Here is a 461373-nt window from a genome sequence, read left to right as displayed (position 1 = left end):
ATTTTAGTCAGTACGGGGGATATATCCCACACTGATTATTAGCCCGCACCAACCAGGATTTTACGGACCGTTACTGTGGGATAAAGGGGATGAAATACTATGACGACTTGGTTTATTGTAATGTTAGTTGTATTTGGAGCATTTAAAATTATTGTTTCTAGCCTTCCTAACTCTGCTATTGAATCCATTATTAGCAAGTACGAAACACATCCACAACTTGAAGAAGAGAATGTGACTGTTACAATCAATGGAAATAACTTAGAAGGCGAAAAGAAATCCAAAATTATTCATGATTTTAACGAAGGATTATTTTTAGATCGCTATTATGCACCACCACACAATGAAGGCACTCCTTTAATTATCAATGCAAAACGTGGCAAAAAAGATTTTACATTTTATATTTATAGTCATGAAGAGCATGTTGATGTAGTAAAACAACATAAAAAGAAGGTAGTTGCTTATAGTTTACGCTCTAAAAACCTTCAAAATAATGATATGTTCGTGTCAGCTGATTTAGCTTAATACTCATATATTAGAAGAAGGAATCCATGGCACATGGATTCCTTCTTTCCTATTTACTGAAAAATAAGCTCCGTCTTCAAACTATCTTTCGGTAACAACCATCCTTTTTTCTCTATACTCGCCATTAATAATTCTCTTTGTTTTGTCGCGATACTTTCCTCAGTTGTTTTAAACGACACTTCTATTACGAAGTCATCTTCTATCTTCCCGGTATTACTTAATGGCCAAATTTCAATATTCGTTTTTATATTTTCAAATTCACCTGTATACCGTTTCATTAATACAGGACCGTAAATGTGAGAATCCTTGAGCATCTCTTCTCCCCAATTCGTATACAGCCATTTGTTCATTTTCCCTGGTAACTTTTCTATTAACATATTTTGAGCAGCTTGTTCATTTGGTAAATCAAGTACCCCATATCCTTTAGCACTGTAACTTTTCTTATTTGAAATACTTAATGTTTTCTTCTCAAATCCCCAATCTATTTCTGCCTCATAGTTATCAGTTTTACTATCAAATCCATCCTTCTTAGCTACTTCTAATGCATCTTGAATCATAACATTTTGAATCGGGTATCTCTTTTTATATGTTAGCTCAAAATCTTTACTAAATTCTTTCTTTCGAATCCTTGCAAACCAACCTTCATTACTTAAACTTTTATTCGCTGTATCTAAAAATTGCACTTGTATTCTTTCATAATTTGTACCAGCCTGGAAATGTTCTAGTACCTCTTGCTTCATCTCTTTGTTATAACCTAATACTTGTTCTGGCTTTAATAATAACTTCACTTCAAAACTAGGTTTCATTGGACTGGCGGCAAACCCTTCCTTAACGTTATAAAGGAAACAACAAAAGAAAATACTTACGAATACAAATACTTTTTTCATATACCGATCTCCTTTACATTTTAAATTACTTCTATACGTTCCATTGCAAGTGAATACACATTTTCATATCCTGCTATGCTAAGCTTTTCCAGCAATCGATCCGTATCCTCTTTCAAAGCGTGTACTAACACCGTATGTTCTGGTAATAATGTATTTAACATCTCTTTCACATCTCTTATACTTTGGTGAACTTTATATGGAACTCGCTTCACCCTACATTCTTTACCTGCACGTTCTTTCAAAACTTTGTCTGCAAAACTTCCTTTAGCAATATGTCCAGTAAAGATAATAGAATTTCGTTCTTCATGCCGAAGCTGTTCATAATACAACTGTGCTCGTTTCGTTTGCATATTCGCATCACTCATTACAACTATTCCGTAACTATTTTGCATACAAATGTCATTATCCATAACTATTATGTTTCTTTTTAAACTCTCCACAACTCGTTCAAGTTTTTCATTATTTTTTAGCCAATCTTTATATATGAACATTTCTTCAAAACCAACCAAAATTTCTTTATCTACTATAAGCGGAAACTCTTTATATCGTTCATATAAATACAATACTATATCTTGCGCCCTACCAAGTGGAGGTAGTGGTAGTAATGCTATTCCTTTATTGTGCGCAACTCGTTCAATTTCTGCACATAATTCGTCCACTCGTTCATTTTGCGAAACATCATCAGTGTGATAAGCGGCATCTACAATTGCAATTTTTATATCGCTTCGCAAATTTTCAGGTAAATTAGCTCGTAGTATATTAGATTCTGCTGAATAATCACCAGAATAAAATACGTATGTATTACACATATCCACTAAAAACCAAACAGCTCCTAATACATGCCCACTATACCCCCATTGAAACCTCAACGTTGGTGTAATCTGTATCCATTCATTTGGATTACTAATCTCATCAATACATACATAATTTAAATCTTTAATATTTTGATCGTTATAAGGTAAATTCCACCCTTTTGAAAGATTGTAGTTTCCCCATTTTTCAAAATAAGCTGGAAGTTGCTCCTTCGTATAACGAGTCGTCCAAATTTTTTTCTTATATCCATACTTCGTCAATAAAGGTAAACCCATCGTATGGTCTTCATGAATATGTGATAAAAATACTGCATCCAAAAATGGAACAACTTCTCTTTCTATTTTAGGATAACTATCCTCATATGATCGATTAATACCACAATCAAATACTATTTTTGTCTCTTTATTTTTTACAAAATAGCAGGAACGACCGTATTCTCCCGCTCCTCCCCATACTTCCATCCTCATCATGCTACCCCTTTTCGTTTTTGCTCCATATGTTGCAGAAGTAATAAGCACATTGTTGTAAGCCCAACAGAAACAACAGCCATTGCCATTCCTATAGATACTTCTCCTTGTTCAAATTGAGCAAAAATAAACGTTGCTGACGTTTCTACTGATGGAGGTAGTACGAGAAGCGATGCTACTAACTCTCTTATCGAAATCGTAAATGTCATCGCCCATCCAGCAAGAATTCCTGGAATAATAAGCGGCAATATTATTTTTCTAAAAATATAAATATAATTCCCGGAAAAAATACTTCCTGCCTGTACAAGAGAATCATCAATTTGTCCGAGCGATGCTTTTACATACTGCACCGTATAAGGTAAAAAGAGAACAACATACGTTACGATAACCATGACTGGTGTATTGTAAATTGACATAGGCATATAGGGTGAATTCCAAAATAAAATAAGCCCTACAACCATCACTATTCCTGGTACCATATTCGGTAACATGCCGCACATATCAAGCCATTTTTCAGAGGACTTTTTCCCCTTTCGAATCATAAGCGCCAAAAATACGCCAATAATTACAGCAACAATCGCCGTTACGAGTGAAAAAAGAAAACTGTTCCATAAAGCTTCTAATCCCGGAGAACCAATTGTAAATAATGCTTCATAATGGCTTGTTGTAAAGTTATTAAAATGTAAGCCACCGCCTCTTAACTTCGACAAAGAAGCAATAAGTATAGAAAAGTATGGGATTCCAATTGCTACTATTAGTAAGCCAATTACATAAACCCATGCTATAACGCGCGCAAATATAGACAAAGTATACCTTTTAGATTTCACACCTTTTCCACTAACCATTGCATATGTATACTTTCGATTCAATACATTTTGCATATACCAAATGAGCATACACGCACTAAGTAATAAAGAAGATAATGCTGTGGCACTGCCAAAATCAATCGGCCAACTAGAGATAAATTTATGAATCTCAGATGTTAACACATGGAATCCTATTCTACGTCCGAATGTAGCTGGTGTTCCAAATTCAGCAATCGTCTTTACGAAAATGAGTAAAGCACCCATTACATAACTTGATAACAATAACGGTAGTATTATTTTTCTTAAACGATAGAAAAAACTTCCACCATGAACTGCTGCAGCTTCTTCTTTACTACTCCCAATCTGAAGTAACGTGTTTTTCAACATGAAGTAAAGGAATGGGAATAAATGCAGACTCATAATTAAAACCATACCGCCTAAACTAAAAAACGATGATGAAATCGGCTTTAAAGCCGGAAAAAATTGTTCAAAATAACCGTTAGGTTGCATGAACAAAATCCAGCCCATCGATCCGATATAGGGCGGGGTCATAAATGGGATCATAAAAACAATATCTAACTTACTATACTTTCCTACATCTGTTTTGCTCATAATGAACGCCAATGGAAACGCAAATATTGTAGCTCCTATTACAACGAGTACACCTAGAAGCATCGAATTTAGAAAAATCCCAGCTAATCCACCACTCTGCATGACTTCAAAAGGCTTTAAAAAATTCCAACTGCTATTTTCATATACACTAGAAAATAAAATGAGAAAAAGCGGAATGACGATTAACATCGCCACAAGTAACAACGCTACTGTCATTCCAACTTGTCTTACTGATACGAATCGATTTACCATGTAATCACCATCTTATTGAAATACTTTCTTAAATTGTTTTGCTATTTCATCTTGTTCTTTCTCAACTGTTTTCCAATCAATATTTAATACTGGAATCTCTTCTACATTCGGTCTATTTTCAGCTTTTATATCTTTTCTACCTGGCAACAAATACGCTTTAGAAACTTGTTTTTGCACATCATCTGATAATAAATAATCAATAAACTCTTTTGCACCTTCTACATTTTTACTATCCTTCATAATGCCTGCTGCACGTGGACTAATGACTGTTCCGCTTTTTGGATATACGATATCAACCGGTTCACCCTTTGCTTTTGCACTGTACGTCATGTAGTCAACACCTGCGATTACCATATCTTTCGCACCTGTTACAACTGGGTCTAACGCTTCTTGGTTTGCCCCAGCTACTGTAACTTCATTTTTCTTAAGCTGTTCAAATAAATTCCATCCATCTTGTCCATTCTTTTTCACATATCCTGTTACAAAGTCTAAAGCTGAACCTGAAAGTGCTGGATCTGGAAGATTCACTTTCCCTTTCCATTCTCCTTTCGTTATATCGCTCCAATCTTCAGGTGCTGTCTTCACATTTTTTGTGTTATACACAATTCCTAATGCTGAAGCACTATATCCAAAATAATGTCCTTTATCATCCGACCATTCAGAACGAAGCTTATCAGCTTGTTTTGCTTCTTTATAAGCTAACGTTTGCCCATCTTTTTTTAATCCTTCCATCGCTGGTAAAGAAGCAAGTACGACAACGTCAACGACTGGATTTTTCTTTTCAGCCTCCATTCTTGCTAAAATCTTACCTGTTGTTCCTTGAAACATTTCTACTTTTATCCCTGTTTTCTTTTCAAAGTCCTTTTGAATTTTTTCTGCTAATCCTTTTGGTCCTGCACTATATACAACGATTTTCTTTTCATTAGCGTTTTTAGTTTTTGCATCTACACTGCCTGTCTTTGAGCTACAACCTGTTACTACAGCAGAAAATAGTAAAGTACATACAAATAAAGACTTAAGCGAACTGAATTTCTTCATACGATTCTCCCCCTATATGATGAATACATTTTTTTGGTACATATAACGATACCGGTTTACCAACGCTTAGCTTACTATTGTGATAAGCTGTCCATACACCGAGTGTCCCCATGTTTACTTTCACTTCATAACGTTCTCCTACATATGTAACGTGCTGAACTTCACCTGTATACATTTCGCACAAGTCATTTTTTGTCCAGCTCACATGCTCTGGACGAATCATTTTTTTCCCCTCTACAAGCCAATTTGCCTTACCAATAAATTTTGCAACAAATTCATGAGACGGTTTCACATAAATGTCTTCTGGTGTTCCTTTTTGTAATACTTCACCCTGCTTCATGACAATAATTTGGTCTGACATTGACATAGCTTCTGTTTGATCATGTGTTACATACAATGCCGTTAAACCAATTGAATGAACGATGTCCATAAGTTCTAATCGCATTTCTTCTCGCAAAATTGCATCGAGTGCACTTAACGGTTCATCGAACAAAATAAAATGAGGTTTCGTTACAATTGCTCTAGCAAATGCGACACGTTGCTGCTGTCCACCTGAGAGTTCATGTGGATATCTTTTCTCCATACCTTGCAAACGAACTCGCTTTATCGCATTTTCTACCTTTTCTCTTAATTGATTCGTTTGCTTTGTAGCCCTTAAACCAAATGCAACATTTTCAAATACAGTCATATGCGGCCATAAAGCAAAATCTTGAAATACCATGCCGATATTCCGTTCATGAGGAGATGTTTTTATCTTTTTAGCAGAAGAATACATGCACTTATCTCCAAAATATATTTCACCTTTATCCGGTTCCTCAAGCCCTGCAATCATTCTAAGTAAAGTCGTTTTCCCGCATCCTGAAGGTCCTAAAAGTGTGGTGAATTCCCCTTTTTTCATTACAATCTGTAACGGCTTTAACGCCTGTGTTTTCCCAAATGCCTTTTCTAATCCATGAATTTTAATATCCATCGTTTCACCTCTCTCCCCTCATTCTTAACCTGCTTTCATTCTATCTGGAAGTTTTATACTGAATGTTAATGTACTGTAAAGATTAAATTAAAAAATCTCTAATAAACTATTTATTTCTATAGATTTTTTCTATAGTTAGAAGAAAAAGGGGCCAACTTATCATGAATCTCTTAAAATTAGAAATTGTAGTGCTTATTAAGAAATACAAAAAGCTTACTATTGTTGCAGAAAAACTTGGTGTTAAACAACCTACTATTACGTTTCATATAAAAAGCTTAGAAGAGGAACTTGGTGTGCCTTTATTTGAATTACGTTCTGGAAGGTATTTCTTAACAGAAGCTGGTGAGGCGTTGCATCATTATGCTTGTAAAATAGATGCACTTATGAAAGAAGCTAGGCGGGTCACACAAGAGTTTAAAGATTTTAATAAAGGCGCTATAACAATTGGTGCTAGTTATGTACCAGCGACTTATCTTTTACCAGAAGTTGTTCACCAATTTCAATGCGAATTTCCAAATATAAAAATAACACTCATAGTAAAAACAGCTCCTGAAATTCGAACGATGCTACAAAATCATGAAATTGATCTCGGGGTAATTTCTGCGGCACCGTTTGACGAACCACTTCTAAAACAAATGAATGTAATGCCTGATACACTTGTTCTTGCCTTTTCCAAAGAACATCATCTTTCTAAAAGAACAAATGTATCATTACAAGATATCGAAAAAGAACGTATATTATTGCATCGTAATCCATCTACAACGAGAGATTTACTTACACAATGGACGTTAGAACATAACATTACATTCCAATCAGAAATTGAACTAGATTCATTAGAAACGATGAAACAAATTTTAAAATATGGTAATGGGGTTGCCTTTATTTCAAAACTTGCTATTGAGCAAGAAGTACAACGAAATGAGCTATGCTATATACCGATCCCTGATTTTGAATTTCAGCGTAATATTTATACCATTCATCATGAGGACAGATGGAATTCTAAAATAATTTCTTTTTTACTACATAGCATTACTTCTTTTGCAGAAAAAAATTAAAAGGCTGTCGTTATACACGACAGCCTTTTAAACTATAACTCTATTTATTTTTCTTATCCTCAATTTTCGCTTGTGCCTCTTCAGCCTTATCTAATGCTTCTGAAACTTTTTTCTCTTTTTCTTTTACATCATCTATACTATCAACAGCTTTAATTAATTTATCGATTCCTTCTTCATTTACCTTTTTTCGTTTCGCTACTCTTTCATTTACTTTCTCTTCCACATCTTTTGCTTTTTGAAGCATATTCTCTGCATTTGATGTCACAGCTTTTTCAAGTGCATCATCTTTTTTCTTTTGTAACACTTCATTTGCAATATCTTTCGTTTCTAAATACTTACCGTCTTTTAATGCTGTCGCACCACGATCTAGTAACTGAGCGACTTCTTTATATGCCTTTGCTTCATTCCCTGATTTCTCTTTTTCCGCTTTTTCAAACCACATAATCGCATCACTATATTTTTCATTTTTCAATGATTGCATACCTGTTTCAATATACGTGTCATAATTACTACATCCAGCCATTACGACTAACAGAAAAAGCATTACAAAACTTAATTTTCTCATGATGTTTTCTCCTTTTCTTTGCCTGCTTACTTTACTGTAACATACATGAAAAATAGTTTCAAAAACTAAAATACTAATATGGTCATTTTTATATTGTTAAAATTTTCTTTTAAACCGATACATCCACTTGTTTTTTCGCCATATGCTGCTTTACTCCAACTAATACAACTAACAATAATCCTCCACCTAATGTCATCATAACAATGCTAGTTGGCAACATATCTAATAATAATCCATATACAATCATTCCAAGCGGTGCGATTGCAGTAGAAATTGTTTCAAGTAGACCGAATACACGTCCTAAATAGTTTGGATCTGTCGTCTTTTGCATATGTACTTGCATCGGGATATTTACAACCATCATTGATATACCAGTTAAAATCATAAAAGTGATATAGTAAATAAAACTTGCTACTTGCGGAATGATAACTAACAATGGAAAGACTGTGCATAAACTCAAGCCCGCAAATAAAAACAGTCCAATATAAACAGAGCGAAACGGATTATTCACTTCTTTACGTACTGATAAAACAATTGCACCAATTAGCATCCCGACTGCTAACATTCCCTCTACAACACCGAGTTGCTTCGAGGATAAATGCAAATTTTTAATAATAATATATGGAAGCGAAACGAAAAGTGCACTCGCAAAAAAGTTTACCCCTACTGCAATTTTCATTAAACCATATATTTCATGCTGTCGTTTTACATATGAAAAACCTTCTTTTATACTCGTCAAGAAATGCTCTTTACTTTCGGCCAATTCTTTTTTATATAAATCAAATACGATGAATAATTGTACAATAACTGCTAAAAAGAATGTAATACTATTTAACAGGAAAAATGTTTTGATTGAAAAGAAACCAAATACAACTCCTCCAATAATCGGCGCTAAAATATTCGATAAAGATGATGCCGTCTGATTTAAAGCACTCGCTTTTTGAATACGCTCCTCATCTACTAAATTAGGAATAGACGAAGTTAATGCTACAGAATAAAAACTTGCACAAATTGATAATAATGCCGCTGATACATAAATAAACAGAAGTGATGGTCCAAATATAGTAGCAAGAATAAACATGATAAGCATTGTTAAGCTACTTAATAAATCAGTGCCAATTACAAGCCATCTTCGGTTCACACGGTCAGCTACAGCACCTGCAATTGGGCCACAGATCATTCTTGGTATTGATCCGCAAATAAGAGTAGTTGCAAACCCCATTCCTGAACCAGTTGTCTTTAATACGTATAACCCCATTGCAAACGTATAAATACCCGCCCCTAACAAGGACGTCATTTTTCCAATCATCATTAAAATAATATTTCTCGTTGCAATCTTCATTTTCCAATCATTTGGAACTATACTTACATCCCCCATTATGACACTCTCCCCTTAAAAGTTAAACTGTGTTAAACTTATTATATAATCATCTTTCCAATTTTTACAACAAAAAGTTTAATTATATTTAACTTTTCAGTTATAAAGGAGCAATTATATGGCTACTCTCGGCGAGAAAATTAAAACGTTACGAAAAGAAAAAAAGCTTACTCAAACTGAATTAGCAGGTTCAGAACTGACAAAAAGTATGTTAAGTCAAATTGAAAATGGAAAAGCTACACCTTCCATGAAAACATTACAATACATCGCTGAAAAACTTGGATGCGAAACGAGTTTTTTACTAGAAGAAGATGATGTAGAAATTGTAGAAATCATTCAACAAATGGAACAACTAATAAAGGCAAATAAATGTGATGAAGTATATGAGACTTTACTACCTATCGTTCAAAAAGAGCTACCTTCTACTTTAAATACCGCTCGTTTATATAAACAATTTGTAACAGCTGCGGCGATTATGAAAGATTACAACATTGAATATTACGTTGAAAAGGCTACTTCTATTTTTGAAAAATATACGTTATACCGGGACAGTACGGAAACAAAATTAAAATTATCCTTTACGATATTCACACGTAAAAAGTATGGTGAATGTTTACAACTTATAGCTAGTATTAGAAATGATTATGAGGAGAAACATTTAGAAATGGATCTCATTATACATATCGAGTTATGTTTATATGAAGCCATCATTTTACTAGCATGCGGCGATTATGAAACATGTGAAAAAACGATATTAGAGGCACTCGAGTTTTCAAAAAAGCATCAAGTATATTTTAAAACAGACGAATTTTATCGGATTTTATCTTACCAAAAAGTCATTACAGCTGATAAAGAACAATATTTATATTACATAAAAAAATCTGAGCAATTTGCCATTTTTACAGAAGATACTCTATCCATTGCGATTATTGATATTTTAAAAGCTTACTACTACAACACGATTACTAATGAATATACAATCGCATTAAAACATCTAGAACAATTTCGAGAGAAACTAAAAGGTGAGCCACTTTTTCAAGACGACGGATTGTATTATCTTGAAAAAGGAAAAGCTTTATACGGATTGAAACGTTACGAGGAAGCTTTACAAGCATTGCAACGTGGTATCATGCCGGATTATATGAACCATCCACTTGATCAAGCGTGGCTTACAACAGCAGGTGCATATCGTGCCCTTTGTTATGTAAAACTTAACGATAAAAAAAGGGCTCTGGAGGAAGCTACAGAAGCCGCTCAAAAGATACAATCCTACCCGGATTCCATCTTTTCTTCTTTTATTAAAGAAACATTACAAATAATACAAAAACTTTAAAAACGTCTCGAAATGGTATATTATTCCTCCTTTTTTGCAAAGATAATAATGATGGGAGGAATATAAATGAATATACAACGCGCAAAAGAGCTTTCCGAGTCATCTGAAGAAGCCAATGTCAGTTTTCAAGGCATGCCTGTTATGATTCAACACGTCGATGAAAGCAACGAAACCGCCCGCATATATGAAGTAACAAATCCAAAACGCGAATTAACTGTTCCAGTTAATAGCTTAGAGGAAATATAAAAAATGCCACTTCTTTTTTTTGAAGTGGCATTTTCTTTTATTATATATTTCATCACTAGTTTTTCCTTTTTAGTAAACCATACAGCCCAATACAAATTAAAATTAGACCTACTATGCCAAAAGCCAGTTTCTCAAATAAATCTCTTGTTTCATGACTCCTAACTTCTACTATACTTTTGTTTTGTCGTTCAATTTCATTTTGGTCTGTTTCTACTCGCTCTCCATATACTAACAATCGATATTTACTAGATGTATATGGTTCACATGTAAGTAATGTAACTCTATCTTGTCCTTTTATTACACTCAATTTATCAACTTGATTTGGATTAATTATCTCACGCCCAATTACTTTATAAACAAGTTGTTTCCCTAGTACACTGACATAAAATGTGTCGCCATCAGCTAATCGATCCAGGTGGCGAAACATCGTTGCGCCGTGATATCCACGATGTCCTGCTAATACAGCGTGCGTATCTTGTCCACCGATTGGTAAAGAAGTCCCTTCAATTTGTCCGACTCCTTTACTCAAGTTATCTTGACTTGCTCCTAAGTATAATGGTAACTCTTCATCTATTTTCGGAATTGTAATTGTACCAAATACTTCATCTTTATTTATAAAATCTAACTGTTTGTTATTTACTTTTATATCATGAACAAATGGATCATTCATTTTAAAAGTAGTTCTACCTAATAAGCTATTATATGCTTCCATCCTACGAAATTTCTCATTAACATCTTCTACTTTTAAATTAGCAACCATTTTCTCATAACTTATTACTCTTGTTTTATATACATAATTGTTTATATAATTAGCAACCGTTGGGTATATAAATAATGAAAGCCCTACGAGGAACAATAATAAACTTATAAATCCCCTTCTCACACACTCACCACTCAATACATACTATTTTCCTTTTTTTAAATAAATCATTAGAAGGACGATACAAATAATAACAATAGGAAAAACGATCATCCAATCTTCTAAAATGAAAGGTTTTGTAATCATTTCTTTTGCCCCAGCATCATATGGAACCCGGTGTCCTCTCACTAGTAACCTGTGCGTGTTCACTCCATAAGGGGTACATGTAATTAATGTTGCATAATCTTCTCTTTGTACAACTAATAAATCTCCTGTTTCATTTGGTAATACAACTTTTATTTGATCTACCTGATAGGCAAGTACTTTATCTAATGAATGAATATAAAATATATCGTCCTTTTCAACTTTATCTAAATGAGTAAACATTAGTGCTGAAGGTAAACCACGATGCCCCGTTAAAACTGTATGCGTATTTTCTCCCCCTACTGGTAATGAAGATTCGTTCAGTTGTCCAACTCCGCGGGTTAGTACGTCTTCAGTCGTCCCTTGATAAATAGGAAGATTCACATCAATTTTTGGAATTTCTACATATCCCATAACATCACCGATATTTAACATATCTATATGCGAACTTTTGTTCTCATCACTATTTTCATGAAATGGGTCCGAAAATGTTTGCATCGTACTTTGAACTTTTTCATTATATTCCCGTGCTTCTTTCTCCTTACGTTCAATTTCTTCTTTTTGTAAATTACTTACTGCTTCATCGTACGTACTTACTTCCGAATAGTGCGTTCTCGTTGCAAACCAATTACTTGCAATCGGATATAAAAATATACTTAAACCTAGCAAAAATATACTTCCAAAAATAATATTTTTTTTCATAACAGCCTCTTTCGCTACGGATAAAATGTGGAAAAGAGGAAAGCAATATGCCTTTCCTCTTTTCCAAACTCAATTATTATAAAAATATTAATTAAGAATTCTTCACAGGTTTCTTTCTAAAGAAAATAAACGCCGCTGTCACCATTAATAACAAACCAACTACTGTGAATAAAACTGTTCCTATACCACCTGTTTGTGGGATAATCCAGCCGCTTTTATTGTTCTCTACTTGTAGCTCTATTTTTTGATGTTTTTCATCAATCTTAATCTCAATCGGATCTCTTAATTTTTGATATTGCTCTACTGCACCGTCTTCATCTTTATACTTTGGTGCTTCTGTTTCAACAATTTGGTATTCACCGTACGGGATTTCATTCCATGTAATAATACCATCTGCATCAGTGATATCATCCATCTTCTTTTTGTTTACTACTACAATATTTCCCTTTTTATCTCGTAATTCGAATCTTGCACCTTCTAATTTCAGAGACTTATTCTTACCATCAATTTTTTCGATTTTTATATTTCCCATTGTTGGTGTAACCACTACTTCGTTTGATGGTTTTCCATCTTTTTCTGATGAAACATCATCTTTGTTTACAAAATCAAGTACTGCTTTGTTCGGAATTTCCACTCCAGATTGAACATCACCTTTAATTTTCGCAGTAATTTGCAAGTGTAATTCTTTCCCTGTTACTTTCGAAAAATCTTCCACTGAAGCAATAACCTTTTGTCCAGCAACAATTACATTTACAATACTCTCATCAACTTTTTTACCATCAATCATTACAATTGGTGTTCCAACAACCTCTAAACGATCATCTAAAACATCGGTTACAACATAATTTTGATACGTTTGAATATCCTCAGGAAGCAATGTTTTAATATCATACGTATACTCTGTTTCACGATTTATTCCCGCGTTCTTTGAACTGTCGTTAATCGTTTTTTCAATTGTAGGCTCTTTATAGTTCTTTACATCTTTTTCTAACTTAACTAGTTTACCAGTTTCTTTAATAGCAAAAGGATATTCTTCTTTACTTGTTAAATAACCTTTTGGAGCCTTTTCCTCTATAAAATAATAGTTTCCATACTCTAAAGAATCTACACTAATTTTACCCTCTAATCCTGTTACTAGTGGAAGTGGTGTTTTTACTTGTGTGTTTGTGCCATCTTCATTTTTTTTGAATAAATGGAATTCCGCACCTGGTAACACACTGTCCCCTTCACCTTTTTTTATTAATTCTACTGAACCACGTTTCGTTTCATTCTTTGGATAAATATGAACATCGTAGTTTAAATCTTTACCGTCTGCACTTGTCATTGGAATATCAACAATAAAAGTACTCTTATCTAATTCAATATGGTCTGGACCTTTAACAGCTTTTACTTCATAACGTCCTAATGGAAGATTATTAAAGACTGCCATTCCATTTGCGTCTGTCACTTTTGTAATAACGCTATCCGTTACTTTACTAATATTTTCTTTTACTACTTTTCCATCAGAAGTTTGTTCAAATGATGCAATACGTTTAATTTCAAATGTTACATCCTTTAAAGGCTTTGCCCCCTCTGGAACACTTTGTCCTTCTTTGCCATTGCCCTCTACACCAGGCTTCGCATCCTTACCTTGCTCATACTTATGAATCGTTAAAGTACCTGTATTTTTTGATTCAGCACTAACCGTCATATTCATTAATGTCGAAAAAGCTAAAATACATATTAAAAATGTGCTAAAAATCTTTTTCATCAAATTCCACTCCCCTATTGTGTATACCATTTTTGCAAACTACTAATCTATTTCATAATCTTTCTTTTTCTAAAGAAGAAGAAAGATGTAATGAACATCAATATTCCACCAATTACATAAAAAATAATTGTTCCTATACCACCCGTTTCGGGGATAATCCATTCATTTTTATGATTTTCTATCTTTATTTTCTGTGCAGTTGTTTCTTGCGTTACATTAATTTCAATTGGCTCTTTCAAAAGCATGTATCCGTTTGGTGCTTGTACTTCTTTCAGCGTATATTTCCCTACTAATAATGCATTAGAAATCGCTATACCATCTTTATTCGTTGTTAATTCAGACACTACAGTTTCAGCTTGATTTATCACTTGAAATACTGCACCTTCTAATTTGAGATTTTCATCCTTCGCATCTACTTTCTGAATCTCAATTTTCCCAAAAGATGGTGGTATGATTAATGCTTCATTCGATACAATTTTCTTTTGATCAAATAGTAACTCCGCTTTATTTCGTATACCACCCTTTGCAGTATAAGTTTCTAAAATATCCACACCCATACTCATATCTAGCTTTGATTTAATATGCATCGTATACGATTGATTCATAAGATATTCGTAACTGCCATCTCGCTTCGGTAGTTCAATTTCCACCTTTTTCGACTGCTCATCGATTTCTGGTATAACTTGTATCTCTTCACCATTTACATTTACAAGTCTTACTTGTACTACTTTTAAAATATCTTCTAAATCATCTTGTAATATTATTTTTTCAACATTTGCTACGTCATTTCCAAAATTATAGTTTACATGCCATGTAAACTCTTCATTCTCACTTTGCAATGTTGCCTTTTCTACCTCTGTTTCATCTGCATCAGAAACTGTCTTTATAACCTTTGGTTCCTTCGCTTCCACTTTCGTTTTTACAGTTGGCTTTTCTGGTGGTAAATCTTCACCATCTGGTGTTTTACCTTCCACAATCGCTATATTTTCTATTTCTTTTGTTTTTAGCGATTCCTTTGTAACTTTCACCTTGAAAGTTACAATTCTTTCTTCTGTATCAAGTACATCACCAAAGTTTACTTTAACTGTATTGTCCTCATATGATCCTGCATCTTCATCCACATCATCAGTCAATGAATTACCGTTCATTTTCAAACTACCTGCTATATAATCCACTCCGCTAGGAAGCTTATCAACAATGCGAACATCTTTTATGAGTCCATTTTCAACTTTATTTTGAAGTTTAATTTTATATTCAAGTTCATCATCTACGTGTACTTTTCCATCTACTCCACCAGTTACTTCTTTCTTTGATTCTAGTTGTCCATACAACCGATCAACCAATGTTTCGACTTCTGGCTTCTCTTGATCTGGTACACTAATAGATTCAACAACTGCTATATTTTTTATTTTCTTATTTGCCATTTCCTGTTTTATAACTACTTCAAACGTAATAACCTTTTCTTCTTCACCTTTTAGGTCACCGAAATGAGCGAATATCGTTCCATCTTTTATATGTGCATAATCATCATCTTCTACATCCGTTTGTTCCTTTCCGTCTATCTTTATCGTATTCGGAACATATTCTACTCCTTCAGGAAGTTTATCTGTAATTTTCACAGATTGTAAGGTAGACTTTTGCACAGTATTTTTAGCTTTAACAGTATACTCTAGTTTCTCTCCTACTTTAAGAGTTCCACCATTTATATCTCTAGCTAATTTTTCTACTGCCAATTTGCCTTTCTGCTCTATATCACGGTTTCGTTCTGGTTTTACTTTCACGACTACTTTATTAGAATCATTCGCTTCAATACGACTTCCTGTTAACTCATCAATTCCTTGAACAACGGCGATATTAGGAATTTCACTTTCTATCTCTCTTCCTTTTAGTTTCGCCTTAAATTCAACAATTGTTTCAGGCGTTTTATCAGTATAAATTCCGCCTTTCGTGGCATTAGCACCTTCACCAATTCTTATTGTTAATTTTCTTGTCTTTACATCATAATCAACTTGATCATCCATCGCTAAATCTGTTTGATCCCCCGCGTTCGGGCCAGAAATAATCTTCACTGATCCAGGTATATACTGTAAACGATGGTCTAAAACATCTTCAATTTTTGTATCAACTGAAGTTGAATTCGGCTCAACATTTTTCACACGTAAGCGATATATGACCTCATCATCGGATTCATACTTTTCTTTCGGATTTAATACTTCCTTATTAATGACAAGCTCTGGCGCTGTTGCATTTACTGCGAAAGCTAGTGTATTTAATACGTAATCATCACCAGATGTAGCAGCTTTTAATCGTATTTCTTTTTGTTCTGGTTTAATATACCCTGCTGGTAGCCTAATTAAATCTGCATCAATTCCTAAATTATTTTTATAATCTGGAGCAAAAGTACCTGGATACTTATCTCGCATATGCTCCTCATATTCAGAAATAGTCGAATTGAATATATTACCAGTTGGATTTAATTTATCCGTAACTTCTTTCCATGCATTATCTGTATGCACAAACAGTTTATCACCTTGCCAATATCTATCTCCTTGAACAGCGAAAGCAGAAACTTTCGGATCTAGATCCCCAGCTTTTGAAGCGACAAAATTTTTCACTGTGAATTCTTTTTCACCAGAACCAGTTGCTCTTTTTAATCCACCATTATACACAGTAAACGCTTTTCTTGTTTTTGACTTATCCTTTGTGATAACTAACATGTACCATCCAGCAAAAGAATAGTATCCAGAATTATATGCAAGCTTTGTATTCGGATAAGGTATATTTGCTACAGTATAGCTTCCTCCTTTTGAATTAGAAGAATTTAAAAGCTCTGTAACATCTGCATAGTTAGAAAAATAAGTACCATCAATACCGAAACCATAAAGTAAGCCACCTCCGTAATACGTATTACTTGGTGATACTTGAAAGCTCTTCCCTACAGGAGTGGTCAACTTAACTGGTGCTACATACTGCTGTTGTGTTAATTCGTAACGTGTTGAACTCCAATATAATCCAGCCCACTCAATTTCAGCATCCTCCGGAACAGGAATATATGCCTTAGATGAATTTGTAGTCGTTGGGTCATCATCCACATCAATTAGTTCCCGTGTATAACCATTCGGTGTTGTCCCATAAATATATGTTATATCCGAATACAATGCCGTTTTCTTCTTAGCTTCAGTGGCTTTAATACCTAAATTCACATTACCGGTAGAATACATATCACCTTTATGAATAGATTGATAAGTTGGCGTATCAAAACCTTCTTCCTCTGTGATTTCTGCCTTTACCTCATCAATTAGACTCAAAAACTGTAACTGCGATAATAGTAAAAATAAACTCATAACAACTGCAAATGTATTTAATATTTTTCTATTTCCTTTCATCCTATTGTGCAAAGAGTTTACCTCCTTAATTACAGTTTTTTAGTATATTATTCGAATATACTTTATATGTATTATTCTAATATAAATCCCGCTATTTGTTAACAAAATATGTGATAAATTACTAATTTATACATTTTTATATAGAGATTTTTAGATTTATTAATCGTTAAATTCCGAATATAAAATAGAAACTTCATACCTTTTCTCTCATTTATGATGTTCTATATTACGGAAAGAAGTGCCATTGTCCGATTTCCAAAAACTACTTACAATTGACCAAATTATACAAGTAATAATGAGGGAACGTAATATTCAAAAGAAGAAAGCACAAGTATGCTGGATTAAAATTTACAGCCTAAAAAGAAAAGAAGCCCCATGCTTCTTTTTATTACGTGCTAAAATAATTATTAAAGGGGGAAATTACATGGGAAATGCTCCACAAAAAACGAATCATTATTATGCAGTTATATTCACTTCAAATCTATCCAATGATACAACAGACTATAGTACCGTTGCTGAAAAAATGGAAGACCTTGCGAAACAGCAACCTGGATTTTTAGGTGTCGAAAGCTCACGTGATAATTCGGGACTCGGCATTACAATTTCTTATTGGGAGTCACTTGAAGCAATTGAAAATTGGAAAAAGAACGCCTTACATAAAGAAGCGAAAAAAAGAGGCCGTGAGCAATGGTATAAAAACTTCCACCTGCGCATCTGCCTTGTTGAGAAAGAATATAAGTTCCAGAGAGAAATCTTGTAAAGGAGTTTCATATGCCACTAACATTACTATTACTCATATTCATAATAATTCCCTTCATTTCAGCATTAGCTCTCATTTTTATGACGGTTAAAAAAGGAACTTTTCTAAACCGACCACACTTACAATCATTCATCGTATGCACTCTATTCTTTGCGAATTGGATATTATATTTAACAAATTTTTATTCATTACTACCTGAGAAAGTTAGTCAATTTATATTCCTACCCATTTGGTTTTTCCTTTGCGTTTTAGGTTTAATCGTTTTCACACGCGAATGGAAAAACAATCGTGTTTTTTCCATATCTATCGGTTTTCTTTCTTTTATTAGTCTTCTATTTGGATTATTGTTGTTAGTTCTTTCGGGAATGTAATTGTTGTAAAGAGGAGAAAACACCTCTTTACAACAATTTTTTTCGTTCCATAACTAAAGGAATTATTAAATAGAAAGCATAAGCAATAACCATCCAAATGGTAAATGATATGATCTGCTGTGAGGATAATTGTGAAAATATATTAGAAGAGTTATACAAGATGTAAGAATCTAAGGTTAAACCAATTACTGTACCACATATACCTAACTTAATAACTGCATATTTCGAAGTGTCCAGTTTTTGATATAGCCACATTACAAAGTATAAAGCTATAGCTGTTCCTAATTCGAGAAACGTCATTTGTAGAAAAAATTCATTTGAAGTGTGTTCTAATAAAACTGAAGATCCGAAAACAATAAAAAATACTGAGGCAAAAAACCATATCCCAATAGAAAATAAAATAGTGAGCCACAGTTTATTATTCACTCCCATTACCTCCCTCTTGTAGCGCTATAAACTTTTCCATAAGCATGTGCAAATCACCATATACTTTATCTGTAGAAAAAGATGGATTGAATAAGGCTTGTAATGCCAGCCCATCAATTAATGCATTACATAAAATGCTACACGTTTCAGTTGAAATTTGTGATGTGATTGCATCCGCTATTTTTGTATCTAAAGCTCCTTTTAACTCTTGATTTTCATAATGTAACAGTTCGCCAATTTTTTCTTTCATCGCATCATTTTGTAGCCCACTAGCTACTAATTGAAAAAACAAATGATGATACATTGAATCTTTCACACATCTACTTTTAGCAGATTGTAAAGCATTTTCTAGCTGTACATCCTTTCCTATCTGTTCCCACGACTCTTTACAAAACGATTCAGTCACTTCAAGCAATAATTGATCCTTCGTTTTAAAATGATAATATACGGTACCTTGTGTAACTTTAGCATTTTCTGCGACTGCTTTTAACGTTAATTTTTCCATTCCATGCTCTGTAATACTTTCTTTTGCTGCTTCTAGTAACTTCTGCTTGTTCACAACATTCGGCTTTGCCATTTATATCACCACCTTTTAAGTTAGTTGAATAACTAACTTAAATTATACAGAAAAATCAGATAAAAAAGGAAGAAAAGCCAATATTCAACTTTTCTTCCTTCTATGTTTACCTTTAGATTTCACTGTCACTGATTCACAAGGTGTGTAATAAATTTGAGGTGTCGCCTTATCAACAAACATCATAAACGTAATAAAACCGATAATAAAAAAAATAAACAACGTTAACAATATTGCTCCTATCGTTAAAAGTATCATAACACCACCCCTATATATTTCATGTTATTACACCTTTCGCTATTATATGAGCTGAATCCTTTTTAGAAAAATAAACGTAACAAAATAATTACAATGACTCCTGTTAATACTGTTCCTAATAAACTACGAGTATATATCGCTACGAAGAATGTTGGGATTGCCGCAATGATATAATCCCACTGCACTGTCTCATGCATAAATAATACTTGTGCTAAAAGTGCTGCTAATATCGCAATTGGTATGTAATTTAACCATTTTAAACCCCAGTCTGGAATTTGTAGTTTACTAAATACGAGAAGAGGTAAAATACGTGGTACGAGTGTGACAGCTCCTGCTGCTAGTAAAAGGAATAATACGTCCAATCTTACTTCCATTTTTCAATCACCACCCCGATTGTCGCAGCTAAAAGTGTTGCGATAATAACTGCTATACTATCTGGCATAAATAAGTGTGAAACGTATGCGATAATAATCGCTACAATTGCAACACTTAGATGAATGGCTAGTTTCGGTTTACTACTTATTAGCTGAAGTACAAATAATCCGATAAACATCGCTGGTAACGCATAATCCATTCCGTACGTATGAGGATCTGGTATCCACTCTCCAAAAAGCCCTCCGAGAACTGTAGCTAAAATCCAATTTAAATATGCTGTTACATTAAGTCCCATCATCCATTTCTCGCCTAAATGGCCTTTTTGTGCTGCTTGTTGCACTGCAACGCCGAAAGTTTCATCTGTAATTTGCGAACCAATTATTAAATTTTTAAAAAGAGGTATCTTGGTGAAGTAAGGTGCGAGTGCAGCACTCATTAATAAGTGACGTAAATTAACAAAGAACACAGTAAAAATAATTGCCGAGGCTGGGGCACCCGCTGCATACATACCCGCTAATATAAACTGAGCAGAACCTGCGTAAATTAATGTGGACATAAAAGCAATTTCTATGATCGAGAAACCTGCTGTTTTCGCAATAACACCAGCCGCTATACCGATGCTCAAATATCCAAATACAGTTGGTAAACAATCCTTTACACCTTGCTGAAATGAATCATCGCTCTGCAGTGTCATATGTGCTTGAGCTTTATTCACTATTATCTCCCTCCATTTCTTCTATAGTACGTTTTCCTGTTACGACATGAACTAAATCTATGTTTTCACGCCATAATGTATCTAATTTATCAGCTCCAAACTCCTTCGTAATCTCTTCCACCATAATGTCGTGCCGAACATATTCTGTAGCGACGAGAACTAAAGCTGGATCATACGTTGTAACGGCCCATGAAGTGCTATCATTTGAAAAATTAGCAATTAATACTTCTTCCCCATCACGCGCGATAACAGTTAAATGACCACCCATTCTCTTTTCAACGACGTGAGGTGTCATATAATTATGGTGAAATGTCGCTCCTATTTTTGTTTCTGGAGCACCAAATAAAATTGAAAAAATATGTACGCCTTCCGCTTCCTTTTGATGAATGAATGGCTCAATCTCGTGCACTTGATCCTCCCATACAGAAATCCATAACTCTTCTTTTGCTCTATTAATTATATTGCATATTTCTTTCAAAACACGATCATTTGAGCGAATATGCGAAATTACATCAATTTGTCGCTCTTGTTCTAAACAATTTAATTTTCGGTCTAGAAATTCAAAGGACTTTTCAAAATCTTTTCGCATTCGATCCATTAATTCCGTAGCTGGTACTGGTACATATTTCACTGGTTCAGAAGGAACGATATGCACCGCTCCTTTATCCATCAACTTGCCAAGTACTTCATAAATCATCGAACGAGGTACGCCTGTTTGTTTACTCACTTCATAACCTGTTACTGGATAATGTTTTAATAGTCCAATATACGCTTTACATTCGTACTGGGAAAAACCTAACTTTTGTAACTCCTTTATTATTTCATCCATCGGTAACCCCTCACAATTTATATAACTCTAATTTCAAAACGCCGATTTCATTTCCCATTAGTAGTTATTGTTATACCTACTAATATAAAAAAGAAGCCTCCACAAGTCAACTGTCAATTCTGAATTTTCACCCGAAATAAAAAGCCTTCTTTTGAAAGGCTTTTTGTGCATAATGAATTATTTCAACTGTAGAGCATTTGATATATTACCCTCCAAATGTTCACGCAAGGTTGAACCTGTATACTCTTCTCTAAATACACCTGCTCTCACGAATAAAGTAATCACCTCACTAAAGAATAAATCCAATGATTTTGGAGGACCGCCTGGAATTGCAATAAATCCATCTAGTGCCCCTGCTTCAAATCTTTCCATAATTTGTTTGAAAACGTCTTGTGGTGTACCAATTGCAACCCAATGAGCAGAACCAACAACTTCTGGTCGTTCTAGTATTTGCTCAACAGTCGGTTCATTTTTTATGATGAAATTCCGTAATAATTCGGCATGTGTTTTACTACGTACAGCTTGATTTCTACTTGGTAGCATATGTTCAGTAACCTTACTTTCTAATGGCATCCCTCTAACGTCTAATCCGAGAACCATTTCGAGTAAAGCGTACCTCTTCTCTTTTGTAAGGTGTTGATGAGCTTGCCTGTGCATTTCTAGCGCTTCTTCATATGAATCGCCAATAAAGAAATATAAACCAGGCAATACACGTATATCATCTTGCTTTCGGCCATGCTTTTCTGCTCTTCTTTTTAAATCTTGACGAAGTTCGATTCCTGATTCTACATCTGGCATTGCGGCAAAAATTGCATCCGCAACAGAAGCAGCGAAATTCCGGCCAGACTCTGAAGCACCCGCTTGAAATAAAGGCATTTCCCCAGAAATATGTTGCGGGATATTAAGTGGACCTTTCACCTCAAAATGCTCACCACGATGCTCAATTGGCTGTACCATCTCTCTAATTACATCTGCGTTGTCTTCTTTCAAAACTTCATAAGGATGACTCCTCCAAAGTTTTCTTACTAACTCTGTACATTCTGCCGCTTTCGCGTATCGTTCCTCAGATGGTGGCATCCCTGTCTCACCAAAGTTTTCAGCACCATCAATTGATGTGACAATGTTCCAACCTACTCGGCCGTTACTAATCCAATTTAAAGATTGTAGTTGCCTCGCTAGTATATATGGTGGATAAAATGATGTTGAAGCGGTCGTAACGACTCCAATCTTTTCTGTTGCATAAGCAATAGCAGTAAACAATAGTGTCGTATCTAAAATTACATTCCCCTTATTACGAGCAATTAAATCAGGATGTGCCACTAAATAATCCGCTTTAAAAACAAAATCTAACTTCGATTTTTCTGCTCGTTTCGCTAACTCTACTTGTTCATCAATTCCCGAATCAAATATACAATCTTCTTTCTTTCTAGAAATTAAACATAATCCAATGCAAAGTTGTTTCTTTATAGACATACACACCATCCCCTTATTTTTAATTTACCTAGTTAAGCAATGTTGCTATCATTATGAAATTCCATTCTTATGAAAAAGGATAAAATGATATTGATAATCATTATCATTTTATGATGTTACTGAAATAAATGCAATAACAAAAAAGACTCCCGCTATTGGAAGTCTCTTATCTCAATATTTCATTCGCTTCTTTTTCATAAATTTTATCAAACGAAGTCATAATACGTTGCGATGCTTGAATCATTTTTTGACTCGACATAAGATCTGCCATCTCTTTCGTCATATCCACATTTGAATTTTCTAGCATATGATTTTTTACTATTCCTGTTCCGTTCGGTAAATCAGCGAGGTTACCTTCTGCTAGTGTAAAACTTTTATTTTCTCGTTGCACAAGGCGAGCATTCGTTTCTGCATCTACTGTTTTCGTTTGCAAGCGGCCAATATTATTTTGTGTTACTTCATCGTATAATGTACCGTCTGCTTGTACAGCTACCTTTGCTCCTTCTGGAATACGAATACGTTCATTATTCTCACCCATTACGAAAGCACCAGATGCTGTTTGTAAATAACGATCACTATTTAATGTAAAACTACCGTCTCTCGTTAAAAATGTTTCATCATTTTTAGATGTAACGAAAAATGATGATGTGCCAGCCGCACCGTCGTCTAAAAAGAAATCTGTAGCACTATTTGTCATTTGTACATTTCCTTGTACTAAGTTCACATGCGTCGCAGCTGGTACGACAGCGTAATCGACCGAACCGATATTTGTCATCGCACCGTCACCGCGGCGATATGTATCTTGCACATCAAATACTTTAGAAGTCATGTTTTCTGCTTTAAATCCTGTCGTTTGGGCATTTGCAACGTTATTTGAATGAACATTAATATGCTGCATGTAATTCATCATACCCATAGAACCTATATAAAGACCGTTCATACTCGTTTGAATAAGGCAAGCGCCTTATTCTTCACCTCTTTTCTTACGATGTTTGTAACATTTGTTTTGCTAAATGTTCAGCTGTAGCGATATGTATATGTTGCCTCACGTCTTGTCCATCTGTCATTAATACAATTGGAGCTGATGATACAGCTGGAATTTTCAACAATTCACCGCTGCTCGCTGTTTCATCAAATTTCGTAAACACGATACCATCTATATGAATATCTTTAAAGTTCGTAATAATTTCAATCATGTCTTTACTTTTCATGGAAGCTGATAACGTTAAACAAATATAGTCTGGCTCTACTTGTCCCATCGTCTCAATCATCTCTTCAACTGTCTCTGACGTACGATAATTTTTACCGGCTGTATCTATTAATATATAATCGACGCGCGCTTCTTCTTTAAAATAACTGAGTGCCCTTGTCATAGCTGCTTCATCTCGCACAGCGATTACTTCTGACCCAATTGTTTTTACGTAATCTTGTAATTGCTGCACTGTTCCAATGCGAGAGTGGTCCGTCGTAATAAAACCAACTGTTTTTTTCTTACCGTGAAACTGCCATGCCATTTTCGCAAGTGTCGTCGTTTTTCCAACACCAGTTGGACCTATTAATGCAATCGTTTGTACTTCTTTTTCAAATACGTTTTCAGTATTGAAATGAGATATCATATCTTCCAATATGTATCCGATGACTTCCTCTTCTGTAATCATCGTTGCATTCTCAAACTTCACTTTTAATTTTTCAGCATATGCATGAATGAAATATTGTTCCACATCATTTTGTTCTAACATGCGAATTACTTTTTGAATAATAAATGGCACAGATTCCTGCTTTTCTTTTTTAACAACTACTTCTTCTTTCTTTACAGGAACAGCTTGTTTCACAGTAGGCTGTTTTTTCGTTACTTTCGTCGCCTCCGTATGTTTCACAACGACAATCCCTTTTTCAAACAGTTGTAATAGTTTCTCTTTTTTTCTTGCCCATTCTTCACTATTTCCTGTTTGCATCGCTGCGTACGGCATAGAAGTCGTTACGTTTTCTAAATTGTGCAGTACCGATTGAATTCCATTTGCCTTCACAATTTCTTCTGAAGGTTCATTTACAACATCCATTAATTGTTCATGAAATTGAGTTACGCCTTCGTTACTTTCTTCCTGTTTATCTTCAGGAAAAGCGACTAACATTTCATAATTCTTCTTCCAAAAAAACGGGATGTTTCGTTTTACACTTTCATCGACAACGTAGTAATAATCTGTACCATATTGGTCAAATAACTTTCGATACAATTCATTTTTCGAAGCTGCTTTTATTCGCATTAACGCTTCTTTTTTTTCTGTACTTTCCATTACTTCACCCCCTACTATTCAATATAAGCAATTTGATCTACAACAATTTCTGGTGCTAATTCACTAATACATAATACTTTAGCTTCTATTTGATAACGTTCAAGAAGTCTCACAATCGCAAACCTGAAATCTTTTCTGCGTGTTAATAATACTGGCTCTCTTCCCATTAAACGAGCTTGTTTGAAAACGCGCTGTACTTGCTCTACTACTCGCGTTTCTAAATCTAAATCCCAGTTTAATAAATAACCTTGGTATGAATTATTAACAACATCCGCATCTAACTCAAGCGAGTCAGCGAAGAGTGCCGCATAAATTTTTCCATCAGGATTTTTCGCGCTCTCACAAATAACTTTTGAAATACATTCACGAACAAACGCCGTTACACCATCAACATGGTTTTGATAAATTTCTTTCCCGTCAATAATACCTTCAATAATTGTTGGTAAATCACGAATTGAAATTCCTTCTTTCAGAAGTTGTTTAATAACATTTTGAACGAGTGATAAATCGATTTCTTTCTTTTTAATTTCTTCTAATAAAACGCCATTATCTGTTTCAAGCGAGTGAATCAAGTCTTTCACATGTTGACGCTGAATTAACTCATGAAGGTTACGTCTAACGACAACATCTAAATGCGTAATTAATATGCTAAGCGGCTCTAACACTTGATAGCCTTTCATTTGTGCATCTTGTACCATATGCTCCAAAATCCAATATCCATCTTCACCAAAAATTGGATCTTTCGCTGGTTCTGCATCTAAATCAGCCATTACGTTCGGTGTTTTCAGTGCTAGTAAATAACCTGATTTTAAAACACCTTCAGCAGCTTTCGCACCTTTAATACGAATAATGTAACGTCCGCGCGGTCTAAAACTCGTATTATCTTTAAAGTTAATTCCAGGAACGTTAATACCGAGGTCGGTAATAATCGACTTCCTCATAAGAACAACTTTATCACGAGCTGTTTCCCCGTTTATCTTCTGCTTTACAAGTGCCGCTAAATCTAAACCGAGCTCTACAATAATTGGATATTTATCTGTAAAGACTCCGAATGAATCTTCCACTTGTTGCAGTTGCTCTTCATCGCCTTGAATCATTTCTAATTCTTGTTGAAGCTCGTCTTCTTTCTCTTTCTTTATTCGCTTTTTATTACGAATTCCTAAGAAAATAATCGTGCCTCCAACGAGAGCAAATGGTAGAAATGGTAACGGTGTAAAAACACCCATTGCGATAAATAAACCACCGAGTGCATATACAACAACTTCATGCGCTAATAACTCTTTAAAGATTCCTTCAGTTACTGTATCTGCTGAACCGTCAAATACACGCGTTACGATAATACCTGTTGAAATCGCAAGCATTAACGAACCGATTTGGTTTACAATTCCGTCACCGACAGTTAACTGTGTATAGTGAATAGCCGCATCTGCAAAGCTCATTCCTTGCTGCATCATACCAACAATTAAGCCGAAAATAATGTTTACAAATAAAATGACAATCCCGAAAATAACGTCCCCTTTAATGAACTTTCCGGCACCATCCATCGCTCCGTAAAACTCTGTTTCCATATTTAATTTTTTTCGTTTCGCCTGTGCATCTTTTTCTGTAATAAGACGCTGATTCAAGTCAGCATCGATAGACATTTGTTTCCCTGGTAAAGAATCAAGTGTAAAACGAGCTGCTACTTCAGCTGTACGAGACGCACCGTTTGCAACGATAAACTGGAATATGATTAATACTATAAAAATAACGATACCAATTAATAAGTTCCCGCCAATTACGAACTGGCCGAACTCTTCAATAACATGACCCGCATTTCCGTCTGTTAAAATCGCTCGCGTCGTCGAAACGTTAATCGATACGCGGAAAATCCCGATTAATAACAACATCGTCGGAAATGACTTTAATTCATCCCACTCGTTAATACTTGTAGCTCGCATATAAATAAGCACTGACATACTTAGTAGAAAAACGATAACGATATCAAGTATAAATGGTGGAAGTGGAATTAAGAGCGCCACAACGAATGACGCTGCTAAAAAGATAGAAAAATAGGTTCTTGCAGAATCCATCTTAAACACAGAGATCCCCTCCAAACGCGCTATTATACTTCAAGTTCTTTCGTTTGAATTAAATAGCGCATAACTTCAATTACAGCTACATATAAATCTTCTGGAATCGTCTCATCTTCCTCGACTTGATAATATAAAGAACGAGCGAGCGGACGGTTCTCTACCATTGGTATTTCTTGTTCACGGGCAAGCGTTCGTATATATAATGCGAGCTCATCTTCCCCTTTTGCAACGACAATAGGCGCTGCATCAACTTGTTTATTGTAACGAAGCACCACTGAAATATGCGTCGGGTTGTTCACAATAAACGTTGCACCATCCATCTTCTTCGCAATTGTCCCTTGCAAGATGGCATGCATAAAGTTTTTTCGTTTCCCCTTTACTTGCGGGTCCCCTTCATTATCTTTATGCTCCCTTTTCACTTCTTCTTTTTTCATCTTAATATCTTGTTCGTACTCCCATTTTTGATAAATGAAATCAATAATAGAAAGAACGATTAAAATAATTAAAATGGCTAAAAAGATAAATTTAATTTGGCTAATAATTTCAGTAAGTGACGCTGTCCAGTTAAATCCAATCATACTAACAATCTTCTCTAAATTCTTTTTAAAGAGAACGTACGAAACGTAACCGATTAATCCCATATAAAACAGTGATTTCAAAATATCTACTAAACTTTTACGACTAAACAATCTCGTAAAATAGTTTTTCGGATTAATACGTGATGCTTTCGGCTTAAGTACTTTAGAAGAAAATAAGAAACCAACTTGAATCATATAATTGAACAAATGAAAAGCATATACGAGTATTAATATAGGAGCCGATACTTTCAGAAGTAATATGCCCATTAAATAAAAATACTCGGTCGAATCTGTATTTTTTCCAATTTGATCAAACAGTACCGCTACGGAATGTGCGATCTCATAACCGAGCCAATCTCCGAAAAAGTAAACGACAACTGCTAATACAAGAATGGAAAATAAATTATTTAAATCTTTACTCCGGGCGATATTCCCTTCTTCACGCGATTTTTTACGCTTCTGCGGGGTGGCCTTTTCTGTTTTATTATCCTTTGCCATGCGCGTCCCCCTACTTCGTTAAGAAAAAGTTAAATAGTTTCGTATACTCTTCCAGTAATACGTCTGTCATATTTTTAAACACATAACCGAGCATCGGTACACTCATCGCAATAAACAAAATACCACACGTAATTTTAATTACGTACGCATTCATAAAAACGTTTAATTGCGGTGCGTTTTTTGCGATTAAAATAAGGACGAAGTTAATGATGAATAAACTCCCCATAAGTGGCAAAGCAATTTCAACCGCTGATGTAATTGCAAATAATAACGTTGCAAGTAGACTATCTAAAAAACTAGTCGTCAACAATTTTGAAATCGCCTCTGTATATTGAAACGACTTTAAAATCGTGGCAACGAAATAGTTAATGCCGCCAAGTGAAATGAAAATAATAAGAAAAAATATATCAAAAATTGTTGATAGTAAAGTAGACTGTGATCCTGCATTTACATCAAATAAGCTTGCCTGTGATAAACCGATATCAAAGTCTAAAATATGCCCTGCCATTTTTGGAATGTTCCACAGCATCTCTACAATTTTTGAAAGTGATAATCCAATTACAATTTGCGTTGCTGCATAAGCTGCTACATCCCAAACTGTCTTTATGTGAGAGACATCCACTTGATCTGCCACTGTAATCGAAAGAGCGAGTCCAAATGTAACCTTTGCCATCGCCGGAATTGATCGGCCTGAGAAAAACGGTAGAAAATATAAAAATGAAGTAATGCGACAAAACGCAAAAAACGTCGCCGCCCATAATTCCATATTCATTTCAGTTCACCTATCTTAGTACGAACGCAATAGCGATGGGATTTTATCAAATAAATCTAAAATAAGCATCGTTAACTCTTGAAACATCCACGGACCTAAAATGATAATAACGAGCACAATACTCGCCATTTTCGGTAAAAACGTCAGCGTTTGCTCTTGAATTTGCATCATCGCCATAATAACCGCGATAATAATAACGACAATCATACTTACAACGGCAATCGGCATTAAAATCATAACCCCTTTATAAAAAAAGGTTTGAAAAATATCTATAATTGGTGACGTATTCATTTATATGACTCCTATCACATAGCATCAAACGCTTCAGGCGACCGTCTTAAACATAATATCGACGATTTTTGTATATCCACCTAAATATACGAAAACGAGTATTTTAAATGGTAAACTTAAAATCATCGGCGGTACCATCATCATCCCAAGGTACATTAAAAGTGTACTAATAATTAAATCAATAAAGACAAACGCTAAATAAATGAACATCCCTGTAAGTAAACCTTTTTGAATTTGCGTTAACGTAAAGGATGGCACAAGCGTAAACAGTGAAAGATCCTTTAAATCTTTCGGCAACTCTTCTCCGCGCACTTTCAGCATCATTTTCAAATCATGCTTATACGTATGCTTCGACATATAATCTTTCATAATCGGAGCTGTCGTTTCCGCAGCTTGACTTACTGTTATTTTTTCTTTCGTCATCGGGTCCCACACATCACTCTTTAATTGACCAAGTACTGGCTGCATTGTAAACAGCGATAAAAATAATGCGAGTCCAACAAGCACTTGGTTCGGTGGTAAATTCATAACCCCAAGCCCTTGACGAGTAATCCCAAGAACAATCATAAAATAAGTAAAATGCGTAAATAAAAGAACGATAGAAGAAGATAATGATAGAAGGGTAACGAGCGCGAATAGTTGTACACTTGAATTACTCGTAAACTCTTTTCCATTTTCGAAATTAATAAAGCCGTTCGGGGCTGCATACGCTGGATTTACAAAAACAAATGAAAAAATAATAGAAAATGCGAAAATAACGGCAAATAACGATAACTGTTTCTTTATTCTCATGATGGATCCTCTACTTTTTTCGTTTCACTCTTCACCGCGTCTTCTAACGCTTGTTGAAACTGATTTCCTGTTCCTGTTAACTGCACAGATTGTACACCGTTATTACTAATAACAGTGAACACTTGCTTTCCGTCCACTTCAAATAAAAAGGCGCTCGTTTGATGATTTAAATACACACCGTCTTTCACTTGAATATGTCCGTTTTCACCTTGCTTAAAAAACTGCTGTTTGCGCGTCTTTTTCGTCATATAATATGCACCATAGCCGAGCGCACCAAACAGTAAAACGACTTGAAATAAGGTCGTCATATACGACATATGACTCCTCCTCTACTCTTTATCCTGCATTTGATTTTGTGCCTTCATAAGCGCTGCATGTTTCTTATCAGCTTCAATTTCAGAAATAATAATGCCAAACTTCTCGTCCATTACGATTGCCTCACCAATACCGACTTTCATATCACTTAAATATACATCTACTTTATGTCCTAAATTTTTCTCTACTTCAAGAACATCGCCAACTTTTAACTGCTTCACATCACCAAGCGTAATAGATGACTTCCCAAGCTTTACTCCAAGTTCAATCGAAATGTCTGAAACGGTATCAATATGTGCCTTCCCCGCTTCATTTCGCTTCCCTGCAAATTCTTCTAATCCCATTAATGACACAGGAGATACTTCATGCTTCATATGGATCCTCCTACTCTATAAAACTTTTAAATAGGAGCGCCTTACGCGTTCCATCTTTCCCGATAAAACAATTAAATTTATGCTTTCCATCTACATAACCACGTAGTTGGTCTGTTACTTTCGTATGAAGCGGAATAATATCGCCTTCTTCAATTTGCTCAATCTCGCCCATTGTCATCTTCTGCTCACCAACCGCAACGTGAACAGGCTTGTACACTTGATTTACTTTCACTTCTACTTCAGACGTATACTTTTTACGCTTATCCGAAGAATGTTCGACAATATTTTCAGACGTTAACTTATCCATAATTTCTTCAACAGATAAGAACGGAATACCAATACGAACTGTCGTATTCCAAAACTCTGTTTTCATATTTACGTTCAATAATGAAATAATATCGCTCGCCGTCGTAATCTTCAGCGCATTCGGATCTGTCTCCGTCGTTACAAACTTCGGTTCAATCGCAACAACGCTTTCAAATGATTGCTCTAAATTTTTACAAAGAAGCAAGAATATATTATCAAGCGTTAAAAATTCAAACGCCGTTAGCGGTCTGCGCATCGTAAAGTTACGCTTACTATCTCCGCCAAGCCAACATTCATGAATATAAATAACGAACGCTAAATCAATCTCAATAACAATTTCTCCAAGCTCTGGTAAACCGAGATCTATCACGCAATATAAATAATAATCTTTCGGCATTTTCTCCACATACTCACTCGTAAATGGAACTTGCTCAACCGTTGAAGGCTCTAGTTCAATTGGAATACGCATACGAGCTGACAACGTCTGTGACGTCTGCTTTCCAAATGTAGAGGCAATCGCCTGCAAACTACGTAAATGTTCAACACCAAACTTCTCTGGTCTATTAAAATCATACTCTTGAAATTTATCTTGCTTCCCTGCTTCTTGTGCGAAAGCTGGCATTTCCTCGCCTTCATTCACCGCCTTCAGCAGGGCATCAATTTGCTCTTGGCTTAATTTTTCGCCACTCATGACAATCCCCTTCCCTACCTTTTCAATTCAACAATTTCAACGTACATTTTCCCATTCTTCGTCAAAATCTTTCCGGTTCCAATCTCTTCATTCTCAAGCATAAGACGCACCGTATTTTTCGTTGAATTTTCAAGACGATACAATGTACCTTTCGTAATATGAAGCAGATCTTCAATTTTCTTTTTCGTATTTCCGATTTCAAAATAAATCGTTAACGGAATATCATCTTGTAATTTCAAATCTAGCCAACTCCCATATCATGTTCACAAAAATTTCATGTTCTCTATTTATATAATGAAATTTTCTATTTCGAAACGTCGATATTTAATATTTTTTTAATATATCCTTGCGTTTCTTTAAATGGTGGTACGCCTCCGTACTTTCTCACATTACCAGGGCCAGCATTATAAGAAGCAAGTGCCAATACGAGATCACCGTTATTTTTCTTTAAATAACCGCTTAACTCTTTCACACCGCCCTCAATACTTTCAGCTGGTGAAAATGGATTTTTTACACCCATCTCTTTCACATTCGCTGGCATAAGCTGCATCAGCCCCATCGCCCCTGCATGTGACACCGTTTTCGGATTAAAATTAGACTCTACTTCAATCATTTTTTGAATTAACGTTTTCGGAATTCCATATGTATTACTTACACGATCAATAATATCCTCATACTTACCTTCATTTGAAGAACGTATTTTCTGAATATTATATTTATTCGTTAATCCCCACGTATCAGCAGGCTCATTTTTCGTTTCTGAGAAACGTCGCTCAAACTCTTTTTGTGCGACTTGCACTTCATCTACTTTCTTCGTTTCAGCTTTCTCCTCAGGCTTACTCGTTTCCTCTACTTTATTAATAAGTTCTTCCGGCTTATTAACAACCGTTTCTATTTTCGTAGATTGTACCGGCTGACTCATATCTTCTACTTTTGCCATTTGCGGAGTAACCTTCGTCTCCTTCGCAGGTTCACTCTGCAATTGATCTTGAAAACGACTACTAACGAACGCCTGCGGACTACTTAACTTTTGCTGCATTTGTCCTTTTTTATATGCAAGAACTTCTTTTACTATATTTCCAATTACCATAATATCACCTTTTCGGTAAACAAAGATAATCTAATATTAGAGTTTTTTAAAAAAGTTTGCAATAATCCTTTTAATAATATTTTAATAAAAAAATGAATATATTGTTAAACTGTTATTTTTTTATATTTATTAATTCGAATTTTTAGTTGACACCCGTTATAGCAAGGATTACAATAAATCTCGAAATCGATTTTTTCGCATATTACCGTTTTTCGATTTGCAGAAAAGTCAATATAAAAAAATGGGGGTTCTTAACATGAGAATTAACACAAACATTAATAGCATGCGTACGCAAGAATACATGCGCCAAAACCAAGCAAAAATGAGCAACGCTATGGACCGTTTATCAAGCGGTAAACGTATCAACAACGCTTCTGACGATGCAGCAGGTCTTGCAATCGCAACTCGTATGCGTGCTCGTGAAAGCGGATTAGGAGTTGCAGCTAACAACACACAAGATGGTATGTCATTAATCCGTACAGCTGATTCAGCTTTAAACTCTGTATCTAACATCTTACTTCGTATGCGTGACATCGCTAACCAATCTGCAAACGGTACGAACACTGGTGACAACCAAAAAGCATTAGATAAAGAATTTTCTGCATTAAAAGAACAAATCGATTACATTTCTAAAAACACAGAGTTTAATGATAAGAAATTATTAAATGGCGAAAACACTTCAATCGCTATTCAAACTCTTGACAGTGCTGACACAGCTAAACAGATTAACATTAACTTAGCTGATTCTTCTACTTCTTCGCTATTAATTGATAAATTAAGTATCTCTGGTGCTGGTGCTGGTACAGCATTAGCTGGTGTTGCTACTGGTGACATTAGTGCTGCAGGTACTAAACAAGCAGCTCTATCTGGTCTTACTGGCACAAAAACTACAGATGAGTTAAACGATGCTGTGAATGAGTTTAAAACAGAATTTGATAAAGTTAAATCTGGTCTAAGCGCTGAAAATGCTGATAAAATTACTGCTGCCATGGATAAATACACAAACAACAAAACTCTAGACAACGCTAAAGCGATTGGTGACCTTTATAAAACTATGGCACCAGCAGATAGCACTGTTGTTGGTACTGCTGGTACTAAGGGTCAAGCATTAATTGATTTAAATGCTACTGCTACTGGTGATACAGCTACCAAAAGACAAGTTGCTGTAGATGCATTTAAGACTGATTTCGATAAAATCAAAGGTGGTCTAAACGCACAAGATGCAGCTAAAGTTACAGCAGCACTTGATAAATTCAATAAAGCTGACGGTTCTGGAAATACTTTGGAGAACGCACAAGAAATCGGTAAAGTATTTGCAGAAGTTGCAGCAGGTTCTACAAAATCTAATGCTTCAGATGCAATTAAATCGATTGATAAAGCCCTTGAAACAATTGCATCTAACCGTGCAACTTTAGGCGCTACATTAAACCGTCTTGACTTTAACGTAAACAACCTGAAGAGCCAATCTTCTTCTATGGCTTCAGCTGCTTCTCAAATCGAAGACGCTGACATGGCGAAAGAAATGTCTGAAATGACTAAGTTCAAAATCTTGAACGAAGCTGGTATCAGCATGCTTTCTCAAGCAAACCAAACTCCACAAATGGTTTCTAAATTATTACAATAAGCCATTTGATTTAGCTTCATGAATGAACCTCTCTGCTTGCGGAGAGGTTCATTTTTTCTATATAGATGAATTATTTGTAAAACCTTTTTTTTTAGGTGGAGGAGAGCATAGGTCCCTTTTCTTTTCATAACCGTTTTTGGGCATTAAGACCATATATAAATAAGGAGTGTCTATTATGCGTATTGGTACGAATATTTTGAGCTTGAATGCTAGGCAGTCGTTGTATGAGAATGAGAAACGTATGAATGTTGCGATGGAGCATTTGGCGACTGGTAAGAAATTAAATAATGCTTCTGATAATCCCGCTAATATTGCGATTGTAACTCGTATGCATGCGAGAGCAAGTGGTATGCGTGTGGCGATTCGTAATAATGAGGATGCGATATCGATGCTTCGTACAGCCGAAGCTGCCCTTCAAACTGTTACGAATATTTTACAGCGTATGCGTGATTTAGCTGTTCAATCTGCGAACGGTACAAATTTAAATAAAAACCGTGATTCGCTGAATAAAGAGTTTCAATCTTTAACAGAACAAATTGGCTATATCGGTGAGACGACTGAGTTTAACGATTTATCTGTATTTGACGGACAAAACCGTCCTATTACGTTAGACGATATCGGTCATACGATAGATATCGCGAAACATATTCCCCCTTCCCCTACACAACATGACATCAAGATTTCAACAGAACAAGAAGCAAAAGCGGCGATTCGTAAAATTGAAGAGGCTTTGCAAAGTGTATCACTTCATCGTGCCGACCTCGGTGCTATGATGAATCGTTTACAATTTAATATTGAAAATTTAAATAGCCAAAGTATGGCGTTAACAGATGCTGCTTCTCGAATTGAGGATGCGGATATGGCGCAAGAGATGAGTGACTTCTTAAAGTTTAAATTGTTAACTGAAGTTGCACTTAGTATGGTTTCACAAGCAAATCAAATACCGCAAATGGTTTCGAAATTACTACAATCTTAAATATAACCTTTAAAACTATTGAAATTACTCTATAAAAAATAAAAAGCGGGATACATACGTGCTATGTATCCCACTTTTCTATCCATCTATCCTTTATAAATAAGATCCTCCGCTAAAGAAGTAAACATGTCCCCAACGAGTGAATCTTCATCATATACACATGAACCACCATTCTCTTCACGCTTCGCAAACGGTATTTGTGCTATCACTTCTGTTTGCAATTGTTCTGCTAGCATTTCGCCCCCGCCTTTTCCGAAGAGATAGTTTCTTGAGCCGTCTTGTTCTTCGTAATATGCCATGTTTTCAACGATACCTAAAATGTCGTGTTTCGTATGTTTTGCCATTACTCCTACTCTAGATGCGACAAATGAAGCTACACTATGAGGAGTTGTAACGATAATTTCCTTCGCTTGCGGAATCATCGCAGCAACATCAATCGCAACATCTCCTGTTCCAGGTGGTAAATCTAGAAGAAGGTAGTCTAATTCTCCCCAGTGCGTGTTCGCAAGGAAGTTTTGTATCCATTTGTTTAACATCGGCCCGCGCCACATAACTGGGTTGTTTCCCTCTGTAAAGAATCCCATCGACATAATTTTAACACCGTGACTAACGACTGGAATTGCTGTTTGATCAATCATTGTTGGTTTTTCATTCGTTTCCATCATAGCAGGGATACTGAATCCATATATATCTGCATCTAAAATCCCGACCTTTTTCCCCATACGTGCTAAAGCAGTAGCAAGATTAATTGTCACAGTTGATTTTCCGACTCCCCCTTTCCCGCTTGTTACAGTAATAAAACGTACTCCTGAATCAGGTCGAAGCATACTAGGCATTCCAGTTTCCGTTCTAGTTTCTTTCTTTAAAGACGCTGTTAATGCAGCTCGTTCTTCCGGTGTCATTGAGCCAAATGTTAAGGAAACTTTTGATGCCCCAACGTTTCGAAGGGATTCTTCAATATCTTTTTGTATTTTTGCTTTCAACGGACAACCTTGTATCGTTAAAACTACTTCTAGCCCAACTTCTGTACCATTTATTTTTATATTTCTGACCATGTTTAGTTCCACAATACTTTTGTGTAACTCAGGATCTTCTACATGGCTTAAAGCGTTCATAATCTGTTCGTGAGTAATCATCATACACATTCCTTCCATTGTAATTATTTTATCTTGTGAAAAAAGTCTCCGCTTTTTCCGCCCGTTTTTTGTACTAAATATGTTTCTTTCATAACCATCGTTTTATCAACAGCTTTGCACATATCGTAAAAAGTAAGGGCGGCAATCGATACGGCCGTTAATGCTTCCATTTCTACACCTGTTTTCCCACTACATTTTACTGTAGCTCGTATGATTAATTCATAGCCATCAGTTTTCTTTTCATAATGAAACGTAAAGTCTGTTCCTTGGATTAATATCGGGTGACACATCGGGATTATATCCGCTGTTTTTTTAGCACCAATTATGCCAGCAACTTGTGCTACTTGAAGCGGGTCTCCTTTTTTCAACCCACCACTTTGAATTGCTTCAAATAATTCATTTGATAAAGAAATTGTACTTTGCGCAACAGCTGTGCGTGTTGAAATGTCCTTTTGAGAAATATCAACCATTTTAGCTCTTCCCTCTTCATTCCAGTGCGAAAATTCACTCATAATGATCCTCCTTAACGTATGAAAGATGAAATGTTCGAATGGAAAGAATTAACCTCCACTTACAGGCGGGATAAACGCTACGATATCTCCGACTTTTACGATTTCTTCGTCCGTTACAAATTCTTCGTTAATCGCTACCATAACTTTATCTAGCATCTGTAATTGATAGTTATCTTCCAGCCATTTTTTCAATTGCTGAACATTTATCTCTCTTTTTTCTATTATTACTAATCTCTCTGAGCCAACTTCTTCTCGCAAATTTGCGAACAGTAAAATTGTAATCATTTTCTCATTTTTCTTTCTTTGGCTTTCCTTCTGGATACGGAGTATTTTCAAGTTGATCTCCAATCCATTCCGTTCCATCTTCCCAAAATTCTTTTTTCCAAATTGGGACGATTCTCTTTATACGTTCAATTGCGTATTCATTCGCTTCGTACGCTACTTTACGATGCGGTGACGATACTGCAATGACAACGGCGATATCCATTATTTCTAATCGTCCTACTCGGTGCGTAATTGCTATTTTCGCATCCGGCCACTTTTTCTTAATTTCTTCTCCAATTGCAGTAAGCTTTTTTACCGCCATCGGTTTATATGCTTCATACTCAAGATGTAACGTTCGTTTTCCTTTCGTTAATTCCCTTACTGTTCCAATAAAAGTTGTAATTGCTCCTGCTTCTCGTCTTGCTACTTTATTCGTTACTTCTTCAACTACAATCGGATTATCGACAATTTCAAATCGTGCTTGTCCCATCAAAACCTCTCCCTACTTTACGGAATGTCCAAGGCCATTCACTACCTTCGTTATCTTCTAATAAAAGAATGTCTACAAACATCCCTTTCTTATATCCTCTCGTTCCGCCTAGCAATACGATAAAAATGCTTGATTCTGCTAATGAAGAAACGGAACTAGATTTATCAAATCCTGATGGATAAGCGATTAGTTGTCCTTCGTTATACTGAAGCTTCCCCGTACAAATCTTGTAAATGGATTCGGTTTTAGAAAATCTTCTCCGAGCATTGCTTTTTCTCGCTTTACATGTGGTTTTTCGCTAAACATATACGCACGAATGCTAGGTTTTACGAATACTTCAAAACCTACATAGCAAGCAGATGGATTTCCTGATAATCCAAATAATAATTTTCCGTTTAATTGCGCTACAGTCGTGACGCTACCCGGCCGCATGGCTACTTTATTAAAAAGAATTGATGCGCCTAATTTTTCGTATATAGCTGGCAAATAGTCATAGTCGCCTACCGAAACACCACCAGTTGTAATTAACATATCCACTTCGCTTAACGCTTTCTTCACTGCTTCGTAGCACGTATTCAAATCGTCGCTAAACTTCCCAAAGTATTTTACTCTTCCACCTGCTCTTCGAATTTGAGACGATATCATATGCGTATTACTATTTCGAATTTTCCCAGGTTGTAGTTCTGCATTTACATCGAGAAGTTCACTCCCAGTCGCTAATAGTCCAATAACAGGCTTTTTCGCTACTGGCACTTCACTATAACCGAATGTAGCAAGAAGAGCAGAAATACCTGGATTAATGTAGCAACCCCTTTTTGCGAGAACGGTTCCTTTACGTGCGTCTTCACCTTGAAAGGATATATTGTCCCCTTCTTTAAATGAGCGTCTCACTTCCATATAGCTTTTTCCGATATTCTCATATTGACGATGACGAGTCAGTTCTAGCATGACGACCGCATTACATCCTTTCGGAATTTGTGCCCCTGTCATAATTCGAACTGCTTGAAACGCTCCTACTTCTGTAGGAAATACGGAACCTGCTCCAATTTCACCGATGACTTCAAATACGATTGGATTCTCACGACTAGCTCGTAAAGTATCTTCTGCCCTAATAGCAAATCCATCATATGGCGAGCGATTGAAAGAAGGCACATCGTGATCCGCCACTAAATCTTCTGCTAACGTACGCCCATATGCTAATTCCAGTGGTACTAGTTCTTTTACACCACAATTAGCAAATTCCATCACTTTACGAACAGCCTCTTCAACTGTAATCGGTACCCTTCTTTCCATCATTACCAATCCCTTTCTATTAGCCTAATAGCCGATAGTATAGTTGTTTTGCTTTTTGAATTTCATTCGTGCCATGAATAAATACACGACCATCATGAAAAATGACGATGCGATACTCTTCTAATTGGCAAGAGAGCAAATACGGATTCCGATCAACTTTCCCGTGGTTCTTTAATACTTTTTCTAACTCATCAAAGTTGTAATGTCTATTATGCGCCGGTCTAATTTGAACTGTATTTCTTCCGCATAAAACAGCTGTCTTCGTTTGATTTTCGTATGATAAATAAGGATAAGTTCTATTTGTTCCGCACGAAGGACAGTCTTCCGTTTTGATTTTTCCTAGTTTGATAGAATGATATTGATTACTCCATATATCAAACATTAAAAAAGTTTTCCGAACTGCTTCATAGTCTTCTACTAAAATTTTGAATGCTTCTGCCACTTGGTACGCTGCAACGATTTGAACAGCTGGACTAATAATTCCAACTGTGTCACACGTCGCCCCTGTAACAGGAACACTTTTCAGTACACAATGTAAGCACGGTGTTTTCTTCGGAATAATTGTATAGCTCATGCCATAACTTCCGACACAAGAACCGTAAATCCAAGGGATATTATATTTTTGTGATGTATCATTGATCACAAACCGAATATCGAAATTATCTGTTGCATCAATAATGACATCGACACCACCTAATAAGGCTTCCATATTATCTACTCTTGCATCCATTACTAGCGCTTGAATTTGCACGTCTGAATTAATTTGTTTGAGACGATTCTGCGCTGCAATTGCTTTTGGCAACTTTTCTATCGCATCTTGTTCAGCGTAAAGTTGTTGCCGCTGTAAATTACTCCATTCTACGTAATCGCGATCAATAATCGTTAATTTCCCGATACCTGCACGTACAAAGCTTTCTGCACTTGCACTTCCTAATGCACCTGCCCCTACTATTAACACATGCTTATTTCTAATCTTCTCTTGCCCTTCTTTTCCAATAGGAGTGAACAACTGTTGTCGTGAATACCGCTCTATCATGAGGTGCCTTCCTTTCAAATACTGTTATTTTTTCATTACATCTTCTTCGGTAGCACTTTGTTTCTGATAACAAGAAAAATAAGCGAATCCAACAAATCCAGCTCCGCCAATTACATTTCCGATAAAGACTGGCACAAAGTTTTTCGCAAGATCCATCCACGTAAGGTGACCAGCAAAAATAACTGCTGAAATGACAAACATATTTGCTACTACTTGCTGAAACCCAATTACGACAAACGCCATAATCGGAATCCAAATCCCAACAATCTTTCCGATTAAATCGTTCGTTCCATACGCTAACCAAATTGCAAGGCAAACGAGCCAGTTACAACCAATTGCTAAAATTAAAGTTCTCCCGAAAGATTCATGTAATTTATCTTGAGCTATCGCTATCGTTTTATTTAAATAGGCACCTTCAGTTAACCCGCCAAGGTGACCGAAACAATACGCTACGAAAAGCGCACCTGCGAAGTTCGTTAAAGTAATCCACGTCCAATTGTTTAACACATGTTTCAATGAAATTTTCCGTGCATACAGTGCCATGGCCATCGACATCATGTTTCCCGTAATTAATTCTCCTCCTGCTAAAACAACGAGCATAAGTCCTATAGGAAAAACCGCTCCTCCTATAAAATTGACTAAACTTCCCCACTGCTCTGGTACATTACCTAGAACACGAATATTAAGTAAAAATCCTAACGAAATGAATGCTCCTCCTAAAAAACCAAGAATAAGCATCGCTGATAGCGGTTGCCTCACCTTTTGAACACCGGATTCAATCACAAGCGCAGCAATTTGTTCCGGTTTATGAAATGCCATAACCAATTCCTCCATTTTTCTCATCTAAAAAAAGCAGCACCAAAAACCCTTAACATCGTAAGGATTTTTGAATGCTGCTTAATCTCTCTGCATATCTCTTACAGAAATATCAATCATCATTTTTACTATACTCATAGAAAGTGTACAAAACTTGCACATTTCCCACTATTTACGTTAACAAAGAGAATCTACATTCTTAGTAGCTTCTCAGCCACCGATATGCGACATTTCAATTTTCGGCATTGCTTTTTTATTCGTATTGCTTAACCGTTCGTCTGAATAACGGTCTGAACGATTATTCCAAATGTCACGAATAACATTAGTAATCTCCTCATCCGTATATCCAAAGCGAAGTAATTCTTTAAGATCGTTTCCTTTAGAAGCAAACAAACATGTATACAATTTTCCTTCTGCAGAAATACGCGCTCTTGTACATGATGAGCAGAACGAATCCGTTACAGATGAAATAATTCCTATTTCTTCTTCGCTACCAACATAACGATAACGTGTTGCAACTTCACCAGGATAGTTCGCTTCAATATGTTCAAGCGGCATAACTTTATGAATCATCTCTACTATTTCCTGCTTAGAAACTACTTCACCTAATTCCCAGCCGTTAAAATTTCCGACATCCATATATTCAATGAACCGAAGGATATGCTTATTCTCTTTAAAGTACTCTGCCATCTGAACGATGTCTTCTTCATTTTTCCCTTTTTGGACAACCATGTTCATTTTAATTTTCATTCCGGCTTCCGCTGCAGCCTGTATGCCCGCAAGAACCGTTTTTACTTTACTTCTATTCCCATTTAAATAAGAGAATCGTTCTTCATTTAACGAGTCTAAACTAACTGTTACACGAGATAAACCCGCCTTATATAAATCTGGAGCAAACTTTTTAAGTAATGATCCATTTGTCGTTAAACCGATATCCTCTACTCCTTCAATTTCGTTTAACCGCTGTATGAGTTCAGGTAAGTCTTTTCGAAGTAAAGGCTCTCCTCCGGTAATACGTAACTTTCTTACACCTAAAGAAACGAAAATACGTGTAATCCTTTCAATTTCATCAAAAGATAAAATTTTATCATTAGACAAAAAAGAATAATCACGACCAAATATTTCTTCTGGCATACAATATCGACAGCGAAAATTACAGCGATCAGTAACAGAAATACGTAAATCCTTTAAAGGACGATCTAATTTGTCTAATGTAACAGATTTCATGATTATTGCCTCGTTTCTACTTATTTTATATTTATAATCCGCTCTGGATGCGTATATACATTTAAAGATTTATTACGAATGAAGCCTATTGTAGTAATCCCTAACTGCTCCGCTAGTTCTAATGCTAACTCAGTTGGAGCTGATTTTGACAATATTACTTCACAGCCAATTTTCGCAACTTTTAATAGAATTTCAGAAGAGATACGTCCACTAAAAACAATAATTTTATCACCAATCGAAATGTTATTTTTTAAACAATAGCCGTAAATTTTGTCTAAAGCGTTATGTCTTCCTATATCCATGCGGCTTAAAACAATTCCACTCACATTACATAAAGCTGCATTATGAACGCCGCCTGTATGTTGAAACGTAGACGCAGATTGCTGCATATCATTCATTAACCGAAAACAATCCTCGGCAGAGATCTTTACGCGAATATCATTCATTTCTTTCGCAGTCAGCGCATCGTTCGCAAAAACAAACCCTTGCCTACTCATTCCACAGCACGAAGTAATATAACGCTTGTTTTGTATGTCACGATAATAAGGATTGATTTTCGTCGTTTTTACATGTACATAGCCTTCTTTTTCTTGCATCCATATTTCATCAATATCTTCATACTTTCGGATAATGCCTTCAGAGGCTAAAAAGCCAATTACCATATCTTCAATATACTCTGGAGTACTAACCATTGTAACAAATTCCTGGCCGTTAATTTTAACCGTAACAGGAAACTCTGTTACAATGCTGTCCTCTATATGTTTAAATTCCCCTTGCTCATATTTAAAAATTTTCCGTTCCACCTGAATCGATTTCACGATGAGCATCCTTCTCTCACGTTATATTTTTATCAAAAACAAACACGGAAACTGCAATATCCTCATCTACTTTCATATCAGAAAACAGATGAACTAACTTCGCACCAACAAGTTCTTCTAAATGTTCATGAGGATTAGCCACATACACTTCTTGAATCATTTTCGTTCGAGCCATATGAACCATTTCCGCCCCATCCGTAGTTCCCGAAATAAATTTCTCAGTAGGTGTTAAATTCCCATAAAGTGTTGCAATCGCCATGTTCTCGGTAAATACAGTATGAATTCTTTCCGGCCCTTTCCCGAACAACTCTTTTCGAAGCTTTCGGATCATATCATTAAATTCATGTACCATTTTTGACATACTCTCATTCCTTCCTAGTTATTCCATCACAACTATTTTAACAAAATGACCATTTCGCCTAAACTATTTAATAATGAGACGAAATGGATCACCTTTTACAATTATCTCAAGTACGCAAACAACATATGAAATACTATTATTGTTGCTTATCTATTCTTCTTTTAACCCTTTACCCATACCTTTTAAGAAATGAAGACCAAATCCGATAGCACGATTAATATCTGGGTCTTTCAGTACTTTCATAAGGTCTAATATTCCTACTTTTTTATTGCTTTGCAGATGCTGGTTTCCTTCATCCATACCTGTCAATACGCTACCTATAAGCTTTTTCGTAAGTTCCGGATCAAGTTCTGTTAAAGCTCCTGCAGCGCCCATCATATTATTAATTAAATTTGTAACTGGTTCACGAGTGACTTGGCCTAGAACGATTTTTGCGATTGGTTCTTTCGCTTTCAGCATAGAATTTGCTGCTTCTAGCATCCCAATGTCATTTAATTCACCTACTATATTAAACATTTGATTTAAAGCATCTTCATTATTAGCTAGCAGTTCTTTTAAAGCTTCGAGTTTTTGTTGTTTCATTTCTTCCTCAGTTAGCTCCTGTTTCTGGATCGCTTGAATAGGTGCTGCCATATTCTTTTCTCCCCCTTAGTTATCCCGCTATTTGCAGGCAGTAAGAACCCTACCTCAAAATTCAGCGAAAGCAAAGAATTTAGGTGGGGGTCGGGCTGCCCGTAAACGCCCGATTGGTTCAGCTAATAATCAGTGGGTAATAAAGAAAACCCCCACTGATTAAAGTTTCACTTTATCCGTTAAATGTACGTATCCTGGACGAGCCCACTTACGATTTACCTCAATACCGTTTTGAGGATGACGCTTTTTATTACGCGGGTTCGTTTTTGGCATCGGATTTTCGCCATCAACTTCTAACACTTCCATACGTACTTTCGTTTGCTTATATGCCGGCGTGTTTGTACGCAAGTCAACGGCAGGACCTGTTAAAAAATTAATTGCCGATTCTTTATCCGTCGAGTTCATCGGTAAATACAGTTCATTCGCTTTTACACGATCCGTTACAAGTGCACGTAATTTAAGTGCTCCAAATGGAGAAACAAGGCGTACTAACGAACCAGTTTTCACTCCGCGTTCCCTTGCAAGTTCTGGAGAAACTTCGACGAAAACACCTGGTACTTTCGATTGAATACCAGTTGATTTATTTGTCATGTTCCCTTCATGGAAATGTTCAAGCATACGGCCGTTATTAATGTGAAGATCGTATTCTGCTGGGAATTCAGCAGGACGTACCCAATCAGCTATCGCAAAACGAGCCTTTTTGTCCGGGAAGTTAAATCCATCTTTGAATAGAAGCGGCGTATTCGTACCATCAAAACTTCCCCAGTGGAAACTGTTCCACCCTTCAAGCACTTCATAGTTTGCGTGTGCAAATAGTGGTGATAAGCTTGCCATTTCCGCAAAGATTTCACTTGGGTGATTATAATTCCAGTTTGCGCCTAACTTATTAGCAATTGCCTGCACGATCCACCAGTCTGGTTTCGCATCTCCTAGCGTTGGAAGCACTTGATATAATCTTTGTACACGACGCTCTGTATTTGTAAAAGTACCTTCTTTCTCAAGAGATGGCGCTGCTGGTAATACTACATCAGCGTATTGAGCTGTTTTAGAAAGGAACACATCTTGAACGACAAAGAATTCAAGGCTTGATAACACTTCATGTACGTGATTTGCGTTAGAGTCTACAAGAGCCATATCTTCTCCAACAAGATACATAGCTTTCATTTTTCCTTCATCAATTGCGTGAAGCATTTCAATGTTATTAAGACCTGGTTTGTTATCAATTTTTACTCCGTAAGCTATTTCAAATTTCGCACGTTCTACATCGTCAGTAACGTGCTGATATCCTGGAAGCCAACCTGGAAGTGTTCCCATATCACAAGCACCTTGTACGTTATTATGACCTCGAAGCGGATATGCACCAGCACCTGGACGGCGATAGTTTCCTGTTGCAAGAAGTAAGTTTGAAATTGCAGCGGAAGTATCTGAACCACCAGTATTTTGCGTTACGCCCATTCCCCAAAGAATACACGTACCGTCTGCATCACGAATCATTTCTGCCATTGTAACGAGCGTTTCTTTTGAAATGCCTGTAATCTCTTCTGCATATTCAAGCGTATATTCCGCGAGACTATCTTTGAAATCATCAAAGAAGTTTACATTCTCATTGATGAACTGCTGATCGTGCCAACCTTGATCAATCATATATTTCGTAACAGCCATTAACCATACTTGGTCCGTTCCTTGCTTTGGACTAATAAAGATATCCGAACGCTCTGCCATTTCAGTTTTACGAAGATCTGCAACGATTAGTTTTTGACCGTGAAGTTTATGCGCACGTTTCACACGAGTTGCTAATACTGGGTGACCTTCTGTTGGATTACAACCGACGATAATAACAAGACCTGATTGCGCAATATCTTTAATCGTTCCTGCATCCCCGCCCATTCCAATAGTGCGGAACAATCCGTCTGTTGCTGGCGATTGACAATAGCGTGAGCAGTTATCAACGTTATTCGTTTCGAACACTTGACGCGCTAATTTTTGAATAACATAATTATCTTCATTCGTAATTTTAGAAGAAGAAATAAAGCCGATAGAGCCTTTACCGTACTCTTCTTTAATAGAGCCCAATTTATTCGCCACTACATGAAGCGCTTCTTCCCAAGTCGATTCAACGAACACTCCATTTTTACGAATTAAAGGTTTCGTAAGTCGTTTTTCAGAATTAACGAAATCCCAACCGAATTTTCCTTTTACACAAGTAGAAATTGCATTAACTGGTGCCTCAGAAGTTGGTTGTACCTTTAAAATTTTGCGCCCTTTCGTCCATACTTCAAATGAACAACCTACACCACAAAACGTACATACTGTTTTCGTCTTCTTCGTACGAGTGTCACGCATCGCAGCTTCTACTTCTGACACAGCGAAAATACCGCTATATCCAGGTTCAACCTCTTTAATAAGATCGACCATAGGTTCAAGAATATCCGGCTTCAGCCCAGTCATAAATCCAGCTTCACCAAGCATCGATTTCTCCATTAAAGCATTACAAGGACAAATCGTTACACATTGACCGCAGCTTACACATGAAGAATCGTTAATATCTACTCCTTCATCCCAAATAACACGTGGGCGCTCTGCCTCCCAATCAATAGATAACGTTTCATTTACTTGTAAGTTTTGACACACCTCTACACATTGACCGCATGCGATACATTGATTCGGGTCATAGCGGTAAAATGGATGGGACATATCAACTTCGCCTGTATCAACTTTTGGTTCATAAGGATATTTTTGATGCTCAATTTCCATTAATTCTGCCGTATTATGCAGTTTACAATTCCCGTTATTGTTGTCACAAACCGTACAGTAAAGTAAATGATTTTCTAGTAAACGGTCCATCGCCTCATGTTGTGCTGCCTTCGCACTAGTAGAGGACAACTCAATATTCATACCGCTCGTCACTACAGTAGAACAGGATCGCACAAGCTTTCCGTTAACTTCTACAATACAAGTATCACACGTTTGAATAGGATCCACTTCCGGCACGTAACAAATTTGTGGATGTTCAATTCCGTTCTCATTAATAATGCCCAGTATAGTTGAACCAGGCTCAGCATTATACTCTTTGCCGTTAATTGTAATATGAACCATGCTGTCGTTCATGGTTACTCCCCCTTTTTGAGAATAAAAAAAACTCCACCACGAAAATATACGCACCACATTTTTGGCACGTTATCATCATGGTGGAGTAGTTTATTAGCACATCTTGCTAAAATACCAGTCCATTTATTCATAAATAAAATGATAGATTCATAACAGGTCATATCACGATTCCATCTTTAACACTGTAATTATAGCGTTAAATCGAAAAATACACAATGTTGCCGCAAATTTAATTAAAATAAGTCCAGCTATCCCTCCAAGAAGTACAACAATGAACTGTCCTCCATCCATACCTCCGAAATCGTCAAGCGGAGAATCCGGAAGCCCCAGAGCAAGAGCAACTGCGGCTAATATTGAATCAATCGCAAAGGCAAGGTCAGCTAATGCAATCTTTCCTACTGTGAACCAGTAGCTTTTTCCTGCTGCTTCCTTTTCATCTTCCTTGTGAATATTTTGATTATTTTTTCCGAATTGCGCCTGAATGACATGCTTTAATCCTAAGTAAAGAAGATAAGCTGCTCCTATCGCCTGTATTTGCCAAACATTTGCAATAAATGAAATCGCAAAAAGGGCTGCGAATCGAAAAACAAAGGCCATAATAATTCCGTAATTTATAGCTCTTTTTTTCTCTTCTTCGGGTAAATGCTTGGCTATAACTGCTAGTACAAGGGCATTGTCAGCCGATAACAATCCTTCTAATCCGATTAAAATTAACAATGCCCAAGCATACTCTAGCCATATTGAATCCATCCGCTTCTCTCCTTTCTAAAACTAAAATCAGATAAGGTCTTTGCTCATTAGAATTTCCTATTAAGCCAAATTAAATGCTAAAACATTTTGACAGTTACTTTGCTGTCCTCTATTTGTTATAAATTTCAACAAAAAACAAATCTAGATTGTGGTTCCCTTAGAAAAGGTGACGCGACATTGTGCTTAAAAACTTGATGAATTCATCTTCACTTACAGGTTTACTGTAGTAATAGCCCTGAATTAGATAACATGCATTACGTTGTAACACTGTTAATTGTTCCTTCGTTTCCACCCCTTCTGCGATCACTTTCATGTTTAAAGTATGCGCTAGTGAAATAATGGTATGAATAATTTCATTTCCATCAGTAGAATTTCCGATCCTATTAACAAATTCTCTTGGAATTTTCAAGGTATCAATTGGATACAAAGGGAGATATGCTAATGAAGAATACCCTGTACCAAAATCGTCAATTGATAAATGTACACCATATGATTTTAATGCTTTTAACTTCGATAAGGTTTCTTTTTCATCTACCATTGCTATTCTCTCTGTTAATTCTAAATCAATCGAACTAGCAGGTACCCCTACTTCTTCTATGGTAGATATGATTGCTTGAACAAAATCTTTCTGTTCAAACTCTATAGCTGATAAATTTATCCCCATTTTTAGATTTGCATAGCCTGCAGAATGCCACTTTTTCAGTTGTCGACACGCTTCCTGTAACGTCCATTTCCCAATTGGAATAATTTCCGACGTTTCTTCCGCGATAGGTATAAATTCAAAAGGGGAAATAAGTCCCAGTTTTGGATGTTGCCAACGAATTAAAGCCTCTGCACCAATAACCATACCAGTCTTACTGTCAACTTGTGGTTGATATAATAAAAACAACTCATTATTTTCTAATGCCTTCGGTAAATCCTGTTCTAATCGTAATCGTCTTGTTATTTTTTTTGATAATGTCTCGTCATACATGCAAACAGCATTATTACCTTTTTCCTTTGCACTATACATAGCAATATCAGCATGTTGTAAAAGTGTAGTAGTATTTATTCCTCCAAACGGATACACCGCTATTCCTATACTAAGAGATAAATAAAAACTATGTTGATTAACTACAAATGCTTCTTCAGTTATACGAAATAGAGTTTCACACAACTCCAATAGCTGTTGCTCTGTGTGGTTATGGACTATGATCGCAAACTCATCTCCCCCTATTCTCGCTAGAGGAATAGCCGGTGACAGACATGTCCTAAAACGTTTAGCAACTTCTTTTAAAACACTGTCACCAATTGAATGTCCCAGTGTATCGTTAATGGTTTTAAAACGATTTAAATCTATATACAAGAGTCCAAATTCACCCTGCGTTTTTCGTGCACGCTCAATGGATTTTTCTAATTCTTTTTGGAAGAATATTCGATTTCCAATCTCCGTCACTGTATCATGGAATGCTAGATAGTTTATCTCATCTTGTTGTTTCTTCATTCTCGTAATGTCTTTTACCATTACATAACTCCCAAAAGTTTGTCCTTCTATCATAATAGGAACAATGGTGACGTACCAAAAATGAATGTCCTTCTCATTATTATTTTTCACACGTAATTGTAACGAAGCCGAACTGCATCGTTTCCCTTCCTGTAGAGCTGCTTCCAATTCAGATCTATCTTCGTCTAAAAAAATCGAGAAGCACTCTTTACCTATTAATTCATCACTGTTTTTTCCTAATAACATACTTCCAGCCTGGTTTATATTTAACACAGTACCATTTGAATTAATCGTTAAAATAGGATCTGGATGATACTCATATAATGACTTAAATCTCTCTTGATTTTTGACCAAGTCATTAGATTTGTTTATTAAATCTTCTGTTCTTTGAGATACTTTTTGTTCTAATTGATTATTAAACACTTTTAACATTTCGGTTAAATCTCTGTTTTGCATTCGTACGATAGTATGACGAATCAGCACAAATACAAATGCAATACAATTCCCAGTAATAAGTGTAGCCGAGGAAGTTTGCTCTTTTAAAGTAAAGCCAATTAATACCGCAACTGCAAGATAAGGAAATATAACAAGAAGTTTCTTCCCAAATGTGGGATCGATAATGAAATAATTCCTTCTAGAAGATGCATTCTTTGAGATCGAAGCAGCAATAGCGATAAATAATAGGAAAACTCTATACAAACACCTTAATAATATAAGTGAACGATCTGACAAATCATCTTGTAAGTAAAAATACAAGTAGTCCGTAATAGCCAATCCAGTTAATACGAGAATAAAAATAAATAATTTACTTTTCGCATTAAAAATAGCTGGTCGAAAGATTAGACTAACTCCTAATAAAAGAAGTAATAAATCTATAATCGGAAAAATAAATGAGAGAAAAACATCTCCAATTGATAAGAATAAGATATTTGCAGAAGGTTTATTAAACAGGTACCACTCTAATGTAAAAATGGCAGTAACAACAATACATAAATCACAAATTAAATACGCTTTTTCCCACTTGTTACATTCCATAATGATTTTATAAAAGAATGCAAAGAGAAAGAAGAATAAGAAAAACAACAAAAACACATCAGAGATATTAAAATTTTGTATCGGCAATTCTACATTAAGTACTTGAAAAGCGGATATAAAATTCCCAATCAAGAAACACCCTATTGCAATAGTAATGCAAACCCAGAATACTCCTAACTTAATTTTTCCGGATAATATAGAATAAAGTAATGAGATAAATACAGTAGTTTCAACAACTAAGGATGATAGTCGGATATTAAAATCTGATACAAAATAATGATTCGGAAAAACAAATAAAAATATAAAACAAAAGCTTATATAGAATATTAGAGCTATTGTTAATAAGATAAATTGCAAATGTGAATGTTTAAGCAATATATTCACCTTCTTAAGTCTTTCATCATTTTTTCAAAAATTTATTTCTAATTATTATTCATATTATGGCCATTTCAAAAGATTTCTTTCAAAATAAAGCAGCCTTACATTACACCTGTAAATATTCAACAATTTAATAACAGGAATTACAAAAAAATATGAACAGCTATGTCCTTAACACTATCAATTATTGTTATACGAACTATTTATGTAACAAGTTTATTTAATAGCTAATGAGTTCAAAGAATGTTTTCTTTGAACTCATTGTTACTGCCCATCTGAATCATATAACTTAACTATTTTTAAATTAAAATTTCACGTAAAAATAATGAATGTAGGTGTATGCCCCTATCTATTTATCTTTTTTTCTTCATAACTTCTATAGTATTCATTAAGTACGCTAACTTAAACACCGACTTATTTATAATCCTTAATAAGTCGGCGCCAGTATACACTATAAAACTAAAACACATTACAAATAACAAAATTATACTTTAGCAATTTATAAATTACTTATTCCTAGAATTACTAAATTCCCTTTTACTTATTTCAACCTATATTCAGATACATTATTTCCTTTCCATTCATAATAATCTAAAATCCCTTCATAAATGGCTTGTGCTGCAATCTGTCTACCGTTTGCCGTAGATAGTTTACTGTAATCGACACCATTATCTATAAAAGCCAGTTCCGTTAACACAGCTGGCATGCCGTTTTCTCTTATAACATGAAGATCTCCATGTTTAACGCCTCTATCACGTGTTTGAAGGGCCTCTACTAAACGTGCTTGGATTTTTTCCGCTAACACATGACTTTCTTCCACATGAGGATTTGTTTTTTCGGATTCAGAAGATTTATAATAGTATGTTTCTGTCCCTTTTGCATTACCATTATAAGCATTTGCATGAATGCTTATAAAGATATCCCCCTCATTTTGCTTAGCAAATTTAACACGTTCCTGTAAAGAGCTTTTTTGGTCATGTCCAGGTCTAGTATCAGATTCACGAGTTAGTAAAACTGTAAATGGTGTATGTTTTTCGAGCAATTGTTGTAGGCGTAAGGAAGTGTCTAATACGATTTTACTTTCAGGCAATCCTTTTGTGGACTTTCCGGGATCTGCACCACCATGTCCAGGATCAATAATGATTGTTTTACTTTCTAAAGGGTTTTTCGGACTGTATTGAAGGGTATCTGTTTTGGCAGTAAGTTGTGCGGCTTCTGCACGTGTTATGAATTTATTTGGTTGCCAACCATTATCAGTACCAACAGAAATCTTTAAATCAATTAAAATATTGGCAAATTTTTCACCCCAATGTCCTTTTAAATCATCAAATTTACTTTGCCCATTATTATTTGTTCTATCTTGTAGCTTATATGCATTTACTAACATTGTTGCCATTGCAGCACGAGTAACTTTTCCAGAAGGATTAAATATTCCATTTCCTTCACCTTTAATTATTCCTGCTTTTTCAGCAGCAGCAATATACGGCGTTCCCCAGTGGTTTTGTGAATCTGTAAAAGATGGTTTTGCATTTAAGTCAATATGTATACCAAGGGCCTTTGTCATAATTGTTGCCGCAGAAGCCCTATCTAATGTATCACTTGAACCAAAAGTTCCATCTGGATAACCACTCAATACTTTTTTATCAACTAAATAATTAACGGATTTGTCAGCCCATGCAGGAACATCTGAGAATTTATGAGTATTTGCAAATGCACTAGATGAGTAGGATAGTAGACTTCCAGCAAGAATTCCTGTAGCAATTAATTTTTTCTTCAAAATTTAGCACCTCTAAAAAATTATTACAAGTTGGTAAATATATCATTTATAGTTAATCTTTAAATAATACGACCTAGAATAAAGAATAGATTAAATCCGCATTATCCCTATATTAAAGATATCAAATACAAATCGAACTATTATTCCGAAAAGAATCCTGGGACATACACTTATAGATAGAAACTATTAAATATATTCACCAACGTCGTGTAACCAGTATAGTTACTCATATGTACGAGTGTCAATTAAAAAAACCTTACATTTTTGTAAGATAACCATGTTAATTATGTAGCAAGTAATTATTATATAATGTGAATAATTACTCGGTATAATAAAATAGTAATCTTATATTTTAAACAAATATTAATTATCTTGGTAGGCAAATAACTTATAACAGCCACCTTTTTGGCTATGCTTTGGAATCCTACTTTACTCTTCAATTCTCCGTATTAAAAGTTTGTTGATGAAATGTAATAACAACTGTACGATTATACAACCTATTCACCTCAATTAAATCAGTTAAATATTGAGGAAGAGTCGGTTTATCTTTAAAATCATTATGTATTAAGTCCTTTCACAGTGACAATACGCATATTCCCAGTATTTTTCTGATGACAATACTACAAAGTAAGACCTAGCTCCTTCCTTTTGTAAAAATTTTTGATTTACTAAAATTAATTGTAACTTTTCCTCTGTCCGAAACAATTCCATACAAAACAAAAGGGAAATACATATACACTATGTATCTCCCTTTTATTTTGTACCCAATTTTTTTATTGTGTTACGGTCATAACTTGTCCACTACGGTCAACCATAATTTTCATTTTTCCGTCTTGAGCGTTATATAACCCTAGCTTATGTAGATCTTGTTTACATTCTTTTACGAAGTAAGGCAATGTACGAATTTGATCGATATCAGAGCTCGTAATAAAATGAATTAAATGATGCGTCATCTCTTTAATATCATGAACGAGTTCTTCCTTCTCTCGTTTTAATCTTTCATTTTCAGCTCGTAATGAATGTAATTCGCCTTCAAGACCACGTGCATTCTTTTCATCTTTTGAACGCTCTGCCGCCATACTAGAAAGCTTATAGATTCCCTCCATGAACTGATGCAATTCGTGTTCTCTCTTTTCACTACATTGACTAATTGTTTCAAAGTTATCCACGATGCCAGACATAACTGTTACGAGGCTTTTTTCATCTTCTTCATTTCGAACGTCTTCATTTACTTCCTGCTTGCTTTCTTGTTTTGTCTCAACAATTGTCTCTTTTACAGGTGTATACTTACGTTTTCGCCCCGGCTTTTGTTTTTCAATATTTTCAAACGGCATCTCTTGTTTTTTTAATTTATAATACGTGTTTTGCAATTGACTTTCCGTTTTTCGGAAAAGATTCAGCTCATTTTTACTAACATATTTTGAAATATTTGCGATGTTTAAGCCATGACGTTGACAAAATTGATACACTTCATACAATAGTTCTAGTTCAGACTTCAACCAAGTAATCGCTGATTTTTCATATACTCGCATACCGCCATTTTTTTCTATATCTATTTGAAATAATACCATTCTATTATATAAATCGATTAGCTCTTCATACCTGACTTGGAATTTTTTCTCTATTTTTTTAAATTCCGCCTCTAATTTCATATCGTTCGTTTTATTATTTGACATGTTTTGTAAAAGACTTAATACATTGATTGCTGTGTGGTGATACATAATATGTGTCACTCCCCCTCATCCTTTCACAATTCTCATATGACTCCCATGCCCTTTAAGAAAATAGAAATTTTTACATATCCATATTATAACATTTCGAAATTATCTGTCAAATAATTAACATATAAAAAGGTATAAAAAGTATCGAAATAAAAAATGATTTTTAACAAATATTAAAAAATAAAAAATAGCTAAGCAAAATATTATATCAGAAAAATTCTACTTAATTATATTATATGGTATTCCTAATATATTTTCACCGAAAAAGTTTGCGCCACCACGAAATCTTATAGATGAAATAATTGAACATCATGTAAGAAAACCCTCACCTTTACTATAAAGGTGAGGGTTTTACACAACGCTAACTAATTAACCGAAAGAATGACCATTATTACCACGGTGGCTACAGAAAAATAAAAATATCTCAGAAACACTCTACCTTTCTGTCTTTACACACATGGCTGGCTCCTCTCTTCCAACTAAAAGAAGCATTATAGTACTAACTTATCAACTAGCCCGATTAATTCTTGGATATCTGGCTTACTTACTTGAGCATTCGCTCCTACCGCTTCACCTTTATGGAATAATTCATTTGTAATTAATGAAGAGAAAATAATGACTGGTAATTGATTCATTACTTCACTATCTTTAATTACTTTCGTTAAGTGGTGTCCATCCATTTTCGGCATTTCAATATCTGTAATAAGCAGGTGAATATGTTCATACATTTTTTCACCTTGCTCTTTTGCTAATTTTTCAATTTGAGCTAATGCTTCTGCACCATTGCTGAAGAAGTTCATTTTCGTATATCCAGCTGATGATAATGTTTCTTCTAGTATTTGACGAAGCATCGCTGAATCTTCTGCAATATAAATAACTTTTTCAGCTCGATCTGTTTTTTGCTCTAATCCTGCAAGTGATTTATTGTCATAACCAGTACCGCTAATTTCACATACAATTTTTTCATAATCTAATAGTAAAATGATTTTCCCATCTAGTTTTACAATACCAGATGTCGTTTCTTCTAGTCCCATAGATAATGAAGCTGGTTCATCAATTTGTTCCCATGAAATACGTTGAATACGATGCACTTCATCAACACGGAAAATAACTTTCATTTGGTTTAATTCTGAAATGATAAATTTCGTTTGATCAAGTGGTTTTATAGATTTTAAATTAAGAGCCGTTGCTAAGTTAATAACAGGTAAAATTTCACCACGTACTTGAACAACACCTTCAACTGCATGATGAGATTCTGGCACAGTTGTAACAGGGAATGGATTAATAATTTCACGCACTTTCATTACATTAATACTAAATAAATTTTCACCAACAGTGTACGTTACGATTTCTAATTCGTTTGTTCCGCTTTCTAATAAAATACTTTGTGCTTGTGACATAAAGGTGTCGCTCCCCTTCCATTAATTCCGTATATTTAATTATTAAGCTTTATTAAAACCAAAAAGTCAACTACCTATATGAAAAATATAGATAGTTGAGTGATCCTCACAGTTTTAAAGTAGAAATACTACCGGTAAAACTTAATCTTGTATAAACGAAGCAAGTGCCTCTAGTAACACTTCTTGTGCTCCTACAATTTCTGTCGGCATTGCTTCCCATTTTTTCGAAAGTTCCGTTTCCACTCTTATTCTTAGCTCCGGATTCATTTCTTCTAGCACGTATTCTTTCGTTGCTATATCAACATCAAGTAGCGCAAGTGCATATAACTCCGGATCGTTTATTTTTTTAAATACTTGTTTCAATACCGCCGGTGCTATATGTTTTAACTTTTCAATGTGAATTTCCTTATCAGAAAATAGTAACTCATATTGAATATACGTAACATTTTCTTTAATAACTTTAAAATAGCAATTATTTTTTTTATCATTTACAAAATAACCGTTCGGATCTGCAATAATACTCTCTACTTGACGTATTAAATTAGGTAAACTACTCGCCACCATTACAGTACGTTGCTCAATCTCACTTGGCGAAATGAATGTAACGCGATACTTATTCTGCGCCATTCTCCTCACCTCTCCTTTTATATAAACTTAGTCTAATTGTACAATATAGCACAACTATCTTAAATTAATCTAACTCTATTTCAAATCATTGCTCCTAGAATCAGAGAAATCCTCTCTCCAAAAAGTGAAGAGGCACCACCTAAACACTTGGATTACAGCCTCTCCAACTACCTTAGAACTACTCCATATCTCTACAACATGCGAGCCACTCATAAGCACTGTCGCTACTACAATCCGGTGAGCCTACCAATCTCATTCATGGCTCCCAGCCTCTTCAACTAACCTAGAACCACTCCATATTTCTGGTATTACAACATGCGAGACACTCCATATGCACTGACCGCTACTAAACATCGCTGGGCCCTCTCTCAAAACCTAAAAGAAAGCTTTTAAGCCCCTTTCAACAACTCAATGTTATTGAACCAAAAAGCAAGCTGCTGATCCGTAATATCCGGCAACATAACGAAAAACTCACGGCACTTCATCTCATCTTTAAACAGTTGATACTTCCAAACACCACTACTACCAATACTTACGAAGTAAAACTCGTGTATACGGCCAATGATTGCTTGTTTTTCACCAAACGAATATGGAGGCACTTGTTTGATTTCAAATTGATCTGGTAAATATACATGCTCTTCTCGTTCTATTTTTAACATTTGCTCAGCAAGCTCACGTTTATTTTCGAAAAAAGGCAATTGTAAAATTCGCTCTTGTCTTGTCATACGAATATAAAACCCTTCCTACTACGTTACAATTTTTCTTTACGATTTATTATCGAATTAAGTTCACAACTTCATTTAATACTTCATCTGAAATTTTAATTACTTTCGCATTTCCTTGGAAGCCACGTTGATATAGCATTAAATCAACGAATTCTACAGATAAATCTACGTTTGCACCTTCTTGTGCACTACCGCGTACTTTCCCTGCACCATTTTGGCCAGATACGCCCATTGCTAAAATGCCAGTTGTATTTGTCGCTGTGTAGTTACCATTACCATTTTTCATTAAGCCGCCTTCGTTCGGGAACATCGCAACAGCTAATTGACCCGCAGCTTTCATACTTCCATCAGAATATTTTACCATCACATATCCACCGTCAGCAATAAAGCAATCTTTAACAGTCGCTGCCGCTCTACCATCTACGTCTGTTACTGCTAATGTTTTCTCTGTCGGATGATTTGTTAATTTACTAAAATCTAAATTTACTGTTCCGCCATTAAATGGAATAGACGCTCCAGGTTTTTGCTGATTTGGCTTTCCTACCGCATCGAATGTTACATCACCGCCTGCGCCTTGAACCTCTTTAAACTCTGTTTCTTTTTTCGAGTCGTTACGCATATGTACTGTATATTTATAATTATGTTCACTAGTTTGTGTAAATTCTACACGCATTGTCCATGTATTACCGGCATCATCGTATGCAGGCAATTCTTGCGTAATCTGTTTTGCATCGGCTGGAATATTCCCTCCAACGACTCCTTTTGACGTTCGAATACCACCAATTGCTGATCCCATTGGAATTTGCAACGGTCCTGGAATACCAGATAAATCAACTTCACCAGTTGCTGCATTTGCAGGATATGCAAATACATATTGTCCTTCTGTATTCGTAATATAGTAATCTGAAGATATTCCAAATGTACCTTTACGCGTAAATTCCGTGTTGCCGCCTTTTGAATCGCCAACCACGAAGAAACCATTACCTTCCATTGCTGCTTGTGTTTTACCACCAGTTAGCGTAATTGTACCATCGCTATAATCCGTAACTGTTCCGCTCATTTTCACACCGTTACCGATACTTTTCGGATTCGTCCCTGCGTATTTATCGTCGCCTTTTGAACCAATAGAATTGTTATACAGTAAATCATCAAACATTGCTTTTTGTTTTTTATAACCAACTGTTTGTGCATTGGCAATATTATTTGAAGTTACACTTAATGCATTTTGTGTTGCATTCATCCCTGTAATACTTGTATATAACGCTTTAATCATAACGTATGTACACTCCTTATGAATTTGTAGTTTTTACTTCTTCAGTTACTTTTTGATCGTCTTTCTTTGTATCTTCTGGATTCGTTTCTCCAATCGGTTTATCAGACACCCTCTCAACAAAGCGAAGAGATACAATCTTATTATCAATAACGAGCTGTACATCATTATTTTCCGCAAGGCGAACTGTTTCTACTTGACCAGTTACTTTTTTACCGTCACCGTCGATCCCTCTTACGTATTTCCCTAAAAACTTCATTCCGCCATCAAGCGCTGTCGAATACATCGTCGTTCTTAAAGAATCAACTGCTTTTGTCATATTTTGCACTTGTTCCATAAGAGATAACTGCGCTGTCTGATTCATCATTTGATTCATATCCATCGCATTGAATGGATCTTGGTGCTGGAAACTTGATAAAAATAATTTTAGAAAATCATCTTTCCCCATTACACCAGGAGTCTTTTGCTCTCCTGCTGAAACTCCATTTGTTTGTTGAACTGGCGATTGTACACCGTTAACAGGTACATTACTTTTTTGCGCTCCTGCTTGTAACGGAATATGATTTGTACTCGTTGTATTTAATCCAACTGTTGGCACGCTTTATTCCTCCAATAATCCCGCAAATTCTTTTGACTGTTGTTTCTCATGTTTCGTATTTGCTAATTTTTGTTTTTGCCTTTGTTCTTGTTCTCGCTGTTCTTTACGTTGTTCATCTTTTTCTGAATAACTTATTTGAATATTAATTTCTTTTTCTTTTAATTTTAGCTTCAATTCGTCAAAAATTATTTCAACACGCTTTTTCGCATCGTGTTTTTCCATTTCTACATGGACTTCAATTTGATCTCCATGCTTTTTCATAAATACAGTTAATGAACCAAGTTTCTCTGGATTTAGCTGGAATAAAACACGTTCTTGTTTCACTACAAACTTTTGCAGAGCCTCTACTTGTGCTTCCATTTTCTTGCCTAAGTCAGGTAATGTAACCTTCTCAGCTCCACTATTTTGTTTTCCTATTTGGTCAGTACCCGTTGCTTTATTTAATAACTCAGCTCCGGCCGAACTTGAGTCATTTAACTGATCGACTTTTGGTAACTCTACCTTCACATCATCGCTTTCAGCTTTCTGGAGTTCTACTTCCTTAGACTCCTCTTGTTTCTTTGCAATATTACAAGTTTCTGATTCTACGACTTTTAATACTTGCAACGTCTGCTCTGGCATCGTCACCTTGTCTAGCGCCATTTGCATTGTATCTTCTAAACATATGGCATTTTTAATATTCATGTTAGAAAAAAGCTCTTGTAATTGCTGTAATTCAGCTGCGGGCAATTCGTTCAGTTTAATATTTCCGTATTCTTTATATAACGCCTGTATTTTTTGTATGTATTGATATAACAATTCTGGCTGCACACGCAATTGCTCAATTGCAACCATCTGCTCAGATACAGCTAACAATAACTGTTCTGTCTCTTTCTTTTCTTCTTTCTTTACAATCGGCTCTTCTTTCGTTACCGTTTTTTTTGCGAGATTATATTCTTTCTTCTCTTCTTCTGGTGCTTCTTCTCGTTTCGTTTTCTCCGTTTTCGGCTGTTTTTTATTTTCAATTCTCATTGTATTATCGAATGAAGAATTTTCATTTTTCGATTGTACTTCTAGCCCTTTTTCTTTTTGCGGAGGTAAACTTTGCTGCACCGGTAATACAAACTGTATCACTACATCCACCTCATCCGTTCATACACATTTTTAAATCAAGAAGCATTTTTTCTTCCAGCTTTTCTTTTACTTTCGCAAGCTTCTTACAATCTTCTTCATACATTTCATCAATGACACGTTCTTTTTCTTTTATTTGCTCTAAAAAGCTTTCGTTTTTTTGAATAAAACCTTCTGTTTTTTTAATTTTTCGATTCCATTCTTCTATTCTTTCAGGTGAAAATGTATGTGATGAAAGCATACCAGCCATAATACGTTGTCCCGTTTGTACAACCTTATTGCGTGATTTCACAACATATAGATCATATTCTTTTTTTTGTTCTATTTTTCTTTTTTCAGCTGTTAGTTCGTACACTTCTTTCAAGATATGTTCTTTCTCTTGATTAATCTGCAATTTAATCGTGTCGTACTGCTGCTTATCCACCCGTTTTCATAGCCCCTTCCTATTATAACGTTATCTTTTTCTATTATATAGTTTTTTTACAAAAAAATCTGTGAAATATTAAAATCAAAAAAATAAGACCTCAAAGGGCGAGGTCCTATACAATATGGTGCATCGCTTGGACAACATCTTCAAACTGAAAACTATCCGTTCGACCTTGTTTTAAAAACGTATTTATAGCTTCTACTTTATTTTTACATTCAAAAATATAAGCATTTTCTTCATTCTCTTGAATTGTTCCAAGTTTAAAATACAATTCATTCTCTTTATAAATAGATAGAATTTTTCTCATTTCATTTGCAAGTTGCCAATGATTCGGCGATACGATTTCTTCCATAATCCTACTTACCGAATCTAATACCGAAATGGCAGGGTAATGACTAAGAGTTGCGAGCTCACGTTTTAATACAATATGTCCATCTAAAATACCACGAGCTAAATCTGGTACAGGACCATTTAAATCATCACCATCAACTAACACTGTATAAATACCTGTTATTGACCCTTTTTGCATTTTTCCTGATCGTTCTAATAACTTTTTCATATAACTTTCCATTAACAGTGTTTTACCACCGATCGGTAATTCCTTTACCGCAATATCAACACTTCGGCGTGCATCAGCAAAACGAGTAACAGAATCCATCATAAGTAATACATTATTACCTTGGTCACGGAAATATTCAGCAATAGATGTTGCAAGCTTAGCCGCACGAAGTTGCATAAGGTGACTTTCATCTGACGTTGCTACAACAACGACACTTTTTTTCATACCTTCTTCGCCTAATTCTTTTCGAATAAAGTCTTTTACTTCTCGGCCACGCTCTCCTACTAAACTAATAACGTTAATATCAGCTTTTGCGTTTTTCGCAATCATTCCAAGCAAGGTAGATTTACCAACACCCGATCCTGCGAAAATACCAATCTTTTGACCAATCCCAATCGTTAACATGGAATCAATCGATTTAATTCCCGTTTCAAATACATCTGTAATTTCTTCACGCTCAAATGCATGAATCGGCGGTGCATCTAATTTTATTTTTTGTAGTGGAATGTTTTCAGTGTTCTCATTTAACACTTCACCATTCGCACTTAACACTTTCCCAAGTAAATGATTACCACGAGGTACAACAACATCTTCTTCAATTAATGTAACTGCATCTCCGTAACATACTTTTTCTGTCTGTCCAAATGGAAGTAGCATATTATTTTCTTTTTCAATCGCAATTACTTCACATAAGACACTATGTTCTCCAACGAGACAAACATCTCCAATCTTTGCTTTCGGACCTTTCGCTACAAAAAACTGCTCTTGTACACTATGAACTTTGCCAACTTTCGTATAAAACGGTCTTTCAATAAATGTATTCCATTTATTATGTTCATTCATTAGCTCGTTGTTCATACATTTTGCTCCTCAAATAACTTCTCTTCTTCCCACTTATGACGAAGCTTCGCAAATATAGGCGCAAATTTAAACTCAAAAAACTCTTTCTCTTCTTCCAGAACAAATTCGCCAAACTGTAAAGAAAAATCATACTTCCATTCTACTAATTGTAGTAGCCAATACTCTTTCGTATTTTCTTTCTCTTCTTGTATACGTTCAAATGTTTCTGGATGAACCGTTATAATTAATTTTTCAAATGAAGTAGGCAATGTTTGCACGATGCCTGTTAAAATCGGCAAAACGTCTAATAAGCGCGAATCTACCGCTTGATTCACTACTTTTTCTGCTAACTGAAAAGATTGATTCCATAATAACTCTGTCCATTCGTATGCTGTTTCTTGTTGTTCTTTTTGAAACTGTATACGCGCTGCTTCCATCTGTTCCATTTGTTCATGAATATGCATTTGAAACTGTTCTTTATCTTGCAACAACTGCTGACGCTCTCGTTCTAGCATTTGCTGCTGCTGCCTTAGCTGATTCATTTCAATATGTAATGCATCTTGCTGTGCAAGAAGTTCTGCATGATCCACTTGTCTCTCTTCTTCAATGTGAACTGATACTGGTTTCGGAAATTGTAATTCATACGTTTCTTCAGAAAAAGAAACAGAATTCTTCGGAATTCTGTTTTTAAATAAGGACATCATCTTCACCTCTTTGAACGATAATTCTTCCTTCTTTTTCTAACTTTTTCACCGTACCTGTAATCGTTTGTTGTGCTTTTTCAGCATCCGTCATCTTAAGCGGTCCTAAGCCATCTAACTCTTCAAGAATCATCTCTCTACGGTTTGAAGACATACATGTAAATAGTTTCTCTTTAATTTCTTCTTTTGCAATTTTAAGTGCTTTCGCGATAACACCGTTATCTGTAATTTCCTCTAATACACGGCGAAGCGCAAGATCCTCAAGACCAAGTAAGTCTTCAAAGACAAACATATTTTCTTTAATTTTCTCAGATAACGCATAATCGACTTCATCCAGCTTTTGAAAGACTGTTTTTTCAACACCTCGTGAAACATTATTTAAAATGTTCACTATTGTTTTCAATCCATCTGTTTTATTAATAGCACTAAATGCCATATTATTTAATTTTGCTTTTAATAACTCACCAATTTGATTAATTAATTCACCATCTACTTGTTCAAGCTTTGCAATACCCATTACCGTCTCTACACGTTTATGATCTGGTAATCTCTCAATTAATTGAGAAGCAAGTTGCGGCTTAATATAAGAAGCAATAATCGCTATCGTTTGTGGCGATTCATCATTAAGCACTGTAAGAAGTGGCTCTAAATCTGTAAGTGAATTTAAGAATTCAAATGGATTATCTTTGTTATACCAAAGGTCTTCCAATAATTTTTCCAACTCGTCTTCTGGCATATTTTTAAATATACGACGAATGTATTCTTTATCTGGAGTTACTAAATTCAACTCTTTTACATTTAGTTCGTACAAAAACTCCCCTAGTACATTTTCTAACGTTTCCGGTTTATATACACGAAACTTCGCGATTTCGCGAAGTAACACTTCTTTTTCCTCAGCCGTCATATATTCAATGACTTTTGCTGCCACCTCTTCGTTTAATGTACGAATGAGGATGGCAGCTTTCTCTTTGGAGGAGATTTCATCTAACATTGTTTTTCCTCCCTTACTGTCCGTTTAACCATTTTTTAATTACTTTTGCAGTACCTTCTACATGCTCTTTCGTAGCTTCCTGCACTTGATCATCTAATGTAGGTTCTGATGGTTCTACCGGTTCTGGTTCTGGCTTTGGCTCTGGTACTATTTTTTCTTCAGGAATTTCCAGGATACTTTCACTACTAGCAGCAATCTCTTCTTCTGCTAAGTATTCTTCATATTCCTCTTCCTCTCTCTTTTTCTTACGTCTTGCTAAGAAGAACCATACTAGGCCAATTAGTGCTAGCAAGCCAGCTGTAATTCCACCGAATAACCACCAGTTCATACCACTTTTTTCTGGCTCTTTCTCTTTTTCAACTTTCGGCTGGTCGAACTGAACAGTTACAACGTTAACTTGACCGTTTGTAAAGTTTCCATTCGGATCAGCTTGCAGCCCAGCTGCTGTGCCAATCGCTTCTTTAAATGTTGTCATATCAATTTTTCGTTTTACTAACGTATCGTTATCTACCCATACAACAACATTTGTTTTTGTTAATTCCGGATGTTTCTTAATTGTTTCAACTGTTTTATCTATTTCATAGTTTTCAATTTTGTTACCATTTTTATTATCGTAGACAACTTTACCGTTTTGATTATTGTTCGTACCGTAGTTCGGCACTTCACCGTTCGCTGTAATACCCGCACCTTGCTTCGTATCTGCTCCTTCTTGCGCAGTAGAACTTTCCTCTTGCTCTTGTTTACTGCGAAGTACACCTTTATCGCCATATTTTTCTGACTGACGTGTAACTTCATCGTAGTTTACAGACACTTTCGTATTCACTTTATATTCATTTGATTTAAACATCGTCATTAACGTTGCGTCAATATCTTGCTTTAATTTACCTTCAATTTGATGCTGCATCTCTACTTCTTTTTCATAAGAAGAGGAACTGTTAGAATGCGCTTCATCTGTTCCTTTTGAGATGATACCTTTTTTACTATCAATAACACTTACTTCTTCTGCTTTCACGCCAGGAACTGCCGCACTAATCATTTGCTGTATACCAGCAACTTGATCAGCTGTTAATAATTGTCCACGCTTCACACCAACAGTTATCGCCGCTGTTCCTTTTGCTTTTTCTTCATCAAAAATTGTTTCTTTTTCAGGTAATGTAATTTGCACATTTGCCGTTTCAACTGTCGCGAAGTTTCGTACAATATCTTGCTCCAATTGCTTTTTCGTGCCGACAATCTGCTTCATTTTCTTATCTTGTTCACTTGAACCGAGTGAGCTTTCTAATAGAATTTCCTCACCGCTTTTTGAATTAAACGGCAAGCCCATTCCATTCATTTCTTTTCGAACCCATGGAGCATCGTTCTTTTGCACTCGAATCGAACCATCGGCTGCTAATTGGTAATCAACACCTAGCTTCGATAATTCTGCTGTAATCTCTTGCTTATCTGTATCATTTAAATTTTGATATACAACAACATATTTATCTGGCAAGGTGAAGTATAAAAGTGCTCCTGTTGCAATCGCTAAAAGCGCAGCACCAAGCACTAACTTATGCCACGTTTTCAACGATTGGAAAACATTTTTTATCTTTTCCATTTAAATACACCCGTCCATTTTCCTAAATTTGCATATTAATTAGTGACTTATAATTTTCAATAAGATTATCGCGTACGAGAGCAGCTGTTTTCATTTGTGATTCAGCTTTCTTTTGCTGAATTAAAACGTCATGCGTTTCTCCTACCCCTTTTGTCAGTAAATCATATACTGCTGTTTGGGCATTGTTTTGCGTTTGATTCATATCTTCCAATAAATCAATAAACTTTTTGCCTTCAACTACAGATGTTTCTGAAGTTTTCTGTGTGCCAATCGGCTGAATCGCTCCAAATGGCTGTGTATTTAACATTGGTTGAATTTTCATATTTCCCCTCTTCCCTCTTATCCTCGGCCGATTTCTAAATCTTTATCGAGCATTTTTTTGTTCGCATTTAATACACTTGTATTTGCTTCATACATTTTTTGAGCAACCATTACATTCGTCATCTCAGCTGTCACATCAACGTTCGGATAACGTACATATCCTTCTTCATTTGCATGCGGATGCGTCGGATCATACACAAGATTTTCATTTCGATCCGTTTCAATACTTTTTATTTTCACTCCGTTAGTAGGAGCTCCATCTAGCATACCTGCAAAACTATTATTTGATTCTAACACCACACTTCGGCGGTGATACGGCTCTGCACCCGGTGCTCCCGTCGTATTTGCATTTACGATATTGTTAGAAGTAACTTCCATCCATTTTCTCGCTGTAGTTAGCCCTGAACCACTTGCATTAATTGCCTGAAACATCTTTGTCTCTCCTTTTACTATTAACGTCCACGTGCTGCTTGGTTAATAGCGTATTGCGTATTAATTGCATTAATTGAAACACCGTATAATTGGTTTGTTTTCATTAAATCTAGCATTTCTGTCGTTACATCAACACTGTTTCCATCTTTATTCGTTTGCATTGATTTCGTTTGAATCTTTGCGTATGTATTTTTCGTATTTGCTGTCGGTAAGTGCATTACATTCGTTTGATATAAATCTGGATTACTCTTTAAATCCGCAGCATTTTTTTTGTATAATGCACTGCTCATATTCATTTGCTCAGCAAATGTTACATCTTGTGCTTTATAGCCAGGTGTATTCGCATTTGCAATATTACTAGAAACGGTATTTCGCTTCGTTACTAAATAGTTCATATAATGACTTACATCACTAACTAAATCTGGCATATTCCACACCCTTCCTTTTCCATCATGCTCGTTTAGCGCATGATTATCCACTGATGGAAGTTTCACTTTATTATTCATTTTCCTATATGTATTTATTTATTAAAATATTATCTATTTTGTACCCTTACATATTTTATTCCATTTTCCCATTGTTGTCTTTAGAAAAATACAAAAATATAAAAAAGAATATAAAAAACTGTATACGCGTAGTAATCCATGTACCATTTTGATATATAAACAATAAAAAAAGAACTTCCATACACTTCTCTCCATAAAATAAAGACATCTTATTTTTCATTGCTTGGATTATTACCATTCTTTTTATTACAGTCATAAAGTGAAACCTCAATCAGCGGAACGCCTTATTCAAACAATGGAATGGAACCCCTTTTAAAAGGAGTATCCATTTCCATACTTTCCTATTAAAATTTACCGTAAAACGAATTCGCTTTCATTCGCCCATCATTTGTCATAATCATTTCTTCCAAAATCTTTTGCTTATCTCGAATATGCTGTGCTGCCTTAATTATTAATGGACTCACTTCCGCTGCAACATCTGCTCGCGTCTTTTCATCCAATGTCATCATCCAGCGATTTAACATAGCACTCTTCTCAGCAAATTCTTCATCTGACACTTGCAATTCACCGATTTCATTAAAACAGCCGACAAACGCTCGATAAATATCATTGTTCATTTTCGAGTGCTCCGCGGTAACCGTCTATTAAATCTTGTAACACTTGTACAATCGCATCCATGTCTTTTGCTTCACGCGTTACTTTCATTGTCTGAATTTGAATGCTAATCCAATCGTATAAACCGAATAGACTATCATATAAATCTTTAGTAATCTCAGGATTTAATTGAAGCTTTAACTCTTCAAAAATACGTTCTAATTTTTCAAGAAGCGCATCTCCTTCTTGTAGTTTAAAAGTATTTAAAAGTTCTTCTAAATTACGAAACTCAACGATACATCTTTCATAAATAAAAATTGTATTTTTAATTGGATTACTCGTCATAATATCATTTTGCATATAACGTTGCCATGCTTGCATACAATCACTTCCTTAACTTTCATTAATCATCACTTTTTTGTTTTGTCATTGCTTTAATTGTTTTTAGTTGGCTATCTAGCGCCGCTAATGTACTTTCTAGCTTTTGATACTTCTTCACAATCTCATCTTGTTTTTGCAGATTTTGTGTTTCAATATCTTTAATCTTTTTATCTAAATCACTTACACGTGAATCGATGTTTTTTACACGCTCTCCGACTACACCTTTATCACCAAATAGTTTATCAAGTGGTTCTTCCATCATCTTCCCTAAACCGTTAGAACCAAAGAAAAATTGCTTCGCTGCATCCGGCTTGTCTTTTAACGCTTTTGTTAATTGTTCATCATTAACTTCCATCGTCCCGTCTTGCTTTAATTGGATACCAAATGAGAATAAATAATTACCGTCTTGAGAAAATGTCACGACATTATTCATCGCTTGACGTACACTTTGCATAATGGCTTGACCTTGGAAAGCTCCACCTTTCCCAGCAAAGATATCTACTGTAGAAACAGCTTTATTATAATCCGCCACCATCTTTTTAATAACATTCGATGCATCTGTTACGTTTGAGTCACTTACTGTAAACTTCAGATCTATACCTTTTGCTTTTGGATCTGTTGTTGTACCTGCATCTGGTGTTCCTTCTGCTTTCGGCTCAGTTACTTTTAACAATTCAATTTTCACGCCCGGAAGAGCTTCAATTGTATTGGTAAAACTTTCAGTTTCAATACCATTAATACTATATTTGGCATTTTGCGCTTCATTAATTGTATTGACTGCTGTCCCATCCGCCTTAGCTAAACCAATATCTTGAAACAGTGTAGATGTGTTCCCCTTAAAATTAATTTCTCCATCTGTTCCTTCTTTTTTCGAGGACATAAAGATTTTATCTCCAAGTGTATAAGCCGATACACCATAATCTCCGTCATTAATTTTGTTAATTAAATCTTTATATGTCATATCAGTTGTTACTTTTAGTTCTTTACCGCCTAGTTGTAATGTTTCATCTTTAGGAAGCTTCGCATTTATATCAGCAATCTTATTAGAGGCTATTTGATGACGTTGTGCAAGCTGTGTAATCGTCATATTAAAAGTTCCTGCAATCGCTCCACCATCAGCTTTTACATTAATATAACCGTCTTGTGATGTTGTTACCTTTTTCTCATTTCCTTTAAAAGCTGCTAAGTTTTTAAAAGTCTGTGTAAAAGAACTAAATTCTGATTTTAAACTTGTATATAATAGTTTATCGTTTGAAAGATCACTCTTTTCTTTCGTATACGGTGCTTTTCTCATATCTAACGCTTGCATTTCTAATTCTACAAAGTTAGAAGTATCGATCATATTATTTCCGAGGTTCCAAATCTGTTGTCTACCACCAATACCTGTTAACGTCCCTGCCATATTTCTCACTCCTTATTGTTTACATATAATCTAAAATGCTCGTTTTACTCATCGTACTAACCGCTTTAAGCGTCGCTTCATACGTTGCATTGATATATGCTAGGTCAGAAATTGCTACCGCTAAATCAACATCTTCAATTTCTTTACGGTTTTCTTGAAGTGCTAAATTTTGCTCGCTTAAAATCGTTTTAAACGTCTCCATTGTGTTCATTGTTGAACCAACTTCAGTTGTGCGGTTAATGATGCTATCTAAGTTTTTCTTATTTTCTCCTAATAATGGTTGCAAAGCTTTTTGATCACCGTTATTCAGCGCTTCACTCATCTGTTTTAACGTTTTTATAACTGGGGATAATAATTCTTCTCCGTTACGAAATGCTTTTAATTCATAGCCATCATTTAGTTGCCAGTTCACATCATTTTTTCCACCTTGATACGTACCATCCTCTGTGAATGGAACTTGTTCAGCGCTATCACCACCGAAAATATAACGGCCTTGCTCTTTCGTATTCGCTAAATACACAACTTGTTTTAAAATTTGATCAATCTCTGCACCGATTGCCTTCAATTCTTTTTCGCTATTCGTTCCATTTAACGCTTGTACTGTTAATTGATCCGCTCTTGTTAAAGATTTAAAAACACCTTGTAAAGTATTTTCAGTTTGTGTTAATACATTTTTCGAATCCGCTAAATCTTTTTGCATTTGTTCAATATTTGCTAACGAATGCTGAATCGCAAATGATTTACTTGCCGCAAGTGGGTCTTCGCTCATAAGAAGATTTTTCTTCCCAGAAGTTACTTGATTTCGATGATATTGCTGTTGCACATTCAAATCCATCATCTGATTCTTTGCCCAGCTTGCATTTTGAAATGTAGATACTCTCATCTTTACCTTCTCCTTTATCTATATTTGAATTGGCGCGAAGAAGAAACCGCACCTATATAAAGCTATCCTCTTCCCTCATAAAAAAAGACTTTTTCGTTTTCATTTAATTTACATGGGGGAGGACGCTTGCTAAACATGGCTATTCTCCCCCTTAACTTCCCATTCAACCATCTCATATCTCTGGTCTAACATGGCTTGGTCCACTAAAAGGCTCTGTCCGCTTCTACCGTGCGCCGGACCCTCTCTTCCATCACAAAAAAAGCTTTTTCGATCCTTCTACATGTTATCTAATAATCGAAAACAAACTATCAAACACTTCATTCATCGTCGTAATAGCTTTAGAGTTTGCAACAAAATATTTTTGGAAAGCCATTAAATTAACCATTTCCTCTTCCATATTAACGCCTTCTATACTCATCTTTTCTTCCTGAATACCTTCTAATAAATCTTTATGAATGTTTTGATAAGCATTCACTGCACTTTTATCAGAAGCTACACCAACTATAAATTGGTCTAATGCTTGTTTATAAGAAAGACCTTCTTTATAATCTCCATCTGTAATTCCTGCTAGTTTATTTGCTGTTTCAGCGGAGATTTTCATTTTCGAAACATCTTTTGCGAATTCAGGGTTTAACTGAATATCTTTCGCATGATCTCCAACGAAGAAATCTTTTCCCATCACTGTATTCACTTGACCTTTTACAGAACTCATTAATTCTTCAAGGTTTTTCTTATAACTAGCAATCTTCGCTTTCGTATCTATCGCTGATTGAATTGCTCCACCATTTAAAGGAATATCTGATCCATAAATCGCAACAGACATTGGTTCTTTTTCTTTATTTAATTGAAGTGGATATGTATCTTGTCCATTTACTGTTAAAACACCATTCATTCTAACACTCGCGATATTAGGATTCATAGATTCATAAGATACTTCAATATTGGCATACTTAGACATCTCTGTAACGATGCGATCACGTTCGTCTAATAGTTGATTAGGTACTTGTGTCCCTGCTTGTCCAATTTTTTTATTCGCCTCTGCTAAACTAGCACCAAGACGATTAAATTCATTCACATGTGCTTCAATATCTTCTGTCGTCTGTGCTTCTGCTGTATCTAAGTTTTTCGCAAGACGATTTATTTGACTTGTGAACTTTCCAGTTTCAGAAACTAATGTATCGTAGTAGTTTGGCTGTTCTGGATTTTTTGCAACTTCACGAAAAGCATTGAAGAATCCATCCATTAAACTAGATAATGAATTTTTCCCTGTCGTTCCTACCATAGACTCTACTCGTGATAAAGTAGAATTCATATATGCGTAGTAAGAGAACTGTGACAACTGATCATTAAATTGCTTCGTTTTCACTTCATCTGTAATACGGTCAACTCCTAATGTTTGTACACCATAACCGATTCTCTGTTCAGGCGTATGACCGTTACTTGCTCCAACAGATCCGTAATTTACCATTTGACGAACATAACCCGGCGTATGAATGTTAGATAAGTTTTGTTTTGTCGTTTGTAATCCCATTTGGGCCGCTAGCATACCAGATAACGGCGTATTATAATCAGATAATCTCATAATGCTTCACTTCTCCTTTACAATAGTTCATTCATAAAGATTTGCGAATTATTGTTTTTCTCCAAATTGTATTCAGAAACGGAATCCACAATACTTTCTGTAGTTTTTAATAGTACGTTTAAGTAATATTGATTTTTCAAAAGAATCATTTTTACATTTCCTTCTAATTCACTTAAGTTTTTTTGTAATTCTTCCATTTTTTCAATTTCTTCCTGAGAAAAATACAAAAATAGTGAACGCATACGCAAAGGTTCGATTTTCTTTTCCTTACAAAGCTGAACAACTATTTCCTCAAAAGAGCGAGATAATCCTTTTACACCTTCTATGTATTGCAATTGCTCTACTTGTAGCTTTTGAACTGCATTTACATTTTTATGTTTTAAATTCTCATATATTTGTTCGCCAAGCGTTTGAATATTTTCATATGCCTTTTGAATAATAACGAGCTTTTCATATAATTGTATGTACATATAGCTTCCTTCCTTCTTACAAGACTAAATTTACAATCAAACCATGAATTTCTCCAATTTGATTTAACATTTCTAAATGCCCTGTTTTCGTATTAATTAAATTCATAACATCTTCTAACTCAGTTAATCCCATTTCAGCTTGTTTTACAATCGTCATTTTCTGCGAATATCCGTAACGCGGATGACGAGACATAACATCTTTATACTGCAATACATTATCAACGTAAAAATTCAAAAATGATTTTACAGTATTTTTGTATTCCATAACATTATCGAGCGTTAACTCTAATTCGATTTTCTCTTTAATTTCTCCAATGTTATCAACAAGTGCTTCCATTTGTTCTAACAATTTATCTTTTTTCGGATCTGCATGCAAATTATCCGAAAAAGCAAGTCCTGTCCTGACATTTGCTTCTTTCGGCATTTGAGTAGCAGGCGGTATATGCGATAAAATTGGATTATGCGAGATAGAACGCAGCATATATATCACCTATTTATTTTTTTATTTCCTTCCAAACTTAATCGTAAAATCCAGTTATTTATAATTATACTCTGTACAATGATATTTTGCAGTTATTTTTTATAGAAGATATGTTACAATTTAGCATGAGGTGGCACAAATCTATGAATATTTTTCTTTGTGGTTCAAATCAATTAACAGCATTAGATCAGGAAGAAATAAAAAAATTTTTAATTGACTATGCTCACAAACATAAAATTTACATATTATGTTATAAATCTATTGAAAATGAAGTTCTTCGTTTTTTCATTGAAAACGAAAGACTTGCTCAAAATTTATGTCTTTACACACTACAACCGTTACAAGTATTAACAGACGAATTTCAAGAAGTCGTTGATTACTTAAAAAAACACGGAGCCGAGTATATTGCTTTTGATCATCCTTCCGACTCCATTTATCGATCAGATTATATGTTTTTTATAAAGCAAATTGTCGAAGATACCGATTTAGTTCTCTGTTTTTATAACGGAGATAAACATACGTCTGTCATTCCCGTTGACGTTGCAAAAGAAGCAGGAATTGATGCTGTTATTTATGATTTACCAGGCTTACATGAAAAGCAGATGAAAAAAAGCTTTGAACAAAAAATTCGTATGATGTAAAGGGGGAGGCACAATATCGTTATTGTGCCTATTGTAAATATGATAACTGAACAAGATTATAATCAATTTGTCGTAAGTTTTAAACAGCACTTTAATATGGATATCGCTTCCTATAAGCAAGATAGAATGCGCCGAAGAATCGACGCTTTCATTTCGAGAAAAGGTTTTGAAAATTACACAAATTTTTTAAATAATTTACGCACCGATCAAACGTTATTTTTAAGTTTTATTGACTATATTACAATTAACGTATCAGAGTTTTTCAGAAATAAAGAGCGCTGGCAAACGTTAGAGACGAAAGCTCTACCAAAGCTACTTGAACAAAATAACGGTAAATTAAAAATTTGGAGTGCTGCTTGCGCTGCCGGTGAAGAACCATATACACTTTCTTTAATATTATCGAAGCATCTAGCTCCGTTTCGTTATGACATTCAAGCAACGGATCTTGATTTTCATGTTTTAGAAACTGCAAAACGTGGTCAATATACAGAACGCTCTTTGAAAGAATTACCTAATGATTTAAAACAACGTCATTTCACAAAAGAAGATGATACATATATATTGCATCAAAATATTAAACAGCAAGTTACATTTAAACAACATGATTTATTAATGCAGACATTTGATACGAACTACGATTTAATTATTTGTCGAAATGTAATGATTTACTTTACAGAAGAAGCAAGAATAAAGCTTTATGAAAAGTTTAGTCGTTCTTTACGAAAAGGCGGCGTACTATTCGTTGGTAGCACAGAACAAATTTTAACACCCGAACGCTACAACCTTCAGCGTTTCGATACATTCTTCTACGAAAAAATATAAAAAAAGGTCGTCATAATTGAAATGACGACCTTTTTTTATTATATAATACGAATCAATATGATACCTATAACCCATATAAAGAGAAATAGAGCTGTAACAGACCATTTATGCTCTTGAATCGTATGTTTCAACGCATGAGATAATTGCGTCATATTCATTTCTGCAAGTGCTCTCCACACGCTCACATCACGTTCTTTAGAAATACGATCTGTACCGCTAATTAAGATTGTTTCATTAGACAATTTCGTCATGTAAGCTGTAATAACCGTTATCATTAAATTCGTATTTCCTTCTGATGTATCTTGTTCCACTCTAGAAATGAGCGCACTTACATCAAGTAACGGAATATGCACTTTTCTTCCAAACGAAAGCTGCACTTCAGCGAAATCATACGTTCCGTCTAATAACGGAACTCCCTTTATATGCGCTTGTTTAATAAGCCCCTGCAAACTTTTAACAATTTGTTCATATATTTTTTCCGATTGCTTTCCTTCCTCAGACAACATATGTAGCTTTGAAAACAACTGCAACACGGTATCCATTTCCTTAGAAAGCATATCTTTTACAATCTTTCCATCACCTAAACTCGCAAGTAGAATCCCTATTTCATTATTTTTCGAAATGATTTGGGACCGCCCGGTAAACACAAGATTACTCCGTTTTCGCTCTTTTTGAATTTCATGTTCTGAAATAGCTGCAGGCTGTTTTAATGGGTGTAGCGTCTTATTTTCAATTGTAGTACGTTTAATTTCCATCTAAGCGCCTCCACTACTATCAAATTATTAGCCCCACTCTTTATTACTCTTTAAAACTAAAAATAGTACAAATAATCCTGACATAACAGCAAACACATTAGAAGCCTGTACTCCCTGCTCACTTTTTCCCTCTTTCTTTTCTTGTTGTTCTTCTATTTTCTCTTTCTTTTTAGAAACGACTTGATTGTCATTTCCGCTTTTTTTCTCTTTATGAACCTTCACATTATTTACTTCCTTGTTGTCTGTTAACGACTCTTTTATAACGTAGTTGATTTCCTCTTTTTCTTTCAACGGCTCTTTTATATAAGAGTTCACTTTCTCTTCTTGCTTTGGAATTTGAACAACTGGAAGTTTTTCTTCTGGAAGCGGCATCTCTATTTTCGGATCTTCCTGCTTCTCAATTTCTTTCTTATCTTCTACTTCATTTTGATTCTCTTGCTCTTCTATCTTTTCATCATCTTTCACTTTTTGTTCGATGATAGAAACGATATATTCACTCTCTGTCACAAGTTTGTTACCTGCCCCATCTGTTACTTCCACAATAAGTTGATGCGGCCCAACAGGTAAAGCTTCTGTTATTTCAAATATTTTCTGCCAATCCATGTCGCGTTTATTATAGTTTAATAAAAAAGCAATAGCGTTACCGTCTTCTTTTCCTTTTAATATAACGCGCACTTCTTTAACAACCGATTCTATATCTACCGTTTGTACTCGTATATGAACGGATTCTCCCTTTTTCCGTTCAATTAAGTTCCCTTTTGCCTCATCAATACTAACTTTCTCTAACTTTGGCAATTTTTTATCTATAGTTGGTGCTTCATTGTTTATACGAATGAGCGGGACATTTAATTCGTTCTCTATTACTTCTTCCTTCTCATCTTCTTTATAGCTTTCAACGAGCCTAAGGTTCCAATCACCTTGTAAATCATATATTCCGGCCTTATAATTAGCGATCCATCGCTTCGTTTCTTCTTCATACTCAAAAGATATTATTCTCTCTTGTCTGTACTGCTCACCATTTTTTTGTAATTGTAATATGCCTTTTACACTTTGAATGTTTTTTTCATTTGATTCTACAGCAATCCGCACTTCTTCGCCAACCTTTAGCTCCTGCTTATTAACTGTAATAACCCCTCGGTCTGTTTCTATCGTTCTTTCTTCTTTTTTTTCTTTCCCTTGCTCATTTTCTACTACTTTTTTTTCATCTTCAACCGAGGGCATTTCCACTTGTTCCGGCTGTTCCTGAACTTCTTTATTTTTTCCCTCTTGGTCATTCATTTCGCTTATATTTTGATCTTGTACACCTTTTTCTTCTGCCTGCCCTTGTGATGGTGAAAATATGCATATATGTAAGAATAGCCAACTAACTAGAAAAAACTTTACTTTTTTCATCTATTTGTTCAAACTCCTATTTTGACGCCTTATAGCGATTTCGTCACTTTTACTCCGAAAAACCCATCTACATTTACAAGTTCTCCATACGCCACTAATACATCGTTCACATAAATTTGAATCGGTTCATCAATATCTTCATCAAGTACGACCGCTTCATTTTCTTGTAGACTTAAAATATCTTGAATTGTTCTCACTGTACTTCCAAATACAAATTTAACATTCATTTCTACATTTTGTAGAATAGATGTATCCATATATACTGGCTCAACTTGCTTGACTTCTTTATATTCAATTGGCTGTACGACTGGTGCAGGAATTTCTTCCTCTTCAACAACTTCCTCAACTATTTCTTCTTGCTCTTCCACCATCGGATATAGAAGTCTTCTAACCATTTCTTTCGCTTCTGATATCGGTAGTATTTGATACATCTTTGATTGAAGGAGATCACCAATTTCAAGATTAAAAGTAATTTGAACGAGTTCGTCAACTGCCATCGACTCTCCCAAATATTCCATTTCTTCTTTTAAAGAAACAAATTTAACGTCTGGTGGTGTCATATCCATTTTTTCTTTAAACATTTCTGACATCGCTGTTGCAGCATGCCCCATCATTTGGTTCATAATTTCTTTAATGCCACTTAACTCTAATTCACTTAGCTCTTTCTCCGGATCAATTTCACCCGTTCCCATCATCATTAAATCTACCATTGTTAAAGCAACATCTTTCGTAAATACGAATACATTCTCATTTTTTAGTCCTTCAACAAAATCGACATTTAAAATAACAAACGGAACCGGTACTCCTTCATAATGACGAACATTAATCGCCTCTACATTTGGTGTACTAATAGTGACAGGCTGATTTAAAAGCGTCGATAGTACTGTTGAAGCCGAACCGATTGAAATATTCGCAATTTCACCAAGCACATCTTTCTCTTCTTGTGTTAATTGCTCTTTTTCTACATGCTCTTCTACAACCTCAGTTTCCTGCACTTCCGCCGGCTCATCTATTTCTTCTTCCACACCACCAGATAATTGTAACAATTTATTTATCATTCGCTTCGCATGTTCAACTGAAACAACCTGTACAAGCTGAGAATTCACAAGATTATCTATTTTCAATTCAAACGATACTTTAACAACCATATTATTCCCATTAATACCAGAAATCTTCTCCATCTCTTCTGTAAGTTGCACAACTTTAATTGTTGGCGGAGACATGTCTACCGTATCTTGGAAGAATTCTGACATAGATGTTGCTGCGAATCCCATCATTTGATTCATAGCTTCTTGTACTGCACTTAGCTCTAATTCACCAAGCTCTTTTCCCTCTTCAACTTCACCTGTTCCCATCATCATTAAATCAGCAATAGATAAAGCAACATCTTGTTGAAGAACAAGAAGATTTTCCATATCTAATCCTTTTGTGAAATGGATATTTAATACAACATGTGGAATTTCAACATCACTTGTATCATATAAATCTACCAATTCTACTTGAGGAGCAGTAATACTTACTTGCCTATTTAAAATTGTTGATAATACAGTCGAAGCTGAACCAAATGATATATTAGCAATCTCACCAAGAATATCGCATTCTTGAGGCGTTAAATGTTCATTTTCTTTTTCTAGCACAATTGTGCCAGTATCCCCTTTTGTGTGTTGCTCAGGCATTTTTCCTGCCTCCTCATTTTTGTTTTTCTATCAAATGATTTAAACTCTCTATTACACTCGTTATATTTTACCAAACTTATCATCCGAATTGTGAACATGTATTTACTTCCACAATATGTGTAAACGACGGTTTTCATATACTTATATTATTAATTCTACCCAAAAAGCTCCCCAATTGTATACAAGTGGGGAGCTTCCTTCATTCCTATTATAAACCTTCTGGGTTTAAAATGAGGACCACTCGTCCATCACCGAGAATTGTCGCACCAGAGAAATAGTTAGAGCTCTCTGCAAAGAAATCACCTAATGACTTTAAAACTATTTCTCTTTGACCGATAATTGTGTTTACGATAAGTCCATAGCTACGATGTGTATTACGAACAATTAACACAGGAACCATTTGACTATCATATGATGCGAACGCCTCATCTACTGTTTTTTCACCAAATACAGTACTTAAATGTTTAACTTCAATAATTTGATTGCGATAGTTTAAAACGTCTTTCCCTTGTAACGATTGTATGTCTTCTTTCTTAATTCGAATGGCCTCAGCAATATTGCCAAGAGGCAAGGCATAACGCTTATCATTTGTTTGAACAAGCATTGATTGAATAATAGACAATGTTAAAGGAAGTTCAATTCTGAATGTACTTCCTTTTCCTTCTTCAGAATCAATAATTAAATGCCCACCTAAACTATGAATCGTATGTTTAACAACATCTAATCCAACCCCACGTCCAGAAAGGTCAGATACAACTTCCGCTGTACTAAATCCCGGTTGGAAGATAAGATCAAACACTTCACGATCCGTTAATTTATTTGCCTCTGATTCCGTTACAACACCATTTTTTATCGCTTTTTCTAATACTTTTCCTTTATGAATACCATTTCCATCCTCAGTAATTTGAATTACGACATGATTTCCACTATGAAACGCCTCTAATTTAATAGTACCTGTCTCATTTTTCCCGGCATCACGTCGGTTTTCGACAGTTTCAATACCATGATCAATTGCATTACGAATTAAATGAACGAGTGGATCACCAATTTCGTCAATAACAATTTTATCAACTTCAGTATCTTCACCTTTAATTTGTAAATCGATTTTTTTACCTAAATCTTTCGCTAACATACGTACCATACGCGGAAAACGATTGAAGACCGTTTCAATCGGTACCATACGCATATTTAATAATACATTTTGGATATCTTTTGAAATATCCCCTAATCGATTTAAATGCTCGATTAGCTCTTTATTTTGAATCGTTTCTGCTAATTCATCAATTCGTCCACGCTCAATTACACTTTCTTCAAACATATTCATTAATCTTTCGATTTTTTCTAACTGGACACGAATAGAACGATTCTCTACTTTAGCATTTTTCGTTTTTGTATTACTTTTAGCCGGTGTAGTACTAGCTGTTGGAGTTCGTGCCTCTAGAGATGGATCCAGCTGCGTTGCTGCAATAGATTGTACGATTCCTTCTTCAGCTATATTTCCTTGCTTCACTTCCACTTTCTCAATTTCAGAAACGTGAAGCACCACCTGTTTCAATTCTTCAACACTACGATCAGTATCCATATATACTGTAAACTCAAATCCAAAAGCATCCGCTTCGATTTCTTCAATGCTTGGAACCGTTTTTTGTATATCCCCTACATTTTGTAATGCTTCAATACACATAATGGCACGTACTGCTTTTAAAATGGCTTGTTGTTCGACGGTTATATATACTTCATGTGAAACTGTATCATCATTGTTTATACTACTTTGCTCTACTTGTTCCATAGAAGCTTCTACATTCCCATTTAATAATGCTTCTAATTTATGCTTTGTAGATACAACATCAATATTACCCATTCCGCCCTGCTGCACATCTGTAACCATCTTTTCTAAATTATCAATGCACTCAAAAATAACATCAATAATATTAGCATTCACCATCATATTTCCATGACGGATTTCGTCTAAAACATTTTCCATCTTATGAGTTAAATCTGCCATTTCCGCAAATTCCATACTCGCAGACATACCTTTAAATGTATGAGCTGAGCGGAATATTTCCCCTACAACACCCATATCGGCAGGATTCTGTTCTAAATTTAGCACATTTTCATTTAGCGACTGTAAATGCTCTTCTGCTTCTTCAAAAAATATATTTAATAGATCTGTTTGCATTTTAATCCCCTACCTGTCTAACAAACATTTCATTTATGTATAACAATTTAGTGTTTTATAACGAGAAAAAAGGGGGCCACACGTCTATCCGCTATCATTGATTTGATTCTTTGTGGCACCCCTTCTATATTAGCTATTTGCTACTTTTGTTAAAGCTTCGATAACACGATCGGCTTGGAATGGCTTTACAATAAAGTCTTTTGCCCCGCCTTTAATTGCATCTAATACCATACCTTGTTGTCCCATTGCAGAACAAATAACAACCTTTGCACTCGAATCAATTTTCATAATTTCTTTTAATGCTTCAAGTCCGTCCATTTCTGGCATAGTAATATCTAGTGTTACAATATCAGGTTGAAGTTCTTTATACTTTTGAATCGCTTCTACCCCATTCTCTGCTTCACCGATAACTTCAAATTCTGAATTACTTTTTAATAAGTTTTTAATCATTGTTCGCATAAACATCGCATCGTCTACAACTAAAATTTTATGTGCCATTCTTTTTGGTTCTCTCCCTCTATGTATAAATATATCTTAATATTTTACCTTATCATTCTCACTCATTATACAAAATAAAACGAGAAAATTTAATATTTTTTTAAAAGAATTTCTGTATTTTTATTATTTTATTAATAAAATGGAAATATATTATTCTTTAATATATATTACAACGCGCCGGTTTTTCTCCCAATTTTGCGGTGAATCATTTGATGCTACTGGTTTTGTGTCCGCATATCCTACCGCTGCTAATCGTTTATCATCTACATTATACACTTCAATTAAGTGGTGAATCATATTAGCTGCTCGTGCTGAAGATAATTCCCAGTTGGAAGGAAATTTTTCATTATGAATCGGTCTACTATCTGTATGTCCTTCTACAACAATTGGGTTTGGTACCGATTGAAAGAACCCTACTAATTGACTAATTACTTCTTTTGCTTCCGGCTTAACATTCGCATCACCTGTATCGAATATTAAGTTATCTACTATAACGATGCTAACACCTGTATCTTCTCGATATACATTCACTTGACTAACACCATTATTATCTACATATGCTTTTAACTTTTTATACAATTCATCCATTCGTTTTTTTGAAACTGCTTTTTCATCATTTTTTTCATGTGAAATATCTGGTATTGTACCTTCCATTACTTTCGCATCCACTTGTTCTGCATCACTAAACTTTTCAAGCATCTTCGATAATTTTACTGTATCTTGTTTTGATGTAGCAACTAATAGTACAAAAAAAGTCAATAACAACATCGTTAAATCAGTAAAAGTCGTCATCCAACGAGGCGATCCTTTTTGCGGTCGTTTTATCATCACCATACCACTCCTTGAAATATTAGGCTGCTCGTTTTTCTTTTTTTATCTTCGTTTCATATACGTATGTATCAAGTTTTAACTTTAACTTAGAAGGAATTTGTCCTCGGTAAAGCTCTGTGATTGCTTCTATTACAAACTTCTTCTCTGTATACAAATCTTCAATGCCACGATACACTTTTTCAGATAACGGTATTGCAATCATGTTTGCAATAACAGATCCATACAATGTCGTCAACATAGCAACTGCCATTCCTGTACCAATTTGCGATGTATCTTGCAAGTTTTGAAGCATAATAATAAGACCAATTAAAGTTCCTATCATACCCCACGCTGGAGCGAAATCACCAATCTTATCTAATAATGTTGCTCCTTTTCTTAACTCATATACTTCTGTTTCAACATCTCTCATTAATACTTCTTTTAATTCTGCTTCATCATATCCACTTAACATTAAACGAATCCCCTTTTGAATAAAAGGATTGTCTACTTGCTCTCCATCAACTTCTAACGAGAGTAAACCATGTTTTTTAGACTTCTTTGAAAAATCAACGAACAAATCCGTTAACTGTTCTAGATTTTCCTCTCTTCTATGTAAAACAGTAAAAATACTTTTCGTATATTTTTTGATTTCTCCAAATCTATATGCCACAATAATTGTCGCTGTTGTTCCCCCTATAACGATCAAAATAGATGAAACATCTAAGAAATTTTTAAAAGCTTTTATTCCACCACCGCCAAGCATGATCGCTGCAATTAAAATAACGAAACCTACTACAATGCCAAAGGGGCTAGAAATATCAAACTTCCTTTTTTTCCTTTGCGGTCTAGCTAATCCTTGATTTTCGTCTCCCATATTCCTGCCCTTCCTTTTTCGTTTTCGTAAAACATTTTTTTATTTTAATAATGCGTTTTCACATATAACAATCATTATACGCGTATCATCTATTTATCGCAATATACTCATTAAATTGACACATTTCATTTCTATATTAGAATTATAGTATGGAAATATGAGGAGGATCACGATGGAACATAACATTTTACAAGTCATTGCATTAGCAGAAAAACTAAAATATGAAATGCGACATAGTTGGCTTTCTAACGGTCGTCAGGAAAGTGTTGCTGAACATACGTGGCGTATGTCCCTAATGGCTATCTTAGTTGAGCCTTATTTGGATCAAAAAGTAAATATAGAAAAATTACTTAAAATGGTTATTATTCATGACCTTGTCGAAGCTGAAGCTGGTGATATTCCTGCCTTTGATACGATGAATAGCCGTGAATTACAATTACAAAAACAAAAAAATGAGCATAAGGCTATTTTAAATATTAAACGTACACTAGAAGGTTCTCTTGGCGTGGAATTATACGATTTATGGATGGAGTTCGAAGCGAAAGAAACGTATGAAGCAAAAGTTGCTAACGCACTTGATAAACTTGAAGTGAAAATTCAGCATAACGAAGCTGATATTGATACTTGGTTACCAATTGAGCATAAAATGACTTTCCAAGTTGGTAAACATACAGATTTTGACTCTTTCTTATCTAAATTACAAAAAATCATTGAACAAGACGGAGAAAAAAAATTACTCGCTGCCGGCATTGACGTTGAAGCATGCAAACAGTAACCATTTAATTATGAAATAAGACACTCAAAATGAGTGTCTTATTTCATAATTGTTGATATTGCCTGCTTATAAATAAGTTGTTGTTTTCCATCTACTAATATTAATACTGTAAATCTATCTACTCCAACTACTTCCCCTACTATTCTTACTCCGCTCTTTAAAAATATAGTAACTGCACCTTTTTCTTCTTTTATTTGTTTATACAACTCTTCTTGTAAATGTTCCAATAACTGTTCTCTCCTTTATAAGTAAATAATCCTAATATAAAAAATTAAAGATTAATCACTTATATACTTTGTCTTTTATATTCATAAACTTATTAATTAGTATATCTAAATCTCGACTAAATAACAAAACTTTATCATGATCTAATCCATGCCTAGCAACAAGTTGAATTAACTCTTTCTTTTTGTGTTCTATTTTATTGTGTAATTGTCCCATCTCCATCTCTATACTAAAACTCCCTTTTCCCATAATATTACTTGTAAAATTATAGTACATTTCCACTCATAAAAAAATAAAAAAATGGCTTTTTTTACAAATTTTATATTTATGAAAAGAAATTTTAATGTAATTGTAAGTTAGATCCCCCTTTCATTTGCAATACATTCACCTAGTATACACTTCCATATTGTTTTACCATTTTAAAAAAAGCGCTATGAAACAAAGTAAATATCACATTTAAATCCGATCACAGGCTCTTGTCTAATTAGAAGTAAGACTTGCTCCTTTTCTAAATAAAAACATATCTTATAAAGTAATCCATTAGTTATATAGATTAATTTCCTAAAAAGGAGGAAAAAACATGAGCTTTGGTGGTAGTTGCGCTGGTTTCGGCGGTGGATTTGCTTTACTCATCGTGCTATTCATCCTTCTAATCATTATCGGATGTAGCTGTTGGGGTGGCGGAGGCGGATATTAAGATACAATATCCTGTTCGTTAAACTCTAAATGAATGAAATATGTTAACTAAAAACTATACGAAAACAGCTCATATTTGAGCTGTTTTTTCATACTTTCGTATGAATTTATGTCCATCTTTTTTGTGATTTCAACTAACAAGAAATCGTTTACTATGGAATAAGAAACATTTTTACTAAGGAGGATTATAATGATTAAAGGTCTTTATGAATCACATTTACCTGTCTGTAATTTAGAAATTTCGATACCTTTTTATGAATCACTGGGGTTAAAATTATATAAAAGAGACAAAGATATCGCCTTCTTTTGGATTGTAGAAAATGAAAGTTGGATTGGTCTTTGGGAAGGAAAAGAATACAAAGTCAATTATCACCCATCCTTACGACATATCGCTTTCCAAGTAAGCTTACACGATTTAGAAAACGCAATACACTGGCTCAAACAGAAAGGAATTCCAGCGCGAAAAGACTTTGGAATGAAGCCAATTGAGCCTATCGTTTTTCCAGAATTAGCACACGCCTCCGTATATTTTAACGATCCTGATGGAAATAGTTTAGAATTCATTGCACAATTACCTGTTGGACTACCTAAAGCAGAGAAAATGTATTTAAGTGAATGGAAAAAGCATGTACAAACATCGCCAATAGATAGGGATTAATTTTTATATCAGTGCAATCAGTTTCTTATTCCACACTTCTTAGAACAAATAAAAACTTTAAAAAACTATTTTATGGTCAAACATTAAGTGTACTTGGGGATTGGTTTCATACTGTTGCTTTATTAACACTCGTCTATAGCATAACAGAATCTTCATTTATGTTAGCACTCACCTTTATGAGCAAAGGGTTACCTCAACTTCTTCTGAGCCCATTCATAGGCGGAATTGTAGACCGTTTTTCAAAAAAGAAAATTATGATTTTTACCGATATTTTACGAGGAATTATCGTCCTCACTTATTTATTAGCATTCTACAAAATTGAAATTATTTTCGTTTCTAATATATGCTTATCAGTACTCTCTTGCTTATTCGAGCCTGCTAAGCAATCAACTCTAAAAAATATCGTACATCAAAAGCATTTCGTAACCGCTAACTCTCTTTCTAGTACAATCAATGGTTTTATGTCTACTATGGGAGCTCCTTTAGGTGGGCTCATTGCACAATCTTTAAGTATCGAGATTGCCTTTTTTATTAATAGCCTATCATACTTTATTTCAGCCTATATTATTTATAAAATGAGTATTCCTGCTCGTGATACTTTTACCACGAAAAAAGCATTTTTTACTGATATAAAAGATGGTTATACATACATATTACAAAGCAAAATTATTTTAACATTAATTCTTGTCGGCATTTCATGGAGCATTATTGGAGGTGCCTATCAGTTACTTCTAACAATCTATGCCGAAAGAATCTTCCACACTAACATTGGCATTTTATATATAGTTCAAGGGGCTGGACTTATGATTGGCAGTCTCCTCGTTAATCTTTATATGTCTAAAAATGAAGACAACATGAAAAGATCATTTGGCTTGGCCTATTTACTACAAGGAATTTTCTTTCTCGGATTCATTCTATCCGATCAACTTATTATCGGTATCATTACTCTATTTTGTATGCGCATAGCAGGAGGAATCATCGTTCCACTTGATACGACATTGCTTCAAACTTACACGAAGGAAAATATGATGGGTAAAGTCTTTTCATTCCATTATTCCATTTACGGATCTCTTATTCAGTTATCTATGTTTATTACAGGATGGCCTTTAGAAATCCTTTCTCCTCAAGTAATTGGTAGCTTGTTAGCTATATGCTGTATTTTTGTTAGTTTTATATGGCTTTTCTTGTTTTATCGCGGTGAGTTTGGTGAAGAATCTATTGATAATCAATAGATTCTTCACCAAACTTTATTTGATCTCATTTATTAGCGCTGCGTAACAATACAATTATTTGAAAATGTCAACCATATTCGTTAATGGGCCCTATACGTGAATGCTATTTGAGAAGAAACTAAGTTTTTATGTTAAAATAAAAATAAGATTGTGAAACATTGCACTTATGCTATAGGCTCAAAATAGCTAAATTCGATTTTCATGGTATTAAAATATTTATTGTATTTGATTAAATAGGAGGGCTATTTTGGAGATTACATTAAGTTTCATATGTATTATATTGGTGGCTTCTGTTTTGCAAACAAGTACAGGTTTTGGCTTTTCCATAATGGCAACACCTTTTTTACTAATGTTATTCTTACCACAAGAAGCTATACAAATTAATATTATTTTATCATTAGTTATTTCAATATCACTCATTTGGAAAATAAGAATGGACATTGACTTTATTCTACTGAAAAGGTTAACTATTGGAAGTATAGTTGGTGTTCCTTTTGGTATTTTAATTTTCATTTCCATTAACATCAACACATTTAAATTAGCAATTAGCATCCTGCTCTTACTATTAACGTTGATGCTAATATGCAACTTTAAGATTAAATCAACAAAATCTAGAGATTTCTTAGTGGGTGGATTATCCGGTCTTTTAACGACAAGTATCGGTATGCCAGGACCACCCCTGTTACTTTACTTTACAGGAACTGATACGAAAAAAGAGAAGTTGAGAGCAACTACTTTGGCTTTTTATCTGTTTATATATTTCATTAGTCTCATAACTCAAATACTCTTTACTGGCACAAACAAAACAATTTGGGAATCAAGTTTTTATGCAATTCCAATCGTATTTCTAGGTTTGTTTATAGGTCAAATTATCTTCAAATGGCTTAATCAACGGATTTTTAAAATATTTACGTATATCCTTTTAAGTTGCACGGGGGGGTATCTTCTTATTGAAAGTTTGAACTTGTTATAGAGGCTGCTTTAGATAGTGCACAATAATAGATAGGTTCAAACGAAATTATTGCTGCATTTTCAAGTGCGGTGGGGCATTCTATATCAAAACTTAAATAACTTTATTGGCAGTTTACAATTAGCAATAATCGTTCTTTCGTAAGACAAATATTTTAAATCGAATACTAAATAAAACGATAAAAAGCGGCTATTATGCCGCTTTTTACATTAAATATTTTATAAAGCAAAGACCTGCACTTACTATCACGAATATATTAAAAAATAAGAAAAACCCTTTTTCAAAATCTGTATACTTTTCTACTTTTACTCCACGTTTTTTTAACTCCATAACTATCATTGCAACTTCACGTGCATACTCAATACTTCCAAATTGTATATGAGTGTTATTATATTTGATCTCAAAGACATTTTCCATTTTTTTATGTTGTGAAATAGATTGTATATCCTCTATTGGCATGCTATGCTCATTTGTTTTTTTAAAATAACAATCTAATCCTTTCATGATTACTCTTTTATTTGTTAAAACGATATAATAATAAAAAGTAGCTCCTACGTAATATATATTTGGTATTACTTTATTATTTGTCATATATCCTTCGTCTACTAATAGTTCCTTCTCAATTTCTTCACCAGTTTGTAATTCGTTCCTAATTGATTCTTCTAACATTTGTAAAGTTATTTTTTTTAGTAGATCTCCATTTCTCACATAATACTTACCTATATTGATAGACTCATTCGCCTCTTTTTCTAAACGTACAATTTCTTCATCTGAATATTGGAGCTCATTTAACATCGACAATAATCTTTTATCCATATTACACACTCCCTTTCCACAGTTTTTGAAGTTTTTTCTTCCCACGAGAAATTCGATTGTATATATAATCAGCCGTTACTTTTAATTCTTTTGCAATATCGTCAATGGAATACCCATCAATATACCTCTTTAAAAAGATATATCGATCCTCCGTATTTAAATCTTGTACGATTTCCATAATCTCTTCTTCTTGTTCTATTTCATACCTATCATGGATACCTGTATCTAATTCTACATCTTTATCGATTTTATTCTCTTTATATACTTTCTTTTTATATTCCAATGCCTTTAATTTAGTAATACCAATCATCCAAGATTTTAAGTTGCCCTTTTCTATATCAAATTGGTCGATATTAAACCAAATGACAGTAAATACATCATTATAACAATCATCCACATATTGTTTTTCAATAGGGGTACTTAATGATTTATGAATAATGTACAAAATTAATTTTCCATATTGATCAATCACTTCTTTCAAAGCATCTTGATCGCATTTTTTCATAGCTATAATTAAATCCTCTTCAGAATCGAAAATCATAAACATCATCCTTCCTCAGTTCCCCTTTAGCAGCTGCTTTTACTTACTATTGGCATTTCATTCTCATTTTCTATCACTTTTGTAAAAATTTATTAATTTTTATTTTCATTTTATATAATAACAAATAAAAACCGAAGTTGAGAAAGCGAGTCTCGCTTTCTTAGCTTCGGTTTTGCATGTGATGTTATAGCTTAAGCTAACATCTCAGGTTTGTCCTTTTTACTCATTTCTTATTTAATCCTTTTTCATTTAAAAACTCTTTCATATGAATTCTTTTCTCTTTGGACATAAATGAGCTCATTGATTCCGTCCATGTTACGTTTTTTTGATTTGACGATCTTTCTTTGTAATACGCACTCATCGTTTCATCATATTCGTTTAATAATTCATCATATTTCTTTTCATCGTATCCATTTTCATGAAGAACTGCTGCTACTGGTAAACGTGGTTTAACTCCATGTTCTTCATCTGGTACACCAACTGTCATTCCGAATACCGGATATACTTTATCCGGTAAATGAAGCAATTCACTCACTTCTCTCGGGTTATTACGAATACCACCAATATAACAAATGCCGTATCCTAAAGATTCAGCTGCAAGTGCTAAGTTTTGTGCAAATAATGAGGCATCTACTGTTGCTACAATAAAGTCCTCTACTCCCTCATGTTTAATTTCTGTTCCATGTTTCTCACATGCAGTTTCTAAACGTTTTAAATCCGCACAGCATACAAAGAATGCTGCGCAGTCTTTCACATGACGATTCCCGGATAATTCAGCTAGTTTAGCCTTTAGTTCCTGATCTGTTACATATATAAGAGAATACGCCTGTACAAAATGTGAGGAAGCTGCATGCTGCGCAGCTTGCACCATTCTTTCTACTATCTCTTTTGAAATTGGTTCTTCTTTATATTTACGAACTGAAACGTGTTGCTCCATTTTATGTATCATCTCATTCATGAAAATCACTCCTTTTTTCTCTTCATAATGAAAAATTACCATATCTTTTTCATTATTCACAACTTATAAGCACAAAAAGAGCAATTCTTTTCGAATTGCTCTTTTTTTAATGTTTATTAATACGGTATATGAAATTATATCGACGTTTTGGCAAATAACGTCGAATTAATATACTGTTATACAATTCTTGTTAAGCTGCTTTCAACACTTTAATACCTTTTACGATATTCCAAATGAAGTAATAAATCCCTACAAGAATGAACACTGCATATGTGATCATCATTCCAATTCCAGCACCATCAGATTGATTGAAGCTTAAACCGTATACGCCCGACACTGCTAATCCTCCAAATAAAATTGCGTATGGGAAAACATGTGACCAAAATGCTTTTTTTGCGTGGTATTTCACTTCATCTTCCGCAACGAAGTACACGATAATTGGTAGTAAAAATGGTGCAAAAAAGATACTAAAGTAACATAACGAAGATAAAATATTATTTCCTTTCATCCGATTCACCTCTAAAGTTTTTTGTTACCTTCATTATGTCAGGAAACCTTTCCAGAAACTATCGCTTTACCTTTCATGAACATGACATTTTTGTAAGATTTCCCTCGAAATAAATCCCGCCTCAAATTTCGGACGGGATTACTTTAACTATATTCGATTCATAAACCAATATTGCGTAATCGCTAAATATTCTCGTACATTTGATGGAATGATAATTGGCTTCGGTGTTTTGGCCGGAAGCCCTTCTAATTGCAAACCTTGTTTTGCAGCTATTTTTTTCGCTCTAAACATATGGAAATCGTTTGTTACGATCATACCTTTTTTCATATTGGCTGGAATTAACGGTTTTGAGAATTTAATATTTTCATCTGTGCTCGTCGACTTATCTTCCATTATAATGCGGTCTTCTGCAATATTTTGTTTCATTAATCCTTGTTTCATCGCTAATGCTTCTGTAATATCTTCACCTTTTCCTTGGCCTCCAGATACAATAGCAATTGTTTTATCATGTAATTTTAAATACTCAGCTGCTTTATCAATACGATATTGCAATGAATAAGAAGGTTTTGTTCCATTTACTTTCGATCCTAGTACAATTATATAATCCGCATCATCAATCGCATTCATATGCCCATGCTTATAAATGTTATATTGTAAAAACCCCACATATACGGCGCAAATCATTATAACAACTAAAATATATTTGATTATTTTCTTCTTTCTCATATCCATATACCCCTATTCCATTTACTTCCCTCATCATAATATCCATTTATTCGTTTGTATACAGACAAATTCCAATTAAGCCTAATTTATCCTCCAAAAGGTAATATTTCTATTAATTTCGGGAATAGTAAGTACAACTTCGCACGAAGGAGTGTCCCTATTGCTTCTCTTTTTATGTAACGTATCATTCTTTTTTATCTTATTTTTACTATCACTTAAGCTACTTGGTAAATCTGCATTAGCACAACTAACTCCTCATGATTTTGGGGCTATTATCTTTTTATCTTATTTAGCTTTTCAAGCCATACCAGTCGCTGGTGCTTTACAAGCATTTCTCGGTATGGTCGTTATTACATGTTTGCATTTGCTTCTTACAAAATTAAGCCTACTCAACAAACTAAATCGTTTTATTCTCGGACACCCCATTATTTTAATTAAACATGGTGATATTATTTTTGAGAACTTACAAAAAAGTAGATATCCGATCCCTGAATTGCTTTCTAACCTTCGCGTCGCAGGATATCCAAGTGTTCATGAAATTGAGTATGCGATATTAGAAGCGAATGGAGCTATTAGTATTTTACCAAAAAGAGAACTTGTGCCTCTGACTCCAAAAGATATGAATATAGATGTTAAGTATGCAGGCTTACCAATTGCTCTTATCGTTGATTCACAAATTCAATACGATAACTTAAAATTAATCCATAAAAATGAAAAGTGGTTACATGCAGAGTTAATGGAGAAAGGCGTTACAAATATTAAAAATGTGGCTTTCGCTTCTGTTCAGGAGACAGATGGATCTTTTGCGATTAGTTTAAAAGAATAAAAAAATTCCCTTGACTTGTTCAAGGGAATTTTCTTCACTATATTGCTTCCTTCTCTCTCGCCATGTTTAACGGAACAGGATGTTTCATGCGATTCATCGTAAATACGATAATTGCTGTCAATACTTCCGCTACTGGCATAACGAGCCAAATTCCAGTTATACCAAATACTTTTGGCATAATCCATAACAATGGGATAACAAATAGTAAACCTCGGCTCATTATTATAAGTACTGATTTTTTCGTTTGCCGCACTGATTGGAAGTATTCTCCATATACAATGTTATAGCCTAAAAATACATATTGAATAAAGAATAAACTAATACCTGTTAACGTTAACTCCAGTAGTTCTGGCGATTGAACATCAAATAAACCAATAATATATTTCCCGAAGAATAAACCGATGACAATTGCAATACCTCCGAGTACTACCGCAATTTTTACAGCGAACTGCAATCCTTCACGTAATCTTTCTGATAAATTTGCACCGTAATGGAAACTAGCGATTGGTTGTAACGCTGCACCAACACCGAAGAATAATAGTAATGTCATTGCATGAATACTATTCACCATCGCATAAGAAGCTACACCTAGTTCTCCTGCATATTGAACGAACGCAATGTTAAAACCGATCGTTACGATTGCAACTGTACTTTCTGCTGTAAAACTTGGGAAACCGATCACCATAATTTGTTTAACCGTATCCCATTCAAAATGGAATTTCGTCCACTTTAAAACACTATTTTTTCTAAAGAAGTGAGTTAATAATACAAGGAAACCAATTGCTGCCGAAAGAATAGTCGCTGAAGCAGCACCAGTTACACCCCATCCAAAGATGAAAATAAAAATATAGTCGAACACTATATTTAATACAGCCGTTACAACAAGACCTGCCATTGCTAAATTAGGATTTCCGTCATTTCGTATAAATGTACTTAAAATATTTTCTAAAACGTATATCATTCCAAATGTTAATAACACCTGTAAATAGTCTAATGCGTATGGTAAAATCACTTCATTCGCACCAAATAAATATGCTAAATCTTCTATTCTCCATAAGCAAATAGCCGCTAAAACGCCAACGATAACAACTGCTACTGTCATAGATTGAGTAAAGATAGACCTTGCTCTTTCCAGTTTATTTTCACCTAGTGCAATGGAATATAGCGTTGCTCCGCCCATTCCAATCCATAATGAAATAGAGAAGAAAATTGAAAATGCTGGAATAGCTACGTTTACTCCGGCTAAACCGTTCGCTCCAACTCCTCTACTAATCATGACTGCATCAATCACAATATTAACCGACATTAATACCATCCCAAGAACAGCTGGTATTAAATACGTAATAAATAAACTTTTAATTGGTTTTTCTCTTAATTTTTCTGTTGTTTCCATCATATAAATGCTCCTTTTTCAATGCTCTGTTCACAGTTTAAACCTTCAAGTTACTTGAAGGTCAATAGAGAATCGAAAAATATATAAGCCTATTTTTTTACAACAGGTATTTGAATTTCCGTTACTTGCTCCTTCGGATTTTCTGTTACGGACCAATCAATTAATGCAAGTTCCAATGCATCTCCCCACACTTCATATCCTTCGTTATCAATGTGCTTTAATAATTCCGTATACGTTGCGTCTGTTTCTTCATATGGTCCATGATGATAAGAACAGGCAAATATCCCTTCTTTTATTTCATCTGAAGTATGCGCTTCAAAAGGCATGTAATCCAATAAAATAAACACACTGTTATATGCTTGAAACTCATTTTGCATTAATGCTTTTTTTGAAACTGTTACACCGATATCACCTGAAAATAAACTATTATCAATTTGCTTCATATTTTTTTGCAACGAATGGATATAATATTCAAACATATCATCCGTTGTATTTGGTGCAACTGCAATTGCTGTAATTTTTCGTTTCGGTATCTTTTTATAAATAATTTGATTTGCTTCAGATTTCGTCGCTTTCTTCATTAAATGGATTTTATGTTCCATTTTTGCCAAAGCATACTCGATTTCTCTTTGTTTTTTCAGCATCATTTCTTGTTGTTTTTCAAGTAAATTCAGCGCATAAGATGGATTTCGTTCATCAATATATTTCTTTATTTCCTTTAACGGGATGTTCAATTGGCGTAAAAATTTAATCGTATCTAATAGTGAAAACTGATCAATTGTGTAATAACGATAATTGGTTTGAGGGTCAACAATTGACGGATGAAAAATCCCTTTTTCATCATAATAACGTAATGTAGATTCCGCTATATTATGCATTTTCGCCATTTCCCCAATTGTAAAACGTTGATTTAATAACATTTTTCTTTCTCCATTCATTATATGTAAACTTTATTACTTCCTATTATATATCTATATCCCCCGTTTCTAAAACGAATCCTCTCATGAAAATCTGCTATTTTTTCATTGATTTTTAATAAATTTTATTATATATTAATTACAGGTTCAAATTACAAGTTCAAAAGAACTCGTAAATAGACCCTTTGTTTAATGGATCTTTACATATTATCATTAGGCAAATTCCGAGAAATCGTATGATAAAAATAAAAAATGATGAGGAGAGGATCAAATGGAATTCGAATTTTTCTTTCAAATTGCACTTATCTTATTAAGTACAAAGCTTGCTGGTGACCTTAGTGTTAGATTAGGTCAACCTTCTGTACTCGGTAAATTAATTGTTGGTATCGTTATCGGTCCAGCTATATTCGGATGGATTGAAAATTCAGAGCTTCTAACACAATTAAGTAATGTCGGAGTTATTCTTTTAATGTTTATGGCAGGACTTGAAACAGACTTAGAAGAATTAAACGCAAATCGTAATTCTTCTTTAGCTGTTGCACTTGGAGGTATCGTTCTTCCATTCGTAGGTGGTTACGTTGCCGGCCTTGTTGTCGGTATGGAACAAGGGAATGCTGTCTTTTTAGGATTACTTCTATGTGCAACAAGTGTTAGTATTTCCGTTCAAACACTTCGTGATTTAGGTAAAATGAAAACACGTGAAAGTACGACGATGCTTGGAGCCGCTGTATTTGATGACATTCTTGTTGTTATTTTATTAGCATTTGCAATGAGCTTCTTAGGCACAGATGACGTTAACTTAACAATGATTATCTTGAAGAAAGTAGTATTCTTTGCTTCTATCATTTTAATTGGCTGGAAAGGTGTTCCAGCAATCATGCGTTGGTTATCACCACTTCGCGTATCTGAGTCTATCGTTAGTGCTGCGCTTATCATCTGTTTCTCATTCGCATACTTCGGCGAACTATTAGGAATTGCTGGTATTATCGGTGCTTTCGCAGCTGGTATCGCTATTTCTCAAACGAACTACAAACATGAAGTAGAAAAGAAAGTAGAACCAATTGCTTACGCTATGTTCGTTCCAGTGTTCTTCGTAAGTATCGGTATGAACATTACATTTGACGGTATTGGCGATCAAATTTGGTTCATCCTAGCATTAACAGTAATCGCTGTATTAACGAAATTAATCGGTTGTGGCTTAGGTGCACGAATGACTGGATTTGACGCTAAGTCTTCTGCAATTATCGGTGCTGGTATGGTTTCTCGTGGTGAAGTTGCACTTATCATCGCAGGAACAGGACTTTCTTCTGGCCTATTAGCACAAGATTACTTTACAGCAATCGTTATCGTAGTTATTTTAACAACGATGATTACACCACCAATGTTAAAATACACTTTTGGTGCAAAAGATAAAGCAATGAAAGCAAGTAAATAAGTTTACTATAATAAAAGGAGATTGCTATCTTAAAAGATAGCAATCTCCTTTTTCATTTTCGCTTTAAACAATTCCATTCGTTTTTAACCATTTTTCAAAAATGGAGCGTGCTTCTTCATCATCGATATCATTACTAAATGAATACACCTTAATGCCATAATCATCTATATATTCACCTAGCTTCATTTCCTCCACTTTTTTGTAAAAATCATCTACCTCATAGTGTGGAATGTAGGCATCCCAAATTGGTTCATTTATTCTTTTATACGCTGTCACTTCTAAATCATATCCGTCTTCATAATAACCAATGTGATAATGTTTGTTAGGATCATATTTCTCCATTAAAAGCTCCTCCTAATAAAAGCGAGCCTTATATTACAGCTCGCTCCTTTCGTTCTATTTATTAAATACGTTCCATCGCTGTCTTCACCGTTCCAACAACAAAGGCAATTTCTTCACTTGAAATCACAAGTGGCGGTGCCAATGTTAAAACGTTATTATACCCCGCTGTTGTCATACCGTTACGCCCAATAATAAGTCCTTTTTCTTTACAAGCATTTACAACACTTGCAATTTTGTCGTTATCAATTGGTTCTTTCGTCGCTTTATCATTTACTAGTTCGATTCCAACTAATAGCCCTTTCCCTCTAATATTACCAACAAGTGGATGTTCTCCGATTTCTTCTTTTAATTGATTTAATAAAAGCGAACCCATTTGTGCAGAGCGCTCAATTAAATTTTCATTTTCCATAATCTCTAAGTTTTTAAGCGCTAATGCACAAGCCGCTGGATTTCCACCAAATGTATTAATATGGCGGAAGAATTCATATTCTCCTGTTCCTTTAAATGCCTCATAAATTTCTTTTTTTACAGCTGTTGCTGATAATGGTAAATATGCGCTCGTAATACCTTTTGCCATCGTAACGATATCAGGCTTAACGTCATAGTTCATAAACCCAAATGCTTTTCCTGTACGCCCGAAACCACAAATAACTTCATCACTTATAAGTAGTGCTCCGTGTTTTTGACACGTTTCATGAACAGCTTTCATATAGTCTTTTGGCGGCATTAAAATGCCTCCGCCCGTAATAATTGGTTCCATAATAAAAGCTGCTATCGTTTCACTTAATTCCCATGTCATAACGCGATCTACTTCTTTTACACATTCTACATCATAAATATTTTGCGATTCCATTTCTGGCATGCGGTAACAATCTGGAGGCGTTACGTGTAAAAAACCTGAAGCAAATGGCTCATATTGGTATCTACGCTGTGCTTGGCCAGTTGCCGCCATCGTTGCCATTGTGTTTCCGTGATAACCACGATAACGTGACATAAATTTATAACGATGCGGTTCACCTTTTTGAGCATAGTATTGCCTTGCTATTTTAAAAGCTGTTTCGTTCGCTTCCGAACCACTATTAGAGAAGAATATAACATACTCTCCTCCAAGCCACTCGTTTAACTTTTCAGCGAGCTTAATTGCTGGTTCATGTGATTGTGACATCGGAAAGTACGATAATGTTTGCAATTGCTTATAAGCTGCCTCTGCGAGCTCTTTTCTTCCATACCCACTATTTACACACCAAAGGCCACTCATACCGTCTAAGTATCTTTTCCCCTGTATATCTTCAACCCAGCACCCTTCTGCTTTCGCCCCTACCATTGTACTACTCGGGCTAAAGGGACGCATTCCGTGCCACACATATTGCTCATCTTTTGCTAATAATTCATCGGTTTGTTTTGTCTTCATCATTTCTTCCACCTTCCATAACAACTTATTTTTCACAAAGCTGCGCTGGTGCCATGATGAGTTAAATTTCTCCCTGCCTATTTTCATTCCACAAAATTAAGACAAATCCTACTTACAAATCAGTATTATTTACAATAAAATGACAAAAGAAAAAGGAGCTTTTCTTATATATCGAAAAGCCCCTCTTTTTTAATGCGAAGATGCATCACTAATACCATGACCAGTATTAGATTTCACAAGAATTTCATCAAATTTCGCTGCATCTTCTTTCTTACTAGAGAAAACAGTTCCTAAATATGCTGCAAGGAATCCAAGCGGAATTGAAATAATTCCAGGTGTCGTATATGGGAAAATCGCTTCCCCAACAAATATAGCTTTTCCAGCTACTGGGTTCCAAACGTTTGGACTTAACGCTACGAGAACAATCGCTGATACAAGACCAACAATCATACCAGAAATTGCTCCTGTTGTATTAAAACGCTTCCAATAGATTGTAAATAATATAACCGGTAAGTTTGCACTCGCTGCAACTGCAAATGCTAGTGATACTAAAAATGCTACGTTTAATGTTTGAGCAAATAAAGCAAGTATAATAGATACTATCGCCACCCCAATAGACGCATAACGCGCCATTGACACTTGCTCTTTTTCCGTTGATTTTCCTTTACGGATAATCTCATTATAAAAATCATGCGCGAATGCTGATGCTGCTGTTAACACAAGCCCTGCTACTACAGCTAAAATAGTTGCAAAAGCAATTGCTGATACGAAAGCAAATAAGAAATCTCCTCCTAATGCTTTTGCTAATAAAGGTGCTGCCATATTACCAGCAGGGTTTGCTTTAATAATCGCCTCATTTCCTACAAACGCTGCCGCTCCAAACCCTAAGAAAATTGTCATAATATAAAACGCGCCAATTAACCACGTCGCATATACAACAGATTGACGTGCAGTTTTTGCATCACGTACTGTAAAAAAGCGGACAAGAATATGTGGTAATCCCGCTGTACCAAGGACTAGTCCCAAATTTAAAGAAAGTGTATCAAGACCATCCTTATACTTTACTCCTGGATTTAAAAACGAATCTTTTAATGGAGTAGCTGTTTTCATGTGAGCGAACATTTCAGTCACACTGAAATTAAATTTGGAGAAAACGATAACAGAAATAATAAATGTCCCTGCCATAAGTAGTACAGCCTTTACAATTTGAACCCAGCTCGTAGCTGTCATTCCTCCAAAAATAACATACACAGTCATAAGTGTACCTACGATTAATACAGATGTTGTATATTCAATACCTAATAATAGTTTAATAAGTGCACCCGCACCAACTAATTGTGCAATCATATAAAAAATTGAAATCGTCATCGTATTAAGCGCTGCTATACCACGAACTTTTTTCGCATCAAAACGTGCCGCAATCATATCCGCTAACGTGTACTTCCCTAAATTTCTAAGCGGTTCTGCGACAAGATATAGAACAACTAAATAAGCAACTAAAAAGCCGATACTATAAAAGAACCCATCAAACCCAGTTAACGCTATCGCTCCGGCTATACCAAGAAATGACGCAGCAGACATGTAATCCCCAGCAATAGCCAGACCATTTTGCCAGCCAGTTAATCCACTAAAGGTCTTATTAAGCAAAAACGAAAAATGATTATGTCAGTATATTCTTTCTATCATTCGCAAGATCTAATTTAAAGTAATTTCACATACATTTTCTATTAACAACCCCAAGCTCAACTGCTGGGGATTGCGATTTTTAAAATATCCATAAATTGAATTTTATGTACTTCGTTGAATGTACTTACTAAAATTCTACCTCTTTCTGGTTCAAGCTTATCAACTTGGCCTTTTATAATTTCAGGCTCTCTATACTTTCTATATACGGTAAACACTAATTCAGTATCATCCTGTACTGCAAACTGAATCAATTCAGCCGCTTCCTGTTGATCGAATTCATCCATATACGGTCTTGATTCTTTTGAACTACTCTTCTTCTTTTTTGTTGGTTTCGCATTTGCTGTTGACATATGATTTCACCTCATTATGTATTTTTTAAGCATATTGCTAGTTCTTCCTTACCTTATCAACCGATAGTATATTAGCTAATTTCAGCGTTCTGACTTGTTGCTTTTGCATACAATACACCAATACACGATCTTCATATATCTTTCTAACAATCGCTGTCCTTTGAGAGAAATCTCCTGAATCTTTTAAGTAAATTAATTCGATAGGTATTTTTTGATCGAGTGAACATTTAAGTAGCTGATTCATGTGATAGCCTCCAACAAGAACGTTTGTTTGCATTAAATTATAGCACGTACATTCCGTTTGTAAAGTTTTTCTAAGGAAAATTTACGTAATTCCAGGGAAATAATATGACATCATATAGCATTGTTTTTGTGTTTTCTCGCATATTCATTTCATTCAAACACTAATAACCCTTATAGCTATGGAGGTTAGCTTCCAGCAACGTAGTTTGAGAGTATATATCTTCCCCTCGCTTGAATATTATTTTTATGGTATCTTAATAGCGAGCTGTTGTTTGTATTGTATATGCAATATGTATTGGAAGACAAAATTTCTTATTAGTAACACAGGAAATGGCGCTCGAAAGGGTACCTTTTCTTATTAACGGACCTTTAGCTCAGCTGGTTAGAGCAGACGGCTCATAACCGTCCTGTCGTAGGTTCGAGTCCTACAAGGTCCATTTCGATATTTGTGAAATATGTGAAATATTATGATATAATCAATTTACCATCACACCGTCTTAGTCGCTTCAAACTTCTAAGACCTAAAGCCCATTGTCACATCATTGCAATGGGCTTTTTCATGTGAAAAATAAATACCACTGGCACTCAAACATTATAGTCCTCCTATAGTAAACAAAATAAAAGAACCGACCTTCAATCTTATTCACTTTACATTTTTAGAGATATTCACGTGAATTCAGTCAAAAAGTCTATCTCCCCTCCTCTTCTCTAATGAAGTTCCATCTATACCCACCGAATCCTTCTATGCTTTACACTTGATAATAAATTTAAAAGGTGTAACATGGTAACGGATGGTAATATTTCCTATAAACGAAAGGCGGAAGATATAATGACTGACTTACAAAATTATTTTCTCTCCAGATTACAGATGTCTCCAAAGGAAGACATACAATTTAACGATTTACATGAAATCCTTTTACAAATGGGGCGCCTGTTACCTTATGAGAATATTGATGTTATGGAAGGCGGCTTTCGAGAGATTTCTAGAACAAATATCCAAGATAAACTACTACTAAACAATCGCGGCGGGCTATGCTATGAACTCAATTCTTTATTATTTTATTTTTTATATGATTGCGGATTTGACGTCTATCGAGTAGCTGGGACTGTCTATGATTTAAACGGCGATAAGTGGAAACCGGATGATGGCCATGTGATTATCATTTTAAGACACGAAGGACAAAAATATATTATTGATGGGGGATTTGCCTCACATCTCCCTTTACATCCTGTTCCATTTAACGACGAAGTCATCTCTTCTCAAACAGGAAAATATCGCATCCGTAAACAAGATACCGAAAAAGGAACCTATCTATTAGAAATGCGAAAAGGTGAAAACGGAGAAACTGCTCAATTCCTTGGATCTGAACCATCGGATACATGGCGTACTGGATATGCATTTACATTAGATGAAATAGATACAAACAAAGTAAATGATATACAAGATATCATTGTACATCATCCTGAGTCCCCCTTTAATAAAGGACATATTATCTGTAAATTAACTGAAAGTGGGCATGTTTCACTTACAAGACAAAACTTTACCAAAACCCACAAAGGACAAAAAATAAAACGATCCATAACAGAAGAAGAGTACCATCAGATTCTTACAGAGGTATTTGATATCGTTCCACACAAATACTGTGGAACAGCCTTAGAAAGAGGCTAGCCCCATAGGCAAATAAATAATGCAATCATGCATACTCCCCTGAAATACACCACATACATAATAAATGTGGTAAACTATTACTTATAAACACGCTCTATGAGATAAATAAGATTGTATCTCTCCAATCTTTTATGTATTTATGCCAACCTTTCTATTTTATAGAGCGTGTTTACATCCATAATACGGATAGTTTTATCATGAATTACGATGGTTCAAGTCCAAAAAGCAAAGGTACTCATAAGGAGGACCTTTGCTTTTTTCATAAAAAAAGGCTCCATAATAGGAGCACACAAATTAAATGAATTAAAACAAATAACAGACATTTTCAATATATAGACTAACAGAATGGATGTCAAACTATTTTAAAAAGAGCGCAAAATAACTTCCGATACAAAACGATAATTATGTGGGCGGATTGTGGGGGAGATTCCTGGCTTAATTGGAGGGCGGATAAAGTTTGCACTTCAGATGATTTCTACATGTTGTCTCTCCTCGGCTCCGTTACTATAAGGAGGCTATCTGTAAAATATATCATACTGCCCCTAATGAACATATTTTTTCTCCTTAGGCCTAATATTAGTGTGGAATTCATGAATCGAACAAGCTACATATTATTCTCAAAAGCATTTATTACTTCTTCCCAAGTAAGTAATTTATTCAATCTTCTCGTATGATGTAAGCTGATTTTGTAACGCTGTATAATTAATTAAATTTGCACTGGACATAATTACAGTTCCTTTTGATGCTAAGCGGTGTGAAATAGAGTTTATCACACCGCTTAGTTGTTCCTTCTCAATCGGATGTGATAAAAGAATGATATGAAACCTTTTCCCAGGAAACACCTCCTGTAAATTATCATACTGAATACATGCAGTAGGTGCTACTCTATTTGAAATAGAAGCAGCTTGTTGATTACTCTCTACACCGTATACATCAGCAACTGCATATCGTCTTTTCATCTCTAACAATGTTGCGCCACACCCAGCCCCAACCTGAAGTATATTCACTTTATCCACTTCATATCGATCTGCAACTTCCAATAAATCATACTGAATATATAAATCCGCAGAAGAAAATCCCCATTTATCATAAAATTTTCGATCATTTTCATTTAAAATCATTGAAAATTTAGAGACATCTTCTTTCCACGACATACTTCCATAATGATGAATAAACGTATCTCTACATAAATATAATTTATATCCTTTTTCAAACATTCGTAATGATAAATCATCATCTTCATAATTTCCTGGTGTAAATCGTTCATCCAGCAATCCTATTTCATCCAAAACTGTTTTCTTGATAAGCATGCAAAAACCTATTAATTTCATACGTTCTTCCCACTTATTTTCATCACTTTGATTATATAAGCTCGCAAATTCTTGCATTTCTTGAATACCCCCGTAGCAAGTGTGAATTGTGCTATAATAAGATGCGTTATTCGTTACAGGGCCTACGGCTGCTGTATTTTCTTTTGCATATAAACACTTCAGTAAGTTTGTGAGCCACTGTTCCGTTACAATTACATCATTATTTAATAATAAAATATTTTCACCCTTTGCTGTGCTGATTCCTTGATTGCATCCTCGCGGAAAACCCATATTCTCTAAATTTTTTATGAGCGTAATATCAGGCTGCTTTTGTAGCCACTCTACCGTACCATCCATTGACGCATTATCAACTACAATTAATTCATATTCTTCTTGTACTGTATATTTTCTAATACTATGGATACATTCTTTTGTATACTGTAATTGATTATGAGTTAGTATAATTATGCTCGTGAGCACGAAGCACTCCCCCTTAACATCCACATATAGTATCATCTTGGATTAAATAATTTATCTCAAAAGAACTATTTTTTAAACAAATTATCAAAATATTCCCTGTTATATTTAATACTAGCATGATTAGGGATAAACTGCGCCGCCTGTTCATTGTGATAAATTGCTTTTTCGTATTCTTTTATACTATCATAACAAATACACAATTGAATATGCGGCAACCATGTATAACAAGCTTCACGAATAAATGGAGAATCTTTAGGCTTCGGTCCTTTAATTGCTGAGAGGTACCAATAAATAGCCTTTTGGTACTCCTTTTGTTGTAAAAAAAGATTTCCTAAATGGCAACAAATTTCCCCTCTAGGTGTATCATACATAAATGAATGCAAACATGACTGAATAGATTCTTTCCACTTCCCTAATTCTAAATAACATTCTGCTCTTTTCAAGCAAGCTTGAATATTATCTTCAAACCACCCTTGCCCCTCATCTAAAAATTTGTTATACCATGTAATTGCTATGTCATATTTTTTATGATCCTTACATTCATTTGCATAATAATAAACATCTCGAGGATCTAGCTTTTTTCCATCCGCAAGAAGTGTTTCATATATTTTCAAATTCCGATCCGTGTAGTTCTTTTCTTTTTTATGCATCACACCTATATCACTATTTAAGATATTTCCATATATCGCTAAATATTCATGAACAACACCATACCATTGAAAATTTCTCTGCCTCTTCACTAATCGATTTCTTCTAAGCTGATAGGTCGGGTTTCCTTCTGTATCAAAAGTCAAATAGTATTTCATAGATACAGCATCAATACTAGCATCTAATGTGTGCTTTAATTGGAGAAATCGCTTTTGATCCTCCTCTGCAATTACGTCATCTGCATCAAGCCAGAGGATATACTTTTTAGTAGCCTTAGAGAACGCAAAATTTCGTGCTGCTGAAAAGTCATTAATCCATTTAAAATCATAAATTTTTGCCTTGTATCTTTTTGCAATTTCTTTTGTGATATCTGTTGAACCTGTATCTACAATAATAATTTCTTCTACAACATCTTTGATGGAATCTAGACACCTCGCGATAGTTTGTTCTTCATCCTTTACAATCATACATAGACTAATAGTAATCGGATTTCCTTCCATATAACCCCTCCTATTTTATCTGCATCAGATTTCTTTCTCATTTTAACAATCATTGATCTCTACCCCCTGTAAATACTAGGATTAGCAGTTTCTCATTGTTTGTTAAAAGCAGTATTAAAAGGTATATGTTACTATATATATGCTAGGGCATCCCCTTAAGTCACATCATTAATTACCAACTTTTCAAAATAATGATATACAGATACACCTCTATACATGTTTCAGTACAGACAATTAAGATATCGTATAAAAAATCATAATATACCAAACAAGCACGACGCTCTCTGTGAAATACCAGTGTCGTGCTTGTTTTACTTTTTTGCGCAAACTTTACCTCCCCCATACTAACTCTCATCTAACCTTGGATTTCATCATTTGTCACCCTGATAATTACTGATACAAAACGATAATTATGGTGGGGGAGATTCCTGAATAAACTCTTGTCCTATTCTATGTGCTGTTATATACTGTTATTAAGAACACATCTCTGTAGTTCCCTTTTATGTCCTATAACACTTAAATATCAGTGCGGCACTATCATCTTGCTGAAACACAACACAAAACGACACTCTACGTCATGATAGGGTGTCGTTTCTTTTTTAGTTTATCAAATAACCAATTTATTTTAAAGGAAGAACCAACCCTGATATAGAATTAGGTGCACTATACCACGTTTGACTTACCACAACCTATACATATCAAACGTCTAGTTAAAGGGGACATGAAATGTATGAAAAAACATCAAATTATTTATACACTTATTTCACCTAATGGCGACCGTGATACAATAGGTCCCATTCTAATGTATGCAACTACAGGACATATCCTTAAACAACGCTTAGATAAAGAACTTCAACGAAGACTCGGAGACCTATACCAATGGGAGATAGCGGTTCAACAAGTAGAAGATGAACAACTCGTATTATTCTAAATAACTTGACGGGATACAAAAGAAAATGTAGGATGATTATCCGCGCGCAAAACTTGGTTTATACATCACATTGTGAAAGATCGGGCGATTGCCAACAACTTTTATGACATCCTAGCTGTGTTTGTCAAGAGAGCGCATGGAAATGCTTTACAGATTCATAATAATGAAATAAGTGGAGCTATAAAGTAATTTATTATGGTATGCAAATTACGTGAACTGCATATACTATAATGGTCATCTAGAGAATTACCCATGCAAGGCACCTTACTGGGAAGGTGCCTTTATTATTTTCAAGTCATATTGTATGTAATGAACTCATATAATAATAATAATGCCGATACTGTTATACAGAAAAAGAGCATTCCTCCCATCCAACTAAGGAATGCTCCTTTTTCATATATTCATACTTTATTAGCTATTTCAGTATCATCTAAATTAATTCCATTTACTACAGTTGTAGTTGCCGGAATAACCGCTTCTATTTTACAAATAGAAATAATTGTAGCTACCGTGCCCGTACTTGCTCCCAATCTAATAACATCGCAAGTAACAGAAGTAACTACTCCTACGTAACTTCTAGTCTGTGTGTCAATACGAACTGTTTGGTTTATTAAACTACTAAGTTCATCCTTAATGCCTTGTACACAACAACAGTCACAAGTCTGATTTTGCTGATTTTTACACTCTTCATATTGCTCCCGACATTCATCGCAACCGCTGCAGGAATTATTACAAGAGCCTCCACACGAACCACTTGAACTTGATGTACTTACTTGACCATATTTTTTTCTATTCATATACCCCATGATCTCATCCCTTTCATGTTTTAAAACATTCTATGCAGACGTTTGAAGATATGAATGGGACAAAATGGATAAATATGATTCTTTCACATCGTATTTATTCTCACATACTATGGTAAATATATCCCATGAAAATATCTATCACCCAAGAGCGTCTTTTACTCACCAGAGGAACGCTCTTTTTCAGTTTATGTCACCCTAACATAATTTTCGCTAGCTGTAATGTAGAATAGTACTCTGGTTTTTATTTTTAGTATTCATATTACTTCCTACCGTTACATATACTATTATTGACAAACCAAATAAGAGATGTATTTCTTTGTAATGTCCAAAAAGGAGCGTTCCTCACTCGTCAGAGGAATGTTCTTTTTCAGTTTACTTCACCCTTACATAAGTTTCACTAGCCGTAATATAGAATGTTTGACCTTTCGAATTATGCACCCTATACTGCGGTGAACCATCCACCATAACTTTCTCATCAACGGTAAATCCATCCCCCGCATCCACGGTACCCACGACATCCGCACTATTCCACGAAGGTCGATTACGGAAGTTTAATCCATTCACTTTGGATTCCACCCGCTTCCCTGCTACGGATGTGCACTCGATGCCATTATGTCTAACAAAACGAATGTAAGACGGGTCATGGTATACCCATTGCTCTCCACCTAGATTCAACCAGCCATTTTGTTCATACCACACGAGATAGTCCTCAGGTTTATTTAATTTCCGAATGACTGCTCCACTCGTACTCGGCGCATTTCGAAGATTGATATTCGTTCCTTCAATATAAGCAATTCCGATTCCCTCCGGTGAAGGATTTGGATTCGAACCATGATACGCCTGTTTAACTCGCTCGATAAAGCTTTCCCTCCTCCCTTCACCTAGCATTTTATGGGGACAATACTTTCCGCTCCATGATCGGTGCGTACGTACGTTGCTAATTGGAATGTTATACTGCTTCATTAACTGAGCAATGATAATTGCCGCATTATTTTCTGCCTTATAGTATCGATCACCGCCCGATTTTGAATAACAAATTTCAACTCCGATGGATTTACGGTTACCCGCTCCATTTCCATCCCCACAATGCCATGCATTTCTATCAAAAGGAATTCCTTGCACAGCTTCTTTTTCATCTACCGCAACATGAAATGAAACCTGATTATCATTTCGAATCATATAAGCGATTTCGTTATGAGCCGAAGCGTCATTATACGTATTATGAAACGTAATATACTTCGGTGTCATCGTATACGGACACTTTGTACCATATTTACTCGGGTCAACTAATTTTTTTCTGATTTCCATTATTTACTCTCTCCCTTACTTTTCCCACCTAAAATTTCAACTGCACTTGTTAATGGTTGTGGAAGCGGAATTCCCATACGCCCAGCGTTTTCTAAAATGGATAACAGTTCATTCCCCATGAAGAAAAAGATAGTTGCTTCCCGAATCGCACTGTTACTACCAATCACTGCATCCAATTGAGCCGCCACTCCTACTAAAAGGAACAACACCACTTTTTTAGCAATACCTTTGAAACCCACTTTACTTTTTAATTTTCCATTGTATCCTGCTGCAATTACTCCCGTTATATAATCGACAATTGCCATCATAACTAATATTTTCAATGCTGCATCCCATCCTCCCAAGAAATATCCGCAGAAGCCACCGAAGGTAGCTATAAACATTTTTATAAATACGTCGATACGATCCACTTATTCCCCTCCTTCTTTACACTAAATAATTGATTGAAAAATGAATGATTTTGTCAGTAGTGATGTTGTATATTTTTACATTCCCGCCAGTTTCTATGTTGAATTCACAGATAGAATACGGTGGGCCGGCTATAATCACAACATCGGTTATTTGTTGAGCTGGTCGCAATCCAGTTGGAACGTTACATACAACTTGTCCTTCTTTGACATTCTTTAAAGAACCTATAACCGAAACTTGGTCACCATTTCGTTTCGCTCTCGTAACTTGTCTTCCTTCAACATTGGAAGCATTCGCTGTGTTTATTGTCACCTTAATCCAATCTGTATCTGTCGCTTGTTTAATTGTTCCGTCCGTTCGAATTTCTACCTTTTTGGACCACTCCCATGTATCCCCTTGTTCTTTTGTAGAAGGAGCAAATATCAGCTCCCCTTGTGCCCCTTTATGAAAAATCGTCTTATAAGAACGACTTCCTAATACAAAGGCATTGTCGGTCTTAAATTCAAGTAATCCCGTTATGGTGTCTCCGGATTTCTTCACAATATCCATCGCATCTATTTGCTTGCTAACACCATCTACACGCGCCTGAATGCGTTCTGTCACTCCTTTGAACTTTGTATCCGTTTCATCGGCTTTCTTTTGAATATACGGTGTAAGCCCTGCAATCTTCTTATTCGCTTCGTCAATTTCTTTCCGATGCCCTTTCACCATTTCAAGAGCTTTATCAAACTCTGAAATATACGCTTCGGATTCTATATGTCCTGTTAGCGCATCAGATAATGACATTACTAAGAAATCTTGCGTTGTCGCTCGGAATGTCTTTCCTTGTTCAATAGAAAAGAAAGATCGTTTCACCTGACCAAGTGCACTGAACACCTCAGCTGGGAACGTATATGTGAAATGCCCCTTTGCGGCATCTATAATAGTTACTCCCTCTTTATCTCGTATGGCGGTATCATCAGGCTTCACACACTCATAAAAGACCGTCAGGTTTGTGAGAGGGTAAGGCTTACCATTGTTGGTAATCAAAACGTCTACCGTATTACTTGCCAAATCCCCCATACGTCCTGTTACGATTAAACTCGTATATTCATATTTTTCTTTCTGAATATCTAGTACGAATGTTGTTTTCATAGCATTGTCTCCTCACTCTCCTCGTGTTCGTGCAGTGGAGACGTACCCGTTAGAGATGTATAGCACTCTGTACAAATATTCTTTTTCGCAAATCCCATATCCAATTCATATAGGCGAGATCCGCGTTTACATGTTTCAATTTCACATCTTGTCGCAATTCTAAATTGGAGGGTTCCATCCATTTCTCCCCAAACTTCCACTTTATTTCTACCTGTGGAAATGCCGGCATTATCTAACATATCAAAAGGAATGTAAACAAACACGCCCACCTCTACACGCTCTACATCCACCAATCTTCCCATGAATGGTGATGCTTCGCCTGCTTGTAACGGCATACCCTGTAAATCTTTATATTTATCCATGCTTCTCCCTCTCTTCTTTATCCTAATGCATTAAAATGCCATCCATTTGCGTTATTCACATAAAACCCGATACCACGGTTACCATCTCTAAAATGAATATGACCCCAACTTTGAAACGGATTCCCACCTATGCTGACACCTTTCGCCGCTCTGATATTGTTGTGGAATCTCGTTTCCAACGTTCCACCAATATCAAACGTCGTTCGATCTCGTGCTACCTGTATCAATCCATGATTATTCCCGAACTCGAGCCCATCAATCGGCATTGTTCCGGCGTACACTTCCGCGCTTTGTGCTTGCCATTCATACATCGAAGGGTATCTTCCTGTAACCAGTTGGATACCTGATACACAAACAGCCGTCCCTTTCGAAATATCACCATCTGCTGACTCCGCTTTCACCACAATGGCATGTTCGTGAATGTTGTAGTTCTTTGGTACAGTAAACGTGAATGCTCGGCGCTGGATATCCCCATAAAAAGTGCTAGGGGCATCGAATGGTACTTTTTCTTCATGCCAGATATCGTAGTGAACATTATCTCTATAGGTCACAAAACAAACATGTAACTGCGGCTTAGCGGTGACTCGTGTGCCATTGATCGTGGCACACCTGAAATGTGCGGATAACGTATGGATATTATTTGGATAAATCCCATTTTTCACGGTGGTTTCTGGATAGTTATACCGATCCACACGTGTGGCATTGACCATGCGTTCATAATTAAAATTCAGTGTATTATTTTCTAACACCACATTTCCCTGTGGTCTCCAAAACCTTCCTGATTCAAAATGGCTATAGTTGGGGTTACCATCCATTACTGGTTTGGGTACACTAGAGAAATCGTGGTCAATGATTAGATTCCTTTTGGCGATGACTGTGGTTTTCAAGCCTCTTTCATCTTCATATAAGAAATCCAACATTTTAGCATTCACACCATCTTTTCCAATGGAAACTTTCTCATTTTGAATCAAAACTTTATCCGCATCAATTGGAATGCCTTCTTGGTTGTTGTTAATGGCATCGATGATATCGTCTTTTTTCACGGTATCCTTATAAAAGTTAAGCATTTTATTGTACATCTTACTGAGTTCGGTATTTGGATCCGTTATCTCTCGGTAATCCCCAAATATATACTTATCTTTTGTCGGATCTGTAAACGATTCATCTCCAGCAATCACACGCGCTTCCAAATACAGTTCAGGCGTAAAACCTGTATCTTTGATTCGAATTGTATCTCCTTCATCCACCAGCTCATGAGACAAACCAAACACTCGTCCGATTGCTTCCGCTTCTACCTCATAAGAGACAGATGCATTCGCTCGTTTTCTTATCTCAATTTTCATTAGTGTTAGGAGACGCTGTGGTGACATATCTTGATCTTCTGTTTCTGGTGAATAAAAGCCGAGCTTATGTTGCCCTTGTTCATGCCAGCGTTGGAATGCATCTTTATCTACGATGTACGGGATCCCGTTGTTGATGCCCTCAATCGTGATAAGGTCGTCTCCTTCTCCCTTCACAAAGCCCACAAGGGCTGTACAGATGTTCTGAGAATTTTCAATTCGTCTGATTCCTCTTAAATCTTTTCCCAGCTCCACCTCTTTCCCTGTCTCTCTTCCCCGTTTCTTCACCATATCCACATAGCGCCCTACAATTTGAGGACCGGCTATTTGCACACGGTATTGAATTTCTAATTCAAAAAGAGAAGCGATATCTGTTAAGAATTTTAAAGGGTCAATAAATGCGTCAATGGTCATCGTATGAAAGCCTGCGTACTCTGTTCTACCACGTTTCCACTTCGTCCCGATTACAGCCATATCTATGAACTGATTTACAGTCTGACTTTCAATTCGTTGCGGTTTAATGATGTTTGCTTTCGCTAATTGAATCCATTCTCCGGAGGCATATACCGTAATCGTTCGGTCTTCTGAATTCTTTTCCGTTTCCGTGATGACATAGGGAACAATACGACCTCCTCTGACTTCTTTGAGTACCAGATTTTGCTGCATCAGCGTGGCTGCCTGTTCCGTACCATCAAATACAGTAAACTCCAATGTATCTATATTGTGTTTGATCTCGAAATGACGAACATCATCCCAGTAATCTTCCGGCCCAATGATGGATACAGTTTGTTCTGTTTTAAAGTCCACAACGTGTAGTTCTCCACTCGGTATCCTCATTTATATCGCTCCCTATATGTCACTTTCGCCTTTCCGATATTCGGTGGCATGATTTCCAGCTTATTTTTCCCTTTATGAATGATCGGGAAGCTACTAAAAAAGTCTTTTATATTACTCGCACTTTTCCCCTCTATGGTAACCGACCTTCGTTCTTTATCTATTACAATTTTGTCACCTTTATCCGCGATGTATGGTAAGTTACCTTGTGTATTCATGTTCACTTTCCAAAATTTAATGTCACTTACTGTTAATTTTTCGACTGGTGGAACATCTTGCCACTGCATAATGCTAATTTGTATTTGTGCAGCTTTTGCCATATGGTACTTCTCTTCATCTATCCATCTAACAAAGCGTTCCGAATCATCCCGCTCCGTCTCAGATAGAAACTTTGAAATATACGCTTCCCACACATTCCCCGTTCTCGCTATCCAAAGCCTGCCAAAGTATTGATTCCATGTTGTCGGATGATCTCCACTTTCATGAATCAAAGTTGTTCTTCCTGGTTTCCCATCGTAACCAATGACCATCGTCCCCACATTTTGTTCTGCCTCCCAGAAAACATCATTCATCGCAATCTTAGAAAGCACTTTACTATTTTCATCAAGAATGGCTATCTCAACACGCCCCATTTGATTTCTTGCCGTACTTTTACACGTCACGTAAGATTGCATGATAAAGTCTTGCTTAGGCCCACCAGGTATATTCTTTTTAACCGCCGCTCCGTGCCATGCCTTTCCAGTACCATAATCTGAACAATAAAATTGATAGTTATCAGATTTCATTTCTCCAACAGGCTGTCCGTCTTCCATTTCGCTCACCTTGCTCCAGCCTATTGTTGTAGTCATCTCATCCCACAATACCCGTTGATTTCGCTCTACTGGAAGTTGATTTGCTTTGAGTGGGTATCCAATTCGGAAGTAATCTTTACCATTCCATACATCCAAAAATGTAGAAGGTTTCTCCACTTCGACTTCGATAATTGGGTGAGATTGTACGGTACCTTTGTTCGTCACGTTCGCAATCAGTCCTCTCCCATCAAGCTCGAAATCTACAGATTGCTGGGCTCCTAATTTATAAGGCATAGCGCAAATAAATGTGAGGGTACCTTCACCGAGGTTGACCAATTGATCAAGATCAAATGATTCATCAATGATCGCTAAAAATGTGCGGTCCCTTTCATCATCGAATATTAATTCTTGGGGCTGTTCTGTAATTAACCAATCGGCTATTTCTTCTTTTAATTTTTCAGCTTCTTTTGGGGAGTTATATAATAAGGCGACGGGGACAACGATTTTTCTCATTTTTGTTTGGGTGCGTATCAGTCTACCGCCTGGATAATGAGGAACTTCTAAAAACGTACGCTCCAATGGAGCCCATGCAGGACGCTTTACACCCTGCAAAGGAACGACGCTATGATTTCTTTTCCCGTTAAATTGGAAGAAACTCAAACTGCATAACATGCCTATCACCTACTTTTTAAATGCTTTATATCTTTCGTCTTCTCGTTTTTGAAGCTCTCCAACATCTGAGTATATTTCTCTTGCAATCTCCCGTTTATCGAGATACACAGCTAATTCAATCGGTCTATCAGATTGTTGTTGATACATCATTTGTGGCATGGTTTGTGCGATTTCTTGTCCAATTCGTCCGAGTGTACTATCGCGCAATGGAAGAACAGCTTCGTCATATCCTTTCGCATCCCCGACACCGATAACGGTTGGCATGCCTGGTTTCACAAGCGCGCCTTTGGCCGCCCATTTGATATCAAAGCTTGGTAACCCTTCTGACATCCAGTTCAGTGGATTCAGCGAACCATTTGTTGTAATCTTTGGTGTCGGAATCTTCACGCCACTGAACATATTTTTCACACCATTTTTAATCTTATCTAGCCAGTCCTTCACACCGTTCCAAGCATCTTTAAATGGATTTGCGATAGCATCTTTCACTTTCCCAAATGTATCTTTGATCACTTTAAACGTGTCCTCTGAGCTTTTGAATATGCCTTTGAACATATCAGAAAAGACTTGTTTAACGCCTTCCCAAGCTTCCTTAAAAAGACCTTTCATCTTACTTCCGATTTTTCCGATGATACCAAGAATTTTCCCTACGCCCCATAATTGAATGAAGTTCCAAATGAATTCCCATGCGCCAGAAAGAACCTGTTTGATTCCTTCCCAGACTCCTTTCCAGTCACCTGTTAATAAGGAGGAGAATACCTTAATAAGCCCCATTATGATATCCAGAGCGCCATTGATCACTCCTTTGATGTTCTCCCATGTATCCTTAATGATGGTGAAAACAATTGGCATGACAAAGCTAATGACACTTTTGATAAACTCGAACGTATTGCGAACAGCTTCCATAATTTGTTCGCCATTCTCTTTCCAGAATGCAGCAATCTTTTCTATAATCCCATTTACGAACGACATGACATCCGTCAGCAGAGGCATTACGTACGGTGCGATAGCCTGGAATACACCCTTAATAAAGTCCCAAGTCGCATCAATAATCCCCATAACCACTGGGGCAGCCGCCGATATGAGAGATTGTACATGTTCTATGAAGTTACGAATGTGCATCTGAACATCTTGGATGAACATTTGAATGTCCGCCTTTTTCTCTGGAGAAAAACCTAATTTATCTAAGAGATTCGAAGCGGCTCCCCAATCACCGGCAATCAGGCCTTTCATGGTTTCTACTCCAAACCTGACCCCTTCCGTAATGTTTTGTATCATTAAAATGGACTGCGCAGAAAACCCTAATTTGGTGAGAATATCATATCCCTTTACCATTTCGTTTCGATCTCCCGCAGCAGCTTGCCACATTGCTCCCAAGGCCTCCGCTATCTTCTTTACCCCTTCGGTATAAGAATCCAACGGAATGATAGATTGAATAAACTGATCTACCCCTTTTACAGCGTTAATCGCACCTTGAAGAATGGCGTATAATGCAGGAGCGATAATCGTGAATATGGTAATGCCTAAACCTTCTAATTTCGATTTAAATTCATCCCATTTACCAGATAAGTTATTTGACATCGTGTCTGCCATTTTCTTAGCCGTTCCATCAGCATGAACCAATCCATCTGTTATGTTCCCTAGTTCTTCCCCACCGACTTTCATTAATGCAGCCCAGTTTTTAAATGCTTCTGCGCCAAATAAAGTGGCTAATGTTGCGGTTTTCTGTTGGTTTGTCATCCCTGCGGTTTTCTGTTCTAATTCACCCACGATTTGTGGTAATGGTTTAATCTTCCCTTGTGCATCAAAGAATTCTAAGTTCAGTTCATTCATCACTCTTTTCATCGCCTTAGTTGGCTTCGCTAAACGGTTTAAAGAGGTACCCCACGCTTGTCCCGCAACAGACCCTTGTAATCCGGCATTCGCCATTGCCATCATAGCGGCAGATGTTTCTTCCATTGTAAAACCGACAGTAGATGCTGAACCGGAAGCGTACTTCATTGCCTCTCCCATTTGCTCTACATTTGTATTCGAGTTAGCAGCAGCCTTTGCTAATACGTCTGCAGCGTGACCGGCCGTATCAGCTTTTAATCCAAACCCAGACATGATATTAGATGTAATATCAGCAGCTCTACCTAAATCTAATTGACCAGCAGCAGCTAATGACAACATACCAGGCATGGCTTGCATGATATCATTGGTCTTAAATCCTGCCATACCTAAATATTGCATACCTTCTGCAGCTTGGGAGGCACTAAACTTTGTTTCTGAACCCATTTTTTTAGCTAATTGGGACAGTTTTTTCATGTCCTCACCAGATGCATCCGTCACAGCTTGTACAGCAGACATGGTCTTTTCAAATCCAGCTCCAGCAGATATAACACCCATTAATGCAGCGCCTGCGCCTACTGCCGCCCCGGCCATACCACCCATAAGTAAGGCTGCGCCACCGATAGAGCCGCCTAATTTACCAAATACACCACCTAAGCTCCCGAACTTACTTCCCATACCCTGAGACGTTTTGGAGGCATGGGTATCTAAATCTTTTAACCCTTTCCGTGCCTTCTCATCTTTCAAGAACACGGAGCCAAACATTTTAAATACTTCCATGTGCGTTACTCACCACGCATTTCTTTAAATCGATTTGATATGTCAGCCGCTCGCTTGAGGACTCTGTCCTTCTCCTCTTCCGTCATGCGACTGTTTTGTTTCTGCTGACTTGTAGAAAACGCTTCTTCATACGGAATAATCTTTCCACTAAAAGCTATAACGGGAATATGATGCAGCCAAGTTTGGAAACGCCTTTCTTCCATTTGCTTATTCTTAGCTTTGTAATAGAGGGAAAACACCTCGTGGATGGATAAAGAAGAGATATAGGACATGTCGCTATATCTTGCCGCCAATGTATCAATAACGTCTATCTCATTAATGTCATCGCAGCTTTGAGACCATTCAAAAAACCCGGTAAACCTTCATTCTCTTTGATGTCTTCTATTACATTTTGTAAATCGGCATGTTGCTTTACTTCCGTTGGTTTTACACCGTATAAATCAGCTAGCCACTTATAAAACTCACCCTCAGCTTCACCTAAGTTAACGATCACAGTGTAGAAGAATTCCGTACCAATACTTACGTTTTCCGCTACGACTGCTTGTTCTTCCTCTCTAGGGATTTCATCCGCTCCGTATTTATCAATCAAAGCTTGCGCCTTTTGTGATACTTGCATCCCCCTACTAAAAAAGGACGTCACCTCTTCTTTGATTCCCATTTCCTTTAAGATACGGGAGAATGAAAAAGTATCTGAAAAGCCTAACTTACGCATTGTTTTGATTTCTTGATTGACTTGAATTGCCATGTTTTCCGTCTCCTTTTATATGAATGAAAGGGGAAATCCCCTCCCTATTTCTTTTCTAATGTTTTGATCTTATTTGACGCTTCGGGTGGTAAATCACAAGTGAAATCTTTCCCGCCACCCTCGATCCAAATTTCAAATGGTGCTTTATCTAAGTCACATGGGTCACGATGACCAGTGAATGTTGCTTCTGGAGCTGTTTCATCTCCACCCTCGAACGCCGCTTCAATTGCGCTATCATTTAAGGCATTCAGCACCATGATGATTACATCGCGGCCGTCCATTGTTTCCCCCACAAAAGTAATATTTTCAAGATACGAATCCATCGTTACTTTTTCACGAGAAGTGATAACGGAATAAGATTTCTGTTTCCCATTTACAGTCTTTTCAATTTTTTCAACTTCTGCACCTGGGAAGAAGTTAACTACTTTTTTAGGATCAAAAAATTCTAGTAATCCACCGGTTTTAAGCTGGGTCTTTGATCCGACAATTCGTTTAAAACCTTTTGTATCACCCTTTGAGCCGTTATATTCTATTGCTTTAAATTCAGGTTCATACGAGAACGAACCGCCACCTCGTAACGCTCCTAATGGAATCTCTTTGTCTTTGACTCCAAAATTCATAATGATTGCCCCTTCTCCTAATACAAGGGCATGTGGATTTGGATTTGGTGATGCCATTTGCAAAACCTACCTTTCTTACATATTGTAATGTCTCACTTTAAAACGAACTTCTTTCACTCGAATCTGTTGTCCCTCGGCTGGAATATCCGCTCGCCCCATATAATCAACTGCGATGCTCATGGGTGCACATTGGGTTCTTAACGTTCCATTCAGAATAGATTGTTTGATTTTCTCTGACGCTTCATCTTGAATGAGATAATCCGCTTCATGACTCCAAATATGAACCGTGAATGTAAAATCCTCTCTTACTCTTGATGCAGCATCAGATTGACTCTCGTACACGACGTAAGGGAGTTTCATGACTTCCTTGTCGGCTTCCCTGTAATACACATCCGCTTCATACGGTTCAAATACTTCTTTTAAAAACGCATCTATAAATTGTATTAAATCTATCATTTCATCCCGCCTTTCATAGCGGCTTCCATAATCCATTTCACTTCTGATTTATGATTCTCACCAGCGTTCCGGAATGCTTTCGTACCCTTTTTTCCTCGTGTTCGAAAGAACTTACCTGTTCGCTTATCTTTGTACACCCACGGTGTCTTCCTACCGCCTTTTTCAGCGTGAATACCTGTTCCAAACTCTTCATAGATGGCATTTTCATTGTTATTAAACACGATGCCTTTTGGAGTTACCCCCTCCATACCAACTTTTGTTTGAAATCCTCTTGCGGTATCTCCACTTCTCTTTCTTGAGTAGGTCACTGCATTCCCTTTGATATACTCCGCACCACGTTTCACCGCAAGTTTTTCCGCCGCCTGCATCTTTCGTATAGCTTTATCAAAATGAGACTCATACCGAATCATCGATTTTCATCTCCGTTTCTTCCAGCGCTATTTCCAAATGACTATCCGCACTCATTGGGTTAGATACTTTTTTCACACTGTAATACTTGTTATTCGCGATGATTACGTCCCCTTTTTGGATATCAGTAGGATCACAATACAACACAGCGCTTGTATCCTCTGTCACCTTTTGATAAGCCATACCGATATCCCCACCTTGCAGGGTTTCATCCACAATCCCCTCAAATGAAGATACCTTTTGATACTTGCCACGGTTATATGGATCGGAACTTTTCCCTTTTCGATACACCGCTACCTGAGTCCCAAATCGCTTCATCAATCGTTTTAATCTTCCTCTGGATCGCATAATGTTCTCAACCTCTTTCTTAACCCTTTTAACAAGTGCTTCGGATATTGTTCTTCGTCAGATGCGTAGGTTACGTTGCTTGAACCTAATCGCTCACCTTTCACACCGTCTTGCTTATCTTCCTCTGTAGAGAAAAGATGGTAACCTACTAATCGAATCGCAATAATCTCATAATCTGGTGGATAACCACGTTTGAAGTCATTTCCTGTATATCTGCGGATAAAGGAATCTACCATGGGGATGAATATTTCGATGAGTTCGTCTTGCTTGTCATCTGTCATACGAAGGATTTTCTTTACATTATCTTTTGTGGTAATCATGTGTTACCTCCTTAGAGGATAGAGAGCCGAAGCCCTCTATCACTTAGGTTTTGCGGCTGATTTTGCATCTCCGCCACCGCTCGATTCTTTCTTTTTATGGACATAGATTGCTTCTTTTTTATTGTTAAGAACGAATGCATCGAAGTAGAAACGACCCTCAGCTAGAGAACCAGAAATACCAACAGGATCTAAATGAATACGATATTCAGAGAGTTTAATCGGGGCAACTGTCGCAGATTTATGACACACAATGAAGTTCGCACCTAAACGCTTAGAAATAACTTTGACAACAGGCATACCATCTAATTCAGCTACCTGTCCTTTGTACACGATTTTGGATTGCGCTAGCTCAGAGGCTTTTACATAACCGTCAGATTCCTTTAAGTGTTTAATAACTTCTGGGGTAGCAAATAGCACACGGTTTTCAGGTGCCTCCGCTTCATCCAATGTTTCTGTTGCGGTAATCACAGCGTTATATACATTTTTCGTATCTAATGCACCCTCTACCACTGTGCCAGCATGTTCCGCCATTTTTGCAAAGCGATACGTATCAATATGAGGGATAACAACTTCACGCAATTGACGTGCCAACGCTTCGCCAGCCTTCATTTTCGTTTCTTCTTCATTCATTTTATCGATACTGAATGTAAAGGCTTTATCTTGCGTTAACGTCATTTCCTGTAATTGGTTCTCTAATTCCTTTGCTTTACCAAAACGCTCATTTCCGTCACGTTTGTAATCCGTGAGTGGGGCTGTGCTTACGCTTGTAATTTTAATCGTTTTCGCACCAACCCAGTCGTAATCATCATTTATACCTGGCGTTGACATTGCACCTGTACTAAATCGCTCATCAATCGTGTCAGCAAACTTTTCTGTTAAATAAATTGGCATATACAATCATCTCCTATTCTTCCCAACCTTTGTTGAATGCCGCTTCAAACGGATCAACTTCGGTTTTATCTTCTACTGTTGGTTTCTTCGGTGATTGTCCAGCTAATTTCCCTTTTACAGCTGTAGACATTTCACTATTCCAATCCGCAACAAACTCATTGACCGCTTGTTCCGTCGCTTCCTCATCCTCACCAATCAAACGATAAGCGAAACGAGCTGGAACACCAGCACCTTGTAACATACTTGTCGCATGGTCTTTCAGTTCAGAACGTCTTGCTTTCACTTTATATGATTCGTTTTCTTTCTTGAGGTCTTCATACTCTTGTTGTCTGCGTTCCTCATCAGTCAGGCTTTTACGCTGATACTCTTTGTCAGCCTCTTCTCGTGCTTTTTTCGCTGCCTGTTTTGCTCTTTTAGCAACGATTGCATCCACATCCGCTTGCGTGAATGTTTTTTCAGTTGGATCATTAGGATTATCTTCTGGATTCGTTCCATCTGGATTATTTGTATTGTCTGGTTCTTTGTTGTCACCTGGATTCAGATTACCTTCATCAGAAAAGTATTGGAAATCTCCTAATCGTAACTTAGGGACAAACGACATCCCTGCGTATGCTAATGTTTCCTCTGGTGTTAAATCTGCTTTTACTACATGTTTCCCTATTACTGGTTTCATTCTATTCCCTCCATTTATAGCCCGTCGGCTGTCGATTCCGAGTGTTTAACGTCCACCAGTACGACGAATATTACACAAAAGTTACATATCTATCTGGAATTGTTTTTCCTATGAAATTTATTAGCAATCTTCATTGTTATTTACGCTGGCCACACAGGTGTGAAGATGCAAATAAGAAATAACGTTACGACAATCGTAATCATCTCTTTACCTGACTCTCCCTCAATATCTTTCAACGCCTCACGTAAAGCAGATTGCATTCCAAAAGAAACATATATCATTCCAACAATAAAATAAGCTAATAGCCACAACATTTGCATCGCTCCTACTTCAAAAATTGTTTCTTATGAAATTTACATAGTTATAATTTAATTAACTTTTAACGGTACAATATCGATGTAAGCTGTCCCGTCTTTATTCACCCATTTATTAGTCATTTCTTCTTTATACTTTTCAGCAGCATCTTTAGATAAGAAAGTCCCACAAACTCTTTTGTTGAACGTAAACTCAAATTCCGGATACGGAAACTTAACAACTAAATACACTTCCATCTATTCACCCCAAGAATTGTTTCTCGTATTGTTTGTAACTCATGTTCGCTTCCTCGACCTTCACACTCTTACCAGTGTTATCTCTCACCCAACGGTATTTAGGACCTCTCACACCTTCAAAATACGGTATAGGCAACGTTCGGCACCTTGGATGCAATGGAGGATAGTTGTAACCCACACTTGCATCATCACGGTTATAAACTTTTCCTGTATCTAGCGCTCGACATTTCGGGGATGTACGATGGTCAAACGTGACATGGAGCTTGTACTTTTCAATCTCAGCCTCTCCAAAACTATCTAAAGTAGATTGGTTATAGAAGTAAGACGTCTCGGTGTGTACAAGCGTAATCGCATGCTTCATTTCCACATTCATCCTTTTGGCTAATCGTTCGGATACTTCATCCGCATGAATTCCTTGAATCACACCTTGCGTCAATTCTTCTCGTAACACCTGTAACAGCTTCTGTTTGTTATTCCATATACGATTCGAGAAGTTCTCACCACTCCACGGATACGAGAGGATATCTTTGATTATCTTTTCGTTCAATACATAAACAGGCGTTTCGACCCCTAGCTTCAGAAACTCATATTTGTTCCGTAACAGCGTTTCGGTATAAACAGTAGTCATTTGTTTACGGATAGCCTTCTCATCCTGTATCGCTTGGTCTGATAGCTTCCTCAGCATCTCAGAAGAGATCGCATCCAGACGAGTTACCTTCGCTAGATTGATATGTTGCTTGATTTCCTGTTCCATCGAATCTTTTATAGCTGAATCTACTTCGCTTAAATGGTCCAGATAATCAGTCAATCCCTTTTTACGTATTTCACGTTCCGCTTTACTCAAGACCTCGTTTAATTTGTTATAATCAAAGTCCTTTTTCGTGAGATAAAGCCGCATCTCTTTATTCACTTCACGGTAAGCACGTAGATAGGATGCTTGTAATCTCTTCTCTAGTTTCTTGGCTTCTTTATGCCACTTCTCTTCCAGTTGCTCAGCTCTTTTTACCCAATATTCCTCAGTTGTCGGCATTTTGGGCGACTCCAGTTAGTGCATTCGCTACTTCTTTAGCAGTTTTAGCTGTCTCGATTCCTAGCTTCTGTGCACCTACTACCAAGGAACCCTCTTGCACGATATAACCACCGGTAGCTTGATTATTCTTCAGATCCATCCCCTTCAACCCCTTTTTCTTTTTCGTCTTCCAAATTGTTGTAACCATCATACTCCTCGTCTTCCTCTTGCTTCTTCATCTCCATGACTTGTTTCACATCTTGGATGAAGGATAGAAGGGATAACAGCACTTCTTGCGGCAACGTACTCTGTAGTTTTGCTACAAGCTCAGCCTCTTCCAATAAGTTAGGTGGTAAATTCGGATTAAATTGAATTTTCACATCACGATGGTCAAAGATATCACTGTTCGTCATTCCTACATACTTGTTAATGAAGTCTAACCGATCTGTCAGAGCTTTCCGGAACATACGAACCCTTTGTCCTCTTACCTGTTCTAAAGCGAGGAGCTTGTATTTGATTGCAATGCCTGAAAGGTTACTACCAAACGACTCATCACTCATATCTGGAACGAATGAGAACTTGTGAATGTCTTCTTTTAGACCTCTCTTCACGTTTTGTGCAAAGGTGTCATTCACGTTCTTAATGAGCCAATCCGCATCACCATCTTCATCAAGAAGAAATACTTTGTCATCTTTAACTTGCTGGATATCTTCTCTTTCCGTATCAGTCATGTTACGAAGCTTCAAGAACGCATCCGTAAAGTCGGATAAGTCCTCTACATTCCCTGATACAGCGTTATTATAGGCATCCATCAGCGCAACACAGTCTTCCCATTCCCCAAGTTCAAACTTATTGTTCTTGTATTTAACAATCGGTACTCTCTCAAATCCATGTGGCACTTGTCCGACCAGATCATGAGGAATATCCGCATCCGCCTTTTCAGCTACCTTATGAATAAACTCGTACGTCGCACGCTCTTTATGGTCATATACATCCATGCGAACCTTATACTCGTTATCTTTTAACAGTGTTTCAGAGAAGACAATCACATCCGTGAGGTGTGGCTTTACCATTCCATCATCCATTACGATGACATTGCGTGGATCTAAATCAATAAAGTTATATTCTCCTCGTTCATCGAAGTATTGGAGTTCATAGGCTATTCCATAAATCGAACAGTTTACTGCGTTATCATAGTTCACTGTCTCTTCATCGTTGTCTTCCAGGATATTTAATGCCTTTTCAAATTGTGGTTTTGAATATACATACGAAACAGGAGAGCCGAGGAAGTAACTCGTAGAAATTGTAGTAATGTATTTCGCGAAGTTATGCACAATGCGGTATGTTTTATTGCCTTTACGCTCTTTCTTCTTCATGATTTCATGTTCACCGACATAATAGTCATGAAGTTTTTGCAATCGCTTGAACGCTTTGTCTTCCGTCTTAAAACGGGTGTATTGTATTCTCGCTTGTTCAAATGTTAGCATTATTTCACATCTCCGATTATTACAGAGCGAACTTCAGATTTGCGTAAAATAACCCCTAAGTGTGAACATGATAAGAACTCCACATCGTCATTTAGAGCCTTGACAATCATCGTTTGCAATTCCTCCTTGCTCTGTTTCCCCTTAAAGTTAACCCAGTTACTACTGTCGTCTTTATACGTAATTAAAAATTCATACGATTTCATCCTTACACCTCCTATAATCCAATTAAAGATTTATGAAACGACTTCAATTTGCCGCCTTTTTTGATATACGGTTCAAGTGAGTATCGTAATGCATCCATCAAGTGGTTAAAGTTATCTACTGGCTTATTTAATCTCTTACCAGTCTTTTTGTCTGTATCGAAAATGTAATTGTTAATCTCCTTATAGAAGTTTTCACATTTTGGATGGATAAAGATCTGAAAATCCTGTATAAATTGCACACCATTCATGATAGAGTCCTTACCTTTTCTAGAACCTCTTATGCCTTTTATCCCTAACGACTTTAACTCATCGTTATCTTTCGGATTTGCACAGTCAGCAATGATGCGCTCTTTGTTGTATCCTTTCTTTTCTAAAACACTAGCAATCCTTTTATTACTCATGCCATTTTCATAATGTTCATCGAAGATATATATGATTTGATTTTCCAGATCGACAAGAGAACAGCATAAGGCAGTTGGGTCATTCGTATATCCATAATCCAAACCGAACGCACTCTTAATATTGGCGCGTCCTCTGATTTCTTCTATATCAAAATCTTTCTGTTTGAACTTCTCGTATACAAGACCATCCGCTACGCCCCATTCCCCATCACAAACGATTTTCGCACGCCTTGGGTTCTTGGTATACAAACTCTCATAACGCGCTCTATCCTGTTCATCTAACCATTCGTTACACTTATAAGTCGTTGTAATCGCGAACGTATCATAAGCTTGCGTATCTTCATCAAAAAAGTAAGACTTGAGCCAATGGTTTTCACTCCACGGGTTAAACGTCACAGTAATCTGTTTAAAGAAGTCTGGCGAATCATATTTACCACGAATCGATTCAACAACCGTCTCAAACTTATGTTGGTCTTCAATTTCATACGCTTCCTCAAACCATGCCCAGCACAATATCCCAACATCAACTGTAATAGATGTAATTTTTAGAGGATCATCCAATCCGCGTAGTAAAATCTTTTGGCCGGTTGGTGTGTATGTGATCTCTGGCATGGATTCATTGAATTTAAACAGGTGTTTCACCTTTAGACGGTTAATCGCCCATTTGAAATCTGTATAACAGGATTGTTTTAACGTATTGGAGAATCGACGGACAACCAAGATATTCGCCCAGGGATATTGCATAAGCCTTTTTGTGAGGTTGATTACGGTGGTTTTCGACTTCTTGGAGCCACGTGAGCCTTTACAGACCCGGTAAAAGTTCTTAGCATGCCAGAAGCAGTTGTAGCCTTTGCCGATGACTTCATGAAAGTTAATTATGGGTTGTACGTTTACTGGTACTTTATTCATCTTCATTCACCGGTACGTCATCGACAAATGTTGGTACTGTGACGGAAATTTCTTTCTTCTCTGTCCACATCATGTACCTTTTCCCCAGAAGTTCTCCAGCCCGAATAATATCTTGATCTTGAGGATAAACTGTAATTTCATCATAAGACTCATATTCTATCCACTTCCCCTCTTTATTCTTCGATTTACTCATACGAGGTCTTTTCAGCACCCTACCTTCGCCTCTTAAAACACTTGTCAGACGCTCCAGCACCTCTTCTTGGGATGCGATAACAGGACTTCGAATAGCTTCCATATGCTCAGCGACATATCGCTCAATCTTAGGATTTCTTAGTAGTTTTTTCCCTTCTACTCCTGCTACGTTATCGTTTTTGTATGAGTACCCAGCTCGTTTGTAAGCCTCAGTTGCATTTCCTTTTTCAATATAGTAATCACAAAATCGTTGTTGCTTTGAAGTTAGTTTCATTACATATCACCGCCCCCTTTTACAGTAACTTGCATAACAATATAGTAGACCAATAAAAAGCAACGCAATTGCGCCGCTCATATATATGAAAAGTTCACACCTCTTTGAACCGAGGATATCAGAATTGGATATCCATTAACCTGGGGAGCAACATGGGGTTCCTCGGCTCAAAGAGAGGCGAAACCCTCTCCCTCGTTGGTCGGACCCTTACTTACGTTTATCGTGAGTAAACTATAATCAATTGTCCTTACCCGAGTGTTTAGAGAAATCAAGAAACAACATACAGCGCCATTTCCGTGACGGTCAACTTCTTGACACTTTTATTATAAAACATAAAGTGCATGTGTAATTCCTGACTTTTTCCTGTTTTTTTCCGCCTTTTTTCCGGCAAACCTAATAATACACAACAATCTTTAGTTTTTTCGCTAGACTTTCAAAGGCCTTATCACGGTGTTCATAATAAATCGTTTTAGACACGTTCAATTTCCGTGACATTCTCACCCAATTATGTTTATCTGCAGTCATATATCCTTCACAAAGAATTTGTTTCTCTATATAATTCAGCTTGTCCACAGCATCTTCGACCTTCCAAACAAACGCACACTGTTGGAACTCTTCTGTATGTTCAATAGATTGATAATCATCCTTTTCAATCATGGTAACAATTTGTTGTGCACGCTCATCAGACAGATTATTTCTACACAATCGATACTTCCTCAGCGCTTTCAGCACATTCTTTTTTGTTTCCTCCATGTTCACCACTGGCACATTTATATCCAGCTCCATGTTGGTAAACACCTCTGCACATTTCATGATTTTTTTCACCCCTTCACCATCTTCAAAAACTTGTCCAATGTCATACAAACAACCCAGGGCTTATTATCTATTTTCAACGCAACCGCATCCGGCTGTTCCCGTTCATCCTCTAGCCAACCATACAACGTCTTAAATCCGCTTTTCCTCGCCTTCACTTCCCATTCGAGACCCAAACCCTTCACGTCGTTCGCGTACCCGTCAACCGCCCCTGAAAGTGGTACACGAGTACCTCCTATTAACTTGCCAAATTCTCGTTCTCGTCTATTTCCTTTTTGCTTGGATTTTCTTCCACTCATTTTTTCTTCTCTCCCTGTATAATATTTTAATTACGTCACATACTGTATATAGGCCATTGAAAATTCTACTACCACCAGTAATTAGCAGTTTACGCTCCCTGAAGGCCGGGCAGTTAGCTTTTGCTAGCTGCTTTTTTATTTTTATTAACACTTTTCTTCATTTCACATACAATGCCTTAAACCTTACTTCTCAAAACATTATTTGTTCATGACTCACACACATAACAATAATGATTGTCGTAAGTTTTTAAAGCGAGCACTCTGGCACAAGTGCTCGTATTACTTTGGAGATTTCTACAAAATGATTTTTCATGCAGAACCCACACTTTATCAAGAGTAATTTCATATGATATTTTGTATTCCTTTCTTCTTGAAATGAATAGTCGTTACAGAAGAGCACTTTGGAAAGTGCTCTTCCATTTACATATCAAATAGCATTATTGTTAAAAACTTTTCACCTTTCAGCTGGACAAGCATATAATGTTCTATCACTCGTATAGGTCTCCTTTTTCAAGAGTACATATTAAATGTGTACTCTTTTTTCATTACAATACAATAACGATTCCATTATTAGTATTTCAAAGCATAAAACTCTTCTGCTACAAGCTCACAACTGTAACCAACCCATTTTGGAACCATATTCCATTATTGGAGCAGTTAGCTTTTTGCTAGCTATTTTTACATTTACAACGAATTGGTTGCATTTACCTGTTTCTTTTAGCGTAATATAAAACTAAAATATAATTGCTCAAATAAATCGAGCTGTTATACCCATTGCCATTGCCCTTACCCTAAAGAGCTAGGGTTTTGTTATGAAACAGACTCCTATTAACAGAATATTCAGATATAAATTCATAATCGACTCCAATAAGACGCTTCTTTCCCTCTCTTCGCACATTCTAATCGTGTTAGCACTGGAGTTGTTATCGCTTCTTCTACAGACCACTTCAAACGTTTAACTCTCTCGCAAGCTAATCTATAGCTAACTCCATTCAACGAAGCTATTTCTGCTTGTTTATCACTCAATACTTTATTTCCAATCCAATAGTTAGCTTCCTCTGCTAACCTTAATGCTTGATATTTATTAATAGGTGGTTTACTTATCGCATCTATCAACTTCCACCCTTTGTTCATTCTTGCATAGTACGTTTGACGACTAATTCCATTTTTTAAGGCTATTTCTCTCACTTTACGCCAACCTGTTGCATTGCTAGTTCTCACCGGCTTTGTCATCGCGGTATCCTTATCCCATCCAAGATTCCTAATACGTTCATTCAATACTCTACGGTTAATTCCATTCCTCTCCGCCCTCTCATATTCATCCGGCGTAATATAATAATCATACAGTGATTTCATATCGTCCATCCTCCGGTTCTATTAATTCGTTCTATAACTTAATCCCTTCACTTGGTACAGATAATCTTTACTCATTCCAAACAACCTATCACCCGCTGCATACCCTATTTTTTCTTCCAATGTGTCTTGATCTTCATTACTTGTGTACCAGACAGGTAAGTTTTTCAGATATCTACCGTTAAATATTTGATAATAAACATCTTCTTTCGCTTCACTGTGTCTACTCTTCCCTAAATCATCCCAGACAAGGACATCACAAGACGTTAAATCGTGAAGCAATTCATAGTACCGCTTTTTATTATCGTTTAGAAACATCGCATTTTGAATTTCAGCCATGATATTCACATCTTGGACAATCAATATTCGGATACCTCGCAAGCGTCCTGTTCGCCCATCTGGCACCTTAAATCGTTTTAAGGCAAATTTAGCAGCAGCTACATGTAGATGTGTTTTCCCAAGGCCATAAGAATTGTTCTTTTTTCGCATTTCCGCACGTCGCTCATAGGGGAGATTTTTCAACCTTGTCTCCCCAAATTCTGCGATAAAACCAATACTGTTGATACGGCTCGTTCTGATACGTTCAAATTCTTTCAAGTAATCTACCATCGCCTGGTAAAGTAATTTCTGTACAGGTGATTCCTGTATATAATTATCAAACCTAGCATTCTCGAATTCTTCTGGTATCATAGCTCCTTTGAATCTAGCAACTAAGCTTTTTTGTTCCATACACTCACATTCAATAGCAACTTCTGTCATGATGTTTCCAATTTCAGATTGTCGTTTTTCGAATGTATATCCCTTATCGCTGCACTTATGGCAATCTATGACCGTATCCTCTATCTTCGGCTGGACGACTCCAGAAGTCTTCTCCCGTCCCGCTGTCTTTTCTGCCATAACTTGCGCCCTTGCCATTAAATCCTTCATCACGTCCCCTATTTTCCGCATAGTTACCACCTACTTCGTTCATTTTCATATACAGTTGATCGAACTGTTTTCGTAGTTTAGCGATTGATAAAACATTATTCATCCAAAATGTATCCTTTTGACACCAATCCATCACTTTCTTGATATCCTCTAAACTGCGGTTATCTCTTTCTTCCATCAAACGAATATCTTTAGCCCATGAATCCAAAGGTGGTTGTTTGAAGTTTTTGTTTCTAGAAAGAATCAAATGATGAAAATACTTAGCTGCATCCATGTGACAAATTTCATATTTGTTACGAGAAGGTTTTATATTCTTTATATCTTTATCTATATCTTCTTCTAATTCTTTATCTTCTTCTGTTGCGTTACCGTGCGTTACACGTAACGTTACACCTTTTTTATTGTTTTCATCTTCAAGTGCAAGCTGTTCTTGTTCCTTCTTTTCTCTGTGTTTACGCACTCTTTTAGCTGTTTGTAATCTTATTTTCTCCATACCATCAATATTTTGATGTTTCTCCCAATTAGATATAAAAATAAAGTTATGATCTGTGATCTCAATCATTCCGTATTGCACAAATGTTGTAAGAGCTAGTCGTACTGTTTGTAGCGGTCTATCAAAGATAGTCGAAAGCATTTCATCCGTATATGGGATGTTTTCATTGAGATACACACCACCAGTCGCATTCGTCTTTCCAGCCAAAGATAACAACTTAATCCAGATAATGAGGATTGTATCCGCCTCCGGCAAACTCTCAATCAATTTGATTTTTTCATCTTCAAACATGCTAGTAGAAAGCTTAATCCACTTAATGTTACTCATTTTTTCTTCACCTTCCGCATCACAACTTCATAATAAAAACCACGGTCTCGATCTAATACAAAGCACCCTTTAAACAAATGAGGATTTTCATCTTTACCATGCCGAACCGTTTCTAATACCTTCCGAATTGGGAAGAGGTAGTCATACTCCTCTCCCTCTAAACGACGGCAACGTTTAATTAGTTCCGATAATCTTTTATCACGTATATACCGAGTTCCTAAGCTTCTGTTTAATGCCATTGGCATAGATCCATCTCTTACGACCGTTTTCATTCTTCTGTCACCTCGGCATACTCAACATCAATAAACCCTGCATCAGCTTCAACGCCTGTATTGTTTTCTTTTACTTTCATAATCCCGTTGTCTTGATTAATTGCTTCGATTACCTGACGAGACTCTTCACGCTCAATAGATAATGGAGCTGTTTTTAGCAATTTAATAATGACTGTTTTCTTTGCCATCTCTACAAAGTGATCCTTCCATGGACCAAACACTACCCCGTTTTTTTGCGATTTCGTGAATTTATCACGATGACTTTCTAATTGTTTGCGACTCATTACAATAAAGTCATATCCGCCATCTTTTAGCTTGTATACTGCATAGAAATGTGTAATCTTACTTTGGTCCTCTTCCCCGCATGGTTTATGAACGATATTCTTTTCTAGTCCATATTCGAATTCAAATGTGTCACCTTCATACACTTCGTGTGCATAGATTGCCTTCACTTCACCACTGCGGCGTACTAACTCCATAATGCCTTTGTAGCCTAATTGGAATTGCGCTTCATAACGTCCGGTTTTGCTGTTATAGAATGGTACAATATATGCATGTCCTAATAGATTCGGCTCTAATCCAAGGGAGCCACAGTTCACTACAGCCCCAACAATTGTATCTGGTGAACATTCTAATAACTTAGGATTACGCGTTGTTGCATTAAGACCCACACGAATTAAACGCTCTGGTGTCATTCCTTTTGGTACGATAGATTCAATTGCTTTAAACTGTTTCTTGAACATTTGTTTTAAGCCGGTGTTAAAATTTGTTTCAGTTGATACCTCATTTTTTTGTGCTGCCATTTGATTTTTTAACGTTTCGTTCGTTGCCATTAGTTTTTACCTCCGGATTGTTTTACTACAATAACAGCTTGATAACCGCCCGTGCTTAATATCCATCCCTCACTCTCTAATTCATCCTGTTCTTCAACAAAATAGATTAGGTTATTACGTTGATCAAACTCCTCACACACCCTATCCCAAGCTTGTTGTAATGTAATTCCTTGTACCTCTTTCTTTGTATTCAAACGCGCTAACTGCTTTTTACGACGTGATTTCATTGCGCTACCTCTTTCGTTTTTAATTTGAACATTCTTGTACCGCGTGCATTTGTCTTGTGAGTCGCTTCAAAAAGTGGATGTACACCTTTCTCACTACATTTCATGATGTTGATGAGTTCGTTTTTACATTTGTTTTTTTGTTCATTCCAGTACTTAATCTCTTTATCAGCTAATTGATAACCATTTGCGTATTTACTAGAGTCTGTAGGTAAGATAATATGGTCATCTTTAATCGATTTCTCGTATATCTCTTTTAAAGCATCTGTCGTTGGTTTAGAGCCGTCTATTGCTGGCGGAATACGTTTGGATACATAGCTATTCCAAAATAATTCACACTTATCTATAGCCATATTTATGATGTCCTCATCACGCTCAATCGTTTTGAACTCAAATGTATTACCACCGATTAGCACTGCAATATGCCACTTTTCATATCCTGTTACAGCCATATAATGTTGACACTGTAAAATATATTGTTTCGGAACATTATCACCTTTCCACTCACTGCGATTGTATTCGGTAGTAGTCTTACATTCTAACCCTTCCTTGCGACCGATAAGCTCTCTATCAATATTTGCCATCATAAATGGATGCTTCTTGCTACGTAACATTTCATTTTTACGACGAACCTTTAAACCTGTACGCTTCATAAATTCACGGGCCACAATGTCCTCAAGGACATTCCCCCAATACGCATATTCCGACTGAGGCTTTTCCTTTAACTCGCCGATTTTATCCAAGTAAATTGACATCGGTGAATTCCAATCACTAAGCTTTAGAACTGCGGCTAAATCACTGCCACCAATACCTTGACGGCGGAGTTCTAGCCATTTTTCACGAGTTAATTCTTTTGTTTTTGCGACTACCTCATATGGTCTACTCATGTCGATATCCCTCCTGTTAAGCGGTATATTAACCTCATTTTTCCGTTGTATATTTCCCTCACTCACCTGCCCTTCTTTCCTCAAATCCAAGACTGGAAATTAAGTACTGCACTACATTCTCCTTCGACAACACTTCTCCGTCCGGTGACACTAAAATATCTTCATCAGGAAACACTTCCGCCCCACATATATCCTTGATAGGTATCGGCTCAAATTCTTGCGAGTCCCTGATTCCGTATCCGTTATGCATGACCATTGGATTTTCAATCATTTTCATCCCCCTCGCTCTTTTCCACCCCACAGACCATTCCATATTCAAAAATCTGTTCAGATGTTGGAATATCAACCAAAAGTGAGTTTCCTGAAAACAGCTCTGTTCCATGAGTTCGTCCATCATAATAGACGTCATCTACACTTAAAACATCATTCGCGAGCTTAGCGAATCTACCGATGAATGCTACATCCGGAAGATACTCTAATCCTGTAATTCGAATAATTAACCCTTTTGTTAGCTCGTTAATCGGAAATGCTATATTCATTCCCCTATCGCTCAGATCATCTCTGTGACAGGTAATTAATTCTTCTACACCTACTTGAAGATAATTTAATAATTTATTTAAGGTATCAAATCGAATACCTTGATTTGTGTGGGTCGCTAGTGCTGTTAGCGTTTGTCGAGATATTCCTGTATCCTTTGAAACTTTTGTGATACGTAAATTCTTTTCGACTAAGACCTTCTTTAGGTTGCATGTAATCACGTTTAGTCCTCCTATATATGAGTAATCCTTTCATGTGTTCAATACTTGTGATATACTGACTGCAAAATTTTATTTTTCAAAGCGCCCCACTGCAATGGGTTTCTTTTTTATGCATTAATCATAGTTTCCGCATCATTAAACTATGATTAATTTTTACAACCACTCGCTATTTAACTTGTTTGTTATGATTCTGCTAAAAATTTATCAGACAAACGACACGCTTTTGTGCATTGCCAAAACGTTTGTTGATCTTGTTGTAAAATCAGTACTTCCCATTGCTTATTAGCAAATTTGTTCCGATTCTCTACAACTTTTCGTCTTAATAGCTTACGTTTTTGCTCCGGCTTCATAGCTAGCCATTCTTGCCTTTGTATTTTCATTTTGACTCCTCCTCATTTTCAATGTGGATATTGTGGATAAACCGTTAGTAAGTTGTGGATTTCTTAATCACTGTTCCTCAATCTATTTCCTTTTCGCACTCTTCTCCCTCACGAAAAATATCTTGAAGTGCATCGAAGTACATGTCATAATTCCTCTCTTTCATGAGGGCAAAATAAGTTAATGCTTCATCAAATGCCATCCACCAGTTTAATTCATACATTTTATGAAATGCATCTGCGTCTAATCGAACTGCATCGGAAAACAAGATAAGTGGACCCACTTTCCTCTTGGAGGTTAGAGGGCTTAACCTCACCCAATCGTCTAAAGATTTTTTACGTTTTTCATCCAATACCACCTGCATGACTAACCACTCAAACCCATTTATTCCTTGTTTTCGTTTATCTTCGATAATTGCTTGCTCTGCTTCGAACGTTGCAGCTACTACGTCTACCATTACAAAACTCCTTTACATCAAATTCGCTGTTATATCTGTCGCTGATGTTATAAGTTACCCTCCTATGCAGTTTGGTTTTTGCCTAAAAATTTATTGATGAAATACAGTTGCCCTTTACCTGTTACTTTTGGGGTGATACGCAATTCAATTTTTCCGCTTGAACGCGTTATCGATGTTTCATCCGTGTCAAACAAACCTAACTCCATCGAATATTGCGTTGGACTATTGTAATCAGCTCCCTTCTTCTTCACCAAATATCCATTTTCCCGAAGCCATTTAAATAATCTCTTTTCACCTGTATCTACTCCATTTTGCCTTAAAATTTTCGCTAATCCTCTTACCAGAATGGATGTCTCGGCTGCTGACACACTGTCTGCGAACAACACCTTCTGTCGCTGTTGTTCAATTTGTCGTTGTGCCGCCGCAAGTTTTTGTTTCTCTTCTTTTAGTTTAGTGAGAAGACCAATTGCAAAGTCTGGATTGCTTACCGCTTGTTCTAAGACTCGGTCTATCATGTAGGCACCGTGTTTGCGAATTGTCGGAAGAACTTCAATTGCTAACCAATCTTGGAACGCTTCCGCTATTTCGTTACTTGCTTTGAAAGCTAGCTTATACACTAATGGTTCTGGGATTAAATCTCCTTTCCCAACTTCTTGGGAAACATATTTTTTAAGATATCCGTTAACAGTCACCCATCTAATATAGATTTTTCCATTTTTCTTTTGAGTGAATCCTAAACTTTTCGCAACTTGCTCTACATCAAATAGCACTTCGCCATTTTCAAGTTTTGCAAATACCTTAAAAATTTCGTTTTTAAAAGTTTGTAGTTGATTCATTTTGATTCCTCCTATGCTTAATTTCTAAACTCCGGTTTAAAACCATCAGCTACTTTTACATTGTTGTAGTTGATTGATAGATTTACTGATTCCTCTAGCTTTTTTGTCTTTGGGTTGACGAAAAGCATCCGCCCCATATTTATCAACAAACTCAACAACTACATCTGCCACAAATTGCATACGTTTTCCATCTAAAATGATTTTACACCCCATAGTAATTCCTCCTATGCTGTTTTATTCCCGTTAAATAACGCTCTCCATCCTTCGATAAAATTCATAGCCTCTTCGTTTAATTTCATATTCTCCAGAATACTCTTTCACATTCATTGCTTTCGGTTGATTTGTTACTATTTCACCGTTGTTTTCAAATACCAATGTGCTATGTAGCGGTTGTTCATTTGTTATAACTAATTGACCCATCCACAAACCTCCCGTTCTCCATTATCGCTTTGTGCGATAATTATATTTAAAAAAAAGTCATCCACTTTCACTTCGAATAGTTCAGCTAATTTAAATACAACCCCCGTCCTCACAGAAGCAATTGAACGTTTGTTATTTTCTATCAGCGAGTAATGATCTCTGCTGACTCCAATATAATTAGCAACATATGATTGAGAAAGTCCAAATCTACAACGTAATTCTTTAATTGGGTATCTTCTTTTTTTTGCAATCATTCTATCACCTCCCTTCGCCTAAATATAGCATTATGCGATATTTAAATCAATATAAAAATACCATAAATACTATATTTTTTTATAAAATCATCAAAAAGATTGCATAATGCGATATATTTGTCGTATACTAAACCATGAAGAAAAGAGGTGAATAAGATGAAGAAAAAATATTTTAAATACAACCTTAAGTTCTTAAGAAAAAAAAATAAATTAACTCAAAAACAATTAGCATCTATTTTGGAAGTGAATCAATCGAGCATTTCGGAATGGGAAAAAGGATTAAAAGAACCCGCAACATTTGGTGTTGTGAAAATTATTGCCGATCTATTCAACGTAACTGTCGATGATTTATTTTTCACAGACTTATCATTAGCGACAACAAATACAGTTAAAAATGAAGATGCTTGTCAACATCATAAAGTTCCTGTTCTGGGTAAAATAGCAGCAGGTCTTCCAATTGAAGCAATCGAAGATTTTGTGGATGAGATATGCTTACCTTATCCTACTAAAGGTGAAGTGTTTGCCTTGCAAATATCTGGTGATAGCATGGATAAAATAATCCCAGATGGATATTATGCCGTTCTCAGAAAACAAGAATACGCAGAAAACGGACAAATTGTCGCCGTATTAGTGAATGGGTGTGACGCAACATTAAAAAAAATCTATATATTCCCAAACTCAATAGTCTTAATCCCATGTTCATCTAACGAAAAACATAAAGAACAAATGTATTCATCAGATGCAGGGGATGAAATACAAATACTTGGCAAGTACTTGTATTGTGTATCACCTTCATGGGATGATATTGAATAAACCATCAATATACATGTTTAATTAGACGGTTAACTTCCGTCTAATTATATTATACGAACATACATTTCAAAAAAGTTTCAACAGGAACAAGAATTTTGGAATACGATTACAAATTGAAGTGACTGTGCATTGATTTCTTTACAATGATTCAATACAAAATGACATCGTATCTCAAGGTAAGTGAAAACATGATTAATATTATTACCAAATTGCTAAAAACAAGAAGAGAAAATGTACATTTTTTCGTATGATAACCAATAAGGTTGTACATTTTCATAATAATTTTATTGAAACAACATTATTATATTAGGGAGAATAAAACATGAAGTGTGCAATTTATAGAAGAGTGTCAACGGATATGCAAGCTGAAAAAGGTTCCTCTTTAGAAGCTCAAAAAGAAAGGCTGTGTGCATTCGCTATCAGTCAGGGGTGGGAAGTTGCATCTGACTATATAGATGATGGATACAGCGCTAAAGATATGAATCGTCCAGCTTTACAGCGCATGTTATCTAATATGAGGGAAAAACAATTTGACATTATTCTTGTATACAAATTAGATCGACTTTGTCGTTCTGTTCGTGACTTAAATGACATGATAAAAGAATTTGAAAAATATCAAGTTAAATTTAAAAGCTCAACAGAATCGTTAGACACCACAACGGCAACTGGAAGAATGATGATAAATATAATTGGTACTTTGGCTCAATGGGAACGCGAACAAACAGCCGAACGTGTTAGTATGATTTTAAATGAACGTTCTAAAAAAGGATTATGGAACGGTGGCCCAATGCCTTACGGGTATTTATTAAAAGATAGCGTAGTCACCGTTATTAAAGAGGAAGAAAAAATTGTTCAGTTCTGTTTTAATAAAGCTATTACACATGGCGCACAAGCGATTGCTAAAATATTGAATGAACAAGGATATCGTACAAGGGATGGGCATAAATGGTTAATGAGGTCTATTCTTAGAATGCTACATAATCCACTGTACAAAGGATATGTAACATATGAAAAAGACGGTAAGACACAACTTGCTAAAGTTAATATACAAGGATTCAAATCAATTATTACAGAAGAATTATTCGATAAAGTACAATACATTATAAAGAAAAGAACCCTATCACCAACACGCGTGAAGAATGACAGTATATTTCCATTCAGTGGTATTCTAATATGCCCCAAATGCGGCGGCAAGATGTCTGGAACCACAATCACAACGAAAGGGACGCAATATAAATATTATAGATGTAGTAAAGTTGTTCATGGGGTTTGTGACCAGCAATTAATTAACGAGCATCTCATAGATAGTGAGTTTTCAAAAACACTTATTTCAATATTTAAAGACCTAAAGATAAATTCTGTGTCAAATCACATAGATAAAAATAGTATAGAAAAGCAACTAAAAGCACTCGAAGGAAAACGAATAAGAACTAAAGAACTCTATATTGAAGGAGAACTTAAAAGACATGAATATGATGAAAAAATTAGAATGTTAAATGACAAAAAAGAGTCCCTAATATACTCTTTAGAAAATGCAAATAATAAAATATCTCAAGAGGTAATATTAAATATCATTAGCGAAATGCAAAACTGTTGGAGATTATGGCCAGATGAAGCAAAGGCAAAAATTATGCGTGGTATTTTCGATGAGATATACTTTAATCAATTAAGCAAAAAAGAATTAAAAATAATAGACTACAAATTTATATAGTCCGCTTTCTTTCCGGACTTTTTTTGCTTAAATAGTCAGTTAATCCCCCTCCAGCCGTATAAAATTCACTCGCATTTTTCGTTTTTTTCGATGCGAAATACGTGATAACGAGTGTACCAAGGACGATAATTAAAAATAGTGCAAAAGCGGTTGTATTCAAAGTCAGCCCCTCCCTTGTTGCATATCTTGCAGAATTTTTTGCGAGATTTCATCAAAGGATTCTGCTTTTTTGCTATAAATCAAACATAATGCCCATGTCATTATAAATTGCGCAAATGCAAATACCCACGCCCATGTAACATCACCAAATACCGGTGTATTAAGCACCTTTGAATAGGATGTTAAAATAGGTAATGTAATAAAAAAACTTAAAAAGAAAATACTCATCGGAATGATAAACTTCTTTTTCTTATTTAATAGCAATTGAAAATCTTCTGACTGAACAACCTCTGTATAATTCACCTCATTTTGTAACTTACGTGCTGACGTATCATCTCGTTTCATTCTCTGGTCCCCTCTCTTACTTGAAATGCACTTCCCCCTTGCATACCTAAAAACTAAATTTTATAAATATTCAGAAACTTATTTTCATTTTAGACAATCCGTACATTCCTGCAAAGATTTTTCGATAGACATTTTTCGGCATTTTCCCCTAAGTTTTTAATATACTTTTTCACCATAAAATTCGAGTACTTCAATCCACACCAATCGGGATAAAAAAAGTAGTGCTTATCGCACCACTTCTGTCTTTTTCTCTTTTTCTAAATTACGAGCTGTTTCGCTTAATTCAACTTCTTTTCCATCTTTAAGCGTTCCAAATATAAAATCGAATACTGGATTTGAAACACCAAACCAAAACTTTTCATTTTTATAATGGTGTAATATATGCTGTTTTTTTAGCCATCTTCCAAACTTAGTGAAGGGACGAATCGGTTTATGTGCAATATAATGTTTCCATTCATAAACGAGGAGCATAATAATCATTCCGATTCCGAATGAAAGTGTAACAGTAACACTTTTTGTAATACCATACGTTATAAGTAAATATATAGTAAAGCTAGGTATACTAAACCATACAGGCAAAAACAAAAGCTTTAAATCATCTGGATATACGTGATGATCATAATGTAATCTTCTTAACATTTTTAATAAAAATGCGTTTTTAGGCGGCTTTAGATGGAATAAAAAACGGTGTGTCATATATTCGTTAAACGTATAAAAAACAATCCCAAACATACACGCTAACATACCAATCCATGTGAAAAATTGCATTTTTAAAATAATGATAAAAATTAATAAAATACTATACATAATAACAATATCATGTTGCAAAAAGAACTCTTTTACCACTCTCTTCATCGTTCTTCCCCCTTTTCCAAAAAAACAGCCGTAACATATCGTTACGACTATTTTTTTCTATTTTATTCTATTCACTTTACAAATTTGCCTGCTGTTCTATTGCCGAGAAAAAAGTGTTCGGACCAAATATATTTTGCTTCGGAATAATGTGTTCTACTGCAAACACTGTTACTTCTCCTCTTTGTACTTCTCCAATAATGAGACCAAATACTTCATGATTTACCGCAAACGTTGGTTGTTTCGTTTGCAGTAACCTTGCTGCATTTTTAAATACCGCTTCATATAATGGGTTCCTGTCAGTAATTTCTTTTCGGATTTTTGGTGCTAACGTGATGATAATTTCTTTTCCATCAATAGTGGTTCGATACATAAAAATCTCCCCTTCAATCTTATGTGAACAACTGTAAAGCTTTGTATGCAAAATGGATAGAATATCCTACTAAAATAATACCTGCTCCGGCTGTAATATAGCCAAGTGCTTTTGGTTTTAATAAAGTTCTTCCAAAATGTACAGAAAAAGCAATATTTAAGTTCCACAAAATAATACCAACAATAATGCAAAGACTGTACAAAAAAGCTTCTTGTTTCGTTACCTTTGTAAGCAATGAGCTAAGTGTACTTCCATATATACCAAACCAAAAAACGAGATTTAATGGGTTGGATATCGCAATTAAAAATCCCGCCATAAAAGATTGTTTAAGTCCACCTACCTCTTCTTTGTTATATTCCATATTCGAGTGGGAGATTCCTTGTTTTACACTTTGAAATCCTAAATAAAATAACAGGAAAAACCCAGTGCAGTACATAAAAGCTTGTACATATGTATACATAAACACAGAAGATAAACCAAAATAAATAAGAAGCATAAACAAAATATCAGCAGTCATTCCTCCGATTCCAACAATCCACGCATGCCAAAATCCACGTTCAATTCCACGTTTTAACATTTCAATATTAATTGGACCTACCGGCGCAGCTAATGAAATACCCAATACTATTTGTTGTATAATTGCTCCAAACATCGCTCTATCCTTTCTACTTCTTTTACTATTAAGTAATGATGCAAATATAGAAAATAGACTAGCTTTCATAAAAATTATTCACTAATACAATACCCTTTTTTATCCAAAATATACAAAAGAGCCATCAGGTGATGGCTCTTATTTCTCTACTCTATGATGAAAAGGACATTTACCTTTAACCGGCTCAATATCATCCCCTATGAAATATTGTTTCCATTCACGATGATTAGGATCGCCGTAGTGACTAATGTTAGGGTGCTTCGGCAACTGATCCCACTTTTCAACTCGTTCACGGACCATTTGTCTTGAATACGACCCTTTAGGACGATCTCCTTCTAATCCCTCGAAAATAGTTCGTGGCTGGAATCCAATAACGAGAGAATTTCCTAAATGCCTAGTCTTTCGCTGTTTATAAGCCGGCGCATTTCCAAACGCAAAAATCGGTTCACCACCAAATGAAAATTCCCATAAATAATGATCTGGATCTTCAGGAATTTGCTTCGGCCATGTTTGATCATCGTTTTCATGTAAATATTGTAGTACTTTCCAAAAATAATCTCGATAATATTCGATTGATTTCTCTTCACATTCCGGCTCTACAAAAAGAAAAAAGCCTCTTCTTACAATTGGCCGTTCTTTCATTAACTCCAAAAAAGATAACATTGTATTGGGTAAATGCCCCCAATCATTATGAGAGAGAAATGAATAACGAAGTTCATTCTTTTTCAAAGCTGTTAAACCGAAATAACACGGAAAAGTTGGTTCTAGCACGACATTCGAAAAATCATGAAATTCTTTTGCAACCCAATTCGGTATGTCGACTCTATTTTTCATCCCTTCATTATCTAATAAATAAGACTCATCCATTCTTTCACCTCATTATGTACAGCATTCACTTAAGAATATTACATACTCGGCTTGTCCTATACCTTTTTAAAAATTCGAGAAAAAATTAATTCAAAATACAAAATTTTAAAAACGCTTACTTGACTAAATTCTACCAATTCATGTATATTTAAATTAATCATTTGGCAGAATATTCGAGAATATAGCATTTTTTATTTATATTATTTTTTGATGAATTTCACTAAATGAAAAAAGGAATCGTTTTTAGGAGGAATTGTGACATGCAAGGAAAAGTAAAATGGTTTAACAATGAAAAAGGTTTTGGATTTATCGAAATGGAAGGCTCTGAAGATGTATTCGTACATTTCTCTGCTATTCAAAGCGACGGCTACAAAGCTTTAGAGGAAGGTCAAGAAGTATCTTTCGACATTACTGAAGGAAACCGTGGACCTCAAGCTGCTAACGTAGCAAAACTTTAATCCCACATATGACAGGAGGTTACCTTACTTGGTAACCTCCTTTGTTATTCCTTTGTATATTTCCGTTTTCCAGAGCAAAAACTATGTGAAATGCGCAAAATACAAAGGAGGCAATAACAATGGGGTCACATGTAAATGATTTTGAAGAAGTAAAATTCCGTGTAGAAACTGCACAAAAAATGGTAGGTTCTGCAACAATTTCAATGGATCCAGACACATTAGAGCATGCCACTACTGCAGTAGAATCGGCTCGTTCTCAGCTTGACATCATGAAATCCGTTGCAACGGATTTAGATGAGCCATTTCTAATGAATGAAGAAAAAAAATTAAGCAAATGCGAGCATCAATTACACGAAGCGAAGCACTAAAAAACATCCAGAGAAAATTCTCTGGATGTTTTTTTATGACAATTGCTCCCCATACTTTTTCAACTTCTCTCCAACCGTACATTGCCGTATACAAAAAGAATGGGCATAGTATTTACTATGATTTTTCCGATTATGTTCCTGCAGGAAACACCCTCCGCAATACGTTTCTAATAAGTCATTTACCTCTGTAATGAGTTGCTTCTTCTTCACGTGTGCACCTCTCTATTCGGTTATTTCTTTATGACTATCAATTGTCGTCCCTTCTAATGCTTGCGCTGCTAATTGATGTGCCTCTTTATTTTGCTTTCTAGATATCGGTTCACAAATAAGCTTTAATTTCATTTGCTTCGCTTTTTGTTCAATTTGGTCTAAGTAATGATTTAAATGTTCATCATAGCAAGGCCATTCACCAGCTAATTGCTGCAGTACAACTTGAGAATCTCCACGAAGTGTAACTGCTTCATATTTAATTCCTAATTCCTCGAGTGTATTCATCCCGTATAATAATGCTGCATACTCCGCTTCATTATTATCATATATGCCTTCTATGTATGCATTGCGACGAATTCGGTAATTTGTATTTCCTTTTTTATAGTATACACATATACCAACCCCAGCTTCTTTCGTCTGCACATCATAACCACCATCAAAATAAACTTGAATTTCTTGCGGATCTTCCTCCACTTGCTTACTCAGTTTTTTCATTTCTTTTAATGACCATTCCGCGTCCATTTCATCGAAAAATAATAGTTCTTTCACCCTACCTGTTTTCTCAAAATCCTCCGCAAATTGAAGCACTTCTTCTATGTTCATATAATCTGTTGTTAATTCAGTTTGTAAACCACGCTTCGTTTTATACAACCAATGTATTTTATATTTCATACTAGATTCCCCTTTTATAAGACTTCTTATATTTATTTTATTATATTTTATCAAGAGTCACAGTATTATATACAATTTAATCACATACAAAAAGAGCCATCCTACGTAAGGACAGCTCTTTCATCTATTGCATAAATCTTTCAAATTGCACTCGCTTATTAATCCAGTACATTACAGGCATACCAATTGCCATTACAACAAATTCACCAACTGCACAAGTTAGCCATGTCAATAAAAATGGCAGATCAAACGCAAGATGAAGTTCAATTGCAATCATAAACATTGTGACTGTAAAAATAACTGTATTAAAAATCATACGAGCCCAAACACCTTTAATGAAGCGCATAGAAATAATAGTTGCAAGTAATGCAAGAATGGATTGCCCTACTCCAAATACTAAATCATAAGCGATCATAGGTGAGAAAAAGAGATTCGTTAAAAATACACCTAATACAATCCCGTAAATTGCTTTCTTATTGAATACAACGAGATGATTAAACATCTCTGAAATACGAAACTGTACACTCGTAAAGCCAAATGGCTGAATAAGCATAGAAACAGCAATATATAATGCCGCTAAAATACCATTACCGACTAATGTCCTTATATTCATGACAAAATCTCCTTAGTTTTTTTCCGTGGGATGGTTTCGAACCACGTTATTCGTTTTTAAGCAACAAGATTATATTTTACGCAATAGGCACTCTTTCGTCAATAGATTCCTATCATTTACTACCTTTTTTCTTTTGGACAACGTATAATAAAACATATGAAAGATTTAGGAGGTTTCACTTCATGACAGCAACAATTCAAAATGAAAAAGTGATCGTTTCCATTTCTGACAAAGGTGCAGAATTACAAAGCGTTCGCTTAAAAGAAGATAACACTGAATACTTATGGCAAGGCGATTCTACTTATTGGGGGCGCCGCGCACCAATTTTATTCCCAATTGTCGGCCGATTAGTAGATAATACATACTACGTAGATGGTAAACCATATTCTTTAACACAACACGGCTTTGCTCGTGATCTTACATTCTCTGTAAAAGAACAAAGTGAAACGAATATTACTTATATTGTTACTAGTAATGAAGAAACATTAAAAAAATACCCATACGAATTCGAATTACTCGTTTCTTATGAGCTAGATGGACAAATCGTTCATGTAACATATGAAGTAAATAACCCTACTTCAAAAGAGATGTTCTTCTCAATCGGAGCACATCCTGGTTTCAACTTCCCCTTATTAGAGGGCGAATCATTTACAGATTATCATTTATCATTTAATGGTTCTGAACGCTTAGAAACAAGCGTATTAGAAGGACCTTATCTTTCAAGTAAAAAGCAATTAATCGCTGAAAATACGAATGAATTACCACTTACATACGATTTATTCAAAAATGATGCACTTATTTTTGAAAATATGAATACGGATGAAATCTCTATTCGTTCTCATAAACATAATAAATTTGTAAAAGTAGAATTTGACGGATTCCCATTTGTCGGTGTATGGACACCAGGCGAGAACGCACCTTTCTTATGTATTGAACCTTGGTACGGGATTGCTGATGAAGTAAATCCGGCAAAAGATTTCAAGGAAAAAAAAGGAATTCAATCTTTACAAACGAATGAAACATTTACATGTCGTTATAGTATTACAATCGGCTAAGTTACTCTATCCCCTACTTCAAAGAAACATATAAGTAGGGGATCATCTTATAATTTGGAGGTTTCTCATTTTGATTGAAGTATATATTGATGGTGCATCAAAAGGAAATCCTGGTCCTTCTGGTGCAGGAGTGTTTATTAAAGGGGTGCAACCAGCTGTACAGTTATCATTGCCCCTTGGGACAATGTCCAATCATGAAGCAGAATACCACGCTTTACTTGCGGCATTAAAATATTGCACGGAGCATAATTATAACATTGTCTCTTTTCGTACCGATTCGCAGCTTGTCGAGCGAGCTGTCGAAAAAGAATACGCAAAAAATAAAATATTTGCACCACTATTAGAGGAAGCACTGCAGTACATAAAAAATTTCGATTTCTTTTTTATTAAGTGGATTCCAAGTAGTCAAAATAAAGTAGCTGATGAATTAGCTAGAAAAGCTATCTTACAAAATTAACGGGGGTATGAGTGTGAAAAAAGAGTGGATTGCTCCTCTTGCTTTATTATTTGTCTCTTTTATTTGGGGAGCTACGTTTGTTGTCGTTCAAAATGCTATGTCTTTTGTCGGACCCTTTACTTTCAATGGCATTCGCTTTTTATTCGCTGGAATTATTTTATTATTCGTTCAAATGATTTTCTCACAAAAAACTTCAAAACAAGATATAAAACAGAGTAGTCTCGCTGGATTGATTGTTGGATTCTTTTTATGTGTTGGCTATTTATTACAAACATTCGGCTTACTTTATACAACCTCTTCAAAAGCTGGTTTCTTAACTGGACTTAGCATCGTTATGGTTCCAATCCTATCTTTTATCTTTTTAAAACAGCGGGCTACAATTTTCATCGTACTTGGTATTGCTGTAGCGACAGCAGGTTTATATTTATTAACTGCTGGTGATTCTTTTCAATTAAACATTGGAGATATACTCGTTCTCGGTTGCGCTGTCGCTTTCGCTGCCCATATTCTTGTTAACGGCTTCTTTTCTAAAAGAATCTCTCCTTTATTATTAAGCACATCTCAAGTATTAGCTGTTGGTATATTTTCTTCCATTTGCGCTTTTTTGTTTGAAGATTGGGAAAAGTTATTTTCAATATCACTATGGACGAATCATTCCTTTTTATTCGCTCTCTTTCTAACTTCCCTGTTTGCGACATCCATTGCTTTTTTCATTCAAACATCGGCACAAAAACATACTTCTCCAACAAGAGTAGCAATTATTTTCGCAATGGAGCCCGTTTTTGCTGCATTAACAGGCGTTCTAGTTGCAAATGAACAGCTTTCTATTTCTGCTATTATTGGATGTTTATGTATTTTCCTAGGCATGGTTTTTGTTGAACTACCTTCCAAAACGAAAAAAGAAGCGCGGGCTGCGTGAAGTTACGCTTGTAACTTCCGCATAAAAGCCTTAGCGCTTTTTTTATCTGTAATTTCTTCCTCTTTCAATCGTTCTAATAACGCAACAAAATAACTGCCATCAAACTGTAATTGATGTTTAATTGTCGCTTCTATTGCCGCGTTCACAATTCCATCAGATGCACCAGTATATCCTTGTCCGAACATGATAAACCCTTGTGCTTCCTCTGATAATTTAAATCCTTTCGTATGTAAGAATGAAAGATAATCTTCTACTGTTTGCATAATATTCCCACCTACTCAAAAATTCTCCACTTCCTATCATACATGTTTTTATACTCTATGAGAATGAAATTTATTTGACAACTTTGTAAATCTATCGTCTACTTCTTAGAAAAAAAAGGAGTTCCTTACAATATAAAAGAATATGTAAAGGGAAATTTATTTTATATTAAAGGGGATATCGAATGAAACAAGCACTATTAATTATCGATGCTCAGCAAGAATTAATTGATGGAAATGAACAAGAAAATGAAGTTTTCCGTAAAACCGAGCTATTAGCAACACTAAATACCGCTGTACAGCAAGCAATAGATTCAAATGCCCTTATTGTCTTCGTAAGAGATATCGATGTTGCTTCTGGTACAGGAGAAGGATTTGAAGTACATAATCAAATTAAAGCACCTCAGTCTGCAACCCTTATTAATAAAGCAGCAACAAATTCATTCTATGGCACTTCTTTACTTGAACTTTTAAAAGAAGAAAAAATCAATCATATTGTTATAGGTGGATGTAAAACAGAACATTGCATTGACACCGCAGTTAGGACAGCAACTGTACAAGGTTTTGATGTTACATTAATTAAAAATGGTCATTCCACAACTGATTCTGACGTATTGTCTGCAGAGCAAATTATTGGTCATCATAATAAAACTCTACACGGTCATTATAATGTTGATCATTTTTCTATGGTGAGAGATATCGAGGAAGATCTCTTTCAGCCAACTCACGACCAATATCGTGATTAGGTTTAACCACAAAAAAGAATCCTTTACTTTATAAGGATTCTTTTTTCATCCGAAAATTTGTGCTGCAATACTATATAATTCTCCATTTCTTTTCAAAAATCGATCTCTATTTTTCATCATAATTGGCGGTGTATTAACCTTTTGAAAACCGCTAATCTCTAACTCTTTCACGAAATCTTTCTTTCCTTCTGGTACATCCATTCTTAATTTCCCATTATGCCCTTTTGCTAAGTAATGTACAATTCTCATTGCCATCGCATCATTTTTAGCAACTACCGGTCCTATTATTTTATTTTCTGACGTTTGTAAACTCAAACCATATCCTAGTACATTTTGTTCTTTATCCTTCTCAACGATACACTGTTCACTTTGCATAATTCTTTTCTTTAAAAACGCTTTTCTATTTGTTCCAAACGCACGTTCATCTATTTGTATTATTTCTTCTAAATCACACTCTTCATAATTCATCATATACTCTTTATTTCCTACACATGTATAATTCGCATTGTACGAGTTACATATGTATTTAGAAACATAGCTAACAGCCCTGAATCCTAGTTTTTCATATAAAGGCTTCCCCTCATCCGTAGCAATAAGCATAATTGGAGTTTGAGTTGATACGCTTTTAACGCATGAATCCGTTATCGCCTTTCCAATCCCTCTCCCTTTATAATCTGGATGTACAATCACCATTCCGATAGACGCTAATGTCTCCCCGTATAATATAATTGCCGCGCTTGCAATAAGCTCTTCCCTCCCATTTACCACACCATATACAATACCTGAATTAAAAATCGTTTCAATTTCTTCTCTGTTATAATCCCAGCCAATATAAGAAGATAATGCTACAATATCCTCTGTTTTTTCTCTACTAAGACGCTCCACTCTAATTTCCAATTCAATCATTCTCCATCTCCTTATCTAGACATTTAAATCATTATTATCAAATCAACTTGTACATGTTTCCCTTTACCAGTCACACGCATATCCTATTTTGACCAAGACTATATTGTAAATGAGGTGACAACATGCCCATTACGAATCGATTTTCTACCACCACTAACGGCGCACTGGCTATTACAGGAAACACACTAGGTTTAAGTAAAATTAGCAATCTAAACCGTGCTGGTACAATCGGTGCAATTGGTGCATTCGTAACTACGAATACCGCTTTACAAGTAACTACTTTTCCTGCGGGTACAACGTTAAACTATACACAAAATAGTTCTACCGCTATTTTGAATATCCCTGCTGGCAGTACTATTCTTTACGCAGAACTCGTTTGGGGTGGAAACTATTTATCTCGGGATCAAAACATTACGAGCGTATTAGGAAACCCCGTTTCTTTTACAACACCTGTGTCAACATACTCAATTACCCCTTCGGCTGTTACAGCTTCAAATCAAACTTTCGTTTCTGGATCTGTCACATTTGGATTTTATACACGTTCAGCAGATGTAACGTCACTCGTTCAAGCTGCTGGATCTGGATCTTATACAACAGGTTCTGTTCCTGGACTTGTAGATCCTTTAGACGCTTCTAATGGAGCAATCAACTCTGCTGGATGGACGCTTATTGTCGCTTATCAAAACGGTTCCTTACCTGCAAGAAATTTAACAATTTACGTAGCTGGTAACCGTGTTTCTGTAGAAACCGGTAGTGCAGATGTATCTGTCTCAGGGTTTTTAACACCTGCCGGGGGACCTGTAAGCGGGAGATTATTAATAAGTTCTACTGAAGGGGATGCTGATTTAACTGGGGATCAAGCTTTATTTGGACCAAATTTCAGTTCATTAAATGCATTATCTGGGCCAAATAATGCTGTAAATAATTTCTTCGGTTCCCAAATTAATAATGCTGCTGGAAATTTAGATACAACTGGAACATTTGGCACGAGGAACCAGAGTGCCTCTACAGCTACAAATATCTCCGCCGGTCGGCAAGGTTGGGACATTACTTCTATTGATATTTCTCCTTATTTAACAAATTCCCAGGTCTCCGCCGCAATCCGTTTAACAACGAACGGTGACGCATATATGCTAAATACAGTTGGTTTACAAATTGATATTAATTCACCTAATATACAAGCAACAAAAAGCGTAAATAAAAGTGTTGCTACAATTGGCGATATTCTAACCTATACAGTTACTGTCCCTAACACCGGTCTTCTTCCTGCAAATAACGTTACTTTTACAGACATTCTCCCTAACGGCACTTCCTTTATACCTGGCAGCGTAACGATAGATAATGTACCACAAACAAACGCAAATCCTGCCGCTGGTATTTCTCTTGGAACAATTAATAACAACGCTTCTCGTACAGTGACCTTCCAAGCAACTGTCGTTTCTCTTCCAAATCAAAACCCTATCTCTAACACCGCTAACATTACGTTTCAATACACACCAATTGCTGGGGGAACAACTTTTAACGGTCTGGCAACGAGTAATGCTGCCGGCACACAAATTAACCTTGCAACTATTAATGGAACTAAATCAGTTAACAAACTTTTTGCCGATATTAGTGATACGTTAACTTATAGTATTTCCTTAGCTAATGCAGGAAATATCGCTGCTACAAATGTTATATATACGGATCCCATTCCAAACGGGACTACTTTTATTCCAGGTAGTGTAACTGTTAACGGCGTTATTCAAGCTGGAGCAAATCCTGCTAATGGTATATCCGTTGGGACTATTGCTGCAAATTCTACTACTACCATTTCATTTCAAGTATTCGTTCCTTCTATCCCCCAAACAAATCCAATATTAAATAGTGGTACAACAACATATCAATACAATCCTGTACCAAATCTGCCTGCAGTAAGTGGTACTAATACGACTAATACCGTCTCTACTCAAGTGAATAATGCTACGGTAACTATGGCAAAAACGGTGGATAAAAACTATGCGGATATTGGAGATACACTGACTTACACTGTTGCCTTTACGGGTACAGGTAATACGAATGCGAACAATGTTATTTTTACAGATGCCATTCCTACAGGAACAACTTTTGTCCTAAACAGTTTAACAATAGATGGCACGACACAGGTTGGTGCGAATCCCGCTAATGGTGTGAACATAGGTTCCATCCCAACTGGTACGACAAAAAACGTTTCATTTCAAGTAGTAGTAAACACAATACCTCCAGCAAATATCGTATCTAATGGATCAAGCGCTTCTTATCAGTATACTGTCAACCCTAGTCAATCACCCGTTACGAAAAACATCGCTTCTAACGTCGTTACCACTCAAATTAACAATGCGAATTTAACATTAACAAAATCGACAAATAAACAATTTGCTACAATTGGAGATACAATCAGTTATACAGTCCTTATTACAAACAGTGGAAATACTGCTGCAACGAACGTACAGCTAACCGATCCACTTCCAAATGGAACGATATTGACTCCAGGTACTGTAACGCTAAACGGCGTTTTGCAAAATGTAACTTCTCTTATTGCCTTACCTATCGGTACAATTCCTGGCGGAGCTACTTTCACCTTATCGTTCCAAGTAACAGTCATCAACATTACCTCCCAAAATCCTATCATTAATAATGCTTTCGCCTCTTATATTTACACTGTAAACCCAAGCCTGCCGCCAACTTCAAAAACAGCAAATTCTAATTCTGTTACCTCAACAATTAGACTAGCAAATCTACATGCTATAAAATCTGTGGATAAAACATTTGCGGAAGTTGGAGATGTATTAACTTACACCTTTGCTCTTACAAACGATGGAAATGTTGCGGCGAACAATGTATTACTATCCGATTCAATTGCAAATGGTACTTCCTTCGTACCGAACAGTGTTATAGTTAACGGTGTTACTCAGCCGGGCGCAACACCAGCTAGCATCAATATTGGTAGCATCAATGCTAATACTACAATTACAGCTTCATTCCAGGTATTAATAACTAGTATTCCAAACCCAAATCCTATTTCGAATAGTGCCTCCATTTCCTATAACTTTATTGTTGATCCAAACGCTTCACCTGTAAGTAAGAACACTACTTCAACCACTACATTTACTCAAGTAAACGATGCAAATGTCATTTCAGCCAAAACAGTGGATCGAGCGTTCGCTACCGTAGGGGATATATTAACTTATACCGTTATTTTAACGAATGCAGGAAGTGTTTCTGCTGATAGTCCTACTTTCGTAGATACGAATCCAGACGGTACTACCTTTATCCCAAACACTTTCCTTATTAATGGTGTGCTCCAAAATAACGCAGATCCAAATATAGGTGTTCCGTTACCTTCCATTCCTGCTAACGGCTCACTTACCGTCTCTTATCAAGTAACTGTCACCTCTTTACCAGCACAAAATCCAACAATAAATTCATCTAGTACACAGTATAGCTTTATTCTAAATCCTGGCGATCCACCAATTATAGAAACATCTTTAAGTAACACTGTAAGTACACAAATTAATTTAGCAAATGTAATTATTGTCAAACAAGTAGATTTAACTATTGCTGATGTTGGGCAACCAATCACATATACAATTTCCTTAGCTAACCTTGGCAATACTACAGCAAACAATGTTATTGTTACCGATATAATCCCTCCCGGCACCACTATCGTACCAAATAGTATTTTTATAGGTGGCGCTTTACAGCTAGGTGCAGACCCAAGTACCGGCCTTCAAGTCGGCTCCATTCCTGCTGGTGGTTTTACAACGATTGTTTTTCAAATAAGTGCAAATGGGCTACCTTCACCAAATCCAATTCAAAATAGCGCTTCACTTCAATATAGCTTTATCGCTGATCCGAGTTTACCTGCTGTTGTTAGAAACGCTGCTAGCAATATAGTAACTACACAAATTAATACTGCTAATATTGTTGCTACAAAACTAACGAGCACAAATTTCGCTGATGTTGGTGATGTCATATTATATGCGACTATTTTAACAAATAACGGGAATATCCCAGCTTCTAATGTAACGTTTACAGATATCATTCCAGCGGGTACCCTGTTCATTCCTAATACTGTAACGATTAACAATGTCCCTATAGCAAATGCAAATCCTGCTAACGGTATTTTGATCGGTACGATCGGGGCGAATTCATCACGTACCGTTTCATTCCAGGTTTTTGTACCAAATATCCCTGCTGTAAATCCGATTACAAATCAATCAGGCACAACATTCCAATATACGTACGATCCATCCAAACCAGCTGTAATGCAGATGGTGGCTTCTAACACGGTACAAACAACAATTAATAACGCTACGATTACCGCTGTAAAATCTGCAGATAAACAGTTCGCTAACGTAAATGATATTATTACGTACACGACTACTTTAACGAATAGTGGGAACACTCTTGCATCAAACGTGATTTTTACAGATGTAATTCCAAACGGGACATCGTTTATTCCTAATAGTGTAACAGTAAATGGGAATATACTTCCTAATGTAAATCCAGCGAATGGGATAGCAATTGATCCAATAAATCCGAATGCAAATACGATAATTTCGTTCCAAGTACAAGTAAATTCCATCCCGAATCCGAACCCAATCCCTAATCAAAGTAATATAGCATACCAATATGTCGTAAATCCTAACTTACCTCCAGCATCCGCCAATGCGTTAAGTAACGTAATAACAACTCAAATTAATAACGCTACGATCGTCGCTACTAAATCAGTGAATACACCGACAGCTGCAATTGGAGATATCGTTACCTATACGATTGCAGTTACAAACACTGGAAATATCCCTGCTAGTGCAAATGTTTTAACGGATGGGCTTGGCGCAGGAGCTTCATTTATCCAAAACTCCGTAACTATCAATAATGTTCCACAACCAGGATTAGATCCATCACTTGGTATTCACTTAGCAGATATTCCACCAGGTAATACTGTATTTATTGCTTTTCAAGCACAAATTTTAGCGATACCGCCTAGTGGCACATTAACAAATAACGCCCTTGTAAATTATGAATATACAGTGAATCCAAACCAATCACCTGCTGTTGGTAGTACAATTACAAACACAACGGTTACTCCAATTATTGATGCTACTCTATCTATAAATAAAACTGTCAATTCAACATTCGCTACTATTGGAGATACACTTACTTTCACTTCTACCATTACTAACTCCGGTAACACTACCGCAAACAATGTTATTTTTACAGATTTAATTCCAGATGGTACAACGTTTATTCTAAATAGTTTTACAGTAAATGGAACAACCATTCCTAATGCAAATCCACAAAATGGTATCAATATCGGTAACATAAATTCAAATGCATCAGTTATACTCAGCTTTCAAGTAAACATTACAACGATTCCAAATCCTAATCCAATCCCTAATAAATCATCGCTTCAATATAGTTTTATTGTAGATATTAATGAACCACCTGTTTCACGAACAGTTAAATCCAATAAAACTTTTACACAAGTAAATACTGCTTCCGTTATCGCAACAAAAACTGCGAGCAGTGCATTTGCTGCTGTTGGCGATACAATTACGTATACAACTACTCTCACTAATAACGGAAATACAACTGCAAACACACCTGTTTTTATCGATATATTACCACTTGAACTTTCATTCGTCCCTGATAGCGTACAAATTAATACCATCCCACAACTCGGATTTAGGCCAGATAGCGGGGTTCCTTTAGACCCAATTCCAGTTGGAGGAACGACAACCATTACCTTCCAAGCCATTGTCGGTTCAATACCAGCTTCAAACCCTACGATGAACCAATCTAGTACAACATACTCTATCATTGTTGACCCTACCGAGCCGCCTGTTACAGAAACGGCTACTAGTAATCCGGTCTTAGTTCAAATAAATGAAGCAATTATTCAAGCAACGAAAAGTGTGGATCGTCTATTTTCTGACGTAGCACCTGGAAATTCATTTTTAACGTATACTGTTTTATTAGAAAATATAGGGAACACGACTGCTACTCATATCATTTTTACAGATCCGATTCCAAATAATACAGTATTTATAGAAGATAGCGTTCGAGTAGGTGGGGTTTTATTACCTGGAGTAAATCCAGCGAATGGGATACCAATTGGGGATATTATTGCAGGAGATTTTATAAACGTCACCTTCCACGTGCAAGTAGTTAGTATTCCAAATCCAATTTTCACAATTGGGCCTGGGGGACCAAACTCACCGGTTGTAAACGGTGCTTCTATTAATTATCAATTTATGACAGGACCTAATTTACCACTCGTTTCACGAAGTACAACATCCAATTCTGTTTCGACACAAATAAATTCCGGAGAAATTATAGCGGTTAAATCCGCGGATAAAAATTTCGCAACGATCGGCGATACAATTTCTTATACAATTACATTAAATAACCCTGGAAATGTCACTTCACAAAATATAATTTTCACGGATATTTTGCCTAATGGAACGACATTTATATCTGGCACTCTTATAAATGATTCTGGTACGCAGCAAATTGGCAATCCGGCAAACGGGATTCAGATTGGAAATATAAATCCAGGTGGTACGGCTACTATTACGATAAATGTCCTTGTGACAAACATTCCAAGTATAAATCCAATCTCTAATTCTAGTTCTGTACAATTTCAGCATATTGTCGATCCAAGTCAACCCGCTATAACACAAACCGTTTCATCTAATACCGTGACTACGACAATAAATAGTGCAATATTAACTACAACAAAAAGTGCTGATAAATCTATAGTTTCTGTCGGAGATACAATTACGTATACAACGACTATTACGAATACTGGTAATACACCCGCAACTAATATAACATTTACAAGTGCTATTCCAGCTAGCACTACATTTATACCAAATTCAGTCACAATAAATGGAGTTCAACAGCCTGGTGCGCAACCAGCACTTGGAGTAAATATACCCAATATCGCTCCTGGCCAAACAGTAACTGTTACTTTCCAAGTAAATGTTATTTCTATTCCACCTTCAAGTTCGATTATGGGTAACGATACAATTTTATATTCTTATACTGTCGATCCAAACGGTGCTCCTGCTACTACTTCTACTTCAACGAATATTGTTACAACCCCTGTATTAGATGCTATGATAACGATGGTAAAATCGGTCGATCAAACGCTTGTAACACTAGGTGATACCATTACCTATACGACAATTTTAACGAATAAAGGTAATACAAATGCAACTAATATTACTTTCATTGACCTTATACCAGATGGCACAACATTTATTACTGATAGTGTTACAATAAATGGCATCACACAAATTGGTCTTAACCCTAATACAGGTATAACGATTGGATCAATTGCTCCTAACAGCTCAATATCTATAGCATTTCAAGTTACCGCTACTACCACCCCTGTTCAAAATCCCATTGCCAACTCCGCTACTGCTTCTTACACATTTATCGCTGATCCAAATGCACCTATTGTTTCAAGAACTGCTACTTCCAACACAGTGTTCACTACAATTAATACAGCTACCATTCTTTCATCGAAACAAGTTGATAAAGCATTTAGCAGCATCGGAGACACACTCACTTATACTGTCGCTTTAACAAACAACGGAAATTCCTCCGCACAAAATGTTATTTTCACAGATACAATGCCGAGCGGAACTACATTTATCACAAACACATTTTCTATCAATGGAATTCCTCAAAGCGGTGCGAATCCAACGAATGGTGTAAATATTGGTCCTATAACAGCTGGGGCTACAGTAAATGTTTCATTCCAAGTAAACGTGACCTCATTACCAACCGCAAATCCAATTGTAAATTTCTCATCGACATCGTATCAATTAGTCTCACCACCTGATGCAGAAACTTCAATTAGTAATCCTGTTTCAACGCAAATTAGAGAAGCTATATTATCCATGACGAAAAATGAAAGTGTATCCTTTGCAGATATCGGGCAAACTGCCTTTTATACTACTTCTATTATCAATGTAGGCAATACCGATGCAACTAACATTGTATTCACAGACGTATTACCAAGTGGACTCACATTTGTTCCTAGCACATTAACTGTCGATGGCATTTTACAACCTAATGCGGATCCAAATACAGGTGTATTACTTGCAGCACTTCCACCAAATGAAATATATAGTATCGTCTTTCAAGTTACAGTGAACAGCATTCCACCTATTAATCCAGCACCGAATACAGCATCAACGACATATGAGTTTACTGTTGATCCAGGTAATCCGCCGGTATCGAATACAGCTAGCTCCAACACTACACTTCTTCAAATAAACAACGCACATATTATTAGTACAAAAACAGCAAATCTTACTTTTGCGGATGTTGGTAATACAATAACATTTACACTTAACCTTCCTAATACAGGGAATGTGGCTGCAACTGATGTAACTATTATCGATATTCTTGATAGCAATTTAAGTTTCATTCCAAACAGTTTCACAGTTAATGGGCAAACCATTCCAAACGCTGATTTGTCTACTGGTGTAAACATAGGTTCAATTAATGGGGGTAATACGGCAATCGTTACATTCCAAGCAACTGTTACTACACTTCCAACACTTAATCCAATTTCTAATTTTGCTTCTACCACATATCATTATGTCGTTGATCCTAGCCAGTCACCTATTACAACTTCCAATCAATCGAATACAACGACAACCCAAATTAATAGCGCTATCCTTACTGCACAAAAAAATTCAAATGCGGAAACGGTAGATATCGGGCAGGATATCGTCTACTCCGTTACAATTACAAATAGCGGAAATGTTAGTGCAACGAATGTTATTTTTACCGACCTTATTCCAGCCGGAACTTCCTTTGAACCGAATAGTTTTACACTTAACGGAATTAGCATCCCAAATGCAAATATAATTACAGGTGTTCCAATTGGTGATATCGCGCCAAACCAATCTGTCATCATAGCATTTCATATTAATGCCAATGAAATTCCGCCTATAAATCCAATTTCCAACCAAGCTAGTGTGAGCTTCCAACATATCGTTAATCCAGCAAATCCTCCAGTTTCAAAAAATATTACTTCTAACAACGTTATAACAAAAATTGAAAGTGCTATTTTAAACACTATTAAAATAGGAGATAAAGCTTTTGCAACTATCGGTGATACGATTACGTATACAACTACTATTACGAACACAGGAAATATTCCTGCTAACAACGTTATTTTTTCAGATCCTTTACCAACATGGACACAATTTGTTGCGGGATCAGTTGTTGTTGATGGCACTCCATTACCATCCGCTTCTATTATTAGCGGTGTTGGCATAAATACAATAACTCCAAATCAAATCGTAACAATCATATTCCAAGTTCAAATTGTAAGCAATCCAACAACGTTCACACCTGAACTCCAAAACTTAGGATTTGTTAACTTCCAATATAACGTAGGCAATTCATTACAAGCCCAGCCTGGTAATGTGGAAACGAACGTCTTCGTTACTTCTATTAATTCAGCGATACTTTCAGCTGTAAAAACTGCTAATACAGCCTTTGCAAATATCGGAGACACAATCACTTATACAGTTTTGATTCAAAACAGCGGCAATACAAACGCTACGAATTTAAATTTCTCAGATCTTATTCCAGCTGGAACGACCTTTGTTGAAAATAGTTTCTCTGTAAATGGAAGTATCATTCCAGGGGCAGATCCAAATAACGGGGTTAATATCGGAACCGTTAGTACGAACAGTTCCTTAACTGTTACTTTCCAAGTCATGGTTGCATCTACTCCACCTTCAAACCCAATTACAAACGTTGCATCTATTCAATTCACATTCATTGTTGACCCGGCAGCTCCTCCTGTTACAAGCACAATAAATTCTAATGGCGCTTCAACACAAATTAATAACGCTACCGTTACTACTGTTTTAGAAGCAAATCGATCAATCGTATCCATCGGAGATATAATTACGTATACAGCAACATTAACAAATACCGGAAATTTCCCTGCAAATTCTGTATTGCTCATAAACGGAGTTCCTGTAGGTGCAGTATTCGTTCCAAATAGCGTTACGTTAAATGGAATGTCACTTCCAAATGCAAGTCCAACTCTCGGTATTCCAGTTGGTATTATCGCACCAGGTGATTTTGCTACTATTACGTTCCAATTTCTTGCAAGCTCTATTCCACCGCAAGGGGCGATTATAAATCAAGCCATTACAAGTTACACGTATATTGTCGATCCAAGTCAACCTCCAGTTACAGCAACATCCTCATCTAATACGGTTAATACAGCTGTCGTTGATGCATCGTTATCCGTAATTAAAAATACAGATTCTCTCGTACAATCTACTAACGGTACAATCACTTACACAGTAGTCGTTCAAAATAACGGAAATACAACTGCAAATACAGTTAATTTAACAGATTTGGTCCCAGAAGGAACTGCATTTATTCCTAATAGCGTGACCATTAATAGCGTTTCCGTTCCAGGTGCCGATCCAAACGTAGGGATACCATTAAACGCCATCGCGCCGTCAGAAATCGTGACCGTCACATTCCAAGTTATCGTTCAATCCATTCCAAGCGTGAATCCAATTTCTAATACAGCCCGTATTGACTATACTTTTATCGCCGATCCAACCTCTCCTATCATCTCTCGTACAATTACTTCTAATCCAGCATCCACACAAATTTCAGATGCGACTATCATTTCTTTAAAAGCAGTCAATGCACAACAAGCAACAACTAGCGATATTTTGACCTACACGATAACATTAGAAAATAACGGAAATATCTCAGCAACTAATCTCTCATTTTTAGATTCTACTCCAAATGGGACTACATTCGTAGAAAATAGTTTTACACTTAACGGAACAGCTATACCTGGTGCCAATCCAAACGTAGGTGTTACTTTGCCTAACCTTGCAGCAAACGCTACTCACCTTATTTCGTTTCAAATTCTTATTAATAATTCATTCTCGCAAGATTCTATTACAAATCAATCCAATACAACATATACAATTCAACCAGATCCAAGCCAGCCGCCTATTACTGAAACATCTACAAGTAATATTGTCATTACAAATTTTGTGCAAGCACAATTGACAATTACAAAAACGTCCAATCCAATAACTGTAGATATTGGCGGAACTATACTTTATATTTCTGAAGTGAAAAATATCGGCAATGTTGACGCAATAAATATTATTTTTACAGATTCTATTCCAGCTGGGACTACATTCGTTCCCGATAGTGTCACAATTAACGGTGTCCTGCAGCCAGGTGTAAATCCAGAAAACGGAATACCGATTGGAACGATTCCAGCAAATAGTTCAAAAACGATACTATTTCAAGTGCAAACAAACAATCCACCTACTGAAACCGAAATTGTAAATCAATCTTCTGCAAATTACCAATATGTAAGTATTCCTACAGCTCCACCGGTGAATCGCTCTGCAAATTCTAACATTGTTACAACATCACTTCAAAATGCAAATATTATTTCTGTTAAAAGCGCGGATGTAACTTTCGTATCAATTGGGCAAATTATTACCTACACAAATACACTACAAAATATAGGAACCATTCCAGCTAACAATACCGTGTTTATTGATAACATTCCAGAAGGTACTATATTCATTGAAGATAGCTTATCAATAAATACTGTGATTCAGCCTGGCGCGAATCCTGAAAACGGAGTAACTCTCAGCACGATACAACCAAATGAAACAGTCACTATTTCATTCCAAGTACAACTTACAAATATACCGTCCGGCAATACAGTCATTAATATTTCAGACACTTCGTACGAATACCAAATTGACCCTAGCTCTCCGATTATTCAGCGTAGATCGTTATCAAATGCAGTAAACACGGAAGTGCGGACGGCAAATATTAGTGCAATTAAATCCGCCAATAGATCCATTACACGCATCGGTCAAATTATCACATATACAGTCGCCGTTACAAACGCTGGTACAGTACCTATTACAAATACTCTCCTAATTGACGCAATTGCAGCTGGCACCACATTCGTTCCAAATAGCATCCTTGTAGATGGCATACCAAGACCTAACGAAAATCCAATTACCGGAATCACCCTTGATATTATCCTTCCAAATAATACGATTATTGTTACGTTCCAAGTAAATGTAGTCTCTATACCTTCTCAAAATAACATTAATAATATCGCTGTCATTCACTATGAATATCAACCGGATCCAAGCTCACCACCAATTTCAGAAACGACCTCTTCCAATAGTACAAATATACAATTTATTGACGCTATTCTTATCGCTACAAAATCCGCTAATAAAGTATTAGCTAATATTGATGAAATCATTGAATATACAGTATTAATCCAAAATAACGGATCCACTACAACTAACTCCATCTTTTTTACAGATACTATAGAAGATGGAACAGTATTTATTCCGGGAAGTGTAATAGTTAACAATACTGTACTTCCTGCAGCAGATCCGAATATCGGCTTTTCCATTGCTAATATCGCGTCAGGTCAATCGACAACAATAACATTCCAAGTTTCCGTTACGAATTTACCTGCTGTAAATCCAGCACCTAATACTGCAAACATCGTCTACGACTTTATTTTCAATCCTGACTTTGCACCAATTCAAAAATCTACTACTTCCAATACTACTTTCGTTCAAATTAATGACGCTGATATCGTTTCACTGAAAACTGTTGATTTAACTTCTGTAACGATTGGTGACATTTTAACTTATACAACAACTTTAACGAATACAGGGAATACAGATGCTACTGCTGTTGTATTTACAGACAATATTCCTGATGGAACAACCTTTATAGACGGTAGCGTTTTAGTAAATAACATTCCGCAGCTTAACGCCAATCCAAGTACCGGTATACTTGTAGGAACGATTGCTCCTGACATTTCTATCCCAGTCACATTTTCTGTTACCGTCGTAGCTCTTCCAGCTAGCGGCCATGTTCAAAATCAATCAGCTTCCCGCTATACAATAAACGGGGAAGAACAAATATCGACTAGTAATATTACCTTCACTGAAGTTATTTCTGCTAATGTAATTGCGACAAAAACAACGCCAATCCAATACGCTGACCTACAAACTATTATCCCTTATACAATTTCCATCATAAATAACGGAAATATACAAGTGGAAAACATTATCGTTACAGATATCATCCCAGCAAATACGAGCTTTATAGAGAATAGTGTTATTGTAAATGGCAACGCTCGGCCAAATGACAATCCACTTAGCGGTATACCAATTGATAACATTCCGCCTAATACGACAGCAACTATTCTATTCCAAGTCCGGGTTATTTCGATTCCGCAAACAAATCCAATCTCTAACACGAGTGCAATTGAATATGAATACACAGTACCAGATCAACAACCTATTACCGAAACTATTATTTCATCAGCTGCTGTAACAGAAATTAATCATGCGAATTTGACTAGTAATAAAGCTGTTGACCTTGCATTTGCAACGGTTGGTGATACGTTAACGTATACAATTACATTAAATCAAACTGGTAATGTTGCAGCAAATGATGTAATCATTCAAGATATTATTCCTCAAGGTACTACGTTTATAGAAAATAGCGTCATTGTCAACGGAGAAACTCTTCCGGGAGTTAATCCAGTAAGCGGCATACCAATTGGCACTATAATTGTAGGTGGAAATACTATCGCTTCATTCCAAGTAACTGTAACTTCTATTCCAACACCAAATGAGCTCAACAACAAAGCAATTACTACTTTTAACTATATAGTCAATCCAAATAACTTACCTGTTACAAATACGACTACAACAAATACTGTCACAACAACTGTCCAAAATGATAATGTCGTTGCCATAAAATCTGTTAATGCCACGAATGCATTACCTAGTCAAACTTTAACGTATACAATTACAATTACTAATAGTGGCAATGTAACGATTGAAGATCTTTTCGTTGTAGACACCGTACCAGTAGATACAACCTTCGTTACTAGCAGTGTTACGATTAACGGAATCAATCAACCGAATGCGAATCCTGAAAACGGTATTACATTAGGAAACCTTGCTCCTAATGAATCTGCTATCATTACGTTCCAAGTAACAATATCTTCTTCGACTCTTCAGCCTACAATTAATAACAATGCTTCTGTTTCCTATACTGTTATCCTTGATCCGAATGAACCACCTATTACAATTACAAAGCAAACAAATACCGTTACAACAACACTCATTGATCCAATGGTGCGCATTGAGAAAACCGCTGACAAATCTATTGTCGTTATAGGAGATATTATTACATTCACATTAGAGGTATTTAATAATTCCCCAATTCCTACAGTAAGTACTTCCGTTTTAGATATGATTCCATCTGGTACAACATTTATAGAAAACAGCGTAACAATTAACGGTACTTCGGTTCCAAATATTCGTCCAGACACTGGCATTAATATCGGCGCTTTACCTGCAGATGGAGTAGCAACTATAACATTTAAAGTTCTCGTAACTTCTATTCCTTTAAACAGTGCGATTATCAATTCTGCAACCGTTACAGCTGCTTTCCAATTGACACCACAGGATCCAATTATTATTTTCATTGTTAATTCGAATATTGTTCGTATACCAGTTCAATTTATAACGGCAGCAGTGATAAAAAATGCTTCCGTCAGCTCTGCTTATTTAAACCAATATTTTGATTATACAGTGCGTATTACGAATACTTCCGAGATTTCACTTTCAAATATTTCATTACAAGACACCATTCCAGCAGGTTTACAATTTATGAACGGTACGGTCTTCATTAATGGGGAACGCTCTCCACTAGCGAATCCGAATATCGGTTTCCTAGTCGCTACTACTTTGGAACCGAACGAAACAATTATCGTGTTATTCACAGTACAAGTGATAAGTCCACCTATTAATAATGAATTTAAAAACACGGCAAACGTTTCTTTACAACTTCAAGTCTCTCCTACCGATCCACCAATCACAGTAACCATTACAAGTAACGAAAACATCGTCACCTTTATTCCAGAAAATCCAGATGAAACACTTCCAAATTTAAATTGTTTCTTTGACGGTGAACGTTTCATACGCATTACTCCTCGAAATATACGAAATTACTTTTGGACTTGGATTTGGTGGCGTTAATCAAAAAAGAAAAAGCTTGTAGTTCGGATAATATCCAAACTACAAGCTTTTTTTCATAAACAAAATTATCAATTGCTAGCAGCACTATATGCTACATGTCGTTTCTCAATCCGTTCTTCAATTTCTTTCATATTCTCTTTATTAGTTAGTAGGGATTGTTTATTTTCTATTAATAATTGTTTAAAGGATTTTCTCACTTTTTTTCGCATGTTTATTTTCCTCCTTGGGGGATGGTTTATATAAAAGATAACTTGAAACTTTAATCAATGAGAGGATTTACCCTCACTAATTATTAGCCTACATCAATCGGGCTTTTACAGGGAGTTACTCTTCCATCATCACTCTTTATTCAGCTATAATACTGAGATAGAAGTCCTATCTCCCGTTAATGCGGGATAAGGATTTATCTGTGTGTCCTTATAATAGTTGATTGTTGTGAATTCCATTTGAACTTCATATGAAAATTCCGTTTATTTTCTGACAACTTTGTGAACAAAAAAAGAAAGGTTAATCAAAAATATATTTGATCAACCTTTCCATGCTCTTTAAAGCATATTAATTAATATTTCAGGTCTTCCCCAATTCATTTCGTTACAAACAAAGCGTAGTTTTTCTTCGTCCATTGTGTGTAACCCTTCTTCTAACGAGCATGAAATTGGAACTTCACAATGAATTTGCGCTAATTGTAAAGAGATATTTAAATTCTCTAAATCACTTTCAATTTTTGTGCGCTGCGCTTTCGTTAATGATGCTATATTTTCTAGCACTGCCGATACTGTCCCGTATTCTTGAATAAGCTTATACGCTGTTTTTTCACCAATACCTTTTACACCCGGATAATTATCACTTGTATCTCCCATGAAAGCTTTCGCATGAACAATTTGCCAAGGTTCTACACCTTTATCTTCCATGATTTTTTCCGGTGTGTAATACTCGTAATTTCCAATTCCTTTACGAAGAAGCATAACTGTAACATTCGTATCAACAAGTTGAAGTAAATCTGTATCACCTGTCAAAATATAAACTTCCGCTTCATTGCAATATTGTTTTGCAAGCGTACCGATACAATCATCCGCTTCATAACCTTTCATACCGATTACAGGCATAGATAATTTCGCAGTCATTTCTTGCACTAAATCAAATTGCGGAATTAATTCTTCCGGCGGTGCTGCACGATTTGCTTTATAATTCGAGAAAGATTCCGTTCTAAATGTCGTACTTCCCATATCCCAGCACGTTACAATGTGCGTTGGTTCGATTGCTTGTGTTGCTGTTAATAAATGCTTCATATAACCATGAATCCCATTCGTCGGGGTACCATCTTGTCGTTTCATAAATTGTCCATATACACTTGTTGCGTAAAAAGCACGAAATAATAGTGCCATACCATCAACTAATAATACTTTTTTCATAATTCCTCTCCTACTAACAAAAAATAATAACCTCACGTTATCACGTAAGGTTATATATAGATTACCATTCTACGTTTTTGTTCAACTTTGTCTATTATACATTGTTTTTGTATATTTAGCATCATTAACACATTAAGACATTCTACCACAGCAAGTATGAAGTATTCCTGAATACGTATTTTTACCTGTCGAAACAACTACAGCCTTTGCATTTCCGTCAACAATATACGTACCTTTGAAACATACATTTTCAAGTTCAAGTGGATTATAGTCTTTCATCCGTTTTAATGGAATAAATCGTTTACGTTCAAGATGATAGCAACTTTCAAATTTCTCAATACTAGCATCATTTCCTGTCAGCATAGATTCATTTACTAATAAATCATTTGCATAAATAATACGTACATCTGCCGGCACTGTATCGCCCTCTGAAAGAAAAATCATATCTCCAGGTACAAGCTCTTGTATTGGTAATTTCATCATTTTCAGTTCACTGTTTAGCCCTGTTACGCTAGAGGCTTCTACTCTAGAAACAGTAACTGTTTCACATTGTAATTCATCACCCATATTTTGTTTTGAAAGACCTGGGATCATTCCACTTAGCTTCATCATTACTTCCGCAATACGCGCTCTTTTTGAAGTTAATTCATTTCGACCGTATACTTGAATACGCTTTTGTGCCTCTTTCATAGATAGTCCGTCTCTTGTTGTTTTAAAATACGCAAATACAGATTTTACATCTCTTGTTGCGATTTCAATTAATAAATCTTTATTTTTTTGAAGCATTGTTTGTTCTTTCATTGCTTTTTTACTTAATTTATACGAAGTGTTACCCACACTTTTATTTACATATAACATATTATCGTCTCCTCCTTTACAACATAGGAAGAAACGCTTTGTTTCTCAATTTATCCACTTCACCGTGAAAGTGTCTAGCGCTTAAATACTCGAATAAACGCTACATTACGATAAATATAGAGGGAGGAACAAGTCGTTTCCTGCCTACATCATATATTTTTGATTTGAAGTATATGGGTAACGGAACCGAGTCAGAATTTGACATGCTCCTCACCTCCTCTTTAATTTTTTAGTTATAATCTATACTATGAAATTACTCATAGCTTGCTAACAAAAAAGACCCTTACTCATAAGAGAGCAAAGGTCATTGCATACACAAATAAGCGATTCCTAATATAATACAATTAGAAATCTACGGACCTCTCCCTCGCCGAGTTTTAGCACTGTATAGCATAGGTTCATTACCAGCTACGTTAAGAAAAACCTTAATTCGATCATTCCTGTTGACCCATTGGCGTCTCTCGACATTTTTGGGCAGTAGCATTTCTCTATACAGGAGCCTCACCTAACAGAGACTTATTATAATTACATAGAAAATGTTACTCTTATTTAAAATAGATGTCAACACTTTGTATGGAAACTTTTCCTTTTATTACAACAACTATCTCGAGTTTAGTACACTAATACGTATTCTGCTCAGCGTTCGGCTACATAAATTAATTGAACACATATTGCAAGAAATTAGCACATGAAAAATAAAACCCTTACGTTAAAATGTAAGGGTTTTAATATGTTATACAACCAGCAATTACAATTCCGATGGAAAGTGATAAAAACATAAGGAAAAGACCAACTGCTTGATTATCTTCTTCAAGGCTTTTATTAATATTAAAACGTGGTGTAAGCCATTCCGCTAAATAAAAGACAATAATTTGAGCTAATATCCCAACAGCCCCCCATGAAACCATATCAAGAATTGAAATAGAATTAGCAGCCGTTGAATATAAAACGATAGCAAGGCCAAGTAGTCTTCCTCCAAGTACATAGCTTACCGCTTTATTTCCTTGAGCCATTAACTTAAATTCCTTAACTTTCGTTGTCACTTCCATAAGAAAAAGACCGATACATAAAAGTGCAAGTGATACTGCTAAATATAGTAAAAAATTAATCATTTATTTTCCTCCTTCTTAATACCTACCGGTAAATAATACGATTCATTTCCCGTAATTTTTTCTCCAGCACGTATACCGATGCTACTCGCTTTTCCAGCAATTAAAAACGCCCCAAACACGTACGAAAGCTTCTCAATTCCTTTTTCAGTTTCCAAAAATACAACTGGAAGATCTGTATATTTCTGAAATATAGGAAGTGATGATTTATACGTTTCATGTGCATTTCGAATCATAACATTCGTATCCTTATCACGAATCGTAATCGTGCCACCTTCTCTACCGAACGAAGGTTTTTGAACGAAAGGACTTTTCCCAAAAAATAAATCTGGCTCTAAATATGTAGGAAGCATATATTCTTTAATCCACTTTTGTTCCTCACTTGTGTAAAAAGCACCTTCTTCTGCTAATCCCCAAATAAGACATTGAATTGATTTTGGCTGAAGTAAAAAGGCCGACAAAGGATTTATAATACAAAGCTTTCCTTCTTTTACAAGTTGCAAGAGTTCCATTCCCACCAAATCCCCAGTTTCGGGATCTTGATCTTCAATCAAGTCTTCAATTGGATATGTTTGGCGATATAAAATATCAATTGGTACACCATCTCTATCTACTAAAGCATCGGCTGTAATTCTAAGTTCTGTCATTGGCATTACTTTATTCTCAACATGACATAGCCCACTCAAATACATAGTCGTATTCCAATCTTCTATATGTTCATGATGAGCTGTGAAAACAACATTTGGATCTTCCATTCCTTTTGCAAACTCCATTACGGCTTTTGTAATACCAGAAGAAAGTAAGCGCTCTTGATTTGCATTTGGATTATCATATCCTAATTCTTCACAAACTTTTCCATTCATTTGAAAGCATTCCACAATAAAAGTCGGAGTGTCACTATTAAACTCAAGCATTTTAATACGATTATCATCTGTTAAAGCAAAATCAAATCGTGAAATAACAGATTCAGGATACATTCTTTTCAGTCTAATAAAAGGCAAGCTTGCAGTTGGAAAACCGAGTTCAAGAAGCTGTTCATTAGATAAATTCCGAAGAATTCTAGCAGTCTTAAAAAATATTTTCCCCATTCTTTCAGTTGCTACTTGTAATTGTTTCATCGTTTGCTCTGTTATCGGGAAAACATGAAACAAACTATATTCACATTCATATAAATCCGACCAGAAATGAGGATAATTCGAATAAAATTCTTTTCGTTCCTTTATGTATTGCGACATATTTTAACCTCCAAATCCACCTTTTGAACCGCTTCCAATTCCACCTTTAAATTCGGCCGAAGATTGATAAGTTTTAAACTCTGATGAATTTTTGAAGGCGGATTTATTTTGATAGTATGTACCACCATAAAAGTAATGTCCACGATAACCTGAACTACTATCATCACACTGCCAAACACCAAGCTCATCATCCCAATCCCAATCAGAACAACTATTATCATTCGGTTCAGGGGGAATATCTTGCGCGCAGCCAAATAAAGTGCCCGTCATTAAAGATGTTAGGACACCACCTACTAGCCATTTCGTTTTTGTCACCTTTGCACTCCCCTTTTAAAATTATATTTCTATTATATAAGATACCATGATAAAGTAGAAGAAAAAGGAAGGAGAGGGATAAAATGAGATTGGAATATCGGCTCAATGATGAAACTAACGGGTATCCGGCTTTATGGAACTACACAAATATTTCTAATTCTGAAATTGTCGCGCGCATGACTTGTGAATATTTTACAAAAGATAGAAATACATATGTCGTTACTGCAACTTCAGTAGATCCAGACGGGACAGCAGTGTTATATATACAAAAAGAAGTTTTTTTCAACGACCCTTCAGATCCTACATACTCGCACATAGGTTTTGAAATTAGGGAACTAAAGGAAACAAGCTCAATTATGATAGAAAGTAAAGATGTTTGGAATTACGAGGATATCTTACCCTCTCTCCATTCAGATATTATATATATTCAACAGGATAGAATACATTTGGAATTCACCCTAGATTCAAGAGAAATTGATGAAGACCGCAAGTGCTATATTTATTATGGGAACTTTACAGGTAAATCGAGATAACATGAGCATATATATTCAACAAAAAAACCTTACGTATAAAACGTAAGGTTTTTTATATAGTCCCACATATGCCGTTATCTATAGATGTCCATAAACCTGCTCTCACAGGTGGATGTTCTCACAAATGTTTGTAACTTCCTTCTTAAAAAGATGGCCTGCTATCTACATTTAAATATTGAACTTCCATATTATACTTATTGGTTTAAGACATACACAAGCTACGTACACCGTAGGAATTTTATATACTATTAGTTGAAATAAGACCCCCGCAAGTGCCGTCTCTCGTAAATGTCCAAAAACCCGCTACTCGCAGGTGGATGCCCTCACAGTTACCGTATATCTTCCTCCACAAGGAAGGCTTGATAATGGTCACTAAATATTGAGCTTCCGTAAAACTAACATCGGTTTTAGACATAAATAAGTTACGCACACCGCAGGATGTATTATTTACTTGTCGTTATATTATCACATTGTTTCCAATGTGTAAAATATAATATTTTTGAAGCAATCTCTTGCTTGTGACCTTATTTTAATACAAATTATTTTTGCATGCAAGTGATTAATCTTCTTCTTTTGCAATTTGATTTTCTGGATAAGAAATCCAATCACTCCAGCTACCTGTATACAACTTAACATTTTGAAAACCAGCTAATGTTAATGCAACTATGTTCGGACACGCTGTAACACCAGAACCACAATATACGATTGTTTCCTTCTCTTTATCAAGATTTTGGAAACGCCCTTGCTGTTCCTCTTCGTTTTTAAAGTGTCCCGATTCTAAAATCCCATCTTTCCAAAAATAGTTTACTGCCGTCGGAATATGCCCTGCCTTCGAATCAACGAGCTCTTCCGCACCAGCATAACGTTTTGGTTCCCTAGAATCAATTAATGTCATATTTGCACCTGCACGAATTTTCCCTCTCACATCTTCCATCGCTACAAGCATATTTTCTTGTATTTCCGGTATAAAAGGTTTTCGTGCAATAACTGGGATATTCGGCGTTGTGTGTAATCCATTCTCTTTCCAAGCTGGAAATCCACCGTCTAATATATACACTTTCTCATGTCCTACATAGTTTAATAACCACCATAAACGAGAAGCCATTGCACCAGCTTGACTGTCATACGCAACCACTGTCGTATGTTCATCAATCCCGGCCTGTGAAAGCTTGTCTGCAAACTCCTCAATATTTGGCAACGGATGGCGGCCACCATGTTCTGCTACAGGACTTGATAAATCTAAATTTAAATCAAAATATAACGCATGAGGAATATGTTCTTCCTCATACTTCTCTCTACCCCAATTAGGATTCGCTAAATCAAATCGACAATCGATTATACGGACATTCTCATCTTCTATATGCTCACGTAACCATTCGACTGTAACAACCATCTTTAACGACCTTCTTTCTCTTGCAAACGACCTACATACTCCATAACCATATCTTTCGTAACAAGTTTACGCTGCAGTGCAACGCCATTTTTTGCAAGTTCATTAATTTGCTTTGTTACAACATTAATGACATCAACCGAAAATTCTTTCCCATTTGACGCAAGAGATACGGCTGCTTCAATAGCTGCTTCACGCTGCGCATCTAATTGTAAACATGCTTTTACACTTTCATTTTGTTTACGAGAATGTGCTGTAATTGCTTTATGTACTTCCATCTTCTCTTCCCCCTAAATAAGTTATACGTTCTTATTCAATTCCATTGCAAGCCGGATCATATCACGACATACAATCCCATTTTCAATAATCTCTTCTTCATAATGCTTTGAAAAGTAATCAAAATCAATAGAAAAAATACGAAATCCACATTTTTGATATAAAGCAAGTTGTGAAACACTAGAATTGCCTGTACCAACTTCAAGTTTTGACATACCATATCCTTTAGCAGTTTCTATGGCATGACTTAATAGCTTCTTTCCAATCCCTTTTCCTTGCAAATGCTCTACAACCGCAACGTTCATAATTTCCATCGTCTTCGGCCTTGTTTCCAAAAGAACATATACACCGATAACACTCTCCTCTTGCTTAGCTACATATGTTAAGCCTCTTTGTGCATATGCATCAATTTGCTGCTCACTTGGATCAGCAAGCAATAATAAAGGTTTCGGTATAGCTTCTTTCGAAATATACTCTATTACTACGCCCATAAAAAATTCCCCTTTCTCTATTGTTCTAAACCCTCCTTGTCTACCATAAATAATAGAAAGGAGGGATTCATCATGGACAACAATGAGAAAAAATGCAACGTCATCTCTATTGATGGAAAGAAAAAGAAGAGCGACACATATTCCTATCCAAAATTAGTAGTAGAAAACAAAACGTATGAGTTTTCTTCATTCGTCTTATGCGGTGAAACACCAGACGGCAGACGCTTAGTTCTTACCCATATGATTTCTACTGATGAGTTTGCAGGGTTTGTAAAATCTTTAGATACTGTACTACAAAAGAAAATTGAACGAATCTTTTTTTCATAACAGCTATTTAATATAAATTTCTTTTTCAATTTCTACTAACTGCTTTTGTAGCTCTTCTTTACTTTGTTCGTATAGTGATACATCAATTGTTTCAGCTAAAGCGAATAATATACTTTCATAATAATTCTCAACATCTTGCTGCATCACTTTTTGGAATAGGTTCCATTTTGCATCCCACTCTTGCTTATAATGATGAACGAATAAATCTTCTTCATCAACTACATAGTTTGATACGAAAGGTTCTAACACTCCTTTAGCGTCTTCTTGCATAAAAGCTTTATCATTTTTTTCAAAAAAGCTTTTCTCATTTTTAAAATGTGCTAGTGCCTTTTTAAAATCTTTTATTTCTATTGAAGGAAACGGCTCTTTATGTGTAATAATTTTATATTCATAATCCACTGTTCCACCCATAGAAATCGATTCATTTTCCACTTTGCAATTCACAACAATTTCATCCTTTGCACGCTTCATCGCTTCATCTATCCATTTTTCAAGACGTAATGATGTCGCACGCATTTCTTGTAATAAATCATGTTGAATAAATGAAACTAATTCCATTACACATTGCTGCAACTGCATTTTTACATTCCCATCTGTTCGTAACGACGCCGGATTAATAAATTCAGTAAACACATCGTTATAGCGTAAAAATAGACGTTGGTGTACATAATAAAGCAATTCTTTCACTTCATTTTGCATTGCTTGCTCTTCAGCAAGTACACTATATGATGAAATAATATGAAGTAGCTGATTACGCTCTGCTTCATATTTTTTTGTTTGCTTCTCTTTCTCATCATTTCCCTGCTTTGCGCCATTTATCATATTTACAAGAAGCTGATTCGCTCCTTGCAATGCACCATATAAAGCATGCACAGATACAAGCATTAAATCCCTCATCATAAAGGACGTAAATGATTCTTCAAACTTAGTAATCCCGGAGTTTTGTAAAATACCATACTTTTCTTTATCAATACTTTTCCCTTGCTTTTCTTCAAGCGCACATAAACTTGAAATTGCAAATAAACGTGGATTTCTAATACCGTATTGCAGGAGCTGATCCGCAATATAACCTTTTACCATTTCAAGTTCTTCTTCAGATTGTGCTAAATCGGCAGCATTTATTAAGAAGAACATTTTATCAAGTGCAAATGTATCCTTTACACGACCGAGCTGAATTAAAAATTCACGATCTGCACGAGAGAAAACATGATTATAGTATGTTACGAATAAAATAGCATCCGCGTTTTTAATATACTGGAATGCAACATCCGTATGGCGCGCGTTAATAGAATCCGCCCCTGGTGTATCTACAAGAGCTACTCCTTGCCTTGTTAAAGCACAATCATAATAAAGCTCCATATACTCAACAAAGCATGATTTTTCTTCATTAGCTACATAATCAGAGAACTCCTCTAACGTAACTTGTAATTGTTCCCCTAAATGATTAGCAACTACCTCATATCCTTTTTGTACCGCTCGCAAAAAGCTAAATGTTGTTTTTTGCTTCCCACTTGGTGAAGGGTATTTCATAATTTGATCAATTTTCGTTAACGCTTCTTCCAATGTAGCAATTTCATAGTGAAACATTTTATAAACAGCTTTCATATCTTCTAACAGCGCTTGCTCTGATTTAAACTGGACAATTACCGTTCCATGTTGTTTATCTTCTGTAACTGGCAAAATTTGATTTATTGTTGCTGTCGTTGGGTTTGGCGATACAGGAAGTACCTTTTCACCGAGCAATGCGTTAGCAAATGATGATTTCCCAGCACTAAAAGCTCCAAATAACGCTACTGTAAATTGCTTCGTTTCTACACGCTGTCTTTTGCCAACTACTTCTTGCTGTAGATGTTTCAGTGTAGGCAATGGATCTAATATCGTTTCAGCTTTCTTCACTTTTTCTAATATACGCTGAATATTTAAAGCTTTCGTTCCTTTAATCTCTTCTTCACTAGCCGCTACGTTATCATTTACAATTTCTTGCTCTTGTAGTGTAAACTTCTCACTAACAACTTGTTTTTTACTTTGTAATATTTCGTCTATTTGCAATCCATCTGGTATAGAAATATTTTCATTCCAAATATCTCCTAAATAGCTCTCATATTCCTCATACGTCTTAATGTACTGTAATTTTGTTTCTTTTGCTGTTTGTAACATCGTGTATTTTTCAATTTCTTCTTCAATACGTGCAACTTCTATCTTCACTTTCTTCTGCAATATACCCGTACTTTTTCCAAAGATTTGCTGAGATTTCATAAAGTATCTTTTCTTTAACTCATTTGCAACGTCAGCAGTATAAAGAAGTAAGTAATCACCGGTAAATCCAGCCCCCTGTTTAATTGTTTCAGCCAACACTTCCGGTCCGAAAGCAATTTCTAACGCATATATGTCTTTCCCTATTTCCTCTGTAAATAACCCTTCTTCTTTTAAGAAGGCTACAATAAATTCTTTCACATGAAAATCAAGTTGCGTTTCAACAGTCTTTTGAAGAGCAGAATAAAAAGCATCTACACGTCTCTGTTTTTCTTGCTCCGTCTTTCCTTTCGCAAATAACAAGCCAACTTTAAACTTCGTTAATTTCGTTTCTAAATATTTATTTGCCAATTCTCTCATTTCAAATGGCATTAAATACGCGTTATCTAATATGGCTTGTAAACCTTTTATAAATTCATTTCTCACATCAGATTCTTTACTAGCCACCCGATTTTTATTTTCAGTTAACTCTTCCTTTTTTTCAACTATCTCTGAAAGTGACAGTGGTGATGTTAATTCTTCTACATATTTCATGAGATGTTTTTCATTTTCAGAAAGAATAAACGAACAATGTTCTTGCAGTAAATATTCTGTTTCTCGCTCCATTCCCTTTCTTACATACTGCTCTTTTTCTTTCATGATAGAAAAGATTAATGCTTCTAAACTTTGAATTTCATTGTATGGATGATTCATCATTCGCAATGATGTATAGAAAATACCATCTACTTCAATATCCCAGTTAGAAAAAGACTGTTTTACACTATCTCTATACTCTTCAAACGATAACTCATTTGCTTTATGTTTATCTATTTGGTTTACAACGAGATAAACCGTTTTATTACGTTGTTTCAATTCTTTAACAAATTGTAAGTTAACCTCTGATTGGACATGGTTATAATCCATCATATAGAAAATAACATCTGCTAGATGCAGTGTTGATTCCGTCGCTAATTGGTGGGCATCATCCGTAGAATCAATTCCGGGCGTATCAACTAACATAACCCCATCAGGAATTGGCGCATCATTTCGATAAATATGAACACCAATTACTTCATCACCGTCTTTACATATTTGTTTTAATTCTTCTGCTGAATATGTGCCGTCATATTCATACTGTTCTCCAGACTTAATCGTTACAACAACACGATCAGATCCTCTTTCAATTTTAACAACGTTAGCACTCGTTGGAATCGGACTTGTCGGTAATAATTGCGCTTTATATAGGTGATTCATCATTGTCGATTTCCCCGCAGAAAAATGACCACAAAAAGCTAGCATAAGCTGCTCTTGTTTATATTTTTGAATCACTTCAAACAACTTCAAACTATTCTCTACATCGCCGTTTTTTTGCCACTCTTCATAAAAACAAACAAGTTTTTTCATACCGTTTGTCTGTACTATGTTTGTCATCCCCTTGTTCCCCTTTATCCAAGATGTATATACTTTATCCCGCTATTTGTGGGCAGTAAAAACCCGTTTCGTGCGGGCTAGTAATCAGTGAGGGATAGACCTCCCCGCTGATTAAAGTTTCACTTTATTATCATACTAAATTTTCAGCATATTCACATCAAAAATAAAAAATCCCTTTCATTCTTTTTACAAATGAAAGGGATTTTATGTAATATTATTCATTTTGTTGTTCCTACTCCATTTAAAACATACTTTGTAACACCAACATATATAGCAATCGTTCCTGCAACAAGTGCATACACCATATTAACACACCAACCTTTTTTTGATAATGATTATCACTTTTGAATACATTTTATCATTAAAGAGAATCATTATCAACAAATTTCTAAAAAAAGAAAGCTCCTTCGGGAAAAGGAGCTTTACTGCCTGTTTTAAAGAAGTTTAAAACTTGCTGTGCACTCTTATTATATCTCATAATGCACATCTTAGCAGTTTTAAAAATTGGAAATTACCTATATACCCTCCTCTTTACATTTTGTATAATAAAAGGGAATTACTTAACAAGGAGGAAAATAATGACACAAAATATTTCACAAGGCGAGAGGATACATTCCATCGATATTATTAGAGGAATAGCTGTACTAGGTATTTTTCTTGTTAACTGGCCTGTTATCGCTGGGATCGACTCACGTGATCTTTCAGGAGTCTATGAGGGGCTAAATAGCTATATCCGTCTATTTTACGATATGTTTATTCAAACAAAGTTTTATACTATCTTTTCGTTTTTATTCGGCCTAGGCTTTTACATTTTTATGACTCGTGCTGAAGCGAAAACGGATCGCCCAAAAACTTTATTTGTTCGTCGCTTGCTCATTTTATTATTATTTGGTTTCTTGCATTACGTTCTTTTATGGGACGGAGACATCTTACATAGTTATGCCATCGCTGGATTTTTCTTATTGTTATTTTATAAGAGAGAGCCTCGTACTATTTTAATATGGGCATTAGTTTTACTAAGTATTTTTCAATTTTTCATGCTAATCGCTAGTATAGTGGTTGCCTTAGTACCAAAGGCAGAGTTAGGGTTTTCCTTACCGATCATGCCACTTGAAGACTGGGTGTCACAAATACAAAATCGTTTCCATGCATTTTATTCTGAAGGAATTGGACTAAATGTATTCATGCTCCCAGAAACAGTTGGACTATTTTTACTTGGTTTATACGCCGGCAAAAAAGATATTTTCCGCCGCACGAAAGAGTTAGATCCAAAGCTTAAAAAATGGCAAATCATTATGTTCATTTTGACATTACCAATGTGGTTCTTCATGGTCCGTTACTTCTTATCAAAACCATCTTATGAACCATTTTATATGCAGGCCTTTACAATGTTTAGTGGAAAAACATTATTCATATTCTACATTTTCACACTCATGCGTTTATTACAAAAAGAAAGATGGCAAACATTATTACGCCCATTCCAATATGTCGGACGAATGGCGTTAACAAATTACATCATGCATACGATTGTTACGTTACTTGTATTCGGCCTATTTTTCAAAAAGTATTATCCCGCTCCATTATGGGTGGGACCACTATTTTGCATCGGCTTTTATACGTTACAAATCTTTATTAGCCGCTGGTGGCTTTCACGTTACCAATATGGGCCACTTGAATACATTTGGCGCCTTGGTACGTACGGTAAGATGATGCCACTTAAAAAGAAAAGCAAGGTCTCATAATGAGACCTTGCTTTTTACGCTTCTCTTACTGCACTTTGCATAGAGACTGGTTCTTCTTTTACTTTTACTTTGCGATGCGGCACCATATTAAATACGATATTTAAAAGTACTGCTGACGCACTTCCAAGTACAATTCCGTTATCTGTTAAAATACGGATGTTTTCCGGAAGCTGTGAAAATAACGTTGGAACAACTGTAACTCCAAGTCCGATTCCGACAGAACATGCGACAATTAATAAATTTTCTTGTTTTCCAAAATCAACACTGCTTAACATTTTAATACCATATGCCATAACCATGCCGAACATTGCTAGCATTGCACCGCCAAGTACTGATTTCGGAATAATTGTTGTAATGGCTGCGATTTTAGGAATAAACCCAAGAGCAATTAACATACCACCACAAGTATAGATAATGACGCGATTTCTTACTCCAGTTAATTGAACAAGTCCTACGTTTTGAGAATATGTTGTGTATGGAAATGCGTTAAAAACACCACCTAGAACCATTGCTAATCCTTCTGCGCGATAACCTTTTGTTAATTCTTTTTCACCGATCTTCTTATTACAAATATCAGATAATGCAAAATATACCCCTGTTGCTTCCACAATTCCTACGCAAGCAACGAGAATCATCGTAATAATTGGCGTTAATTCAAATGTTGGTGTACCGAAGTAAAACGGCTGAATACCGTGGAACCAATCTGCCTCTCCAACCGCTTGCAAGCTTACTTTCCCCATAAATGCTGCGACGATTGTACCGAACAAAAGACCAAGTAATATAGAGATTGAACGGATAAATCCATCAAAGAAACGATACATAATAATGATAAATAATAAAACACCAAATGCTAACGCTAAATTTTCTAGACTTCCGAAATCTTTACTTCCAACTCCTCCAGCCATATCATTAATAGCTGCTGGAACAAGTGTAACCCCAATAACTGTAACGACAGATCCTGTTACAACAGGAGGAAACAGTTTTACAAGCTTCCCAAATAATTTTGCGAAAATAACAACAAATAATCCCGCAGCAATAATTGCTCCATATATAGAGGACACGCCGTATTGTTTACCAATTGCAATCATCGGTCCAACCGCTGTAAATGTACAACCAAGTACAACCGGAAGCCCAATACCGAAAAAGCGATTTGATAATGCTTGTAAAATCGTTGCTACGCCGCACATTAATAAGTCAATCGATACTAAATACGTTAATTCTTGTTGATTTAAACCAAGTCCCCCGCCGACAATAAGAGGAACAATAATTGCGCCAGCGTACATGGCAAGCATGTGCTGCATACCAAGCGATGCGATTTTAAATGGGTGCTGCTTCATCGTTAGTTCACCCCCGCAGTTTCTTGCTGTACAAATGTAACTGTGCCGTTATCAAGTGATGCAATTTCTGCTAGTGATTCAACACGAACACCCTGTTCACGCAGCTTCTTTCCTCCATCTTGAAATGCTTTTTCAATAACAATGCCAATTCCCGCAATACTTGCCCCGGCTTGCTCTACTAAACTCATTAAACCTAAAGCAGCCTGACCATTTGCTAAAAAGTCATCAATAATTAATACATGATCATTTTCATCAATATGATTTCGAGATAATGAAATCTCGTTCGTTTCTTGTTTTGTAAATGAATATACGTTTGCAACATACATATTATCTTGTAACGTTAACGATTTACGCTTTCTTGCAAAAACTACTTTTACACCAAGCTCTAAAGCAGCCATAACCGCTGGCGCAATGCCTGAAGATTCAATCGTCACGATTTTTGTAATGTTCTCTTCTTTAAAACGCTTAGCAAATTCTTTTCCGATTTCTTGCATAAGTACTGGATCAATTTGATGATTTAAAAATGCATCTACCTTTAATACATCACCAGATAAAACCTTTCCTTCGTTCAAAATCTTTTCTTGTAATACTTTCATGTTAGTTCCTCCTCTTATGCAAATAAAAAACTCCAAAAGCCGCCACCACTCGTTACAAGTGAGAGACGTGCTTTTGGAGTTTCGCAAAAAAGAATGCTAAACAAGCAAATATATTCGTCCTCACTCATAGTCAAAGTATTTACGGTACTTCGGTAGAAACTTGCAGGCCATATCCCCGCGATTATATGAGTGTAGCTAACTTATTTATTTATAGAAGGATTATAACGCACTTTTTTCACTTTGAAAAGCATTTATCGAAAAAACACGTACGAATTTTATGAAAATACCATTTTTGTTCGAGTTTTTCAAACTTTCACATTTCATATTACAACGTCGTTAATATGATAGGACCATCCTTCGTAATCGCAATTGTATGCTCATACTGTGCAGATAATTTCCCATCCATCGTCCGTGCAGTCCATCCGTTTAAATCTACTTTAGAATATCGCATACCGGCATTTACAATAGGTTCAATTGTAATTACCATTCCTTCTTGTAATTCTGGTCCTTGCCTTGGCTTACCAAAATGAAAAATTGCTGGTTCCTCATGAATTTCTTTACCAATTCCGTGTCCCGTAAAGTCTCTTGCAACAGAAAACCCTTCAGAGGCTACATAACTTTCAATTGCGTATCCAATATCTCCAACATGGTTACCACTTATTGCTTGCTCAATCCCTTTATATAAAGCACTCTCTGCTACTAACAATAACCTTTTTGCTTCATCAGAAATATCTCCAACTATATACGTCCATGCAGAATCCGAAAGCGCACCATTTAAGTTTACTACCATGTCAATTGTCACAATATCTCCTTCACTTAAGGGAACATCTGTTGGAAACCCATGACACATTTCATTGTTCACAGATGCACATATTGCGTATGGATAATCGTTATACCCTTTCTGTTCGGATCTGGCACCATGCTCTTCTAAATATGCTTCAACAAACGTATCAATTTCTTGTGTAGTGATACCTGGTTTCATCATTTTTGCAATTTCTCTATGACAAGAAGCTAGTAACTTCCCCGATTCATGCATCAAATCTATTTCATTTTTCGTTTTAATTATAATCATACTACCTCTCCTTACTAAACTTGCTATTTGCTACTAAACTTCAATCATACACATCCTCTTCCAAAATTTCAAAACTTCTAATTACAACAAGTACAAAAACAAACATCATTTATTTCTACATCAAAATAAAAAAACAGAAGCTCTCCTCTGTTTTTTAATCATTTTCACATATATAATTCATTTTCAAAAACTCAAAACAACTACCATTTGTTTTCTGTATAAACGTTCCAACAGCTTCGAATCCTGCTCTTTTATACACTTTAATCGCTCTTTCATTAAATGTCGCTACTGATAGTGTTATATAATTGCATCCGTATTTTTCTTTACTAAAATCTAATCCAGCTTTTACGAACTGTAAACCTAATCCATTGCCTGTTATATCAGGTCTCATTCCAAGTCCTATATCAACTGTTTGATTATTTATGTTACTAAAACTAAAGAAACCAATGAGAGTACCATTTTCCTTCACAGAAAATGTATGATTCCCTCTACTCTCATCCTCTAAAAACTCAGCTAAATCTTCTTCATCTGCCTCTATATCATAAAAGGAATACTCCCCTTCATAATGCCAGTTGTATGCAATTTCTTCTGCTTCCGCTTGCGACATTACTGTAAACATATAGCCCATTTCTCTCACCCCCTCATAAAAAAAAGCTGCAATTAAGCAGCTCCTGTTTTATAACTCATAAATCTCTTTATATTTAGCTTCTAAATAATCAGCTAAGTAGTTTGCATTTAAACCCTCACCTGTCACATCTTTTAAAATTTCAAGTGGTTTTTTCGTTTTGCCATATTGGTGAATATTCTCTGTTAACCATTCACGAATTGGTGTCACGTTTCCTTCTTCTAATAATGCATCAAAGTTTGGAATATCCTTTAGCATCCTATGTTTAAATTGCGCTGCATACATATAACCAAGCGCATAGGATGGGAAGTATCCAAATGAACCACCAGCCCAGTGAACATCTTGCAATACACCTTGTGCATCGTTTTCCGGACGAATTCCTAAATATGCTTCCATCTTATCATTCCAAGCCGATGGCAAATCCTTCACTTGTAATGTACCATCAAATAATTCTTTCTCAAGTTCATAACGAACCATGACGTGAAGCGGATATGTAAGCTCATCTGCTTCTATACGAATAAACGATGGCTTCGATTCGTTAATCGCATCATAAAACTCATCTACTGATATATCATTGAATTGACCATCGCTATACTCTTTTAATAAATCATAATTTTTCTTCCAGAATGATTTATTACGACCGATAAAGTTCTCAAAGAATAATGATTGTGACTCATGAATACCCATAGAAGTTCCACTACATAGCGGTGTACCTTCAAATTTCTCTGCAATATTTTGTTCATATACAGCATGACCACATTCATGAATCGTGCCGAAAACAGCCATACGGAAGTCTTTCTCGTCGTAACGAGTCGTAATACGAACATCCCCTCTATTTAATGTAATTTCAAAAGGATGTACCGTTTCATCAAGACGACCCGCTTCAAAGTTATAGTTCAATTGTTTTAATAACTCTAAAGTAAAATTCTTTTGTTTTTCTTTTGAAAAATGTTCAGCTAAAGCATTTGTTTTCAACTCTTTTTTAGACTCAGAAATTTCTTTCACAAGCGGAACGATACGTTCACGTAGTTGACCAAATACATGATCTAACACTTCTACTGTGATTCCCGGCTCATACATGTCTAATAGCGTGTTATATTTGTACGTTTCGTAACCCCAATATGTAATAAACTTCTTTTTGAATTCAACAATTTTTTCTAAATACGGACGGAACATTTCGAAGTCAGATTTTTCGCGAGCTTCTTCCCATACACTTTCCGCTTTCGCTTCTAATTTCACATACGCTTCATATTCCGCTTGTGGAATTTTCTTATTTCTATCATATTCTTTACGACACTCTTCAACCATTTTCTTTGTCGTTTCAGAAAGTTTATTTTCAATAATTAAAGATTCTAGTTCAGTTAAATAGTTCCCCATCTCATCTGAAGTCGACATCGCAAACACTTCGGATGAAAGCATTCCAATTACTTCTGAACGCTGGTCTACTCCTTGCTTTGGTGCACCTGTTCTTAAATCCCAAAACATTAAGCTTAATGCCTCTCCGTAATTCTCTATCTTCTTCACATATGTTAAAAATTGTTTTTCCACTTCATATGTAGCAACTGTCATAGTATAAAAAACCTCCTTTTTCTACCTCAAACTTATTTCGACACTGAAACATAAATTCCTTTTCTAATAGAAAAAAAGCTTGGCAAATGCCAAACTTTTCCCTACAACATTTTTTCGCTTAAAGTACTTTTCCTTCTACCGGAAGTACTTTCTTCACTGCTTCTATCACTTTTTCATCTTCATTATCTGATAAGAATAATGATATAGCACCTTTATCTTCACTTGTACGAATTAAACGTCCAATTCCTTGGCGAAGACGTAAAATCATATAAGGCACATCTACGTCCCAGAATGGATCATTCACATGTTTACGCTTCGCCTCAAACACAGGATCGTTTGGAGGGAATGGTAATGACCAAATAATAACATGTGATAATGATGAACCTGGAATGTCTAAACCTTCCCATAAATGAACGGCACAAAGTACAGTCTCTTCTTCATTTTGGAAACGAGAAACGAGCTGACTAATTTCTTGATCTCCTTCATATAGGAACGGCACTGACATTTGCTCTTTACTTACATATTCTTTAAACGCTGCAAGTTCTTGCGTTGTACGGAATAATACGAGTGTACGTCCATTTGTTTTTTGTATATTTTCAAGTGTATATTGACACTTTCTTTCCCATTCATTTTCTTTCGTATACGGAAGTAAGTTTACTGTCATTTGCTCTTCATAATCAAACGGCGAAGCAACTGAGAATGATAAGTAATCTTTTACCCCTAGACTATTTGCAGTAAATGCGAACGAATCATTGTCAGATAATGTCGCAGAAGAGAAAATATATGGAATCTTCTTCGAGAATACTTTTTCTTGTAACACTTCTTCAACTGCACGCGGCATAATAACTAACGTGAAAGCACCATCGCCTTCTTCACCCCACGTAATTACATTTTTCTCGTGCATGAAAAGACGAAGTGAATGCTCTAACACATCTAAATGCTCATCAACAATATTTAAATCGTATGTGTTTACTGTATGCATTTCACTTTCAAATACTAATGCATCACCGACTTCACCGATTTTCGCATAAAGTCTTTTCGCTTCTGCAGTTACCTTTTCTGTCACAGTAATTTCTAAACGATCAGAACCTTCAATTTCCTTTTTATTCTCTTGTAGTACCCCAAAGAATTGTTCAGTTTGCCAAATTGTTTCTTCTACTAAATGTGCGAACTCTTCACGAATATCATTTTGTAATAATCTCGTTAAAAGTTGCTCCATCATCGTTTGTTTTAAACGGTACGTTAAAGCTTTTTGAGCTGCATATTCTACAAGATGCCCTTCATCGAATACAACGCAGCTACTTTCTGGTAATAACGGAATTTGTCCTTCACGTTTGCGAGCTTCGTACGTCCAAATATGATCCATATAGAAATCTTGAGAACAAATGATTAAATCTGCCGCTTTACGATAATGCTCGCGCGAAAGAGTTTGACCACAACGATGACGAGAATCACAAGTGAAGCAATCTTGGAAGTAATCCCAGTTTACCTTTGACCATTCCTCGTCATTTAACAGTGGAAATTCTTTTCGATCACCATAGTGAGTAAAGTTCTGCATCGTACCATGATCGAATACGAACTGAGGTAATTCGTAATATACATCTTCAATTACTTCTGGAGCTCGTCCACTCATAACATCTTCAAGTTTACGTAAACATAAATAATTATCCATTGACTTCGCAAGTCTAACATCAACAGATAGCCCTAATGCTTCAGATAACTTAGCAATGTCTCCTTCTTCTTTCACAAGCTGCTCAATTAACGTTTCATCTGCACAAGCGATAATAGCCGGCTTCCCTGTATAACGTGCATAACAAATTGCATATAGAAGATATACAATTGTTTTCCCTGTTCCTACACCTGCTTCTGCAAACATAACTTTCTTCTCTTGGAAAGCGCGCTCTAACTGAAACGCCATAAAAATCTGTTCATCACGCTCTTCAAAACCTTTTTCCGGAAGAATGTCGTAAAACACATCTCCAATCCACTCATTCAACTTATCATAAAAATTATCTTGTTTTCCTACTTCAAATGGTAACCTATTCTCAGTAAACATCCTTAGCCTCCAACCAAACAGTTTTTCTATAAAAAGATATAGCAACTGCTACTCACATGTGTGCAGCCACTTTCCCCTGTTACAATACATAGAAATACACGAAAAAAAATTTTCCTTTCGAAAAAGGAAAATTTTTTTCTATATTAATGACCTTAAATAACGTTTATCAATCGCTGTTTCATGTGAAAGAGCTGACAAATATTCTTCCTGCGCTTTTTGTATTCCCTCTACAATTGCACCTTGACTATCCACTTCTTTTCCGAGCTCATCATACGTACGGTGAATAGCTTTTTGAATCATCGAGAATTGGAAACTATCCATATCACTTCCTCCTTTACGCATTACATAATAGCCAGTATATGCGTGCTGGAGGAGTTTTATACTATGAATTACGCGGTGGACGCTTTCCGAAGTATTGATAGTAATCTGTACGGATAAATCCGTTAAACAGTTTACGCTTTTTCGATGCATCTTTCCCATAACATTTCTCAAATGCTTCATAACTTGTTAATAAATACATTGACCACGTATCTAATGGGCGGAATACCTCTCCCATTTCTTTATATAATTTTTCAACAAGCGCTCTTTCACTTAAACGTTCTCCGTATGGAGGATTCGTTACAACATAGCCATATTCCTCTTTTGTCGTGAAATCTTTTACTTGCATTTGTTTAAATGATATAAGATCCCCTAATCCAACTTCTTCTGCGTTATCTTGGGCAACTCTTATCATACGGTGATCGATATCTGATCCAATGATTTGCAATGGTTGATTATAATTAGCTAAATCTTCAGCTTCTTGACGAGCTTCGCGCCAATTTTGTTTACCAACCCAGCCCCATTCATCCGATGCAAAGCCTCGGTTAAATCCTGGTGCGATATTTTGTCCAATTAATGCAGCTTCAATTGGAATTGTACCAGATCCACAGAAAGGATCAACGAAAGGACGATCCGCCTTCCAGTTTGTTAACTTAATTAAAGACGCAGCTAATGTTTCTTTTAAAGGCGCTTCACCTTGCTCAAGACGGTATCCACGTTTATGAAGACCTACACCACTCGCATCGATTGTTAACGTCGCAATATCCTTGAGCATTGCAATTTCAATACGGAATAACGGTCCATCTTCTTCAAACCAAGTTGTGCGTCTATACGTTGTTTTTAATTTCTCAACAACAGCCTTTTTAACGATACGTTGGCAGTCTGAAACGCTAAATAATGTTGATTTCAAAGATTTCCCAATAACGGGAAATTCTCCGTTCTCTGGAATATAATCTCCCCAGTTTAACGCTTTTGTTTTTTCAAATAACTCATCGAATGTTGTTGCTTTAAATTCGCCGACTTTAATTTTCACACGGTCTGCAGTACGTAACCATAAATTCGTACGACAAATCGCTTTTTCATCCGCTTCAAACGTTACCTTTCCGTTTTCCACTTCACATTCATAACCAAGATCGCGAACTTCTCGGGCAACTAACGCTTCAATACCCATTGCCGCTGTTGCAATTAAAGTAACTTTTCCCATTTGCATTCACCTCTTATGTATAATCAAACAATAATTAATAACATGTTTTCCTATTAATTATCACATATTACGAAGAATATTCTCATTTACCATTTTAACTCACAACTTATAACTTCATACAAATAAAAAGCCCTCCTCTAACAAAGGAGAGCTGAGTTATTTCATAGTTGGTTCATAACGTTCTGTAAGCCATGTTCTGTTCCTTTGTACTGCAAACGGCCCACGCCTCGTACTCCGGTGGTAATCATCTATCTACAGGTTACGAAAACCTGTCCTTTTCCGTCGTTCATTTCCTTGGAAAAGATTCCCCTACCATTATTTGGGTTTCTCGCTCGTGGGGTTTACCTCGTTCCACTCCTATCATTTCTTCAAGGACTTCGTCACTGTGGCACTTTAAAGGTAGTCAAACCATATCCGAAAGGACTTAGGTTTTTTCCCTGCCGTTAAACCAGCCTTGCAGCCAGAATACCCTAGCTTATGACTTGGCTAGGCACGAACACTACAGCCATCTCAGGCCGTGCGAGCATGGACTTTCCTCTACAACGTTGGCGTTGCAGCGATTACCCAAACGTTATGACAAACATTAGTATAGTGGAAACAAAAAGATTTTGCAATGTTTTTTTCTATGTAAAATACTTTAACCTTTTTGTTACCTTAATTTATTCGTATAACTTACTTCCAAATACAGCTTTTTCTAAATTAGATAGACGTTTTAAAATATCCGTATTCGTATTGTTATACACTGGTTGTGCAACTGGCGTTTGTACCGGTTGTTGCGGAACTTGTGTTGCCGCTACTTTCTGCTCTTCTAATTCACGTTTCAAACGAACGTTTTGTTGTTTTAATTGATCAAATTCCTTATGAAAAGCTTCATAATCTTTAATAATCATATCAAGAAACTTATCTACTTCTTCTTGTTGATAACCTCTCATACCTGTTTTAAATTCTTTTTCTAAAATATCTTTCGCTGTTAATTTAATTTTATCCGAAATCATTTTCTTCACCTCTAATTTTTGCCAAAGCTTTCATTAACTAAATTTTTTCAGAAACAATGCCTTTTGTCAATCAAATATACGAGTACTATATTACATATTACTCTGCATTATTCCACTGTTCCTCTTCCATTATATCTTGTAAATCAGAAAAAAGAATAAAATAACTGTGATAATTTTCTATTTCTCCTTTTTTCTTAGCTGCTTCTACAATATATTTAGGGCTCCCAGACTTTTCTTCATCATATACAGCTAAAAGTGCATCGCTTTTTTCAATAAAAAACTGATTCTTTAATTTAAATTGCTCTGGGCTTTCGTACTTCCGTTTCGTAATACTATCAATGTGATCTGCTTGCGAAAGAATAAATTCGTAATATTCACGGTTATCTTCCTTCCAATTTTCTTCTTGTTCTAAAAAAGGAGTAAATACCGCTAATTTTAAATCTGGATATTCTACTTGAATTTCAAAAACAACTTCAGCAGCCCATAGCTCTACTCCTAACTGGCCGCTAATAATAACCCATTCCAAGCCTTCTTCTACAAAAACAGTTAATTTACGACGCAGCGCCTTTTTTATACACTCTACTCCTGGATGATCATTTTTAAATATTCCAAGTTCAAACGGCTTATATCCTGTTACAGCAACAACCTTCATATCAACACTCCAATTACAAAAAAAGAACTAGCATTTCGCTAGTTCTAACATATCATTTACTTTTTAAACATTCCACCAACGTTTGGTCCGATATTTGGTCCAAATGGTGATACATTCGGTCCTGGTCCAAATGGTGATATTTGATGCCCATGGTGATGATGGCCATGACCGCATGGTCCACATCCTCCGCCGAATCCTGGATCCCCAGGATCTACAACGTTTACGTTCGAGTTTGTTTGTGGGAAGAAGCTTTGATTTTTAATTTGTTGATGATGAACATGCGTTGTATGGGTTGGAAAAATGTGTGGCACCACCGTTGTTGAAAAAGAATGTGTTACGCATTGTTTTGTTGGATGAATGACAGGAGCTGTCGTACAAATAGGTCCTACAGGCTTATGCCCTCCAAAGCAAGGATGACAATGATGCATAGTTTTTTCTCTCCTCTCTCATTAAAAAAATCTGACTACACTTTACAATATGAGCGAGGGGGTAAAGCCGCTTGTTATATATACCCATTTATTTCATGGAAATTTGTCTAGTATCCAAATTCATACGTAATACCTATTATAGACAACCCCCTACTATTATTTACCAAAAAATCCCCCGACTTGCTTAACAATCCCTGTTACTTGATTCATCGCGTTCATCATTTGTCCAGCTGTGTTCATCATTTTATTTACATCGTAGTTACCATCTGATGATTTAAATTGTGAAACAAAACTAGAAAACTGACTTGGTTGCTGTTGCTGTTGCTTTTGTTTATTCATCGTTGGATATGGTTGTTTTGGTGGATAAAACATAGCTTGTTGATTTACATATTGAGCTGGCGACATGTAGTTTTGTGAATTCATATACGCTTGCTGTGGTTGATTCGTATACATTTGCTGCGGCTGATTCATATGCGGTTGTTGCGACTGATCCATGTGCGGTTGCTGCGGTTGATTCGTATACGCTTGTTGCGACTGATTCATATGCGCTTGCTGTGGTTGATTCGTATATGCTTGTTGCGGTTGATTCATATGCGCTTGCTGTTGTTGATTCGTATATGCTTGTTGCGGTTGATTCATATGCGCTTGCTGCGGTTGATTCCCAAAAGACACTTCAAATGGTTGATAATAATTTTGGTTTCCATAATGAGGCTCGAAAGGATACATATTATATCGTAAATATGTATCCTCATTATATTGGTACATATTTTGCTGTGCATATGGATTTGCTTGCTGATATACATTAGGTTGTTGAAACATGCATTCTCTCCTCCTTGGCATAAGTTTCTACATATAGAATATGTACCTATAAAATAAAATGTGTGACGGATTACCTGTCTGTTTTTGTCGGAAGTTTAAATTTTTAAAAAAATTAGAAAGTAAACCCTTCCATGCTATGATAATAAGGAAGAAGATTCTCATGGGGGAGGAATCAACATGGTATTAGGGGATTTAAAACAAGCGTTTTCTCAAAAAAAGGGGTATTACACAGAAAATTCGAATGAACTGTTAGACTTTGCAAGACATTGTTATCTTGAAGGAAAAATATGCATATCAGATTACCGAACATTAATACGTGAATTAGAAATAAACGGTGCAACAAAACCTACAACAGTGACCGAGGCATAAAAAAACAAGAGGGTTTTCCCTCTTGTTATTTACATTGATCTACGATATTTTGCAAAGTATACGAAATAGCTTGATGAGTTTCAAAGAAACGTTTACCTTTTCCCTTATTAACAAAACATTGTAGCACATTAGTTTGTAAATTATCATACACTTGATCAATTTGTTGTACATGTATATACTTAGGTCTTTCTTCCTTTATCCACCTATAAGCTAATTCTTTCCACATCTCTAACTCAGCATCTACAATATCAACAAATGGCTTCATATCCTTATAAAAATCATATTCAGCCATCTCTCTTTTTTTCACATTCGCTTCATCATTATACTGCATTAACTTCTCCGAAGACTGGATTAATGCTTCATGTCCCATTTTGTTCCCACCTTATTATGCACTCACTACGACGTTTTGAAATGTCTTTACCCAGCTCCCTTTTTCTTCGTGATGCACTAATTTATTTTCCATATGTTCTATATGCATTTCTGTTATTTCTATCTTATTGCATATTTTTTCACCTTTATCCTTCAATGCATGATTCATTCTAATCCCAATCTTCATTTCCAGCAAATCGAGAGAACTTAACATTTGATCCATTTTTTTCATAACATCTTCCTTCTGAACCATCGCCATATTTAAAACGCCCCCTTCTTTGCCTTTCCTTTGTCATGTAATTTCGCCGATTGATTAATTACTCCTTCTCACATGACAAAACTAGTTGATATTCGTCAAAGAAATCATTTAGTATGCCATTTTTAGAAATGGTAACAATACAAAAAGGAGGTGTATTACGATGGCAAAAAATAAAAACGAAAAAAAGAAAAAGCAAAACAAACAACAAAACAAACCTGAGACTGGGAATCCAAAGCTTGATGGTCCAAATTTCCCCGCTACATAAAGTGAAACTTTAATCAGTGGGGTTTTGTTCATCCCCCACTGATTATTAGCCCGCACCAATCGGGTGTTTACGGGCAGCAGGGCTTCCACCTACCTTCTTTGCTCCAGCCAAATTTTGAGGTGGGAGTTTTACTGTCCGCAAATAGCTTGATAAAATGACACTTTAATCAAAGTGGCTTTTACAAACAACTATTTTCTAGTCTACCTTACCTCTTCGCTTTCGATAAGTGTTGAAGTTAAAGTCGTACTGCCGGCAAATAGTCGATTAGAAAGTAACTTGTTGTAGAGCATATTACTTTTAATAAAGAAGTCCCGCCTTCATTTAAGAAGGCGGGACTTCTTTATTATATCATGAACTCATCTATTCTTTTAACAAAACTACTTAATATAGAAAGAGTATGTATTTGCTCCCTCTTCTTTCTATACCATTCTGTTATATTAATTTCCCCCTTAGGTTTTTCAAGTAAAAATAATGAATCTATTTCCAACCCGTCACTAAACCAATCTTTTTCAATTAATTTTTCATGAGTGACAATAGAATACACATCCCGAAGAGCCGGCGTACATGATTTTCTAATTCCCCTTATATTACATTCATAATCCATCCTAGATCCTGTATGCCTAGTTTGCACTGCAAATTTATAAAAAGAAGCCTTATACTTTGAATGAAATAATAACCAAGCTAATTGCTTCCCCAGTTCTATACGTTTTTGCAACGTTTCAAATTGATAAACTGAAAATCCATACATTCCCCCTTCCACCATTGGAAAAATAACTGCACTAACGTGAAATATTTCTTGAAATTTGAATAGTGCAGTATCAAATACATGTTTTTGAAAGTATGCATTCTCAATTACTGGTTTTTGAATTTTATTTTGTTCATTAATAATAAGTGCCGTCATAAGCCTATTTATATCTTTTTTCTCCCAAAACGCGACCCATTCTTTTTCCATAAAAATTGATATGTTGAAAAATTGTAACAAATGAAAGAGCGGTGCACATCTCTTTTTACTTTCCTCATACAGTAATAGTTGAGGAAATGCATCTAAAAAAATGAGCCAATTGGCTTTCTCATACAAAAGAAATAATCGTCTCTTAACTGTTTGAGATAAAAGATTAGAATAATATTCTCCTTCTAAATCTGTCATGTTCCATCCCCCATTCCTTGAAACCATGCTTGCTAAAAAAGACCATCTAATTTCTCTATTTCTCAAATAATATTCTTGGTAAGATTGTGTACGTGAAATATTATCTACGTTAGCTACATCCGTGCTCTCCTTAATATTAAGAACTATAGCTTTTTCCTCTTCTGTACAAAAAATATCATTACGGGTCTGTTTAATTTTTTCGTAATCATTCCATCGAAACATGAGTAAGTCACCATACCTTTCTTGAAAAAGGTCACATCTTTTTTCATTTTTTGATATAATCACCTTTGTAAGTAAATCTTATCAAGTTGGGAGTGGACAAAATATGACCATTCGTTACCCAAATGGAAAAAGGTACGATCAAGCTTCACAACCTCATAAAACACCAATAAAAAAACATACTTACAGTAATAGAGGTATGTCCCTTGAAGAGGAATTGAATGACACCAATCAATATTACTTAACCCATAATATTGCATGCGTACATAAAAAACCTACACCTCTTCAAATTGTAAAAGTAGATTACCCCGCTCGAAGTGCTGCAGTGGTAAAAGAAGCGTATTTCAAACAACCTTCTACAACAGATTACAACGGTGTATACAAAGGGAAATACATCGATTTTGAAGCGAAAGAAACTAAAAATAAAACCAGTTTTCCACTTCAAAACTTCCACCTTCATCAAATTGAACATATGAAGCAAGTAGTCGCTCATAATGGAATTGCATTTGTTATTATTAAATTTACACTTTTTGATGAATTTTATTTATTAGATGCAAAACATATTATTGCATTTTGGAATCGTCAAAATACTGGTGGACGTAAATCGATTACAAAACAAGAAATAGAAGAGCATGGGTCTTTATTATCATGCGGTTATCACCCTCGAATTGATTATATCCGCGTACTAGACACGGTTTATTTTTCGTGATAGAGTCATCACTAAGGCTCTTTTTTCGACTTTTGGGGGAGAGAATGAAAGGTAGGAGAAAGTATAATGTCAGATAATTATCGTTCTCGTACAGAACGAAATCATGTAAAAAATCAAACGAAAGAAACTCATAAAGAAGAAAAGCCTAAGAAAAAAGGTTCCTTTTTCAAGAAATTCCTTATAGGTTGTCTACTTCTTGGTATCGTCGGCCTCGTAGCTGGCGTTTCGGCTTTCTTTGTTATGGTAAAGGACGCTCCAAAACTAGACAAATCAAAGCTAGTCAATCCTTTATCAACAAAATTCCTTGATAAAAACGGGAATTTCTTCTATGAATACGGTGCTGAAAAACGAACCCATGTTACATACGATCAAATTCCAAAAGTAATTGAAAGTGCATTCCTTGCGACTGAGGATGCTCGTTTCTACGATCATAATGGAATTGATTTTAGACGTACTGGAATGGCAGTCATGGAAAATGTCACCGGTGGTTTTGGATCACAAGGTGGTAGTACGATTACACAGCAAGTAGTTAAAAACTATTTTCTAACGATGGACAAAACTGCAAAAAGAAAAGTGCAGGAATGGTACTTATCTTATAAGTTAGAGCAACAGTACTCAAAACATGAAATTTTAGAAATGTACTTAAATAAGATTAACTTAGGTAATCGCTCTTATGGTATTTCCACAGCTGCCAAAAAATATTACGGCAAGGATTTAAAAGACATACAACTACACGAAGCTGCAATGCTCGCTGGTTTACCCCAAGGTCCTAACATTTATGATCCAACAAAACCAGATAACGTTGATAGAGCAACAAAACGTCGTAATATCGTATTAACATTAATGAACCGACACGGGTATATAACGAAACAAGAAATGAATGATGCGATGCAAATCCCTGTAACACAAGGACTTCTTCCATCTTCAGAAGTGACTGAAATGAAGTATCAAGCATTTATAGATGCTGCTGTAAAGGAAGTTGAAAAAGAATACCCTGATGTAAATATCGGTTCAGATGGTTTAACGATTCATACAACACTTGATCAAGATGCTCAAGATTACGCTGAAAAAATTATGGATGGGAATCTCATCAAGTATCCAAACGATCAATTCCAAGGATCATTCGTATTTATGGATACTCAGTCTGGAGAAGTTCGAGCAATCGGCGCTGGTCGTAAAGAAAGTAAGTCTACTTTCAAAGGTCATAATATGGCAGTTGATTTAAAACGCCAAGTTGGTTCAACAATGAAACCAATTTTCGACTATGGTCCTGCAATTGAAAACCTTCAGTGGTCTACTTATCATCAATTAAATGACTCTGATTACACTTACTCTAATGGCACAAAGATTAAAAATGCTACGGGTAATTTTAAAGGTGACGTTTCACTTCGTGAAGCATTGAAGAAGTCATTAAACATCCCGGCTTTAAAGACAGCTCAAACAGTTGGTCTTACTAAGTCACAAGAGTTTGCTGAAGGTTTAGGCATGACGTTTGAAAATGGAGTACATGAATCTACTGCAATTGGTAGTAACGATAGTTCTCCATTAGCAGTAGCAGGTGCATATGCAGCGTTTGGTAATGATGGTGTATACAATAAACCTCATTTCGTTAAAGAAGTCATCTTCCCAGATGGGAAAAAGAAAAGCTTTAAACCGAAAGAACAACGCGCAATGCACGACTATACAGCTTACATGGTCACTGACGTTCTTCGTGACGTAGTAAAACCTGGTTCTGGCGGTACAGGTCCAACAGCATATGTTTCTGGATTCGACGTTGCTGGTAAAACAGGAACACAAAACTTTGATGCAAAAGATATAAAAAAATATGGCATCCCAGCTGATGCAAACAGAGATAGCTGGTTCGCTGGATATACACCACAATATACGATGGCTGTGTGGACTGGTTACGAAAAGAATGGTCCAGAAAATTACATTAGCGATCGTTATACTAAAATTGCACAACAAATGTTCCAAGTAATGATGAGCAAATTCGCTACAGATAAATCTCGTTTCGAACGTCCTTCTTCTGTACAAGAAATAAATGAAGAATTGTACATAAAAGGTGCGAAAAAAGATGCAGTTAAAGAAATTAAAGTAGATCCACCTAGTGGCCTTAATGTCGCTTTCGATGGCGCTAGCACAGTGACACTGAACTGGTCTGGACCATCATCAAATGTTGATGCATACGCAGCAAGCTATAAAGCTACTGACGGTTCTAGTGGTAGCTTATCAGTAAGCGGTACGACAGCTACTCTTGGTGGTATTAAGCCAGGTGTTACTTATAGCTTCTCTGTAGTAGCGAAGAAGGGGACTGGAACAAGTCCTGCAGTTGGTGCATCCTTCACTGCGCCTGGCGGAACTCCAGATGCGAAAAAAGCTGACGAAGAAGCTAAGAAAAAAGCTGACGAAGAAGCCCTGAAAAAGACCAATGAAGATAAACTAAAACAAGAAGAAGCTAAGAAAAAAGCTGATGAAGATCAGCGTAAACAGCAAGAACAGCAGCAACAGCAAGAACAACAACGTAAACAACAAGAACAACAGCAGCAACAAGAACAACAACGTAAACAGCAAGAAGAAGCTCAAAAGAAAGCCGCTGACGAAGAGGCTAAGAAGAAAGCTGACGAAGAAGCTAAGAGAAAAGCCGACGAAGAAGCTAAGAGAAAAGCTGACGAAGAAGCTAGAAAAAAAGCTGAAGAGCAACAACACCAACAAAATACCGGAGGAGATACACCTCACGCGGACGGAAATGTTGTTACAACAGAGTCTTAATAAACAAAAAAAGAAGTCGGTTTCTCTTATTGAGAAATCGACTTCTTTTTTGTTATCATTTTCTTTACATATAGCTTTTCTATTTCGATATACAACTGTACTAATTGAATATACGAATGGTAATTACTCGGTTTCTTTATAATAAATGAATATCGCTCCATAAAGTTAACAGGTTGTACTTCCAATTTATTCGTATTTACTTGCATCTCATTCAAACTATGAACAGGCTGCTCATTTAACCAATATATAACCGATAGAAAGTGCGCTGCAAAAAGAATCATCGGACCCTCAGCTTCTTGTTTTTTTCTGTTCCGAAATAGTATAGCAATTTCTTCATGCTTGCTTTTCCATATATTTAACACCGCTGGAATACTTGTTTCAATTTCATTCCATGGTTCATATTGTCTTTCAATATCAAATATAAAGTAAGTATTTTGTATTATTTCTTCAAAAGATTGGTCTGTGTCATACGTAATCGAATTTGCACTCTCTTTAAAAAATGGTACGCACCGAAACTCTTTCGGTATTTCTATAACTCGCTCCATCCTTTATTTCCCCTTCATTCGTTTCTTTCCTTCACGACATATTTCTAGTAATCGACACTCTTCACATTGTGGTCGCTGCGCCTTACAGTAATAACGTCCGAAGAAAATCATACGGTGGTGTGTAACTCCCCACTCATCCATTGGAATTTTCTTCATCAATGTCTTTTCCACTTCTAACACAGAATCTTTCCATCTACAAATCGCTAACCGTTTACTCACTCTCTCTACATGCGTATCAACAGCAATCGCTGGAATCCCAAATGCTACCGAAACAACTACATTCGCTGTCTTTCTCCCTACTCCTGGTAATTTCGTCAGCTCATCACGGTCTTCTGGAACTTTCCCGTTATAATCATCTAGTAACATCCGGCACAATTTTTGAATATTTTTCGCCTTATTTCTAAACAATCCAATGGAACGTATATCTTGTTGTAATTCTTCTAAAGACACACTTAAATAATCTTCTGGTGTTTTATATTTTTGAAATAAGTTTTTCGTCACCTTATTCACAAGTACATCTGTGCATTGTGCAGATAATGCCACTGCGATTACAAGTTCAAATGGATTATCATGAATTAATTCACAATGCGCTTCTGGATACATATCCGCCATTGTATCTAAACAATAACGAATTTGCGTTTTGTTCAACATATCTTTCCTCCTACACTACTGCTCCAACCAATTATAAAAAGGCACTTTCCCAGTAAATTTCGTCTCTTGTTTTGTCGTTTGTTGTGTGCGTTGTTGATTCGCTCTAAATTTCTGGCCTTGATTTTGCGCTTGATCTACCGTTTTAATTCCGTTCTTTTTCCACTCAAACAAAATACGATCAATATACCGGAAATTAAGTTTACCACTCATAACAGCTTCACGAAGAGCCGCTTGAATTAAATTCGGATGGTGTTGATCTTGATCTTCCCACATCCCTAATGTTTCACATTCAAATGGCGAAAGTGGTCTTCCGAATTCTTTTTCAAATACTGTATATAAATTTACTTGAATTTGTTTTTGTTCTTTTTGCTCTTCCTCTATAGATTCATTCATTAAAAAGTGCAATATTTTTTCCCACAGTGGTTGTAAAGAATAACTTTCACACATCATCGCTTCAGATCTTCGTCCACCTTCTAGTGCTAAAAAACCTTTTTGGATTAAAGTCTGAATCACTTCCATGCATTTCATTTCTGTTATCGTCATCCGTTCTGAAATCTCCGAAGGAGTCGGGAACGAATTACCTGATTCTAAAAATGTGTGTACATGAAGTACTACCATAAATTCCGTCTCATTTAAACCTAGCTTTTTATAATGCATCATAAGCAATTTAGGAATCGCTATGCTTCCCTGTTCAAACCATTGTAACATCATTTTCTTTTTCATCACCAAACACCTCGTTCTCTAGTATAACACACCTTTAGCCATTTCTTTTTGCCACAATTCGTCAAAAAAACCTCCCTATATATAGGGAGGTTTTTTGCCATTTACTACAAGAAACAGACGATTAAGCCTGTACTTTACTTTTCATGAACGTATGAATTCGTTCTAATGCTTTCTCAACTTGCTCAAGAGATGTCGCATACGATAATCGAACGTTATTTGGTGCACCAAATCCTGTACCTGGAACAAGAGCCACCTTTTCTTCTTCTAATAATGCTTTTGCCCACTCATCAACTGTATCATACCCAGCTAACGCTACGGCTTCTTTTACATTTGGGAATAAGTAAAAAGCACCTTGTGGCTTAATACAAGTGAAACCAGGAATTTGAATTAATTTATCATAAATAATGTTCAATCTTTCTTCAAACGCTTGACGCATTGTTTCTACAGGTTCTTGTGAGCCTGCATATGCAGCAATTGCACCGTATTGAGCAATTGAAGTAGGGTTTGACGTACTATGACTCGCTAAGTTCGTCATCGCTTTAATAAGCTGCTTATTTCCTGCTGCATATCCAATACGCCAACCTGTCATAGAATGTGATTTAGATACACCATTAATAATAAGTGTTTGTTCTTTTAATACATTAGAAAGCTGGGCAATTGAAGTATATTCCGCGTCACCATAAATTAATTTTTCATAAATCTCATCTGAAACGATTAAGATATCACGCTCTAAACATACTTCTCCAAGCTGTTGTAATTCTTCTTTGCTGTAAATCATCCCTGTTGGATTGCTCGGTGAATTAATAATAACAGCTTTCGTTTTCTCTGTAATTGCCTCACGCAGCTGCTTTGCTGTAATTTTGTACTCATTGCCTTCTAGACCTTCTACATAAACTGGCTTACCACCAGCAAGCTTTACTTGCTCAGGATAACTTACCCAATAAGGAGTTGGGATGATAACTTCATCTCCTTCATCAAGTAACACTTGGAATAATGTATATAATGCATGCTTGGCACCATTACATACAATAATTTCAGATGGATCATACGCAATTCCTTGATCACGAGTAAACTTCTTCACAATTTCTTGTTTTAACGCTTGTAATCCACCTGTTGGTGTATATTTCGTATGTCCTTCTAACATCGCTTTATGCGCAGCATCCATAATATGTTTTGGCGTATTAAAGTCAGGTTCTCCTGCTCCTAATCCAATTACATCATGACCTTCTGCTTTTAATGCTTGTGCCTTTGCTGTAATTTCTAAAGTTGCAGATGGTGTTAAAGCAGCTACTCGCTTTGCTAATTTCATTTGTAGTTCCCCCTACATCTATTTTTCAATGCTGTAGTGTCCAGCATAAACCCCATTTTGAAACTCTAAATAGTAATACGTATAACGATCTTCCTGATCAATATATGTAATTTCCCACAATGGAATATCGTTTTGAGCACCTAATTTTACTTTTATAATTTCTTTTGGTTTCGGCTTCGGCTCAGCACCTTCTCCTGTAGCTTGTTCAGCCAATTTTTGCAAAACTTCTTTTTTAGAAATACCTTCGCTCTTTTTCTTCACAAGGACATTTCCTTTTTTATCAGGCACCCAAACGATAAGTTGTTCTCCTTTTTCATCTGTACCTTGTACGACTGTATATGAAGATTTTCCATTATAATAATCAACAGTATTTACCTTTGTAAGCTTTGCCTTTTCTTTCGCAATTTCTACAGACTTTGACTCTTTTGGAATTTTCTTTTCCATCGCTTTATTATAAACATATGCCCCATATATTCCACTAGCAACGATAACGATAATGATTGTAAAGATCCACTTTTTCATTGTATCACTACGTTCTGTAAATCGTAAATACAGCTGTTTCTTTATCTTTTTCGTCTAATGCTAATCCGAACATGAGGTCCTGCTCTTTTAACGTACGATTCAAACCATCAACAATTTTATACAAGTCAGACGAATATTTAATACGCGTCGTTGATAGGACTTCGATTTTCTTATCCATGAAAAAACTCCTCCGTTACACAAAAATTTCTAATTATAGAAGAACGCAATGCGGTTACAATAAGAGTACATTCTTTACAACCCCTGCTTCATCACCCATCTATTATAGCAGGACATGTACAGCAAAAAAAGGTTTCAAATCGAAAAGCAATATATTTTGTATACAAGAAGTAAGAAAAATAAAATTCCTCCTACCCACATTTTTTACGCCTGAAGTTTAAATGTACTTCAGGCGTATTTTTCTTCCAATTTTATTCATTTGACGATTCTTCTAACTGTACTAACAATTCTTCTAACGGTCCTTCATAGAGCGGTACAGTTGGGATTGATTGTAAAAATCGTTTTCCATAAGAAGAACTTGTCAAACGACGATCTAATACAAATACAGTTCCCGTATCTGTATTTGTTCTAATAAGACGACCAAACCCTTGTTTGAAACGCAAGATTGCTTGTGGGAGCGCCAACTTATCGAATACGTCTTCTCCTTGATTTTTTAACCACTCTCCTTTTGCTTCCATCATCGGCTGATGAGGAGGGGTAAAAGGCAGACGGACAATGACAAGACAACTCAGAGCATCTCCAGGTATATCTATCCCTTCCCAAAAACTACTTGTTCCTAACAAAATCGATTTGTCGAACTCCTGGAATTTGCGGATTAGACGACTTCGGCTCTTATTATTCACACTTTGCGTTAATAATAAATATCCTTCTAATGTCTCATCATTTTTCAAATTCGTATACGCTTCTTTCAACATTTCATACGAAGTGAATAAAACGAGCATTCTACCTTTTGTAGCTTTCGCTATTTTCGCAATATGTGCCGATATAGACTCAATATATTCTTCATTACTTGCTTTCTTAATAAAAGGTACATCCGTTGAAACCATTAATTTCATTTGCTCTTCAAAACGGAATGGTGATGGAACCTTTAATGTATTGGGAGCAAAATCATGTAAACCTAGCTCCTCTTTTATATAGTCGAATGAATCATTAACTGTTAACGTTGCTGATGTGAAAATAACACTCTTTTTCTGGGTTAAAAATTCATCAGCAAATCTTTCACCAATATGAACAGGCTGCGCATATAGAACTGTTGAATGAATCGTTCCCTTCGTTTCAGTCTCCATCCATGTCACGTATGAATTTTTTTCTAAAATGAGTAATTGTAAAGATTGTGCCATCTTTCTCAACAACTCAATTAAATGCATAAATTCACCTGTAACGACATGCATCTCCCATTCTAATTTACTTTGCAATATTTCAACTTGCTTCTCAAGTGTAGTCAATAACTTTCTTACATCATACACAAATCGATTTGTTAACTCGGTAATGCTATCCCATAACTTACCTTTCTCTACTTCCGTGTTATATCGATAAATGAGTGGCATATTGCTCATCCCTTGTTCCTGCTTTGTTTGTTTAAATACGAAAGTCCGTAACATTTGAAATAGTTCATCCGCATCAAATTTCAATTCCTTCAAACTATGACTCACCATACGGAAAGTCGAACGCGATGCTTGCTCTGATTTTTTCATCATTTTATATACTTTAGAAAGTACATCATCTGTTTCTAGCGTACCAAGACGAGATAAAGCTACTTGAAAATACATGCATGAGAACTGTTCACCTAATGTTCTACTCGCCGCTTCCTCGATATGATGAGCTTCATCAAAAATAATATGTTCACATGAAGCAAATAGTGGTTCTTCACTTGAAAAATCTTGAAATAATAACGCATGATTTGTAATAACGATATCTGCAAATAATGCTTTATTCTTTGCTCTTTGATAAAAACAACGACTATACCAGTTGCTTTGCATCCCGCCTGGACTATGTACATCACTACAAATACGGTTCCAAAGTAACTTGCCGCCCTCAGGAATATTTAATTCATCACGATCGCCAGTTTCCGTTTGCAATAACCACACTAAAATTTTTGCTTTTGTGAGCGCCATATCATAATTTTTCTCTTCCTCTTGCAAAGCATATTCAAATTTATGTAGACACAGATAATGCTTTCTTCCTTTCAGAAGAGCTACTTCAAATGAAAATGGCATTATTTTCTTTAATAAAGGAATTTCTTTTTCTAGTATTTGTTGTTGCAATTGTACAGTTTGTGTACTTATAATGACAGGTTCTTCTTTTTTCTTTGCGAAATAAATACTTGGAAGTAAATATGCAAGCGTCTTCCCCGTACCTGTTCCTGCTTCAATCAGTGAAAACCTAGAATCTCTTAGCGCTGTATATATTTCCTTCATCATAATCTGTTGGCTTTCTCTTTTTTCAAACTTTGGCATATTCAATTCAAGTTTATCGATTGTCTTATGTAAGAAAGCATCAAATTTAGATGAGTATATTTCACTGAGGCTTAAAGAATAATTCCGCTTTCGAAGCGCAATATTTCGATACACCTCATAATCCTCTGCATCTTCTTTACCATGCATCATTTTCTTTAAAATATTTTCAGAAAGTACATCAGCTATATCACTTTGGAAAACATCACTTAATTCATAAAGCGATTGTAATGTGACAAGTGGTAACTTTTCAATTTCACTTAAAAATTGTAAAAACAACTCCGCTGTTGCAAGAGCATCACTATCCGCACGATGTGGTTGATCGTGCTCTAGTTCATGCTGCTTAGCTAAATCACGTAATTTATAACTATCAGCTGTCGGCAAAAGAATTTGCGCCAATTCAACTGTATCAATTTTAGGACAATGTACTTCTGTATATCCAGCCTGCCTTAATTCTTCATTTAAAAAATTCCAATCAAAGTGAACGTTATGTGCAACAAAAGCCGCACCTTGTAATAGCTCAACAATCATCGGGGCTACATCTCGAAATAACGGGGCTTGTTTTACAAGATCTTCATCAATCCCAGTTAATTCTGTAATAAATAGGGGAATCTCTCTCTTCGGATTAATAAAAGATGAAAAAATCTCTAATATCTCTCCATCTTCCACTACAACAGCTGCAATTTGGGTGATTTTATCCTTCCCATCCTTCCAGGAGTTCCCTGTCGTCTCTAAATCAACAACGACATAACGCTTACTCATATATGTAACACCTCAATTTCTTACCTATCAAACACAAAAATTATATAATGTTACTATACCACGTTTTACCTCATCTTAATGAAAAGATGCACAAAAAAGCTATCTCCTTAATTAGAGATAGCCTTCCTACTTATAATATCGTGCCAGCTTTTTCAGCACCTAACATTTCAATAATTTGATTATCATCGTCTAATACTGCAATTTTCGGCTCTTGTTTATGAATATTTTCTTCTGCCACTAAACCATAGCAAATAATAATAACTTTATCACCCGGTTGTACAAGCCTTGCAGCTGCACCATTTAAACACACAACACCGCTACCGCGCTCTCCTTTAATAACATATGTCTCTAAGCGAGCTCCATTGTTGTTATTTACAATTTGTACTTTTTCATTTTCTACAATATTTACCGCATCCATTAAATCTTCATCAATTGTAATACTACCTACATAATTTAAATTTGCTTCTGTTACAGTTGCACGATGTAACTTCGCTCTCATCATTGTGCGAAACATAGATGCTCCCCCTTATTTCCCCATTAATGTTATATTGTCAATTAATCGTACATTTTCAAACTTAACTGCAATCGCTAAAATGATTCTTCCTTCAATTTTATTTATTGCTTTTAAAGAAGGATATGCATATAAATCAGCATAATCTACAGTGCCTTTCGTATACTTCTCAATATGCTCTTTCACAAGATTCATAATGATTTCCGGATTACGTTCGCCTGCCTCAATTCGTTCTTTCGCTATACATAGACTGCCGTATAAATGAGGAGCCTCTTCACGTTCTTCTAGTGATAAATACACATTACGAGAACTTTTCGCTAATCCATCTTCTTCCCTTACAATATCAACTGGTACGATCGTAACGGGAATATTAAAATCAGTTACGAATCCTTCAATTACAGCTACTTGCTGTGCATCTTTCATACCGAAATAAGCACGCGTTGGCAATGTAATATTAAATAGTTTCATTAGTACAGTCGCAACACCAGCGAAATGACCAGGTCTTTGTTTGCCACATAATACGTCGGTACGCTTCACAACTTCTACTGTTGTCGTTTGTTCTGCTGGATACATCTCTTCTACACTCGGATAAAATAAATAATCAACACCATTTTCTTTTGCTACATTTTCATCTCTATCAATATCACGTGGGTATCGATCTAAATCTTCATTTGGTCCAAATTGTAGTGGATTTACAAATACACTTAAAACTACAATTTCATTTTCTTCCCTTGCCTTACGTAGTAACGTAGCATGCCCTTCGTGTAAATACCCCATCGTTGGAACAAAACCGATACTTTTTCCACTTGCATGCAGTTCGTTTGTAATTTGCTGCATCTCTTGCACTGTAGTTATGATTTTCATTATTGTTTTCCTCCGTATAACGCTAAGCACTCTTCCTCTTTCATTGTGAATGAATGTTTTTCTTCAGGAAATTGCCCTGTCTTTACTTCAGTAACGTATTGCGAAATCCCTCGCACAATCTCCTCTTGAACAGACGTATATTGCTTCACAAATTTCGGAACACGATTTACGCCGTACGAGATAAGATCGTGGTATACAAGAACTTGCCCATCTACTTTTTGTCCTGCTCCAATTCCGATTGTAGGAATTGTTAACTGCTCTGAAATAAGTTCTGCTAATTGCATTGGCACACATTCTAGCACAAGTGCTATCGCACCAGCTTCCTCACATTTCTTTGCATCTTCTATTAATTTTTTTGCACTTTCAGCATCTTTCCCTTGTACTTTATACCCACCTAGCACTCCTACAGATTGAGGAGTTAAACCTAAATGCGCCACAACGGGAATTCCCGCATTCGTTAAGTAGTGAATAGTTGATATAACTTCTCCAGCACCTTCTACCTTTAATGCATGTGCCCCGCTCTCTTGAACAATGCGACGTGCATTAATCATCGTATCTTGCAATGAGACATGATAAGACATAAATGGCATATCAGTTACAATAAACGTCTCTTTCGCTCCGCGGCGTACAGCTTTCGTATGATGAATCATATCCTCTACTGTTACTGGAACTGTTGAATCATACCCAAGTACAACCATTCCTAGAGAATCACCCACTAAAATCATATCGACTTTAGCTTCTTCTGCTAATTTAGCAGATGGATAATCATACGCCGTTAGCATTGTAATCGGCTCACCTTGCTCTTTCATTTTCAAAAAATCTGTTGTTGTTTTCAAAAACTACTCCTCCTTTATGCAGGAGAGAGGAGATGGCCGAAATCATATAAAAAACCCCTCTGGCCATAAAAGGGCAGAAGGGTTGTGTGTTAGTCGGCATTATTCATCCCTCTGTCCCAGTCCGTTATTGGATCAAGGCAGAATCCAAATTATTATTTTTTCATACTGCGTAAAATAATGGTGCAGTTCGCTTTGATACTGCCCATATTCGAACTAATTATAGCAAACTCTGAAAAGGAATTGCTACATTTTTTCGAAAAAATAATTTTCTATCCCTATTACGGTATGTGAAATTTATTAGTATCTAAATGACAAAAAGAAGCTCCAAAATAGGAACTTCTTTTACTTAATTTCTATATCAGCAGAATGAATGTGGTGCACTTGTCCTTGATGATCCTCAAGTAACAATACACCATCCTCCGTAATTCCTTTTGCTAGCCCATTAATAGTTTCCTTCATCGTTCGAGCTGTAATTTCTTTTCCGATACTTACTGCGTAACTTTCCCAAAGAATTTTAATAACAGAGAAGCCATTTTTTAAATACTCTTCATACAATTTCTCTAGTTGCAAGAAAATTTGTTGCATAAGTTCCGCACGAACAATCGGCTTACCCGATTCAATTGCTAATGAAGTTGCAATTTGCTGAATTTCCTCATCAAAATGTTCTTGTTTCTGATTTGCATTAATGCCAATTCCCATAATAACAGCATTAATTTTATCTGGATCAGCTTGCATCTCCGTTAATATACCGACAGCTTTTTTACCTTGAATTAAAATATCATTCGGCCATTTAATCCCTACGTTTACACCGGTACATTTTTCAATTGCTTGCGCTACGCTAACAGCTGCTAATAAAGTAAGCTGTGGTGCATGATGAACTGGAATCGAGGGCCGCAAAATAATACTCATCCAAATTCCTGTTCCTTTTGGGGAATACCATTTTCTACTTAAACGTCCTCTACCTGCTGTTTGTTCTTCAGCAACGACAATTGTTCCCTCTTCTGCGCCTTCATAAGCAAGTCTCGCTGCAATATGCTGAGTAGACTCAACCGATTCTTCAAAATAAACCGTTCTACCGATACGCTCTGTTTGTAATCCTAATTGAATCTCATTCGCAGTTACTTTATCTGGTTTACTAGCAATTCGGTACCCTAAGCGGCGTACAGCTTCTAGTTCATACCCTTCATTACGAAGGTCCTCCATATGCTTCCATACAGCGGTTCTCGAACAACCAAGTTTGTCACTAAGTATTTGACCAGATACAAATGCACCATCTGCTTCAGAAAAAACTTGTAATAACTGCTTTCTTATAGTAGATTGCATCTTTGTAGCCACTCCCTTATATCCTCTTTCTTATTAACTAAATCTCCTTGTACGATTGCTTCTTCAATATTTTGAAGCATTTCGGCAACCCACGGACCTGGCTTTTTATCTGTCCAGCTTAATAAATCATTACCAGTCACATTCATTTCTTGACGATTTTTTATCGGCAATGCATGAAATAATGATTGTACCTGCTTAACAGACGCACTATTATAACTTTCTATTATCGCTTCATATACTCTTTCCGCCATCTCAGCGATGCGAATCCCAGTTTTATAAAGAAGGATTGTATCCCACTCCTTCTCCTTTCTAGAACGAATTGCTAATATAACCGCTACGATATCTTTAATCTTTTTATTCGAGAACTTCCATTGACGCAAAAAGACAGATGGATGCTCTTCTCCGATACAATATAAGAAAAATGCCCACGCCTCAACGTCTGTTTCAAAAGAATCCCATTTATACTGCGTAGCTTTCAAGAGTCTTTCTTCTGACATTTGCAAATATGGCAGATGAGAAAATAGCTTCGTTTCTACTAACTCTTGAAGACCATTCACACAATATGCACCGGTCAACAATTTTTCAAATTCAACTGTAATTCTTTCAATCGCTATATGTTCGAGCAAATGCCCATACGTTTCAATTGCTTGTTTCGTCTTTATTTCCAAAGAGAAACCTAACGTACTTACGAACCGAATACCACGCATCATTCGCAGTGCATCTTCTTGAAAACGGTCTGCAGCATCTCCAACCGTTGTAATTTCCTTCAGACGAATCGCTTCTTTCCCAGCAAATAAATCCACCATTTCGCCTTCCTCTGTCATTGCAATTGCATTCATCGTGAAATCACGTCGTTTTAAATCCTCTTCTAATGAACGGACAAATTGAACACTACTAGGTCTTCGAAAATCTTCATATTCGCTTTCTGTTCGAAAAGTAGTTACCTCATACGGTTCACCATTTTCTACAACAATTACAGTTCCATGCTCAAGACCAACCGGAACATTTCTTGGGAAAATAGCCATTACTTCTTCTGGTAAAGCAGATGTTGCGATATCGATATCTCCAATCGGTCTATCGATAATAAGATCGCGTACACTTCCACCAACGAAGTAAGCCTCATGTCCGCGCTGTTTTAACATCTCAATAATTGAACTAGCTTTTTTAAATCTTTCCATTCTTGTCATCCCTTAGTATGTCATAATAAATCGCCTCATACTGTGAAACGATTTTTTCCGAACGAAACTGCTCATATACAGATTTCATCGCTCGCTCTCCCATATTACGGTGAAGTTCTTCATTTTCTAGTAGCTGAATTGCTTGCTTAGCTATTCCGTCTGTATCTCCAACTTCACATATATATCCTGTTTCACCATGTTGAATGACCTCTGGAATGCCCCCAACCCTCGTTCCGATACTAGGCACACCACACGCCATCGCTTCTAATATAACAAGACCAAAACTTTCCTTTTCTGATAAAAGTAGCATTAAATCACTCATCGCAAGAAGCTCTGCAACATTATCTTGCTTTCCTAGGAATAAGACACGTTCCTCAATATGTAAACTTTTCACCAATTGTAAAATAGTACAGAACTCTGGTCCATCACCAACAAGAAGCAATTTCGCATCTACTTCCTTTACAATTTTGGCAAATGACTGCACAACATCCTGTACACGCTTAACCTTTCGGAAATTTGAAATATGAATCAACACTTTTTCATTTTCTCGTATACCATATTCTTTTTTTAATTGCGACATATCACGTTTGAAATAAACACGTTCATCTACAAAATTGTATACCGTCTCAATTTCTTTATCTGGTTTTACAAGTTCATTTGTTTCTTCAATTAACGAATGTGACACAGCTGTAACAACATCAGATTGTTCAATACCAAAGCGAATTAAATTATTTAACGAAGGGTCGGAACCTAACACAGTAATATCCGTTCCATGTAAGGTCGTAACAATTTTAATACGCTCCCCAATCATTTGTTTTGCTAAATATGCACAAATAGCATGAGGGATTGCATAATGCACATGTAAAATATCAAGGTTTTCTCTTTGAGCAACCTCTGCCATTTTACTCGCTAATGCTAAATCGTAAGGTGGATATTGAAAAACAGAATATTGATTTACTGTTACTTCGTGAAAATAAATATTCGGGTACACTTTATTCAACCGAAATGGTACACCCGATGTAATAAAATGAATTTCATGCCCGCGTTCCGCCAATTGCTTTCCTAACTCTGTCCCAACAACCCCAGAACCACCTACAGAAGGATAACATGTAATACCTATTTTCAATTTCATTTACATCCCCCTATTAAATCAGCATGTAATAAAACCGGTTTCTTACTCATAAATCCTTCGGCATACAGCACTCCAACTTCTTTCCCAAACATCTTCTCCCGAGCGATTACAGTTTCAACGTATCCTTCGGTTAATGGCGTCTTAACACCATCACTCCCTGTTGAAAACTGACTTTCATACGCTTCTAACGCTTCCACCTTTTTAGAAAGGTATTCACTAATATCTATACAAAAATTCGGTTTATGAAAACCATTAATCATATAATTATAAAAAGACTCTACACGGTGCGGCGGAAGTTCAGGCATATATTTACGAATTCCCGCTGAAAAGATAGCTTCTTCCACAAGTTTCGCGCAATTAGCATGGTCTGGATGACGATCTTCGTAGTATGGTGCGAAAATTAGTGTTGGTTTATATGTACGAATAATCTTTACAATTTCACGTATATATTCTTCTTTCATATACAAACCACGGTCTGGCATTGCTAAATTAATTCTCGTTTTTACTCCCATAATACGAGCTGCAGCCTTTGCTTCTTCTTTTCTTAGTTCTACCGTTCCATTTGAAGAAAGATCAGCTTCTGTTAAATCGCAAATGCCTACTTCATATCCTTGCTTCGTATACTTTGCAATGGTACCTGCCATGCCGATTTCAACATCATCGGCATGAGCACCAAACGCTAATATATGTAATCCACTCATAATTGTTCCCCTCATTTTCTTAACTTTCGGTAATCTAAATCTCCCCGCTCTAATGCATGCATTAGCATTTCAGCACTTGCCATATTTGTTGCTAATGGGATGGCGTATACATCACATAAACGAAGTAACGCATTAACATCTGGTTCATGCGGCTGGGCTGTTAGTGGATCCCGGAAAAAAATCACCATATCCATCTCATTTTTTGCAATCATTGCACCAATTTCTTGATCTCCACCAAGAGGACCGGATTGATATCTTGTTACAACTAAACCAGTTGCCTCCATAATACGAAGTCCTGTCGTTCCTGTTGCAAAAAGTTCATGTTTTTCAAAAATTGGTTTATATGCGTATGCGAACGAAACCATATCATCTTTCTTTTTGTCATGTGCGATTAAGGCAATTTTCATCCGTTGTCTCCCCTTTAGTCGATAATATTTTCTAAACCGTACACAAGATGATCAAGGTTCATTACTGTTTCAATTGATAGTTTTACACCTGACATAAATGATGCACGGTTGAATGAATCATGACGAACAGTTAACATTTGTCCATCTCCGCCGAACATTACTTCTTGGTGTGCAATAAGCCCTGGTAGACGTACGCTATGAATGTGAATACCGTCTACATTTGCACCACGTGCCCCTTCTAATTGTTCCGTTTCATTAGGATGCCCTTGCTCTTTTGGTACACGATTTTGACGGATTAATTCTACTGTTTTTACAGCTGTACCAGATGGTGCGTCTAACTTTTGATCATGGTGTAATTCAATTACTTCAACATCTTGGAAGTACTTCGCTGCCATTTGAGAGAACTTCATCATAAGTACTGCACCAATCGCAAAGTTTGGAGCGATAATTGTTCCTACTTCTTTTTCTTCTGCATTTTCTGTTAATTGCTTTAGTTCTTCTTCAGTAAATCCAGTTGTACCAATAACTGATCGAAGTCCACGTTCAACTGCAAGTGTCACATGTTTCTTTCCAATTTCTGGTGTTGTTAAATCTAACAATACATCTGCTTCTATTTCATCTAAACAAGTATGTAAATCCGCGTAAATAGGTGCATCTAGCGCTGGCATTCCCGGTAAATCAGAAATTTTTTCTCCGCCATGCTTATAATCAATTGCTGCTACTAAATTGAAATGCGCTGTTCTTTCCATAAGAAGGACTGCTTCATATCCCATGCGTCCTCGTGGTCCAGCGATAATTACTTTAATTTCTTTCATGCGTCTTTCTCTCCCTCATCAATACGTGTCCAACGATCTTTATCACGTGTATTAAATTTATTCATTACAATGTTATGCGCTGTTTCTAAATCAATATTTAAACTATTTGCCATACAAATCATAACAAATAAAACATCTCCAAGCTCTTCCTCAACACTTCGTTCTTTCTCAGTCGTTTTCTTTGGTTTCTCACCATAATAATGATTAACCTCTCTTGCAAGCTCTCCCATTTCTTCAGTTAAACGAGCCATCATTGCAAGCGGACTAAAATAACCTTCTTTAAATTGACCGATATATGCATCTACTTCTTTCTGCATATCTTTCATCGTTTTTGCTTCCATACTAGTCACCTCTTATTCCTTCCTCTTTCATGTTAGCCAATTCATCGCGATTTGACAAATATTATTCCCCGCCAAACACCTATTTGCGACCCTTTTTTAGATAGAATATAATAAAGTGAAACTTTCTTTTGCGATCTTCGCAAAAGATTAGTTGAACCAATCGGGTTCCTACGGCTGGTTTGTCCTTCTTCAGAGCTTTATCTCCTACCAGCCGTTGGAACGGGGTAAGGTGAAACTTCTTTTGCATGCTTTTCGCAAAAGATTAGTTGAACCAATCGGGTTCCTACGGCTGGTTTGTCCTTCTTCAGAGCTTTATCCCCTACCAGCCGTTGGAACGGGGTAAAGTGAAACTTTCTTTTGCGGTTTTTGCAAAAGATCAGCCCGAACCAATCGGATTTTTGTAGCCTGCACTATTTTTACTAACAACTAGAAATAACTTATTATTATGTCCTACCGTTTAAGTGGAGCACTTCCAATCATTACGTAACTAGGGGGATTTCTATATGAAAGCAAACTTGAAGATTCGAAATATCATTTTCATTTTAATCGGTTCCGCTATTTTTTCTTTCGGTATTGTGAATATCAATATTGAAAACCATCTTGCAGAGGGTGGATTTACCGGCATTACGCTATTATTATATTTTAAATTTTCACTTGATCCTTCCTATACAAACTTAATTTTAAACGTCCCTCTATTTTTCATTGGCTGGAAATTACTCGGTCGAACAACATTTTTATACACATTAATCGGTACATTTAGCGTATCTTTATTCCTATGGATTTTCCAGCGCTACGAGGTTCTCAACTTACATTTAAACTTGCAAAATGATATGACACTGGCTGCTTTATTCGCTGGGGCATTTATCGGTATTGGACTTGGAATTATATTCAAATACGGCGGGACTACTGGCGGTGTTGATATTATCGCAAGACTGGCTCACAAATATGTTGGCTGGAGTATGGGAAAAACGATGTTTATGTTTGATGCCGTCGTTATCATTATCTCTATTCTTACATATTTATCATATCGCGAGGGCATGTATACGTTAGTTGCTGTATTTATCGGGGCTAAGGTTATTGATTTTATGCAAGAAGGAGCTTATGCAGCAAAAGGAGCAACTATTATTTCTGATAAAAACGATGAAATTGCTGCAAAAATCTTATCCGAAATGGAGCGCGGAGCAACCTTTTTAAAAGCAGTTGGATCCTATACGAAAGTTGAACGAAATGTACTATATTGTGTTGTTGCAAAAAACGAAATCGTGAAATTAAAAAATATCATTATTTCAGTAGATCCTCACGCCTTTGTTGCTGTAAGTGATGTACATGATGTCGTCGGCGAAGGATTTACACTAGATGAAAATAAAAATCCGTTACATAATTAAATTCAACTAGAAAAGCTCTTTAGCTTTTCTAGTTTTTTATTACATATCTTTTAAGTTTCTCCAAATCCTCATAAATGAGCTCCAATAAACTCCGATTATAGAAAATAGAAGCTGGATGAAAGGTCGGAAAAATATGATATTCTTTTTCTGACCAAATAAATTCTGTACTGCTGCTATCTTTCAATCGCTGCACAGGTTGCTTTAACAATTCTCCATGAACATCCGTAATTTTATTATTTTTACCAACTAAACGCTGTAATGCAATATTACCAAGTGTGACAATAACCGGCTGCTGTATAAATTCCAGTTCATAATCTAGCAAAGGTGCATGGGCAAGTATCTCACCTTGATTCGGTGTTCTATTGTACTTCTTCTGTATTATTTCGCCATTTCGTTCCCTTTTCTCTCTCCATTTATAAGGTCTACTCCGGACCGCACTCGTAATATATACTTCTTCCCTTGTAACGTGAATACGTTCTAAAAATTCCATTAAATGTTTTCCCGCTCTCCCACTAAATGGAATCCCATTATGAATTTCTGTTTCACCAGGTGCTTCTCCAACAAGCATTAATTTCGGGTTTTTAGGGCCCTGTCCACTTAAAAAACCTTCTAATTGGTATGTAGCACTACGCTCCTTCACTTGTTTAACTAAATAATATGGATATTCTATGTCCGTCACCTTCTTTCATCATTCCATACTTATCTTTATTTTAACTAGTTCTATACCCCATATTCTCTCTATTATTTCCATTTGTAACATATTATAAGATTCAATCCACAAAACAAAAAAAGACTATCAAAATTGATAGTCTTTAATCGTCGCTACGCTGCATACCAGTATAAATTAATACGAGACGTAATAATTCAAATACTGCTACAGCTGCTGCTGCTACATATGTTAATGCTGCCGCATTTAATACTTTACGAGCTTGACCGTACTCATCTGTTGATACGATACCAAGTGCTTCAATTTGTTGCATTGCGCGTTTTGATGCATCAAACTCAACTGGTAATGTAACAAGTTGGAAAATAACACCTGCTGCCATTAAAATAATTCCTAGTAACAACAAACCAGACATTTGTGCAAATACACCAATTAGGACAAAAACCCATGACATGTTTGAACCAAAATTAGCAACTGGCACTAACGAATGGCGTACACGCATAAAGTTATAATCTTTCGCATCTTGAATTGCGTGTCCTACTTCATGTGCTGCTACAGCTGTACCAGCAACTGAATGACCATAATAGTTATCTGTCGATAATCTAACCGTCTTTACACGCGGGTCATAATGATCTGACAAATGACCTGGCGTTTCTTCTACGGCTACATTGTACAATCCATTTTCATCTAAAATTTTTCGAGCCACTTCCGCTCCTGTCATACCTGATGTTGAATAAACTTGTGAATACTTGCTATAGGCACTACGTACTTTTGACTGTGCATACAACGGTATGATCAAAATGATCGCGAAGTAAATTAAATAAAACATCATAAACCTCCATTGAAGTTTTAATTATAGTACTTCTCATTCTATTTTTTTCTTCCACCGTTGTCAATAAATAAACCTTACAATCCGTATCTTTATTTATGCGTATTATCTATCTTTAGAATGCAAGTTGCTTCTCCGCTTCTCTCTCTCCCCTTTATACTTTCTCCATCCAACATACGTTAAAGTGAACAAAATAAGTCCTCCAGTAATTGTCATAAACCAAATGAGAGAGGGAGCAATCTCATCTTTTTTTACTGTATGAAATATTTTTTGCAAATCACCTTTAATAATCCCTAGTTGCATTTGTCCACCTTTCGTTTTTAACATAACGTTACGAAATTCATCCAAATAAGATAAATGTGCATTTACACGCTGCGCTTCGTTTTCTGGCAGAGCAATCATTAAACTAGGATAAATAATATTAAATTCATTTAAAAATGTATTTAGCGTCTGTTGGAACTGTCCATCATCTTCTTTTTCCATCGCCTTTTCTACTTGAGAAAAAGCATTCATTATCTTTCTTTCTCTTTCCATCCAAAGTGGCTGATATTTAGATACTTGTGCATCAACAGCAAGTTGTAACGCTAACATATTATCCACTTTAACTTGCCTATCTGAATCTTCCGCGAGAGATTGTTTCGCCTTATCGTATGCTAAAGAAACGACTCTAATTTGTCCCGGAGTTACTTTTGAATTATTTTCATTCTCCTTTGATAGAAATTGCTCTGAGAAATGGTACAGTACTTGTATTGCCTTTTCATCTTCTTTTTTCTTCACTAACTGCAAAGAGTCATCTAGCAATCCAGTTAGTTCACTCCACTCTTCAGCATATATACGTACTGGAAACATTATAATTAGAAATGCTATCAGTCCAATTAATGTTCTCTTCATCCCGGTCCCCCCTATAACTACTAGTACAAAATATGTGGAATTGGACAAGAATAGAACAGAACAAAACCAAAAAATATATTATCTCTATGAAAACAAAAAAATTCTCTTTAAACAGAGAATTTTTTCTTTGAAACCCTTTTCTTTTTCACTAAATATTTATACACACCGTAACAAAGCATGCTACCACCTAAAATCAATAATAAAATAATACATGCAGCATGCATAAAGAATTCTTCCGGTAACATTAAAATAACCGGATCTGTTTCAATATCAAACATCCAATAATCATTGCTAAATAAAAGCTTATGAAATAATACGAAACTCTTTTCAAAATTAATAGCAATTGGTAACGTAAGAGCTATTGGAAAAATAATTGTAAGAATCGCTCCGTGAAGTAAAAACTTTTCTTTTTTCTTTTTTAATAAATACGCTCCTCCTAATACAGCAATTACAATCGTTCCATACATTATATATTGAATCTTTACTAAAATATTTTTAACATCTACAAAATGAATGCGTCCATTTGTGGACATATCTAATGTCGGCAATTGTAATGCACCTTCATAAAACGGCGATAAATATGTAATAAGCACATCATAGTTTCTCTTAATTTCATCTTTCGTCATATCCGCTAAATCTGGAATATTTAAAAAATCAATTTCAAAATAATACAACCATTTTCCATATACAACTACCGTTGTCGCGAGAGCGAAAACAGAAAATGCTATGCTATAGGAAACTACTAAAGTGATCAATCGATCCAATATGTTTATACCGCTCTTATTTTTCTTCATTTTCTCCCCCTAAATGTCCTCACCATCATAAAGAAAACTGTTTTCGGTTCTCACGTAAGCAATAATAATATGTAATACACAGTACAGCAATACTTAACCAAAACGTAAAATAACCAATTTTCTCTACAAACAAATGCATAATCCCATATCTCGGCATTTGCCAAAATAAATAATCAATTGCATCATTATGTAATGTCCATATGCCAGCTACAGTGAAGTGCCATTTTTTTATCCGATAAAACGGAGCATATAACATTCCCTGCACTGCCATCGCAAAATGAGATAACATTAACATATATCCCATAAGGCCAATAGGGCCTTTTACATAAATCATAATTGCATTTACAACAACAGCCCAAACACCATATTTTATTAAAGTAACTATCGCTAGCGCTTCTATTAACCCCCAGTTCTTCTTCATCAAAAAAGCAATTAAAACAAAGACAAAAAAGAGAGTCGCCATAGGGCTATCTGGTACAAACGGCCAAAATATAGGTGAGGTTTCTTTTAATTGATTTCCATACCATATGAATCCGTAAATTGTACCTAATATGTTAACAACCAATAAAAATAATAGTACCGAACGTTGCCTTAACATTGCATACAAGTAAGCCAAGCTGTATGTCCAACACCTTTCAAACAAAGTAATTCTTTCATCGAACTCTACTCTATTATATAGTAAACTTTCCGTCATCGTAGAGTAGAAAACTGAAACAGGTTAAATTTTCTTTAGGGATGGCTTTGCTATCCCTTTTCTGTTTCAGCTTCCCCTCATCAAACCGTACGTGAGGTTTTCCCTCATACAGCTTTCCGATGCTCTTCCTTCTTTAGCTTTCAGTTTGTTCTAGCTTCCTACTTTCACGAGTGTGTATGTTATTTTCTACATCAAGTCCTTGATACGACCATGTTTCTTTTCTTATTCCAGAAAAGGTTAAGCCGTTCTAAGACGTACCAATTTATTTTACCGAGCCACTTCTGTCCAATTGAAGATAGGCTATAATAATTTTTGAATCCTTGTAGAATTCTATTTAAACCTTTCACCATCAAACAGTGCCCAGCTTAGCTGGGCACGCAAAATAAAAAGCTGACCACAGATTTTGTAGTCAGCTTTTCTATTATTTTTTATTATACTTTGCAACGAATTCCGAAAGCTTTTTCAGTTCCTCATCTGTACCTTTAAATACACCTTTAGGCATTGAACCTTTTCCATCTTTCGCAATTTTAGCGATTTCTTCTGGTTTTAAAGTTAAGTTTTGCAAAGCCGGTGCTGCCGCTCCGCCCTGTAAATTGTCACCATGACATGTTAAACAAGTATTTTTTTGCATCAACTTGTAGCCGTCATCATTTTTATCAACTGGTGCTGTTTTTACAATTGCTCCTTGTTTTTTTGCAGCTTCCCAATCGTGGTGTGCTACAGATTCCCAAGTTAAAAAAATAATCGATGCAATTGCTAAAAGCATAAACCCCGTTGCTACAGGACGCTTCAATGGTGCTCTTTCTGGGCCTCGATCTAGAAACGGAGCTAATAGTAACGCTCCAAACGCAATCCCCGGCATAATAAACGCACCAATTACAGTAAATGAGCCTGAAGCATACGAATACTTTAATAACTGATACAAGAATAAGAAATACCAATCTGGAAGTGGTATATATCCTGCATCTGTAGGATCCGCCATTCTCTCAAGCGGTGACGGATGCGCCACTGTTAAACATAAATAACCGACTAAAAAAACTGCACCAACCATCCATTCTTTTAACAAGAAATTCGGCCAAAACGCTTCTGTTTTCCCTGGATATTCAGAATAATCTTTCGGAATATTTGGTTTCCGGGCTACTGGTACCCGAGAATCTCCTACAAACTTCATCCCTTTGCCGCGATGCATAATCTCCCTCCTTTTGTTCTTTCCCCTTTAATTTAGCAATCTCTTATAGCGGACCGGAAATACCTTGTTTGCGAATCATGATGAAGTGGAAGGCCATTAAACCTAGAAGTGCTGCTGGTAAGAAGAAGACGTGAATAGCAAAGAAGCGAGTTAATGTTTGAGCGCCAACGATTTCGGAATGACCAGCGAGTAATGTTTTAATATAAGGACCAATGAGCGGCGTTTGCTCTGCAATTTGAATCCCTACTTTCGTAGCAAATAACGCTTTCATATCCCACGGTAATAAATATCCGGTAAAACCAAGACCTAACATAACAAAGAAAATAAGAACACCAACAATCCAGTTTAACTCACGAGGCTTTTTATACGCACCTTGGAAGAAAACTCTGAGTGTATGTAAAAACATCATTACAATTACGAGACTAGCGCCCCAGTGATGCATACCACGAACAATTTGTCCGTAAGCTACTTCATTTTGTAAATAATAAACCGACTCCCAAGCATTTTTAATATCCGGCACATAATACATCGTCAAAAACATTCCGGACAAAATTTGAATTACAGTAACGAAAAAGGTAAGTCCTCCAAAGCAATAGACGAATGCAGAAAAGTGATGTGCCGGGTTAACATGCTCAGGTACTTCATGATCAGCGATATCACGCCATATCGGTGTAATATCTAAACGTTCGTCTACCCAATCATAAATTTTATTTAGCATCTACTTTGCACCCCCTCTTGGCTTCGCTTTTCCTAAATACAGCGTTCCATCTTTCACTTTAGACTCGTACACATCAAGCGGAGCAAGAGGCGGTGTGCCTTTAATGTTCATCCCATCTTTTGTGTAACGTCCCCCGTGACACGGGCAAAAGAATTGATTAGGATGTGCTTTGTCCGAATTCCAGTTCACTGTGCAACCTAAATGTTTACATACTGGAGAAAACGCAACAATTTCTCCACTTTCATCTTTATGCACCCAAGCAGATTTTGGCTCTTCAGACTTGTACCATCCGTCAACCTGCTTCACCTTAAAATCGAAGCGCTTCGGCTCTGTTGTAATATCCTTTACTTGCCCAACAGCAACCATATCTGTTCCCGCTTCTTTTCTTAACACCGGATCAAGCGCAAACCTCGTCATCGGCAGTAAAATACCCGCCGCCATAAAGCCTCCTACCCCTGTAAGTGTGTAATTTAAAAACTGTCTTCTTGACACACGATGTTCTTTCTCGCTCACGAAAATTTCCCCCCTCTATCAGAAATTGTCCCCTCGTGAAAAAATTATATAAAAAATAAAAACTAGGACACTATCATGATATAATACCCTCTTGTATAGGTCAATATCATACTACTCATAATAATAAGAACTTTCTGTTTATTATTATTTTATCCATCTTTCTTCCAACATTTCCATAATATTTTTTATGTGTGCACGAATAACTTCCCTTTTCGCTTGGTCACTAAATTGCTCTAATGATAACGATGGAAACCAAAATAAATCACCCTGCACATCTCTCATATCTTCTTTCCATGAAAAGTCACTTGTCACATAGGCAATATGCTTAAAACCTTGCCTTTGCAAATGATCTGTCCATTCTTGCAAACGGTCTTTTTCATTCTTTTGGCTCTCTACCAAATACGTAAATGCGGGCAGTAAAAGCACTCTTCCTTTATACTCCCTTTCCAACTCCATACTCAAAGCCTCAATAAATTCACCTTGCTCTACAACCATTTTCATCCCTTTTGCTGCCGAAATAGACAAAAGGGGTATAATCCCTGTATCTACATACTCCCTCGCTTGCTCAAACTGTTCTACATCTTTTACAATCCATTTCACCTTTTCTCCCCTCCTCCATTCGAAATAACAGAACTTTCACTTTATATATATTAAACCATACTAAAAGAGGTAAAAAAAGAAAAACTACCTATTATTAAGTAGTTTTTCTTAAAAAGTCTGAATTTCGTAAAGATTACATAATCAAAATGAATTCTATAAAATTTTCAACTCTGCTGTTAACCTATGAAATGCTTCCTTATCTTGCTTATCCAAAGCTTCATCAATTTGTTTCAAAAGACGTTCTCTTCTAAATGAGAATACACTTTCTTCTAAAAATCGTTCTGCAAGCAATCGATCTTTTTCATTCACTTCAATATGCTTTGGCAAATATGGGTTTTCTTCTAATACAGCTACATAGTTTGCATTTTGGAACGATGATTTAAAATTAAGCTGAATATAAATATCCTCATCTCGATTCAAACGAATATCATGAAACGATTTTTCTGCATCTGTTGTCATTACATTTTGTTTGAAAAAGTGAAACGGTGTGTCTTTCACACAATTTGCTGACATTACTAAGCCACGCGGACAATATTTTGCATGTTCTACGAAGTGGACTTTATGCATTAATTGATCGTGACTCATTAAATAATTCAAAATCCATACACATTCACGCTGTTTCAGTTGGTAATTATTCAAAAACCATTTTACAAAATCCTTCTTCTCGTTTACAGAAACAGGGGTATTCATAGCGATTAAGTCCCTCCTCTGTCTTTCTCTTTTCTTTTTAGATTCAAGAAGCGGCATTCAGTTTCCTTCCAACTTATGAAAAATCCTCTAAATTATATAACAATTCTTCAATATGAATTTGTGTCGGGTCTAGTTGTATTAACTGCGTAAATACTTCTTTCGCCTCTTTTCGCATTCCTTCTTCTAATAAGAAATAACCGTACTCTTCCAAGAAATCTGGATGATTCTTAAAAGAAGTATATGCACTTTCATAGTGTTTTAATGCATCCGAATACATTTCTAATTGTTTTTTTGCAAATGCAAGATCCCAAAGTAGTTGTGTATCTGGTTCTCCACTGTCAATTGCACGCTCTACAACTGCAATTAGCTCTTCGTATTTCTCTTGTTCTTTTAAAATATACGCATATTTTAATATCGCACCTAAATGTCCCGGATCTAGCTCCAGCGCTTTTTGAAGCACTTCTTCAGCCTCCGCTATTTTACCTAATTTCGCCGCAATATTCGCTAATTCTACATAGAAAGGAACAGACAGCTCATCTACTTTAATTCCTTCTTGAAGTGTTTCATAGCTTTCTTGAAGCATGCCTTCTTTTTCATAGCTTTTCGCTAAATACATGTATAACGATGCGTATTCAGGATCTAATTCTTTTAATTCTTGCCAAGCACCAATTGCTCTTTGATATTCTTCTCCTTGGTATAATGTGAAGGCATATCCAAATAATGAGTGAATATCTTTTTGCTCTTCTAACCCCGCTTCATAGTAAGAGATTGCCTCTTCCCAGTTTCCAATAGCACTTAAAGTTTCTGCTAGACGAAGCGCAATGACAACACCACCCATAACTTTATGTTCTGCTAGTAACGATTCATAATAAGTGATCGCCTTTTGCTCTTCACCTTTACTACTATATAATTCTGCTAACCCAAACGTAATAACAGGTTCGTCTGGCATCATTTCTTTCGCCTTTAATAGTTTTTGTTCTGCTACATCATCAAAACCTTGCATTTGGAATAAATCCGCTACAAGTAATAACGATTGAACATATAAATCATCGTTTTCTGGAATATCATGAAGCACTTCAATCGCTTCATCTTCTTTATCTAAATCAATATATAATTCTGCTAAAAATACCGTAAATTCACTTTCTTCCGGATATAGCAAGCGTAAGTCTTCAGTAATTGCTAACGCCTCATCCATAAACCCAAGTGTATGATAGTAACGAGCGATATCATACTTCTCTTCATCATTAGCAACTCGTAGTTGTTCTTTTAATAATTGTAATCCTTTTTCTGCTTCACCGTTTTCAATATAAGAAACAGCCTGTTCAAACTTTTGCATAAACGTCTCCTTTAATTCAAAAAATATTCTCTTCTGTTCATTTATCATAAGCAACTAGGTGTAAGAACGCAACCTTTTGAGTGAACTACCTCTTCCTATACTTTCTCTCATAGCGCAGCTAATTGTTCGAAAAATTCCGGATACGATACAGCGACCGCATCACTATTCTCTATTTTCACTTCTCCATCTATAATACACGATGCGATTGCAAGCATCATCCCAATACGATGATCGCCGTGACTATTAACAGTATTTCCTTTTAAACTTTGTTTACCATATATAATCATACCATCTGGTGTAGCTTCAATCTTCGCACCTAATTTGCCTAATTCATCTACAACCGTATCGATACGATTTGTTTCTTTTACTTTTAACTCCTCAGCGTTTTTAATAACAGTAATTCCTTCTGCCTGCGTTGCCAATAAAGCAATTACAGGAATTTCATCAATTAATCTTGGAATAAGAGTTCCACCAATTTCTATTCCTTTTAGTTTAGATGTTTCAATCGTAATATCCCCGCACGGTTCAAACTCTTCATTTCTAATATGATCGATAGAAATAAGTGCACCCATCTTTGTTAATACATCTAAAATCCCTGTTCTCGTCGGATTTAAACCAACGTTTTCCAATACAAGCTTACTATTTTGGACAATTGCACCAGCTACTAAGAAAAATGCCGCCGAAGAAATATCTCCTGGAACTTCTATGTCTGCACCTTTAAGTTGTTGTCCACCTTGTAATGAAACGGTCCGTCCATTAACATCTACGGTACAACCGAATGCACGCAACATTCTTTCCGTATGATCACGAGATTGCATAGGCTCTGTTACCGTAGTAATCCCTTCCCCTTGCAAACCCGCAAGTAAAACTGCTGACTTCACTTGTGCGCTTGCTACTGGTGAATGGTAATGCATACCTTTTACCTTACCACCGCGAATAGATAAAGGTGTATATTGTCCGTTTTCTCTACCATCAATTTGAGCATTCATCTTACTAAGCGGGTCTGTAACACGTTTCATAGGACGTTTTCCAATTGATACATCACCAATTATCGTACTATGGAACGGCGTATTTGCTAAAATCCCAAGCATAAGACGAATAGTCGTCCCTGAATTCCCCACATCTAATACTTCTTTCGGTTCTTGTAAATTATGTAATCCTTTACCGTAAATCGTGACATCGTTACCAAACTGTTCAATCTGGACACCTAGTTTTTGAAAACATGCAATTGTACTTAAACAATCTTCTCCTAATAAAAAATTTGATACTTTCGTCGTCCCTTCCGCTATCGCTCCAAACATAACAGAGCGATGCGAAATAGATTTATCTCCTGGAACAACAATTTTCCCATTCAAACTATTTTTTCGTCCTACTAGTTTCAAACTGTATCCTCCTCACATTTTAAATAAGTTATATGTACAATAGTTCTTCTTATACGTCTACTTCTATTGTAACGTTTTCTTTCTTGAACGTGCAAACAACTCCCCTTATTGCAGTTCAAATGAAAAAGGCTCCTGTAACAGGAGCCTCCACCATTTCTTAAGAATACGTTTCTTCTTTCTTCACTTGTTCTTTTACAAGTTCCGTAAGTAATTCAATAATCTCATCATTTTCTTCTTTTAATCCAACAGTAATACGAATACCATCATGCATACCAAATGCTGCACCAGAACGAACGATATATCCTTTTTTCATTAATCGTTCGAAAGCTTCATTACCAGGTATACCAAGTTTCAAGAAAATGAAATTCGTTTGAGATGGATAGTAGAATACGTTATATTCCTTACAAAATGCATAATATTGATTTAATCCTCCGGCATTTTTCTTCACACACTCTTGTAAAAACTGTTGATCCTCTATTGCCGCTAATGCTACCGCTTGGGCGATAGTTGATGTGTTAAATGGTAGTCTCGCTACCTCTAGCTGCCCAATAAGCTTTGCATCACCAATCGCATATCCAATACGAAAAGCAGCTAATCCATATGCTTTTGAGAATGTGCGTAGCACCATAAGATTTTCGTACTTTTCAAGAAGAGGTAATGTTTGCGGATAATCTTCTGCCCCAGCATATTCATAATATGCTTCGTCCATAATAACGAGCGCTGACTTTGGAACTGATTCTAAAAATGAAAGTAATTTTTGTTTTTCTACATATGTACCTGTCGGATTATTCGGATTACAAATCCATACAATCTTCGTTTTCTCATCTACTTGTTGTAACATTGCATCTAAATCGTGAATGCCATCTTTAAGTGGTACTTCACGAACTTCTGCTCCTTCAATAACAGCATGGTGATGGTATTGCGAGAACGTAGGGTTCGCCATTACAACATTTGTTCCATTATGTAGCAAAGCACGACTAATCATTTGAATAACTTCATCTAGTCCACTACCAAATAAAAGTTGTTCCGCTTTTACACCTAAATGCTCTGCTACTTTCTCACGAAGCTCAAATGCCGCCCCGTCCGGATAGAGTGCATATTGATTAGCTAACGAAGTTAATGCTTCTGTCACACGCGCAGAGCAGCCAAATGGGTTTTCATTCGACGCTAACTTCACAATTTTTGACAATCCATATTCTCTTTTTACTTCTTCAATATTTTTCCCAGGTACATATGCTCTCAAAGTTAACAATTGCTCTTTTACTCTCACTTTTCTTCCCCCAGTCATTGATATGATTTATAATGTCTTACTGTCACCTTTAATCATAACCGTCACCATTACGAGAATACCTTTAAATATGCATTTCATACCTGTTCTACGACTTTTTTACACCATATCCTTTTGAAATGCTTCTAACGCAATATGAACAGTCTCATCTGAAATAGATACGACATTCACTCCCCCATATTCCTGCATAAGCACCATATGAATTGTTCCAGCATTTGCTTTTTTATCTTGTTTCATCAACTGAACGAGACGTTCTACATTCAAGTCACTTGGCATTTTTGGATAACCGTATTTCAAGAACCACTGCTTCATTTCTTCATAAGAAAGATCAACTTTGTACACTTGCTCACTTAAAAACATAGAAAATAGCATGCCAACCGCTACTCCATCACCGTGAGTAATATTCCCATATCCTAACTCTTTTTCAAGAGCATGTCCTAACGTATGCCCAAAATTCAAATGGGCACGTACACCTTTTTCTGTTTCGTCTTGCGACACAATATTCGCTTTCACAGGAATCGCCTTCGTTAATATATGAATTAACTTTTCATCACGAAGATCCGTTAACGTTTGCACTTCTTCTTTTAACCAATGATATAGCTCCACATCACCAATAAGAGCATGCTTTATCACTTCTGCATAACCTGATCGCCACTCTTTTTCAGGAAGTGAATGTAAAAATGGCGTATGATATACAACAGCTTCTGGCTGATGAAATGCTCCAATCATATTTTTTCCTAGTGGATGGTTAATTGCTACTTTCCCGCCTACTGCGCTATCGTGAGCTAATAAAGTCGTTGGAACTTGGACAAAGCGAATACCACGCATAAACGACGCAGCAACAAATCCAGCCAAATCTCCAATCATTCCGCCTCCAAGTGCGATGATTAAAGAATTTCTATCTAATTTATTTTCAAGAGCCGAAGTGTGAGCCTCATAGAAATTTTCAAAAGACTTCTCTTTTTCGCCACTCGGTACAACAAACGAAAATACTTTTTGCTCTACTTGCAATGCATCAACAACTGTCTGTAAATGCAGTGATGCAACAGCTTCATCAGAAATGATCATTATGTTAGATACTGCAGGATTCATTTTTTGAATAAACGTTGTTAAGTGTGACAACGCCTCCCTTCCAACATGTACATCATATTCTTTTGATTTCGTTTGAATATGTATGTTCTCCATTAAAATCCCCTCGCATATTCATTATGTTTCTCAATATTTTCACGTATAAGATCGATACGATCTAATCCAAATTGTTCAATTAAAGCTGTTGCGAGCTCCCAAGCCACAACAGCTTCAGCCACAACGCTAGCTGCTGGCACTGCACAACTATCTGAACGTTCAATACTCGCTGTAAAAGGTTCTTTCGTATCAATATCAACACTTTGAAGCGGTTTATATAATGTCGGTATCGGTTTCATAACACCGCGCACAACAACCGGCATACCAGTTGTCATGCCACCTTCTAATCCACCTGCATTGTTCGTTTTTCTTCTGTACCCTTGCACTTCATCCCAAAGGATTTCATCATGCACTTCACTTCCAGGTCTATGTGCTGCTTCAAAACCAATTCCAATTTCAACACCTTTAAAAGCGTTAATACTCATAATTGCCGCTGCTAATTTTGCATCTAATTTTCTATCATAATGTACATAGCTACCTACCCCAATTGGCATTCCTTCTACAACTACTTCAACAATACCACCGATAGAATCACCATTTGCCTTCGCATCATCAATTGCTTGCATCATCTTTTTACCGGCCTCTTCATCTAAACAACGTACAGGAGATGCTTCTGTAGTACTTTGTAATTCCACAATAGAGTTATATTTAATATTTGCTGCCTGTACACCACCAATCTCGATAACATGTCCCGCTACTTGTATACCTAATTCCGCCAATATTTTTTTTGCAACTGCACCAGCTGCAACACGAACTGTCGTTTCACGTGCTGAAGAACGCTCTAATACATTCCTCATATCTCTATGACCATATTTAATCGCACCATTTAAATCAGCGTGTCCAGGTCTAGGTTTCGTAACTTGTCTTTTCATTTCTTTCTCTTCCTGCTCAGTTAACGGCTCTGCACCCATAACCTTTGTCCAATGTGTAAAATCACGATTTTCAACAACAAGTGCAATCGGGGACCCCATCGTCTTCCCATGCCTAACACCACTTACAATTTGCACTTGGTCTTTCTCAATTTGCATGCGTCTACCGCGTCCATATCCTTTTTGTCTTCTAGCTAATTCTTCATTTATATCATTCGCTACTAAAGATAACCCTGCCGGAACACCTTCTAAAATTGTCGTAAGTTGCGGACCGTGGGATTCACCAGCTGTAATATATCGCATACGTTATTCCTCTTTTCGCATATGTATTTATCCCGCTACATAAAGTAGCTATATTATCTTCCATCACTCTTTAAAATACAAAGAAATTATATAGTAAATCGAATGTTTGCTTTCCCTACTTGTAATTGTTCGATTATTTTCATAATAGTAGACCTTTTACTTTACATACCAATATATCATAACAGTCCTAACTTCGTAACTGATCGAAATAAAAAAAGTGCAAGAAGAATACCCCTATTCTTCTCGCACTTTTTACTATTATCACAGTTATTAAAGCGTTTACAAATTATTTCAAAATAATTAGTAAATCCATTGATTCATTAATTTTGAGTAGTCTACTAATTCTTCTTCCTTAAAGAAAATAGCAATCTCGCGTTCTGCACTTTCTAAAGAATCCGAACCGTGGATAATGTTTTTCGCAACAGTTACACCGAAATCTCCACGAATTGTTCCAGGAGCAGCTTCATGTGGTCGTGTTTTACCCATCATATTGCGTGCTGTATCTACTACACCTTCACCTTGCCATACCATTGCGAATACAGGACCAGATGTAATAAAGTCTACTAATTCACCAAAGAAAGGTCTTTCTTTATGCTCACCGTAGTGTTGTTCAGCAATTTCCGGAGTAACTTGCATTAATTTTGCACCAACTAATTGAAAGCCCTTTTTCTCAAAACGAGCTACAATTTCCCCAATGAAGGCACGTTGTACACCGTCTGGTTTTACCATTAGAAATGTTTTTTCCATAAAAAATCTCTCCACTTCTGAATTATGTATGTAATTGTATATCCCCACACACATATTAACACCCTTATCACAATTGCGCAATAGTTTTGAAATAGAGAGATTATTTTATTTTTCAGACAAAACACTAAAATTTTCGTTTTCCAATATACTTTGCGACATTTTGCAACGCATACTTCGCCTGTCCACGAGGGAGTGGTTTTATTATTTCTAATGCTTTATGTAAATAACGTTCACTAAACGAAAATGCTTTATCAATAGCTTCGCTCGCTTTAATATCATCAATAATTTCTTTCATTTCACTTGCTGTTGTATTTTCATGCACAGATGTAATTTTTTGACGAAGAACTGGATCTTCCATGGCATACAAAACAGGTAATGTAATGTTACCTTGTAATAAATCACCACCAGCAGGCTTTCCAAGCTTCTCTTCTGTCGATACGAAATCTAAAATATCATCAATAATTTGATAAGACATACCAACAAAATATCCGTACCAAAATAGACGATTTACAGTATCACGATTAGCACCAGCAGCAATCGCTCCCAACTGACAACTTGCGGCGATTAACAATGCTGTTTTTCGTTTTATCCTTCTTAAATACGTTCTTAAATTTTGATCATAGTTATACTTATCTTTAATTTGTTCGATTTCACCTTTACAAACTTCTAAAATTGTATGAGACAACGCTTGATGTGCATCTGGAATTTCTATATTTGTTATACATTCAAGAGACTTCGCAAACAAGTAGTCTCCTGTATACATTGCAATACGATCTCCCCATTTCGCATTCACTGTTGCGCTGCCGCGTCGTAAAAACGCAGCATCAATGACATCATCGTGAACAAGCGAAGCCATATGAATTAGTTCTAATGCAACCGCAACATGCTTAATTGCATCTAACTTATAATCCCCAAATTTCCCTGCAAGCAAAACAAAAACAGGGCGAATCCGCTTCCCACCTGCTTCAATAAGCTGTAATGCCGCTTCTTCTACTAACGGCTGCTCAGAAGCAACTGTCTTCTTCAATTCTTTTTCTATAACATTAATATCCGATCGTAAAAAAGAGTACATAAGTTGTAACTTCATATTGTTCACCTTAACCTAAAACGTCTTTTTTCTATTTTCTATTTTCTATTTTGATTCTGGTTTAATACCTAAATGCATAGCTGCTACACCAAAAGTAAATGGTTTCACTTGCACATTCTTAAGCCCAGCTTCTTCAAACATACGTGCTAACTCTTTCATCCCTGGGAATGTACTAGCAGATTCCTGAAGCCATGAATATTCTTTATAACTTTTCGCAAACATCTTTCCAAATAACGGCATGATATATTTAAAGTATAAGACATATCCTTGACGAAAACCTATCATCGTTGGTTGGGATGTTTCCAGGCAAATTACTTTTCCACCAGGCTTTACTACACGCGTCATTTCTTTTAATACTTGCATGTAATCCGGAACGTTACGTAACCCAAAACCAATCGTTACATAATCAAACGTATTATCTTCATAAGGAAGTTCCATTGCATTTCCATGCATAAGTTCTACTTGCTTTAATGCTAAAGCTTCTACCTTTTGTTTACCGACAGCTAGCATATTTTCGCTAAAGTCTAAACCGTAAACCTTCCCATCTTCACCTACAGCTCCCGCTAGTGCAATTGTCCAATCTGCCGTCCCGCAGCATACATCAAGTGCCTTACTCCCGGGTTTCACATCCATAATTCGCATCGTTTCTTTGCGCCATGCCTTATGCCTTTGAAAACTAATTACAGAATTCATCACATCGTATTTATCAGAAATTTTCTCAAATACGTCATGTACTCTTTCTTCTTTTGATTGTTGCATGCTCGTACCTTCTTCCAATGTAAAGTTGCTTATTTCCTTGATTTATCTCTTAACATAGAAATTATCTCATTAACTTCTGTATGATTCTCTAAAAAATTTTCTTCCTGCTTTCTCATTTCCATAAGCCATTCATTAATTACTGTTTCCAGATTTTTATCATCATCCAATGAGATTTTTTGGACTGCTTGAAAAACAGGTGAATTTTGTTTATCAGCATACAATTGACACTCTTTTTGAAGACGATTTTTTCCTAACACATAAGTTATATATCGTTTCCAATTAGATAACTGAAAATGATCACATGTTTTTTGCAAAAGCGCAGATTCAATTATTACTACACTTTCCATTATGTCTTGAATCGCCACATGTGCTTTTTGATATAGCATAATTTTATGTTCATTAATCTCCTTAATTCCTTCAGCAAGTGCACGAATTAAGATAATATCACAATTCATTGACAATAAGTAATAGTATAGACCACTATAATAATCCCCTGCAAGAACTGTCAATTGACGACGCTTATGGAATCCACTCGTCTCTTCGTTTGCTTTATTTGATACTTTTTCATGTGTATCAAGAGCAATTTGTACAAGCATAATCGTTACGACATAATGATCAATTTGTTCTTTATGTATATTTGCACTTTTTAATGCACCGTATAACAGCGCTATTTTTTCTTCATCAATAAATGGTTCTTCAATATAGTTTATAAAATAAGGATGGCGTAATTTCTCCATCAATTTCTCTTTAATACCCGCATACCCTCCGTAGATGTCACACACAAAAAATCACCCTTGTTTTCTAATTCATAAAATTTATTATAACACATACATTCTATTTTCTATAATCAAAACTTGGCTACTTCTGCCAAACTGCCACCGAATAAAGCCTCAACTTTTATTCATACAAGTTATCTTCGTCTCTAACAACTACAAACATTCATTTACACAAAAGGCAGAAGTAATTTTCAACCTTTATATTCTTGCTCTTTAACATTAAAACTATATCATTTTTTTGTATATAAAAAAAAGAAAAGCAGTTTCCCGCTCTTCTTTAATTCGTCTTAATAAACGATAAAATTTCACTACGTGCTGCTGCATCATTTTCTAAGACGCCGCGCACCGCAGTCGTTACTGTTTTCGCACCAGGCTTTTTCACACCACGCATCGTCATACACATATGCTCTGCTTCTACTATTACCATTACACCATGCGGCTCTAGTACTTCCATAATAGAGTTAGCTACTGTTGATGTAATTCGTTCCTGTAGTTGTGGACGACGCGCAATCGTGTCTACAGTACGAGCTAATTTACTTAGTCCTGTTACTTTTCCACCTTGCGGAATATATGCAACGTGAGCAACTCCATAAAACGGAACAAGATGATGCTCACACATCGAATAGAATGGTATATCTTTTACTAGCACAAGCTCTTCGTGGTCTTCTCCGAATACTTTGTGTAAATGCTCTTTCGGATCCTCATGCATTCCTGAGAATACTTCTGCGTACATTTTCGCAACACGTTTCGGTGTATCAAGTACTCCCTCGCGATTTGGGTCATCTCCGATTGCCTCTAAAATAAGACGTACTGCATGTTCAATTTGTTCTAAATTAACTTTTGCCATCCGCTAGCCCTCCCGAAAAACCTAAAAGTGATACGAACACATTCTAGCATATTTATGTTTTTAAAAGCAAAAAGAAGAGTTTCCAAAAAGGAAACTCTTCTTCCCTGTTAATATGTAAGGATTATTTAACCGCATCTTTTAACGCTTTACCAGGTTTGAATGCAGGTACTTTACTTGCAGCGATTTCAATCTCCTCACCTGTTTGTGGGTTACGACCTTTACGAGCCGCACGCTCACGAACTTCGAAGTTACCGAATCCGATTAGTTGTACTTTATCACCTTGTTTTAAAGCTTCTAAGATAGAATCAAAAACAGCGTCCACTGCTTTTGTTGCGTCCTTTTTAGAAAGGGAACTTGCTTCTGCAACAGCATTGATTAAATCTGTCTTGTTCATGCCATTCACCTCCTCCCAAAGATAAGACTGTATAATGATCATAAAATGAGTCTTACTTTCATTTGTAGGCAATTTTTACAAATTCTATACTACAAAGATGTAGATAAATCATTATCAACGCCTATATTATACGATTCTCCTTTATAATTCAATATTTTTAAGGAAATTGTTACTCTAAAAATGTGAAATTCTGATGAAACTTGACAATTTGCAACAAAATATTAGATAATGACTGTTTATTTTTCTATTACGTACTGAAAAAGAAAAAAATCCCTCTGCAATTAGAGGGATTTTTTTCTTATAATATAATCGCAATTAATCCGCCAGATCCTTCGTTAATAATTCTTTCTAGCGTTTCTTTTAATTTATAACGAGCGTTTTCTGGCATTAGAGATAACTTCGCTTGAATTCCTTCTCTAACAATAGAGCTAAGAGAGCGCCCAAATATATCAGAATTCCAAATTGATAGCGGGTCATCTTCAAAATCTTGCATCAAGTAACGAACTAGTTCTTCACTTTGTTTTTCAGTACCGATAATTGGTTCAAATGTTGATTCTACATCCACTTTAATCATATGAATAGACGGCGCAACCGCTTTTAATTTAACACCGAACCTTGAGCCGTGACGAATAATTTCCGGTTCATCTAAGCTCATATCAGCTAATGCAGGCGCTGCTACTCCATATCCGGTTTGTTTTACCATCCGCAGGGCATCCGCCACTTGGTCATACTCTGTTTTCGCATGAGATAAATCGAGCATAAGCTTTAATAAATGATCTTTCCCTCGAATCTCTACTCCTACTACTTCTTTTAAAATTTGATCATACAATTCATCTGGCGCATATAAATCAATCTCTGCCACACCTTGCCCCATATCGATGCCAGCTAGACTTGCTCGATCAATAAATTCATATTGACTAAACTGCCAAACGACACGGTCCACATCACGAAGACGTTTTATATCCTTTACAGTCTCTTGAACCGCTTCCTGATAACTTTGGCGTAACCAATGCCCTTCATTTAGCACCATTACCCAGCTCGGAAGGTTTACATTCACTTCTAAAACCGGGAACTCGAATAACGCTTCTCGCAGTACGTTATACACATCTGTTTCTCTTAAACTCTCTACACTCATCGCAATTACTGGGATATCATATTCTTCTGATAAACTTTGACGTAGCTGCTCCGTATCTGGATGGTATGGCTGTACAGTATTGATAATCATAATGAAAGGCTTTCCTACTTCTTTTAACTCATTTACAACGCGTTCTTCTGCCTCTATATAATCTCTTCTTGGAATTTCACCAATTGTTCCATCTGTTGTAATAACGACACCAATTGTTGAATGCTCTTGAATTACTTTACGTGTTCCGATTTCTGCAGCTTCATGGAATGGAATAGGCTCTTCATACCAAGGAGTATTAATCATGCGCGGACCATTCTCATCTTCATAGCCTTTTGCTCCTGGAACCGTATATCCAACACAATCTACTAATCGAATATTCACTTCAAGACCTTCATCTACTTCGATAGAAACCGCTTGGTTTGGAACAAACTTCGGTTCCGTCGTCATTATTGTACGACCAGCAGCACTTTGAGGCAGTTCATCCTGCGCTCTTTGACGGTCTGACTCATTTTCAATATTGGGAATAACAACAAGTTCCATAAACTTTTTAATAAATGTTGATTTCCCTGTTCGAACAGCTCCTACAACTCCAAAATAAATATCACCGCCTGTGCGTTCCGCAATATCTTTAAAAATATCTACCTTTTCCAAGTGATTCCCTCCCTCAATATTTTTGGGAATAATTCCACGTTTATAGTCAACTAATACCTTCTCTAACGTTGCCTATAATATCTGATATAATATAATGGTATTCTAGAAGTTCGGACAATATATCATATAATTTTGTCCAATTTCATATGACTATTTAAAAATACCTTTTGTTTGCATCACAAGTTGTATAACATAAAAAACCTTTCTTCTAGAACTTATTCACTAAAAGAAAGGTTCATGACTTATGATTTCAAAAAAATTGGTTCTCCATTTTTTACTGTATACGGCAAAGAGTATGCAGGAACAAACGGGGAATCCTTCGATAGTATACTCCGGATATCTTCACCTTCTTTAAATTGTCCTTCATTTTTTTTCAACGCTTCATATAAGTCGATTCTATAATCAACAAACAATTCTCCTTTTTCATTAATTACAAGAGGGAGACCCTTTCCTGAGTAGGGACTTGTCACTTGTGGTACATCTTTATATCCTAGTTTTTTGAAGTCTAATTCATAAACACCATCTGTGATCACTTTTTTAAAAGGTGGATATTGATGTTCATCACGATACATCCTTAGCTTCAATGCCACTTCTTGAATTTGTTCCGCCATTCTCACATCAATTAACTTTACTGTCGGATTTTTTTCAACATCTATTAATACATATTGATATACTCCACCACTTTCATACGCATTCCCTGGTGCCTCTTGTATGTACCTTGGAGCAATTTTTTGAAAATCAATTGGATACTTCTGATAAATCGGCGTACTCATATCACGCGTCTTAATTGGTAATAAACCATCCGTTTGCTCCTTATATGTATTAATGGCTTTTTGTACAACTTGCAACTGGTCTTCATAAGGAATAGCACTTTGTTTCATATTTTCTCTTGGATACATACACCCTGTTAAAATGCTCATGCAACAAAATATTAAAATAATATAGATTTTTTTCACTGACAATCACCTTTTCATGCTAGTATGGACTGTTGCTTTTGTAACATTTACCGACTAAACATCCTTTATTGCTCAATAGGGCCACTAAATACAACAAGGAAGATAACAATTCCCGATACAATCATGAGGGTGTACGCTACTAAAGCTGTAATCCCTTTCAAAAATTTATTCTTCATTTTATGCCTACTCAATAAAATAAAACTTACTGCAAGAAACATAAATCCAATTGCCCCTAAAGCAAACCACATTTTCATAAGTCCTTCCGACATATATACACCCCTTTACTTTCAATCTATTTTTATACTATTTTAACAAATTAAAATCTTTAAACAAATAAAAATCATCATTTTTCCGTGAATTGATGATTTTTATTTAAAATAATAAAACCGAAGCACGAAATGATGCGCTTCGGTTGACCAAATATGCCCTTAACAGCTCTATTCCCATTCTTTCATAACTATCATATGCATTCTCTAAACTCTTTGTTTCTCATAATTTATTTTTTAAACATTTTACTTAACGAACCAAAATCCGCCGGCATATTATTGTTAATAATCGCTTTTACAATTTGATCCTCTTGCTCTTTCGGCACTTCGCGTCCTGCCATTAGAGCAACTTGATGAATCAATTGGCGAAGCACTGTCTCATCACGTAAGTTCGCATTTTGAACAGACGACGCTAATTTAAAAATATCTTCTTTGTTCACTTTCGCTTCTTTTTCAATGTTATTAAAAATGTTGTTATCCATTCTTTTCACCCTCTCCTCAAGTTACTCTTCATCCTATGCAGAGATGAAAAATTGGTGAAAAGACCCATAAAAAATAAAAAACGGTAGAAGTACGAAATGTACTTCTACCGCTTTCTTTATAACAAATCAGGTATCGCTTCAACTTCATGTTTTCGAACACGTCCCATCAATGAGCCTACTGCATCTTTCACATTATTCCCATTGAACAGCACGTCATATAAAGCAGCTGTAATCGGCATTTCAACTTCCATTTTCTCTGCCAATTCATGAGCAGCTTTCGTTGTTCTTACACCTTCTACAACCATACCCATACTTTCTAGCACTTCTTCTAAAGAGTGCCCTTTTCCAAGCATATTTCCAGCGCGCCAATTTCGGCTATGCACACTTGTACAAGTTACAATTAAGTCTCCCATACCAGTTAGACCAGCAAACGTTAACGGATTTCCGCCCATTTTTCTTCCTAAACGAGCAATCTCTGTTAAACCACGTGTCATTAATGCCGCTTTCGCATTATCACCTAATCCAAGCCCGTCAGATATCCCCGCAGCTAGTGCAATAATATTTTTTAAAGCACCACCAAGTTCAACTCCAACGATATCTGGGTTTGTATATACACGGAAATAGCTATTCATAAACAAATCTTGTACTCCCTCAGCCGCTTCCATACGCTTTGCTGCAGACGTAACAGTTGTCGCTTGACGCAATCCAACTTCTTCAGCGTGACTCGGCCCAGATAGTACAACAACATCCTTAATCAAGCTCTCTGGAATTTCTTCCTCAATCACTTCCGAAATACGTTTTGACGTACCTGGTTCGATTCCTTTACTTGCATGAATCCAAGTAATTGGCTCTGTAACAATTTCTTTCATCTCTTGCAATACGTCTCTGTACGCTTTCGTCGGTACTACTAGCAGTACTGTATTTACATCTACTAATGCTTCTTCTAAAGAAGAGTAGGCTACGATTGTGCTTGGCAATGTAATCCCTGGAAGATATCTACTGTTCTCACGCTTCGTATTAATTTCATTCATGAGTTCAGGACGGTTTCCCCAAATACGTACATCATGCCCATTGTCAGCTAATACCATCGCTAACGCTGTTCCCCAGCTACCTGCTCCTATTACTGTGATTTTTGTCATAAAATCACATCCTCTCCATTAGTCTCTTGCTCTAGCGATAATGTGAATCGGCGTTCCTACAAAACCGAACGCTTCACGTAAACGGTTCTTTAAGAAGCGCTCATATGAAAAGTGCATTAATTCTGTATCGTTTACAAATATAACAAATGTTGGTGGTTTTACCGCAACCTGTGTCGCATAGAATATTTTCAGACGGCTACCATTATGAGTCGGCGTTGGATTCATCGCTACCGCATCCATAATTACATCATTTAATACATTCGTTTGTACGCGGATGCTATGGCTTTCATTTACTTCATTAATAACTGGTAATAATGTTTGTGTACGTTTTTTCGTTTTCGCAGATAAGAATACAATCGGCGCATACTCTAAAAATTGGAAATGAGCGCGAATGTTTTCTTCAAATGCTTTCATTGTTTTTTCATCTTTTTTCACTGCATCCCATTTGTTTACGACGATAATAACAGCACGTCCTGAATCATGAGCATATCCAGCGATTTTTTTATCCTGTTCAATAATTCCTTCTTCTCCGTCTAAAACGACTAAAACAACGTCAGAACGTTCAATCGCTCTAAGTGCACGAAGTACACTATATTTTTCTGTACTTTCGTATACTTTCCCTTTTTTACGCATACCAGCTGTATCGATGATTACATAATCTTGATCATCTTTACTATATGGTGTATCAACAGCATCACGTGTCGTTCCCGCTATATTACTTACAATTACACGTTCTTGACCAAGAAGTGCATTTACAAGTGATGATTTCCCTACGTTTGGACGTCCAATTAAAGAGAAACGGATTGTTTCATCGTCATACGCTTCTTCTTCAATCTTTGGAAAATGATTTGCAGCTTCATCTAACAAATCACCAAGTCCTAAACCGTGTGTACCTGAAATCGGGAATGGCTCGCCAAATCCTAATGCATAAAAATCATAAATATCACTACGCATGTCCGGATTATCAACCTTATTTACTGCAAGTACAATTGGTTTTTTAGAACGGTATAAAATTTTAGCAACTTCTTCATCTGCTGCAGTTACACCATCGCGACCATTCGTCATAAAAATGATAACATCTGCTTCATCAATCGCTACTTCCGCCTGTTGACGAATTTGTGTCAAGAACGGCTCGTCTCCAATATCAATTCCACCTGTATCAATGATGTTAAACTCATGATTTAACCATTCTCCCGCACTATAAATACGGTCTCGCGTTATACCTGGTATATCTTCTACGATTGAAACTCTTTCTCCAACAATTCTATTGAAAATAGTAGATTTCCCCACGTTCGGGCGGCCTACTATTGCTATTACTGGTTTCGGCATATACTTTCATCCTTTCAACTTGCTTCTGTTTATTATGTAAAAAACCCTTCTTTGTGCAAGAAGGGATTTGCATTCCAGAATATTTCTCAACGTATCAAAACACCTCACATTATACCACACGTTACTAATGTTTCACAATAATATATACATTATCTTGTAAGCGATGTGCAATACCATCTAAAATAGCCTCTAAATTATTTGCAACAAATTCCAGTTCCTCTGTCGACTCGCAAATAAATAAAGGAGCACCACCTGCAAATTTCTCTGGTGTTGTTGTAATGACTGCGAGAATAACACTTTCTAACATCATCTCTTATCTCCCCTTCCTTTCGGAGCTTCTGATGACATATGAACAGCACTCTCTAATGTTGGTACATTTCCGATTACCCCTATCGCTTTTTCTGCATCTTGATCTTGCGGCAGAACAAAAATCCCAACTCTCCCATCCTCTAAATCACGCTTCGCTAACGGTACAAGTGCCGGCGTTCCAGAATCTCTATATATTCCTAAAGCAACCGAAACATCATGTAAAATAGCTTGCCGTTGTCCTAAGTTTGAGATTGTAACCATCGCATCTATCGATTTCGGTTTTAAAATAAATCCCATTCCATATTTCATAATTTCTTCTTGCCTTGCTGGCAATCCAATATTCATAATGTAAATATTATCAATATAAAGTCCCGCTCCTTCAAAACGAAGTGGAACGTGCTCTATTTCTACAAGGTCATGAAGTCTTTTACCTGACATTAATTTTTTCGCAATGAAAAAACTTACTACACCAGTAATTACCCCAGCAATCCATGAATCGAATCCTATATACGCAAACGTTGTTACAAACGACGTTAACATCGCCAAGTAGTTACGACTTTCAAATACTAATGCAATTCCTTCAATATATGTATTACCACGTGGTACGAGCTCATATCCATCTAATTGTTGAAGCGTATTTCTTTCCATATTGCGCACATCACGAAATTGCGTCGCTGCTAACGTAAGAAATGTAATTGCAGAGAAATCTTTTTTCAAAACAGACGGAATCGCAATTGCTCCTAAGGCAGCCGCAATTAATCCCATCGCGATATGAATAATTTTCCCGTGAAGCCTCGTCGGATATTGCCTCGTATCGGTACGAAGCATTAACAACCTAGTTATTGTACCTGCAATTACGCCACATAAAATAGCTGGTGTATATTCAGTCATGTATTACCCTCGCCTTTCTTTTACGTGTTTTCCTCTTAAATTGTTCCATATATACCGATGCCTTTGTAATCCAAAGTAAAATCGCCATAAATAAAGTAGAAACAGCAGCAACATCTAAAAAAGCTAAACTGCCGTATTCATAAGGAAAATGTAATTTACGAAAAATAAGCGTCACCAATAATTCTCCTTGTAACATCCCTATATACAAGGAGCATAATCGTAATATGCGATCCCCGTGCAATAAAACCGATGCATACACAAGTGCACCACTTAACAGCAACAACCTATCAACCACAATCCAAATTGGATCATATACTTCTAACAAATGAAAGCTTGTATATAACATTGCAATAATAAGTGCCGAAAGTAAGGTATATAATTTTTTCCAAATAGAATATAACGCGATACCTACAAAAGAAATAATACAAAGCAAAAGGGCATTTACCGATATCGTGAAAGAAACAATCGTCACATTTAACGGAGAACAAATAATAAAAATTAATATACAAGCACTTATCTTCCAACGAATAGATTCCTTTTTCATAAAAAAGGTCACGACAATCCACCCTATCCAAGCAACAAAATAAAAAGTACTCCCATCCATCATTTCACCTCCTATGATTTCCATTATGGGAACTTTTTATGAAAGTTAATCCTCCTTTTCTTTGTGCATAGTTTTTCTCATAACAGCAAAACTTTTAATAAGGAGGTGTAACTCACAATGGGTAAAGATCGCCAAGAACGAAAGCTAAGAGAATCACGCCGCGTTGAATCTGATCGCGACCGATCGCTTCAATATCCCGGTGCAACAAGTCTTGATACACCGGAGCAAGCTCGAAAGCAAAATCAGCATTAAATAAAGTGAAACTTCAGTGGGGGTATCCATCCCCACTGATTATTAGCCCACACCAATCGAGCTGCCCTCAAATAGGCAATACAAAAAGACGGTTTCGATATTGTACGAAACCGTCTTTTTACACAATTATTTTATTTATTTCTACTCGTAATATAATTCTTTTGTTTTCGCATTATAAACCCTATCACTCAACGAGGCATCAATCGTAACTACACCTGCTGGTTTTTTAGAATATGTAATAACATAATACGTATGTAGAGAAGGATCTTTACCTCTACACGTACATAATCCGTCTCTCCTATCTCATTTAACTTTCGCTCAACCTCTTTTTTTCACACCTACAATATCTTCTTTTTCTCCTTTAATTTCCCTACTCACAATGGTATTTCCTTGATCAGAAAGTAATACTACTTCAGCATTACTTAAACTCACTTCATTTGATATATTAAAATAATAAATTACATACGAATCTTCCGATGGATTTTTGTCTTCTCCTAATTGTCTTGGCCAAATTAGTGCTTCTATTCCCCTTCCTTCATTCACCGTTGGATTCCTATACAATTTATTCCCGACTGCGATTGCAATATTCGCCATTTTAATTGCTAATTGTGCTGTTGTTGAACTAGAATCTCCTTCTCTTACATTTGAAGTTAATGAAATTTCAACCTTTTTATTATATCCAGAAACCGCTGTATCTTCTCTTATATTTCGTGCATGGATGTTAACATCTTCACTATTATATGTAATGCGTCCTATTGTATTTTTACTATTTGAAAATACATTATCTCCTTTTTTATTAACACCCTCATCCCCTAAATTATCGTAAATTTTTTCTTGTTTCTTTTGACTCTTAAATAGCAATCTCTTATCTTGTTTTATCGCTAACCAGCTGTATAGAGAGGAATACTTTCTTACTTTTGCCATGTTTCTCTCCACAAACATGGCAAAAGTAAGATTCCTCCAATAATTCAGCAGCACATTTTCTACATTTCTTCATTTTTATAACCCTTTTTTCAATTTTAGCTTTCCTGCACGATATTTATATATACTTTTATTTTAATATAAATTCTCTCTTTTTTCCATTTATAGAATTATATAGAATGATAATTTCTCGCCCTCCCTCTTCATTTTACGAAAATAAAACGCAAAAAAATCAACCGGATGGTTGATTTTTTATCGCCTACTATAATGTGCAGTGTCAATCCCTCGCTGCGCTAACCAATGGTACGTTTCACCTTTTACAACAAGAGGTACAGATTGTAACTCTTCTATCGTCTTCACGCCAAGAGCTGTCATAATAAATTTTAAATCTGTATGTAAAAGATCAATTTCATCCACTAAATTCTCAACACCATCTTGCATTAAAATACGTAAAAAGTATCCAGCAAACGCAGTTGTATTCGCCCCTAATGCGATTGCCTTCGCCACGTCAAGTGCTGTTTGTATACCCCCAGATGCAATAAAAGAGAGGTTATTATTTGTAGAGGTTGCTTCAATAATCGAGGTAGCTGTTTGTATGCCCCAGTTATTAAAATAAGAAAGCATTCGCTGTCTTCTTTCATTTTCAACAGCAGCAAAATTCGTACCACCTTGTCCGCCAATATCAATTGCTGTTATACCTATATTCGCTAACTGTTGTACTGTTTCCTTACTCATTCCAAAACCGACTTCTTTTACGATGACAGGTACTTTACTTTTTAAAACTATTTTCTCAATCCGCTGAAGTACACCAGTAAAATCACGGTCTCCTTCTGGCATCGTTAACTCCTGTATGACATTTAAATGAATTTGCAGTGCATTCGCTTCAATCATATCAACGGCACGCTCTGCCTGTTCGACAGTTGCCTCACTTCCTAAGTTTGCGAAAAAAATCCCATTCGGATTTACTTTCCTAACAACTTTATACGAAGCCGATTCACTTTCATCTTTTAAAGCTGCCATTTGCGAGCCTACAGCCATAGCAAGGTTATGATGTTTCGCTACATATGCTAATTGCTCATTAATATGTAATGTTTGCTCTCCTCCACCACCAGTCATCGCATTGATAAAAATCGGCGAACTTAGTGAAAGTTCGCCGATTTTTGTTTCACATATTATAGTGTCATAACTTGAATTTGGCAAGCTTTGATGCACAAAATCAATATCATGAAAGCCATGCGTACGAGACTGACCAGTAGAAAGAGCATATTCAATATGATCTAATTTACGTTTTGCCCTTACCACTTGTACCCCTCTTTATTTCTTTAATTTTTTCAGTTGTTCACCAATAATATCACTTAACTGGAAAGTAGCCGAATCAGCATTTGGCTCATATTGGCTATAATCTTCTGTTACATTATTTTCTTCAAGCGTTTCTTTTATGCTTAAAGAAATACGTTTTTCTGCTACATGGACTTCAAGTACTTTCACTTTTACTTCTTGTCCCATTTCCAATACTTCATTTGGATTTTTCACGTGACGATTTGCAATTTGAGATACATGTACAAGCCCTTCAACACCAGGTAAAATTTCAACAAACGCACCGAATGTAACAAGGCGTTTTACTACTCCCTCACGAATATCTCCAGCTTTTATTTCACCAGCAACATTTTCCCAAGGTCCTGGCTGAGCTGCTTTAATTGATAAAGAAATACGTTGCGTATCAGCATCAACAGATAACACTTTTACCTTTACCTTTTGACCTTGCTCTAATACCTCAGAAGGTTGCTCTACACGTTCGTGTGAAATTTGTGAAATGTGAACTAAACCGTCCACACCACCAACGTTAACGAAAGCACCAAAATCCGTTAATCGTTGTACTGTTCCTTCAACAATATCCCCTTCTTTTAACGAAGAGATTGCTTCTTTTTTCTTAGAATCTAGTTCTAGTTCTACTACCGCTTTATGTGAAAGAATAACACGATTTTTTTCACGGTCTAATTCAACAATTTTCACCGCTAATGTTTTTCCTTTATAGTCAGCAAAGTCTTCTACATAATGTACCTCTACAAGTGAAGCTGGGATAAATCCACGAACACCAAGGTCCACAACTAACCCACCATTCACGATATCTTTTACAGTAACATCAAATACATGACCAGAATTAAATTTTTCTTGTAATTCTACCCACGCTTTTTCTGCGTCAACAGCTCTCTTAGATAAAACAAGATCATCATCTTCTAATTTAATAATTTTCAATTCAAGTGTTTGATCTAATTCTACAACATCGCTTGCTTTTTCAATATGAACGTTAGCTAATTCACTAATCGGAATTACGCCATCTGTTTTGTATCCAACATTTACAAGAACTTGTTTCTCTTCAACTTTCGTTACAGAACCTGTAACAACGTCACCAACTTGTAATTCTTTTGAATTCATAACTTCTTCATTCATTTTCTCTACCATGGAAATACCTCCCTACAGAATTGACAAAGCATTTGTATGTATATACGAAATGAAAACAAATGTTTTCATTTGCATGTTTAAGAATTTATCATCACATATTCTGTTTCAATACAGTTCACAAGAAGCTATATTAAATCTATATAAATAGTATACAGCAAAATCATCTTGAAGAAAGTATGATTTGAAATATAATAGCGAATATATTCTGACAGTTTTTTTCCTCTGTAACTAACTTCTTACAAATTAGCCCATTTGTCAAGAAAAGAGACTTATAATTAACTTATCCTTTACATTTCAAAAAAAAAAGAAAGAGGATAGTCCTCTTTCTTTATTTCGCAAATACTCCTGAAACAATACCCATAATTTTTTGGACAACTTCTTCAATTGATAAAGAAGTTGTATCTAATTCCAATGCATCATCAGCTTTTTTCAAAGGAGAAACTTCGCGTTCTGAATCTAATTTATCACGCCTAGCAATTTCTTCTTTTAACTGCTCTAAATTAGAATCGAAACCTTTATTCATATTTTCTAAATGTCTTCTTTCCGCTCTTTCTTCTACAGAAGCAAGCATAAAGATTTTCACTTCAGCATCTGGTAGTACATGTGTACCAATATCACGGCCATCCATTACTACGCCGCCTTTTTTAGCTAATCCTTGTTGACGACGTACCATTTCTTCACGAACAAGACGATGCTTTGCTACAATAGATACGCGATTCGTCACATCTGGCGTACGAATCACCTCAGAAACATCTTGTCCATTTAAAAATACAAGTTGTGTATTTTCCCCTTGCTGAAATTCAATATTTACATTTTTTACGACTTCCATTAACTTTTCTTCATTTTCAATATCCACTTTTTGTTCAAGGGCTGCATATGTAATAGTACGGTACATTGCGCCTGTATCAATGTAAACATATGAAAGTTTTTTTGCAACAACTTTTGCAACTGTACTTTTCCCAGCAGCCGCTGGACCATCTATAGCAATCGAAATTCGTTTATCCATTGTAACACCTCATTTTTCACTTATAAAACAAAACGAAAAGCAGGTATTCTCCCCCTGCTTCTTCTCATTTGCCTCACGTCATTAAATCCTCAATAATTGTAGCATAATCCATCATAGAAGAAAATGAAAACTACTTATTCACCTGTAAGATTTCCGCCTTATTTTTCGTGACGACACCTTCGTAATAAACAATTTTCGATAAATATTTCACTGAAGATTTATGTATAAAAAGCAGTTGGACGACAGAAAGAAAAATAAATTGAATCAGTAATATACGAATTATAATTTTCTCCACTTTTTTCAAAAAAACTCACTCCTTCCCTCTCTACACTTACACATCTACTCTCATAAATTTCGATAAACAAAACCTAACCTAATAACCACTTACCAGAGCACACTTAAAGTAATTTATTTTATTGTCATTTTCTAAGCATACTTTTATACATTTTCATTGTCGAATTTACTCAAAACATGTTATGTTCTAAATGTATTTTTCAACTTGAAAGGGGTATAAGCATTGAAAAGAATCCTAGTTTTACACACAGGTGGAACAATTGCAATGGAGGAAGATAAAGAAACTGGGGTCGTACAACCAGGTAAAAAGAATCCTCTTTTAAAATTTATTCCTGATTTAGAAGGCGATGTTGATTTAATTGTCGAAGATGTGTTCCATCTTCCATCTCCTCACATGACTCCTAGCGAAATGCTACAATTGCAAGTCATCATTGACGAAAGAGTAAAACAAGACGATATTCACGGCGTAGTCATCACGCATGGTACCGATACATTAGAAGAGACAGCTTATTTTCTTGATTTAACAGTTCAAGCAACTATCCCAATCGTTGTGACAGGGGCAATGCGTTCTAGTAATGAATTAGGTGCCGATGGTCTATATAATTTCTTATCAGCTGTAAAAGTTGCTAGTAGTAATGAAGCTGCTGAAAAAGGCGTTCTAGTCGTATTAAATGACGAAATACATTGTGCTACAAATGTAACAAAAACGCACACAAGTAATGTCGCGACCTTCCAAAGTCCACAGTACGGACCAATTGGCATGGTAACAAAACGTGGTGTTGTTTTCCATCATGCTTTAGTGCATCACGAAACATGCACAGTACGACAGATTTCTAAAAACGTTGTCGTTCTAAAAGCATACGCAGGTATGGATGATACATTATTATCAGCAATCGAAACACTACCAGTAGACGGAATTGTTATTGAAGCACTTGGACAAGGTAATTTACCTCCAAGAACACTTCCTAGCCTAGGGCGATTAATAGAAAAAGGCATTCCAATTGTATTAGTTTCACGCTGCTTTAACGGTATCGTTCAAGACGTATACTCTTATGAAGGTGGCGGAAGACAATTAAAAGATATGGGCATTGTTTTCACCTACGGTTTAAACGCTCAAAAGGCGCGAATTAAATTACTAGTCGCACTAGAAAACACAAACTCTCACGAAACAATCCAACATATGTTTATGCACGATTAAAAAAGAAGCTGTCGAAGATTTCGACAGCTTCTTTTTATTCTTCTCTTGATGCAATGGTTTGCGCAATCGCATCTCCATGGAATCTACCGTTCTCGATAAATATTTCATTTGCGTTATTCCCCGCAGCAATTACACCTGCAATAAAAATATTTTCAGCGTTTGTTTCCATACTACCCTCTATATAAATCGGGCGCCCTGTTTCTTCATCAATCCGAACTCCCATTTTTGTTAAGAAGCTGTGGTCTGGATGGTAACCCGTCATAGCAAATACAAAATCGTTTTGAATTGTATTTGCCTCACCATCTACTGTATACGTCAACGTATGCTCAGTAATTTCTTTTACATGCGCATGGAAATGCATTTGAATTGTCCCATTTCGTACTAACGCCTCAAATTCCGGCAAAATCCACGGCTTAATACTTGGCGAGTATTCCCCACCACGGTATAGAACTGTTACACGTGCACCCGATTTAACAAGCTCTAACGCTGCATCTATACTTGAATTTTTACCACCTATTACAACGACATCTCGATCAAAATAAGGGTGTCCTTCTTTGAAATAATGAGCTACTTTCTCAAGTTTCTCACCAGGTACATTCATATAATTCGGATTATCATAATATCCAGTTGCGACAACAATGTATTTCGCAACATATATTTCTTTGTTTCCGTCACGCTTCGTCGTTTCAACTTTAAAAACATCACCATCTTTTTGAACTTGTTCCACTCGTTCAAATGCATTTACACGTATAGATTTACGCTTTACTACTTCACGATAATACGCAAGCGCCTGATTACGAAATGGCTTACGATTTTCTGTAATAAAAGCAACTTCACCAATTTCTAATTTTTCACTAGAGGAGAAAAATGTTTGATGAGTTGGATAATTATAAATTGCATTTACAATGTTTCCTTTTTCGATTACTAACGGATTTAACCCCACTTTTTGCAACGAAATCGCCGCTGCTAATCCGCATGGACCGCCTCCGATAATAATAACTGTTTCTTTTTGCATACTTAGTTCACTCCTAGTCTTCTACCTCTGCTCTATTTATATAAACAAGAAAAAACCTACTTACAGCAGTAGGCATCTATCTTTATTGTATTCATTTTTCATATATTTGTCATCTAAACGAAACATACATCCGATAGACATCTGCTAAAAACTGCTGAAATTTAATTCCTTGTTGCCCTAATACATTCTCAGGATCGATTTTCCGAGTAGGATCCAACGTTTTGTGTGACACAATAGCCTTTTTAGGATTTAAACCGAAATTTTGACATAAATAAGCGTGATACCACGTAAAACGAGTATACGCCTCCCAAAAGTTTACGTCGCCACCATAGCAAAGTTCAACCCCAATTGCAGCCTTATTCGCATCATAACCGAATAACTCATTATCCGTTGGCACATTGTATCGAACATGGTACGCAACTTCATTTATAGGGACAATTTCTAATATTGTTTTATCATCAATAAATGTATGCGCTGAAGCTTTCGGTTGTATTTCATTAAAGTAATCCCGATTTCCTATCGCATTGCTACCAGGGTTCCCCGTGTCATGACTTACAATAAATCTTACTTTTGAAAGAGGAATTCCTGGTCGTGAATTTCCATACCCAATATAGTTACGCTCTATAGGGAACATCGCCATTACTACCAACTCCCGCCCTAAAAAATTACCTTACTTCCTTATATATGTATTCGGTGGCAATGTCCTTATGGCATATTTCTTATGCGAAGAGAACATCGAAAATATTTGATGTGAATACCATAAATAATACAATACTTACAGCCACCCCATAAAAACCGTAAAACCAAACACAATCTTCTTTCGTATCTAAACCGAAAAACTTATTTACCGATTGTAATAATGTGCCACGCTTGCTTTGTTTGTTTCGTAATACTTCCACTCGTTCTACAACATCTGCTGGCATCATAAATCTTTGGTCTACTGTCATTTTCATCATTTATCTCTCCTTAAAATCATTTCCGTTTTGCTTATCTAAGGAAAGTATAGCACGTTTGTTCGTGTAGAACAAGCGTTCTTTTTTATTTTTTATTCTATTTTTCACCAAACCAAGTAATAATTGTGAATATAAACGCGATAATTGTTCCAACTACAACTGCACCAAATATTAAAAACAATAATCCTTCGCCGAACACCCTAACGACACTTGTTTTTCGGGCTCTCTTAGCTCTTGCAAGTTCACCCTCTAACACCTAATTGGTCTACTCGTTCCATTATTTCATTCCCCATATACAACACCTCATTTAATACTTCAACAAAAAAACGCGATTCCCTCGAAAGGAAATCACGTTTTCTCAAAACATTATATATTATACCCAACCTCTGAAGCGACTAGCCTCAGCCATTTTACGAACACCAATCATGTATGCAGCTAAGCGCATGTTCACTTTACGAACTTGTGATGTTTCATAAATTGAATCGAATGATTTTACCATTACTTTTTCTAAACGTTGTTCTACTTCTTCCTCAGTCCAGTAGTAACCTTGGTTATTTTGTACCCACTCAAAGTAAGATACCGTAACGCCACCAGCACTTGCTAATACGTCTGGAACAAGTAAGATACCACGATCTGTTAAGATTTTTGTTGCTTCTAATGTAGTTGGACCATTTGCAGCTTCAACCACAATTTTCGCTTTAATCTTATCAGCATTTTCTCCTGTAATTTGGTTCTCAATTGCAGCAGGAACTAAAATGTCGCAATCAAGTTCTAACAGTTCTGTATTTGAAATTGTATTATTAAATAGTTTTGTTACAGTACCGAAGCTATCGCGACGATCTAGTAAGTAGTCAATATCTAATCCATTCGGATCATGTAGTGCACCGTAAGCATCTGAAATTGCAATTACTTTCGCGCCTGCATCATGCATAAATTTAGCTAAGAAGCTACCCGCATTACCAAATCCTTGAACAACAACGCGTGCACCTTTAATATCAATGTCACGTTTTTTCGCAGCTTCACGAATACAAATTGTTACACCTTTTGCAGTCGCTGTTTCACGTCCGTGTGATCCACCTAATACAAGTGGTTTACCTGTAATAAATCCTGGTGAATTAAATTCATCGATACGGCTATACTCATCCATCATCCATGCCATAATTTGTGAGTTTGTAAATACATCTGGAGCCGGAATATCTTTTGTCGGACCAACAATTTGGCTAATTGCTCGTACATAACCGCGGCTTAATCTTTCTAATTCACGGAAAGACATCTCACGTGGGTCACAAATGATTCCACCTTTACCTCCACCATATGGTAAATCAACAATACCACATTTTAAACTCATCCAAATAGAAAGTGCTTTCACTTCATTTTCCGTTACGTTTGGATGGAAGCGAATTCCACCTTTCGTTGGACCAACAGCATCATTATGTTGTGCACGATATCCTGTAAATATTTTAACAGTCCCGTCATCCATACGAACTGGAATTTTCACTGTCATCATACGAATTGGTTCTTTCAATAATTCATATACTTCGTTTGGATAACCCAATTTTTCTAATGCTTCATTAATTACAATTTGTGTTGAATTTAACAATTCAAAATGTTGTTCCCCTTGTTGTTGTGTTTTCGTTTGAGTTCCCTTTTCGGCTACCATAGTAAGTAAACCCCCTGTAATTTCACTTGTTTAGTAAACCTTCATTGCCTAGTATACACCGTTAAATTTGGAATGCAATAGAAAACGCTAACAAATATATACAAACTATTTTGTATTGCAAGCGTTTTCACTATTATTATAGTCCTTTTATTGCTTTCAGAAAAGTAAAATACTTAAATATTTAAATATTTTTTATTTTCATCAAAATACATTCGATAAAACAATTATTTCATCAAGAAATACTGATTACATTTTAACATACAGATCGGCTAGTCTTGTTACCTACACTTCGTTTTATAGATTTTAGATTTTCAGCTGAATAAAAATAAAACCTCAAGCTACGTTACATTAGCTGAGGTTTTGTTTTTTCACAAAGTAATTGTATATTTGTTCAATTGCTTGAGAATCCATTAATTCTTTACCATATTCCATTACGCGGTAAATTGTTGCTGTTGACGGATTACCGTACTCCGCTAAAATAGCTATAAAATCCGCCTTCAATAATTGAAATTGCTCTTCTTCTTCTATCCAAAGATAAAAACGATCATCCCACGTATACAACTTCCCATCAGTTACACCAAGGTTATATAAGCGATTTGACAAATTGATTACATCATCTAATGTAGCAAACTCGTAAAGTATATGTTCACTTTCATCAAGAGTCACTTGCATTTCAATAAACTCGTCACGGAACTCATCTTCTGTGTCCACTTCGTGATTTTCTTTTGTTACAATTACAACCATACCTTGAGCTTGTAGAGAAAATACTTCAACAGCAATCGGTCCATCCGCTTCAAACCCTAATTCTGTATTTGCTTCTTGCATCATATCACGGAATAGTTGCTGTACTTTCGGTGCATTTCTCCACAAATCTTCTTTCGTTAATCCTCGTTCAGATAAATCATCAAATGTTAGGAAAATTTTAATCTTATTATAATTTAAACGTTCCAGTCTCATCTCATACCCTCCCTACGTAACCATTGCATCTAATTTTTATTATATGAAATAGAAAATAGATGGTTCTTTTCGAACGACTATTCCGACATCTTTAACCATCCATCCCATTCTTCTTTCGTGTTACCAATTAGGATATTTTGAAGATTTAATTGATCTCCAATACCTTTTCTTCCTATAAAACCACCAGAGATGTTTTCATTTTTTTCTTGTAACAAGTCAATAAATTCTACTGCCTCTTCAAGTTCTCGTTCATCATCAAAAGATATAAACAAATATTTAGGTTGTAATTGTTCAATAGCTAGTAAAATACCTTCTTCATCTAAACTTGTCCCCATATACATTGTTTGATATCCTTTTAGTCGTAAATACGTCGCGAAAATAAATCCTTTTAATATATTATTTTCTAAGACGAAAACCTTGTTAACGGAAGAATACACCGACGCATTATGATAGATCATTCCTAAACGTGTTTGTAAGAATGATACAACATATTTGAATTGCGACATTGTAATCTCATTATTACTTTTTAAAGTTAACAACTTGTTTGCCACTTGAAGAATGATGCTTGCAACAACCTTTTCCGTTGAATATATACTAAAAACCTCGTTTAATAATGCAGAAATTGTAATTTCATCAAATTCTAACAAAGCTTGTAGTATATCGTCCACTAAAACAACTTCTGTATCAGTAATTTTTTCTTTTTGAACGTTGTTCTGCAACCGATTCCCTTCTAATAACTGAACTGCTTGTCCAATCATCATCCCCTCAGAAACTTTGTTCATTAACCATTTCAAAATATGAATATGCTCTTCTGTATATAAACGATGCCCCGCACGATTTCTCTTTGGGGCAATAATATGATAGCGTCTTTCCCATGCGCGAAGTGTACTCGGTTGAATTCCGAGTATATTTGAGACAGCTTTTATATTATATTTTCCATTTGAATTCGGCATTATTTCCCTCCGCATAACGTAATGATATGTGTTTGGGAAGGTGCCCGAAAACGAAGAGGGAACAATGTTGTTCCATACCCATTACTAACAAAGAGAGTCGTATTAGAATGCTTATATACGCCACCCTTTAAATACTTTTCAGATGGAAGCAACCGAATCTGGCCTCCATGTGTATGTCCACTTAATACGAGCGAAATTTGTTCATTACCAGACATTTTCTTTATTATATCTGGGTTGTGACTAATTAAAATGCGAAAACCTTCTTCTTTACAATCAGACAACGCTAAATCTAAACGATCTCGTTCTAATCCAACATCATCGATACCGAGTAAGCAAATTTTCTCTCCTAATTCAGACTCAAATACAACTCTTGTATTATCTAATACCTTCACATTATTTTCTATTAATAAAGCATCTAATTCGTGATATTCAATTTCATAGTCATTATTTCCCCATACAAAATATACAGGGGCTATTTCTCTTAACTTTTGAATATTTAAAGAGATTTGCGATAAAGGTACTCCTTTTTCAGCTAAATCACCGCCAATAATTACGATATCTGCTTTTCCTTTCACTCGTTCAATTAGCGAGCTAGAAATGATCCTTCTATGAATATCCGAAATAAAAAAAACTTTAACTTTTTGAAAACTTTCCGGAAATTCTTCGAATACTAAAGTATGTTCCAACACTGTATTACGCATCGCTTCTTTATACATTCCAAGAAGACATACAAAACCAATGCATATGAGAGTACATAATAATATAATCCATGACATATATTTTTTACTCTCCCTCCTCGTAAAGTATAGTCCTTAATTTTATGTGGAGCTATATATCACTCATTTAGCTAGCTCTCATACTTCGTGGACTTATCTTTTATAGGAATTTTCAATTCTTGTCCTACCTTCACTTCGTCTTCTTGTAAATCATTATACTTTTTTATTATTTCTATCCCATCTTCATCTGAGAAATATTGCTTCGCTATACTTTCTAAAGTTTCTCCATCTTTCACAACATGAGTTGCTACTTTCTCAGACTGCTTCTTTGATTCAGTCTTAGCGGAATCAAAGAAAATTACTTCAAACGCACTTTTCTCAGCATTATTACTATCACTTTTTACCTGTATATATTTATCCGTATACCATAGGATACTAATAGGTAACAATATGAACAAAAATGTTAACACTCGGACGAAAATGTGATTCATTTTAAACTTTGGTTTGTTCTCTTTATTTCTATGAATTTCACTACGCGGCGGTAAACTTTCATCTTCTTCCACTTGCTCAACTTCTAACTCCTCTTCAAAATCAGGAATTCGTTTTCTCATGTTGTTCACCACCACCTTCCATTTATTTTCTTAATTGAAGCCCCATTATAAAATCAACAAGAAAGTGTGCAAAGATTGTTATAAACAAATTTCCTGTCCACTCGAATACATAACCAAAAACAAAACTAATAAAGCAGACGAAACAAAACAAAAAAGGCTTCGTTATATACCGAATATGTAACACAGCAAAAATTAAACTCGCTATTACAATTCCGAAATGAGTCTGCACTACACCTCTAAATAAAAACTCTTCCGCAAAACCAATAATAAACGTGATAACGAGTAAATGCATGACAGAAATCCCTTGAAACATTCTATCGTTAATGCCACCATCATCAAACCAAGATTCTGGAAACACTCGCATTGCAACATAATCTAATAACACAATACAAATCGCTAACAAGCTACCTATTAAAAGTATAGAAACCGGTTCCCATTTCCATAAACTATAAACTTCTCTTTTATCTTGAAATAATATATATGCTAGTAAACAACCGATACCAATAATGATTAGTTGTGTTATGTAGAGATTCAGTCTTATTTCTCTCGGACTCATATCTTCAACATTATGCCTTTGAATGTTCATCATTCCTCCATCTTTCCTAGGCCGAAAAGCTTTTGTAACTCTGTTTCCCAATTATAGTCGAAAACTAACTGTTGCGCTCGTCTTTTTTTATAATCCGTTTTTGTAATACCACAGTAATCACAACAGTTTTCTATCTCTTTTTCTTTTCTATAACCGAATTGTTGTAATAAATATTCACGTCTACATCCTTGAACTTGTATCCATGACTTCATATTTTCTAGCTCACTATATTTATTACGTATTCTCACTTCCACTTCCGCTATTAATCTGTGCATTATTTCATCTGACAAGCTCTCTAGCATGAGATTTCGCTGTTGTATGATTCCAAGATGTTCGAGATGATAACGTGTAAAGCGCCAATACTGTTCATTAAATCTTGCTGCATTATAACAAATTTCTTCTACATCTTCTAATGGTAATACTTTCGTTTGAAACATTCTTTCTTGTAGTAACGAAAATAAAAATTGTATTTGCGATTTACTTGGTAATTCATCTTCAATGATTGAAATTGGCAAATCGTGATCCAATGGACTACATAATAAAATGGCTATACTCAATTCTCCATCTCTTCCCGCTCTTCCAATTTCTTGTAAATAGGAAGCTACATTTGTCGGATATTGAAAATGAATAATATATCTTGTATTCGCCTTATTTACCCCCATCCCAAAAGCACTTGTACATATTACAATTTGCAACTGGTCATTCATAAACTGCTGTTGAATTAACATACGCTCTTCATGTTCCATACCACCATGATAAAAAGCTACACCTGTAATTCCTTTTCCTCTTAAATACTCGGTTAAACGCTCTGTCCAGGCCCTACTTGAACAATAAACAATACCAGGCCCTTGCAAATACATTACATGCTCAAAAAGCGCCTCTTTTTTTTCTTCTATTGTTTCCACAAATTGCACTTCCATCGCAATATTTGGACGATCAATTGAGTACACATGCTCAGCAATATTTTTTAGATTTAAACTTTCCGCTATATCTCGCAGTACATCCTTTGTCGCAGTTGCTGTTAATGCTAGTACTGTCGGAGATCCGATACTCTCAATTACTTTATCTAATTTTTTATAATCTGGCCGAAAATCATAGCCCCATTGTGAAATACAATGCGCTTCATCTACGACAAATAATGAAATATGAATTTTTTTCAATTCTCTTATTAGAAGTTCCGACTGCAACATCTCTGGTGATACGAAAACAAATTTATAAAAAGATAGCTTTTTCATTGCTTCTCTTTTTTCAATTAACGTCCGAAAACTATTCAATGCAATAACTCGATTTTTCACGACATACTTTAATTGCGTAACTTGGTCTTCCATTAAAGATAATAATGGTGATACAACAAGCACCGTACCCTCTTGCAGAAGCCCCGGAAGTTGATAACACATTGACTTTCCCCTTCCAGTCGGAAGCATTGCTACAACATCTTTTCCTTCCAATAAGTCCGTAATAACTCCTTTTTGCCCCGGACGAAATTCAGAATATCCAAACCACTTATATAAATATTCCTCAAGCTTCATTTATACCCTCCATCCGTGCCAATACAAGACGTACTTCAAAATAAGAGATTTCCTCTCCAACCGCTTGCTTCAACACACGCAATTTACGTGTTTGTAATGCTTCAATTACTTTTGTTACTTTTTCCATTTTTTCTTTTTCCATAAACATTTCAATAGAAAATTCTTTTTCTCGTAAAGCAATTTCTACAAAATGGTCTTCTATCGTGGCAACCTTCAAATTCCGAATTGTTGCTATTTCTTCTAAAGAGCGTCCTTGTCTCCAAAGATTATATGTTTTTTTCGTTGATAAACTAAATAAATCAGCTTTCTCATTTGGATACGATATAATTTCAGCTAATAATGGAAACTCGTTTTCTTTATTGCGAACTTCTTGAATAAGGAAATGAATTGTACCCCAAAATAAAAAATACACTCGAAATATATCTTGTTTCGTAATTTCCGCTAATTGTTGTAAAGTACACCCAATACGTTTATACCCAGTTAACCGATATATTACGATCGTCGCCTCTACTGGATTATTTTTTTGTAAAAGAGTATGCATTTCCTTCCATAATCTTTTAGCCAATTCACTTCTCATATACGGTATTCCAGTGAGAAAACGTTTCACCCACATCATTATTTCTGTATCCTGTTGAATTGGAATAAATTTCGTATTCGCCTGTTGTAAATTCGAAATGGTTTGAACGATCAATGATAATCTCTTCCAAAACGTTTCACCTATTTCCCCATAGTGTAAACCATTTAAATATGTCGGAAAGGCAAAGTCACCTTCCCATTTGTTTAATTGCACGTTACCAGCAGTCGTTAACACATATGTATTATCATGTATACCTTGAACTAAATCCGTTTGTAACAACTTTGCAACTTCTTGATCATAATCAGCTCTATTTAATGACTTATAAATCCCAAACAAAAAAGAAATTTGAAACATATTCCCATCTTGTAATGTTTGCGACGATCTCTTTCCTTTTAGTAAATAATAAATTGAAGAAACGGTTCTTTCACCATTCAATTGTTTTAAACAATATAATAAAGTATATTGTAGCTGCATTACCGCTTCCACCTCTCAGTCTAACTTCATTCTTTTTTCAATATGATTGCACATTAACTGCTATTCATTCAACTTATCATATTCACACTACATGCTTTTATATATTCTATTGTATCAAACGAAATAACATTTAAGTATTTTGAAAATCTTATGAAATAATTCAAAAATAAGTTGACACTCTAATTGATAAGCATTATCATTATAATTTTATGTTGAAAAGTTTTAAAAACCGTTTTACAATAAGATTATAATTTTTTGGCGAACTTTTCACATACATATTATCAGGAGGGAAAAATATGGCAAAATATACAATCGTTGACAAAGATACTTGTATTGCATGCGGTGCTTGTGGTGCTGCTGCACCAGACATTTATGACTATGATGATGAAGGCATTGCATTTGTAACATTAGACGATAACCAAGGTATCGTTGAAATTCCAGATGTATTAATTGAAGATATGATGGATGCATTCGAAGGTTGTCCAACTGACTCAATTAAAGTTGCTGACGAATCATTTGATGGCGACTCTTTAAAATTCGAATAGTCTTTTATTAACTTCAAAAAATCCCCCTCATAAGTATGAGGGGGATTTTTTGCACTCTTTTTCATTCTCACTAACAAAAAAACCATTAGCAGTTACGCTGCCAATGGTTTAATATTTTTAAGCATTTTTCATTTTTGCAAATACCCATACTTTCAAGCGTGAAAATAATGCTACAAATACAATTGTTACAACAATTCCTTTAATTACATTAAACGGTAATATCGCCGTTACAATAGTTTGTCGCATAATATCACTAGACATAGCTGGTGAATTTAAAAACCAAGTGTACGCTGGTAAAATAATAAAGTAGTTTAACACACTCATAATAACTGTCATAGTAATTGTACCTAACATTAATCCTGTCGTTAAACTTTTTACTGTGCGATACTTTCGGAATAAGAATGCTGCTGGACCAATAAATAAACATCCCGCTATAAAGTTTGCTACTTCTCCTACTGGTACTCCCGTTAAACTTCCTTGAATTCCGTAATGCAAAATATTTTTTATCGCTTCTACAATTACACCTGCAATTGGACTAAAAATTATTGCCGCAATTAAAGCTGGCACATCACTAAAATCAATTTTTAAAAATGGCGGAAGCCCTGGGAATGGAAAATCCAACATCATTAGTAAATACGCAATACTACTTAGCATCGCTACACTCACCATCTGCACTACACTGTTTTTTTGTTTCATCTTTCTCTCTCCTTTTCCATCGATCTTCTCATGGAAAGTGGAAAGGTTCTGCTATGCCTATTTTTCATAGAACGAAAAAACCCTTTGTGATTTACACAAAGGGAGAATTTTAAGGCACATCAAACAGACGTTCAAATACTTATCTTTTTTGAACGCTTGAACCTCCATCTTCTCCCATCCAGACTGTACTGTCGGCTTTGGAATCACACCAAATCCTGCCTTAACGGCTCGCGGGCTTAGAACGAAATTATTAACTGTTCATCACCGCCGGTCGGGATTTTCACCCTGCCCCGAAGATAGACCGATATTCTATTTTCCACTTCATTATACAACAACATGATCGTATTGTGAACAAAAAAAGTGTAACTTACTAAAAATAAGTTATTAATTTTATATCATTAAAGAAACGATCACTATATTTTACAATACAACCCATATTTTTTATAATTCGGTATTTCTCCTATGAATCCCCCTAGTCATATGTCGTCAAAAGTGATAAGATGTTGAATTGTTAAGATAAGAACATTTTCTGAGTTATGGAGGAAATGTCATGAAGAAAGATAAAAGACACTCTATTCGAGAAGCAATGAAAAAGAACTTAAGAAAAGAATACTTTTATTTGAAAAAAGAATTACTTTTCTACTGTCCAATTGATCTAGGCACATTCTCAAGAGAGACATACTACGCTACTTTTGACCAAGATGGCATAAGTATTTATCAGTATGATAAAAAAACAGAAAGTAAATTAAAATTGTGTGAGCGTCATCCATGGAAGAGTTGGAATAAGGTAAAAGTTGATCACTATTTAACAACTTCTCAATTTATTTTCCAAGGTGAGCGAAACTGGATTTTATCCCTTTTCCAAAAAGGAAAAGAAGCTCAAAAAATAATTGAAGAACATACATCTTTACAAACGGAAGTTGTTTCCCGTCCGTTTTCCAAGAAACTTCCTGGTTTCCGTTCTGATACACCATTGAATAAATACATCGGTAGCATTTGTTACACTGCACTTATTGCATTTTTATTAAAATGGATGATTCCATTTCAAGCACCACAAATCGCCCTGTATTCTCTTTCAATTGGCTTTATGCTTCTTGGTTTACTTTGTCTTACAATTGGTCTAATCGAACCAACTATCGTACTATTTCGGACAAAAGAAAAAACAAGAACAAAAGTCTTTTACTTATATAGCTACTTAGCTATTACTGGATTTATATGTGTCTTTATTTTTTGGTAAAAGAAGCCGTCCCAAAAGATCTTTTGGGACGGTTTTTCGTTAAGGATAGGTTGCTCTTACTGTCGCATTTTATTGTTATATCGACATTTCTTGTCGAAATGTCGATATAATTTCATTTACTATCGCAATCTTAAATAAGAAGAAAATAAATTTATTCAAAAGTTATGCTTTTGGGACGTTGCCTTTACTTGACGTATAGTTGTTGGTTCGGATAGATTTGCTCTTGTCGCAATCCATTCCTCACTTTAATTTCCTCAACTGTCATACTAAATTTCCGGGCAATACCCACTAAAGTATCACCTTTTTGTACAATATATAGTGATGATGACACAACTTGATTTTTTTGTTCATTTAAAACAAGCAACGGATTCATCGCATTCCTTTTCTCCATCGTCCATCTCCCTTGATGCACTTCTAAATGTAAATGCGCTCCTCGCGATTCTCCTGTATTCCCTACCTCTCCAATTAGCTCTCCTTTTGAAATGTTATCACCTTGAACTACATATCTCTTATTTAAATGCGCATAAACAGCCTCATATTCTCCATGTTTAATAAACACAACATTTCCATAACTACTTGAAAAATAAGACTTTGTCACCTTACCATTTTGAATAGCTGCAACAGGCGTTCCAATTGGCGCAGCTATATCAATACCATAGTGTTTCCCATGTCTTGTCCCAAAATAATCACTTATCTGCCCATCAACAGGCCATATCCACTGATTCCCTTCAGCGTAAACATGTAATTGAGATAAAAATAATACACTCAATATCACCACGCCACATTTTAACGCTTTCATATACATCCTCCGTTTTCTAATAACCGTCATACCTTCTCTATTGTGGGATATTACAGAAAAAAGTATACAAAAAAAAGAAAGTGTATTACTCCACTTCCTTCTCTTCTTTATTACGAAAAACAAGTGCACTGCGGTTATATTCCACATCTTTCACTTGTAAACGCGCATTTATTACTCTAGCAAGCGCAAATAAATAATCAGATAACCTATTTACATACTTTAGAACAATTTCATTGGTTTCTCCTTCTTTTTGCAATGACACTATACAACGTTCTGCTCTTCTTATAACTGTACGTGCAATGTGTAGTGCAGCCGATATCTCGCTACCGCCTGGTAAAATAAAACGCTCTAAAGGCGGCGCTTCTTCTGTATACGAATCAATTCGACTCTCTAAATACTCGACCATCTCTATCGTTACTTTATAAGGGATCTTCTTCTCTACTATTGCTAAATCCCCTCCACAATCAAATAGTTCATGTTGAATATTTTCAAGTTCGTTATAAATGTTACGAAAACATTCCTCTTGTAATTTAGACATGGCATATCCGATATGAGAATTCGCCTCATCAATTGTTCCATAAGCTTCTACACGTATATGATCTTTATCCACTCGGCCACCTATGACACTCGTTTCCCCTTTATCACCTGTTTTTGTATAAAGTTTCATTTCATTATGACACCTCTCTTTTTATTTTCATTCTGATTATTAAAGAAAAAAACTCTACCATTCTTTATTTAATTGCACTTACAAAAAAATAAAAAACAGTAAAGCTTTTATTCATGATCAACTTTTTAAAAACATATATATCTAAATTATACGATTTGGTAAATATACAGAGAATGTAGTTCCTTCTCCAACGACACTTGATACAAAAATCTTCCCTTCATGACCTTGAACAATATTTTTAGCAATCGCAAGCCCGAGTCCAGTTCCAATTTTTTTCCCGCGAGTTCTCGCTTTATCAGCTTTATAGAATCGATCGAACAAGAACGGAATATCTTCTTCTGGAATACCAACACCTGAATCTTGCACTTCGAAAGTAAGGCCACTATTTTTCGTATTAATTACAAGTGTAACATGTCCACCTGCATTTGTATGACGGATTGCATTATCAATTAAATTCGTCAGTACCTGTTCCATACGGTCTGCATCAAACGGATATTGTGCAATTGGACTTTGGAAATCCACTGTTAATTGGACTTCTTTATCCTTTGCAATCCCCTGGAATTTACGGCCAATTTTTTCGACAAATGGATGAATATCTACTTCACCTATATGTAACTCTACATGTCCACTTTCCATACGGGCTAAATCTAATAACTCATTTACAAGTTTACCTAAACGAACAGATTCATCATAAATAATTTGAACAAACTCATTAATTTCTTCTTTCGTTTGCACAATATCATCTAAAATTGCTTCACTATATCCTTGAAGCATTACCATCGGTGTACGAAGTTCATGTGATACATTCGCAATAAAGTCTTGACGCATTTTCTCAAGACGACGCTCCTCCGTCATATCTCGCAATACTGCTACAGCTCCACGAATTTTTGTTTGATTGTAAAGCGGTGTCATAAGAACTACGTAGTTACCTTTTTGCAAATTAATTTCAACAACTTGTTGTTGCTCACTTTCTACAACGAGATGGAATAGTTCAACAAGTTCAGAAGGCAGTTTTTTAATTAACTCTACTTCTTTTTCTTCTTGCCAAACTTGTAAGAAGTTTTCTGCCGGTGGGTTGATAACAACGACTTCACCTTCTTGATTTAACGTAATAACACCATCTGCCATACTACTCAAAATGCTAGCTAACTGCTCTTTTTCTTGCTGCAGGGCATTCATATTAAACTTCAACTGTTTCCCCATTTGATTTAAAGCAGTTGCAAGCTCACCAATTTCGTCCTGCGACACCATAGGGGCTTTCGTATCAAATTTCCCGCGCGCTACCTCAAATGCAACCTCACGCATTTTACGAAGCGGTGCCGTAATTCGAGTAGATAAGAAAAATGCAAAGAAAGTTGTTAAAATAATCGCAATCCCGGCTGATAAGAAAATAAAATCAGTCGTTCTCTCCATACCTTGTATTGGAACTTGCAATGATTCATATACAAACACTGCACTTTGATTTTTTGACTGTACTGGTTTCCCGACGATCATAATATCATTTTCAGTATTTTTATTCTTCCTACTATTAGAAGCTTTTCTAATGTTATTTTTAATTTCTTTTTTGTCTTTAAATACAGCCGCTAATTCTTTATCTTCTTTTAAATTATCTATTGTTAGAGTAACTAACCCTTCTTGTTTCGGAGAAGAGGAAATCTCCTTACCATCTTCTACAATAATGATTCTTGAAAGTGGATCAGAGAATTTGTACGCGATATTCTCAATCGTTTTTACATCGGCACCTTCTTCAATTAACTCTGAAACACTAGTTGCAACTTTTTGAAGCCTAGCTTCACTCATATCAACATAATATGTTCTAAAAAACTGTGAAAGTAAAATCGCAACAAATCCAAGAACAAACGAAACGAGAAGTAATATGGTCATCCATAACTTCCCTACTACACTTCTCCAAAGCATCAGTCGTTCACAACCTCAAACTTGTAACCTACGCCCCAAACGGTAACAATCATCTTCGCTGCATCTGGTGATTGTTTACTTAACTTTTCACGTAAACGCTTTACATGCGTATCAACTGTACGTAAATCTCCGAAGAACTCATATTGCCATACTTCTTTTAACAATTGCTCACGGTCAAAAACTTTATCCGGGGATTTCGCTAAGAATAATAGTAATTCATATTCTTTCGGTGTTAAGTTTACTTCATTACCATCCGCTGTAACGCGGTGCGCATCATTATCAATTGTTAAATGAGGGAAAACAGTAACATCTTTCGTCGTTGTATCTTGTGTAAAGAATGTCGTTGGTACAGCACGGCGTAATACCGCTTTCACACGAAGTACTACTTCACGCGGGCTAAACGGCTTTACAATATAATCATCAGTTCCAACTTCAAACCCTTGTACCCTATTTACTTCTTCACCTTTTGCTGTCAGCATAATAATTGGCGTCGCTTTCTTCTCACGAATCCCTTTACACACTTCGATACCATCTTTACCAGGCATCATAATATCCAGTAGGATTAAATCATAATCATTTTGTAACGCCATTTCTAAAGCTGTATCACCATTATCCGCTTCTTCAATTGTGTATTGCTCTCTTTCTAAATACATCTTTAATAAACGACGAATACGATCCTCATCGTCTACAATTAAAATTCTTGATTCATTTTCCATTTCTACCCGCTGCGTACTTTTACCACAACGGTTTACACCTACCCTTCTACAATATAATGTTGCACCTATCCTCGTTTAATTAAGCATTTTTTAACGTTCCACTTCCCATATTATGCTTCACAAGAATAATAAAGTTTGTTCATTTTTTTCCAAAACTATGTATTTTTTTTGAACAGTATATTTGGTCCTCGACATCATTTTACAGAATCAACCGCTACTTTGTCATGTTTTTCTCAAAAAAGAAGAAAATTTGACAAAAATAAAATAGGAAAGTGACATACACTCTCCTATTTTAGTTCTCTATGCATATGAATGTAAACCCGCGATAATTAAGTTTACTACAATAAAGTTAAACATAATGATTGCAAAACCAATCACTGCAAGCCAGGCGGATTTTTCTCCATGCCATCCTTTAGATAAACGTAAATGTAATACCGCAGCATAAAAGAGCCAAGTAATAAGCGCCCAAACTTCTTTTGGATCCCAACCCCAAAAGCGCGTCCAAGCGATTTGAGCCCAGATCATTGCAAAGATTAATGCTCCTAATGTAAACACCGGGAAGCCTATCGCAATAGAACGATATCCGATTTCATCTAATAAATCACTATTCGTATTCTTTACTAACGGCTGAAGTGCCGCTGACACTCGCTTACGTAAAACAAGTCTTAATACAATATAAAGTAGCGTTCCGACTAACACTGACCAAATAACAGTATTTAACTTTTTCGCATTTACAATCGCTGGAACTTCAACCGCCGGTTCTAATTTATTTTCTGTCATTAACTTCCCTTCATGCGGTCCAACTAAAGCAGGGAGATTATACTTCATTTCAACTTGTTGTTCATTTTTATCAATCCATTGAAACTTCGCTTCGTATTTCATACTAGAAAATACCGTTGTTATTCCAATAAACCCAACTGTACAAACAAGTGTGAAAACTACTGTCTCTAACCAAAATGTACGCTTACTTCTTGTTGATTGATCTACATTTTTCAGTAAATACATTACGCCTGTAATAAAACTAATTGCTAATATTGCTTGTCCCGCTGCCGCTGTCGTTACATGAATATGTAGCCAATTACTCTTTAAAGATGGGATAAGCGGCGAAATTTCTCTCGGGAACATACTTGCATAAGCGATTAATAAAAGAGCTACCGGTAAAGCAAATAAACCAATAATACTTACACGATATACAAAGTACATAATGATAAAAGCTCCCACAAGCATCATGCCAAAAAATGTACCAAATTCAAAAAAGTTACTAACCGGTGCATGTCCTGATGCGATCCATCTTGTAACAAAATATACTATTTGTGCAATAAATCCTAAAATTGTTATAGTTATACCTATATTTGCCCACTTGTTACCTTTTTCTTTAATTGCTCCTCCAAAAAATAAAGTTGCAATTAAATATAAGATAAACGCCGCGAACAGAAAATTACTACTTATTTGTACCATATCGTTTCCCCACCTTAACTAATTTTTTTCATTCATTTTATCGTGTGGTTGTGGAATCGCTGTTCCTTCTAGTACTCTTTCAATATCTTTCTTTAAGCCGAACCAATTTTTATTCGTATGGCCTGCAACCCACCATTCATCATTAACACGTTGTATCCAAATACGGCGATGGTTCCAATACATACCTTGAATCACACCAACCATAAATATAAATCCTCCAATACCGAGAATCCAAAGCGTCAAATCTTTTCTTACTGTAAGAGCTGTTGCATTTTGCATTTCCACACCTGCAAATGACATTTTATATTTATTATTCCCGTCAGGCTCTATGTTTTGCTGAATACCGACGAAACTAACTTCACCATCTGGTGTTTCCGGGGTAAACATTTTAAAGACGAATGCAGGATTATTCGGTAATTTTGTTTTCGTATTCGGCCTTCCATTCTCATCAAAATAAAAATCAGGAAAATAGCTTAATAGTTCTAGAGAATACCCATTTCCTAAATCATATTTTTCTGTAGGATTCGCTAAATCTACTTTAATCGGTCCCAACTTTTGATTATTTTCTTTGTTTTGCAAATGGAAAGACATGCTTTTAAATTCACTTTCTTTGTAATCCACTTGATAAACAGCAAATTGATCAAATTTCAGTGGCTCATTCACTCGAATTTCAGCTTCTTTTACCTTTTCTAATTTTGGTTTTTGACCCGCTATATTTTCTCCTACCGCTTTATATAATACAGCATTTGTTTGGAAGTTTTTCGCAATCATTTTATCACCAACACGATCAATTGCTTCATCAAAAACTTCTTTATCCTTACTCTTATCATAAACTTCCTTGATAAACTTTTCGTTTTTCAAATAGTATTGACCTTCTGTTCCTGGTATTTCTTTCGTTTCACCGTCACGTAACCAAAGTGCTTCATCTACATACATACTCGGTAAAAAACGTAGCATTGCACCGAATAGAAAGATAATAAGACCAATATGGTTTACATATGGACCCCAACGTGAAAAACGTCCCTTTTCCGCTAAAACGTTCCCGTCTTCCACTTTCACATTATAATTACGTTTCTTTAAATTAATTTGAACTCGTTCTAAGTCACCTTCATGCGGCGTACCAATCCCGTGCACTCTCTGTCTTTTCAAAAAACTTGGGTGTCTTTTCACCCCTTGTTTTTTTAAAGCTTTATAAAGAGGAATGACACGGTCTAAACTACATATAACAAGTGAAATACCAATAGAAGCAATTAAAATCATGTACCACCATGATCCATATAAATTATTAAATCCTAATTGATAGTATAATTGTCCTAAAAATCCATACTCGGTCTTATAATATTCAGCTGGTTCGATTCCTGGAGTTATGTACATTTCTTGGGGAAAGATAGTTCCTATTGCCGATGCAGCTAAAGTTATTACGATTAACCATACACCTACTTTTACAGAAGAGAAAAAACTCCAAATTTTATCGACTATCGTTTTTGTATGTGTGAGAGATCTCCGAGCACTCCCCTCATATCTCATATCCAATAATTTTATATTTTCATTACTTTCAAATGGTTTCCCACATGCTTCACAAAAAATGGTTCCTATCGGATTAACATGTCCACATTCACACTTAATTTCTTTCAAAGCTCTCACCGCCCTTTTATCTATATGTACTATTGTATATTCCAGCTTAGAGTTACCGCAATACTCAGAATTTTTAAAGCGAAGGCGCTATACGTAAGCACCTCTTATGTAAAGGCTTCCTTAATTATGGAGTGATTTTCTTTAAGTACTCTTCCAATTGTTCCTTCGTTTGCTCACCTATAATTTGCTCTACTACTTTTCCTTCTTTATCAATTAAAAAGGTTGTTGGTAATGGTCCCACTCCATATGTACCTATGATCTTTTGCCCTTTATCAATTGCAACTGGGAATTCCAAATCATATTGTTTCACAAAGTTCTTCACTGCGATATCCGTTTCATCTGCATCTAAGGCAATAATTTCAACGCCTTTTTCTTTATATTTCGGATATAACTCATTCATATAAGGCATTTCTTTTTCACAAGGTTTACACCAAGTTCCCCAAAAATTTAAAAATACACCTTTTCCCTTTAAATCTTTTAATTCAATATTCTTTCCTTCTAAATCAGTTACAACAAAGTTAGGTGCTTCTTTTCCAATTTGCATTTTCTCTTTATCAGTAAAAAATCCTTGATATAGCGTAAACCCTACCGCACCGCTTAAAATGAGCAAAATGATAACACGAAATAATAAGCGATTTTTTTTCATGTTGTCTCCCCTCTCTTCGACGAGTGATAAATATATGTATTTTTTAATAAATCACCAGCGGAGCATTCCACTGGTGAAAGTTTCACAATATAGATTAGCGAGGCTTTGTAGAAGCCAATGCACGTAATTGTTTCACCTCATGTGGTGTTAATTCTCTTGCATCACCAGGACGCAAGCTACCCACTTCTAAAAAGGCATAACGTTCACGTTTTAATTTCATTACTTTACAATCTAACGCTTCAAACATGCGGCGTACTTGACGGTTACGTCCTTCATGAATCGTTAATTGTACAATCGCCATCTCTTTACGCTTGTCCCAAGAAATAATTTTCACTTGTGCTGGTGCTGTTTTCCCATCTTCTAATGCAACACCTCGTTCTAACATGCGAATTTTATCACCTGTTAATGGCCCTTTAATTTTCGCAACATACGTTTTTTCAACCTTATATCTCGGATGCATTAATACATTTGCAAATTCACCATCATTTGTCATCAATAATACGCCAGACGTATCATAATCTAAGCGTCCTATTGGGAATAAACGTTGTCTAATTTCAGGGAAAAAGTCTGTTACAACATTTCTTCCTTTATCATCTGATACACTTGAAATTACACCAGTTGGTTTATATAGTAAAAAATAAACAGGTTCTTCTTTTTCAAGAGGGATGTTATTTACTTCCACTTTATCTTGAGGAGTTACTTTTGTTCCTAACTCCTTCACTATTTTCCCATTAACTTTCACTTTCCCTTGCTGAATTAATTCCTCAGCCTTTCTTCTCGATGCAATACCTGCTTGCGCAATCACTTTTTGTAATCGTTCCATTTCTTTTTTTCACCTCAAATTTATCTTACCTTACATTAGAAAGACTTGGCAACCGCCTAAGCTTTATGCCATTTACTTCGCCTACCTTTAACAACATAGCAATGATAATAAACGTATAAAGGCTATATCACGTTTTCACCCTTTATTATTATTTACACTTTTTCATGTTGTCCACGATAAAAGTTCACCATTTTGTCAAAAATACCGCATAAAAAAACCACTATTAAACTACACGTTAATAGTGGTCGTATACGTATTATAAGCGAAATAGCGCAAAAAATGAATAGCATTACCGAAACAATAGGGAAACAAACACAATCGAACAAATAATTCCGATTAAATCTGCAAAAAGTCCTACCTTTAATGCATCTCCCATTTTTCTAATACCGACAGCCCCAAAGTATACTGTTAATATATAAAAAGTCGTATCTGTGCTACCTTGCATCGTTGAAGCTAACCTACCAATAAACGAGTCTGGCCCATATGTAGCGATTAAGTCGGTCGTAATACTTAAACCAGCAGATCCCGAAATCGGACGTATAAGTGCAAGTGGAACGATTTCGGCTGGTACATGAATAAGGTCTAACATCGGCTTCATTACCGATATCATCGCATCTAGAGCACCTGATGCCCTGAAAATAGAAATAGATACAAGCATTCCAACCATAAACGGCAAAATGGAAACCGCAATTTGAATCCCTTCTTTTCCGCCCTCAACGAACGATTCGTACGTTGGAACTTTCTTTATCGTGCCATACAAAAGGATAAAACCAATTACACAAGGAATTACCCATAATGAAATTGTATTTACAATACTCATTTTTTCCGCCCCTTTCTACTCCTTCTCCGGTAAAAATAGCGGTCAATCCAAATCGCTCCAATCATCGATAACACTTGTGCTATAAATGTTACGCCAACGATTTCAGTAGGGTTTGCTGATTCATAAGTCATTCGAATCGAAATGACAGTAGTCGGAATTAATGTAATCGCTGAAGTATTTAATGCTAGAAACGTCACCATAGAACGACTTGATGAATCCTTTCCACCATTTAACTCTTTCAGTTGTTCCATTGCTTTAATACCTAAAGGTGTTGCTGCATTACCTAACCCAAAAAAGTTCGCCATCATATTTGATAAAATGAATCCCATTGACGGGTGATCCTTCGGTATTTCTGGAAATAATCTTTTTACTATCGGCATAAAAAGTGATACTAACTTCTTTAACAATCCAGCTTCCTCAGCAATTTTCATTAAACCGAGCCAAAATACTAAAACACTAATAAGTCCAATACAAATCGTTACAGCATCTTTTGACCCTTCAAACACTGCTTTGGTCACTTCTTCCATCGTTCCATTTATCATGGCATACACAATCCCTATAACTGCCATCGCTGCCCATACGAGATTAACCATCTATCCCAACACCTATCATGTAAGAGAAGATTTCTTTTACGTTATTCCAATACATTCCCGTTGTAGCTACTAACTTTCGTTTACTGTAAAACAAATTTCGTTCTCCAACTTTCTCGTTCCCTACATAAATTTCTGTCTTCCCAATCTTTACTCCATCCGTAAGTTTTGCACTTTTATCGAGCTCAACTTTCAATAACACGCTCTTTCTTTCCTCTTCAGTTAAAGGTACAGAAAAACTATTTTTCGTATAAACATGATTGGCATATTTCTTTTCATTTATTTCAGCGAGTGCGCCTTGTCCTAAAACTTTCGCTTGCTTATAGCGTTCAAAGCCTTTATCAAACAAATTCATATGATCATCCCAGTCACTAGAAGCACTCAAAGTTACGACAATTAAATCTAGTCCATCTTTTGAAGCTGTTGTGACAAGCGTCCGTCCTGCTTTCTTCGTAAAACCTGTCTTTCCCCCTGTTGCAAATTCATAATAAGATGTCACAAGCTTATGTTTATTTTTCCACGGATAATCCCAAGAATCTGATTTATACGTTTTTGTTCCAAAAATTTTCTTAAAGGTCTCGTTCCCCATTGCATATTTCGTTAATAATGCCATGTCATAAGCCGACGAATAATGCGATCCATCCCCATCCAAGCCATGCGGGTTTGAGAAATGCGTATCTTTCATTCCGATTTCTTTCGCCTTTTGATTCATTAAATATACAAATCCTTCTATACTCCCTCCCACATTTTCAGCAATTACTTGTGCTGCATCATTACCAGATCTAAGCATTAATCCGTAAACTAAATCTTCTAACTTAACTTTTTGTCCAGGTTTTAAATAAATTGCCGATCCTTCTACTCGTACCGCTTCATTACTAACCGATACTAATTCTTTCATTTTTCCTGATTCAGCAGCTAACAATGCTGTCATAATTTTTGTTATACTAGCAATTTTTTGTGGCTCATGTTCTAATTTCCCATATAGCACACGACCGGATTGTTGTTCCATTAAGACTGCGTTACGAGCACTGACACCACCGTTCATTTTTGCATATGCAGGAATTGGCATAACGCTTGCGTACATTATAATTAGCGTAATTATTATACAAATTCGTCTCATATTTCCCCCCACGTCCTTTTGGCACTTTTTGTACAAGTGTATGCTTGGCCTTTTAAAATATGAACGAAATTTTCCTTCCACCTCCACTAAAAAAGACGCATGAGATATGCGTCTAATACGGTGTCCATTCAATTTGCTTCGCACTTTCAAATCTCTTTTCTACATCTGGCCAATTTACAACATTCCACCAATTTTTAATATATTCATCTTTTCGATTTTGATATTGTAAATAATACGCATGTTCCCATACATCCAGTACAAGGAGTGGTATCGTATCCCACTGTGTAAACAATTGATGAAGCGTACTTTGCAAAATTTCTAACCTTCCTGAACGAGGTACCCATACAAGAATTGCCCATCCTGAACCTTCCACTTTAGAAGCGGCTTCCGTGAAATGCTTTTGAAAACGTAAAAAACTTCCGAAATCTTGCTCAATTTGTTGTGAAAAAGCCCCTCTCGGACTTCCACCACCATCTTTTTTCATGTTATTCCAAAATATCGTGTGTAAGTAATGACCTGATCCATGAAAAGCCGCTTCTCTTTCCCAATGCTTAATTAAATCAAATTGATTTGTTTTTCTCGCTTCTTCCATCATCTTCTCTGCTTTATTTAATCCTTCCACGTAACTACGATGGTGTTTATCATGGTGTAACATCATAATTTCTCGTGAAATGTACGGTTCTAGCGCATTATATGGATAAGGTAATGGCGGAAGGGTATGCCCCCCAATCGGAACAGCTCGTTCGCTATCCCCTCTTTCACATAGTTCATATTCCTCTCCTTCTTGCATAAATACTTCCTGTAAATGGTGTTGAATATGTTCTACATCATCACTTATTTCATACATAAACTCGGCATCTGTGTCGTATTCATGCTCTTTCATACGCTCTAATAACGTTTGAATTTTATAAGCAAGCATATGGACATCATACACTTCCATTGCACGGCTATCTAATACTTGAAGAACACTTTCACACCAGCTTTCTACTTCATGAAAGTAATCTGTAAATACACCTTGCTGACTCATGTCACACCTCCTTGATGCTATCCACTTTAACTATATTCAATTAAAATCCCTTATATAACTGGACAAAAGGAAAAGAAGCTAAGTATTCTTAGCTTCTTTTCCTTAATTAATATTTGTGCAACATTTTTGTTTGGTAATCTGTCTCATAATATTCTAGTTCTTCACGCATCAATTGAAATTCCCCTTCTAAATCCTTCATCATTCGTTCTATAGATCTAGGGGGGATTTGCTGAAAAACAATAGAATTTTTCCCTGTATAAGCAGAACGACTATTTTCATACCAATGATCATTCTTTGGCGAAAAAAACTCTGCAATTACTTGATGGTAAATCTTATATAAAACTGTTTCAGCTGCGGTCTTTCGAAATGGTTGGCTATTCAGCAAAACAAAACATGCATCAAGTCCTTCTTCACAAAAAACAAGAAGTCTTCTTATTGATGCTAATATCCCTTTATAGTATTGCTCGTTTCCTGTTGGTGTCTCCTCCAATAAAGAAGGTAACGTATGATAATTTACATAATTAGTTATCAAGGAAATTACATCTTCTAAAAATATAGAAACTTGTTCTGTTTGATTTTCAACCATCAAATTAGACATGGCTTCTCTCTCCTTTGCCGTTTTACGCTATTTCTACTCTTTTATTTTTATGTAATTCAGCTAATATTTCTTGTACTTTCACCACTGTTCCCTCATCAAAGTATCGTTGAAAGTCTGTTACTTCATTGAGATACAAGCGCTTCTGCGCGCGTAGCTCTTTATCTTTCAGTAAACAAGCGATCGCTACAATATCTCGTAAATATACGTCTTGTTCTTCTACTTTATAAACTGGATTTCCTTCAAAAGGGGTAATTTCTTGTGAAATTTCTTCAAAATATCGAACATATAAGACAGAAAAGGTTTTCTCTTGATTATTTAATATATATGTCACTTCAGATCTATTAAAAAAATCTTCTGATGTATTCGGTTTTGCTTTTTCTAACTCATATCCTGCATAACCTATTATAATCATCTACTTCCCCTCTCTTCCTTCTTTCATCTTATCTTAACTTAATTTTCTGATAAACGAAATATTCTTTTAAATATAACCTATATAAAAAATAGCTTCCCTATACAGGAATTTACCTTTTTATTTTTCTTGAAGTTTGTCATAATAATATTATTGTCTCAGTTTTCTTACACAAGGAGAGTTGTATTTATGTCGTTTTCATGGAAACGTTTCTTACAAATCGGGAAAATAATCTTCCCATTTGTTGTCTTAACAATTGTTTTCTTTCAAGCTAAAAAAGAATTAGCAGGCATTTCTTTTTTAGAAGCAATTGAAACAATTAAAAACATTCCAACTGGTGGGGTATTTTTAGCGATTACACTCGGTGCATTTGCCGTTTCAACAATGTTCTTTTATGACTTTGTTATGCTTCGTTACTTAAAAGCAGACATACCTGTACAAAAGATTTTCCGTATCTCATGGATTGCAAACACTTTAAATGGATTTATCGGTTTTGGTGGTCTTGTTGGTGCCGGTGTACGTACAATGCTATATCGTCCGCATATAAAAGATAATGGAAAACTTATTAAAAGTATTGCTTGGATGACAACCGCTTTTATTAACGGATTAGCCATTCTGTCATTCCTCGGCCTTATTGGAATATTAGACACTAGTTTTATTCTGCACGAAAAACCGTGGTTATGGCCTGTTCTTATCTTCTTTGCTCTTTTCGTTCCTATATATATTGGGTTTTCTAAAATTAAAAATAGAAAAACAAAACAGTTAGACGGACAAGAGGAAGAAGAAGAAGAGAAAAATCCAACTGTTTTATATTCATTAGTTTCATTAGTCGAGTGGGTATCTGCCGGTATCGTTATGTACGTCATTTTAATATTGTTTGGAATTGATATCGAATTTCAAAAGTTTTTAGGTGTTTACGTAATCGCTGCTTTAGCTGGTGTCGTAAGTCTTGTTCCTGGTGGCCTTGGTTCATTTGACCTTGTTTTCTTAACTGGACTAGGACAATACGGCGTTGATACAGGCGTATTACTACCTGCTATGTTATTATACCGACTTGTCTATTACATCTTACCATTCTGCCTAGGTCTCATTTTTGCAGCCTTTGAAATGACAGGAGCGGCCATAAAAAAAATTGAAGATAAACCCTTTATTGCACCTGCGTTAGAAACAACTGGTGTAATTTGGACTTTACAACGTGATTTTTTAGGGAAATTAGGTTCATGGGCATCCGCCGCTTTAACAGTATTCGCTGGCTTAATGGTTATTCTATCAACAATTTTACCGACTAGTATAAATCGAGCTCACGCCTTACATATTTTAGCTCCAAAGCACCTTATTCAATTTTCTTTTAGCTTATCATTAACATTCGGTATTCTCCTCCTGATTCTTTCGCGAGGCATATATTATGGAACGAAGCGTTCTTACTATATGACGATTGTTTCTTTAATTGGAGCAGCAATCTTTAATACCCTAAAAGGAATTGACATTGAAGAAACCTTTATTTTATTAATCGTACTTGCTGTGTTGTATATGCTTCGTAAAAGATTTATACGCGAGAAAATGGAAGTCTCACTTTCTGATATCGTAAAAGTATTTATCTTCTTATTACTTACGCTATATTTATATAAAAACTTAGGTATTTTATTTGCGGGTGCAAAAGAAGCGTTCCAGCCTGATTTTGTCGTTCGAAATATTACACAAGTTAAACGAAGTGCATTAGCAGCAGCCTTTTTCGTTCCTACTTTTTTACTTATCGGCTCACTAATTGCCAATCGTTATCGTAGTCAATTTCCCGGGCAACCAGCTAATGATAAAAGGTTAGAAAACTTCTTAGATGAACATGGCGGGAATGTACTTAGTCATTTAGGTTTTTTAGGAGATAAACAGTTCTTCTTCAGTAGTGACGGAAAAGCACTTCTTCTCTTTTCAATTACTGGAAAACGTCTTGTTGTACTAGGTGATCCAATTGGTGATCCATCCTCCTACCGCACTGTGTTGCAAGAATTTTTGACTGAAGCTGATCGATTTGGGTATATTTGCGTATTCTATCAAATTGAAAGCAAATGGATGAGCTTATACCACGATTTTGGCTACAACTTCTTTAAACTTGGTGAAGAGGCTGTCGTTGATTTAAATACGTTTACAATAACAGGAAAGAAACGTGCTGGTATGCGAGCCACTTTCAACCGTTTTGAACGAGAAGGTTATACATTCTCTATTCATGAGCCACCATTCTCAGACGAATTATACGAGGAATTAAAGAAAGTGTCTGATGCTTGGCTCGGCGGAAAAAAAGAGAAAGGATTTTCACTTGGGTACTTCGATCGTGAGTATATTAGTCGTGCCCCTATCGCTACATTATCTGATGCAGAAGGAAAAATCATTGCATTCACAACCTTTATGCCAGTATATCAAAGTGGCATATTATCTGTTGATTTAATGCGTTATTATCCAGATGCCCCTAGCGGAATTATGGATGCAATTTTTATCCACTTATTCCACTGGGCAAAAGAAAATGAATACCATTCCTTTAATATTGGTATGGCACCACTCTCAAATGTCGGTTTATCAACGCAATCGTTCTGGTCTGAACGAGTTGCTGCTGCAATATTTAATAACGTTCGTTACACATATAGCTTCAGCGGTTTACGACATTTCAAAGAAAAATATAAACCTGCATGGAGTGGAAAATATTTAGCATTTCGAAAGAATCATTCTTTACCAATTACAATGCTCTCTGTAACAAAATTAATAGGAAAACGAAAAAACAGCTAAGTACTTAGCTGTTTTTTCGTTTTTGCACTTGTATACTAAACTCCTTTTCATACTTCTTACCATTTATATAGAAATCCCCCCATATTTTATATGTTCCTTCTTCTGGAAATGTAATACGATATTGTAATTGCTCATCCGTATCAACAGGAATGGCATATAAAAAATGTCCCCTCGTTTCATCAACGATATATAGCGCGTTGACTTCGCCTCTCCCTGAATTTAATTTCAGCTTTTCTCCCTTTTTCGCTTGAAACTGAAATGTTAATGTCGTTGCCTCATTCGGATGTAATGCACCAAATAAAAGAGACACTTGATGCTCTCCTATATTTTTTGTAAGTACAGTATCGACAGGTAGTTTCTTTTTATTCTTGTCCTTGTTTGTCTCCTTTTTTTCTTCACCAAAATCTTTCTTAGCAAATGATTCCACTGACTTGTTTTCATTTTCATACAAAAATATCGTGTACCCTTCACCTTTTGCTACATCTGAAGATAGCTTATACGATCCATTTCCAGCAAATATAGGCTTCGTTTGTTGTATGTTTTTCAAATTCCCATCCACTATCACTGCTCGAATTTGATCGTTCACACCACGAACTTCATTATTCATTTTATTTAGCAATTGAAACGAAATATCGGCTTTTTCATTTCCCTTTTTATTTTTCACATCCCATTTCACTTCTTGAACATCTCCGGTCGTTTCTACAGTTTCTTGATATTTTTTTATGTAAAATCCTCCTGCCACAATAAGTACTAGTGCAATAAGCCCAATGACAAGATTTTTCAAAATATCACCTACCATTTTTATTGTCTTTATCCATGCAAAACCTCTTAAATATATATTCTAGATTATGATTTATGAAATCCTCCTCTTTTGTACATATTACAAATAAAAAAGATTTTAATTGAAAGGAGTCGTAGTGTATAATGCAAATGATATTGATTTCTATCAATACATTATAAGGAGGATTTTTCATGAGTGTACATATTGAAGCAAAACAAGGCGAAATTGCTGAATCTATTCTATTACCTGGTGATCCATTACGTGCAAAATATATTGCTGAAACATTTTTAGAGGATGTTACTTGTTATAATAACGTGCGTGGTATGTTAGGTTTTACTGGAACTTACAAAGGAAAGCGTGTATCTGTTCAAGGTACAGGCATGGGTGTTCCTTCTATTTCTATTTATGTAAACGAATTAATTCAAAGCTACGGAGTGAAAAATTTAATTCGTGTTGGGACATGTGGTGCAATTCAAAAAGATGTTAAGGTACGTGACGTTATTATTGCGATGACGGCTTGTACAGATTCTAATATGAATCGCTTAACATTCCCGGGTTTTGATTTTGCTCCTGCTGCAAATTTTGATCTTTTAAAGAAAGCCTACGATGCTGGAACAGAAAAAGGATTACACGTTCGTGTTGGTAACGTATTAACAGCAGATGTATTTTATCGTGAGAGCATGGACATGGTTAAAAAACTTGGAGATTACGGTGTATTAGCAGTAGAGATGGAGACGACTGCTCTTTACACATTAGCAGCTAAATATGGTGTAAATGCATTATCTGTATTAACAGTAAGCGACCATATCTTCACTGGTGAAGAAACAACATCTGAAGAGCGTCAAACTACATTTAACGAAATGATTGAAATCGCTTTAGATGCAGCAATTCAGCAATAGTACACTAAAGAACTCGTCATACGTCTGGCGAGTTCTTTTTTATGCTAAAATACTTCTATAGTCACTGTACCGTCTCTTTATGTGACTTTCTATAAAAAACTACTTTAGAGATAGACAGATTTATCCCCTCTACTTTTTTGTAACCTTTGTTATAATTAAGAAATCATTTATATTACAGTATTTTTCATACGAGGTGAAACAGTGAAGAACAGAAGCATCGTCTTTAAACTATTTTTATTAACATCAACTTTATTTACAATCATATTTCTCCTTTTTTTCCTTGGACAATCTCTATTTTTAGAGAAGTTTTATATTAATAAAAAAGTAAAAACCGTTCAAACGGCTTTTGAAAAATTCGTAGATAATTATGAAAAAAGCGACAAAAGTTTTGAGGAAATCAGAAAGCTAAAACAAGAATTTCACGATAAAACGAATGCTGAAATGCAATTTTTAGATTCTAACGGCATTATTAAAAGTGAAAACAATTACTATATTGAGGTAATTAACCCTAATAACAATAAAACCTATTCCATCCCACTTAATAATCTTTTAACACCCGAAGAATATAATAAATTCGAAAATTTAGGCTTAAAAAAAGAGGGCATGATTCACGTAGAGGGATTTTTACAAGATAATATAATAACGCCACTAGAACTGACGACTAATTATAATCGATGGCGAAATGAAAATGTCAATTCGGATTTTCAAACAATTAGTGGTAACCCCTCTAAAAATAGACTCACAAATCGATATAAAACTACGTCTCAGATCAGTTTTACCGGTGTGATATCAAAATTACATATCCCTTCCAAATCTGAGGTTCGCCTTGCAAATGATTTTGAAACATTACAAGCTGTTGAATATTTTGCAAGCACTATTAGACAAGGTACTTCTAATTCAAATCAATTAAACACGTATATTTTAGATAGTGGGGAAAATATAAAAAACAGTGTCTTTGTAAAGCCTATTATGGAAAACGGAAAAACTAAGGAGTACGCTTTTGTGATAGCATCTTTACAACCTGTGAATGAAGCAATGCTCGTTTTAAAAGATTATTATGTCTATGCCTTAATTATCGTGTTTCTCGTTATTATTTTGTTATCCTTCTACTACTCAAAAATCATTGTTAAACCATTAATTAAGATAAATCGTGTTACAAAAAAAATGGCCAACTTTGATTTTAGCGAGAAGTTACCTGTTACAGCAGACGATGAAATTGGCGGGTTATCAAGTGGTATTAATACACTCTCTGTAAATTTAAAAGATCGAATCGACCGATTAAATGTTGCTAATACAAAATTACAACAAGATATTGAACGCGAACGTCAATTGGAAAAAACGAGAAAAGAATTCATTTCTGGTGTATCTCATGAATTAAAAACACCACTTAGTGTTATTCGTAGCTTCGCTGAAGGTATTCAAGATGGCGTAAGTAAAGATACGACATATTATACAAATGTTATTTTGGAAGAGACAGATAATATGAACAGGCTCATTGTTGAAATGTTAGAATTAGCAAAACTAGAATCAGGTACGTACAAACTAGAAATGTCGACATTCTCGATCGGTGAATTAATTCAACAAGTCTATACAAAATTATTATTTAGCATGGAGGAAAAACATTTACAAGTGGACATCCATGCTGACTCTTCTCTATTTGTTAAAGCAAATCGTAGCCGTATCGAGCAAGTCGTTGTAAACTTACTTAGCAATGCAATTCGATATACTCCAGATGGTGAAAAAATACACGTCTCTATTATAGAAACGGAAGATACAGTGAAAATCAAAATTGAAAACACAGGTAATCCTATTCCAGAAGAAAGCCTTGAAAAAATTTGGGATCGCTTCTACCGTTTAGACGCTTCTCGTAGCCGTCATACTGGAGGTACTGGCCTTGGGTTATCCATTGTGAAAAACATTTTAGATCTCCATCACGCTGAATACGGCGTGTATAATACCACTAATAGCGTTGTATTTTATTTTAATTTACAAAAAGTAAAAGAAGTCAAATAATTTGTCTTAATTTCACTAGGAGTTCACATGAAATTCACACTCTCCCTTTATAGTAAGAAACAAGTTAATCCTTTCCTTTACACATATAAAAGAGGAGAGTGCGTGAAATGAAACAAGCAGGACAACCTATTCAAAATGAAAAACAATTAGAAACTATCAAAAATATACTTTTACAATCTTCGAAACGTGATGGCTTATTATTCGTATTAGCTGTAAATTCTGGCTTAAAAGTAAGTGAAATCTTACAATTAAAAGTTAGTGATGTAATCGATGAAGACGAAAATGTTCGCCATTCCATTTTATTTTACAATGAAAAAGTAAAGAAACATAAATGGTTTGCTGTAAATGAAGACTTACAGCACGCAATCGAAGACTACATGAAAGAACGTAAAACTTGGAAACGTAATGAACCATTATTAAAGTCTCAAAAAGGAACAAAGTCTATTACGAGACAACATGCATGGTACATTTTAAACAAAGCTGCAAAAGAAGTTGGATTAGAAGGGATTAGCTCACATACACTTCGAAAAACTTGGGGCTATTGTGCATACAAATCGGGTGTTGATATTGCATTTTTACAACACTTCTTTGATCACAGTACTCCATCCAAAACTTTAAAGTATATCGGTATTGCTTAATAACTCTTATACATAAAAAGGTTACCATTTGTAAATTTGGTAACCTTTTTTATGTTTCATATTCTCTTTTCTTGTCTCTCCTATACTGTAGTGGTACTCTAATAGTAAGGGGGAGAAATTATGAACACATTAACAATTGAATTACCGAAAGAAACGGCTGAAAAACTTGATTTATTAAAGAAATCTTATGAAAAGAAAACAGGTGCTACAATTTCTGAAAGCACTCTCGTTCAAACACTTATCTCAAAGGAATTTATCCAAGCGATAACTCCTTTTGATTTACAACAAATCATCAATGGAAAAGAACAGCAGTAATTGCTGTTCTTTTTTTATTACTATTTAAAATATAAAGTGAAGGCTAATAATCAGTGGGGGTTTTGTTCATCCCCCACTGATTATTAGCCTTCACCAATCGGGCGCTTACGGGCAGCAGGGCTCCCACCTAACTTCTTTGCTCCAGCCGAATTTTGAGGTAGGGGTTTTACTGCCGCAAATAGCGGGATAAAAAGTTTTTTACTTATTTTCCGAAAAACCATTGACAATGATAATGATAACCATTATCATTTATTATGAAGCCAACAATTGATGAATCAACCAAACGCTCAGTAACATTGTTACCCCTCTTTTTCATATAGAAAGGCACTGTACATTCCCCCTGTTTGTACAGTGCCTTTCTTGTTTATCATCATTCAAACAAATTTAATTGCTCAGGCTTCGGCTCACCATATGTAATGTTCATCATTTTCATAAGCTGTTTCGCATTATCCGCTGCATCTCCGCCCGAATTATTATTAAACAATACAAATATATCCTTCGTCTTCTTTTTCAATCGCTCTAATCGTTCTACCCATTCCGCCAATTCTTTACTATTATAACGATATAAACAGCGAACCGCTCTCCAATTTTCTCCTTTATCCAGCCAACCATGAACATTTCGGCCATGAAAACGTATTAACGCCATGTCCGAGTTTGTTGCCTCTAATATAAGCGGTACTGATCCTATTCCAGCCTGAGGCTCATCGCAAATTGTATGAATCCAGTTTTCTTTCTCTAAAAACTGTAACGTCTTATCTCTCATTTCTGGATAAAACCATGTTTGATTTCGAAATTCTATTGCACATGGGAAATCTTCCATTTTTTCTTTCGTGTATCGAAGTAAATCAACATTTTTCACTTTACAATCAAACCATGGTGGGTATTGAAATAAAATCATTTTTAATTTATTTGCTTCTATTAAAGGAAGAATGGATTGTTTATACACATCAAACATCTCATCGAACGTAGAAAAAGGGATTTCCCCTTTCATATGTCCTGTCATTCCTTGATAGGCTTTTACTATAAAAGAAAAATCTTTCGGTGTTTCCATCGCCCATTTTGTATAATTCCGCGCAGGTTGTATCGCATAAAATGAACTATCTACTTCCACAATGGGAAAATGTTCACTATAAGTTCGCAATTTATTTCTATTTTCATAGGGATTTATATATAAAGAATCATGATCTCCCCACCCTGTCACTCCAATGAAAAGCAAATATATCCCTCCCTTTTTAACTTCACCTTCTATCCATTCTACTCACTTCCCGGACATTTCAGCTAATCAATTTCATTAAGTAGCCCCTTCTTTAAGAGTATCCGTATAAAAATATGATATACTAAATGGAAGAATTTTTAAATTGAGGGGTTATTTATTTATGCTTCCAAACGATGATATTGTATCTCATGAAAAACGAATAGAAGAACTAGAAAATAAAGTGCGGTTATATGAAGAGCTTGTGAATCAATTACCACATCATTTCACATACAAAAATCCACATATTGGTTTACAAATAAAGAAAACGAGAACGACTCATTCCATTCAAAACATACAAAAAGAGAATAAAAAGGCTGATTTTCAACTTACTTGCGATTCATTATTTTTATTTGAACAACTTGAAACATACTTTGTTCATATTTTTGATGCTTTTTCACATCATGTCACCTTTGTTGATAGTAAAGGAAATATAACTTTATGTAATCAAGCTGCAGCAGATGATTTTGGTGTAGTACGAAATGATATAATTGGAAAGCCAATTCAACAATTACTAAACTTGCCAGAAGAACAAATTAAAGCGATTGAAACATTAAGAACAGGAACAGAAATATATAATGAAGAAGTGTTAGACAAAAACTATGGTATTTTAAACAATCGAATTATTCGGGATTATAACGGAGAGATTTTTAGAGTTATTAGTGTCTTCCATTATTTAAACACAGAACGTGATGCAGAAAAATTTTCATTAGCAGGACGAATCGCAGCTGGGATTGCTCATGAAGTACGAAATCCCCTTACAACGGTACGTGGATACTTGCAATTTCTACAAGATAACGTTTCTCCATCCAATAAAGAATTGTTTAAAAGTCTACTCATTCCTGAACTAGATCGTGCAAATAGTATTATCACAAAATTTTTAGCCATTTCAAAAACGCGTGAATTTACTAGAGAACCTTTTCCCATCAATACGTTTTTACGCGAATATATTCAACAACTACTTGCTAGTGAAGTTTTTTTACACAACATTTCTATTGACTATGAATTTTCTACGGAATTAGATGGTGTACTTGTTAATATCGATCGTCATGAACTTGTGCAAGTTTTTTTAAATTTATTTCAAAATGCTATCGATGCTCGAGGCGAAAGACCTCTTTCCATTCAAATCTCTAGTTATCGCCTAGATAACTTTGTTCGGATTACTTTCACAGATAACGGAACTGGGGTTCCTCCAGCTATTCAAGAATATATCTTTGATCCATTCTTCTCAACAAAAGATTCAGGAACAGGACTGGGCTTGTCAGTAACGAAGAAAATTATTCAAAATCATAACGGTACATTAAAAATGTCTAGTAATCAAAACGGTACAACTTTCACTATTTCTATTCCAATTTTACCTAAAGCGAACTATGAACGAATTAATCATTAAAAAGGTTGGGCTGTTCCACGAACTGCACGCAAATTGTTAGATATAATCTAACAATTTGCGTGCAGTTTTTTTATTCTAACCTATTCTTTTTTAACTCATATAAATCTTTCTCTATCTCTTAATTGTTCTTTGTTTTCACAAGATAGGTAAACTTCTTATTTTTTTTAGAAATAGTAGTTTGTCCCTCACGAATTCAGTTTAATTTTCATTTTATTATATAGTAAAGACTATTTATTCTATAAAAGAAAGGAATGAAAAAATGTCCAATAAAAATAAAGGGAAAGTATTCTATGGTAAGGATTGTTGCGAAGTAAGAGCTTGCAGTTATATTAACGTCTCTAAGGCAGAACTAAAAGAGTATGCTAGACTTCTTCAAGCTCTTGGTCAAAGTATTCAAGCTGTATTTCAAAACCCTTCTCAAGATAACATCGATAAACTAATTGCTCTCCTGGATAATCTCCAAAAATTCCTCAGTTGCTTAAATTTATCACCTGCACAAGAAAAGATTGGTAGTTCTATTATTGCTAACTTATTAACTATCCTAAAATCCTCACCTTTCTCATGCGGAGCATTGTACGTTGAACTACAAAGTTTGCTTAATTATTTATTGTATATTGCTAAGTTATTCAAAATCGATTGCTGTACTATCGATAAACTAGTTAAGCTCATTACAGAAATTCAAGCTATCCTAGTTCAATATGGATCAGGTTGCCTTGGTGGAGGAACAATAGGACCTACTGGACCTCAAGGACCTCAAGGACCGGCTGGCGCTCGGGGTGCTACTGGACCTCAAGGACCTCAAGGTATTCAAGGGACTCAGGGACCGGCTGGTGCTCAAGGTGCTACTGGACTTCAAGGACCACAAGGTATTCAAGGTCCGGCTGGTGCTACTGGTGCTCAAGGTGCTCAAGGTGCTCAAGGTCCGGCTGGTGCTACTGGTGCCCAAGGCGCTCAAGGTGCTCAAGGTCCGGCTGGTGCTACTGGTGCTCAAGGTGCTACTGGACCATCGGGCACACCAATCCCTGTAACTATAGCAGCAATAGGAAATTCTAATCCACAAACTATATCACCTGGAACGAATATCCAATTCAATCAAGTTTTCGAACTAAATAATCTCATTTTTAATGACACTTCAGATACTTTAACTATTTTAGAAACAGGAGTATACGATATTAGTTTCTCAGCATCTACAACCTTCCCGGGTTCTTCACCGTTTGGATTCGGTATTTCATTCAACGGTCAACCACCTACTCGTAATTTTTCAACTAACGTTATCGGTAGTGCGGTTTCTTTCTCCACAATTGTTACTTTAACAGCTGGTACAACAATCTCTGTACAACCTACAGTAAATACTATTTCCATCCCTAACACTGGTGACACAACAGCTACACTATCAGTCTTCCGAATTTACTAATTTTAGTTTTCATTTTATTTTTGAACGACCAAGAATGTTTGATTTATAGTAATTTGTATTATTTTGATTGTATGTTAAATCTTTCTTTTAATAAAAAGGAGCACTTATTTTGGAGAATAAGTGCTCCTTCTTTACGTTTCTTTACTTCAAATTTACTCTAGCTTAATCCTCTTTTTGTATGATGAATAGTGAAGACAAAGACATGAAAGAGGGATGACAATGCGAATTATATCACTGACACGTTTTTGGTTTGTTCTTATGGTATGCATAATTTTATGTATAGGGTTTCTTTTAACTCTAAACTATTCAAATGTTTCAAAAGCAGAAAGAAAAACCATTCCATACGAACTTCTGTATACAAAACAAAACAACATCCCGTATTCCTCTTCCACACAAAATGAAAAAAAAGTTATAAAAGGAATGCTTATTACAGAAGCTTCTAGTTATGAAAACCTACTTCAAATCGCTGAAACGATTAAAGATCAATATAAAAATAAAGACGTTGATGAAATAACACTCTCTATCCATAATGAAAATACTGGAAGTTTCGAAGAGGAATTGCCATATGAACCTATTAGTAAAGGAATAATAACCGTCACGTATGATTCTCAATCCTTCGGTAGGACCAATGTTACGCTAAATAAACTGAAGCTTTAATCCGTGGCGCTTTTCCCATCCCCACGGATTATTAAGTTAAACCCATCAAATTTTTATAGGCAGCTCGATTCTCACCTAACTTCTTTTCTGTTGCCGCATTTTGAACCGAGATAAAACCGCTCATTTCTCATAAAAAAGAGGCGAACTCGCTATTCGCCTCTTTTTTTACCAAAATGGAATCCACTCTTTCACTTTATCTATCCATTCATTTTGCTGTTCTTTTCTTTGTTGTTCCTCTTCTTTTCGTTTTTTCTCTTCTTCTTTCCTTCGTTTTTCTTCCTCAATCATTTTTAATTGTTTTGTATAATCCGCCTCAGGTATTAGTGATAACTGAAATGCCTTTTGAGTTGGATTTCCATTCGCTTTCTTCATAATATCCCGGAACATTGTCGTTGTAATTTGGCTGCCTCCTGGCACATAATGCTCACTATCCGTTTTATCATACCCTACCCAAATCGCACCTACTAAATCCGGTGTGTATCCAACAAACCACGAATCCTTCGCACCAGTGCTTGGTCCATTTACAAGCTGGGTAGTCCCTGTCTTGCCTGCGGTATCGATATTATTAACTTTCGCTTTTTCACCTGTTCCCCTTTCAATAACACCTTTTAATAAGTATGTCATCTTTTGGGCAACTTTCTCGTTCGTCACACGAGTTTCTTTCTTATACCATTTTCCAATTGTTTCCCCTTCAGCATTTTGGATTTCTCTAATGGCATGAGCTTCTACTTGGACACCATCATTTGCAAGTGCGCTATACGCTTGAGCCATTACAAATGGTGAAGTCCCTACATGCATACCTCCTAAAGCAATCGGATACGTATGGTCTTCAGGCTCTAATGGAATACCAAACCGCTCTAAAGATTTCAATCCTTTATCTAATCCAATTTTCTCTAATAGCCAAACTGCTGAAACATTATATGACTTTGCCACCGCTTCATACATCGTCACATTACCATGGAACGTATGATCACTATTTTGTGGTGCATATTCTTTAATATTAAACGGTTCATCTTTTAAGACATCGTATACTTCATATCCTTGTTCTAACGCTGGTACATACACTGCAAGAGGCTTTAACGTTGAACCTGGCTGTCTTTTTAATTGTGTTGCATGATTAAACTGTAAAAATTGATAAGGACCTCTGCCTCCAACTAAAGCCGGAACACCGCCAGTTTTTGGATTCATAAGGACCACTCCAGTTTGCATAAGCTGATCTGAGCCACTATCTTTAAAATAACTATCATTATTCACAACATCTTCAACCGCTTGTTGTTTTTTCGAGTCAAGTTCCGTATAAATACGATAGCCACCTGCTAAAATTTCATTTTGTGTTAATTCATACTTGTCCATCGCTTCTCTAACAATATAATCTACGTATTGAGAATATTTCCCCTTATATTTATCGTCAACACCACGTCGTAATACAAGACCTGATTCTTTCTCCTGATTATATTGTTCTTCAGAAATATATCCTTGCTCCTTCATTAAACCTAATACGACATTACGTCTTTCAATTGATTTATTAAAGTTTTTATACGGCGAATACGCAGATGGCGCTTTAATTAATCCTGCAATCGTTGCAGCTTCTGAAATCGTTAAGTCTTTTACTTCTTTATCAAAATAAGATTTAGCTGCTCTTTTTATCCCCCAAGCACCTTCACCAAAATAAATTTGATTCATATACATTTCAACAATTTCATCTTTCGTATAAGTACGTTCTATTTTTTTCGTTAGAAAGTATTCCTTTATTTTACGAGAGAATGTACGGTCTTGCGTTAAAAATACATTTTTCGCAAGTTGTTGTGTAATTGTACTACCACCTGCCACAACTTCTCCAGCTGTAATGTTCTTAAATACAGCACTTATAATTCCACTATAGTAAATACCATGATGACTAAAAAATTCCTTATCTTCTACTGCAACAATTGCTTGAACCATAATATCAGGAATATCTTTCCTTTTGACCCCTTCTGTTTTAGAAGAAGCTAATTTAGTCGCAACTTCATTATTTGCATCATAAATTAAAGTCGGTTGTGGAACAGCTTGTTTTAATTCAGATATATCTTGAATGGAAATTATTATATTTACAACAATAAATAGAGTAGCAAGTAAACTTCCCAATACAATTAATGAATTGCGTAGTTTCTTCCTCTTATTGAACCACTCAAGCGTTTTTTTTAAGTGAGTGTTCTTCAATTTCATTGGTTCACTTCCTTCATTTGTTTACACTCTTCTTTTTAAAAGGAAGAATATACCTCCTTTTAAATTTATTATAATAACGTAGTCGTTCCTATAGTGTAAAGCTTTTCTTTCACATTCATACTTTTTGCAAGAAAAGGACATTCTACAAGTAAGATATTCATTGTTGAGTATTAATATTATTAATACAACAATGAGAGTTATGTTAAGTTTTTGTAAACTTTTCGATAAAATGTTTTAAAAAACGACAGTTTTTTGTTAGAATTGATTAGCCAATATATTTTACATATATTACTTTTGTGGGGGTAACAATAATGGTCTTTAAATCAAAAAAAGATAAATTTTCTGAAATGCTTATGAACGTTTCCGAAAATTTAAAAGAAGGCGCGCAGTTTTTCGTGGAGTATAAAATTAAAAATGCTAGCGATTTAAAAGAGTTTTCTATGCGCATGAAAGAGTATGAGTCAAAAGGTGACTCATTCATTCACGAAATCATTATGGAGCTAAACAAAGCATTTATTACTCCTATTGAACGTGAAGACATCCTACAACTTGCAATGAGTATGGATGATGTATTAGACGGATTAGATCACAGTGCTAGTCTATTCGAAATGTATTCTATTACAGAAGCTGATGAATACATGATTAAATTCGTTGAAGCAATTAATCAATGTGCGATTGAGATTGCAAATTCTGTTGAACTACTTTCTAAAAAGAAATTAGTCGATATTCGTACAAATGCGATCAAGATTAAGGATTACGAGTCACAATGTGATGATATTCGCCGTCATGCGATTAAGCACTTATTCTCTCGTGAGAAAGATCCGATTAAGATTATTCAATTTAAAGAGATTTACGAAGAGCTTGAAGAAGTAGCTGATAGCTGTCAAAGCGTTGCAAACGTATTAGAAACAATCATTATGAAGAACGCGTAAGGAGTTTGATCATGGATACACTCTTGATACTGACCGTTTTAGTAGTCATTTGCGCTTTAGCTTTTGACTTTATCAATGGATTTCACGATACAGCAAACGCTATTGCAACGGCTGTTTCAACGAAAGCTCTAAAGCCTAGACATGCAATTGTTATGGCAGCTATTATGAACTTTTTAGGTGCGATGACATTTACAGGTGTAGCAAAAACGATTACAAAAGATATTGTTGACCCGTTTGCTTTGCAAAATGGTTCTCTTGTAATTTTAGCTGCTTTGCTTGCGGCAATAGTCTGGAATTTGATCACTTGGTACTATGGCATTCCAAGTAGTTCTTCGCATGCAATCATTGGCGCAATCGCTGGTGCAGCAATTGCTGCTGCTGGTATTAGCTCATTAAACTATAAAGGGTTTATAAAAATTCTTGAAGCTTTAATCATTTCACCGATCATCGCTTTTGTTATTGGTTACATCGTATATAGTATTTTTAAAGTGGTATTTAAAAACTTTAACTTAACGAAAACGAACAAGAACTTCCGTATATTCCAGATTTTCACCGCTGCATTACAAGCTTATACGCACGGTACGAATGATGCACAAAAAGCAATGGGAATCATTACGATGGCTCTTATGGCCAATAACTATCATACTTCTGGCGATATCCCTTTCTGGGTACAATTATCTTGTGCAATCGCAATGGGTCTTGGTACTTCTGTCGGTGGTTGGAAAATTATTAAAACTGTCGGTGGACAAATTATGAAAATTCGTCCTGTAAATGGTGTAGCTGCCGATTTATCATCATCACTTGTTATTTTCGGCGCAACATTTATTCACTTACCGGTTAGTACGACGCACGTTATCTCTTCTTCTATTTTAGGGGTTGGTGCTTCACATCGCGTGAAAGGTGTAAAATGGGGAACTGCAAAACGCATGTTAATTACATGGGTTATTACACTTCCTATTTCAGCTTCTTTAGCTGCATTATTTTACTACTTATTACACTTAATCTTTTAATCAAAAGTCGTCTTCCTTATTTTTCTAGGAAGACGACTTTTTTGTGAACAAGCCTATTTCTTATTAAAAAGCGTGTATAATGATTGATGGATAAGTTATATAGAGGAGTTGGCAATTTTGGAATACATCATGTTACTTTTCATCGGATTAATCGCCGGGACAGTCGGGAGCCTAGTCGGACTTGGAGGCGGAATTATTATCGTTCCGTTATTAATTGGATTACACAGTTTATCACCACAACTCGCAGTAGGAACTTCTATGGTAACAGTCGTTTTTACAGGGCTGGCTTCTACCCTTACTTATATGAAACATAAACGGGTAGATTATAAAAGTGGACTTATTTTATTTATCGGGAGTGGCCCTGGTGGTATTATCGGATCATGGGCAAACAAATTTTTAAACCAAGATACATTTTCTTTATACTTTGGGATTTTTCTTATATTCGTCTCCATTCTTCTTATACTACGAGACAAATTGAAACCTCTTTCCCTATCAAATATGACTGTAATTAAGCGATCTTTTACAGATAACGAAGGAAATACTGTAGACTATCAATTTCCACCATTTCTCGCTATCTTTATTGCCTTTATAGTTGGATTTATATCCGGATTATTTGGAATCGGTGGTGGTGCCTTACTTGTGCCAGCGATGATGCTCCTTTTTGCGTTCCCAGCACACATTGCTGTAGCAACTTCAATGTTTATCGTATTTCTCTCAGCAATTGTAAGTTCTTTAACTCACATCTCTCTAGGAAATGTCAGCTGGGCTTATGCATTAATTCTTATTCCTGGTGCATGGATTGGCGGAAAAATCGGGGCTTATATTAACACAAAATTAAGCGGTAATGCAGTAATTAATTTATTACGTATCACATTAATTATTCTTGGAACTAGATTAATCATTACTTCATTTTTATAACGCGTTCTTTCTAGAATGCGTTTTTTCTTATACACATGAATATAAAAAGGCTCCTAGGAGAACAAATAAAACTAAACAAACACTTAATAGCATAAAATTTGAAATATGTAATTTCTTCAAGTTGATCACTCCTATAGCTATGACTGTTATCTTTATGATAGCGAAAAAACAGTTATCTTACAGTTACAAAGCGCTAACAATGCAAAATCATTTATTACAAATTTTATCCTTATATTTCATTTCTTTGTATAATCTATCGATTCAATAAAAAAAGATGTCATATTGACATCTTTTTAGTGAAGAAGTGACCATCCCATAAAGTCTTCATGTACTTGGCACGCCCTCTTATCCTTTCGATCATATAATTCAGCATAACTATCTGTTTCTTCATCATAAGCCATCGTATAAATAATTTGGCCGTCTATTTCAACGGATAAAACGACTCCACCTTTCATCTCTTCCACATGAATGATAGCATTCGCCGGAATTCTCATATCCGTCATCTTCATCGCATCTAACAATATACTAAACCCCCTACAGCGTATTCATTGCTAGTACTATTACACACTAAATAGTATACTACTGTAATAGCATACATTTCGTCAATGAAATTGCTGTTTAAAAAGCATATTGTCTTTATACATATACGCTAAAATATAAGAAATAGAAATGTTTTAATGGGGGGCTAACATTGATTCTACATAAGGGAGATGTATTATTCCGTCAAGGTGAGGACGGTCCATTATATTTTATAAAAACAGGTTTATTAAAAGTTATTCGGTTAGAAGAAGACGGAACACCATTTTTATTTAATATTATCGTTCCTGGTGAAACGATACCTCACCATTCTTTAATTTCACCGAAGGAATATCACGGTACAGCTATCGCTTTAATGAAAACAGAAGTGGAGCCTATAATTAGCAATGAATGGTACGACAAACTTCAGGCAAATCCTGCATCATATGAAAATATCGCTATACAATTACAATCGAAGTTAAGAATGATGCAACAGCGTATCGATCAATTGACAACTGTCTCTCCTAAAGAGCGCCTTCATCGTTTACAAGAGTGGTTCACCTTTTATTTAGGTGACATCCCTATTTATGAAATATTAACACAAACTGAAATTGGTCAGCTCATAGGTGTACGCCGCGAAACAGTAAATCGCTTACTTAGAGAACAAGCAAAAAACGAGGTAAAATAATACCTCGTTTTTTGCTTGGCAACGTTAACCTATTGTAAGCTTGCTGCGGGACCGAAAAATTCATAATGAATGTTCTCTTGTTTAACACCCAAATCAATTAATGCAGCATTTATATGCTTCATAAATGGTACTGGACCGCAAAAATAAAATTCTGCTTCAGTTGTTGGAATAATAGTTTGTAACCATTCACGTTCAATGAATCCTTCTTTATCAAAATTCTTCATTTCCACATCTTGCTCTGTCGGTGAAGAATAGCAAGTATATGCTTTAACTTGTTCATACTCTTTTTCTACTGTCTCAACATGCTCTTTCATCGCATGTGTATTACTATTTATCGCCGCATGAACAAAGCATACATTACGCTTTGATTCTTGTTCAATTAGCGTATTTAACATGCTCATCATCGGTGTAATACCTACCCCACCACTAATTAGTACAACAGGTAATGTTGAATCCATATTTAAAACGAAATCTCCCGCTGGTGCACTTACTGGTAAGACATCTCCTTCCCCTACATGATCATGTAAGTAATTAGATACTTTACCATCTGGTGTATCTACACCTTTTTCTTCCTTTACACTAATACGATAATATTCTTTTCCTGGAGCATCAGACAAGCTATATTGACGATTATGTGTATATGTCTCACCTTTAATATTTATTTGAATCGTTACATATTGTCCTGGAATGAATGAAGAAACTTTCCCGCCATCTTCAGGTTTTAAATAAAATGATGTAATAACGTCGCTTTCCTTCACTTTTTTAACAATCACAAAGTTGCGGAAATCTTTCCATCCACCTTCTTTATGTGCAGCTTCTTCATACATACCCGCTTCAATGCTAATGAATGCATCAGCAATGACGCCATACGCTTCTCCCCATGCATTTAAAACTTCATCAGGTGCGCCTGCGACCTCTTTAATCGCTCGTAGTAAGCATGTACCTACTATTGGATAATGCTCTGCTTTAATACCTAAACTTCTATGCTTATGACCGATTTGTTTTACAACTGGAATAATAGCTTCTAAATTATCAATGTACATTGCAGCTGCATAAACAGCATTTGCTAACGCTTGTTGTTGTCTTCCCTTTTTCTGATTCGTATGGTTAAAAATATTCAATAACTCCGGATGTTCCGAAAATAAAATTTGATAAAATCTCGTTGTAATTTCAACGCCTTTTTCTTGTAATAACGGTACTGTTGACTTTACGATTTCAATTGTTTTTGCACTTAACATTGTATCCCACTCCTCTATTTCCTTAACTGTTTTTAGTTTAACTGAATTGTATAATACATATTGTGATTTTAATCACTATTAACATGGTGTTTTTGTGAAAAATATATGAACAAAAACATATTAAATAAATTTTAACTAGTGGCGTGCTCCCATACGCTACTAATTATTAGCCTCATTAATTGGGCTCAAAAAAAGGCTAACTAGAATTCTAGCTAGCCTACTACTTCGTTTGTATCGCTTGTTCAATTACTTGTATATTCTGCCCATCTCCAAACTCGGTATACCCCCATACATTCGTCTCACCTTTATATTTATTTACAAGTATATCCAAGTCATGATATACGCGATGAGCATAGACTACATACTCAATATTCTGAAGCCCCACACCTTTTTTTACAATTTCATAACTTCTATTCACATCGCGTTTTATTTTTTCATTTTTTATTTCTTTATGTATATTTTTTAAAGAAGGTTCTTGCTCTTGAAACCATTGTTTAAAATGTTTCCAATCCCCATCTGTATATTTCTCTGCCTTACCGTAGTTCAAGAAATTATTATAACTTTCATGTGTCGTACGAACAAATTCGAGTGTCTTCTTCTTCTCTTGCACATCTTCTATTTGTGCTACTGTATTTACTCCAGCAGACTTATTCGCATAATACAATAGTACTTTCATAAGACTATAGCTCGCTATTGCCATTACAGTAATAGCTACCAATACACTTAACAATTTCTTCATATACAGAACTCCTTTTCTACTATGAATATTACAATGTACTGTTACACTTGTAACATTCTCTCGCAGAAATGTAATTCCTGTTTAAATCCTCCTTTTCATTTCGACACTATTTTTCTACAAACTTCTCCTTGGTAAATGCTCTTGTAAAACAACATAACCTTCATAAGCTGTATAACCGAGTATAGCCATTAATCCGATATAACAAGCAAATACTGTCCATTTCGTTTTCGTATCGACTTTATAATAATTTTCTTGTTGTTCCTTTTCTGTTTCCCATTCATTTAATTTTCTTTCTGACATTTCAAATGCTTCTCTTATATGAATTGTATGCATTTCTTTTTCATCTTCATATGGGACATAATCAAGTGGCTCAAATTTTGGTAAAAGGTACTCTAGCACTTCAATCTTTTGAAGTTCTCCTGTTTTTAATTCTTTTTCACGTTCTCTTTGTCTTAATACATTCATTTCATGGTGAATCATATAAATCGTTCGATGCACCGCATCAGTTTCTTTTAATTCCTCTTCAAGCCTAGTAACATATTCTTTCATTCCATCGATTTTATATCCTAATTCCTTAATCGGCTCATCTCTCTTTATTACTCTATATAGTTCCATACAGCCGATAATAAAAATAAATCCTCCTAAAATACTCTTGAAGTAAATAGAATAGCCGAGTAGTAAAACTAGCCCTGCCCCCCAAATTTTCGTGCTTACAACTGAAATTATTCGTCCACCATCTAATGGAGAAACTGGAATTAAGTTAAAGAAATTAATCATACTTCCAAGTAAAATAATAAGCGCCCAAAACGGCTCTTTCGTGATTATATACAGTGGGATCGCGGGTAAAAATGAAAGCAATCCGAAAAGAGGTCCCATATATGCAATGTAAGCTTCATCTTTTGCATTTTTCGGCATCTCTTTCATCCCAATAAGAGCTCCCATAAATGGTATGAAGATTGCTGGCGATGTTGGTATCCCTTTCTTTCTCGCTGCCCATAAATGCCCCATCTCATGTACAAACAATAAATATACGAGTGCTACCCCAAACTTCCAACCATATATGACTGCGTATGCACCAAGCGATAAAAACATACTAAATACTGTTGAAAATTTTGCTAACTTAAAAATTGCAAATACCCATTTTAACTTAGATAGTAAAAATAACCCTATTGCAACTATAACTCCCCATAATCCTTTTTTATTATTTTTCATATTCCTCTCCTTTATCTCGCTTTATTGAGCCATATACACTCATCAAAACTTATTCTTTTTCTCTATTATGACATATTTTTTTCTATTGTTAGAAATAATGTTTATTCCATCCATTTTTAGCCAAAAATAAAAATAAAAGGAGGTAAATACAAATGAAATTACAATCTCTTATGATAGGCGCTCTATCGTTTTTAGCTTCAACTCTTATTTTTTATACCGTCAGCTACGTATTATTATTAGATTGGTTGCCAAATCACTTATTTATAGCCCTTATTATTCTTTCCGCTCTTATGATTTCCTTTCTAATTACACGAAAATCAATGAATGAGCCATCTGCAAAAGCAAAATAATAGAGGGGATCTTTCCCCTCTATTATCATTTCCTAGGAAAGGCCATATAGACTTTATGATTCTTACTACCCTCTATTTACGGGCAGTAAGAATCAGCGGGGGATGCCCCCACTGATTAAAATTTCACTTTATCTTTGTAAATTCATTTTTTCACCATACTCTTTAACAATTTGAATAATGTTTTGAAATGCTCCTACTTTTTCTTTCTTACTATTTAATATTTGTAAATCGTGATTATCATAATAGGTTTCTAGTGATTTTAATTGTGATTCTGAAGCATCTTTTATCGGAACAGTAACATTCAACTCATACTGTTTATACCCTTCCTTTACTTTTTCAGCTGAAATTATTTCACTCTCTTTTGCGCCAATTAATTTTTGAACCTTTTCCGGGAAAATTAATTGCAAATAATATTCTTGTTCCTTCGCTAACTTATTATATAGTGATTGTGAAATCGTATAACGTACTGTATAATTCATTTTTTGATCACCCGCTTTAATATGAAACGCAGTAATCTGCAAATCTTTTTTCGTTATTTCCGTTAAAGGCCCTACCTGCATCTCATCTTCTTTTTGTTCTGGAATCTTTGGAAATATAGCCAAAAGTTTTTCAGTATCTTTTTCGTTCAGCATATACATAGCTTTTTTATATTGCACCCATCCCCGTCGATCTTCTCCTCTTAACCATGCATAATACGTTTCTATTTTCCCCTCTCTACTAATTTGTATTTCATATTCTGGTTTACCAAAGCTACCTGTTACTTCTTGTTTTTCTGCTTTGCTTATAATATCCACCACTAACTCCGCATCCATTTTCTTTAATTTTTTTTCTTCTGTACCTTTTTGTATAACAGTTATTTGTAATGGTTCTTTCACTTCATTCACTGTCTCCTCTACTTGTTTCGATTCTTTCTTTTGCTCTGCTTGACCACACGACGCGAGTAAAATAACACATAAAACCATTAAATATTTTCCTTTCAAATCGATTCTCCTTTTCCAATAAGAAATTCTTATAATCCTCATACATAAAACAAAAACGTTACATTATATAGAATGAGCTATACTATACAATGAAGGGAGGATTTTACAATGTCCATTAATTTTCATGATGCAAATAATAAGTATACGTATGCAAGTCGTAACGCACATATTTCATGGCAGGAAACAATAAACAATATTGTAGATGTGCAAAATAAACAAGTAATTGATATAGGTTGTGGTGGCGGCATTTACACGAAAGAACTTGCTCTTATGGGAGCCAAAAGTGTTGTTGGGCTTGATTTTTCAAAAGAAATATTACAAGCTGCAAAAGAAAATTGTAACGACTTCCCAAACATTTCATTCATTCACGGTGATGCACATAATATCTCATTCCCTAATGAAACATTCGACCTTGTCATTTCTCGTGCAGTCATTCATCATTTACATGATATTCCCACATTTATACGAGAGGCTTCTCGCATATTAAAAAAAGACGGTATACTTATTTTACAAGACCGAACTATTGAAGATTGTACAATTCCAGGAAGTCCTGAACACCTTCGTGGATATTTTTTCTCTGTCTTTCCAAAACTCATTGAAACAGAAGCGAAAAGAAGACCAAAAACCACTACTATTCAGCAAGAATTACAACAATATTCTCTTCAAGCGTTCCCCATACAAACACAATGGGAAGTACGAAAAGTACATGATTCTGTAGAGGCTTTGCTACAAGATTTATCTCCTCGAACAGGCCGATCCATTCTATATGAACTAACAGATAATGAACTTTCTCAACTTCTACATCATATCCAAACGGCATTACAAAACGTCTCTCCTATCATCGAAAGAGATCGTTGGACAATTTGGAGCGCGAAAAAATTGTAAGGAAGGAAGCCTCACAAAGTAATGTGAGGCTTCCTTCTTTCATAATCTAATTTTGCAACACTCTTGATATCCTCCACTCCTGGCCTGTGCACTTCCACACTTCGGACATACTAAATATCTAGACTGATTTGTCAACAAACTACCTTTTTGAAAGAGTAAAACTTCTGCTTGTTTAAACGAACGCGAATAATATAACCACATAAAACCAATTATAGCAATAATGCCAAATAATACTCCCATCGCAAGCATTTCAGTCACCTCTTTTGGTTTGTTCTTTCCAGCAAGTGGATTGTTGTATTATTCTCTGCAAATTCAAACAATTCCTTCCTTACTCCTATAAATATCGATTTTCTCCATAATCTTTACAATTCTCTATAATGTTTTACAGCATTTTTACAAATAGTATTAACCCTTATATTCTCAGCTATATTTCTACAGGAAAGTGTATTTCCCAAAAAATATGTTGACTTTCTAAAAAAAACGTGTGAAAATACTGTCAGAATACTTGAATTAAAATTCATTGACGAGAACGAGTACGTTATAGGACTGTTCCCCAGAGAGTTGGCGATTTGCTGAAAGCCAACGTTCAGTGCTTAACCGAAAATCATCTCCGAGAAGTAGAACCGAATGCTAAAGTAAGTTCTTACCGGATGTCCCCCGTTACAAGGAACACGTATCATGTTGTACGTTGCAAAGCCGTATACATATAGATTTATTTCTACATGTATAAATTAGGGTGGTATCGCGGGTAAATATAACTCGTCCCTTTCTTTAGGGACGAGTTTTTTGTGTTCTTACAATGAATTTACAAAAAGGAGGAAAAACAATGAACACTGTATCAAAAAAACATGTTTTTTTCACAGGCCTTATGCTATTTTCTTTATTTTTTGGGGCAGGAAATTTAATTTTCCCTCCAATGCTTGGACAAAATGCTGGTGAAAACTTTTGGCCAGCAATGATTGGTTTTTTACTAACAGGAGTCGGCTTACCACTACTTACTGTTATCGCTATTTCTCTATCAGGAAATGGAATGCAACAACTTGCAAGTCATGTTCACCCATTATTCGGAATATTCTTTACGGTAGTTGTATACATTGCAATCGGTCCATCTATGGGCATCCCACGTGTTGCTAATGTCGCTTATGAAATGGGGGTTAGTTCTTTCTTACCAGAAACTATTCGCTCTAGCAGCCTGGTGCTATTTTTATACACAGTCATCTTCTTTTCTATCGTATTTTGGCTTAGTTTAAACCCTTCTAAGCTCGTCGATCGTATCGGAAGTGTATTAACACCTATTTTATTACTCTCTATTTTTTTATTATTCGTTAAGAGTGTATTTACACCCCTCGGGCAATCTGGACCAGCCATGCAAGAGTATCAAACTTCTCCAATTTTCAAAGGTTTTATGGAAGGATACTTAACGATGGATACCATTTCAGCACTTGCATTTGGGATTATCGTTGTAAATGCAATTCGCTCAAAAGGTGTGAGTGATCGTAAATCAATTGCCATCGCTACAGCAAAAGCAGGACTTATTGCCGCTACTGGTCTCGTACTTGTATATGGTGCACTTGGCTGGCTCGGTACAACTAGTGTCTCTCTCGGATACGCAAAAAATGGAGGACAGCTACTTACCGTTATCGTACAACAATTATTCGGTCCATATGGTCTAATTCTGTTATCTCTTATCGTTACACTTGCTTGCCTAACAACATGCGTTGGACTTGTATCTGCGTGCAGTCAATACTTCTCAACATTATTGACAAAATTTTCATACAAAATGTTAGCAAGTGTCATTTGCTTGTTAGGATTATTAGTTGCCAACTTAGGTTTAACAAAAATTATCGCCATCTCTGTTCCTATTTTACTTGTTGTATATCCAGTTGCAATTGTACTCGTGTTATTATCATTACTTCATAAATATTTCGGTGGCTATCGATCTGTTTATGTATGTGCTTTAATCGGAACAGCAGTTGTTAGCGTTTTTGACGGATTAAAACAAGGGAATATTCCTGTTTCATTTATCACATCTTATTTTGAGTTTATTCCATTATATAATGAAGGAATTGGCTGGTTAGTACCAGCGTTAGTTGGGGCTATTATCGGTTTTGCTATCGCAAAATTAAGTGGTGCAAAAACAGTACCATTAGCGGAGCATTCACCTGAATCGAAAGTATCATAAAAAAACTCCCATTTCGGGAGTTTTTTACATTTGATAAGAAGTATGATTAAAGCTACTTACTTTATAAGCTTTCGTATAGTAATCAATATTCGTATCCACTGTTTCTACTTTTACAACATCATAGCAATCTTCTTGCTTCACTAGAAATAAATAATATTCTTCTGTTGCCTCAATAATTGCAATACGATCTGTTTCAATATCATATTGTTCACAAAGTGCTTGCAACGCATTCACATAGTTACCTAATTTTTTCGTTTCATCCATTCCAAATATCGTTTGAACTAACATACACTCTCTCCCCTTTGTATGTACTGTTAACACCTTAATGATAACGCTTACATAAATAACCGTCAATAAAAAGCTTTGACCATATATAGTCAAAGCTTCCTTCTTATTTCGTCAATTGGTGTCTAAACGCATAAATAACCGCCTGTGTCCGGTCACTTACATTTAGCTTATTTAATATATTACTCACATGTGTCTTTACTGTTTTAAGGGCAATAAACAACTCATCTGCAATCTCTTGATTACTTTTCCCCTCTGCAATTAATAACAAAATTTCAGACTCTCTTTCTGTTAACTCCTCATGCAAAGGTTGTTCTTTCTTCTGACGCATACGAGACATCATTTTGCCAGTAACTTTCGGCTCTAATACCGTTTCCCCATCATAAGTAGCTCTTACAGCATCTGCAATATCACTCGCTCTTGATGTTTTTAATAAATAACTTGTCGCCCCCGCCTCAATAACAGGATATAACTTTTCATCATCTAAAAAGCTCGTGACAACTACAATTTTCGCTTCTGGCCATTCTTGAATAATAGCACGTGTCGCTTCAACCCCATCCATCTCATCCATAACAAGGTCCATTAAAATAATATCCGGTCTTAATTGCAAAGCTAACTCTGAACCTTTTCTTCCATTTTCAGCTTCTCCAACTACTTCAATATCTGGCTGCGTTGATAAATATGCTGATACACCCATTCGAACCATTTCATGATCATCAACTAGTAATACTTTTATCATGATTCTCCCCCTCTCTCAATCATAATAGGTACTTTCACTTCTATTTGCGTACCTTTATTCGGAAAACTAAGAACTTTTAATGTACCACCAATTTCATGAACTCGCTCTTGCATTGACCTTAAACCGTATGAACCAGCCTTATTAACACCAACTTTAAACCCAACACCGTCATCAATAATTTTCAAAATCGCATATTGATCAATTTTCCGAAGGCGTACTTCGGTTTTCTTTGCCTTCGCATGCCGTAAAGTATTAGACAGCGCCTCTTGTACAATACGGAATAAATGATCCTCTACACCTTTTTTTAATTGAATCGGTTCAATTAACCATTCAATTTTCATATGTTGCTTTCTAGACAGTTCTGTTAATAATTCTTCTATACCCTCAGTTAGTTTCTTACCTTCTAACTGCACTGGGCGTAAATGAAGGAGCAATGCTCTCATTTCTGATTGTGCATTTACAACCATATTCTCAACAAGCTGCAACTGTTTTTTCGTCGTGTCTGGAATTTCAGCTGCTTGCTCATTAATGGCTGACATCATCATCGACATTGCAAAAAGCTGCTGACTTACAGAATCATGTAGCTCTCTCGCTAATCGATGCCTTTCTTGAGAAATCGCTTCTTGTCTCATCTCTTCATTCCAATGGGCTCGTTCATTCGTTACTTTTTGAAATAGCCCAGCTTGCTCCTCTAAGCGACGAGCAAGACCAATTACTTTTCGTTCCACTTCATGAAATTCATCGTCCGCAGTAAATGAAACATCACTCGGAAAATTCCCTCGCTCTACTTCAAATAGAAAAGTATTTAATCCTTGTATACGCTGTTCTATATAATAACCGATTGCATATCCTACAATTCCTCCGATAAGAAGACTCGTACTCATAATAAACAAGCCAATTGGAACAGAAGCAATGGATTCTTTCCAGAGTAAATCATAAACTTGTTGCTCGCTTTTCCATACATATACAATTGTACAAATAAGTGCGATACTCACAGAGGACAACATAGAATAACGAATATACATCCACGAAATATTCCTTTGTTTTTTCATTATACTTTCCTCACTTCCGTATCGCCTACGACAAGCGAAGAAATAATCTTAATACGACGAGGGGCTTCTTTATACTGTTCTGTTCTAAACGTAACATTACGGTTAAATCCAGTTTCTTCGTGTCCTGGCAGGAGCACTCGCCCAACAATAACAGAATGATTTAAAGACAATTCAATATCATATGGTACATATAAGCGAATATTACCAATGACGCCCCGAATCACAATAACCGTTTCTCCCTCTGGAATCATAGCAGTTGTTAAATCAATCTCGACGTCACAAGCACCATATTGGACGTTAATATCCTCTATTTCATAAATATGATCCATCATTCTTACATTACCTACAAACATATTTTTTATATACGGTTCTGTACGATATATTTGTTTTTCTTCATTTATATATCCCTGTTCTTTAATTTCAACTTTCATTGCTTTTTGCCGATGTCCTTGTTGAATAAGTTGATAACCAATTAAAGCTAAACAAGCAAACACAACAAGTACGAATGCCGCTGATGAAAATAAGAAGAATAAGAAGACAATACCACCGACAAATAAAAATACATTCCCTCTTACATAACGGTTCTTCTTTCGATAATGTCTTCCAAACATAATCATAATAAATGCAAATATTAGACCACCTGGTTCAAAATGTCCAAGTATCATATCAAGAAAAAGACCGAATCCAAATATGATGAGGAGCATCCCCATAAATTGTGTTTTTGAAAATTGCTTCTTCATTTCAGCTCCCCCCTCCTTGTCACATATACATAGAAGAAAAGGCATTGCTTTCCAACACCTTTTCTCCTATCACTATATCATAAGCCTGTTTTATTATATACTACAATTATTTTGTTACTTCTTTCGTTAACGATACTTCATTTTTCTCTTTCATTTCACTCTCTATTTTTGCAATTTTCATATCAAATGTATCACGCTCATGCTCTTCATTTATACGAAGCTCTATGTCACGAATGTGATCTTCAATTTCTTCGAATCGTAAGAACGGATTATTTTCATCCATTTTATGCATAGCAGTATTCATACGGCGGTTTGCATGCGCCATATTTTCACGTGCCATTAATTCCATACGCTTTGCGTTCATTTCTTTTAATTTATTTTTCATTTCTGAAAGACGACGCTCTAACTCATCAATTTGCTCTACAACACCAGCATACATTTCTTCTAAGCGAGTTACTTGCCCTTCATAATACGCTACTTCTTCTAATGCACGTTCATGCAATTGCAATTCGCCTGCTTCTTGTGCGATGATAGCTTGCTTTGATCTTTTATTAACGAAATAACGTGCTTGCTCAAGCTCACGAGCGAAGTTAGATTTTAATGTTTTATGACGCTGAATTAACTTCTCAATTTTTGTTATTTCACGCTCACTATCGCGTAGATATTGGTTTAACATAGCAATTGGATTTTTTCTTTCTTTCTCATCTAACACATTATGAAAATCAGCTAAAATTGCATCGCGTACACGTCCGAATAAAGATTGTTTCATTATAATCTTCCTCTCTTCTACTTTATAATTTGATTTATTTTATATTAGTTTTTCATTAACTTGTTCCACTCATCTTCAAAGTTGCTATATGGTTTAGCACTTTCTGGAGCAGAATCAACAACTACATTTTTTCCTTTTTTCCACTCACGGTATCCGTAGTATAAAACTACTAATGCTGCGATACCGATTAATGCTGGGGAATGAGAAAGTGCAATGGACAAACCGATTAAACCAACAATACCCCAAGCTAACTTTCCAAAGAATGATTTAGCTCGCACAAATGATTTATAGCTCCAGTACACAACTCCTGCTCCAATGGCGAATCCTACAATACCAGCAAGACTACCAAGAGCAATTAAAGCCAAAATACCGGCTGCGATAAACGCTAGAAATTGTTTCATCTTGTGCTTGCCTCCCTTCGATTTGATACTCTTATCTTAACTATTTTTTCATTTTTTCATAACGAGCTTAAGAACCGTTTTTAACTCAGACTTAAGACTGAGTTAAATTCAGCCTTTTGCAAAACGAACATGTATGCGATGCGTATAGATACAGAAAAATTCTTATTCAATAACGGATGAAAATCTCAACTTGCGCGTCCAAAAAATTAGCAATACATACAAACGTTTATTAAATTACATTAAATATATTATTAAGAAAATTATGTTAAAATAAATCAGAAGGCTACATTTAAATTAAAGGGGATATATCATGAATTTACACATTACGAAAGAAATCAATACCGCCGCTAAAAACTATATAAACAATCAGCTTTATGAATATAATTTAAAGCACTTTCCATCTGATTTAAGAGACAGATACTTAGAGATTCATTTATTTCTTAAAGATGAAAATGGTAAAATATGCGGGGGAATATTAGGTGAAGTCTGTTGGAATTGGTTAGAGATTCACTCTTTTATCATCGATGAAGATATACGTGCATTAGGGTATGGAACTAAACTGTTATTAGAAGTAGAAAAAATCGCTTTAGAAAGAAATTGTGATTTTATAAAAGTTGACACTTTAAGCTTTCAAGCATTAGATTTCTATAAAAAATATGGTTATAAAGAGTATGGTATCCTCGATAACGTAGGAAGAGATTATAAACACTACTATTTGAAAAAGGATTTATAAATAATAAAAAACGCTCAGAGAATGTTCTCCGAGCGTTTTCAACTGCTAATAATAAATGTCTCTTTATGTTATGCAGTTTTATGATACTCTTTTTTTTCCGCCACTTTAGAAAATCTCGGGAAACCAATTAATATAGAAATGATTCCACATACCCCAACTAAAATTGGATAAAATGCATATGGTAACAATTCGACCGGAGATAACGCAGCAAATCCTGCCGCTGTTAACATTTGAGCACCATATGGGATTAACCCCTGTACACAGCAAGAGAAAAGATCCAGTACACTCGCTGATTTACGGGGATCAATTTCATACTGATCCGCAATATTTTTCGCAAGCGGACCTGTAAAAATGATAGAGATTGTATTATTTGCTGTACACATATTCGTCATACTCACTAAGCCAGCAATACCAAACTCTGCTCCTTTTTTCGAACGAATATTACGTGTTAAAAGATTCATTAAATATTGAATGCCACCATTATATTGGATAAGTTCAACCATACCACCGATTAATATAGCAAGTAGTACTAGCTCCATCATACCGCCCATTCCAGTCGTTACACTTTTAAAGAAACTCTCTAACGTGTAACTTCCATCTATAAGGCCGATAGCACCTGATAATATTGTTCCACCAGTTAACACAATAAGTACATTCCAGCCAAGTAGTGCTGTAATAAGTACTCCTGCATACGGTAAAATCTTTATCCAGTCAAAACTATGGGCTTTAACTTGTGTATCACTTCCTAAAGTAATTATTACTAATAGTACAATTGTAATAATAGCGGCTGGTAATACAATTAAAAAGTTCGTTTTAAACTTATCTTTCATTTCTGTTCCTTGTGAACGAACAGCAGCAATTGTTGTATCTGAAATAAATGATAAATTATCACCAAACATCGCTCCGCCCACAACAGTAGCCATCGCAAGTGCTATTGAGATATCAGTTTGCCCACTAATCCCTACAGCAATTGGTGCTAGTGCTGCAATTGTTCCCATTGAAGTTCCCATCGCTAATGAAATAAATGCCCCTATAACAAAAATTCCAGCAACGATAAATCCTGGTGGCAAAATAGATAACGCTAAGTTAACAGTGGAATCAACTCCGCCCATTCCTTTTGCTGTTTCAGAAAACGCCCCTGCAAGTACAAAAATCAGAACCATGATCATAATATCAGGATTTCCTGCACCTTTAGCAAATCGTTCTACTTTCACATTAAAGCTTTCCTTACGATTCATCACTAAAGCAATTCCTACAGCAATTGAAATTGCTACGAGTATCGGCAATTTATAGAAATCACCTGTAATAATTCCAGAACCAATAAATAGCGCCAAAAATACTCCAAGTGGTAATAAAGCTAAACCATTTCCTCTCGTTTCTTTCAAAGTATCATCTCTCCCTAGTTTTCAACCTTTTCTAATGAATAACAAAAGACCTCTTCCGATGAGAAGAGGTCTTATACATCTATAAGAAACGCTCTTCTCATCTTTCAAGCACACGCTTGCTGGATTTGGCACAGCACTCTGAAATCGAGTCCGCTGCCGAGGCATCGTAGGGCCAGTCCCTCCGCCTCTCTTTATAAGAAGGTTTCATATTTATTTTTTAATAATAATTTCTTTCCTAACTTTACTCGCTTACAAAACAAAAGTCAATTATTTTTTGTATAGATTTTTTTGGTAATTATACAAAAATATGAATAAACCAATCATTTTAACTTTTCGATTTCTTTATCCAATATTGAAATCCAATAAAATTTTCTATTTTTTATCGTCGCGATAATCCATTTTGTTGTATTCCATGCTAACTCATATTCTTCTTTTGTAACATCACCAATTTTATAGGCATCCTCTAACTCGTCTTCATCCAGTACATAGATCTCACCATTCGGTAACAATACTACATCTAAATATAAATCATCAAAATAAGGTAAACCACGCTCGTCTATTTTATATTCTTTCGTCACGTCGATATAATATTGTACTAATTGTTTTTGATTGTCTAACATAGCTGTAATTGCAAAGTTTTTCCCGTTTATAAAATATTGCATCCATGTATACCCATCACCTGCAATGCAAAGCTGTTTACCATTGTATTCTTTATGACTAGGTTCTCTCACTTTTTTTATGTCCAGCATTCCTAACATTCCATCCTCTACTTGCTTAACCCTATAATCCTTCTCTATTAGTCGCTTCCACGAAGAACCGTCACCATATTTACGTTTCATTACGTCCGCTCCTCTTCTATATATAGAAAAGCCCCCACATATTATGTGAGAGCTTGTTCATATTATAATTAAGCTGCTTGACCCTTTTCAGATATCTCTTTTAAATAGGCTTGTCCTTTTTCAGCGTCATATTGACCTTCCCACTTAGACATAACTACAGCCGCTAAAGAGTTACCTACAACGTTAACTGCTGTACGAGCCATATCAAGAATACGGTCAATACCTGCAATAAACGCTAAACCTTCAGCTGGAATACCTACTGTACCAAGTGTTGCTAATAATACAACGAATGATACGCCCGGTACACCCGCGATACCTTTTGATGTAACCATTAATACAAGTAATAACGTAATTTGTTGTGTAATGGATAATTCAATACCGTACATTTGAGCTAAGAAAATTGCCGCAATTGCTTGATATAAAGTTGATCCATCTAAGTTAAATGAATAACCTGTTGGAATAACGAAAGATGTAATTGCTTTCGGACAACCGAACTTTTCCATTTTCTCCATAATTTTCGGTAAAACCGTTTCTGAACTTGCTGTAGAATACGCTAAGATCAGCTCGTCTTTTAAAATCTTAAAGAATTGGAAAATGTTTATTCCAAAGATTTTCGCTGTAAGTCCTAATACAACTACAACGAAGAAGATCATTGCCCCATATACTACAATGAGTAATTTCCCTAATGGAATTAATGAAGCTAATCCGAATGTAGAAACTGTAACACCAATTAATGCGAATACACCAAATGGTGCAAACTTCATAACTTGGTTCGTTACATAAAACATTGCATCTGCTACACCTTGGAAAAATTGTAGAACTGGTTTGCCACGCTCACCAACTGCTGCTACACCTAAACCAAATAATACTGAGAAGAAGATAATAGCAAGCATATCACCTTCAGCTAATGATTTCATAATGTTCGTCGGAACAATATTTACAAACGTATCTGCGAACGAATGACTTTGTACTTGCTCTGTCGTATGTGTATATTTAGAAATATCTGTTTTTGTTAACTTATCCATATCAACGCCTTTTCCAGGTTGGAAAATGTTTGCTATTAATAGACCGACAGCAATTGCAATCGTTGTAATAATTTCAAAGTAAATAATTGTTTTTCCGCCTAGTCGACCTAACTTTTTAACATCGCCAACACCAGCAACCCCAACAACAATACTCGCTACAACAATCGGTACAACAATCATCTTAATTAATCGGATGAAAATATCACCAATTGGTTGTAAGTACTTCACCACTTCCGGATTGCCAAAGAAAATCGCCCCAACTGCAATACCAAGCGCAAGTCCTATTAAAATTTGCCATGCAAGTCCTATTCTTTTCATACTTGTGGTAACCCCCTCTTCGATGTGTCACTCTATCTCTCATTCTATCTCTATAAAACTTGAAATTAAGAGTATTACATATTATTCGACAATTCACTACATTTTGTCCCTGTTGAAAATCATAAATCAAAATTTAAAATCTGACAACAAAATAAGTTTGCACGAATGCAAATAATTTTCTTGACAAAAACAAACTCCATGTCAGAAAACCTCACATGAAATCGATTCCTCACTAGTGATTGATAGGTTTTTAAAATACTGTTTCATTATGGAAAACTCCATCATTTCCCATGTTTTTTTAAAAAAATATAGAAATTGATATCTTTTTCTATACATTCAAGAATTTTAAATTTATGACAAACACTACGAAAAGATACTAAATTCCGACAAAACTTAGCAAAATTATAAAATTTTCTTTACATTATGATTACAACGATAGACACTCTTCTTCTTATGATATATAACATTCATAGGGAAAGGAGCAAGACAACCATGAAAAAGAAATTTGCAGCATTTAGTGTTTTAGCAGCTGGAACGATTTTCGTTTCCCCGTTACTTTCACCCGTATACGCTGAAACGAATGAGAATAAATTATCTAATATTCAATCCGAATTAGAAGGCAAACAAAATGACTTACAAAATAAATCAGCTGAGAAAGAACAAATAGAAAAAGAAATCCAGGAATTACAAAAGAAAATCGACGAATTAACTACTTCTATTAATAAAAACGAAGCTGAATTAAACGATACAAAAAAAGAAATTAGCAACACACAGCAAGTTATTACTGAAAAAAAGAAACATATAGAGCAATTACAAACGAACATAGATACACGACAGGAAGTTATTAAACAACGACTACAATCTATGCAAGAAAAGCCTCGTACGAGTATCATTACAGAAGTAATAACAAGTTCTGCAAATATTGCCGATCTTGTTGATAATATGTATTCTGTAAGTTTAATTTTAAATAACGATACAGATATTGTGAAAAAGCAAACAAGTGATCAGAATGCTGTTACGACAGAAAAAGAAGCTGTTGAGAAAAAAGAGCAACAATTGAAAGAATCCGAGCAAAAATTAGTACAAAAACAACAAGAGTTACAAAGTAACCAACAACAGCAACAAACTTTTATTAACGATCTACATACGAAAGTAGCAAAAGTAGATTCAGAGATTGAAGGGTTAGAAAAATCAAAAGGCATTTTAGAAAACCAGCGTCAAGCTGTTCAAAAAGCAATTGAAGAAGAAAAACGTGCAGAAGAAGCGCGGAAAGCTGAAGAGGCACGTAAGGCTGAGGAAGCAAAAAAACAGGTAGCCGCTTCTGCTAAAGAAAGCACACAATCCGCACCAACACCGCAAGATACGAACAAAGGTGGATTTATTAAACCTGCCGCTGGATCGAAAACTTCAGGATTTGGTACACGTTCTTTAGATAACCATAAAGGAATCGATATCGCAGCTTCAGGAACAGTGCCAATCGTAGCTGCTGCAGATGGCGTCGTTATCCGTTCAGAATTATCATCTAGTTACGGAAATGTTGTATACTTATCTCACCGTATAAACGGAAAAACATATACAACTGTATATGCACATATGAGTAGCCGTTCTGTATCTAATGGACAAACTGTAAAACAAGGCACTCAACTTGGATTTATGGGGAACACTGGCCAATCATACGGACAACATTTACACTTCGAACTTCACCTTGGGGAATGGAATGTCGGTAAGACAAACGCAGTTGATCCATCTCCTTATATCGGATTATAAAAAACTCGGTGCATACCGAGTTTTTTTACTACTTCACACTTTTTAGGCATTTTACATAAACTACAACTAAATGCCTATATTTTGCGGGGTGATAAATATGAATACACAATTACAAGAAGAAATAGAGGAAGCTAGAGAAACATACATCGGCCGGTTATTTACATTCGGCGGCTCAGCGTTATTTTTAATTGGATCATTTATCGCAGTTGTCACAGCTTATAAAGCATATAATCGCTTATTAAATACTTCTACAACATAATAAAAAGACGGAGAAATCTCCGTCTTTTTATTATGCAAATATTTTAAATACGCCTACCGCATTTAAAAATACGATAATTACAGTTACCGGAATAACATAACGAAGCAAGAAGAACCAAATATTAAACAATGTTTTCCCTTTCGTTTCCGTAACTTCTAATTCCTTCATTAATAGCTCTTTACTCATTTTATTTGGTACAAATAGCGAAATGGCTAGTACTCCGAGTGGCAGTAATACATTACTTACCGAAAAATCGACGAAATCAAAGAATGTCTTACCAAATATTTTCACATCACTCATAATTCCAAACGATAACGCTGATGGAATTCCAACTGCAAAAATAAGAATACCAATTAATAACGAAGCTGACGGACGCTTCTTCTCATTATCTTTCGCAACAGATGCTACTACAATTTCAAGCATTGAAATCGCAGATGTTAAAGTCGCAAAGAAGAATAAAACTAAAAACATAATGAAGAAAAATTGTCCAAATGGAATTTTTGCAAAGACAGCAGGAAGAACGATAAACAGTAGCCCTGGTCCTTCTGTCGGTTTAACTCCTAATGCGAAAATCGCTGGGAAAATCGCTAACCCTGCAAGTACTGTAATAAATACAGTTAAACTTACAATAGATGTTGCTGATTTAGCTAAATGCTCTTCTTTCTTTAAATACGAACTATACGTTACCATTACCGAGGCACCTACCGTTAGTGAGAAGAAAGATTGCCCCATCGCATATAAAATCGTATCTGCTGTAAGCTTTGAAAAATCTGGTTTTAAGAAGAACTCTACCCCAGCCATAGCACCATCAAGTGTTAATGCACGAATAATGATAGCAATAAATAAAATGAATAATAACGGCATCATGTACTTACTTGCTTTTTCTATGCCTTTTTCCACACCTTTACTAACAACAAAAATGGTACAAAGCATAAAGATGAATTGCGCCCCAATCGCACTTACTGGATTTGAAATTGTTTCAGCAAACAATTGTCCATAATCGACTACTCCGTTCCAAAAACTACCTGTGACACTATAGTATAAATAAAGTAAAATCCATCCACCTACAACACTATAAAAAGATAGTACGCTAAAACAAGTAACAACCCCCATACGACCAATCCAAGGATATAACTTGCTATTCGGTACTAATACTTTATAAGCTGTAACGGCCTCTTTTTGAGTACTACGGCCAATAACAAATTCAGCTAAAAGAAGAGGCATACCAATAAATAAAGTTAATAGTAAGAATACAAGGAAGAATGCGCCTCCCCCACCATTACCTGCAACATATGGAAACTTCCATATTGCACCAAGACCTACTGCGGCTCCGGCTGCTGCGAGTACAAAGCCAATTTTCGACGTCCATTGCTGTGTTTCTTTCATCATAAATTCTCCTTTTCTGAATATTATAACTTTTATCAATTATACACTTTCATTTCATACTCGCACACCTCCTTTAGAAAATAAAAAAGTCCCCTACACGCAAATATGCATGTAGAGGACGATATATGTAATAGAATACCGTGGTACCACCTCAATTGGATCAATAAATCCCACTTGTTCAGGTACAGGAAAATTCCGATACCCTATCCTTTTAACGGCGGAACCCGGGTTGCCTACTGCAATGTTCAGCATACCTCTCGCAAGCCCATTCTGTATATTTTATCGTACCGGGCTCACACCTTACCCCAGCTCTCTGAACGCATCAAATATACGTACTCTTCTTGCTCATCGATTTCATCTTTTGAAGTTACTTGTGATTATAAATTATATTTTTATATTTGTAAAGCACAATTCACTCACTATCCTATATAAATTCCCCTCTCTAATTCTTGTAAAAAAAGCTCTCTTTTTTGTTCACTTTGAACATATATCGACTTTAATACTTCTTGTAACAATATATTTTTTTGCCTTTTCTCTACTTGTAATTCTTTCACTTTTAGTCTAACTTCATATAAAAAATCAAGATACGATTCATACTTCTCATCATATTTATTTGCGATATCATCACGAATTTTTTTTGCAAGTTTCGGACTTGCCCCTCCAGTAGAAACAGCTACATTAAGCAATCCACGATGAATTGCCGCCGGAAAATGAACATTTCCACTTTCCGGATTCGTAATAACATTTACCAATTGATTCACTGCGGCATCTTCAGCAATTTGTTCATTTAGTACCGAATCACTAGTCGCTGCAACTACTAAAAAAGCATCTTTAATATCACTTTTCTCATACTCTCTTTGATACCAACGAATTTGCTTTTCTTCTACAAGTTTCACTAAATTTGCATCTAATTCTGTACTTACTACAACAATATCCGCACCTTGTTTTAGTAAAGGAATAATTTTAAACCCCGCTACTTTCCCTCCACCAATGACAACAACACGTTTCTTATCAACTCGCACTGTAAGTGGATACATATTGATCTCCCTTCAATATTTCCTCTGTTTTCTGAATTAACATCTCTCGAAACGCTACATTCTTTCCTAAATAGGGACTTATTTTTATCTCTTCCGACTCATATTGACGCACTTCTTTCTCAACATGTTTCATGAGTAAGCCTGTAAATAATAAGTAAGGTAACACAACAATGTTCCGTTCTTTTTGTTCTACAATTTCTTTCAACCTCTCATCAAACTTCGGCTCCGCGGCTGCTAAATAACAAACTTCCACCTCTTTAATGTTCTCTTCTTTTTGAAATAAAGAAGAAATCCACTTTATGTCTTGTAAAGTTTCCGGATCACTACTCCCTCTTGCAACGAGCAAAAGTGTTACTTCTTCTTTATAGTCTTTAATACCACTTCCGTTATATACCGCTTTTACAAGCACTTCTGATACACCAAATGGATTACCATACACTATTTTGATATCCGGATATTCCTCGTTTAACTTTCGTAATTCAAACGGAATATCTTTCTTTACATGTCCTGCCGCTAATAAAAAAACAGGAATAGCGACAATCTCTGTAGCACCACGCTTCACACATGTACGAAATCCTTCTTCAATAGAAGGATTCGCTAGCTCTAAAAAACAAATTTCTTGAATATTTGCCTCTACACGGTTCATACATGACGTAATAAATGCAACCGCTTCTTCTTTTGCTGCTTTCAAACGGCTTCCATGACATATATATATAACAGCCTTCATTTTACAATACTCCGCTTACTTGATATGCATTTTCCGTTTGTTTCTCAAACCAATGTATCTTTTCTCTAAAACGGACAACTTCTCCAATAACAATCATACTTGGATTTTGAATTCGTTCTTTTTTGGCAACATCTACAATTGTTCCTAACGTCGCTGTAACAGTACGTTGCATAGATGTCGTTCCCCACTCAATGATAGCGGCAGGTGTACTTTGATCTTTTCCATGTTTTATTAGTTGTTCACATATGTAAGGTAAATTACTAACCCCCATATAGACCGCTAATGTATCTATACCTTTCGCTAAACTTTCCCACTTCACTTCCTCTTCAGCCCCTTCTTTCCGGTGCCCTGTCACAACAGCAAAACTTGCACTTGCATCGCGATGCGTTACTGGAATTCCAGCATAAGCAGGAGCAGCTATACCAGCTGAAATACCAGGAATAATTTCAAATGGGATACTTTGCTTCGCTAACGCTTCAGCTTCTTCTCCACCTCTTCCAAATACAAATGGATCTCCGCCCTTAAGTCTCGTTACAACTTTTCCTTTTTTCGCATATTTAATAAGAAATGTGTTAATTGTCTCTTGCTTCATCGTGTGATAATTTGGGAGTTTCCCGCAATAAATTAAATCCGCTTCAGGCTTTGCATGAGAAAGCAATTCTTTATTTACGAGACGGTCGTACAATATAACATCAGCCTTCTCGATGCATCTCAACCCTTTAACAGTAATTAAATCCGGATCACCAGGACCCGCCCCGACGATATAAACCTTCCCCATAATCTCTCCTCATTTCTACTATAAAATGAAACTTCCACTCTTCATCACGAATGGAAGTTACTATTATTTCGTATTACATGTTCTCTACTCATGAATAACAAATGCCGCCCCTTTTCGAATCTTCTTTTTTTCAAACAAAGAAATCTCTTTCACTTCTGGTAACGGTAAAAAATGTTTTTCAAGCTCAATTTCCGCAAGCTTAAATGCCTGTTCTTCACTCTGAGCAACGACAACAATTGGAACAATACTATTTACTAATACAGCTTCAAATCGATATAAGTCCATATTGCCCCTCCTAAGATGCTATTACTTCTTCTAATACACGATTTAGTACAATTTGTAATTCTTCCACTCCAACACGTCCTACGAAATCATAAAACGTTTCGGCTAGTAATTTATTCTTTTGGAAATAACTTAAAAAGGACACGAGAACATCCGGCAAATCTTCTCCATTTATTTTCCCTTTTAACTTTTCGTTATATGCTCCTCCGTCTAATAGTGTTCCGCCCACATATATTTCAAACGCCTCAACGATTCCCTTTTCCTTCGTTTTCAGTTTTATCCCTTGCAAACCAATATCAGCAATTTGACGTTGACCACATGAGTTCGGGCATCCTACCATATGAATTCGAACTGGAACATCGAGTGCAATTTGTGTATCTAAGTACTCTGCGATTTTGCGTAATCTTTCTTTCGTTTCTACTAGCGCAAGATTACAATACTCAATGCCAGTACATGAAACCGCATGACCGATAAACGATTTCGGATTTGCTGAAATTGCTTCAAACAACGGTTCACTTAATAATCCTGCAACATTTTCTGGCGGAACATTCGGAATAATGAAGTTTTGTGAGTTACAAGTTCGAATTTGCCCGTTTCCATATTTCTTTGCAATTCTTGCAATCTCAAACATTTCCTCTGCGTGTAAACGCCCTACTGGTACATTAAAGCCGACATACTTTAATCCTGCTTGTTTTTGATCTTGAACGCCATAAAAGTATCCTGCATTCCATCCTTTGAGAGCACTTTCCCCTTTACTTTGCAATGGGCCTGTGTATTCTACTAGTTTCTCTTTAAATTTCTCAGCGCCCCAGTCAGCGACAAGAAATTTCAAACGTGCTAAGTGGCGTTTTTCACGATATCCAAAATCACGGAATATAGTAGCAATTGCAATCGACACTGCCTTCACTTCTTCTGGTAAAACGAATACATCTAATTCTTCCGCTAAGTATGGACGAGCTGATAATCCTCCGCCTATTTTTATATGAAACCCAACCTTTTCCTCACTATTTATTTCTTTCGTAGCAGGTGTAAACGCCACACAGTTAATCTCTGCATTTGCTGAATTATAAATGTTAGAACTAATAGACATTTTGAATTTACGTGGTAGATTAGAAAACTCTTCATTATGTTGGAAGTAATCGTATATTTCTTTAACAATCGATGTTGTATCAAATAGTTCATTCGCATCAATTCCAGCAAGTGGATTTCCTGTAATATTACGCGTAATATCACCGCATGCCCCTGCTGAAGATAAACCAACTCTAGCTAACCTCTTAAAAATATCCGGAATTTGCCCAATTTCTAACCAATGAAACTGAATCGCCTGTCTTGTCGTAATATCTAACACATCACGCCCATAATCTTCAGCAATGGAAGCCAGCACCTCTGCCTGCGCATTTGTAATAATTCCAGAAGGAATGTTGACACGCATCATAAAATAGCCCGCTTCTTTCGGTCTTTGCAAATACAATCCCGCCCATTTAAAAGCGTCCCACTCTTCTTTCGGAATAGATTCAAATCCATTCTCCGCATAGTAAGGAATATCATTAAAGATTTCTAATCCGTCTTTCTCTAATTTCTTTTTCTCTGTTTGATTTAATTTTTCATTATTAGCCCACACTTTTTCATAACTCATCTTTTATCCCCCTATATGAAACTACGCTCTTGTAAGTACTTCACAATTTGCTCTGCACATTCTTCAATAGAATACTTGTGCGTTTCTACAATTAATTCTGCTTGTTTTGGTTCCTCATACGGTGAATCGATACCTGTAAACTCTTTAATATCACCTTTTCTCGCCTTTTTATAAAGTCCTTTCGGATCACGTTTCTCACACTCTTCAATTGGACATTTTACAAACACTTCTATAAACTCATCTGCAGCTAATAGTTCCCTAACTTGTTTTCGGTCTACTCGAAATGGTGAAATAAACGCTGTAAGGACAACAGTTCCTTGATCTACAAATAACTTCGCCACTTCACCAATACGTCTTATATTTTCCATGCGATCACTTTCAGAAAAACCTAAATCTTTATTTAAACCTTGGCGAATATTATCCCCATCTAGCACATAATTTCCGATATTCTTTTCAAACAGTTTGCGAGCAACCGCATTCGCTACTGTAGATTTACCCGAAGCTGATAAACCAGTAAACCAAACTACAAAACTGTGATGCCCATTCTTCACTCTTCTCTCATCTTTTGAAACAGAAGCTGTATGCCAAGTAATATTCGTATCCATCTCATTCTCTCCCTATTCTGTTACTACTTCTTTTTTCAAACCTTTAATTAGCACTTCCACTACTTCTTTACGACTAAATGTACTTGGCGGAATCTCACCATTCCTTAACATTTCTCGTACTTTCGTACCCGATAAGATGACACGGTCTTCTTTTCCATGCGGACATGTTTTCGTTGAAGCCATTGCTTCACATTTCGTGCAGTAAAAACTATGTTCAAAAAATAACGGCGTAATCCCTAACTCTTCTACTGTAAAATTCGTAAAGATTTCCTGCGCTTCATATGTTCCGTAATAGTCTCCTACCCCAGCATGATCACGCCCTACAATAAAGTGGGTACAACCAAAGTTCTTTCTTACTAGTGCATGAAATATCGCTTCCCTTGGTCCTGCGTAACGCATTGCTGCAGGAAATACACCTAAAAAGACACGATCTTTCGGATAATAGTTTTGAAGTAATACTTCATAGCTTTCCATCCTTACATCAGCAGGAATATCATCTGACTTCGTTTCCCCAACGAGCGGATTTAAAAAGAGACCATCTACAATTTCAAGGGCAGATTTTTGAATATACTCATGGGCACGATGTACTGGGTTTCTCGTTTGAAATCCAACTACTGTTTTCCAAGCGCGTTTTTTAAATTCTTCTCTCGTTTCAATTGGATCTAAATGATAAGAAGGAAACGGATTATTTCCAAAGCGTTTTGTAAGAATAATAGCTCCTCCAACGTAAACATTTGGTCGTTCATATAATTTTTTCACCCCTGGATGTGCTTCATCCGTCGTTTTATATACAAGTAACGCTTCTTTTTCTTTATCTGGTACAAAAATATCTTCTATTTGAATAACACCATATACATTTCCGGCGTTGACAAGTTTTACTTCCTCTCCAACCTGCAGTTTCTCCGCTACTTCTTCTGTTACCGGTAGTGTAATCGGTATACTCCATACGCTACCATTTGCTAAACGAAGCGTTTCTACTACTGAATCATAATCTCTCTCCCCTAAAAATCCTGTAAGAGGGCTATATCCTCCTGTCGCCAAAAGTTCTAAATCACTAAGTGCAATTTTGTCTATCTCGATTTCCTTTACAATGTTCGATATTTCATATGTTTCATCAATGCGGTTTACTAATTCATTTGTTGTACTCATCTTCTTATATCCCTTCTTAGCTTTATTTCAAAATCTATCTCATTGAAAGTGAAGGCCACATTCCGTCTTCATTTTCCCAGCCCATCTTCCATCTCTTGAGTTGCCACCATCACCTACAGGTAATGTACATTTCTCACACCCAATACTCGGATAGCCAACATCATGCAATGGGTTATACGGCAAACTATGTTTATATACATATCGCCAAACTTCTTTCCAAGTCCAATGAATGAGCGGACAAACTTTAATAGATTGAAAACGACGATCTTGATTTATAAACTGTGTATGCTTACGCGTTTCTGATTGTTCCCTTCTTAAGCCTGATATCCACGCTTTTTCCGCTGCTAATGATTTTTCTAACGGTAAAATTTTTCTAATACTACAGCAAAGATTCGGATTACTTTCCCATAACTTCTCTCCATGAAGCTTCGCTTGTTCATCGAGTGTAAGTTCTGGCTGTTTTTCTATAATATTTAATGAAGGAAATCTCTCGCGTACCTTCTTAATTAATTCGTACGTTTCTTGAAAATGAACATTTGTATCCAAAAATACAACTTTAGCAGATGGATTTACTTGGTTTATAAGATGCAATAAAGCCATTCCCTCCACCCCAAAGCTACATGCATATACAATTTCATCTTTATATTCGTTATAAGCCCAACTTAATACTGATAGCGCGCCTTTCGTTTCATCTTCTTCAGAAAATGAAACACTATTTTCTTTCCACGTTTCGTACGTCAACATGTTTTTTCCCCCTGTAAAAGCAAAAAGACGGCTTTAACCTATTAAAAATAGATTAAAACCGCCTCTAGTTTTTCTAGTCAGCGCTTTTTACTTTAAACGAACCTTTTCACTTTTTTCTAATTGAATCACTTTTCCATCTTGCACAACAATTGTAATGGAACCATATTTCATATCAGCAAGCATCGCTTGAATTTTCTCAGATACTTCATCAAAATGCTCCCGTACGCTCACGCAAACAGCCCCCCCTTTTTATTCATAAAAAAAATCTTTCCCATTTCGAAAAGACTGTTCGGTAATATATTTTACCTTATCTTTCAAAATGGATTCCATTTTGCTGGATTTAGCACCTTGCTTTCTATAAGCAGGTTGCCGAGCTTCGTAGGGCCAGTTCCCTCAGCTTCTCTTGATAAGCTTTGTATTTGTATTTTATCACAATTCTGATTTTTTTCAATCCTAGTTTTCCGATATATTTAATTATTTTTCTTTTTTTAAAAGGAGTTGCCTTTACTAGACAACTCCTTCTTTCTCATTCACACCAGCTCTTTAATACGTATGCGATCGTTCCCAATGATATTTTCATATGTTTCACGTTCTACGACAATTTGTGACGTCCCGCCTTTTGCAAAGACGACAGCTGGTCTACGAATACGATTATAATTATTCGCCATCGAGTACCCATATGCCCCCGTACAAGAAATTGCTAGTAAATCAGAAGAAGCAACTTGCGGTAAGTTAATATCCCAAATCAGCATATCTCCACTTTCACAGCATTTCCCAGCAATCGAAACGAGTTCCTCATTCTCATCATTCCCTCGATTCGCCAACATCGCCTCATAACGGGCTCCGTATAGAGCTGGTCTTAAATTATCTGTCATTCCACCATCGACTGAAACATATTTCCGAATGCCAGGAATCTCTTTCACCGCTCCGACTGTATAAAGGGTTGTTCCCGCATCACCTACGATACTACGACCTGGTTCAATCCATACTTCTGGAAGCGGATATTCACATAATGTAAATTGTTCTCTTATCGTACTTGTTACAGCGTGCACATACGTTTCAAGTGTTAACGGTGTATCTGAATCCGTATAACGTATACCGAAACCTCCGCCCACATTTAATACTTTCATCACATAATGTGTTCGCTCTCTCACTTCTTCTAAAAATTGGCGGAGTACTTCAATTGCTCGAACAAATCCAGCCGTTTCAAATATTTGTGATCCGATGTGCGAGTGAATTCCTAGCACATTATAATTTGATTTTTGCAAGGCAAGCTCAATTGCTTGCATCGCTTGACCATTTGAAACACCAAATCCAAATTTCGAATCCTCTTGACCTGTTGTTATATATTCGTGTGTATGTGCCTCTACTCCAGGCGTTACACGGATTAATATGTTCACAAATTTCCCATGTTGCATTGCTAAATCGTGCAAGATTTCTAATTCTAAGAAATTATCTACTACAAAACAACCGATATTCGCCTGAAGAGCCATAATCATTTCTTCTTCTGTTTTATTATTTCCGTGAAAATGAATACGCGATGCCGGAAAACCAGCTTGGAGCGCAGTATATAATTCTCCTCCAGAAACAACATCTAAAGACATATTCTCTTCACGAGCTACTCGGCACATCTCCATGCACAAGAACGCCTTGCTTGCATATGCTACTTGATAAGAGAAACCACTTTCTTTAAAAGCACGATGAAACGCGCGGCACTTTCCTCGAATAGACTCTTCATCGTATACATAAAGTGGTGTTCCGTATTGTTTTGCTAGCTGCGTCGTATCGCACCCACCAATTTCTAAGTGCCCTTGCCCATTGATTCGGCTTGTGCCGTGTAAATACATTTAAATTCCTCCCTTATTTCCTCTAAAACTCATAACCCCAATCTTCTATTCATTGCAGCACGCTTTTAGATAGACAAAAAACGCGCGGAACAATGTTCACACGCGTTTCTTATTAGGAAAAATATATATTGAAAAAATAAACGAGTTGTTATCTTCTCAAAATAAGAAACCGCATCAACATCTCCAAATAGCTCTTCATAAAATAAATCTTATGACAGTACTACATTTATTCAATGCAGTCCCAATATATGAATAAGATGGTTATTCTTATATTTCGGCAATAGTCCCTTTCAACCTATGATCACAGATTCCACTAAATCTCCCATAGCTTACTCTTTCCTATCGCGGCCTCTACCTTTGAGAGTAGATGAGGTAAGTCTATTTAATTTTCAAACATCTAATTGTTGCTATTAACAATACCAAAGGACCATTTTATTTGTCAAACAATTTTTTATATTGTTTTTTTACAGTTTAATTTTGTATCATTTGGTAAGCGCTTTACTGAAACCTTTGTCACTTCCCATTCGCCCTCTTCGTTATTAAATGTAATCGTTACCTTCTCAAATGGTGGAACAATTTTCCCACCAACCTGTTCATACTTCGTTACTTCAATACTCGCTTGAAATAAATATGTACCACTATACACTTTTTTTAAACTAATAATTTTAGGACATTGATAAGGCTTCAAGCTCCCATATTGTTTTTCAATTGCCTTATTTATTTTTGGAAATAAAACAGAATAAAGGGCATCTTCCATAAGGGGTGCATCATATTGTGCTACCGACACACTCGGTGAAGCAAAAAGTATAACACTACTGCATACTATAAAATATAATAATTTTCGCATTATAACCTCCGTTTTATTACTCGATTCTTTTTGCGCACGATAATTATCATACATAGAAACTCCGTTTTATTGTCTCCCACTGCCCTTTTTCTACTCAATTATTATAAAAAAGCCCACAACTCTCTTTTATTTTCGTATAATGATACTCATAGTATAATAAACATAATAACAAAGGACTGTTCGTATATATAAAATGAGGCGCTAATCAAACCGGCTCACAAGAACCGTCATGCTTTTAGGAGAGGAGTATATTATGCTACAAAATCTGTTTCCAAAACTGCGATTTGCACTAGTTGCAGTCGTTTTATTATGGATAAAAACATATATTGTGTACAAGCTAGCATTTGATATTAGAATTGATAACTTCTTTGAAGAGTTTATGCTTTTTATTAATCCACTAGCTTCGTTACTTTTATTTTTTGGTTTCGCTTTACTTGCATCTAAGTACCGAAACCGAATTATTATTGTAATTAGTTTTATACTGTCATTTATTTTATTTGGAAATGCAATGTTTTACGGGTTCTATAACGATTTTGTTACTTTCCCTGTTTTATTCCAAACAAATAATATGGCTGACTTAGGGACGAGTATAAAAGAACTCTTTACGTATAAAACATTACTTTTATTTGCAGACGCAATTATTTTAATGTTTATTTCGCGTAAATTCCCATCATTTGGTGATAAAACACCCCTTTCTCGCTCTGAGAAGCGAACTTTCTTTAGCGGTGTAACAGTATTATTAGCACTACAAATTGTTGTTTCAGTTATATATAAACCACAAATGTTCTCACGCTCATTTGATCGTCAAACTGTCGTGAAAAATTTAGGGTTATACACATATCATCTATTTGATATTACACTTCAATCTAAGTCTTCAGCTGAGCGTGTATTTGCAAGTGGAGACGGGTTCTCTGAAATTAAAAACTATACAGACTCAAAAGATAAACAAGTTGATAAAAACTTATTTGGAGCTGCAAAGGGTAAAAATGTAATTTTAATTTCAATGGAATCTACACAAAGTTTTGTTATTAATAAAAAAATAAATGGAAAAGAGATTACTCCATTTTTAAATGAGTTTATAAAAGATAGTTTTTATTTCGATAACTTCTATCATCAAACGGGACAAGGTAAAACTTCTGATGCTGAATTTATCGTTGAAAATTCCCTTTATCCGTTAGACCGTGGTTCTGTATTCTTTACTCATGCAACAAATGAATACACTGCCACACCAGAACAATTAAAGAAATACGGATATTCTTCTGCTGTCTTCCATTCAAACGATAAAACGTTTTGGAATCGTGACGTAATGTATCCAGCGCTTGGATATGATCGTTACTTTAATTTAAATGATTACGCAGGCACTGAACAAATGTCTGTCGGCTGGGGATTAAAAGATAAAGAGTTCTTTGAACAATCTATTCCAAAATTAAAATCTTTACCACAACCGTTCTATACGAAATTTATTACTTTAACAAATCATTTTCCATTTCTTCTAAATCCAGAAGATCAATATGTTGATGAATTTAATTCCGAAAGTGGTGTTTTAAATCGCTACTTCCCAACCGTTCGTTACACGGATGAAGCTCTTAAATTATTTATTAAACAATTGAAAGACGAAGGACTATATGATAATTCCGTTATTGTCATTTATGGTGATCATTACGGCATTTCTGAAAACCATAATGCAGCTATGGCTCAGTTCCTTGGGAAAGACGCTATTACACCGTTTGATTCTATGCAATTACAACGCGTCCCTCTCATTATTCATGTGCCTGGCCAAGAAGGAAAAGTCAGCTCTAAAGTATCTGGTCAAATTGATATTAAGCCAACGTTACTTCATTTACTTGGTATTAAAACGAATCAATCAGTTGAATTTGGAACTGACTTATTTATAAAAGAAAAAGATCCTCTTATGGTAATGCGCGATGGTAGTTTTGTAACAGAGGATTATGTGTACACAAAAAATATGTGCTACAAAAAAAGCTCCGGTGAAGAGGCAGATGTAGCGCTATGTCAGCCGTATATTGAAAAAGCAAAAACAGATTTAAAACTCTCTGACAAACTGATTTATGGAGATTTATTACGGTTCGATCCTAACAATCGATATAAAACTGGAACGATGACAACGAAATTTGAATAATGTAAGAAGCAACTTTGTGAAAAGTTGCTTCTTTTTTACTTACACTTCAAATCTTTCACAAATTGGGAATTTTTTTCGTTTGAGAAAGAAATTTATGGTATGATAAAATAAGTAAACTTTCATACACTAATTAAGAATTTATAACAGAAAGCAAGGGATCAGATTTTGTATAGAGCAGCTATTCCAAACTTATTTACGCTCGGGAATTTATATAGCGGATTTTTGTCAATCGGCTATGCATCTTTAGGATATTATAAATCAGCTGCTATTTTAGTACTGATCGGGATGATGTTAGATAGTCTTGATGGTCGTGTCGCTCGTTTATTACGCGTTGATTCACAAATGGGAAAAGAGCTTGATTCACTCGCGGATGTTGTAACATTTGGCGCAGCACCTGCTGTTTTAATGTATTACACATCTTTTTCCAACTACGGAATCATTGGACTATACATAGCGGGATTATTCCCTCTGTTCGGAGCATATCGCTTAGCACGATTTAATGTAACACCATCTTCTACTTCTATGAAATATTTCACTGGAGTTCCGATTACTGCAGCAGGAGGGCTTGTTGCTTTCTTAACATTATTTTCACATACCATTCCAAAAATCGTTCTCATTACCGTATTTGTAACGTTCGCATTTTTAATGGTGAGCCGTGTTCGTATCCCAAGTTTAAAAGATGTACCAATTCCACGATATAGCATAATTATTACACTATTTTTAGTTGGAATTATTATCACAATGTACCAAACAAGTTTTGGCAACATTTCTGTTTTCTTATTCATTGCCATTCCACTATACATTTTGTATATGTTATCTCAATTTATTAGACAAAGACCTTCTAAAAAAGCGAATAAAGAAAAATAAAAAAACCTTCCGTATTTCGGAAGGTTTCTTTTTTATTTTGTAACTAATACTTTTTGATTTACAGGTGTTACAGGTTCTTCACCATTTAATACAGCTAAAATATTTCTTACTGCCATTTCAGCCATTGCATCACGTGTTTCGAATGTTGCATTTCCTACGTGAGGAGCAAGTACTACATTCTTTAATCCTTTTAGCTCTTCTGTAATTTTCGGTTCAAATTCAAATACATCAAGAGCTGCACCTTCAATTTCATTCGTTTTTAGTGCATGAGCAAGTGCTGATTCATTCATAATTGGTCCACGTGAAGCATTTATAATATATGCTGTTTTCTTCATCATTTTAAACTGTTCTTCATCAATCATATGATGTAATTTCGGATTATAAGCACAGTTAATTGTAATAAAGTCCGCTGTTTGTAATAATTCTTCCAACGTTACGTATGTCGCTTCCAGTTCACTTTCAGCTTCAGGCTTTCGATTTGGTCCTGTATATAAAACATTCATTCCAAATGCTCTCGCACGCTTTGCAACTGCCTTCCCGATTTCTCCAAGGCCAATAATTCCGATTGTCTTACCGTGTACTTCGCGGCCCAAGAAGAATAACGGTGCCCATCCGTTAAATCCAGTTGTACGACATAACGTATCACCTTCAGGAATTCTACGTGCCGCTGCTAAAAGAAGTGCAAATGTTAATTCTGCTGTCGCTTCAGTTGATACTTTCGGTGTATTCGTTACCGCAATTCCTTTTTCTCCTGCATATGTGTAATCAATATTATCGTAACCAGCACCATAATTTGCGATAATTTTCAAGTTTGGTGCTGCGTCAATAACCTCTTTCGATACCTTCGTAGAAAGTAAGCTTAAAAGTGCATCTTTATCTTTTACACGTTCTGCTAACTCTTCTACACTAATTAATTCTTCTTTATTGTACATTTCTACATCATGATTTTTCAATAATTCTAATCCGATTTCTGGAATTTTTCCTGCTACTAATATTTTCGCCACTACTAACACCTCTTCTATACAAAATATGATATCTCTTATATTTCATTGTAAGAAATCTACATATAAAAACCAAGGAATTTGATTATAGTTTTGAAAATCGACACTTTTCCATAAAAAAAGAGGAGATGCAACTCTCCCCTCTTTTTACGCTTTTTCTTGCGATTCTTTCCCAAGCTTCGCATCGATTGTTCCTTCTGCAACTGTATCGCTAATTTGTTCCTCAATAACTGAGTTAGCAGTATTATTTGTTTCAGAAGTATAGGCTTGACCTGCCGCTTGTACGTTTTGTTTATTTTGTTGTTTCGCCATTTTTCATCCTCCTTTTCATTCTTTCTTATTTTGAACAAAAAGGGTGATTTTCATCAAAAAATCTTGTTTCATTTTGAAATTATTCCTTCTTCTTCAAGCAATCTCATCGTTCTTACTCGTTTCGTAAATGTAGCTATGTGAGAAATATCATGATTGCGTAATGTCTTTATATTCTCTTCCACATACTTTCCTAAATCATTCGGATAATGGGCATCTGAGGATAGAGTAATCGGAACTCCATGCTTAGCTAATACTTGTAAATAAAGCGGACTTGGGCACATTTCGCGCACAGGATATCGATAGTACAATCCCGCATTTATTTCTGTTGCTGTATTTGTTTCCACTAACGCACGAGCAATTTCCTTATAATAAGAAAGCTGTTCATTCTCATCCAATCGATAATTAAATACTTTTATGTTATCGAGGTGAGCTATAATATCAAAAAGCTCGGAACGAACAGCACTTTCAACTGTAGCGAAAAACGTGTGATATAAAGTATGTAACTCATGCGTACCAAAATACTCTTTCGTATCTGGATTATCAAATCCCCATCCATCTATAAAATGGACCGAACCGATTACATAATCAAAGTCTCCTAATGCTAGTAAACCTTTTAACTCTTGTTCACCCCCGATAAAATAATCCGCTTCAATTCCAAGTTTGAGCGTTATCCCTCGTTTACTCCATCGCTCTTTTGCCTCTTCAATCGCCTTTGTAAAATCATAAATAGACGTTACTCTTACTTGATCTAACCATTCTTTTTGCAGGCGACCAAGCTTAGAATCACTAATATCTACATACTTTTCATAATATCCTTTCGCTTCATGAAAACGATATAAATGATCGACAATGCCAACTTCTTTTATACCTTTTCGCACAGCTTCTTCTAAATATAAATCAATCCATTTCGCTGTAAATGGACCTTCCTTCACACGTCTTTGCAGGCGTTCTTGTGTTTTCATAAGCCATTCCATAGAATGTTTTTCTTCTTTAAGCGGTTCAAAATATTGTAGCGCATCATTTATTTTAGCTAGCCACCCTATTGAATATGGCCCTTCTTCTAAATGAATGTGATAGTCCACTTTCATCCATATTCCCCCTTATAATGTATCTATTTCTCTTCTGTCCCCTACTCGCGAAAGCTTTCCATTTCTTTCTTTCACTTCTTGCATGACATCTTCTAATGGAATATTTTTTTCGGCTAATAGAACAAAACAGTGATAGAACACATCAACCATTTCTTTTACTATTTCTTCTTTATCATTATTTTTAGACGCAATAATTACTTCGGTGCACTCCTCACCAATTTTCTTTAAAATTTTATCTTCACCTTTTGAAAATAAATAATTCGTATATGATTCAGAGAGTGGATTTTTCTTTCGTTCTTCAATTGTTTCAAATAATAACTTAAGGATATCTTCCATATGTATCCCCCTATATAATTTTGTAGTGAAAACACGTTTTTTCTCCCGTATGGCAAGCAGGCCCTACTTGCTTTACGACAACAACGATTGCATCTTGATCACAGTCTAAATAAAGTGATTGCACATATTGGACATTTCCCGATGTACCTCCTTTATTCCATAACGATTGTCTCGAACGGGAATAAAACCATGTTCTTTTCGTTTCCAGCGTCTTGTCATACGCTTCTTCATTCATATAAGCTAACATTAAAACTTCTTTCGTATCTTCCTCGATAACAACAGCTGGTATCAATCCTTTTGCAAAATTAGGTTTCATAACCGCACCTCAACGTTTGCTTCTCTTAATTTTCTCTTTACATCTTGTACAGTCGCTTCACCATAATGAAAGATTGATGCTGCTAATGCTGCATCAACTGTTGTCTTTTGAAATACTTCTATAATGTGATTCACATGACCACATCCCCCTGATGCGATTACTGGAACAGAAACGCTGTTTGAAATTGCTCCTGTTAAACGAAGATCATATCCGTTTTTCGTTCCATCTGCATCCATACTCGTCAACAAAATTTCTCCTGCCCCGAGCTGGGCAACGCGCTTCGCCCATTCGATTGCATCCATTCCCGTATTAAGTCTTCCGCCATTTACGTATACATTCCATTTATCTTCTGCTACTTTTCTAGCATCGATTGCTACGACAATACATTGTGAGCCAAAATGTTCCGCACCTTCCTGGATTAACTTCGGATTTCTCACTGCCGCTGAGTTTATTGAAACTTTATCTGCTCCAGCTCTTAGTAAATTGTACATATCTTTAACACTTGAAATCCCCCCGCCAACTGTGAGAGGTATGAATACTTTTGAAGCCGTTTTTTCTACAACATCTATAATCGTTTTTCGCCCTTCATGCGTCGCAGTAATGTCTAAAAATACGATTTCATCTGCTCCCGCATCATTATATAATGCGGCTATTTCAACAGGATCACCGACATCTTGTAACCCTATAAAATTCACACCCTTTACTACCCGCCCTTCTTTCACATCTAGACATGGAATAATTCGTTTTGCTAACATAGTTTTGTTACCTGTAACACTTTTTCTAAATCAATCGTTTTCTCGTAAAGTGCCTTCCCAATAATGACGCCATATATGTTCATATCATTTAATCTTTTCACATGTTGAATAGATGCGACACCTCCAGATGCAATCACACGAATACCCACGCTTTTTTGCAGTAACTCTAATTGCTCAAAATTTGGTCCTGCAAGTGTCCCATCTTTTGAAATGTCCGTAAACACAATCGTTTGAACACCTACACTTTCCATTTGCTTCGCTAAATCGATGTACGAAATTTCAGACACATCTAACCAGCCCCTCGTTGCTACGAAACCATTTTTCGCATCAATTCCAACTATGATTTGCTCCTTATATAGACGAACCGCTTCTTCTAAAAATGATTTATCGTAAAGGGCAGCCGTTCCTAATATCACTTTTTCCACACCTACTGACAACAACTTCTCCACTGCCGCGAGTGACCGAACTCCTCCTCCAATTTGCACTGGAATACGTACCGCCTTGCATATTTTTTCAATGACAGGTAAATTTACTGACTCCCCAACAATTGCTCCATCTAAATCAACAACGTGTAGTATTTTCGCTCCAAGTTTTTCAAATATGATTGCTTGTGCGACTGGATCTTCATTCATCACCGTTTCTTTACTAAACTCTCCTTGATAAAGCCTGACGCATCGTCCTTCTTTTATATCGATAGCTGGGAAGATTTCCATGCTTCTACCACCCCTTTGAAATTTTTTAACATTCGCATCCCAATTTCCCCACTTTTTTCAGGATGAAACTGTGCGCCAAATATATTTCCTTTTGCTACAAAACCAGGTACTTTCACTCCATATTCACTTGCCCCATACACAATTTCATTCGGACAATCTGCATAATAAGAGTGGACATAATATACGAAAGAACCGTCCTCTACTCCATTCCAAAGCGATATTTCTCCTTCTTTTTTTAATTCATTCCACCCCATATGTGGAATTTTATAAGGAACTTTTAACTTTCGAATAACACCTGGCAATAAATTTAATCCGTTACAATTTTGTAATTCCTCACTTTTTTCAAATAAAAGCTGCATTCCTAAGCAAATACCCAGAAGCGGTTTTCCTAAACTCCCAACTTCTTTTAGCACACATACTAAATCTTTTTCTTCTAAAACGCCCATCGCTTTCGGAAATGTGCCTACTCCTGGTAAAATAACTCCATCACTTCTCAATATTTCTTTTTTATCATCCGTTATGATGTACTCTGTTCCAATATATTTTAATGCTTGTTCCACACTACGAATATTTCCCATTCCATAATCTATAATTGCAATCAATTACAACATCCCTTTCGTTGAATTTACACCATTAATATTGGCATTTTTATCGACTGCCTCTCTAAGCGCTCGACCGAACGCTTTAAATAAAGCTTCAATTTTGTGATGTGTATTGCTTCCGTATAAAATGCGAGCATGTAACGTAATATTTGCAGCATGAGCAACTGCTCTAAAAAATTCTTCCGTTAATTCTGTGTCAAAATCCCCTAGCTTTGGATTTGTTAATTCACCTTGAAATACAATATATGAGCGCCCGCTTATATCAATCGCTACAAATCCTAAAGATTCATCCATCGGTACATACGCTGAGCCGTAACGGTTAATCCCCTCTTTATTTTGCAATGATTCTTTCAAGCAAGTTCCGAGTACAATTCCAACATCTTCAACCGTATGATGGGCATCAACGAATACATCACCTTCAGCTTCAATTTGCAAACCAAATCTTCCGTGTCTAGCAAATAAAGTTAGCATATGATCAAAAAATCCAACTCCTGTTTGCACAGAAACATTCGTACTTTCATCAAGTTGCAAACTTAATTTAATTTTTGTTTCCGTCGTCTCACGTACTTGACTAGACTCGCGCATTATTCTTCCTCCTTAAACCTAATTTGGATTGCTCTTGCGTGTGCATGTAAACCTTCTTTATTTGCAAGTTCTACAATATGATGCTGTACACTTCTTAACGCTTCTTCCGTATACGAAACGAAGCTTGATTTTTTTACGAAATCATCGACGGATAACGGAGAAAAGAATCTTGCCGTTCCACTTGTCGGTAATACGTGATTCGGCCCCGCCAAATAATCTCCGAGCGGTTCAGGTGCATATGGACCAAGAAAAATTGATCCAGCATGCTTTACATAAGCTAGAGCATTCATTGGCTCTTTTATGTGTAACTCTAAATGTTCTGGAGCGATTTCATTTGATAAATGAAACGCCTCTTCTAAAGAAGGGACAATAAAAATTGCTCCATTTCTTTTTATGGATTCACGAGCAATTTCACTTCTAGGCAACGTCTCTAGCTGCCTTTCTATTTCTCTTTCTACTTCTTTAGCAAGCTTTATATTTGTTGTAATACAAATAGCTGTTGCCCTCTCGTCATGTTCTGCCTGTGATAATAAATCAGCAGCAATATATTCGGCATTTCCTGTTTCATCTGCGATAACTACAATTTCTGATGGTCCAGCAATCATATCGATATTGACTATCCCATATACTTCTCGCTTCGCTAGCGCGACATATAAATTCCCTGGTCCAACTATTTTATCTACTTTAGGAATCGATTCCGTTCCATATGCTAGAGCAGCAATTACTTGAGCACCACCGGCCATATATATTTCATCTACACCTGCAAGACTTGCAGCAGCTAAAATATGCGGATCAATTCCTCCTTGCTTCGGCGGTGTTACCATTACAATTTTTTTCACTCCTGCGAGTTTTGCTGGCAATACATTCATTAATACTGATGAAGGATACGAAGCAGTCCCACCCGGCACATATACACCTACATTTTCTAACGGACGAATAAGCTGCCCTCTAATTATCCCTTCACTCACGCAATCAAACATAGATTGTCTTTTTTGCTTTTCGTGATACGAGATAATATTTTTCTTCGCCTCTTTTAACGCTTCTAAAAAAGCTTGTTCTACAAACTTACTTGCTTGTTTTATTTCTTCCTCACTTACACGAAAATCTTTTGTCTCTACACCATCAAACTTTTTTGTATAGAACGATAAAGCCTCATCTTTACTCTCCCTTACGTTTTGAACAATTTCACTTACACTTCTTTGAACAGTTTCTTCTATTATATTAGCGCTTTCTCGTAGCGATTTTATTTTCGATAAAGCCTCTTGGAAATCTTCAAAAACTATCTCCATTTAAAGTCCCCCCTATTTCCCTGACAAAATTTCTTGTTCCATCATATTTATAATGCAGAATATTTCGTCTTTTTTAGTTTTCAATGCAGCCTTATTCACAATCATTCGAGCTGATATAGAGCACATTTCCTCAAATACAATTAACCCGTTTTCTTGTAATGTTTTTCCTGTTTCAACAATATCAACAATTGCATCTGCCAAACCTAGAAGTGGAGCAATCTCTACAGATCCTTCTATTTTAATAATTTCTACATCCTCCCCTTTATCATGAAAATATGTAGAAGTAATGTGCGGATATTTCGTAGCAATTCGTTTTTTTCGATAACTCTTCGGATTATACGTAGGAATAGAAGCGACACAAAATTTACACACGCCCACTCCTAAATCGACCATCTCATATATATCTTTCTCAAATTCCATTAATATATCTTTTCCAACGACTCCAATATCAGCTACGCCATGTTCTACATAAGTAGCAACATCTACCGCTTTCACTAAAATAAATGAAATGTTTGTGTTTTTACTTTTAAACACAAGTTTTCTTCCTTTATCTTTGAGCTCCGAACAATCAATTCCAATTTTTTCAAACAGTGGAATAACATGCTTTTCTAATCTTCCTTTCGTTAACGCAATTTGAATGTTACGCATGAAGCCTCCCCTTCTTTCTGGATGATCCATTTCTCTCTCCATACATATTCCACTAGTGACTCACTCTTCGCCTCAACGACTGTCATTATTTTATTCTTGTTTGCAAATTGAAAAGTATCGTTTAAATTAGAGAATAAAGATAACTGGGCATTCTTCCCGTCCTTTTGAAGTAAATTTCGTAACCTTTCCGCTTCTGCTAATCTATTTAACTCATAATGAATCATAATATCTATTCTCTTTCGTTTATATGGTTCTTGCTGCTCTTGAAGTGCCTTAACTATTTGATTTACTTGCACCGCGAGCCCAACCGCTGGCATCATCTCTCCAAAATTTCCAATTAACTCATCATATCTTCCGCCACTAACAATCTCTTCTCCAATTTCATATATATACCCTTTGAAAATAACACCCGTATAATAATCCAAATGTTGAACCATACCTAAATCAATTGATATGTAAGAGCCATATCCTAACTGTTCAATTGTTTCATATATTTCTTTCACTCTTGTAATGGCCATTTTCATTTCATTACTTGAGGCGAGTTTTTCTGCTTCCTCAACAACATCTAAACTCCCGAATAACCTTGGTAGTTTCTCAAGTAACCTTACTGTTTCATCACATCGATTTAATTTCTTTTCTTCTATAAAGTGTGAGAGTGCGGCATAATTTTTACTTTCAATATACGTTCTAAGTAACTTCTCTTCTTCATCATTAATCGGGAGCTTTTTTACGATACATTTATATAACTGCACTTGCCCAATCTCAATTGTGAAAGATTGCACCTTTAATTTTTGAAGTGCTTGAATTACGCTTATCACACATTCAATTTCGGCCCTTACATTTTCAATCCCGATAATTTCAATACCACTTTGCACTATTTCATTATATTTCCCAGTAAGGGACTCATTCGCCCGAAATACATTCCCGCTATAAGTTACTTTAAGAGGAATATCCCCTCTCTGTGTTCCAATTACTCTTGCTAAAGGAATTGTCATATCTGGGCGTAAAACGATAATCCGTCCTTTTTCATCGAAAAATTTATACATCTTTTCTTCATCTATCGGCCTGTTTTGAAATGCAAAAACATCATAAAATTCAATTGTAGGTGTCCTTATTTCTTCATAACCTCTCTCTAAAAAGGTCCGTCTTAATTTTTGTTCCACTTCTTCAATTAACGTACATTCTTCGAATAAGTAATCTCTCGTTCCATTCGGATTTGCCCGTTTCCACTTTGTCATCTCATTTCACACACCTTTCCCTCTTTAATTTATGCCCATTCGATCCACCCAAACCGAAAATAAAAAGAGCCTTGTAGACAAAATACCTACAAGGCTCTTTAGTAGAGTGTAGGTACAACGGGAATAACCCTTGTGCCTACACGTTTTCACGTTAGGTTCAAGGGTTTCATGTATGATGATGTAGTTGTGTAAGCATTTTTATAGATTGCACGATATTCATAATACTTACTCCCTTTCTCCTCTGATTTTCACATAGTATATAACAGTTAATTCTGAATGTAAATACATTTTTAATATTCCGTTATTTCTTAATATAAGGCTATCTCTCTTTCATACTCTCCAATTTCTCGTTCGTATTGCATCGTAATGCTGATTTCATCTAGACCATTTAATAATTTTTCTTTCCACATTTTCTCGATTGTAAAATGAAACCTGTGCGTATTCGTAATAATTACTTCATTCTCTAAATCAACTTCCATTTGATCTCTCGCATTCGTTTTGGCAAGTTGTTCACGCATCTCTTTATCCATTACAATCGGTAACATACCATTCTTCATACAATTCATATAAAAAATATCTGCAAATCCTCCGGCGATAATAACGCGGAAACCATAATCCGCAAGCGCCCACGGAGCATGTTCTCTTGAAGAACCACATCCAAAATTATCACCTGTAATTAATATACTTGCTCCTTTTCGTTCTTGTGCATTAAGGGGGAAATTAGGATTTTCATGGCGCTCATTATCGTAACGCCACTCATCAAATAAATATTTTCCAAATCCCGTCCTTTCAATTCTCTTCAAATATTGCTTCGGAATAATTTGATCTGTATCAATGTTATCATTCATAAGTACTGCGGCAGTACCTTTATGAATATGAAATGGTTCCATCGTAACTCTCCTTTCTAATATCAACAAAATGACCATATAACGCAGCTGCTGCAGCCATAGCTGGACTTACTAAATGTGTTCGTGCTCCTTTCCCTTGCCTTCCTTCAAAATTACGATTTGAAGTAGAAGCACAATGTTCTCCTTCAGGTACTTGATCTGGATTCATCCCAAGACACATTGAACATCCAGGCTCTCTCCATTCAAATCCCGCTTCTTCAAATATGCGATGTAAGCCTTTTTGCATCGCCCGCTCTCTCACACTTTTTGATCCTGGTACAACGAGTGCTCGCACACCTTCTTTTACCTTTTTCCCTTTTACAACAGATGCAGCAATTTCTAAGTCAGATAAACGTGAATTTGTACAAGAACCAATGAAGACATGCTTAACAGGAATTTCAAACGTACTTTGCCCAGGGCTCAATCCCATATATGAAAATGCTCTTTCATCATTTTCGTTATGCTTCTCTGGTAATTTTTCATCAATAGGAACACCCATACTAGGATTTGTTCCCCAAGTGACATACGGTGCTAAATCCGTAACATCTACCGAAATATGTAAATCATAAATTGCATCTGAATCTGTATAAAGCTCCGACCATTTTCCCGTAAACGTTTCATAGTCTTTCGGTGCATATTCACGCCCTTTTACATAAGAAAATGTTTTCTCATCTGGTGCAATGATGCCAGCTTTCGCTCCCCCTTCAATTGCCATATTGCAAAGTGTCATTCTCTCTTCCATACCCATATCACGAATCGTCTCTCCGTAGAATTCCATTACATGCCCCGTTCCAACCGCTACACCGTACTTTGAGAGAAGATGCAAAATAATATCCTTTGCATAAACGCCTTTCGGTAACTTTCCTTTTAATTCAATCCCCATCGCTTTCGGTTTTCGTTGCCACAACGTTTGAGTTGCTAATACATGTTCTACTTCACTCGTACCAATACCAAACGCTAAAGCACCGAAAGCACCGTGGGTTGCTGTATGGCTATCACCGCATACAATCGTTTTCCCCGGTTGTGTGAGCCCAAGTTCTGGTCCTATAACGTGAACGATTCCTTGCTCTTCATCACCAATATCGGCTAATCGCACCTTAAATTGTTTACAATTGTCACGAAGTGTATCCAATTGCTGCTTCGCAATGCGATCGGTAATATTCCAAACATCTTTCGTTGGAATATTATGATCCATCGTTGCAAACGTTAATTCCGGTCTCCGAACAGTTCGATTTGCAAGCCGCAAGCCTTCAAAGGCTTGCGGTGACGTTACTTCATGAACGAGATGAAGATCGATATATAATAAATCCAATCCATTTTCATTCGTTACAACTACATGTCTTTCCCAAAGCTTATCTAGTAACCTTTTCCCCATTATCTTCCTCTCCCTACTAGTGCCTGCTCTTCCATTTCTTGAATAACTGCCCTCGTAAATGAAGTTGTCGTCTCATTCCCCCCAATATCAGCTGTACATTTCCCAGATTGAAGAACTGCAGAAATTGCCTCTTCAATCGCATACCCTTCTCTCGTTAATCCAAATGATTGCCCAAGCATCATCGCTACTGAACGCATCATCGCAATTGGATTCGCTTTATTTTTACCTGCAATATCTGGCGCTGATCCATGAATAGGCTCATATAAAGACGGCCCGTTTTCCGCATGGCTCGCTGATGGAAGCATTCCTAATGACCCTGCTAATACAGAAGCCTCGTCGCTCAAAATATCACCAAATAAATTTTCTGTTACGATAACGTCAAATCTCCTTGGGTTTCGAATTAACTCCATAGCAGCTGCATCTACTAAAATGTGCTCTAATTCAACATTAGGATAACGAAGAGCTACTTCTTCCGTAACAGCTCTCCACAATTTACTAGATTCTAAAACATTCGCTTTATCAATAGAGGTTACTTTTTTCTCTCTCTTACTCGCTAATTGAAAAGCATACGACACGATACGTTCAATTTCATGACGATGGTACGTAAGTGTATCAGTTGCCGATTCTTCCGTTCTTTCTTTCGGATAAGAGAAATAAATACCGCCTGTTAGTTCACGAACGACAACGAAGTCAATTTCATCTGCGTTTTTTAATGGCGATAAATGTGCAGTTGCGCTTTCTACTGTTACAGGACGAACGTTCGCAAATACACCAAGTCCTTTTCTTAAAGCTAATAATCCTTTCTCTGGCCTTTCTTTCGCATCATCCCACCGCGGTCCACCAACCGCTCCAAGTAAAACCGCATCACTCGCTAAACAAGCGGCAAGTGTTCGCTGTGGTAATGGTTGCCCATTTAAATCGATAGCCGCTCCGCCAAAGTACTCATCTTGTAAATGAAAGTGATGTCCATATAGCCTCTCTACCATATGCAATACTTCCTTCGCGCTTTCCATAATTTCCGGACCAACACCATCACCCGCTAAACAAACGATACGTTTTTCCAATTAAAACACTCCTTTTGTCTGAATTTTCAGAAATATACTTTGATAAGTAAGGGACGATCCCCTCACTTATCAAACAGTTACTTCACAAGAGTAATAAAAGATTTTAATTTTCCGGCCGCATGAACATACGCTCTCGCCGATGCTTCTAATACGTCTTGCGCAACACCAAAACCTGATACTTGATGAGTTCCTTCTTTTAATTCAACATGAACATGTGCAAGTGCATCTTGACCTTGCGTTATAGATTGTATGCGATAATCCGCTAAGTCACATTCTAATCCTAAAATTCTTTGAATTGCATTATAGATCGCTTCAATACTTCCAGAACCAGTTGCTGCATCTTCGTACATATTTCCTTCCTCATCTTTTAGTACAACCGTTGCACACTGTGTACTATTTGATACGAAATGTACTTGCAATTGAGTAATGCTATATTGCTGGGCCGCAAATGCTGCTTCACCAAGCATAAGCGCACGTAAATCTTCTTCTGTAATTTCTTTTTTACGGTCAGCCAAGTTTTTAAATGCTTCAAACACCACATCTCGTTCTTCTTTTGTAAACTCATAACCAAGTTCTTTCATTTTTTCAGTAAACGCATGGCGCCCGGAATGCTTTCCTAATACAAATAGATTTTGTGACTCTCCAATCAGCGATGGTTCAATAATTTCATACGTCGTTACTTCTTTTAATACACCGTCTTGATGAATACCTGATTCGTGAGCAAAAGCGTTTGCTCCAACAATTGCCTTATTTTTCGGTACAACCATACCCGTTAACCGACTTACTAACGTACTCGTCGCTTTAATTTCTTTTAATGTCATAGAGGATTCTGCTTCATAGAAATCTTTTCTAATATGGAGAGCAACCGCGACTTCTTCTAGCGCCGCATTTCCTGCTCTTTCTCCAATTCCGTTAATGGTTCCTTCTACTTGTAACGCTCCGCCTTCAACTGCTGCTAACGAGTTCGCTACTGCCATTCCAAGATCATCGTGACAATGACAAGAAAAAATTGCTTTTTCATAAGAAGGAACGGATTCTTGTAAGTATTTAAAAAGAGAATAGTATTCTTCAGGATTCGTATATCCAACTGTATCAGGAATATTGATTACATTCGCTCCTGCGCGAATCGCGACTTCTACTGCTTCAGCTAAAAATGCTCTCGATGTTCTTGTTGCATCTTCTGCTGAAAATTGAACTGTTGGAAATAGTGATTTCCCGAGCGTAACCGAGCGATGAATGCTATCTAATACATCTTCTTTTGACATACAAAGCTTATATTTCATATGAATGTCACTCGTAGCTAAAAATACGTGTAATCGAGGAGAGACAGCACCTTTCACTGCGTCATATGCTCTTCGAATATCGCTTTCCTTTGCTCTAGCTAAACTCATAACCGTAGCATTTTGAATGGTATTTGCGATACGTTTTACCGATTGAAAATCACCTTCAGAAGCTGCTGCGAATCCAGCTTCCATTACATTAATACCAAGTCTCTCTAGTTGCCTCGCAATCTGTAATTTCTCTTGTTCATTTAAATTAACTCCTGGTGATTGTTCGCCATCACGTAGCGTCGTATCCATGAACAAAATTTGCTTCATATTATTTGACCCCTGCCTTTACTCGCGGCTGTACAAACGGCATCATTTCACGTAATTTACGTCCAACTACTTCGATTTCATGTTCATTTTCTTTTTCATTTGTCGCATGGAAATTTGGTTTTCCTGCTTTATGCTCTGCGATCCAGCCTCTTGCAAATGTACCATCTTGAATTTCTGCTAGCACTGCACCCATCGCTTTCTTCGTATCTTCCGTCACAACGCGTGGTCCTGATACGAAGTCGCCCCACTGCGCTGTATCTGAAACTGAATATCTCATATTTTCAAGTCCGCCTTCATACATAAGGTCAACGATTAGTTTTAGTTCATGTAAACATTCAAAATATGCAACTTCCGGTTGATAACCAGCATCAACTAACGTTTCAAACCCAGCTTTTACTAGTGCAGTCACTCCGCCGCAAAGTACAGCTTGCTCTCCAAATAAATCTGTTTCTGTTTCTTCTTTAAACGTTGTTTCTAATACACCTGCTCTCGTCGCCCCAATTCCATCTGCATATGAAAGTGCCTTTTCAGTCGCAACTCCTGTTGCATCTTGATATACTGCAAATAATGCAGGAACAGCTCCCCCTTCCGCAAACGTACGACGTACTAGATGTCCTGGACCTTTCGGTGCTACTAGAAATACATCTACATTAGCTGGCGGTTTTACTTGATCAAAGTGAACATTAAATCCATGCGCGAAAACGAGAGAATTGCCGCCTTGTAAGTTTGGTGCAATTTCAGCTTCATATACTTCCGGCTGTAATTCATCAGGTAGTAGAATCATTACTACATCTGCTTTTTCTGCTGCTTCCGCTACTGTATATACAGAAAAACCGTCTTCTTTCGCCTTATCCCATGACTTCCCTTTCCTCAGTCCAACTACTACATCAAATCCGTTATCACGTAAGTTTTGTGCATGCGCATGGCCTTGCGATCCATATCCGATGATTGCTACTTTCTTTTCCTTTAATACATTTACCGTTACGTCTTTTTCATAATAAACTTTCGCCATTTTCATTTCCCCCTATTTTTTAAATAATTATTGAATTAACATAACTTGTTTATCTTGTTTTTTCATACTACGTGTAAATGCTGTTACACCTGTTCTAGCAATTTCTTTCAAACCATATGGACGAAGTAATTCAATTAACGCTTCTACTTTCTCCTGGGTACCTGTTACTTGCACCACTATGGAATCCTTCCCAACATCTATTACAGCGGCTCGGAACGGTTCAATTAAACTATATAATTCTGCTCTTGCTACAGACGTTGCTACTTTAATAAGTGCAAGTTCTCTAGCGATCATCGCTTCTTCTGTAATATCTGATACTTTCAGTACATCGATTTGCTTATGAAGTTGTTTAATTAACTGCTCAACTTGCTGTTCATTTTCAACGTGTACAACAATCGTCATTCTCGAAATATCCGATGATTCCGTATGACCTACTGAAATACTTTCAATATTAAAATGTCTACGTGTCATAACACCTGTAATTCGATTTAACACACCGCTTTGATTTCGAACTGTCGCTGTTACAATTCTCTTCACCTTTTCTCCACTCCCTCCATTTGATGAACGCCTTTTCCTGGGGCAACCATCGGCATTACCTTTTCGGATTGAAGTACGCGGCAATCAATTACAACAGGCTCTCTTAACTCAATTGCATACTGTAATTGTTGCTTTGCAAGAAGTGGGTCTTCAATACGAACACCTTTTATGCCATAAGCATTGGCAAGCGCAACAAAATCTGGTTGGCATGAAAGTAAGGAGTGCGAATATCGCCCATTATAAAATTCCTCTTGCCATTGTCTTACCATTCCTAAAGCTTCATTATTTAAAATAAACACTTTAACTGGTAAAGAATGCTCTTTTAATACACTTAGTTCTTGCAGGGTCATTTGAAATCCCGCATCACCGACAATTGCAATAACTAGTTCTTCAGGCTTTGCGATTTGTGCACCTATTGCTGCTGGAAACCCGAAGCCCATTGTTCCCAACCCACCAGAGGTTACCCATCTATCTGGGTTTTTCAGCGGATAATATTGAGCTGCCCACATTTGATGTTGCCCAACATCTGTTGTTACAATCGCTTCTCCTTTCGTAATTTCGTATAGCATATCAATTGCATATTGAGGTTTAATACGCTCTGCATGTTCTTTGTAAGAAAGAGGGTATTTTTCTTTTCTACTATTCAATAACGAAAGCCAATCATTGTGATGTACTTCCCCTTCTTTAAAAGTAAGTAGAGCTTCTAATGCTTGCTTTGCACTCGCAACAATAGGGATTTCAGTCGGCACATTTTTCCCAATTTCCGCTGGATCAATATCTATATGTGCGACAATTGCTTCTTTAGCAAAATAAGCTAAATTCCCAGTAAGACGATCATCAAACCTTGCACCTATATTAATAAGTAAGTCACATTCATATAACGCCATATTTGCGGTGTATGAACCGTGCATTCCTCCCATCCCTAGAAATAGTTCATCATCTGGTGGAAACCCACCAAGACCAAGTAATGTATGAACAACTGGAATATGATATTTGCGAGCAAAACTTGTTAATTCTTTCGATGCTTTCGCATGCAATACACCTGCTCCAGCTAAAATTAATGGCTTTTTTGAGACCTCAATCGCTTGTAATAATTTGTTTATTTGTAGTAGATTCGGTTCATAATTAGGCTGGTATCCTGGTAAATCCATTTGTACGTCGCTACATCGCTCACCTTGCTCTACTACCATATCTTTCGGAAGGTCAATTACGACTGGGCCCGGTCTTCCTGTTCTAGCGATATGAAATGCTTCTTTAATAATTCGGGGTAAATCCGATGCTTTTCGTACTTGATAATTATGTTTTGTCACCGGCATCGTAAGCCCCATAATATCAGCTTCTTGGAAAGCATCACTCCCGATTAACGTTGTTGCTACTTGCCCTGTAAATACAACAAGTGGCAATGAATCAATCATCGCGTCAGCTAGACCAGTAATAACATTTGTAGCACCCGGTCCACTTGTTGCAATTACCACTCCTGGATTTCCTGTAATTCTTGCATATCCTTCAGCAGCATGAATTGCACCTTGCTCATGCCTCGTTAAAATATGCGGAATTTCACAATCATAAAGCGCATCATATAGAGGTAAAACCGCACCACCTGGATAACCAAAAATCACCTCTACTCCTTCCTTTTCTAGCGCTTCTAACAATAGCTGTGCACCAGTTGCCAGTTTCTCTTCCGTTTTTGAAGACATTTTTCTTATAAGCCCCCTTTTTTAAAACATTTATAAAATAAAAAAATCCTACGTCCACACTCCAGCTATGTGCTGAAGGGACGAAAGATTTCGCGGTACCACCCTTCTTTGCAAGATTACTCTTGCCTCAGTGACTCGGGATATGAGTCTAGCTAATAACGGAGCTACCGTCTAAGCCTAAACAAACGTTTCAGCTTAGCACTCAAGGGTGATGTTCGTCGACGTGAACCATCGGTTTCCAGCAACCACCGACTCTCTGTGAGGCTTCACAGTCAACTACTCCTCCCTATCAACGCTTTATCATGTCATAAGAGCTATTATCCAACTTTATTTTCTTCGTAAATTTTCTCTCCATCTTCTACAACTAATTTACGGAATTCTTCTAATAAACGATTCGTATGTGGCCCTGTTCTACCTAAACCAATCGTTCTTCCATCTACTGTCGTAACAGCAATTACTTCAGCAGCTGTTCCTGTTAAAAACACTTCATCAGCTACATATACATCATGCCTTGTAAATAATTCTTCTCTTACGTCATATCCAAGTTTTTCGCCGATTTCTAAAATCGCGTTTCGTGTAATACCTTCTAACGCTCCAGCAGAACTTGGTGGTGTAATTAATTTATTTCCCTTCACAATAAATACATTATCTCCAGAGCCTTCAGCTACATATCCTTGGTCATTTAACATAAGTGCTTCTTGTACTCCAGCTAATTTCGCCTCAATGCGAACTAAAATATTATTTAAGTAATTTAAAGATTTTACTTGTGGCGATAAAACATCCGGGCGATTGCGACGCGTTGCAACTGTTATAATCGGAATCCCTTTTTCATAATATTCTTGTGGAAATAAAGATAATTGCTCTGCAATTACTACTACATTTGGTTTCGTACAAGAATCGGGATCTAATCCCAAGTTCCCAGGTCCTCTTGATACAACGAGGCGGATATATCCATTAGATAGTTTGTTTTGTCGAATCGTTTCAACAACGATTTTCGTTGCTTCTTCTAACGTATATGGAATTTCTAACATGATGGATTTCGCTGATTCATATAACCGGACAAGATGCTCTCTCAAACGGAAAACATTACCGCTATATACCCTAATTCCTTCGAACACTCCATCGCCATATAAATAGCCATGATCATATACTGAAACCTTTGCTTCGTCTTTTGGAACAAATTCTCCATTTAAGAAAATCCACTGCTCGTTCACTTGAAAGCGCCCCCTATGTTCTATGAGTTTTTTATTGTTTCCTAGTCTACTCTCCTTTTCAAATAAATCAAGTGAATTTTTAGAAAATTTTTAATTTTTAATCGTACGTACATCTTTGTTTATATTGATTTAATAACATTGTTAACGTTTACAAAAAGTCAAAAAATTTTTTCGTCAAATTCTACTAAAAAAATATTTGTTTAAAAGAAGGGTTTTCGCCAATTGATACGAATCTATTGTATTCAATAAACGGACGTCCGATTTTATAAATCCGGGAATATACAACGACTTTTGGTGAAAAAGGGGGGAAATAACAAAAATAACGCTGTCTAAAAATAACATTCATATTTTTCATTTAGTAATCATAATCCTATTTTTAAAAAACAATTTGTCAAATTGAAGGAGGAAATAACAATGGCGTGTGTACAAATTAAAGGAACGAGACAAGAGGTAGTAGAAATGCTACAACTATTTGATCTAATGGATACGAAAGGATTTTGTAAATTCGATAATTACGTTGAAGTAGAACCAAATAGTAGGAAACATAACAACTACACAGCTTCAATCGATATTCAGTCTAATAACAGTTCAGCACAAGATACATTAAATGATCAATTCGTTAGTCAAATGCTTACTGGTGTATATAACGACTAAACAAATATTCTCTTCCTACCATCTTTTCATAAATATATGCTATGGACTTGAGCATACTAGCAACTAGATGGTAGGAGGTGAAAATTATGGCTAGAATTGGTGTTGAGAACTCTTTAACAGATGTTCAACAAGCTCTTCAGCAACAAGGACATGAAGTCGTTTCACTTAACTCTGAAAATGATGCACATGGGTGTGATTGTTGCGTTGTAACCGGGCAAGATTCTAATATGATGGGCATTGCAGATACATCGATAAAAGGATCTGTAATTAAAGCACATGGTTTAACAACAGATGAAATTTGTCAGCAAGTTGAAAACCGCACTTAATCATTTTTATCACATTATTTGTGAGCTAACATGTAAAGGGAATGGAATGGTCCCACTGATTATAGTTTCAATTTATTTATAGAAAGAGGGCTCCTTTTCAAAAGGAGCCCTCTTTTTTATATTCACCTAACGGGAAAGTAACATATACTGGATGAAAGCCCTACCTCTCTCTCATCATTACGGTTCCACTGACCGCTCCTTGATTCACTAGTATACATATAAAGCTTACATATACAATTTATAGGGTTTGTTCACAAAAGTTGTTGGTAAGACTACCCGATCTTTCGCAAACTTTTCGTATTATATTCATAAGATTTATTTACTTTACACTAGCTTTAACCGAGACACGAATTAAAATTTTAACACCAATACAATAACTTGTCAACATTTTTTACAAATTAAAAACAGACATTAACGGTTTGTCTGTTTTAGAATGGAGCTTTTTCTTTTATTACATATACAACAAAACCGCTTACTAACATACATAAGCCAACTACTAAGTTTTTGATATTAATCATAAATTCCTCTCCCTTATTCCACACATCATATATATTTACAGTTCAATTATTCCGATCGTCATAAAGCGCACTTTTTCTAATATATCATAATTCCTAAAAAATGCAAGTTCACTTTTGGCGACCATTCACAAATTTATCCACAGTGCTTGGCACAGTATTTAACGCTTTTTCAATTAAATGTGTACTACTATTGAGATGCAACACTTGCACACCGTTAGAACCAACTACTAAAAAAGCAACTGGGCTAATAGAAACCCCAGCCCCGCTTCCGCCTCCGAATGGATGACTTTGCTTGTTCTCTTTATGCTGCCCTTGTCCACCGTTATGTTTTTCGGAAATAAAATCACCTTTAAAGTCACTTCCACCAGCTCCAAAACCAAAAGCCACTTGAGATACTGTTAATACTACATTTCCGTCAGCTGTTGAAACCGGACTTCCAACAATCGTATTTACATCTACCATCTCTTTTAAATTTGTCATTGCTGTTTTCATTAAATTTTCAATTGGATGTTCCATTATGTACTACACCCTTTCCTCATTATTCTTTTTTATACTTTCCAAAATAGAGGAAGTCATACTAAGTTTTCCTATTTTGAAAAAATATTTTCCACTTTTCAATTGGATATTACTCCCTGTACAAGTTCGGATAAAGTGAAACTTTAATCAGTGGAGGTTTTGTTCATCCCCCACTGATTATTAGCCCACACCAATCGGGCGTTTACGAGCCGCAGGGCTCCAGCCAAATTTTGAGGTGGGAGTCTTACTGCTCGCAAATAGCGGGATAAAAACAGTAAAGAGAAACATACTACTATTGAACCTTGTTATGAAAGGAGTCCTTACTTTGACTGAGAAATTTGATGAATATAAAAAAAGAGATCGAATAGATAGTGATTATAAAGAAGAATACGCAGCTGAAGTTGCACCACAGCATATCGATTATGATGATAAAGATAACGATGATGTAAGATCGTCTGCAGCTGGATCGACTGCTGGTTTCATTGCTCTTGCCTTAGCAATATTATCATTATTCACATTCCCAACACTATTTGGTCTTGTGTCTGTTCTACTTGGTATTTACGCTTATAATCGCGGGGCTACTGTAACTGGTGGTACCGCTGCCATTGTGGGTGGTATCGCTGCACTCATTGCGATTTTATTCCGAGTGGCGCTTATTGGTTTATTGTTCTCTCTTTTTTAAAAAGAAAAAGGTATCTCGCTTTATGCGGGATACCTTATCCTGTAAATACATCTTCTGATGGATATTTAATTTTTTGTTTTGCTGGTCGTGCCAAAGAGAAAACAAGTGTTAACGGTCCGATTAATCCACAAAACATAACAAACATAATAATACATTTTCCAAACGCCGATAGCTTCGCAGTAATCCCCATTGTTAACCCTACTGTACCAAACGCTGAAATTGTCTCAAATAATAACTGAATAAAACTGAAGTCTTCTGTAAGCATTAATACAAATACCGCTGTAAAAATAAGTATTTGACTAGCAACGACAATTGCTAACGCTCTCGTTACTGTCGACATTTTAATCGTACGCTGAAATAAAACAAAATCCTCTTTCTTTCTAAAGAAAGAAAGAACTGATGTAATTAAAATAACGAATGTCGTTAACTTAATTCCACCGCCTGTCGATACACTTCCCGCGCCAATAAACATTAATACCATTGTAAATAGTATCGATGACTCCTCCATTCCCCCATAATCTACCGTGTTAAAACCAGCTGTACGAGGTGTAATTCCTTGGAAGAACGCAGCCCATAATTTTCCATTTAAAGATAAGTGCCCCAAAGTCTTCACATTATTATATTCCAATACAAAAATCACAATCATCGCAATAACATTAAGTGCTATCGTTCCAACAATCATGATTTTGGAGTGCAGTGATAATTTTCGGAAACTACGGCTATACCATATATCAATTAATACCGTAAATCCTAACCCTCCTATTACAATTAAAGAACAAATCCCAATATTAATAATAGGATCTCCTACATATCTTGTTAAATTATCTGGCCAAAGCGCAAAGCCGGCATTATTATATGACGCAATAACGTGAAAAATACTATAGTATAAACCTTTTCCAAAACCAAACTCTGGAATAAAGCGAATCGATAAAAAGATAACTCCAATTAGCTCAATACAAATAGAAAAAATAAAAACACGTTTTACTAATTTCACAAGACCACCAATATTTGTTTGATTAAATGCTTCTCCAATTAATAATCGGTGGCGTAAACCAATTTTTTTCCCTAATACCCAAACAATTAAAATGGCTATCGTCATAAGACCGAGACCACCCGTTTGAATTAAAAACATAATAACAATTTCACCAAACATCGTAAACGTACTCGCAGTATCTACAACACCTAAACCAGTTACAGTCGCTGCCGACGTAGCTGTAAAGAAAGCATCTACCCAACTAATATGTACTTTCGTTGCAAACGGTAACTTTAATAACAATCCTCCGACCACAATTAAACAAAAAAAGCCTAATGCTAAAATTTGTGGTGGATTCAATCGTATAAAACGATTATACAACCCTTGTTTTTTTGCTACTTCCATATCACTAACTCCCTTTATCAAGTGAAGCTTTTATCCCTTCATAAATAAAGACTCTTTAAGAGCCTACAAGTAGCGGGATAAACCTTATATTCTTATAATATAGTTGAGCATAATCCTTTTTTTCATAGATTTCAACTTTTATTTATATTCAGACTCCTATCGTTTTACAAAAGAATATTTTCTATTATATCCCTTTTCAAATCCCCATATCTTTCACTCCATGTTCACACGAGGGTCACACCTACCTTTTATAGTATATGTATCGGAGCTGTTCCTCCCTAATTTATAAGACATTCCCCAGTGTCTTGAACAGCTTTCCATCCCTAATTAAATTGACATAAATTGTCCCCTTTCCTTGACCATCCTATATGTGATGGTCTTATTTTTTTATTCTTTCTATCTTTTATTTGAAACTCCCTCTCTCCTTCACTCCATGTTCACACGAGGGTCACATCCATCTTTTATAGTATATGTATCGAAGCTGTTCCTCCCTAATTTATAAGACATTCCCCAGTGTCTTTGAATAGCTTCCATCCCTAATTAAATTGACATAAATTGTCCCCTTCCCTTGACCATCCTATATGTGATGGTCTTATTTTTTTATTCTTTCTATCTTTTATTTGAAACTCCCTCTCTCTTTCACTCCATGTTCACACGAGGATCACATCTACCTTTTATAGTATACGTATCGGAGCTGTTCCTCCCTAATTTATAAGACATTCCCCAGTGTCTTGAACAGCTTTCCATCCCTAATTAAATTGACATAAATTGTCCCCTTCCCTTGACCATCCTATATGTGATGGTCTTATTTTTTTATTCTCTCTTTCTTCTTACTTAAAACTCCCTCTCTCTTTCACTCTATGTTCACATCTAGACCACATCCACCTTTTATAGTATATGTATCGGAGCTGTTCCTCCCTAATTTATAAGACATTCCCCAGTGTCTTTGAATAGCTTCCATCCCTAATTAAATTGACATAAATTGTCCCCTTCCCTAGCCCATCATGTGATGGTCTATTTTTTTTCCAAATACATAAATGTATTCTTTCCACATATTTCAACAAAACTGGACTATATACGTTGAAATAGACAACTTTATACTAAATATTCAGAAAATATTGTCAAAATAGGTATTTTTTCGGTATAATTACTTTAGAAAGCAATTTTACAAAAACAAGGGGGGCTTTTATTGAAACAAACAAAGGCAATCTTAATTGCATTATTTCTCGGTCTAGTTGTCGGACTCACTTTAAATTTAGCTGCTCCATCTATTTTTGAGCCATTGAATCAATATGTGTTCAATCCACTTGGTCAATTGTTTATCCGACTTATTAAAATGCTAGTTGTTCCTGTTGTGTTCATTTCTATCGTACTCGGGGCTGCTGGTCTTGGAGATCCGAAACAACTTGGAAGAATTGGTTTAAAATCAATTTCATTCTTTCTCGTAACAACAGCTGTCGCTATCTCTATTGCAGTTACATTTGCACTTATCATAAAACCAGGAGCTGGCGGTAACTTTAAAACAGACGGGCTTAAGTATGAAGGTGCAAAAACTGAAACATCTTTCGTTGATACATTGCTGAATATTGTGCCAGATAATCCAGCAAAAGCGATGGCTGATGGGAACATGCTACAAATTATTGCCTTTGCCGCATTGATCGGACTCGGTTTAGCTGTTTTAGGAAAACGAGTTCAAGGTGTCCATTCATTACTTGAACAGGGCAACGAATTAATGATGTATCTTGTTAATCTCGTCATGAAATTAGCTCCAATCGGAACATTCGGGTTGCTCGCTTCGTCCGTTGGTAAAATGGGTCTTGCAGGCGTCGCTGCGATGTTCAAGTATATGATTGTCGTTATGTTGGTACTCATTATTCACGGTGTCTTCGTATACGGCGGCTTATTAAAGGTACTAGCCAAAGAAAGTATTATTCGTTTCTTTAAACATTTCGGTCCGGTAATGGCAATTGGGTTTAGTACATCTAGCTCTAATGCGTCCCTTCCATTTGCCATGAAAACCGCCCAAGAAAAACTTGGAGTTCCAAAAGCGATAAGCTCTTTTGTACAACCACTAGGTGCAACGATTAATATGGATGGTACTGCTATTATGCAAGGGGTAGCAACTGTATTTATCGCTCAAGTATACGGCGTTGAACTTACATTACCACAATTAGCTATGGTCGTATTAACTGCTGTACTAGCTAGTATCGGTACTGCAGGTGTACCAGGTGTTGGACTAGTGATGCTTACGATGGTTTTAAATCAAGTAAATCTACCAGTAGAAGGCATTGCTTTAATTATCGGTATTGACCGCATTCTAGATATGTCTAGAACTGCTGTAAATATTTCCGGTGATGCAATTTGTGCAATGATTGTTGCAAAATCAGAAGAAAAATATAATACTGATCAATCTGCAGCATCTTAAATCAAAAAAGGAGTGAATCATTTCACTCCTTTTTTGATTTACTTCCTTTTTTCGAACGATATTCTTTTCCTTTATTATCATTTCCCGTTTCAAATTCAGTACTAAACTCCTGCTGGAATTGCCCTGATTTTGGTGAACCTTGATTTCCACTTCCTTGACTACCATTACGATTCGTCATATTTCTGCCTCCTTCCTTTATTAGTAGTATGGCGCTCTATCTTTTTTCATACACATTTTATTTTTTATCATCTATTACACACAGAAGAAGACCTTCCATATATGAGGAAGGTCTTCTTTTTAATTAGGTAAGCGTTTTCTTATTTGTAATTATTTAAATAAGTTTTTTAGAAATAGATATCATTATATCCATTTCATCTTCTGAAAGTGCGGAGAATCTTTCTTGTAAATATTTCTTTTTCTCCCCTTCCATTTTCGCAACTAAATCTTTCCCTTGTTCTGTAATCTCCAAATATACAACTCGGCGATCTGACGTAGAGCGTGAACGAGTTACAAAACCTTTATTAATTAATTTTTCTGTAACAGCTGTAATATGACTATTCGACACATTTAACTCATTCGCTACACGTGATACCATTTCTTTATTCGTACGATTCAATATTCTAAGGACGATGAACTCATTCCACGGTATGTAACCACCAAATATTTTTCCAATATCATTACGCAACGTGCGGAACATAGCAAAAACATTTGTCGATAGTTCTTCCATTAATTGCTCTCGATTTTGAGACAATTTTGACAGCCCCTTTTATTTCATTTAGTTAAATAAAAACCTTATTAATAATTTTACACGAAATCTTACTTTTTGTCACCTTATTTTCCCATAATTCGTAGTTTTTTAATAGATATTTCATGGTACAATGAAATTGATTTTCCAGAAAAAGGAGTTGGGGTAATGAGTGAAGAAGACAAACTTTCTAATCTCAGTCTAAAAGATAAGACTATTATTATTAGTGTTGTTATTCTTATTCTCATTATATTCTTTGCATTTATATTTTTTGTATATGTAGGAATCTTTCATATTACAGGTATAGAATATTCATCAAGAACAGCTCTACTACTCTTTTTTTTACTCATTCTTTTATTAGACGGTATTACATATTTTATATTCATTTTCTTTAAAGTGCTCCTACATCCAATGATGACAAGTATGCCCAATTGGCTCTCAATTGCTCTGCTCTCTATAATTGAAATTACGTTAGATTGGTTTGTCATACATACCGCCGATGACTGGATAGAGAGTGTACAAATGTCCAACATAGCTGAATTATGTGTCGCACTATTCCTTTACACACTAAATAAATTATTTAGTGATAAGAAAGAGTAAGAATACAAGCTTTTCTATATAAAAATTGGTACAATAAAAATAAATCATACTAAAGAGGTGTTACTTATGAACTTACTACAATGGGCTGATAAAGGTATGTCCTTTGATACATATGTGAATGAAATGAAAGTAAACCAATACGAGCTACTACACATTTACAATAATTTTTTAATTCCAAATGAATTACTTCCTATATTAGAAGAACGCCAAAATGATGGCTGGCGTGTTATCGTATTAACAGCTGATTGGTGCGGTGATGCTCTTTTATGTGTACCTGTTATGAAACGAATTTCTGAAGTTGCAAATATTGATATGCGGTTATTAATTCGCGATGAAAACTTAGATTTAATGGATCAATACTTAACAAACGGAACAGCACGTGCGATTCCAATCTTTATTTTCATTGATAAAGACGGAAATGAACAAGCCGTCTTTGGACCACGAGCTCCAAAAATACAAGAATTAGTAACTTCAATGCGCGCTACATTACCTGAAAAAGAAGATCCAACATTCGAAGAGAAACAAAAAGAAATGTATGCTAATTTCCGTGCTACATTAGCTGATGATACTTCTCTTTGGGAACATGTAATGGAAAGCATGATTGAGAGAGTAGTAAAATAAAAAACCTGCCGATTTCGGCAGGTTTTTTTATTACATAATGAAGAAATAGAATACCGCAGCTAAAATGAAACGGTAGTAAGCGAACGGTGTTAGTTTTACACGACCTAATAATTTTAAGAATGAAACAATTGCAAGCATCGCAACAACGAATGCTGTAATAAATCCAGTTGCAAATAACGGTATATCAGCCGCGCTTAATATATCCCAGCTTTTAATTAAATCTAAGGCACTTGCAGCTACCATCATTGGCACCGCTAGAATAAATGTATATTCCGCTGCCGCTGTATGCGAAACACGTGCTAATAAACCACCACTTATTGTTGATCCAGAACGAGAAAATCCTGGCCAAAGTGCTAAACATTGGAACATTCCGATTGTAAATGCTTGCTTATATGTGATTTCATCTAACGTTCTTGCTGTACTTGGTTTTGAAAACTTCTCAGCAACAATCATTAAAATACCACCAGCTACTAAGCTAATAACAACCGGTCCTGGACCGAATAAAACTTCTTTAATTGCACTATGGAATAATACGCCGAGTATGCCGGCAGGAATCATCCCGATAATAATATGTAATAAATTTAACGATGGTCCATCAGTTACTTTCCCTATTCCAACTAATGACCATAGACGTTTCCAAAATATAACAACAACTGCTAAAATCGATCCCAATTGGATTACAACTTCAAAAACTTTCGCTCTATCGTCTTCAAATCCAATTAAGTGTCCTGTTAAAATCATATGTCCTGTTGATGATACTGGTAAAAACTCTGTTAAACCTTCAACAGCACCCATGATTAATCCAATTAGCCAATCAGCCACAAGTAGTGCCTCCTTAATAACGAATATGTAATTTTTTCACACCTTATCATAATACCTTATCCCTTTTCAAAGTGCATCCTTTTTTTATTGATTTTATTTGTTGTATACGCTTATTTCTTTTCTATTTTTTGATTAAATTGTATGATAATAAGAGTTTGTTTTTTACGTTGAAAGGGGATTTTATGAAAGAAACTACTTCATTCTCACAAAAGTTAAAGCAATTTTTATTACTCTTTTTCCCGATTTTTGTAACGCAAATGTCATTATTTGCGATGAGCTTTTTTGATACGACAATGTCAGGACATGCGAGTCCTATTGATTTAGCGGGTGTTGCTATCGGAACAAGTATATGGCTTCCCGTTAGTACCGGCTTAACAGGAATTTTAATGGCTACTACTCCTATTGTTGCACAGCTCGTTGGATCAAAGAAAAAGGAGGACGTTCCCCACATTGTCATACAAGCAGTATATTTAGCAATTTGTGCTAGTTTCGTTGTTATCCTTATCGGATTCTTCGCTGTTTCACCTATTTTAAATGGCATGCAATTAGAAGAACCCGTGGAACGTATTGCAGCACAATTTTTAATTATTATCGCGATTGGAATTATCCCTTTATTTACTTACACCGTCTTACGTGGATTTATTGATGCATTAGGAAAAACTCGAACAACGATGATTATTACATTACTATCATTACCAATTAATGTAGTATTAAATTACTTATTAATTTTTGGTCACTTTGGCTTTCCAAAACTCGGTGGTGTTGGTGCGGCAATCGCTTCTGCAGCAACATATTGGTGTATTTTAATTATTACGGTTATTATTATTCGTACGAAAGAGCCTTTCGCTTCTTTCAATATCTTTAAACAGTTATACCGTCCTTCCTTTACAATTTGGAAGGAATTCCTGAAACTTGGCGTCCCTATCGGATTTGCTATCTTTTTTGAGACGAGTATTTTCGCTGCGGTAACACTTATGATGAGTAATTTTAGTACGACAACAATAGCAGCACATCAAGCAGCTATGAACTTTGCTTCCTTGTTATATATGACTCCTTTAAGTTTAGCAATGGCAATGACGATAGCCGTTGGATTTGAAGTTGGAGCAAAACGATACAATAATGCGAAACAATATGGATTTATCGGAATTGGGTTAGCCCTTGCTTTCGCTCTTTTATATTCAATCCTTCTTTATTTCTTTGATGATGAAATTGCTTCTATTTATACGACAAATGCAAATGTCCATCATTTAGCTAAAGAATTTCTTATATTCGCGATTTTATTTCAAATTTCAGATGCGATTGCAACTCCAGTACAAGGAGCACTTCGTGGTTATAAAGACGTAAATGTTGCCTTAATTATGACATTAATAGCTTATTGGGTAATAGGTCTACCTCTTGGCTACATGTTAGCAACTTATACTGACTGGGCAGCAAAAGGTTATTGGATCGGTCTTATTATCGGTCTAGCATTTGGAGCAATCTTCCTGCTTATCCGTCTCTTTCAAGTACAAAGAAAATATACAACGCAAAGCAGCCGCTAATGATATAGCGGCTGTTTTCTTCATGCATATTTTTTCTTGTAACGTGTAACATAATGAAAAAGAAAGGTGGATACATATGGACGAAAAACAAAAGAAACAATCATTCGATGAAGAATTCGCCCCTGAAATTTCACCTGGATATCGGCAAGATGTACATAAGCCACCTAAATATAAAAACACTTCTTTTTTAATGGGCATTACCATTTTCGCAGCTGTATTACTCGTGCTCATCATTTTCGTCTATTTTTAAAGAAGGGTGGTCTATTATATGAAGAAACAAGATTCAAATCGTTCAAAAAGAACTGTTAAAACAGAAAAAGGATATGCAGGAGATTCTGTTCATACACTGAAACAAGTTGAGCAAGGAAACTTATACATTGCTCAAAAAGAACTTGGGCAACAAAATGAAAATCTTTAAAATCCCTCTTTTCCTTGAGGGATTTTTTATTGTACATACTGCTTTTGATCTAACACCATAAATATACTATTAACCTTTACAATTTTCATGTCATAATTTAATTTCATTTCACTTCTCTTGCCATTTTCAATACCAGTAACGTACGCTACAGCATGATAGCGAAAACTCTCATCTGTCTCTTCACGTATCTCTTCGTTTGTAAATTTATACTCTAAATCCCGAAAACGGTTTGGGTAATAATTTTCTATTAGCTGTTCATACCCTCTATTTACAAATATTTCTTCACCTTTTCGTTTCACATCTTCTTTATTATTAAACTCAAACACTGCTAGTTGCGCTGTCACAAAGTGTTCTCCTACATTTTTCTTTTCTTTATGAGTTAAAGTTTCTATACTTTTGTTCTTTAATTCCTTATTTAACTCGTAGCGATCTATCGGTTTAAAAGTGGCAAAAACCTCCTCTTTATATGACCAAAACAATCCAAAAGCGATACATAGAGAAATGATTAATATTCTTTTCTTCGTAATGCACCCCACCCTCCTCCATAATGATAGTTATATTTTAACATATAGAAAGAAAATTCTGATATCATAAAGTGGAATAACCTACCTTTAACTTAGAAACGAGGAACAATTATGGACTCTTACAAACAATATATAAAAGAAGCTCTGCCCGGTCTTTCTATACATTCATATAAACAAAATGAAGAAGGTTGGGATAATATAGCGGTTATTATAAATGACGAACTACTATTTCGTTTCCCGCGAAAACTTGAATATGCACAGCGAATTCCGTTAGAAAAAGAACTGTGCACTATTCTTTCTCATTCATTACAAGAAATCGAGATTCCTAAGTATCATTTATTGTATAAGAATAATTGTAATACCGTTCCATTTTGTAGCTATTATCCTCTCATTCACGGTGAACCGTTAACAACTGAAATAGTTACCAAGCTAGAGAAAAAAGAATTGAAAGCAATCATTACACAATTAGCCACTTTCCTTGCGGCTTTACATAGTATTCCTTTAAGACGTGTTGAAACGCTAGGATTCCCTATCGAAAAAACACTTATCTACTGGAAAGAGCTACAAACAAAATTAAATCAATATCTTACTAACAATCTTACTTCATTACAGAAATCAGCCTTAAATCGTTTATTCGAAAATTTCTTTGCCAATATAGCTAAATCTACCTTTCAAAATACAATCATTCATGCTGACTTTACACATAATCACATTTTATTTAACAACCTGCACAAAAACATTTCAGGTGTTATCGATTTTGGAGATGCTCAAATTGGCGATCCCGCTTTTGATTTCGCTGGGCTATATTATGATTTCGGTCATGAGTTTACTACATCTGTATATGAACAATACAGTGCACTTATTTCTCACCGCGATCCATTACTCATTCACCGCATCACTACCTTTTATCAATACAGCCCTTTACTACATAACCTTATTTATAACATTGAAACAAACAACGAAATAACATTAAAGAAGAATGAAGAACAGCTTAAAGCAATACTACAGGGACGAGATTAAATTCTCTCCCTATACTCTCTCTCCTCATACATCATTAACCTTTTATCCATTTCAACAATAACTTTATACAATTGAAACGCCTGTAAAATTTGCAGTTGAATTCCAAAAGGAGCATTCTGTTCTTTTAACCATTGAAATACTGCCGTTTCATCTTTCATTGATTATTCCTCCCCTTATTAAAATCTGCTACAAATATACGGTAAATGATGAAAAGCTTTTCATGTCAATAATAAAAAGGATGCAAATTTGCATCCTTTAATGTACTATATTTTTCTTCTGCTTCGCTTCTTTCTTTACTTCTTCCCTTTGGCATTCACTACGAAACGCACAACTCATACACTCAGAACGAAAATGACGCTCTGTATAGTGCTCAGGTTGCTGCAACATTTCTTTCATTCTAAATAAATCATCCATTCCAGTTATAATATCTTCCTGCTTTGGAATGTACTCATACTTAGTTCCTTCTATTAAATTAATAACTTCAATTTTCCCTGGAAGAATACCGAAAGCTTTATAACTGAATACTGTCATTAGCTTCTGACAAAGAGCAAGCATTTCCTCATCCGCATCGACAACATACTTTTTAATTACAAACGATTCAGTACTCCACTCACCAACTTCAAATGTCAATGACATGTGGACACCTAACTCTTCCATATATGTTTGAAACTTCTCATATAAAAATAACGGCGGTGCCTGACTATCATCCCTTTCAACAAACTGTAATAAGTGATCAGTTAGCTTCGCTAAAACAATATAGTACTCCGCCTTTGAAGCAAACATATTAATCCTTACTTTTTTCCAATACTTTTCTATTAATATTAAAAGTACAATTTTCGTTTGTTGGCCCGCAGGTAGCGTGTAATATTCATTAATAATTTGATTCACAATCATTTGCGCTATTTGTTGCCATTCAAATGAAGAAGGTTCTCTTCTTTTTATATGACGGAAATAAAATTTGTGTGGACAACGCATAAAATCATACAAATGGTAATCTGTCATCGTTTTGATTGAGATTTTTTCATGCAATTGCTCTTCATCTCCCTTCTGCCATTAAGAAAGGTGTTTTACGAATTCAGCTCCAAACTGTAAACATTTTTCTACATCTTCATCTTCTGGCGTTAATTCTACTTTCAATCCTTCTAACACAACTGCTGCCCCGCGCTCCTGCAGCTTTTCTATTAAAATATCAACCGCTAACCCGTATTTTGGATAAGCCGAATCACAAGAACCGAATGCAGCTGCTTTTTTACCAGTTAAGTTAATAGAATCCATTGCATCATAAAAATCTAAAAAATCATCAGGAAGATCACCATCTCCCCAAGTATAAGCACCTAAAATAATACCGTCGTATTGCTCTAATATAGAAGCTTCTGGTGTATCCATAATATCAATTACTTCAATCTCATTTTCTGTTTCACGAATCGCACCCGCAATATGGTCAGCCATTTCCTCTGTATTTCCACTCATACTTGCAAAAATCATTACTAACTTACTCAACTGAACCTCTCCTTTTACCTTGTATCTCTTTTTCTGTTTGAAGTGTACTCTTCTCACCTACATATTCAGAACGAATTATATTTCGTTGCCATTCAATATGCTTATCAACATCTTTATTTTTTAATTCCCTTCGTAAAAGGTGAAATGTTTTTCTCATTAAGGTTCCTCATCTATTTTATTGATAATAATTATCAATTTCAATAACTATTTTTTAAAAAATAGTTAAAATGTACAAGCTTGTCCGTTAGCTATTCATATACTATAAATGAGCATAGTTCTTTCTCAGCCCTCTCTGACGGAAGAAATAAAAGCAACTGCAATAGAGTGCAGTTGCCTTTTTTTATGCTTTATCAATTTCTAGTAGTCTTATAGTTGTCTCTAAAAATAGTTCCACTCCATTAATTAAAGCCGATTCATCCACATCAAATTTCGGATGATGATGTGGATAACAAGTATCAATGTTTTTATTCCCTGTTCCTAATTTAATGAAACAACCAGGTGCTTTTCTTAAATACGCTGAAAAATCTTCCCCTCCCATAGAAGGTTCAAGATGCACAATACGCTGATTTCCGAACAATTTTATCGCACTTTTTTCTACTATTTTCGTAATGTACTCATTATTAACAACTGGATCATATCCGTAACGATACGTATATGTATAATCTCCCCCATGTGCTTCTGTAATTCCTTTTACAATTTGCTCAATTTTCTCTTTTGCTTCCTCTCTTAATGTTTGATTAAAAGATCGAACAGTTCCCATTAAAGCTGCTGCACTAGGAATGATATTATCGGCCATCCCCCCATGAAATTGTGTAACTGACACTACTCTATGCATAAAAGCACTTGTATTTCTTGATACGATATGTTGTAAATTTGTAATAATTTGTGCTCCGATAGCAATAGGATCTATCGTTTCTTCTGGTCGTGCCGCGTGACCACCCTTTCCTAAAATTTCAATTGTAAATACGTCTGGTGCTGCCATCATAGGGCCATATACAATTCCTATCTTTCCACTTTCTAATCCAGACATAACGTGCAAACCTACTACATAATCGACGCCGTCCATAACACCGGCCTCCACCATTTCTTGTCCACCACCGGGATACACTTCCTCTGCGTGCTGAAAGAACAGACGGATTTCGCCTGCAAAATCTTCCTTCATATTTGCTATCGTCTCTGCTGTACTTAATAAAATAGCTGCGTGAGCATCATGCCCGCATGCATGCATTATTCCTTTATGCACAGACGTATAAGGTTTCCTTGTCTCCTCTTGGATTGGTAAAGCATCTATATCAGCTCGAATCGCAACTACTTTCCCTTGTTGCCTTCCTCTTTTAATTGCTAGCACACTGTACTCCGTTGGTCTCGTTACTTCAAAAGAAGAAAATGAGCATAATGTTTCATATATAAATTGCGAAGTTTCTTTTTCATGAAACGATAATTCCGGATACTTATGGAAATGCCGTCTCCATTTAATGATATTTTCCTCTGAAATAAAACTCCTCCACTCTCTTTTCATAATAATTACCTCCTTTTAAAAGGCTCTATACCTTGAAAATGTACTAAGTACCCAGTGATTATTAACCCACTCCAATTCAGGAATAACAAAACAAATATTATATTTTCCCGCCTTCTCACAATCCACTTTTATACATTCATACAATCCACTTCCTATTTACATGTCAAACCCATTACAAATTCATGCTGAATGTAATATAATTGCTAAGTTAGGGATTTTCTTTTTTAGTATTTAGTGCTAATATCAGAAAAGAGCCTTTTGACTTATTTTTACCTAAAATGTGGGATTTTGTTTTTTTCACAATCATGTAGGACATGATACCTACAAAGAGCTATTATTTCATTAAGCGAGGGAAAGACATGGAAAGATTAAAAGAGATATGGTCTCAACCACTCACACAATGGGTTGCAAAGACGGTTTATTACCTTGCAATTTTATTTGCATTACTTTGGTTGTATGGATTCCATGATACAAACACAAGTACATTTATTTACAATGAATTCTAGGGTGGGAACGTTATGAAGTTATTAGAACAAATTGAAAAGTGGGCTGTAGAAACGCCTGATCAAACCGCTTTTGTTTGGCGAGATGCGAAAATTACGTACAAACAATTAAAGGAAGATTCTGATGCGTTAGCACATTGGATTTCTTCTGAGTATCCAGATGATCGTTCACCAATTATGGTTTATGGCCATATGCAACCTGAAATGATTATTAACTTTTTAGGTTGTGTAAAAGCTGGACATGCTTACATTCCTGTAGATTTATCTATTCCAGCTGATCGTGTACAACGTATTGCTGAAAGTTCTGGTGCGAAATTACTGTTATCAGGGGCAGAAGTAACGGTAACGGACTTACCAGTTCGCATTACAAGTGAAGATAACTTAAAAGATATTTTCTTTACTCATAAAGGGAATACTCCAAATCCTGAACATGCGGTAAAAGGTGATGAGAACTTCTACATTATTTACACATCAGGAAGTACAGGTAATCCGAAAGGGGTTCAGATTACTTATAACTGTCTTGTTAGCTTTACAAAATGGGCTGTAGAAGATTTCAACTTACAAACAGGGCAAGTATTCTTAAACCAAGCACCTTTCTCATTCGATTTATCTGTAATGGATATTTACCCATCATTAGTAACAGGTGGCACACTTTGGGCAATCGATAAAGATATGATTGCACGTCCAAAAGACTTGTTTGCTTCTTTAGAGCAATCGGATATACAAGTATGGACTTCGACACCATCTTTCGCAGAAATGTGTTTAATGGAAGCCTCTTTCTCTGAAAGTATGCTACCAAACATGAAAACATTCTTATTCTGCGGTGAAGTGTTACCAAATGAAGTAGCTAGAAAATTAATTGAGCGTTTCCCGAAAGCAGCAATTATGAATACGTACGGTCCAACAGAAGCTACTGTTGCTGTAACAGGCATTCACGTTACAGAAGAAGTGCTTGATCAATACAAATCACTTCCAGTTGGCTACTGTAAATCAGACTGTCGCCTTCTTATTATGAAAGAAGATGGTACAATTGCACCTGACGGTGAAAAAGGTGAAATCGTAATTGTCGGTCCAAGCGTAAGCGTTGGCTATTTAGGAAGCCCTGAATTAACAGAAAAAGTATTTACCATGATTGATGGTGAGCGCGCCTATAAAACAGGTGATGCTGGCTATGTAGAAAATGGTCTTCTATTCTATAATGGTCGTCTTGATTTCCAAATTAAGCTTCATGGTTATCGAATGGAATTAGAAGAAATCGAACATCATCTTCGCGCGTGTTCTTACGTAGAAGGTGCAGTTGTTGTTCCAATTAAAAAAGGTGAAAAATATGATTACTTATTAGCGGTTGTTGTTCCTGGAGAGCATTCGTTTGAAAAAGAATTCAAATTAACATCTGCAATCAAAAAAGAACTCAATGAGCGATTACCAAATTACATGATTCCACGTAAATTCATGTATCAATCTTCTATTCCAATGACACCAAATGGAAAGGTAGATCGCAAAAAATTATTGAGTGAGGTTACAGCATGACCGCATATGGATCATTTTATTTTTTCGCTATAGTAGGCATTTTATTAATACCTACTATCATAGCTGGATTAAAAGGTAAAATGTTGCGTAAATATAATGCCGTTTTAACATTAGTAATGCTCGTTATTATCTTCTCTGATAAACCGAAGCAAGCAATCATGTTAGCCGTATTTATTATTTGGCAATATGCCCTTATTAAAGGCTATTTAATTTTAAGAAAACAAAATAATAGTACATTCACGTTTTGTATAGCTGTTATTTTATCGATTTTACCGCTTATTTTGGCAAAAATCGCACCGTTTGTACCTGAATTGCATTTTATTGTTTTCGCAGGTATGTCTTACGTAACATTTAGAGCTGTACAGATGGTCTTTGAAGTTCGTGATAATTTAATTAAAGAACTTTCCTTCTTTAATTTCTGGGAATTCGTTTTATTCTTCCCTGCGATTTCAAGTGGACCTATCGATCGTTACCGTAGATTCCAAAAAGATATTCAAAAGCCGCCTAGTGCTGAGGAATATCAAAAGTTACTATATACAGGGATTAACCGTATTTTCCAAGGTTTTCTGTATAAATTTATAATCGCGCACTTGATAACAACATATCTTGTAAAGGCAGTATTCGCCAATCAAGATACACTTTTATCTAATGTGATTTTTATGTACGCTACTAGCATGCAGTTATTCTTTGACTTTGCAGGTTATAGTGCGTTCGTAATTGGTATCAGTTACATGATGGGAATTAAAACTCCAGAAAACTTTAATAAGCCATTCCTTAGTCGTAACATTAAAGACTTCTGGAACCGCTGGCACATGAGTTTATCATTCTGGTTCCGTGATTTTATTTACATGCGTTTCGTCTTTTTTGCAACGAAGAAAAAGTTAATTAAGAACCGTTACACAATTTCGTATATCGGTGCATTTTTAAACTTTTTCATTATGGGAATTTGGCACATCCAAGGAAGCGCTGTTGCGCAGTATGTTATTTATGGTCTATATCATGCCGCACTGTTTATTTTATTCGATATTTTCGAACGAAAAAACAAGAAGCATAAGTTTTGGCCAAACAATAAATTTACACACGTCCTTGCGATTGTAATTACGTTCCACGTTGTATGTTTCGGTTTCCTGATCTTCTCTGGACACCTTAACAGATACTTTTAATGCACCCTTCTTATACTATTAAGAAGTTGCACATATAATATATTTCGGATATAAAGGAGATTTTAAAAATGGCAGAATTCAAAGAGCAAGTATTAGATATTTTAGAAGAAGTATGTGAAAACGATATTGTGAAAGAAAACTTAGATGTTCAATTATTTGAAGAAGGTATTCTTGATTCTTTCGCTGTAGTATCTTTATTAGTAGAATTCCAAGAGCGTTTAGAGATTGAAGTTTCTATTTCTGATTTTGACCGCGATGAGTGGGCTACACCAAATATGGTTATTAAAAAGTTGGAAGAAATCCGATGAACAAAGTAAAATTTGGTCCGATGCTTTTAGCATTGGCCCTTTTTGCTGTATTCTTACTTATTCCAACGCGCTTCCTACTTCCACTTTTAAGTGATGAGAAAGTAGAACAAGCTGCGACTTCTTTAAAAGAAGAAAAGATTCAAAGTATGATTTTACAGCAAAAGATGTTAGCAGACCCGAAATATCTTCCGATGTACGGTTCATCGGAATTCGCACGTATGGATGCTTTCCATCCATCGAATTATTTCAAAGTAAAGCCTGAAGGATTCACACCATTCCTACTTGGGCGCGGTGGAACACAAGACCTTGTACATGTATTAAACTTCGCATCTACAATGGATCAATTGAAAGATAAGAAAATGATATTCGTTCTTTCTCCGCAATGGTTTGTACCACAAGGTATTGATGAGACACACTTTGCACCTAACTTTTCAAAACAACAAGGTTACCACTTCATTTTCAACGATGATTTAAAACCTGAAATGAAAAAACAAATTGCAAAACGCTTATTAAACTTTGAGATTGTTAAAAAAGAAACTTTATTAAAAATTTCGCTTGAAGGTATCGCCTACGATGATACAAAGTATAAAGTAAAAGCACTTGCTGCTAAACCTTTCGCTTATATTTATCGTAACATTCTAGATCGTAAAGATTTATTTACAGTTATGTTTAATATTAAGCCGCATAAAGAACAGCTTGATCCATCATTGAAACAAATGAACTGGGAAGAAGCTCGTAAGCATGCTGATCAAACAGGTGCAGTAGAATCAAGCTCTAACGAATATGGTATCGAAGATGATTACTTCAATAGCAAAATTAAGAAGAAATTAAAACAACGTGAAGGTTACTTAAAAAATGATGCTTATGACCAATCACCAGAATATGAAGATTTACAAATTGTACTTGATTTATTAAAACAATCTGGCGCAAAACCGCTCTTCATTTCTGTTCCTGTAAAAGGTCCTTGGTATGATTACGCTGGCTTCCCGAAAGAAAAACGCGAATTATACTACAATAAAGTTCGTGAGCAAATTAAGCAAGCTGGCTATCCAATTGCTGATTTCTCAAATCATGAATATGATAAGTACTTCTTAAAAGATCATATGCACTTAGGTTGGAAAGGCTGGGTTTACATCGACGAAGCTATCCAACAATTTTATAAAGCAAACTAACGAAAAGACCGCTTGAATTATTCAAGTGGTCTTTTTTTATATACATCTTGTAATTGTTCAATTACGTTCTCTGCTTCTTTCATGACACGTTTCACTACGTGCTGAGCTGATTCCGTTCGTGCTAATGATGATGCTTGTCCCGCCCAAAGCGACATATACTCTTCCTTATTTTGCTTCGCTGCTTCTTGACGTATTTTTGAAGTTAATACGTTTTGCACTGGATACATCGGTAAATTCGCTTCTCTTCCTTCATGTTTCTCTATAAATTCATTACGAATACCCCGTGCATATTTCCCGGAAAACGCACGGGTTACCGTTGTACTCGTATCTGTACTATGTAAAATCGCCTCTTTATACACGTCATGCGTAATACTTTCTTCACTCGTTAAAAAGGCTGATCCCATTTGAACAGCTTCTGCCCCTAACGCAAATGCCGCAACAAGCCCTTGCCCATTCATTACACCACCTGCTGCAACAATCGGGATATGAGGTACTTCTGCTACTAATTGCGGGATTAATGCAAATGTACCAATCATCGCATCTTGTTCTTTCCCAATAAACGTTCCTCTATGCCCTCCTGCCTCGCTACCTTGCCCGACAATAATATCTACCCCTAACTTAGCAAGTGCTTTCGCTTCCGCTACATGGGTAGCTGTTCCGATAACTTTTATCCCTTCCTTTTTCAAATCATCTATTTCTTCTTTTTCTAACGTTTGAAATGCAAAACTAACGACTGGTACCTTTTCCTCTAATAATACTTGTAATTGTTCTTTATAGCTTTTTGGAAGTTTTAAAGTCTTTTCTTCCTCTATACCTAATTCTCTATTCACTCCACTAAGTAATACTTTCGCCTCGTTTACCTTCTCTTCTTCTATCTGCATCTCTTTCGTTAAAAGTAAATTAACACCGAAAGGCTTATTTGTTAGTTCCCTTATTTTATAAATCGCTTCACGGATTTGTTCTGGGCTCATATACCCTGCTCCAAGCGTACCTAATCCTCCGCTATTACTCACAGCTGCAACAAGTTCTGACGTTGTAATCGCTCCTGCCATACCTGCTTGAATGATCGGATACTTAATTTGTAATATATCTATTACTCGACTTGTAAACATCATTTTCCCTCCTACTTTCCCTATACCTTCTTTATATGACATGCTTTCCCCTTCTTTTACAAGGATTGAACTTTCGCTCAAGCGAATATATTGAAAGAGAAGGAGGCTGAGAACAATGATTTATCCAAATGCTTTGCAAAAAGGTGATACAGTAATGGTTATTGCACCGTCTGGCCCACCAACACTTGAGAATATATTAAAAGGTGTGAACGTATTACAAGAGATGGGATTATCCGTAATAATTGGAAAGAGTGTTTATGAAAAATATGGATATTTAGCTGGAAGTGATCAAGTTCGTCTTGATGATATACATGAAGCATTTACAAATACTGAGGTCAAAGCAGTCTTTTGTGCACGAGGTGGTTACGGCAGCGCTCGTCTCCTCCCTTACATTCAATATGAAATCATTCAACGGAATCCAAAGATTTTTTGGGGATATAGCGATATTACGGCTTTACATACTGCCTTTTCACGTTATGCGGAGCTGGTTACTTTTCATGGTCCAATGATTGAAGAATTAGGAAAAGGTATAGATTCTCTCTCCTTATCTTCTTTCAATCAACTATTCCATCCGTATTCATCTATCTTATATGCATCAGAATGTATCGTACCTACCTCTCCATGTACAGTTACAGGCACATTAGTTGGAGGGAATTTAACTGTGTTAACAAGTATAATTGGCTCGCCCTATGAGATAAATACGTCAAATAAACTTTTATTACTTGAAGATATTGGTGAAGAACCGTACCGCATTGACCGGATGTTAAATCAACTACTTTTATCTGGACAGTTTAATGAATGCAGTGGCGTTATTTTTACAAGTTGTCACGACTGCAACCCTTCTAAGCCATCTCAATCATTGCAAACAATATTATATGAATATTTCACACCATATAATATACCTGTATTATTCGGCTTACCGATTGGACATATAAGTCCAAATATCGGTATTCCCCTCGGAGCTACAGCAACAATAAATACAACTAACAAAACTGTTTCTATTTCTTCTGGTATAGCCACTCCATGTTCAAATTAAAAAGGAAAAGCTGCTAAGCTTTTCCTTTTACTTATAATAATTAAAAATCCGTCCAGATGAGATATCTGAAATCTCTTCTGGAATAAATGTTTTACTTATATCAGTACCAACATTTAATACAGCTGTTGCATCCTTCTCAATGCCACCAAATAATTCTTTTCCACGTATCGTAATAAGGGGCGTACCTTCTGGCAACACATCTTTTACAAATTTCAATTGTGTAAAGAACGGAACGATCCATCTACCCTCTCCTTGGAAATGACGCAAACGAAGTGTTCCTTCCGTTGCCCCGTCTTCTGCTTCAAGTGAACCAGCAACATAAAACTCCGTTGATAAGAGCAATTCATAAAATTCCTTTTGCTTTTGTTTATCCTCTCCTGCTAAAACGAGTACTTTTTCTATTTTCTTTACTGAAATTTGCTCCATATGATGCCACCCCTATTTTCAAAATGATTATACTTAGATTATACGAAATATTCTTATTTTTTTCTACATAATTCCACAATTATTTTCTTAAAATAATTTTAAAACACCTTCAGTCGTAACGATTTTAGCAAATTCATCATGTAAGTTTACAAGTGTCATATTGTGAATGTCCTCTGCACTATACTCTGTCCCGTCCAGACCTTTACGATTGAATGTAGCCGTCGCATCGTTCACTAAATACGTTGTAAACCCTAAATTACCTGCCATCCGTGTTGTAGTCTCCACACAATGATTTGTTGTTAATCCTACAATCACTACCGTATTACATTTTTGTTCTCTTAATTGTTCTTCCAAATTTGTCCCAATGAACGCGCTATTAACGGATTTCTGGATAATTATTTCATCTGGCATTGGTTGCACTTCTTCTTTAAAGTTTACCGTTTCCGCATGTTGATAAAACATCGATTGAACATTTTCTTTATTTACATGTTGAATATGAAAAACTGGTAGTTTTCTTTTTCTCCATTCTTCTAACAAACTTTTCATATTTTCTTCCGCCAAAAGGTTATTCCTCACGCCCCAGTATGGTAAGTTAAATGCTTCCTGTACATCAATGATTATAAGTGCTGCTTGATTAAGCATAATATCCTCCTAATTAATTGGGCTGTAATTGAAACAGAAAACCAAGTTGCTGCGAAGCAGTAATAAAACAAATATAGGCACAAAGCTCTACAATTTCTTTTTCAGTCCAATATTGTTTTAATATATGAAACATATTATCATCTATCGCCTTTTGGTCATGAACAAATGCATGTGCAAAAGTAACGGCTACGCTAATTTCTTCTATTTTTTGTATATCATCCGGCTTTCCCTTTGCCATACAGTACGGACATTCATTCCCAAACGCTAATGTTCTTCTTACTTGCTCCTTTAACTCTACGGAAAGGGCCCCTGTACTATACAGTGTATTCTCTAACGTACTCCACGAATTTAATATATCTGGATTATGACCTAATAATTTTTGAAACTTTGTATCTCCTACATTTGATAATGTAATTCTCTCCATCATTTCCCCTCCTATTTCCTTCTTTTTTATTGTAAAATAAATAAAGTTCACTTTACATTTCATATGAATCTTAATTTTTAATTTTTCTTTACAAAAATTATCATTTTACTGGAGGTATATTTACAAATGCAATTAGACCGTGTTGATCGAAAAATTTTAAATGAATTATATAATGATAGCCGCCTTTCGATGCGTGAATTAGCAAAACGAGTAAACTTATCAGCTCCGTCTACTACAGAACGTGTACGTAAACTTGAAAGTGAAGGGATTATTCAAAAATACACAATCGATATCAATTATAAAAAAGCAGGACTTGTTTTAGATTGTATTTTAGAAATCACTTTAAAAAATGGTGATACAACACGTATGCAACAGTTTATTCAGTCTTATCCATCTGCAAGTTTTTGTTACCGAGTAACAGGAAGCTTGTGCTACATTGTAAAAATCTCTGTTCCTTCACTCGTTGAACTTGAAGAATTTATCAATGATGTTTCTTCATATGCAACGACAGTTTCTCATATCGTATTATCAGAAGTAGCTCTTACTCCGGACATTGAACATATATTCCCAGAAGATTAATTCATCTTTATTCACAAAAAGAGTAAAAACCCCTTACATTAAGAATAAAAATGATATATCATGTATTAAAATACATAAAGTTCGAGAAAGGGGCTTTACATTGAAAATCTGGTTTTATGAAAAAACGGCACAATTAGATGACTTGCTTGGTATTTGGGACAATGTTCCGACCATCCCTCGAATTGGTGAAAAAGTTGAACTTCTAAAAACCGTTCGGATCGTTACAGATATTAAATATGTAAAGAACGGTAATAATTTTCGTGTAGAGATTATTACAAATTAAAAAGTAGCTCTTTAGGAGCTACTTTTTAATTATCTATTATGCGCTTTCTTTATAACAATTTTATCTTCTTCTACAGAAACTGTTACATAATCATTTTCTTCTAACCGAAGCTTATTTACAGCTTCATCAGGTAATTCTACAGCCATCAATCTATCTGTTACTATCACTTGGCTATATATTTCATTTTCTTCTGATGTATTCACTACTTTTTCTTCATTTATGAAACGAATCGGTGGCACACCAACTTCTTTTACTGTACGCCACTGGTTCCAAGTAAAAGGAATGAACCATAATAAACCGATAATCACAAGACCAATGCCGATCCATAAATTACTTTGTGCTTGTAATTCAGTAATCGAGATTGCGTCACTTCCATCTCCACCTACAAATTGCATACTCGTTGCAATCAAATTATTTAGAGCATGCACAGCAATATTCGTCCATATATTTTTTGTCTTTATGTATAGAAGGCACATAATAACACCGAACATGAAAGCACCGATAACATCAAAATGTCCTAGTCCAAAAATAAGAGAGGATATAATAACCGCTCTTTTAATCCCCCATTTGTACGCCATTCGCTGCAAGAAAAAACCTCTAAAAATAACCTCTTCCATTATTGGGGCTAATACACATGCTGAAATGAAAGTAAATATCGTCATGTATATGTTACTCGTATTAATTACATTTCCATCTTCTAACATGGTAACTAAGAAATTAGGTAAAGTATGTGCTAAAATATAAAATTGAATTTGGGATATACCGACTGCAAAAATCATTCCCATGATCGTTGCTAATACAATTAACCCCCAATGTAAACGTCCAGGCTTATCAAAAAAGCTTTTAAAAACAACATTATTTTTACTTGTTTTTAAATATAGCCACAATAGTGGAAATGCAAAAAATATTGATATTTGTGACAGGAACTCTATCGTATTGTCAGAAGCACCTGATAAACTTAATGGAATCATCGTCAGCAACATCCCTATAATCATCCATCCAAAAAAACTACGTAGCCTTATACGTGAAAATGCATGTTGCATATTGAACACCTCCAGAGATGATGTAAAGTGAAAATTTATTCAGTGTTTTATGGGTAGCCCTTCTCCACAAATGGCCGAATAACTAAATTATAATATGAATATAGTTGAAAATCTCCCTTTTTTTCTCAAATAATTCCAAACAACATATCTCTTAAAATATATAGTACGTTTTATTTAAAATACCGTATTACTGTTCTTCCAGTTGAAATCTAGGGGAACGTTATGTAATAAAAATCCCCGTTTTTACAAGCGGGGATTTCTTTTATTATAATACGTCACGTTTTTGGAATAATACACTTGATGCTACAAGTAATACAGCAAAGTATGCAACTACAAGTAATAATGAGGTTGTAAACGTAAATTCTGTAAATGGTGGTTCTGCTCCGCCACTTACTAATTTATTACTATCGTAAGCACTTAAATTCAAATGGAAAAATACCACAAATTTCGCTACACCTTTTGCAAACATCATCAGTACCATATTAATTGGTCCTTGTAAAAAGAAGAGGAACATCGTAATAATCAATGGTAATACAGACTTTCTAAATACGTTTGCTAAGAAAAATGCAAGCGTCGCAAAGAAGAACGGTGAAAGTACTTGATATAAAGTAGATTTCATTACGATTCCTAACGTTAATTCTGTTTTACTACCATCCTTTACAATTCCGCCAATAATCATTGCAATTAACGTGCTAGCAAATATGATAAATACTATAGTAAGTAACACTGTAATATATTTAGAGAATAAAACGATAATTCTTTTTCTTGGACGGATTAATAACTGCTTAATTGTACCTTTTTGGAACTCATCAGTAATCATACGTGAAGCAATCGTGATTCCAAAAATTGTTGCAAATAAAGTAATTAAACCAATCTCTGAACTTGCAAAATCTAAATATGATCCTTTAAATTCACTTCCGTCGCCCCACTTCATCATCGCTAAAACTCCCAAAATCTCCAATACTGCAATAACACCAATTAAAATATACATACCTTTTTTCGCATGCAACTTTAAAAATTCATTTTGAATTAATTTAAACATTACGCTTTCACTCCCCCTGTAATTGCTAAGAACTCATCCTCTAACGTTTTATTTTGAACGGTAACACCGTATACGAGTACATCAGCATTCACTAACTGTTTTACAATTTGCGGAATCTCTTCTTTCATTACAGATGCCACAGCTACATTTCCTTGTACTTTACCTTTAATAATTTCGTTCGCTTTTTGAACTTGATCTACTTCAAATGCAACTACAACTGTTTCATCATGCTTCGCTTGTTCATGTAAGTTATACTCTTGTACAAACTCACCTTGCTTTATAATAACTACGCGATCACACATTAATTCAATTTCACTTAATAAATGACTTGATACAATGACTGCAATATCTTCTTCTTTCGCTAATCGTTGTAAATAATCACGAATTTGGCGAATACCAGCTGGATCTAATCCATTTGTCGGTTCATCTAAAATTAAGATTTTCGGCTGATGAAGTAACGCCTGCGCAATTCCTAAACGCTGTTTCATACCAAGTGAGTATGTTTTCACCTTTTTATGAATCGCATGCTCCAATTCAACAAGCTTTACAATTTCAGCGATGCGCTCTTTACTAATTGGGGTAATCGCCATGTTCGCAAAATGCTTTAAATTTTGCATTCCAGTCATATAATCATATAGCTCGGGATTTTCTACAATCGCTCCAATTTGCTCTAGCGCCTTTTCACGCTCTGTGCGAATACTATGGCCACAAATTGTAATATCGCCTTCTGTCATAGAAATAAGACCTGTCATCATACGAATTGTCGTCGTCTTACCGCTACCGTTCGGTCCAAGGAATCCGTATACCTCTCCTTCACGAACCTCAAATGATAAGCCACGAATAATTTCTGTTCTACCGATTTTTTTTCGGACATTTTCTAATTTCACTACTACATTTCCCAATGATGATTCCTCCTTTAAACTTCTAGTTTTTTGTCGATGATGCGACCTGTAACTACTAATATTATAATTGTTAATAAACAGTTAAAACATAGATTTAAAACTGTAATATCTGTACCAGAATAAAATGATGTATTTAAAAAGCCGTTTTGATCTATAAATCCAATATTATTTATGGCAAACACATACTTTTCTATTTGCTGAAAGATATATGTTATTCCCCCATTAAATGCGATAAAAACAACGAATAAGATTACGCAAACAACCTTACTCATCGATGATTTCACATTGAATAGCTTCGTAATTACTATAATCAAATAAATAGAAACTAGCATATTAACAAAATCTAGTCCCCATAAGAAAATAGATAACATATGGTGTAATATTCCATAATCATATAAACTGTGGATTGCTTGTTGAACACCTAAATCTGTTTTTCCATTGTAAATATTTAAAGAAAAATAGTATAGAAAAATGATTCCTATTCCTAGCAAAATCATAAAGAGTAGTACACAAAATAAAACATTTGCACATATATACTTTTGTGCTGAAATAGAAGTACAACGTAGCATAGAGTTTTTTAGCATTTTTCGAAAAGACGATATACCTGTTAGAAGAATTGCGAATCCATTTATACCTAGTACGATAAAAAATATAATAATGATTATATCTTGCCTACCTGAAATTCTAGCTCCTGAAACTCCTTTCATATTAAATAAAAGAATTAATGAAACTGTAATAAATCCGAAGTAAATAATGGCTATTTTTCTCTTATTACAATTATACAGATAAAGAAAAAGCTGACTCATTTCTCATAGGCCTCCTTAAACAGCTCATGTACTGCTTTCCCCTTTTGAAATCTTAGTTCTTCCACATTTTCATGCAATATTATTTCTCCATCTTTCAAAAAGATTACTTCATCAAATATATTTTCGATTTCTCTTATTAAATGAGTTGATATAAGCAGCGTACAATCTTCACGATAAAATTTAAGGATTAGCTCAAGTACATGCTCCCTAGAAACGAGATCAATCCCGCCAAGCGGTTCATCCAGTACGTATAACTTCGCTTTTCGAGAAAATGTTAAAATGATTTGCAGCTTCTCAATCATCCCTTTTGACAATGCTTTAATTTTTTCTTCTAACGGTATTTTAAATTCCGTAATCGTATCTACCGCTTTTTGAATATCGAAGTCTTTATAAAAATCTCGATAGAAAAATAAAGAATCTTTTACCGTCATCCAATCATCAAAGCCTGGCTTATCAGACATAAATGAAACGATTTCTTTCGTCCCTAACCCTACTTTTTTACCGTTAATTACTATGCTGCCTTCAGAAGGATGCTGCAATCCTGCAATCATTTTTAATAACGTCGTTTTCCCGCTTCCGTTATCTCCAACAAGCCCAACGATTTTTCCTTCTGTAATCTCTATGCTTAACTCACGGATCACTGCTTTTAATCCGTACCGCTTCCATAGATTTTCTATTTTTAATAACTCTGTCATTCGCTCTCCTCCCTTTTCTCATGTAATGAAGAACGAAGGATTGTAAGAATTTCTTCTTCTGAAAAACCTAAATTGTCCATTCCATTTATGAAAGAATGAAGTAATTCTTTCGCCATATCTTTTCGCAGCTCCATAATTTTCTCCCCTTCATTCGTTACATATCGCCCCATTCCTCTACGTGTTACAACAACTCCATCCCGTTCTAGTTCTTGAAATGTGCGTTGAATCGTATTTGGATTTACTTGTAAATCACTCGCTAATTCACGTACGGAGGGAATTTTATCACCAGGCAATAAATGTCCTGTTACAATTTCCTTTTTTATGTATTCCATTACTTGAATGTAAATTGGTGTGTTTGGAGAAAACTCGATTTTCATTTCTCCCCTCCTGTCTTAGTGTGTTAGTTAAATAGTACACTAAGACGAATTATATGTAAATACTTACAACAAAAAATGTAATAAAAAGGCAGTGTAACTTTTCGTTACACTGCCTTCCTGTAATAACATACAGGTAAATCTATTCTAATTATAGTTTCAATCGTTTGAATTCACATATAACCTTATACAAAATTTATTTTACTTTTACTTGAGTTAGCACAGATTTAAACGTATTAATAACTGTATCTACTTCTTCATAACTAATTGTAAGGGATGGTTCAATACGAATAGTTTTTGAATTAATTAATGTTCCCGCAACAAGAATTCCTTGATCAAACATCGCCTTTGACACTTCATAACCAATCTCGTCTTTATGGAATTCAATCCCAATCATTAAACCTTGACCACGAATTTCAAAGATTTTATCTTCGTGTCCTTCTGCTGCTTGTTTCAATCCTTTTAAGAAATACTCCCCAACTTCCATAGCTCGTTCCGGTAATTTCTCTTCCAATAATACATGAATTGTTGCAATTGCAGCAGCACATGCAAGAGGATTTCCTCCAAATGTCGTTGTATGCATAAATGGATTTTCAAACCAACTTTTGAATACTGTTTCTTTCGCAACAATAGCTCCCGCCGGCATTACACCTCCACCAAACGCCTTCGCAAGACAAATAATATCCGGCACTACATCATATAATTCTGCAGCAAACATTTTTCCTGTACGTCCCATTCCAGTTTGTACTTCATCAAAAATAAGGAGTGATCCAAACTCATCACAAAGCTCTCGTACTTGTTTCAAATAATTTTCTGGAGGTAAAATAATACCGCCCTCTCCTTGAATTGGTTCTAAAATAACTGCTGCAACATCTTCTCCTACTAATGCACATGTCTCAAATGTTTTTCTCATCATTTCAATATCGCCAAACGGAACATGACGGAAACCCGGAATTAATGGTAAAAATGGCTTACGGAACATTCCTTTTGCCGTCCCAGATAAAGCACCAAGGCTCTTACCATGGAAAGCACGCGTTGTAGCAATGAAAGTTGTTCGTTCACTATACATTTTTGCTAGTTTTAATGCTGCCTCTACGCTTTCTGTTCCACTATTTGTGAAGAAGGCGTATTTCAAATCACCAGGTGTAATATCCGCTAAAATCTTTGCAAGCATTGCTCGAAGTGGATCCAGTAAATCCTGACTGTGCAATGCTTGACGTTTTAATTGATCTGTCACAGCTTTTACCACTTTCGGATTACGGTGACCAACATTATAAATTCCAAATCCACCTAAACAGTCAATATATCTTTTACCGTTAATATCCATGAAACAAGATCCTTCATCTGACCACTCTACTGCTGCAAATTGTCCATCTTTTGTTACTGTTTTTCTATAAGCAAGAAAACCAGGGTTTACATGCTCTCTAAATCCGTCTACTGTTTCTTTTTGAATCCAGTTTGCCTCTTCTTCAGTAACCTTTTCTTTTTCAATTAACTGTAGTACTTTCGTAATATACTCATTTACATTTGATTCTTTCTCATTCAATTTATTTTTCACGTTCGTTTCCATCTAATTCACTCCTACATTTTTTTTATTTGCAAACCAACCTATTGGCTCTACTTCTAGATTTATATTAATCTGCTTAATTTCTTGAAATTCTTCTAACCCAAAAGTTCCTAGACTACGACCTATACCACTTTGCTTATATCCGCCCCAAGGTGCCTCATTATATGTTGGATGATAACTATTAATCCACGTAATTCCTGCGCGAAGTTTGCGAATCACACGCATTGCTTTTGCACCATCAACTGTAAATACTCCTCCAGCCAAACCATAGTCTGTACCATTTGCCAACTCAATTGCTTCCTGTTCGTCTTTAAACTTTTGAATTACTACAACAGGACCGAAGATTTCTTCCTGGACAATGCGCATATCAGGTTTTACATTGACAAAGACTGTTGGTTCAATAAAGAAACCATCACCTTTTCCATCCTCCATTATTCGTCTACCTCCGCAAGCAACGTTTGCACCTTCGTCTTTCCCAATTTCAATATAGCGTAATACTTTTTCCATATGTTCTTGACTTACAAGTGGCCCCATTTCTGATTCTGGATTATCACCAGGCCCAACGTTAATTTGCTGTGCTCGCTCTACAAAACTATTAACAAATTTATCATAAATCTTTTCTTCTACAAGGATTCTTGATCCTGCTGAACATACTTGTCCGCTACCTGCATAAATACCGAATAGAGCATAATCAATAGCGGTCTCAAAATCTGCATCTGCAAAAATAATATTTGGAGATTTCCCTCCAAGTTCTAACGAAATCTTTTTCATATTATCTGCCGCTGTTCTCATAATGTGCTTACCTGTTTTTGTTCCACCTGTAAAGGAAATCATGTCCACTTTATTACTCGCTGCAATTTCATTTCCTACTATTGGACCGGCCCCCATTACCATATTGGCAACACCTTTTGGTAGCCCTACTTTTTCAAGGATTTCGAATAGTTTTGTTGCAGTGATCGGTGTCACTTCAGAAGGTTTAAACACAATTGTATTTCCAGCTGCTAAAGCAGGTGCAATTTTCCATACACTCATCAATAGCGGATAATTCCATGGAACAATTAATCCACAAACACCAACTGGCTCTCTTACAACCATCGCTTGCATCGGATCGGCTACATGATATGTTTGACCATCTGGCTTTGTAATCAATCCGGCATAATAGCGAAAACAAGCCGCTGCATCTCCAATATCTCCTTCTGCCTCACGGTATGTTTTTCCATTATCCATTGTTTCAAGGTATACTAATTCTTCCATATTTTTATCAATTTCATCTGCTATTTTAAATAAATATGATGCCCTTTCAGCAGTGGATGTTGCTGACCAAATTCCGCTATCGAAAGCCGTTCTTGCCACTTCTATCGCGTATTTTGCATCCTCAATCGTTCCCTCAGGTGCATATGCTATACCCTTGCCATTCGCAGGGTTAATAATCGTTCTTTTTTCTTGATCACTAGAGTCTCTCCATTCACCGTTTACATACATTTTTAAATCTAGCACTATATTGAATCCCCCTTCATCGATCGTTTATATATTTATAAGCAATTTCCATGCCAATATTTAAAATTCAAAAGAATCATACATAAAGTGAAACTTTAATTAGCCCTCACCAATCGGGTGTTTACGGACAGCAGGGCTTCCACCTAACTTCTTTGCTCCACCTGAATTTTGAGGTGGGAGTTTTACTGCCCACAAATAGCGGGATAAACTGACTATTTTCTTAAAAACAACAAACATTTTATGCATTTCCGCATACACTATTCCATTTTGCATAAAGCGAAACTTTAATCATTTCCGCTACCGCCTTCACCACTCGGGACTTGAATCCCAGAGAATATGTACATGCTGAGCACACACAAAAAGGAGAAGTCTATGTGACCTTCTCCTTTTTTAGGAATATGAGATGATATCAGCCGCTATCTCTTTTTCACTAACAATCTTTTGATATTTACGACTCACTGAAGATTGGCTGATTCCAAGAGCTTTTGCAGCCTTAGTCGTTGTTTTGTACTGCTTCATTGCAAGTAAAATCAATTGTTCTTCTACAGAATGTAGTGCTTCTTGTAATGGTAATACTCTTGTAATAACTGGTTTTGATTTTTTAAAGTCATAACCAGTTGTTAAAAACTTACTAACAAACTCCGCTTCAATTACTGGATCGTCTGCTGATACTACTAAACGTTCAATCATATTTTGTAATTCACGTACATTTCCTGGCCATGAGTAAAACTCTAGTAAGCTAAGCGCATCTGGAGTTAAATGATAATTTTTATTATATTTTTCATTTAACTGTTGTAAGAAATGAAAGGCAAGTACCGGAACATCTTCCATTCGCTCTCGTAGAGGAGGCACTCGCAACGGAATTACATTGAGGCGATAAAATAAATCTTCACGGAATGTTCCAGATTCGACCATCTTTTCAAGGCTCTTATTTGTAGCAGCAATAATTTGTACATTTATTTTCATAGGTGTTGTACTTCCAATAGGAATTACTTCTTGTTCCTGCAGGACTCTAAGCAATTTTACTTGCAAATGTAAAGGCATTTCTCCAATTTCATCTAAAAATAAAATACCTTGATCAGCTCGCTTAAAATATCCTTCTTTTCCATTTTTATCGGCTCCTGTAAAAGCACCTTTCGTATAACCAAATAGTTCACTTTCTAGCAAAGTTTCTGGAATTGCACCACAATTTAATTTTAAAAATGGCTTTGAAGATCGGTTTCCAAGTTGATGAATTGCCTGAGCAATTACTTCTTTTCCGACGCCAGATTCTCCAGAAATAAGAACATTGGAAGAAAAATCTGCTATTTTTTTAGCTTGGTTAATAATTTGCTCCATTTTCGGACTACAGTAAATAAGCTTCTTAAGAAAGCGATCTTTATTTTTAAAGTCATCTAACTCCTTCTTATATTGCTCTGATATCTTCTTTATTTCATGTAATTCCGTCTTCAATCTCGTTGCTTCGGTAATATCCCTGGAGGCAATAATAATACGATGAAGCTCTCCGTTTTCATTAAATACAGGGTTTCCAACTGCTAATATTTTTCTTCCACTTTTTGTTTCTTGTACAACTGATACCTTTTTTTGTTTTTCCAACACTAATCGCGTAACCGATGGACTAAATAATCCTTTCTTTTCTAGGTCTAAAAGATTTTTTCCTAATAAGTCCTTCAAATTACTCCCCCAAAAATCATTGATAACAGTTTCACTATAACGAATTAATTCCCCTTTATGATTAACAACTAATATTTCATCATAAATGCTAGACAAAATTGCATGTAAATCTTTATTTAAATCCTTTATATATTCAATTTCCATCGCCATGTCCTCGACCATCGGCAAATCTTGCACAATAATAACCATTCCTTCAATACTTTGATCAAAGTTTGGAATTGGACTATAGTCAACTAATACACCCATCTCATTTGTGATTTGTAATTGATTCAAGATCGTTTTTCCCGTTGTAAATACGTTATTAATGTGCTCTTCGTTAAAAATCAGTTTTGCTTGTACATTCATAACTTTTTCAGGAGTCGATTTAATCATCTTCAAACCAGACTCATTGCAATTTACAATTTTCTTTTCACGATCTACTACAAAAATCCCCATTGGAATAGACGTTAAAATAATTTTTAATATATCAACACTCTGATTTTCTTGTTTAAATAGTTCTGCAAAAACATCCTCTCTTCTTATATATCCTGTTAGCTCATCCACTTCATTTTTTACTATGGCAATCGGCGCTCCAATAATTTGAAAAAGAGCTGTTAAAGAAATATCTTTACTAAGATGACATATTGTATCTAGTGAAACAGCATTTGAAAGTAATAGCTTAGAAGTTAATTCCTTACTATTTGATAGCAGATCCTTCACATGAACGTATGCAAATAATTTCTCTCCTCTTTTTAAAAATAGAAACGATTCTTTTATATTTTTAACATCTATATTCCATTCCTTTTCAGATTGATCGATAGGTAGAGAAACTATGGGTCTAATTTTTGTATGAGCGATGGAAAACATTCTGCTATTCCTCCTTTGAACTATTTAATTTGTATTGTATCATTAAAAACAGATTTTTTTAATTAATCTGAAAATAAAACATTTCTTTCTTTATTTAATAAAAAAAGGAAGATGAGCGCCTCCATCTTCCTCATAGTTCTATCATTAATCACTACCACTAACGAAAAGATCTTCTTGAATATAAGCTAATACCATACCTGGAATTACTTTATCTCCCGCTTCTACTTCTAAAGATTGAACTTCTCCACTACATCCCATCTTAATTACTTCCAGTTTACCATTCATATCTTTAATAGCGAATAATGGCTCCCATTCATAAATTCGAGAATCCTTATCGATAGACACTTTTTCAATTATTCCATAACACGGACTCGTAATAATATCATAATACATACTCAATCATCCCTTTCTTTTATTCTATTAATATTGTTCTTCTAACCTTTGTGACTGAAGAATCATATAGAAAAAGCTTTGAAACTCTTCTATGTCCTCTACCTCAATGCCTAACCTTGTTGCCCAATATTGTTCCTCTCCAATATCTTCTTGGCTTAATAAAACCATTCTCCCATTTTGAATTGAGGTAACCATTGCTTTTCCAAGAAACTGTTGCGAATACGTAACAGCTATATCGTAACGATGACTATTCGACACAATACAGTAATAACCGATTTGTTGTCTCTCCACTTCTTCTAATAAAATATCCAGTTTCATTTTAGCCCTCCCTTTAGGTTAAAAATGCAACCAACCTCTTAGGCGCGATGCTTCTACAATCTTGCGAACCCCTTCCATATAAGCAGCAATTTTCATATTTACTCCAAAGCGTTTATAAGTATCAAGTACGTTAGAAAAACTAGATGTAATTTTCTCCTTTAAACATTGATCAACATATTGCTCCGTCCAGTAATATCCTTGGTTATTTTGACACCATTCAAAATATGAAACAATCACGCCACCAGAGTTTGCTAAAATATCTGGAACAACCAAAATTCCCTTTTCTTCTAACATGGTTATCGCCTCTTTTGTTGTTGGTCCATTTGCAGCCTCAATGATAATCTTACATCCAAGCTTTCCTGCATTATGTTTTGTAATGACTCCTCCAATTGCCGCCGGAATGAGTACATCACATTCTTTTTCTAACAACTCCTGATTAGAAATTGTTTTACTAAAGAGATTCGATACTACACCGAAAGAATCTCTGTTTTCTAGTAAATAAGGAACATCTAGACCGTCTGGATTATAAATTCCTCCTATAGCATCTGATACCCCGACTACTTTCACACCAATATCATATAAATATTTTGCCAAATAACCTCCAACATTCCCAAACCCTTGAATAATAACTCGCATATTTTGTAGCGGAATTTGTTTTAACTCACTTACTAACTGAAGTGTATACAATACACCTTTAGAAGTTGCTGTTTCCCGCCCTTGTGATCCTCCTAGCATTAATGGCTTCCCGGTTATAAAGCCTGGAGAGTCAAACTCCCTGATATGGTCATATTCATCTAGCATCCAAGCCATAATTTGCGCATTTGTATACATATCAGGTGCTGGAATATCTTTCGTCGGCCCCACAATTTGACTTACTGCTCTTACATACCCACGACTCAGTAACTCTAGTTCTCTAAAACTCAACTCCTGTGGATTACAAATAATCCCGCCCTTTGCGCCTCCATATGGCAGTCCTGTCACTCCACATTTCAAGCTCATCCAGCCAGCAAGTGCTTTTACTTCTTCTGCCGTAACATCTGGATGAAATCTAATACCACCTTTTGTTGGCCCTGCTGCGTCGTTATGCTGAGCGCGATACCCTTGAAATACCTTTGTTGTTCCATCATCCATTCGAACAGGAATGCTTACTTCTAAAAAACGCATCGGTTTTTTCAGAAATTCGAATACTTCGTCTGGATAACTTAAAAAATGAAGCGCCTCTTTTAATATAGCTTGAAATTCCTCTAAAGGATTTTCAACTTCAACTGTATTTGTATGTTTTTCTGATTGAATCGGCACGATAACACCCCTCTTTATACTTTTACTAATTGTACAAAGCAATAATCGTGCCAAGTGAAAATACTACGTTAATCATACCGTGTCATCCCCTTTACTTATGAATCTTTGAATGACTTATGCAATGCTGCATGATTATCAAATATAAAAAAAAGACATCGGAACTTATCCGATGCCTTTTTCTTTTTATATTTCCTGTGCTTCTTCAAAATGCATTTGCGGAGGAGCTGAACGGAACATATTTGTAACATATAGAAGGTACCCAATTCCAATAGCAGCCCAGCAAAGTCCCAAAATAAGTGAATGGATATTGAGATTAAACCATAGTACGGCTACAGTAGCAGCACCCAAAATAGGCATAACTAAGTAATTTAAGAAATCTTTTATCGTCTTATATCTTTTTTTCTTGATTATATAGTAAGAAATTACAGACAAATTAACAAATGTAAATGCAATAAGCGCTCCAAAGTTAATAAGAGATGCTGCTGTTTCTAAATCAATGAATATAGCGAAGAGCGAAATAATTCCTACAAAAATAATATTATATACTGGGGTTCTCCAGCGAGGATGAATGTATCCGAATATTTTCTTCGGAATTACATTATCTCGCCCCATTACGTATAATAACCTGGATACACTTGTTTGAGAAGCTAAACCAGACGCAAGTGTCCCCATAAGGGTTCCTACTAAAAAGAAAGCTTGAAATAATTTCCCGCCAACATATAGCGCAATTTCTGGGGATGCTGATTCTTGATTTTTAAATACAGATGTATCTGGAAACATAGATTGTGTAAAATACGTTGTAGTAATGAATAAAACTCCGCCGATTAAAGCAGTAAGAAAAATAGCTCGAGGAATTGTTTTTTTGGCGTTTGGTGTCTCTTCTGAAAATGTAGTTACTGCATCAAAACCTAAAAATGAGAAACAAAGAATTGTTGCACCTGCAACTAACGGTGATATTTGTATATCTGATTGAAAAAACGGCTGAATGGAAAAAACTTCTCCTGTTCCCTCTCCCGCTAATAAGCCTTTTATAACTAGAAAAACAAATACGGCCATTACTAACACTTGAAATATTACTAAGAACGTATTGAAATTAGCAGTAACATTTACGCTAATCATATTTATTAATGTAACCAGGAGAACAAAGCCAATGACCCATACCCAACTAGGAACACTTGGGAAAAATGCTGACATATAAATTCTCGTTAATAGTGCGTTCACCATTGGTAGAAACAAATAATCCAATAACGCGGACCATCCAACAAGAAACCCAAGCCTTGCACTAATTGTCTTCTGTGTATACGTATAAGCAGATCCTGCGGTAGGAAAAGCCTTTACCATTTTGCCGTAGCTTGCAGCGGTAAACAACATCCCCGCTAATGCAATAAGATAAGCTCCTGGAACATGACCACCCGTTTTTTCAGAAACGATTCCAAATGTATCAAACCCAACCATCGGTGTCATATACCCGACCCCTAGCATAACAATTGACCAAAGCCCTAATGAACGTTTTAAACCAACTACTTTCCCCACCTATCATTCCTCCTACGTTCTCTATCTAATTTCCATTTAAAAATCGACAATCAAAAGGAAGCGTTTTCAAATAACTATATATCACACCGAGTATTACCTCCCTTTTTGTTACTTTTTAAATATTCATGCAATTTTCAAGCCAAAATTTCTAGCATTTGAAAATTCAATACTAGAAAGAACGTATAGGTGAAGTTGGTCCTCATTTCTTCTCATTTTTTATTCATTTTGACATAAGTTATTCAATCTCTCATACGACTAAATATGAAAAATACAACTTTAATCCTTGTTTTTTCATTCTCACTTCCTAAAAAATTGGGCTTTTACAAGATTAAAATATTTCCATGAAATAATAACATTATGTAAACTATTCATAGCAAAAAAGCTGTCTTTTCTATAAAGACAGCTTTTTCTATAACACTATATTAAAAATTGAATACGAAGTCATCGTCTGCTAACTTTTCAACATTCGTTGCTTTTACGTAACCATTTCCTTTTACAGAGAAGAAGTCATGGTTTTTCGTATCTGTACGTAAACCATTTAAAACGATTGGGTTAATTTCTTCTTCCTCAAACTTCGGCTCAAGCCCTAAGTTCATAAGTCCTTTATTCGCATTGTAACGAACGAAACGATTTACATCCTCTACAAGACCGATAGAAGTGTAAATTTCTTCTGTATATGCCAATTCAATTTCATACAGTTCCATTAATAACTCTTGCGTTTCCGTTTGTACTTCTTGTTGCTCTTCTGCAGAAAGTTCTGTGAAGATTTGTTGTGCTAAAATACCAACGAATACGCCGTGAATTGACTCGTCACGAATTATTAGGTTAATAATCTCACCACTTGCCGTCAATTTACCTTGACCTGCTAAGTAAAGTGGATAGAAGAATCCACTATAGAATAAGTAACTTTCTAAGAACACACTTGCTACCATTGCCATGTATAACTCTTTTTTCGTTACTTCAGGCTTTAATAAGCGACGATAGTAACTAGTAACAATACCAGCTTTTTTCTCAAGTAATGGATGGTTATCTACCCATTCAAAAATATCATCAATTTCTTCTTCAGTAGCTAACGTTGTGAAAATATGGCTGTAACTCTTCGCATGTACTTCTTCCATAGCGCCCATGAAAGCTAATACACTTTTCGCTTGTAAATTTTCAAGATGAACAAGTACAAGTGGCATCCCTTCGCCACCTTGTTTCGTATCTAAAAGTGTTAAACCACCTAATACACGCTTATAAGCAATTTGCTCTTCTTTTGATAATTGTGCCCAAGTATTTTTGTCAGAAGACACTGCGATTTCTTCTTCTGTCCAAAACTGAGCGATGTTTTGCTTCCAAAACATTAAACTAAAATCATCTTCTTTTTTGTTCCAGTTTACCGCACGCATTAAATCGCCCCTTCTCTAAATAAACATAAAAAATTGATAACTAAGCATGAGCAGGGTTCAGAAAAACCCTGCTCATAATGTCTCACTTTTTATATTAAACGGTACAAGCCACGCACTCTTCCACGCTTAATTTACGTGTTCTCGTATAATAAAGACTCTTCAAGCCTTTTTTATGTGCATAAATGTAGTAACGTGCTAACTCACGTGTTGAAATATCACTATTAACATAAAGAATAGTACTAATTCCTTGGTCAATATGTTCTTGAACTTCTGCGATTAAATCAATTAATTTAAACTGATTCATATCGTAAGAAGATTTATAGTACCAGAACGTATCTTTTGATAAATACGGCATTGGATAATATGTTGTCGCATTCGCATACGTTCTTGATTCAATTTGACTTACGATTGGCATTACGCTTGAAGTTGCATTTTGAACGTAACTGATCGATTGTGTCGGAGCGATTGCAAGACGATATGAGTTGTATAAACCATTCTTCTGTACTTGCTCTTTTAAACTTGTCCAATCTTCTTTTGTTGGAATATGAATTCCTTCAAATAATTGCTGAACTGTTTCAGTTACTGGGCTGTAATCTGTCGTTTCATACTTTTCAAAGTATGTGCCGTTTGCATAATCAGACTTATCAAAGTCTTTAAATGTCTCGCCTTTTTCTTTAGCGATCTCCATACTTTTCTCAATCGAGTAGTAATTTAACATCATAAAGAATGTACGAGCGAATTCTTTCGCTTCAGCACTTTCATAAGCCATTTTATTTTTTGCTAAATATCCATGTAAGTTCATTGCTCCAAGTCCAACTGAATGAAGCTCATCATTTGCTTTTTTCACAGTTGGGGCATTCGGAATGATCGTCATATCAGAAACAGCTGTTAAAGCTTCCATTCCCGCATGAACTGCTTCACGGATTTCTTTATTTTCCATTACGTTTACGATATTTAACGATCCTAAGTTACAGTTAATATCGCGGCGGATAATGTCTTCTGTACCGTAATCATTTATTTCAGAAGTTTCTTGTAGCTGGAAGATTTCTGTACATAAGTTCGACATCTTCACAGTTCCAATATCCTTCAGTGGATGCTGGTTATTTGCATTTGATTTAAACATTAAGTATGGGTAACCAGACTCCAGCTGAATCATAGCAATTTTAATAAGCATATCACGCGCACTAATATCTAGTGGCTTCTTCTTCACTTCCGGATTGCTCATTAATTCATCGTACATTTCGTCGATATCTATATCATCTAAATGTTTTCCGTACTCTTTAAATACTGTATAAGGCGCGAAAACATGGAAAGGTTCGTTTTTCTCAGCAAGCTCAAAGAACTTACTTGGAACGATAATTCCGATTGATAGAGACTGAATACGGCTCTTCTCATCGGCATTTATTTTTTTGGTATCAAGGAATTCAATAATATCCCAATGGAAAATGTTTAAGTATACTGCACCTGCACCTTTTCGTTGCATATTGTTACTCCATATCGTCAAAACGTATGGGGGATAGTCATTTCTGCTACCCTCTCTATATCGCTATAGAGTTCAGACCATATCTTCTTCTCGCCAAATTCTTCATTTAACCATTTATCATATGTTTGATGCACATGAATATGGCATAAACTATAATAACTGTATATACCCTTTGAATTTGGTTGTTTTGAGAAGCCAGGTTCGAGCTACTTAGTCACCTACATAGCCACTTGGTCGTTGAACCTTCTCCTTATCTAATAGATTTAGGAGCTTGGCTGCTGATTTCCTGCAATCTTGGATTTTCAGGGGTCGCTACGTAATTTCTTCGTAGTATCCTACCTCGATATACTCAGGCGTTCCAGCAATTGACCCGGTTTTATAGTTGAGCCATAAAGTTAACCCAACTGATTCGCATATGAAAACGAATCTTCAAGCAATTTCATAACAGGTACTACACCACTTGCGGCGTTATCAATACCTTTAATTTGCTCACCACGTGCGCGTAGCTTAGATAAGTTTAAAGCTACTCCACCACCGATTTTCGATAATTGCATTGCAGTATTAATGTTAAAGCCGATTGAATTTAAGCTATCATCCATCTCTAACAAGAAACAAGACACCATTTCTCCTCTTCTGCTTCGTCCCGCATTTAAAAAGGTTGGTGTCGCTGGTTGGTAGTTTTGTTTTACAATCATGCTTGCGAAGTGTTTTGCCTTCGCAACATCACCGCGTCCTAAGTATAATGAAACAATTGCTACACGATCTTCATAGCTTTCTAAGTATTGTTTTTGATCATTCGTTTTTAACGCATAATCTTTATAGAACTTAGATGCTGCCATATAAGATTGGAACTCGAAGTTTTCACCATAAGCGATGTTATAAACTCCTTCTACTTCCTCCAAGCTATACTCGTCCAGAACGTTGTAATAGTAATCATGTTCTTTCATATACTCCATTCGCTCTGCCACGCTATTAAAATGAACGGTATTCTCTCTAGCTTCTTCCATAAAGACTTCTAATGCCTCTTTATCTTTATGAAGCTGATAAAAACCGTCCTGCATTTGCGTGATTTCATTATTCAGTTCAATGTGTCGCAATCTCCCGCACCCTTTCTTTAAAATATTCTACATCATTATTTGTTCCAGATAACTCAAATTTTGATACAATAGGCACTTCATATTTAGTAGAAATTTTGTCAGCACTTGCACCAAACATGTCTCCCCAATTACGATTGCCACTTGCAGATACGCCTTTTAATTTTTCATTATTGCGTTCTAAAAAGTCTAAAACACGTTCCGGTACATTGCCAAAACCTGTTGTATACGTAATAAGAATAAAGTCTTCATCTAATACTAGAGCTTCTTCAATTTGAACGGCCGGCATATTTAATTTGTGGATGAAACGCTTCACGTTTCCTGTCATAGAATCATATGCAACTAACATTTCCGACCCTCCCTCTCCAATCTATATTCTCTGTATGTCGTTTCTTGATTTCTCTATATATTGTATTACGTTTCAAAATAAGACACAAGATATATGTATAAATTCTTTCTTTTTTTAACTTTTACTTTTCGACATGACCGTCGATTTTTTTCAATACAAAGACTATGAAACAACATTCTAAAACTCATGTCAATAAAGTGCTTTTCAAAAAACTTGTCAACGAATTTAACCTTATTTTAAAAAAAGTTAACAATATTTTTTGTCATAAAACAGTAAATGCTGGAGTAATATATTTCTCCAGCATCACGCAAAAAAGAACAGACCTTAAACGATAATCTGTTCCAAAAAACGATTACATTTATCAATTTTACTTTATTAAATATTTATACATACTCTTTCGTTCCTCGTTACATACTAAAAGATAACTATTATAGAAAAAGATTATTATTATGGAACTTCAATTTATTTATGAAAAAAATCATTCAGGCTGCTCAATACGCAAAATATCTTTTACAAATATATGATGTGGATTCTCATCTTTATCGAGCATTGTACATACAGGAGCTTCTTCATCAAAGTATACGATCATTCCTTCTACGTACTGATATGTATGTTGAACTTGTACAGTTACTTTAATTTCTATTGCTTGCTCATATGCTCTTTTTATTTTCTGAAGCATTTTTGCTGAACATTTTCGTTTCTCTGGATACATAACCATTCCCATAAACCTATTCCCAGCTCTATCTTTCCACATGTAATCCCAATGTGGCAATATGCCTTGTTTAAAATCCCCCATAATTCTCCTCTCCTTTATCTTCTATTTATGAACGTGGTGCTTCTGAATATGTATAAATGACCTGTCCACCGCGCTGTGCGTTCCCGATAATATGTTTAAAATCTTCTCGATTTACAACAACTTCTCTGAACGTATAAAATACATCTTTCGTCGCAACATACTCCTTTATTTCACCATTTTTCAGCTGATCCAAAATTGTATTTGCTAATTGTTCATCCATGTATTTCACCTCTCTGCAATAGTTTATTTTATCGCATCTTCTATAGGTCGACAACGGTAAAATTATCCCGTTACTATTATGTAATTCACTTTCATTATTTTTATATCTATATCACTTTATTATATTCGCACTAAATATCATATACTAACATAGCTACTTCTCTATATCAAACTTTTTGATGCCCTGTATAACAAAGTTCCAAATCACTGTTTGATATTTTATTTTATGCTACAATATACATTTAGAACTAGGAGGGATACTATGATTCGGAAAGCAAAAAAGACAGATGCGGTAGAAGTAGCACCTTTATTGTATAACGCTCTGCACGAAATTGCTGAAAAAATCACAGGTAGCACAGTTGAAGCAAAAGTAATACTAGGACTTGAAACATGGTTCGAAAAAGAAAATAATCGATTGAGCTATGAAAACTGTTTAGTGGCTGAACAAGGTGGAAAGGTAGTTGGGGTTATTGTCGTTTATCACGGTAGTGACGCTGAACAACTTGATGCACCAATCATACACTACTTAAGAGAACTACATGAAGACGAATCCATTACGTTAGAAAAAGAAGCTGAACTTGATGAGTATTATATTGACACGTTGTCAGTTTCAAGTATGTACAGTGGACGTGGTATTGGCTCTAAATTAATCGATGCAGCTGAACTTCATGCAACTGAAAAAGGACATGAAAAAATCGCCTTACTTGTTAATTTAGAAAACAAACGCGCTTTTTCACTATATGAAAAACTTGGTTACAAAGAAGATAAAACCGTTATGCTCGTCGGTGAACCGTATGCCCATCTAATAAAACCATTACGGTCATTGGTTTCTATATCTTAAAAGGACAATTCTTTTTTACTTGTTATGTAGAGAAAGAGGCTGCCAAAGGGACAGCCTCTTTTAAATTAATTTTGTATTTAATACATTTCCATCCATAGCCTCATGAAATGTATACGTTGTACATCCCCATGGCTTCTTATGGAAAATAGGCGAACCAGACCACCCCATTGCCCTCAGTTCAGTCCCAATCATCGCATTAAAATAACTATGACCTACAAGGGCAATATGTCCATGTACGAGCGCATAGCGGTGCAACATATTAGCGGCTTGCCTTGCTCTTTCTCGTACTTCCTTATAAGACTCAACCTCTTTACTATAACCAACTATCCATCGTGTACGTCCAATAAACATCCATACATTCGGTTTACATTTCAACCATTTTGGAGCATAAAAACTCGTTGGAACTTCAGCTTCCCTAAAAAGAGGATTTTGCACAAAAGATAGGGAATCCAATAACTCAGCCGCTGACTGTATAGCGCGCCTTTCATCACTCGTTACAACCAGTTTCGCTGATTCCATCGCCTCAATTGTTTCAATTGGTATAGGAGTTTCTTTTACTGTAGTCCCTAAATCATATTGCTTCATCCATTCACGAAATGAAATAATTGTCATTGGCTCTATAGTACTGTCCAAACGACCATGACGAATAAAAGAAATTCGCATTCTTTCCACTCCCCATTCATCACTTACGAACTATATTACGTACTATTTCTTATTGCCATCTTACCATGCATAAAAAGAAAGTTATATATCCCCACCACTATCATGTGTTATTGAAGTGTGCATACCATCCAGTCCATCAAAATATGTAGTTGTTTCATGATGACGCACTTTCTTCAACTGTATATATGAAAATAAAAATAATAAAATCGCTATAAAGCTCCCCACAACTTCAAACATCATTTTACCGCCCCTAATTTCTCCCACTTTAGTAGGTCATTGTATCTTTTATTATACTCCCGTATAAAGATGTATGCATTTTCATCATTCTTCTCCTAAACAATATTTTTTACATATTTTCTTACAAAAAGTGAATATTTTTCGAATTTTTACTTTGGAAACATTTACAAAGTAGTAAATATAGTTCAAAATAAGAAGAAATAAAAAAGCCCAAATTATTCTTTTTTTGGGAAAACTGGAACAAGGAGAGTTGCTTATGCAGATCGCAGAAACTGGAGATATCATTGAATTTAAAGGTGGAATGCAAGGCCGTGTTCAAAAGGTAAATCAAAACTCCGTTATTGTTGATATAACAATTATGGAGAATTTTAGAGAACTAGATATGGAACCTCTTACAGTTGTAAGCCATAAAAACTATACTGTCATTAATCAACATGCATAATATAATAGAAAGAAAGGATCTGTATATCATACAGATCCTTTCTTTCTATATTAACGATTATCGATCTTTTCTGGATATAAATCGTGATTCATCATGCGGTAGTCTGCCATTTTCTCATACTTAGTTCCTGGGCGGCCGTAGTTACAGTAAGGATCGATTGAAATACCACCACGTGGTGTAAATTTCCCCCATACCTCAATATAGCGTGGATCCATTAATTTAATTAAATCATTCATAATAACGTTCATGCAATCTTCGTGGAAGTCACCATGATTTCGGAAGCTAAATAAATATAGCTTTAAAGATTTACTCTCTACCATTCTTTGTTCTGGAATGTAGCTAATATAAATTGTTGCAAAATCTGGTTGTCCTGTTTTCGGACATAAACTTGTAAATTCAGGACAATTGAATTTTACAAAGTAATCACGGTTTGGATGGTTATTATCAAATACCTCTAAAATTTCCGGGCTATATTCAAATAAATATTTTGTATTTTGATTTCCTAATAATGTTACATCTTTTAAATCTTCATCTAATCTTCCTGCCATTTTAAACATCCCTTCTCATTATACCCCTCGTTTATTTCCCCATACTAACGCATGAAGCTGAGGCAGTACTTTCGCATCATTCATTTCTTTACAATTCACAGCTTTTTCAATAAGCCACTCATATTTTTCTAATAGTTTTTTTATAAGCACCGCATCATCCACTGTTTTCGTATCATCATTCCCTACTTGTAAGAAAAATGGTACATTCGGATAACGCTCGTGCATCTTAACTGCATATTCAAAATCTTGATCATCGAATACTACTACTTTTAAACTAAAATCTTTCCCTGCTAGTTTATGAATAACAGAATCCAACATCTGAAAATCTGTTTTCATAGTTGAACTTGGTGGTTTTGGAGAAATCGTTACCTCATCAATTTGAAGCAACCAATCTTGCCATTTACTCCCTTGCGTTTCTACCGCTGTTCGCATTCCATTCTCCTTTAATATAGAAAGAAGAAATTGCATATTTTTCAGCAAAACAGGATTTCCACCCGAAATCGTAACATGAGAAAAATTTTCTCCACCAATTTCTACAAGCTCATTCCAAATGTCTTCCGGTGTCATTTGTTTAATTTGATCTTTGGCCGATCCATCCCATGTAAAAGCAGAATCACACCAAGCACAGCTATAATCACATCCCGCTGTACGGATAAACATTGTCTTTTGTCCTACAACCATCCCTTCTCCTTGAATGGTTGGGCCAAATATTTCTAAGACGGGGATTTTACTCATCGAGCATCCACTCCCGTCTTACTTCCGCATAACTAGTCGGCGTCTCAAAAAGACGAACAAATTCAACACGAGCTCCCTTATATTCGTTCGCACGATTATCTTTCGTTAATGCTTCTGCCATCTTTTCATAAATCCAAACGACCATATTTTCAGCAGTCGTATTCATTTCTGGCAATGTTTCGTTTAAATAACGATGATCTAAATAAATTTCTATTTCATTTTTCCAAATCTCTTTTATATCTCCAAAGTCAATTGCAAGGCCTATTTCATTTACATATCCGCTAATTCCAAATACGACTTTATATGTGTGTCCATGTAAATTTTTACATTTCCCTTCATAGCAGTGTAAATGGTGCGCTGCGTCAAATGTAAATTCCTTGCTGACCATTACTCTTTTATTATGATATTTGAGTTGTTCACGCTGAATATCCTTGTCCATTTTTTGCAAATTTTCTACGATGCGAAATCCAAAAAAGTTATCCATTAGTTGCTCGCTCCTTCGCGTTCTTGTAGATACGTATCTAATCCCGCTTTACGAAGTTGACATGCTGGACATTCACCGCAACCATCACCAATGATTCCGTTATAACATGTTAATGTTTTTTCTCTAACAAACTCAAATGCTCCAAGTTCATCAGATAATTTCCATGTCTCTGCTTTATCAATCCACATAAGTGGTGTATGAATAACAAACGGATAATCCATAGATAAATTTAATGTAACGTTTAATGATTTCACAAACACGTCACGACAATCTGGATAACCACTGAAATCAGTTTCACATACACCCGTTACAATATGACGTGCTCCAACTTGTTTTGCTAATACAGCCGCAAATGATAAAAATAGTAAATTTCGTCCATCTACAAATGTTGATGGCAATTCACCTTCTTCATGTGTAATCTCCATATCCGTTCTCGTTAACGCATTTGGAGCAAGTTGATTTAATAGGCTCATATCTAGTATCGTATGTTTAATTCCTAGCTCTTTCGCAATTTCCGCTGCACAATCAATTTCTAATTTATGACGTTGATTGTAGTTAAATGTTACAGCTTCCACTTCTTCAAACTGCTGTATCGCCCAAAATAAACATGTTGTACTATCTTGTCCACCACTAAAAACAACAACTGCTTTTTCTTTTTTCATTTCACTCATTCTCCTTCTCTACTACGAATAAGAAGAAAGAACGTTCTTGAACTGTCACAATAAAAAAACAAAACAATACCTAATGATATTGTTGTTTCCATAGTTTTTTATAGAGGGAGTTCGCGAACCTCTCCCATGCAGTGCACGGAATTTCTTCTTTCATTGACAAAGATTATTGTAACATATTGTATACTACCAGAAAAAATTTCTGATTTTTTCCGCTATTTCACATTTCATTTCTTTCATTTTATAGTATGATTAATTTAATGTTAGAAGAGAGGAGGCATCCCACTGGAACTCTTTATTATTTACCTCTTTTTAAATATATTATCTATTCTCGTTACAATCCTCGTATATCATTTATTTTGGAACCAGAAAGGGAAACGATCTCCTAAATTAAATTCAGCCATATTTATTGTATTGTGTTGCCTCGCTACCATACTATGTATCACTTTCGCAGCAAAAACAAATAATGGTTTTCAGTTCGACATGCGACATATCGTATTAATTGTCGGCACGTTAACGGGAGGGCCTATTGCTGGTGGTTCTATTTTAGCTGTATTAAACATTTATCGCTTTTTATTGGGAGGAATAGGTGCGTTCCCATCCTTTATCGCTTCTATTCTCCTATTTATTGTTCTACTATTAACATACAAATTTTTTAATCGAAGTTCTAATCATATAAAAATAACACTTGCTATTTTTTACAGTCTTACTTATGGATTTGGTTGGATACCATTTTTCCTTGCCAGTGTTACAAATGATGCAGATTATATACCACATATCATTGTGTACGAACTATGTACGATGATTGGCACGATCCTTATTTTATATTTACTACACATATTACAAATGCAAGTTCGTCTCCAAAATGAACTTATGAACGCTGAGAAATTTCATTTAATCGGCGAAATGGCAGCTTCTATCTCTCATGAAATTCGTAATCCTTTAACTGCAACGAAAGGTTTTTTACAACTTTTACAGTCAGATACATGTTCTGAGAAAGAACGAAAATTATATATCGACATAGCCATTAATGGTATCGAACAAGCAAATCACGTTCTTACAGACTACTTAACTTTTGCAAAACCGAGTATTGAAAAAGAACAACAATTACAAGTAGAGGAAGAATTACTTCATGCGTTGTCTTTGATCACACCTCTCGCCAATTTAGCAAATGTTCGTATAAATTATATAAAACAAAGTACATCTTTCTTTATCGCTGGCGAAAAGCAAAAACTGAACCAATGTTTATTAAATATTTTTAAAAATTGTATTGAGGCTATGCCTACAGGTGGCGACCTTATTCTTACATTAGTTCCAGACCATAAACATATACAACTATATATAAAAGATACAGGAGTTGGTATGGATCAAGAACAAATAAAACGCCTTGGATCACCTTTCTACTCAACGAAAGAAAAAGGGACCGGACTCGGAATGATGGTCGTCTTCAGCGTCATTCAAGCAATGGATGGAAAGATTGATATTATAAGCGAAAAAGGTACAGGTACAACCTTCTTATTAACTTTCCCACTCATACAAAAAACGTGATGAACTTCATCACGTTTTTTCTGTTCCTTCAACTAATTCTGCAAAAGCTTTCACTTTCCCATGTGGCTTTTGATTTTCTTTCCGAGCTTTCCAGGCGCGCTCTTCTTCTCTCTTTTTCTTTGACATGCTTTTCAACTCCTTCTTTTCTTTTCTCCATGTAGTATTCCAAAATGAGAAAGAAAACTATGCATGAGTAAAAAAGAAAAGAAGCGGTTCCCCACTTCTTTCATTTTAACGCTGTAAAATTGCATATTTCGCTTCTTTTAGCTGTGTAAGATGTCTTTGTTCGTGTAAATCTAGAAATTGAACCCATTGATATAAATTCAAATCATTAAAAATAGGATGTTTTAATCCATTTTCAAATAATTCTTTTTCATCTATTACACTATGAAGGGCATGTAATAATTCTTGTCGTGAATGTTCTAGTAATTGAATTCCTTGCAGTTTTTTCATTAATGTTTCTGTTGGTTTCATTTGTTGAGGAGCTTCCCTTTTATGTGTGCGATCAAGCGTAAGTTGGAGGTCTTTAAATGGAGCAAGTTTTCTTTCTTTTTTTTGCAAAGCATATACAAGGGCAGATGTGACAGACTGTTCAACTAAATGCAAATGATGCAAAATTTGAATAATACTCCATTTATCACGGCGTGGCTTTACATTCACCTCCGTATCATTTAACATTTCAATTTCTGATAACAGCGTGCTTCGTGTAGACTGTAATGAGTGGACTAAAGTTTCTAAACTAACATCCATATTAGATTGAAGCATAGTGCTTTCCCCCCTTTTGTTGGTGAAAAGGGGCGCTCCCCATTAGAAACACCCCTAAAATAATTCTGAATTTTCTTTTATTATCTCATCATTTTTCTATTATGTCGATGTTAAACATAGGAAAAAAGTGCATGTTTTTTTACAATTTTGTGTCGTCAACAGCACGTAACCACGCTTCAATTTCTGTAATTACACTTTTTACACACCCTTCAGCGAATGGTGATGTTAAATTTGCAACTTCTACTAATTCTAAGAATGATTTACTTCCACCTTGTTGACAAAGATTCACATAATCTTCCCAAGCCTCTTGTCTATTATCTCTTGCACGTTTCCAAAATTGCAGTGCACAAATTTGAGCTAACGTGTAGTCAATATAATAGAAAGGTGAGCTATAAATATGACCTTGACGTTGCCAGAAACCACCACGCTCTAAATAATCATTATCTTCATAATCACGATGTGGTAAATACTTCTTCTCTATGTTACGCCATGCTGACTTACGTTCTGCTGGCGATGCTTCTGGATTTTCATATACATAATGTTGATATTCATCTACAGATACACCGTACGGTAAAAATAGAAGTGCTGAACTTAAGTGTGAGAAATAATATTTATCCGCATCTTCTTCAAAGAATAACTTCATCCATGGCCATGTAAAGAATTCCATGCTCATTGAATGGATTTCACACGCTTCATATGTTGGCCAATTATATTCTGGAATTTCATACTTACGACTTTCATATACTTGGAAAGCATGGCCCGCTTCATGTGTTAGCACATCAATGTCACCAGACGTTCCATTAAAGTTTGAGAAGATGAATGGCGCTTTATAATTCTCGATATATGTACAATATCCACCACCAGCTTTTCCTTTTTTCGCAACTAAATCTAATAAATCATTATCGAGCATGAAATTAAAAAATTCATCTGTTTCAGCTGATAATTCTTTATACATCGTTTTCCCGTGATTAATAATCCAATCGGCATCGCCTTTTGGAGTTGGATTACCTGTAGCAAACTCAAAGTTTTCATCATAATAAGCGAGCTTTTCTACACCAATGCGTGCTTTTTGTCTATTTCTTAACTCGGTTGCAACCGGAACGATATAATCTAATACTTGCTGACGATAGTTCGCTACCATTTCAGCATTATAATCTGTACGATACATTCTTGCATATCCTAATTCAACAAAGTTTTTAAAACCAAGTGTTTTTGCGATTTTCGTTCTCACTTTAACAAGCTCATCATAAATACGATCTAACTCTTCCTCTTTCTCAGCTAAAAATCCGTAGTATGCTTCACTTGCTGCTTTACGTTCACTTCTTTCTTTTCCTTGCATAAATGGAATAAGTTGCGATAACGTTCTTTCTTCTCCTGCAAAGTCAATTTTTGCAGATGCTAATAACTGTGTATATTGTGAAGACAGTTTATTCTCTAATTGTAAATCTTTCACGACTTCATCAGAATATGTTTTCAAATCACACTCCGCAAGAGCAAATAATTGCTTTCCATAATACGCCTCTAATTCTTCGCGGAATGGAGAATGAATTAACGCATTATAATACTTTGTACCATACCCTTGTACAACTGGAGAGAATTCATCAAAGAAATCCTGCTCATCCTTATAAAAGGCATCTGTCGTATCAACAGAATGACGAATGTAACAAAGGTTCCCCATTGTACCAAAGTCATTACGAATTTCGTTAATTGAATTGATAACTTGTTTTTGTTCTTCTACAGTTTTTGCGTTATCAAACTTCTCTAAAGCAACAGTAAATTTCCCTTTTAATTCTTCAATATTTGGCCGTTTATATTCATAGTCTTTAAATGACATGAACGAGCCCCCTCTCCGTTATGTATACCTTTACTATAATTCAATACTTATTCCCAAATCCCCTCTTAGTTTTCAACAAAATTCGGCAGCTTCCATCTTGCTTATATGCAAAAAAGCCTTGGATTTCTTTATCCAAAGCTCCTTTGGAACATATCATTATTTTTCATACTTTCCAATCTTTTTTAATAGATCAAGTAATTCATCCTTTTCATCTTTCGTTAACATTTCAAAAGACTGATATATAACTTGCTCATGACCTGGAAAAATAGAAGCAATAAAGCTCTCTCCAGACTCCGTTAATTGCGCATAAATAACACGCCTGTCATTTGGACATGGAATTCGTTTTACAAGCCCTTTTTTCTCTAGCTTATCTACAACGTATGTAATGCTGCCACTAGCTATTAAAATACGCTCACCGATTTGCTGAAGTGGTTGGCCTCCTTTATGATATAGTAATTCTAATACAGCAAACTCAGTTGGATTTAATCCGTTACTTTGTATGGATTTATTTGTAGTATCCATAACAGAACGATGTACACGGGATAATGCAATAAATACTTTTAAAGATTGAGAAATGTCTTCTCGCTCATTATTTGATGTCATACCATTTCAACCCTTCACTTAAATTCTCCGCAACAAAAAGAAAAGCAACGTAGCACTTCATTACAACTTCCGAATGAATATTCACTCATTCCTTTTCCTTTCCCTAATGTAATGCAAATGATTCTTGAATAAAAACATGACAATTTTAACATAGTTTATATATAATGATAATAAAAAAAGAAGGAGTACCAAATTTGAAAGTCAAATTACAAAGCATAGTTTTTTACATACTGCTTGTTATACTGCCAACGATAGGGATTGGTGCCACATTTTTTTCATATCACACTTATCAAATGAAACAGGCAAACAAACTATCTGCTCACACTGTTCTCTTTTTATATAGAGACTATTTAGACCATCACCTTGGTGAAGCTATATCTGCCTTAGAAATGCTCGCAAAAGTCGTAGGGACCGAAACTGGAAACATCAATGGGATTAAACAGATTGTACATGATACCGATGGAAATGATGAACGTTTTTCCGGTCTATATTACGCTACGACAGATGGGATGATTACACTCGCATCCCAAGGCGATTCGCCGCCTATTGACGTTTCTGACCGCCAATACATCCAAGATGCATTGCAATCTAAGAAAACAACTGTATCATCAGTTATTACAGATCGCGTTCTTGGACATCAAGCTATTATGATTGCGTCTCCAATATTTAATAGACAAAAGGAACTCTCAGGCTTATTATTAGCAAGTTTACGCTTTGACTACATTTCAGCCTCTTTAAATGCTATTAAACCACAATATCATTTCGAAGTAACTGATAAACATGATGTAGTTTTTCTAACCGATGATAATAACGAAACAAGCGACGGGCATTCTAACATGCTTACTACCCCACTCCAAAGATTAAATTGGAAAGTTTCTGTTTCTCCGTTACCTATTCATCAACAAACTTTATACCAGTTAGTTGCAATAGAGTGTATAGCTACTTTATTTTTAATGTCTATTTTATTTTTACTTGCTCAATATATGTTATTAAAACGTCAAACAAAACTAGAAAGACAACAAAATGAACTGCAAAAAATTGAATTGGTTGGAACTTTTGCAGCTAGTACAGCTCATGAAATCCGTAACCCTCTTACTGGAATTAAAGGACTCGTTGCTCTGTTAAAAGAGAAATATAAAGATGAACAGGATCAGTTCTACTTTTCCGTAATCGAACAAGAAATAGAACGGATTAATGAAATTGTAAGCGAATTTCTTATTCTTGGAAAACCAACTGCCATCATTGAACAAACATATGATGTAAGAACGATTCTTAATGAGGTATCATTAATTATCCAATCTGAAGCGAATCTACATAACATTGTATTTCATTTACATTTGCCAGACCACCCTGTTCATATACGTTGCTCAAAAGACCATATGAAACAAGTGGTTTTAAACATTACAAAAAATGCAATTGAAGCCATGGCTTCTGGTGATACATTAACCATTGTAGTAACAAACAACGAAAAACACGCACACTTGCAAATTATTGATACTGGAAAAGGGATTCCTAAACATATTCAAAAACACCTCTTTCATCCGTTCTTTACTAATAAAGATACTGGAACAGGTCTTGGGCTTGTTATATGTAAACGAATTGTAGAGATGTACAATGGGCATATATTTATTGATAGTAAAGAAAACAAAGGAACGACAGTTCATATAGAGATTCCATTACACATAGTATAATTATCCTTATCTTAAAAGGGTAATTATACTTATTTCATAAAACCAGCTACAAACATTCTCCAAAAATTGTTTGATTTCCCTTCATACCCAATTTGAAAAATAGGAACCTTTATAATTGAAAACCATTTCGGTGTTTGTTTTTCTTTGTAACGCTGATACTGTACGATAAGCTTGTCCAATTCTTGACTAACTTGAATTGTCTCCATACTATTTAACCCACTTGTTAATCCTAAATGAATCATTTCTTCACGTTTCATATGAATATCATGCGAAAGCTTTTCTAATGTGTACTTCCTTTTTACAGTAAACATCCATATCCCCCTTATTTTTCTTCAATACTCTCAACGCCTCTTCTACTTTAGCCCTTTAAACACTTAATCCTATTTAAAATTGAAGAATCAGAAAATTTAACATTTTTCCCCTGTAATTTACAAATCTTTACCCTCACTTTGAGAATTATTACAAATTATTCTATCTTTGTAAATACATTCGCAATAATAGACATTTTTTTCATCTTCTTTTTTATAAATACTCAGTAAACAGTGGATTCTCTATTTTCAATGTACTTTTCTTCGACATTTTTTGTTTAATTTATGTAAAAACGCAAAACATAATGATGATTGATAAAGTGAAACTTGAATTAGTGGGGATTTTGTTCATCTCCCACTAATTATTAGCCTTCACCAATCGAGCGCTTACGGGCAGTGGATCTCCCACCTAACTTCTTTGCTCTAGCCGAATTTTGAGGTGGGAGTCTTACTGCCTGCAAATAGCGGGATAAAATAGAAAGGAAATATTTATATGCGCAAATATACCATTGCATTTCTCGTCTTCACCCTGTTCATACCCTTCTTCTTCTTTCCTATTCAAGCAAACGCTCATACGAATAAGGTTGCTATTGTCATCGATGATTTCGGCAATAATATGAAAGGCACAGATAAGATGTTATCACTTCCAATTCCACTCACTGTTGCTGTTATGCCATTTCTTCCTTCTACTAAACAAGACGCAATAGCTGCCCATAAAAAAGGGCATGAAGTTATTATACATATGCCAATGGAACCAATTAGAGGAAAAAAAGAGTGGCTTGGACCAAAAGCGATTACAACAGATTTAAGCGATGAAGAAATAAACAACCGACTCGAACAAGCAATTCAAGAAATACCTCATGCAATAGGAATGAACAATCATATGGGATCAAAAGTAACCGCTGATGAAAGGATTGTACGTCTTATACTTTCTGTCTGTAAAAAACACGGTTTATTTTATTTAGACAGTAAAACAAACCCTAATAGTGTTGTCCCAAAAATCGGTAAAGAATTAGGCGTGCCTATTATTGAAAACCAATTATTTTTTGATGATGTATATACGGTAAGTCACATTTCAAAACAAGCACAATTACTCATAAAAAAAATCCAAGACAAACCCATTATGGTAGCTATCGGACACGTTGGGGCTCCAGGTGAAATTACATCACGTATTATCGAAACTTCTATTCCTAAAATTCGTGAGCATGCAGACTTTATTTTTTTATCTGATTTAGCGTTATCTCCACCTTCTGTTTCAAAATAAGATTCATTTCTCGCACTAAAAAAGGTACCTATCTACATATAGCAGATAGGTACCTTTCCTTTTCAACTTAAATATAATCTACATGACTGACCCTGAATCCCTTTTTCTCTATCTTTTCAATTAATTGCTTTAATTTTTTTTCATTTAACTCATCCGATATATTTACGATAACACGGCGAATATATTGATCACCATTATCAAGCGTAAACAGCCCACCGATATTATATGCTTTTAATAATGTCCCAAGCTCTTTAATTGTTCCCTTACAATCTTGTGTTGCAATTGTTAATATATAACCACCCGTCCGCATACCGAACGAATCCTCAATAACATCAAATACATTAGAATGTGTTAAAATGCCGACAAATTCATTATACTCATTTAAAACCGCTAAAAACGGGAGACGACGAATAACGTAAAAAGCTCTAAAAAAAGAATCCTTTTCAAAAATAAACGAATTTGGATTTTCCAGTACATCTTCTGTACTTACATCCTCTAATCTGCTATTACACTTCTTTTCTAAAAGATCTACTTTATAAATAATCCCCGTGAATTCCTTCTCATTTTCTGCTAATACAGGGATTGCGCGAAATCCCGTTTCATTCATAATTTGTAACGCCTTTTCACCAGAATCATTCGTTTTACAAAATGTCACCTGCTGTTTTGGCAGAAAATGATATTTAACTCGCAAAATATGTTCCTCCTTACATGTCAACATGTAATCTATATATAATAAGGAGACCTATATTTTATGAGTGAAATTTCTTTTTAAAACGCTTTCATTTTTATGGAATGGTAATCTCTGTGAATACATCTTTATATAACAGAACTTTTTGCCCCTTTTATCATTAAAAGCTTTACGTGATAGTTCATTAAATACTCTATACCTTCCAACCATTTTTTCGCTTCTTCTGGAGTTTTCCCCCACACGATCATTCCGTAATTATGAACAAGGACTACTCCTCCACCTTCAATAAAATTCGGAACATTATTTTCTAATAAATTAGCGAATTTCTTTTCATCTTCTACAATTGGAATTGTCATTTCTGTAATACCATCTTTTCCAAAAACACGTTCCACACTACGTTTTTCGAATGTTACTTCTCCTTCTTTCCCATATAGCTCTGACATTAAATGACTATCTACAGTCTGTACTTGTAAAATGCATTCTGCACTACTTTTTTTATAAATATCCGCATGCATAAATGACTCTATAGCTGGTTTTTCTTCGTTTTCAAATACTGGCTCACACATGCAATTTACGACAATAAAATCTTCTTCAGAAAATACCCCTTTATCTCTTCCCTCTACATTCACTAAAAATGTTAATGGCTCTTTTGACGTACACATCGATAAACTAATTTTCGTACCATAAAACCAATCGCGAAGTGCCAATTCTGCTTTCACATCTTTTAATTCGTTCCATTTTTTCAGAAAAAATAACATTTCGTCACCCCCGGCGTAATATTAATATAATGTTCAAATCCTTTCTATATAAAAGAAATGTTTTTTTGATTATTCTAAAAATTTAATTGAATTATCACACGAGAATGCCTTTTTGTCAATATCGTTTCAGCACCTATCGGAAAAATAGGCCTATCACATGTAAACACTCCTGTCTATTTAGCACTTGATTTTGTACATATAAAAAATACGTTATTCTTCTTATTAAAGAATAACGTATTTTTCTCATTTATTATTTTTTTATTGCCTTATACAAAAATTGCGCATATTGCTCACGTGTTACGAAATCATCCCCTAAAAAGTTCCCATTCCCGTCACCTTTTGATATATTATTATCCACTAATGCTTTCACATATCCTTCTGCCCAATGACCTGTTGGTACGTCTGTAAAGTTCTCCAAATTATTTTCATTTTCATTTAACTGAAATACTTTTTGTAATACTACTGACATCTCGTACCTAGTTAATACTCCTTCTGGACGAAACTTACCTGTACCATCTCCTTGCATAATTCCAGCTTGTGCAACTGTAGCAATATCTTGCTCAAACATATGCCCTTTCGTATCAGTAAACATCTCTTTCTGCTCTACTTTACTTTCTAATTTCAAGTACCTTTGTACTAAAGACGCAACTTGTCCACGAGTAATATTATCCCCAAATCCAAATTTACCATTTCCATATCCTTTAAAAATATCTTCTTTCGCTAAATAGTTAATTGCTGTCTCTGACCAATGTCCTTTCGGCACATCATTAAATTCTATTACTGCTTCTATTTTCTCGTCTTCTTTAGAAGTATTGTCCTCTTTACTTTCTACTACATTTTGAATAACAGATCCTGTGAAGAAGATTCCTGTATCTGCAAATGGGTCTTTCACACCAAATTCATATACTTTCTCACCTGGTGTACTCCACTTAACTACATCGTTACTATACGTACCATCTTCACTCTTCAAACGAATTTTTGTAGAGATTTTACCATCTTTTTCGTATACAGGTACTTTCACTTCTTTATTTACTTCTGTGTCCGCTAAAAAGACTTTTTGATTTTGCACATTAATGTAAGCTGTCTTACTTAGTTCCACAACTGGTCTCACATCGCGGATTTCATTTGCCACAAAACTTAGAAATACTAACTTTTTCAAATTGCTAACTGGTGTTAAGTCTGAAATATAATTTGCCTCTAAATCAAGCTTTTGTAAGTTTACTAGATTTGATAATGGAGTAATATCCTTTAACTCATTATTAGGTAAATCTAATTCTGTAAGCTGAGTCATTTTAGCAAGTGGTGTCACATCTTCAATTTGATTTTTCCCGATAAATAATTTATTTAATTGATTCATTTGATCAATACCCGATAAATCTTTAACCTTATTACGCGTTAATACTAAGTCCTTTAAAGGTAATGAATATAACGGTTTAATATCTTCAATTTGATTACCTGCTAAAGTTAAGTATGTTACATTTTTCAACGCGCTTAATGGAGCAACGTCCGTAATTTTATTATTTGCTAAATTCAAGTAATCTAGTTGTTCCATTTTCGCTAATGCTGTTACATCTTCTATTTGGTTGCCTGATAGATATAAACTTTTTACATTTTTCATTTCAATTAGTGGTGCAACATTTGTAATTTTATTATTACTCAAATCAAGAGATTCTAAATTATCCATCTTAACAAGTGGTGTTACATCTGAAAATTCATTACCACGCAAAGCTAAATGATTTAATTGCTTTAAATTCGCAAAGAACGACGGATCTGTTATCTTCGCATTCGCAACTGTTAAAGATTTTAAATTTGGCATATATTTTAATGCACTATAATCCAGAATCTCATTCGTATTTAAAAACAAGTCCTTTACTTGTAATAACTCCTCTTTCGTAATTGGTGTATTTAAATCTTTTCGATTAAATACTTTTTTATTAACAAGTTCTCTTAATTTGTTATCTGTTATCATATTTTGACTATCAACTGGATGATCCGTTTCCGTATTGCCTGAATTAGAGTTATCATCTGGTTTCTCTGTTTCTTTGTCACCTACAGTTGGATCTTTAATTTCAAATTGAACTTGATATTTGTGATCATATCCGATGGCCGGAATAAGTATATGCATTTGCATATTATGCTTCTTCTCAAATTCGCCAATTTCAAATTGGACTACTTTCGTTCCATTTTTCCTCTTATCTTCTGATAAAACTTTCACATCTTGAAATACACCAGGTTGGTTTTTATCCTCTATTCTAAGATATTGAAAATAATCGCTATCTTGTATTGTTACAGTAACGATTTTTTTCCCATCTTCAATTGCTACTTTAGGATTTTTTATGTACTGAGAAACCATAGATGGCTCATCTTTTTGATCCTTATATATTTTAATCTCAGTATCATACGTGCGATCACTGGCTGCTGCTACCGACTGGTTTGCTTCAATTTTTATTGCTGCTAACGCTGGAGTAGAATACGCAGCGAATGGAATAGCTAATGTTGTTGCTACTACTAGAGCTTTAATATAACTTTTTTTCAAAATAATATCCCCTTATCTTATATATATTTCAATTGATAATTACTATCAATTACTAACATAATAAATGATAATGAATCTCATTATCATTGTCAATAAGAATATTACATTAAGTTTATATTTCCATAGATAAAAAATAAAAAACCCTTTACTCAAAGGGCTTTTTTGCCTATCGTATGAAGGATTTCACTTTTTTCTTTTTCATTAATAACACCAATTTTTTGCAAAATGTTTGCATACAATACAAGTTTATTATATATCCGTTCCGACATACTTTCCCTTCTTTCCTTCGACCAACTTTTTTTGTATTGGTAAATTATATGAACGAGATGAGAAAATGTGTCCACTTTTTGCATAAATACAAATCTTTTATTTTTTTTACTTGCTGCTAGTAAAACTCCCACCTAAAAATTAGGTGGGAGTCTAAATGTATTCAATTCATTTAGCAAACTGTCCATTGAATATTATGCTTTTTGACTTCTTCTTCAAAACTATAGGGCATTTTCTTATCACAAATAATATGTTGAATACGAGAAAATCCTGCTATTCGGTAGTTCCCTTTGACGCCTACCTTTGTATGATCGCATAAAATATACGTTTTCTCAGCTAATTTCATCATCGCTTCTGACAGTTTCGCCTTTTCTAATTCAAAGCTAGAAACCCCAAAACCTTGCAACAACCCATCAATCGAAATGAATGCTTTATGAAAATGAAATTGATGAATTACTTGCTGTGAAATAGACCCCGACACACGTGAATGTTTTGGGGAGACTTTCCCGCCTATAAATAAAACTTCACCGTGAAACATCTTTTTATTAATAGAAGAAATTAATTGTGTTGCTACTGGAAATGAACTTGTTACAATCGTTAAATTTTTACGATGAACAAGATATGGCACCATTTGAAGTGGTGTACTTCCATCATCAATCGCAATAACATCTCCATCTTCCACAAACGTTGCTGCTTTATACCCAATTCTTTTCTTCTCTTCTATATGCAGCATCTCTCGTTCTAACATCGGTGCCTCTATCCCAGCTCCCGGAAGTTGAACGGCTCCACCGTACACTTTCTTCAATTTTTTTCCCGATCTAATTCTTCTAAATACCGACGAATCGTCTCTGTTGATACTGCGAACTCTCTCGCTAATTCTGAAACTTTTACTTTTCCTTTAAACTCTACCTTCTCAAGAATTGTCCTCTTTCTCTCTTCACCTACTACAGACATAGCCTCACCCCATTTATATCTACCTCATAAACTGTCTTACTTATACAAAGTTATAATTTTCTTTGTAAGTAGAAATCTCTTCATGAATATAAATACCGCGCTTTTCTAGTTCGTCAAAAATAATTTGTGGATTTTCGAAAGCTTCTTCAGGAGTAATAACACCAACTTTATTAACTACTCCTTTTGCAATTAACTCTGTAGCGATTCCAAATGGGATGCCAACATTTCTTGTATAGGCCCTTAATTTCTCCCAACCTACTACAGAACCGTCAGATAGCGGATGTGTATGGTATAACACATGCCTTTGTTTTTGATTATTTTTCATACCTACTACTTCTACATGAAGTGCATAACCATAAAGCTCTGTTGCTTGTCCTTCTTTCGATTTTAATAGATACTTCGAAATACAATCCATAATACCAATTTCTTTACCGTTTATTTCAATTTGATCATTACGCAATATACCATAATCATATAAAGCACGAACGAGCTGCATATTTTGCTCTGGCCAAGTTCCTCTTATTTCAATAAGCTGTACACCTTTATCTTCCAGTGCCTTCGCTAACGTAATCGTTTCTGAATGCGGGATTATATACTGCATTGTTTTCCCGTAAGGCGCTGGTAATTCAATTTCTCTCGGGCGCGCAAACGGAGGTACTTGCTTAAATTCACCTTCCTCATACACTGTACGCGTCGGCAAATGTGGATCATATTCATATGTCGTTGTCTCTGTAATTGATGCAGAAAAAGCAATTGGACGATACGAGCCATGACTTACTCGAACTGACTCTACAGTATCTAGCTGATTTGCTGCATACATGGCCATCATTTGCGTTACACCTGGTGTCATACCAAACCCAGGTAAACATGTTGTTCCATGTTGAACAAATTTAGAATGGGATTCATTTTCTTCACCGAATCCATTTAAGTTCACACCGTGACAACCGGCCTCTGCGATACAGCGAGTAGACAATCCATTTAACTTTATCGTCGTACCATCCATTACAATGTTATAGCCCTTCATTTTTGCGACCGTATCCTCATGATTTGTCACATCGACTTTCACAAAATCAACACGAGGATCATTTAACCACTCTACTACTTTTCGGCCTTCCTCTTCATTAAAATCGGCTACCGTAATCGTCTCAAAAGATGAAAATTGAACTAAATCTAAAATTGCTTCACGACAAATTTTACCTGCTCCACCTAAGCAAAATACTTTCACCCTATAACAACCCCTTTAGCAATACTATCAACTAAGCGAATAATATCTTCTTCATGTACATCACCGATATTTCCAATGCGGAACGTATCTACTTTCGAAATTTTACCTGGATAAATAACAAATCCATATCGCTTTAATTCATTATATAGCTGCAAAAATTCAAATCCTGCTTCTGGATAAATGAAAGATGTAATAATAGGAGATTGATATTTTTCATCTACTAATGGCTTAAAGCCTATTTCTTTCATTTTGTGCGCTAGTAGTTTTTGATTGCTATAATATCGATTGTAACGGGCTCTTACCCCGCCTTCTTCTTCTAATTCAAGCAATGCCTGATAAAAAGCATGTACAACATGTGTAGGTGAAGTAAAGCGCCATTTCCCATTTTGCTCTTCCATCGTTTCCCACTGATCATATAAATCTAATGATAAAGAACGAGCTTGCCCTTTACATTTCAATAGTTCATCACGATTTGCGATGACAAAACCGAATCCGGGAACACCTTGAATACATTTATTCGCACTACTAATTAGAAAGTCAATTTGCAACTCAGCGATATCTATTTCAATACCACCGAAACTACTCATTGCGTCAACCAGTGTAACTTTTCCATATTGTTTTCCCAATTTACATACGTCTACAATTGGATTAATAATACCTGTAGTTGTTTCACAATGAACAACTACAATATGCGTAATCTCTTTATCTTGTTGTAATAACTGTTCTACTTCTGCAATATTAGTAGGCTCCCACTCTTCTGTTTGACTGACCACCACATCTATATGTAACATCTCTGCCATTTGTACAATCCGCTTACCATACGCACCATTTGTACAAACTAGCAGCTTTCCGTTTCTAGGAATAACAGAACCAATTACTGCTTCAACCGCAAACGTACCGCTTCCTTGCATTAAAACTGTTGTGTACTTTTCTTCTTCCTTTGTCGCTAACGATACAAGCCTATTTCTTACATCTTGCACCATCGTGTTATATTCAACATCCCACGTACACCAATCGTATAACATAACTTCTTTTACAGTTTTTGTTGTCGTTAATGGTCCTGGTGTTAATAATAAATAGTGATTTTCATTCATGATCGTGTGCCCCCCTTTATGAAATAATAAGTTCTTGTTTCTCGATATGTTCAATTACGTTTTCGAGCTCCTGCATCGTTTCAATTGTAAAATGAGCCCCATTTTCAATGAAACGATTACGAACTACTTCTATTTTTTCACGAAGCTCTAACGGATCCATATTCTCAACTTCCTCTTCCGTTAAACCGAGCTCACTACTACCGAAGATTACACCAACTGTCCACATTCCAGCATTTCTGCCCTCTTTCATATCTGACACGGTGTCTCCAACTTTTATCATATGATTCATTGGGTATACACAGAGTTCCATCGCATTTTTATAACACATCCACGGATATGGACGACCTGCTGGAACATCATTTGGCGTCACAAGAAAATCAGGTTTATACCCTTGTATTTCTGCTTCTTTTGCAACAATGTCCATCATTTCTCTCGTATAACCAGTTGTTGACCCAATTTTAATACCTCTTTCACGTAGTGAAGAAACCACTTCTTTTACCCCATCAATTGGCGTGGCATAGTACGGTAAAATAGCAAAGAGAATTTCTTCAAACTCTTCATACATCTCATGAATGTCTTCTTCTGTTGGTAATTGTCCGAAGACACGCTTCCACTCATTCGAAATACGGGGCATTTCCGTTAATACCCTAACATGATCAATCTTCAATAACCCCATTGGTTTACGAGCTTCTTCTGCTGTAATTTCAACACCGCGTTTATGAAAAATCTTCATAAATACTTCTAATGGTGCAAAACATCCGTAATCAACTGTCGTACCTGCCCAATCAAAAATAACTGCTTCAATTTTCATTCTATCCATCACCCTTCTTACTTATCTTTTTTGCCATTGTGACGTTCGGTTACGAAGTGCTTTCGTTCCCCATTCATATACAACCCTCACTACAATATTTGTAACAACAATAAGTACACTCATTGCAGCTGCTGGTGCTACATTTCCTGCATCATCCATATTTACAATTGATACAGCAGCTAGTTTAAAATCAGCCGCGTATAAGAACACTACTGCCGATACAGTTACCATTGAATTTACGAAATAGTACATAACCATTTCTAAAATAGCTGGTAAACACATCGGTACTGTTACTCGAAAGAAAGTTTTATAGAATGGTACACTCATCGACTGTGAAACAAGTTCAAACTCTCGGTCCAGTTTCTTTAAAGCAGTCGTTGCGGTAACAAACGTTACAGAGTAAAAATGTATGATATTTACTAATACTAAAACAGCAATTGTGCCATATAAGGAATGAAACGGATTTGTTACTGAAAGTCCTAGAATTTGAATTGTTGGTTGACTGAAGAAAAAGACATATCCTAATCCAAGTACTAATCCAGGAATCGCTAACGGTACAATAGAAAAAAAGTAGCCTACTTTTCTGAAAAAATGTAGCTGTTCTATTTTTTCAATCGCATAAGCGAACACAAATGTTAAAATCGCACCGATAACTGCCGTAACGGCTGAGACAATTACACTATTTTTAAACGCTTCAAGTCCGTCTCCTGTCAAACTTGAAAAATTAAAATGCTCAAGTGTAAAGCTCATATTATAGGGCCATACTTTCACACTTGCAGCAATACCAACTGCCACAAATAAAAGAATGATCATAAACGTGACTACGCTACAATATACGAATGAAATAACATCTCTTTTCTTATTATTTATTATTCTGTAAGGTACTGCTTTTGAAGATAAAAGATTCGCCTGTTTTCTTTGCGTAATACGATCAACTGCAAATGCGAAAATAGCTGGGATCAATAAAATCATTCCGACAGTTGCGCCCATGGACATATTTTGCTGTCCAATTACTTGCTTATATACGTCAGTAGCAAGTACGTTATATTGTCCTCCAACAATTTTAGGTGCCCCAAAATCAGTGAAACTAAGTGTAAATACAACGAACATCGCACTAATTAATCCGTATTTCACACTAGGTAAAGTAACCGTAAGAAACTGTTTCACTTTACTTGCACCCAACATATTAGAAGCTTCATATAAACGATAATCAGAACCTTGGAGAGCAATTAATAAAATAAGGAATGCTTGCGGAAATGTATACATAACTTCAGCCATTACAATTCCTACTGGTCCGTATAACGGTATTTGTATTCCTTCAAATAAACCAAACATCCCTTTTGTTATTAACCCTTGATTACCAAATAAATATGTAAGCGCAATACCGTGCATCATCGTTGGTGCGAATAATGGTAATAATGCTATGTATTGAAATACGCGCTTTCCAAAAACATTTGTACGAGCGATCGCATATGCGTAAGCGAAAGCGAGTGTAACCGAAATAATTGTTGTAGCGCCCGAAATCCATATCGTATTTTGTAATGATTGAACTAGCGTTGGTGTTGTGAAATATTTACTGAAATTCGCAACACCAACAAAAGCTCCATCTTTATCATAAAAGGCTTGTGTAAACAGTTGTAATAAAGGCAATACAAGCATGATAAAAAATGAAAGAAGCATACCAATAATTAATAGTCTTTGTATCCACTCTTCTTTACCGATACGTCTCTTAATCTTTTTTTTTGTACTTTCTACCTTAAAGTTTTCTAACATCTCCATCTATACAATGACCTTCTTTCCATATGACAACATATGATTTTCTGAGAAAGAGATTTGAATTGGCTTTCCTTTTCTAATAGCAGTTTCCTCTACTTCTGATGCCAATATATCCACTACAATTTTCTCATTATAAAGGTGTGTTTTCTCTTCTATGACCCGCACTTCCGTCCGGTATACAGAACCGCGAAATTCCATGCTTTCTACAACTGTTTTAATACCATTATTTTGTACAACTGTTACATGTTCAGGACGAATTGCATGTTCTTCGTTATTTTTCGAAAAGAAATTAATAGAACCAATAAAATCTGCCACAAACGGATTGGCTGGTCTTTGATAAATCTCCTCTGGTGTTCCAATCTGCATAATTTCCGCATGATTCATTACAACAATTTTATCAGCCATCGTTAATGCCTCTTCTTGATCATGCGTTACCATAATAGTTGTTACTCCCACTTTTTCTTGCAAATCACGCATTTCTCTGCGCAACTTTTCACGCACTTTTGCATCTAAAGCAGATAACGGCTCATCAAGTAACAAAATATCGGGAGACAGAGCGAGCGCACGTGCAAGTGCTACTCGCTGCTGTTGTCCACCAGACATTTGAGCAGGATATTTATCTTTTACATTCAGCAAATCAACAAGTTCTAACGCCGATAGCGCTTTTTCTTTTACTTCTGCTTTTCCATATTTTTTTGTTTTTAAGCCGTATTCAATGTTTTCAAGTGCAGTTAAATTCGGAAATAATGCATACGATTGAAAAACCATTCCGAAGTTCCTCTTTCCAGGTGGTAATGCTGTAATATCTTTTCCATTCACAGCAATACTACCTGTTGTTGCCTCTTCTAGCCCCGCTAAAATTCGGAGCAATGTCGTTTTCCCACAACCACTTGGGCCTAATAAACAAACAAACTCATTTTTTTTCACAGTAAAAGAAATATCCTTTAACGCTGTAAATGCATCAAACTGTTTTTGAATGTGTTGAATTGATAAATATTCGCTCATTTTTCTCTCTCCCACTCACTTACTTTTTCGGTTCTGCTTTTTGGCCAAACTCTTTTTCCCATTTTTCTAAAATTTTGTCACGATTTTCTGCTGCCCATTTAAAGTCATTCTTTTTATATAACTTTTCTGTCACATCTTTAGGGAATCCATCTGGAAGTTTATAATCATTTTTAATTGTCGCAAATCCATTTTTCTCGAAGTATAACTTCATTACATCATCTGTAATTGCCCAATCTAAAAATGCTTGCGCTAATTTATCATTTTTAGCATTATCTTTTTTAATAAGTGCGTTCGCTTCTACTTCCCAGCCTAATCCTTCTTTCGGCAGTACAACTTCAACTGGTGCACCTTTTTGTTTCTCTTTCAAAGCACTATAAACCATTGATACACCAACTGGATATTCACCTGCGCCTGCTAATTTCGCTGGTTTTGAACCTGAATGAGTATAAGTTGCCATATTATCATGAAGTTTCTTCATGTAATCCCAGCCCTTATCTTCTCCCATAATTTGTAGCCATGCAGAAACTGTTAAAAATCCTGTTCCAGAAGAAGCCGGATGCGGCATAACTAGCGTTCCTTTATATTCTGGTTTCGTTAAATCTTCATATGATTCTGGCATCGGTAAATTTTTCTTCTTCAATTCTTCTTTATTTACAGCAATCCCCGTCATAAATGCAGTATTTCCTACCCATTTTTCTGGTTTCTTATCGTCTTTAAATTGCGGAAGGACACGATCTGCTCCTTTTGGAGAGTATCCTTTTAACATATCTTTTTTCTCTAAAGCTAATAGACTAGACGCTGCAGTTCCCCATACAACATCTGCTTGTGTATTTTTTCCTTCAGCTAGCAATTTCGCTGTAATAACTCCTGTTGAATCACGAACAATGTTCAACTTCACGTCTGGGTACTTCTGTTTAAAAGAATCAAGATAAATCGGTACAAGCTCTTCTTCAATCGCTGTGTAGACAGTTAATGATCCAGATAATTTATCATCTTTTACTTTTGCTCCAGCACTTTCTTCTTTCTTTGCACCACACCCCATTAATAACGAAAATACCATTCCAGTTGCTACAGCTTTAAAGATTGTTTTTTTCACTGTCTCTCTCTCCTTTTACAAATCTTATGTACAACTCTAATATAAACAACTAGTGTAAAAGCAGTATTAAACCAACATTAATCTTTTGTTTGTTGTTTGTTTTTGTGTAATACGTTGCTACTTCTATGTTTTTTCGCATTTTTCTGCTAATATCAAACGTGAAATTTACAAATAATTAAAAAAACCTTTATAATCCCACAAAAAAATGAGGCGTTTGTAAAAACGCCTCATTTTTGTTTACCTTTTTTTGAATTACGATTTGCATACTTCGCACTATTTTCTCCTTCATACTCTAATGCAAATTCTGCATCTGGTAAGCTTTCTTTCGGAGTTTTATTATTATTAATTGCTGCATTTTGTTTTACTTTTCTTTTTACCAACATATTCACCTGCTCTCACGAAATAACTTTCTATTCTAGTTTGAAACAACTTACAGTAATTATTACTGGGAAGTGTTAACAAGTACATAAGAGCTTATAGATGGAAATACTACATACGAACAAGCCATTACAAAAAGGAGCGATTACTTTGAAAGAAAAAGAAACGATACAATCGCCAATTTTAGACGAGACGCTCCCTCATCAAATGAACTTTCCTTCTTTTAAAGGCACAGGCAAAAAGATGAAACAACCTTTTATAAATCAATATGATGTTGTAATTGGAGACAGTAAATACGATTCCACTAACAGTCCTCTTAATAATTGGAGTGATGAGGTAGATCCTGCCATTATGGCTGGGGAAGAATGGATCCATCCTACAAATGATATCGGATGGATTGCAGAAGAAAATCAAGAATTACTTAAAAACGAAGTTGATAATAAAAATGATGCTTTTATGCATCCCCAATTCGGAATTAACGACTAAAAAAACCATTCTACCTAACGCAGGTAGAATGGTTTCATACTATCCAATAATAATTCGCTCTTTCGGGTACTTATAGCGAGCTGGTTGCTCTCTTCCACCACTAGCTAAAATAAATGTCAAAATACCGACGCGTCCGATAAACATAAGTACAATAAGTACAAATTTACCAACAGTTGTTAAATCAGGAGTAACACCTGTTGATAGTCCCGTCGTTCCGAAAGCAGAACAAACTTCAACGATTAAGCTCATAAGCGGTACATTTTCCGTAATAGATAAAATGAATAGCGCTGAGGCACATAATAAAATCCCCATCGTCATAACGACAGATGCTTTCAACACGTCCTCTTCATGTAGCTGACGTTTGAAAACTCGGACTGTTCTCCCGCCTCTTGCAAATGTATATAACGATAATATACTAACTGCAAATGTTGTTGTACGTATTCCGCCCCCAACTGAACTTGGAGATGCCCCAATGAACATTAATATACTCATAAATAAAAGCGTTGGTTGTGATAATTCACGTATGTCCATTGTAGCGAGTCCTCCACTTCGCGTCGTCACAGATTGGAATAATGTATAAAATACAGTTTCATGCCATGACTTTCCTACTAAAAAATGATTTCGTTCTAATAGAAAAATCATAATTGTTCCAACAATAACGAGTACAAAAAATGTCGTTGTCGTCAATTTTGTAAATAACGAAAAGCGAAATAGTTGTTGTCGCCTTTTACTAAGGAATTGTTTTACTTCCATTAACACTGGGAAACCGATAGCTCCTAAAATAATAAGCAACATATGAATCATTTGAACAATATAATCTTTTTTGTACGGAATAAGTGATTGTCCTGTTAAATCAAATCCTCCGTTCGTTGTTGCGCTCACAGCGGCAAAGAAACCGTGAAAATAAGCTTCTTGCCAAGTCGGGAAATATAGTAAGAATCTTGTACCTAACAGTATTGCTCCAATGAGTTCTATCGAAATAATTACAATTAAAATAGAACGCATCAATTCTACAAGGCCCGATAAATTCCCTTGGTTATGGTCTGCCATAATTAATCTTCTTCTTTGCAAACCAATCTTTTTCCCCGTTATAATCCAGACGAATGTACCAAGCGCCATAATTCCTAATCCGCCTAATTGTAAAATAAGGGCTAAAACAATAATTCCTGCCGTTGTAAACGTATCTGAAATCGTAACAACTGACAGTCCCGTAACACTTACCGCACTAACAGATGTAAATAGTGCATCGATAAATGTCCATTTCACTTCAGGCTTCGTAACAAATGGTAAACTAAGCAAAATTACCGATACGACTACTGCTAGTAAATAAAATACAACGATAAGTTGTACGGGACGTAACTTTTGTAAAAACTTTTTTATATCTCTCATTCCATCACTTCGCTACCTTTTTTCTATCGATTAAATAAAGAAAAATCATCACTTTCTTCATTTGTAAATAACTGCTGAAATAGTTTCGCAAATACCATTCCGTATACAGTTCCATTTCCCCCATACGGCAGTGCGTAATATAAATTATGTATTTTTTTATCTTCTTTTAAAATAGGAAGACCGTCATGACTGCCACCAAATGCTGCTGCCCAATAGTACTCTGCCCGTATATTTTTATACTGCGGGAACATTTCTTTTACAATGTTAATAAGAAGATCACGCTTATGCAATAATTTCGTATCGCCGATTTTTTGAATTTTCAGCGCCTCATCTAATCCGCCTATAACAATGCGGTTTTGATACGTTCGACTATACAAATACGGACGTGCTGTTTCCCAAATTAACGATTGCTCATGCCAGCCTTCAAAATAATCTATCTTATTTGTCACAACGGCATAAGACGTTTCTACAGTTGTATTTTTTTCTTTCTTTCCAAAAATTGCTTCATAACCTGTCGCCATAATAATATTCTTTGCTACTATTTTATTTCCTGTATTCGTGTAACAAATTAAATCATTTTGGATTTGTTTAATATGTAATGCCTCTGTATGTTCGTATATAGTAGCGCCCATTTGTTTCGCTTTATGCAAAAGACTATGCGCTAATAAATACGGATTCACTTCTGCATCACCGCTTGTATATAACGCTGCTTGTTTTGCAAATGAATAACGTTTCTTAATATCAGACTCTGTAAAATATTCAACCGGAAATCCATAATGGCGTAACGTATTATATTCTTCTTGTAAAAATGAAACATCCTCATCTCTACTTGCATAATACAAACTATTTCGCGGAATAAAATGGGGATCAATATCGAGAGTTGGCACAACCTTCTCCATTGTTTGCAGCGCTTCATAACAAAGTCTATATGCTCGTACCCCTTTCTCTTCACCAAATGTATGAATAAGAGAGGTTAACGATTTATCATGAACAAATTGTAATAATCCTGTATTTGCAGCTGTGCTACCACATGCAATTGCTCTTTTTTCAATGAGCATAACACGCATTCCAATTTTAGCTAACGAATACGCTATATGAGCACCCGCTTCTCCACTTCCAATTACGAGCACATCACATATCATATCATTTTCTAACGTTGGATAACAAGGTACAGAAACTCCAGAATTCCAAAACAACTTACCAGTCATAAGCTTCATAATTATACTCCTACCATATAATTTTCTCCTTTCTATGTTTCGTCATTTTCCATAAAAAAATCCAACTAACATACGCTAGTTGGATTTTTTCTCTTTAATTAGAACGCTCTTCAAGCCAATTTCCAACCGTCGGATATGTTTGCTTTACAGCCGTTCCACCATACACAATAGACATATGTCCTGTCGGTAAACATACATACTCTTTATCTGTGCTAGAAATATGATCAAGTAAAGCTTCTACTTGACATGGCAGAGCGATATGATCACGCTTCGCAGAAATATTTAAGACATTCGCCTTAATATTTGCAAGGTCTACCTTTTGTCCGCGAATAACGAGTTCACCCTTCACTAATTTATTATTTTGATAAAAATCACGAATCCATTGTCTATACGATTCACCTGGGAACGGAATACCATCGCCTACCCACTTTTGAACTAATTTCCAACTTTCGACGAAGCGCTCATTTTCTGAACGATCGACTAAAGCAACATATGGACCGACAAAGTTTGTAATTGGTTTTAACATCTTATTTCCGAAATCAATCATTTCTGGTGGAATATTTCCAAATGTATCAACTGCTTTATCTAAATTGAAATATTTCTCATCTAATAAAGGACCGTATAACCCTGTTTCAGAGAAATCAAAAGGACTTGTCATAAAAATCAAGTTTCGAATTGGCATGTCCGGATGAAGCGCTGCATAAATAGATGTTAACGTTCCACCCATGCAATAACCAAGTAAAGAAATCTCGTCCGATTTTGCAGTTCTCATTACTTTTTTCACTGCTTTTGCAATATAATCGAACACGAAATCATCAAATTTCAAATGACTATCTTCTAAACCGAATGTGCCCCAATCAAGCATATACACATCAAAACCACGATCTACTAAATATTCCACTAAACTATTACCTGGAGTTAAATCCATAATATACGGTTTATTAATAAGAGCGTATATTAATAAGATTGGAACTCTCTGTGTTTTTTCTTGTTTTGGAATGTAACGATACAGCTTCGTTTTATTCTTCGTCCAAATAACCTCTTTCGGTGTTAAACCAACTTGTGGTTCTGGTTCGCGTAATAAAACTTCGCTCGCTCTTTTCACACGGCGATATGCTTTACGATATTCTTCTGGGTACAACTCCAATTGCTTTTCCCATTCTGTTACGAATGTAGTCATTTTTTCTATCTCCTTTTTGGTCAATTTCTTTCTAAAAAAAGAAGTGCATTCCTGCTATGGATATGCACTTTTTTCTTACTTCATTACATGTATAATCCGCCGTTAATGTTTAATTGCTGACCTGTGATATACGCACCGTCACGGCATAGATATACTACACCTTTTGCAATTTCATCAGCTTGACCAAAACGTTTTTTCGGGATTTTCGCAACGATTTTTTGACGCACTTCTTCTGGTACTTCTGCTACCATTTCAGTATCAATAAATCCTGGGCAAATTGCGTTTACAGTTACATTTGTTCTTGCAAGTTCTAACGCTAATGATTTTGTAAATCCTAGCATACCTGCTTTTGCTGCTGAGTAGTTTGTTTGTCCAAATCCACCAGCTTGGCCAATAATAGAAGAAATACTAATGATTCTTCCTTCTTCTGCTTCCGATATGTATGGAAGTACCGCACTTGTCGTATTAAATACACTGCTTAAGTTCACGTCAATTACGCGCTCCCAATCTTCACGATTTAATTTTTTGAATGTACGATCTCTTGTAATACCAGCATTATTAACAAGAATATCAACTTTACCAAAATGATTCACAGCTTCTTCTACAAGTCTGTTTGCATCTTCTACTTTAGAAACATCCGCTTGAACTGCATAAACGTCATATCCTTCTTTTCCTAATTCATTTACTAAGTTTTCAGCTGCTTCTTTACTGCTGTTATAGTTAATAACTACTTTTGCTCCCTCTTCTGCTAATGCTACTGTAATTGCTTTTCCAATTCCTTTTGCCCCACCTGTTACGATTGCTACTTTGCCATTTAATTGAACCATTTCTTTTCCCCCTTAAATGAATTTGTGAACGATTGTTATGAATCATTTTGGTACTCATACTAATTGAGTCCATATATTAATTATGTTTCGTTGTTTATACATGAAAAGAGATTCTCCCTCTCTCTTTTACACGTTATAAACAAACGCGATTATCATTTTTTATTTTCTGGCTTATTTACTACAGGCTTTACTTCTTCTTTTACAGGTACTTGTAGTTTAGCTAGTACTGCATTTTGCTTTTCTAGCAATTCTAAAATTTGATCAACTTTCGTTTCTAACGTGCGCATATCTTGTTTTACTTTCGTAACATCACGCTTTAATGTAGGAGCTTGTCCTAATGAATCCACTTTCTCTTCTAGAATTTCCTCGATATTATCAACTTTATTTTCTAAGTTAATAACAAGCGTAGCTACTCTAGCGATATCCTCTCTCGTCGGCACATTCACCTGTTCTAAATAATTTTTTGTCGTATCATTTAATGCTTTTTGATAAAACAAATTCAAATCTAGAACGCTGCCCATCCAAGCAGAATATTCTTCTGTTTTAATTGTTTCATTGAGCGCTTTTCCCCAAAATGTTTCGGTTTGTTCATAAGCATTTTTCCATGCTTGCAATGGATCGAATTTTTGATCAATCACTTCGACTACACTCCCTTTTTCGTTTTTGAAACAATTCAACCTATTCACTATTTTCTAATATTCCGAATAAAACTTCAAGTATATATTTTATTTTTCTTTATTTTCTAACAAATGTATTGACATTAAAAACAGATAGGTGTAAATTGCACTTATAAGCAAAAAATTCCATCTAACTGATTCATGAGGTGATGCACAATCATGCTACATAATGAACCAGAACACCCAGAAAGTTTGGAAAAAAACCAAGCGAAACAACCAAACTCCATGCCAAAAAACTTCTTAGTTCCTTTCTTACTTCTCTGTCTAAAAGACTGGAGTCTTCATGGTTACAAACTTATTCAAATGCTAATGGACATCGGCTTTTCTTCTGTTGACCAAGGTAATGTGTATAGGACACTACGCAAATTAGAAAAAGAAAATCTTATTTCTTCTACTTGGGATACAAGCGAAGGCGGGCCAGCGAAACGAATTTATTCTTTAACAGAATATGGAGAGCAATATTTAACAACATGTGCAACTTCTTTTGAACATTATCAAAATATGTTGCGGACGTTTTTCACGTTATACACCAATGCATTCTTTCCATTTTCTACTTCTCCAGAAAAGGATGAAAAGGATTCTTCATCTTCACCTGGTGGTACAGCAGAGTAATCTGCGTTCACAATATGCAAAAAAACATTTGGAGGTCAAACAATGGAAACTAAGCCATACGAATTAGTCGATGCATTTTGGAAGAACTGGTCTCAATCTCTTTCCCTTTTCTCTTCAGCTGGGAAACAATTAGAGCAACTTACTTTAGAAACGTTAAAACAACAACAAGACGCTTTGCATAAATTAACATCAGGAGTAGATGAACTAGAAAAAGAGCTACACCAATTCACTGCTCAGTTCAATAACCAATATACAGACTATGTGAAGCAATTAACTGGAAACTCCTTAAATGATCAAATTAACGAGTGGCAAGAAAAGTGGAATGAGCTTTCTAATCAAATGCACCAACTTACTGTTTCGCCTACGAAAACATCTTTGTCTATTCTTACTCAAACTAGCGGCCAATTTGAAGAAACAACAAAACACTTTATCGAACAACAACAGTCGCAACGTGAAGAGGTTCAAAAACAGTTAGAAGTTTTTTTGGGAGAGTTCAAGTCCAAACAACTAGAACTCGCAAAGCAGTTCGAGGAAAACTCAAAAAATCTATTTACTTCCATCAAGTAAGAAAAATGTGGCAACTAACTGCAGCACAAACAAAACTCTTTCTTCCTCCTACTACATCAAGATGGCTTACATTTTTCGATATGGAAAAGAAGGAGGACAAAATGAATCCATTTCAAGAAGCACAAACTGTTCCGGAGCTTCGTTACGATGAGATTCAAGTCGGTGATCAAGCATCACTTACAAAAAAAATTACGGATGAGGACGTTATCAATTTTGCAAAATTGACTGGAGATGTAAATCCTATTCACATTCTAGACTCTTTTGCAAAAACGACAATGTTCAAAGAACGTATTGCCCATGGCATGCTCGTTTCAAGTTTTATTTCTACCATTCTTGGAACGAAACTTCCTGGCAAAAATACGATTTATTTATCACAAAACGTTTCATTCCGTGCTCCTGTCAAAATCGGTGATACACTTCGCGTTGTGGCAGAAGTTATTAAAAAACGGGACGATAAAAAAATTATCACATTGCAAACAAACATATATAATCAATCTGATGATATTGTCGTAGAAGGTACAGCGACAATACTGAAAAAAGAGTAGCAAATTTGCTACTCTTTTTTCTATCCAAGAACTTCTAATCACACCGTTTACTTCCGTGTATGAGTACGTCGTTTACACATAAAATAACATTACCAGATAGCACTTAGCTAAACTGGATTACTCTTTAAGGATGTGTATCAACATGGTGAAAACAAACAAATTACTAGTTCCGGGTGCAGAGCAAGCACTTGAACAATTCAAATATGAAATCGCACAAGAATTCGGTGTAAGCTTAGGATCTAATACAGCATCTCGTTCTAACGGATCAGTTGGCGGTGAAGTAACGAAACGTCTTGTTGCTTTAGCTCAACAACAATTACGCGGATAACTATATAACCTATGGCTTAGAGGCAGATATTCTCTGCCTCTTTCTTTTTTAACATACATAATAGTGCTTCTTCACATACTAGTAAGAGCAAATCGAAAGGAACGATATGTGAAATGAAACGGATTAACATTAGCATGAGTCCTCCCCGTGTTCTTACTGTATCTTTTATTATGCTATCAATTATCGGTACATGCCTATTGAAATTGCCAATTGCTACAACAACGTCTATTTCATGGCTCGATGCTTTATTTACAACGGTTTCTGCTTGTACGGTTACAGGGCTTGGTGTTGTGGACACTGGTAAAGTATTTACCTTATTTGGCCAATGTGTCATTTTAACACTTATACAAGTTGGCGGGCTTGGCATTATGAGCTTTGCTGTTTTAATTGCAATTATGCTCGGCAGAAAAATCGGCCTTCAAAACCGGATTTTATTACAACAAGCATTAAACCAAACAAATGTCGGCGGAATCATTCGTCTTGCAAAAGCGTTATTTTTATTTTCTTTTACTGTAGAATGTATCGCTACTTTACTTCTCTCTTTTGAATGGGTACCAAAATACGGGGTTGCCAAAGGTATATATTATAGCTTTTTTCATTCTATCTCAGCCTTTAATAATGCTGGGTTTTCTGTGTGGAGCGATAATTTAATGCCACACTCCCATAGCATTCTCGTCAATCTCGTTATTTCTTCCCTCATTATTTTAGGTGGGATTGGTTTTACGGTTATCGTAGATATAAAAAGAAAGAAAAACTTTAAAAACCTTACTTTACACTCAAAGCTTATGCTCTCTTCTACTCTAATCATCAATATTATTGCTACAGCTTTTATTTTTATATTCGAGTTCCATAATTCTCTTTCTATGAGAGGATTTACACCATTTGAAGAAGGTATGGCTGCTTATTTTCAAGCAATCTCGACTCGTACAGCTGGGTTTAATACAGTGGATATTGCCGCTCTATCTAAACCATCACTTTTATTAATGATGCTTCTTATGTTTATTGGTGCTGGCAGTGCTTCTACTGGTGGTGGGATTAAATTAACAACTTTTTTAATTATGTTTTTCGGCGTATTTAAATTTTTGCAAGAACAAGATGATATTGTCGTGTTTAAAAAATCCATTAAAGATACGCTCATCGTCAAATCATTAACGATTACTATTATTTCAATTTCGTTTATTTTTCTTTCCATTTTAATTTTAAGCATCACTGAGAAGGTTCCTTTATTAATGAGTGCTTTTGAAGTATTTTCAGCATTTGGAACTGTCGGCCTTAGCATGAATTTGACGCCACACTTAACAATCATCGGCAAAACAATTATTATCTTTATGATGTTTTTTGGAAAGATGGGGCCTTTAACATTAGCCTTTTCATTTGCACGTAAAAAACAAAGAAAAATAAAATATCCAAACGAAGATATTTTAACAGGTTGACAACCGTATAAATTATCCATATAATGAGAGTACAATAGCATATCTCCAAAGGGGAGTAGCGTCCAAGAACTATTTCTTGGAAACAAAGTCGTCATTACGTAGAACTTAGTTCTTCCGGCTTTGTTGGCATTTTCATTACATATGTCTAGCAAGACCTTTGCCTATCAACGGCAGAGGTCTTTTTTGTTTTCAAATTTCCTCCACCGTTGATGCGCAGGAGTATGGGGAAACTAAACAGTGGGGAACTTCTTCACTTGTTTAGACTTTATAGAAATGAGAGGAGAATGTACATGGATGTATCATTATTATTGGAGTATGGTTGGGTATTACTCATCCTAATTGCACTAGAGGGGATTTTAGCGGCTGATAACGCTCTCGTTCTCGCAATTATGGTAAAACATTTACCAGAAGAAAAACGAAAGAAAGCACTATTTTATGGATTAGCAGGAGCGTTCGTTTTCCGATTCGGATCACTATTTATGATTTCGTTCTTAGTCGATGTATGGCAAGTGCAAGCAATTGGTGCAATTTACCTTATGTTTATCGCTGGTAATCACTTATTTAAAACGTATGTTAAAAAGAATTCAGATGAAGAAACAGAAGAAAAAGAAGCAAAGAAAAAACAAGAGAAATTTTGGTGGACTGTATTTAAAGTTGAGGTTGCTGATATCGCCTTCGCAGTTGATTCAATTTTAGCTGCTGTTGCATTAGCAATGACTTTACCGAAAACAGGATTAGGTACAATCGGTAGTCTGGATACTGGGCAATTCGTTGTTATCTTTGTAGGTGGACTTATCGGATTAATCATTATGCGATTTGCAGCAACTGCTTTCGTACAAATTTTAAAACGTAAACCAGGACTTGAAACTGCAGCATTTTTAATTGTAGGTTGGGTTGGTGTGAAATTAGCAGTTTATACATTAGCACACCCTGCATTAAATGTAATTCCGCATTCATTCCCAGAGTCTACTCCGTGGAAACTTACTTTCTGGATTGTATTAGTTGGAATCGCAGTTGGTGGTTGGTTCTTCTCGAAAGAAGTAGAAGTAAAAGTAGAAAAGAATTTAGACGAAAAAGCGCTGTAATTACAGCGCTTTTTCTTTTTTCTCGTTTCAATCCCCCTCTCTATTTTTAGAAAAAATTCCATTATACTACCTTTTGTAAACGCTTCCCTTCTAGATGTATGTCCTTTTTGTGAAATATTGCACAAACTTATTGAAACTATGAACAAATCCATGTACCTTATTCATATAAGGAGTATTTATAGACGATGTATTAAAGGAGCGTATTACTCATGCTAGAACAAGGATTAGATTACGTTGTAAAACTGGCTAAGAGCAAAAAACAAATGCTAGATATAAATCCAATGCAATATTTCATTCGTGCTGCACTTGCGGGCATTTATATCGGTTTTATTATTGTACTATGTTTTAAATTAGGTAACTTTTTTCATATTGCAGATTCACCAGCAACATATTTAGCTTCCTCCATGTTTTTCGGAATTGCTCTCGTACTTATTATATATGGCGGCGCTGAATTATTTACTGGCAATACGATGTACTTCACAGTGGCAACTTTAAGAAAAGAAACAACGATTTCTGATACACTTCGCAACTGGGTTGCTTGTTATGCAGGTAACTTAGCTGGCGCTTTATTCTTTGCCTTACTATTTTACGCAACTGGAATTTTCGAAGCAATTGATCACAGTCATTTAATGAATAAAGTTGTTGAAGGAAAGATGAATACACCTACAATGCAATTATTCTTTAAAGCGATTTTATGTAACTGGCTCGTATGTCTTGCCTGCTTCTTACCTTCTCAAGTGAAAGGTGACACAGCCAAAATATTAATGATGATGATGCTCGTTTTCACTTTCTTTTTATCTGGTTATGAGCATAGCATCGCTAACTTATCACTGTTTGCTTTATCTTTAGTATCACCACATCCTGAGACAATTTCTTTTGCGGGTGCTATTCATAACTTAATTCCAGTTACAATCGGTAACATTATTGGCGGATCCGTATTTGTCGGTATGGTATATCATTACTTAACAAAGAAAGCACCTGTTGTTGAACAAGAGAAAACTCAATTAGTTGGAGCTCAAACAGAGGAAATTATTCCTTTACAAGCACATATGAAACATTAAAAACTCCAAAGTTTCACTTTGGAGTTTTTAGCTCCCTACATATTTCAAGGCAATATAAGGATTAATTTCCCCGTTTTCCTTCCCTCTCTCTATGCTCTTTTTCATCTGATGCATACCGATGACATCATTTGTATGAAGGTGAATTTCATTAACATATAAACCTTCGTTGCAGAAAGCTTCTACGAAATCTAACCCACTTTTTTGTCGCCATCCCATATTATAATCGAGGGAAATAATATTCACCTCATTATCCCTAACAATTTGCAAGGCAGATTCTACTGTAGTTGCCAAAACATATCCGTATGGGCAACTTCTTTGATCATCCATATATACATTCATTTTCTATCTCCTCTCTATTTTGCATATGCGACCAACACATAACATATTGCTCCAAGGCTAATAAAAGGTCCAAACGGAATTGGAGTTCTTATTTTTATACGCTTTAGCGCTATACCTATTCCGAAAAAACAAAGACTAAAGCAAGATGCTAAAAATAAAGTTATAAAAACCCCTTTCACTCCGACTATACATCCGAGTAACGAAAGTAATTTTACATCACCTCCGCCAAGACCATCTGGATAAATCTTTTGCATGCAATATAACAAAATGAATATAGTTCCACTGCCAGCTAAACTATCTATCCAAGTAACTAACGGTACAAAAATACATTCTAAAATAAGCAAAAGCGCAAACCAAATTAAAATACGATTAGGTATTAGCATATATACTAAATCTGTAACTGAAATAATTAGAAGTAACGAAAAAAGCGATAAAATGATGATGAGCTCTCGTTCCATTCCAATTACATATACAGTAAGAAAAAATAAACTGCCTGTAACAAATTCAAATACTATGTACAAACTTGAGATTTTCCTTTTACAATTCGTACAACGCCCTTTTTGTATACAAAATGAAATGATTGGAATAAGTTCTTTCGGCTGTAACGTATACTTGCAGTAATGACAGTACGAACGCGGTGTAATAATAGATTCCCCTACTGGGACTCTCATCGCAATCACCATAAAAAAAGAACCAAACACCATACCTATTAACAATGCATATAAATAAGTGAACATCCCTTCCTCTCCTTTCCAAAAGAACATAACAAAAAAAGGAGAGAACTTCTACTTCATATTATCTTTATTCTATTAAAAAAGCAGGCCGTTTTCCGGCCTGCTTTCCCCTATTTTATACGATGAAATATACTGCTTTTAATGGCCCGTGTACTCCGACAACAAGATTCATTTCAATATCCGCAGAGTTACTTGGTCCTGTAATAAAGTTAATACAAGATGCGACTGCTTCACCTTTTTCCACACGTGAGTTCATATGTTGAACTGCTTGTGTAATACGCGGTACAAGTGTTTCACGTGGAATAATAGCAAAGTATACGGTCGGTAAAAAGTGTAAAGAACGCCCTTGTCCTTTATGACTTTGTACAACAATCGTACCAGATTCAGCTAAAGTATAATCACTAAATGCAATACCGATATTCGCTTTTTCCGCTATACGCATATTCTCTTCTTTTTTCTCAGGATCCCATACATTTACCTCAACATTTTGCTTTGGAAGCTCTTCTTTAAATAAAGAAGTCAATCCATAGGAATCAAAACGTTCATCTGCTGATAATATAATAGGTCCTCCGCCGTTTTCAACGATTACTTTTTGAATATCTTCACGTAAGCGGTCGTTTGTCGTTTCCACAACAGTTGTATGAATGTTTGTACATTGCTTTTTAAATACTTCTAACAATTCTTCTTGTGAATAATCTTTTAACGTTTCTACATTCACATTACTTTTCCATGCTGGACGTTCTACGCCTTCTGTTTTACGCGCGCGCCCAAGTTCTTTTGCGATATTATCTAGAAAGGACTCACGGTTTTGAATTAATCCTGTCATTATTTGTCCCCGCCTTTCTTATGATCTTTATACCAATCACGGAATCGTTCTTTACTTGGAGCTGGGAATTCACGAATATCCGTCCAGTTTTTAAGTGGTCCAACACCTTTTGATACACGGTTACCAGATGTAAATGGACTCATTGCTGCCGGTGCCATTTTCGATCCCATTTTATATAAAGCTGCTGAAGAAGCACCCATACTAAACATCTTCATTGCTAATTTTTCTGCAAGTGGGGCACGACCTTCTTGCTCAACGATGACTTGACGATGTTTTAATAATAAATCATGTAATGGAATTTTTACTGGACAAGCTTCTGTACATGCTCCGCATAAACTAGATGCATAAGGAAGCTCTTTGTAATCGTCATACCCACCTAAAAGTGGTGTTAATACCGCACCGATTGGTCCTGAATAAATAGATCCATACGAATGTCCACCAACGTGACGATATACGGGACATACGTTAACACAAGCGGCACAACGAATACATTGCAATATTGAACGGAATTCCGATCCAAGAATTTGAGAGCGGCCATTATCAACAACGACTAAATGAAACTCTTCTGGTCCATCTACCTCTTCCTCTTGAATTGGTCCTGCTACTGTTACGTAACTTGTTAATTTTTGACCTACCGCACTACGACATAGTAAACCAACTAAAACATCTAATTCTTCCATTGTCGGAACCATACGTTCCATACCCATTACTGCAATTTGTGTTTTCGGAATCGACATGACAAGATCGGCATTACCTTCGTTCGTCACTAAACAAAGAGAGCCAGTATTTGCAACAGCGAAGTTACAACCTGTCACACCAATTTCTGCATCCATAAATTTCTCACGAAGTTGTTTACGAACAAACTTTGTCATTTCGTATGGATCATCAGAATTTTCATATCCAAGTTTTTCTTTAAATACATCACGAATTTGCGTTCTGTTTTTATGAAGTGCAGGCGCAATAATATGTGATGGTGGATCGTTATCTACTTGCAAGATATACTCTCCTAAGTCACTCTCTAACACTTCACAACCAATCTCTTCAAGGGCATGATTCATACTAATTTCTTCAGTTACCATTGATTTTGATTTTACAACTTTCTTCGCTTGTTTCTTTTTTGCAACGTCTTGAATATACTTCGCTGCATCCTCTTTCGTTTTCGCAAAGTAAACGTGACCGCCTCTTTTTGATACATTTTCACTTAACTGCATTAAATAATAATCAAGATTTTCTAACGTATGTTGACGAATTTGTTCACCTAGTTCACGCCACTCTTCCCAGTTTCCCAACTCGTCAGCTGCTTTTAATCGATTTGTATATAAACGCGTTTGTGCAGAAGATACCGCTCCGCGCATAAACGAATCTTGAATTCCATCGCCAACGCGATCATTAAATTTTTTCTCACTGATTTTCATAGACATAGCTTATGTTCCCCCTTCATGAGCGACTATTCAAGACCTCAGCAATATGCATTACTTTTACTTCTTTTCCTAAACGCTCAATACGTCCGCCAATGTTTAACAAACACCCACAATCTGCACCGATTAAATAATCAGCACCTGTTTCCATTACACTATCTACTTTTTCATCTACCATTTGCTCAGAAATTGGAGTCATCTTAACTGAAAACGTTCCCCCAAACCCACAACAATTTTGCACGTTCGGCAGTTCTCTCACAATTAATCCTTTTACGCTTGATAATAAAATTCCTGGTGCCTCTTTTACTCCAAGCAGGCGTGTCATATGACAAGATTTATGAATAGTAGCTATCCCTGGTAAACTTGCACCAACATCTGTAACTTTTAAAACATCTACAATAAATTGTGTAAATTCATATGTTTTATCAGCAACCTTTTGTGCACGTTTAGCCCACTTCGGATCATCTTTAAAAACATGCGGATACTCATGAAACATTGTCGCACAAGATCCAGATGGCGTAACGATATATTCTGCATCTTCGAAAGTTTCAATCATATGTTTCATCGCTTCTTTTGCTGCTTCTACATGGCCGCTATTATAAGCAGGCTGACCACAACAAACTTGTGCTTCTGGAAATTCAATTTCACAACCTAAACGCTCCAATACTTCAACTGTTGCTTTACCGACGTTTGTTTCAAACATATCGACTAAACAAGTAACAAATAAAGTAACTTTCATAACTATAATTCCCCCTCATTACAACTCCGCCAAAAATCATATGGTCATCAGATGACTAAGATTAGAAGAAGTAGGCTCAACCATGGCCTATCCTCTCCCCCTTCTAAAGAAAACGCTTACTTAATCTCTCTCTATTTTATCAGAAAATTAGATTTTTAAAAGATTAAATTACGAATTTATATCGCTTTTACCTGTGACAATATGTTCTACATTTGTTAAATGATCTAGCATCGCTTGCTGCGCTAATTCCACATCTTGCTTTAACACCGCATCATATATAGATTGATGCTCTTCTAAAAGTCGTTCTGATGTTGTTTGTTCACCATATAAAATAATGCGTCTTGATTCACCAATCGTTTCAGCAATCATCTCTGAAACATGATTCATGAGCTCAAGCAAGATGTTATTATGCGAAGATTCTGCAATTCCCATGTGAAAATGAAAGTCTGCTTTTTCGCCAGCCTTCTCATTTCCAATGCTCTTTGCCATTTCATCTAACCACTGCTTCATATTTTGCAAATTAGCTTCCGTACGTTTTGCCGCTGCCGCTCGAACTGCCCCCACTTCGAGCACCTTCCGTACTTCTAATAAATTCAAAATATCCTCTTTCTTCATTAATAACTTGTTATTTAGTGATTTTGTTAATGAAGAAGGATCGAAATTCCTTACATATGTACCTTCTCCTTGTTTCATTTCAATTAAGCCCATTGCTCTTAGCGCACTTAGCGCTTCACGAACAGCAGATCTGCCAACTTGAAACTGCTCAGCTAATTGATGAACAGGAAGTAGTTTGTCACCAGGTTTTAACGTACCATTTTTAATCATTGTTAAAATAGCTTCAGATACTTCTTCGTAAATTTTTTTCGGTTTAATAGATTTGTACTCCAGTTAAATCACCTCAGTATCTTCCAAACAACAATTGTAACGTTTTATAAGAACTTAGCATCCATAACTATTTTAGAACGAATTAGTAAGAAGTACAAATGTTTTGTTCATAAAATAGTCAAATTTTTGATATTTGTTTGATATTAATTAATACATTTACGCGTAACTATTTACCTTCAATATGAAGAGCATATTCCAAAAGTTAGAATATGCTCTCCTCATCTTGTGCTTTTAATTTAATACTAACTGTCGTGCCCTTACCTTTTTCACTTTCTATTCTCCACTCACCGTCATGTATATGAACAATTTGCCTTACAATTGCAAGACCTAAACCTGTTCCACCGTGTTGACGACTTCTCGCTTTATCTACTCGGTAAAAGCGTTCCCCCAGATTTTCTAAATGCTCTCTATCAATACCTATTCCTGTATCTTTTATGTGCAATTCACAATAATCATCGATTTGCTTTAATGTTATTATGATATCCCCGTTTTGATTTGTATAACGTATCGCATTATCTAATACATTATGAAGTACTTGTTGCATACGATCCTCATCAATCATTACGATAATTTCAGGATTTAAATTCGTTGAAATACGAAGGGTTTTTTCTACAAACTGTAACTCGTACGTATTTAGTACGTCTTCAATAAGCTGTGAAAAAACGATAGGTTGTTTCTTTAGGGGAAAGTGTTCACCTTCTAGCTGCGCTAGATCTAATAAATCATGAACGAGGCGCTGCATGCGACCTGCTTCTTTATGAATAAGTTGCGTTACTTTTTCCTGCTGCGGCCCCTTCGCTACACCGTCTAAAATAGCTTCGCTATATCCTTTAATATAACTAAGCGGTGTTCTAAGTTCATGCGAAACATTAGCTAAAAATTCCTTACGCTTTACATCTTCTGTTTCTAAGGAATTTGCCATTTTATTAAAGGCTTTTCCCAATCGTCCAATTTCATCTTCTGAAGAAATTGTAATCCGCTCTGAGAAATCTCCAGTAGCCAAATGATTTGCAACTCGTTCCATTTGCGAAAGCGGTCTCGTAATGGCGATAATAATTTTTCTACCAATCCATATTGTAATTAAAATCATTGCAAGTGCTAACGGCGCTAAAATAAGACCCATATCAAATATTAAGTCTTTTATACTTTTTAAAGGAATATAAGAGTATACAATACCAACTAATTTTTTATTATCTAAAACAGGGATGACAACACCCATAATATTACGATCAAAATGTTCTTCATACCCTATCTTTGTCACAGTTTTCCCATCTAATAGTGCCTGTCTATCCCCTTCACTTATAAGAGAATGATGGTGAACATCAAAAGGCAAACATGCGCTTAAATCACGCGGATTGTATACGAAAAGGACATCTGAACTAGATATTTGATCATATGCCCTTACTTTCTCTTCAAAAGTGGATACTCCTTCGCTCTTATCATATTGCGTGGCAAGACGTTTCCCTTCCATTACTAATGAATCTTTTAAATTATCAACGTATAACTTTTCATATGAGTATAAAGATACAAAATAAAGAAAGGAAACTGTTACACATACTGCACATACTACTGTAAGCCAAAGCTTTTGTACCATCGTAAACATACGTTACACCTCAAATTTATAACCTACACCCCAAACGGTTTGAATGTAGTTTCCACTTTCTCCTAGCTTTAGACGCATCGTTTTCACATGCGTATCTACCGTTCTTGTACTTCCTGCATAATCATATCCCCACACCTTTTCAAGCAATTGTTCCCGGCTAAATACTTGTCCATTATGTTGGCAAAGAAAATATAGTAAATCGAACTCTTTTACCGTAAGAGGAATCGTCTCACCATTCGTCTCGACCCTCCTACTTTTTTCATTAATAAGAATCGGTCCAAATTGAACCTCTTCTTGCTGTTCTTGCTTTGTATATCGTCTTAAAACAGCTTCCATACGAGCAATTAGTTCCCCGGGACTAAATGGCTTTACAATATAATCATCTGCTCCCATACGTAAGCCGTTCACCCTATTCCACTCTTCACCTTTTGCTGTTAAAAATATAATAGGTACATCCGACGTTTTTCGAATCTCTTTACAAACTGAAAGCCCATCCATCTCAGGCATCATAATATCTAGTACAACGAAATCGTAATGATCCGTCTCTAATTTTCGAAGTGCCTCTTTTCCATTTTCAGCTTCTCCCCACTCGTATCCGAAGTTATCTAAGTACATTCCGACAAGTTGCCTCATATCACTTTCGTCATCTACGACTAGCACGTTATATTTACTCATTGTCCTTCCCCTTCTCTCTCTATGAGTTGAAACGGTCCTTTTCCGACTTTAATTGTTTGTTTTATTTTCATATTCTTCATATCCATTACGCATACTTCATCGCTATCATAACTTGCTACATATCCTTCTGCCCCGCTTTTCAAAAATGCAAATGGATTAGATCCCACTTCTGCAAATCCTACCTCTTGATACGTACTTGGATCAAACTTTCTAAGCGTATTTGAACCGTGACTTAGCGCATATACATACTTATCATCCTTTGTTATATTCACAGGCATAAACGGAGCATGTAAAGAACGCATCATCTCTCCGCTTTGTAAAGAATACACTAATACTTTCTCATTCACTTGACTTCCATCACCATGTCCACCAATCCATATTTCTTTCCCATCAGCACTAACCGTCGCTCCTGTTGATGCTGGTGGAATCATAAAGGACTGTATCACTTCTTTTTTCTTTGTATCAATGGTCGTTAGTTTCGTATCATAAAAGTTCAGTACAGATAACTGGTTATAATGCTCTACCATCGTTATCGGCCCTTTTCCTGTTGAAACACTCCCTGTCTCTTTTCCTTTTACCGTAAAGAACCTTACCTTTTGTTCATTTTGATCGGCAGCAAATAATTGTTTTCCATCATCTGATGCGATAACATTAGCAATTCCTTTTCCAGTCTTATACTTGTCCACTTTTCTTCCTTCTGCTAGTGAATATACATACATATATTCTAATTGCTTACCATAAACAAGTATTTCCTCGCCATTTGGAAGTAGCGTAACCCCCGCAATCGGCTCATTTAATTCCCATGTTGTTAATAGCTTCTTTGTTTTTTTATCAATAAAACTAATACTACCTTCCTTTATATTCGTTGTTATAATAACACTTTTATCTTTAGCAATCGGTGTATACGAACTTCCTTGACACCCTACTAATAGAAATAAAAAACAGAGAAGAAAAACATACTTTCTCAAAAGATTCCCTCCATCTTCGGATGATTTCGTTATAATTGTAAAATAACAAATAAATGTGTGGAAAATGTGAAATCTTCCTTTATTAATAAACTTACATATATAATGTACAACAAATAGAATTTGAGGTGTGTAAATTATGCTTTTTCCTGATTTAGCGAATAAAATTGTACGTGAAGTACGCAGATTAATTACTGAAAACATTATTATTATTAATATACAAGGCGTTATTATCGCAAGTACAGATGCGGAAAGAATCGGTCAATTTCATGAAGGTGCACTCCGCTGTGCGAAACAAAAGAAAACTGTCATTATTACAAAAGACGATGAACGACGACTGCAAGGTGTAAAAGCCGGGATGAACCTTCCTTTACTATTCCATGACGAAGTAATCGGTGTCATTGGAATTACAGGAGAACCTGAAAATATTTCACAATACGGAGAAATATTACGTAAGATGACCGAATTATTAATTCATGAAAACTACTTTTTAGAACAACTAGAACTTGAGCACCGGTCTTATGAAGCATTTGTCTTTGATTGGCTTCAAAATACAGACTGGTCTCCAAGTTTTCTCGATCGTGCAAAAACGCTTGGCATTGATTTATATAAGAAGAAACAACTTATTTTATTATCAATCGCCCAAGATAATACGATGCTCCAGCGTAAAATTTGGCAACATATGCACAACATTTTAGCAAAAGAAAATTTATTTGTTCGCTGGGGAAATGATCGGTTTATTTTGTTTACAACAATCCAATCCAATCCAAAGAGCAAACCTTTCAATTTTTAAAACGGTTAAAACAAGACTGTGAAACTTTATTTTCTATTACTTTATATATCGGGATTGGACAAACAGTTACGCCAAGCAATATGAACTTATCGTACGAACAAGCATTACGCGCCCTTTCAGTATCACTTGAAACGAAAAAAATTGTATTTAATGAAGATTTACGTTTAGAAATGTGCTTACAAGATATTTCTACTGGAACTCGAGAACAGTTTCTAGAACGTACCATTGAAAACTTAGTATCATCTCCTGAGCTTATGCACACTTTACGTTTATTTATCGATTATAACCAATCTTATAAGCAGACAGCTGAGCAATTACATATACACATTAACACATTGCATTACAGGCTAAAAAAGATTGAAGAACATACAGGACTTGACCCGAAACAATTCAAAGATTTAAATGTTTTATACTTCGCACTCCTCTTATTAGATAATCATACAAAAAATAACGATAAAATAGATTAATCTTTAGATGATTGTACATAGAAAGAATCCTCCAACTTTTTTATCATTATAATGAAAGCACTGTTACAACGTTTTTTATTATGACGAAATACGTTAACAGTTTGAGGGGGATTTCCAATGTTAGAAAAGCAAATTATTGATTCATTCGTATCTATTGTTGGCGAAGATAATGTAGATACATCCAATATGGGGCGTTTAACTTATAGTTATGATGCCACTCCAAACTTCCAAGCGATGCCTGATGCAGTCATTGCTCCTCGTAATACAAATGAAGTAGCTGAAGTGTTAAAAGTATGTAACGCTCAGAAAATCCCTGTGTATGTTCGTGGTTCTGGAACAAACCTTTGTGCAGGAACTTGTCCACTAGAAGGCGGTATCGTCCTTATTTTCCGCCATATGAACAATATTTTAGAAATTGATGAAGAGAATTTAACAATTACCGTACAAGCTGGTGTCATTACACTTGATATTATTAAAGCAGTAGAAGAAAAAGGTTTATTTTATCCACCAGATCCAAGCTCGATGAAAATTTCTACAATCGGCGGTAACATTAATGAAAACTCCGGCGGATTACGCGGTTTAAAATATGGCGTAACACGTGATTATGTAATGGGGCTTGAAATTGTTTTACCGAACGGCGATATCATTCGCACTGGCGGTAAATTAGCAAAAGATGTAGCTGGTTATGATTTAACTCGTTTATTTATTGGTTCTGAAGGAACACTTGGTGTTGTTACGGGAGCTATATTAAAACTTGTCCCTATGCCTGAAACGAAGAAAACGATGCTTGCGCTATATGAAGATATTAACGAAGCTGCTCGAGCTGTTTCTGCTATTATTGCAAATAAAATTATTCCGGCGACACTTGAGTTTTTAGATCAACCGACAATTGAAGTTGTAGAAGAGTTTGCACAAATCGGTTTACCAACTGACGTCAAAGCAATTTTATTAATTGAACAAGATGGCCCGCCCGAGGTTGTCAATCGAGATATCGAAAAAATGGCTAACGTTTGCCGTGCTATGAATGCGGTCGATGTTCGCGTTGCAAAAGATGAAGCCGAAGCAGATGCGCTTCGTACCGCACGCCGTAGTGCACTATCAGCACTTGCAAGACTAAAACCGACAACAATATTAGAAGATGCAACTGTACCACGTTCACAAATCGCTCCAATGGTTGAAGCAATTAATGCAATTGCAAAGAAATATAATATTCCTATTTGCACTTTTGGTCATGCTGGTGATGGCAATTTGCACCCAACTTGTATGACAGATGCCCGTAATAAAGAAGAAATGCATCGTGCTGAACAAGCTTTTGCTGAAATATTTGCGAAAGCGATTGAGCTTGGTGGTACGATTACTGGTGAACATGGTGTTGGCGCGATGAAAGCTCCATATTTAGAAATGAAATTAGGTAAAGAAGGTATTGCTGCTATGCAAGGGATTAAACAAGCCTTCGACCCAAACAACATTATGAATCCTGGAAAGATGTTCGCGAAAGACTCTCGTAAAAGAGTGGTGGTTGAGCGATGACCACATTAAATAAAGAAAACATTCAAAAGGAATTTAAAGAACGATTAAGTGAAGATGAACTACTAAACTGTATGCGATGCGGCTTTTGTTTACCAACTTGCCCTACTTACATTCAATCTGGGTATAAAGAATCACATTCCCCACGCGGACGTATCGCCTTAATGAAAGCCGTCGCTGATGGTTTAATTGAGCCGGATGAAGATGTTGAAGATACATTAAATGTTTGCCTTGGCTGCCGCGCTTGTGAACCTGTTTGTCCGTCTGGTGTGAATTATGGACATTTATTAGAAGAAGCTCGTGATATTATTAATCAAAATAAAAAGTTCTCCATGCCCGTGAGAGCTGTTCGTAAAGTTGTTTTTGAAGGACTATTCCCGCATCAAAACCGAATGCGAACATTAACAGGACTAATCGGATTTTACCAGCGTTCTGGTTTACAAACGCTAACACATAAAACAGGTATTATGAAGTTATTCCCTGAAACACTTGCAACGATGGACCTCGTTTTGCCAAAAGTCCCTAAAATGAAAGCAATGAAAGATCGTCCTGAATTTTTACCTGCTGAGGTGGCAAAGAAGAAACAAGTTGCATTCTTCACAGGCTGTTTAATGGATACGATGTTTTTAGAAACAAATAACGCAACGATGAAACTTCTTCAGTTAGCTGGTTGTGATATCGTTATTCCGAAAACACAAAGTTGCTGCGGGGCATTACATGGGCATGCTGGTGAAAAAAGTGGAGCAAAAGAATTAGCGAAGCGAAATATCGAAGCATTCGAAGATTTAAACATCGACTATATTATTACGAATGCAGGTGGTTGCGGAGCTTATCTCGTAGATTATGATTATTTACTAAAGGATGATCCAGAGTGGGCAGAACGCGCAAAGCAGTTTGTTTCTAAAATTAAAGATATTACTGCTATATTAGTAGAACTAGATTTCCATAAACGAACTGATTTACGACTCCCGCCGCAAATTATTACGTATCAAGACTCTTGTCATTTACGTAATGTTATGCGAACATCCTCTGAACCTCGTATGTTACTAGAGGCCATCAAAGGTGCAATCTATCGTGAAATGAAAGATGCAGACCGCTGCTGTGGTTCTGCTGGTATTTATAATATTGTTCATTCAGAGTTATCAATGGAGTTTCTAGATTACAAAATGGACCGTGTGCATGAAACAGAGGCAGGGACAATTGTTACTGCAAATCCTGGATGTCTATTACAAATGAAACTAGGTATTGAACGAGAAGATCTTTCTCATAAAATGAGAGGAATTCACATTGTAGATCTATTATTAGAAGCAATTGAAACCAACTCGTAATAACTCGTAACATACGTAATAATAGGAAAACGGCTATCTCCTTCGTCTATGTAAAGAGATAGCCGCTTTTTTGTCTGCTACAACATTAAAAATATGTTACTTTATTATAAAAAAGAACAACAGAAACATTACAGTTTTGTAAAAATACATCCAGTATATTCCTCAAAAAAATGCTCAAATCATTGATACAATAGGATTCTTTATTTTTAATATAGGTACATTTATCCAAAAACCTCCTCTTAAAACCAAGTATAAAAATGCTAAAAATTCCTTTTATACTCTATGTTTCTCTTATTTCATCCCTTTCCTCCTCTTAGGATAAATTAGGAAAATTTTAAGTCTATGAATTTTTTTCCATCTTTTTTCTCGCAAATTGTATGCTACGATGAATTGGTCAGTCAGACAGGCTGTCAAAAACAAATCGTGTGAAAACAAATTAAAACTTTATATAGGGGGACACACATCATGAAAAAGCGTGTTTTATTATCTGTAGCTGCTGCAACAGCTCTTACTTTAGGAGTATCTTCTTTAGATGCACAAGCTGCAACAGTACAACCATCTAACATAAAGGTTCAAAATATTCAGCATTCAAAAATGATGATGAAGCAAATGAGCCAACAAGAATTACAAGCATTCTTACAATCTATGGGAGTTGAATCATTAGCACAATGGAACCAAGGACAATTCCAACAAGATTGCTTCATTCCTGGTCAACAGCCTACTGAAAATGTTGTTACTGAACAACCAACAGCTAAGCCAGAAGCTCAAAAGCCTGCTGAGGAAACTCAAAAACCAGCTGAACAAAAGCCTGCTGAAGAAGTTCAAAAACCAGAAGCTCAAAAACCTGCTGAAAATAACAATACTCAAACTGAAACACAAAAACCTGCTGAGCAAAAGCCTGCTGAAGAAGCAAAATCTTTAAGCGAATTCGAACAACGTGTTGTTGAATTAACAAACGCAGAGCGTACAAAACAAGGCTTATCAGCATTACAAATCGATACTGAATTAAGCAAAGTAGCACGCATTAAGTCTGAAGATATGCAAAAAAACAACTACTTTGATCATAACAGCCCTACATACGGGTCTCCGTTTGACATGATGAAGAAATTTGGTATTTCTTATAAATCTGCAGGTGAAAACATCGCCCAAGGTCAACGTACACCAGAAGAAGTTGTACAAGCTTGGATGAACAGTGCTGGACACCGTGCAAACATCTTAAATAGTGGCTTCACTCATATCGGTGTTGGCTATGTAGAAAGCGGAAACTACTGGACACAACAATTTATTACGAAGTAAATAGAAAAAAGAGTCTTCTCCTAGAAGACTCTTTTTTTATGTTTCATAGCTTTCTAATATGTATGCGTATAAAATGTAGAACATAAACAAAATAGACCCGCAAATTATTACACTAATTAACAAGTAAAATCCCCACTTCAGGCTCAAAAGCAACGAAAATAATATACTACATGCCATCACTTGAAAGATTCGCCTACTAACTAAACGGATTTTTTGTAATTTGATCGGTTCTTTCTCTCTATCCTTCACCTTTTTAAACACTTTACTAAACATAAAAAGAAACATACTAATTCCTATCGTTAGTCCTGTCTGAAAGGATATAATACTTCCCAAATTAATAAAGAGAATTAGTATATGGACAAACATCATAAATAAAGTAATACTCTTTATAAATCCATTTATAATGAAGTACTCCCCTTCATTAAACTTATATATATTATGTAAAATAACATATACTAATCCATGTAAAATAATAATAAGGACAGGGATAAATAATACGACAACTTGTTTACTCATAAACTCGTTAGCTCCACCATTCTCGTTCCAATGCACTGCCATACGAGTTGGTAAATATGGATAAATACATAGAGTAAGTAAAAGACAAGCGAAAAATATCCCTAGCATATATTTATATTTGATCAAGTAATTCTCACCTCTCTTTTCTCTTAACGGCTTCGCCTCTTTTAGAGAAATCCCTGCAAAAATCTACCTTTTTCAACTTTAAATTTACACTTTACCCATTTTCTCTTTCAAATTTTTTCATTGTATCGTTTAAATTTGTAGGGAAAGGTACGTCAACAACGATCTCTTCTTTCGTAATCGGATGCAAAAAATTAATCTTCATCGCATGTAACGCTTGCCCGGACATATATGTTGTTTGCCCACCATATAATACATCCCCAACTAATGGATTTCCATTATAGCTCATATGAACGCGAATTTGATGCGTTCTACCGGTTTCTAACTGTAACGTTACGAGCGTCGCATTTTGTTTTTTAAAATATTTCTCTACTTTATAATACGTTATAGCTTGGTCTCCCTTTGGAGAAACACGACGCCTTGTAGCATGATGTCGATCTCTTCCGATAGCTGCATCAATTGTCCCCTGCTTCTTTTTTACTTTTCCTTCAACAAGTGCCATATACGTTCTTTTGATTTTCCGTTCCATTAATAAACGATCCATAATTGCACCCGCAATTCTATGTTTTGCGAATACAACACCACCTGTCGTATCTTTATCTAATCTATGGATATGCCGAACCTTCGTCTCTAAACCTTGCATTTGAAAATGAAAAGCAACAAGATTCGCAAGTGTTCCCGTCCCATTTTTTTCAGAAGGATGTGTATCCATTTGCCCCTGCTTATTTACAATGAGTACGTGATCGTCTTCAAACACTACATTTAATTCACCATATTCCGGCTCTACGCCGTACTCCTCCTCCATAAACATATGAACTTGTAACTTATCTCCTTCTTTTAAAAGTTCATTCCATCTCCTTTGTTCTCCGTTAACCGTAACACCTTTTTCCATACGAAGTTGATGTAATAACTTTTTTGGTACTTCCCATTCCATTTTTAACAACGACTCAATACTTATACCATTCCACGTCGCTGGAACCGTAATTTCGCACCATTCGCCCTTTTTCTTTGTTTCCATACTATAATCACCTTATTTCTATTGATTCTCTCATTGTAACGGAAAACATACTTTGATGCACCGTCAAAAATAGAGGACAGTCTTATAATCGACTGTCCCCTCACGCTCTAAGCCTTTTCATCTCCTGCAACACTTCTTCAGCTTTTTGTTCATACAACAAATCTTTAAAGAAATCCGCCAATCGTTTATAGTCGTTGTACGTATCTAATAAGTCGTCTATTTTCTCTCCTTTCATAACTTGCTGCTTTTGCTTCATTTTTACTGGATAACGATACCCCGATACTTCTTGTATTTTATAATACTCATCCTCTACTTGAATAACTTTTACAATTTCCTCTTCTTCCGCATCCATCGTATACCCGTCAAATTCTCTAAGTAGTTCATAAATAATATGAGTCCATTCATCTTTTGGGTAAAACCCTTTTTCTAACCGATAACCGACAATGCGATACATATGCCCATCGTTTTCAGCAAACTGTACTGTATCATTTAGCTTAAACTTAAAATAACGAAACATTGCCTTCACCTACTTGTATGTAATCTTCTTATCACATACTATGCGCAAAATATAGGCCCTGCTATTCATAAAAAAAACTCATCTTATAGATGAGTTTTTTTATGATGATTTTTCTCTTTTCTTTCGAAATGGTAGCCACCAGTTCCAATCCCCAAACAATTTCATTAAACTTGGTACGAGCATAAGACGGATAATTGTTGCATCAAGAAATATTGCTAATGCAACCCCAAGCCCCATCTGCTTTACTGGTAAAATATCAGTAAAGGCGAACGCACCGGTAACAACAATCATAATTAAAGCAGCGGACGTAATAATTCTACTTGTCGATACAAGCCCTTCTAACGTTGCTTGATCGTTATCTCCTGTTTCTTCATAAAGCTCATGAATACGTGAAATAAGAAATACTTCATAATCCATGCTAAGCCCAAATACGAGGCCGAAAATAAAGATTGGTAATACAAATAAAACTGAACTCTCTTCTAATCCGAAATGGCCACCTTCAAATAACCAAATAACAATTCCAATTGTTGCACTTAAACTAAGTACGTTCATAATAATAGCTTTAATTGGAATGAGTATAGAGCGGAATGCGAATAATAAAATGACAAAGGTTGATCCAAATATAACAGACATACCAATTGCAACTTTATCTTTAATTTCATCTTCTAACTCTTGCTGGAACGTTGTCATACCGCCCAAATAATAAGTAACATCATTTTCTTTATAATTCTTTTTGAAATCACGAACCCATTGTTTTGCAGTTTCTGTACTTGGCTTCGTATCCAAAAAGACTTCCATTGTTGTTTTATTTCCTTTCGTATACGCTTCAAATACAGGAGCTATTTTCGCAGCTTCTGGCGACTGCAATATTCCAGCAACTTGATCTGCTTTCATTCCATTTAGCCCGTCATATACACTTTTCACCTTATATACTTGCTTATCATCTTTTAACTTTTGAACAACAGCTTCTATCTTTTGTAAACTTTCTTTTTCTGTTATGTTTTTCTTCGTCTCTACTACTAATGTAACATCAGCGTGTGTTTGGACAGTTTTATTAAAGGCTTCTTCATACTTCTCAAATGCAACTCTCGTATCACTCTTTTCAGGTAACGCTTCAACACCAGGAAACTGCAAGTTAGCTGTACGTAGCGGTAATAAACAAATAACAATAAATGTTGTAACAACAATAATCATGACGATTGGATGTTTCATTACAAACTGTGCAAATTTACGCCATACATTTGATGGGGTAGGCGCCGCCTGATTCTTTTTTAATATCCTTTTACCAATTAAAGATAATAACGCTGGAAGAAGTGTGAGCGAAAACAAAATGCTCATAATAACGACAATCATCCCGCTAATAGCAACAGACTGAATATAATCTATCTTAAAGAAAAATAAGCCTGATAAACCGACGAATACACATAACCCTGAAAATACGATAGCACGCCCTGCCGTTTGATACGTAATCGCTATCGCTTCTTTCACTGTTCTCCTCGTAACTTCCTCTCGAAAACGATTTACAAATAACAGTGCAAAATCAATTGATAATGCGAGCCCAATCATCGGCGCAACATTTAACACGAAAATAGATAGCTCTTTATCACTACCTATAAAATATAAAATCCCCATCGTACTAATTACACTAAGCGCACCATTTACAATCGGTAAAATAGAAGCAATCAGACTACCAAATGAGAATAATAGTACGAGAAAAGCAATAGGTAATCCAATCATCTCTGCTACTTTTAAATCATTTTGCGTTCTTTCATTAATCTCTTGATTAATTTTCGGATATCCTGTCGGTGTTACTTTTAATACGCTATTACTTTCCTTCTCGATTTTTCCGGCAAATTGTAATGTCTTTTCCATTCGTTCTTTATTTGTTTTCCCGGAAAATAAAATCGTCGCATAACCGATATCATCTTGTAGCATCACTTTATTTTCTATCGGATGATGGAAAGACTCATACGTTTCTTTCTCTTGAATATGTTTTATAATTCCCTCTATACCTTTTTGAAACTCCTCATGTGAAGCATTCTTGTTCTTCTCAAAAATGAGTAAAAGTGTATCCTGAGACTGCTTAAAATCTTTATCTAAAATTTCCTTCGTCTTTTGATAATCCCCTTCTGTTTGGAAACCATCACCGCCCAATACTCCTGGAAGTTTTGGAGCAAAAATACCGAGCACTATCGCAAGTAGTAGTAATGCTACAATTACTGTATAACGAAATTGATACAAAAAAGTTCCTAACTTCCCCCACTTATCAATTTTATGTACATTTGTCTTCACACATTTTCACCTACTTTATATAATTCACTTATCATTTATACTGTATCACATCTCCATATAAACAAAAAACGTCTAAAAAAACTATAATTATAGTTTTTTTAGACGTTTTTCTATCTCTCGTTATTAAGCTGAAGCCTCTCGGTAAGTAAACGATGACAATAAATTGCTATAATTAACAAAATACCACCTACGCAGTAACCTGCTAAAATATCAGTTGGATAATGAACATTTAAAATGACTCTACTTAATCCAATCAATATAATTAATATGCCCATTGAAATCGTAATACCACATTTTCCAGCTACACTCTTCAAATTCGCAGCAATGATATAGGCAAGAAAACCAAATGTCATAATAGATAGCATTGCATGTCCACTCGGGAAGCTATATCCAAGTGCATCAAGTGCCTCGTTTAATGATGGACGGTCTCTTTTTACAATTTCTTTTATCCCTTTATTAACAAGATGTGTCGTTAATATAGCCATTGGATACACGATCATAGCAGCATAATAACGTTTTTTCCAAAAAACGAGCAAACTTATAATTAGTGTCGTTATAACTCCAATTGCAGATCCTAACTTTGTAAAATATGTGAAGAATGTAATTGAGCTTTCTGTTTGTAATCCTTTTACCATCCCTCGGACATATGTATCCACTGCTGTAACTCCGCTTGCTTGTACTCTCCAAGCGATAATGCCGAATAAAGCAAGTAATAAAATCATACACATGAACTCATACTGATGTAACTTTTTCTTCAATCGATTTCCTCCTACTATGAAAAAATGCGATTTCTACTTTAGAAACCGCATTTTCTTACTTATTTACCTTTTGTTTTCAGCTCTGTCCAGTAGCGATCGTAGTCTTTTAACTTATCGTCTACATCAACAAGCCATTCTGTACGATCTAATTCTTCTTTTGTTAAGAAGATCATGTGATTATCACGATATTCTTTACTATGAAGAGGATGAGCTTTTTCATTTGGATTACTGTAACCAATTGACTCGTAGTTTTTCACACTTACTTTTTCATCTAATAAGTAGTTCATAAACTTCTCTGCAAGCTCTTTGTTTTTTGCACCTTTTGGAATTGCTAACGTGTCAGCCCAAATTGTGCCGCCTTCTTTTGGTACAACGTATCCTACATCTTTATTGTCTTTCGCGATGAATGCTGCGTCTCCAGACCATACAGTCCCGATCCAAGCATCTTCTGTAATGAATTTTTGTTTAATGTTATCTGTATCGAATGCTAATAAGTTTGGAAGTAGCTTCTGCAAATCAGCAGACGCTGTCTTTAACTGTGCATCCTCTTTCGTGCTATTAGAGAAACCATTTTTCTTAAGTCCCATTCCTAATACTTCACGAGAATCGTTTAATAAAGTAACATGTCCTTTATATTTCTCGTTCCATAAATCATTCCAGCTTGTAGGTGCTTCTTTCACATACTTTTTATTGTATGCAATTCCTGTTACACCCCAAGTATATACTAGAGAATACTTATTCTCTGGATCAAACGCAGGTGTTTTAAAGTTAGAAACAAGGTTCTCGATGTTCGGGATATTCTTCTTATCTAAAGGCGCTAATAAGTCCATCTTCGCCATCGTTTTCACCATGTAATCAGATGGCTGAATTAAATCATATGTCGCGCCACCAGCTTGTAATTTCGCAAGCATTTCTTCATTACTTGCATATTTATCATAGTTAATTTTCACGTTATATTTCTTTTCAAAATCTTTTAAAACTTGCTCATCAAAATTGTCAGCCCAGCTATAAATGTTTAATTCTTCTTTTTTCTCACCACAACCAGCAAGTACACCTGCAGCAAGACTGAAGCTAATTGCTATACCAGCTAATCTCTTCACTAATTTCATCGGTTTATTACCTCCTCGTTCTTTCTATATCATTCGTATTATAAAGGAAGGTGTCCTCCAGAGTTTTCTTCACCGTCTGCACCTTTATTACGGAAGATTTCCGATAGCACCATTAATCCTACAATTACAACAATTAATATTGTAGAAAGAGCATTAATTTCAGGTGATACTCCGCGCTTAACCATACTATAAATGTATAATGGCAATGTTGTTGATCCTGGTCCTGATACGAAGAAACTAATTACAAAATCATCAATCGATAATGTGAATGTTAATAATGCGGCTGAAATAACTCCTGGTGCAATTGCTGGAAACGTTACATAACGAAACGTTTGCCACGGCGTTGCTCCTAAATCGTTTGCAGCCTCTTCTAAATCACGTCCCATACCAGAAAGACGTGCCGCTAAAATAACAACAACAAATGAAATACTGAATGTAATGTGTGCAATAATAATTGTTGTTTTTCCAAGTTCTATACCTAATTGACTAAATAGGATAAGTAAAGATAATCCCATTAAAATATCAGGAATTAAAATTGGTAAATATACAAGACCGTTAATGGCCCCTTCAAAACGATATTTGTAACGGTGTATTGCAATAGCAAAAATCACACCAAGAACTGTCGTCACAATTGTCGTTATAAGAGCAATCGTAATACTATTTACAAACGCATCAATAACATCTTGTTTTTGAAATAAATCTGTATACCAATGGAGTGTAAAGCCCTCCCATTCCGCATTAATGCGAGAATCATTGAAGGAATATACCATTAAAACCATCATTGGAAAATACAAAAACAATAAGATTAACCAAGAATAAGAAACTAAAAACTTCTTCATTTTTGCCTATTCCCCTCCGTTTCCATCATATTTATATACTTTCGTTGCACGATAATATAAGTAAATTAACAGAACAGAGAATAGAACAACAATCATAGATAACGCGGAACCAAACGGCCAGTCACGTGAACCTAAGAATTGGTTTTGAATTACGTTTCCGATTAATGCTACTTTCGATCCACCCATAACGTCTGATACAACAAACATTCCGATAGAAGAAACGAATACTAAAATAGAACCAGTTGTAATCCCTGACATCGTCATCGGTACTGTTACATTCCAAAATGCCTTTACTGGTGTTGCTCCTAAATCATAAGCCGCCTCTAGCTTACGCTTATCAAGCTGCTCAATTGCTGCATACACTGGTAAAATCATAAATGGCAATAAAGAATATACCATTCCGAGTATTACAGAAGGTGTATTGTATAACAGATTTAAAGGTTCACTAATAATACCTAGTTTCAATAGCAATGTGTTTACAAGACCTTGTGAACGTAAAATAACAATCCATGCGTATGAACGAACAAGAAAGTTAATCCAGAACGGAATCGTCGCCAATAATAGAAGGATAGAACGATATTTACGATCAACAATTGTAATTGTATAGGCGAATGGATAACCGATTAATAAACATAGTACTGTCGTAATAACAGCTATCTTCACTGTTTCCCATAATGTCCCCATATATAATGGATCAAACACTCGTGCTATGTTATCTAATGTAAATTTCATTTCCACTGTCCCGTATGCTCCGCGCTGCATGAAGGCAAATGCTAATACGAACAGAAGTGGAATTAGGAAGAAGAGTAACAGCCATACGACTGTAGGTAATGCGAGTAATTTCCCTTTCTTCAATTTAAGGTCACCTCGTCCTCTTGCTCCCAGCCTACATATACATTATCTCCAATGCTCCACTGCGTTGCTTCTTCAGCAGTTTGGTATGCCATTAGTAATTCCGCTGTTTTCTCCTCACGTACATATAGCTTTTCCATATTTCCAACAAATTCAATATCTTCAATATGTCCAAGATGGTATTCTTTTAAAATTGGCTCTTCAACCGAGCGAACTTTTACATTTTCAGGGCGAACTGCTACGTAGTTTTCCCCATTTTTCACGATATTATTTTCACCGATGAACGTCGCAACAAACAATGTTTTCGGCTTATTGTAAATTTCTTTAGGCGTGCCGACTTGTTCGATATGCCCTTTATTCATAACGACAATACGATCACTCATACTCATCGCTTCTTCTTGATCGTGCGTTACATATATGAATGTAATTCCTAAATTACGTTGTAAGTTTTTCAATTCACGTTGCAAATCTTTTCTTAACTTAAAGTCAAGCGCTCCAAGTGGCTCATCTAATAGTAATACACGTGGGTTGTTTACAATTGCTCTTGCAATTGCTACACGCTGCTGCTGTCCACCAGAAAGCTTCGAAGGTTTACGATTACGGAACTCAAGTAACTGCGTTAAACGCATTGCCTCTTCCGCACGTTCTTTCTGTTCTGCTGCTGATACTTTTTGCATTTTCATACCGAAACAAATATTTTTTTCAACATTCATATGTGGGAATAGTGCGTAATGTTGGAACACTAAATTCATATGACGCTTGTATGGCGGCAAATCGTTAATCTTTTCATCATCTAATAAAAGATTCCCTTTAGTTGGGGTTTCAAATCCTGCGATCATACGAAGTAAAGTCGTTTTCCCGCAACCACTCGGTCCTAAAATTGTTAAAAATTCTCCTTCTTTAATATCTAAAGAAAGAGGGGGGATAATCACTTGATTTCCAAAATGTTTTTCTACTGCTTCAACTTTAATAATCTTTTTCATTTTCCCGTCCTATCTACCTTAAATTTTAATTTTTATATTCATGAATAAATATTTATGTTCTATAGACTATTTTTTTGTTTCGATCCAAACAAAAATGGTTGTTTAGCAGCGTTCTCTTCTATTCTTTATGTAGTATGTTTGATTCATTTTCGCATGATACATATGTCGAACAGAAAAACCCCTTCAGTTGCGAAGGGGTTTTTATCATACGGCTACGCCTACTGATAAACACCATCATCATTTTAACAACTTTCGTATGAATTTTAAAGCACTTTTTGTAGAAGAGTAACGAATTTTCATGTCGAATGCTGTAGATTGGGACAAAATGCTTTTATAATGGGAAAAAGTCCGAAAACTTTGTTCACCATGATAGCTGCCTAATCCACTACTTCCAACGCCCCCAAAAGGTAAATATGGCGTTGCAAGATGATATACGACATCATTTATACATCCTCCGCCATATGAAATATTACTCGTCACTTTCTTTTGCACTTTTCTATCTTCAGAAAATACATATAGTGCTAACGGCTTTGGATGGTGCTGAATCGTTTCAATTACCTCTTCTATTTTGTCATATTCTATAATTGGTAAAATCGGCCCAAAAATTTCATCTTCCATAACAGCACTTTGCCATGTAACATTCGTTAACACTGTCGGCTCGATGTGTAATGTTTCTTTCGTATAATTCCCGCCAATCACAGGTTTACCGTCTTGTAAAAATGTACATAGACGTTCAAAATGACGCTCACTTACAATTCGCACATAATTGTCATTTTGCAAAGCATCTTTTCCATATTGCTCTGCGATTTCATGTCGTAATGCCTCGATTAACTGCTCTTTCACTGAAGAATGAACGTACATATAATCAGGCGCTACACACGTCTGCCCAGCATTCAAAAACTTGCCCCAAACGATACGTCTTGCGGTTACATCTAGCTTTGCATCTTTATGTACAATACATGGGCTTTTCCCGCCAAGCTCTAACGTAAGAGGCGTTAATTTTTTCGCCGCTGCTTCCATCACAACTTTTCCAACACCAACACTACCTGTAAAGAAAATATAGTCAAACGGTTCCTTTAAAAGTGCAGTGCTTTCCTCTACGCCGCCTTCTACTACCGATACAAGCTCTTCTGGGAATAATTCACCTGACATTCTCGTAAGCACTTTTGAAACGTTTGGCGTTAACTCTGACGGCTTTAAAACGACTGTATTGCCAGCTGCCAATGCTCCTACGAGTGGTGCAATTGCTAATTGAAACGGATAGTTCCACGGTGCGATAATAAGCGTCACACCATACGGTTCTGGCACCACTTTCCCCTTCGATCCAAAATGAGTAAGAGCTGTGCGAACACGCTTTGGTTTACTCCAAGATGAAATATGCTTCATTTGAAAAGAAATCTCTTTTAGTACATATCCAATTTCTGTTGTAAATGATTCGTGAACTGATTTATTCAAATCTAATTTCAACGCTTGAAAAATCTCACCTTCAAAACGCTGAATTCCTTCATAAAGCTTCTGCAAATTATTCTTTCTCGTCTCTACACTTCTCGTATGTCCTTTATAAAAATATTCCTTTTGTTTATTTACAATAGAGGAAATACTCATTCACTCACCTTCTCCCGCCATGTTTATCCCGCTATTAACGAGCAGTAAGACTCTCACCTCAAAATCCAGCTAATTCAAGGAAGTTAGGCGAGGTCGTGCTAATAATCAGTAGGGATGGACAAAACCTCCACTGATTAAAGTTTCACTTTATACAATTCTTTCATTATCTATATAGACTTTATATGTAACAAATTTCTATTCGTAAAGTTACATTATATATGACTTTTTACTTTATATAAAATTCATTGCTCACAAAAAAACTACCGAAAGAAAATCTCTCGGTAGTTTTACTGTATTAACGATATAAACGAACAGCACCTGCAGAATTATCATCAGCTTGTCCTACTACTTCAAACTTCAGGCCAAGATTCGGTAAAATACGTCCTGCATCTGGAATCTGCTGATTAATATACGCTTTAGAATCATCAAACTTCGGTACGCCCGCTAAACCATTGTACGTAAACGTTCCACGCGTTGGAGATACAACTTTCCAAGCTGGCGTTTTATCGAATGAGAACGCCGCATCAGCGATTTGGAATCGTGTACTACTCTTAACTGTTGGTTTACCATTTAAAGTTCCTACAATTGCTTCTGGATGAGAATCAACTACACCAAGGAAACCTTGTCCTGGATGTACACCCACCCAGTTATCTGTGTAAGCTGAATCCGCATACCATACAACCATACCAGTGTTATATTCTGGACCACGCGCAAATTTCAATGCTTTATCTGCACCAGCATAGTTTCTCCACTCTACATAGTAGTTATGTTTTTTCTTCTCCGTTCCATTAGATACAACAAAACCATTTAATTTAAATTGTGGTGTACCTTCTGCATCATCAGAGAATGCAACTTTACCGTCTACTGTTAATGACGCATTATCAAGAGCGAATCCGTTTAACGCTAAACCACCATCAGTAATGTAATCAAATGTTAATTTCACTTTCTTACCTTTGAACTGACTTAAATCATATGATTTATCAATCCATTTTCCATTTGTCGTAGCTGCATTTCCACTATTTGCTTTCTCACCAATTCTTTCAATTAACGTTTGTTGACCATCTTCTGTTACAGCGTGTACTTCAAGGAAATCGTACTCTGCTTCAATCTCATACAATGATTTGTAATCGAATTTCGCAGTCGTTGCATTCGTTAAATCGAACAGCGGTGTCTCCATTTTTGTGTGAAGGTCATCACCTTTTGTGCTGTAATAATATTGTTTACCGAATGCTGGTGCAATCGTTTTTACATCTTTATCCGGTAAGTTAACACGAATCAAGCCTGGACGATCCGACTTCGTAACACTTTGATCTAAATACGTTGCAAAACCGATACCTTTGTTTAACTTATCGTAATCTACTTCTGCGATATTCGCCCAGCTACCACCGATTGTTTTTTGGAAAAACTCTTTATTTTGCGGTGAAAAACTTGTTGGCGTTGTGCCTGCGATTTTACCAGCCCAGCTTCCCCCACTCATAATAGACCAAGCTTCAATCGGCTCACCCTGACCGCTATATTGTGTATCATACTCATCCGGAAGACCTAAATCATGACCATATTCATGTGCGAATACACCAACTGCGCCATCTTCTGGTTCAATTGTGTAGTCATACGCAGCCATCTTTCCGCCCCAATATGGAACTTTAGACTTTGTTCCTTCAATCGGGAATGGCTTTGGTCCAACTGTCCAACGATGTGACCAAATTGCATCATCACCTAATTTACCACCGCCAGCTTCTTGTCCAACACCCGCATGAATAATCATTAAGTGGTCAATTAAACCATCAGGTTGATTTTTATTTCCATCTTCATTTACATCATATTGATCAAATTGATCAAACTCTGATAAATCAATACCGCTATCTACAGCTGCTTTTAATGCATCTTTCACTAGATCACGTGGTCCTTTTGGTCCTTTATTATCATGACCTGTAGCAGCATCTGCACCGTAATCAGCAGCTTTACCAGGAACTGTTAACCATTTTGTAACCGTTCCATCTACTGTGTAGCTACCACCAGATTGTTCTTCATAGTATTGTTTAAACGTTTCAATTTTGCTTCCATCATCCAATGTAAACGGCTCATTACCGAATAACATTTTTTCATAGTGCTCTTTATTAAAATCGTTGGAATACATGTAACCAGGCTCTTTATCAATATTGTTATGTTTAAAGTCAGCGTACTCTACAAGTAAAACGAGTACTTTGTCTTTACGAACTTCACCGTTATACTCTTTTTGTTTTGCTGGTGAAGTTGGTACTTTACCATTTAAGCCCCCTTTAACTGGACCTGTTCCTGCTGCAGTCCCGTTTGCTGGTTGCTCTGCTTTTTCTTTCGTTTCTGCTTTCGCATCTTTCACTTTCTTTAAAAAGTCAGATGCATCTTTCGTAAGTTGGTCCCCATTTGTCGCTTCTTTCCCAGGATTTTCACCCTTCTTCTTCTCTACATACTTTTCGACAGCTTTCTTTGTTTCTGTCTCTGAAGCTGACGAATCAATTACCCCACGATTTTTTAGCGCATTTGCTAATCTCTCTTCTGGGATTAAGTGATCATCAACTGGACTTGTAGCTGTCTTGTTCTCCGGCGTTTCAGCATATGTAGGCTGACTTCCAGCACCAAGTGACAAGCCTAGAACAGCTGTCAAAGCAATTGATGATAACACTTTAAATGGTTTCTTTTTCATCCCTTATTTCCTCCCCTAATATAAAATATGTATTACATACTTTATATTATTAAAAATTCAATATATTTTCAATATTTAGTTATATTATGTAATTTTTTTAATATATTTGTAAAAATTTCATAGTTAGTATACGAATATATCACAATTCAACAATGTTTTCAGAAAATATTGAAAATATTTGTCAGAAACTTTATAATCGCCATAGAGGGAATTTAATGGGGATTTTATCTTTGTCTCATCTACACAATATTCGATAATTTGACACATAAAATATAAAATTCGGTTAATTATCGTCTACTATGTAGCAGCAATTATGACCACTAATTAGGGAGGAATTACATTTGTACAAAGATAAGGCTGACTCACTAGATCAAGAATGGATTGATTTAATACTTGAGGCTCTAGATGCTGGCATTGCCCTGCAAGATATTGAACACTTTTTCCAACGTATGAAGCATACGAGCCAGGCTCAATAGCCTCGTTCTTTTTAACGAAGTTTATGTTATAATAATCACATCATAAGACGACTACATATTGATAGAAAGGTGCGCAAATATGATAGGAGAACGTATAAAACGCCTTCGTTTACAAAAAGGCATTTCACTAACAGAACTCGCCGAAAAAGCTGGTGTAGCTAAATCTTACATTAGTTCTATAGAACGGAATTTACAAAAAAACCCTTCTATTCAGTTTCTTGAAAAAATTGCAGCTGTTCTACAAATTCCAGTTGATACTTTACTTCACGATGAAACAACAACGGAAAGTCATCTAGACTCCGAATGGACACAACTCGTTAAAGATGCGATGAGCTCCGGTGTCTCAAAAGAACAGTTTCGTGAATTTCTCGAATTTACACAATGGAAGAAAAATCAACAATAATACATATAAAAGAGTGCTTAAAACGGGCACTTCTTTTTTTCTTTATAAAAAAAAGCGGGGGATACCCGCTTTTTTGATTTATTATTTTTCTTCGCCATCTGTTTGGTTAGCATTGAATGTCCATTCTAAGTTCAATGAATCGCCTTGGAATTTATTTTGATCTTTACCATCATCTTCGAATACAAATTGTACCCATAGATAGTCTTCTGTTCCAGCTTCTAAGCCACCTTTTTCACCCCACTCAGGAGAAAAGATATCTTTAGCTACAAGATCAGGATCAGCATTTTGTAAATCTGCTAAAGTTGTTTCATATACAGGCTCACTTTGTTTATCCCAGTTCCAAAGGAATTTCACTTTAATGTGCTTACCAAAATCTTCACCAGCGTTATCGCCTTTTGCATCTGCAACAGTGTACTTTGTCGCTAATTTAACGTCTTTAATTGCTAAAGTACCACTGTTCTTTAATAAGAACTCTTTCTTAACAGAATCCCCTGGTTTTAAATCTTTAATATCTACAAGCGTTTTAGGGTTTAATGTAAGATCTAACGTCCCAGCTGCAAATGTATTGTTCGATACTTCCTTATCGCTAAAGTAAGCGAATGTTCCTCCACCAATTAAAGATAACCCCAATGCTGCTGATGCAACTCCCATACCTAATTTCTTTTTCAGACTCACAATCAATTCCCCCTAGCTGTTTTTTGTATTTTTATCTCTTATTTGAAATAAGAGGTGTAACTAAAACTGTATTAGCTAAGCTAATATTTGTTCTTTTTAAAAACCTTAAGTTCATTATAACGAACAACACTGTATAAATACAATATATATTTTGATTAATTTTATTTCTCAACATTTTTTCCTTTTTTTCAGAAAAGTATTGAGAAATAAAGTGAAACTTTAATCAGTGTTTTTCTGTCCATCCCCACTGATCATTAACCTTCACCAAATAGCGTGCGGCCAACTAACTTCCTCGCATTCATTAAATTTCCAGGTGAAGACCTTATACCCACGAATAGTGAAATAAGAAAAACAAAGCAAATAGGTGAGTCGTAGGGCTCTCTCACCTATTTGTCTTATCATTGTATTTATTCCTTCCGAAATGCTGCTGTATTTTACTTACTATTCCTTCTGTTCTTCTTGTTTCTTACTTTCTTCTAACTTTTTCGCCTCTTCTTGCTTCTTACTCTCTTCTAGCTTTTTCGCTTCTTCTTGCTTCTTACTCTCTTCTAGCTTTTTCGCTTCTTCTTGTTTCTTACTCTCTTCTAGCTTTTTCGCTTCTTCTTGTTTCTTACTCTCTTCTAGCTTTTTCGCTTCTTCTTGTTTCTTACTCTCTTCTAACTTTTTCGCTTCTTCCTGTTTCTTACTCTCTTCTAGTTTTTTCGCTTCTTCTTGTTTCTTACTCTCTTCAAGGTTCTTTTGCTTTGTTGTTTCATCTACTAATAATTTCTCAAAAGCTTGAATTTGTTTATCAATCTCCTGTAAATTAACCTCTTTATCAACATACTCGCAGTGTTCTTTAACTATATGAAAACCAGCATTCACATACGAGAATACTTGCTTATTAGATTCACTTTTATCTCCAGTTAACTCTTCTTTCACTTTGTTATAAGGAGTTTCTATTGATACATATACTTTTTGTAATAGTTCTCTCTCAGCAGTTATTTTCTCACGCCCTTGCTTCCATGCAACAAGCACCTGTTCTAACTCTTGAGTGGAAGTGAAAGTTACTTTCGATTTCATCTCTTCATACTCATGCAAAATAACTTCCTTATGTTGCTTAGCTTGTTCTGTCAACTGATCAACTGTTTTTGGAAAAATACTTGCTGTCGAAATAGTAGCCTGCACTTTCGTCTCATGAATGAAAGTTGCCTCTGTATAAGTCATCATTTGAGAGCCTAAATAAAAAGTAATAGAGCACAAACATGGCAATATAAGCATCTTTTTGAATTTGCGAGGTGTCTTCAGCATTTTAATCTCTCCTATCGAACATCTCGTTCTTTATCAAGAACTATAACCTTATTATAATAAAGAGAATTACAAAATGATATAAAAATTATGTTTCTTTTTACATTTCTCTTTTAACACAAAAAGAGACTACCTTTGATAGTCTCTTTTTGTTGTCATTATTATTTCGTTTCACCATCGCCTTGCTGTGCATCAAACGTCCAAGTTAATTGTAACTTATCGCCTTGGAATTCATTTTGGTCTTTTTTATTATCAACGAATTCAAATTTCACTTTGAATTTATCAGATTTACCTGCAGAAATACCTTTTTCATCCCAGAACCAAGCAGCTAAATCATTATTTACTGCTGTAAGTGTATCACCCTTCAATTTATCTAATGTAGTTTCTTTCACAATCGTCTCATGCTTATCTACATTTTTTAAGAATGTTACTTTAATATGTTTACCAAAATCATCTTTATTATCTTTCTTCGTATCTTCTACATTATAGTCTGTTTTTAATAGAACCTTTTTAATATCTAAAGAGCCTTTATTTTCTAGTTTAAATTCTTTTTCAACTGTATCACCAGGTTTTAAATTCGATACATTAACAACTGTTGATGGATTTAATGATAAATCAAGCGTACCAGCCGCAAATGTATTATTTGACACTTCTTTATCGCTAAAGAATGCAAATGTTCCTCCACCAACTAATGCTGCTCCTAGTACTGCTGATGCGATACCCATTCCTAATTTTTTCTTTAAAGTCATGTCCATATCCCCTTAATATATATATATTTGTTAACTTCCTAAACGGAAAGTATAACCAAACGAACTAGACGGATTGTTCTACTTTTTTATCTTTCTTTTCTCCGTCAATGCTACGAATAGCACCAAAAATAGAAATTGCAGAATAGCCAAGTAAAAAGACTCCAGGAATAATGAGAAGTAATGCTGCTCCCGCTTTTGAACTCGCATAATTCAGTCCATAACCAACGTATGGAACTGTAATATCTGCATATTTTCCGATTACATTCTCTGCAAGTACTGGTGCTAAATCTGGTCCGTTGTTGTTATCACCTTTTGTTTCATACATTACTTTTCCATTTGTATCTTTCACACCGATAATACGGTGAGTGATAATTTTGTTATCTTTCTCTTTAAACGTAATAACGTCACCTTTTTTATATTTAGATCCATCTTTCGTAGGCTCTATCGCAATGATGGATCCTGTTAAAAATGTTGGTTCCATCGACCCTGAAAGAACGCTCTTAAATTGATATCCCATAACAGTCGGATCCCCGCCACTCGCTTTTGACGAAATAACCACAAAAGCTAAAAAAGCCATCAATGTAAATAAAACAAATGAGATAACGTTGCTAATAATCTTCCAAACGAATTTCATCATCTCTCTCCCTCTCTGTTGTTTTATATCATTTTGAAATTAATAACGCTCTAACTGTTCTTTAACAAGAACATAAACAAATAATATAACGAACAAATAAGAAATGCAAGGTGAAAATTTACAATTATTAGTTAAATCACTTTTGAAATGCATGCAAAAAAGACCGTGACAAAATCTCATCACGGTCTACTAGCAATTTATTTTTCTTCTGATTTCATCCCTTGGTTATTTCGGCGCAGCACTACATATAAAATCGCTCCAAATAATACAATCGCACCGATCCCAACACTTATCACTTTCACATTCGATACCTTTACTTCAGGTGCAACTGTATCTTTTTTAGGCATCGCAAAAGTAACATCTTCTTTTGAAAGAACATTTATCGTCGCAATTGTTTGATTATTCTTCGTAATATCAACTGCACCAACTATCTCACCACGATGGATTCCCTTATGATACAAAGAGTCTTTATCTAATGAAGCGGCTCGAAAAATAGTTTTCACATTTTTCCCTTCATCTTTCTTAAGCATAAGCTCAGCACTTTTTTCGAGCTCAGAATCAACATCTTTATTTAAATACGTTGTCTTTTGATGCCAACTATGTTTATCTAGTACAGTTTGCTTCGTAAATTGCCCAAAAGAATATTCAGCCATCTGCTTCAAATCTTCATAAATTTCAGGTCTTTGAGAAGCCATTACTACATTTATAATACGATTTCCATCCTTCTCATTTAATAAAACGAGTGTATTGCGCGCTTCATTTGTAAACCCTGTCTTACCACCAATGCTATATGGATTTTCAAAATAAGTAGACTTATTAAAAATAGAAACTGTTTGCGTAGATGTCGTAACCGTCGTTCTTTTCGTATTCATCGCTTGTAAAATTTCAGGATACTTTTGCACACCTCTCGTAATCATGGCCATATCATATGGCGTCGTATAATGATTTGGATCATGCAATCCATTTGGCGTTACAAAATGGCTATCTTTAGCCCCTAATTGCTTCGCCTTTTCATTCATCATATTAGCGAAATTTTCAACACTTCCTCCAATACGCTCCGCAATCGCATACGACACATCATTCGCACTTAGCACCATTAAAATCATAAGCGCAGTATTTCTATTCACCGTCTCACCAGGTTGAAACTCAATTTGATAATTACTCTTCTCTTGATCTAATGCTAATTGTGAAAACGTAAATTGATCCTCTGGCTTCGTATGCTCCATTAGTAAAATCGCCGTTAACACTTTCGTTATACTAGCAGGGAACGCACGATGATGTGCATTTTTGTCGTACAACATATCCCCTGTTTTCGCATCAATCGTAGTCGCAAACTGACTAAAAACATTCGGCCCTTCCGCAGGTGGAGGTGCCACTTGCTCCGGATTTACTCCAATATTCGTCTCAGCATATAACGTCATAGGTGTCAAAAAAAATAAACAAATAACCATAACAAAAACCGAAATTTTCTTAAAATTTACCATATGACTCTCCCTTTTCCCTTTACTTTCACATTCTATAAAATACCTCTACCAACCTATATGCAATTTGTATTAATTTGGAAGAATATTCACTTTTTTTACTATATCACACTTTTACGATTAGGAACATAAATATACAACAAAAAATAAGAAGGAATTACTCTTTCTTATCCTTCTCATCAATCAACGAATCTATTAACTTTTGCCCAGCTTCTTCGGGCGTAATCTCGTCCGTCATACCCATAAACGACCAACCTTTAGAATCGACCCACTCAACGAACTCTTGTAAAAACTCATCATGCGTCACATCCACATCAAGAATCGAACCATCAATCGAAATCGTTCTATTTCTAGACACACGCATCTTAAACGTTTTTCTTACCATTACAATTATTCTCCCTCTACTCCTGAATATTTATAAATATCTTGTACTTCTTTTATACATGATTTCTTGAAAATTGTAAAAAGGATATATTGGCCAATTTGCATATTAAAAATGAAAATCTCTTATTATATAACCCTCACACTACATTCATTTAGTTATAAATTACGGAATACATCCATATAAAAAAACAAACCAACTTACATTCTATCACACCAACTACACTTGACTTTAGTACAACCAAATAGAATATATTAGAAAACACTTTAAAATGAGGAGGAACTCCATGGCGCGTTGTACATATTGTAAAACGAAGTGGAAAGTAAAAGATGTATGGTCGATACTCGTAACATTTGAAAAAGATTGTCCGTATTGTTTCGGAAGACAATATCTATCAAAGAAAACATTGAACGCTATGCCAGAACTTATAAGCTTACCTTTACACTTCTTATTCCCTTTTCTTGTTGACTTAAGTGATGAAGGTCCTTTGGATTGGTATCGGAAATCATAATATAACCGGTTTATTCAAAATCCACTTTCAATTAAATGCTCTTCTTATATATTCCTTAATACACTACTAGCCTGATTCCAAATACTTTACCTTTAAAAGATTACCGCAAAAATATTGTAAAATTTCAGTTAATTATATATAATTGCTTTAGCATAATGATTAAAGATGCTATTATATATAGCATTTTTGAAGATCCCGTAGCTCAGCAGGGAGAGCGCCACCTTGACAGGGTGGAGGTCGTGAGTTCGAGCCTCTCCGGGGTCATATCGTAAAAATAGCGATCTACCAGTTGGTAGATCGCTATTTTTATATGGTAATTCAACCGCTTATGCCACTTTTTTCCTTAAGAGCCTTGATAATCGATCCAGTAGCGATTAAAAAAGAGTACCTGCGATAAAGAATGCTGAGCCAAGTACAAAGAACACTGTAAGTAGATTCGAGTTAATAGTGTAGTTATATGCGTCTCCCCCCACATAAACGTGTTTATTTAACTCACTGTATTCACTAGCCATATAATACCCTTCGATTTTGTCAATTCCCTTATATAGCAGTACCGCCGAATGTATATAAAAATTACCGCCCAAATTACCCATTTTTTCATGATTGTATTTACTCTTGTTGTCTATCTTATTATTTATTAATCTTATGAAGCCTACGCTACTCACAAAGATGACTGCACTTGTGGTCGATTCTCTTAGCTTTAGCTTCTTGTAATTGCTTTAGAAGGCTTTCTAACTCCTTCTTTCCAGTATTTCTTTAAACTTATTCAACTGGAATAAGTTTAACTTGCTCTGCTGTCTTGATAATATCACCACTACCAGCGAAGAAAGTATAATCGCCACGACCTACTGAACTATTACCCAGAATGGTATTTACTGTTGCTGAACCACTCTTGCTATCGAATACAACAAAGTTACTACCACGACCTACTGCCGTAGCCTTATAACGCCCCGCCGGAATATCTTTGCCCACGATGTATTCACCTGCACCTAACATTCTAGGCTCTTCCTGCTTAGCTTTAACGCCTTCTGTAAGCTTCTGTAGTTCACTATTCTTAGCTTGGATATCCCCATCTAATTTACCTACTTCACCCTTCTTAGTCTCTACATCTTTGCCCAACTTATCAACTTCTGATGTTAATTGATTCTTATTAGCTACTAGAGCCAAAGTTTCTTCTACTTCAACCTTTTTATCATCAAGCTTCTTTTGCTCTGCATCAATACCTTCTTTGACTTTGCTCTTCGTGTAACTTAATTCTTTCTCTTTTTCTTCTGCTTTCGCTTTTGCCCCTTCATATGTAACCTTTTCTTTCTCGATAGCAACCTTGGCTCCACTAGCACCAATCGAATATGAAATTACTAATCCAACGATTACTGCTAAAGTAATCCATAACTTCTTTGACTTTACAATTTTCATAATTTATTCCTCCAATTAAATTTATTATATTAATATATCATATATTTAATACATTTATAACTTACAAAATGCAAGATTTCTCGTCTACTATTCCATCTAACTTCTTTCCTATCTTGAATAGCTTTTATGACCAACCTTATACGCCATCTTTGTAGTAAGCCACTATCCCTCTATACTAAAAATTTTTGCTTTGTCTGGTTATTAACATCCTATAGTTAATATAAATATTGGAACATAGTATATACAAGCAAATAACCAACTAATAATTGCTCGTTATAAGCACATTTTTATAGATTGCATAAAAAAAGATGCCAGCAAATGCTGGCATCTTTTTGAACTACTTTCAAATTCTCACTCTAACGTTTTGTGAATATCGCTCTTTTACAAGAACTAAATCACTTCCCACCAAACATCTTCTCCAAAGACTTCGCATTGGCAAATAATACTTCTTTCAAGTTATCATCAGCAACGATTTTATAGTCGCCATCTTTGTTTTTCTTTAAGTTCAATGTAACTTCGCGAGTTGCCATTGCTGCATCTTTATCCGCTAAGTTTTTGACGATAGTTGATGTCATTGTTTTTTCGATTGCTTTTTCAGATTGTTCTTTGTCTTCGCTAAAAGCACTAGCAAAGGCCATTGGCATAACTTCTCCCACTGCTTTTGTTACAGCAACGGATAGATCAGCAGATGTAATTTTCACTTTCACTTCTGCTTTGTCATCCTTTTTCGATACTTCTTCTGGCTTTTTAAATTTAAAGTTTTTCGTAATTGCACTCAGCATTGCTTTTGCCTCAGCATCATCTGTTTTTTCATTTAGTTTATTAAATTCCTTGTCACTCTCAACAAATGTACGAGCCTTTTCTACATCACCTTTTTGTATCGCTGTTAAAAATTCTTCTGTAGTATCTTTCGGATTTGCACACCCTGCTAAAACACCTACTGTTAATCCTACTACCATCATTAACAGCAATAATTTCTGTATCTTTTTCACGTTCATTCTCCTCTTATCTTTTCTAGTAAGTCAGCATTATACAATAGTATGAAACTGACATTACAAACATTTTTTAGTATAGCATTTATATGATTTGTTTTCTATTCTTTCCCAAAAGATAAAGAGCCTTGTAGTATTTCTACAAGGCTCTTTATCTTTCAATCCGTATCCGTAGCGCAAATTAACCACATTTTATGCTCCTTACTATCTAACACCATCCAAGTATTATCCCATGCAACATCGTAAAACCATTCTGTCCAAGGGCTGTGGTTTTCGAACACTGTAATATCTTCATATCGATCTTGGAACATGTATTGGCATATATTAATCGCTAATTGCTTCGCCATTACTGGTCTCTCCGAAAAGCCTTTATATGCTCCTCCTCTTATAATTTGCAATGCGATACTCCCATCAAGCATTACCGCGCTATTATATTCAAATTGAAACTTATATTTTTCTGATGTATGTATTTTTAATTCCTCTAAGTTATTGATTATATCTAAAGAGTTGAAGACTTTTTTAAAAAAGTGCTCGTATCTATCTATTTCATAAGGTATTTCTTTGAAAAAATTTTCGTTATGTACTTTAAAACAGCTTATTACTGCTCCACCATTTAAGTTTTGTTTCTTAAATGTGTTTATAAGTTGCTCAATAGATGAGTCATTCGTTTCTATTTTTTCAAAAGTTCCTGCTTTCCATCTCATAACGCTCACTACTCTCTATTAAAAATTTGTTTCTTCATTATTATAGTACTTACTTTAACATCGGCCTCGCTACTCTATATTCTTCACTATTAGGTTCTTTTACGAGTATAGGTGGCCTTTCATCCTCTTCTTCTAAAATCATTTCAAATACTTCTGTTTTTTCTTCTAATATGCTGGATTCACTATCTTTAGTAGGCTTTTTGCCCAACTTCTTCTGCTTTTGCAGATTCATTCGTAACGTAGTATTCCTGGCCCTCCCCTACTAACATAGGTGGCACTTGTTCTCGTTTGTTACATATTATATAAGTAATACTAGCTATAAGTAGTAGACATACTCCTATAAAGAAGATAGCTTTTTTTCATATACTATTCCCCTTACCTATCATTTCATTGGATTATATAATACTCATTATAGATAGTAAATGGATTTTATGGTAATTTTTAGTTTTATTTTCAAAAAGAAAAACCTTACAAAAGTAAGGTTCCATTTTTAAATTCTATAGTGACTGATTTATTAAAACGATCATTACGATAATCGCTATAAACATAACAACTAAGCAGCCGATCATTTTATAAAATCCTCGTTTCGTTAACGTTCCGCCTTGAACGTCTTTACGAATAAATAAGAATACCGCTAAAAATAAAACAAGCCCCATGCCAAAAGCGTACATCATTTGCATATGTTAATCTTCCTTTCTCTTTTACATCTTAATATCTTTTCGATAAAACAACAAACGATATAAAAACTGTACTCATCGTAAGTGCCATAAGTATGTTCAATAGTTCAGTAGCAGATAGTGTAATTATTTTTAAGTTTAAGCCGAAAGAGAAAAGAAGATAATATGCGGTTAATGCAAAAAAGCTGAAGAACATTCCTTTATAACGAATAAGTTTCATTCGCTCATCTTTTTCTTTAAATTGCGGGTGTAAGTAACTTAAGCAAAAACACATAATCATCATCGCAAGCAATGTATACGTTGGAGCCGGTGGTGCAGAATGCGTCATTATACCTGTTAATATCATAAATCCACTCATAAATAGAAAAATAATTCCCATAATAACGAAGTACTTTTGTGAATAGTTCATCTTTATTCCCCCTCTTCTTTTCCTTCATAAATAAATACATGTTCTATCGTTGTCTGAAATGTTTTTGCTATTTCAAATGCTAACGGAAGTGATGGATCATATTTTCCCTTTTCAATTGAAATGATGGTTTGTCTGGAAACTCCAAGTTTCTCAGCCAATTTTTCTTGAGATAGTCCAAATTTTTTTCGGTATTCAACCATTTTATTTTCCAAGGAAATTTCTCCCTCCTCCCTTATACCGAGTATATATGTAAAGGAAACTTTACGTCAAGGTCCCTTTACATTCATTTCGTTTATTTTTCATTCTATTTATATAGAAGAAACTTTTTCAAATTCAGCACGTCTATTTTGAAATGAAACATGGAACAATGTATATAGCCGTTACTATATCTCCTCCCCGTTTTTATGAAAATTTAATATCTCCATATTTGTTTTATCCTTTTAAAATGTTTCATTCTGCTCTTTATCGGGTGAAATGCGCTATTGTTTTTACGTTGTTTTTCGCCATATTTATAGAAACTAACGGTTTATGAAGCATTTTTTATGTATAGCCACTTTTTTTGTAGAAATCCTTCATTTTCCTTTCGATATTTAACACTATCGAGATAAAGTTTATGGTAAATTCATAATTTTTTATTTTTTATACTATATTCCGTTATATTGTTGTATAATATCAATGAAAGCGCTTATTATTCCAATATACATAATTCGAACTAAACTTTATCGAAACATTCTGATAGTTATACTTATATTTAAATGCAACAATTATAGGTATTAATGTAGGTATACCAAATATATCCACCCCATTTTCCCGTGAAATTACTTTATAACATGAAAGATTAACTTGGGTGATAAGTTATTGTGAATGTTTTTTTACAAAACAGATAAGTAATAGTGTTTGGTATTATGTAAATTATTGTAATAACATAAGAGTAAAGAAAAACATTTACATTGATTATTGGTTCATCAATTATTGAAAAGAGCAAAATGCACCTTTTTGTATGGAAAAAGGATTATATGCATTGGGAGGTTTAAACAAATGACGAGGAAGAATACAACGACAAACCCTTGGGCCAAGTTCCATGGTCCGAACCTTGGTTATGTTATTGAACAGTATGATCTTTACGTAACTGGAGCAGGTTCTGTTGATCCGGAATTACAAGAGCTTTTTGAAATTTTTGGAGCTCCTTCGTTTCAAGATGATGTCGTAACAGGGGACAACACAGCAACACATTTTTCTCCTCAAAACACAGGGAACATTGAAAAGATTCTTAAAGTCGTTCAACTTGTTGAACAAATCCGTTCTTTCGGGCATACATTGGCTCACATTAATCCGATGGAAGATGCTGCAAACGGACAATCTCTTATCGAGAAAACAATGAACGAACTGAGCGATGCTGACTTGAAAGCGATCCCAGCAAAAACAGTATGGCAAGATGCACCAGAGGGTATTCACACTGCACTTGATGTAATTCATAGATTAAAAGACGTTTATACAAAATCTTTAGCTTATGAATTCTCACATATACAAGATAGTGAAGAACGCACGTGGTTGCATCAAATGGTGGAATCAAATTCATTGCGTCAACCATTATCAAATAAAAAACGAACTGCTCTTTTAAAACGTTTAACTGCTGTTGAAGGTTTCGAGCAATTCTTGCATAAAACATTCGTTGGTCAAAAACGTTTCTCTATAGAGGGCGTTGATATGCTTGTACCTGTACTAGATGAAATTGTTTCAGAAGGTGCTAAAGGCGGAGTAGAAGATGTCATGATTGGTATGGCTCACCGTGGTCGTCTAAGCGTACTCGCTCACGTATTAGAAAAGCCATATAATCACATGTTTGCAGAATTCAAACATGCAAAAATAGAAGGTGCAGTGGCAAATGCTGGCTGGACTGGCGACGTGAAATACCATTTAGGTAGAGAACAAGTCGTTGGTAATGAAGAAGTTAGCACTCGTGTTACATTAGCAAATAACCCGAGTCATCTTGAGTTCGTTAACCCTGTTGTTGAAGGTTTCGCACGTGCAGCTCAAGAGAATCGTAAAAAATCTGGTCTTCCAGAACAAGATACTACAAAATCATTCGTAATTTTAGTTCATGGTGATGCTGCATTCCCTGGTCAAGGTGTTGTGTCTGAGACCCTCAACTTAAGTAGATTGAATGCATACCAAACTGGCGGAACTATTCATGTTATCGCAAATAATGCAGTCGGCTTTACGACTGATAGCTATGATTCTCGTTCTACTAAATATTCAAGCGACCTTGCAAAAGGTTTCGATATTCCGATTGTTCACGTGAATGCTGATGATCCGGAAGCTTGTCTTGCTGCTGCAAACCTTGCGATCCAATATCGTACGCTGTTCAAAAAGGACTTCTTAATCGATTTAATCGGTTACCGCCGATATGGTCATAACGAAATGGATGATCCAGCAGTTACGCAACCACAAGTGTACAAAAAAATTAAAAATCACCCAACTGTAAGAGCAATTTATGCAGATCAATTACAATCTGCTGGCGTTCTGAATGCAGATGAGGTTGAAACAATTACTCAGTTTATACAAGAGGAATTAAAGGCTGAATACGCACAAGTGCCACCAGCTGATACGAGTGCTGCAACAATTCACGTTAAAGTTCCAGAGGTTGTTGCAAAAGGAATCCAGCCGATTGACACTGGTGTTTCAATTGAATCACTTCGTGCAATTAATGAAGGACTATTATCTTGGCCTGAAGGCTTTAACGTATATCCAAAAGTGAAGAAAATTCTTGAGCGCCGTAAAGATGCTCTTGAAGAGAACGGTAAAATTGAATGGGCACTTGCTGAATCGTTAGCATTCGCTTCTATTTTGCAAGAAGGTACGCCAATTCGTTTAACTGGTCAAGATTCACAGCGTGGTACATTCGCGCACCGTCATATCGTATTACACGATACTGATACAAACGAAACATATTCACCATTACACCGTTTACCGAACATTAACGCATCATTCTCTGTTCATAACAGTCCGTTATCAGAAGCTGCTGTTGTTGGTTACGAATATGGTTACAACGTATTTGCTCCAGAAACTCTTGTTATGTGGGAAGCTCAATACGGTGACTTCTCAAATACTGCGCAAGCATTATTTGATCAATATGTTTCAGCAGGAAGAGCGAAATGGGGTCAAAAATCTGGTTTAGTTCTTCTATTACCACACGGTTATGAAGGTCAAGGGCCAGAACACTCTAGTGCACGTCCAGAGCGTTTCTTACAATTAGCTGCTGAGAACAACTGGACAGTTGCAAACTTAACGAGCGCGGCACAATACTTCCATATTTTACGTCGTCAAGCATCTATCCTAGGAACAGAAGCTGTTCGACCGTTAGTGCTTATGACGCCAAAGAGTTTATTACGTCATCCACTTACGCTTTCAACTGCTAGTCAGTTAAGCGAAGGACGTTTCCAACCTGCTTTAGAACAAGAAAACCTTGGTACAAAGCCAAATAAAGTAAAACGTCTTGTTTTAAGTACAGGTAAAATGGCAATTGACTTAGCAGCAGAAATCGAAAGTGGTAAGCATGAGTACAGCCTAGATGAAGTTCATATGGTTCGTATCGAGCAGTTGTACCCATTCCCTGCTGAAAAAGTTCAATCTATTATTAAACGCTTTAAAAACTTAGAAGAAATCATTTGGGTTCAAGAAGAACCTCGTAATATGGGCGCATGGCATTACATGGCTCCAATTCTGTTCGAACTAGCTGGGGATAAAGTGAAAACAGGTTACATTGGACGCCCGGATCGTTCTAGCCCATCTGGTGGCGATCCATTCGCTCACAAAGCTGAGCAAGAATTAATCGTTGCACACGCTTTAGATGTGAAGTACAACTTCCGTCAAGATAAACAAGAAATTGAAGTTTTCAGCAACTGAAAGTAACAATGAGTTTTTCAGGCTTGGCTGTGGCAGATAGTCTGCCACAGCCAGGCTAACAAATGGAGATTACCGAGGATTAAAGAAGACAAAACACACCGTTAGGCAAATAAGGGGAGGACATTTAAAATGATCGAAATTAAAGTACCTGAGCTTGCAGAATCTATTTCAGAAGGAACTATTTCACAATGGCTTATCAACGTAGGCGACAAAGTTGAGAAAGGTGGCAGCGTTGTTGAGCTTGAGACTGACAAAGTTAATGTAGAAATCATTGCAGAGGATTCAGGTATTGTATCGAAGTTACTAGGCGAACCTGGGGATACAGTTGAAGTTGGCGCTACTATCGCAATTTTAGATGCAAACGGCGCAGCAGTTGCAGTAAGTACACCAGCACCACCTGCTGAGCAACCAAAACAAGAAACTACTGAAGCACCGAAAGCAGCAGCTCCAAGTGCTGAACAAAATAAAGCGTTGCAAGGTTTACCAAATACAAATCGTCCTATCGCATCACCAGCTGCTCGCAAAATGGCTCGTGAATTAGGAATCGATTTAAACGAAGTACGTAGCACAGATCCACTTGGACGTGTGAGACCACATGACGTACAAGCTCACGCTGCAGCGCCAAAAGAAGCACCAGCTGCTCCAAAACAAAGTCCGGCTCCAGTTGCAAAAACTGAATTTGAAAAACCAGTTGAGCGTGTGAAAATGTCCCGCCGCCGTCAAACAATTGCAAAACGTCTTGTAGAAGTTCAACAAACATCTGCAATGTTAACTACATTTAACGAAGTTGATATGAGTGCAATCATGGAATTACGTAAAGAACGCAAAGATGCTTTCGAGAAAAAACATGATGTACGTCTTGGCTTTATGTCATTCTTCACAAAAGCAGTTGTTGCAGCATTAAAACAGTTCCCATTATTAAATGCTGAAATTCAAGGCGATGAGCTTATCATTAAAAAATTCTATGATATCGGTATTGCAGTAGCAGCTCCAGATGGATTAGTTGTTCCAGTTGTACGCGATGCTAACCAATTGAACTTCGCTGAAATTGAAAGCGAGATTCGTAATTTAGGTCTGAAAGCACGCGATAATAAACTTTCATTAAAAGAGCTACAAGGTGGTACATTTACGATTACAAATGGTGGCGTGTTCGGTTCTCTAATGTCAACACCAATCCTAAATAGTCCACAAGTAGGTATTCTAGGGATGCATCAAATCCAAGTACGTCCAGTTGCAATTGATGCAGAGCGTATGGAAAACCGTCCAATGATGTACCTTGCACTATCTTACGATCACCGTATTGTTGATGGTAAAGAAGCAGTTAGCTTCCTTGTTGCTGTTAAAGATATGCTTGAAGATCCAAAATCATTATTATTAGAAGGTTGATGAACACTCCCCCACTTAGCAAAGCTTGAAGTGGGGGTTTCTAACGTTTCGACCTAACGGACGATTAACGTCAAGGGAGTTAACACATTAGCGAGCTGTTTCACGCCTAACCCCTCTATCCCATTTGTCCATGCATTTGGGATTACTTTTCGTAAAATGTTAGCCGCAGCATTTACATCTGCATTAATTAAAGTTTTATTTGCTGAACGATATATGCCGCGCTTTATTCGTTTTCCTGAAAAAGTTGTATTTTGGTCATTTTCTCCATACGTTGGAATGAAGTCGTTATCCAGAAAACTTGCTTTCGATGTATATGATTCTTCAGTTACAACAACTTGAATGCCTACAGCATTTGCTTTGTATGTAATCATTTGAATCAGTAAATTATGCGGGATATGACAAAACGATTGGTTATTTCTTTTTCCCATATTCGTTTCTTGTTTCCAACTTTTGTTTTGACCAATAACGATTTTACAAACTTCTTCTTCTTGAGCTAGTTTTACGATGTGGTGACTAACTTTATGGAAGACGTCTTTTATTTTCAAGTAACGTTTTTGATGAAGTTTTTCTATCCTTTTAGAAGTAAAAGGTCCTTCATTAGTTTGTTTTCCATTTCTAAGAATGCTTGTAAAATGACTCTTCATTTTGTTGTAATATTGATTTATGCTTTTGACATGTTTGCCCTTAACAAGGACAGGTTTCATACCTGTGTTTGTTACGATGGTTGCAAGGTTATCAATCCCTAAATCAATACTCATATAACGAGCATTCTCTTCAATAATTTGTTGTTCAGAAGGAACATCAATTACCAATTCCACTACATATTCATTGTATTTTGGAATCACACGAACTTGTTTCAGTTTACCTTCAGTGAAACCTAGTTTGCCAATATTTAATTGTAATTTCGTCTTTGGAAACTTTAAAAATCTACCGTTTTTAATGATGCAATCTTGGTTTGTATACAGAATCTCTTTTTCAGAAGAACGAATATACTTTGGGATCCTAGGCATTCCAGCATATTTGTTTGGATTCTTTTTATAGTCTTTTAAACTAGCAAAAAAAGATTTTCAATTTTGGAACAACCCTTTCATGATTGACTGGCTACATTGCGTAGGCAAAGCTCGATAATCATTTTGAATCATAGCCTTAAATAGTGCATCTAGAAAGTTGTAATCTACATAAGGTTTTTCAAAATTAGGTTCTGAAAACAAATTACATTTAATCTCTTTCTGTTCTTCTTTAGGCTTTAATTTCTCTTTTTCCAATTTCTTCTGATAGGCCAGGAGTTGTGTGTCATTCATCTTACCAATATTTTTATGAATATTATCCA

480 protein-coding genes, 2 tRNA genes, 3 other RNA genes, 14 pseudogenes, 9 riboswitches and 3 other annotated features (1 of these 511 running past the window's edge) are annotated in these 461373 nt (G+C 35.7%); of the genes and pseudogenes, 102 read left to right on the top strand and 397 right to left on the bottom strand.

Annotated features, from left to right (window positions below):
* Window positions 1–99 precede the first annotated feature (99 nt).
* Window positions 100–522, top strand: a complete 423-nt coding sequence (locus tag I6L50_RS15110) for a YfmQ family protein (RefSeq protein ID WP_002011948.1) — start codon at window positions 100–102, stop codon at window positions 520–522.
* A gap of 53 nt (window positions 523–575) precedes the next feature.
* On the opposite strand, the gene I6L50_RS15105 is transcribed toward I6L50_RS15110, so the two are convergent.
* From I6L50_RS15105 to I6L50_RS15085, 5 genes are read right to left on the bottom strand one after another with little or no spacing between them, the layout of a single operon-like run.
* Window positions 576–1409, bottom strand: a complete 834-nt coding sequence (locus I6L50_RS15105; RefSeq protein WP_219301936.1) for a hypothetical protein — start codon at window positions 1407–1409, stop codon at window positions 576–578.
* Window positions 1410–1429: 20 nt separating this feature from the next.
* Entirely contained in the window at window positions 1430–2692 is a 1263-nt protein-coding gene (locus I6L50_RS15100) for an MBL fold metallo-hydrolase (RefSeq protein WP_219301935.1), read from the bottom strand.
* Window positions 2689–4359 carry an ABC transporter permease gene (locus tag I6L50_RS15095; RefSeq protein ID WP_002031009.1) on the bottom strand — a complete coding sequence of 557 codons (1671 nt, stop codon included), beginning with the start codon at window positions 4357–4359 and terminating at the stop codon, window positions 2689–2691. The genes I6L50_RS15100 and I6L50_RS15095 overlap by 4 nt, the downstream gene beginning before the upstream one ends.
* A gap of 12 nt (window positions 4360–4371) precedes the next feature.
* On the bottom strand, window positions 4372–5397 hold the full coding sequence (locus tag I6L50_RS15090; protein WP_219301934.1) for an ABC transporter substrate-binding protein: 1026 nt from the start codon (window positions 5395–5397) through the stop codon (window positions 4372–4374).
* Complete coding sequence (locus I6L50_RS15085; RefSeq protein WP_219301933.1) at window positions 5375–6367, bottom strand: ABC transporter ATP-binding protein; 993 nt, start codon at window positions 6365–6367, stop codon at window positions 5375–5377. The genes I6L50_RS15090 and I6L50_RS15085 overlap by 23 nt, the downstream gene beginning before the upstream one ends.
* A gap of 161 nt (window positions 6368–6528) precedes the next feature.
* On the opposite strand from I6L50_RS15085, the gene I6L50_RS15080 reads away from it, so the two are divergent.
* The gene (locus tag I6L50_RS15080; protein WP_002086428.1) at window positions 6529–7422 is read left to right on the top strand and encodes a LysR family transcriptional regulator; all 894 of its coding nucleotides are present in this window, start codon (window positions 6529–6531) and stop codon (window positions 7420–7422) included.
* Window positions 7423–7462: 40 nt separating this feature from the next.
* Here I6L50_RS15080 and I6L50_RS15075 read toward each other — a convergent pair whose 3' ends face one another.
* Window positions 7463–7987 (bottom strand): outer membrane protein assembly factor BamD, encoded by a 525-nt coding sequence (locus tag I6L50_RS15075; protein WP_061688915.1) that lies wholly within the window; start codon window positions 7985–7987, stop codon window positions 7463–7465.
* A 109-nt stretch (window positions 7988–8096) separates the two neighbouring features.
* On the bottom strand, window positions 8097–9365 hold the full coding sequence (locus tag I6L50_RS15070) for an MFS transporter (protein ID WP_219301932.1): 1269 nt from the start codon (window positions 9363–9365) through the stop codon (window positions 8097–8099).
* 118 nt (window positions 9366–9483) lie between these two features.
* Between I6L50_RS15070 and I6L50_RS15065 the strand changes: the two genes are divergently transcribed.
* Together I6L50_RS15065 and I6L50_RS15060 are read left to right on the top strand one after the other, a co-directional pair.
* Window positions 9484–10698 (top strand): helix-turn-helix domain-containing protein, encoded by a 1215-nt coding sequence (locus tag I6L50_RS15065; protein ID WP_219301931.1) that lies wholly within the window; start codon window positions 9484–9486, stop codon window positions 10696–10698.
* A 66-nt stretch (window positions 10699–10764) separates the two neighbouring features.
* Entirely contained in the window at window positions 10765–10944 is a 180-nt protein-coding gene (locus I6L50_RS15060; protein ID WP_001025736.1) for an H-type small acid-soluble spore protein, read from the top strand.
* Window positions 10945–10999: 55 nt separating this feature from the next.
* Here I6L50_RS15060 and I6L50_RS15055 read toward each other — a convergent pair whose 3' ends face one another.
* The 4 genes from I6L50_RS15055 to I6L50_RS15040 form a co-directional block, all read right to left on the bottom strand.
* Complete coding sequence (locus I6L50_RS15055) at window positions 11000–11827, bottom strand: class C sortase (RefSeq protein WP_219301930.1); 828 nt, start codon at window positions 11825–11827, stop codon at window positions 11000–11002.
* Between the two features lie 21 nt (window positions 11828–11848).
* Entirely contained in the window at window positions 11849–12649 is an 801-nt protein-coding gene (locus tag I6L50_RS15050) for a class C sortase (protein ID WP_078204411.1), read from the bottom strand.
* 91 nt (window positions 12650–12740) lie between these two features.
* A complete protein-coding gene (locus I6L50_RS15045; RefSeq protein WP_078204410.1) occupies window positions 12741–14399 on the bottom strand; it encodes a SpaA isopeptide-forming pilin-related protein in 1659 nt (552 codons plus the stop codon).
* A gap of 47 nt (window positions 14400–14446) precedes the next feature.
* A complete protein-coding gene (locus tag I6L50_RS15040) occupies window positions 14447–17785 on the bottom strand; it encodes an isopeptide-forming domain-containing fimbrial protein (protein WP_219303706.1) in 3339 nt (1112 codons plus the stop codon).
* Window positions 17786–18209: 424 nt separating this feature from the next.
* On the opposite strand from I6L50_RS15040, the gene I6L50_RS15035 reads away from it, so the two are divergent.
* Both I6L50_RS15035 and I6L50_RS15030 read left to right on the top strand, forming a co-directional pair.
* Entirely contained in the window at window positions 18210–18545 is a 336-nt protein-coding gene (locus tag I6L50_RS15035) for an antibiotic biosynthesis monooxygenase family protein (RefSeq protein ID WP_219301929.1), read from the top strand.
* 11 nt (window positions 18546–18556) lie between these two features.
* Window positions 18557–18916 (top strand): hypothetical protein, encoded by a 360-nt coding sequence (locus I6L50_RS15030; RefSeq protein WP_113938403.1) that lies wholly within the window; start codon window positions 18557–18559, stop codon window positions 18914–18916.
* A 27-nt stretch (window positions 18917–18943) separates the two neighbouring features.
* On the opposite strand, the gene I6L50_RS15025 is transcribed toward I6L50_RS15030, so the two are convergent.
* The 19 genes from I6L50_RS15025 to I6L50_RS14935 all read right to left on the bottom strand — a co-directional run bounded on the left by I6L50_RS15025 (window position 18944) and on the right by I6L50_RS14935 (window position 33642).
* Window positions 18944–19342 carry a DUF5367 family protein gene (locus I6L50_RS15025; RefSeq protein WP_219301928.1) on the bottom strand — a complete coding sequence of 133 codons (399 nt, stop codon included), beginning with the start codon at window positions 19340–19342 and terminating at the stop codon, window positions 18944–18946.
* On the bottom strand, window positions 19335–19919 hold the full coding sequence (locus tag I6L50_RS15020; protein ID WP_113938404.1) for a TetR/AcrR family transcriptional regulator: 585 nt from the start codon (window positions 19917–19919) through the stop codon (window positions 19335–19337). The genes I6L50_RS15025 and I6L50_RS15020 overlap by 8 nt, the downstream gene beginning before the upstream one ends.
* An 84-nt stretch (window positions 19920–20003) precedes the next feature.
* Window positions 20004–20174 carry a DUF3951 domain-containing protein gene (locus I6L50_RS15015; RefSeq protein ID WP_016088508.1) on the bottom strand — a complete coding sequence of 57 codons (171 nt, stop codon included), beginning with the start codon at window positions 20172–20174 and terminating at the stop codon, window positions 20004–20006.
* 62 nt (window positions 20175–20236) lie between these two features.
* Window positions 20237–20548, bottom strand: a complete 312-nt coding sequence (locus I6L50_RS15010; RefSeq protein WP_002086437.1) for an AzlD domain-containing protein — start codon at window positions 20546–20548, stop codon at window positions 20237–20239.
* Window positions 20539–21243: an AzlC family ABC transporter permease gene (locus I6L50_RS15005; protein WP_374108424.1), complete on the bottom strand. Its 705-nt coding sequence runs from the start codon at window positions 21241–21243 to the stop codon at window positions 20539–20541. Before I6L50_RS15005 ends, I6L50_RS15010 begins: the two co-directional genes overlap by 10 nt.
* Before the next feature lie 13 nt (window positions 21244–21256).
* Entirely contained in the window at window positions 21257–22093 is an 837-nt protein-coding gene (locus tag I6L50_RS15000) for a TrmB family transcriptional regulator (RefSeq protein ID WP_219301927.1), read from the bottom strand.
* Window positions 22094–22270: 177 nt separating this feature from the next.
* Window positions 22271–23566, bottom strand: a complete 1296-nt coding sequence (locus I6L50_RS14995; RefSeq protein ID WP_219301926.1) for an NtaA/DmoA family FMN-dependent monooxygenase — start codon at window positions 23564–23566, stop codon at window positions 22271–22273.
* A gap of 166 nt (window positions 23567–23732) precedes the next feature.
* A complete protein-coding gene (locus I6L50_RS14990) occupies window positions 23733–24506 on the bottom strand; it encodes a flagellar basal-body rod protein FlgG (RefSeq protein ID WP_219301925.1) in 774 nt (257 codons plus the stop codon).
* A gap of 43 nt (window positions 24507–24549) precedes the next feature.
* On the bottom strand, window positions 24550–25860 hold the full coding sequence (gene flhF, locus I6L50_RS14985) for a flagellar biosynthesis GTPase FlhF (RefSeq protein ID WP_219301924.1): 1311 nt from the start codon (window positions 25858–25860) through the stop codon (window positions 24550–24552).
* A 14-nt stretch (window positions 25861–25874) separates the two neighbouring features.
* A complete protein-coding gene (gene flhA, locus I6L50_RS14980; RefSeq protein ID WP_219301923.1) occupies window positions 25875–27941 on the bottom strand; it encodes a flagellar biosynthesis protein FlhA in 2067 nt (688 codons plus the stop codon).
* 23 nt (window positions 27942–27964) lie between these two features.
* A complete protein-coding gene (gene flhB / locus I6L50_RS14975; RefSeq protein WP_002086445.1) occupies window positions 27965–29011 on the bottom strand; it encodes a flagellar type III secretion system protein FlhB in 1047 nt (348 codons plus the stop codon).
* 10 nt (window positions 29012–29021) lie between these two features.
* Complete coding sequence (locus I6L50_RS14970; RefSeq protein ID WP_001055695.1) at window positions 29022–29783, bottom strand: flagellar biosynthetic protein FliR; 762 nt, start codon at window positions 29781–29783, stop codon at window positions 29022–29024.
* Window positions 29784–29798: 15 nt separating this feature from the next.
* Window positions 29799–30074: a flagellar biosynthetic protein FliQ gene (locus tag I6L50_RS14965; RefSeq protein WP_002011993.1), complete on the bottom strand. Its 276-nt coding sequence runs from the start codon at window positions 30072–30074 to the stop codon at window positions 29799–29801.
* A 33-nt stretch (window positions 30075–30107) separates the two neighbouring features.
* Entirely contained in the window at window positions 30108–30866 is a 759-nt protein-coding gene (locus I6L50_RS14960) for a flagellar type III secretion system pore protein FliP (RefSeq protein ID WP_002126633.1), read from the bottom strand.
* On the bottom strand, window positions 30863–31183 hold the full coding sequence (locus I6L50_RS14955) for a hypothetical protein (protein WP_000121176.1): 321 nt from the start codon (window positions 31181–31183) through the stop codon (window positions 30863–30865). The genes I6L50_RS14960 and I6L50_RS14955 overlap by 4 nt, the downstream gene beginning before the upstream one ends.
* Window positions 31184–31195: 12 nt before the next feature.
* Entirely contained in the window at window positions 31196–31555 is a 360-nt protein-coding gene (gene fliN / locus I6L50_RS14950) for a flagellar motor switch protein FliN (protein ID WP_002011996.1), read from the bottom strand.
* Window positions 31556–31565: 10 nt separating this feature from the next.
* Window positions 31566–32552, bottom strand: a complete 987-nt coding sequence (gene fliM, locus I6L50_RS14945) for a flagellar motor switch protein FliM (RefSeq protein WP_063217893.1) — start codon at window positions 32550–32552, stop codon at window positions 31566–31568.
* Between the two features lie 14 nt (window positions 32553–32566).
* Window positions 32567–32791, bottom strand: coding sequence for a flagellar motor switch protein FliN (locus tag I6L50_RS14940; RefSeq protein WP_000775712.1), 225 nt, complete (start codon window positions 32789–32791; stop codon window positions 32567–32569).
* 65 nt (window positions 32792–32856) lie between these two features.
* Window positions 32857–33642: a lytic transglycosylase domain-containing protein gene (locus tag I6L50_RS14935; RefSeq protein ID WP_219301922.1), complete on the bottom strand. Its 786-nt coding sequence runs from the start codon at window positions 33640–33642 to the stop codon at window positions 32857–32859.
* Between the two features lie 256 nt (window positions 33643–33898).
* Between I6L50_RS14935 and I6L50_RS14930 the strand changes: the two genes are divergently transcribed.
* Window positions 33899–35266, top strand: coding sequence for a flagellin N-terminal helical domain-containing protein (locus tag I6L50_RS14930; protein WP_085310239.1), 1368 nt, complete (start codon window positions 33899–33901; stop codon window positions 35264–35266).
* 175 nt (window positions 35267–35441) lie between these two features.
* Window positions 35442–36242, top strand: coding sequence for a flagellin N-terminal helical domain-containing protein (locus tag I6L50_RS14925; RefSeq protein ID WP_219301921.1), 801 nt, complete (start codon window positions 35442–35444; stop codon window positions 36240–36242).
* Between the two features lie 86 nt (window positions 36243–36328).
* On the opposite strand, the gene I6L50_RS14920 is transcribed toward I6L50_RS14925, so the two are convergent.
* From I6L50_RS14920 to I6L50_RS14735, 39 genes and pseudogenes are all read right to left on the bottom strand, one after another.
* Window positions 36329–37381 (bottom strand): P-loop NTPase, encoded by a 1053-nt coding sequence (locus I6L50_RS14920; RefSeq protein WP_219301920.1) that lies wholly within the window; start codon window positions 37379–37381, stop codon window positions 36329–36331.
* Window positions 37382–37401: 20 nt separating this feature from the next.
* Window positions 37402–37890, bottom strand: a complete 489-nt coding sequence (gene moaC / locus I6L50_RS14915) for a cyclic pyranopterin monophosphate synthase MoaC (protein WP_016103075.1) — start codon at window positions 37888–37890, stop codon at window positions 37402–37404.
* Window positions 37891–37938: 48 nt separating this feature from the next.
* Window positions 37939–38175 (bottom strand): molybdopterin converting factor subunit 1, encoded by a 237-nt coding sequence (gene moaD, locus I6L50_RS14910; protein ID WP_061675190.1) that lies wholly within the window; start codon window positions 38173–38175, stop codon window positions 37939–37941.
* 4 nt (window positions 38176–38179) lie between these two features.
* On the bottom strand, window positions 38180–38644 hold the full coding sequence (locus I6L50_RS14905) for a molybdenum cofactor biosynthesis protein MoaE (protein WP_219301919.1): 465 nt from the start codon (window positions 38642–38644) through the stop codon (window positions 38180–38182).
* Window positions 38625–39937: pseudogene (locus I6L50_RS14900) on the bottom strand (molybdopterin molybdotransferase MoeA). Before I6L50_RS14900 ends, I6L50_RS14905 begins: the two are co-directional and overlap by 20 nt.
* A 19-nt stretch (window positions 39938–39956) precedes the next feature.
* Window positions 39957–40973 carry a molybdopterin-synthase adenylyltransferase MoeB gene (locus tag I6L50_RS14895; protein WP_219301918.1) on the bottom strand — a complete coding sequence of 339 codons (1017 nt, stop codon included), beginning with the start codon at window positions 40971–40973 and terminating at the stop codon, window positions 39957–39959.
* A 24-nt stretch (window positions 40974–40997) separates the two neighbouring features.
* Window positions 40998–41792, bottom strand: a complete 795-nt coding sequence (locus I6L50_RS14890; RefSeq protein WP_219301917.1) for a formate channel — start codon at window positions 41790–41792, stop codon at window positions 40998–41000.
* A 207-nt stretch (window positions 41793–41999) separates the two neighbouring features.
* Complete coding sequence (gene moaA / locus I6L50_RS14885; protein ID WP_219301916.1) at window positions 42000–43016, bottom strand: GTP 3',8-cyclase MoaA; 1017 nt, start codon at window positions 43014–43016, stop codon at window positions 42000–42002.
* A gap of 20 nt (window positions 43017–43036) precedes the next feature.
* Complete coding sequence (gene fdhD / locus I6L50_RS14880) at window positions 43037–43834, bottom strand: formate dehydrogenase accessory sulfurtransferase FdhD (RefSeq protein WP_002086466.1); 798 nt, start codon at window positions 43832–43834, stop codon at window positions 43037–43039.
* 16 nt (window positions 43835–43850) lie between these two features.
* Window positions 43851–44195, bottom strand: a complete 345-nt coding sequence (locus tag I6L50_RS14875; protein ID WP_002012015.1) for a Na-translocating system protein MpsC family protein — start codon at window positions 44193–44195, stop codon at window positions 43851–43853.
* Between the two features lie 150 nt (window positions 44196–44345).
* Window positions 44346–44828: a helical membrane plugin domain-containing protein gene (locus I6L50_RS14870; RefSeq protein WP_219301915.1), complete on the bottom strand. Its 483-nt coding sequence runs from the start codon at window positions 44826–44828 to the stop codon at window positions 44346–44348.
* Window positions 44829–44987: 159 nt separating this feature from the next.
* Window positions 44988–47936, bottom strand: a complete 2949-nt coding sequence (gene fdhF, locus I6L50_RS14865; RefSeq protein WP_219301914.1) for a formate dehydrogenase subunit alpha — start codon at window positions 47934–47936, stop codon at window positions 44988–44990.
* Window positions 47905–48097, bottom strand: a pseudogene (locus I6L50_RS14860) (hypothetical protein). Before I6L50_RS14860 ends, fdhF begins: the two are co-directional and overlap by 32 nt.
* Window positions 48098–48152: 55 nt before the next feature.
* Window positions 48153–48686, bottom strand: a pseudogene (locus tag I6L50_RS14855) (TerC family protein); the annotation flags it as partial.
* A gap of 157 nt (window positions 48687–48843) precedes the next feature.
* Window positions 48844–51579, bottom strand: coding sequence for a sensor domain-containing protein (locus I6L50_RS14850; protein WP_219301913.1), 2736 nt, complete (start codon window positions 51577–51579; stop codon window positions 48844–48846).
* Window positions 51580–52123: 544 nt separating this feature from the next.
* Window positions 52124–53359 (bottom strand): N-acetylmuramoyl-L-alanine amidase, encoded by a 1236-nt coding sequence (locus I6L50_RS14845; RefSeq protein WP_219301912.1) that lies wholly within the window; start codon window positions 53357–53359, stop codon window positions 52124–52126.
* 448 nt (window positions 53360–53807) lie between these two features.
* A pseudogene (locus I6L50_RS34850) lies at window positions 53808–54049 on the bottom strand (Ger(x)C family spore germination protein); the annotation flags it as partial.
* Between the two features lie 83 nt (window positions 54050–54132).
* Complete coding sequence (locus I6L50_RS14840) at window positions 54133–55080, bottom strand: DNA-binding domain-containing protein (protein WP_219303705.1); 948 nt, start codon at window positions 55078–55080, stop codon at window positions 54133–54135.
* A 491-nt stretch (window positions 55081–55571) separates the two neighbouring features.
* Window positions 55572–56480 (bottom strand): chemotaxis protein, encoded by a 909-nt coding sequence (locus tag I6L50_RS14835; RefSeq protein WP_002030950.1) that lies wholly within the window; start codon window positions 56478–56480, stop codon window positions 55572–55574.
* Between the two features lie 141 nt (window positions 56481–56621).
* Window positions 56622–57107 carry a LysR family transcriptional regulator gene (locus I6L50_RS14830; protein ID WP_219301911.1) on the bottom strand — a complete coding sequence of 162 codons (486 nt, stop codon included), beginning with the start codon at window positions 57105–57107 and terminating at the stop codon, window positions 56622–56624.
* 389 nt (window positions 57108–57496) lie between these two features.
* On the bottom strand, window positions 57497–57832 hold the full coding sequence (locus I6L50_RS14825; RefSeq protein ID WP_002030948.1) for a DUF3964 family protein: 336 nt from the start codon (window positions 57830–57832) through the stop codon (window positions 57497–57499).
* 49 nt (window positions 57833–57881) lie between these two features.
* Complete coding sequence (locus I6L50_RS14820) at window positions 57882–59105, bottom strand: flagellar hook protein FlgE (protein ID WP_002030947.1); 1224 nt, start codon at window positions 59103–59105, stop codon at window positions 57882–57884.
* Between the two features lie 16 nt (window positions 59106–59121).
* Window positions 59122–59700: a flagellar hook assembly protein FlgD gene (locus I6L50_RS14815; RefSeq protein WP_219301910.1), complete on the bottom strand. Its 579-nt coding sequence runs from the start codon at window positions 59698–59700 to the stop codon at window positions 59122–59124.
* A 3-nt stretch (window positions 59701–59703) separates the two neighbouring features.
* Window positions 59704–60813 carry a flagellar hook-length control protein FliK gene (locus tag I6L50_RS14810; protein ID WP_219301909.1) on the bottom strand — a complete coding sequence of 370 codons (1110 nt, stop codon included), beginning with the start codon at window positions 60811–60813 and terminating at the stop codon, window positions 59704–59706.
* Between the two features lie 10 nt (window positions 60814–60823).
* Window positions 60824–61234, bottom strand: coding sequence for a hypothetical protein (locus tag I6L50_RS14805; protein WP_002012036.1), 411 nt, complete (start codon window positions 61232–61234; stop codon window positions 60824–60826).
* A gap of 115 nt (window positions 61235–61349) precedes the next feature.
* Window positions 61350–62654 (bottom strand): flagellar protein export ATPase FliI, encoded by a 1305-nt coding sequence (gene fliI, locus I6L50_RS14800; RefSeq protein ID WP_219301908.1) that lies wholly within the window; start codon window positions 62652–62654, stop codon window positions 61350–61352.
* Complete coding sequence (locus I6L50_RS14795; RefSeq protein ID WP_113938429.1) at window positions 62651–63337, bottom strand: FliH/SctL family protein; 687 nt, start codon at window positions 63335–63337, stop codon at window positions 62651–62653. Before I6L50_RS14795 ends, fliI begins: the two co-directional genes overlap by 4 nt.
* Window positions 63324–64328: a flagellar motor switch protein FliG gene (gene fliG, locus I6L50_RS14790; RefSeq protein ID WP_002030936.1), complete on the bottom strand. Its 1005-nt coding sequence runs from the start codon at window positions 64326–64328 to the stop codon at window positions 63324–63326. The genes I6L50_RS14795 and fliG overlap by 14 nt, the downstream gene beginning before the upstream one ends.
* Window positions 64329–64341: 13 nt before the next feature.
* Window positions 64342–65922 (bottom strand): flagellar basal-body MS-ring/collar protein FliF, encoded by a 1581-nt coding sequence (gene fliF, locus I6L50_RS14785; RefSeq protein WP_219301907.1) that lies wholly within the window; start codon window positions 65920–65922, stop codon window positions 64342–64344.
* 22 nt (window positions 65923–65944) lie between these two features.
* On the bottom strand, window positions 65945–66244 hold the full coding sequence (fliE, locus tag I6L50_RS14780) for a flagellar hook-basal body complex protein FliE (RefSeq protein ID WP_002064631.1): 300 nt from the start codon (window positions 66242–66244) through the stop codon (window positions 65945–65947).
* Between the two features lie 17 nt (window positions 66245–66261).
* Window positions 66262–66675 (bottom strand): flagellar basal body rod protein FlgC, encoded by a 414-nt coding sequence (flgC, locus tag I6L50_RS14775; protein ID WP_219301906.1) that lies wholly within the window; start codon window positions 66673–66675, stop codon window positions 66262–66264.
* Between the two features lie 20 nt (window positions 66676–66695).
* The gene (gene flgB, locus I6L50_RS14770) at window positions 66696–67181 is read right to left on the bottom strand and encodes a flagellar basal body rod protein FlgB (RefSeq protein WP_078184231.1); all 486 of its coding nucleotides are present in this window, start codon (window positions 67179–67181) and stop codon (window positions 66696–66698) included.
* A 344-nt stretch (window positions 67182–67525) separates the two neighbouring features.
* Window positions 67526–67798, bottom strand: coding sequence for a hypothetical protein (locus I6L50_RS14765; RefSeq protein WP_002126578.1), 273 nt, complete (start codon window positions 67796–67798; stop codon window positions 67526–67528).
* The gene (locus tag I6L50_RS14760) at window positions 67788–68156 is read right to left on the bottom strand and encodes a flagellar export chaperone FliS (RefSeq protein ID WP_002012050.1); all 369 of its coding nucleotides are present in this window, start codon (window positions 68154–68156) and stop codon (window positions 67788–67790) included. The genes I6L50_RS14765 and I6L50_RS14760 overlap by 11 nt, the downstream gene beginning before the upstream one ends.
* Window positions 68157–68178: 22 nt before the next feature.
* Entirely contained in the window at window positions 68179–69558 is a 1380-nt protein-coding gene (locus I6L50_RS14755; RefSeq protein ID WP_002012051.1) for a flagellar hook-associated protein 2, read from the bottom strand.
* A 19-nt stretch (window positions 69559–69577) separates the two neighbouring features.
* Window positions 69578–70441, bottom strand: a complete 864-nt coding sequence (locus I6L50_RS14750; RefSeq protein WP_193664246.1) for a flagellar hook-associated protein 3 — start codon at window positions 70439–70441, stop codon at window positions 69578–69580.
* A 283-nt stretch (window positions 70442–70724) separates the two neighbouring features.
* Window positions 70725–72023: a flagellar hook-associated protein FlgK gene (gene flgK / locus I6L50_RS14745; protein WP_144508533.1), complete on the bottom strand. Its 1299-nt coding sequence runs from the start codon at window positions 72021–72023 to the stop codon at window positions 70725–70727.
* A 17-nt stretch (window positions 72024–72040) separates the two neighbouring features.
* Window positions 72041–72493, bottom strand: coding sequence for a hypothetical protein (locus I6L50_RS14740; RefSeq protein ID WP_219301905.1), 453 nt, complete (start codon window positions 72491–72493; stop codon window positions 72041–72043).
* A gap of 16 nt (window positions 72494–72509) precedes the next feature.
* On the bottom strand, window positions 72510–72974 hold the full coding sequence (locus I6L50_RS14735) for a YaaR family protein (protein WP_002086502.1): 465 nt from the start codon (window positions 72972–72974) through the stop codon (window positions 72510–72512).
* A 143-nt stretch (window positions 72975–73117) separates the two neighbouring features.
* Here I6L50_RS14735 and I6L50_RS14730 point away from each other — a divergent pair, with 143 nt between their 5' ends.
* Both I6L50_RS14730 and I6L50_RS14725 read left to right on the top strand, forming a co-directional pair.
* Entirely contained in the window at window positions 73118–73615 is a 498-nt protein-coding gene (locus I6L50_RS14730; protein WP_219301904.1) for a flagellar motor switch protein FliG, read from the top strand.
* A gap of 39 nt (window positions 73616–73654) precedes the next feature.
* Complete coding sequence (locus tag I6L50_RS14725; protein WP_002166047.1) at window positions 73655–74437, top strand: CheR family methyltransferase; 783 nt, start codon at window positions 73655–73657, stop codon at window positions 74435–74437.
* A gap of 38 nt (window positions 74438–74475) precedes the next feature.
* On the opposite strand, the gene I6L50_RS14720 is transcribed toward I6L50_RS14725, so the two are convergent.
* The 7 genes from I6L50_RS14720 to I6L50_RS14690 form a co-directional block, all read right to left on the bottom strand.
* Window positions 74476–75192, bottom strand: coding sequence for a hypothetical protein (locus I6L50_RS14720; RefSeq protein WP_002030922.1), 717 nt, complete (start codon window positions 75190–75192; stop codon window positions 74476–74478).
* A 27-nt stretch (window positions 75193–75219) separates the two neighbouring features.
* The gene (locus tag I6L50_RS14715; RefSeq protein ID WP_219301903.1) at window positions 75220–76584 is read right to left on the bottom strand and encodes a transglycosylase; all 1365 of its coding nucleotides are present in this window, start codon (window positions 76582–76584) and stop codon (window positions 75220–75222) included.
* A 29-nt stretch (window positions 76585–76613) separates the two neighbouring features.
* Window positions 76614–78260, bottom strand: a complete 1647-nt coding sequence (locus I6L50_RS14710) for a flagellar motor switch protein (protein ID WP_219301902.1) — start codon at window positions 78258–78260, stop codon at window positions 76614–76616.
* Between the two features lie 208 nt (window positions 78261–78468).
* Window positions 78469–80439 carry a chemotaxis protein CheA gene (locus I6L50_RS14705; RefSeq protein ID WP_219301901.1) on the bottom strand — a complete coding sequence of 657 codons (1971 nt, stop codon included), beginning with the start codon at window positions 80437–80439 and terminating at the stop codon, window positions 78469–78471.
* Between the two features lie 129 nt (window positions 80440–80568).
* Window positions 80569–80937 (bottom strand): response regulator, encoded by a 369-nt coding sequence (locus I6L50_RS14700; RefSeq protein ID WP_000940577.1) that lies wholly within the window; start codon window positions 80935–80937, stop codon window positions 80569–80571.
* A 150-nt stretch (window positions 80938–81087) separates the two neighbouring features.
* On the bottom strand, window positions 81088–81765 hold the full coding sequence (locus I6L50_RS14695) for an OmpA family protein (protein WP_002012067.1): 678 nt from the start codon (window positions 81763–81765) through the stop codon (window positions 81088–81090).
* Between the two features lie 22 nt (window positions 81766–81787).
* Window positions 81788–82621, bottom strand: coding sequence for a flagellar motor protein MotP (locus I6L50_RS14690; protein WP_002012069.1), 834 nt, complete (start codon window positions 82619–82621; stop codon window positions 81788–81790).
* Between the two features lie 172 nt (window positions 82622–82793).
* On the opposite strand from I6L50_RS14690, the gene I6L50_RS14685 reads away from it, so the two are divergent.
* Complete coding sequence (locus I6L50_RS14685) at window positions 82794–83396, top strand: HD domain-containing protein (RefSeq protein ID WP_219301900.1); 603 nt, start codon at window positions 82794–82796, stop codon at window positions 83394–83396.
* Between the two features lie 38 nt (window positions 83397–83434).
* On the opposite strand, the gene hfq is transcribed toward I6L50_RS14685, so the two are convergent.
* Window positions 83435–83623: an RNA chaperone Hfq gene (gene hfq / locus I6L50_RS14680; RefSeq protein ID WP_002012071.1), complete on the bottom strand. Its 189-nt coding sequence runs from the start codon at window positions 83621–83623 to the stop codon at window positions 83435–83437.
* 55 nt (window positions 83624–83678) lie between these two features.
* The gene (locus tag I6L50_RS14675; protein ID WP_033658168.1) at window positions 83679–83897 is read right to left on the bottom strand and encodes an aspartyl-phosphate phosphatase Spo0E family protein; all 219 of its coding nucleotides are present in this window, start codon (window positions 83895–83897) and stop codon (window positions 83679–83681) included.
* Window positions 83898–84201: 304 nt separating this feature from the next.
* Here I6L50_RS14675 and I6L50_RS14670 point away from each other — a divergent pair, with 304 nt between their 5' ends.
* From I6L50_RS14670 to I6L50_RS14655, 4 genes are all read left to right on the top strand, one after another.
* The gene (locus I6L50_RS14670) at window positions 84202–84318 is read left to right on the top strand and encodes a YjcZ family sporulation protein (RefSeq protein WP_002149182.1); all 117 of its coding nucleotides are present in this window, start codon (window positions 84202–84204) and stop codon (window positions 84316–84318) included.
* Window positions 84319–84507: 189 nt separating this feature from the next.
* Window positions 84508–84975, top strand: coding sequence for a VOC family protein (locus tag I6L50_RS14665; RefSeq protein WP_219301899.1), 468 nt, complete (start codon window positions 84508–84510; stop codon window positions 84973–84975).
* A 5-nt stretch (window positions 84976–84980) separates the two neighbouring features.
* Window positions 84981–86207 (top strand): MFS transporter, encoded by a 1227-nt coding sequence (locus I6L50_RS14660; protein ID WP_219303704.1) that lies wholly within the window; start codon window positions 84981–84983, stop codon window positions 86205–86207.
* A 247-nt stretch (window positions 86208–86454) separates the two neighbouring features.
* Entirely contained in the window at window positions 86455–87180 is a 726-nt protein-coding gene (locus I6L50_RS14655) for a sulfite exporter TauE/SafE family protein (protein WP_219301898.1), read from the top strand.
* Between the two features lie 201 nt (window positions 87181–87381).
* Here the strand turns inward: I6L50_RS14655 and I6L50_RS14650 are convergent, their stop codons facing one another.
* The 5 genes from I6L50_RS14650 to I6L50_RS14630 all read right to left on the bottom strand — a co-directional run bounded on the left by I6L50_RS14650 (window position 87382) and on the right by I6L50_RS14630 (window position 90684).
* On the bottom strand, window positions 87382–87993 hold the full coding sequence (locus I6L50_RS14650) for a PH domain-containing protein (protein WP_219301897.1): 612 nt from the start codon (window positions 87991–87993) through the stop codon (window positions 87382–87384).
* Between the two features lies 1 nt (window position 87994).
* A complete protein-coding gene (locus tag I6L50_RS14645; RefSeq protein ID WP_219303703.1) occupies window positions 87995–88540 on the bottom strand; it encodes a sigma-70 family RNA polymerase sigma factor in 546 nt (181 codons plus the stop codon).
* Window positions 88541–88757: 217 nt separating this feature from the next.
* Window positions 88758–89492 (bottom strand): oxygen-insensitive NADPH nitroreductase, encoded by a 735-nt coding sequence (gene nfsA, locus I6L50_RS14640; RefSeq protein WP_113938441.1) that lies wholly within the window; start codon window positions 89490–89492, stop codon window positions 88758–88760.
* A 190-nt stretch (window positions 89493–89682) separates the two neighbouring features.
* Entirely contained in the window at window positions 89683–90000 is a 318-nt protein-coding gene (locus I6L50_RS14635; RefSeq protein ID WP_002064599.1) for a magnetosome magnetite crystal formation protein family, read from the bottom strand.
* A 147-nt stretch (window positions 90001–90147) separates the two neighbouring features.
* Window positions 90148–90684, bottom strand: coding sequence for a YdcF family protein (locus I6L50_RS14630; RefSeq protein WP_307897079.1), 537 nt, complete (start codon window positions 90682–90684; stop codon window positions 90148–90150).
* A gap of 202 nt (window positions 90685–90886) precedes the next feature.
* On the opposite strand from I6L50_RS14630, the gene I6L50_RS14625 reads away from it, so the two are divergent.
* On the top strand, window positions 90887–91552 hold the full coding sequence (locus I6L50_RS14625; RefSeq protein ID WP_219301895.1) for a DUF421 domain-containing protein: 666 nt from the start codon (window positions 90887–90889) through the stop codon (window positions 91550–91552).
* A gap of 37 nt (window positions 91553–91589) precedes the next feature.
* Here the strand turns inward: I6L50_RS14625 and I6L50_RS14620 are convergent, their stop codons facing one another.
* Window positions 91590–92945, bottom strand: a complete 1356-nt coding sequence (locus I6L50_RS14620; RefSeq protein WP_219303702.1) for an MATE family efflux transporter — start codon at window positions 92943–92945, stop codon at window positions 91590–91592.
* Window positions 92946–93034: 89 nt separating this feature from the next.
* Window positions 93035–93865, bottom strand: coding sequence for a MerR family transcriptional regulator (locus tag I6L50_RS14615; protein WP_088030914.1), 831 nt, complete (start codon window positions 93863–93865; stop codon window positions 93035–93037).
* 268 nt (window positions 93866–94133) lie between these two features.
* Here I6L50_RS14615 and I6L50_RS14610 point away from each other — a divergent pair, with 268 nt between their 5' ends.
* Complete coding sequence (locus I6L50_RS14610) at window positions 94134–95297, top strand: cation:proton antiporter (RefSeq protein WP_219301894.1); 1164 nt, start codon at window positions 94134–94136, stop codon at window positions 95295–95297.
* 63 nt (window positions 95298–95360) lie between these two features.
* Here I6L50_RS14610 and I6L50_RS14605 read toward each other — a convergent pair whose 3' ends face one another.
* The 5 genes and pseudogenes from I6L50_RS14605 to I6L50_RS14585 all read right to left on the bottom strand — a co-directional run bounded on the left by I6L50_RS14605 (window position 95361) and on the right by I6L50_RS14585 (window position 99330).
* On the bottom strand, window positions 95361–95639 hold the full coding sequence (locus I6L50_RS14605) for a DUF3986 family protein (protein WP_137076490.1): 279 nt from the start codon (window positions 95637–95639) through the stop codon (window positions 95361–95363).
* A 61-nt stretch (window positions 95640–95700) separates the two neighbouring features.
* Window positions 95701–97050: an aspartate aminotransferase family protein gene (locus tag I6L50_RS14600; RefSeq protein ID WP_219301893.1), complete on the bottom strand. Its 1350-nt coding sequence runs from the start codon at window positions 97048–97050 to the stop codon at window positions 95701–95703.
* A gap of 189 nt (window positions 97051–97239) precedes the next feature.
* Window positions 97240–98676: pseudogene (locus I6L50_RS14595) on the bottom strand (solute symporter family protein); the annotation flags it as partial.
* 116 nt (window positions 98677–98792) lie between these two features.
* The gene (locus tag I6L50_RS14590) at window positions 98793–99086 is read right to left on the bottom strand and encodes a YolD-like family protein (RefSeq protein WP_219301892.1); all 294 of its coding nucleotides are present in this window, start codon (window positions 99084–99086) and stop codon (window positions 98793–98795) included.
* 37 nt (window positions 99087–99123) lie between these two features.
* A complete protein-coding gene (locus I6L50_RS14585; protein ID WP_219301891.1) occupies window positions 99124–99330 on the bottom strand; it encodes a hypothetical protein in 207 nt (68 codons plus the stop codon).
* 362 nt (window positions 99331–99692) lie between these two features.
* Between I6L50_RS14585 and I6L50_RS14580 the strand changes: the two genes are divergently transcribed.
* Window positions 99693–99766: transfer RNA gene (locus tag I6L50_RS14580), tRNA-Ile, on the top strand.
* Between the two features lie 389 nt (window positions 99767–100155).
* Entirely contained in the window at window positions 100156–100998 is an 843-nt protein-coding gene (locus tag I6L50_RS14575) for an arylamine N-acetyltransferase family protein (protein WP_219303701.1), read from the top strand.
* A gap of 653 nt (window positions 100999–101651) precedes the next feature.
* On the opposite strand, the gene I6L50_RS14570 is transcribed toward I6L50_RS14575, so the two are convergent.
* Both I6L50_RS14570 and I6L50_RS14565 read right to left on the bottom strand, forming a co-directional pair.
* Complete coding sequence (locus tag I6L50_RS14570) at window positions 101652–102788, bottom strand: glycosyltransferase family 2 protein (RefSeq protein WP_219301890.1); 1137 nt, start codon at window positions 102786–102788, stop codon at window positions 101652–101654.
* A 65-nt stretch (window positions 102789–102853) separates the two neighbouring features.
* Window positions 102854–103903: a glycosyltransferase gene (locus I6L50_RS14565; protein WP_374108423.1), complete on the bottom strand. Its 1050-nt coding sequence runs from the start codon at window positions 103901–103903 to the stop codon at window positions 102854–102856.
* Between the two features lie 763 nt (window positions 103904–104666).
* Between I6L50_RS14565 and I6L50_RS14560 the strand changes: the two genes are divergently transcribed.
* Window positions 104667–104867 (top strand): hypothetical protein, encoded by a 201-nt coding sequence (locus I6L50_RS14560; protein WP_219301888.1) that lies wholly within the window; start codon window positions 104667–104669, stop codon window positions 104865–104867.
* 401 nt (window positions 104868–105268) lie between these two features.
* On the opposite strand, the gene I6L50_RS14555 is transcribed toward I6L50_RS14560, so the two are convergent.
* From I6L50_RS14555 to I6L50_RS14355, 41 genes are all read right to left on the bottom strand, one after another.
* The gene (locus I6L50_RS14555; RefSeq protein WP_219301887.1) at window positions 105269–105673 is read right to left on the bottom strand and encodes a hypothetical protein; all 405 of its coding nucleotides are present in this window, start codon (window positions 105671–105673) and stop codon (window positions 105269–105271) included.
* Between the two features lie 372 nt (window positions 105674–106045).
* On the bottom strand, window positions 106046–106981 hold the full coding sequence (locus I6L50_RS14550; RefSeq protein ID WP_219301886.1) for an N-acetylmuramoyl-L-alanine amidase: 936 nt from the start codon (window positions 106979–106981) through the stop codon (window positions 106046–106048).
* Window positions 106981–107391 (bottom strand): phage holin family protein, encoded by a 411-nt coding sequence (locus tag I6L50_RS14545; protein WP_219301885.1) that lies wholly within the window; start codon window positions 107389–107391, stop codon window positions 106981–106983. Before I6L50_RS14545 ends, I6L50_RS14550 begins: the two co-directional genes overlap by 1 nt.
* Window positions 107392–107407: 16 nt before the next feature.
* On the bottom strand, window positions 107408–108523 hold the full coding sequence (locus tag I6L50_RS14540) for a BppU family phage baseplate upper protein (protein ID WP_219301884.1): 1116 nt from the start codon (window positions 108521–108523) through the stop codon (window positions 107408–107410).
* On the bottom strand, window positions 108520–108885 hold the full coding sequence (locus tag I6L50_RS14535; protein WP_219301883.1) for a hypothetical protein: 366 nt from the start codon (window positions 108883–108885) through the stop codon (window positions 108520–108522). Before I6L50_RS14535 ends, I6L50_RS14540 begins: the two co-directional genes overlap by 4 nt.
* A 17-nt stretch (window positions 108886–108902) precedes the next feature.
* On the bottom strand, window positions 108903–111062 hold the full coding sequence (locus I6L50_RS14530) for a phage tail spike protein (protein WP_219301882.1): 2160 nt from the start codon (window positions 111060–111062) through the stop codon (window positions 108903–108905).
* Entirely contained in the window at window positions 111059–112510 is a 1452-nt protein-coding gene (locus I6L50_RS14525) for a distal tail protein Dit (protein WP_219303700.1), read from the bottom strand. Before I6L50_RS14525 ends, I6L50_RS14530 begins: the two co-directional genes overlap by 4 nt.
* 21 nt (window positions 112511–112531) lie before the next feature.
* Window positions 112532–115114, bottom strand: coding sequence for a phage tail tape measure protein (locus tag I6L50_RS14520; protein ID WP_374108382.1), 2583 nt, complete (start codon window positions 115112–115114; stop codon window positions 112532–112534).
* A gap of 20 nt (window positions 115115–115134) precedes the next feature.
* The gene (locus I6L50_RS14515) at window positions 115135–115401 is read right to left on the bottom strand and encodes a hypothetical protein (protein WP_219301880.1); all 267 of its coding nucleotides are present in this window, start codon (window positions 115399–115401) and stop codon (window positions 115135–115137) included.
* A gap of 35 nt (window positions 115402–115436) precedes the next feature.
* Window positions 115437–115874, bottom strand: coding sequence for a hypothetical protein (locus I6L50_RS14510; protein ID WP_219301879.1), 438 nt, complete (start codon window positions 115872–115874; stop codon window positions 115437–115439).
* Window positions 115875–115918: 44 nt separating this feature from the next.
* Window positions 115919–116551, bottom strand: a complete 633-nt coding sequence (locus I6L50_RS14505; protein ID WP_219301878.1) for a hypothetical protein — start codon at window positions 116549–116551, stop codon at window positions 115919–115921.
* Window positions 116552–116569: 18 nt separating this feature from the next.
* Window positions 116570–116950 carry a hypothetical protein gene (locus I6L50_RS14500; protein WP_219301877.1) on the bottom strand — a complete coding sequence of 127 codons (381 nt, stop codon included), beginning with the start codon at window positions 116948–116950 and terminating at the stop codon, window positions 116570–116572.
* Window positions 116947–117360: a hypothetical protein gene (locus tag I6L50_RS14495; protein ID WP_219301876.1), complete on the bottom strand. Its 414-nt coding sequence runs from the start codon at window positions 117358–117360 to the stop codon at window positions 116947–116949. The genes I6L50_RS14500 and I6L50_RS14495 overlap by 4 nt, the downstream gene beginning before the upstream one ends.
* On the bottom strand, window positions 117347–117706 hold the full coding sequence (locus I6L50_RS14490) for a hypothetical protein (RefSeq protein ID WP_219301875.1): 360 nt from the start codon (window positions 117704–117706) through the stop codon (window positions 117347–117349). The genes I6L50_RS14495 and I6L50_RS14490 overlap by 14 nt, the downstream gene beginning before the upstream one ends.
* Window positions 117685–118026: a phage head-tail connector protein gene (locus I6L50_RS14485; RefSeq protein ID WP_219301874.1), complete on the bottom strand. Its 342-nt coding sequence runs from the start codon at window positions 118024–118026 to the stop codon at window positions 117685–117687. The genes I6L50_RS14490 and I6L50_RS14485 overlap by 22 nt, the downstream gene beginning before the upstream one ends.
* A 39-nt stretch (window positions 118027–118065) precedes the next feature.
* Window positions 118066–118917, bottom strand: a complete 852-nt coding sequence (locus tag I6L50_RS14480) for a hypothetical protein (protein ID WP_219301873.1) — start codon at window positions 118915–118917, stop codon at window positions 118066–118068.
* Between the two features lie 13 nt (window positions 118918–118930).
* Complete coding sequence (locus tag I6L50_RS14475; RefSeq protein ID WP_219301872.1) at window positions 118931–119590, bottom strand: DUF4355 domain-containing protein; 660 nt, start codon at window positions 119588–119590, stop codon at window positions 118931–118933.
* A gap of 140 nt (window positions 119591–119730) precedes the next feature.
* Window positions 119731–119904: a hypothetical protein gene (locus tag I6L50_RS14470; protein ID WP_219301871.1), complete on the bottom strand. Its 174-nt coding sequence runs from the start codon at window positions 119902–119904 to the stop codon at window positions 119731–119733.
* A gap of 54 nt (window positions 119905–119958) precedes the next feature.
* Window positions 119959–120141 (bottom strand): hypothetical protein, encoded by a 183-nt coding sequence (locus I6L50_RS14465; RefSeq protein ID WP_219301870.1) that lies wholly within the window; start codon window positions 120139–120141, stop codon window positions 119959–119961.
* A gap of 4 nt (window positions 120142–120145) precedes the next feature.
* Window positions 120146–121171: a minor capsid protein gene (locus tag I6L50_RS14460; protein WP_219301869.1), complete on the bottom strand. Its 1026-nt coding sequence runs from the start codon at window positions 121169–121171 to the stop codon at window positions 120146–120148.
* Between the two features lie 122 nt (window positions 121172–121293).
* Window positions 121294–122637 carry a phage portal protein gene (locus I6L50_RS14455; RefSeq protein WP_219301868.1) on the bottom strand — a complete coding sequence of 448 codons (1344 nt, stop codon included), beginning with the start codon at window positions 122635–122637 and terminating at the stop codon, window positions 121294–121296.
* Window positions 122637–122840, bottom strand: a complete 204-nt coding sequence (locus tag I6L50_RS14450) for a hypothetical protein (protein ID WP_219301867.1) — start codon at window positions 122838–122840, stop codon at window positions 122637–122639. The genes I6L50_RS14455 and I6L50_RS14450 overlap by 1 nt, the downstream gene beginning before the upstream one ends.
* Before the next feature lie 11 nt (window positions 122841–122851).
* Window positions 122852–124156 (bottom strand): PBSX family phage terminase large subunit, encoded by a 1305-nt coding sequence (locus I6L50_RS14445; RefSeq protein ID WP_219301866.1) that lies wholly within the window; start codon window positions 124154–124156, stop codon window positions 122852–122854.
* Window positions 124143–124616 (bottom strand): terminase small subunit, encoded by a 474-nt coding sequence (locus tag I6L50_RS14440; RefSeq protein ID WP_219301865.1) that lies wholly within the window; start codon window positions 124614–124616, stop codon window positions 124143–124145. Before I6L50_RS14440 ends, I6L50_RS14445 begins: the two co-directional genes overlap by 14 nt.
* Window positions 124617–125009: 393 nt before the next feature.
* Window positions 125010–125429, bottom strand: coding sequence for an ArpU family phage packaging/lysis transcriptional regulator (locus I6L50_RS14435; RefSeq protein WP_257475391.1), 420 nt, complete (start codon window positions 125427–125429; stop codon window positions 125010–125012).
* Between the two features lie 8 nt (window positions 125430–125437).
* Window positions 125438–125728 (bottom strand): hypothetical protein, encoded by a 291-nt coding sequence (locus tag I6L50_RS14430; RefSeq protein WP_219301864.1) that lies wholly within the window; start codon window positions 125726–125728, stop codon window positions 125438–125440.
* An 852-nt stretch (window positions 125729–126580) separates the two neighbouring features.
* A complete protein-coding gene (locus tag I6L50_RS14425; RefSeq protein WP_219301863.1) occupies window positions 126581–127084 on the bottom strand; it encodes a hypothetical protein in 504 nt (167 codons plus the stop codon).
* 21 nt (window positions 127085–127105) lie between these two features.
* Window positions 127106–127978: a DNA replication protein gene (locus I6L50_RS14420; protein ID WP_307896985.1), complete on the bottom strand. Its 873-nt coding sequence runs from the start codon at window positions 127976–127978 to the stop codon at window positions 127106–127108.
* Entirely contained in the window at window positions 127896–128828 is a 933-nt protein-coding gene (locus tag I6L50_RS14415) for a phage replisome organizer N-terminal domain-containing protein (RefSeq protein ID WP_219301862.1), read from the bottom strand. The genes I6L50_RS14420 and I6L50_RS14415 overlap by 83 nt, the downstream gene beginning before the upstream one ends.
* Entirely contained in the window at window positions 128825–129100 is a 276-nt protein-coding gene (locus I6L50_RS14410) for a hypothetical protein (protein ID WP_219301861.1), read from the bottom strand. The genes I6L50_RS14415 and I6L50_RS14410 overlap by 4 nt, the downstream gene beginning before the upstream one ends.
* Window positions 129097–129933, bottom strand: coding sequence for a recombinase RecT (locus tag I6L50_RS14405; RefSeq protein WP_219301860.1), 837 nt, complete (start codon window positions 129931–129933; stop codon window positions 129097–129099). The genes I6L50_RS14410 and I6L50_RS14405 overlap by 4 nt, the downstream gene beginning before the upstream one ends.
* Complete coding sequence (locus I6L50_RS14400; protein ID WP_219301859.1) at window positions 129933–130160, bottom strand: hypothetical protein; 228 nt, start codon at window positions 130158–130160, stop codon at window positions 129933–129935. The genes I6L50_RS14405 and I6L50_RS14400 overlap by 1 nt, the downstream gene beginning before the upstream one ends.
* Window positions 130157–131044 (bottom strand): YqaJ viral recombinase family nuclease, encoded by an 888-nt coding sequence (locus I6L50_RS14395; protein WP_219301858.1) that lies wholly within the window; start codon window positions 131042–131044, stop codon window positions 130157–130159. The genes I6L50_RS14400 and I6L50_RS14395 overlap by 4 nt, the downstream gene beginning before the upstream one ends.
* Before the next feature lie 58 nt (window positions 131045–131102).
* Window positions 131103–131315 (bottom strand): YqaI family protein, encoded by a 213-nt coding sequence (locus I6L50_RS14390; protein ID WP_219301857.1) that lies wholly within the window; start codon window positions 131313–131315, stop codon window positions 131103–131105.
* Entirely contained in the window at window positions 131308–131802 is a 495-nt protein-coding gene (locus tag I6L50_RS34845) for a helix-turn-helix domain-containing protein (protein ID WP_257475390.1), read from the bottom strand. Before I6L50_RS34845 ends, I6L50_RS14390 begins: the two co-directional genes overlap by 8 nt.
* A gap of 182 nt (window positions 131803–131984) precedes the next feature.
* Window positions 131985–132182, bottom strand: a complete 198-nt coding sequence (locus I6L50_RS14380) for a hypothetical protein (protein ID WP_219303757.1) — start codon at window positions 132180–132182, stop codon at window positions 131985–131987.
* 77 nt (window positions 132183–132259) lie between these two features.
* Complete coding sequence (locus I6L50_RS14375; RefSeq protein WP_219301856.1) at window positions 132260–132637, bottom strand: hypothetical protein; 378 nt, start codon at window positions 132635–132637, stop codon at window positions 132260–132262.
* A gap of 62 nt (window positions 132638–132699) precedes the next feature.
* Window positions 132700–133473: a phage antirepressor KilAC domain-containing protein gene (locus I6L50_RS14370; protein WP_219301855.1), complete on the bottom strand. Its 774-nt coding sequence runs from the start codon at window positions 133471–133473 to the stop codon at window positions 132700–132702.
* Window positions 133474–133518: 45 nt separating this feature from the next.
* Window positions 133519–133686, bottom strand: a complete 168-nt coding sequence (locus tag I6L50_RS14365; RefSeq protein ID WP_219301854.1) for a hypothetical protein — start codon at window positions 133684–133686, stop codon at window positions 133519–133521.
* A 30-nt stretch (window positions 133687–133716) separates the two neighbouring features.
* Window positions 133717–133893, bottom strand: a complete 177-nt coding sequence (locus tag I6L50_RS14360) for a hypothetical protein (protein ID WP_219301853.1) — start codon at window positions 133891–133893, stop codon at window positions 133717–133719.
* A complete protein-coding gene (locus I6L50_RS14355) occupies window positions 133881–134147 on the bottom strand; it encodes a helix-turn-helix transcriptional regulator (protein WP_219301852.1) in 267 nt (88 codons plus the stop codon). The genes I6L50_RS14360 and I6L50_RS14355 overlap by 13 nt, the downstream gene beginning before the upstream one ends.
* A gap of 156 nt (window positions 134148–134303) precedes the next feature.
* Here I6L50_RS14355 and I6L50_RS14350 point away from each other — a divergent pair, with 156 nt between their 5' ends.
* Both I6L50_RS14350 and I6L50_RS14345 read left to right on the top strand, forming a co-directional pair.
* On the top strand, window positions 134304–134960 hold the full coding sequence (locus I6L50_RS14350) for a S24 family peptidase (RefSeq protein WP_219301851.1): 657 nt from the start codon (window positions 134304–134306) through the stop codon (window positions 134958–134960).
* A gap of 322 nt (window positions 134961–135282) precedes the next feature.
* Window positions 135283–136671, top strand: a complete 1389-nt coding sequence (locus I6L50_RS14345; RefSeq protein WP_219301850.1) for a recombinase family protein — start codon at window positions 135283–135285, stop codon at window positions 136669–136671.
* Between the two features lie 37 nt (window positions 136672–136708).
* Here the strand turns inward: I6L50_RS14345 and I6L50_RS14340 are convergent.
* From I6L50_RS14340 to I6L50_RS14315, 6 genes and pseudogenes are all read right to left on the bottom strand, one after another.
* Window positions 136709–136831, bottom strand: a pseudogene (locus I6L50_RS14340) (hypothetical protein); the annotation flags it as partial.
* Between the two features lie 2 nt (window positions 136832–136833).
* Window positions 136834–137175 (bottom strand): DUF485 domain-containing protein, encoded by a 342-nt coding sequence (locus I6L50_RS14335; protein WP_219301848.1) that lies wholly within the window; start codon window positions 137173–137175, stop codon window positions 136834–136836.
* 225 nt (window positions 137176–137400) lie between these two features.
* A complete protein-coding gene (locus I6L50_RS14330; RefSeq protein WP_219301847.1) occupies window positions 137401–138030 on the bottom strand; it encodes a sterol desaturase family protein in 630 nt (209 codons plus the stop codon).
* Between the two features lie 76 nt (window positions 138031–138106).
* Window positions 138107–138400 carry a hypothetical protein gene (locus I6L50_RS14325; RefSeq protein WP_002086539.1) on the bottom strand — a complete coding sequence of 98 codons (294 nt, stop codon included), beginning with the start codon at window positions 138398–138400 and terminating at the stop codon, window positions 138107–138109.
* 19 nt (window positions 138401–138419) lie between these two features.
* Entirely contained in the window at window positions 138420–139052 is a 633-nt protein-coding gene (locus I6L50_RS14320; protein ID WP_002086541.1) for a LysE family transporter, read from the bottom strand.
* Between the two features lie 138 nt (window positions 139053–139190).
* Entirely contained in the window at window positions 139191–139919 is a 729-nt protein-coding gene (locus I6L50_RS14315; RefSeq protein WP_002086543.1) for a YqcI/YcgG family protein, read from the bottom strand.
* Between the two features lie 260 nt (window positions 139920–140179).
* Here I6L50_RS14315 and cspB point away from each other — a divergent pair, with 260 nt between their 5' ends.
* Window positions 140180–140377, top strand: a complete 198-nt coding sequence (cspB, locus tag I6L50_RS14310; protein WP_002011904.1) for a cold shock-like protein CspB — start codon at window positions 140180–140182, stop codon at window positions 140375–140377.
* A gap of 119 nt (window positions 140378–140496) precedes the next feature.
* Window positions 140497–140745, top strand: coding sequence for a DUF2564 family protein (locus I6L50_RS14305; RefSeq protein ID WP_219301846.1), 249 nt, complete (start codon window positions 140497–140499; stop codon window positions 140743–140745).
* A 33-nt stretch (window positions 140746–140778) separates the two neighbouring features.
* On the opposite strand, the gene I6L50_RS14300 is transcribed toward I6L50_RS14305, so the two are convergent.
* The 3 genes from I6L50_RS14300 to I6L50_RS14290 form a co-directional block, all read right to left on the bottom strand.
* Window positions 140779–140955: a zinc-finger domain-containing protein gene (locus tag I6L50_RS14300; RefSeq protein ID WP_002011906.1), complete on the bottom strand. Its 177-nt coding sequence runs from the start codon at window positions 140953–140955 to the stop codon at window positions 140779–140781.
* 12 nt (window positions 140956–140967) lie between these two features.
* On the bottom strand, window positions 140968–141627 hold the full coding sequence (locus tag I6L50_RS14295) for a ribonuclease H family protein (RefSeq protein ID WP_002126525.1): 660 nt from the start codon (window positions 141625–141627) through the stop codon (window positions 140968–140970).
* Window positions 141628–141751: 124 nt separating this feature from the next.
* Window positions 141752–142240: a QueT transporter family protein gene (locus I6L50_RS14290; protein WP_002011909.1), complete on the bottom strand. Its 489-nt coding sequence runs from the start codon at window positions 142238–142240 to the stop codon at window positions 141752–141754.
* A 6-nt stretch (window positions 142241–142246) separates the two neighbouring features.
* Window positions 142247–142291: riboswitch (PreQ1 riboswitch) on the bottom strand.
* Window positions 142292–142422: 131 nt separating this feature from the next.
* Here I6L50_RS14290 and I6L50_RS14285 point away from each other — a divergent pair.
* The 3 genes from I6L50_RS14285 (at window position 142423) to I6L50_RS14275 (ending at window position 144671) form a co-directional block, all read left to right on the top strand.
* Window positions 142423–143295 (top strand): aldose 1-epimerase family protein, encoded by an 873-nt coding sequence (locus tag I6L50_RS14285; RefSeq protein WP_002086548.1) that lies wholly within the window; start codon window positions 142423–142425, stop codon window positions 143293–143295.
* A 70-nt stretch (window positions 143296–143365) separates the two neighbouring features.
* Complete coding sequence (locus I6L50_RS14280) at window positions 143366–143752, top strand: reverse transcriptase-like protein (protein ID WP_219301845.1); 387 nt, start codon at window positions 143366–143368, stop codon at window positions 143750–143752.
* Between the two features lie 13 nt (window positions 143753–143765).
* Window positions 143766–144671 (top strand): DMT family transporter, encoded by a 906-nt coding sequence (locus I6L50_RS14275; RefSeq protein ID WP_219301844.1) that lies wholly within the window; start codon window positions 143766–143768, stop codon window positions 144669–144671.
* A 2-nt stretch (window positions 144672–144673) separates the two neighbouring features.
* Here I6L50_RS14275 and I6L50_RS14270 read toward each other — a convergent pair whose 3' ends face one another.
* Window positions 144674–144934 carry a DUF6123 family protein gene (locus tag I6L50_RS14270; RefSeq protein WP_001195212.1) on the bottom strand — a complete coding sequence of 87 codons (261 nt, stop codon included), beginning with the start codon at window positions 144932–144934 and terminating at the stop codon, window positions 144674–144676.
* Window positions 144935–145116: 182 nt separating this feature from the next.
* Here I6L50_RS14270 and I6L50_RS14265 point away from each other — a divergent pair, with 182 nt between their 5' ends.
* The gene (locus I6L50_RS14265; protein WP_219301843.1) at window positions 145117–145677 is read left to right on the top strand and encodes a cysteine hydrolase family protein; all 561 of its coding nucleotides are present in this window, start codon (window positions 145117–145119) and stop codon (window positions 145675–145677) included.
* Window positions 145678–145722: 45 nt separating this feature from the next.
* Here I6L50_RS14265 and I6L50_RS14260 read toward each other — a convergent pair whose 3' ends face one another.
* Window positions 145723–146583, bottom strand: a complete 861-nt coding sequence (locus I6L50_RS14260) for a GNAT family N-acetyltransferase (RefSeq protein WP_219301842.1) — start codon at window positions 146581–146583, stop codon at window positions 145723–145725.
* Between the two features lie 122 nt (window positions 146584–146705).
* Between I6L50_RS14260 and I6L50_RS14255 the strand changes: the two genes are divergently transcribed.
* Window positions 146706–161738 carry a DUF7507 domain-containing protein gene (locus I6L50_RS14255; RefSeq protein ID WP_219301841.1) on the top strand — a complete coding sequence of 5011 codons (15033 nt, stop codon included), beginning with the start codon at window positions 146706–146708 and terminating at the stop codon, window positions 161736–161738.
* Between the two features lie 68 nt (window positions 161739–161806).
* On the opposite strand, the gene I6L50_RS14250 is transcribed toward I6L50_RS14255, so the two are convergent.
* The 6 genes from I6L50_RS14250 to I6L50_RS14225 form a co-directional block, all read right to left on the bottom strand.
* Window positions 161807–161947, bottom strand: coding sequence for an FbpB family small basic protein (locus tag I6L50_RS14250; protein WP_001228051.1), 141 nt, complete (start codon window positions 161945–161947; stop codon window positions 161807–161809).
* A 336-nt stretch (window positions 161948–162283) separates the two neighbouring features.
* Window positions 162284–163150: a 5'-3' exonuclease gene (locus I6L50_RS14245; protein WP_113937083.1), complete on the bottom strand. Its 867-nt coding sequence runs from the start codon at window positions 163148–163150 to the stop codon at window positions 162284–162286.
* A 132-nt stretch (window positions 163151–163282) separates the two neighbouring features.
* On the bottom strand, window positions 163283–164008 hold the full coding sequence (locus I6L50_RS14240) for a P-type ATPase actuator domain-containing protein (protein ID WP_113937082.1): 726 nt from the start codon (window positions 164006–164008) through the stop codon (window positions 163283–163285).
* Between the two features lie 354 nt (window positions 164009–164362).
* A riboswitch (M-box (ykoK) riboswitch) is annotated at window positions 164363–164528 on the bottom strand.
* 205 nt (window positions 164529–164733) lie between these two features.
* Complete coding sequence (locus I6L50_RS14235) at window positions 164734–165120, bottom strand: DUF350 domain-containing protein (RefSeq protein ID WP_219301840.1); 387 nt, start codon at window positions 165118–165120, stop codon at window positions 164734–164736.
* The gene (locus I6L50_RS14230; RefSeq protein ID WP_219301839.1) at window positions 165117–166352 is read right to left on the bottom strand and encodes a glutathionylspermidine synthase family protein; all 1236 of its coding nucleotides are present in this window, start codon (window positions 166350–166352) and stop codon (window positions 165117–165119) included. The genes I6L50_RS14235 and I6L50_RS14230 overlap by 4 nt, the downstream gene beginning before the upstream one ends.
* Before the next feature lie 3 nt (window positions 166353–166355).
* Window positions 166356–166667: a hypothetical protein gene (locus tag I6L50_RS14225; RefSeq protein WP_113937080.1), complete on the bottom strand. Its 312-nt coding sequence runs from the start codon at window positions 166665–166667 to the stop codon at window positions 166356–166358.
* 83 nt (window positions 166668–166750) lie between these two features.
* Between I6L50_RS14225 and I6L50_RS14220 the strand changes: the two genes are divergently transcribed.
* Entirely contained in the window at window positions 166751–167200 is a 450-nt protein-coding gene (locus tag I6L50_RS14220) for a hypothetical protein (RefSeq protein WP_113937079.1), read from the top strand.
* Window positions 167201–167255: 55 nt separating this feature from the next.
* Here the strand turns inward: I6L50_RS14220 and ssrS (I6L50_RS14215) are convergent.
* The 5 genes from ssrS (I6L50_RS14215) to I6L50_RS14195 all read right to left on the bottom strand — a co-directional run bounded on the left by ssrS (I6L50_RS14215) (window position 167256) and on the right by I6L50_RS14195 (window position 169357).
* Window positions 167256–167439: non-coding RNA, 6S RNA (gene ssrS, locus I6L50_RS14215), on the bottom strand.
* Between the two features lie 21 nt (window positions 167440–167460).
* Window positions 167461–167643: non-coding RNA, 6S RNA (gene ssrS / locus I6L50_RS14210), on the bottom strand.
* A gap of 116 nt (window positions 167644–167759) precedes the next feature.
* The gene (locus I6L50_RS14205; protein ID WP_219301838.1) at window positions 167760–168593 is read right to left on the bottom strand and encodes a sulfurtransferase; all 834 of its coding nucleotides are present in this window, start codon (window positions 168591–168593) and stop codon (window positions 167760–167762) included.
* A 2-nt stretch (window positions 168594–168595) separates the two neighbouring features.
* Entirely contained in the window at window positions 168596–168868 is a 273-nt protein-coding gene (locus tag I6L50_RS14200) for a YpbS family protein (protein ID WP_113937077.1), read from the bottom strand.
* A gap of 21 nt (window positions 168869–168889) precedes the next feature.
* Window positions 168890–169357: a GNAT family N-acetyltransferase gene (locus tag I6L50_RS14195; protein WP_002030843.1), complete on the bottom strand. Its 468-nt coding sequence runs from the start codon at window positions 169355–169357 to the stop codon at window positions 168890–168892.
* Window positions 169358–169429: 72 nt separating this feature from the next.
* On the opposite strand from I6L50_RS14195, the gene I6L50_RS14190 reads away from it, so the two are divergent.
* Entirely contained in the window at window positions 169430–169684 is a 255-nt protein-coding gene (locus tag I6L50_RS14190) for a DUF3931 domain-containing protein (RefSeq protein WP_000369740.1), read from the top strand.
* Window positions 169685–169687: 3 nt separating this feature from the next.
* Here I6L50_RS14190 and I6L50_RS14185 read toward each other — a convergent pair whose 3' ends face one another.
* A complete protein-coding gene (locus tag I6L50_RS14185) occupies window positions 169688–173347 on the bottom strand; it encodes a dynamin family protein (RefSeq protein ID WP_219301837.1) in 3660 nt (1219 codons plus the stop codon).
* 578 nt (window positions 173348–173925) lie between these two features.
* On the opposite strand from I6L50_RS14185, the gene I6L50_RS14180 reads away from it, so the two are divergent.
* Window positions 173926–175089, top strand: coding sequence for a DUF418 domain-containing protein (locus I6L50_RS14180; RefSeq protein ID WP_219301836.1), 1164 nt, complete (start codon window positions 173926–173928; stop codon window positions 175087–175089).
* A gap of 14 nt (window positions 175090–175103) precedes the next feature.
* On the opposite strand, the gene pbuX is transcribed toward I6L50_RS14180, so the two are convergent.
* The 13 genes from pbuX to I6L50_RS14115 form a co-directional block, all read right to left on the bottom strand.
* The gene (gene pbuX / locus I6L50_RS14175; protein ID WP_113937074.1) at window positions 175104–176426 is read right to left on the bottom strand and encodes a xanthine permease PbuX; all 1323 of its coding nucleotides are present in this window, start codon (window positions 176424–176426) and stop codon (window positions 175104–175106) included.
* Between the two features lie 2 nt (window positions 176427–176428).
* Window positions 176429–177022, bottom strand: a complete 594-nt coding sequence (locus I6L50_RS14170) for a xanthine phosphoribosyltransferase (protein ID WP_219301835.1) — start codon at window positions 177020–177022, stop codon at window positions 176429–176431.
* A gap of 107 nt (window positions 177023–177129) precedes the next feature.
* Window positions 177130–177231: riboswitch (purine riboswitch) on the bottom strand.
* Window positions 177232–177347: 116 nt separating this feature from the next.
* Window positions 177348–178094 carry a type I methionyl aminopeptidase gene (locus I6L50_RS14165; protein WP_016101466.1) on the bottom strand — a complete coding sequence of 249 codons (747 nt, stop codon included), beginning with the start codon at window positions 178092–178094 and terminating at the stop codon, window positions 177348–177350.
* Between the two features lie 154 nt (window positions 178095–178248).
* Complete coding sequence (locus I6L50_RS14160) at window positions 178249–178722, bottom strand: GNAT family N-acetyltransferase (RefSeq protein WP_113937072.1); 474 nt, start codon at window positions 178720–178722, stop codon at window positions 178249–178251.
* Between the two features lie 48 nt (window positions 178723–178770).
* Window positions 178771–180288, bottom strand: a complete 1518-nt coding sequence (gene ypwA, locus I6L50_RS14155; RefSeq protein ID WP_113937071.1) for a carboxypeptidase — start codon at window positions 180286–180288, stop codon at window positions 178771–178773.
* Window positions 180289–180406: 118 nt separating this feature from the next.
* Entirely contained in the window at window positions 180407–182344 is a 1938-nt protein-coding gene (locus I6L50_RS14150; RefSeq protein WP_002011942.1) for an ATP-dependent DNA helicase, read from the bottom strand.
* 138 nt (window positions 182345–182482) lie between these two features.
* Complete coding sequence (locus I6L50_RS14145) at window positions 182483–182665, bottom strand: DUF3921 family protein (RefSeq protein ID WP_113937070.1); 183 nt, start codon at window positions 182663–182665, stop codon at window positions 182483–182485.
* Window positions 182666–182726: 61 nt separating this feature from the next.
* Entirely contained in the window at window positions 182727–183866 is a 1140-nt protein-coding gene (locus I6L50_RS14140) for a THUMP domain-containing class I SAM-dependent RNA methyltransferase (protein ID WP_002011868.1), read from the bottom strand.
* Window positions 183867–184046: 180 nt separating this feature from the next.
* An RNA gene (gene rnpB, locus I6L50_RS14135) (RNase P RNA component class B) lies at window positions 184047–184438 on the bottom strand.
* An 87-nt stretch (window positions 184439–184525) separates the two neighbouring features.
* A complete protein-coding gene (gpsB, locus tag I6L50_RS14130) occupies window positions 184526–184861 on the bottom strand; it encodes a cell division regulator GpsB (RefSeq protein WP_000622428.1) in 336 nt (111 codons plus the stop codon).
* A gap of 97 nt (window positions 184862–184958) precedes the next feature.
* The gene (locus tag I6L50_RS14125; protein WP_002011870.1) at window positions 184959–185513 is read right to left on the bottom strand and encodes an SLOG family protein; all 555 of its coding nucleotides are present in this window, start codon (window positions 185511–185513) and stop codon (window positions 184959–184961) included.
* A gap of 56 nt (window positions 185514–185569) precedes the next feature.
* Window positions 185570–185941: a CotD family spore coat protein gene (locus I6L50_RS14120; protein ID WP_219301834.1), complete on the bottom strand. Its 372-nt coding sequence runs from the start codon at window positions 185939–185941 to the stop codon at window positions 185570–185572.
* Window positions 185942–186097: 156 nt separating this feature from the next.
* Window positions 186098–186760: a YppG family protein gene (locus I6L50_RS14115; protein WP_219301833.1), complete on the bottom strand. Its 663-nt coding sequence runs from the start codon at window positions 186758–186760 to the stop codon at window positions 186098–186100.
* A gap of 177 nt (window positions 186761–186937) precedes the next feature.
* Between I6L50_RS14115 and I6L50_RS14110 the strand changes: the two genes are divergently transcribed.
* Window positions 186938–187129 carry a YppF family protein gene (locus tag I6L50_RS14110; RefSeq protein ID WP_012260642.1) on the top strand — a complete coding sequence of 64 codons (192 nt, stop codon included), beginning with the start codon at window positions 186938–186940 and terminating at the stop codon, window positions 187127–187129.
* A 25-nt stretch (window positions 187130–187154) separates the two neighbouring features.
* Here I6L50_RS14110 and I6L50_RS14105 read toward each other — a convergent pair whose 3' ends face one another.
* Together I6L50_RS14105 and I6L50_RS14100 are read right to left on the bottom strand one after the other, a co-directional pair.
* On the bottom strand, window positions 187155–187499 hold the full coding sequence (locus I6L50_RS14105) for a YppE family protein (protein ID WP_002011864.1): 345 nt from the start codon (window positions 187497–187499) through the stop codon (window positions 187155–187157).
* A 15-nt stretch (window positions 187500–187514) separates the two neighbouring features.
* Window positions 187515–187757 carry a hypothetical protein gene (locus I6L50_RS14100; RefSeq protein ID WP_002011865.1) on the bottom strand — a complete coding sequence of 81 codons (243 nt, stop codon included), beginning with the start codon at window positions 187755–187757 and terminating at the stop codon, window positions 187515–187517.
* A 118-nt stretch (window positions 187758–187875) separates the two neighbouring features.
* Here I6L50_RS14100 and I6L50_RS35670 point away from each other — a divergent pair, with 118 nt between their 5' ends.
* Window positions 187876–188022 (top strand): phage portal protein, encoded by a 147-nt coding sequence (locus tag I6L50_RS35670; protein WP_306475192.1) that lies wholly within the window; start codon window positions 187876–187878, stop codon window positions 188020–188022.
* A gap of 343 nt (window positions 188023–188365) precedes the next feature.
* On the opposite strand, the gene I6L50_RS14095 is transcribed toward I6L50_RS35670, so the two are convergent.
* Complete coding sequence (locus tag I6L50_RS14095) at window positions 188366–189391, bottom strand: DUF2515 domain-containing protein (RefSeq protein WP_219301832.1); 1026 nt, start codon at window positions 189389–189391, stop codon at window positions 188366–188368.
* A 103-nt stretch (window positions 189392–189494) separates the two neighbouring features.
* Here I6L50_RS14095 and recU point away from each other — a divergent pair, with 103 nt between their 5' ends.
* The gene (gene recU / locus I6L50_RS14090) at window positions 189495–190097 is read left to right on the top strand and encodes a Holliday junction resolvase RecU (RefSeq protein ID WP_002030800.1); all 603 of its coding nucleotides are present in this window, start codon (window positions 189495–189497) and stop codon (window positions 190095–190097) included.
* A 66-nt stretch (window positions 190098–190163) separates the two neighbouring features.
* Window positions 190164–192866, top strand: a complete 2703-nt coding sequence (locus I6L50_RS14085; RefSeq protein ID WP_219301831.1) for a penicillin-binding protein 1A — start codon at window positions 190164–190166, stop codon at window positions 192864–192866.
* A 26-nt stretch (window positions 192867–192892) separates the two neighbouring features.
* Here I6L50_RS14085 and I6L50_RS14080 read toward each other — a convergent pair whose 3' ends face one another.
* From I6L50_RS14080 to I6L50_RS14000, 17 genes are all read right to left on the bottom strand, one after another.
* On the bottom strand, window positions 192893–193411 hold the full coding sequence (locus I6L50_RS14080; RefSeq protein WP_219301830.1) for a YpoC family protein: 519 nt from the start codon (window positions 193409–193411) through the stop codon (window positions 192893–192895).
* Between the two features lie 3 nt (window positions 193412–193414).
* Window positions 193415–194062, bottom strand: coding sequence for an endonuclease III (gene nth / locus I6L50_RS14075; protein ID WP_002030794.1), 648 nt, complete (start codon window positions 194060–194062; stop codon window positions 193415–193417).
* 15 nt (window positions 194063–194077) lie between these two features.
* Window positions 194078–194785 (bottom strand): DNA replication protein DnaD, encoded by a 708-nt coding sequence (gene dnaD / locus I6L50_RS14070; protein ID WP_000728546.1) that lies wholly within the window; start codon window positions 194783–194785, stop codon window positions 194078–194080.
* A 121-nt stretch (window positions 194786–194906) separates the two neighbouring features.
* Window positions 194907–196094 (bottom strand): aspartate transaminase AspB, encoded by a 1188-nt coding sequence (gene aspB, locus I6L50_RS14065; protein ID WP_219301829.1) that lies wholly within the window; start codon window positions 196092–196094, stop codon window positions 194907–194909.
* 18 nt (window positions 196095–196112) lie between these two features.
* Window positions 196113–196616, bottom strand: coding sequence for a cell wall elongation regulator TseB-like domain-containing protein (locus I6L50_RS14060; protein ID WP_219301828.1), 504 nt, complete (start codon window positions 196614–196616; stop codon window positions 196113–196115).
* Between the two features lie 7 nt (window positions 196617–196623).
* Entirely contained in the window at window positions 196624–196794 is a 171-nt protein-coding gene (locus I6L50_RS14055; protein ID WP_002086589.1) for a YpmA family protein, read from the bottom strand.
* A 250-nt stretch (window positions 196795–197044) separates the two neighbouring features.
* On the bottom strand, window positions 197045–199849 hold the full coding sequence (gene dinG, locus I6L50_RS14050; RefSeq protein WP_113937063.1) for an ATP-dependent DNA helicase DinG: 2805 nt from the start codon (window positions 199847–199849) through the stop codon (window positions 197045–197047).
* A 130-nt stretch (window positions 199850–199979) separates the two neighbouring features.
* Entirely contained in the window at window positions 199980–200363 is a 384-nt protein-coding gene (gene panD, locus I6L50_RS14045; protein ID WP_000490176.1) for an aspartate 1-decarboxylase, read from the bottom strand.
* Between the two features lie 12 nt (window positions 200364–200375).
* A complete protein-coding gene (panC, locus tag I6L50_RS14040) occupies window positions 200376–201224 on the bottom strand; it encodes a pantoate--beta-alanine ligase (protein WP_002086591.1) in 849 nt (282 codons plus the stop codon).
* Window positions 201224–202060 carry a 3-methyl-2-oxobutanoate hydroxymethyltransferase gene (panB, locus tag I6L50_RS14035; RefSeq protein ID WP_113937062.1) on the bottom strand — a complete coding sequence of 279 codons (837 nt, stop codon included), beginning with the start codon at window positions 202058–202060 and terminating at the stop codon, window positions 201224–201226. The genes panC and panB overlap by 1 nt, the downstream gene beginning before the upstream one ends.
* 342 nt (window positions 202061–202402) lie before the next feature.
* Complete coding sequence (locus I6L50_RS14030; RefSeq protein WP_002086594.1) at window positions 202403–203383, bottom strand: biotin--[acetyl-CoA-carboxylase] ligase; 981 nt, start codon at window positions 203381–203383, stop codon at window positions 202403–202405.
* A complete protein-coding gene (locus I6L50_RS14025; protein WP_219301827.1) occupies window positions 203368–204561 on the bottom strand; it encodes a CCA tRNA nucleotidyltransferase in 1194 nt (397 codons plus the stop codon). Before I6L50_RS14025 ends, I6L50_RS14030 begins: the two co-directional genes overlap by 16 nt.
* A complete protein-coding gene (bshA, locus tag I6L50_RS14020) occupies window positions 204548–205693 on the bottom strand; it encodes an N-acetyl-alpha-D-glucosaminyl L-malate synthase BshA (protein ID WP_002086596.1) in 1146 nt (381 codons plus the stop codon). The genes I6L50_RS14025 and bshA overlap by 14 nt, the downstream gene beginning before the upstream one ends.
* Window positions 205690–206394 carry a bacillithiol biosynthesis deacetylase BshB1 gene (gene bshB1, locus I6L50_RS14015; RefSeq protein WP_002011848.1) on the bottom strand — a complete coding sequence of 235 codons (705 nt, stop codon included), beginning with the start codon at window positions 206392–206394 and terminating at the stop codon, window positions 205690–205692. The genes bshA and bshB1 overlap by 4 nt, the downstream gene beginning before the upstream one ends.
* 11 nt (window positions 206395–206405) lie before the next feature.
* Window positions 206406–206801: a methylglyoxal synthase gene (gene mgsA / locus I6L50_RS14010; RefSeq protein ID WP_000684753.1), complete on the bottom strand. Its 396-nt coding sequence runs from the start codon at window positions 206799–206801 to the stop codon at window positions 206406–206408.
* 14 nt (window positions 206802–206815) lie between these two features.
* Entirely contained in the window at window positions 206816–207616 is an 801-nt protein-coding gene (dapB, locus tag I6L50_RS14005) for a 4-hydroxy-tetrahydrodipicolinate reductase (protein WP_219301826.1), read from the bottom strand.
* Window positions 207613–207957: a nucleotide pyrophosphohydrolase gene (locus tag I6L50_RS14000; RefSeq protein WP_002011846.1), complete on the bottom strand. Its 345-nt coding sequence runs from the start codon at window positions 207955–207957 to the stop codon at window positions 207613–207615. The genes dapB and I6L50_RS14000 overlap by 4 nt, the downstream gene beginning before the upstream one ends.
* Before the next feature lie 503 nt (window positions 207958–208460).
* On the opposite strand from I6L50_RS14000, the gene I6L50_RS13995 reads away from it, so the two are divergent.
* A complete protein-coding gene (locus I6L50_RS13995; protein WP_219301825.1) occupies window positions 208461–209342 on the top strand; it encodes a YitT family protein in 882 nt (293 codons plus the stop codon).
* Between the two features lie 28 nt (window positions 209343–209370).
* Here I6L50_RS13995 and I6L50_RS13990 read toward each other — a convergent pair whose 3' ends face one another.
* The 30 genes from I6L50_RS13990 to I6L50_RS13840 all read right to left on the bottom strand — a co-directional run bounded on the left by I6L50_RS13990 (window position 209371) and on the right by I6L50_RS13840 (window position 235650).
* Entirely contained in the window at window positions 209371–210021 is a 651-nt protein-coding gene (locus tag I6L50_RS13990; protein ID WP_219301824.1) for a uracil-DNA glycosylase, read from the bottom strand.
* Window positions 210022–210154: 133 nt separating this feature from the next.
* Window positions 210155–210835: a zinc metallopeptidase gene (locus tag I6L50_RS13985; protein WP_002086606.1), complete on the bottom strand. Its 681-nt coding sequence runs from the start codon at window positions 210833–210835 to the stop codon at window positions 210155–210157.
* A 105-nt stretch (window positions 210836–210940) separates the two neighbouring features.
* Entirely contained in the window at window positions 210941–211726 is a 786-nt protein-coding gene (ypjB, locus tag I6L50_RS13980) for a sporulation protein YpjB (RefSeq protein WP_002141040.1), read from the bottom strand.
* A gap of 107 nt (window positions 211727–211833) precedes the next feature.
* Window positions 211834–212520 carry a lipoprotein intramolecular transacylase Lit gene (lit, locus tag I6L50_RS13975; RefSeq protein ID WP_002064533.1) on the bottom strand — a complete coding sequence of 229 codons (687 nt, stop codon included), beginning with the start codon at window positions 212518–212520 and terminating at the stop codon, window positions 211834–211836.
* Between the two features lie 25 nt (window positions 212521–212545).
* Entirely contained in the window at window positions 212546–213136 is a 591-nt protein-coding gene (lhaT, locus tag I6L50_RS13970) for a lipoprotein heptaprenylglyceryl N-acetyltransferase LhaT (protein ID WP_002086612.1), read from the bottom strand.
* A gap of 499 nt (window positions 213137–213635) precedes the next feature.
* Window positions 213636–214403: a menaquinol-cytochrome c reductase cytochrome b/c subunit gene (qcrC, locus tag I6L50_RS13960; protein WP_002011836.1), complete on the bottom strand. Its 768-nt coding sequence runs from the start codon at window positions 214401–214403 to the stop codon at window positions 213636–213638.
* Between the two features lie 43 nt (window positions 214404–214446).
* On the bottom strand, window positions 214447–215121 hold the full coding sequence (gene qcrB, locus I6L50_RS13955) for a menaquinol-cytochrome c reductase cytochrome b subunit (protein ID WP_000932700.1): 675 nt from the start codon (window positions 215119–215121) through the stop codon (window positions 214447–214449).
* Window positions 215122–215634, bottom strand: coding sequence for a menaquinol-cytochrome c reductase iron-sulfur subunit (gene qcrA, locus I6L50_RS13950; RefSeq protein ID WP_002135282.1), 513 nt, complete (start codon window positions 215632–215634; stop codon window positions 215122–215124).
* Between the two features lie 144 nt (window positions 215635–215778).
* Entirely contained in the window at window positions 215779–216234 is a 456-nt protein-coding gene (locus I6L50_RS13945) for a YpiF family protein (protein WP_002064531.1), read from the bottom strand.
* 153 nt (window positions 216235–216387) lie between these two features.
* Complete coding sequence (locus I6L50_RS13940; protein ID WP_002086615.1) at window positions 216388–216924, bottom strand: ReoY family proteolytic degradation factor; 537 nt, start codon at window positions 216922–216924, stop codon at window positions 216388–216390.
* A 73-nt stretch (window positions 216925–216997) separates the two neighbouring features.
* Window positions 216998–218260, bottom strand: coding sequence for a tetratricopeptide repeat protein (locus tag I6L50_RS13935; protein WP_002086616.1), 1263 nt, complete (start codon window positions 218258–218260; stop codon window positions 216998–217000).
* A gap of 107 nt (window positions 218261–218367) precedes the next feature.
* Window positions 218368–219642, bottom strand: coding sequence for a 3-phosphoshikimate 1-carboxyvinyltransferase (gene aroA, locus I6L50_RS13930; RefSeq protein WP_113937056.1), 1275 nt, complete (start codon window positions 219640–219642; stop codon window positions 218368–218370).
* A 157-nt stretch (window positions 219643–219799) separates the two neighbouring features.
* On the bottom strand, window positions 219800–220912 hold the full coding sequence (hisC, locus tag I6L50_RS13925; protein ID WP_002086618.1) for a histidinol-phosphate transaminase: 1113 nt from the start codon (window positions 220910–220912) through the stop codon (window positions 219800–219802).
* A gap of 117 nt (window positions 220913–221029) precedes the next feature.
* The gene (gene aroB / locus I6L50_RS13920) at window positions 221030–222115 is read right to left on the bottom strand and encodes a 3-dehydroquinate synthase (RefSeq protein WP_219301823.1); all 1086 of its coding nucleotides are present in this window, start codon (window positions 222113–222115) and stop codon (window positions 221030–221032) included.
* Window positions 222115–223287 (bottom strand): chorismate synthase, encoded by a 1173-nt coding sequence (aroC, locus tag I6L50_RS13915; RefSeq protein WP_002030766.1) that lies wholly within the window; start codon window positions 223285–223287, stop codon window positions 222115–222117. The genes aroB and aroC overlap by 1 nt, the downstream gene beginning before the upstream one ends.
* Window positions 223288–223587: 300 nt before the next feature.
* Window positions 223588–224034, bottom strand: a complete 447-nt coding sequence (gene ndk, locus I6L50_RS13910) for a nucleoside-diphosphate kinase (RefSeq protein WP_000415879.1) — start codon at window positions 224032–224034, stop codon at window positions 223588–223590.
* Between the two features lie 124 nt (window positions 224035–224158).
* Window positions 224159–225121, bottom strand: coding sequence for a heptaprenyl diphosphate synthase component II (gene hepT, locus I6L50_RS13905; RefSeq protein WP_002011823.1), 963 nt, complete (start codon window positions 225119–225121; stop codon window positions 224159–224161).
* 45 nt (window positions 225122–225166) lie between these two features.
* Window positions 225167–225880 carry a 2-heptaprenyl-1,4-naphthoquinone methyltransferase gene (gene menG, locus I6L50_RS13900; protein WP_219301822.1) on the bottom strand — a complete coding sequence of 238 codons (714 nt, stop codon included), beginning with the start codon at window positions 225878–225880 and terminating at the stop codon, window positions 225167–225169.
* Between the two features lie 29 nt (window positions 225881–225909).
* Window positions 225910–226662 (bottom strand): heptaprenyl diphosphate synthase component 1, encoded by a 753-nt coding sequence (locus I6L50_RS13895; RefSeq protein ID WP_113937053.1) that lies wholly within the window; start codon window positions 226660–226662, stop codon window positions 225910–225912.
* A gap of 271 nt (window positions 226663–226933) precedes the next feature.
* Entirely contained in the window at window positions 226934–227503 is a 570-nt protein-coding gene (folE, locus tag I6L50_RS13890; RefSeq protein WP_113937052.1) for a GTP cyclohydrolase I FolE, read from the bottom strand.
* 121 nt (window positions 227504–227624) lie between these two features.
* Window positions 227625–227897 carry an HU family DNA-binding protein gene (locus tag I6L50_RS13885; RefSeq protein ID WP_001043860.1) on the bottom strand — a complete coding sequence of 91 codons (273 nt, stop codon included), beginning with the start codon at window positions 227895–227897 and terminating at the stop codon, window positions 227625–227627.
* Between the two features lie 298 nt (window positions 227898–228195).
* Window positions 228196–229674: a stage IV sporulation protein A gene (gene spoIVA, locus I6L50_RS13880; protein ID WP_000416521.1), complete on the bottom strand. Its 1479-nt coding sequence runs from the start codon at window positions 229672–229674 to the stop codon at window positions 228196–228198.
* A gap of 242 nt (window positions 229675–229916) precedes the next feature.
* Window positions 229917–230630 (bottom strand): hypothetical protein, encoded by a 714-nt coding sequence (locus I6L50_RS13875; protein ID WP_113937051.1) that lies wholly within the window; start codon window positions 230628–230630, stop codon window positions 229917–229919.
* Between the two features lie 65 nt (window positions 230631–230695).
* A complete protein-coding gene (locus tag I6L50_RS13870) occupies window positions 230696–230899 on the bottom strand; it encodes a DUF2768 domain-containing protein (protein ID WP_002011815.1) in 204 nt (67 codons plus the stop codon).
* Window positions 230900–231126: 227 nt separating this feature from the next.
* Complete coding sequence (locus I6L50_RS13865; RefSeq protein WP_000369753.1) at window positions 231127–231378, bottom strand: stage VI sporulation protein F; 252 nt, start codon at window positions 231376–231378, stop codon at window positions 231127–231129.
* Between the two features lie 116 nt (window positions 231379–231494).
* On the bottom strand, window positions 231495–232517 hold the full coding sequence (locus I6L50_RS13860) for an NAD(P)H-dependent glycerol-3-phosphate dehydrogenase (protein WP_002011813.1): 1023 nt from the start codon (window positions 232515–232517) through the stop codon (window positions 231495–231497).
* An 18-nt stretch (window positions 232518–232535) separates the two neighbouring features.
* Window positions 232536–233846: a ribosome biogenesis GTPase Der gene (gene der / locus I6L50_RS13855; RefSeq protein WP_002011811.1), complete on the bottom strand. Its 1311-nt coding sequence runs from the start codon at window positions 233844–233846 to the stop codon at window positions 232536–232538.
* A gap of 124 nt (window positions 233847–233970) precedes the next feature.
* Entirely contained in the window at window positions 233971–234156 is a 186-nt protein-coding gene (locus tag I6L50_RS13850) for a capping complex subunit for YIEGIA (RefSeq protein WP_002086624.1), read from the bottom strand.
* Complete coding sequence (locus I6L50_RS13845; protein WP_113937049.1) at window positions 234153–235046, bottom strand: YIEGIA family protein; 894 nt, start codon at window positions 235044–235046, stop codon at window positions 234153–234155. Before I6L50_RS13845 ends, I6L50_RS13850 begins: the two co-directional genes overlap by 4 nt.
* Complete coding sequence (locus I6L50_RS13840) at window positions 235039–235650, bottom strand: YphA family membrane protein (protein ID WP_002168792.1); 612 nt, start codon at window positions 235648–235650, stop codon at window positions 235039–235041. Before I6L50_RS13840 ends, I6L50_RS13845 begins: the two co-directional genes overlap by 8 nt.
* Window positions 235651–235767: 117 nt before the next feature.
* Between I6L50_RS13840 and I6L50_RS13835 the strand changes: the two genes are divergently transcribed.
* On the top strand, window positions 235768–235902 hold the full coding sequence (locus I6L50_RS13835; RefSeq protein WP_113937048.1) for a YpzI family protein: 135 nt from the start codon (window positions 235768–235770) through the stop codon (window positions 235900–235902).
* 141 nt (window positions 235903–236043) lie between these two features.
* Here I6L50_RS13835 and I6L50_RS13830 read toward each other — a convergent pair.
* The 5 genes and pseudogenes from I6L50_RS13830 to I6L50_RS13810 form a co-directional block, all read right to left on the bottom strand.
* Window positions 236044–236826: pseudogene (locus tag I6L50_RS13830) on the bottom strand (hypothetical protein).
* Window positions 236827–237075: 249 nt separating this feature from the next.
* Entirely contained in the window at window positions 237076–238125 is a 1050-nt protein-coding gene (gene fni, locus I6L50_RS13825; RefSeq protein WP_219301821.1) for a type 2 isopentenyl-diphosphate Delta-isomerase, read from the bottom strand.
* Between the two features lie 12 nt (window positions 238126–238137).
* A complete protein-coding gene (gene rpsA, locus I6L50_RS13820; protein ID WP_002030757.1) occupies window positions 238138–239286 on the bottom strand; it encodes a 30S ribosomal protein S1 in 1149 nt (382 codons plus the stop codon).
* A gap of 328 nt (window positions 239287–239614) precedes the next feature.
* The gene (gene cmk, locus I6L50_RS13815; RefSeq protein WP_002086629.1) at window positions 239615–240292 is read right to left on the bottom strand and encodes a (d)CMP kinase; all 678 of its coding nucleotides are present in this window, start codon (window positions 240290–240292) and stop codon (window positions 239615–239617) included.
* Between the two features lie 130 nt (window positions 240293–240422).
* Entirely contained in the window at window positions 240423–240596 is a 174-nt protein-coding gene (locus I6L50_RS13810; RefSeq protein ID WP_002135263.1) for a DUF5359 family protein, read from the bottom strand.
* Window positions 240597–240809: 213 nt separating this feature from the next.
* Between I6L50_RS13810 and ansA the strand changes: the two genes are divergently transcribed.
* Window positions 240810–241784, top strand: a complete 975-nt coding sequence (ansA, locus tag I6L50_RS13805) for an asparaginase (protein ID WP_219301820.1) — start codon at window positions 240810–240812, stop codon at window positions 241782–241784.
* Window positions 241785–241818: 34 nt separating this feature from the next.
* Here the strand turns inward: ansA and I6L50_RS13800 are convergent, their stop codons facing one another.
* The 12 genes and pseudogenes from I6L50_RS13800 to I6L50_RS13745 all read right to left on the bottom strand — a co-directional run bounded on the left by I6L50_RS13800 (window position 241819) and on the right by I6L50_RS13745 (window position 251815).
* A complete protein-coding gene (locus tag I6L50_RS13800; protein WP_002030753.1) occupies window positions 241819–242799 on the bottom strand; it encodes a YpdA family putative bacillithiol disulfide reductase in 981 nt (326 codons plus the stop codon).
* 109 nt (window positions 242800–242908) lie between these two features.
* Window positions 242909–243439 (bottom strand): peptidoglycan recognition protein family protein, encoded by a 531-nt coding sequence (locus I6L50_RS13795; protein WP_002011791.1) that lies wholly within the window; start codon window positions 243437–243439, stop codon window positions 242909–242911.
* Between the two features lie 79 nt (window positions 243440–243518).
* Window positions 243519–243755 (bottom strand): DUF3961 domain-containing protein, encoded by a 237-nt coding sequence (locus tag I6L50_RS13790; RefSeq protein ID WP_219301819.1) that lies wholly within the window; start codon window positions 243753–243755, stop codon window positions 243519–243521.
* Window positions 243756–243849: 94 nt separating this feature from the next.
* Window positions 243850–244045 (bottom strand): annotated as a pseudogene (locus I6L50_RS13785) (hypothetical protein).
* Window positions 244046–244125: 80 nt separating this feature from the next.
* Entirely contained in the window at window positions 244126–245412 is a 1287-nt protein-coding gene (gene gudB, locus I6L50_RS13780) for an NAD-specific glutamate dehydrogenase (protein ID WP_113937042.1), read from the bottom strand.
* A 348-nt stretch (window positions 245413–245760) separates the two neighbouring features.
* Window positions 245761–246369 (bottom strand): genetic competence negative regulator, encoded by a 609-nt coding sequence (locus tag I6L50_RS13775; protein ID WP_002011786.1) that lies wholly within the window; start codon window positions 246367–246369, stop codon window positions 245761–245763.
* Window positions 246370–246446: 77 nt separating this feature from the next.
* Window positions 246447–247322 carry a MerR family transcriptional regulator gene (locus I6L50_RS13770; protein WP_002166076.1) on the bottom strand — a complete coding sequence of 292 codons (876 nt, stop codon included), beginning with the start codon at window positions 247320–247322 and terminating at the stop codon, window positions 246447–246449.
* Window positions 247322–248098, bottom strand: a complete 777-nt coding sequence (locus I6L50_RS13765) for a metallophosphoesterase (RefSeq protein ID WP_113937040.1) — start codon at window positions 248096–248098, stop codon at window positions 247322–247324. The genes I6L50_RS13770 and I6L50_RS13765 overlap by 1 nt, the downstream gene beginning before the upstream one ends.
* A 71-nt stretch (window positions 248099–248169) precedes the next feature.
* Window positions 248170–248649, bottom strand: coding sequence for a LysM peptidoglycan-binding domain-containing protein (locus I6L50_RS13760; RefSeq protein ID WP_002030746.1), 480 nt, complete (start codon window positions 248647–248649; stop codon window positions 248170–248172).
* 22 nt (window positions 248650–248671) lie between these two features.
* Window positions 248672–249235, bottom strand: coding sequence for a CPBP family intramembrane glutamic endopeptidase (locus I6L50_RS13755; RefSeq protein WP_002064506.1), 564 nt, complete (start codon window positions 249233–249235; stop codon window positions 248672–248674).
* Entirely contained in the window at window positions 249235–250764 is a 1530-nt protein-coding gene (locus I6L50_RS13750) for a RecQ family ATP-dependent DNA helicase (protein WP_219301818.1), read from the bottom strand. The genes I6L50_RS13755 and I6L50_RS13750 overlap by 1 nt, the downstream gene beginning before the upstream one ends.
* Entirely contained in the window at window positions 250754–251815 is a 1062-nt protein-coding gene (locus I6L50_RS13745; RefSeq protein ID WP_002086645.1) for a YpbB family protein, read from the bottom strand. The genes I6L50_RS13750 and I6L50_RS13745 overlap by 11 nt, the downstream gene beginning before the upstream one ends.
* 296 nt (window positions 251816–252111) lie before the next feature.
* Between I6L50_RS13745 and I6L50_RS13740 the strand changes: the two genes are divergently transcribed.
* Complete coding sequence (locus I6L50_RS13740) at window positions 252112–252360, top strand: ferredoxin (RefSeq protein WP_001151994.1); 249 nt, start codon at window positions 252112–252114, stop codon at window positions 252358–252360.
* Between the two features lie 117 nt (window positions 252361–252477).
* On the opposite strand, the gene I6L50_RS13735 is transcribed toward I6L50_RS13740, so the two are convergent.
* Window positions 252478–253056, bottom strand: coding sequence for an ECF transporter S component (locus I6L50_RS13735; RefSeq protein WP_002011769.1), 579 nt, complete (start codon window positions 253054–253056; stop codon window positions 252478–252480).
* Window positions 253057–253218: 162 nt separating this feature from the next.
* Window positions 253219–253358, bottom strand: a riboswitch (FMN riboswitch).
* 248 nt (window positions 253359–253606) lie between these two features.
* Here I6L50_RS13735 and I6L50_RS13730 point away from each other — a divergent pair.
* Entirely contained in the window at window positions 253607–254293 is a 687-nt protein-coding gene (locus tag I6L50_RS13730) for a hypothetical protein (RefSeq protein WP_002011767.1), read from the top strand.
* Between the two features lie 184 nt (window positions 254294–254477).
* Here the strand turns inward: I6L50_RS13730 and I6L50_RS13725 are convergent, their stop codons facing one another.
* The 14 genes from I6L50_RS13725 to I6L50_RS13660 all read right to left on the bottom strand — a co-directional run bounded on the left by I6L50_RS13725 (window position 254478) and on the right by I6L50_RS13660 (window position 267521).
* Window positions 254478–255092, bottom strand: a complete 615-nt coding sequence (locus tag I6L50_RS13725) for a peptidoglycan DD-metalloendopeptidase family protein (RefSeq protein ID WP_002141020.1) — start codon at window positions 255090–255092, stop codon at window positions 254478–254480.
* An 85-nt stretch (window positions 255093–255177) separates the two neighbouring features.
* Entirely contained in the window at window positions 255178–255759 is a 582-nt protein-coding gene (locus I6L50_RS13720; RefSeq protein ID WP_016092975.1) for a cob(I)yrinic acid a,c-diamide adenosyltransferase, read from the bottom strand.
* A 141-nt stretch (window positions 255760–255900) separates the two neighbouring features.
* Window positions 255901–257676 (bottom strand): sensor histidine kinase ResE, encoded by a 1776-nt coding sequence (resE, locus tag I6L50_RS13715; protein ID WP_219301817.1) that lies wholly within the window; start codon window positions 257674–257676, stop codon window positions 255901–255903.
* A complete protein-coding gene (gene resD, locus I6L50_RS13710) occupies window positions 257676–258392 on the bottom strand; it encodes a DNA-binding response regulator ResD (RefSeq protein ID WP_002011758.1) in 717 nt (238 codons plus the stop codon). Before resD ends, resE begins: the two co-directional genes overlap by 1 nt.
* A gap of 300 nt (window positions 258393–258692) precedes the next feature.
* The gene (resC, locus tag I6L50_RS13705) at window positions 258693–259850 is read right to left on the bottom strand and encodes a cytochrome c biogenesis protein ResC (RefSeq protein WP_219301816.1); all 1158 of its coding nucleotides are present in this window, start codon (window positions 259848–259850) and stop codon (window positions 258693–258695) included.
* A gap of 18 nt (window positions 259851–259868) precedes the next feature.
* On the bottom strand, window positions 259869–261485 hold the full coding sequence (gene resB, locus I6L50_RS13700) for a cytochrome c biogenesis protein ResB (RefSeq protein WP_219301815.1): 1617 nt from the start codon (window positions 261483–261485) through the stop codon (window positions 259869–259871).
* A 124-nt stretch (window positions 261486–261609) separates the two neighbouring features.
* Window positions 261610–262131: a thiol-disulfide oxidoreductase ResA gene (gene resA / locus I6L50_RS13695; RefSeq protein WP_219301814.1), complete on the bottom strand. Its 522-nt coding sequence runs from the start codon at window positions 262129–262131 to the stop codon at window positions 261610–261612.
* Window positions 262132–262225: 94 nt separating this feature from the next.
* On the bottom strand, window positions 262226–262954 hold the full coding sequence (gene rluB, locus I6L50_RS13690; RefSeq protein ID WP_002064494.1) for a 23S rRNA pseudouridine(2605) synthase RluB: 729 nt from the start codon (window positions 262952–262954) through the stop codon (window positions 262226–262228).
* Between the two features lie 289 nt (window positions 262955–263243).
* Window positions 263244–263774: a spore maturation protein SpmB gene (spmB, locus tag I6L50_RS13685; protein ID WP_002201161.1), complete on the bottom strand. Its 531-nt coding sequence runs from the start codon at window positions 263772–263774 to the stop codon at window positions 263244–263246.
* The gene (gene spmA / locus I6L50_RS13680) at window positions 263771–264367 is read right to left on the bottom strand and encodes a nucleoside recognition domain-containing protein (RefSeq protein WP_219301813.1); all 597 of its coding nucleotides are present in this window, start codon (window positions 264365–264367) and stop codon (window positions 263771–263773) included. The genes spmB and spmA overlap by 4 nt, the downstream gene beginning before the upstream one ends.
* Entirely contained in the window at window positions 264360–265484 is a 1125-nt protein-coding gene (locus I6L50_RS13675; RefSeq protein ID WP_113937035.1) for a D-alanyl-D-alanine carboxypeptidase family protein, read from the bottom strand. Before I6L50_RS13675 ends, spmA begins: the two co-directional genes overlap by 8 nt.
* A gap of 112 nt (window positions 265485–265596) precedes the next feature.
* A complete protein-coding gene (locus I6L50_RS13670; protein ID WP_002030730.1) occupies window positions 265597–266511 on the bottom strand; it encodes a superoxide dismutase in 915 nt (304 codons plus the stop codon).
* Window positions 266512–266617: 106 nt separating this feature from the next.
* Window positions 266618–267109: a YpuI family protein gene (locus tag I6L50_RS13665; protein ID WP_219301812.1), complete on the bottom strand. Its 492-nt coding sequence runs from the start codon at window positions 267107–267109 to the stop codon at window positions 266618–266620.
* 22 nt (window positions 267110–267131) lie between these two features.
* The gene (locus I6L50_RS13660; RefSeq protein WP_219301811.1) at window positions 267132–267521 is read right to left on the bottom strand and encodes a hypothetical protein; all 390 of its coding nucleotides are present in this window, start codon (window positions 267519–267521) and stop codon (window positions 267132–267134) included.
* A gap of 186 nt (window positions 267522–267707) precedes the next feature.
* Between I6L50_RS13660 and mprF the strand changes: the two genes are divergently transcribed.
* A complete protein-coding gene (gene mprF, locus I6L50_RS13655) occupies window positions 267708–270293 on the top strand; it encodes a bifunctional lysylphosphatidylglycerol flippase/synthetase MprF (protein ID WP_044438005.1) in 2586 nt (861 codons plus the stop codon).
* Window positions 270294–270297: 4 nt separating this feature from the next.
* Here mprF and I6L50_RS13650 read toward each other — a convergent pair whose 3' ends face one another.
* Entirely contained in the window at window positions 270298–271092 is a 795-nt protein-coding gene (locus tag I6L50_RS13650) for a hypothetical protein (RefSeq protein ID WP_044438004.1), read from the bottom strand.
* 173 nt (window positions 271093–271265) lie between these two features.
* Here I6L50_RS13650 and deoD point away from each other — a divergent pair, with 173 nt between their 5' ends.
* From deoD to I6L50_RS13630, 4 genes are all read left to right on the top strand, one after another.
* Window positions 271266–271973 carry a purine-nucleoside phosphorylase gene (deoD, locus tag I6L50_RS13645; RefSeq protein WP_000110707.1) on the top strand — a complete coding sequence of 236 codons (708 nt, stop codon included), beginning with the start codon at window positions 271266–271268 and terminating at the stop codon, window positions 271971–271973.
* A 201-nt stretch (window positions 271974–272174) separates the two neighbouring features.
* Window positions 272175–273986 (top strand): sensor histidine kinase, encoded by a 1812-nt coding sequence (locus I6L50_RS13640; protein ID WP_002141011.1) that lies wholly within the window; start codon window positions 272175–272177, stop codon window positions 273984–273986.
* Window positions 273987–274093: 107 nt separating this feature from the next.
* Window positions 274094–274624, top strand: coding sequence for a tyrosine-type recombinase/integrase (locus tag I6L50_RS13635; RefSeq protein WP_000806230.1), 531 nt, complete (start codon window positions 274094–274096; stop codon window positions 274622–274624).
* Window positions 274625–274744: 120 nt separating this feature from the next.
* Window positions 274745–274939, top strand: coding sequence for a DUF3924 family protein (locus I6L50_RS13630; RefSeq protein WP_002011737.1), 195 nt, complete (start codon window positions 274745–274747; stop codon window positions 274937–274939).
* Window positions 274940–275309: 370 nt separating this feature from the next.
* Here I6L50_RS13630 and I6L50_RS13625 read toward each other — a convergent pair whose 3' ends face one another.
* Entirely contained in the window at window positions 275310–276155 is an 846-nt protein-coding gene (locus I6L50_RS13625) for a DUF72 domain-containing protein (protein WP_219301810.1), read from the bottom strand.
* Between the two features lie 160 nt (window positions 276156–276315).
* Here I6L50_RS13625 and I6L50_RS13620 point away from each other — a divergent pair, with 160 nt between their 5' ends.
* The 3 genes from I6L50_RS13620 to I6L50_RS13610 all read left to right on the top strand — a co-directional run bounded on the left by I6L50_RS13620 (window position 276316) and on the right by I6L50_RS13610 (window position 279652).
* Window positions 276316–277581, top strand: a complete 1266-nt coding sequence (locus I6L50_RS13620) for an ATP-binding protein (RefSeq protein WP_002126365.1) — start codon at window positions 276316–276318, stop codon at window positions 277579–277581.
* Window positions 277582–277840: 259 nt separating this feature from the next.
* Window positions 277841–278995, top strand: coding sequence for a Gly-Xaa-Xaa repeat protein (locus I6L50_RS13615; protein ID WP_219301809.1), 1155 nt, complete (start codon window positions 277841–277843; stop codon window positions 278993–278995).
* Between the two features lie 219 nt (window positions 278996–279214).
* Entirely contained in the window at window positions 279215–279652 is a 438-nt protein-coding gene (locus I6L50_RS13610) for a hypothetical protein (protein ID WP_113937030.1), read from the top strand.
* A gap of 165 nt (window positions 279653–279817) precedes the next feature.
* Here I6L50_RS13610 and I6L50_RS13605 read toward each other — a convergent pair whose 3' ends face one another.
* Window positions 279818–281857 (bottom strand): transglycosylase domain-containing protein, encoded by a 2040-nt coding sequence (locus I6L50_RS13605; RefSeq protein ID WP_219301808.1) that lies wholly within the window; start codon window positions 281855–281857, stop codon window positions 279818–279820.
* Window positions 281858–282168: 311 nt separating this feature from the next.
* Here I6L50_RS13605 and I6L50_RS13600 point away from each other — a divergent pair, with 311 nt between their 5' ends.
* From I6L50_RS13600 to I6L50_RS13590, 3 genes are all read left to right on the top strand, one after another.
* A complete protein-coding gene (locus I6L50_RS13600; protein WP_002086688.1) occupies window positions 282169–282789 on the top strand; it encodes a DUF47 domain-containing protein in 621 nt (206 codons plus the stop codon).
* Window positions 282790–282800: 11 nt separating this feature from the next.
* Complete coding sequence (locus tag I6L50_RS13595) at window positions 282801–283799, top strand: inorganic phosphate transporter (protein ID WP_002126356.1); 999 nt, start codon at window positions 282801–282803, stop codon at window positions 283797–283799.
* 117 nt (window positions 283800–283916) lie between these two features.
* Window positions 283917–284717, top strand: coding sequence for a sulfite exporter TauE/SafE family protein (locus I6L50_RS13590; RefSeq protein WP_002086690.1), 801 nt, complete (start codon window positions 283917–283919; stop codon window positions 284715–284717).
* Between the two features lie 293 nt (window positions 284718–285010).
* Here the strand turns inward: I6L50_RS13590 and I6L50_RS13585 are convergent, their stop codons facing one another.
* A complete protein-coding gene (locus I6L50_RS13585) occupies window positions 285011–285238 on the bottom strand; it encodes a hypothetical protein (protein WP_002086691.1) in 228 nt (75 codons plus the stop codon).
* 170 nt (window positions 285239–285408) lie between these two features.
* On the opposite strand from I6L50_RS13585, the gene I6L50_RS13580 reads away from it, so the two are divergent.
* Window positions 285409–285921, top strand: a complete 513-nt coding sequence (locus I6L50_RS13580) for a Crp/Fnr family transcriptional regulator (RefSeq protein WP_002086692.1) — start codon at window positions 285409–285411, stop codon at window positions 285919–285921.
* Window positions 285922–285950: 29 nt separating this feature from the next.
* Here the strand turns inward: I6L50_RS13580 and hmpA are convergent, their stop codons facing one another.
* The 3 genes from hmpA to I6L50_RS13565 all read right to left on the bottom strand — a co-directional run bounded on the left by hmpA (window position 285951) and on the right by I6L50_RS13565 (window position 289110).
* Window positions 285951–287159 carry an NO-inducible flavohemoprotein gene (gene hmpA, locus I6L50_RS13575; RefSeq protein ID WP_002030709.1) on the bottom strand — a complete coding sequence of 403 codons (1209 nt, stop codon included), beginning with the start codon at window positions 287157–287159 and terminating at the stop codon, window positions 285951–285953.
* 220 nt (window positions 287160–287379) lie between these two features.
* Entirely contained in the window at window positions 287380–287898 is a 519-nt protein-coding gene (locus tag I6L50_RS13570; protein ID WP_113937027.1) for a hypothetical protein, read from the bottom strand.
* A 114-nt stretch (window positions 287899–288012) separates the two neighbouring features.
* Window positions 288013–289110, bottom strand: coding sequence for a site-2 protease family protein (locus I6L50_RS13565; RefSeq protein WP_113937026.1), 1098 nt, complete (start codon window positions 289108–289110; stop codon window positions 288013–288015).
* 152 nt (window positions 289111–289262) lie between these two features.
* On the opposite strand from I6L50_RS13565, the gene I6L50_RS13560 reads away from it, so the two are divergent.
* Window positions 289263–289460: a hypothetical protein gene (locus I6L50_RS13560; RefSeq protein WP_000776287.1), complete on the top strand. Its 198-nt coding sequence runs from the start codon at window positions 289263–289265 to the stop codon at window positions 289458–289460.
* Between the two features lie 128 nt (window positions 289461–289588).
* Here the strand turns inward: I6L50_RS13560 and I6L50_RS13555 are convergent, their stop codons facing one another.
* The gene (locus I6L50_RS13555; RefSeq protein ID WP_113733923.1) at window positions 289589–290440 is read right to left on the bottom strand and encodes a YhfM domain-containing protein; all 852 of its coding nucleotides are present in this window, start codon (window positions 290438–290440) and stop codon (window positions 289589–289591) included.
* 108 nt (window positions 290441–290548) lie between these two features.
* On the opposite strand from I6L50_RS13555, the gene I6L50_RS13550 reads away from it, so the two are divergent.
* A complete protein-coding gene (locus tag I6L50_RS13550) occupies window positions 290549–291325 on the top strand; it encodes a class I SAM-dependent methyltransferase (RefSeq protein WP_113937024.1) in 777 nt (258 codons plus the stop codon).
* Window positions 291326–291364: 39 nt separating this feature from the next.
* Here the strand turns inward: I6L50_RS13550 and I6L50_RS13545 are convergent, their stop codons facing one another.
* Window positions 291365–291574: a hypothetical protein gene (locus I6L50_RS13545; RefSeq protein WP_000880630.1), complete on the bottom strand. Its 210-nt coding sequence runs from the start codon at window positions 291572–291574 to the stop codon at window positions 291365–291367.
* Between the two features lie 262 nt (window positions 291575–291836).
* Window positions 291837–292095 (top strand) — a binding site (T-box leader).
* A 56-nt stretch (window positions 292096–292151) separates the two neighbouring features.
* Between I6L50_RS13545 and brnQ3 the strand changes: the two genes are divergently transcribed.
* The gene (brnQ3, locus tag I6L50_RS13540; protein ID WP_219301807.1) at window positions 292152–293507 is read left to right on the top strand and encodes a branched-chain amino acid transport system II carrier protein BrnQ3; all 1356 of its coding nucleotides are present in this window, start codon (window positions 292152–292154) and stop codon (window positions 293505–293507) included.
* A 24-nt stretch (window positions 293508–293531) separates the two neighbouring features.
* Here brnQ3 and I6L50_RS13535 read toward each other — a convergent pair whose 3' ends face one another.
* The 6 genes from I6L50_RS13535 to I6L50_RS13510 all read right to left on the bottom strand — a co-directional run bounded on the left by I6L50_RS13535 (window position 293532) and on the right by I6L50_RS13510 (window position 297493).
* Window positions 293532–293888 (bottom strand): DUF3992 domain-containing protein, encoded by a 357-nt coding sequence (locus I6L50_RS13535; protein WP_002126339.1) that lies wholly within the window; start codon window positions 293886–293888, stop codon window positions 293532–293534.
* Between the two features lie 10 nt (window positions 293889–293898).
* Window positions 293899–294531 carry a response regulator gene (locus tag I6L50_RS13530; protein WP_000598709.1) on the bottom strand — a complete coding sequence of 211 codons (633 nt, stop codon included), beginning with the start codon at window positions 294529–294531 and terminating at the stop codon, window positions 293899–293901.
* The gene (locus tag I6L50_RS13525; protein ID WP_002011673.1) at window positions 294528–295583 is read right to left on the bottom strand and encodes a sensor histidine kinase; all 1056 of its coding nucleotides are present in this window, start codon (window positions 295581–295583) and stop codon (window positions 294528–294530) included. Before I6L50_RS13525 ends, I6L50_RS13530 begins: the two co-directional genes overlap by 4 nt.
* Window positions 295583–296323, bottom strand: coding sequence for a cell wall-active antibiotics response protein LiaF (liaF, locus tag I6L50_RS13520; protein WP_113937021.1), 741 nt, complete (start codon window positions 296321–296323; stop codon window positions 295583–295585). Before liaF ends, I6L50_RS13525 begins: the two co-directional genes overlap by 1 nt.
* A 106-nt stretch (window positions 296324–296429) precedes the next feature.
* The gene (locus I6L50_RS13515; protein ID WP_219301806.1) at window positions 296430–297092 is read right to left on the bottom strand and encodes a PspA/IM30 family protein; all 663 of its coding nucleotides are present in this window, start codon (window positions 297090–297092) and stop codon (window positions 296430–296432) included.
* Between the two features lie 44 nt (window positions 297093–297136).
* Entirely contained in the window at window positions 297137–297493 is a 357-nt protein-coding gene (locus tag I6L50_RS13510) for a lmo0954 family membrane protein (RefSeq protein ID WP_002011676.1), read from the bottom strand.
* Window positions 297494–297803: 310 nt separating this feature from the next.
* On the opposite strand from I6L50_RS13510, the gene I6L50_RS13505 reads away from it, so the two are divergent.
* On the top strand, window positions 297804–298226 hold the full coding sequence (locus I6L50_RS13505) for a GNAT family N-acetyltransferase (RefSeq protein ID WP_002011677.1): 423 nt from the start codon (window positions 297804–297806) through the stop codon (window positions 298224–298226).
* Window positions 298227–298294: 68 nt separating this feature from the next.
* Here the strand turns inward: I6L50_RS13505 and I6L50_RS13500 are convergent, their stop codons facing one another.
* The 3 genes from I6L50_RS13500 to gltP form a co-directional block, all read right to left on the bottom strand.
* A complete protein-coding gene (locus I6L50_RS13500; protein ID WP_219301805.1) occupies window positions 298295–299611 on the bottom strand; it encodes a Na+/H+ antiporter NhaC family protein in 1317 nt (438 codons plus the stop codon).
* A 94-nt stretch (window positions 299612–299705) separates the two neighbouring features.
* Window positions 299706–299811: riboswitch (SAM riboswitch) on the bottom strand.
* Between the two features lie 120 nt (window positions 299812–299931).
* The gene (locus I6L50_RS13495; RefSeq protein WP_012260619.1) at window positions 299932–300450 is read right to left on the bottom strand and encodes a ribonuclease FAU-1 family protein; all 519 of its coding nucleotides are present in this window, start codon (window positions 300448–300450) and stop codon (window positions 299932–299934) included.
* A gap of 68 nt (window positions 300451–300518) precedes the next feature.
* Window positions 300519–301793, bottom strand: coding sequence for a glutamate/aspartate:proton symporter GltP (gene gltP / locus I6L50_RS13490; protein ID WP_002086711.1), 1275 nt, complete (start codon window positions 301791–301793; stop codon window positions 300519–300521).
* 492 nt (window positions 301794–302285) lie between these two features.
* Here gltP and I6L50_RS13485 point away from each other — a divergent pair, with 492 nt between their 5' ends.
* On the top strand, window positions 302286–303560 hold the full coding sequence (locus tag I6L50_RS13485; protein WP_219301804.1) for a murein hydrolase activator EnvC family protein: 1275 nt from the start codon (window positions 302286–302288) through the stop codon (window positions 303558–303560).
* Window positions 303561–303657: 97 nt separating this feature from the next.
* Window positions 303658–303819: a hypothetical protein gene (locus I6L50_RS13480; protein WP_002158647.1), complete on the top strand. Its 162-nt coding sequence runs from the start codon at window positions 303658–303660 to the stop codon at window positions 303817–303819.
* A 30-nt stretch (window positions 303820–303849) separates the two neighbouring features.
* Here the strand turns inward: I6L50_RS13480 and I6L50_RS13475 are convergent, their stop codons facing one another.
* The 12 genes from I6L50_RS13475 to I6L50_RS13420 form a co-directional block, all read right to left on the bottom strand.
* Window positions 303850–305205: a sodium-dependent transporter gene (locus I6L50_RS13475; protein ID WP_002086712.1), complete on the bottom strand. Its 1356-nt coding sequence runs from the start codon at window positions 305203–305205 to the stop codon at window positions 303850–303852.
* Between the two features lie 111 nt (window positions 305206–305316).
* Window positions 305317–305563, bottom strand: a binding site (T-box leader).
* Between the two features lie 61 nt (window positions 305564–305624).
* Window positions 305625–306242, bottom strand: a complete 618-nt coding sequence (locus tag I6L50_RS13470; protein ID WP_002166092.1) for an NAD(P)-binding protein — start codon at window positions 306240–306242, stop codon at window positions 305625–305627.
* Complete coding sequence (locus I6L50_RS13465) at window positions 306217–306969, bottom strand: sirohydrochlorin chelatase (RefSeq protein ID WP_002030685.1); 753 nt, start codon at window positions 306967–306969, stop codon at window positions 306217–306219. Before I6L50_RS13465 ends, I6L50_RS13470 begins: the two co-directional genes overlap by 26 nt.
* A gap of 1 nt (window position 306970) precedes the next feature.
* Entirely contained in the window at window positions 306971–307747 is a 777-nt protein-coding gene (cobA, locus tag I6L50_RS13460) for a uroporphyrinogen-III C-methyltransferase (protein ID WP_219301803.1), read from the bottom strand.
* Between the two features lie 84 nt (window positions 307748–307831).
* Window positions 307832–308032 carry a DUF3906 family protein gene (locus I6L50_RS13455; RefSeq protein WP_000366913.1) on the bottom strand — a complete coding sequence of 67 codons (201 nt, stop codon included), beginning with the start codon at window positions 308030–308032 and terminating at the stop codon, window positions 307832–307834.
* A 10-nt stretch (window positions 308033–308042) separates the two neighbouring features.
* A complete protein-coding gene (locus I6L50_RS13450; RefSeq protein WP_219301802.1) occupies window positions 308043–309665 on the bottom strand; it encodes a nitrite/sulfite reductase in 1623 nt (540 codons plus the stop codon).
* Between the two features lie 11 nt (window positions 309666–309676).
* Complete coding sequence (cysC, locus tag I6L50_RS13445) at window positions 309677–310270, bottom strand: adenylyl-sulfate kinase (protein WP_002011691.1); 594 nt, start codon at window positions 310268–310270, stop codon at window positions 309677–309679.
* A 12-nt stretch (window positions 310271–310282) separates the two neighbouring features.
* On the bottom strand, window positions 310283–311419 hold the full coding sequence (gene sat / locus I6L50_RS13440) for a sulfate adenylyltransferase (protein WP_113937016.1): 1137 nt from the start codon (window positions 311417–311419) through the stop codon (window positions 310283–310285).
* A gap of 39 nt (window positions 311420–311458) precedes the next feature.
* Window positions 311459–312163: a phosphoadenylyl-sulfate reductase gene (locus I6L50_RS13435; protein ID WP_219301801.1), complete on the bottom strand. Its 705-nt coding sequence runs from the start codon at window positions 312161–312163 to the stop codon at window positions 311459–311461.
* Window positions 312164–312250: 87 nt separating this feature from the next.
* Entirely contained in the window at window positions 312251–312394 is a 144-nt protein-coding gene (locus tag I6L50_RS13430; protein ID WP_000116159.1) for a YezD family protein, read from the bottom strand.
* Window positions 312395–312467: 73 nt separating this feature from the next.
* Window positions 312468–312576: riboswitch (SAM riboswitch) on the bottom strand.
* Window positions 312577–312693: 117 nt separating this feature from the next.
* Window positions 312694–314010 carry a diaminopimelate decarboxylase gene (lysA, locus tag I6L50_RS13425; RefSeq protein WP_219301800.1) on the bottom strand — a complete coding sequence of 439 codons (1317 nt, stop codon included), beginning with the start codon at window positions 314008–314010 and terminating at the stop codon, window positions 312694–312696.
* A 180-nt stretch (window positions 314011–314190) separates the two neighbouring features.
* A riboswitch (Lysine riboswitch) is annotated at window positions 314191–314372 on the bottom strand.
* An 89-nt stretch (window positions 314373–314461) separates the two neighbouring features.
* The gene (locus tag I6L50_RS13420) at window positions 314462–314857 is read right to left on the bottom strand and encodes a DUF3888 domain-containing protein (protein ID WP_016092994.1); all 396 of its coding nucleotides are present in this window, start codon (window positions 314855–314857) and stop codon (window positions 314462–314464) included.
* Between the two features lie 253 nt (window positions 314858–315110).
* Between I6L50_RS13420 and I6L50_RS13415 the strand changes: the two genes are divergently transcribed.
* Complete coding sequence (locus I6L50_RS13415) at window positions 315111–316997, top strand: LTA synthase family protein (protein WP_219301799.1); 1887 nt, start codon at window positions 315111–315113, stop codon at window positions 316995–316997.
* A gap of 165 nt (window positions 316998–317162) precedes the next feature.
* The gene (pssA, locus tag I6L50_RS13410; protein WP_002011698.1) at window positions 317163–317864 is read left to right on the top strand and encodes a CDP-diacylglycerol--serine O-phosphatidyltransferase; all 702 of its coding nucleotides are present in this window, start codon (window positions 317163–317165) and stop codon (window positions 317862–317864) included.
* 32 nt (window positions 317865–317896) lie between these two features.
* Here pssA and I6L50_RS13405 read toward each other — a convergent pair whose 3' ends face one another.
* The 20 genes from I6L50_RS13405 to ilvE all read right to left on the bottom strand — a co-directional run bounded on the left by I6L50_RS13405 (window position 317897) and on the right by ilvE (window position 336131).
* A complete protein-coding gene (locus I6L50_RS13405) occupies window positions 317897–318877 on the bottom strand; it encodes a 2-hydroxyacid dehydrogenase family protein (RefSeq protein ID WP_002011699.1) in 981 nt (326 codons plus the stop codon).
* A gap of 135 nt (window positions 318878–319012) precedes the next feature.
* Window positions 319013–319177 carry a YozQ family protein gene (locus I6L50_RS13400; RefSeq protein WP_002193236.1) on the bottom strand — a complete coding sequence of 55 codons (165 nt, stop codon included), beginning with the start codon at window positions 319175–319177 and terminating at the stop codon, window positions 319013–319015.
* 68 nt (window positions 319178–319245) lie between these two features.
* Window positions 319246–320265, bottom strand: coding sequence for a histidinol phosphate phosphatase domain-containing protein (locus I6L50_RS13395; RefSeq protein WP_002030669.1), 1020 nt, complete (start codon window positions 320263–320265; stop codon window positions 319246–319248).
* A gap of 12 nt (window positions 320266–320277) precedes the next feature.
* Window positions 320278–320601 carry a phosphoribosyl-ATP diphosphatase gene (gene hisE, locus I6L50_RS13390; protein ID WP_002011702.1) on the bottom strand — a complete coding sequence of 108 codons (324 nt, stop codon included), beginning with the start codon at window positions 320599–320601 and terminating at the stop codon, window positions 320278–320280.
* Between the two features lie 10 nt (window positions 320602–320611).
* Window positions 320612–320917, bottom strand: a complete 306-nt coding sequence (hisI, locus tag I6L50_RS13385) for a phosphoribosyl-AMP cyclohydrolase (protein WP_002086731.1) — start codon at window positions 320915–320917, stop codon at window positions 320612–320614.
* Entirely contained in the window at window positions 320914–321672 is a 759-nt protein-coding gene (hisF, locus tag I6L50_RS13380; protein ID WP_219301798.1) for an imidazole glycerol phosphate synthase subunit HisF, read from the bottom strand. Before hisF ends, hisI begins: the two co-directional genes overlap by 4 nt.
* On the bottom strand, window positions 321666–322385 hold the full coding sequence (hisA, locus tag I6L50_RS13375) for a 1-(5-phosphoribosyl)-5-[(5-phosphoribosylamino)methylideneamino]imidazole-4-carboxamide isomerase (RefSeq protein WP_215552692.1): 720 nt from the start codon (window positions 322383–322385) through the stop codon (window positions 321666–321668). The genes hisF and hisA overlap by 7 nt, the downstream gene beginning before the upstream one ends.
* A complete protein-coding gene (hisH, locus tag I6L50_RS13370) occupies window positions 322358–322987 on the bottom strand; it encodes an imidazole glycerol phosphate synthase subunit HisH (RefSeq protein ID WP_002011707.1) in 630 nt (209 codons plus the stop codon). The genes hisA and hisH overlap by 28 nt, the downstream gene beginning before the upstream one ends.
* The gene (hisB, locus tag I6L50_RS13365) at window positions 322988–323572 is read right to left on the bottom strand and encodes an imidazoleglycerol-phosphate dehydratase HisB (protein WP_002030662.1); all 585 of its coding nucleotides are present in this window, start codon (window positions 323570–323572) and stop codon (window positions 322988–322990) included.
* Complete coding sequence (hisD, locus tag I6L50_RS13360; RefSeq protein ID WP_219301797.1) at window positions 323572–324861, bottom strand: histidinol dehydrogenase; 1290 nt, start codon at window positions 324859–324861, stop codon at window positions 323572–323574. The genes hisB and hisD overlap by 1 nt, the downstream gene beginning before the upstream one ends.
* 12 nt (window positions 324862–324873) lie before the next feature.
* The gene (gene hisG, locus I6L50_RS13355) at window positions 324874–325509 is read right to left on the bottom strand and encodes an ATP phosphoribosyltransferase (RefSeq protein ID WP_033708301.1); all 636 of its coding nucleotides are present in this window, start codon (window positions 325507–325509) and stop codon (window positions 324874–324876) included.
* Window positions 325485–326747 (bottom strand): ATP phosphoribosyltransferase regulatory subunit, encoded by a 1263-nt coding sequence (locus tag I6L50_RS13350; protein WP_219301796.1) that lies wholly within the window; start codon window positions 326745–326747, stop codon window positions 325485–325487. The genes hisG and I6L50_RS13350 overlap by 25 nt, the downstream gene beginning before the upstream one ends.
* A 308-nt stretch (window positions 326748–327055) precedes the next feature.
* On the bottom strand, window positions 327056–327637 hold the full coding sequence (gene leuD / locus I6L50_RS13345) for a 3-isopropylmalate dehydratase small subunit (RefSeq protein ID WP_113937007.1): 582 nt from the start codon (window positions 327635–327637) through the stop codon (window positions 327056–327058).
* Window positions 327615–329009 carry a 3-isopropylmalate dehydratase large subunit gene (leuC, locus tag I6L50_RS13340; RefSeq protein WP_002011716.1) on the bottom strand — a complete coding sequence of 465 codons (1395 nt, stop codon included), beginning with the start codon at window positions 329007–329009 and terminating at the stop codon, window positions 327615–327617. Before leuC ends, leuD begins: the two co-directional genes overlap by 23 nt.
* Window positions 329009–330073 carry a 3-isopropylmalate dehydrogenase gene (gene leuB / locus I6L50_RS13335; protein ID WP_002011718.1) on the bottom strand — a complete coding sequence of 355 codons (1065 nt, stop codon included), beginning with the start codon at window positions 330071–330073 and terminating at the stop codon, window positions 329009–329011. The genes leuC and leuB overlap by 1 nt, the downstream gene beginning before the upstream one ends.
* A gap of 77 nt (window positions 330074–330150) precedes the next feature.
* Window positions 330151–331671, bottom strand: a complete 1521-nt coding sequence (gene leuA / locus I6L50_RS13330) for a 2-isopropylmalate synthase (protein ID WP_219301795.1) — start codon at window positions 331669–331671, stop codon at window positions 330151–330153.
* A gap of 1 nt (window position 331672) precedes the next feature.
* Window positions 331673–332689, bottom strand: coding sequence for a ketol-acid reductoisomerase (ilvC, locus tag I6L50_RS13325; protein WP_003188179.1), 1017 nt, complete (start codon window positions 332687–332689; stop codon window positions 331673–331675).
* 21 nt (window positions 332690–332710) lie between these two features.
* Window positions 332711–333220, bottom strand: coding sequence for an acetolactate synthase small subunit (gene ilvN / locus I6L50_RS13320; protein WP_000822948.1), 510 nt, complete (start codon window positions 333218–333220; stop codon window positions 332711–332713).
* Window positions 333217–334917 (bottom strand): acetolactate synthase large subunit, encoded by a 1701-nt coding sequence (gene ilvB / locus I6L50_RS13315; protein ID WP_016093002.1) that lies wholly within the window; start codon window positions 334915–334917, stop codon window positions 333217–333219. Before ilvB ends, ilvN begins: the two co-directional genes overlap by 4 nt.
* Before the next feature lie 73 nt (window positions 334918–334990).
* Window positions 334991–335219: a binding site (T-box leader), on the bottom strand.
* A gap of 15 nt (window positions 335220–335234) precedes the next feature.
* Entirely contained in the window at window positions 335235–336131 is an 897-nt protein-coding gene (ilvE, locus tag I6L50_RS13310; RefSeq protein WP_002011723.1) for a branched-chain-amino-acid transaminase, read from the bottom strand.
* Between the two features lie 414 nt (window positions 336132–336545).
* On the opposite strand from ilvE, the gene I6L50_RS13305 reads away from it, so the two are divergent.
* Both I6L50_RS13305 and I6L50_RS13300 read left to right on the top strand, forming a co-directional pair.
* Complete coding sequence (locus tag I6L50_RS13305) at window positions 336546–336785, top strand: DUF3911 family protein (RefSeq protein WP_002011724.1); 240 nt, start codon at window positions 336546–336548, stop codon at window positions 336783–336785.
* A gap of 86 nt (window positions 336786–336871) precedes the next feature.
* Window positions 336872–337111: a YkuS family protein gene (locus I6L50_RS13300; RefSeq protein ID WP_002011725.1), complete on the top strand. Its 240-nt coding sequence runs from the start codon at window positions 336872–336874 to the stop codon at window positions 337109–337111.
* A gap of 428 nt (window positions 337112–337539) precedes the next feature.
* Here I6L50_RS13300 and I6L50_RS13295 read toward each other — a convergent pair whose 3' ends face one another.
* Both I6L50_RS13295 and ytfJ read right to left on the bottom strand, forming a co-directional pair.
* Window positions 337540–337629: a hypothetical protein gene (locus I6L50_RS13295; RefSeq protein WP_000608225.1), complete on the bottom strand. Its 90-nt coding sequence runs from the start codon at window positions 337627–337629 to the stop codon at window positions 337540–337542.
* Window positions 337630–337737: 108 nt separating this feature from the next.
* On the bottom strand, window positions 337738–338145 hold the full coding sequence (gene ytfJ, locus I6L50_RS13290) for a GerW family sporulation protein (protein ID WP_002030645.1): 408 nt from the start codon (window positions 338143–338145) through the stop codon (window positions 337738–337740).
* 307 nt (window positions 338146–338452) lie between these two features.
* Here ytfJ and I6L50_RS13285 point away from each other — a divergent pair, with 307 nt between their 5' ends.
* Window positions 338453–338827, top strand: coding sequence for an imidazole glycerol phosphate synthase (locus I6L50_RS13285; protein WP_080515469.1), 375 nt, complete (start codon window positions 338453–338455; stop codon window positions 338825–338827).
* Between the two features lie 34 nt (window positions 338828–338861).
* Here the strand turns inward: I6L50_RS13285 and I6L50_RS13280 are convergent, their stop codons facing one another.
* The gene (locus I6L50_RS13280) at window positions 338862–340205 is read right to left on the bottom strand and encodes a TrkH family potassium uptake protein (protein ID WP_219301794.1); all 1344 of its coding nucleotides are present in this window, start codon (window positions 340203–340205) and stop codon (window positions 338862–338864) included.
* Between the two features lie 1189 nt (window positions 340206–341394).
* Here I6L50_RS13280 and I6L50_RS13275 point away from each other — a divergent pair.
* Window positions 341395–342630, top strand: coding sequence for a dicarboxylate/amino acid:cation symporter (locus I6L50_RS13275; RefSeq protein ID WP_002086747.1), 1236 nt, complete (start codon window positions 341395–341397; stop codon window positions 342628–342630).
* 22 nt (window positions 342631–342652) lie between these two features.
* Here I6L50_RS13275 and I6L50_RS13270 read toward each other — a convergent pair whose 3' ends face one another.
* Window positions 342653–342808, bottom strand: a complete 156-nt coding sequence (locus I6L50_RS13270; RefSeq protein WP_002011733.1) for a hypothetical protein — start codon at window positions 342806–342808, stop codon at window positions 342653–342655.
* 153 nt (window positions 342809–342961) lie between these two features.
* Complete coding sequence (locus I6L50_RS13265; protein WP_002166098.1) at window positions 342962–343381, bottom strand: MarR family winged helix-turn-helix transcriptional regulator; 420 nt, start codon at window positions 343379–343381, stop codon at window positions 342962–342964.
* 162 nt (window positions 343382–343543) lie between these two features.
* On the opposite strand from I6L50_RS13265, the gene I6L50_RS13260 reads away from it, so the two are divergent.
* Complete coding sequence (locus I6L50_RS13260) at window positions 343544–343975, top strand: regulatory YrvL family protein (RefSeq protein WP_002086749.1); 432 nt, start codon at window positions 343544–343546, stop codon at window positions 343973–343975.
* 33 nt (window positions 343976–344008) lie between these two features.
* The gene (locus tag I6L50_RS13255) at window positions 344009–344596 is read left to right on the top strand and encodes a thioredoxin family protein (RefSeq protein ID WP_219303697.1); all 588 of its coding nucleotides are present in this window, start codon (window positions 344009–344011) and stop codon (window positions 344594–344596) included.
* 30 nt (window positions 344597–344626) lie between these two features.
* Here I6L50_RS13255 and uppP read toward each other — a convergent pair whose 3' ends face one another.
* A complete protein-coding gene (gene uppP / locus I6L50_RS13250) occupies window positions 344627–345418 on the bottom strand; it encodes a bacitracin resistance undecaprenyl-diphosphatase (RefSeq protein ID WP_002086752.1) in 792 nt (263 codons plus the stop codon).
* Between the two features lie 182 nt (window positions 345419–345600).
* On the opposite strand from uppP, the gene I6L50_RS13245 reads away from it, so the two are divergent.
* The 3 genes from I6L50_RS13245 to I6L50_RS13235 all read left to right on the top strand — a co-directional run bounded on the left by I6L50_RS13245 (window position 345601) and on the right by I6L50_RS13235 (window position 347377).
* Window positions 345601–346959 (top strand): MATE family efflux transporter, encoded by a 1359-nt coding sequence (locus I6L50_RS13245; RefSeq protein ID WP_002140955.1) that lies wholly within the window; start codon window positions 345601–345603, stop codon window positions 346957–346959.
* Between the two features lie 76 nt (window positions 346960–347035).
* Window positions 347036–347209, top strand: a complete 174-nt coding sequence (locus I6L50_RS13240; protein WP_000343684.1) for a hypothetical protein — start codon at window positions 347036–347038, stop codon at window positions 347207–347209.
* A gap of 18 nt (window positions 347210–347227) precedes the next feature.
* Entirely contained in the window at window positions 347228–347377 is a 150-nt protein-coding gene (locus tag I6L50_RS13235) for a hypothetical protein (protein ID WP_000743737.1), read from the top strand.
* Between the two features lie 26 nt (window positions 347378–347403).
* Here the strand turns inward: I6L50_RS13235 and I6L50_RS13230 are convergent, their stop codons facing one another.
* Window positions 347404–347913 (bottom strand): biotin transporter BioY, encoded by a 510-nt coding sequence (locus tag I6L50_RS13230; protein WP_219301793.1) that lies wholly within the window; start codon window positions 347911–347913, stop codon window positions 347404–347406.
* Window positions 347914–348012: 99 nt separating this feature from the next.
* Here I6L50_RS13230 and I6L50_RS13225 point away from each other — a divergent pair, with 99 nt between their 5' ends.
* Window positions 348013–348921, top strand: a complete 909-nt coding sequence (locus tag I6L50_RS13225; protein ID WP_219301792.1) for an aminoglycoside phosphotransferase family protein — start codon at window positions 348013–348015, stop codon at window positions 348919–348921.
* On the opposite strand, the gene I6L50_RS13220 is transcribed toward I6L50_RS13225, so the two are convergent.
* From I6L50_RS13220 to I6L50_RS13200, 5 genes are all read right to left on the bottom strand, one after another.
* On the bottom strand, window positions 348918–349079 hold the full coding sequence (locus I6L50_RS13220) for a hypothetical protein (RefSeq protein ID WP_219301791.1): 162 nt from the start codon (window positions 349077–349079) through the stop codon (window positions 348918–348920). The genes I6L50_RS13225 and I6L50_RS13220 overlap by 4 nt on opposite strands.
* Window positions 349080–349176: 97 nt before the next feature.
* The gene (locus I6L50_RS13215) at window positions 349177–349950 is read right to left on the bottom strand and encodes a hypothetical protein (RefSeq protein WP_002086758.1); all 774 of its coding nucleotides are present in this window, start codon (window positions 349948–349950) and stop codon (window positions 349177–349179) included.
* A 24-nt stretch (window positions 349951–349974) separates the two neighbouring features.
* Entirely contained in the window at window positions 349975–350421 is a 447-nt protein-coding gene (locus tag I6L50_RS13210) for a flavodoxin (RefSeq protein ID WP_201066551.1), read from the bottom strand.
* Complete coding sequence (locus I6L50_RS13205; RefSeq protein WP_181777915.1) at window positions 350414–350578, bottom strand: hypothetical protein; 165 nt, start codon at window positions 350576–350578, stop codon at window positions 350414–350416. The genes I6L50_RS13210 and I6L50_RS13205 overlap by 8 nt, the downstream gene beginning before the upstream one ends.
* Before the next feature lie 183 nt (window positions 350579–350761).
* Window positions 350762–351940, bottom strand: coding sequence for an amidohydrolase (locus I6L50_RS13200; protein WP_201066549.1), 1179 nt, complete (start codon window positions 351938–351940; stop codon window positions 350762–350764).
* 359 nt (window positions 351941–352299) lie between these two features.
* Between I6L50_RS13200 and I6L50_RS13195 the strand changes: the two genes are divergently transcribed.
* The 5 genes from I6L50_RS13195 to dltD all read left to right on the top strand — a co-directional run bounded on the left by I6L50_RS13195 (window position 352300) and on the right by dltD (window position 356616).
* A complete protein-coding gene (locus tag I6L50_RS13195) occupies window positions 352300–352446 on the top strand; it encodes a teichoic acid D-Ala incorporation-associated protein DltX (RefSeq protein WP_002011626.1) in 147 nt (48 codons plus the stop codon).
* A gap of 12 nt (window positions 352447–352458) precedes the next feature.
* Window positions 352459–353973: a D-alanine--poly(phosphoribitol) ligase subunit DltA gene (gene dltA / locus I6L50_RS13190; protein ID WP_002086765.1), complete on the top strand. Its 1515-nt coding sequence runs from the start codon at window positions 352459–352461 to the stop codon at window positions 353971–353973.
* Window positions 353970–355136, top strand: coding sequence for a D-alanyl-lipoteichoic acid biosynthesis protein DltB (gene dltB / locus I6L50_RS13185; protein ID WP_219301790.1), 1167 nt, complete (start codon window positions 353970–353972; stop codon window positions 355134–355136). Before dltA ends, dltB begins: the two co-directional genes overlap by 4 nt.
* Before the next feature lie 68 nt (window positions 355137–355204).
* Window positions 355205–355444 carry a D-alanine--poly(phosphoribitol) ligase subunit DltC gene (dltC, locus tag I6L50_RS13180; protein ID WP_002011622.1) on the top strand — a complete coding sequence of 80 codons (240 nt, stop codon included), beginning with the start codon at window positions 355205–355207 and terminating at the stop codon, window positions 355442–355444.
* Window positions 355441–356616: a D-alanyl-lipoteichoic acid biosynthesis protein DltD gene (gene dltD / locus I6L50_RS13175; RefSeq protein WP_201066543.1), complete on the top strand. Its 1176-nt coding sequence runs from the start codon at window positions 355441–355443 to the stop codon at window positions 356614–356616. The genes dltC and dltD overlap by 4 nt, the downstream gene beginning before the upstream one ends.
* Window positions 356617–356633: 17 nt before the next feature.
* Here dltD and I6L50_RS13170 read toward each other — a convergent pair whose 3' ends face one another.
* Window positions 356634–357770, bottom strand: a complete 1137-nt coding sequence (locus I6L50_RS13170) for an NAD(P)H-dependent flavin oxidoreductase (RefSeq protein ID WP_219301789.1) — start codon at window positions 357768–357770, stop codon at window positions 356634–356636.
* Window positions 357771–357843: 73 nt separating this feature from the next.
* On the opposite strand from I6L50_RS13170, the gene I6L50_RS13165 reads away from it, so the two are divergent.
* Complete coding sequence (locus I6L50_RS13165; protein ID WP_002011617.1) at window positions 357844–358764, top strand: S66 peptidase family protein; 921 nt, start codon at window positions 357844–357846, stop codon at window positions 358762–358764.
* Between the two features lie 27 nt (window positions 358765–358791).
* Here I6L50_RS13165 and I6L50_RS13160 read toward each other — a convergent pair whose 3' ends face one another.
* The 3 genes from I6L50_RS13160 to I6L50_RS13150 form a co-directional block, all read right to left on the bottom strand.
* A complete protein-coding gene (locus I6L50_RS13160) occupies window positions 358792–359190 on the bottom strand; it encodes an SseB family protein (protein WP_002135134.1) in 399 nt (132 codons plus the stop codon).
* A gap of 87 nt (window positions 359191–359277) precedes the next feature.
* Window positions 359278–359832, bottom strand: coding sequence for a cysteine hydrolase family protein (locus tag I6L50_RS13155; RefSeq protein ID WP_219301788.1), 555 nt, complete (start codon window positions 359830–359832; stop codon window positions 359278–359280).
* Between the two features lie 13 nt (window positions 359833–359845).
* Window positions 359846–360259: a carboxymuconolactone decarboxylase family protein gene (locus I6L50_RS13150; protein WP_170935223.1), complete on the bottom strand. Its 414-nt coding sequence runs from the start codon at window positions 360257–360259 to the stop codon at window positions 359846–359848.
* 123 nt (window positions 360260–360382) lie between these two features.
* On the opposite strand from I6L50_RS13150, the gene I6L50_RS13145 reads away from it, so the two are divergent.
* Window positions 360383–360835 (top strand): Lrp/AsnC family transcriptional regulator, encoded by a 453-nt coding sequence (locus I6L50_RS13145; protein ID WP_002011610.1) that lies wholly within the window; start codon window positions 360383–360385, stop codon window positions 360833–360835.
* 100 nt (window positions 360836–360935) lie between these two features.
* Window positions 360936–361118: a DUF3913 family protein gene (locus tag I6L50_RS13140; RefSeq protein WP_000707108.1), complete on the top strand. Its 183-nt coding sequence runs from the start codon at window positions 360936–360938 to the stop codon at window positions 361116–361118.
* Between the two features lie 29 nt (window positions 361119–361147).
* On the opposite strand, the gene I6L50_RS13135 is transcribed toward I6L50_RS13140, so the two are convergent.
* From I6L50_RS13135 to I6L50_RS13045, 19 genes and pseudogenes are all read right to left on the bottom strand, one after another.
* Entirely contained in the window at window positions 361148–362161 is a 1014-nt protein-coding gene (locus I6L50_RS13135; RefSeq protein WP_219301787.1) for a CPBP family intramembrane glutamic endopeptidase, read from the bottom strand.
* A gap of 265 nt (window positions 362162–362426) precedes the next feature.
* Window positions 362427–363203 carry an ABC transporter permease gene (locus I6L50_RS13130; RefSeq protein WP_219301786.1) on the bottom strand — a complete coding sequence of 259 codons (777 nt, stop codon included), beginning with the start codon at window positions 363201–363203 and terminating at the stop codon, window positions 362427–362429.
* Window positions 363203–364105, bottom strand: a complete 903-nt coding sequence (locus tag I6L50_RS13125; RefSeq protein WP_219301785.1) for an ABC transporter ATP-binding protein — start codon at window positions 364103–364105, stop codon at window positions 363203–363205. Before I6L50_RS13125 ends, I6L50_RS13130 begins: the two co-directional genes overlap by 1 nt.
* Window positions 364106–364119: 14 nt before the next feature.
* Window positions 364120–364911: an ABC transporter permease gene (locus tag I6L50_RS13120; protein WP_219301784.1), complete on the bottom strand. Its 792-nt coding sequence runs from the start codon at window positions 364909–364911 to the stop codon at window positions 364120–364122.
* Window positions 364908–365606 (bottom strand): ABC transporter ATP-binding protein, encoded by a 699-nt coding sequence (locus I6L50_RS13115; protein WP_219301783.1) that lies wholly within the window; start codon window positions 365604–365606, stop codon window positions 364908–364910. The genes I6L50_RS13120 and I6L50_RS13115 overlap by 4 nt, the downstream gene beginning before the upstream one ends.
* Complete coding sequence (locus I6L50_RS13110) at window positions 365603–365983, bottom strand: GntR family transcriptional regulator (protein WP_002126211.1); 381 nt, start codon at window positions 365981–365983, stop codon at window positions 365603–365605. The genes I6L50_RS13115 and I6L50_RS13110 overlap by 4 nt, the downstream gene beginning before the upstream one ends.
* A 193-nt stretch (window positions 365984–366176) precedes the next feature.
* Window positions 366177–367550 carry a putrescine aminotransferase gene (locus I6L50_RS13105; protein ID WP_219301782.1) on the bottom strand — a complete coding sequence of 458 codons (1374 nt, stop codon included), beginning with the start codon at window positions 367548–367550 and terminating at the stop codon, window positions 366177–366179.
* A complete protein-coding gene (locus I6L50_RS13100; protein WP_113936986.1) occupies window positions 367551–369044 on the bottom strand; it encodes an aldehyde dehydrogenase family protein in 1494 nt (497 codons plus the stop codon).
* Window positions 369045–369434: 390 nt separating this feature from the next.
* Window positions 369435–371564, bottom strand: a complete 2130-nt coding sequence (locus I6L50_RS13095; protein ID WP_219301781.1) for a sigma 54-interacting transcriptional regulator — start codon at window positions 371562–371564, stop codon at window positions 369435–369437.
* A 144-nt stretch (window positions 371565–371708) separates the two neighbouring features.
* On the bottom strand, window positions 371709–371957 hold the full coding sequence (locus tag I6L50_RS13090) for a biotin/lipoyl attachment domain-containing protein (protein ID WP_002011502.1): 249 nt from the start codon (window positions 371955–371957) through the stop codon (window positions 371709–371711).
* 27 nt (window positions 371958–371984) lie between these two features.
* The gene (locus I6L50_RS13085) at window positions 371985–372275 is read right to left on the bottom strand and encodes an SAV0927 family protein (RefSeq protein WP_000762559.1); all 291 of its coding nucleotides are present in this window, start codon (window positions 372273–372275) and stop codon (window positions 371985–371987) included.
* An 18-nt stretch (window positions 372276–372293) separates the two neighbouring features.
* Window positions 372294–373574, bottom strand: coding sequence for a Glu/Leu/Phe/Val family dehydrogenase (locus I6L50_RS13080; protein WP_219301780.1), 1281 nt, complete (start codon window positions 373572–373574; stop codon window positions 372294–372296).
* Between the two features lie 183 nt (window positions 373575–373757).
* Entirely contained in the window at window positions 373758–375107 is a 1350-nt protein-coding gene (locus tag I6L50_RS13075) for an APC family permease (protein WP_016093021.1), read from the bottom strand.
* A gap of 422 nt (window positions 375108–375529) precedes the next feature.
* Window positions 375530–376498 carry a class 1b ribonucleoside-diphosphate reductase subunit beta gene (nrdF, locus tag I6L50_RS13070; protein ID WP_002011508.1) on the bottom strand — a complete coding sequence of 323 codons (969 nt, stop codon included), beginning with the start codon at window positions 376496–376498 and terminating at the stop codon, window positions 375530–375532.
* 94 nt (window positions 376499–376592) lie between these two features.
* A pseudogene (locus I6L50_RS13065) lies at window positions 376593–377978 on the bottom strand (ribonucleoside-diphosphate reductase subunit alpha); the annotation flags it as partial.
* Window positions 377979–378379: 401 nt separating this feature from the next.
* Window positions 378380–379078 (bottom strand): annotated as a pseudogene (locus I6L50_RS13060) (ribonucleotide reductase N-terminal alpha domain-containing protein); the annotation flags it as partial.
* Window positions 379065–379424, bottom strand: a complete 360-nt coding sequence (nrdI, locus tag I6L50_RS13055) for a class Ib ribonucleoside-diphosphate reductase assembly flavoprotein NrdI (RefSeq protein WP_105584136.1) — start codon at window positions 379422–379424, stop codon at window positions 379065–379067. The pseudogene I6L50_RS13060 and the gene nrdI, both read right to left, overlap by 14 nt.
* Before the next feature lie 478 nt (window positions 379425–379902).
* Entirely contained in the window at window positions 379903–380220 is a 318-nt protein-coding gene (locus I6L50_RS13050) for a hypothetical protein (RefSeq protein ID WP_060750618.1), read from the bottom strand.
* A 25-nt stretch (window positions 380221–380245) separates the two neighbouring features.
* Window positions 380246–380440, bottom strand: a complete 195-nt coding sequence (locus I6L50_RS13045) for an abortive phage infection protein (RefSeq protein WP_219301779.1) — start codon at window positions 380438–380440, stop codon at window positions 380246–380248.
* A 261-nt stretch (window positions 380441–380701) separates the two neighbouring features.
* Here I6L50_RS13045 and I6L50_RS13040 point away from each other — a divergent pair, with 261 nt between their 5' ends.
* Window positions 380702–381280 (top strand): GNAT family N-acetyltransferase, encoded by a 579-nt coding sequence (locus I6L50_RS13040; RefSeq protein ID WP_219301778.1) that lies wholly within the window; start codon window positions 380702–380704, stop codon window positions 381278–381280.
* A gap of 60 nt (window positions 381281–381340) precedes the next feature.
* Here the strand turns inward: I6L50_RS13040 and I6L50_RS13035 are convergent, their stop codons facing one another.
* Both I6L50_RS13035 and I6L50_RS13030 read right to left on the bottom strand, forming a co-directional pair.
* Window positions 381341–381943 (bottom strand): histidine phosphatase family protein, encoded by a 603-nt coding sequence (locus tag I6L50_RS13035; protein ID WP_219301777.1) that lies wholly within the window; start codon window positions 381941–381943, stop codon window positions 381341–381343.
* 81 nt (window positions 381944–382024) lie between these two features.
* Window positions 382025–382183: a hypothetical protein gene (locus I6L50_RS13030; RefSeq protein ID WP_060750621.1), complete on the bottom strand. Its 159-nt coding sequence runs from the start codon at window positions 382181–382183 to the stop codon at window positions 382025–382027.
* 253 nt (window positions 382184–382436) lie between these two features.
* Here I6L50_RS13030 and I6L50_RS13025 point away from each other — a divergent pair, with 253 nt between their 5' ends.
* Window positions 382437–382622: a YkvS family protein gene (locus I6L50_RS13025; protein WP_002064385.1), complete on the top strand. Its 186-nt coding sequence runs from the start codon at window positions 382437–382439 to the stop codon at window positions 382620–382622.
* 50 nt (window positions 382623–382672) lie between these two features.
* Here I6L50_RS13025 and queF read toward each other — a convergent pair whose 3' ends face one another.
* From queF to queC, 4 genes are read right to left on the bottom strand one after another with little or no spacing between them, the layout of a single operon-like run.
* Window positions 382673–383170 carry a preQ(1) synthase gene (queF, locus tag I6L50_RS13020; protein WP_002086808.1) on the bottom strand — a complete coding sequence of 166 codons (498 nt, stop codon included), beginning with the start codon at window positions 383168–383170 and terminating at the stop codon, window positions 382673–382675.
* An 18-nt stretch (window positions 383171–383188) separates the two neighbouring features.
* Entirely contained in the window at window positions 383189–383905 is a 717-nt protein-coding gene (queE, locus tag I6L50_RS13015; RefSeq protein WP_002086811.1) for a 7-carboxy-7-deazaguanine synthase QueE, read from the bottom strand.
* Window positions 383898–384389, bottom strand: a complete 492-nt coding sequence (queD, locus tag I6L50_RS13010; RefSeq protein ID WP_002011526.1) for a 6-carboxytetrahydropterin synthase QueD — start codon at window positions 384387–384389, stop codon at window positions 383898–383900. Before queD ends, queE begins: the two co-directional genes overlap by 8 nt.
* Window positions 384389–385051 (bottom strand): 7-cyano-7-deazaguanine synthase QueC, encoded by a 663-nt coding sequence (queC, locus tag I6L50_RS13005; RefSeq protein ID WP_002086813.1) that lies wholly within the window; start codon window positions 385049–385051, stop codon window positions 384389–384391. Before queC ends, queD begins: the two co-directional genes overlap by 1 nt.
* 93 nt (window positions 385052–385144) lie before the next feature.
* Window positions 385145–385188: riboswitch (PreQ1 riboswitch) on the bottom strand.
* A gap of 208 nt (window positions 385189–385396) precedes the next feature.
* Between queC and I6L50_RS13000 the strand changes: the two genes are divergently transcribed.
* Window positions 385397–386605, top strand: coding sequence for an ATP-binding protein (locus I6L50_RS13000; protein WP_219303696.1), 1209 nt, complete (start codon window positions 385397–385399; stop codon window positions 386603–386605).
* Between the two features lie 9 nt (window positions 386606–386614).
* Here the strand turns inward: I6L50_RS13000 and I6L50_RS12995 are convergent, their stop codons facing one another.
* The 4 genes from I6L50_RS12995 to I6L50_RS12980 all read right to left on the bottom strand — a co-directional run bounded on the left by I6L50_RS12995 (window position 386615) and on the right by I6L50_RS12980 (window position 389807).
* Window positions 386615–386731: a DUF6254 family protein gene (locus I6L50_RS12995; protein ID WP_000038354.1), complete on the bottom strand. Its 117-nt coding sequence runs from the start codon at window positions 386729–386731 to the stop codon at window positions 386615–386617.
* Between the two features lie 105 nt (window positions 386732–386836).
* Window positions 386837–387370 (bottom strand): DinB family protein, encoded by a 534-nt coding sequence (locus I6L50_RS12990; RefSeq protein WP_219301776.1) that lies wholly within the window; start codon window positions 387368–387370, stop codon window positions 386837–386839.
* 139 nt (window positions 387371–387509) lie between these two features.
* Window positions 387510–389204 (bottom strand): M3 family oligoendopeptidase, encoded by a 1695-nt coding sequence (locus tag I6L50_RS12985; RefSeq protein ID WP_113936979.1) that lies wholly within the window; start codon window positions 389202–389204, stop codon window positions 387510–387512.
* A gap of 156 nt (window positions 389205–389360) precedes the next feature.
* Window positions 389361–389807 (bottom strand): MarR family winged helix-turn-helix transcriptional regulator, encoded by a 447-nt coding sequence (locus I6L50_RS12980; protein WP_002064378.1) that lies wholly within the window; start codon window positions 389805–389807, stop codon window positions 389361–389363.
* A 194-nt stretch (window positions 389808–390001) separates the two neighbouring features.
* On the opposite strand from I6L50_RS12980, the gene I6L50_RS12975 reads away from it, so the two are divergent.
* On the top strand, window positions 390002–391498 hold the full coding sequence (locus I6L50_RS12975; RefSeq protein WP_219301775.1) for a DUF3149 domain-containing protein: 1497 nt from the start codon (window positions 390002–390004) through the stop codon (window positions 391496–391498).
* Window positions 391499–391527: 29 nt separating this feature from the next.
* Here the strand turns inward: I6L50_RS12975 and I6L50_RS12970 are convergent, their stop codons facing one another.
* Window positions 391528–391809 (bottom strand): aspartyl-phosphate phosphatase Spo0E family protein, encoded by a 282-nt coding sequence (locus I6L50_RS12970; protein ID WP_002011543.1) that lies wholly within the window; start codon window positions 391807–391809, stop codon window positions 391528–391530.
* Between the two features lie 490 nt (window positions 391810–392299).
* Between I6L50_RS12970 and I6L50_RS12965 the strand changes: the two genes are divergently transcribed.
* Window positions 392300–393070, top strand: a complete 771-nt coding sequence (locus I6L50_RS12965) for a divergent polysaccharide deacetylase family protein (RefSeq protein ID WP_219301774.1) — start codon at window positions 392300–392302, stop codon at window positions 393068–393070.
* 67 nt (window positions 393071–393137) lie between these two features.
* Here I6L50_RS12965 and cbpA read toward each other — a convergent pair whose 3' ends face one another.
* The 11 genes and pseudogenes from cbpA to I6L50_RS12910 all read right to left on the bottom strand — a co-directional run bounded on the left by cbpA (window position 393138) and on the right by I6L50_RS12910 (window position 405663).
* Entirely contained in the window at window positions 393138–393761 is a 624-nt protein-coding gene (gene cbpA, locus I6L50_RS12960; RefSeq protein WP_002140932.1) for a cyclic di-AMP binding protein CbpA, read from the bottom strand.
* 125 nt (window positions 393762–393886) lie between these two features.
* On the bottom strand, window positions 393887–394516 hold the full coding sequence (locus I6L50_RS12955; RefSeq protein WP_002011549.1) for a class II aldolase/adducin family protein: 630 nt from the start codon (window positions 394514–394516) through the stop codon (window positions 393887–393889).
* Window positions 394517–394766: 250 nt separating this feature from the next.
* On the bottom strand, window positions 394767–397052 hold the full coding sequence (locus I6L50_RS12950) for an NEAT domain-containing leucine-rich repeat protein (protein ID WP_219301773.1): 2286 nt from the start codon (window positions 397050–397052) through the stop codon (window positions 394767–394769).
* A 439-nt stretch (window positions 397053–397491) separates the two neighbouring features.
* Window positions 397492–398273: pseudogene (locus I6L50_RS12945) on the bottom strand (DeoR/GlpR family DNA-binding transcription regulator).
* A 40-nt stretch (window positions 398274–398313) separates the two neighbouring features.
* The gene (locus tag I6L50_RS12940; protein WP_219301772.1) at window positions 398314–399498 is read right to left on the bottom strand and encodes a saccharopine dehydrogenase family protein; all 1185 of its coding nucleotides are present in this window, start codon (window positions 399496–399498) and stop codon (window positions 398314–398316) included.
* Entirely contained in the window at window positions 399495–400592 is a 1098-nt protein-coding gene (phnW, locus tag I6L50_RS12935; RefSeq protein WP_219301771.1) for a 2-aminoethylphosphonate--pyruvate transaminase, read from the bottom strand. Before phnW ends, I6L50_RS12940 begins: the two co-directional genes overlap by 4 nt.
* Before the next feature lie 16 nt (window positions 400593–400608).
* Window positions 400609–401403, bottom strand: a complete 795-nt coding sequence (phnX, locus tag I6L50_RS12930; RefSeq protein ID WP_219301770.1) for a phosphonoacetaldehyde hydrolase — start codon at window positions 401401–401403, stop codon at window positions 400609–400611.
* A gap of 21 nt (window positions 401404–401424) precedes the next feature.
* Window positions 401425–403182 (bottom strand): putative 2-aminoethylphosphonate ABC transporter permease subunit, encoded by a 1758-nt coding sequence (locus I6L50_RS12925; protein WP_219301769.1) that lies wholly within the window; start codon window positions 403180–403182, stop codon window positions 401425–401427.
* Window positions 403183–404184: a putative 2-aminoethylphosphonate ABC transporter ATP-binding protein gene (locus I6L50_RS12920; protein ID WP_002086828.1), complete on the bottom strand. Its 1002-nt coding sequence runs from the start codon at window positions 404182–404184 to the stop codon at window positions 403183–403185.
* 19 nt (window positions 404185–404203) lie between these two features.
* Window positions 404204–405280 carry a putative 2-aminoethylphosphonate ABC transporter substrate-binding protein gene (locus I6L50_RS12915; RefSeq protein WP_113936972.1) on the bottom strand — a complete coding sequence of 359 codons (1077 nt, stop codon included), beginning with the start codon at window positions 405278–405280 and terminating at the stop codon, window positions 404204–404206.
* 227 nt (window positions 405281–405507) lie between these two features.
* The gene (locus I6L50_RS12910; protein ID WP_002011566.1) at window positions 405508–405663 is read right to left on the bottom strand and encodes a hypothetical protein; all 156 of its coding nucleotides are present in this window, start codon (window positions 405661–405663) and stop codon (window positions 405508–405510) included.
* Between the two features lie 97 nt (window positions 405664–405760).
* Between I6L50_RS12910 and I6L50_RS12905 the strand changes: the two genes are divergently transcribed.
* Window positions 405761–406144 (top strand): DUF3905 domain-containing protein, encoded by a 384-nt coding sequence (locus tag I6L50_RS12905; RefSeq protein WP_219301768.1) that lies wholly within the window; start codon window positions 405761–405763, stop codon window positions 406142–406144.
* A gap of 39 nt (window positions 406145–406183) precedes the next feature.
* Here the strand turns inward: I6L50_RS12905 and I6L50_RS12900 are convergent, their stop codons facing one another.
* The 5 genes from I6L50_RS12900 to phaR all read right to left on the bottom strand — a co-directional run bounded on the left by I6L50_RS12900 (window position 406184) and on the right by phaR (window position 411395).
* On the bottom strand, window positions 406184–407533 hold the full coding sequence (locus I6L50_RS12900) for a TrkH family potassium uptake protein (RefSeq protein ID WP_219301767.1): 1350 nt from the start codon (window positions 407531–407533) through the stop codon (window positions 406184–406186).
* Window positions 407534–407556: 23 nt separating this feature from the next.
* The gene (locus tag I6L50_RS12895) at window positions 407557–408750 is read right to left on the bottom strand and encodes an NAD(P)/FAD-dependent oxidoreductase (protein WP_002011571.1); all 1194 of its coding nucleotides are present in this window, start codon (window positions 408748–408750) and stop codon (window positions 407557–407559) included.
* A 94-nt stretch (window positions 408751–408844) separates the two neighbouring features.
* Window positions 408845–409930 (bottom strand): class III poly(R)-hydroxyalkanoic acid synthase subunit PhaC, encoded by a 1086-nt coding sequence (gene phaC, locus I6L50_RS12890; protein WP_002011573.1) that lies wholly within the window; start codon window positions 409928–409930, stop codon window positions 408845–408847.
* 83 nt (window positions 409931–410013) lie between these two features.
* On the bottom strand, window positions 410014–410757 hold the full coding sequence (locus I6L50_RS12885; protein WP_219301766.1) for an acetoacetyl-CoA reductase: 744 nt from the start codon (window positions 410755–410757) through the stop codon (window positions 410014–410016).
* Between the two features lie 152 nt (window positions 410758–410909).
* Window positions 410910–411395, bottom strand: coding sequence for a polyhydroxyalkanoic acid synthase subunit PhaR (phaR, locus tag I6L50_RS12880; protein ID WP_113936970.1), 486 nt, complete (start codon window positions 411393–411395; stop codon window positions 410910–410912).
* A 198-nt stretch (window positions 411396–411593) separates the two neighbouring features.
* Between phaR and phaQ the strand changes: the two genes are divergently transcribed.
* From phaQ to I6L50_RS12845, 7 genes are all read left to right on the top strand, one after another.
* Window positions 411594–412046: a poly-beta-hydroxybutyrate-responsive repressor gene (gene phaQ / locus I6L50_RS12875; protein ID WP_000903018.1), complete on the top strand. Its 453-nt coding sequence runs from the start codon at window positions 411594–411596 to the stop codon at window positions 412044–412046.
* A 42-nt stretch (window positions 412047–412088) separates the two neighbouring features.
* Window positions 412089–412613, top strand: coding sequence for a polyhydroxyalkanoic acid inclusion protein PhaP (gene phaP, locus I6L50_RS12870; protein ID WP_002011575.1), 525 nt, complete (start codon window positions 412089–412091; stop codon window positions 412611–412613).
* A 101-nt stretch (window positions 412614–412714) separates the two neighbouring features.
* Window positions 412715–413158: a MaoC family dehydratase gene (locus I6L50_RS12865; RefSeq protein ID WP_001067911.1), complete on the top strand. Its 444-nt coding sequence runs from the start codon at window positions 412715–412717 to the stop codon at window positions 413156–413158.
* Window positions 413159–413300: 142 nt separating this feature from the next.
* Entirely contained in the window at window positions 413301–413486 is a 186-nt protein-coding gene (locus I6L50_RS12860) for an alpha/beta-type small acid-soluble spore protein (protein WP_000241212.1), read from the top strand.
* A gap of 113 nt (window positions 413487–413599) precedes the next feature.
* Window positions 413600–414919, top strand: coding sequence for a TrkH family potassium uptake protein (locus tag I6L50_RS12855; RefSeq protein ID WP_113936969.1), 1320 nt, complete (start codon window positions 413600–413602; stop codon window positions 414917–414919).
* A gap of 38 nt (window positions 414920–414957) precedes the next feature.
* Window positions 414958–415132, top strand: a riboswitch (yybP-ykoY riboswitch).
* A 77-nt stretch (window positions 415133–415209) separates the two neighbouring features.
* A complete protein-coding gene (locus tag I6L50_RS12850; protein WP_219301765.1) occupies window positions 415210–416004 on the top strand; it encodes a TerC family protein in 795 nt (264 codons plus the stop codon).
* A gap of 209 nt (window positions 416005–416213) precedes the next feature.
* The gene (locus tag I6L50_RS12845; RefSeq protein ID WP_002011581.1) at window positions 416214–417065 is read left to right on the top strand and encodes a formate/nitrite transporter family protein; all 852 of its coding nucleotides are present in this window, start codon (window positions 416214–416216) and stop codon (window positions 417063–417065) included.
* Window positions 417066–417092: 27 nt separating this feature from the next.
* Here the strand turns inward: I6L50_RS12845 and I6L50_RS12840 are convergent, their stop codons facing one another.
* The 9 genes from I6L50_RS12840 to I6L50_RS12800 all read right to left on the bottom strand — a co-directional run bounded on the left by I6L50_RS12840 (window position 417093) and on the right by I6L50_RS12800 (window position 425252).
* Window positions 417093–417404 carry a cyclic-phosphate processing receiver domain-containing protein gene (locus I6L50_RS12840; RefSeq protein WP_002064363.1) on the bottom strand — a complete coding sequence of 104 codons (312 nt, stop codon included), beginning with the start codon at window positions 417402–417404 and terminating at the stop codon, window positions 417093–417095.
* Between the two features lie 14 nt (window positions 417405–417418).
* On the bottom strand, window positions 417419–418141 hold the full coding sequence (locus I6L50_RS12835; protein ID WP_219301764.1) for a prepilin peptidase: 723 nt from the start codon (window positions 418139–418141) through the stop codon (window positions 417419–417421).
* 112 nt (window positions 418142–418253) lie between these two features.
* Entirely contained in the window at window positions 418254–418964 is a 711-nt protein-coding gene (locus tag I6L50_RS12830; protein WP_002126142.1) for a LutC/YkgG family protein, read from the bottom strand.
* Complete coding sequence (locus tag I6L50_RS12825; protein ID WP_002011586.1) at window positions 418964–420385, bottom strand: LutB/LldF family L-lactate oxidation iron-sulfur protein; 1422 nt, start codon at window positions 420383–420385, stop codon at window positions 418964–418966. The genes I6L50_RS12830 and I6L50_RS12825 overlap by 1 nt, the downstream gene beginning before the upstream one ends.
* Window positions 420386–420401: 16 nt before the next feature.
* On the bottom strand, window positions 420402–421121 hold the full coding sequence (locus tag I6L50_RS12820; RefSeq protein WP_002011587.1) for a (Fe-S)-binding protein: 720 nt from the start codon (window positions 421119–421121) through the stop codon (window positions 420402–420404).
* 168 nt (window positions 421122–421289) lie between these two features.
* Window positions 421290–421979 carry a FadR/GntR family transcriptional regulator gene (locus I6L50_RS12815; protein ID WP_257475416.1) on the bottom strand — a complete coding sequence of 230 codons (690 nt, stop codon included), beginning with the start codon at window positions 421977–421979 and terminating at the stop codon, window positions 421290–421292.
* A gap of 229 nt (window positions 421980–422208) precedes the next feature.
* Entirely contained in the window at window positions 422209–423609 is a 1401-nt protein-coding gene (locus I6L50_RS12810) for a sensor histidine kinase (RefSeq protein WP_219301763.1), read from the bottom strand.
* A gap of 3 nt (window positions 423610–423612) precedes the next feature.
* Window positions 423613–424284 carry a response regulator transcription factor gene (locus tag I6L50_RS12805; RefSeq protein WP_219301762.1) on the bottom strand — a complete coding sequence of 224 codons (672 nt, stop codon included), beginning with the start codon at window positions 424282–424284 and terminating at the stop codon, window positions 423613–423615.
* The gene (locus tag I6L50_RS12800) at window positions 424281–425252 is read right to left on the bottom strand and encodes a YncE family protein (RefSeq protein WP_219301761.1); all 972 of its coding nucleotides are present in this window, start codon (window positions 425250–425252) and stop codon (window positions 424281–424283) included. Before I6L50_RS12800 ends, I6L50_RS12805 begins: the two co-directional genes overlap by 4 nt.
* Window positions 425253–425388: 136 nt before the next feature.
* Here I6L50_RS12800 and I6L50_RS12795 point away from each other — a divergent pair.
* The 4 genes and pseudogenes from I6L50_RS12795 (at window position 425389) to I6L50_RS12780 (ending at window position 430660) form a co-directional block, all read left to right on the top strand.
* Window positions 425389–426509: pseudogene (locus I6L50_RS12795) on the top strand (CdaR family transcriptional regulator).
* Between the two features lie 117 nt (window positions 426510–426626).
* On the top strand, window positions 426627–428039 hold the full coding sequence (glcD, locus tag I6L50_RS12790; protein WP_219301760.1) for a glycolate oxidase subunit GlcD: 1413 nt from the start codon (window positions 426627–426629) through the stop codon (window positions 428037–428039).
* On the top strand, window positions 428036–429364 hold the full coding sequence (locus I6L50_RS12785; protein ID WP_219301759.1) for a (Fe-S)-binding protein: 1329 nt from the start codon (window positions 428036–428038) through the stop codon (window positions 429362–429364). The genes glcD and I6L50_RS12785 overlap by 4 nt, the downstream gene beginning before the upstream one ends.
* Before the next feature lie 465 nt (window positions 429365–429829).
* Entirely contained in the window at window positions 429830–430660 is an 831-nt protein-coding gene (locus I6L50_RS12780; protein WP_113936960.1) for a CAP domain-containing protein, read from the top strand.
* A gap of 36 nt (window positions 430661–430696) precedes the next feature.
* Here the strand turns inward: I6L50_RS12780 and I6L50_RS12775 are convergent, their stop codons facing one another.
* From I6L50_RS12775 to inhA1, 11 genes are all read right to left on the bottom strand, one after another.
* Entirely contained in the window at window positions 430697–431302 is a 606-nt protein-coding gene (locus I6L50_RS12775) for a DUF1648 domain-containing protein (RefSeq protein ID WP_219301758.1), read from the bottom strand.
* A 91-nt stretch (window positions 431303–431393) separates the two neighbouring features.
* The gene (locus I6L50_RS12770) at window positions 431394–432317 is read right to left on the bottom strand and encodes an RluA family pseudouridine synthase (RefSeq protein WP_201038524.1); all 924 of its coding nucleotides are present in this window, start codon (window positions 432315–432317) and stop codon (window positions 431394–431396) included.
* A gap of 100 nt (window positions 432318–432417) precedes the next feature.
* Window positions 432418–432834, bottom strand: a complete 417-nt coding sequence (locus I6L50_RS12765) for a hypothetical protein (RefSeq protein ID WP_002011605.1) — start codon at window positions 432832–432834, stop codon at window positions 432418–432420.
* 99 nt (window positions 432835–432933) lie between these two features.
* The gene (locus tag I6L50_RS12760) at window positions 432934–435126 is read right to left on the bottom strand and encodes an MMPL family transporter (protein ID WP_219301757.1); all 2193 of its coding nucleotides are present in this window, start codon (window positions 435124–435126) and stop codon (window positions 432934–432936) included.
* A gap of 110 nt (window positions 435127–435236) precedes the next feature.
* Entirely contained in the window at window positions 435237–435884 is a 648-nt protein-coding gene (locus tag I6L50_RS12755; protein ID WP_219301756.1) for a phosphatase PAP2 family protein, read from the bottom strand.
* 59 nt (window positions 435885–435943) lie between these two features.
* A complete protein-coding gene (gene potD / locus I6L50_RS12750) occupies window positions 435944–436993 on the bottom strand; it encodes a spermidine/putrescine ABC transporter substrate-binding protein PotD (RefSeq protein ID WP_113733595.1) in 1050 nt (349 codons plus the stop codon).
* Window positions 436994–437031: 38 nt separating this feature from the next.
* Window positions 437032–437832: a spermidine/putrescine ABC transporter permease PotC gene (gene potC, locus I6L50_RS12745; RefSeq protein WP_002135065.1), complete on the bottom strand. Its 801-nt coding sequence runs from the start codon at window positions 437830–437832 to the stop codon at window positions 437032–437034.
* A gap of 6 nt (window positions 437833–437838) precedes the next feature.
* Complete coding sequence (gene potB / locus I6L50_RS12740; protein WP_002126118.1) at window positions 437839–438687, bottom strand: spermidine/putrescine ABC transporter permease PotB; 849 nt, start codon at window positions 438685–438687, stop codon at window positions 437839–437841.
* On the bottom strand, window positions 438684–439667 hold the full coding sequence (potA, locus tag I6L50_RS12735; RefSeq protein ID WP_002030425.1) for a spermidine/putrescine ABC transporter ATP-binding protein PotA: 984 nt from the start codon (window positions 439665–439667) through the stop codon (window positions 438684–438686). Before potA ends, potB begins: the two co-directional genes overlap by 4 nt.
* A gap of 237 nt (window positions 439668–439904) precedes the next feature.
* On the bottom strand, window positions 439905–441272 hold the full coding sequence (locus I6L50_RS12730; RefSeq protein WP_219301755.1) for an aldehyde dehydrogenase: 1368 nt from the start codon (window positions 441270–441272) through the stop codon (window positions 439905–439907).
* Between the two features lie 295 nt (window positions 441273–441567).
* A complete protein-coding gene (inhA1, locus tag I6L50_RS12725; RefSeq protein WP_219301754.1) occupies window positions 441568–443955 on the bottom strand; it encodes a M6 family metalloprotease immune inhibitor InhA1 in 2388 nt (795 codons plus the stop codon).
* Window positions 443956–444296: 341 nt separating this feature from the next.
* Between inhA1 and I6L50_RS12720 the strand changes: the two genes are divergently transcribed.
* A complete protein-coding gene (locus tag I6L50_RS12720; RefSeq protein ID WP_002011474.1) occupies window positions 444297–444431 on the top strand; it encodes an anti-repressor SinI family protein in 135 nt (44 codons plus the stop codon).
* Between the two features lie 79 nt (window positions 444432–444510).
* A complete protein-coding gene (locus tag I6L50_RS12715) occupies window positions 444511–444834 on the top strand; it encodes a helix-turn-helix domain-containing protein (protein ID WP_002011473.1) in 324 nt (107 codons plus the stop codon).
* 81 nt (window positions 444835–444915) lie between these two features.
* Here I6L50_RS12715 and calY read toward each other — a convergent pair whose 3' ends face one another.
* From calY to I6L50_RS12685, 6 genes are all read right to left on the bottom strand, one after another.
* On the bottom strand, window positions 444916–445509 hold the full coding sequence (calY, locus tag I6L50_RS12710; RefSeq protein ID WP_219301753.1) for a biofilm matrix protein CalY: 594 nt from the start codon (window positions 445507–445509) through the stop codon (window positions 444916–444918).
* Between the two features lie 441 nt (window positions 445510–445950).
* The gene (locus I6L50_RS12705; protein WP_219301752.1) at window positions 445951–446799 is read right to left on the bottom strand and encodes a DUF4047 domain-containing protein; all 849 of its coding nucleotides are present in this window, start codon (window positions 446797–446799) and stop codon (window positions 445951–445953) included.
* Window positions 446800–446957: 158 nt separating this feature from the next.
* Window positions 446958–447545: a CalY family protein gene (locus I6L50_RS12700; protein WP_098499916.1), complete on the bottom strand. Its 588-nt coding sequence runs from the start codon at window positions 447543–447545 to the stop codon at window positions 446958–446960.
* Window positions 447546–447609: 64 nt separating this feature from the next.
* Window positions 447610–448179: a signal peptidase I SipW gene (sipW, locus tag I6L50_RS12695; RefSeq protein ID WP_219303694.1), complete on the bottom strand. Its 570-nt coding sequence runs from the start codon at window positions 448177–448179 to the stop codon at window positions 447610–447612.
* A gap of 197 nt (window positions 448180–448376) precedes the next feature.
* On the bottom strand, window positions 448377–449663 hold the full coding sequence (locus tag I6L50_RS12690) for a D-alanyl-D-alanine carboxypeptidase family protein (protein WP_219301751.1): 1287 nt from the start codon (window positions 449661–449663) through the stop codon (window positions 448377–448379).
* A gap of 154 nt (window positions 449664–449817) precedes the next feature.
* Complete coding sequence (locus I6L50_RS12685) at window positions 449818–450045, bottom strand: hypothetical protein (RefSeq protein WP_002135051.1); 228 nt, start codon at window positions 450043–450045, stop codon at window positions 449818–449820.
* 283 nt (window positions 450046–450328) lie between these two features.
* On the opposite strand from I6L50_RS12685, the gene I6L50_RS12680 reads away from it, so the two are divergent.
* Window positions 450329–450553 (top strand): hypothetical protein, encoded by a 225-nt coding sequence (locus I6L50_RS12680; RefSeq protein ID WP_002188839.1) that lies wholly within the window; start codon window positions 450329–450331, stop codon window positions 450551–450553.
* A 191-nt stretch (window positions 450554–450744) separates the two neighbouring features.
* Window positions 450745–450817 (top strand) — tRNA-Val (locus tag I6L50_RS12675).
* A gap of 498 nt (window positions 450818–451315) precedes the next feature.
* Here the strand turns inward: I6L50_RS12675 and I6L50_RS12670 are convergent.
* The 7 genes and pseudogenes from I6L50_RS12670 to I6L50_RS12640 form a co-directional block, all read right to left on the bottom strand.
* On the bottom strand, window positions 451316–451969 hold the full coding sequence (locus I6L50_RS12670) for a hypothetical protein (RefSeq protein WP_113937738.1): 654 nt from the start codon (window positions 451967–451969) through the stop codon (window positions 451316–451318).
* A gap of 395 nt (window positions 451970–452364) precedes the next feature.
* A complete protein-coding gene (locus I6L50_RS12665) occupies window positions 452365–452961 on the bottom strand; it encodes a hypothetical protein (RefSeq protein ID WP_219301750.1) in 597 nt (198 codons plus the stop codon).
* 158 nt (window positions 452962–453119) lie between these two features.
* Window positions 453120–453665 (bottom strand): hypothetical protein, encoded by a 546-nt coding sequence (locus I6L50_RS12660; protein ID WP_219301749.1) that lies wholly within the window; start codon window positions 453663–453665, stop codon window positions 453120–453122.
* A gap of 49 nt (window positions 453666–453714) precedes the next feature.
* A pseudogene (locus I6L50_RS12655) lies at window positions 453715–454015 on the bottom strand (hypothetical protein).
* 147 nt (window positions 454016–454162) lie between these two features.
* A complete protein-coding gene (locus I6L50_RS12650) occupies window positions 454163–454345 on the bottom strand; it encodes a DUF3976 domain-containing protein (RefSeq protein WP_002086895.1) in 183 nt (60 codons plus the stop codon).
* Between the two features lie 28 nt (window positions 454346–454373).
* The gene (locus tag I6L50_RS12645; protein WP_002140897.1) at window positions 454374–454751 is read right to left on the bottom strand and encodes a hypothetical protein; all 378 of its coding nucleotides are present in this window, start codon (window positions 454749–454751) and stop codon (window positions 454374–454376) included.
* 2 nt (window positions 454752–454753) lie between these two features.
* On the bottom strand, window positions 454754–454963 hold the full coding sequence (locus tag I6L50_RS12640) for a helix-turn-helix transcriptional regulator (protein ID WP_000428506.1): 210 nt from the start codon (window positions 454961–454963) through the stop codon (window positions 454754–454756).
* Between the two features lie 826 nt (window positions 454964–455789).
* Here I6L50_RS12640 and odhA point away from each other — a divergent pair.
* A complete protein-coding gene (gene odhA, locus I6L50_RS12635) occupies window positions 455790–458657 on the top strand; it encodes a 2-oxoglutarate dehydrogenase E1 component (protein ID WP_219301748.1) in 2868 nt (955 codons plus the stop codon).
* 129 nt (window positions 458658–458786) lie between these two features.
* Window positions 458787–460043 carry a 2-oxoglutarate dehydrogenase complex dihydrolipoyllysine-residue succinyltransferase gene (odhB, locus tag I6L50_RS12630; RefSeq protein ID WP_219301747.1) on the top strand — a complete coding sequence of 419 codons (1257 nt, stop codon included), beginning with the start codon at window positions 458787–458789 and terminating at the stop codon, window positions 460041–460043.
* Window positions 460044–460096: 53 nt separating this feature from the next.
* On the opposite strand, the pseudogene I6L50_RS12625 reads toward odhB, so the two are convergent.
* A pseudogene (locus I6L50_RS12625) lies at window positions 460097–461373 on the bottom strand (RNA-guided endonuclease InsQ/TnpB family protein) (it continues 193 nt past the right edge of the window).

The organism is Bacillus sp. FDAARGOS_1420 (assembly GCF_019344915.1).
In the GTDB taxonomy this organism is placed as follows: Bacteria; Bacillota; Bacilli; order Bacillales; family Bacillaceae_G; genus Bacillus_A; species Bacillus_A mycoides.
The sequence above is the reverse complement of the archived record's forward strand: the minus strand, read 5'-3'. Positions and strand labels throughout refer to the sequence as shown.

Excerpts from the sequence above, each read along its gene's own strand:
- I6L50_RS13105 (WP_219301782.1), bottom strand. The coding sequence starts at position 367,550 with ATGGAAACGAACGTGAAAAATAAATTGAATGAGAAAGAATCAAATGTA.
- deoD (WP_000110707.1), top strand. The coding sequence starts at position 271,266 with ATGAGTGTACATATTGAAGCAAAACAAGGCGAAATTGCTGAATCTATT.
- I6L50_RS14555 (WP_219301887.1), bottom strand. The coding sequence starts at position 105,673 with ATGGGGTATATGAATAGAAAAAAATATGGTCAAGTAAGTACATCAAGT.
- I6L50_RS13515 (WP_219301806.1), bottom strand. The coding sequence starts at position 297,092 with ATGAAACAATCTTTATTCGGACGTGTACGCGATGCAATTTTAGCTGAT.
- I6L50_RS14510 (WP_219301879.1), bottom strand. The coding sequence starts at position 115,874 with ATGGCAATTCAAGTCAATCAAGAAATCAAAACAATGCGTAAGTTAGGC.
- I6L50_RS13305 (WP_002011724.1), top strand. The coding sequence starts at position 336,546 with ATGGCGTGTGTACAAATTAAAGGAACGAGACAAGAGGTAGTAGAAATG.
- I6L50_RS14605 (WP_137076490.1), bottom strand. The coding sequence starts at position 95,639 with ATGGAGAAATATGATCCTAACAAACATTATCACATTGGTTATTATGAA.
- I6L50_RS14685 (WP_219301900.1), top strand. The coding sequence starts at position 82,794 with ATGGAACATAACATTTTACAAGTCATTGCATTAGCAGAAAAACTAAAA.
- I6L50_RS14150 (WP_002011942.1), bottom strand. The coding sequence starts at position 182,344 with ATGTTTACTGAGAATAGGTTACCATTTGAAGTAGGAAAACAAGATAAT.
- I6L50_RS14895 (WP_219301918.1), bottom strand. The coding sequence starts at position 40,973 with ATGATAGAGCGGTATTCACGACAACAGTTGTTCACTCCTATTGGAAAA.
- cobA (WP_219301803.1), bottom strand. The coding sequence starts at position 307,747 with ATGGGGAAGGTTTATATCGTCGGGGCGGGTCCTGGTGATCCGGATTTA.
- I6L50_RS12835 (WP_219301764.1), bottom strand. The coding sequence starts at position 418,141 with ATGTTCACTTATTTATATGCATTGTTAATAGGTATGGTGTTTGGTTCT.
- I6L50_RS14435 (WP_257475391.1), bottom strand. The coding sequence starts at position 125,429 with ATGAAATGTGCAGAGGTGTTTACCAACATGGAGCTGGATATAAATGTG.
- I6L50_RS13455 (WP_000366913.1), bottom strand. The coding sequence starts at position 308,032 with ATGGACTTATATCGATTTGAAGCTGTATTAGTAAATAGTATTGTTCCA.
- mgsA (WP_000684753.1), bottom strand. The coding sequence starts at position 206,801 with ATGAAAATTGCCTTAATCGCACATGACAAAAAGAAAGATGATATGGTT.
- I6L50_RS14665 (WP_219301899.1), top strand. The coding sequence starts at position 84,508 with ATGATTAAAGGTCTTTATGAATCACATTTACCTGTCTGTAATTTAGAA.
- I6L50_RS12825 (WP_002011586.1), bottom strand. The coding sequence starts at position 420,385 with ATGTCTATGAAAATCAGTGAGAAAAAATTTAATGATCGCGTTGGCGAT.
- hisA (WP_215552692.1), bottom strand. The coding sequence starts at position 322,385 with ATGGAAATCTTCCCAGCTATCGATATAAAAGAAGGACGATGCGTCAGG.
- I6L50_RS14185 (WP_219301837.1), bottom strand. The coding sequence starts at position 173,347 with ATGACAAACATAGTACAGACAAACGGTATGAAAAAACTTGTTTGTTTT.
- I6L50_RS13760 (WP_002030746.1), bottom strand. The coding sequence starts at position 248,649 with ATGAGAAAACGAATTCCTGATTTTGAAGAGGAGTTAGAAGTTGAGCAA.
- rpsA (WP_002030757.1), bottom strand. The coding sequence starts at position 239,286 with ATGGTAGAGAAAATGAATGAAGAAGTTATGAATTCAAAAGAATTACAA.
- I6L50_RS15005 (WP_374108424.1), bottom strand. The coding sequence starts at position 21,243 with ATGACACTGCAGAGCGATGATTCATTTCAGCAAGGTGTAAAGGATTGT.
- I6L50_RS14390 (WP_219301857.1), bottom strand. The coding sequence starts at position 131,315 with ATGATTGAAAATCCAATGGTCATGCATAACGGATACGGAATCAGGGAC.
- I6L50_RS14715 (WP_219301903.1), bottom strand. The coding sequence starts at position 76,584 with ATGAAAAAAGTAAAGTTTTTTCTAGTTAGTTGGCTATTCTTACATATA.
- I6L50_RS14115 (WP_219301833.1), bottom strand. The coding sequence starts at position 186,760 with ATGTTTCAACAACCTAATGTATATCAGCAAGCAAATCCATATGCACAG.
- I6L50_RS14145 (WP_113937070.1), bottom strand. The coding sequence starts at position 182,665 with ATGGATAGTTTCCAATTCTCGATGATTCAAAAAGCTATTCACCGTACG.
- I6L50_RS15075 (WP_061688915.1), bottom strand. The coding sequence starts at position 7,987 with ATGAGAAAATTAAGTTTTGTAATGCTTTTTCTGTTAGTCGTAATGGCT.
- phaP (WP_002011575.1), top strand. The coding sequence starts at position 412,089 with ATGGAAACTAAGCCATACGAATTAGTCGATGCATTTTGGAAGAACTGG.
- flgK (WP_144508533.1), bottom strand. The coding sequence starts at position 72,023 with ATGAGATTATCTGATTATAATACGCCGTTATCTGGTATGCTAGCGGCC.
- flhF (WP_219301924.1), bottom strand. The coding sequence starts at position 25,860 with ATGGAAAGTACAGAAAAAAAAGAAGCGTTAATGCGAATAAAAGCAGCT.
- I6L50_RS14835 (WP_002030950.1), bottom strand. The coding sequence starts at position 56,480 with ATGTCACAAGCACAAAGTATTTTATTAGAAAGCGGAACAAACGAATTA.
- I6L50_RS13670 (WP_002030730.1), bottom strand. The coding sequence starts at position 266,511 with ATGAGTCAGCAAGGTGTATTTACAGATTACTTTCATGAAGTAGAAAGC.
- I6L50_RS13985 (WP_002086606.1), bottom strand. The coding sequence starts at position 210,835 with ATGTTTTATTTAATTTACTTCGCGATCATTTTGATCATACCGTTGTAT.
- I6L50_RS12925 (WP_219301769.1), bottom strand. The coding sequence starts at position 403,182 with ATGGAGATGTTAGAAAACTTTAAGGTAGAAAGTACAAAAAAAAAGATT.
- ilvB (WP_016093002.1), bottom strand. The coding sequence starts at position 334,917 with ATGTCTTCAAAAACGGAAGAGAAACTGGCAACTGGTGCACAGCTATTG.
- I6L50_RS12845 (WP_002011581.1), top strand. The coding sequence starts at position 416,214 with ATGCTAGAACAAGGATTAGATTACGTTGTAAAACTGGCTAAGAGCAAA.
- I6L50_RS15030 (WP_113938403.1), top strand. The coding sequence starts at position 18,557 with ATGCCACTAACATTACTATTACTCATATTCATAATAATTCCCTTCATT.
- I6L50_RS14375 (WP_219301856.1), bottom strand. The coding sequence starts at position 132,637 with ATGGTAGACGTAGTAGCTGCAACGTTCGAAGCAGAGCAAGCAATTATC.
- I6L50_RS14485 (WP_219301874.1), bottom strand. The coding sequence starts at position 118,026 with ATGATTACCACAAAAGATAATGTAAAGAAAATCCTTCGTATGACAGAT.
- I6L50_RS12860 (WP_000241212.1), top strand. The coding sequence starts at position 413,301 with ATGGTGAAAACAAACAAATTACTAGTTCCGGGTGCAGAGCAAGCACTT.
- fliN (WP_002011996.1), bottom strand. The coding sequence starts at position 31,555 with ATGAAGCATGAAGTATCTCCTGTGTCATTAATGGGATTAGAAGAATTT.
- I6L50_RS13395 (WP_002030669.1), bottom strand. The coding sequence starts at position 320,265 with ATGAAAGTGGACTATCACATTCATTTAGAAGAAGGGCCATATTCAATA.
- I6L50_RS13280 (WP_219301794.1), bottom strand. The coding sequence starts at position 340,205 with ATGGAAGTAGCAAAAAAACAAGGGTTGTATAATCGTTTTATACGATTG.
- I6L50_RS13870 (WP_002011815.1), bottom strand. The coding sequence starts at position 230,899 with ATGTCGGAAGGACTTATGAAAATGTGGTTTGCTTTAGGGGCAATTGGA.
- I6L50_RS13155 (WP_219301788.1), bottom strand. The coding sequence starts at position 359,832 with ATGCTTAATCAAGCAGCACTTATAATCATTGATGTACAGGAAGCATTT.
- nrdF (WP_002011508.1), bottom strand. The coding sequence starts at position 376,498 with ATGCGTGCGGTAAACTGGAACAAAAAAGAAGATGATTTTAGTTTAATG.
- hepT (WP_002011823.1), bottom strand. The coding sequence starts at position 225,121 with ATGAAGTTACAACTTATGTACTCTTTTTTACGATCGGATATTAATGTT.
- I6L50_RS12905 (WP_219301768.1), top strand. The coding sequence starts at position 405,761 with ATGGAAATACTACATACGAACAAGCCATTACAAAAAGGAGCGATTACT.
- I6L50_RS14250 (WP_001228051.1), bottom strand. The coding sequence starts at position 161,947 with ATGCGAAAAAAAGTGAGAAAATCCTTTAAACAATTATTAATAGAAAAT.
- I6L50_RS14205 (WP_219301838.1), bottom strand. The coding sequence starts at position 168,593 with ATGGTTGTTACAGTCGAATGGTTACGTGAGCATATAGAAGATGAGAAT.
- I6L50_RS14365 (WP_219301854.1), bottom strand. The coding sequence starts at position 133,686 with ATGGGGTGTAAAATCATTTTAGATGGAAAACGTATGCAATTTGTGGCA.
- I6L50_RS14235 (WP_219301840.1), bottom strand. The coding sequence starts at position 165,120 with ATGATTAATTTTTTACTATATTTAGCAGTATCACTTGCACTTTTATGT.
- I6L50_RS14495 (WP_219301876.1), bottom strand. The coding sequence starts at position 117,360 with ATGATTCGGTATGAGTCTCATTTTGATAAAGCTATACGAAAGATGCAG.
- I6L50_RS15100 (WP_219301935.1), bottom strand. The coding sequence starts at position 2,692 with ATGATGAGGATGGAAGTATGGGGAGGAGCGGGAGAATACGGTCGTTCC.
- moaD (WP_061675190.1), bottom strand. The coding sequence starts at position 38,175 with ATGATTACAATTTTACTGTTCGCAAATTTGCGAGAAGAAGTTGGCTCA.
- I6L50_RS13225 (WP_219301792.1), top strand. The coding sequence starts at position 348,013 with ATGGACTCTTACAAACAATATATAAAAGAAGCTCTGCCCGGTCTTTCT.
- I6L50_RS13045 (WP_219301779.1), bottom strand. The coding sequence starts at position 380,440 with ATGGATGAACAATTAGCAAATACAATTTTGGATCAGCTGAAAAATGGT.
- fliM (WP_063217893.1), bottom strand. The coding sequence starts at position 32,552 with ATGAGTGGCGAAAAATTAAGCCAAGAGCAAATTGATGCCCTGCTGAAG.
- I6L50_RS15035 (WP_219301929.1), top strand. The coding sequence starts at position 18,210 with ATGGGAAATGCTCCACAAAAAACGAATCATTATTATGCAGTTATATTC.
- I6L50_RS12955 (WP_002011549.1), bottom strand. The coding sequence starts at position 394,516 with ATGTTATTTTTTCTGAAAAAATGGAACGAATTAAAAGATGTGAAAGCA.
- I6L50_RS12885 (WP_219301766.1), bottom strand. The coding sequence starts at position 410,757 with ATGGTTCAATTAAATGGCAAAGTAGCAATCGTAACAGGTGGGGCAAAA.
- hisB (WP_002030662.1), bottom strand. The coding sequence starts at position 323,572 with ATGCGCGAGTCTAGTCAAGTACGTGAGACGACGGAAACAAAAATTAAA.
- I6L50_RS13040 (WP_219301778.1), top strand. The coding sequence starts at position 380,702 with ATGATTCGGAAAGCAAAAAAGACAGATGCGGTAGAAGTAGCACCTTTA.
- hisF (WP_219301798.1), bottom strand. The coding sequence starts at position 321,672 with ATGTTAGCAAAACGAATTATTCCATGTCTAGATGTGAAAGAAGGGCGG.
- I6L50_RS14675 (WP_033658168.1), bottom strand. The coding sequence starts at position 83,897 with ATGTACTATAATTTTACAAGTAATATTATGGGAAAAGGGAGTTTTAGT.
- nfsA (WP_113938441.1), bottom strand. The coding sequence starts at position 89,492 with ATGAATGAGATGATACATAAAATGGAGCAACACGTTTCAGTTCGTAAA.
- hmpA (WP_002030709.1), bottom strand. The coding sequence starts at position 287,159 with ATGTTAAGTGCAAAAACAATTGAAATCGTAAAGTCAACAGTACCGTTA.
- I6L50_RS14105 (WP_002011864.1), bottom strand. The coding sequence starts at position 187,499 with ATGGGACATGAAGCATTAATCCAGTCTTCGGAGAAGTTAATGCAGTAT.
- I6L50_RS14870 (WP_219301915.1), bottom strand. The coding sequence starts at position 44,828 with ATGGCAGCACCTATTCAAGCGATCCAGAAACAGGAGCTAACTGAGGAA.
- I6L50_RS13765 (WP_113937040.1), bottom strand. The coding sequence starts at position 248,098 with ATGTCATGGATTATATTATTATGTACTCTCATATGCATTGGTTTTGTA.
- I6L50_RS13475 (WP_002086712.1), bottom strand. The coding sequence starts at position 305,205 with ATGAAAGAAACACAGCAATGGACGTCGAAAATTGGCTTTGTACTCGCA.
- I6L50_RS13795 (WP_002011791.1), bottom strand. The coding sequence starts at position 243,439 with ATGGCGATGTTCCCTATAGAGCGTAACTATATTGGGTATGGAAATTCA.
- aroC (WP_002030766.1), bottom strand. The coding sequence starts at position 223,287 with ATGCGATATATTACAGCTGGTGAATCCCACGGTCCGCAACTTACGACA.
- nrdI (WP_105584136.1), bottom strand. The coding sequence starts at position 379,424 with ATGTTAGTTGCATATGATTCTATGACAGGAAACGTGAAGCGTTTCATC.
- I6L50_RS12645 (WP_002140897.1), bottom strand. The coding sequence starts at position 454,751 with ATGAACTATTCACAAAAGTACTTCGTTATTATGGGAATTATTTTTCTA.
- I6L50_RS13195 (WP_002011626.1), top strand. The coding sequence starts at position 352,300 with ATGGAAAGATTAAAAGAGATATGGTCTCAACCACTCACACAATGGGTT.
- bshB1 (WP_002011848.1), bottom strand. The coding sequence starts at position 206,394 with ATGAGTGGATTACATATATTAGCGTTTGGTGCTCATGCCGATGATGTT.
- I6L50_RS12680 (WP_002188839.1), top strand. The coding sequence starts at position 450,329 with ATGGCGCGTTGTACATATTGTAAAACGAAGTGGAAAGTAAAAGATGTA.
- I6L50_RS14095 (WP_219301832.1), bottom strand. The coding sequence starts at position 189,391 with ATGTTTCGATGGAATGATTACGAAAAAATTAAACAGACCCGTAATGAT.
- I6L50_RS12900 (WP_219301767.1), bottom strand. The coding sequence starts at position 407,533 with ATGAGAGATATAAAAAAGTTTTTACAAAAGTTACGTCCCGTACAACTT.
- I6L50_RS14335 (WP_219301848.1), bottom strand. The coding sequence starts at position 137,175 with ATGAAACGAGATGATACGTCAGCACGTAAGTTACAAAATGAGGTGAAT.
- I6L50_RS13260 (WP_002086749.1), top strand. The coding sequence starts at position 343,544 with ATGAGTGAAGAAGACAAACTTTCTAATCTCAGTCTAAAAGATAAGACT.
- I6L50_RS14650 (WP_219301897.1), bottom strand. The coding sequence starts at position 87,993 with ATGGATAAAAGATTATTGTCGATGTTAAATGAGCTCCAATATTCAGAT.
- I6L50_RS15045 (WP_078204410.1), bottom strand. The coding sequence starts at position 14,399 with ATGAAAAAGATTTTTAGCACATTTTTAATATGTATTTTAGCTTTTTCG.
- I6L50_RS14755 (WP_002012051.1), bottom strand. The coding sequence starts at position 69,558 with ATGGCAGGGACGTTAACAGGTATTGGTGGTAGACAACAGATTTGGAAC.
- I6L50_RS14080 (WP_219301830.1), bottom strand. The coding sequence starts at position 193,411 with ATGGAGCGAGTTATAGAAATACCGAAAGAGTTTCGGTGCGTACCATTT.
- I6L50_RS14760 (WP_002012050.1), bottom strand. The coding sequence starts at position 68,156 with ATGCAAGCATGGCAACGTTATATGCAAAATGATATTATGACGAGTAAT.
- ypwA (WP_113937071.1), bottom strand. The coding sequence starts at position 180,288 with ATGACAGTTGCTACATATGAAGTGGAAAAACAATTTTTAACATATGTG.
- I6L50_RS14260 (WP_219301842.1), bottom strand. The coding sequence starts at position 146,583 with ATGATTGAATTGGAAATTAGAGTGGAGCGTCTTAGTAGAGAAAAAACA.
- I6L50_RS13165 (WP_002011617.1), top strand. The coding sequence starts at position 357,844 with ATGATTTATCCAAATGCTTTGCAAAAAGGTGATACAGTAATGGTTATT.
- I6L50_RS14160 (WP_113937072.1), bottom strand. The coding sequence starts at position 178,722 with ATGGGCTATATGTTTACAGTAATGTCGCAAGCGGAAGCAGAAGAAATT.
- I6L50_RS14690 (WP_002012069.1), bottom strand. The coding sequence starts at position 82,621 with ATGGGAGACGAAAATCAAGGATTAGCTAGACCGCAAAGGAAAAAAAGG.
- resA (WP_219301814.1), bottom strand. The coding sequence starts at position 262,131 with ATGAAAAAAAATCGCTTATTATTTCGTGTTATCATTTTGCTCATTTTA.
- I6L50_RS13630 (WP_002011737.1), top strand. The coding sequence starts at position 274,745 with ATGAACACATTAACAATTGAATTACCGAAAGAAACGGCTGAAAAACTT.
- I6L50_RS14930 (WP_085310239.1), top strand. The coding sequence starts at position 33,899 with ATGAGAATTAACACAAACATTAATAGCATGCGTACGCAAGAATACATG.
- I6L50_RS14425 (WP_219301863.1), bottom strand. The coding sequence starts at position 127,084 with ATGAAATCACTGTATGATTATTATATTACGCCGGATGAATATGAGAGG.
- I6L50_RS14535 (WP_219301883.1), bottom strand. The coding sequence starts at position 108,885 with ATGGATAAATATAAAGATTTACAGGGTATGCCGTTACAAGCAGGCGAA.
- I6L50_RS13300 (WP_002011725.1), top strand. The coding sequence starts at position 336,872 with ATGGCTAGAATTGGTGTTGAGAACTCTTTAACAGATGTTCAACAAGCT.
- I6L50_RS13745 (WP_002086645.1), bottom strand. The coding sequence starts at position 251,815 with ATGCAGCTACAATATACTTTATTATATTGTTTAAAACAATTGAATGGT.
- I6L50_RS13675 (WP_113937035.1), bottom strand. The coding sequence starts at position 265,484 with ATGAGACGAATTTGTATAATAATTACGCTAATTATAATGTACGCAAGC.
- liaF (WP_113937021.1), bottom strand. The coding sequence starts at position 296,323 with ATGAAGAAGCAATTTTCAAAAACACAATTTATGGGGATGCTCCTCATC.
- I6L50_RS12985 (WP_113936979.1), bottom strand. The coding sequence starts at position 389,204 with ATGTCATTTAAAGACTATGAATATAAACGGCCAAATATTGAAGAATTA.
- I6L50_RS13110 (WP_002126211.1), bottom strand. The coding sequence starts at position 365,983 with ATGAAAATCGAGTTTTCTCCAAACACACCAATTTACATTCAAGTAATG.
- I6L50_RS14085 (WP_219301831.1), top strand. The coding sequence starts at position 190,164 with ATGTCAGATAATTATCGTTCTCGTACAGAACGAAATCATGTAAAAAAT.
- dapB (WP_219301826.1), bottom strand. The coding sequence starts at position 207,616 with ATGAAAGAAATTAAAGTAATTATCGCTGGACCACGAGGACGCATGGGA.
- I6L50_RS12855 (WP_113936969.1), top strand. The coding sequence starts at position 413,600 with ATGAAACGGATTAACATTAGCATGAGTCCTCCCCGTGTTCTTACTGTA.
- I6L50_RS14110 (WP_012260642.1), top strand. The coding sequence starts at position 186,938 with ATGGTATTAGGGGATTTAAAACAAGCGTTTTCTCAAAAAAAGGGGTAT.
- I6L50_RS12980 (WP_002064378.1), bottom strand. The coding sequence starts at position 389,807 with ATGACATCAAATAATGAGCGAGAAGACATTTCTCAATCTTTAAAAGTA.
- I6L50_RS14255 (WP_219301841.1), top strand. The coding sequence starts at position 146,706 with ATGCCCATTACGAATCGATTTTCTACCACCACTAACGGCGCACTGGCT.
- menG (WP_219301822.1), bottom strand. The coding sequence starts at position 225,880 with ATGCAACAATCAAAAGAAGAAAGAGTACATGACGTATTTGAGAAAATT.
- resC (WP_219301816.1), bottom strand. The coding sequence starts at position 259,850 with ATGGTACAAATAAGTAGTAATTTTCTGTTCGCGGCGTTTATCTTATAT.
- I6L50_RS14615 (WP_088030914.1), bottom strand. The coding sequence starts at position 93,865 with ATGTTATTAAATCAACGTTTTACAATTGGGGAAATGGCGAAAATGCAT.
- I6L50_RS13135 (WP_219301787.1), bottom strand. The coding sequence starts at position 362,161 with ATGCAACATGCATTTTCACGTATAAGGCTACGTAGTTTTTTTGGATGG.
- I6L50_RS13560 (WP_000776287.1), top strand. The coding sequence starts at position 289,263 with ATGAAATTACAATCTCTTATGATAGGCGCTCTATCGTTTTTAGCTTCA.
- brnQ3 (WP_219301807.1), top strand. The coding sequence starts at position 292,152 with ATGAACACTGTATCAAAAAAACATGTTTTTTTCACAGGCCTTATGCTA.
- I6L50_RS13120 (WP_219301784.1), bottom strand. The coding sequence starts at position 364,911 with ATGAGTCAGCTTTTTCTTTATCTGTATAATTGTAATAAGAGAAAAATA.
- I6L50_RS12685 (WP_002135051.1), bottom strand. The coding sequence starts at position 450,045 with ATGGTAAGAAAAACGTTTAAGATGCGTGTGTCTAGAAATAGAACGATT.
- I6L50_RS14550 (WP_219301886.1), bottom strand. The coding sequence starts at position 106,981 with ATGGAAATCAGAAAAAAATTAGTTGACCCGAGTAAATATGGTACAAAG.
- I6L50_RS14840 (WP_219303705.1), bottom strand. The coding sequence starts at position 55,080 with ATGTATCACCACACAGCAATCAATGTATTAAGTCTTTTACAAAACATG.
- I6L50_RS14400 (WP_219301859.1), bottom strand. The coding sequence starts at position 130,160 with ATGAAATCACGTCGTAAAAAGCAGTTAGCGCGTTTGAATACAAAGAAA.
- gpsB (WP_000622428.1), bottom strand. The coding sequence starts at position 184,861 with ATGATTTCGGATAAAATTAAATTAACAGCGAAAGATATTTTAGAAAAA.
- I6L50_RS14245 (WP_113937083.1), bottom strand. The coding sequence starts at position 163,150 with ATGAAAAAAGTATTATTAGTTGATGGTATGGCACTATTATTTCGTGCT.
- I6L50_RS15085 (WP_219301933.1), bottom strand. The coding sequence starts at position 6,367 with ATGGATATTAAAATTCATGGATTAGAAAAGGCATTTGGGAAAACACAG.
- fdhF (WP_219301914.1), bottom strand. The coding sequence starts at position 47,936 with ATGAACGACAGCATGGTTCATATTACAATTAACGGCAAAGAGTATAAT.
- I6L50_RS14270 (WP_001195212.1), bottom strand. The coding sequence starts at position 144,934 with ATGCAAACAGTAGAAGATTATCTTTCATTCTTACATACGAAAGGATTT.
- I6L50_RS14890 (WP_219301917.1), bottom strand. The coding sequence starts at position 41,792 with ATGGCATTTCATAAACCGGAACAAATTGCTGCGCTTGTGATTGAATCC.
- I6L50_RS13570 (WP_113937027.1), bottom strand. The coding sequence starts at position 287,898 with ATGAAGAAATTGTTAAGTGTATTGGTAGCTATTACTGTAATGGCAATA.
- moaA (WP_219301916.1), bottom strand. The coding sequence starts at position 43,016 with ATGAAATCTGTTACATTAGACAAATTAGATCGTCCTTTAAAGGATTTA.
- bshA (WP_002086596.1), bottom strand. The coding sequence starts at position 205,693 with ATGAAATTGAAAATAGGTATTACATGTTATCCTTCTGTAGGTGGTTCT.
- I6L50_RS13735 (WP_002011769.1), bottom strand. The coding sequence starts at position 253,056 with ATGAAACAAAAAAACAGTGTAGTGCAGATGGTGAGTGTAGCGATGCTA.
- I6L50_RS14230 (WP_219301839.1), bottom strand. The coding sequence starts at position 166,352 with ATGTCGCAATACATAAAGGAACGAAAAGAATTTTATTCGAATTATCCT.
- I6L50_RS13205 (WP_181777915.1), bottom strand. The coding sequence starts at position 350,578 with ATGAGAAAAACATTTCACCTTTTACGAAGGGAATTAAAAAATAAAGAT.
- I6L50_RS13650 (WP_044438004.1), bottom strand. The coding sequence starts at position 271,092 with ATGGTAGGTGATATTTTGAAAAATCTTGTCATTGGGCTTATTGCACTA.
- I6L50_RS14190 (WP_000369740.1), top strand. The coding sequence starts at position 169,430 with ATGGACAACAATGAGAAAAAATGCAACGTCATCTCTATTGATGGAAAG.
- I6L50_RS15015 (WP_016088508.1), bottom strand. The coding sequence starts at position 20,174 with ATGATACTTTTAACGATAGGAGCAATATTGTTAACGTTGTTTATTTTT.
- hisG (WP_033708301.1), bottom strand. The coding sequence starts at position 325,509 with ATGCGTAACATTCAAATTGCGTTAACGAAAGGAAGATTAGAAAAGCAT.
- ytfJ (WP_002030645.1), bottom strand. The coding sequence starts at position 338,145 with ATGGAACATCCAATTGAAAATTTAATGAAAACAGCAATGACAAATTTA.
- phnX (WP_219301770.1), bottom strand. The coding sequence starts at position 401,403 with ATGAAAATTGAAGCAGTTATTTTTGATTGGGCAGGTACGACAGTTGAT.
- I6L50_RS13240 (WP_000343684.1), top strand. The coding sequence starts at position 347,036 with ATGGACGAAAAACAAAAGAAACAATCATTCGATGAAGAATTCGCCCCT.
- I6L50_RS14990 (WP_219301925.1), bottom strand. The coding sequence starts at position 24,506 with ATGAACGGTCTTTATATAGGTTCTATGGGTATGATGAATTACATGCAG.
- I6L50_RS13510 (WP_002011676.1), bottom strand. The coding sequence starts at position 297,493 with ATGAAACAATTTCTAGCGTTTATCGCAGCCGGTATTTTGGCTTTAATT.
- fliG (WP_002030936.1), bottom strand. The coding sequence starts at position 64,328 with ATGTTAGATGAAATCTCCTCCAAAGAGAAAGCTGCCATCCTCATTCGT.
- cysC (WP_002011691.1), bottom strand. The coding sequence starts at position 310,270 with ATGGATACGAATATTACTTGGCATACAGCTTCTGTTTCAAAAGATGAG.
- odhA (WP_219301748.1), top strand. The coding sequence starts at position 455,790 with ATGACGAGGAAGAATACAACGACAAACCCTTGGGCCAAGTTCCATGGT.
- I6L50_RS14920 (WP_219301920.1), bottom strand. The coding sequence starts at position 37,381 with ATGATGATTACTCACGAACAGATTATGAACGCTTTAAGCCATGTAGAA.
- I6L50_RS14125 (WP_002011870.1), bottom strand. The coding sequence starts at position 185,513 with ATGAAGGTTGTTGCTGTAACAGGATATAAGCCGTTTGAACTTGGAATA.
- I6L50_RS12810 (WP_219301763.1), bottom strand. The coding sequence starts at position 423,609 with ATGTTTACGATGGTACAAAAGCTTTGGCTTACAGTAGTATGTGCAGTA.
- I6L50_RS13295 (WP_000608225.1), bottom strand. The coding sequence starts at position 337,629 with ATGATTAATATCAAAAACTTAGTAGTTGGCTTATGTATGTTAGTAAGC.
- I6L50_RS14430 (WP_219301864.1), bottom strand. The coding sequence starts at position 125,728 with ATGAGTGGAAGAAAATCCAAGCAAAAAGGAAATAGACGAGAACGAGAA.
- I6L50_RS14055 (WP_002086589.1), bottom strand. The coding sequence starts at position 196,794 with ATGGATAAGAAAATCGAAGTCCTATCAACGACGCGTATTAAATATTCG.
- I6L50_RS14600 (WP_219301893.1), bottom strand. The coding sequence starts at position 97,050 with ATGAAGACAAAACAAACCGATGAATTATTAGCAAAAGATGAGCAATAT.
- I6L50_RS13550 (WP_113937024.1), top strand. The coding sequence starts at position 290,549 with ATGTCCATTAATTTTCATGATGCAAATAATAAGTATACGTATGCAAGT.
- I6L50_RS13725 (WP_002141020.1), bottom strand. The coding sequence starts at position 255,092 with ATGAAAGCGTTAAAATGTGGCGTGGTGATATTGAGTGTATTATTTTTA.
- I6L50_RS15010 (WP_002086437.1), bottom strand. The coding sequence starts at position 20,548 with ATGGAAGTAAGATTGGACGTATTATTCCTTTTACTAGCAGCAGGAGCT.
- I6L50_RS14590 (WP_219301892.1), bottom strand. The coding sequence starts at position 99,086 with ATGTCAACAGCAAATGCGAAACCAACAAAAAAGAAGAAGAGTAGTTCA.
- I6L50_RS14585 (WP_219301891.1), bottom strand. The coding sequence starts at position 99,330 with ATGAATCAGCTACTTAAATGTTCACTCGATCAAAAAATACCTATCGAA.
- sat (WP_113937016.1), bottom strand. The coding sequence starts at position 311,419 with ATGAGTACAACAAATGAATTAGTAAACCGCATTGATGAAACATATGAA.
- I6L50_RS14195 (WP_002030843.1), bottom strand. The coding sequence starts at position 169,357 with ATGGGCGTAGTAATAGAGTATATTTCGAAAGAAGCTATACCGAAACCT.
- sipW (WP_219303694.1), bottom strand. The coding sequence starts at position 448,179 with ATGAAATTCGTTTGGAAGATTATTAGCAACGTTATCTCATTTGTTTTA.
- I6L50_RS14410 (WP_219301861.1), bottom strand. The coding sequence starts at position 129,100 with ATGAAAACGGTCGTAAGAGATGGATCTATGCCAATGGCATTAAACAGA.
- I6L50_RS12995 (WP_000038354.1), bottom strand. The coding sequence starts at position 386,731 with ATGTCAAAGAAAAAGAGAGAAGAAGAGCGCGCCTGGAAAGCTCGGAAA.
- I6L50_RS12705 (WP_219301752.1), bottom strand. The coding sequence starts at position 446,799 with ATGCTGAAGACACCTCGCAAATTCAAAAAGATGCTTATATTGCCATGT.
- I6L50_RS13635 (WP_000806230.1), top strand. The coding sequence starts at position 274,094 with ATGAAACAAGCAGGACAACCTATTCAAAATGAAAAACAATTAGAAACT.
- I6L50_RS13940 (WP_002086615.1), bottom strand. The coding sequence starts at position 216,924 with ATGAATACCCCTGTTTCTGTAAACGAGAAGAAGGATTTTGTAAAATGG.
- queF (WP_002086808.1), bottom strand. The coding sequence starts at position 383,170 with ATGGCAGGAAGATTAGATGAAGATTTAAAAGATGTAACATTATTAGGA.
- I6L50_RS13270 (WP_002011733.1), bottom strand. The coding sequence starts at position 342,808 with ATGACGAATCGTAATGGTAGTCAAGGAAGTGGAAATCAAGGTTCACCA.
- I6L50_RS12820 (WP_002011587.1), bottom strand. The coding sequence starts at position 421,121 with ATGAAAGTTACTTTATTTGTTACTTGTTTAGTCGATATGTTTGAAACA.
- I6L50_RS14670 (WP_002149182.1), top strand. The coding sequence starts at position 84,202 with ATGAGCTTTGGTGGTAGTTGCGCTGGTTTCGGCGGTGGATTTGCTTTA.
- qcrC (WP_002011836.1), bottom strand. The coding sequence starts at position 214,403 with ATGCATCGCGGCAAAGGGATGAAGTTTGTAGGAGATTCTCGGGTACCA.
- inhA1 (WP_219301754.1), bottom strand. The coding sequence starts at position 443,955 with ATGAAAAAGAAACCATTTAAAGTGTTATCATCAATTGCTTTGACAGCT.
- I6L50_RS14405 (WP_219301860.1), bottom strand. The coding sequence starts at position 129,933 with ATGGCAACGAACGAAACGTTAAAAAATCAAATGGCAGCACAAAAAAAT.
- I6L50_RS14440 (WP_219301865.1), bottom strand. The coding sequence starts at position 124,616 with ATGAAACTAACTTCAAAGCAACAACGATTTTGTGATTACTATATTGAA.
- I6L50_RS12780 (WP_113936960.1), top strand. The coding sequence starts at position 429,830 with ATGAAAAAGCGTGTTTTATTATCTGTAGCTGCTGCAACAGCTCTTACT.
- dltA (WP_002086765.1), top strand. The coding sequence starts at position 352,459 with ATGAAGTTATTAGAACAAATTGAAAAGTGGGCTGTAGAAACGCCTGAT.
- I6L50_RS13530 (WP_000598709.1), bottom strand. The coding sequence starts at position 294,531 with ATGATAAAAGTATTACTAGTTGATGATCATGAAATGGTTCGAATGGGT.
- I6L50_RS13835 (WP_113937048.1), top strand. The coding sequence starts at position 235,768 with ATGGGTAAAGATCGCCAAGAACGAAAGCTAAGAGAATCACGCCGCGTT.
- I6L50_RS14455 (WP_219301868.1), bottom strand. The coding sequence starts at position 122,637 with ATGCTAACATTTGAACAAGCGAGAATACAATACACCCGTTTTAAGACG.
- I6L50_RS14265 (WP_219301843.1), top strand. The coding sequence starts at position 145,117 with ATGAAACAAGCACTATTAATTATCGATGCTCAGCAAGAATTAATTGAT.
- phnW (WP_219301771.1), bottom strand. The coding sequence starts at position 400,592 with ATGAATGAAAATCACTATTTATTATTAACACCAGGACCATTAACGACA.
- I6L50_RS14540 (WP_219301884.1), bottom strand. The coding sequence starts at position 108,523 with ATGAAAACAACATTCGTACTAGATATTCAGAAAGAAAAATATGAATAT.
- I6L50_RS13525 (WP_002011673.1), bottom strand. The coding sequence starts at position 295,583 with ATGAAAAAACAAAGGAATATTTCGTGGATGTATATTCGTTATTCTATG.
- I6L50_RS14240 (WP_113937082.1), bottom strand. The coding sequence starts at position 164,008 with ATGTTATATGTAAATAAAAGTGTGGGTAACACTTCGTATAAATTAAGT.
- I6L50_RS12895 (WP_002011571.1), bottom strand. The coding sequence starts at position 408,750 with ATGAAGCTTATGACTGGTAAGTTGTTTTGGAATTCTGGAGTTTCTGTA.
- flgB (WP_078184231.1), bottom strand. The coding sequence starts at position 67,181 with ATGAATAATAAAGTGAAACTTCCATCAGTGGATAATCATGCGCTAAAC.
- I6L50_RS14420 (WP_307896985.1), bottom strand. The coding sequence starts at position 127,978 with ATGGCAGAAAAGACAGCGGGACGGGAGAAGACTTCTGGAGTCGTCCAG.
- I6L50_RS13800 (WP_002030753.1), bottom strand. The coding sequence starts at position 242,799 with ATGCAAAAAGAAACAGTTATTATTATCGGAGGCGGTCCATGCGGATTA.
- recU (WP_002030800.1), top strand. The coding sequence starts at position 189,495 with ATGACCATTCGTTACCCAAATGGAAAAAGGTACGATCAAGCTTCACAA.
- I6L50_RS13150 (WP_170935223.1), bottom strand. The coding sequence starts at position 360,259 with ATGATGGAGAGAATTACATTATCAAATGTAGGAGATACAAAGTTTCAA.
- I6L50_RS13615 (WP_219301809.1), top strand. The coding sequence starts at position 277,841 with ATGTCCAATAAAAATAAAGGGAAAGTATTCTATGGTAAGGATTGTTGC.
- I6L50_RS14320 (WP_002086541.1), bottom strand. The coding sequence starts at position 139,052 with ATGTTTGGAGCAATTATACAACAAATAGTATTGGGTATTTCATTAGCT.
- I6L50_RS13860 (WP_002011813.1), bottom strand. The coding sequence starts at position 232,517 with ATGACAAAAATCACAGTAATAGGAGCAGGTAGCTGGGGAACAGCGTTA.
- panD (WP_000490176.1), bottom strand. The coding sequence starts at position 200,363 with ATGTTTCGCACAATGATGAGAGCGAAGTTACATCGTGCAACTGTAACA.
- mprF (WP_044438005.1), top strand. The coding sequence starts at position 267,708 with ATGTCGTTTTCATGGAAACGTTTCTTACAAATCGGGAAAATAATCTTC.
- I6L50_RS13935 (WP_002086616.1), bottom strand. The coding sequence starts at position 218,260 with ATGCAAAAGTTTGAACAGGCTGTTTCTTATATTGAAAACGGTGAAGCA.
- I6L50_RS14630 (WP_307897079.1), bottom strand. The coding sequence starts at position 90,684 with ATGATTTGCGCCGTATATGTGGGGTTTTTACAATATAACATTTATAAG.
- I6L50_RS13350 (WP_219301796.1), bottom strand. The coding sequence starts at position 326,747 with ATGACAAAGTGGAAACGGGCAAATCCGAATGGAACGAGAGATTACTTA.
- I6L50_RS14445 (WP_219301866.1), bottom strand. The coding sequence starts at position 124,156 with ATGAAGATGAATAAAGTACCAGTAAACGTACAACCCATAATTAACTTT.
- aroB (WP_219301823.1), bottom strand. The coding sequence starts at position 222,115 with ATGGAGAACATACATATTCAAACGAAATCAAAAGAATATGATGTACAT.
- I6L50_RS13740 (WP_001151994.1), top strand. The coding sequence starts at position 252,112 with ATGGCAAAATATACAATCGTTGACAAAGATACTTGTATTGCATGCGGT.
- fliI (WP_219301908.1), bottom strand. The coding sequence starts at position 62,654 with ATGAACAACGAGCTAATGAATGAACATAATAAATGGAATACATTTATT.
- I6L50_RS14295 (WP_002126525.1), bottom strand. The coding sequence starts at position 141,627 with ATGAAATATAAAATACATTGGTTGTATAAAACGAAGCGTGGTTTACAA.
- I6L50_RS15080 (WP_002086428.1), top strand. The coding sequence starts at position 6,529 with ATGAATCTCTTAAAATTAGAAATTGTAGTGCTTATTAAGAAATACAAA.
- I6L50_RS13170 (WP_219301789.1), bottom strand. The coding sequence starts at position 357,770 with ATGTCATATAAAGAAGGTATAGGGAAAGTAGGAGGGAAAATGATGTTT.
- I6L50_RS13465 (WP_002030685.1), bottom strand. The coding sequence starts at position 306,969 with ATGAAGGCTGTTATATATATATGTCATGGAAGCCGTTTGAAAGCAGCA.
- I6L50_RS14060 (WP_219301828.1), bottom strand. The coding sequence starts at position 196,616 with ATGAAAAAGTGGATCTTTACAATCATTATCGTTATCGTTGCTAGTGGA.
- I6L50_RS12660 (WP_219301749.1), bottom strand. The coding sequence starts at position 453,665 with ATGAGATGGAAAGCAGGAACTTTTGAAAAAATAGAAACGAATGACTCA.
- I6L50_RS13200 (WP_201066549.1), bottom strand. The coding sequence starts at position 351,940 with ATGAAAAGAGAGTGGAGGAGTTTTATTTCAGAGGAAAATATCATTAAA.
- I6L50_RS14360 (WP_219301853.1), bottom strand. The coding sequence starts at position 133,893 with ATGGGTCAATTAGTTATAACAAATGAACAACCGCTACATAGCACATTG.
- I6L50_RS14645 (WP_219303703.1), bottom strand. The coding sequence starts at position 88,540 with ATGTTTATGATTTTCGATTCTGAAGAGGATTTAATTATAGCTATGAAA.
- dinG (WP_113937063.1), bottom strand. The coding sequence starts at position 199,849 with ATGAGTAAGCGTTATGTCGTTGTTGATTTAGAGACGACAGGGAACTCC.
- I6L50_RS12840 (WP_002064363.1), bottom strand. The coding sequence starts at position 417,404 with ATGAATGTATATATGGATGATCAAAGAAGTTGCCCATACGGATATGTT.
- hisI (WP_002086731.1), bottom strand. The coding sequence starts at position 320,917 with ATGAAACCTAATTTTGCAAAAGGATTGATACCAGCTGTTGTTATCGAG.
- I6L50_RS13660 (WP_219301811.1), bottom strand. The coding sequence starts at position 267,521 with ATGATTATAATAGGTTATGCAGGATATGAGTTAGAAAAAGCAAAACCG.
- queE (WP_002086811.1), bottom strand. The coding sequence starts at position 383,905 with ATGAGTAAAATCCCCGTCTTAGAAATATTTGGCCCAACCATTCAAGGA.
- I6L50_RS14120 (WP_219301834.1), bottom strand. The coding sequence starts at position 185,941 with ATGCATCATTGTCATCCTTGCTTTGGAGGGCATAAGCCTGTAGGACCT.
- I6L50_RS13235 (WP_000743737.1), top strand. The coding sequence starts at position 347,228 with ATGAAGAAACAAGATTCAAATCGTTCAAAAAGAACTGTTAAAACAGAA.
- I6L50_RS14290 (WP_002011909.1), bottom strand. The coding sequence starts at position 142,240 with ATGAATATAAGGACATTAGTCGGTAATGGTATTTTAGCGGCATTATAT.
- I6L50_RS14960 (WP_002126633.1), bottom strand. The coding sequence starts at position 30,866 with ATGAGAATAAAGAAACAGTTATCGTTATTTGCCGTTATTTTCGCATTT.
- I6L50_RS13840 (WP_002168792.1), bottom strand. The coding sequence starts at position 235,650 with ATGGATGGGAGTACTTTTTATTTTGTTGCTTGGATAGGGTGGATTGTC.
- I6L50_RS13245 (WP_002140955.1), top strand. The coding sequence starts at position 345,601 with ATGAAAGAAACTACTTCATTCTCACAAAAGTTAAAGCAATTTTTATTA.
- der (WP_002011811.1), bottom strand. The coding sequence starts at position 233,846 with ATGCCGAAACCAGTAATAGCAATAGTAGGCCGCCCGAACGTGGGGAAA.
- I6L50_RS14415 (WP_219301862.1), bottom strand. The coding sequence starts at position 128,828 with ATGAGTAACATTAAGTGGATTAAGCTTTCTACTAGCATGTTTGAAGAT.
- I6L50_RS13095 (WP_219301781.1), bottom strand. The coding sequence starts at position 371,564 with ATGTTTTCCATCGCTCATACAAAAATTAGACCCATAGTTTCTCTACCT.
- I6L50_RS14330 (WP_219301847.1), bottom strand. The coding sequence starts at position 138,030 with ATGAAGAGAGTGGTAAAAGAGTTCTTTTTGCAACATGATATTGTTATT.
- I6L50_RS14470 (WP_219301871.1), bottom strand. The coding sequence starts at position 119,904 with ATGTTGTGGCTATTAGCTTATTTTATTGTTGGAATGATATATGTTTCT.
- I6L50_RS12965 (WP_219301774.1), top strand. The coding sequence starts at position 392,300 with ATGCGCAAATATACCATTGCATTTCTCGTCTTCACCCTGTTCATACCC.
- I6L50_RS13600 (WP_002086688.1), top strand. The coding sequence starts at position 282,169 with ATGGTCTTTAAATCAAAAAAAGATAAATTTTCTGAAATGCTTATGAAC.
- I6L50_RS14740 (WP_219301905.1), bottom strand. The coding sequence starts at position 72,493 with ATGTACATACAATTATATGAAAAGCTCGTTATTATTCAAAAGGCATAT.
- I6L50_RS13480 (WP_002158647.1), top strand. The coding sequence starts at position 303,658 with ATGAATACACAATTACAAGAAGAAATAGAGGAAGCTAGAGAAACATAC.
- I6L50_RS14500 (WP_219301877.1), bottom strand. The coding sequence starts at position 116,950 with ATGATAGATTTAATACAATTTATAGATGCGTTTTTAAAAGAAGTATTT.
- glcD (WP_219301760.1), top strand. The coding sequence starts at position 426,627 with ATGTTAGAAAAGCAAATTATTGATTCATTCGTATCTATTGTTGGCGAA.
- I6L50_RS14350 (WP_219301851.1), top strand. The coding sequence starts at position 134,304 with ATGAAGAAAAAATATTTTAAATACAACCTTAAGTTCTTAAGAAAAAAA.
- I6L50_RS14735 (WP_002086502.1), bottom strand. The coding sequence starts at position 72,974 with ATGCTGCGTTCTATCTCGCATAATCCAATTTTATCGCATATACCGCCT.
- cspB (WP_002011904.1), top strand. The coding sequence starts at position 140,180 with ATGCAAGGAAAAGTAAAATGGTTTAACAATGAAAAAGGTTTTGGATTT.
- I6L50_RS14795 (WP_113938429.1), bottom strand. The coding sequence starts at position 63,337 with ATGTCCTTATTTAAAAACAGAATTCCGAAGAATTCTGTTTCTTTTTCT.
- I6L50_RS14635 (WP_002064599.1), bottom strand. The coding sequence starts at position 90,000 with ATGAAAGGAAATAATATTTTATCTTCGTTATGTTACTTTAGTATCTTT.
- I6L50_RS12785 (WP_219301759.1), top strand. The coding sequence starts at position 428,036 with ATGACCACATTAAATAAAGAAAACATTCAAAAGGAATTTAAAGAACGA.
- I6L50_RS13845 (WP_113937049.1), bottom strand. The coding sequence starts at position 235,046 with ATGACTGAATATACACCAGCTATTTTATGTGGCGTAATTGCAGGTACA.
- I6L50_RS12715 (WP_002011473.1), top strand. The coding sequence starts at position 444,511 with ATGATAGGAGAACGTATAAAACGCCTTCGTTTACAAAAAGGCATTTCA.
- ndk (WP_000415879.1), bottom strand. The coding sequence starts at position 224,034 with ATGGAAAAAACATTTCTAATGGTAAAACCAGACGGTGTACAACGTGCC.
- I6L50_RS14530 (WP_219301882.1), bottom strand. The coding sequence starts at position 111,062 with ATGAGGATACCGAGTGGAGAACTACACGTTGTGGACTTTAAAACAGAA.
- queC (WP_002086813.1), bottom strand. The coding sequence starts at position 385,051 with ATGAAAAAAGAAAAAGCAGTTGTTGTTTTTAGTGGTGGACAAGATAGT.
- hisE (WP_002011702.1), bottom strand. The coding sequence starts at position 320,601 with ATGGAAGATATCCTTAAGTTATTATTTGAAACAATTGAAGAACGAAAG.
- I6L50_RS14200 (WP_113937077.1), bottom strand. The coding sequence starts at position 168,868 with ATGGAAGTACATAAAGCAATTACAGCACATTCTCGTAAACAAAATGAA.
- fliF (WP_219301907.1), bottom strand. The coding sequence starts at position 65,922 with ATGGAAAAGATAAAAAATGTTTTCCAATCGTTGAAAACGTGGCATAAG.
- I6L50_RS14395 (WP_219301858.1), bottom strand. The coding sequence starts at position 131,044 with ATGAGTAGACCATATGAGGTAGTCGCAAAAACAAAAGAATTAACTCGT.
- I6L50_RS15105 (WP_219301936.1), bottom strand. The coding sequence starts at position 1,409 with ATGAAAAAAGTATTTGTATTCGTAAGTATTTTCTTTTGTTGTTTCCTT.
- potC (WP_002135065.1), bottom strand. The coding sequence starts at position 437,832 with ATGAAGAAGTTTTTAGTTTCTTATTCTTGGTTAATCTTATTGTTTTTG.
- I6L50_RS12770 (WP_201038524.1), bottom strand. The coding sequence starts at position 432,317 with ATGGAAACAAAGAAAAAGGGCGAATGGTGCGAAATTACGGTTCCAGCG.
- cmk (WP_002086629.1), bottom strand. The coding sequence starts at position 240,292 with ATGGATAAACGAATTTCGATTGCTATAGATGGTCCAGCGGCTGCTGGG.
- I6L50_RS14480 (WP_219301873.1), bottom strand. The coding sequence starts at position 118,917 with ATGCCAATTTATTTAACAGAAAAGTTTGCTGACACGATTGATGAGCGA.
- gltP (WP_002086711.1), bottom strand. The coding sequence starts at position 301,793 with ATGAAAAGAATAGGACTTGCATGGCAAATTTTAATAGGACTTGCGCTT.
- I6L50_RS13085 (WP_000762559.1), bottom strand. The coding sequence starts at position 372,275 with ATGAAACTGGATATTTTATTAGAAGAAGTGGAGAGACAACAAATCGGT.
- I6L50_RS14970 (WP_001055695.1), bottom strand. The coding sequence starts at position 29,783 with ATGAATATGGAATTATGGGCGGCGACGTTTTTTGCGTTTTGTCGCATT.
- panC (WP_002086591.1), bottom strand. The coding sequence starts at position 201,224 with ATGAAAATCATAACTACAGTGCAAGAGATGCAGCAAATTACAAACGAA.
- nth (WP_002030794.1), bottom strand. The coding sequence starts at position 194,062 with ATGTTGAACAAAACGCAAATTCGTTATTGTTTAGATACAATGGCGGAT.
- I6L50_RS14170 (WP_219301835.1), bottom strand. The coding sequence starts at position 177,022 with ATGAAAGTATTACAAGAAAAGATTTTGAACGAAGGAAAGGTTTTATCT.
- I6L50_RS14695 (WP_002012067.1), bottom strand. The coding sequence starts at position 81,765 with ATGATAAAACGACCGCAAAAAGGATCGCCTCGTTGGATGACGACTTTT.
- aspB (WP_219301829.1), bottom strand. The coding sequence starts at position 196,094 with ATGAAATTAGCAAAGCGAGTAGCTGCTTTAACACCATCTGCAACTTTA.
- I6L50_RS13770 (WP_002166076.1), bottom strand. The coding sequence starts at position 247,322 with ATGCCGAATTCAAATGGAAAATATAATATAAAAGCTGTCTCAAATATA.
- I6L50_RS14355 (WP_219301852.1), bottom strand. The coding sequence starts at position 134,147 with ATGATTGCAAAAAAAAGAAGATACCCAATTAAAGAATTACGTTGTAGA.
- I6L50_RS14710 (WP_219301902.1), bottom strand. The coding sequence starts at position 78,260 with ATGCCTGAGCAACACACAAAAGGGGATACTGGCACAATTGTGCTAGAA.
- resE (WP_219301817.1), bottom strand. The coding sequence starts at position 257,676 with ATGCTTTGGAGAAGTGTAGTAGGGAAGTTATGGATGACCATATTACTT.
- qcrB (WP_000932700.1), bottom strand. The coding sequence starts at position 215,121 with ATGCTAAATAAAATTTATGATTGGGTAGACGAACGTTTAGATATTACA.
- I6L50_RS14905 (WP_219301919.1), bottom strand. The coding sequence starts at position 38,644 with ATGGGACAAGCACGATTTGAAATTGTCGATAATCCGATTGTAGTTGAA.
- I6L50_RS14935 (WP_219301922.1), bottom strand. The coding sequence starts at position 33,642 with ATGGTAATTGGAAATATAGTAAAAGAAGTTCTTGCATATAAAAAAGGA.
- spmA (WP_219301813.1), bottom strand. The coding sequence starts at position 264,367 with ATGGTTAATCTCGTATGGGCAGCGATGGCAGTTATAGGGATTGTGTAT.
- I6L50_RS12765 (WP_002011605.1), bottom strand. The coding sequence starts at position 432,834 with ATGTTTCGTTATTTTAAGTTTAAGCTAAATGATACAGTACAGTTTGCT.
- I6L50_RS14180 (WP_219301836.1), top strand. The coding sequence starts at position 173,926 with ATGACACAAAATATTTCACAAGGCGAGAGGATACATTCCATCGATATT.
- folE (WP_113937052.1), bottom strand. The coding sequence starts at position 227,503 with ATGGCAAAAGTTAATTTAGAACAAATTGAACATGCAGTACGTCTTATT.
- I6L50_RS14460 (WP_219301869.1), bottom strand. The coding sequence starts at position 121,171 with ATGCCGACAACTGAGGAATATTGGGTAAAAAGAGCTGAGCAACTGGAA.
- spmB (WP_002201161.1), bottom strand. The coding sequence starts at position 263,774 with ATGAGTATTGTAAATACAATTTCATTATGGGTAATTCCTTGTGTAATT.
- I6L50_RS13720 (WP_016092975.1), bottom strand. The coding sequence starts at position 255,759 with ATGAAACTTTATACAAAAACAGGTGATAAAGGGGAAACGAGTGTCATA.
- I6L50_RS14995 (WP_219301926.1), bottom strand. The coding sequence starts at position 23,566 with ATGTCTATAAAGAAACAACTTTGCATTGGATTATGTTTAATTTCTAGA.
- I6L50_RS14030 (WP_002086594.1), bottom strand. The coding sequence starts at position 203,383 with ATGCAATCTACTATAAGAAAGCAGTTATTACAAGTTTTTTCTGAAGCA.
- I6L50_RS13435 (WP_219301801.1), bottom strand. The coding sequence starts at position 312,163 with ATGTTGACGTACGAAACGTGGAAAGAAAATAGTGTTTCATTTTCTGAA.
- resD (WP_002011758.1), bottom strand. The coding sequence starts at position 258,392 with ATGGAAAATGAATCAAGAATTTTAATTGTAGACGATGAGGATCGTATT.
- I6L50_RS13665 (WP_219301812.1), bottom strand. The coding sequence starts at position 267,109 with ATGTCTAATTTGATGGTTGAAAATCAAACAGAACAAGTTTCTATATTT.
- I6L50_RS12970 (WP_002011543.1), bottom strand. The coding sequence starts at position 391,809 with ATGTTTACTGTAAAAAGGAAGTACACATTAGAAAAGCTTTCGCATGAT.
- I6L50_RS15070 (WP_219301932.1), bottom strand. The coding sequence starts at position 9,365 with ATGGGGGATGTAAGTATAGTTCCAAATGATTGGAAAATGAAGATTGCA.
- I6L50_RS14705 (WP_219301901.1), bottom strand. The coding sequence starts at position 80,439 with ATGCAAACAGATCTATTAAATATATTTTTTGAAGAAGCAGAAGAGCAT.
- I6L50_RS14720 (WP_002030922.1), bottom strand. The coding sequence starts at position 75,192 with ATGGAAATTAAACGTACTACAATTGAAAATAAGACGCTACACCCATTA.
- I6L50_RS14520 (WP_374108382.1), bottom strand. The coding sequence starts at position 115,114 with ATGTTTGGCTCCGTGTTCTTGAAAGATGAGAAGGCACGGAAAGGGTTA.
- dltB (WP_219301790.1), top strand. The coding sequence starts at position 353,970 with ATGACCGCATATGGATCATTTTATTTTTTCGCTATAGTAGGCATTTTA.
- I6L50_RS13470 (WP_002166092.1), bottom strand. The coding sequence starts at position 306,242 with ATGTATCCACTTACAGTGCGAGTTGATAAGAAACGTGTTGTTGTCATT.
- phaC (WP_002011573.1), bottom strand. The coding sequence starts at position 409,930 with ATGACTACATTCGTAACAGAATGGGAAAAGCAATTGGAGTTGTACCCA.
- I6L50_RS12920 (WP_002086828.1), bottom strand. The coding sequence starts at position 404,184 with ATGAGCGAATATTTATCAATTCAACACATTCAAAAACAGTTTGATGCA.
- I6L50_RS13035 (WP_219301777.1), bottom strand. The coding sequence starts at position 381,943 with ATGCGAATTTCTTTTATTCGTCATGGTCGTTTGGACAGTACTATAGAG.
- phaQ (WP_000903018.1), top strand. The coding sequence starts at position 411,594 with ATGCTACATAATGAACCAGAACACCCAGAAAGTTTGGAAAAAAACCAA.
- leuA (WP_219301795.1), bottom strand. The coding sequence starts at position 331,671 with ATGAAGCAAATTTTGTTCATGGATACGACGCTACGTGATGGCGAACAA.
- ypjB (WP_002141040.1), bottom strand. The coding sequence starts at position 211,726 with ATGAAGAGAACATTAATTGGACTGATAGCATTTCTAATTATAATGTTT.
- I6L50_RS13850 (WP_002086624.1), bottom strand. The coding sequence starts at position 234,156 with ATGATGTTAGAAAGTGTTATTCTCGCAGTCATTACAACAACACCAGAG.
- I6L50_RS13400 (WP_002193236.1), bottom strand. The coding sequence starts at position 319,177 with ATGGCGAAACAACAAAATAAACAAAACGTACAAGCGGCAGGTCAAGCC.
- I6L50_RS12650 (WP_002086895.1), bottom strand. The coding sequence starts at position 454,345 with ATGCAAATGATGTACGCTTTTGGCATGGGGCTTGTTTTATTTTTAGCG.
- I6L50_RS12805 (WP_219301762.1), bottom strand. The coding sequence starts at position 424,284 with ATGAGTAAATATAACGTGCTAGTCGTAGATGACGAAAGTGATATGAGG.
- lysA (WP_219301800.1), bottom strand. The coding sequence starts at position 314,010 with ATGTATTTACACGGCACAAGCCGAATCAATGGGCAAGGGCACTTAGAA.
- I6L50_RS13160 (WP_002135134.1), bottom strand. The coding sequence starts at position 359,190 with ATGGAGCAAATTTCAGTAAAGAAAATAGAAAAAGTACTCGTTTTAGCA.
- ilvC (WP_003188179.1), bottom strand. The coding sequence starts at position 332,689 with ATGAAAATGGCGAAAGTTTATTATGAAAAAGACGTAACGGTAAATGTA.
- I6L50_RS13790 (WP_219301819.1), bottom strand. The coding sequence starts at position 243,755 with ATGATGAAAATGACAGTAGACCAAAGATTTATGATGCCAGCAGATGTT.
- I6L50_RS14620 (WP_219303702.1), bottom strand. The coding sequence starts at position 92,945 with ATGGAAACAACAGAAAAATTAAGAGAAAAACCAATTAAAAGTTTATTT.
- hisD (WP_219301797.1), bottom strand. The coding sequence starts at position 324,861 with ATGGAGATAGTTTTTGAAGATTTCCAAGAGGCTTTATCGAAAATAAAA.
- I6L50_RS14285 (WP_002086548.1), top strand. The coding sequence starts at position 142,423 with ATGACAGCAACAATTCAAAATGAAAAAGTGATCGTTTCCATTTCTGAC.
- gudB (WP_113937042.1), bottom strand. The coding sequence starts at position 245,412 with ATGGTAGCCGAAAAGGGAACTCAAACGAAAACACAACAACAAGGGGAA.
- I6L50_RS12670 (WP_113937738.1), bottom strand. The coding sequence starts at position 451,969 with ATGAAAATTGTAAAGTCAAAGAAGTTATGGATTACTTTAGCAGTAATC.
- I6L50_RS14475 (WP_219301872.1), bottom strand. The coding sequence starts at position 119,590 with ATGAAACCAGTAATAGGGAAACATGTAGTAAAAGCAGATTTAACACCA.
- I6L50_RS15000 (WP_219301927.1), bottom strand. The coding sequence starts at position 22,093 with ATGGATGAAATAATAAAGGAGTTACAAAAGTTAGGTTTTTCCCAGTAC.
- rluB (WP_002064494.1), bottom strand. The coding sequence starts at position 262,954 with ATGGAACGATTACAAAAAGTGATTGCGCAAGCAGGTATTGCATCGAGA.
- I6L50_RS14820 (WP_002030947.1), bottom strand. The coding sequence starts at position 59,105 with ATGATTAAAGCGTTATATACAAGTATTACAGGGATGAATGCAACACAA.
- I6L50_RS13620 (WP_002126365.1), top strand. The coding sequence starts at position 276,316 with ATGCTTCCAAACGATGATATTGTATCTCATGAAAAACGAATAGAAGAA.
- I6L50_RS14610 (WP_219301894.1), top strand. The coding sequence starts at position 94,134 with ATGGAATTCGAATTTTTCTTTCAAATTGCACTTATCTTATTAAGTACA.
- I6L50_RS14220 (WP_113937079.1), top strand. The coding sequence starts at position 166,751 with ATGAGATTGGAATATCGGCTCAATGATGAAACTAACGGGTATCCGGCT.
- I6L50_RS15095 (WP_002031009.1), bottom strand. The coding sequence starts at position 4,359 with ATGGTAAATCGATTCGTATCAGTAAGACAAGTTGGAATGACAGTAGCG.
- I6L50_RS13030 (WP_060750621.1), bottom strand. The coding sequence starts at position 382,183 with ATGATGTTTGAAGTTGTGGGGAGCTTTATAGCGATTTTATTATTTTTA.
- I6L50_RS14370 (WP_219301855.1), bottom strand. The coding sequence starts at position 133,473 with ATGAATCAACTACAAACTTTTAAAAACGAAATTTTTAAGGTATTTGCA.
- I6L50_RS12830 (WP_002126142.1), bottom strand. The coding sequence starts at position 418,964 with ATGACAGGATTAATTCAAAACCGTGAGTCCTTTCTAGATAATATCGCA.
- I6L50_RS14750 (WP_193664246.1), bottom strand. The coding sequence starts at position 70,441 with ATGAGAGTATCTACATTTCAAAATGCAAGCTGGGCAAAGAATCAGATG.
- I6L50_RS13545 (WP_000880630.1), bottom strand. The coding sequence starts at position 291,574 with ATGCTTGCGATGGGAGTATTATTTGGCATTATTGCTATAATTGGTTTT.
- I6L50_RS14465 (WP_219301870.1), bottom strand. The coding sequence starts at position 120,141 with ATGGAAGTGTATTTAGTTGTTAAGTTTCCGTATCCGGAATTTGAGTTT.
- I6L50_RS13505 (WP_002011677.1), top strand. The coding sequence starts at position 297,804 with ATGAATTTACACATTACGAAAGAAATCAATACCGCCGCTAAAAACTAT.
- I6L50_RS13595 (WP_002126356.1), top strand. The coding sequence starts at position 282,801 with ATGGATACACTCTTGATACTGACCGTTTTAGTAGTCATTTGCGCTTTA.
- I6L50_RS14000 (WP_002011846.1), bottom strand. The coding sequence starts at position 207,957 with ATGGAAGCAAAAACGATGAAAGATATGCAGAAAGAAGTAGATGCATAT.
- I6L50_RS14450 (WP_219301867.1), bottom strand. The coding sequence starts at position 122,840 with ATGAAATCGTATGAATTTTTAATTACGTATAAAGACGACAGTAGTAAC.
- I6L50_RS12700 (WP_098499916.1), bottom strand. The coding sequence starts at position 447,545 with ATGACTTTAAAGAAAAAATTAGGAATGGGTATCGCATCAGCAGTACTA.
- I6L50_RS13995 (WP_219301825.1), top strand. The coding sequence starts at position 208,461 with ATGAAAGCAAACTTGAAGATTCGAAATATCATTTTCATTTTAATCGGT.
- flgC (WP_219301906.1), bottom strand. The coding sequence starts at position 66,675 with ATGTTTCAGGCAATTAATGCAAGTGGTTCAGGGCTAACTACAGCGAGA.
- I6L50_RS13605 (WP_219301808.1), bottom strand. The coding sequence starts at position 281,857 with ATGAAATTGAAGAACACTCACTTAAAAAAAACGCTTGAGTGGTTCAAT.
- I6L50_RS12990 (WP_219301776.1), bottom strand. The coding sequence starts at position 387,370 with ATGCTTCAATCTAATATGGATGTTAGTTTAGAAACTTTAGTCCACTCA.
- I6L50_RS14505 (WP_219301878.1), bottom strand. The coding sequence starts at position 116,551 with ATGGCATCACCAAATCCAAATCCACATGCCCTTGTATTAGGAGAAGGG.
- odhB (WP_219301747.1), top strand. The coding sequence starts at position 458,787 with ATGATCGAAATTAAAGTACCTGAGCTTGCAGAATCTATTTCAGAAGGA.
- I6L50_RS14765 (WP_002126578.1), bottom strand. The coding sequence starts at position 67,798 with ATGAACAATGATATTTATCGAGCGTTTGTCGGCTGTTTTAATGAAATC.
- I6L50_RS15090 (WP_219301934.1), bottom strand. The coding sequence starts at position 5,397 with ATGAAGAAATTCAGTTCGCTTAAGTCTTTATTTGTATGTACTTTACTA.
- I6L50_RS14305 (WP_219301846.1), top strand. The coding sequence starts at position 140,497 with ATGGGGTCACATGTAAATGATTTTGAAGAAGTAAAATTCCGTGTAGAA.
- I6L50_RS14875 (WP_002012015.1), bottom strand. The coding sequence starts at position 44,195 with ATGTCAAAAATGGTACATGAATTTAATGATATGATCCGAAAGCTTCGA.
- I6L50_RS13420 (WP_016092994.1), bottom strand. The coding sequence starts at position 314,857 with ATGCGAAAATTATTATATTTTATAGTATGCAGTAGTGTTATACTTTTT.
- I6L50_RS13610 (WP_113937030.1), top strand. The coding sequence starts at position 279,215 with ATGCGAATTATATCACTGACACGTTTTTGGTTTGTTCTTATGGTATGC.
- I6L50_RS13775 (WP_002011786.1), bottom strand. The coding sequence starts at position 246,369 with ATGAGACTGGAACGTTTAAATTATAATAAGATTAAAATTTTCCTAACA.
- I6L50_RS13115 (WP_219301783.1), bottom strand. The coding sequence starts at position 365,606 with ATGACAGAGTTATTAAAAATAGAAAATCTATGGAAGCGGTACGGATTA.
- I6L50_RS14345 (WP_219301850.1), top strand. The coding sequence starts at position 135,283 with ATGAAGTGTGCAATTTATAGAAGAGTGTCAACGGATATGCAAGCTGAA.
- I6L50_RS13220 (WP_219301791.1), bottom strand. The coding sequence starts at position 349,079 with ATGAAAGATGAAACGGCAGTATTTCAATGGTTAAAAGAACAGAATGCT.
- potD (WP_113733595.1), bottom strand. The coding sequence starts at position 436,993 with ATGAAATTAGTGAAGAGATTAGCTGGTATAGCAATTAGCTTCAGTCTT.
- I6L50_RS14325 (WP_002086539.1), bottom strand. The coding sequence starts at position 138,400 with ATGTATCGAACCACTATTGATGGAAAAGAAATTATCATCACGTTAGCA.
- fliE (WP_002064631.1), bottom strand. The coding sequence starts at position 66,244 with ATGAAAATTCAACCAATGTTAAATACACAGCCATTTGGAGCGATTCAG.
- I6L50_RS14725 (WP_002166047.1), top strand. The coding sequence starts at position 73,655 with ATGATAACTGAACAAGATTATAATCAATTTGTCGTAAGTTTTAAACAG.
- I6L50_RS15065 (WP_219301931.1), top strand. The coding sequence starts at position 9,484 with ATGGCTACTCTCGGCGAGAAAATTAAAACGTTACGAAAAGAAAAAAAG.
- I6L50_RS14955 (WP_000121176.1), bottom strand. The coding sequence starts at position 31,183 with ATGTCGTATATGACGACCTTATTTCAAGTCGTTTTACTGTTTGGTGCG.
- I6L50_RS14315 (WP_002086543.1), bottom strand. The coding sequence starts at position 139,919 with ATGGATGAGTCTTATTTATTAGATAATGAAGGGATGAAAAATAGAGTC.
- I6L50_RS14965 (WP_002011993.1), bottom strand. The coding sequence starts at position 30,074 with ATGAATACGTCACCAATTATAGATATTTTTCAAACCTTTTTTTATAAA.
- I6L50_RS14825 (WP_002030948.1), bottom strand. The coding sequence starts at position 57,832 with ATGACAAGACAAGAGCGAATTTTACAATTGCCTTTTTTCGAAAATAAA.
- lit (WP_002064533.1), bottom strand. The coding sequence starts at position 212,520 with ATGAAGAAAAATAAGAGCGGTATAAACATATTGGATCGATTGATCACT.
- I6L50_RS15110 (WP_002011948.1), top strand. The coding sequence starts at position 100 with ATGACGACTTGGTTTATTGTAATGTTAGTTGTATTTGGAGCATTTAAA.
- I6L50_RS14380 (WP_219303757.1), bottom strand. The coding sequence starts at position 132,182 with ATGAAAATACAAAGGCAAGAATGGCTAGCTATGAAGCCGGAGCAAAAA.
- I6L50_RS14140 (WP_002011868.1), bottom strand. The coding sequence starts at position 183,866 with ATGGGAAAAGTTACTTTAATTGCAACAGCGGCAATGGGTATTGAAGCG.
- pbuX (WP_113937074.1), bottom strand. The coding sequence starts at position 176,426 with ATGAAGCAGCACCCATTTAAAATCGCATCGCTTGGTATGCAGCACATG.
- I6L50_RS15020 (WP_113938404.1), bottom strand. The coding sequence starts at position 19,919 with ATGGCAAAGCCGAATGTTGTGAACAAGCAGAAGTTACTAGAAGCAGCA.
- I6L50_RS14515 (WP_219301880.1), bottom strand. The coding sequence starts at position 115,401 with ATGTCCTATATCTCTTCTTTATCCATCCACGAGGTGTTTTCCCTCTAT.
- dnaD (WP_000728546.1), bottom strand. The coding sequence starts at position 194,785 with ATGAAAAAGAAAATGATGTTACAATGGTTTGAACAGGGAAGCATAGCG.
- I6L50_RS14925 (WP_219301921.1), top strand. The coding sequence starts at position 35,442 with ATGCGTATTGGTACGAATATTTTGAGCTTGAATGCTAGGCAGTCGTTG.
- I6L50_RS13730 (WP_002011767.1), top strand. The coding sequence starts at position 253,607 with ATGAAGAAAGATAAAAGACACTCTATTCGAGAAGCAATGAAAAAGAAC.
- I6L50_RS14165 (WP_016101466.1), bottom strand. The coding sequence starts at position 178,094 with ATGATTATAATTAAAACGAAAAATGAAATAGATTTGATGCATGAATCG.
- I6L50_RS14565 (WP_374108423.1), bottom strand. The coding sequence starts at position 103,903 with ATGATTGTAAAGGATGAAGAACAAACTATCGCGAGGTGTCTAGATTCC.
- I6L50_RS13285 (WP_080515469.1), top strand. The coding sequence starts at position 338,453 with ATGAAAGGAGTCCTTACTTTGACTGAGAAATTTGATGAATATAAAAAA.
- potA (WP_002030425.1), bottom strand. The coding sequence starts at position 439,667 with ATGAAAAAGATTATTAAAGTTGAAGCAGTAGAAAAACATTTTGGAAAT.
- I6L50_RS14730 (WP_219301904.1), top strand. The coding sequence starts at position 73,118 with ATGAATATTTTTCTTTGTGGTTCAAATCAATTAACAGCATTAGATCAG.
- I6L50_RS13450 (WP_219301802.1), bottom strand. The coding sequence starts at position 309,665 with ATGAGTTATGAAAAAGTGTGGGCTAATAATGAAAAATTAAATCAAACA.
- I6L50_RS13495 (WP_012260619.1), bottom strand. The coding sequence starts at position 300,450 with ATGAAACGTAAATATGGTGACGGTTCTTCGTGGAAGCGACTAATAGAG.
- I6L50_RS15060 (WP_001025736.1), top strand. The coding sequence starts at position 10,765 with ATGAATATACAACGCGCAAAAGAGCTTTCCGAGTCATCTGAAGAAGCC.
- I6L50_RS12850 (WP_219301765.1), top strand. The coding sequence starts at position 415,210 with ATGGATGTATCATTATTATTGGAGTATGGTTGGGTATTACTCATCCTA.
- I6L50_RS14700 (WP_000940577.1), bottom strand. The coding sequence starts at position 80,937 with ATGGCACATAAAATTTTAGTTGTAGACGATGCGATGTTTATGCGAACA.
- I6L50_RS13565 (WP_113937026.1), bottom strand. The coding sequence starts at position 289,110 with ATGAAAAATAATAAAAAAGGATTATGGGGAGTTATAGTTGCAATAGGG.
- I6L50_RS15040 (WP_219303706.1), bottom strand. The coding sequence starts at position 17,785 with ATGAAAGGAAATAGAAAAATATTAAATACATTTGCAGTTGTTATGAGT.
- leuC (WP_002011716.1), bottom strand. The coding sequence starts at position 329,009 with ATGGGGAAAAGGTTACTAGATAAGCTTTGGGAAAGACATGTAGTTGTA.
- I6L50_RS13415 (WP_219301799.1), top strand. The coding sequence starts at position 315,111 with ATGCTACAAAATCTGTTTCCAAAACTGCGATTTGCACTAGTTGCAGTC.
- I6L50_RS13755 (WP_002064506.1), bottom strand. The coding sequence starts at position 249,235 with ATGAACATTCAAAGGCATAATGTTGAAGATATGAGTCCGAGAGAAATA.
- I6L50_RS13090 (WP_002011502.1), bottom strand. The coding sequence starts at position 371,957 with ATGTATTATGATATTATTACGAGTCCGTGTTATGGAATAATTGAAAAA.
- moaC (WP_016103075.1), bottom strand. The coding sequence starts at position 37,890 with ATGAGTGAATTTTCGCACTGGAATGAAGAGGGAAGAGCTAAAATGGTT.
- I6L50_RS13485 (WP_219301804.1), top strand. The coding sequence starts at position 302,286 with ATGAAAAAGAAATTTGCAGCATTTAGTGTTTTAGCAGCTGGAACGATT.
- I6L50_RS13750 (WP_219301818.1), bottom strand. The coding sequence starts at position 250,764 with ATGAAGCTTGAGGAATATTTATATAAGTGGTTTGGATATTCTGAATTT.
- I6L50_RS14490 (WP_219301875.1), bottom strand. The coding sequence starts at position 117,706 with ATGCGATCCAGAGGAAGATTAAAACGATTGATGAAGCGATTTGGGACT.
- I6L50_RS13865 (WP_000369753.1), bottom strand. The coding sequence starts at position 231,378 with ATGGATAACAACATTTTTAATAACATTGAAAAAGAAGCGAAAGTGAAC.
- I6L50_RS14100 (WP_002011865.1), bottom strand. The coding sequence starts at position 187,757 with ATGGCGATGGTTCAGAAGGAAGATGTTATGAAAAAAATGGATCAAATG.
- I6L50_RS13885 (WP_001043860.1), bottom strand. The coding sequence starts at position 227,897 with ATGAACAAGACAGATTTAATCAATGCTGTTGCAGAAGCAAGTTCCCTT.
- I6L50_RS12910 (WP_002011566.1), bottom strand. The coding sequence starts at position 405,663 with ATGTTGGTAAAAAGAAAAGTAAAACAAAATGCAGCAATTAATAATAAT.
- queD (WP_002011526.1), bottom strand. The coding sequence starts at position 384,389 with ATGGATAACTTTTTTGGATTTCGCATCGTAGAAAATTTGCAAAAAATG.
- I6L50_RS12865 (WP_001067911.1), top strand. The coding sequence starts at position 412,715 with ATGAATCCATTTCAAGAAGCACAAACTGTTCCGGAGCTTCGTTACGAT.
- I6L50_RS13145 (WP_002011610.1), top strand. The coding sequence starts at position 360,383 with ATGCAATTAGACCGTGTTGATCGAAAAATTTTAAATGAATTATATAAT.
- I6L50_RS12730 (WP_219301755.1), bottom strand. The coding sequence starts at position 441,272 with ATGAGTATTTCCTCTATTGTAAATAAACAAAAGGAATATTTTTATAAA.
- dltC (WP_002011622.1), top strand. The coding sequence starts at position 355,205 with ATGGCAGAATTCAAAGAGCAAGTATTAGATATTTTAGAAGAAGTATGT.
- I6L50_RS14560 (WP_219301888.1), top strand. The coding sequence starts at position 104,667 with ATGAAAAAACATCAAATTATTTATACACTTATTTCACCTAATGGCGAC.
- I6L50_RS13025 (WP_002064385.1), top strand. The coding sequence starts at position 382,437 with ATGCAGATCGCAGAAACTGGAGATATCATTGAATTTAAAGGTGGAATG.
- dltD (WP_201066543.1), top strand. The coding sequence starts at position 355,441 with ATGAACAAAGTAAAATTTGGTCCGATGCTTTTAGCATTGGCCCTTTTT.
- I6L50_RS13050 (WP_060750618.1), bottom strand. The coding sequence starts at position 380,220 with ATGGGGGATTTTAAACAAGGCATATTGCCACATTGGGATTACATGTGG.
- I6L50_RS13130 (WP_219301786.1), bottom strand. The coding sequence starts at position 363,203 with ATGTTTAAATTAATTCAAAATGAATTTTTAAAGTTGCATGCGAAAAAA.
- I6L50_RS15050 (WP_078204411.1), bottom strand. The coding sequence starts at position 12,649 with ATGAAAAAAAATATTATTTTTGGAAGTATATTTTTGCTAGGTTTAAGT.
- I6L50_RS12690 (WP_219301751.1), bottom strand. The coding sequence starts at position 449,663 with ATGGTAAATTTTAAGAAAATTTCGGTTTTTGTTATGGTTATTTGTTTA.
- flhB (WP_002086445.1), bottom strand. The coding sequence starts at position 29,011 with ATGGCAAAGGATAATAAAACAGAAAAGGCCACCCCGCAGAAGCGTAAA.
- I6L50_RS14830 (WP_219301911.1), bottom strand. The coding sequence starts at position 57,107 with ATGGCGCAGAATAAGTATCGCGTTACATTCATTTCGCCAAGTGAGATT.
- I6L50_RS14025 (WP_219301827.1), bottom strand. The coding sequence starts at position 204,561 with ATGGAAAGATTTAAAAAAGCTAGTTCAATTATTGAGATGTTAAAACAG.
- leuD (WP_113937007.1), bottom strand. The coding sequence starts at position 327,637 with ATGGAACCATTTCATATTCATAAAGGTACTGCCGCAGTACTTATGAAT.